Here is a 448,754-nt window from a genome sequence, read left to right on the forward strand (position 1 = left end):
GCGGGCATCGACTTCCTGCTCGTCGGCGACTCCGCCGGGAACAACGTGCTCGGGTACGAGACGACCCTGCCGGTCACGGTCGACGAGCTGATCCCGCTGACGCGCGCCGTCGCCGGCGCCGTGCAGCGCGCCTTCGTCGTCGCCGACATGCCGTTCGGCTCCTACGAGAGCGGTGCCGAGGAGGCGTTGCACACGGCCGTCCGCTTCATGAAGGAGACCGGGGCGCACGCCGTCAAGCTCGAGGGCGGCGAACGCAGTCACAAGCAGATCCGCCGTATCGTGCAGTCCGGCATCCCCGTCATGGCGCACATCGGCTACACCCCGCAGAGCGAGCACGGCCTCGGCGGCCACATCATCCAAGGTCGCGGCGAGGGGCTCGAGCAGCTGCTCGCGGACGCCATCGCGGTGCAGGAGGCGGGCGCCTTCGCGGTCGTCCTCGAGATGGTCCCCTCCGACGCCGCCCGTCAGATCACGGAGCGCCTCGACATCCCGACCATCAGCGTCGGCGCCGGCCCGCACACCGACGGCCAGCTGCTCGTCTGGACCGACTGGGCGGGCCTCACCCCCGGACGGATCCCGAAGTTCGTCAAGCAGTACGCCGACCTCTCGGGCATCCTCGGCGCGGCCGCGAAGGCCTGGCAGCAGGATGTCTCGGCCGGCGTCTACCCCGGCCCCGAGCACTCGTACGAGTAGCCGCGAAGCCGCGGCCCGGCGACGCAGGCCACGATGATCGAGGGGCGGGCGCTTCGGCGCCCGCCCCTCGTCGTCTCAGTCCTCCGCGGCGTCCTCCGCGGCCCACTTCTCGCTGTTGGCGCGCAGCTTCTCGAGCGCGTGCTCGGCCTCCTCGCGGGTATCGAAGGGGCCGACGCGATCCGCCGACGGCGAGACGAAGCCCTGCTCGACCTCGCCCGTGCGCATGTTGTACCAGAACCGGTGCTCGATGTCCTCCGTCATAGGCTGATCCTATGCCCAAGGACTCCGCCGGCCACCTGATCCCCGGCCGCCTCCCCGCCCCCCGCACGGTGCCCGGCGCGATCGCCCGCCCCGAGTACGTCGGGCGGGCTGCGCCCCGCCCGAACTCCGAGGGCGACCGCTACTCGACCGCGGAGGTCGAGCGCATCCGCGCGGCCGGCCGCATCGCCGCCGGCGCCATCGACGCGGCATCCGACGCGATCGTCCCCGGGGTCACGACCGCCGAACTCGACCGCATCGTGCACGAGTACGTGGTCGGCCACGGCGCCTACCCCTCGACGCTCGGCTACCGGGGGTTCCCCGCCTCGAGCTGCACCTCGGTCAACGAGGTGATCTGCCACGGCATCCCCGACGACACAGTGCTCGACGAAGGCGACCTCGTGAACCTCGACGTCACGGCCTACCTCGACGGCATGCACGGCGACACGAACGCGACGTTCCTCGTGGGCGACGCCGCGGAGGAGACGCGACTCCTCGTCGAACGCACGCGCGAGGCGCTCGCCCGGGGGTCAAAGCGGTCGCCCCGGGACGTCAGGTGAACGTCATCGGGCGCGCCATCGAGGCGTACGCGAAACGCTTCGGCTACGGCGTCGTCCGCGACTACACCGGCCACGGCGTCGGACGGGCCTTCCACACCGGCCTCGTGATCCCGCACTACGACGCCCCCGAGCACGACACCGTCATGGAACCGGGGATGGTATTCACGATCGAGCCGATGCTCACCCTCGGCACCACCGAGTGGGACCTCTGGGCCGACGACTGGACCGTGGTCACCCGCGACCGCTCCCTCACCGCGCAGTTCGAGCACACCCTCGTCGTCACCGAGCGCGGCGCCGAGATCCTCACGCTCCCCTGAAGCACGGGACCGCCGGGTAGGGTGAACGCCATGACGCAGGACCTCGCGATCGGCATCGACATCGGCGGCACCGGCATCAAGGGGGCGGTCGTCGACCTCGCGAGCGGCGAGCTCGTCTCGCCCCGTCGCAAGGTCGCCACGCCCGAGGGCGGCCGTCCGGCCGACATCGTCGAGGCGACGAGCGCGCTCCTCGAAGAGTTCTCCGAGTCAGGCGGCGACGGGCTCCCCCTCGGCGTGTGCTTCCCCGCCGTCGTGAAGCGGGGGCTCACCCTCTCGGCGGCGAACGTCTCGCACGAGTGGATCGGCCTGCACGCCGAGGAGCTCTTCGAGCAGGCGCTCGGCCGGGACATCCACTTCATCAATGACGCCGACGCGGCGGGGGTCGCCGAGCTCCGCTACGGGGCCGCCCGCGGCGCCGACGGCCTCGTCATCCTGACCACCCTCGGCACCGGCATCGGCTCGGCGTTCCTCTACGACGGCGTGCTCGTGCCGAACACGGAGCTCGGGCATCTCGAACTCGACGGCGACGACGCCGAGCACCGCGCCGCGTACTCGGCGATGGAGCGCGAGGACCTCGACTGGGCGGAGTGGGCGAAGCGCCTGCAGCGCTACTACGCCCACCTCGAGATGCTCTTCTCCCCCGACCTGTTCGTGGTCGGCGGCGGCGTCTCGAAGCACCACGAGCAGTTCCTGCCGCTGCTCGAGCTGACCACGCCGATCGTGCCCGCCGTGCACCGAAACAACGCGGGCATCCTCGGCGCCGCCTCGCTCGCGGCCGACTGAGCGATCGCGCGCCACAGGGGGCCGGGCGGATGAGGTGCGAGCGGGCCGGCTGATACGCCGGGTTCTGTTCACCGGGCGCTTGCGCGACACCGGCTGGACGGCCATCTCTCTCGGGACCGTGTTGCCACGGCCCTCTAGCGGCCTACCCGGGAACGGGACGGGCAGCCCCATCGTTCCCTGTCTGGCCTTGCTCCGGACGAGGTTTACCGAGCCGACCGCGTCACCGCGGCCGCTGGTGGGCTCTTACCCCACCGTTTCACCCTTACCGCGGGCCGAAGCCCGAGGCGGTCTGTTTTCTGTGGCACTGTCTCGCGGGTCACCCCGGGTGGGCGTTACCCACCGTCCTGCCCTGCGGAGCCCGGACGTTCCTCGGCGCCCGATCGCTCGGGCGACGCGACCGTCTTGCCGACCCGCTCGCCGGGCCAGTCTACCGGGCGGGAGCGCCGACGCCCGGCCGCCCGGCGCGGTTCAGAGCCCGGACTCCTCGGTGCGGACCAGGATACGGTCGCACTCGGGGCACTGCACGACCTCGTCGGGCGCCGAACGGCGCACCGCTTCGAGATCGCTGCCCGTGAGCGTCATCGTGCAGCCGCCGCAGGTGCGCTGGCGGAGCAGGGCCGCGCCGACCCCGGCGCCCCGCTCGCGGCGCTGCTCGTAGAAGGCGAGCAGTGCCTCGGGCACCGTGGCCGCGACCGTGCCGCGATCGCGGACGGCCTGCTCGCGCTCGGTCTCGAGACCGGCGGCGGCCTCGGCTCGCTCGGACTCGAGCTGCTGCTGCGCGACAGCGATGCCGGCGCGCTCGTCGTCGATCGCCGCGACCGCGGACTCCGCGCCCTCGACACGCTCCATCACCACGAGCTCCTGGTCCTCCAGATCGGAGAGGCGGCGCCGGAGGGAGACGAGTTCGGACTCGAGCGCCGCGACGTCCTTCACCGAGGAGGTCTGCGTGAGGCGCTCGCTGTCGCGCGCAATACGGGCCTCGACCATCTCGACGTCGGACTCGATGCGCTTGAGCTCCGCGCGGGTGTCCTCGAGGACCCCGTGCGCCTCGGCGCGGGAGCGGCGCACGCCGTCGTCGCGGCTCGCGAGTTCGGCGAGCGGCGCCGCCTGGGGCAGGTTGCCGAGTCGGTGCGTGAGCTGGGCGATGCGGGTGTCGATCGCCTGGAGTCGCAGCAGCGTCTCCTGGTCGGCGGGGCTGGCCTTCACGTGTTGCTCCTCGTGGGGTCGGCGGTCGGGATGGCTGGACGGGTCATTGGACGACCTGGAAGTCCCAGGGGTCAGTGCGCAGCTCGGAGACGACGACGTCAAGCCCGGGCAGATCTTCGCGGAGCTCGGCGGCGGCGCGGTCGAGCCAGAGCCACTCGCTCGCCCAGTGGGAGACGTCGAGCAGCGCGGGCCCGCCGCCGACGAGCGCCTGCTCGCGCGCCTCGGAGGCGGGGTGGTGGCGGAGGTCGGCGGTGACGTAGACGTCGGCCGCGCGGACCGCGGGGTCGCCGAGCAGCGAGTCACCGGCACCGCCGCACAGCGCGACCGTCTCGACCGGCTCGTCGAATCCGCCGGCGGCCCGGACCCCGGTCGCGGTGGGCGGCAGCAGTTCGGCGAGCCGGCGGGCGAAGCGGCCGAGCGTCGTCGGCTCGGGGAGGCGGCCGACCCGGCCGAGGCCGGTGCGGCCGTCGGGCGACGGCACGATCGGGCGGACGTCGAGCAGCCCGAGACGCTCGGCGAGCACCGCGGAGGTGCCCGTCTCGACCACGTCGGCGTTCGTGTGGGCGGCGACGAGCGCGCAGCCGCCGCGAATGAGCTTCGCGAGCACGGCGCCCTTGTAGCGGTCTTCGGCGACCGTCGTGACGCCGCGGAGCAGGAGCGGGTGGTGCGCGATCACGAGGTCGAAGCCCCCGTCGATCGCTTCGTCGACCGTCGCCTGCACGGCGTCGACGACGAGCAGGATGCGTCGGACCTCGGCCTTCGGGTCGCCAGCGACGAGCCCGGCGGCGTCCCACGGCTCCATGCCGGAGATCGGCCAGCGTCGTTCGACGACGTCGAGCACCTCGGCGAGCGTGCGGCTCATGCGCGCGGGGCCCGGTGCTCGGCGCCGGTGGAGCGCTCGCGATGGTCCACGGTCGTGCTCACCTTCCCGGCCGCGCCGGATACGCGGGTCCGCCTCGGACCATCGTATCGCCAGCGCCGCCCCTCACTCCCGTGGGCCCGGCCGGGCTCGAACCGACGACATCCACGGTGTAAACGTGGCGCTCTACCAACTGAGCTACAGGCCCGCACGCGAAGCGCGGCGAGGCCCAATCCTACCGGCCGGCGAGGAGCCGAGCCGTACACTCGCCGTATGCGCAGCGACGCCCACGACGCGACCGCCTCGTCCGACGGCGACGCCCCCGCCTCGCCGGTGCAGGAGCGACGGGCGGAGACGCGCTGGGCGGCGTTCACCGGCATCGTCGTGGCGGCCGCCCTCACCGCGCTCGTGCACGAGCCCGACACCGCGGTCGGGCGGACCGTCGGACTGATCGCGCTCGCGGCAATGGCGGTGCCGCTGTTCGTCATCAACCCGCATCGGCTCGATCGGCAGACGCAGTGGTCCCGGGCCCTCGCGATCGCGTTCGCATCGGTCCTCGTGCTGGTGAACCAGCTCGGCGTCGTGAACGTCATCGTTCGCCTGGTCGACGGCAGCGCCGACGGCGCGACGGTACTGCTTGCCGCCGGACAGGTCTGGGTGACGAACGTGATCGCCTTCGGACTGCTCTACTGGGAGCTCGATCGCGGCGGCCCGGTCGCCCGCGGCACGCTGCCCCGGAGCGCCCTGCCGCTCGCGGACTTCGCGTTCCCGCAGGACGACGAGGCCGACGCGGCCCGCGAGGTCGCCGCAGGCTCCTCCCGACGCGGCGACTGGCGCCCCGGCTTCGTCGACTACCTCTACGTCTCGCTCACGAACACCATGGCGTTCAGCCCGACCGACGCGATGCCGCTGCGCAGCCGCACGAAGCTGCTGATGTCGGTGCAGGCGCTCACCGGCTTCGTGCTGCTCGCGCTCGTGATCTCGCGGGCGGTGAACATCCTCGCCTGACGCCGGCGCTCCTCGGCCGACGACGCCCGCTCAGAGTGCTGCGATGGCCTCGCGGTAGGCGGCGAGCGGCCGCGGCTCCCCCGGCGCGCTCGCGAAGGACGCCCGCACTCGGCGTTCGCGGTCGATCACGAAGGTCGCCCGGGACGCCGTGCCGGCATCCTCCCGGAATGCGCCGAAGGCGCGCGCCACCTCTCCGTGCGGCCAGAAGTCGGCCAGCAGCGGGAAGCCGAAGCCCTCCTGCTCGCCCCAGGCGCGCAGGGCGAACTTCGAGTCGACCGACACGCCGACGAGCTGCACCGCGGCGTCCTGGAAGAGCGGCAGATGGTCGCGGAGCTCGCACAGTTCCCCGTGGCAGATGCCCGAGAACGCGAGGGGGAAGAAGACCAACGCGACCGGCGACCGCGCGGTGAGCGCGGCCAAAGAGGTCGGCGCGCCGTGCTGATCGGGCAGGGTGAAATCGGGTGCCTGGGCCCCTGACGGCAGGATCATTGATAGCGTCGCTTTCGGTGATGGCGCCCGAGCCATGGCCGGTCGGACCGGTGGGCTGCGGGCATAGAATCACTAGGATGGCGTGGTGCCGCTCGGGCGAGGAGTCCGCTCGGCGCGCACACGCACGAACCGCTTCGAGACTACTGAAAGAGGTCGAGTGTGACTGTCAACGACCAGGACCCTTACTCGGTCGACGCCATGGACTCCGATCCCGACGAAACGGGTGAATGGGCTGAATCCCTCGACGCTCTCGTCGCGGCGAAGGGCCACCAGCGGGCCCGCGAGATCATGCTGAGCCTGCTCAAGCGCTCCAAGGAACTGCACCTCGGCGTGCCGATGGTGCCCACCACCGATTACCTCAACACGATCGCCCCCGAGAACGAGCCCGAGTTCCCGGGCGACGAGGAGATCGAGCGCCGCTACCGCGCCTGGATCCGCTGGAACGCCGCCGTGCTCGTGCACCGCGCCCAGCGACCGGACATCGCCGTCGGCGGCCACATCTCGACCTACGCGTCGAGCGCCGCCCTCTACGAGGTCGGCTTCAACCACTTCTTCCGCGGCCAGGACCACCCCGGCGGCGGCGACCAGGTCTTCTACCAGGGCCACGCCTCACCCGGCATGTACGCCCGCGCGTTCCTCGAGGGCCGGCTCAGCGCCGACCAGCTCGACGGCTTCCGCCAGGAGAAGTCGCACGCCCCGAACGGCCTCTCCAGCTACCCGCACCCGCGGCTCATGCCCGAGTTCTGGCAATTCCCGACCGTGTCGATGGGCCTCGGCCCGATCAACGCGATCTACCAGGCGCAGCTCAACAAGTACCTCACCAACCGCGGCATCAAGGACGCCTCCGACCAGCACGTCTGGGCGTTCCTCGGCGACGGCGAGATGGACGAGGTCGAGAGCCGCGGTCAGCTCCAGGTCGCCGCGAACGAGGGGCTCGACAACCTCACCTTCGTGATCAACTGCAACCTGCAGCGGCTCGACGGCCCGGTGCGCGGCAACGGCAAGATCATCCAGGAGCTCGAGAGCTTCTTCCGCGGCGCCGGCTGGAACGTCATCAAGGTCATCTGGGGCCGCGAGTGGGACGACCTGCTCGCCCGCGACGACGAGGGCGCCCTGCGCAACCTCATGAACGTCACCCCCGACGGCGACTACCAGACCTACAAGGCCGAGTCGGGCGCCTACGTGCGCGAGAACTTCTTCGGCCGCGACCCGCGCGCCCTCGACCTCGTCACGCACCTGAGCGACGACGAGATCTGGGGCCTGAAGCGCGGCGGCCACGACTACCGCAAGGTCTACGCGGCGTTCAAGGCCGCGACCGAGCACAAGGGCCAGCCGACCGTCATCCTCGCGAAGACGATCAAGGGCTACGGGCTCGGACCGGCGTTCGAGGGCCGCAACGCGACCCACCAGATGAAGAAGATGACCCTCGACAACCTGAAGACCTTCAGGGACTCGATGCGCATCCCGATCAGCGACGCCCAGCTCGAGGAGAACCCCTACCTCCCGCCGTACTACCACCCGGGCGGCGAGGACCAGGCGATCCAGTACCTGCACGAGCGCCGGCGCGCGCTCGGCGGCTACACGCCCGAGCGGCGCACCTCGCACACCGCGATCTCGCTGCCGGACGACTCCGCCTACGCGATCGCGAAGAAGGGCTCCGGCACCCAGGAGATCGCCACGACTATGGCGTTCGTGCGGCTCCTGAAGGACCTGATGCGCTCGAAGGACTTCGGCCACCGCATCGTGCCGATCATCCCCGACGAGGCGCGCACCTTCGGCATGGACGCGTTCTTCCCGAACGCGAAGATCTACAACCCGAACGGCCAGCACTACACCTCGGTCGACCGCGAGCTGCTCCTCGCCTACAAGGAGAGCCCGCAGGGCCAGATCATCCACGTCGGCATCAACGAGGCCGGGGCGCTCGCCGCGTTCACCAACGTCGGCACCTCGTACTCGACGCAGGGCGAGCCGCTGATCCCGATCTACGTGTTCTACTCGATGTTCGGGTTCCAGCGCACGGGCGACGCGATCTGGGCCGCAGGCGATCAGATGGCGCGCGGCTTCATGATCGGCGCGACCGCCGGCCGCACCACGCTCACCGGCGAGGGCCTGCAGCACGCCGACGGCCACTCGCTGCTGCTCGCGGCGACGAACCCGGCGGTCGTCTCCTACGACCCGGCGTACGGCTACGAGATCGGGCACATCGTGCGCTCCGGCCTCGAGCGCATGTACGGCGGCGCGCACCCCGACCCCAACGTCATGTACTACCTCACGGTGTACAACGAGCCGATCGTGCAGCCCGCCGAGCCGGAGGGCGTCGACGTGGACGGCATCGTCCGAGGCATCCACCGCATCTCGCAGTCGCCGGTGCAGGGGCCGAAGGCCCAGCTGCTCGCATCCGGCGTCGCGGTGCCGTGGATCCTCGAGGCGCAGCAGCTCCTCGCCGAGGACTGGGGCGTCGCGGCCGACGTGTGGAGCGTCACCAGCTGGTCGGAGCTCAACCGCGACGGCCTCGCCGCCGACGAGCACAACTTCCTGAACCCCGACGCCGAGCGCCGCGTGCCGTACCTCACGCAGAAGCTCTCGGGCGCGGCCGGCCCGTTCGTGGCGGTGTCCGACTTCATGCACGGCGTGCAGGAGCAGATCCGCCCCTACGTCCCGGGCCAGTACGCCACGCTCGGCGCCGACGGCTTCGGCTTCTCGGACACCCGCCCGGCGGCCCGTCGCTTCTTCAAGATCGACGGCCCCTCGGTCGTGGTCCGCACGCTCGAGCTCCTCGCGGAGCGCGGCGAGGTCGACCGCTCGCTCGCCGGCCAGGCGATCGCCAAGTACCGTCTGCACGACGTCAACGCCGGCACCACGGGGTCGGCCGGCGGCGAGAGCTGACGGGCGACCGGCATTGGCGACGAGGCCCCGGACGAAGGCGGAGACGCTCGCGTGGTTGCGCACCATCTCGGGCGAGCTGTCCACCCAGACGCTGAAGCGACTGGAGGACACGCTCCCCTGGTACGGTGACATGCCACCGAGCCGACGCTCGGCCGTGGGCCTCGTCGCGCAAGCGGGCATCACCTCGTTCATCTCCTGGTTCGACGACCCGCGCTCCACGCCGTGGATCGCCGCCGACGTGTTCGGCGCGGCGCCCCGGGAGCTGCTCCGCTCGGTGAGCCTGCAGCAGACGCTGCAGCTCATACGGGTCGTGGTCGAGGTCGTCGAGGAGCGGGTGAAGGACGGCGGCGAGCCGCTGCGCGAGGCGATCCTGCTCTACTCGCGAGAGATCGCCTTCGCCGCGGCCGACGTCTACGCGCGCGCCGCCGAGGCCCGCGGGCTCTGGGACGCTCGGCTCGAGGCGCTCGTGGTCGACTCGATCCTCTCGGGCGAGTACGACGATGAGCTGCCGAGCCGCATCGCGGCCCTCGGCTGGCACGGCCACGGCGAGGTCGCGGTGCTCGTCGGCACGGCGCCGAAGCAGTTCGACGTCGACCAGGTGCGGCGCGCGGCGCGGCACATGCACGCCGACGTGCTGATCGGCGTGCAGGGCAACCGGCTCGTCGTCGTCATCGGCCGCGCCGACCCGCAGGCGCGCGAGGGCGGCGAGGAGACCATCGGCACCGCCCCGGCGCTCAGCTTCCTCGAGATCGCGACGCAGCTCGAACCGCAGTTCGGCGCGGGGCACCTCGTGCTCGGGCACGAGGTGCCGAACCTCGTGGATGCCTCGAAGAGCGCGAAGGCGGCCCTCGCGGGCTTCGCGGTCGCGCGGTCATGGCGGCACGCCCCGCGACCGGTGCACGCCGACGACCTGCTGCCCGAACGGGCGCTCGCGGGCGACCCGCTCGCACGGGCGACGCTCGTGCACCGCATCTACCGGCCGCTCCAGGCCCACTCGACCGAACTGCTGACGACGCTCTGGAGCTACCTCGACAACGGCCGCTCGCTCGAGGCGACCGCCAGGGAGCTCTTCGTGCACCCGAACACCGTGCGCTACCGTCTGAAGCGCGTCTCGGACGTGATCGGCTACGACGCGACGGGCGCGCGCGAGGCGCTGATCCTGCAGTCGGCGCTCATCGTCGGGTCCATGAGCGATCACGAGGCGCAGCCGCGCCGGCGCAGCACGAACTGACGGCAGCCGTACGAGCGCGGCATCTGTGCCCCGCGCACAAGGGTTTTCCGCAGACCTTGTGGCGTGTGCACACCCGCGACGGTCCAGGCGTTGGCAGACTAGTCGGGTGATCGTCGTCGTCTGCCCTGGACAGGGCTCGCAGACCCCCGGATTCCTCACCCCCTGGCTGGAGGACCCGGCGCGCGCCGCGCGCCTGGCCGAGCTCTCGGCCGCGGCCGATCTCGACCTCGCCGAGCACGGCACGGTGAGCGACGCCGAGACCATCCGCGACACGAAGGTGGCGCAGCCGCTCATCGTGGCCGCCGGCATCCTGACGCTCGAGGCGCTCTTCGACGGCGGCCGCGCCACCGGCGCGGGCGGCATCGCCGGGCACTCGGTCGGCGAGATCACCGCGGCAGCCGGCAGCGGCGTGCTGGACGCGAGCGAGGCCATGCGCTTCGTCGCGGCCCGCGGTCGGGCCATGGCGGATGCCGCAGCCGAGGTCGCGACCGGCATGAGCGCCGTCCTCGGCGGCGACGAGCAGGAGCTCCTCGCCCGCCTCGCCGAGCTCGGCCTCGAGCCGGCGAACTACAACGGCGGCGGCCAGATCGTCGTCGCCGGCGCGCTCGACGCCCTCGAGCAGTTGAAGGCCGAACCGCCCGCCGGCACCCGGGTCATCCCGCTGCAGGTCGCCGGCGCGTTCCACACCCGCTACATGCGCCCCGCCGTCGACCGGCTCGCCGAGGTCGCGGCCACGCTCTCGCCCGCCGACCCCGTGCTCCCGCTCTGGACGAACCGCGACGGCAGCCGGGTCGAGTCGGGCGCCGCCTTCGTCGAACTCCTCGTCGGCCAGGTCTCCTCGCCCGTGCGCTGGGACCTCGACATGGCCGCCTTCGCCGACGCCGGCGTCACCGGCATCATCGAGCTCGCCCCCGCGGGCGCGCTCGTCGGGCTCGCCAAGCGCGGGCTGAAGGGCGTGCCGACCGTCGCGGTGAAGACGCCCGACGATCTCGCCGCCGCGGCCGAGCTGATCGCCGCCCAGGCCGCCTGAGCCCCCGACCCCCGAGAAGAAGCAGAGAAGAGTCGAAGCGCATGACCAAGCCGACCCTGCAGCAGTCGCACGGCCCCGCCTACACGCGGATCTACGCGATGGGCGCCGCCCGCGGCGAGCACGCAGTGCCGAACGACGAGCTGATCGGGCCGATCGACTCCTCCGACGAGTGGATCCAGCAGCGCACCGGCATCGTCACGCGCACCCGCGCGAGCGCCGCCGTGAGCGCGCTCGACCTGGCGACGGAGGCCGCGCAGGAGGCGATCGCGAAGTCCGGGATCTCCCCCGAGCTCATCGACCTCGTCATCGTCGCCACGATCTCCAACGTGCAGCAGACGCCGTCGATGGCCGCGGTGCTGGCCGATCGGGTGGGGGCGAACCCCGCGGCAGCCTACGACGCCAATGCCGCCTGCGCGGGCTACGCCTACGCGGTCGCCCAGGCCGACGCGCTCATCCGCACCGGCGTCGCGCACTACGCGCTCGTCGTCGGCGCCGAGAAGCTCTCCGACGTCGTGGACCCGACCGACCGCAGCATCTCCTTCCTGCTCGGCGACGGCGCGGGCGCCGCGGTGATCGGGCCGAGCGACTTCCCCGGCATCGCCCGCACCGTCTGGGGCTCCGACGGCTCGAAGGCCGGCGCGGTCGGCATGAACCGCACGCTCGTCGAGTACCGCGACGGCGAGGGCGAGTGGCCGACGCTGCGCCAGGAGGGCCAGACGGTCTTCCGCTGGGCCGTGTGGGACATGGCGAAGGTCGCGAAGCAGGCCCTCGACGCCGCCGGCATCACGAGCGCCGACCTCGCGGCCTTCATCCCGCACCAGGCGAACATGCGCATCATCGACGAGTTCGCCAAGCAGCTGAAGCTGCCCGAGTCGGTCGTCATCGCCCGCGACATCGCGACGACGGGCAACACCTCGGCCGCGTCCATCCCGCTCGCGACGCACCGCCTGCTCGAGGAGCACCCCGAGCTGTCCGGCGGCCTCGCGCTGCAGATCGGCTTCGGCGCCGGACTCGTGTTCGGCGCCCAAGTGGTGGTTCTTCCCTGAACCACCGGTCCCCGTCCCTCTAGACTGTGTCTCGGTCAAACGAGACACCCCTGCAAGGAGAAGAACCATGGCATTGTCCAACGAAGAAGTGCTGGCCGGCCTGGCCGAGCTCATCAACGACGAGACCGGCATCGCGACCGACACGGTGGAGCTGGACAAGTCGTTCACCGATGACCTCGACATCGACTCCATCTCGATGATGACGATCGTCGTCAACGCCGAGGAGAAGTTCGATGTCAAGATCCCCGACGAAGAGGTGAAGAACCTCAAGACCGTCGGCGACGCCGTCAGCTTCATCGTCAAGGCCCAGGCCTAGGCATCGCGACGAGCGGGCCGCCCAGGCGGCCCGCTCGCACGGTCCTCGTCCCGTTTCCTCCCGGAGTGTTTTCGTCATGACCAAGAACATCGTCGTCACCGGCATCGGTGCGAGTTCGCCGCTCGGTGGAACCGCCCCCGAGAGCTGGGACGCCCTGCGCGCCGGCGTGTCCGGCGCCCGCAGCCTCGAGCACGACTGGGTCGAGAAGTACGAGCTTCCCGTCACCTTCGCGGCCGAGGCCATCGTGCGCCCCGAGGCCGTCCTCGAGCGCCCCGTCGCCAAGCGGCTCGACCCCGCCTCCCAGTTCGCGCTCATCGCCGCCAAGGAGGCCTGGGCCGACGCCGGCGCCCCCGAGGTCGACCCCGAGCGTCTCGGCGTCGACTTCGCGACCGGCATCGGCGGCGTCTGGACGCTGCTCGACGCCTGGGACACGCTGCGCGAGCGCGGCCCCCGCCGCGTGCTGCCCATGACCGTGCCGATGCTCATGCCGAACGCCGCCGCGGGCAATCTCTCGCTGCACTTCGGCGCCCGCGCCTACGCGAGCACCTATGCGAGCGCCTGCGCCTCGAGCACCGAGTCGCTCGTGAACGCCGTCAAGCACCTGCAGGACGGCCTCGCCGACATCGTCATCGCGGGCGGCACCGAGTCGGCCATCCACCCCATCACGATCGCGTCCTTCGCGTCGATGCAGGCGCTCTCCCGCCGCAACGACGACCCGGCGCACGCTTCGCGTCCGACGAGCATCGACCGCGACGGCTTCGTCATGGGCGAGGGCGCCGGTGCGCTCATCCTGGAGACCGAGGAGCACGCCAAGGCCCGCGGCGCGAAGATCTACGCCTACGTGGTCGGCGGCGGCGTCACGGCCGACTCGTACCACATCACGGCCAACGACCCCGAGGGCCGCGGTGCGTCCCGGGCGGTCGAGCTCGCACTCGCCCAGGCCGGTGCCTCGGCCGACGAGGTCACGCACATCAACGCGCACGCGACCTCGACGCCGGTGGGCGACCCGAACGAGTACCAGGCGCTGAAGAACGTGTTCGGCAGCCGTATCGACGACATCCCCGTGTCGGCGACCAAGGCGTCGACGGGCCACCTCCTGGGCGGCACGGGCGCGCTCGAGGCGATCTTCACGATCTTCGCGATCCGCGACCGTCAGGCACCGCCGACGATCAACCTCACCGAGCAGGACCCCGAGGTCCCGTTCCGCGTCTCCGGCGAGTCGCAGGATCTGGGCGCCGGCGACCAGCTCGCGATCTCGAACTCCTTCGGCTTCGGCGGGCACAACGCGGTCATCGCGTTCCGCTCCGCATGATCCGACGCCGTTCGCACGGCGCATGACGACGGCCCCGGTGGGATTCCCACCGGGGCCGTCGACATCGGGCCGCCCGCTTCGCTCGTACGGTCGCCGGGAATCTCATCCGACCTCCGCGTCGCGCCGCAGGCGACCCGCGGCATCCGCTCAGCCCACCTGGTGCAACCAGACGACCGGAGCGAAGTCGCTCGCATGGCGGAACGGCTCGAGCTCGTCGTCCCACGCCTGACCGAGTGCGAGGCGCAGCTCGCGGTGCAGCTCGACCGGGTCGTGCCCGGCGAGCTCGAGCGCGTACCGGACGCGGTCCTCGGGGACCACGGCGTTGCCGGCGCTGTCGGTCTGCGCGAAGTGGATGCCGAGGTCCGGCGTATGCATCCAGCGTGCGCCGTCACTGCCGGCACCGGGGTCCTCGCTCACCTCGAACCGCACGTGGTCCCAGCCGCGCAGCGCCGAGGCGAGGCGCGCGCCGTCGCCCTGCACGCCCTCCCAGTAGTACTCCGCGCGCATGCTGCCGCGCAGCACCGGCTGCTCCTGCCAGTCGAAGTTCACGGGCACGCCGAGCGTGCGTCCCACCGCCCACTCGAGGTGGGGGCAGATCGCTCGTGGCGAGGAGTGCACGAACAGCACTCCTCGCGCGGCGCGCGTGGCCCGCGTGAGCTGCTCCGCCATCTCTACTCCGTTCTCTGAGGTGCGTCTTCCCCTACGACCTCGGAACGAACGGGCGGATCTTCGATTGCCGACGGCACTGCCGTCACCCGCGATTATGCCTCGCATCAGGCGGAATGACAAGAATCCCCGGCGCGTCGCGGCTGGAGACGGCGTGGCGGACCCCTCCCCGGGAACACTATGCTCGGTGAGGAGTTCTTCAGCTCAGGATCGGAGGCGCACGGTGGCCGTTCGCGAAGCACTGCTCGCACTGCTCGGCATGGGCCCGGCCTACGGCTTCGCCCTGCACGGCGGCCTCGCCGAACGCACGGGCGGCCGGCGTGCGATCAACGTCGGCCAGAGCTACGCCACGCTCGAGCGCGCGACGAAGGCGGGGCTGATCACCTCGGCCGGCGCGACCGACGACGGCTTGCCGCTGCACCGGCTCACCGGGAGCGGCGAGACGGTGGTCGCGGGCTGGCTCTCCGGCACGGATGCCTCGGGCGCCGACCCGTGGGACGAGAGCCTCGACCGCGTGCTCATCACCGCGTCGCTTCCCGAGGTGCCGCTCTCCCCCGTGCTCGCGGCCGAACGCGAACGCTGGCTCGCGCGGCTCGCCGCTGCCAGCGAGGCGGCCGCGAACGCCGCCGCGGCCGGCGAACAGCCTGAGGCGGATGCCTCGGCCGGCGCCCGTCTGAGCCGGCTGGCCGCCGCCGCCGACGCGGCGCGCGCTCGAGCCGCCCTGGCGTGGCTCGACGAGGTCGCCGCCGCGGAGGACGCCGCAGCGCTCGCGTTCGCCCCCTCGGAGGTGCGCCCGAAGCGCGGTCGACGCCGTTCGGCTCAGCCCTCGGCCAGCGCGTAGCTGTCGACGACGGCGAGATCGAGCGGGAAGTCGAGGGGGAAGTCGCCGAAGAGCAGGCGACCCGCCTCGGCCGCACACTCGGCGACCGCCGCCGCGACCTCCTCGGCACGCTCGGCCGGCGTGTGCACGATGATCTCGTCGTGCAGGTAATAGACGAGATGCGGCGTCGCCTCGAACACGGGGCCGGACGCCGCCGCTCGGCTCGCGGACGGCTCCATCGCGGCGAGGCGAGAGCGGAGCGCCGCCATCCAGCACAGGGACCACTCCGCGGCGCTGCCCTGGACGACGAAGTTGCGGGTGAAGCGGCCCCAGTCGCGCGCGGAGCTGCGGGCGCGGCGCTCGTCGGCCGGGCTCGCCTCCGGCTCGCTCGCACGCTGCTGCACCTCCCGCCAGCTCGCGGGCGGCAGCGGGGAGGAGCGGCCGAGGTTCGTCGTGACGCTGCCGCCGCGCTCGCCCTGGGCCGCGGCCCGATCGACGAGCGCCATCGCCCGAGGGAAGGCCCGCGCGAGTCGTGGCACGAGCCTTCCGCTGTCGCCCGTCGTCGCGCCGTACATGGCGCCGAGCACGGCGATCTTCGCCTGGTCGCGCTCCTCGACCACGCCGGCCTCGACGATGCCGCGGTACACGTCGCGCCCGCGGGCCGCGTCGGCCATCGCCTCGTCGCGGGCCAACGCGGCGAGCACGCGCGGTTCGAGCTGCGCGGCATCGGCCACCACGAGCCGCCAGCCGGGATCGGCGACCACCGCGCTTCGGATGAGCTTCGGCAGCTGCAGCGCGCCACCGCCGGAGGTCGCCCAACGCCCGGTCGCAGTGCCACCCGGGACGTAGTCGGGGCGGAACCGGCCGTCGACGATCCACTCGTCGAGCCACGCCCAACCGTTCGCGCTCGCGAGCCTGGCGAGCTTCTTGTAGGCGATCAGCGGCTCGATGGCGGGGTGCTCGTGCTCGCGCAACTCCCAGCGGCTGGTGGACTCGACGGGGATGCCCGCCGCGCGGAGCGCGCGCAGCACCTCGAGCTGCGAATCGAGGTTCAGCCCCGGCGCCTCGAGCTCACGACGCACGGCGGCCGCGAACCGCTCCATGTGCTCGGGCTTGGCCCCAGGGCGCGGCCTCGGCCCGAGTGTGGTCTCGAGCACTCGTTCGTGCACCTCGCGGCTCCATGGGAGTCCGGCGGCGTGCAGTTCGGCCCCGATCAGCGCCCCCGCGGACTCGGCCGCGAGCAGCAGACGCATGGCCCGCGGCCGCGCACTGTCGGCGGTGAGCGCCCGTTGGCGGGCGTCTTCGGCGAGCACCTCGTCGAGGCTCGGCCCGGGAGCACCCGCGCCGCCGTGGTCGCCGTCGAAGTCGTCGAAGTCGAACAGTGCGGTGCCGAGCGCGGCGGGCGCCGGCGCGAGCTGCCCGGCGCGGAGCCGAGCGATCCATGCGGGCGCCGCGGCGGCTCCGCGTTCGCGCACCGTCGCGGTGTCAGTGGAGTGGTCGAGGATCGCCGCGGCGAGCAGCAGGTCGTCGCATCGCTCCACGCGCACCCCCGCGGCGAGCAACTTCGGATACCACTGCCGGGTGTCGCTCCAGACCCAGCGAGGGGACTCGTGCCGCTCGAAGCGGGCGACCGTCGCCGGGAGCTCGCCGGCGGGAACCGCTGCGAGCGGCTGCTCGGGCGCGTCGGGGTCGACGAGGGCGATCAGGCCGTCGTCGCGGGGACCGATCGCGATGCGCACGTTCCCAGTGTGGCCCACGCCGGTGACATCGCCGGCGCGCGTGTCGGTGGTGCCCGCGAGCATGGCGGCATGAGGACGAGTGCGAGCCCGGAGGCCCGGCATGGCTGAAGTGAGCTTCCGCTGCGGGCACGGCGGCGACCCGGAGCGTGGCGCCGTCCGTCTCTCCCGCGTCTGCCCGCTGTGCATGCTCATCGCCGAGACCCAGCGCTCGCGCGGCGAACTGCTGCGCCGCGCGAGTCCGCCCGAGCGCGGGCGGCTCGCCCGCGAGACCCGCATCGGCGCCGAGTACGAGTGGCGCTGCGAACGCGGCCACGACCGCTACCGGGCGAGCGTGCGCGAGCAGCTCACCGGCACCGCGTGCGCGAAGTGCCGCACGAGCGCGGGCGCCCCGGCCGCACGGCGAGAGGCGGGCGTCGCGTTCATGAACCCCGGCCTGCGCACCCGCACCTCGATGACCGAGCAGCGGCTCAAGGGGCTCCTCGGCGAACGCATCCGGCTGCACCACCGTGTGAACGCGGTCCGCGTCGCGCGCACCTTCTTCGGGCGCAACGAGGTCTGGCCCGACATCCTCGTCCCGCAGCTGCGCATCGCGATCGAGTACGACGACCCCGGTCGTTCGCGGCGGGCCCATCTGGGGCTGAAGGAGGCCTCCGACCGGGAGAAGGACGAAGCGCTCGCCGAGGTCGGCTGGGACGTCATCCGGGTCCGTGGCGGCGGACTCGAACCGCTCGGCCCGAACGACGTCGTCTGCCGCACGGTCGACGAGCGCGTCGCCGACGAGATCGTCGAGCGCATGGTGCGGCTCCGCGGCGCCGACGCGGTCGAGGCGCTCGCGGTCGTCACGCCGGTCGGAGGCGCGCAGGTCTGAGTCGCGCGGCTCTGAGTCGCGCGGGTCTGAGTCGCGCGGGTCTGAGTCGCGCGGGTCTGAAGTGCGCCGAGCTGAGGCGCCGCGTCCGGCGATCGAGCTCGCGGCGCGCGAGCGGCCGCGCGTCAGCCGTGGTCGGCGGCCCGGTCGGGGAACCGCCAGCGCCGGGGCCGGTCCGCGATCCGCTCTCCGGCGAGGCGACGGTCGAGGTACTTCATCACGAGCCCGGCCCCGATGAGCGCCGCGCCGAGCGGCGCGAGCAGCGCACGGGCGAGCGCCATCACGATCTCGTAGACGCCGATGACGAGGGACCACTCCTCGGTGTTGACGGCCCGCCATGGGCCGCTCACCAGGAACGGTGCGGTCGCGATCAGGACCCCGCCGAGGAGGGCGATCCCGATCCCCCAGGAGATCACCGTCTTCGGCATCGATTCGACCGTCACGCCTCGACCCTATCCGGACCGGCCCGTCCGATCGGCGATGCGGGGCCGGAGCTCTGCCGATAGGGTGAACGCACTCCCACTTCCACCCGAGCAGAGAGGCCGGCGACGTGCTCCTCCCCTTCCTCATCGTCGGAGGCGTCGGCCTCGCCCTCCTCCTCGTCTCACTGATCCTCGGCGACATCCTCGATCACTTCGAGATCGGCGACGGCGCGATCTCCGGCACGGCGCTCGCCGTCGGCCTCGTCGTGTTCGGCGCCGCGGGTACGCTCACCGCCTCGCTCGGCCTCGAACTCGTCTGGGCCTACGTGCTCGCCGCCGTGCTCGCCGTCGTCGCCTACGTGCTGAGCGTGCTCGTGGTGCGCAACCTCACCCGCAGCTCCGACGGCGCCCCCGTCTCCGCCGTGGGCCTCAGCGGCGTCGCCCGCTCCGACATCTCCCCCGCCGGCGGCGAGGTCAGCCTCGACGGCCCCGGCGAGCTCGAGCGGCGCATGGCGTACTCCGCCGACCCCATCGCCGAGGGCTCGCGCGTACGCGTCGTCGAGCAGGCCGGCAGCCGGGTGAAGGTCGTCGCCGACTAGCCCAACGTGCCGCACGGCACGCCAGAGACTCCCCCGGGCGCCCCACGCGCCGATCCCCGCCCCGAACCGAGAAGGAAGCCCCCATGCTCGACCCGACCCTCATCCAGGTGATCGCGATCATCGCGCTCGTCATCGCCCTGCTCGGCCTGCTCGTCTTCATCGCCCGGCGCATCCGCCGTGTGCCGCCGAACGAGGCGCTCGTCATCGTCGGCCGCGGCGCCGGCCGCGCCTCGCCAGAGCAGGCCAGCGGTCAGCGCGTCGTCATCGGCGGCCGCACCTTCGTCTGGCCGATCCTGCAGCAGGGCTTCTCGATCTCCCTCGAGCAGCGCCAGATCGGCATCACCGTCGAAGGCGTCGACAAGAACCGCATCAAGATCGCGATCAAGGCGTCCATCAACTTCAAGGTGTCCGGCAACGAGGACGGCGTGCGCCGCGCGGCCCAGCGCTTCCTCTCGCAGCAGCAGCTGCTCACCGAGATCATCAAGGAATCGCTGGAGGGCTCGCTGCGCTCGATCGTCGGCGACATGACGATCGAGCAGATCATCTCCGACCGCAAGAGCCTCTCCGATCGGGTCGTCTCCGAGACGAAGGCCGACCTCGTCGAGCAGGGCCTGCAGGTGGACCTGCTGAACATCTCCGACATCTCGACCCCCGGCAGCGACTACCTCGCGAACCTCGGCCGCGCCGAGGCCGCCCGGGCACGCCAGGTCGCCGAGATCAGCGAGGCCGAGGCCGCCCGCGCCAGCGAGTTCGCGCGCATCGAGGCCGCCGAGCAGATCGCCGAGCGTCAGAAGGCGCTGAGCCTGCGCCAGGCGTCGATCAAGGCCGAGACCGACCGCGCGAACGCTGAGGCCGAGGCATCCGGCCTCCTGGCGAAGGCCGAGCAGGACAAGCTCGTCGCCACCGAGGAGCGCGAGGCGCTCGCCGAGCAGGCGCTCGTGACGCAGGAGCGCCTCGACATCGACGTCCGCAAGCCCGCCGAGGCCGAGGCGTACGCCGAGGTGCAGCGCGCGAACGCGCAGCGCGACGCCGCGAACGCGGCGACCGAGGCCGACGCGTACAAGCGCACCAAGATCGCCGAGGCGAACAAGGTCGCCGCCGTGCAGGACGCTGAGGCCGCCGCGACCTCTGTGCGCTTCGCCGGTGAGGCCGAGCGCGACCGCCAGGTGGCCCTCGCCGCCGGTATCCGCGCCGACGGCGAGGCCAAGGCCGCGGCGATCCAGGCCGAGGGTCTCGCCGAGGCGGCCGCGACCGACGCGAAGGCACAGGCGCTGAAGAAGTACGGCGAGGCCGCCCTCGCGCAGGAGATCATCTCGCGCCTGCCCGAGATCGTGCGCGCCGCCGCCGAGCCCATCTCGAACATCGACACCCTCACGGTCGTCTCCACCGACGGCGCCAGCGCGGTGACGAAGACCGTCGGCCAGGTGCTCGGCGAGGGCACCGAGGTCGTGAAGTCGCTCACCGGGCTCGATGTGTCGTCGATCCTCGCCGGCCTCGCCGGCGGTGCGGTCGTGAAGCAGGCCGACGAGCCCGCGGTCGCGAAGTAGCACGACGCACCCGCAAGCGGGCCCCGGTGACGATCGTCGCCGGGGCCCGTTCGCGTCGGCGTGCCGCTGTCCGCGCTCCCAGCTAGGCCCAGCCGAGTTCGCCGAGCCGCGCGTCGTCGAGCCCGAAGTAGTGGCCGATCTCGTGCACGAGGGTGATGCGCACCCGTGCCCGCAGCGCGTCGAGGTCGGCGCTGTGCTCCTGCATGGTGTTGCGGAACAGGGTGATGCGGTCGGGCAGCTCGCCGAAGCCGTACGCGCCGCGTGTTTTCAACGGCCGGCCGCTGAAGAGGCCGTAGAGCCGAGGCCGCTCTCCCGGCGGCTGGTCCGCGACGAGGATGGCGACGTTCTCGAGCCCGCGAACCATCTCGCCCGGCAGCGAGTCATACACCTCGCCCACCATGCGCTCGAAGTCGCCCTCGGAGATCTCGACCATGGCTCGATTCTGCCCCGGAGCGGAGCATGAGGCGAGCCCGCGGCGGACGTGCGGACGGAGTAGGGCGGACGGGACTTGAACCCGTGACCGATGGATTATGAGTCCACTGCTCTGACCAGCTGAGCTACCGCCCCCTGCGCCGATCAGTCCTCGCGGGCCGCCGACGCCGGATCGGTGGCCGGGTCGGCCACCGCCTCACCACGATACAGACTCTCGAACGTCGCGAGCGTGCGCTGGATGTCGTGCGCCTCGATGAGCCGCATCGAGCCCTCCTTGAGGCGGCGCAGCTCGGCCGGGTCGGCCTCGAGGACGGTGCGGAGCTTCGCCGCCAGGTCTTCGGGGTTCGACGGCTCGAAGAGGTAGCCGTTCTCGCCGTCGTGCACGAGGTGCGGCAGCGCCATCGCGTTCGCCGCGACGACGGGCAGCGCGGACGCCATGGCCTCCATCGTGACGATGGACTGGAGTTCGGCGATCGACGGCATCGCGAGCACGGTCGCCCGGTGGTACGCGTCGCGGAGCTCCTCGTCGGTGACGCGACCGGTGAAGGTGACGCGATCGGCGATGCCGAGCTCGTCGGCGAGGTGCTGCAGCGCCTTCAGCTGGTCGCCGCCGCCGACGATCTCGATCTTCGCGTCGAGCTCCGCGGGCAGCAGCAGCGCGGCGCGCAGCAGCACGTCGATCTGCTTCTCACCCGTCACCCGGCCGACGAAGAGGATCCGGTTCTCGGTGCGCGGCTCCCAGTTCGGGGAGTACTTGTGCGCGTCGATGCCGCAGGAGATCGCGTGCACGCCGCGGAGGCCGGTGTAGCGCTCGAGGAACTCGGCCGCACGGCGGGTCGGCGTGGTCACGGACTCGGCGCGACCGAAGGTGCGCTTCGCCGCCTTCCAGGCGAGGCCGACGGCCCACTCCTGCCACGCCTTCGGGATGAGCGTGAACTCGAGCATGTTCTCGGGCATGAAGTGGTTCGTGCCGATGATGCGGATGCCGCGCTTCTCGGCCTCGATCGACAGGCCACGGCCGACGACGATGTGCGACTGGAAGTGCACGACATCGGGCTGCACCTCGTCGAGGATGCGGGCGGAGTTGCGCTTGATGCGCCACGGCAGCGCGAAGCGCAGCCAGTCGTGCGGGTACCAGCGCCAGCTGTAGAGGCGGTGGGCCACCATCTCCTGCCCCTCGTGCACCTCGTTCCACGTGCCGTGCTTGCGGCTCGCGGCCGGCGCGACGATGTGGACCTCGTGCCCGCGCTCGACGAGTCCGGCGGCCAGGCGCTCCGCGAAGCGGGCGGCGCCGTTCACATCGGGGGCGAAGGTGTCGGCCCCGATCAGGATGCGGAGCGGTCGCTTCGAGGCGGTGCCGAGCTCGGCGGGCGCCGGATCGGAAGAATCTGACACGTGGGAGGTTCCTCACAGTTCGAGCGTCGGGAACGGTTCGTCCCCCAGGTGGGCGCGCGAGGTCGGCGCGGCTGCAACCGACCTTAGTCTACGCAGGGCGCGGCGAACGGCTCGCCGCGCGCATGTCATCCCTCGGGATGACGGGCCGTCACCCGTGGCTCAGAGCCGCGTCTGCGGGTGATTGCGGGCGAGCATGAACACGCCGAAGACGGCGATCGCCCCGGCGACGATGAACACCGGGATGGCCCAGATCGGCGCCTGCGACGCCTCGCCGAGCACGATGATGCCGATCGCGACCGCGACCATCGGATCGACGACGGTGAGGCCGGCGATGACGAGGTCCGGCGGGCCCGAGGCGTAGGCGTTCTGCACGAAGTAGGCGCCGAGGCCCGTCGCCGCGAGCAGGGCGACGACGCAGATGAGCGTGATCCACTCAAAGTCGCCCTGCTGGATGCGCCCGAGCACCACCTTGGCGAGGGTCGCCACGAAGCCGTACACGACGCCCGCCATGATGACGTAGAAGATGGCCCGCACACGGTGCCGGAAGAAGACGAACGCGAGGCCGGCGAGCACGAGCACGACGGCGAGGATCACGAGGATCGTGATGAGCTGCTGCTCGGTCACGGGCTTGTCGACCGCGGTAAAGGCGGCGACGCCGACGAAGAGGAACACGCCGCCGACGCAGAGCGCGATCGCGGTGATCGCCTTGCGGTTCAGCTTCACGTGGTTCACCTTCGAGTTCACGATGGAGGTGATCACGAGGGCGATCGCGCCGAGCGGCTGCACCACGATGAGCGGCGCGAAGTACAGGCTCGACAGCTGGAAGACGACCGCGAGGCCGAGCATGAGCGTGCCGAGGACCCAGGACGGCCGGGCGAGCAGCAGGGCGAGCTGCTTGACGCTCAGCCCCTTGCCGAGGCTGTCGGTGGTGCGCGACTCGACCTTGACGACGCCGCGGTGCTGGAACTGAGCTCCGAGCGACAGGAACACCGCGCCCGCGATCGCGAGCGGGATGCCGATGAACTGCTGCGGGTCGAGGGCGATCTGCTCGGTGAGCTCGCTCAGGTCCGGATCCACGACCTCGACCCTACCCGCTCGCGCCTCGATATCCTTGCCGAATGGCCGTGCTCCCCATTCGAATCACCGGCGACCCGGTGCTGCACTCCCCCGCCCGCCCCGTCGAGACGATCGACGACGAGATCCGCACGCTCGTCGCCGACCTCTTCGAAACGATGGATGCCGCCCCGGGCGTCGGTCTCGCGGCCCCGCAGGTCGGCGTGGATCTGCGGGTCTTCACCTACGGCTGGACCGATGAGGAGGGCGTCCGCTGGCGCGGCGTGGCCATCAACCCCGAGCTCCTCATCTCTCCCCCGCCGCCCGGCGAGCCCGACCTCGACGAGGAGTCCGAGGGCTGCCTGTCGTTCCCGGGCGAGCGCTTCGGGCTGCGTCGCGCCGAGCGCGCGGTGCTGCGCGCCACCGACCTCGACGGCGAGCGGTACGAGATCGACGCGCAGGGATGGCTCGCGCGAATCTTCCAACACGAGTACGACCATCTCGACGGCGTGCTCTACACCGACCGGCTCTCGCACGCGGACCGCAAGATCGTGACGAAGATCACGAAGAAGCTCGGCTGGGGCCGCCCCGGCGTCTCCTGGATGCCGGGCGTCGACGACCTCGAGGGCTGAGGCTCAGCCGAAGGCGCGGATCGCCGCCGCGACGACCGCGGCCGCCGCGACCGCGACGATGAACGGCGCCCGGATGGCGTAGAGCGCGGCGGCGACGATGAGCGCGGGCACCCGCGCGTCGACGACGAGCGCCTGCCCGGCGCCGAGCGTCTGCACCACGATGAGCGCCGCGAGCAGCGCGACCGTGAGCAGATCCGCGATGCGCGCCGGACGCTCACGCTCGAGGAAACCGACCGGCACGAGGTAGCCGCCGAGCTTCAGCGCCAGTGTGGCGGCGGAGGCGATGAGGATGAGGTGCCAGGTCGTCATGCGCGGCGCCTCCGGTCGAAGAGGTCGAACCAGCCGACGAGGAGGGCCACGAGCGCCGCGATCAGCACGGGCAGTCCGGGCATGACGAAGGGCATCACCACCGCCGCGACCACGGCCGCGCCGACGGCCACGGCACCGGCTTGGAACCGCTTCAGGCGCGGCCAGAGCAGGCCGAGGAAGGCCGCGCCGGCCGCAGCATCCAGCCCCCAGGCCCTCGTGTCACCCATCGCATCGCCGATGAGTGCGCCCGCGAGCGTCGTCAGGTTCCAGCCGACGAACACGATCGCCCCGGTCAGCCAGAAGCCGAGGCGGGCGTTGCCCGGCAGCTTCTGCGCGAGCGCGACGGCGGTGGACTCGTCGATCGTGATCCACGCGGCGAGCACGTTGCGTGCCGGACCGCCGCCGACGAGGGGCTTCATCCGCATGCCGTAGACGACGTTCCGGATGCCGAGCATCGCCGCGGTTGCGATGGCCGAGCCCCCGGCGGCCGCACCACCCGCGGCGAGGACACCGACGAGGGCGAACTGGGAGCCGCCGGTGAACATGACGAGGCTGAGGAAGACCGTCTGCCACACGTCGAGGCCGGCCGCGACGGAGAGCGCGCCGAAGGAGACGCCGTAGATCGCTGTCGCGACGCCGACGGCCACGCTCTCGCGGATCGCCCGGGCGCGCTCGCCGGCCTCGTCGACGGCGTCGTCGGGCGTGAGCGCGGCCGCGTCGTCGCCGGCTGGACGTTCCTCCACTGCACCTCCTCGGGCGCCCGCGCGCCGGTTCGCAGCATACCCGGCGCCGGGGCGGCGACCCGCCCCGGGCGACCCGCCCCGGGCGCCCGGTCCCGTGGCCAGGCTCACGCGGCCGGGTTCAGGCGGCCGGGTTCAGGCGGCCGGGGTCTCGAAGGTGAGCACGCGCGCGATGTCGGTGGCGGGTCGCTGCTCGCCGGCGAGCACCTCGAAGTCGAGGTGGTTCTGCTGCGGCACCACCGGGCACGTCACGAAGTTCGTGAACGCGCAGGGCAGGGCGTGAAGGTAGTTGAAGTCGATGACGTCGATGCGTTCACCGGCCTCGTCGGCGAACTGCAGCTCGACGACGCGACCGGCGCCGTAGGTGGTGCGCCCGCTCGTGAGGTCGCGGAGGTGGGCGACCGGCTGCACCCCGTGCGCGGTGTCCTTGCCGATGAGCGCGAGCTCGTAGCCGCGCCCCTCGAACTCGAAGCGCAGCGTGCCGATGCGCGCGGTCGTCTCACGCACGCCCGTCTCGACGGTGGGCTGCTCGACGTCCTCCCGCTCGGCCGGCGTGAAACTCGCGGGGAGCCGCCAGGCGGGGTCGTAGTCATAGGCGGTCAACCCCGAGAGGTCGACGCCCGCCGACGCCTCGGGGTCGCGAACGCGGATGGCGTAGAGCGGGTCCCCGCCGTCGCTCGTTCGCACGATCGTCTCGACCTCGCTGCGGCCGAAGTACACGGGTGCGCTCGACCCGTGGCCGTAGGTCTGGTTCCGGCCCGGCCGGATCTCGACCGGCCCGCTCGGGTACTCGCCGTCGACGACGAGGTTCGGGCCCCCGACCGGCGGGGTGTAGATGATGCGCCCATCCTCCACCGACCAGGTGCCGGGCAGCAGCTCGAACGTCTCGTCCCTCGAAGCGTCGGTGAGCCAGTACTGGGCGACGAGCGCGGTCCAGCCGTAGGGCCGGGCGAGCTCGGCGACGCGCGCGTGGCGCCACTCGCGCCACTGTCCCTCGAGGTGTTCGATCGCTGGCATCGGAGGTGGTTCCTTCTCTCGTGGTGGGGCGTGGGATGCAGGCGGCAGCCGTCAGGCGGCGGCCGCGCGGTGGATGAAGGCGCAGATCTGCTCGAAGGAGTCGGCGCTCGCGCGGGCGTTGCCACGCGGGGTGCCGCCGTTCGAGTAGCGCACGCCGGAGACCGGGTGCACCCGCTCGATGTCGGTGCTCGGCAGGTGCGGCAGGCCGATGCCGTGCCCGGCGTCCTCGTAGTCGAGGTGCAGGCGCTCCGCGCGGTGCCCGTGGCGGGCGAGGCTCGCGAGGGCCATCCGCGATGCGCCGCTCGACGGCCACGCCCGGTCGTCGAGTCCGGACACGAACGCCACCGGTCCGGCGAAGCGCTCGATCGGGATGCGCGAGGCAAGCGCGAGCCGGCGGTCGCGCAGCCCGTCCACGTAGACGTCGGCGTTGCGCGTCGGCGGCGGCTCGTCGTTCCAGGGCTGCCACTCGACCTCGGCGTTGTCGTGCCAGAGGTGTTCGAGAGGTTCCCCGCCGTGGGTCCAGCTCGGTCCGTCCCAGCCCTCGGCCGGATCGGCCGCGCCCTGCGCGCCGAAGACGTAGGCGCCGGGTACGAATCCGGCGATCGCGAGGATCCGCTCGGGGAACCTCGCCGCGAGCAGCAGCGAGAGCTCGCCGCCGCGCGACTGCCCGGTGACGATCGGCGCCCCGCCCGCGGGGTCGAGCCCGTCGCGCACGAACTCGATCGCGCGCTCGAAGTACTCGAGCGGGGTGCGCGAGAGGTACTCGGGCAGGCCGGGTGCCCGGAAGTAGCCGAGCGCGAGCGCCTGGATGCCGCGCGCGGCGTACTGCGCAGCCCGCGCCTCGTTGATGCCGCCGCCGGAGCCGTTCAGCACGATGGCGGTCGGGAACGGTCCCGGTCCGGCCGGGCGGAAGAGCGTGCCGACGAGCCCGTCGTGCCGGACCTCACGCCGCTCGACTCCGGGCACGAGGAGCTGCTGCACGAGCTCGGCGTGCGCCTCGGCTCCCCTCGCCCCCGTATCTCCGAGCTCCGGGAGGCCCGTGCCAGGCTCCTCCCGGGCGTGCAGCCGGGTGACGAGCGGTTCGCCGACGTCGAGCGGCTCCGCGGGGCCGCTCGTGCCGGGCTCTCGGCGCTGCGCCCAGCACAGGCCCATCGCGTCGGCGGTGCGGAAGTCCCCCGAGACGGGCGCGTCGCGGTCGAGATCGATTCGGCCGTCGGCATCGGCGAGAAAGCTCGCCTGCGCCGCCCAGTCGCCGCCGCTGCGACGGGTCGTCGCCCGGATGGTGACGAGCGCCCCTGGCGCGGCTCCCCGGACGGTGATCGCACGGCGCTGCCAGAGCGGCGCCACCGGCGGATCGACCCGGAGCTCGAGCCCCCCGCTCATCGGGCGCCGTCCGTGGCGGTCGTGCCGAGTCCGAGCCAGTCCGCGGTCGGCTGATCGAGCGCGACCGTGCCGGCCGGTGCCGGCGGCTCGGCCAGCGCGGTCGCCCGGGCCGGCAGGGCATCGAATCGCGCGGGAAGGTGGCCGCCCGCCGCCCGCCAGTCCTCCGCGAGCCGCGCTGCGCCGGCGGCGACGTCCGTCGCACCGGTCACGCTGGCGTCCACCGCGATCAGGATGGCTCCGCGCGTGCCGTCGGCGGCTCCGCGGCCGCCCGTCACGACGCCGGCGAGGAGCTCCACGACGAGCCCCGTGAGTGAGCCGAGCAGGCTCGCCGGCACGAGCGCGGCGAGGCGCGAGGCATCCGTCGTCCCGGCGCCGTCGGCGTCGATCGCGAGCCCGGCCGGCAGTGGGCTGCCGTCCGCGCGATGGCGGCGCAGCGCGGCCATCGTGGCTGGCGCCGTGGCGTAGTCCACGACGAGCGGCGACGCGTCCGGCCTGGGCACGGCGATCGCGATGGGATTCGTGCCCACCACGGGCTGCGTGCCGCCCCAGGGCGCGACGATCGGCGGCGCCTGTGCCGCGAGGAACGCGACGAAGCCCCGCTCGGCCAGCTCGCGGGCGGCGAGGCCGAGCACGCCGAGCGCGCCCGCGCCCCGGATGCCGACGATGGCCGAGCCGTGGGTCATCGCGCGCTGCGCCGCGGCCACGGTCGCGCGGGCGAGCGCGAGGATGCCGGGCCGCCCGGTGGCGTCGATGCTCGCCGTCGGCGCGTCGGAGACCGGGCCCGAGGGCTCGGCCGGCGCTCCTGCGGTCGAGGCGGCCGCCAGGCGGTCGAGGTCCCGGCGGAGCATCCCGACCCCGAAGTCCGGCAGCCCGAGCAGTTCCGCTTCGACGAGCCAGCGCGAGGCGAGCGCGAGCTCCGCCGCCGACGTCTCGGGCGAGTGCTCCCGGAGCCGGCCGGTGACGAGCGCCTGCGCGGCGCCGGCGTCGAGGTGGTGCGACATCCCGGCCCCGCTCAGTACTTCACCCACGGCACGAGCCGGCGCTCGAGGTAGCCCTCGAGTGCGGTCGCCCCGTAGCCGAGCGCCGAGATCGTCACGATGCCGACGTACATCTTCGAGACCGCGAACGTCGACCACGAGCTCCAGATGAGGTAGCCGAGCCCGCTCTGCGCGCCGACGAACTCGGACGCCGCGATGATCACGAACGCGCCGCCGGTCGCGAGCTTGATGCCCGTGAAGATCGAGGGCAGCGCGTACGGCAGCGAGACGGTGAGCCGACGCTGGATGCGCGACGCCCCGTTCGCCCTGGCGACGTCGTCGAACAGGGGCGGCGTCTGCATGACCCCGCTCATCGTGTTGAAGAAGAGGTAGAAGAAGACGCCGATCGCGACGATGACGTACTTGCTCGTCTCGCCGAGTCCGAAGATCAGCAGGAGCAGCGGGTAGATCGCGACCTTCGGGATGGGCAGGAGGCTCGAGAACACCGGCTCCAGCAGCAGGCGCACCGAGCGCACCGAGCCCAGCAGCAGGCCGAGCAGCACGCCCGGGATCGCGCCGAGCACGAAGCCGACGGCGATGCGCGACAGCGTCATCAGGATGTCCGTGACGAGCTGCCCCGAGACGAGCAGGTTCACGAAAGTCTCGACGATCGCCGTCGGCGCCGGGAAGAAGCGGGCGTCGAGGACGCCCAGGCGGCTGAGCGCCTCCCACACGACGAGCAGCAGCAGCGGCGTGTACGGGCCGATCCGGCGGATCCACGGCGAGCCGCGCTCCGCCTGCACCGCGGACGCGAGCCGCGCCCGGATCTCCTCGCGATCGGCGTCGGCGACGGCCGGGCCGAGGCCCGCTCGGGCGGCGGATGCCTGGGTGTCGGACGTCTGCGTGTCGGTGCTCACTGCGCCACCGCCTCCTCGGCCGCCGTGTCGCCCTCGAGCAGGTTCCACAGCTGGTAGGTGATCTCGCCGTACCGCGGATCGCGGCGCAGCTCGATGATGTCGCGCGGCCGACCGAAGGGGATCTCCACCTCGGCGATGATGCGGCCCGGCCGGTGCGACATCACCACGACCCGGTCGGCGAGGGTCAGCGCCTCGTCGACGCTGTGGGTGATGAAGAGCACGGACTTCTCCGTCTGCTCCCAGATCCGCAGCAGCTCCTGCTGCAGCGCGACCCGGGTCTGCTCGTCGAGCGCACCGAAGGGCTCGTCCATGAGGAGCACGTTGCCGTCGTCCGCGAGGGCGCGCGCCACCGAGGTGCGCTGGCGCATGCCGCCCGAGATCTGGGAAGGGTAGTACCCCGCGAACTCCGTCAGCCCGACGAGCTCGAGCAGCTCGGCGACGCGCTCGCGGCGCGCGGCCCGAGGCACCCGGCGGAGCCGCAGCGGGTAGGCGACGTTCTCGGCGACCGTGAGCCACGGGAAGACCCCGTGCTCCTGGAAGACCACCGAGGGACGGCTCTGCGTCTCCACCGTGCCGAGGCTCGGCTTCTCGAGCCCCGCCGCGATCCGCAGCAGGGTGCTCTTGCCGCACCCGGAGGGCCCGAGCACGCAGACGAACTCGCGTTCGCCGACCTCGAGCGAGACGTCCTCGAGCGCGACGAGCACCTCATCGCGGTCCTCGGCGCTCGGGTAGGCCTTCCAGAGCCCCTGGACGGAGATGCCGCTCATTTCGAGGCGGCCGCCGAGCTCGCCTCGGCCGAGGCCTGCTCGAGCAGATCGGCGCGGAACACCTGCTCGATGCCGGAGTCGCCCTGGAACTCGAGTGCGCCACGGTCGCGGAAGAACGCCTCCTGGCGGGCGACGTCCTTCCAGTCGATGGCGCCCTCGGGGTCCTGCACGGTGAGGCCGATGGACGTGAGCGTCTCGACGGGGAGGTCCGTGTACTCGGCGATGACCGCCTGGTCGTCGGCGTCCTGCCAGCCGCCGTCGGCGAGCTCCTGCACGGCCTTCAGGTAGGCGGAGGTGAAGGCGACGACCGCAGCCGGGTGCTTCTCGACGTAGTCGGTGTTGAACACGAGCGCGCCGAGCTCGACGCCCGCCTGGTAGTCGACGTCGAGGATCTCGTGAGCGAGGCCCTGCGCGATGACCGCGGAGGAGATGGGCTCGATCGACCAGGTGGCGTCGATGGAGCCGTTCGCGAGCGCCGGCGGGATGTCGCCCGGGCTCAGGTTCACGAGCTCGACGTCGTCGAGCGAGAGGCCGGCCGACTCGAGCGCGAGGTGCACCGAGTAGATGCCGAAGCCGCCGTCGCCGGGAATGCCGATCTTCTTGCCCTTGAGCTGCTCCGCCTCGGTGATGCCGGACTGCTCGGAGGCGAGGAGCGGCGAGGGGTTCTTGCCGGACTCGGGGATGCGCGAGACGCTCGCGATGACGGAAAGGGATGCCCCCGCCTTCGTGGCGTTGAAGAGGCCCGCGCCCCAGGTCGCACCGCCGGCCACGATGTTGCCGGTGGAGACCTGCTGATAGGTCTCCCCCGAGCTGCCGCTCTTCGAGATGAGTTCGACGTCGACGCCGGCGTCCTCGAAGTAGCCCTTCTCCTCCGCGAGGAAGAACGGCGCGTAGTCGGCGTACGGCGAGTAGAGGAAGGTGATCTTCGGGGCGTCCTCGGCGGTCTCGCTCGCCGGTTCTCCGCCGCCCGCGCTGCACGCGGTGAGGAGGGCGGCGCTGGCGAGGAGGGCGAGGCCTCCGACGAGACGGCGGCGAGTGCGCATGTGAAGCTCCAGGATCGGGGGATGACCGTGGGCGGGGGCCCGACGGCGAACCGCTCCAGCGGGGCGGGCCCGGCGCGTGGAGCGGTCACTCAGGAATCTACCGATCGCGCGCGGGCCGGGCTGGCGCGCATGTCACATTGGGTCACGCGGTGGAACGTTCCTTCACGGCGAGGTTGTCCGGGCCGGGGATCGGCGGGCGGGGCGGGCGCGACGTCCGCCCCGCCCGCCACCGCTCACAGCACCTTCGAGAGGAACGCCTTCGTGCGCCCGTGCTGCGGCCGCACGAGCACCTCCTCCGGGGTCCCGTGCTCGACGACGACCCCGCCGTCCATGAACGTCACCGTGTCGGCGACCTCACGGGCGAAGCCCATCTCGTGGGTCACGACGATCATGGTCATGCCGCTCTCGGCGAGGGATTTCATGACGTCGAGCACCTCCCCCACGAGCTCCGGGTCGAGCGCCGAAGTCGGCTCGTCGAAGAGCATCAGCTCGGGGGTCATCGCGAGCGCCCTGGCGATCGCGACGCGCTGCTGCTGCCCACCGGAGAGCTCACGCGGGTAGGCATCCGCCTTGTCGGCGAGGCCCACCCGCTCGAGCAGCTCGAGCGCGCGCTGCCGCGCCTCCGAGCGCTGGGCGCGCTTCACGAAGACCGGCGCGCAGGTGATGTTCTCGAGCGCGGTCATGTGCGGGAACAGATTGAACCGCTGGAACACCATGCCGATGTTCTCGCGCTGCGCGGCCGCCTCGGCGGGCTTCAGCTCGTGCAGCCGCTCCCCGTGCTCGCGGTAGCCGATGAGCGTGCCGTCGACCTCGATGCGGCCCGAGTCGATCGACTCGAGGTGGTTGATGCAGCGCAGGAACGTCGACTTTCCGGAGCCGGACGGGCCCAGCAGGCAGCTCACCTCGCCGCGACGCACCTCGAGGTCGATGCCCTTGAGCACGTGCGTGTCCCCGAAGGACTTGTGCACCTCCTGCGCGCTGACCTTGATGTCGCTCATCGCCTGTCTCCTTCCGGCATCCCCGCGACGTCCGACAACCCCGCGCCCTCCGGTGCGCCCGCGCCGCTCGGTGCGGCGACGGTCTCCGGGCTCGCGAGCACGACCGGGGCGCGATCGGCGCGATCCTGGCGCCTGCGGCGCTTCGGCGTCGCGCCGTGCCCGAGCTGGCCGCGCGAGAAGTGCTTCTCGAGCCGGCTCTGGCCGATCATCATGATCGAGGTGAAGAACAGGTACCAGACGGAGGCCACCAGCAGCAGCGGGATCGGGTTCAGCGTCGCCGCCGAGATGTCCCGCGTGCGCGTGTAGAGGTCCCAGCTGAACGGCACCGCCGTCACGAGCGAGGTCGTCTTCAGCATGGAGATGACCTCGTTGCCGGTCGGCGGGATGATCACCCGCATCGCCTGCGGGATCACGACCTTCCGCATCGTGAGCCACCAGCCCATGCCGAGCGCGGAGGCGGCCTCCGTCTGGCCGGGGTCGATGGAGAGCAGCCCGGCCCGCACGATCTCCGCCATGTACGCGGCCTCGTTGAGCGCGAGCCCGAGCACGGCGATCCAGAACAGCGGGATCACGTCAGCGGTCTCCAGCACGAGCCACGGCTCCATGAACGGCAGGCCGAGGTTGATCGTCTGGTAGATCGAGCTGAGCAGGCCCCAGAACACGAGCTGGACGTACACCGGAGTGCCGCGGAAGAACCAGATGACGCCCCAGGCGATCGCCCGCAGCACGGGGTTGTCGGTCTCGCGCATGACCGCGAGCACGATGCCGACGACGACCGCCCCGATCATCGCGAGGAAGGTCAGGGCGAGCGTCACGCCCGCCGCCTGGATGACGCGGACGTCGAACAGGTAGAGCGCGAACGCGGGCCAGTCGTACGCCTCCCGCTGCGCCGCGTCGATGATGAACGCGAGCAGCAGGAAGATGAGCGCGAAGGCCAGGAGGTTCCGCCACGGATGCCGCAGCGGCACCGCCTGGATCGGCTTCGGGCGCGCCACCGGGACGGCGCGGGTGATCTCGGACACGCGGACTACTCGGTGCCGGCGTTGACCGTGATGGCGTCGAGACGCCCGGCCTCGACGCCCCAGAACTCGAGGATCTCGTCGTAGGTGCCGTCGTCGTGCAGCTCCTGCACGGCGGCCGCGAAGGCGGCGACGAGCTCGTCGTTGCCCTTCTTGAACGGTGCGCCGGCGGGGAGCGTCTCGTAGATCTCCGAGGCGACGAGCTTGCCGCCGCTGTTCTTCACGGCGTAGCTCACGACGGGCGAGTCGGCGACGAACGCGAAGGCGCGGCCGAGGGTGACGGCGGCGACCATCTCGTCGGTCGTGTCGTAGCCCATGACCTCGATCGTGCCCTTGCCCTCGGCGACGCAGCGCTTCTCCACCTCGGGGAGGTAGTACAGCGGCGCCGACCCGCCGTTCGGCACCGAGATCTTCTGGCCGCAGATGTCGAGCTCGTCGCTGATCGGGTTCTCCTTCAGCGAGCCGAACTGGTTGCCGGCGAGGAAGAAGTCGACCATGTCGAAGTTCTCCTGGCGCTTGACGGTGTCGTAGTAGCCGGCGATGCCGGAGTCGTAGGTGCCGAGCTCGATCTTCGGGATGATGTTCTCGAACTTCGAGATCTCGTTCTTGGGCTCGAGGCCGAGCTTCACGATGGCCGCGTTCATGAGATCGACCTCCCACCCGATCGGGTTGCCGGCGTCGTCCTTGAACTCGTTCGGCGGGTAGGTCGCGTCGACGGCGAGCACGAAGGTGCCGCGCTCGACGATGTCGGCCGGCAGCAGCTTCGCCGCCGCCTCGCTCTTCTCGATCTTCGAGAGGTCGACGGCCGAGTTCGCCGAGGCGGTGCCGCCCTCCGCGGCCTGCTGCTCGGCGTCGGCCGCGGCCGTGCAGCCGCTCAGGGCGAGCGCGGTGAGGGCGGCCGCGGCGATGAGGCGCTTCTTCATTTCGATTCCTTCGGTTGGGGGATGGATGGGCAGGTGAATGGTGCGGTGAGACGGAGTCAGGCGGGGACGGTGTCCGCGGCGTGCACGAGGGCGCCGTCGACGTAGACGAGCGCCGCCCGGGTGAGGTGGAGCTCCGCGACGGGCGCGGCGAAGGGGTTCCGGTCGGCGACGACGAGGTCGGCGAGCTGCCCGGGCTCTATCCGCCCGAGCTCCTCGTCCCGGCCGTTCGCCTCGATTCCGCCGAGCGTGTACGCCCGCAGGGCGACGTCGAGCTCGAGGCGTTGCTCCTCGAGGAACACGCGCGGGTTGTAGTCGGGATGCCCTTCGGGCATCCGCCGGTTGACGGCGACGTGGATGCCGAGCCAGGGGTCGGCGGAGGTGACCGGCCAGTCCGAGCCGCCGCAGAGGTGGCTGCCGGCGCGGTGCAGCGAGCCGAAGGGGTACTGGTGCCCGACGCGCTCCTCGCCGAGGAAGGGCACGGTGAGTTCGACCATCTGCGGGTCGTAGCTCGCCCACAGCGGCTGCATGTCCGCCGAGGCGTTGAGCTCGGCGAAGCGCGGCACGTCGGCGGGGTTGATGATCTGGATGTGCGCGAGCAGGTGCATCGTGGTGGAGGCCGGGCCGTTCGCGCGTCGGGCCGCCTCGATGGCGTCGAGCGCGCCGCGCACCGCCTGGTCCCCCAGCGCGTGGAAGTGCACCTGGAAGCCGAGCCGGTCGAGTTCGGTGACGTACTCGGGCAGCTTCGCCGGGTCGACGAAGGCGATGCCGCTGTTGTCGCTGTGGCGGCACTCGCGGCCGGGCACGAGGTAGGGCTCGATCATCGCGGCGGTCTGATTCTCGGCGACGCCGTCCTGCATGATCTTCACCGTGTCGGCGCGGAAGCGGCCGCCGGCGACGGCGGCGCGCTTCTCGAGGAACGCCGGGATCTGCTCGAGCCCGAGCGAACGCTCCCACCAGAGCGCGCCGTTCACCCGGCCGATGAGCTCGCCGCGCTCCTCGGCGCGGCGGTAGACGTCGTAGAAGAGCGGGCTGTGGTTGCCGTACTGGCCGATCAGGGCGTCCTGCCAGCTCGTGATGCCGTAGCCGACTAGCTTCCGCTGGCCGACGCGGAATCCCGCATACATGTCGTCGAAGCTCGGCTCCGGCGCGTGGCGGAGCGCCAGCATCCGCGCGCCCTCGTGCAGGGTGCCCGTGGGCTCCCCTGCGGCGTCGCGCTCGATGCGGCCATCGGCCGGGTCGGGGGTGTCGCGGTCGATGCCGCAGCGGCGCAGGGCCTCGGCGTTCACCCAGGCGCTGTGATGGTCGCGGTTCGACAGGATGATTGGACGGTCGGCGCAGATGGCGTCGAGGTCGGCGCCGAGCGGGGCGCCGCCCGGGAAGGCGGCCTGCTGCCAGCCGGCCCCGACGATCCACTCGACGCCGGGGTTGCGCTCGACGTAGTCGCGCACAAGCTCCAGGTAGTCCTCGCGCGTGTAGCCCTCCGAGAGGTCGCAGCCGAGCATCTCCATGCCGGCCTCGACGGGGTGCACGTGCGCGTCGTTCATCCCGGGGTGCAGCAGCCGGCCGTCGAGCTCGACCACCTCGGTGTCCGGTCCGATCGCGGCGAGCACCTCCTCACCCACGAGCACGATGCGACCGCCGGAGACCCCCACGTGCGTGGGCCCTGCGTGGTAGCGCTCTCCGTCGAACAGCGCGCCGTTCGTGAACGCGAGATCGAGTGCGTCGGTCAACCCTGACTCCTTGGTACTCTGACAACCGTTGGCATTCCGGCGAACTTAATCGTTTAAGGAATGACGGGTAGCCTATTGATGGGCACCGGCATTGTCAACGCGTTCGACGACGCCGTCCGGTCCCCGCAGTTCGACCTCGGCACCCCGGAAGGCAGGCGTGGGAACGACACTCAAGGACCTCGCAGGACACCTCGGCATCTCGGCCGCCGCCGTCTCGATGGCGCTGAACGGCAAGCCCGGGGTGTCCGAGCAGACGCGCGAAGAGGTGCGCCGCGCCGCCGAGGAGCTCGGCTATCGGCCGAACCGCACGGGCCAGGCGCTCCGCTTGAGCCGCACCAACACCATCGGCGTCTACTTCCCCTCGACCGTCATGGAGTACTCGCTCTACTTCGCCGAGATCATGCGCGGGATCGTGGCCGGGTTCGCCGACACCGAGCTCTCGCCCCTCCTCCTGCCCTCGGCGGGCGAAACGGGGCATGTGCGGGACTTCCCGGAAGTCGACGGCTTCGTCGTCGTCGAACCGCACTCCGACGATTTGGGCATGTTCGAGCTGCTTCGCAGCGGCCGAGCGACGGTCTGCATCGACCCCCCGCCGGCATCGGCCGAGGCGCCGTGGGGCATCGTCGAGGCGGATGCCCCGGCCGCCACCCATGACAGCCTGCGGCATCTCGTCGCCCGGGGCGCCATGCGGCCCGGGCTCCTCACGATCGAGTCAGTCTCCGAGTGGAGCCGCACCATCGAGGCCAGCTACCGCGGCTGGTGCGCCGAACACGGCATCGACCCCGCGGTCATCGCGATCAGCGCGAGGCAGAGCAACGAGGAGATCCTGGAGCTCCTCGAGCAGGAGCTCGGCGCCCCAGTCCCGTGCGACGGGCTCTTCGTCGCGGGCGACGCGGTCGCCCCGCGCATCGCCGGTCTGCTGCGCACCATGGGCCGCTCCCCCGACGGCGGATTCCCGCTCGTCTCGGGCGTCGACAGCACGATGATGGAGTTCCACACGCCGCCGATCTCGGCGATCGATCTGAACCCCTACGGCTACGGCATGCACGCCGCCCGGATGATGGCGGCGCTGCTGCGCGAGCCGGTCCGGCCCACTGCACCTCGCATCGAGCAGCTCCCGGCGCCGCTCATCGTGCGCGGCACCTGAGACGAGCCGCGCCGCGCCCGAGGCGCCGTCAGTCCCCGCCGCTCGCCGCCGCGACGACGGTCTGCACGGCGTGGTCCGCCTCCGTCACGATCGCGGCGAGTGCGCGCGAGGCATCCTCGGCGCGCCCCTCGGCGACCGCGAAGGCGACCTCCTGGTGCAGGCGGAGTGCCGCCGGATTCGCCTCGTGCGGCATGAGGTCGTGGGCGGTCCGACCGCGGAGCACCTCGCCGATCACCGGGCCGAGCGCGGCGAAGAAGTGGTTGCCCGAGGCATCCAGGACCGCGGCGTGGAAGGCGATGTCGTGGTCGAGGTACGGGTCCCCGTCGGCCTCGCGGGACTGCTCCGCCATGCCGGTCACCGCCGCGAAGATCGCGGCGCGCTGCTCGGCCGTCGCGTGCTGGGCCGCGAGGCCGGCAGCGAGCGGCTCCACCCCGCTGCGCAGCTGCGAGAGGGCGTGCAGCACGTCGAGGCGCTCCGGGCCGGCGAGGCGCCACCGGATCAGCCGGGGGTCGTACGGGTTCCAGCGCTCGCTCGGCAGGATCTCGACACCGGCCCGGCGTCGCACCTCGACGAGCCCCATCGACTCGAGCACCCGCACGACCTCGCGGAGCGCCGAGCGCGACGCGCCGAAGCGCTCCGCGACCTCGGTCGTCAGGATGCGCGAACCGGGCGCGAGCCGCCCGGAGACGATCTCGGCGCCGAGTGTCTCGATCACTCGCTCGTGGAGGGCGGAGGACCCGGGCGACGCTGCATCCATCCCCCGATTATCTCGGACTGTCGGTGACGAAGTAATGTCGGACCCGTTTCGATCGGATTTGAAATATGACCTACATATAACCATAATCAGAATCCCCGGACTGATCGCTCCCCCGCTGGACGCTCACGAGGGCCTGAGTTCCAACGACGCAACGGGAGAACGAGATGAGCACGGACGCGAGCGGCGGTTCGACCCTCGAACTGCGAGGGGTCACGAAGCGATTCGGCGGCAGCACCGTCGTCGATTCCCTCGACCTCGTGCTGCGCCCCGGCGAGTTCGTCTCGCTGCTCGGGCCGTCCGGCTGCGGCAAGACCACCACCCTGCGCATGATCGCCGGCTTCGAGCAGCCCGACTCCGGAAGCATCCTGCTCGACGGCGCGGAGATCGGCGGGCTCCCCGCGAACAAGCGCGAGGTCAACACGGTCTTCCAGTCCTACGCGCTCTTCCCGCACCTCACCGTGGCCGGCAACGTGGCGTACGGACTCCGCCAGCGGCGCGTCGCCAAGGCCGAGATCGCCGAGCGCGTCGCCGAGACCCTGCAGCTGGTGCGCCTGGACCGCTTCGCCGACCGCAAGCCCGCGCAGCTCTCGGGCGGGCAGCAGCAGCGCGTCGCGCTCGCCCGCGCCCTCGTCAACCGCCCCCGCGTGCTGCTCCTCGACGAGCCGCTCGCCGCGCTCGACCGCCAGCTGCGCGAAGAGGTCCAGATCGAGCTGCGCCTGATCCAGACTCGGCTGCGCACGACGTTCCTCTTCGTGACCCACGACCAGGGCGAGGCCCTCGCGATGAGCGACCGCGTCGCCATCATGAACGGCGGCCGCATCGAGCAGCTCGACGAGCCCGAGACGGTGTACGAGCGGCCCGCCACCCGCTTCGTCGCCGGCTTCGTCGGACAGCAGAACTTCTTCGACGACGTCCGCACGGACTCCGGCGTGCTGGTCGACGGCGACGGCGTCCGGTTCCTGCCCGCCTCAGCGCCCCCGGCCGGAGCCGCCGCCACCGTCGCGATCCGACCGGAGGCGATCACGCTCCGCCCCGAGTCGGCGGAGATCCCGGTGAACGCCTGCGCCGGCGTCGTCGAAGCCGTGAACACGCTCGGCGACAGCCGCCAGTACGTGATCCGCGCCGCCTCCGGGCGCACCCTGGTGACCCGCTCCGCCCGAGTGACCGAACCCCAGCGTTTCAGCCCCGGCGAGCGGGTCCTCGCCAGCTGGTCCCCCGACCACGTCGCGGTCTTCCCCGCGGCATCCGCAGCCTGACCTCGAAGGAGCGCACGACCATGACCGAGCACCGCATCCCCAAGATCCTCGTCCCGCGCTCCCGCGAGGCCGAGTTCACCCGCCGGCTCTTCCTCACCGGCGTCGTCGGCGCCGGCGCGACGCTCGCGCTCGCCGCCTGCGCGCCCGACGGCGCCAACGGCGGCGGTTCCGGCTCGGGCGGCGGCTCCGGCACCATGCGCGTCTACTCGTGGTCGGGCTACGACGCGCCCGAGAACGTGAAGGGCTTCGCGCCGGGCGTCGCGATCGACTCCTACTCCTCGAACGAGGAGATGATCGCCAAGCTCGTCGCCGCGCGCGGCACGAGCGGCTACGACATCGTCATCCCAACGGGCGTCTTCGTGCCGCAGATGGCCGAGAACCAGCTGCTCGAGAAGCTCGACCTCAGCCGCCTCAAGAACCTCGGCAACGTCGACGCGGCTTTCCTCGGCCAGGCGTGGGACCCGGACAACACGTACACGGTGCCCAAGTACTGGGGCACCACCGGCTTCGCGTACGACACCCGGGTGATCACCCGCGAGCTCGTCTCGTGGGACGACTTCATCGACGCGGCGAAGAACGAGGCCAGCGGCCGCACCTCGCTCGCGGACGACCCGGGCGAGATCTGCGCCATCCTCTGCTTCGCCCGCGGCTGGGACCAGAGCACCCAGGACGAGGGCGAGCTCGCGAAGATCCGCACCTTCCTCGTCGACGAGCTGGCCCAGCACATCTCGGCCTTCGACTCGGCGCCCGGCAGCGGCGCGATCCCGCAGGGCTCGCAGGCTCTCGTGCACACCTGGAACGGCGAGGCCCGCCGCGGCATCATGGCGAGCTCCGAGCCGGACCGCTGGAAGTGGGTGCTGCCCACGCCCGACACCAACCTCTGGACCGACAACTGGGCCATCGTCAAGGGCGCCAAGAACGTCGACGCGGCCTACGAATTCATCGACTACTCCCTCGGCCTCGAGCAGGCCGTGCGCAACACCGAGTACGTCGGCTACGGCACCGGCATCGGCGCCGCCGAGGCCCAGCTCGCCGCCGCGGACGCGCCGCTGCTCGGGATGATCTTCCCGAGCGAGGAGGAGAAGCAGCGCATGTACACCGGCCAGATCAACGCCGCGCAGCAGACCCGCATGGAGATCGTCGCCGAGATGAAGGCGCGCGCGGGGGCATGAGCCGGGTGGCGAGAACACGGACCTCCGGGCGCGGGCCGCGCGGGTCCTCCACGCTGCTCGCGGTGCCGGGCGGGATCTGGATGCTGGTCTTCTTCATCGTCCCGATCCTGGTCGTCGTGTGGTACAGCTTCGGGCAGAAGCCCGGTCTATACGGCACGCACGACAACTCCGTGCTCTCGCTCGACCGTTACGGCGAGGCGCTGAGCGGGGCGTTCCTGCTCACCTTCGCGAACACCCTGCAGATCGCGGTGATCGGCACGCTCATCTGCGTGCTGATCGCCGTGCCCTTCTCGTACTGGCTCGCGGTCAAGGTCACGCCGAAGTGGCGCTACGTGGTCCTCGCGCTCGTGCTCGTGCCGTACTGGACGAACTTCCTCATCCGCACCCTCGGCTGGCAGATCCTGCTCGCGCCGGAGGGCCCGGTGACCGTGCTGCTCCGGCAGCTCGGGCTCGTGGACGCCGCGTTCTCGATGCTCTACACGAAGGGCGCGGTGCAGCTGGGCGTGGTCTACAACTACCTGCCGCTCATGATCCTGCCGATCTTCGTCGCAATGGAACGGCTCACGCCGGCGCTGCGCGAGGCCAGCAAGGACCTCGGCGCCGGGCGCTGGGGGACGTTCCGGCAGGTGACGCTGCCGCTCGCGGCCCCCGGCATCGTCGGCGGCGTCGTGCTCGTCTTCATCCCGCTGATGGGCGACTACATCACCGCCCAGGTGCTCGGCGGCGCGAAGGGCAACATGGTCGGGCAGATGATCGCCGGCCAGTTCCAGCAGGGGCAGAACTGGGCGCTCGGGTCCGCGATGAGCGTGACCCTGATCCTGATCACCTTGCTCAGCGTCGTGCTCGTGGGCGCCGTCGGCATCGTCTGCGGCGCGATCCTCCGGGCCCGCCGCCGGCTGCCGCTCGAGCGAACCGCGGCCGCGGCGACGGCCGCCCGCACCGAGACGGAGGTGCCGGCATGACGGGCACGACGCGCGACCGCGCCACGAACCTGTCGCTACGGATCTTCGGGATCCTGGTGCTGCTCTTCCTCTTCGCCCCCCTCCTCGTGATCCTCGTGTACTCGTTCAACTCGGGACGCCTGCTCGGCGCCTGGGAGGGCTTCGGGGTGAACGCGTACCAGACGGCGTTCAGCTCCCCCGACATCCTGCACGCGGTGGGCGTCTCGCTCCGCTCGAGCGTCGTCGCGACGCTGTTCGCGACGCTGCTCGGATCGGCGCTGGGCGTCGCCATCGGCGTCCGCACCGGCACCGTCGTCTCGGTGATCGTCGGCGTGCTCGCCCTCGTGCTGGTGACCCCCGAGATCGTGCAGGCCGTCTCGCTGATGCCGTGGCTCACCTCGCTCAGCGTGGACTGGGGCATCGCCCCGCTCAACGACGGCATCCTCCGGCTCGCGATCGGCCACTCGCTCTTCGCGACGGCCGTGGTGTCCTTCCTCGTGCGCGGGCGAGTGCGGGCCCTCGACCCGGCGCTCACCGAGGCCGCCGAGGACCTCTACGCCTCTCGCTGGAACAGCTTCCGGCAGATCCTGCTGCCGCAGCTCGCACCCGCGATCGGGGCCGGCGCGCTGATGGCGTTCACCCTCAGCCTCGACAACACGATCATCTCCGCGTTCGTGCAGACCACGGGCAACACGCCGTGGCCCGTGTACGTGCTGAGCTCGCTGCGCTCGGGCCTGCGCCCGGAGCTCGCCGCGATGGCCGCCGTGATGCTCATCGCCACCCTCGCGCTGCTCGCCCTGGCGGCAGCCGTCCTCGCCCGAGGAGGATCGGCGTCGAGCACGGCTCGCGCGCTGGTCGGCTCCGAATGACGACGCCTGGAAGGATCATCCGATGACCGCGAAGCTGACGATCGTCGACTGCACCCTGCCGCTCCTCGACGGCGGCGAACGGCGGCACGCCGTCACCGTCGAAGGCGAGCGCATCGCCCGGGTGATGCCGATGGCGGAGCTCGGTTCCGTACCCGGCGAGGTGCTCGACGCGGCCGGGCGCAGCCTGCTGCCCGGTTTCACCGACGCCCACGTGCACCTCGTGGAGTCCGGCATCGAGCTGGCCCGCTGCGATCTCTCGTTGAGCCGTTCGCGCGCCCACGCGCTCGAGCTCATCGACGACTACTGCCGGCGGATGCCGAACGAGCCGTGGATCGTCGGCCGGGGCTGGTCGCTCGACCACTTCGCCGACACCGCCACGATGCTCGTCGAGCTCGACCGGCTGACCGGCGAGCGCCCGGCGTACCTCTCGAACAAGGACGGCCACAGCGCCTGGGTCAACTCCGCCGCGTTGCGTCGGGCCGGCATCACCGCGCGCACCCCTGATCCGGATGGCGGCCGCATCGAGCGCGACGCGTCCGGAGCCCCGAGCGGGCTGCTGCACGAGGGCGCCATGCTGCTCGTGGCCGAGCTCATCCCGCCGCTCGACGAGGAGACGCGCTTCGCCGGCCTCCTCGCCGGCCAGCAGCGCTTCTTCTCCCTCGGCATCACCGGCTGGCAGGAGGCCATCGTCGGCGATTTCGTGCCGACCACCGACGTCGAGCGCAGCTACCGCCGGGCGATCGATTCGGGCGCCCTGCTCGGGCAGGTCACCGGAAACCTCTGGCTGCGCCGCACCGACCCCGCGGGCGCGCTCGACGAGCTCATCGCGCGGCGCGCCGCCTTCGCAGGCGACGAGCGGTTCCGCGCCAGCGGCGTGAAGATCATGTACGACGGCGTCTGCGAGACCCTCACCGGCGCCGTGTCCGTGCCCTACCTCGACCCCTCGGGGCAGCACGGCGCCTCGGCGGAGCCGAACCGCGGCATCACCTTCTTCGACCCGGCGGAGCTCGCCCCCGTCGTCGTCGAGCTCGATCGGGCCGGCTTCGACCTGCACGCGCACGTCATCGGCGATCGGGCGACGGACGAGGTGCTCGCGATGATCGAGGCCGCGCAGCGGCAGAATCCCGCCCGCGACCGCCGGCATCAGCTGGCGCACCTGCAGCTGCTCAACCCCGGGCTGATCTCGCGCATGGCGGCCGCCGGGGTGATCGCGAACGTGCAGCCCTACTGGGCGCAGGCCGACGCGCAGATGGTCGAGATGACGCTGCCCTTCCTCGACGCCTCGCTGCACGACCACCACTACGCCTTCCGCTCGCTCGAGCTCGCCGGCGTGCCGCTCGCCTTCGGCTCCGACTGGCCCGTGACCACGCCGAGCCCCTTCGACTGGATCCACGTCGCCGTGAACCGCAGCTACCCGGGCGATTCGACCGAACCGTTCCTGCCGCACGAAGCCCTGTCGCGCGACTCCGCGCTGCGTGCGGCCACGAGCGGCGCGGCGCACGCGGTGCGTCAGGACGAGCTGCGCGGTCGCATCGAACCGGGCCTCCTCGCCGATCTCGTGCTCCTCGATGCCGAGCTGCGCGAGGTGCCCGACGCCGAGCTCCACGCCGTGCAGGCGGATACCACCCTCGCGCGGGGTGCGGTCGTCTTCGAGCGGGGGTAGCGTCTTGGCGCCGCAGTCGGCGCCGCACGCGCATCCCACCAGCAGTAGATCCCCGGCCTCGCGGCCGGAAGGGAGAATCATCAACCTCGCGCCACACGCTTCGTCCGACGCGGGCTCGGCCCGCACCGGGCGCGGTCCCGTGCTCGTCGTCATGGGCGTCTCGGGAAGCGGCAAGACCACGTTCGCCGAGCTCATCGCGCACCGGCTGGGCTGGGACTTCCAGGAGGGCGACCGGCTCCATCCGGACGCGAACGTCGCCAAGATGGCGAGCGGGATCCCGCTGAGCGACGACGACCGCGAGCCATGGTTGGACAGGATCGCGGACTGGATCGACGCGCACCTCGACGCCGACCGCCCCGCCGTGATCACGTGCTCGGCGCTCAAGCGCGCCTACCGCGAACGGCTGGCGCGCCCCGACGTCGTCTTCCTGCACCTCGCGGGACCCCGCGAGCTCATCGCCGAACGGCTCGGTCAGCGCACCGGGCACTTCATGCCGACGACGCTGCTCGACTCGCAGTTCGAGACGCTCGAACCGCTCGGCGCCGGCGAATCCGGCCTCGTGATCGACGTGCAGGGCACGCCGGAGCACGTGGTCGAGCACACGATCGCGCAGCTCGGGCTCTGAGCTTTCCCCGTTACTGAGCGCTCTGGCGCGGCGCGGGACCGTTGGGGCTGCGCGCGTTCAGTCCGCGTCGCCCGCGTCGCCGCTCTCGGCGGCGGACGGTCCGGGCGAACGGGCGCGTCCCGAAAACGAACACGGCCCGGCCTCCGAAGAGACCGGGCCGCAGATGCTCCCCCACTTGGACTCGAACCAAGAACCTATCGGTTAACAGCCGATTGCTCTGCCAATTGAGCTATGGAGGATCGCTTGTTCAGCGACGACTACTCTAGCAAAGCCGCGCCCACTCTCCCAATCCGAGCGAAGCTCGCCACTCAGTAGCCGTGCTCGAGGTCGATCCGGCCGACGAACGCCCCGTCGCCCAGGAAGGCGCGCACGTTCTCGGCGACGCGTTCGGCGTAGAGCGGCGCCGTCATCTCCTCGGTGTCGGCGACGTGCGGCGTGATCAGGCACTGCTCGAACGCCCAGAGCGGATGGCCCGCCGGCAACGGCTCCGGGTCGGTCACGTCGAGGCCGGCACCGCCGAGCGCACCCGATTCCAGGGCGGCGACGAGGGCCGCCGTGTCGATGACCGCCCCGCGGCCGACGTTCACAACGACCGCGCCCGGGGCGAGCGCGGCGAGCACCTCGGCATCCACGATCCCCCGGGAGTCGTCGGTCAGCGCCGCGGCGACGAACAGCAGCTCCGCACCCCGCGCGGCCTCGGCGAGCCGCGCCACCGGCACGGTGCGCACCGCACCGGGCACCGCGCCGTCGCGGCGGCGCACCACCGTCGCACGCACGCGGAACGGCTCCAGCAGCCGCAGCAGCTCGACGGCGACGCCGCCGGCGCCGAGCACCACGACCTCCGCGCCGTAGAGGCTGCGTCCGCGTTCATCCGGCTCCCAGGAGCTCGCCGCAGCGCGTCGCGGCAGCTCCCGGAGCAGGGCAAGCGCGAGGGCGAGCGCGTGCTCGGCGACGGGCTGCGCGTAGGCGCCCTTGCCGCTCGTCCACGTGCGGCCGTCGCCGCGGGCACCGGCGAGCAGCGCGGCGAAAGCGTCGACGCCCGCCCACGGCAGCTGCACCCAGCCGATGCCGGGCCGTTCGCGCAGGATCGCCGCGAGTTCGGCGGCGCCGTCGTTCGCGGTCCACACGAGGCCGCGGGTGTCCTCCCCGAGCGGCGCGAGCCGCCCGCCGGCGGACTCGACCGCGGTGCGAAGCCCGGCCGAGGCATCCGGCAGCACGGCGATCGGGCCCGGCGCAGGGCGCTCCCCCGCCTCCGCCGCCCGGCGCGGCGCCGCGTCGGCGGCCCCGCGCACCGGGCGGTGCCGCGCGCCGTCCCCGAGCAGGCTCATGCGAGCGGCGGCTCGAGGTCGTCGATGACGGCGTGCCCGTCGTCCAGCGCGCCCGCGAGGGCGCGGACGTACGGATGCCTCGGATCGGAGAGCACCTCGTCGATCGTGCCCAGGGCGACGAGCGCGCCGTGGTCGAGCACGGCGATCCGGTCGGCGATGCGCCGCAGCACCGGCAGGTCGTGGGTGATCACGATCGCCGAGAAGGTGTGCCCCTGCCGGAGTTCGTTCACGAGCTGCGCGACCGAGTCGCGCACCGTCAGGTCGATGCCGGCGGTGGGCTCGTCGGCGATCAGGAGCTTCGGCTCCAGCACGAGCGCCCGGGCCAGCGCCACCCGCTGCCGCTGCCCGGCGGAGAGCTCGTACGGGTACTTGTCGAGGAAGCCGAGTGGCAGCCGCACCGAGTCGACCATCGTCGCCACCCGCGTCGCGAGCGCCCGCGCGTTGTAGTGCTGGTCGCGCTCCAGGATCGGCTCCGCCACGATCTCGCGCACCGAGCGATCGGCCGGCAGCGCGTCGGCGGCGCCCTGGGCGAGATATCCGACGTGCAGCGAGAACGCGGCCTGCTTGCGCCTGGGGAGCTTCCGCAGCCCGTGGCCGAGCACCGTCGCGTCCCCGCCCGTGATCACCGGCTGGCCGTCACCGGCCCGGGCATCGAGGAACGACCCCGACAGCACCCGCGCGAGCGTGGACTTGCCGCTGCCGGCGCTGCCGAGGAGCCCGAGCACCTCGCCAGGCGCGAGCGAGAGGGAGAGCCCGTGTAGCGCGACGTGCGCGGGGCTCGGTCCCTTCGCCGGGTACTCGACCGAGAGGTCGCTCAGGACGACGGGGTTCGTGTGTGCCGCATTGCGCATCCTCAGCGGGCCTCCCGGAGACGACGGAGTTCCGCCCGGCGCTCGGCCTGCTCCACCGGGTCGGGCACGGGCAGCGAGGCCAACAGGCGCTTCGTGTAGGGATCCGACGGCGCCCCGAGCACCTCGGCGCCGGTGCCCTCCTCGACGAGCTCGCCGTGGTACAGCACGGCGATGCGGTCGGCGAGCAGATCGACGACCGCGAGGTCGTGGCTGATGAACAGCGACGCGAAGCCGAACTCCTGCTGCAGCTCCCGGAACAGCTCGAGCACGCGCGCCTGCACCGACACGTCGAGCGCGCTCGTCGGCTCGTCGGCGATGAGCAGCTCGGGCTCGAGGGCGAGCGAGCGGGCGAGGCTGGCGCGCTGGCGCTGGCCGCCGGAGAGCTCGTGCGGGTAGCGGTCGCCGTAGGCGCGCGGCAGCTGCACCGCCTCGAGCAGCTCGTCGACGCGCCCGCGGGCCTCCGCGGCATCCGCCGCGCGCCCGTGGATCACGAGCGGTTCGGCGACGCACTCGGCGATCGTGAGCAGCGGGTTGAAGCTCGACGCCGGGTCCTGGAAGACGAAGCCGATGCGGCTCCGCGTGGGACGGAAGTCCCGCTCGCGGATGCCGTTCATCTCGTGGCCGAGCACCTGCAGCGATCCACCGGTCACCTTGGTGAGCCCCGCGATGGCTCGGCCGATCGTCGTCTTGCCCGAACCGGACTCGCCGACGAGGCCGAGGACCTCCCCCGGTCGGATGACGAGGTCGACGCCGTCGACCGCGCGGAAGCCGGGCCGGCCGAACCGGCCGGGGTAGACGATCTCGAGCCCGCGGGCCTCGACGACGGGCGCGGCGCCCGCCCACCCCTCGGCACGGGCGGCGACGCGCTCGGCGGCGCGCGCCGTGCCGTGGCCCACGTGCGGCACCGCGGCGAGCAGCGCCTTCGTGTAGTCGGCCTGCGGCGCGGCGAACAGCTCGCGCACGGGCGCCTGCTCGACGAGCTTGCCCTGGTACATCACCGCGACTCGGTCGGCGAGGTCGGCGACAACGCCCATGTTGTGCGTGATGAGCACGATCGCCGTGCCGAACTCGTCGCGGCAGCGCCGCAGCAGGTCGAGGATCTCGGCCTGCACGGTCACGTCGAGCGCGGTCGTCGGCTCGTCGGCGACGATGAGCCCCGGGTCGAGCACGAGCGCCATCGCGATCACGATGCGCTGCTTCTGCCCGCCGGAGAACTGGTGCGGGAAGTGGTCGATGCGCACCTCGGGGTCGGGGATGCCGACCCGGCCGAGCATCTCGATCGCCCGGCGGCGCGCCTCCTTCTTCGAGACCTCGCCGTGGGCGCGGAGGCCCTCCATGATCTGCCAGCCCACCGTGTAGACGGGGTTCAGCGCGGTCGAGGGCTCCTGGAACACCATCGCGACATCGGTGCCGCGGATCTCGCGCAGCTGCTGCTTCCCGAGCGAGATGACGTCGCGCTCGCGCGTGCCCTCGCGGTTCGAGAGCAGCACCACGCCGCTCGTCGTCGCCGTCTCCGGCAGCAGCCCGAGGATGGTCTTGGCGGTGACGGTCTTGCCGCTGCCGGACTCGCCGACGATGGCGAGCACCTCACCGCGGGCCACCTCGAGCGAGACGTCGTCGACCGCCTTCACCGCGCCCGAGTCGGTGGCGAACGAGACGCCCAGGTGCTTGATCTCGACGACCGTGCTCATCGCTTGACCTCGATTCCGTGCTCGTCGAACGATTCGCCGCTCTCGAGGCCGTCGAGGCCCCCGGGTCCGGCGGAGAGGGTGCCGCCGGGCACGACCGAGGTCTCGGCGACCTGGCCCGCGGCCTGCGCGACGCGGCGGCGGCCGCGCAAGCGCGGATCGGCCAGGTCGTTCAGGCTCTCGCCGACGAGCGTGATGCCGAGCACCGCGAGGACAATCGCGAGACCCGGGTAGAGCGAGGTCCACCAGATGCCGCTCGTGACATCCGAGAGCGCCTTGTTGAGGTCGTAGCCCCACTCCGCGGCGGCCGTCGGCTCGATGCCGAAGCCCAGGAAGCCGAGGCCGGCGAGCGTGAGGATCGCCTCCGAGGAGTTCAGCGTGAAGATGAGCGGCAGCGTGCGAGTGGCGTTGCGCAGCACGTGCCGGAACATGATCCGGCCGTTCGACGCGCCGAGCACCTTCGCCGACTCGACGTAGGCCTCCGCCTTGATCCGCACGGTCTCCGCTCGGATCACCCGGAAGTACTGCGGGATGAACACGACCGTGATCGAGAGCGCCGCGGCGAGGATGCCGCCCCACAGGCTCGACTGGCCGCCGGAGATCATGATCGACAATGCGATGGCGAGCAGCAGCGAGGGGAAGGCGTAGATCGCGTCGCAGACGACGACGAGCACCCGGTCGAACCAGCCGCCGAAGTAGCCGGAGACGAGGCCGAGCAGCACGCCGGCGATGATCGAGGCGATGACGGCGACGATGATCACGAGCAGCGCGGTCTGCGCACCCCAGATGACCCGGGACAGCACGTCGTAGCCGCCGACGGTGGTGCCGAAGGGGTGCTCGGCCGAGGGCGCCTGCTGGCTGCCGAAGGCGCCGTCCGCTCCGCGGAGCTGCGCGAATCCGTACGGCGCGAGCAGCGGGGCGAAGATCGCGGTCAGGACGAACAGCCCCGTGATGACGAGGCCGGCGACGAGCATGCCGCGCTGCAGGCCGACGCTCTGGCGCAGCTGGTGCACGACCGGCAGGCGGTCCCGCAGCCGGCGCTTCGGCACGGCGACGGGCGTCGCGGAAGTGGTGGTGGCGGTCATCTCAGTACCTCACCCTCGGGTCGATGAGCGCCGCGATGATGTCGACGACGAAGTTGGTGAGCGCGACGATGACGGCGAGCATGGCGACGATGCCCTGCACGGCGACGAAGTCGCGGGCCTGGAGGTACTCGGCGAGCATGAAGCCGAGCCCCTTCCACTCGAAGGTCGTCTCGGTCAGCACCGCCCCGCCGAGGAGGAGCGCGATCTGCAGGCCAATGACCGTCACGATCGGGATGAGCGCGGGCCGGTAGGCGTGCTTCGTCACGAGCCGGCGCTCGGCGACGCCGCGCGAGCGGGCCGCGTCGACGTAGTCGGTTGACAGCGTGCCGATCACGTTGGTGCGCACGAGCCGGAGGAAGACGCCGGCCGTGAGCAGGCCGAGCGCGATCGCGGGGAGCACGGCGTGCCGCAGCACGTCGCCGAGCACGGCGGGGTCGCCCGTCAAGATGGCGTCGATCGTGTAGATGCCGGTGCTGAACGGCAGGAACTGCATCTCGAGCTCCGAGCCGGTAGAGGCGCGCCCCGCGACGGGCAGCACGCCGAGCCAGACCGAGAAGACGAGCTTCAGGAGCATGCCAGCGAAGAACACCGGGGTGGCGTAGCAGAGGATCGCGAAGACGCGCAGCACCGCGTCGCCCCAGCGGTCGCGCACGTACGCGGCGACCATTCCGAGCGGGATGCCGACGATGAAGGCCACGAGCAGCGCGTAGAACGCGAGCTCGAGGGTGGCGGTGCCGTACGTCACGAGGACTTCGATGACCGGGCGGTTGTCGGACAGCGTCGTGCCGAAGTTGCCGGTGAAGATCTGGCCGAGGTACTCGAAGTACTGCACGATGATGGGCCGGTCGTAGCCGGCGTTGTGGATCGCCTCGGCGAGCTGCGCGGGCGGCAGTTTGCCGCCGAGGGCGGCGGTGATCGGGTCGCCGGTCGCCCGCATGACGATGAAGACCACCGTCACGAGGATGAAGACGGTCGGGATGACCAGCAGGGCGCGCATCGCGATGTACCTGCCGAGGCTGCCGCCGGAGGATCTCTCCTGGCGTCGGGGGGCGCCACCCGGGGTGGTCGGCGGCGCGGTCGTCGTTGAGCTCATGTTCGCCTATCGTCGGGACGGAACGAAAGGCGGCCCGCCCTCGAAAGAGGCGGGCCGCCCGTTCGGTTCTTCGGAAACCTTACCGGCTGTCGGGGATCAACCCTTGGCCAGCGCGGCGTAGCGGAACTTGAACGACGCGTCGAGGGTGTCCTCGGCGCCCGTCACGTCGGCTCCGACGACCGCGACCTGCGCACCCTGGAGGTACGGCACGGTCGACAGGTCGGCCGCCACCTTCTCCTGGATCTGCTCGATGAGCGCGGTGCGCTCAGCCGGGTCGGCCGTGACCGCCTGCTGCAGGATGAGGTCGTTGACCTCCTGGTTGTTGTAGTGGTTCGCCAGGAAGTTCTCGATCAGGAAGAACGGCGTGAGGTAGTTGTCCGCGTCCGAGTAGTCCGGGAACCAGCCGAGCTGGTAGGCCGGGTACACGTCCGAGCTGCGGTCCTTCGAGTACTGCACCCACTCGGTGGTCTGCAGGTTCACCTTGAAGAGGCCGGATGCCTCGAGCTGGTCCTTGATGAGGGCGTACTCGTCACCCGAGGACGGGCCGTAGTGGTCGTTCGAGTACTGCAGGTTCAGCTCGACCGGGACGGTCACGCCGGCGGCCTCGAGGCTCGCCTTCGCCTTGTCCGCGTCGGGGCCGCCGTTGCCGTCGCCGTAGAGCGGCTTCAGCGCGTCGACCTGGCCGGTCAGGCCCGCCGGGACGTAGGAGTACAGCGGGGTGTAGGTGCCCTTGTAGACCTGCGTGGCGATCTCGTCGCGGTCGATGAGGTCCGCGACCGCCTGGCGGACGGCGAGCGCCTTGGCCGGGTCGGCCTCGGGCGTCGTCGCGCCGTACGGCTGGGTGTTGAAGTTGAAGACGATGTAGCGGATCTCGCCGCCGGGGCCGTCGACGACCTTCACCTTGTCGTTCTTCTTGAGGTCGTCGATGTCGGTCGCGGAGAGGCTCCGGAACGCGACGTCGATGTTGCCCTCCTGCACGTCGAGCTTGAGGTTCGACGAGTCGGCGTAGTACTTGACGTTGACCTTGTCGGTCTTCGGCGCGCCGAGGATGCCCTCGTAGTCGGGGTTCGCCGCGTACGAGATCAGCTCGTTCATCTTGTAGCTCGTGATGACGTACTGGCCGGCGAAGGCCTCGCCCTTGACGATCTCGTCGTCGCTCGTGAGCGCGTCGGCCGAGAAGACGTCCTCGTCGACGATCGGGCCCACCGGGCTCGAGAGGATCTGCGGGAAGATCTGGTCGTTCTCGCTCTTCAGGTGGAAGACGACGGTGGTGTCGTCGACCGCCTCGACCGAGTCGAGGTTGTAGAGCAGCGACGACGGGCCGTTCTCGTCGGCGATCTTCAGCTGCCGGTCGAAGGAGAACTTCACGTCCGAGGAGGTGAGGTCGTTGCCGTTCGCCCACTTGAGGCCCGGCTTGAGCTTCACGGTGTACTCGGTCGGCGCGGTGAACTCCGCGGACTCCGCGATGTCGGGCTCGACGTCGGGGCTGCCGTAGGGGGTGTTCATGAGGAACGGGAACACCTGGTTCATCACGGCGAACGAGCCGTTGTCGTACGAACCGGCCGGGTCGAGCGTCGTGATCTTGTCGGTCGTGCCGATGGTGATCGAGTCACCGCCGCCGCCCGAGCCGTTCGAACCGCCGGCCGAGCAGCCCGCGAGCGCGAGCGCCGCGATCGAGAGGCCGGCGACGGCGACGATGCCGCGACGCGCGGTAGTGGATGCGGATGTCATATCCGGGTCCCTCTTCCTGTCAGAGTTCATCGCGGACCAGCGCCCGGTCCGGCGCCTGCCCGCGATTCGATATCCCCAACACCTAGCACACGGCAGATGGAAACGTGCACGGCGGGGAGCTGCGACGGAGGAATGTTTACCGATCTGCAACCAAGCGCGCAAGGGATGCGCGTGATTGCACGGATGGACGGATGGCCCGCCTCATTCGGCGCGGAGGGCCACCCGTTCGCGGTCGATCTCGACGATCGCGCGCTGCAGCATCTCGTAGCTCGCCCGGTCCTCCGCGGCGAGGCGGGTCAGCCGGCCCATCAGCTCGACCTTCTGCCGCAGCAGCTCCCGGTCGACGAGCGAGGAGAGCACGCCCCGCACCCAACCGGCGATCGCCGCCTCGTTGCGCTGCGGCACGGGCAGCACCGCCAGCTGCTGCACGATGCTCGCGAACGGGGCCGGCACCTGGCCGATGACCCGGTCGACGGTGATCGCCTCGACGCCCCCCGAGAGGGCCGCCGCGATGCCGTCGCGCACGACGGCCAGCGAGGGGTTCTCGAAGCGCGCCTCCGCGGCGTGCGCGAGGAGGGCCGGCTCGGCGGAACCGGGGTACTGCAGCATCGCTTGGAGCGCCTCGCGCTCGAGCCGGGTCGAGGGGTCGTTGGGCAGCTCGGAGATCGAGAACGGGCGCGCCGGGGCATCCGCCTGCGTCGCGGACTGCGCGCCCTCGTTCGCGCCCGGGGCGCGCCGCTCGCCCTGCCCACCGCGGTCGCGCTCGCCCGAGCGGCTGCGGCTCGTCGCCGCCTTGACGGCGCGGCCGACCTCGCCGAGGTCCATGCCGAGCATGCGCGCGAGCTCGCGCGAGTAGCCGGGGCGCAGGGCGGGGTCGCGGATCTCGGCGACGACGGGGGCCGCCTGCCGGAGCGCGGACACCCGGCCCTCGACGGTGTCGAGGTCGTATCGGCCGACGATCTGGCGCAGCACGAACTCGAACATCGGCACCTTGGTGTCGACGAGGGTGCGCACCGCGTGGTCGCCGCGGGCGAGCCGCAGGTCGCAGGGGTCGAGCCCATCGGGCGCGACGGCGACGAAGGTCTGCGCGGCGAAGCGCTGCTCTTCCGCGAAGGCGCGCATCGCGGCCTTCTGCCCGGCCTCGTCGCCGTCGAAGGTGAACACCACCTCGCCCACGCCGGAGTCGTCGCCGAGCACCCGTCGGAGCACCTTGATGTGGTCGACGCCGAACGCCGTGCCGCACGTCGCGATCGCCGTCGTGACCCCCGCGAGATGGCAGGCCATGACGTCGGTGTAGCCCTCGACGACGACGACGCGCTGCGAGCGGGAGATGTCGCGCTTGGCGAGATCGAGCCCGTACAGCACCTGCGCCTTGTGGTAGATCGCGGTCTCGGGGGTGTTCAGGTACTTCGGGCCGTTGTCGTCGTCGAGGAGCCGCCGGGCGCCGAAGCCCACGGTCTGCCCGGTGACGTCGCGGATCGGCCAGACGAGGCGGCCGCGGAAGCGGTCGTAGACGCCCCGATCGCCCTGCGAGACGAGACCGGCCGCCGCGAGCTCCTCGGTCGAGAAGCCGCGCCCCCGCAGGTGCTTCGTCAGCGCGTCCCAGCTCTTCGGCGCGAAGCCCACGCCGAAGCGCTTGGCGGCCTCGGCGTCGAATCCGCGCTCGCCGAGGAACCGGCGACCCACCTCGGCGATGGGCTGCAGCAGCTGCTCGGCGAAGAACTCCGCCGCCGCCTGGTTCGCCGCGAGGAGCCGGGCGCGGTTGCCGTGGTCGCTCGCCTGGCCGCCGTCCTCGTAGTGCAGCTCGTAGCCGATGCGACCCGCGAGGCGTTCGACGGCCTCGGTGAAGGACACGTGGTCCATCTTCTGCAGGAAGCTGTAGACGTCGCCCGACTCGCCGCAGCCGAAGCAGTGGTAGAAGCCGACGCCGGGGCGCACGTTGAAGCTCGGGCTGCGCTCGTCGTGGAAGGGGCAGAGGCCCTTCATCGAGCCGACGCCGGCGGACTTCAGACTCACGTACTCGCCGATGATGTCGGCGATGTTCGTGCGGGATTTCACCTCTTCGACATCGCTCTGTCGAATTCGGCCCGCCATGCTCACATCCTATGCTCCGCCGGACCCTCCGGGGCCCGATGCAGCCACGTCGTCACCGCGTCGCCGGCGCGCTTCAGCGCTGCACGAGCCGCTCGTGCCAGGCGAGCGCCGACTGGTCGGTGAGGCTCTGCACCTGGTCGACGACGACCCGCTTGCGCGCGGCGTCGTCGCCCGCGGCCCGCCAGTCCTCGGCGAGGCCCGGGTCGAGGTGCTGCTCGCCCGTCTCGAGGAGGACGTCGGCCAGCGAGGTCAGCACCTCGCGCTGCTGCCGGTAGATCGGCTGCCGCGTGTTGCGCGACATCACGAAGGCCGCGACAATGCCCTTCAGCACCGCGATCTCGGCCTGGATCTCGCGGGGCACGACGACGTCGCCGTCGAAGCGGATGAGGCTCGCCACGGGGAACGCCGCCCGGGTGGCCTCGGTCGCGGCGTGCGCGAAGCGGCCGATGAGCTGGCTCGTGAGGTTCTTGAGCCGCGCCTGGTCGAGCCGGCTGCCGCTCCACGTGTCGAGCCAGACGTCGAGCGAGTCGAGCCGGTCGAACGCCGCCATGAGCTCGTCGTGCGAGTGCTGCCCGCCGATCCACTCGTACATCGAGGCGACGAGCTCGTCGTGGTCGACTCGGCGGCCGAGCGCCTCGACGTCGAGGTAGCCGTTGACCACGGCGTCCTCGAAGTCGTGCACCGAGTAGGCGATGTCGTCGGAGAGGTCCATCACCTGCGCCTCGATGCAGAGCCGCCGCTCGGGCGCCCCGGCCCGCAGCCATTCGAACACCGCGACGTCGTCGTGGTAGAAGCCGAACTTCTGCCGCCCGGAGGGGTCGGCGACGCCCTGCTCCTCGGGCCAGGGGTACTTGCAACTCGCGTCGAGGCTCGCCCGAGTGAGATTCAGCCCGTAGCTGCGGCCGTCGGCGTCGAACACCTTCGGCTCGAGCCTGGTGAGGATGCGGAGCGTCTGCGCGTTGCCCTCGAAGCCGCCGATGTCGGCCGACCAGGCGTTGAGCGCCTTCTCGCCGTTGTGCCCGAAGGGCGGGTGCCCGAGGTCGTGCGCGAGGCAGGCGGTGTCGACGACGTCGGGATCGAGGGCGAGGTTGGCGGCGAGCTCGCGACCGATCTGCGCGACCTCGAGCGAGTGGGTGAGCCGGTTGCGGGCGAAGTCGAGACCGGCGGTGGGGCTCAGCACCTGGGTCTTCGCCGCGAGCCGCCGCAGCGCGCTCGAGTGCAGCAGGCGGGCCCGATCGCGGGCGAAGTCGCTGCGCCGCGAGGAGTGCTGCTCGGGCAGCAGCCGCTCGGCGTCGGCCTCGCCGTAGCCGCCGAAGAGCCTGGCGTCGCCGAGCAGTTCTGCGCCGCCGAACAGGCGGTCGCCGAAGGCCGGGATCGTCACGCTCAGCCGCCGCTCGTGTCGAGCTCGGCGTCGACGAGCGTCACGCGGTCGTGCCCGGCGAGCTCCTGCGAGTCGAGCCAGCCGTCGGGCAGGGCGGGGTTCTTCGGGGTGCCCGCACGGCCTCGCGGGCCCTCCGCCCCCTCGCCCGGGTACGGCATCGACCAGTCGAGCGTGCCGAGCAGGTCGTCGAGCATCTGCAGCGACTCGACGGTGGCGAGTCGAGCGCGCAGCTCGCCGCCGACCGGGTAGCCCTTGAAGTACCAGGCGACGTGCTTGCGGATGTCGCGGCAGCCGCGCTCCTCGCTGTCGAAGAACTCGGCGAGGAGCTCCGCGTGCCGGCGGAAGGTCTGCGCGACCTGCCCCAGGCTCGGCTGGAAGAGGCTCGCGCTGCCGTCGGCCAGTTGGCCCCGGAAACCCGCCGCGAGATCGCCGAAGAGCCAGGGGCGGCCGAGGCATCCGCGCCCGACGACGACGCCGTCGCACCCCGTCTCGGCGACCATGCGCAGCGCATCGTCGGCCGACCAGATGTCGCCGTTGCCGAGCACGGGCACCGAGGTGACCGTCTCTTTCAGCTTCGCGATCGCCGACCAGTCGGCGTGCCCGGAGTAGAACTCCGCCGCCGTGCGCGCGTGCAGCGCGATCGAGGCGACGCCGGCGCCCTCGGCGATGCGGCCCGCCTCGAGGTAGGTCAGGTGGTCGGCGTCGATGCCTTTGCGCATCTTGATCGTGAGCGGGACGTCTCCCGCGGCCCGCACCGCACCCTCGACGATGTCGCGGAACAGCCCGTTCTTCCACGGCAGGGCGGCGCCGCCGCCCTTGCGGGTGACCTTCGGCACCGGGCAGCCGAAGTTCAGGTCGATGTGGTCGGCCCGGTCTTCGGCGACAAGCATCGTCACCGCCTCGGACACGGTCTTCGGGTCGACGCCGTAGAGCTGGATGGAGCGCGGCGTCTCAGACTCGTGGTGCGTGATGAGCCGCATCGACTCGGGCGTGCGCTCGACGAGCGCGCGGCTCGTGATCATCTCGGAGACGTAGAGCCCGGCGCCGAATTCGCGGCAGAGCCGGCGGAACGCGGTGTTCGTGATGCCCGCCATCGGGGCGAGCACCACGGGCACGTCGAGCTCGAGCGCGCCGATCGTGAGCGGCGTGACGGTGGCGGGGATCGTTGACATCCCTTCGATTCTTCCAGATCCCGGCCCGCAGGCCGCCCGTTCCCGCGCGGCGCGTAGGATTCGAACCGGATCGAGCGTTGTGGAGGACGAGATGACGGACGCGCCCCTTTCCGGCGTCGAGCGGGTGCGGGCCGACGCGGCCGCCCGCGGACTCGAGGTCGAGGTCATCGAGCGACCTGCCGCCCGGAGCCTCGAGGAGGCGGCCGAGCTGCTGGGCATCTCCCCCGGCGACATCGTGAAGTCGCTCGTCGTGAAGCGCAGCGACGGCAGCTACCTCTTCGCCCTCGTGCCGGGCGGCCGCAAGATCAGCTGGCCGAAGCTGCGGGCCCTCGTCGGCGTCAACAAGCTGCAGCTGCCCGACGCCTCCCTCGCGCTCGCGGCGACCGGCTACGAGCGCGGCACCATCACGCCGCTCGGCTCGACCACCGCCTGGCCGGTGTACGCCGACGAGACCATCGCCGGCCGACGCGTCTCGATGGGCGCCGGCGAGCACGGCCGCAGCCTCTTCGTCGACGCCGACGCCCTCATCGCGGCGTACGGCGCGACCGTCGCCGACCTCAGCGACCCGGAGTAGCCCGGTCCGGCGGGCGGGAATGCCGCGCGCGGTCCGTGCGTTCGCATCGATGTGAGCACTCCCATCAAGATCGACATCTGGTCCGACATCGCCTGCCCCTGGTGCTACATCGGCAAGCGCCACTTCGAAGCGGGCGTCGCCGCCCTGGGCGATGACGCCCCCGAGATCGAGGTGGAGTACCACTCCTTCGAGCTCGCCCCCGACACGCCCGTCGACTTCGAGGGCAGCGAGATCGACTTCCTCGCGAAGCACAAGGGCATGCCGGCCGAGCGGGTGCAGCAGATGCTGCAGCACGTCACCGGCGTCGCCGCGAACGCGGGCCTCGACTACGACTTCGACGCCCTCCAGCACACCAAGACCTTGAAGGCGCACGAGCTGCTGCACTTCGCCAAGTCCGAGGGCCGCCAGCTCGAGCTCGCCGAGCGCCTGTTCCGCGCCTACTTCACCGAGGGCCGGCACGTCGGCCGCGTCGACGAGCTCGTCGCGCTCGCCGCCGACGCCGGGCTCGACGCCGACGCCGCGCGCGAGGCGCTCGAGTCTGGTCGCTTCGCCGCCGCCGTCCAGGCCGACATCGCACAGGCGGGTGCGTACGGCATCAACGGGGTGCCCTTCTTCGTCATCGACGGCAAGTACGGCGTCTCCGGCGCCCAGCCCGCCGAGGTGTTCGGCCAGGTGCTCACCCAGGTGGCCGGCGAGCGGGACGGGGCGGTCGCGTGACCGCGGCCGACGCGTCGACCGCGGTGGCCGCGACGGATGCCTCGGCCGGCACGCCCGACGAGGCAGCCGTCTCGCCCTTCACGATGGTGACCGGCGCCCCTGGCGCGATGGTCTGCGAGGGCGACGTCTGCTTCGTGCCCGGTGCTGGCGCCGACGCCGAGTAACCGACCCCTTCCGTCGCCGAGCCGAACGATATATCGTTGAGTATCGTTCGTTAGCTCAGCATGGAGGTCACCATGAACGGACAGCGCCCGAGCGGCGGATTCAGCGGCACCGGCTTCCCGGGCGACGGCCCCGGCCAGCTGCTCTGGGAGGCGATGTCGCAGTTGCGCTCCTCCCTCGACCCGCGCGGCGGCGCTTCCCGCATGGCGCGCGGCGACGTGCGCCAGGCGGTGCTCGCACTGCTCGCCGAGGAGCCCATGCACGGGTACCAGATCATCCGCGAGATCGAGGAGCGCAGCGGCGGCAGCTGGAAGCCCAGCGCCGGCTCGGTGTACCCGACCCTGCAGCTGCTCGCCGACGAGGGGCTGATCACGGCCGAGGAGCTTCGCGGCCGCAAGACCTACTCCCTCACCGAGTCGGGGCGCGCCGAGGCCGAGGCGGGCGCCGATCGGCCCGCGCCCTGGGAGTCGGGCACCCGCAGCGCCGCCCCGCACGCGGCGCTGTCCAAGGCCGGCATCGAGCTCGCCTCTGCGGCCGCCCAGCTCGGCCGCACCGGCACGCCGGAGCAGCTCGAGCAGGCGGTGCGAGAGCTCGACGACACCCGGCGGCGGCTCTACTCGATCCTCGCCCAGGACTGACCGGGTGACGCCGCGCGCCGCCGGCGGCCCCACGCCGCCTGCCGCGGACGACGAGCGCGCCCGGCGCGCCCGCTCGCGCCGCATCCTGCGCTTCGCCGCCCGGCAGCTCGTGCAGCTCTGGTGGTTCGAGCTCGCGCTGCCGAGACTCGGCCTCGGCGGTGTCGCCGAGCGCACCCGCGCCGCACGGATGCAGCGGCTCGCCACGCGTTTCCGCGGCCTCGCGGTCGAGCTCGGCGGCCTGATGATCAAGGTCGGCCAGTTCCTCTCCTCCCGGCTCGACGTGCTGCCGCCCGAGATCACCTCCGAGCTGGAGGGACTGCAGGACGAGGTGCCCGCGGTCGCCTTCCCCGAGATCCGGAAGCTCGCCGAGCAGGAGCTCGGCGCGCCGCTCGGATCGGTCTACGCCGCCTTCGACGAGACCCCAGTCGCGGCGGCGTCGCTCGGCCAGGCGCACCGCGCCCGACTCGCCGCACCCGACGCCGAGGACGCCGGCTTCGCCGAGGTCGTCGTGAAGGTGCAGCGCCCGGGCATCGACCGCATCGTCGCCGTGGATCTCGCGGCGCTCCGCCGCATCGCCGGCTGGCTGCGTCGGGTGCGGATCGTCGCCGACCGCGTGGATGCCCCGGCCCTCGTCGAGGAGTTCGCCCAGACCAGCCTCGAGGAGATCGACTACCTGCACGAGGCGGCCAACGCCGAACGCTTCGCCGAGTCGTTCGCGGAGGAGCCGCGCGTCGACGCGCCCGCCGTCGTCTGGGCGCGCACCACCCGACGGGTGCTGACGCTCGAGGACGTCACCGCGATCAAGATCAACGACACGGCGGCGCTGCGCGCGGCCGGCATCGACCCCTCGGAGGTCGCGCACGTCTTCGCCGAGGTCATGTTCGACCAAGTGTTCACGCACGGCTTCGTGCACGCCGATCCGCACCCCGGCAACCTCTTCGTCACACCGAACGTCGCCGCCGATCCGTCGGCCCCTGCGGGCGAGGCGGCGACGCCCGGCTGGCGGCTCACCTTCGTGGATTTCGGCATGATGGCCGAGGTGCCGGCCGAGCTCCGCAGCGGGCTGCGCACCCTCGTGATCGCGGTCGCCGCACGCGACGGCCGCGGCATGATCGAGGCCGCGCGGGAGATCGGCGTGCTCCTGCCGAGCGCGGACACCGGCGAGCTGGAGCGCGCGCTCTCCCAGCTGTTCGAGCGCTTCGGCGGCATGGGCTTCGCCCAGCTGAAGGACGTGGATCCGAGGGAGTTCCGCCAGTTCGGCGAGGAGTTCGGCGACGTCGTGCGCTCCCTCCCGCTGCAGCTGCCCGAGCATCTGCTGCTCCTCATCCGGGCGATGGCGCTCACCTCCGGCATGTGCAGCGGGCTCGACCCCGAGTTCAACGTCTGGGACGCGGTCGAGCCGTACGCGACGCAGCTGCTCCGCGAGGAGGGCGGCGGCATGGCCCGCGGATTCGTCGACCAGGCGATGTCGAGTGCCGGCATCCTCTGGGGGATGCCGCAGCGGCTCGACTCCGTCGTCACGAAGGTCGAGCAGGGCCGACTCTCCTTCGACACCTCGCGGCTCGAGCGGCGTCTCGATCGACTCGAAGGCGTCGCCCGCCGTGTGGTGTCGGCGGTGCTGTTCGCCGCCCTCCTCATCGGCGGCGCCGTCCTCGTCGCACCGAACCCGCCGCTCGGGTGGACCCTCTTCGGGCTCTCCGTGCTGCCCCTGCTGCACGCGCTCCTCGCGGGGCTCTTCGCCCGGCGCGGCCCGAGGTAACCCCTCCGCTAGGCTGCCTGCATGGGGGATCGCGGATTCGCGTCGGCGTCGACGGCGACCGCGAACGGACTCGCCCTCGCGCTCGCCCCCGGCCTCGCGCCGAACGGTCCCGATCCGCGGCCGAGCTTCTTCCACGGTTTCGCGACCGAGCCGCAACTCGTCGCCCGCGGCCTGCTGACCCTCGCCGACCTCACCGCCACGCGGTACTTCAAGTACACGCCGACGACGCAGCGCGACCCGGTGCTGACCGCCCACGGCGACCGCCTCCGCGCCGAGGTCTTCTCGGCCTGCAACAGCGTCTACGCCAGGCTCGACCTGCTCGCGAGCGGGCTCGACGGCGGCGAGGTCTCGCACGGCACGACGAACGTCGACCTCGGGCTCGCGACGAGGCAGGCCCTCGCCGCGGTCGGGCGCGCCGAGTTGTTCCATCTCGACGTCGGGACCGAGGGCCTGGAGCTCTCGACGCCGCGGACGACCGCCGTCGAGCGACCGGTCGAGATGCCGGCCCGCTGGATCCCGGCCTTCGGTAACGTCGCCGAGCTGCACCGCGGTCTGCGCCTCGCTTTCGAGCTGGACCGGGCGGGCGCCCGGGCGCTGCTCGGCTCGCTCCCGGCGACGACGGCCTCGGGCACGAGCGGCTGGCTCACCCCGACCCCGAGCGGGGCGAGGCTCGCCCCTCGCCGAACCGGCAGTGCGGTGCACGTGCAGGGCCTGCACCGGCTCGCCGCGCTGAAGCGGCTGCTCCTCCACGTGCAGGGGCTCGCCGTGTACGGGCAGGCGGACGGCGAGCCGGGGCCCACCGCCGTCGAGGTCTCGCTCCCCCACGCGAGCCTGCTGCTCGGGCTCACCGTCGAATCGTGGCGGGGCTTCTCCGGCGAAGGGTCGCTCGTGAGCGCCCTCGCGCCCGCCGACGTCGCCGAGCACGCGGCACTGCTCTCGGCGCTGCTCGCCTTCGAGCCCGTCATCGACGTCGATCGCCTGCAGCGGGAGTCCGGCCTCAGCCGAGCCCAGACCGAGTCCGGCATCGCCGTGCTCGCCGCCTCGGGCCGTGTCGGCTGGGACGTGCGCAGCGGCGCGCACTTCCACCGCGAGCTGCCCGACGACCCCGAGCGCGTCACGCGCGATCACCCCCGCGTGCGGACCGCCCGGCGCCTCGCCGCCGAGCGGCGCGTCGCACCGGCTGAAGCCGCCGGCGAATGGCTCGTCGAGGGCGGGAGTGAAGCGGAGCCGGTGCGCTACCTCGTGCGCATCGGGGACGACGGGGGCCGATGCAGCTGCACCTGGCAGCTCGGCGGCAGCCGCGACCGAGGACCCTGCGCGCACGTGCTCGCCGTCCGCATCCTGATGGAGGAGACCGCATGACCGACGCCCTCGCCCGCTCGCTCGAACTGTTCCGCGAGCTCGGCTGGGACGGCGCTCCGCTCGCCGACGCCCCCGTGCTGCCCATCGGCACCGAAGCGCAGCAGCGGGAGGCGCGGGCCGGGCTCCGCCGCGGCGACTGGAACGAATGGGCCGAGCACGACGGCGGCTTCGTGCGGGCCTCGCTCGTCGGCGAGACCGACCACGGGATGCTCGCCCTCTTCGCGATCCGCACCGGCGTCGACGCCAGGCGGGCCGAGGACTTGCTCGGCGGGGCCGGCACGGTTCCCGACGAGCTGGCGGCCGAGGTGCTCGCGACCCGCGGCCCCGAGTTCGCGACGGCGTTCGTGGCCCGCGCGTGCCGCTCGAACCGCCGCGCCTGGGAGCACTCCACCTCGGTGCACGCCGGACGCGCGGTGCGGCTCGTGCACCATCACGAGCTGCCGGTGCCCGAGAGCGTCGAGTACCTGAAGGACTGGTCGGTCTACGCCGCGCTCGCCCTCGGCGAAGAGGCCGAGCTCTTCCCGCAGGACCGCGGCGCAATCGACGCCGAGTTCCTCCGCCCCCGCTTCGCCGAGCACGTCCGCCTCGGAATCGCGGTCGGCGCCCCGGCGACGGGCCCCTTCGGGCGGGCGGTCGCGGTGGGGGTCACGGCGGGCTGGATCACCCGGGACGAGGCGGTCGCGCTCGTGCTCCTCGCACTGGATGCGGCCCAGCGCCCGGGCGACCGGAAGGCGTGGGCGGGCACACTCGTCGGAGCGCTCGCCCTCAGCGACGCCGAACTCGTCGCGCACGCCGGGTCCCTGCTGGGCGCACTGAGCCATGCCGAGGCGCCGGTCGTCGTCGCACTCGCGCCGGCACTCATCGAGCACGGCGACGAGGACGACGCGGCCGAGGCGTTGTCACTCGCCCTCGCGACGAAGCCCAAGGCCGCTCGTCGCGCGGTCCTCGACGCCGCGGAACGGCGGCCCCGGCCGCTCACCGGCGCGGCGGGCGAGACCGCGCGACCCGCCCTCGCCGCCGTGGCGGCCGGGCGGGACACGGGGCTCGCATCGTCCGCCACGGCGCTGCTCGCACGCTGGGGTCTGACGGACGAGGAGCCGCCGGCGCAGCCCGTCGAGGCGCCCACGCCGTGGACGCCGACGCCGCCGCTCTGGGAGGTGCCGAGGTTCGCCCCGGCGCCGGCGACGATCGAGGCGCTGTCCACCGCCGCCGAGCGGCTCGCCTCCCGCCCGGAGAACGCCATAGACCTCGAGGTGGATCGCTTCCTCGAGCTCGCGAACGCCGTCGCCCGCAGCGATCCCGATCGGACGCGCCTCGCCCTCCGTGGGCTGAAGCCGAGCTGGCGGGCCGGCGTCGGAGCCGTGGCCGACTGGGTGGCGGAAGCGCCAATCCGCTCGCTCGACCGCCTCGTCGGGCCCGGCGGCGAGGACTGGCGCCACGACGTGCACTACCCGCCCGCGACCGCCCGTGAGGCCGCCGTCGCGCAGCGCCTCGGCGAGGTGCCGACGCTGCTGTCGACGCCGAGCTGGGACGACCTTCGGATCGACCCCGAGGAACTGCTCACACGTCTGCGCGCCTACCGCGACGCCGACGCCGCCGCAAGCGAGGCGGACCTGCTGCTCGCCCTGCTCCGGGTCGAGCTCTCGCTCGTCACGCCGGCGCAGCTCGACGAGCTCGCCACGCTCCAGGTGCCGGTGCTGCTGCAGTCCGGCGAGCGGATGGAGCGCGACGCGGGTCCCGCCGCTCGCGGCTACCTGCTCGACCCGCTTCGCGAGCCGGCGCTCGTGCAGGACGAGGACGGCGACTGGGAGCGCGCCGAGACGACCCTCCCGGCCTCGCTCGCCGAATTCCCGCCGCGGCTCGACCCGAGCCGCTACGGCTGGGGCTCCCCGGTCGAGCTGCCGGCCTGGGGCGACGGCACGCACCCGGGCGACTGGCTCGAAGCGTCGAGCGGGTACACCTGGCGTCAGCTCGCCCGACGCGCCCGACCGTTCGGGCCACGGCAGGCCGCGGCGCTGATCGGCGGCCTCCGCTCGCCGCACGAGCAGGCAGCCGGTGCCATGTTCGAGGCCGTGCTCGAGGCCTGGGAGCGCGGGCTTCTCATCCCGGGCGTGGCCGAGCTCCGACTCGTCGACCGCGGCGGCCCGAGCGGCGCGGCGCAGCTCGCCCGCGTCGCCGGGGAGCTCGCCGAGGCCGGACTGGGATCACTCGTCTGGCCGCTGCTCGACGGCACCGTCGAGGCCTCCCTCGCCGGCGTCCGAATGATCCCGGGCACGGCGGAGCTCGTCGAGGCGATCGACAGCCTCCTGCCCTCGGCCCAAGCGGCCGTCGGCGCCGGCATCGCCGAGGCATCCGTGCTCGAACTGCCGGGCGTCCGCGCGCTCGCCGCGCGGAACGGCTCCTCGCGCGCCGTCGCTGCGGCCCGCGCGGTCGTTGCCCGCCTCCCTGCGCCGAGCGCGCCGGCCGCTCCCCTGGCCCCCGAGACCGAGCCCGGGATCGATCTCGACGCCGTCTGGCCGTCAGGGGACGGCGAGGGCGTCGCGATCGACGACGGCGTCGAACTGAGCGCGACGGTGCACAGCCGCGGCTCGAAGCGCTTCGTGCCGCTCGAGTTCGCGCTCGCCGAGGAGCCGGGCGTGCGCTACCGCGCGCTCATGACCTGGGCCTACGCCCTCGACCGGGAGGGACAGCTCGACGCCGAGACCGTCGAGGGCGACGAGCGCCGCTGGATCGAATGGGACGCCGCCGCGGGCCGGCTCTCCGTTTCCGAGTTCCGCGACCGCAGCACCGGCGGGGCCGGCCCGCGCAGCGACGGCCTCGAACCCCCGCTCACCTCACTCATGGTCGCGGTCGTGCTCGCCTCGCTCTGCTCGGACGTCGAGTCGCGCTACAGCGTCGATGCGATGGTGGCGGCCCGCAAGTTCTCCGCGGCCTCGGTTCGGCTCGCCGCTCGACGCCTCGTGCCGCTGCCGGAACTGACGCCCGCGCGCATGATGGGCTCGATCGAACGCGAGCTGCGAGCGCTGCCCGTGCTCTGGCCGCTGCTCACCGAGTCGGTGCGCTTCGCCGCCGGGCAGCCGAAGCCGCCCGCCTGGCTGAACCGGGTGCTCGACGTCGCGCTGCTGCGGGCGCCGGTGCTGCGGGCCGCGGCAGCCGCCGGCCGGATCCCCGCAGACGACGCGACGTGGCCCGGTCTCGCGGAGCTCGCCGCACGGAAGGGCTCGTCCGCCGCGCTCGTGAAGGCCCGCGCACTCCTCGGCGAGCTCGGGCTCGGCTGAGCCGGCGGCCGACGAACCGCCGGCGCTACCCGGCGCTCGGGGCGTCGACGGCGCCCCCGAATCGCCGGGTGCGCCGCGCGTACAGCTCGACCGCGCGCCAGAGGTCGACGCGGGAGAAATCCGGCCAGAGGGTGTCGAGGAAGACCATCTCCGCGTAGGCCGACTGCCAGAGCAGGAAGTTCGAGGTGCGCTGCTCCCCCGAGCTGCGCACGAAGAGATCGACGTCGGGCATGTCGGGCTGGTACAGCCGCTTGGCGATCTGCTTCTCGCTCACGGCCGAGGGCCTCAGGCGACCGGCCGCGACGTCGTCGGCGATCGCCCGGACCGCGTCGGTGATCTCGTTGCGCCCGCCGTAATTCACGCACATCGTCAGGGTCAGCACGTCATTGCCCGCGGTCAGCCGCTCGGCGAACTGCAGCTCCTCGATGACCGACTTCCAGAGCCGGGGCTTGCGCCCCGCCCAGCGGATGCGCACACCCCACTCGTTCAGCTGATCGCGCCGGCGGTGCAGCACGTCGCGGTTGTAGCCCATCAGGAAGCGCACCTCGTCTGGGCTGCGCTTCCAGTTCTCGGTCGAGAACGCGTAGACCGAGAGGTGCTTCACGCCGATCTGCACGGCACCGGCGACGACGTCGAGCAGGGCGGCCTCGCCCGCCTTGTGCCCCTCGATGCGGGTGAGGCCCTGGCGGTTCGCCCAGCGGCCGTTGCCGTCCATGACGACCGCGACGTGATTCGGCACGGCGCCGCGCGGCAGCTCCGGCGGGTAGAGGCCGGTCCAGTCGATGGGACGGTACGGCACTGCGTCGCGGTGCGTGTAGGGCTTCGGGGTCACGGAGTTCCTGTCTGGGCTGGTGCGTCGGGAGCCGTGCGGTCCGGCGCCGCGCGGGCGGCGGGCTCGTCGGCGTCGCGGCTGACGTGCGGCAGTGAGCGGAGCCCCCGCTCGAGATGCCACTGGGCGTAGGCCGCGACGATGCCGGAGGCCTGGTTGCGGTCGCGCTCGGGCGCGGCCTCGGCGCGCGCCCAGTCGCCGGTGAGCAAGGCCCCGAGCAGCGCGATCGTCGTGCGCTCGATGCGCGGCGAGCCGGGCGGCGCGCACTCGTCGCAGACGATGCCGCCGAGCTGCACCACGACCGCACGGTGCTCGCCGGGCCTGGCGCAGCGGGAGCAGTCCTCGAAGCTCGGCGCCCAGCCGGCGAGGGCGAGGGCGCGGAGCAGATAGGAGTCGAGGGTCAGGCCCGGGCCGTGCTCGCGCCGGGCGAGCGAGCGGAGGGCCCCGACGAGCAGCAGGTACTGCTGCAGCGAGCCCTCGGCCTCGGTGACGCGGTCGGCGGTCTCGACCATCGCGTTCGCCGCGGTGTACGCCGCGTAGTCCTGCGAGATCTCGGCGCCGTAGGAGCCGAGCGACTCCGCCTGGGTGATCACGTCGAGCGTGCGGCCCTCGTAGAGCTGCAGATCGGCGACCATGAACGGCTCGAGCCTCGCCCCGAACTTCGACGCCGTGCGGCGCACGCCCTTCGCCACGGCGCGGATCTTGCCGTGCCGTCGCGAGAGCAGCGTGACGATGCGGTCGGCTTCACCCAGCTTGTGGGTGCGCAGCACGACGGCTTCATCTCGGTACACGGGCACCAGACGATTCTCCCATCTCGGGCCCGACGAACCGCCGGAACACGGGGCCATCCGCGGCATCCGCTTGCGAGAATGGGCGGGTGGAGACCTCGCAGTTCATGATCCCGCTCTGGCTGGACCTCACCGCTGTCGGCCTCGGCGGGGTGCAGGGGGCGTTGTTCGCGTCCGGCTTCCGCGGCGAACGCCGGCTCGACCTGCTCGGCGTCGCGATCGTCGGCATCGTCATGGGCTTCGGCGGCGGTGTGATCCGCGACCTGCTGCTGAATCAGCCGATCGGCGCGCTGCAGAGCAACTGGTACCTCGTGACGGCGGTCGTCGCCTCGCTCGTCGGCATGCTGCTCGCGGGGCCCCTCACCCGCCTGAACGGCGTCATCGTCGGCCTCGACGCCGTGGTGATCGGCATGTTCGGCGCCTTCGGCACCTCGAAGGCGCTCGGCCTCGGCCTGCCGATCCTGCCTGCCGTGTTCGTCGGCGTCGCCGCGGCGGTCGGCGGCGGCATCCTCCGCGACATGCTGATGAGCCTCCCGGTCGCCATCATGCACGTCGGCTCGCTCTACGCGGTCGCCGCGGCGGCCGGATGCCTCGTGCTGGTCGTGCTCGACCTCTTCCACGTGCCGATCTTCATCGCCGGCATCGCCTGCGTCGTCGTGACGAGCATCATCCGCTGGCTCGCCGTGATCTTCGACCTCTCGCTCCCGGAGCAGCGCATGCTCAACCGCCGCAAGGTCGCCACCGAGACCGGCGTGCTCCCCGTCATCCGCCGCTGACCCACCCGCCCATCCAAACCTCGAGTTGCCCGACTTGCATGAAAGTTGGGCAACTCGGGAAAAGGCGAGTCGCCCGGATCCGGGAGGACGCGGGCGACTCTGACCGACGGTTCGTGAACTCGCTCAGACCGCGGCGAGCTCCGGCTCCGGCTCGACCGCGACGCCGCGCAGCGCCCGGTTCACGGAGGACACCACGGCCTTCAGCGAGGCGGTCGAGATGTCCGCGTCGATGCCGACGCCCCAGAGCACCCGGCCCTCGACCTCGAGCTCGACGTACGCGGCCGCCACGGCGTCGCCGCTCGCCGCGAGCGTGTGCTCGACGTAGTCGCGGAGCTTCACCTGCACGCCCTCGGCGCCGAGCACCGCGAGGAACGCCGAGATCGGCCCGTTGCCGCTGGCGTCGGCGTCGACGCGCTCGGCGCCATCGCGGAGGCCCACCCGCACGTTCACGATGCCGTCGAGATCGCTCTCCGTGCGGAGGCTGAGCAGCTCGAAGCGGCCCCACTTCTCGTCGGGGCGCGACTCCGGCGCCGGCAGGTACTCGTCGGTGAAGATGCGCCAGATCTCGTCGCTCGTGACCTCGCCGCCCTCGGCGTCGGTCTTCGCCTGTACGACGCCCGAGAACTCGATCTGCAGCCGGCGCGGCAGCTCGAGCGCGTGGTCGCTCTTCAGCAGGTAGGCGACGCCGCCCTTGCCGGACTGCGAGTTCACGCGGATGACCGCCTCGTAGCTGCGCCCCAGGTCCTTCGGGTCGACCGGCAGATAGGGCACCGCCCACTCGAGCTCGTCGACGCTGACGCCGGCCGCCTCGGCCTTCGCCTCCATCGCCTCGAAGCCCTTCTTGATGGCGTCCTGGTGCGAGCCGCTGAACGCGGTGTAGACGAGGTCGCCCGCCCAGGGGCTGCGCTCGTGCACCGGCAGCTGGTTGCAGTACTCGGCGGTGCGCTTGATCTCGTCGAGGTCGCTGAAGTCGATCTGCGGGTCGATGCCCTGCGTGAACAGGTTGATGCCCAGCGCGACGAGGTCGACGTTGCCGGTGCGCTCGCCGTTGCCGAAGAGGCAGCCCTCGATGCGGTCGGCGCCGGCCAGGTAGCCGAGCTCCGCCGCCGCGATCGCCGTGCCGCGGTCGTTGTGCGGGTGCAGCGAGAGGATCACGTTCTCGCGGTGCGCGAGGTGCCGGCTCATCCACTCGATCGAATCGGCGTAGACGTTCGGCGAGGCCATCTCGACGGTCGCGGGGAGGTTGATGATGACCTTGCGCTCGGGCGTCGGCTCGAAGACCTCGAGCACCTGGTTGCAGACGTCGACCGCGAACTCGAGCTCGGTGCCGGTGTAGCTCTCGGGCGAGTACTCGTAGTAGACGGCCGTGCCGGGGATGGTCGACTCCATCTCGCGGCACTTGCGCGCGCCGTGCAGCGCGATGTCGATGATGCCCTGGCGGTCGGTGCGGAACACCACCTCGCGCTGCAGCACGCTCGTCGAGTTGTAGAGGTGCACGATGGCCTGCTTGGCCCCGGCGATGGCCTCGTAGGTGCGCTCGATGAGGTGGTCGCGGGCCTGCGTCAGCACCTGGATGGTGACGTCGTCGGGGATGGCGCCGTCGTCGATGAGCTGGCGGACGAAGTCGAAGTCGGTCTGGCTCGCGCTCGGGAAGCCGACCTCGATCTCCTTGTAGCCCATCTTCACGAGCAGCTCGAACATGATGCGCTTGCGCTCGGGGCTCATCGGGTCGATGAGGGCCTGGTTGCCGTCGCGGAGGTCGACCGCGCACCAGCGCGGGGCCTCGGTGATGCGCCGGTCGGGCCAGGTGCGGTCGGGCAGCTCGACGCGGAGCTGCTCGTGGTACGGGCGGTACCGGTGCACGGGCATCGGGGACGGCTTCTGGGTGTTCTGCATGGTGCTCTCTTCTCGCTTCAGTCCGGTGGCAGCCGACGACGAACTCCGCAGCGAGGGAGGCCTAGAACGAGGACTCGCTGCGGCAGCTAAGGAGAAGCAGGCCGTGAAGCACGGAACCAGGGTAGCACCGCGACGGAGAAGGGCGGAACCGGAGCATCCCCCACGGAGCCCCGGTCCCGCCCGGCGGGCACCCCCCTGGTGCCCGGTCTGGTGGCCGAACTCAGTCGGTGGCGAGTGCGACGACCGGCGAGACGCGCATCGCGCGCCGGGCCGGGGCGATCGAGGCGACCGCCGTGAGCAGGCCGGCGGCCACGATCAGGATGCCGATCATCGCCCACGGGATGCCGGGGAAGATGAACACCGGCTGCCCCTGCGCCCCGCCGAGCAGCGCCTGCGCGCCCGCCCAGCCGTAGACGAAGCCGAGCACGAGCCCGGTGAGGGTCGCGGCGACCGTGAGCGCCGCGGCCTCGGCGACGATCATGCCGCGCAGCTGCCGCGCCTCGAAGCCGAGCGCCCGCAGCAGGCCGAGCTCGCGCGTGCGCTGCAGCACGCTGAGCGAGAGCGTGTTCACCATGCCGATCGCGGCGATGAGCGCGCTGAAGCCGATGAGCACCGCGAAGATCGCGATGGTCACGTTGAGCATGCCCTCGACGCCCGCGAACACCTCCGGCTGCGCCTCGATCGCCGCGTGGATCATCGCGCGGTACGACTCCATCGTCACGGAGAAGGTGGTGACGAGGGTGACGCCGATCACGAGGCCGATCGTCATCCGGGAGGCGCGTTCGGGATTGCGCACCGCGTTCTCCGCCGCGATGCGGGCCGCCGGCGAGCGGCCGAACAGCCGGCCGACGAGGCGGAGCACGGGCGGCATGACGACGTGCGCGGCGAGCACGACGCCGGAGAAGGAGAGGATGCCGCCGAGGAGCCCGATCAGCACGCCCTCGGGCCGGACCAGGCCCACGACGATGCCCGCGGCGAGCAGGGCCGTGCCGAGCACGACGAGCACGACGGCGGCGATGTTGCGGCCGCGCCGTCGGACGAGCTCCTCGCGGCCGGACTCGACCGACTGGCCGATCGCCTCGATCGGGCGCACCCGCAGCACGCGGCGCGAGCCCACCCACGAGGCGAGCCACGTCGTCAGCACGACCGCGATCGCGGGCAGCAGCACCGAGACGTTCAGGTACTGGTAGTCGACGGCGGGCATCACCCCGGTCGCGACGGCGACCCGCTCGAGCCCGAATGCGGCGAGCGTGCCGAGCAGGACGCCCGCCGCGGCACCGGCGAAGCCGACCGCGAGGCCCTCCCGGGCGATCCGGCCGCGCTCGGCGCGGGCCGAGGAGCCGATGAGCCGGAGCAGCGCGATGAGGCGGGTGCGTCCCGCGACGACCGTGGCGACCGTGTTCGAGGTGACGACGGCGCTGACGTAGATCGCGATGACGATGAACACCCACGCGACGACCGGCAGCATGAGCGCGACGGTGTCGCTCTCCCCCGTGACGGAGTCGGCGGCGATCGCGACGGCGAGCATGCCCGTGACGTGCAGCAGCAGGACGCCGAAGGTGCCCGCGAGCAGCGCGACGAGGAGCGTGGGGATCTGGTCCTTCAGCCGGGCGCGCATCAGGCCGCGGTTTCCATCGAGAGCATGAACGAGGCGATCTCCTCCGGCGTCGAGCGTCCGGCGTCGCGCACGATCCGGCCGTCGGCGAGGTAGAGGATCCGGTCGGCGTGGCTCGCGGCGATCGGGTCGTGGGTCACCATCGCGATCGACTGCCCGTAGCCGGCGCTCGCCCCGGCGAGCAGCCCCAGCACCTCGCGCCCCGTGCGGGAGTCGAGGTTGCCGGTCGGCTCGTCCGCGAAGACCAGGTCGGGCCGGGTGGCGAGCGCACGGGCGATCGCGACGCGCTGCTGCTGGCCGCCGGAGAGCTCATGGGGTCGGTGTCCGAGGCGGCTCTTCAGGCCGAGCACCTCGTAGAGCTCCTCGATCCACATCCGCTCGTCGAGGCTGGGCTTGCGCCCGTCGAGCTCGAACGGCAGCAGCACGTTGCCGCGCACGTCGAGCGTCGGCACGAGGTTGAAGGACTGGAAGATGAAGCCGACGCGGCGCCGGCGCAGCACGGTCAGGGCGCTGTCCGGCAGCGAGGTGATCTCGGTGTCGCCGAGCCACACCTGGCCCGAGCTCGGGGTGTCGAGGCCGGCCATAATGTGCATGAGCGTCGACTTGCCGGAGCCCGACGGGCCCATGATCGCGGTGAACTCGCCGCGGCGCAGCCCGAGGGAGACGTCGTCGAGCGCGGTGACCTGGCCGGCGCCGCTGCCGTAGCGCTTGCCGAGGGCGGCGACGCGGGCGATGAGGCCGAGGTCTGAGGGTTGGATCTGCATGTCTTCGACGCTACGGACCGGGGCCCGGCCCGGGCATCCGGCCGGCGGATGGTCCGCCGTCATCCTGCAGGATGACCGCCGGCACGCCCCGGGATGACGCTCAGAGCTCGTGCTCGTACGCGAAGACGACGAGCTGCACCCGGTCGCGCAGTCCGAGCTTCGCGAGAATGCGGCTCACGTGCGTCTTCACCGTCGCCTCGCTCAGGTACTCGCTCGCGGCGATCTCGGAGTTCGAGAGTCCCTTGGCCGCGAGGGCGAAGATCTCTCGTTCCCGCGGCGTGAGCTCGGCCCAGGCGGGCGGCGCGGGGCTGCGCTCGCTCCCCCGGCCGGCGTGGGCGATGAGGTTCCTCGTCGCGTTCGCCGCGATCACGGCGTTGCCCTGGTGCACCGTGCGGATGGCGGCGAGGAGGAACTCGGGGTCGGCGTCCTTCAGCACGAAGCCGCTGGCGCCGGCGCGGATCGCTCGCGCGGCGTTCTCGTCGAGGTCGAAGGTGGTGAGCACGAGCACTCGCGGCGCGGGGTACCCGCCCCGGTCGGCGTCGGCGAGGATGCGCTCCGTCGCGGCGATGCCGTCGAGCACCGGCATCCGCACGTCCATGAGGATCACGTCGGGCCGCGAGCGGTTCGCGAGCGCGGCGCCGGCCGCCCCGTCGGCGGCCTCGCCCGCGAAGGAGAGGTCCGGCTGCGACTCGATGAGCATGCGGATGCCCGCACGGAACAGGGCCTGGTCGTCCACGAGGCAGACGCGGATCTCGGTCATCTGGTGCTCCCCTGCTGGGCCGGGATCCGGGCGATCACCCGGAACCGCCCGTCGTCGGTCTCGATCGTGAGCTGACCGCCGGTCAGCTGCGCGCGTTCGCGCATGCCCGGGATGCCGTGCCTGGCGCCGCGGGCGCCGACGGGCTCCGCGCCCAGCCGGACGTGGTTCGTGATGGTGGCGACGACGCCGGCCTGGTCCCAGGCGAGCACGACGTCGACGGGCCGATCCGCGTCGCCGTGCCTGAGCGCGTTCGTGAGCGCCTCCTGCACGATGCGGTAGACGGCGATCTGGTGGCCGGTGCCGAGCTCGACCCGGGGGCCGTGTTCGACGAGCTCGACCTCGAGTCCGGCGCCGCGCAGTTGGGCGAGCAGCTCCTCAAGGTCGTCGAGCACGGGCTGCGGGGTGTCGGTCTCCGCGTGGCGCAGTTCGGCGAGGAGCATCCGCACGTCGCCGAGCGCCCCGCGGGCGACGCCCGCGATGGTGCCGAGCGCCTCCACCGCGGTCTCGGGTCGGGTCCGCGCGGCGAAGCGCGCGCCGTCGGCCTGCGCGATCACGACCGCGAGCGAGTGCGCCACCACGTCGTGCATGTCGCGGGCGATGCGGTTGCGCTCCTGCTCCACCACGTAGCGGTACTCGGCGAGCTCGCGCTCGCGGAGCGCGACCTCCTCGCGGCGGCCGATCTCCCGGGACTCGCGGACCGCGCGGACCAGCAGGCCGGCGGTCCAGCTCAGCACGAGCACGGAGATCGCCGCGATGAAGGTCACCCCGAGCCAGAGGGTCAGCGCCACCGCGTTGTCCGGCGCGAACAGGAACTCGCTCTGTCCGAGCGCGGGCTTCAGCAGCCCGAGATACAGCGTCGCGACGACCGAGCCGACGCCCGCGGAGACGAGTCCGAGCCATTTCACGATGGACTCGCCGTGCGCGGCGGTCGTGTAGAGCACGCCGAGCACCGCGACGTCGTAGAGCTGCAGCTCCCGGAGCGCGCCCATCTGCACGAGCGCCGCGAGCCAGGCGACGCCGAGCGACCAGCCCGGCGAGAGCCGGCGCACCGCGAGCGCCCCCGCGAAGCCGGCGAGGGCGAGCAGGTCGAAGACGTTGCCGAGCAGCGCCAGCGGGAGACAGAGCAGTGCGAAGACGCCGGCGAGGACGATGTCGGTCGTCAACCGCCCCCGGCTCAGAGTCGTGCGCATCGAACCACCGTACGCCCAGCTCCCCCGGCGTTCACGCCGATCCGCTCGGAATCATCCTGCAGGCGGACCGCCGAGGCATCCGCCCGCCGCGGACCGGGGCGCAGCCGCGGCCTCAGAAGCCGAGTCGGCCGAGCTGCTTCGGGTCGCGCTGCCAGTCCTTCGCGACCTTCACGTGGAGGGCGAGATAGACCTTGCGCCCGAGCAGCCGCTCGATCTCGGCGCGGGCCGCCGCGCCGACCTCCTTCAGCCGGGCGCCGCCCTTGCCGATGATGATGCCCTTCTGGCTGTCGCGTTCGACGACGACGTTCGCGTAGATCTCGACGAGGTCCTTGTCCTCCCGCTCGATGAGGTCGTCGACGGTCACCGCGATCGAGTGCGGCAGCTCGTCGGAAACGCCCTCGAGCGCGGCTTCGCGCACGAACTCGGCGATGCGCTCGGTCACGTCCTCGTCGGTCGTGGTCTCCTCGGGGTAGAGCGGGTGGCTCGACGTCGGCATGAGCGTCAGCAGCTCGTCGACGAGCACCTCGAGCTGCTCACCGCGCGGCGCGGACACGGGGACGATCGCGTCCCACTCGCGCAGCCCGGAGACGGCGAGCAGCTGCTCGGCGACCTTCGCCTTCGAGGCGGCGTCGGTCTTCGTGACGATCGCGACCTTCTTCGCGCGCGGGTACTGCTCGAGCTGCTCGTTGATGAAGCGGTCGCCGGGACCGATCGGCTCGTTCGCCGGCACGCAGAAGGCGATCACGTCGACGTCGCCGAGGGTCGTCTGCACGAGGGCGTTCAACCGCTCGCCGAGGAGCGTGCGCGGACGGTGCAGGCCCGGCGTGTCCACGAGGATGAGCTGACCGTGCGGCCGGTGCACGATGCCGCGGATGGCCCGCCGCGTCGTCTGCGGCTTCGAGCTCGTGATGGCGACCTTCTCACCGACGAGCGCGTTCGTGAGCGTCGACTTGCCTACGTTGGGTCGGCCGACGAAGGAGACGAATCCTGCTCGGTACTCAGTCACGGTGGGGCTCCTGTTCTGCGTCGCCGAGGAAGGCGGCCGTCGCGTCGATGAGGGCCGCGTCGGCCGAGACCAGCACGGTCGAGATGCGCCGGCGGCGGCCCTCGGTGCGCTCGGCTTCGAGCTCGAGGCCGCTCGTCGAGGCGCGGTCGCCGCGCTGCGGGAGCCGGCCGAGCGCCTTCGCGAGGAGTCCGCCGACGGTGTCGACGTCGTCGTCGTCGAGCTCGAGGCCGAACAGCTCGCCGAGCTCGTCGATCGCGAGCCGGGCGCTCACACGGTAGCGGCCGTCGCCCAGCGCCTCGACCTCGGGCGTCTCGCGGTCGTACTCGTCGGAGATGTCGCCGACGAGCTCCTCGATGAGATCCTCCATGGTGGCGAGCCCGGCGATGCCGCCGTACTCGTCGACGACCATGGCGAGGTGGTTCGACGTCGTCTGCATCTGCCGGAGCAGGGCGTCGGCCTTCATCGAGTCCGGCACGAACTCGGCCGGCCGGGCGAGCTGCCCGACGGTGAGGCTCTCGGCGTCGAGCGGTCGCTCGAAGCCGAGCTTGGCGAGGTCGCGGAGGTAGAGGATGCCGGTGACGTCGTCGGAGTCGAGCCCGATGACGGGGATGCGGGAGTAGCCGGCGCTCAGGAACACGCTCATCGCCTGCTGCAGGTGCGCCGTCGCGTCGATCGTGATCATGTCGGTGCGCGGCACCATGACCTCACGGACGACGGTGTCGTTGAACTCGAAGATCGAGTGGATGAGCTCGCGGTCGCCCTCTTCGAGCACGTCGAGCTCGGTCGCCTCGTCGACCATGCTGAGCAGCTGCTCCTCGCTCGAGACGCCCGCGAAGCGGATGCGGCCCGGGGTGACGCGGTTGCCGAGCTGCACGAGGGCGCCCGCGAGCGGGCCGAGCAGCACCCGCAGGAAGTGCACGAGCGGCGCGGTGAGCCGCAGCACGACCGGGGCGTGCACGCGCCCGACGCTGCGCGGGCTCGCCCCGACGAGCACGAAGGAGACCGCGGTCATGATGAGCGCCGACCACAGCAGCACGAGCCACGGGTTGTCGAGGAAGCTCGCGAAGGCGAGGGTGACGAGCACCGCCGCCGTCGTCTCGGCGAGGATGCGCATGAAGTTCACGGCGTTGACGTGCGCGCCGGTGTCCTCGGCGATGGCGGTGAGCGAGCGCTTCGCCCGCGCGCCCTCGGCGAGCTCGGCGATGTCGGCGCGGGAGCTCGAGGCGATCGCGGAGTCGACGGCGGCCATCAGGCCGCCGAAGGCCACGAGCACGAAGGCGGCGACGAGGAAGTACCAGGGTTCCATCGTCAGCGACGTCGCTCCTGCATGGCGAAGCCGACGAGGATGTCGCGCTGGATGCCGAACATCTCCTTCTCCTCGGCGGGCTCGGCGTGGTCGAAGCCGAGCAGGTGCAGGATGCCGTGCGCGGTGAGCAGCAGCAGCTCGTCGGTCAGCGTGTGCCCGGCGGTCTTCGCCTGGGCCTCCGCGACCTGCGGGCAGAGCACGATGTCGCCGAGGAGCCCGGGCGGGGTCGGGTGGTCCTCGGTGCCCGGGCGCAGCTCGTCCATCGGGAAGCTCAGCACGTCGGTCGGGCCCGGCTCGTCCATCCACTGCACGTGCAGCTGCTCCATGGCGCCCTCGTCGACGAGCACGATCGCGAGCTCGGCGTCGACGTGCACGTGCATCGCGTCGAGCGCGTAGACGGCGAGCCGCTGGATCGCGGCCTCGTCGACCTCGATCGCCGACTCGTTGTTGATCTCGATGCTCATGCCTCGGTCACTTCGCCTTTCTCGGCAGGTGGTCTCTGGGGCCGCCGCTCGCGCCGCGTCCGCGGCGCTCCGCGCGGTTCGCGAACTCGCGGGCCTCGGCCCGCTCGTAGCGCTGCGCCTGCTGGCGCTGGTCGAACTCGGTGTACGCGTCGACGATGCGGCCGACGAGCGTGTGACGAACGACGTCGTCGCTCGTCAGTCGGGCGAACGCGATGTCGTCGATGCCGTCGAGGATGCGCGTGACGATGCGCAGCCCGGACGCCCCGCCCGGCAGGTCGATCTGGGTGATGTCGCCCGTGACGACCATCTTCGAGCCGAAGCCGAGTCGGGTGAGGAACATCTTCATCTGCTCGGGCGTCGTGTTCTGCGCCTCGTCGAGCACGACGAAGGAGTCGTTCAGCGTGCGCCCGCGCATGTAGGCGAGCGGGGCGACCTCGACCGTGCCGGAGGCGAGCAGCTTCGGCACGAGCTCGGGGTCCATCATCTCGTTGAGCGCGTCGTAGAGCGGCCGCAGGTAGGGGTCGATCTTGTCGGTGAGCGTGCCCGGCAGGAAGCCGAGCCGCTCGCCCGCCTCGACGGCCGGCCGGGTGAGGATGATGCGGCTGACCTCCTTGCGCTGCAGCGCCTGCACGGCCTTCGCCATCGCGAGGTAGGTCTTGCCGGTGCCCGCCGGCCCGATGCCGAACACGATGGTGTGTTCGTCGATCGCGTCGACGTAGGCGCGCTGGCCTTCGGTCTTCGGCCGGATCTGCTTGCCCCGGCTCGACACGATCACCTGTCCGAGCAGCTCGGAGGGCCGCGCCCCCGGGTCCTGCTCGAGGATGCGGGCCGAGCTCGTCACCTCGGTCGTCGTGGGGTCCTGGTTCTGCCGGACGAGCGCCAGCAGCTCCTCGATGAGGCGGCGGGCGCGGAGCCGCTCCGCCTCCTCGCCGCGGAGCGAGATCTGGTTGCCGCGGACGTGCACGGTGACGCCCGGGTATTCGCGCTGGATCTGCGCGAGCAGCCGGTCCTGCGGACCGAGCAGGCGCACCATCTCGATGCCGTCGATGTGCAGCAGTTCTTCGTCGGTGCGGGGGCGCGCGTCGGCGCCCTGGTCATTCATCGGCTCAGCCGGCAAGCGTACGCTCCTCGAGGCCCCCGGCGAGGACGTGCGCGTGTACGTGGAACACGGTCTGGCCCGCGCCCGCGCCGGTGTTGAAGATCAGTCGGAACTGGCCGTCGGCCAGCTCGTCGGCGACGCCGCGCGCGACCTCGACGAGCTCCGCGAGGAGCCCGGGGTCGCCGGCGGCGAGCTCGACGACGTCGCGGTAGCGCCCCTGCTTCGGGGTGACGACGACGTGGACGGGCGCCTGCGGCGCGATGTCCCGGAACGCGATGACCTGTTCGGTCTCGGCGACGATCGTCGCGGGGATCTCACGCGCGGCGATGCGCTCGAAGACGGTGGGGTCGGCGGCCTGGGCGGTCATGGGTCCATCGTAGCGACGGATGCCTCACCACCGCCCGAGCCGGGCGCTCAGCAGCGCGATCGCGGCGGGACCGGCGGTCGAGGTGCGCAGCACCGTCGGGCCGAGCCGGACGGGCTCGGCGCCGGCCGCGGTCAGCCGGGCGAGCTCCTCGGGGGCGACGCCGCCCTCGGGTCCCACGAGCAGCGCGAGCGGCCGCTCGTCGAGCTCGAGCTGCGCGAGGCCGCGCTCCGCCGTCGGCTCGAGCACGAGCAGCCGGGTGCCGGCGAGCAGTTCCGGCAGCCGGGCGGTCGGCGTCGCGGCCTCGACCTCGGGCACCCAGGCGCGGATCGACTGCTTGCTCGCCTCGCGGGCGATCGTCGCCCAGCGCTGCCGCCCCTTCTCGGCCTTCGCGCCCTCCCAGCGCGAGACGGAGCGCGCCGCGGCCCAGGGCACGATGCGGTCGACGCCGAGCTCGGTGGCCGCCTGGACGGCGAGCTCGTCGCGGTCGCCCTTCGCGAGGGCCTGCACGAGCACGAGCGCGGGCGTCGCCGGCTGCTCGCGCGCGAGCTCGGCGACCTCCATCGTGAGCTCGCCCTGACCGCTCTCGAGCACCGGGCCCGTCACGACCGTGCCGCGCCCGTCGCCGATCGAGATCCGCTCCCCGAGGCGCACGCGGGCGACCTGGACGGCGTGGCGCGCCTCCGGACCGCCGAGCCGCACGACGTCGCCGGCGGCGACCGCCGCCAGCTCCGCGCCCTCGTCGAGGTAGAGGCTCGCCATCTCAGCCGAGGAACCGGTCGCGGAGCTTCGCGAAGAGCCCCTGCTGGAAGTGCGAGAGCTCCGGCGCCTTCTGCTTGCGCGAGGCGGCGAGCTTCTCGATCAGCTCGCGCTCCTTGCCGGAGAGCTTGGTCGGGGTGAGCACGTGCACGCCGATCCGCAGGTCGCCGCGTCCGTTGCCGCGAAGGCGGGTGACGCCGCGGTCCTTCACGGTCAGCACCTCGCCCGACTGCAGGCCCGGCTTCAGCTCGAGCTCGACGTCGCCGTCGAGGGCGTGCACCGTGGTGCTCGTGCCGAGCACGGCGTCGGTCATCGCGACCTCGAGCGTGCAGAGCAGGTCGTCGCCGTCGCGACTGAAGACCTCGTGCGTCTTCACCTTCATCTCGAGGTAGAGGTCGCCGTTCGGGCCGCCCGCGGGGCCGGCCTCGCCGGAGCCCGGCATCTGCAGCCGGAGGCCCGTGTCGACGCCGGCGGGGATGTCCACCGGCACCGTGCGACGCGCGCGGACGCGCCCCTGCCCCTGGCAGGTGACGCAGGGCGTGGCGATGATCGTGCCGTAGCCGCGGCAGGAGCCGCACGGGCTCGCCGTCACGACGTTGCCGAGCAGCGAGCGCACGGTGCGCTGGATCTGCCCCGTGCCGTGGCAGATGTCGCACGTGACGGGCGAGGTGCCGGGGGCGCAGCAGCTGCCGTGGCACGTCTCGCAGACCACGGCCGTGTCGACCTCGAGCTCGCGGTGCGTGCCGAAGATGACCTCCTCGAGGCCGAGCTCGACGCGGATCAGCGCGTCCTGCCCGCGTTCGCGCCGCGAGCGGGGGCCTCGGCTCTGCTGGCCGCCGCCGAAGAAGGTCTCGAAGATGTCGCCGAAGCCGCCGAAGCCGGCTTGGCCGCCGAATCCGCCCTGCCCGCCGAGGTCGTACTGCTGGCGCTGCTTCGGGTCGGACAGCACGTCGTAGGCGTGCGTGACCTCCTTGAAGCGCTCGGACGCCTCGGCGCCCGGGTTCACGTCGGGGTGCAGCTCGCGGGCGAGCCGGCGGTAGGCCTTCTTGATCTCGTCAGGGGTGGCGTCGCGGGAGACGCCGAGGACCTCGTAGTGGTCTGCCACGGAGGGCGGTTCCTTTCGATGGGTGCCGGGTGAGGCTGGTCGATGACGGCGGCGGGTCAGTGCTCGCCGAGCGTGCGGGAGAGGTAGCGCGCGACCGCGCGGACCGCCGCCATGCTCGTGGTGTAGTCCATGCGCGTCGGGCCGACGACGCCGAGCCGCGACACGTCGCGGCCGGCGACCGCGAACGAGCTCGCGACGACCGAGGTCTCGGCGAGGCCGAACGGCGCGTTCTCGCGGCCGATGCTGACGGCGACGCCGTGCTGGTCGGAGGCCATCTCGCCGAAGAGCTTCAGCAGCACGACCTGCTCCTCGATGGCCTCGATGACGCCGAGGATGGAGCCCGGGAAGTCCTGCTCGGTGCGCACGAGGTTCGCCGCTCCCGCCACGACGAGGCGATCGCCGCGCTGCACCCGGGCCTGCTCGGCCAGGGTGGTCGCGAGGGTGTGCGGCACCTGCGCGTGGCGAGGGTCGACGGCGGGCACCTCGCCCGACAGCGCCTGGGCGGCCTCGGCGAGAGTGCGCCCGGCGGCCAGCCCATTGAAGCGCGCCCGGAGCGCGGCGAGGGTCTCCTCGTCGACCGGCGAGCCGAGCTCGGCGACCCGCTGCTCGACCTGTCCGGAGTCGGTGATGAGGATGCAGAGCACCCGGTCGGGTGCGAGCGCTACGAGTTCGACGTGACGCACCCGCGAGCTCGCGAAGCTCGGGTACTGCACCACGGCGAGCTGGTTGGTGAGCTGGGCGATCAGGCGCACGGTGCGGGCCAGCAGCTCGTCGAGGTCGCTCGATTCGCCGAGGAAGGTCTCGATGGCGTGCCGCTGCGCCTGGCTCAGCGGCCGCAGCTCGCTCAGCTGGTCGACGAAGACGCGGTACCCCTTGTCGGTCGGGATGCGCCCGGACGAGGTGTGCGGGGCCGCGATCAGCTCCTCCTCCTCGAGGAGGGCCATGTCGTTGCGGATCGTCGCGGCGGAGACCCCGAAGGCATGCCGCTCGACGATCGTCTTGGAGCCGACCGGCTCGCGGGAGGCCACGTAGTCCTGCACGATCGCGCGGAGCACGGCGAGCCCTCGATCGGAGACCATCTGCCCCACCTCCCGTCGATTGGCACTCGTCTTCTCGGAGTGCCAATCCTACCGCGACATCCTGCGCCTCAGGCATTGCGACGCCCCAGGCGCGGCGCTACGGTGATCCCGAGTCCGCGAGCCGTCCCCCGAACGGGTCAGCACGAGCCGCGGCCGATCCCCAGCCCCGAAAGGCATCGCCATGACCGACCCCAACGCACCGACGCCCGACCCGAACGTGCCGCCCCAGCAGCCCGTCCCCCCGCAGCCGGCCGCCAGCGCCGGGCCGCTCCCGCAGGACCAGGACATCCAGTGGGCCTCGTTCGCCCACCTCGGCGGCATCCTCGGCTTCCTGCCCTCGCTCATCATCTGGCTCGTCTTCAAGGACCGCGGCCAGTTCACCAACGTCGAGGCGAAGGAGGCGCTGAACTTCCAGATCACGATGCTCATCGGCTACGTGATCGGCGCCGTGCTCTCGATCATCCTCATCGGCGGCCTCATCTCGCTCGCCGTCTGGGTGATCTCCATCGTCTTCTCGATCATCGCCTTCCTGCGCGTGAAGGACGGCCAGCACTACCGCTACCCCTTCGCGCTCCGACTCATCAAGTAGTTGAACCCGGCCGCTCCAGGCCGCAGCAGCACCGGCGGCGCGCCGGACGGGCCCTTCCGTCCGGCGCGCCGTTTCTGCCACCATGGAGGCGTCCGACCATCCCACCGCGCAGGCGGTGCAGCCAGGAGGCCTTCCATGACCGACGTGCCCACCCCACCGACCCCGCCCACTCCGCCGCCTCCCGGCCCGCCCACGCCGCCGCCCGGAAACCCCTACCAGCAGGCGCAGCCGCTCAACCCGGCCGACGAGAAGCTCTGGGCGACGCTCGTGCACGTCGGCGGCATCTTCTTCAGCTTCATCCCGGCGCTGCTCGGCTACCTGCTGCTGAAGGACAAGGGCCCGTTCGTGCGCGCGCACACCGCGACGGCGCTGAACTTCCAGCTCACCATGCTCATCGCGAACATCGTCGGCGGCATCCTGACGATCGTCATCATCGGCATCTTCATCCTCGCCGCGGTCTGGGTGCTGGTGATCGTGTTCAGCATCATCGCGGCCATCAAGGCGAACCAGGGCCAGCCCTACGTCTACCCGATGTCGATCAAGTTCGTGAGCTGATCACCGCATCCTCGAATCGCCCGTCTCCCCCGCGGAGGCGGGCGATTCGGCGTTCCGGCCCGACGGGCGCCACCCGGGCTCAGTCGAGCAGCCGCCGGACCACGGCGTCGGCGAGCAGCCGGCCGCGGCGCGTGAGGGTCAGCCGGCCCGAGAGCGCCGCCCTCGGCTCGACGAGCTCGTCGGCGATGAGGCCGGCGACCGCCGCGCGCCCGGACTCGGGGAGCGTCGCGATCTCGAGCCCCTCGCGGATGCGCGTGCCGAGCAGCACCCGCTCGGTCTCCCGGGTCGCCGCGTCGAGGGTCTCCCGGCCGACCGCCGGAGAGACGCCGGCCGCGATGCGGTCCGCGTACGCGGCCGGGTGCTTCGCGTTCCACCAGCGCACGCCGCCGACGTGGCTGTGCGCGCCGGGCCCGACGCCCCACCAGTCGTCGCCGCGCCAGTAGCCGAGGTTGTGCCGCGAGCGGTGCTCGTCGCCGCGCGCCCAGTTGCTCACTTCGTACCAGCCGAATCCCGCCTCGGCGAGCAGCTCGTCGGCGAGCTCGTACATGTCGGCGGCGAGGTCGTCGTCGGGCGCGGCGAGCTCGCCGCGGCGCACCTGGCGGGCGAGCTTCGTGCCGTCCTCGACGATGAGCGAGTAGGCGCTCAGGTGATCGGGCGAAGCGGCGATCGCGGCCTCGAGGCTCCTACGCCAGTCGGCCAGCCGCTCCCCCGGGGTCGAGTAGATCAGGTCGAGGCTGACGTCGAGCCCCGCGTCGCGCGCCCAGGCGACGACGAGCGGCACGCGCTCGGGGTCGTGCGTGCGGTCGAGCGTGGCGAGCACGCTCGGCACCGCCGACTGCATGCCGAACGACACCCGGGTGAAGCCGCCGTCGCGCAGCTCGGCGAGGTACGCGGCGTCCACCGAGTCCGGGTTCGCCTCGGTCGTCACCTCGGCGCCAGGCCGGATCCCGAACTCGCGGCGCGCGGCCGCGAGCATCTCGACCAGCTGAGCGGCGGGCAGGAGCGTCGGGGTGCCGCCGCCGAAGAACACCGTGCTGAGCTCGCGCGGCGCCAGACCGGATGCCTCGAGCGCCGCCGCGCCGAAGCGCAGCTCGCCGATCGCCTGCGCGGCGTAGTCGGCCTGCGCGACCCCGCGCAGCTCGGTCGCCGTGTAGGTGTTGAAATCGCAGTACCCGCAGCGCACCCGGCAGAAGGGCACGTGCACGTAGAGCCCGAGCGCGCGCTCGGCTGCGCCGTCGGCCGCCTGCGCGGGCAGCAGCCCGTCAGACGGTGCGGGGTCGCCGATCGGCAGCGGTCCGGCCACGGCTCAGACGAAGGCGGGGTGCAGCGCGCGCAGCTCCCGCTGGGTGAGCTCGCGCCGGCGCCGGCGCACGGCCGGGGCGACGACGGCGCGCGCGCCGCCCGCCGTCTGCAGCACCGAACGGATCGTCAGCCACACGCTGTCGTCCTCGCGGCGCTCGAGCACGAACGACTCCTCGCCGCTCTCCTCGCCGTCGGCGGTGGTGCCGTAGGCGAAACCGATGCGGTCGGGCTCGTCGATCACGTAGACGACGAGCACGTGGGTGTCGTGGTGCCCGAAGCGGCGCTGCGAGCGGAGCGTCGCCGTCATCCCCGCGGCGAGGTACGGCGTGCCGTCGGCCGCGAAGCGCTGCTCGGTGTGCGGCTGGGCGCCGGCGGCGGGCACGCCCTCGACGTCGTAGGCGATGCCGGTGTACTGGGTGCCGGTACCGGCGGTGACGTCGAGGACCTCGAATCCGGCCCCCCGCTGGATGCCCCACGTCATCAGCTCTTCCGCGGCCTTGTCGAAGCGCTCCCGCCCCGAGCCGATCTTCACGCTGTCCTCCGCTGGGCGGTAGCCCTCCGGCGGGTAGCGCAGGAGGTCGGGGGCCTGCGTGGCCCCGATCGCCCCGTACGTCACCGACTGGTCGGTGAACGAGCTCCGTCGCTTCATGACGCGCTCCCTACTTCTTCTTGGAGTCCTTGGACTCGGTGTCTCCCGAGAGCGCGGCGATGAACGCCTCCTGGGGGACCTCGACGCGCCCGACCATCTTCATGCGCTTCTTGCCCTCCTTCTGCTTCTCGAGGAGCTTGCGCTTGCGGCTGATGTCGCCGCCGTAGCACTTCGCCAGCACGTCCTTGCGCATCGCCCGGATGGACTCGCGCGCGATGATGCGGGCGCCGATCGCCGCCTGGATCGGCACCTCGAACTGCTGGCGCGGGATGAGCTCGCGGAGCCGCCCGGTCATCAGCACCCCGTACGCGTAGGCCTTGTCGCGGTGCACGATCGCGCTGAACGCGTCGACCTGCTCGCCCTGCAGCAGGATGTCGACCTTCACCAGGTCGGCGGCCTGATCGCCGGAGGGCTCGTAGTCGAGCGAGGCGTAGCCGGCGGTCTTCGACTTCAGCTGGTCGAAGAAGTCGAACACGATCTCGCCGAGCGGCATGTCGTAGCGGATCTCGACGCGGTCCTCGCCGAGGTACTCCATGCCGAGCAGGGTGCCGCGACGAGACTGGCAGAGCTCCATGATCGTGCCGACGTAGTCCTTCGGCGCGAGGATCGCGGCCTTCACCATCGGCTCGCGCACCTCCGCGATCTTCGCCCCGGTGGGGAACTCGCTCGGGTTCGTGACGGTGACGGTCTTCTTGTCCTCCGTGGTGACCTCGTAGACCACCGAGGGCGCGGTCGCGATGATGTCGAGCCCGAACTCGCGGCGGAGCCGCTCGGTGACGATCTCGAGGTGCAGGAGTCCGAGGAAGCCGGCGCGGAAGCCGAAGCCCAGCGCCACGGAGGTCTCGGGCTCGTAGACGAGCGCGGCATCCGAGAGCTTCAGCTTGTCGAGCGCCTCGCGCAGCTCGGGGTAGTCGCTGCCGTCGATCGGGTACAGACCCGAGAAGACCATCGGCAGCGGCTCGGTGTAGCCGTCGAGCGCCTCGGCCGCGGGCTTCACCGCGGTCGTGACCGTGTCGCCGACCTTCGACTGGCGCACGTCCTTCACGCCCGTGATGAGGTAACCGACCTCGCCGACGCCGAGGCCCTTGCTGGGCGTCGGTTCGGGGGCGCTGACGCCGATCTCGAGGATCTCGTGCGTCGCCTTGGTCGACATCATCTGGATGCGCTCGCGCGGGTTCAGCTGCCCGTCGACCATGCGCACGTAGGTGACGACGCCGCGGTAGCTGTCGTAGACGGAGTCGAAGATCATCGCGCGGGGCGGCGCATCGGCGTCGCCCACCGGGGCGGGGATGCGCTGCACGACGCGGTCGAGGAGCGCCTCGACGCCGAGGCCCGTCTTGCCCGAGACCTTCATCACGTCGTCGGGCGAGCCGCCGATGAGGTCGGCGAGCTCGCGCGCGTACTTCTCCGGCTCCGCCGCGGGCAGGTCGATCTTGTTCAGCACCGGGATGATCTCGAGGTCGTTCTCGAGCGCGAGGTAGAGGTTCGCGAGCGTCTGCGCCTCGATGCCCTGCGCGGCGTCGACGAGCAGGATCGCGCCCTCGCAGGCCGCGAGGGAGCGGGAGACCTCGTAGCTGAAGTCGACGTGCCCGGGGGTGTCGATCATGTTCAGCGCGTACGCGACGTCGCGGCCGGACTCGTCTGCGACGGCCCACGGCATGCGCACCGCCTGGCTCTTGATGGTGATGCCTCGCTCGCGCTCGATGTCCATGCGGTCGAGGTACTGCGCCCGCATGTCCCGGTCGGAGACGATCCCGGTGATCTGCAGCATGCGGTCGGCGAGGGTCGACTTGCCGTGGTCGATGTGCGCGATGATGCAGAAATTGCGGATCAGCGCAGGGTCGGTGGCAGCAGGCACCGGCGGGTTCACAGCTCTCGGAGACATCGGTCGATTCTCCCATGACTTCGGGTGCGACTTTCGACGGATGCCCCGGTCAGGCCGCCGGGGCTACGCTGAGGCCCATCATGGCCGTGCTCGAAGCCCCCGTCGACGAGCGGGTGCAGCCCTCCGCGCTGCGCCCGGTCTTCATCGCGCTCCGCGCGGGACTCCACGTGCTCGTCGTCGGACTCGCCCTCTTCGTCGTCGTCCGGGCGCTCCTCGCCGACGACGGGCTCGAGGTGCCGGTGACGGTGCTCGCGATCGTGTTCCTCGCCTGGTACGGCGCGGGCGTCGCCGCCGCGCATCGGCATCTCCCGGTGTGGGCGCGCGTGCTCTGGCTCATCGGCCTGCTCGCGCTCTGGGCCGCGCTCAGCGTGCTCACGCCCGATGCGGCGTTCCTCGCGTTCCCGCTCTTCTTCCTCGAACTGCACGTGCTCGCCGCCTCGATCGCCGTGCCGCTCGTGATCGTCACCTTCGCGATCTCGGTGGCCAGCACGACGATGCACCTCGGCTTCGAGCCGGGCAGCGTCCTCGGCCCGTTCATCAGCGCCGGCGTCGCGATCGTGATCGGGCTCGGCTACCGGGCGATGGCGCAGGAGACCAGGGAGCGCCAGGCGCTCATCCTCGACCTCATGGCCACTCGCGAGGAGCTCGCCGCCGCCAGCCGGGAGGCGGGCACGAAGGCCGAGCGCGAGCGCCTCGCCCGCGAGATCCACGACACCGTCGCGCAGGGGCTGTCGAGCATCCAGATGCTGCTGCACGCGGCCGAGCGCGACGTGCAGGACGAGCGCACTCGGGAACGCCTGGAGCTCGCCCGCGAGACGGCGGCGGAGAACCTGCAGGAGACCCGGCGCTTCATCCGCGAGCTCACGCCGGCCCCGCTCGACGGCCGCGGCCTGCCCGCCGCCCTGCAGCGCCTCGTCGACGCCGCCAACGCGCAGGCCGAGCAGTCGGGCGCCGCGGTGCGGGCGAGCTTCTCGACGAGCGGGGAGCCGAGTGCCCTGCCGATGGCGGTCGAGGCCACGCTCCTCCGCATCGCCCAAGGCTCGCTCGCGAACGTCGTCGGCCACGCCAGGGCCACGCATGCCGAGCTCACGCTGAGCTTCCTCGGCGACGAGGTCGCGCTCGACGTCGTCGACGACGGCGTCGGCTTCGACCCCCGCAAGGCCGAGGCGGGCGACGGCTTCGGGCTGCCCGCGATCCGGCGCCGCGCCGAGCGGTTGGGCGGCACCGCCGACGTCGAGTCCGCACCCGGTGAGGGCACCGCGGTCGTCGTGCGCATCCCGGTGGTGCCGTCGTGATCCGGCTCATGCTCGCCGACGACCATCCCGTCGTCCGCGCCGGCATCCGGGCGATGCTCGAGGCCGACCCGGAGCTCGTCGTCGTCGCCGAGGCGGGCACCGCGGCCGAGGCGGTGCGGCTCGCCGCGGACGGCGGCGGCGACGGCGTCGATCTCGTGCTGATGGACCTGCAGTTCCCCGGCGAGCTGCAGGGCGCGGAGGCCACCCGGCGCATCCGCGCCCTTCCCGACGCACCCCGCGTGCTCGTGCTCACGAACTACGACACCGACGCCGACATCCTCGGCGCGATCGAGGCCGGCGCGAGCGGCTACCTGCTGAAGGACGCGCCGCCCGAGGAGCTCCTCGCGGCGGTGCGCCTCGCCGCAGCCGGCGAGAGCGCGCTCGCCCCGGCGGTCTCGTCCCGGCTCGCGGCCGCGGACGGCGCCGGACAGCGGCTCACCGCCAGAGAGGCGGAAGTGCTCACGCTCGTCGCGGAGGGGCGGTCGAATCGCGAGATCGGCCGGGCGCTGTTCCTCAGCGAGGCGACGGTGAAGAGCCACCTCGTGCACATCTTCACGAAGCTCGACGTCGGCTCGCGCACGGCGGCGGTGGCCCGCGCACGGGAGCTCGGCGCGATCCGGGCGGGGTGACCGTGGTCCGCGCGCGTGTCGTCCTCGTCCACGGCATCCGCACCTCCGCCACGATGTGGCGCGCGCAGCTCGAGGCGCTTGCGCGCTACGACGTCGACGCCGTCGCGATCGACCTGCCGGGGCACGGGCGCCGGATGGGCGAGCCGTTCACCCTGGACAGCGCGATCGACGCGATCGCCGACGCGCTCCGCGCGGTCGGCCCGGATGGCTCGGATGGCCCGGTCGGCCCGGTCAGCCCGGTCGGCCCGGTCGGCCCGGACGGCCCGGATGCCCCGGCGCGGCCGTCGCCCGTGCCTCGCTTGCTCGTCGGGCTGAGCCTCGGCGGCTACCTTGCGATCGAGACGGCGGCGAGGCATCCGGAGCTCCTCGACGGCCTGATCGCCGCCTCGTGCGGCACCCGGCCCCGTGGCGTGGGACTCCGCGGCTACCTCGCCCTGGCCGAGGCGATCGGCCGGCTGCCGGATCGGGGGCGCGCGCTCAACGACGGCTTCGTCCGCCTCATGCTCTCCCCCGCGGCAGCCCGCGACGTCGTCGCCGGCGGGGTCGCGCTCGACGTCATGCAGACGACCCTCACCGCGGTCGGCACGATCGACCTCGAGGCGGCGCTCGGCGCCGTGCGCTGCCCGGTCTGGCTCGTGAACGGACAGCTCGATCACTTCCGGCTCGAGGAGCGCCGCCTCGCCCGGGCGGCTCGCGACGGCCGGCTCGTCGTCGTGCCCGGCGCGACCCATCTCGTGAGCCTCAGCCGGCCGGAGGCGTTCACCGCCGTCGTGCTCGACGCCGTGGCCGAGCTCGAGCGCCGCGCGGCGCTCGGCGCGCGGACCCGGCGAGGGTCGGATTCGTCCGCCTGACCGCATTCGCTCGCTTTGGTGCCGTCAGCGCGGAACTGGTATCGTTGCCTGTTGGCTTGCGTGTGGGTCCCACCCCGCACGAAACGTCGCGGCGGCCCCTCTACCGTTCGCGGCACATCCCGTACCACACGACAACGAAAGAATCCACGTGGCAAACATCAAGTCGCAGATCAAGCGCATCCGCACCAACCGCAAGGCCGAGGAGCGCAACAAGGCCGTCAAGAGCGAGCTCAAGACCGTCGTCCGCGCTGCGCGCGAGGCGATCGCCGGTGGCGACAAGGACAAGGCGACCGCCGCCGTTCGCGTCGCGAACCGCAAGCTCGACAAGGCCGTCTCGAAGGGCGTCATCCACAAGAACCAGGCCGCGAACCGCAAGTCGGCGATCGCGAAGCAGGCCGCCGCGCTCTGAGTCGCAGCAGCATCCACGAAGGCCCCGCTCCGGCGGGGCCTTCGTCGTTCCCGCTGACGCCGGCTGCGTCGCCGCGGTGCCGCCGCCGCGAGTGCTGCTGCCGCCGGCTGGCGAGTCGCACGACGAAGTGCCCCATGCGCCAGCCGAAGGGGCGCCGCGGGTGTTTCGTCGTGCAACTCGCGGATGCCGCGAAGCAGGCGCGGGCGGGCGGATGCCGCACTGGGACGGACCGGCAAGGAGGGCGGAGCTCAGTCGCGGCCGCGGGAGGCGATGACGCCGATGAGCCGCTCGAGGGCGAACACGGGGTCGCGCTCGGCGCCCTTCACCGCCGCGTCGGTCGCGGCGAGCGCCTCGATGGTGCGGGCGAGGCCGGCATCGTCCCACCCGGCGAGGTCGCGGCGGGCCCGATCGACCTGCCACGGGGCCATGCCGAGCGAGGACGCCAGCTGCGCCCCACCGCCGCGCGCCCCGGACACCTTCGCCATCGTGCGGACCTTCATCGCGAACGCCGCGACGATCGGCACCGGGTCGGCCCCGCTGTCGAGGGCGTGCCGCAGCGCGATGAGCGCTTCGCCGTGCCGCCCGGCGATCGCGGCGTCGGCGACGGCGAACGCCGTGGTCTCGACCCGACCGCCGTAGTACTTCGCGACGAGCTTCTCGTCGATGTCGCCGGGGGCGTCGGCCATGAGCTGCCGGCACGCGGCCGAGAGCTCGGCGAGGTCGTCGCTGAACGCGCCGACGAGCGCGCGCAGTGCGCCAGGGCTCACCTTGCGGCCGGCGCTGCGGAACTCGGTGGCGGCGAAGTCCTGCTTCTCGGCGTCCTTCTTGAGCTCGGCGCAGACGATCTCGATGCCGCCGCCGGAGCCGGCCCGGATCGCGTCCAGCAGCTTCTTGCCGCGCTGCCCGTTGCGGTGCCGCAGCACGAGCGTGGTCGACTCGGCGGTCTGCTCGAGGTAGTCGAGCGCGTCGAGCAGGAAGTCGTCGCTCGCCTTCTCGACGCCGGAGACGCGGATGAGTCGCGGCTCGCCGAACAGCGAAGGGCTCGCGAGCGTCAGCAGCTCGCCCCGCCGGTAGGCGTCGGCCTCGAGGTCGCTGACCTCGAGCGCGGGGTCCTCGGTGCGGAGGAAGTCGCGGAGCATGCCGATCGCCCGCTCGGCGAGCACGTCTTCGGGACCGGCGACGAGCACCACCGGCGCCGGACGGACCGCGTTCCACGCGAGCTGCGGGATGGCCGCCTTCGCCTTCGGTGCGGCGCGTGCCGCGGTGCGTGCCGCCACTGTCTCCTCCTGCCCGGCGGAATGCGCCGGCTCGACCTCCAAGTCTACGGCGGAGTCTACGGCCGGCCGCCGTCATCGCGGGCGGCGCTGCGCTCCCCGTCCGCGGCCGTGCAGGCGGTGGCTTCGCCGCGCCGCGCTCGGTCCAGAGGCGGAGCCCCTCACCGTCGGCGCCGACGAACACCGTGCCCATGAGATCGGTGCGCGCCGGGTGCACGCGGTGGCGTTCGAGCAGGCCGAGCAGCGCGCTCGTCGGGTGCCCGTAGCCGTTCTCGGCGCCGACGCCGATCAACCCGAGCACCGCGCCCAGGCGCGCGTAGAGCGCCTCGTACTGGTCGGCCGAGCCGTGATGGGCCACCTTCACGACGTCGAAGCCGCCCGGTCGCACCGTCTCGAGGCGCTGCGCGAGCGCGATCTGGGCCGTCTCGCCGAGGTCGCCGAGGAGGAGCGCGCTCGCCTGCGGACCGTCGACGGCGAGGACGACGCTCGCGTCGTTGCCCGGCCGCGCCCCCGCCTCGGGCGAGAGGACCCGCCATCGGAGGCCGCCGAGCTCGCCGTTCCGGCCTGTCTCGGCTTCGACCGCAGGCACGCCGCGGTCGACGAATGCAGCGAGCGCCCGGCGCGAGCGGGCTCCGTCGGGCGGGCCGTGCAGGACGGCGTCGACGCGCTCGGCCACGGCTGAGGCGCCCCCGACGTGGTCCGCGTCCCAGTGCGTGAGCACGAGCAGATCGACGCGGTCGACCCCGGCGAGCTCGAGGCAGCGCCCGAGCGGGGCCGGCTCGGGGCCGGTGTCGATCAGCATCGTGCGGCCCTCGGATCGGAGCAGTACGGCGTCGCCCTGCCCGACGTCGCAGGCCACGGCGAACCACGAGCTCGGCCGCAGCAGTCCCGGGAGCACCCGGGTGCCGATCGCCCCGCCGACGGTGCCTGCGACGACGAGGAGTACCAGGGCGAGCGAGAGCACGACCAGCGGGCGGCGCTGCGGCCTCCCGAGCGCGAGCCGCAACGCGACGGCGGTGGTGGCGAGCAGCAGGGCTGCGCCGGGCGCACCCGCCGGCCACGGCAATTGGGCGGCGGGCGCGCTCGACGCCGCGTGCGCGAGCGCCGCGATCCAGCTCGCGGGGAGCCAGGCGAGCTGGGCGAAGGCGAAGCCCACCGAGGGCAGGATCGGGAGGGCGAGGCAGGCGAGCAGCCCCAGGATCGTGCCGGCCGGCGCCGCCGGCGCGGCGAGAAGGTTCGCCGCGACCCCCGCGAGCGGGATCGTCGGCTCGAGGAGCACGAGGATCGGCTGGCAGGCGAGCTGCGCCGCGAGCGGCACGGCCAGCACGACCGCGAGCGGCCCCGGCATCACACGCGCGAGTCGTGCGGCGAGCGGCGGGGCGAGCAGGATCAGGCCGCCGGTGGCCGCCACCGAGAGCGCGAATCCGAAGTCGCCCGCGTACCAGGGGTCGGCGACGAGGAGCACGATCACCGCCGTCGCGAGCGCCGGCACGCCGCCGCCCCGCCGCCCGCGGGCGAGGGCGACGAGCAGCACGATGGCCATGGCTGCGGCGCGCACGACGCTCGCCTGAGGCGTCACGAGCACGACGAAGCCGAGCAGCGCGCCGATCGCGATCGTCACCCGCGCCCAGCGCGGTGCCCGGCAGCGGGCCGCGAGCCAGAACGCGGCCGCCGTGATGATCGCGCAGTTCGCCCCGGACACCGCGGTGAGATGCGTGAGCGAGCTCGCCTTCATCGCGGCATCGAGCTCCTCGCCGACGGCGCGCTCGTCGCCGACCGCGAGTCCGGGCACGAGCGCGCCGCCGTCGCCGCCGAGCTCGGTGGCTGCCTCCACGAGGCCGGAACGCAGCGGCAGCGCCCACGCGGCCCACCAGGGCGGTGCGGCGACGCTCTGCGCACTGCCGCCGCTCAGCCGGAGCGCCGCCCGCTCAGAACTCGGCTGCGGCGTCGCCCTCGCCTCGAACGCGACCCGCGAGCCGAATCCGATCCGCGAAGGGTCCGCCTCGAACTCGGCCATGACCGGCAGCGCGCGCACGGCACGGCCCTCGAGCTCGAGCACCCGCGCGGGCGCGCGAAGCCGCTGCGAGACGGAGTCGGACCGCCCCTCGGCCGCGGCAGCGCCGGGTTCGTCGGCGTCGTCGAAGGCCGCGGCCTCGAACGAGGCGTCGCGCGGGGCGCCGACGAGTTCGACGACCACGGCCGCCGAGGCGTCGCGCTCCCCCGCGAACGGCCCGCGATCGCGCTCCGCCAGGGCGACGCCGGCGCTCGTCGCGACGACCGCGGCGGCTGCGGCCGAGACCAGGGCCAGCGTCGCTGCCGAGCGACGCGTGCGCAGGACCGCGAGCAGCGCGGTGAGGGCCGCTGCCCACGAGGCCGCGGGAGCGATCCAGATCCCGAACCCGGCCTCGGGCAGCCGCACCGCCGCCCATGCGACGCCCCAGGCCACGAGCGCGGGCAGAACGAGCCGCAGATCCCGCACGGTCGCGCCGGTCCCCAGCGGCGGTTCCTGAGTGCCGGTCATAGGGCGACCCGGTCGACCAGCCCCGCGAACACGGCGTCGCCGATGCCCGCGACCTCGAGCAGCTGCTCGACGCTCGTGAAGCCGCCGTTCGAGGCCCGCCAGTCGAGGATCCGCTGCGCGAGCGCCGGCCCGATGCGCGGCAGGGTGTCGAGCTCCGCGAGGCCCGCCGTGTTCAGCCGGACCACCCCCGCGCCGCCCGGAGCGCCCGACGCACCGCCGGCTCCGCTCGCGCCACCCGCAGCGCCGGCCTGCGGGGGCGGCGCCTCGCCGGGCCGTGGGACGAGCAGCTGTTCGCCGTCGGTCACCGGCCTGGCGAGGTTCACCCCGCCCGCATCGGCCTCGGCCGTGAGCCCGCCCGCGGCGGCGATGGCGTCGACGACCCGCGCGCCGGGTTCGAGTTCGACGAGCCCCGGTTCCGCGACGGCCCCGAGGACGTGCACGAGCAGCACGGGCGACGCCGGCGCCCCGGTCAGCGCCCCGTCGCTCGCCGCGTCGGCTTCCGTCTCCTCACCGCCGAGTTCGAACGAACCGACGTCCCCTCCGCCCGACCCGGCGAACGAGAGCAGCGCCGCCGCTGCGAGCGCGACGAGGAACACGACGATCGCCGCACCGACCGCGATGCGGGTGCGCGCACCCGCCCGACGAGCCGAGGGTGCGAGCAGCGCCAGCGCCTCGTCTGCGCGCTCGTCGCCGTTCGGAAGTCCGGGCATGGGACGACGCTACGGTCGACCGCACCGCGCGGGACGCCGGCACCAGGAGTCGGTGAGCGCGGAGCCTTCCGCCCCGCCTGTGGAGGACGGCCGGATGGCGCGCACGCCCACCGATGCGCGCAGCCGGGGGCCGCGGGCGGGCTACCCCCGCGTGGCGATGTTGACGAGCTTCGGCGCGCGCACGATGACGTTCACGATCTCGCGCTCGCCGATCGCCCGCGTGACCGCGACCGAGTCGCGCGCGAGGCGCTCCAGCTCGTCGGCCGACACCTTCGGCGAGACCTCGAGCCGGTCGCGCACCTTGCCGTCGACCTGGACGATCGCGGTGACCTGATCCTCCACGAGCAGCGCCGGGTCGGCCTTGCGCCAGGGCACGAGCGCCACCGAGGGCTCGTAGCCGAGCCGCTGCCACATGTCCTCCGCCGTGAACGGGGCGAACAGGTCGAGGATCATCGCGGTCACCTCGGCCGCCTCGCGGACCGCGGCGTCGGCCGGGCCGGGGCCCTGGTCGATCGCCTTGCGGGTCAGGTTCACGAGCTCCATCAGGCGCGCGACGATGACGTTGAACTTGTACGACTCGGCCAGCCCCGGGGCATCCGCCAGCAGTCGATGCGAGGCGCGCCGCAGCGCGCGGTCGCCCGTCGACCAGTCGACCTCGGGCGCGCTCGTCACGTCGTGCGCGACGCGCCACGCGCGAGCGAGGAACTTCGCGGAGCCGACCGGCGACACGTCGGCCCAGTCGATGTCGTCCTCCGGCGGCCCGGCGAACGCGAGCGTGACGCGGAGGGCGTCGGTGCCGTGCGCGGCGAGCTCGGAGGCGAACTCGACGAGGTTGCCCTTCGACTTCGACATCTTCGAGCCGTCCATGAGCACCATGCCCTGGTTCAGCAGGGAGGTGAAAGGCTCGGTGAAGCGCAGGTAGCCGAGGTCGAACAGCACCTTCGTGATGAAGCGCGAGTACAGCAGGTGCAGGATCGCGTGCTCGACGCCGCCGACGTACTGGTCGACGGGCGCCCACTTCTCGGCCTCGGCCGGGTCGAAGGCGCGCGTGTCGTCGTTCGCGTTCAGATAGCGCAGGTAGTACCAGGAGCTGTCGACGAAGGTGTCCATCGTGTCGGAGTCGCGCTTGGCGGCGCCGCCGCACTTCGGGCAGGCGACGTTGACCCACGCCTCGGCCGCGCCCAGCGGGCTCGTGCCCTTCGGCTTCAGGTCGAGGCCGGCCGCGTCGGGCAGCCGCACCGGCAGCTCGGACTCGGGCACGGGCACCTCGCCGCAGTCGGCGCAGTGGATGATCGGGATCGGCGTGCCCCAGAAGCGCTGGCGCGAGATCAGCCAGTCACGCAGCCGGAAGTTCTTCGCGGCGCGGCCGGTGCCGCGCTCGTCGAGGATCTCGATGGCCCGGCGGATGGCGTTCGACTTCGACAGCCCGTCGAGCGGGCCGGAGTTGATCAGCCGGCCCTCGCCGGTGAGGGCGACGCCGGTGGAGGCGGGGTCGAGCGGGGGCAGATCGTCAGGCTCGATCGCGTTGCCGTCGGCGTCGGTCGGGATGACCGGGATGACGCCCGTCACGGGCGCGTTCGTGTCGACGACGACGCGCACCGGCAGCTCGAAGGCGCGGGCGAAGTCGAGGTCGCGCTGGTCGTGCGCGGGCACGGCCATGATCGCGCCGTGGCCGTAGTCGGCGAGCACGTAGTCGCTCGCCCAGATCGGCAGGCGCTCGCCGTTCAGCGGGTTGACCGCGTAGCGCTCGAGGAAGACGCCGGTCTTCGGCCGGTCGGTCGCGAGCCGGTCGATGTCGCTCTCGGCGCGCACGGACTCGAGGTAGCCCTCGAAGTTGCGCTGCACCTCGGCCGAGGCGCCGCCGGCGAGCTCCGCGGCGAGCGGCGAGTCGACGGCGACGACCATGAAGGTCGCGCCGTACAGCGTGTCGGGGCGGGTCGTGAACACGGTGACCCGCTCGTCGCGGCCCTCGATCTCGAACTCGACGTCGGCGCCCGAGGAGCGGCCGATCCAGTTGCGCTGCATCGAGACGACCTTCGACGGCCAGGTGCCCTCGAGCTGGTTGAGGTCGTCGAGCAGCCGGTCGGCGTAGTCCGTGACCCGGAAGTACCACTGGGTCAGCGCCTTCTTCGTCACGACGGCGCCGCAGCGCTCGCAGTGCCCGTCGACGACCTGCTCGTTCGCGAGCACGGTCTGGTCGTTCGGGCACCAGTTGACCTGGCCGGCCTTGCGGTAGGCGATGCCCTGCTCGTAGAGCTTCAGGAACAGCCACTGGTTCCACTTGTAGTACTCGGGGTCGCTCGTGTGCAGCTCGCGCGACCAGTCGAAGCTCGGCGCGTACTGGCGGAACGAGCGCTTCTGCTGCGCGATGTTCGCGTAGGTCCACTCCCGCGGGTCGGCGCCGCGCTTGATGGCGGCGTTCTCGGCCGGGAGGCCGAAGGAGTCCCACCCGATCGGGTGCAGCACGTCGAAGCCCTGGTGGCGCCAGTAGCGTGCGGAGATGTCGCCGAAGCCGAACGCCTCGGCGTGGCCCATGTGCAGGTCGCCGGAGGGGTACGGGAACATGTCGAGCACGTACTTGCGGGGCCGGGTGTCGCCCTCGCGGCCCGCGCGGAAGAGCTCGCGCTCCTCCCACACCGGAAGCCACTTCTCCTGGATGGCGGCGAAGTCGTAGGCGTCGGCGTCGGGGCGCGGCACGGATTCCTGCTCGTTGACCACGTGACTCTCAATCGTGCGTATCTGCGGGGTGGGATCGCGGGCGCGACGGAAGCGCGCTCGATGCGAGGTTCCAGCCTATTCGATCGCGGCGTCGGGGGCGGCGCCGAGCGCGTCGAGCAGCGCCCGGGCCTTGACCCGGGTCTCCTCGACCTCCTCCTCGGGCACCGAGAGCGCGGTGATGCCGCCGCCGGTGCCGATCGAGGCGCCCTCGGGGGTCACGACGATCGAACGGATCACCATGGCGAGGTCGGCGCCGCCGTCGACGGAGAGCGTGCCGAAGGCGCCCGAGTAGACGCCGCGCTCCCCGGCCTCGAGCTCGTGCAGGATGCGCATGGCGCTCTCCTTCGGCGCCCCGGTCATGGAGCCGGCGGGGAACGCCGCGGCGACGGCGTCGACGGCGCCGAGCCCGGGTCGCAGCCGCGCGGAGACGGTGGAGACGAGCTGGTGCACGTGCGGGTACTCCTCGACCGTGTGCAGGCCGCTCACGCGCACGCTGCCGAGCTCGGCGACGCGCGAGAGGTCGTTGCGCATCAGGTCGACGATCATGAGGTTCTCGGCGCGCTCCTTCTCGCTCGCGAGCAGCTCCGCACGGAGGGCCGCGTCACGGTCCGGGTCGGGATGCCGGGGCCGGGTGCCCTTCATCGGCTTCGTCGAGACGAGACCGCCGGGCTCGACGAGCAGGAACTGCTCGGGCGAGGCGCTGACGAGGGCGGTGCCCTCGAAGCGGAGCAGCCCGCCGTGGTGGCTGCGGCTCGTGCGGCGCAGTCGCCGGTACAGCTCGACGGGGTCGAACCGGCCGTCGACGTCGATCCGGTTGGTGAGGCAGAGCTGGTAGGCGTCGCCCCGGGCGATCGCCTCCTGGCAGGCGCGGATGCGTCGCCGGTACGCCGCCGGGGAGTGCCGCCAGCGGGGCGGGGCCACACGGGCGGGCACGGCGGGAGCGGGATCGAGGTCGGGCGTCGCCCCGGGCAGCTCGGCGATGGCCGCGGCGGTGCGCTCGGCCCAGGATGTCTGGGCCGCGACGAAGCCGGGATCCGCCCCGTCCTCGAGCCACTCGAGCCGCATCGTGCGGCTGCCGTGGTCGAAGACCACGGCGCGCTCGGCGAAGAAGAGGGCCGCCGCGGGCGCACCGGTGGGCGCGGCGGGCAACGCGAGCGCGCGGGCGCCGAACTCGTAGCCGAACCAGCCGATCCAGCCGAGCGGGGTCGCGGCCGCGTCGCCGTCGCCGTCGAGGGAATCACCCAGCTCGGCGCGGAGCCGCGCGAAGACGGCCGCAGGCGGCGTCGCGGCGTCGGCGACGAGGAGCGCGGCGCCGTCCCGCGGCACGGCGATGACGCTCGTCCCCGAGCTCGCGTCGATGCCGGAGTCGAGCCAGGCCGAGATCGGGGCGTCGGCGGCGAGCTCGCGGTGCACGAGCTCCGGGTCGCGCCACCCGGGCAGCGGTCGGCGACGGAGGCGTCGGGGCATCCCCTCAGCCTACGGCGCACGCGGCCCGCGCGCGCCCGCTCGGCCCGCGCGCGGCTCAGCCGAGCACGAGCTCCCGGTCGACGAGCCCCGGCGCGACCGGCGTGTGCGAGATGAGCACGACGGAGCGCCCTGATGCCGCGTCGAGCAGCTCCGCGAGCAGCGCGTCCGCCCTGGCACGGTCGACGCTCGCGGTCGGCTCGTCGAGGACGAGCAGGTCGAAGTCGGCGAGCATCGCCCTGGCCAGCGCGATGCGATGGGCCTGACCGCCGGACACGAGTGCGCCGCGCTCCCCGACCGGCGCGTCGAGGCCGCCGCGCTCGCGCATCCACTCGCCGAGGCCGACACGCTCGACCACCGCCTCGAGCTCGGCATCGCTCGCGGTGTCGCGGGCGAAGATCAGGTTCTGCCGGATCGACTCGTCGAAGAGCCAGGGCCGCTGCTCGACGAGCCCGATGCGGTCGCGCAGCCGGTGGGCGTCGAGCTCGCGCGCCTCGACGCCGTCGACGCGGTAGGAACCGCCGTACTCGAGGAAGCGCACGAGCACGTGGGCGAGCGTCGTCTTCCCGCTGCCGCTCGGACCTCTGACGAGCAGGCGCTCCCCCGGACCCAGGTCCAGATCGACCGCCGGGAGCGCGTTCGGCCGGTCGTGACCGGCGGCGCCAGGCCAGTCGGCGTGCACGCCGCGCAGTTCGAGCCGGGGTGCCGCGCCGCCATCGGGCAACTCGCGCGGCGCGACGGCCGGCACCGGGAGCTCCGGCGGCACCTCGGCGGGCACCGCGAGGGCGACCCGCTCCGCCGCCGAGCGCGCGACCCGCCAGGCCGCGGCCGCCGGCGGGATCGCAGCGGCCACCTCGGCGACGGCGAGCGGCACGAGCGCGAGGATCGCGAGCGTCGGTCCGTCGATCGCGCCGTTCGAGAGCACGGGCGCGGCGAGCCAGAGCGCGACGGCCGCGCCGATGCCGCCCATGGCCGCCACCGCGGCGGCCACGGCACCGGCGGCGACCGCGCGCGCCCGCGAGACGCGTCCGAGCTCCCGGGCGAAGCCGTCGATGCGGTCGAGGTCGGCGTCCGCGGCGCCGTAGGCGACGAGCAGCTCCCTGGTGCGGAGATGCTCGACGACCGCCTGCTGGAGCCGCCCGCGCAGCGGGGCGAGTTCGCGGTCGGCCCGCGCGCCCGCGCGGTGCTGGGCGAGGAGCGCGAGGCCGATGCCGGCCACGAGCACGAGGGCGAGCCCGGCCGCCGCACCGGGTGCGAGGAAGGCGATGCCCGTCACCGCGGCGACGAGCACGACGAGGGCGCTCACGACCGGCTGCACCACGCGGAGCGCGAGGTTCTGCAGCTCGTCGACGTCGCCGACGAAGCGAGCGAGCAGTTCGCCGCCGCGGGTGGCGGGGACGCCGTCCGGTGCCACGGGGAGCATCCGCTCGTACACTCCCGCCCGCACCGCGGCGAGCTGCCGGAACGCCGCATCGTGCCCCGCGAGGCGTTCGAGGTAGCGGAAGACGGCGCGCGAGAGCGCGAACGCGCGCACGCCGACGATGCCGAGGGAGAGGAAGAGGATCGGCGGCTGCTCGGCCGCCCGGGTGATCAGCCAGGCGCTCGCGGCGAGCAGCGCGACCGCGGAGCCGCCGGAGGCGATGCCGGCGAGCACCGCGGGCAGGAGCCGCGGGAGCGGCGGCATCGCCTCGCGCAGCACGCGACGGGTGGCGGGGTCAGTGCGCGACACGGGCGGCCTCCCGAAGCTCGACGGTGCGGTCGGCGGCCGCGACGAGCGCGGGGCGGTGGCTCGCGACGAGCACCGCGGTGCCGCCGTCCGCGAGCCGGCGCACCGCGGCGGCGAGCCGGGCCTCGTGGTCGGCGTCGAGCGCCGAGCTCGGCTCGTCGAGGATCAGCAGCCGCAGCCCTTCGGCGCGCACGCGGTGCCAGGCCCGGGCGACCGCGACCCGCTGCTGCTGCCCGCCGGAGAGGCCCGCCCCCTCGGGGCCGACGGGGTGCGCGGGGTCGAGTGCCACCCCGAGCTCGGCGATCGCCTCCTCGAGCAGCGCCTCGGGCGCCCGCTCGCTGCCGAGCCGGATGTTCGACGCGACGGTACCGGCGCGGAGCAGCGGCTGCTGGCCCGCCCAGGCCGCGCGCGGCCTGGCCGCGGGCCCTGCGGGCACGCCGTCGACCCAGGCCTCGCCGTCCGCCTCGGCGAAGCCGAGCAGCGCGGCGATGAGACTCGACTTGCCCGCACCGCTCGGGCCGACGAGCGCGACCACCTCCCCCGGCGCCAGTTCGAGGTCGACGGGGGCGGCGACGGCACGTCCGTCGCGCAGCGCTGCGAACCGCTCCAGCCGGAGCGCCGCGCTGCCCTCCGCGCCGGGCGTCGCCGACGCCGGCGTGGTCGCGGCGCGCACGGCCGAGGCATCCGCCCGCTCCCCCGCCTCGATGCGGTCGAGCGCCTCGCCGGAGGCCTCGAGCCCCTCGGTCGAGGCGTGGAAGGCGGCGCCCACGTTCCGCAGCGGCAGGAACACCTCCGGCGCGAGCACGAGCACGAAGAGTCCCGCGAACAGCCCCATCTCGCCGGAGACGAGACGCAGGCCGATGGAGACGGCGACGAGCGCGATCGAGAGGCTCGCCCCGAACTCGAGCACGAAGCCGGAGAGGAAGGTCACGCGGAGCACGCGCATCGTCTTGCCGCGGTAGGCGTCGGTCGCGCGGCGGATGCGACCCAGCTGACGCTCCGCGCGGTTGAACACCACGAGCGTCGACAAGCCGCCGACGATCTCGAGGAAGGCGGTCGAGAGCTGCTGCAATCCCTCCCACTGGCGCTGCTGCACCTGCTTGGTGGCCAGGCCGATGAGCGCCATGAAGATCGGCAGCAGGGGCAGCACGATGACGAGGATGAGCCCGGAGAGCGGGTCGGCGAGCCAGACCGCGACGAGCAGGATCGGCATCGCGACCACCGTGAGCACGAGCTGCGGGAGGTAGCGCCCGAAGTAGTCGTCGAGGGCGTCGAGTCCCGGGCCGAGCAGCGTCGCGAGCCGCCCCGTTCCGCCCGGATCGCCCCCGCCGCGGTCGACCGACTCGAGCACGGCCCGGCGGAGCTCCGCTTTCACCCGCACCGCCCCGGCGGCGCCGGACCACTCCCACACCCACGCCGCGAGCGCGCGCACGAGGACGCAGCCGACGAGCAGCAGCATCGCCCAGCCGAGTTCCGTCAGGGGGACGCCCGAGACGAGGTCGGTGACGATCCGGGCGAGCCCGTAGGCGAAGCCGATGACGGCGACGGCCTGGACGAGCGCGACCGCGCCGCCCGCGGCGAGGAAGCCGCGGGCGGCGCCGGAGCGCCGGATGAGGCGTGGGTCGAGCGGTTTCACGTCAGTGCGCGGCCGCCTCGATGGTCTGCCTGGTCACGCGCTTGCGGAAGATCCAATACGTCCACGCCTGGTACGCGAGCACGAGCGGCAGGAAGATCAGCGCGGTCCAGCTCATGAACGTGAGCGTATAGGGCGTGCTGGAGGCGTTCGCGATCGTGAGGCTGTTCGCCGGGTCGTTGGACGCGGGCATCACCTCGGGGAAGAGCGCGGCGAAGAGCCCGATCACGGCGGCCGCGATCGTGAGCGCCATGAGCCCGAAGGCCAGGCCCTCCTTCCCGCGCATGTTCGCGAGCACTCCGCCGATGAGCGCGACGGCCGCGACGGCCGCCAGCGCCCAGAACCACGCGGAGCCCTGCGCGAGGCCCGTCCACAGCAGGAACGCCGCGGCGACGACGATCGTGATGACGCCCGCCCTCGTCGCGAGCCGCTTGGCGCGGGCCCGCAGCTCGCCCTCGGTCTTCAGCGCGATGAAGACGGCGCCGTGCGTGAAGAACAGCAGCAGCGTCGTGGCGCCGCCGAGCAGGGCGTACGGGTTCAGCAGATCGAACAGCGTCCCCGTGTAGTTGTGATCGGCGTCGAGCGGCACGCCCTGCACGATGTTCGCGAAGGCGACACCCCAGAGCAGCGCCGGCACGGCCGAGCCGACGATGATCATCCGGTCGAACCAGGCCTTCCACTGCGACTCGGGCCGCTGGTGCCGGTACTCGAACGAGACGCCGCGGGCGATGAGCGCGAGCAGGATGAGCAGCAGCGCGAGATAGAAGCCGGAGAACAGCGTCGCGTACCACTCGGGGAACGCCGCGAAGAGCGCAGCGCCCGCGACGATCACCCAGGTCTCGTTGAGATCCCAGACGGGGCCGATCGTGTTGATCATGACCCGGCGGTCGGTGTCGTCCTTCGCGAGGAAGGGCATGGTCATGCCGACGCCGAAGTCGAAGCCGTCGAGCACGAAGTAGCCGACGAAGAGGAAGGCGACGATCCAGAACCAGAGCACGGCGAGATCCATGACGAACTCCTTCTAGTAGACCGTCGAGGGCTGCTCGACGCGTCCGGTCTCGGGGTCGGGGGCGCCGATCTCGGGCGGTCCCTTCCTGACGGCGCGGATGATGAGGCGCACTTCGACGACGGCGAGGATGCCGTAGATCAGCGTGAAGGCGGTCAGGGAGATGAGCACGTCGAGGCCGGTGACATTGGGCGAGACGGCCGACTCCGTGAACATCTGGCTGAAGACGATCCAGGGCTGCCGGCCCATCTCCGTGAAGACCCAGCCGACGATCATGGCGCCGAGCGAGAGCGGGAAGCTCCAGATCGCGACCTTCCACACCCACTTCTGCTTCGGCATCCGTCCCTTGCGGGTGAGCCAGAGCCCCACCACGGCGACGAGGACGTGCGCCATGCCGAGGCCGATCATCCAGCGGAACGCCCAGTAGGTGACCCAGATGATCGGGGTGTAGTCGCCGGGGCCCCAGAGCTCGGTGTACTGGGCCTGGAGGTCGTTGATGCCCTCGACGCAGCCGTCGAGGCTGTGCGTGGACAGGAGCGAGAGCAGGTACGGGACGCGGATCGAGAAGAGCTCGTTCGTGCCGTCCGGCGTCCCGAGCGTGAAGATCGAGAAGGAGGCGTCCGCCCCGCACACGGTGTCGTAGGTGGCTTCGGCTGCGGCCATCTTCATCGGCTGCGTGGCGACCATCGCGAGGCTCAGCTGATCGCCGAAGAAGGTGGTCAGCGCGCCGGAGACGACCATCGCCCAGAGCCCGAACTTCAGGGCGGGGCGCATGGTGTCGAGGTGCTGGTTGCGCGAGAGGTGCCAGGCGGCCGCGGTGATGATGAGGCCCGAGGACACCATGAAGGCCGCGGCGATCGTGTGCGGGAAGGCGGCGAGGGCCACGGGGTTCGACAGCACGGCCCAGATGTCGACGAGCTCGGCCCGGCCTCGCTCGGCGTTCACCTCGAAGCCGACGGGGTTCTGCATCCACGCGTTCGCGGCGATGATGAAGTACGCCGAGACGATCGAGCCGACCGCGGTCACCCAGATGGTGGCGAGGTGCAGCTTCTGCGGCAAGCGGTTCCACCCGAAGATCCACAGGCCGATGAACGTCGCCTCGAGGAAGAAGGCGAGCAGGCCCTCGAGCGCGAGCGGGGCGCCGAAGATGTCGCCGACGAAGCGGGAGTACTCCGACCAGTTCATGCCGAACTGGAACTCCTGCACGATGCCGGTGACGACGCCCATCGCGAAGTTGATGAGGAAGATCGAGCCGAAGAATCGCGTGATTCGCAGGTACTCGACCTTCGCCGTGCGCACCCAGGCGGTCTGGAAGATCGCCGTCGTCGTGGCGAGGCCGATCGTGAGCGGAACGAACAGGAAGTGGTAGACGGTCGTCAGACCGAACTGCCACCTGGCCAGCAAGAGCGGATCGAGCAGATCATTCACAGGGTGCCCCCTTCGCGGCCGTCCGGGCCCGAGCGGATGACTTCTACACCTCGTAGAAGCCTGCGCCACCCATTCTTCTACTCGATGTAGAAGAAGCGCAAGTCACGCAGTACGATGAAGCAATGGCAGGTCTTGGCGAGCTCGAACGAGCGGTGATGGAAGAGCTCTGGACGAGCGACGCCGCACTCACGGCCAACGAGCTGCGGGACCGGCTCGTGCTGACCGGTTCCGACAGCGGCCGTTCCCCCGCGACGACGACGGTGCTCACCGTGCTGTCCCGCCTCGAGCGCAAGGGCTTCGTCTCCCGCTCGCGCGACCAGCGCCCGCACCGCTACCGCGCGCTGCTCAGCCGCGCCGAGCACACCGCGGAGCTCATGCACGAGGTGCTCGACTCCTCGCACGACCGCGCCGGCGCACTCGCGCGCTTCGTCGGCACCGTGACCGCCGGCGAGGCGCAGACCCTCCGCCGCCTCCTCGACGAGCTCGGCGCCCGGCACTGACCATGCTCGTCGTCGCGGCCGTGCTCGCGGCCCTCGCGATCACCCTCGCGTGGCCGGCCCCGCTCGCCCTCGCGAGCGCCGCGTGGCCGGCCCGGGCACCCGCCCTCGCCCTCGCCCTCTGGCAGGCGATCGCCCTCGCCGGCGGCCTCGCCATGATCGGAAGCCTCCTCGCCTTCGGCGCCTCCGCCTCCGGCTCGCTCCTCGCCGGGCTCGAGGACCTGCTCCCCCATCTCGTCGACGGCCCCATCCCCGAGCACTACGGCGTGTTCGAGATCGCCGCCCTCACGCTCGCCGCGGGACTCGCGATGCACCTCGCCCTGAACCTCGCCCTCACCGCGGTCTCGGCCGAGCGGGAGCGGCGGCGCCAGCACCAGCTCATCGATCTGCTGAGCGAGCCGCTGCCCGGCCAGCCCGGCACCCGCGTGCTCGCCCACCCGGTGCCCCTCGCGTACTGCGTGCCCGGCCTGCGCACGGCGACGGTGCTCACCGACGGCCTCATCGGCGCGCTCGAGGACGACGAGCTCGCCGCCGTCGTCGCCCACGAGCGCACCCATCTCGAGCAGCTGCACCATCTCGTGCTGCTGTCGTTCCGGGCCTGGCACAGCGCGCTGCCCTGGTTCCCGATCGCGAACCGCGCCGAGCGCGCCGTGTCGACCCTGACGGAGATGCTCGCCGACGACGGCGCCCGGCGCACGACCGGGGCCGAACCGCTGCGGCGGGCGGCGGAACGCCTCGGCGCCGACGCGGAGCCCTTCGCCTATGCGGACGCCGGCGGGGTCCGACCCGACCCGGACCTGCTGGAGGCGCGGCTTCGTCGCTTGGACGAGCCGATCCAGCCACTGCCGCTCGTCGAGCGCGTGGGCATCGTCGCGACCGCGGTCATCCTCGTCGCGACACCCGTCGTCTCGATGATCGCGATCCTCCGCTGAGGCCGGGCGGTCCCGCCGCGATCTCACTCCGCGGTACGGGGCGCACGCCCGCGTGATCACTCCCTGGTCGGATGTCCTCCCCAGCCACGGCCCGTAGGCTCGGTGACGATGAACGAGCTGCTCGATTGGATCCTCGACACCGTCCAGAGCGTGGACCCGGTGCTGCGCACCGTGCTGGCGGGGATCGGCATCATGCTCGAGACCTCGGTGCTCATCGGCCTCATCGTCCCCGGCGACACGGTGGTCATCGTCGCCTCGACGGCGATCGAGAACGGCACGCAGTACGTGGCGATGCTCCTCACGGTCATCGTCGGCGCGCTGCTCGGCGAGACGATCGGCTTCGTGCTGGGCCGCTGGTTCGGCCCGCGCATCCAGCACTCGCGGCTCGGCCGGCGCATCGGCGAGGCGAACTGGCAGCGCGCCCAGCGCTACCTCGACCGGCGCGGCGGGCCCGCGGTGTTCATCTCGCGCTTCCTGCCGGTGCTGCACTCGCTCGTGCCGCTCACCGTCGGCATGAGCACGATGAGCTATCGCCGCTTCCTCGCCTGGACCGCGCCCGCGTGCGCGATCTGGGCCGCTGCGTACACGACCGTCGGCTGGGTGGCGGCGGGCAGCTACCGAGAGCTCAGCCGCGAACTCCACTGGGCCGGCTACGTCTTCGTCGCCGTCATCGCGGTCTTCCTCATCGTCGTCTGGATGGCGAAGAAGCTGCTCCTGCGCTCGGAGGCCCGCCACCTCGAGGCCGCCGAGGCGGACCCGAACGACGTGGCCCTCAGCGACGCCGTTCCGGCCGACGCGAGCCCCGCCGACGCGGCGCTCCGCGACGGCGAGGCGAGCCGGCGCACGACAGAGGGGCCGGAACCCCGGGCGTAGCCCGACGTTCCGACCCCTCTTCGGAACCGAGTCCTAGAACAGCGCCTTCTCGGCCAGCCAGTCCTTCGCGATCTGCGCGGCCGACTGCTGCTCGTTGACGCTCAGCGAGTTCAGCGCGACGAGGTCCTCGGGGGTGAGCGCGGCGCTCACCGTGTCGATGACCTTCGCCATCTCGTCGGTGACCTTCTCGCTCACCACGGGCACGACGTTCGAGGCGAGGAAGAGCCCCTCTGGGTCCTCAAGCGTCACGAGGTCGTTCGCGGCGATGTTCGGGTCGGCGCTGAAGATGTTGACCATCTGCACCTGGTCGTCGACGAGCGCCTTCAGGGTGAGCGGGCCGCCGTTGTCCTCGATCGGCGTGAACGCCACATCGACCCCGTAGACCGACTTCAGGCCCTCCGGCCCGTAGGGTCGGGTCGCCAGCTCGGAGTTGCCGCCGAGCGTGATCTGCGTGGTGACGTTCTTGAGGTCGGCGAGGCTCTTCACATTGTTGGTCTCGGAGAACGTCTTGGTGACGTTGTACGAGTCCTGGTCGGTGGCGGGCGACTGCTCGAGCACGCGCAAACCGTCGGGCAGCGCGCCCTCGAGCGCGGTGTAGACGTCGTCGCTCGTCGTCGCCGTGGTGTCGGGCTCGAAGAATTGCAGCAGGTTGCCCGTGTACTCGGGGAAGACGTCGATCGAGCCGTCCTCGATCTCGGGCATGTAGACCTCGCGCTGACCGATGCGGAACTGGCGGTCAACCGTGAAGCCGTTCTCCTCGAGCGCCTGCGCGTACAGCTCGGCGATGATCTCGTTCGAGTAGTAGTCCTGCGAGCCGATGACGACGGTGTCGCCCCCGGAGCCGCCGGGCGAGGACGACTCGTCGAGCGGGTCGCCGCCGGAGGCGCAGCCGGCCAGGGCGGTCATCGCGCCGACGGCGACGGCCGCCAGGGCGATGCGGAGGGTGGTGCGTGCCGTGTTCATACTGGATTCCCTTCGGTGATGGTGCGTCGGGCAGGGGTGCGCGTGCGGACCGGCTTGCCGCCCGTGCGGGCGGAGCGGGCGAGGCGCACCCCGGTCGGAGTGACGAGGCGCTGCAGGATGGCGAACGCGCCGTCGACGACGAGGGCGAGCAGGATGACGAGGAGGGAGGCGCCGAGCATCTGCGCGTAGTCGCGCGTCTTCAGCCCCTCGAAGATGAAGCGGCCGAGGCCGACGTCGGCGAGGTAGGCGGCGAGCATCGCGGTGGCGATGACCTGCAACGCCGCCGAACGGATGCCGCCGACCACGATCGGCATGCCGATCGGCAGCTCGACCTTGCCGACGATCTGCGTCTCGCGCATGCCCATCGCCCTGGCCGCGTCGACCGTGCGGCGGTCGACCGATTCGAACCCCGCGTAGGCGCCCGCGAGCAGCGGCGGGATGGCGAGGATGACGAGCGCGAGCACGGGGGCGCGCAGGCCGATGCCGAGCCAGAGCCCGAACAGCGTCAGCACGCCGAGCGTGGGCAGAGCGCGGAGCCCGCCCGACACCATCACGGCGAGCTGCTTGCCGCGACCGGTGTGACCGATCAGCCCGCCGATCGGCAGCGCGAAGACGGCAGCGATCACGAGCACGACGGCCGAGACCGCCAGGTGCTGCAGCAGACGCGCGGTGATGCCGCTCGGTCCGCCCCAGTTCGCCGGGTCGAGGAGCCAGGCGATCGCGTCGGCGAAGAGGTTCATGCCGGCTCACCCGCCTCGATCGGGACGGCCTGCGCCGAACTGCGTCGGCTCGGGGCGGCGCGCCGCGACCACGGCAGCAGCAGCCGGCCGGCGAGCACGCTCAGCGCGTCGAGGGCGAGCGCGAGCACCATCGTCGCGACGATGCCTGTGACGATCTCGGCCACGATGCCCCGCTGGAAGCCGTCGGTGAACAGGCTGCCGAGGCTCTGCACGCCGATCACGGCACCGACCGTGACGAGGCTCACCGTGCTGACGATCACCACGCGGAGCCCGGCGAGCAGCACGGGGCCGGCGAGCGGCAGCTCGACGGCCCAGAACCGGCCGACGGCGGAGTACCCCATGGCGGTGGCCGCGAGGCGGGTGTCGGGCGAGACCGCGTCGAAGGCGTCGGCGGCCGTGCGCACCATGACCGCGATGCCGTAGAGCGTCAGTGCGACGACGAGGTTCAGCGGCGAGCGGATGCCGAAGCCGGTGATCGCCGGCAGTGCGATGAACAGCGCCAGCGAGGGGATCGCGTAGAGCACCCCGCAGAGCGTGAGCAGCACGCCTCTGGCCCACCGTTGCCGGTGCGCCAGGTAGCCGATCGGGATCGCGATCACGAAGCTCAGTATGATCGCCGGCACCGACAGTGCGAGGTGGACGAGCAGCAGCTCGCCGACGAGGCCCAGGTTCTGGACGAGCCAGTTCACGGTTCGAGGACTCCCGCCGGCCGGCCGTCCTCGTCGACGACGACGCGTCGGCCGTCGACCTCCTCGAGCCGCAGGCGGCGCCGGCCGCGGTCGGCGCCCACGAAGCCGCTGACGAAGTCGTCGGCCGGGCTCGCCAAGAACTCCGCCGGTTCGCCGGACTGCACCACCTTGCCGCCGGTGCGGAGCAGCACCACCTGATCGCCGAGGAGGAACGCCTCGTCGATGTCGTGGGTGACGAAGACGACGGTCTTGCCAAGCTCGCGCTGCAGCCGCCGGAGTTCCTGCTGGAGCTCCTGCCGCACCAGCGGGTCGACGGCGCCGAACGGCTCGTCCATGAGCAGGATGTTGGGATCGGCGGCGAGGCCGCGGGCGACGCCGACGCGCTGCTGCTGCCCGCCGGAGAGCTGCGCCGGGTACTTCTGCGCCAGCGAGGCATCCAGTCCGACCGTCTCGAGCAGCTCCATGGCCCTGGCCCGCGCCGGCTGGCGGCGCGTCCCCTTCAGCAGCGGCACCGTCATGACGTTGTCGAGCACGGTGCGATGCGGCAGCAGACCCGAGTTCTGCATGACGTAGCCGATCGAACGGCGCAGGCGCACCGGGTCGACCGTGGCGACGTCGGTGCCGTCGATGAGCACGGCCCCGTCCGTGGGATCGACCATCCGGTTGATCATGCGCAGCAGCGTGGTCTTGCCGGAGCCGGAGGTGCCGACGAGCACCGTGGTCGTGCGGGGCGGGACGACGAGGTCCACACCGCCGACCGCGACCGTGCCGTCCGGATACTGCTTGGTGACGCCGCGGAACTCGATCATGTCTCGCTCTCCCCCGCCCGGTGGGTCCGAACGCGAGGACCAGCAAAACATCAATCCGGCCGGCGGGCAACGCCTCCATCGGCGCGGCGCGGGTGCGCTATGCTGCGGACTCCACCCGGCGACGGCCGCCGAGCGCGCCCTCGAGGTACTCGCGCACGACGCGCTTCGCCTCGCGGAGGTAACGCTCGTCGCCCTCGGGGTCGCGCATGAACGCACGGTTGACGAGCGAGTCGACGAGCTCGATCGCCACGCCGAGGCGGAACCGCAGCTCCTCCCCGTCGCCCAGCTCGCCGAACTCGGCCTCGATGACGCTTGCGAGCCGGTCGGCGAACTCGGGCTCGATGCCGTCGTCGCTGAGCTCGCGCTCGGAGCCGTGCACCACGCTGAAACCGGGCTCGTCGCGGTACAGGTCGATGCACGCATCGACGGCGAGCTCGACCGCGTGCCACCAGCCGTCGAACTCGGTGCCGTCGAAGAGGTCGGCGACCCGCTCGCGGTACCGCCGCACGCTGCGCTCGCGCAGCGAGTGCAGCACGGCGACGCGATCGGGGAAGTAGCGGTACACGGTGCCGATGGAGGCCCCGGCGCGTTCGGCCACCATCTGCGTGGTGAGCCGTTCGAAGCCGATCTCGTCGACGATCTCAGCAGCGGCGTCGAGCAGCGCATCGAGGCGCTGCGAGCTGCGACGCTGGGTCGGCTCGGTACGGACGGCACGCTTCCGGGCGTGGTCGGTACCGAGGATCAGGTCGACGTTCGACACGAAACCTCCTTGGACTTGCCTGGCTACTTTACCTGCCCGCCGGAGTCGATCCGACCGCGTGGACGGCGCGCGCCGCGGTTCGCCCCCGTCCACGCGGGCATGACAGACTGAGGGGATGCCGGCGAGCCCCCCCACCCCGCCCGGACCCCCCGCACGGACGGCCCGGCACGGCGCCGCACGCTTCGAGGACTGGGTGCACGAGGTTCGGGAGCGGTTCGCGAGGCGCCGCGGCCACATCCCCACGGTCGTCCCGTACACGGGGTACGGCTCGACGGACTGGGTCCGCGTGTTCTGCCGCGTGCTGCTCTCGAAGCCGCGCAGCGGCGACGAGCCCAGCGGGCGCCGCCGCCGGCGCCCCGGCCAGGAGAGCATCCGCGGCTGGCGGAGCTTCACGAGCGTTCCCGTCGGCGACGTCCCCGTCGTCATCCGCATCGGCGAGGTCCGCATCGAGGTGCTCGCCGACCGCGGCGGCGTGGTCGACACGAAGATCCCGGTCGAGCTCGCCCCGGGCTGGCACCGCGCGGTGCTGTCCACCGAGGGCTCGGCCGAGGTCGAGGCGCCGATCCTCGTCGTCTCGCCGGAGACCGACTTCGGCATCATCTCCGACGTCGACGACACCGTCATGGTGACCGCGCTCCCCCGACCGCTCGTCGCGGCCTGGAACACCTTCGTGCTCGCCGAGCACGCCCGCATCCCGACGCCGGGCATGGCGGTGCTGTTCGAGCGCCTCGCGCGCTCCCATCCGGGAGCACCGGTGATCTACCTCTCGACGGGAGCATGGAACGTCGCCCCGACGCTCACCCGCTTCCTCTCCCGGAATCTCTTCCCCGCCGGCCCCCTGCTCCTCACCGACTGGGGGCCGACGCACGATCGCTGGTTCCGCAGCGGCCGGGCGCACAAGGAGCAGAACCTGCGCCGGCTCGCCGAGGAGTTCCCCGGCATCCGCTGGCTGCTCATCGGCGACGACGGCCAGCACGACGAGGAGCTCTACGCGAGCTTCGCCGAGGAGCACCCCGAGCGCGTCGCCGCCGTCGCCATCCGCCGGCTCTCGACGGGCGAAGCGGTGCTCGCCGGAGGCCGCACCAAGACAGGCGAGCACGACGACGGCATCCCGTGGGTCTCGGCGAGCGACGGCTCCTCGCTCGCCGACCGCCTGGCCGAGGCCGGCGTGCTCACCGGCCGCGATGGAGCCGGCGACTGAGCTGCCTCGAGTGAGCTGGCTCGGCAGCGCCGCGCATCGGCGGGCGGCGCGCCGCCTCAGTCGCGACGCGGCGCGGCCTGCTCGCGCGAGCGGCGGAATCGGAGCAGCCCGCGATTCACCTGCCGCGCCCAGAACGGCCCCCGGTAGATGAACGCCGAGTAGCCCTGCACGAGTGTCGCGCCCGCGTCGAGGCGGTCCTGCACATCGGCGGCCGTCTCCACGCCGCCGACCGAGACCACGCAGAGCTCCGCCGGGACCTCGGCGCGGATGAGCCGCAGCACCTCGAGCGAGCGGGCGGCGAGCGGCGCGCCCGAGAGTCCCCCGGCGCCCTTCGCCTCGACCTCGGCGGCCGGCGTCTTCAGCCCCTCGCGGGAGATCGTCGTGTTCGTCGCGATGATGCCGTCGAGGCCCAGCCGCAGCACGAGCGCGCAGATGCGGCGCACCTCCTCGTCGGCGAGGTCGGGGGCGATCTTCACGAGCAGCGGCGTGCGCCCGGCGGCCGCGCGCACGGCCTCCAGCAGCGGCGCGAGGGCGTCGAGCTCCTGCAGGCCGCGCAGCCCGGGCGTGTTCGGGGAGCTGACGTTCACGACGAGGTAGTCGGCGAAGGGCGCGAGCACGCCCGCGCTGCGCTCGTAGTCGGCGACGGCGTCCTCGACCGCGGTCACCCGGCTCTTACCGATGTTCACGCCGAGGACGGGGCGGTGCGTGCGGCGGGAGAGCCGCGAGAGCCGGCCGGCCGCGGCATCCGCTCCCCCGTTGTTGAACCCCATCCGGTTGATGAGCGCCCGGTCCGCGACGAGGCGGAACAGTCGCGGCCGCTCGTTGCCGGGCTGCGCGATCGCGGTGATCGTGCCGACCTCGACATGGCCGAAGCCGAGGTGGCCGAGCCCGCGCACGGCGAAGCCGTCCTTGTCGAAGCCCGCCGCCACGCCGAACGGCGAGGGGAAGCGCAGCCCGAGCGTCTCGACCGCGAGCGCGGGGTCGGGGGCGGTGAAGCGCTCGACGACGCGTCCGACGCCCAGGGTCGGCAGCGCGCGGATCACGCGGAAGGCGAGGTGGTGCGCGTCTTCGGGGTCGAGCTTCGACAGGAAGAGCGAGAAGAGGAGTCGATACATGCCGCAGCCAGGCTACCGGAGCCGACGCGCCGCTCCGCGCCTCGCGTCACTCCACCGGGCGGGCCGGAAGGCGGCCGTGCTCCTCGCGGAGCTGCGCGATCGCCGCGTCGAAGTCGTCGAGCGACTCGAACGCCTGGTAGACGCTCGCGAAGCGCAGGTAGGCGACCTCGTCGAGCTCGCGCAGCGGCGGCAGGATGGCGAGGCCGATGTCGTTCGCCTCGATCTGCGAGGCGCCCGTCGAGCGGATCGTCTCCTCGACCTTCTGCGCCAGCACGGCGAGGTCGGAGTCGGTCACCGGCCGCCCCTGGCACGCCTTGCGCACGCCCAGCACGACCTTCTCGCGGCTGAACGGCTCGACGACGCCGGAGCGCTTGATGACGACGAGGCTCGCCGTCTCGGTGGTCGAGAAGCGGCGACCGCATTCCGGGCACTGCCGACGACGTCGGATCGAGAGTCCGTCGTCGCTCGTGCGGGAGTCGATGACACGCGAATCTGGGTGGCGGCAGAACGGGCAGTACATGGTGTGCCAAGCCTACCCCCGGCCCGATGGCCGGCTCAGCTCTCGGGGAACCGCGCCGTCACCGCTTCGCCGTGCGCCGGAAGGTCCTCCTCGGCGGACAGCGCGGCGATCACCGGTGCGACCTCCCGGAGCGCCCGCTCGTCGTATCTCACGATCTGCTGCGGCCGCAGGAACGTCGCCGCCGAGAGGCCGGCGGCGTGCCGCGCCTGGCCGCCCGTCGGCAGCACGTGGTTGGAGCCGGCGGCGTAGTCGCCGAGGCTCACGGGCGAGTAGGGGCCGAGGAAGATCGCCCCGGCGTTCTCGATGCCGGCGAGCACCGCGTCGGCGTCGCGCACCTGGATCTCGAGGTGCTCCGGTCCGAAGGCGTTCGCGAACGCTGCGGCCTCGGCGAGGTCGTCGACGAGCACGAGGGCGGACTGGGCGCCGCCGAGCGCCGCGAGCACGCGCTCGCGGTGCTTCGTCGCGGCGGCCCTGCTCGCGAGCCGCTCGAGCACCCGCGCGCCGAAGGGCTCGGAGTCGGTCACGAGCACCGAGGCCGCGAGCTCGTCGTGCTCGGCCTGGCTGATCAGGTCGGCCGCGACGAAGTCGGCGTCGGCCGCGTCGTCGGCGATGACCAGGATGTCGGTGGGACCCGCCTCCGCGTCGATGCCCGTGACCGAGGCGACGACGCGCTTCGCAGCCGCCACGTACACGTTGCCGGGTCCGGTCACGCGCTGAACCGGGTCGAGGCCGAGCTCGTCGACGCCGTAGGCGAAGGCCCCGATCGCCCCCGCGCCACCCATCGCGTACACCTCGGTGATGCCGAGCAGGGCGGCGACGGCGGCGACGGTCGGATGGATGCGACCGCCGTGCGCGGCCTGCGGCGGCGAGGCGAGCGCGATCGAGGCGACGCCGGCGGCCTGGGCGGGCACGACGTTCATCACGACGCTCGAGGGGTAGACGGCCTTACCGCCGGGCACGTAGAGGCCGACCCGGGCGACCGGCTGCCAGCGCTGCTCGACGACGGCACCGTCGGCGAGCACGGTGCGCTCGGGCGCTGGCACCTGCGCCGCGCTCGCCGCGCGGACGCGCTCGATCGTGGACTCGACGGCGCGGCGGATGCCGGGGTCGAGTGCGGCGAGCGCCTCACGCAGCTCCGACTCGGGCACGCGGATAGCCGGCGGGCGCACCCGGTCGAGGCGCTCCGCCTGGGCCAGCAGCGCCTGCTCGCCGTGCTCGCGGACCTCCTCGACGAGGGTGCGCGCGGTCTCGAGCGCGGCCGACACGTCGGTGGCGGCACGGGGCACGAGCGCGAGCAGCTCGCGCTGGGTCGGACGGGTTCCGCGGAGATCGATCGTTCGCAGCATCAGGGCTCCAGCCTAGCGAGGCCGCGCCCCGGGGCCGCGCCGCTCAGCTCAGGCAGTTCGGGCCGAGCAGGCTCTTCAGCTCACCGTAGAAGTCGGCCGTCACGCGCACGGGATGCGGCACCTCGAAGACGCGGGCCGTGCCGCCCTTCAGGAGCCGGAGCCGCACCTCGGTGTCGCCGCGATGCCGGGCGAGCACCTCGCCGAGCGCGGTGATCGTGTCGGTAGTGGCGCGCACGTCCTGCAGCGAGATCATCACGGGCCCGGTCTCGTCGCCCTGCCCGAGGTCGGGGGTGAAGACGCTGAAGGCGTGCAGGTTCATGCCGTCGTCGCGCATGCTCACCCGGCCGCGGACGACCGCGATCGAGTCGGCCTGCAGCCCCGGTGCGAACTCCTGGTACGCCTTGCCCATGAACATGACGGTGATCTCGCCGGAGAAGTCCTCGACCTGGATCATGCCGTACTGGTTGCCGGAGGACTTCGCGATGCGGTGCTGGACGCTCGTGACAAGTCCGGCGACCACCACGGTGTCGCCGTCCTGCGTGTGCTCCGAGCTCGTGAGATCGGCGATGCTCGTGGAGGCGTGCTTCGCGAGCGGCACCTCGAGGCCGGCCAACGGGTGGTCGGAGACGTAGAGCCCCAGCATCTCGCGCTCGAACGCGAGCTTGGTGCTCTTCGGCCATTCGGGCCGCGGCGGCACTTGCGAGGCGACCTCGGAGCCCTCGCCCTCGTCGAAGAGCTCGTCGAAGTTGAAGCCGGCCTGGCCCGTCGCTTCGACGCGCTTCGTCGCCACGGCCCCGTCGACCGCCGACTCGTGCGTCTCGATGAGCGCGCGCCGAGTGTCGCCGAGCGAGTCGAAGGCGCCCGCCTTGATGAGCGACTCGACCGTGCGCTTGTTCGCGACCTGCAGCGGGGACTTCTTCAGGAAGTCGTGGAACGACTCGAAGCGGCCCTTCTCGTCGCGGGCGGCGCGGATCGCGTCGACGACGTTGAACCCGACGTTGCGCACGGCGCCAAGGCCGAAGCGGATGTCGTCGCCGACGGCGGCGAAGAAGCCGATCGACTCGTTCACGTCGGGCGGCAGCACCTTGATGCCCATGCGGCGGCACTCGTTGAGGTAGAGCGCGAGCTTGTCCCGGGCGTCGCCGACGCTCGTGAGGAGCGCGGCCATGTACTCGGCCGGGTAGTGCGCCTTGAGGTACGCCGTCCAGTAGCTCAGCACGCCGTAGGCGGCCGAGTGGGCCTTGTTGAACGCGTAGTCGGAGAAGGGCAGCAGGATGTCCCAGAGCATCTTGATCGCGCCCTCGGAGTAGCCGTTGTCGAGCATGCCCTGCGAGAAGCCCTCGTACTGCTTGTCGAGCTCGGACTTCTTCTTCTTGCCCATCGCACGGCGGAGGATGTCGGCCTGGCCGAGTGAGAAGCCGGCCACCCGCTGCGCGATGGCCATCACCTGCTCCTGGTAGATGATGAGGCCGTAGCTCGTGTCGAGGATGTCCTTCAGCGGCTCGGCGAGCTCGGGGTGGATCGGTGTGATCTCCTGCAGCCCGTTCTTGCGGAGCGCGTAGTTCGTGTGCGAGTTCGCGCCCATGGGACCGGGGCGGTAGAGCGCGATGACGGCCGAGATGTCCTCGAAGTTGTCGGGCTTCATGAGCCGGAGCAGCGAGCGCATCGGGCCGCCGTCGAGCTGGAACACGCCGAGGGTGTCGCCGCGGGACAGCAGATCGTAGGCGGGCTGGTCGTCGAGCGCCAGGTCTTCGAGGACCGGCCGGAAGCCCCGGTTCGCCTCGATGTTGTCGAGCGCATCGTCGATGATCGTGAGGTTGCGCAGCCCCAGGAAGTCCATCTTGATCAGCCCGAGGGACTCGCACGCGGGGTAGTCGAACTGCGTGACGATCTGGCCGTCCTGCTCGCGCTTCATGATCGGGATGATGTCGATCAGCGGGTCGCTCGACATGATCACGCCGGCCGCGTGCACGCCCCACTGCCGCTTCAGGTTCTCGAGCCCGAGCGCGGTGTCGAAGACCGTGCGCGCCTCCGGGTCGGTCTCGATGATCGCCCGGATGTCGCCCGCCTCCTTGAAGCGCGGGTGGTCCTTGTCGACGATGCCAGACAGCGGGATGTCCTTGCCCATGACGGCCGGCGGCATCGCCTTCGTGAGCTTCTCACCCATCGAGAAGGGGAAGCCTAGCACGCGGCCCGAGTCCTTCAGCGCCTGCTTCGCCTTGATCGTGCCGTAGGTGACGATCTGCGCGACGCGCTCCTCGCCGTACTTCTCGGTGACGTACTTGATGACCTCGCCGCGCCGACGCTCGTCGAAGTCGACGTCGAAGTCGGGCATCGAGACGCGGTCGGGGTTCAGGAAGCGCTCGAAGATGAGGCCGTGCTGCAGCGGATCGAGGTCGGTGATCTTCATGGCGTACGCCGCCATGGAGCCGGCGCCCGAGCCACGGCCCGGGCCGACCCGGATGCCGTTCTCCTTCGACCAGTTGATGAAGTCCGCGACGACGAGGAAGTAGCCGGGGAAGCCCATCTGGCTGATGACGCCGACCTCGTAGTCGGCCTGCTTGCGGACCTCGGCCGGGATGCCGTTCGGGTAGCGCAGGTGCAGCCCCTTCTCGACCTCCTTCACGAACCAGCTCTCCTCGTTCTCACCCTGGGGGACGGGGAAGCGCGGCATGTAGTTCGCGTTGGTGTTGAACTGCACGTCGCAGCGCTCGGCGATCGCGAGCGTGTTGTCGCAGGCGTCGGGGTGGTCGCGGAAGAGGTGCCGCATCTCGGCGGCGGTCTTCAAGTAGAACTCATCGGCGTCGAACTTGAAGCGGTTCGGGTCGTCGAGGGTCGAGCCGGACTGCACGCACAGCAGCGCGGCGTGGCTCTTCGCGTCGTGGGCGTGGGTGTAATGCAGATCGTTCGTCGCGACGAGCGGGAGCCCGAGGTCTTTCGCGAGCCGGAAGAGGTCGTCCATGATGCGCTTCTCGATGCCGAGACCGTGGTCCATGACCTCGCAGAAGAAGTTCTCCCGGCCGAAGATGTCGCGGAACTCCGCGGCCGCCTTCACCGCTTCGTCGTACTGGCCGAGCCTGAGGCGCGTCTGCACCTCGCCGGAGGGGCAGCCCGTCGTGGCGATGAGGCCCTTCGAGTACGTCTGCAGCAGCTCGCGGTCCATGCGGGGCTTGAAGTAGTAGCCCTCGATCGAGGCCCGGCTCGAGAGCCGGAAGAGGTTGTGCATGCCCTCGGTGGTCTCGGAGAGCAGCGTCATGTGCGTGTACGCACCGGAGCCGGAGACGTCGTCGCCGCCGCCGTCGCCCCAGCGCACCCGGGTCTTGTCACGACGGTCGGTGCGCGGCGTGAGGTACGCCTCGGTGCCGATGATCGGCTTGATGCCGGCGTCGGTCGCCTGCTTCCAGAAGTCGTAGGCGCCGAACACGTTGCCGTGGTCGGTGACCGCCACGGCGGGCATCTCGTGCCCCTGGGCGGCCTTGATGAGCTCCCCGATCCTCGCGGCGCCGTCGAGCATGGAGTACTCGGAATGGACGTGCAGATGAACGAAGGAATCGGCGGCCACGGGGCTCCTCATCGGGTGGTGCTGCTGGTGGATCTGGGGTGTGCTGCGAGTCTACGGCGACCCACCCACACCGTGGGCGGCGCCGGCTCAGTCGGCCCGCAGGATCTCGAGCGCGCGGGCGAGATCGGCCGGGTACTCGGACTCGTACGTCGTCCACTCCCCCGTGCCGGGGTGCGTGAAGGCGAGCTGCTTCGCATGCAGCCACTGGCGCTCGAGCCCCAGCCGGGCCGAGATCGTCGGGTCGGCCCCGTACATCGCGTCGCCGACGCACGGGTGCCGCTGCGCGGCCATGTGCACGCGGATCTGGTGCGTGCGCCCGGTCTCGAGGTGCACCTCGAGCAGCGAAGCGGAGGGGAAGGCCTCGAGCGTCTCGTAGTGGGTCACGGCGTGCTTGCCGTCGGCCACCACCGCGAACTTCCACTCGGAGCGCGGATGGCGCCCCACGGGCGCGTCGATCGTGCCGGCGAAGGGATCGGGATGCCCCTGCACCACCGTGTGGTAGATCTTCTCGACCTCTCGGTCGTGGAAGGCGCGCTTCAGCGCCGTGTACGCCCGCTCGGACTTCGCGACCACCATGAGCCCGCTGGTCCCGGCGTCGAGGCGGTGCACCACGCCCTGCCGCTCCGGCGCGCCGGAGGTCGAGATGCGGAAGCCGGCCGCGGCGAGGGCGCCGACGACGGTCGGCCCGGTCCAGCCGAGCGAGGGATGCGCGGCGACGCCGGCGGGCTTGTCGACCACGACGAGCTCGTCGTCGTCGTGGATGATGGCGAGCTCGGGCACCGCGATCGGCTCGACCTCGAGCGTGCGCGGCGGCTGCCAGCTCACCTCGAGCCAGGCGCCGGCGCGCAGCCGGTCGGATTTGCCCGCCACGGTGCCGTCGAGGAGCACTCCGCCGGCCGAGGCGACCTCTGCCGCCTGGGTGCGCGAGAAGCCGAGCAGCTTCGCGAGCCCCTGATCGACGCGCACGCCCTCGAGCCCGTCCGGGACGGGCAGGGAGCGGTGCTCCATCAGGACTCGCTCGGTCGAGGCGCGGAGAGGCTGGCGCGCGGCCCGGCCTCGGTCTCGCCGTCCGCGCTCGTCTGCGGCTCGGCCGCGACGGACTCGGACGCCTTCTCGCCCTTGGGCTGACGCTCCTCGCGGGACCCGTCGAGTCCGATGCCCCGGATCGTGAGGATCATGAACAGCGCCATGCTCGACACGATCGAGATGTCGGCGATGTTGTAGATCGCGGGGAGCATCCACGGAGTCGAGATGAAGTCGACCACGTGGCCGAGCCCGAAGCTCGGCTCCCGGAACAGCCGGTCGGTCAGGTTGCCGAGCACGCCGCCCAGCAGCAGCCCGAAGACCATGGCCCAGGCCACCGACTTGATGCGCCGAGCGAACCAGATGATGAAGGTGATGACGCCGGCCGCGAGGATCGTGAAGATCCAGGTCATCCCGCTCGCGAGCGAGAACGCCGCACCCGGATTCCGCACGAACTGGAACTCGAGCACCTGCCCGAGCACCTGGACCGTCTCGCCCTCGGTGAGGTTCGAGACGACCAGGTACTTGCTCAGCTGATCAAGGCCGTACGCCACCACTGCGGCGCCGGCGAGGACCAGGAGTGCGGTGGCGGTGCCGACCTTCGCGCTGCGCTCAGGCGCCAAAGCCCTGGAAGGTGGGCGCCGACTGCTCGCCCTGCGCCGAGGCGCTCACGGGGGCCGAGAAGCCCTGGTTGCCCGAGACCTGCACCGGGGAGGCGGTGTCGAGGTCGCGCAGCTGACCCTCGATGTAGCTCTTCAGCTTCTGGCGGTACTCGCGCTCGAAGACGCGCAGCTCGTCGACGCGCTTCTCGAGCGCGACGCGCTCCTGGTCGAGGATGCCGATCTGCTGACGCTGCTTCGCCTCGGCCTCGGCGACGAGACGGGCCGCGGTCGCGTGCCCCTCGGCGATGAGCGCGTCGCGCTTCTCGACGCCCTCGCGCACGTGCTCCTCGTGGAGGCGGCGGGCGAGCTGGAGGAGGTTCGTCGTCGAGGTCTGCTCGTCGAGCTCGGACTGGGGGGTCGGCTGCTGCGTCGGCACGGCGACGGTGGCCGGTTGCGCGGCGGGCTCGGTGAACGCGGCGGGCGCGGGTGCTGCGGGGGCCGGCGCGGCCGGCTGGTCGGACGAACGGGCCTCTGCGGCGGCGAGGCGCTGACGCAGCTCCTCGTTCTCCTGGTTCAGTCGGCGCAGCTCGACGACCACCTCGTCGAGGAAGTCGTCGACCTCGTCCTGGTCGTAGCCCTCACGGAACTTCGTCGCCTGGAAGCGCTTGTTGACCACATCTTCCGGAGTTAGCGCCATGGCTGCTCACCCTCAAATCTGTCGAAACTATCGAACTGTCGGATCACGTTCAGGTTACGGTATCACCCGGGTTCGGGCGACCGCAGGGCCGATCGTCTCGGCCCGCAATGCTCGCAGGAGATCGTCAGCCAGCGAGCGCGGTGACCTGCGAGAGCCAGGAGACCACGGTCATCGCCACGATGACGACGAGCATGGCCAGGCTCCACGCGAGATCGAGCGCCACGGGACCGAGGCGCAACGGCGGGACGAGCCGCCGGAAGAACTTGATGAGCGGATCGGTGATCGTGTACACGGCCTCGACCAGCACCAGCCAGCCGCCGCGCGGCCGCCAGCTGCGGTTGAAGGTGCGCACGAGATCGAGGACGAACCGCCCCCACATCACGAAGAAGTAGATGAGCAGCAGCGTCGAGAGGATGCTCCAGACGACGGAGAGGGCGCCCACCGCCGGCTACGCGCGCGTGAAGAACGACGCATCCACGTCGTCGTCGGCCTCGCCGCTCTCGCCGGAGATCACGACGTGCGCCGGCGAGAGCAGGAACACCTTGCTCGTGACGCGCTCGATCTTGCCGGAGAGGCCCTGCGAGAGGCCGCTCGCGAAGTCGATGAGACGCCGTGCGTCGTTGTCGGACATCTGCGACAGGTTGATGATCACCGGCACGCCCTCGCGGAAGGACTCGGCGATCACTTGGGCGTCGCGGTACTGGCGCGGGTGCACCGTGAGAATCTCGTTCATCTCCACCTGGGGGGCGACCGGCTGGACGTGCTGCTTGCGCAGCGGCGTCACCGGCGCCTGCTTCGGGGCGGCAGCCGCGACGGGCGCAGCCTGGGCGGGTGCAGCCTGGGCCGGCGCGGCGGCCTGCTGCTGGGGAGCCTCGGTCTCGAGCTCCTCGTCGGCGAGGCCGAGGTAGACCATGGTCTTCTTGAGCGGGTTCGACATCGCTGCCCTCCGGTGTTCTTCGTCTCTTCGAGGTTAACCGCGGTCCGGGCGATTCCCCGTGATTGCGGTGCCGATGCGCAGGTGTGTCGCACCCTCGGCGATCGCATCGGCGTAGTCGTGCGACATCCCCATCGACAGCGCGCCGGCCTCGGGCGCGAGCCGCTGCACGCGCTCCGAGAGCTCGCGCATCCTCGCGAAGGCCGGCCGCGCCGGCTCATCCAGCGGCGCGACGGCCATGAGGCCGAGGAGCCGCAGTCCCGGCGTCGCGAGCACGTGCTCGACGAGCGGTTCGAGCTCGGTCGGAGCCACTCCGCCGCGGCCGGGGTCGTCGGTCAGGTTCAGCTGCACGAAGCAGTCGACGCTCGTCTCCTCCGAGCGGAGCACGTCGACGAGGGCCGTCCGGTCGATCGAGTGGATCACCGAGGCGTAGGCCCTGACCTGCCTGGCCTTCTTGCTCTGCAATTGCCCGACGAAGTGCCAGCGGAGCTCCGGCTCGGCGAGCTCGGCCGCCTTCGCCTGCGCCTCCTGGTGGCGGTTCTCCCCCACGTCGCGCACGCCGAGCTCGAAGAGCTCGCGCACGAGCGAGGCGGGATGGAACTTCGTCACGACGATCGTCGTGAGCTCCTCGGGCGATCGACCGGCCGCGGTCGCGGCATCCGAGATGCCGGTGCGGACCGCGGCCAGCCGCTCGGCGAGCTCGCTCACTTCAGGAAGTCGGGGATGTCGAGGTCGTCGCCGTCGTCGTCGAAGGCCGGGTCGGAGACGATCTGGTCCGCGGTGCTCGCGGTCGTCTCGGCCGAGCCCCAGCTCGCCGTCTCGACGAGCTCATCGATGTCGATCTCGGCGATCGGGTCGCCGGGCTCCCCGGACCCGAGCACCCCCGCCGCGCCGACGGCCGCACCGACCGCGGCGGGGACGGCGGCCTGCTGACGCGCCTCGACCGCCTGCTTCGGCTGCGGCTCGCCGCCGTCGAAGCCCGCTGCGATGACGGTCACGCGCACCTCGTCGCCGAGGGTGTCGTCGATGACCGCGCCGAAGATGATGTTCGCCTCGGGGTGGACGGCCTCCTGCACGAGGCGGGCCGCGTCGTTGATCTCGAAGATGCCGAGGTTCGACCCGCCCTGGATCGAGAGCAGCACGCCGTGCGCGCCGTCGATGGACGCCTCGAGCAGCGGACTGGCGACGGCGAGCTCGGCGGCTTTGATCGCCCGATCCGCCCCTCTCGAGGAGCCGATCCCCATGAGTGCGGAGCCCGCGCCCTGCATGACGCTCTTCACGTCGGCGAAGTCGAGGTTGATGAGACCCGGGGTCGTGATGAGGTCGGTGATGCCCTGGACACCGGCGAGGAGCACCTGGTCCGCGGTCGAGAACGCTTCGAGCATCGAGATGCCGCGGTCGCTGATCTCCAACAGGCGATCGTTCGGCACCACGATGAGGGTGTCGACCTCTTCCTTCAGGCGCGCGACGCCCTGTTCGGCCTGGGTCTGGCGGCGCTTGCCCTCGAAGCTGAACGGCTTCGTGACGACACCGATCGTCAGCGCACCGATCGACTTCGCGATCCGCGCGACGACCGGGGCGCCGCCGGTGCCGGTGCCGCCGCCCTCGCCGGCGGTGACGAAGACCATGTCGGCGCCGGCCAGCGCCTCCTCGATCTCCTCGGCGTGGTCCTCGGCGGCACGTCGACCGACCTCGGGGTCGGCGCCGGCGCCGAGCCCGCGGGTGAGGTCGCGGCCGACGTCGAGCTTGACGTCGGCGTCACTCAGCAGCAGCGCCTGCGCATCGGTGTTGATGGCGATGAACTCGACGCCGCGCAGGCCCAGCTCGATCATGCGGTTGACGGCGTTCACGCCGCCGCCGCCGATGCCGACGACCTTGATGACGGCGAGGTAGTTCTGGTTTGTCGACATGTTCGGCCTTCCCTGGGAACCTTGAACCTCTAGTCGAAGGTTAAAGTTTTGCTGAGTATGCAATTCCTGAGAACGACGGTAGGTCCCAGGTGCCGCCTGGGCGACGACGACACTCCGCGTGTCGCGAACGGATCGCCCGATTCGGCCTCTGAGCGCCGAATCCGCCGCCTCGGGGACCGGGTCAGCCGGTGACCGGGCTCGTCGGCGCCGAGACGTCGTACTGGCCGACCGAATCGGGCGGGGCATTTTTCATGAGCCCGGCGAGCACGACCGCCTTCAGGGCGGAGTCCTCGGCGCTCCCCCATACCACCGCGGCGCCGCTCGAGAGCTCGAGCCGCACGTCGTCCGCCGTCTCGGCGGTCACGCGCACGAGCTGGGTCCTGACGTCGTCGGGCAGGGCGCGCACGACGCCGGCCGCCGCGCGGAACCCAGGCCCGTTCATCGCCCCGGCCTCGATCAACGGCTGGCCCTCCGGGCGCTCGGCCGGCCGGTCGATGACGACCCCGGCGGCGTCGACGAGCTCGAGCCCGTCGTCGCCCTGCACGACCCCCACCGGCGTGCGCTCGGTGATGCGGACGATGAGGGTGCCGGGCGGCACCAGCTCGGTCGAGTACGTCTCGATGAGGGGGAAGGCGCGGAGCGCCGTGTTCACGTCGCCGGAGCCGATGAGCGGGAGCGGCGTGCCCAGTTCGCCGTCGAACGCCGCCTGGATCTGCTCCGGCGGGATGCGCGAGGCGCCCTCGACGCGCACCTCGCGCAGCGCCATGGCCGGCGAGTACGCGATGGCGAGCACTCCGCCGACGAACAGCGCCGCAGCCCCGAGGCCGATCAGCCAGGCCCGTCGGCGACGACGGGTGTGCGCCGTGAACCGGCGGACCTCGCGGCGCTCGTAGCGGCGCCTCGCGCGCTCGGCCGCGGCCAGCGCCTTCCGTGCCGCACGGGCCTCCGCAGCGGCCGAGGCGGCGGGCGACGGACGGTCGCGCGAGGGTGCTGACCGGCCGCCGTCGTCGCCCTCCACGGGCTCGGCGCCCGGGGCGACGAGCGGCGCGGTGCCGAGCGGGACCGTCGCGTTCGGGTCGTCGCCGATGACGGGCACCGGTGCGGTGACGGCATCGGGCTCGACGGGCTCCGCCGTCCCGCCCCGGCGGAGCGGCACCGCCGCGGGCGCCTCCGGCTCACTCGGGAGCGGACGCGCGCGGCCGGGCCGCGAGGTGCGCGGCCCGTCGAATCCCTGCGGCCGCTTCACGCGGGCCCCGGGCTCACCCGCGCTCCCGCTCGAGCGAGGCGAGCAGCTGCGGCACGATGCGGTAGACGTCGCCGCAGCCGAGGGTGATCACGAAGTCGCCGTCGCGAGCGATGTGCGCGGTGTGGTCGGCCGCCTCCTGCCAGTCGGCGATGAACGCCACCCGCCCGGCGTCGTCGAAGCGCTCGCTCACGAGCGCCCCGGTCACGCCGGGGACCGGGTCCTCCCTCGCGCCGTAGACGTCGAGCACGACGGTCTCGTCGGCGTACTGCTCGAGCACCTCGGCGAACTCCTTCGCGAACGCCTGCGTGCGGCTGTAGGTGTGCGGCTGGTGCACGGCGATGATCCGCCCCTCGCCCACGACCGTCCGGGCGGCCGCGAGGGCCGCGGCGACCTCGGTCGGGTGGTGCGCGTAGTCGTCGTAGACGCTCACGCCGCCGACGGTGCCGTGCAGCTCGAAGCGGCGGCCGGTGCCGGCGAAGCCGGCGATGCCGTCGAGCGCGAGCTGCGGGTCGAATCCGAGGCCGACCAGCACGGCGAAGGCGCCCGCGGCGTTGATCGCGTTGTGCCGGCCCGGCACGCGCAGCCTCGCCCGGTATTCGGCGCCCTGGTAGCTCAGCGCGAAGGCGACCGGTCCGTCGGTCTCGATCGAGTGCACGCGCACCGTCGCGCCCTCCGCCTCGCCGAAGCTCACGATGCTCGCGTGCGAGAGCCGCTCGGTGACGCGCAGCGCCCCGGCGTCGTCCGAGGAGATCACGACGAGCTCGCGCGCCCGGTCGGCGAAGTCGACGAAGGCCTGCTCGAAGGCCTCCCGCGAACCATAGTGGTCGAGGTGGTCGGGGTCGACGTTCGTGATGAGCGCGACCGAGGTGTCGTAGAGCAGGAAGGAGCCGTCGGACTCGTCGGCCTCGACGACGAAGAGTTCGCCGTCGCCGGCGGCCGCGCTCACGCCGAGCCCCTCGATGACCCCGCCGTTCACGAAGTTCGGCCGGGCGCCGAGCGCGAGCAGGCCGGTCACGATCATGCCGGTCGAGGTCGTCTTGCCGTGCGCGCCCGCGACCGAGACGAGCCGGCGGCCGCCGATGAGCGCCGCGAGCGCCTGCGAGCGGTGCAGGACCGGCACCCCGCGCTCGAGCGCAAGCTGGTACTCGGGGTTGTCCTGCCAGAGCGCACCGGTGACGACGACGGTGTCGACGTCGTCGGGGAGGTTCGCCGCGTCGTGCCCGATGGCGATCTCCGCGCCGAGTTCGCGCAGCGCCTGCACGTTCGCGGAGTCCCGCACATCGGACCCCGTCACGCGGTGCCCGTCGCCGAGCACGAGTCGCGCGATGCCGCTCATGCCGGATCCGCCGATGCCGACGAAGTGCACGTTGCCGAGCTCGGCGGGGATCTCGGTGGAGGGGTCGGGCTTGATCGTCACGTCGGGTGGCTCTTCCTCGCTGGTCGGTGTCTGCTCGGGAGCGCGATGCTCCCCTTCCACGTTACGCGCCTTCCGGCGCGGCGCGGCTCAGGCGTGCGGCTCGGTCGCCGCGTCGATGAGCGCGACGAAGCGCTCGGTGCCGTCGCGGAACCCCGTGCCGAGCGCCAGCCGGCCCATCTCCGCGATGCGGGCGGGGTCGGCGAGGAGCGGCAGCACCTCGGATGCGAACCAGTCGGAGGTGAACTGCGCGTCGTCGACGAGGATGCCGCCGCCCGCCGCCACCACGCCCGCCGCGTTGAAGCGCTGCTCGCCATTGCCCACGGGGTAGGGCACGTAGACAGCCGGGATGCCGAGCGCCGAGAGCTCGCTGACGGTCGCCGCTCCCGCGCGCGACACCGCGAAGTCCGCGAGCGCGAGGGCCAGGTCCATCCGGTCCGCGTACGAGACAAAGCGGTAGCCCTCGACCCCGGGATCGCTCGCCTCGGCGGTGCCGCCAGCGATTTGCAGCACCTGCCAGCCGGCATCCACGATCCGCTGCGCGGAGTCGACCATCGTGCCGTTGATCCGTCGGGCGCCGAGCGAGCCGCCGGTGGCGAGCAGCACCGGCCGCGCGGCATCCAGTTCGAAGTACGCGGCGGCCTCGGCTCGCGATGCCGCGCGGTCGAGCCGCTCGATCTCGCGACGGAGCGGCATGCCGACGAGCTGCGCGCCGCGCAGCGGCGTGCCGGCGAAGGCCACCCCGACGCCGGCGGCCCAGCGTGCGCCGAGGCGGTTGGCGAGGCCTGGACGGGCGTTCGCCTCGTGGATGACGACCGGCACGCCCGCGCGCCGCGCCGCGAGGTACGCGGGCGTCGAGACGTAGCCGCCGAACCCGACGACGACGTCGACGCCGTGCTCGGCGATGAGCTCCCGAACGATGCCGATCGAGCGGCCGAACGCCCGGGGGAAGCGCAGCGCCGCCCCGTTCGGACGCCGCGGGAACGGCACCTTCGGGATCGTGAGCAGCCGGTAGCCGCGCTGCGGGACGAGGCGAGACTCCAGGCCCTCCGCGGTGCCGAGCACGAGCACCACGGAGTCGGGCTCGCGTTCGCGCAGCCGGTCGGCGACGGCGAGCAGGGGGTTCACGTGGCCGGCGGTGCCTCCGCCGGCGAGGAGGTAGACCGTCATCGCGCGGCGCCCGCCGTCGCCGGGACGCTCCCGCGCAGCCAGCGGCCGCTCCCGCCCCCGTCCGGGTTCCGCGCGACCGAGAGCACGATGCCGATCGCGAAGAGGGTCGTGAGGAGGGCCGTGCCTCCAGCTGAGACGAGCGGAAGGGGGACGCCGAGGACCGGGAAGACGCGGAGCACGACACCGATATTGACACACGCCTGCACGATGACCCACACCATGACCGAGGCCGTCGCCGCTTTGCCGAAGGGCGTGCGGGCCCCGCGCAGCACCCGGGCGAAGGCGATCGCGAGCAGCACGAACATGGCGATCACGACGATCGCGCCGATCAGGCCGAGCTCCTCGCCGATGATCGCGAAGATGAAGTCGTTCGCCGCCGCGGGCAGCCACGACCATTTGGCCGCCGAATTGCCGAGGCCGACACCGAACACCCCGCCGTTCGCGAGGGCGAAGGTGCCGTGCTGGATCTGCCAGCACGCGTCCACGTCGACCTTGGTGCAGCTCTCCTGCACGAAGCTCATGATGCGCTTCATGCGGTTCTCGCTCGAGAAGGCGACGATCACGAACAGCAGGGCGGCGACGAGCACCGGGCCGATGAGCAGGCGGATCCGGATGCCGACGAGGAACAGCGCCCCGATCAGCATGGCGCCCATGATCATGACCGTGCCGAGGTCACCGCCGAGGAGCACGAGGCCGATGGCGCCACCGCCGACGAGCAGGATCGGCAGCACGCCGTGCACGAAGTCGCCCAGCTGGGTCTGCTTCTTCGTCACGATGAGCCCGAGCCACATCACCATCGAGACCTTGATCATCTCCGAGGGCTGGAACTGGAATCCGGCGATCGAGATCCAGTTCGTGTTACCGCCGACCTCGACGCCGAGCGGCGTCGCGACGACGAGCAGCTGCATGAGGCACGACAGCGCCATGGCCGGCCAGGCGAGCAGCATCCACACCCGTTGCGGCATCCGGCTCGCGAGCAGCATCACCGGCACCCCGACGGCCGCGAACGCGGCCTGCCGGCCGATCTGCACGAAGGCGCCGCCGTCCTCGATGCGGGACTCGACCACCGAGGACGAGAGCACCATGACGAGGCCGAAGACGACGAGGAAGAGCGTGGTGCCGAGCAGCAGGTAGAAGTCGCCCGACTCCACGCGGAGCACTCGCCCGAAGCGGATCCGGGCCGCGGCCATCCCGCGTGGCTCGGCGGAGGGCTCGCCGCCGGCGGCGTCAGTCCTGATCGGCTCGGGGGTCGGCTGCGGTGCCATCGGCATCCGCCTCACCTCCCAGCATCGCTCTGACCGCCTCGTGGAATCTGCGACCGCGGTCCGCGTAGTCGGTGAACTGGTCCATCGACGCCGCCGCCGGCGCGAGCAGCACGGTGTCGCCCTGCTCGGCCACCGAGGCCGCCAACGCGACCGCCTCGGGCATCACGTTCTCAGTGTCCGGCGCGAGGACCTCGAAGAGCGGCAGTTCGGGCGCGTGTCGGCGGAACGCCGCGACGAGCTCGTCGCGAGCCGTCCCGATCACGATCGCGGCCCGGAGCCGGCCGACGTGCGCCGCGACGAGCGAATCGGCGTCGACGCCCTTGAGCAGGCCGCCCACGATCCAGACCACCCGGCCGAAGGCCTTCAGCGAAGCCTGCGCGGCGTGCGGGTTGGTGGCCTTGGAGTCGTCGATCCACCGCACGCCGCCGGCGATCGCGACGGTCTCGATGCGGTGCGCGTCGAGCCGGAACTCCCCCAGCGCATCGTGGATGATGCCGACGGGGACGCCCGCGGCTCGGGCGAGCGCCGCGGCGGCGAGGATGTTCTGCACGATGTGCGGGGCGTCGAGCCCGCGCGGCTCGAGCTCGGCGACCGTGATGATCTCGAGCGCCGTGCGGTGCCGGTCGTCGAGGAAGGCGCGGTCGCAGAGGATGCCCTCGACGACGCCGAAGTCGCTCGGCCCGGGCACGTCGAGCCCGAAGCCGATGGCGCGTGCGCCCTCCTCGACCTCCGCCTCCTCGACCATGAGGCGCGTCGCCTCGTCGGCCCGGTTGTAGACGCAGGCGAGCCTGGTGTTCGCGTAGACCTTGGCCTTCGCGTCCCGGTAGCCCGCGAAGGAGCCGTGCCAGTCCAGGTGGTCGTCGGCGAGGTTCAGGCAGACGCTCGCGAGCGGATGCAGTGCGCCGGGCCCTGCGGCGGGTACGTGATGCAGCTGGTAGCTCGACAGTTCGACGACGAGCACGTCGAAGCCCTGCGGGTCGCGCACGGCGTCGAGCACCGGCACGCCGATGTTGCCGCACGGCGCCGCGCGCAGGCCGTTGGCGGCGAGGAACGTCGCGGCGAGCTGCGTCGTCGTCGTCTTGCCGTTCGTGCCGGTGACGAGGATCCACTCGGCGGTCTCGACCTTGTCGCGGACGCGCCAGGCGAGCTCGATGTCGCCCCAGACCGGGACGCCCTCCGCCCCGGCCCACTCGAGCACGGGATGGTCGGGGTGGAACCCCGGCGAGGCCACGAGGAGTTCGGGCGCGAACTCGGCGAGCTCGCCGGGCACCGTCTCGAGCGGGTCGGTGACGAGCCGGGCGCCGATGACCTCCAGGATGCGGGCGCGATCGTCGTCGCGCGCCGGGGCGAGCACGAGCACCTCCGCGCCGAGCTCGGTGAGGGTGTCGGCGACGGCGAAGCCGGTGACGCCGAGGCCGAGGACCGCGACCCTCAGTCCGGTCCAGTCGGCGTGCCAGCTGGTGAGCCCGTCGAGCCGCTCGGCAGTGGCGCCCGGCATCAGCTCTGCAGCCATTCGAGGTAGAAGGTGCCGACGCCGGCGGCGACGAGGAGGCCGCCGATGATCCAGAACCGCACGACGATGGTGACCTCGGCCCACCCCTTCAACTCGAAGTGGTGATGGATCGGGCTCATCAGGAAGATCCGCTTGCCGTGCGTGAGCTTGAAGTACGCCCGCTGCACGATCACCGACCCCGTCTCGATCACGAACAGCCCGCCGATCAGCACCAGGAGCAGCTCCGTGCGGCTCACGATCGCCAACGCCGCGAGCGCCCCGCCCAGGGCCAGCGACCCGGTGTCGCCCATGTAGATCTTCGCGGGGTTCGTGTTCCACCACAGGAAGCCGATGAGCCCGCCCACGATCGCCGTCGCCACGATCGCGAGGTCGAGGGGATCGCGCACCTCGTAGCAGCGGTAGGCATCCGCCTGATTCAGATTGGGATTCGCGCAGGCCTGGTTGAACTGCCAGAAGCCGATCACGACGAACGAGCCGATCGCGAGGATCGACGCCCCGGCGGCGAGCCCGTCGAGCCCGTCGGTCACGTTCACCCCGTTCGACGCCGCCGTCGAGATCAAACAGATCCAGATCACGTACAGGATCGTGCCGGCGATCGTGCCAAACACCATGAAGTCCAACGGCAGATCCCGGATGAACGAGATCTTCGTATCCGCCGGCGTCGTGCCCTGCGCATTCGGGAACTGCAACGCCAACACCGCGAACGTGCCCGCCACCACGACCTGCCCGGCGACCTTCGCCCAACCCCCCAGGCCCAGGCTCTGCTTCTTCCGCGTCTTCAGGAAATCGTCGATGAACCCGACGACACCGAGCCCGACCATCATGAACAGCACCAGCAGCCCCGACGCCGTGGCACCCTCACCATTGATCAGCGTCGCGCCGAAATACCCGAACAGGGCGCCCAGGATGAAGATGATCCCACCCATCGTGGGTGTCCCGCGCTTCACATGATGCGACTGCGGCCCGTCATCGCGGATGAACTGCCCCCACCCCAACCGGGTGAACAACCGGATGAACACCGGCGTCAGAAAGAGCGTGAAGGCGAGCGACAAGGCTCCAGCGGTCAGCAGTGCTCTCACGAGAACCATTCTCCCAGTCGGTCGCCGAGGTGACGAAGCCCCGCCGAGTTCGAAGACTTGACGAGGATCGTGTCCCCGGGGCGCGCCTGCGCCGTGACGAGCTCGAAGGCCTCGTCCTGCGTCTCGACGAAGGCGGACTCGCCGTCCCACGAACCCTCGTTGATCGCGGAGATGTGCAAGCGCCTGGCGCCCGCTCCGACGACGACGAGCTGCGAGATGCCGAGCCGTACGGCGAGCAGACCGATCCGGTCGTGCTCGTCGCCCGAGAACTCGCCGAGCTCGCTCATCTCGCCGAGCACGGCGAAGGTCCGAGCGCCGTCGCGCTTGACCTGGGCGAGCGTCTTCAGCGCAGCGGACATCGAGTCAGGGCTGGCGTTGTACGCGTCGTTGATCACCGTGATGTCGTCGCGCCCGCCGAGCACCTCCATGCGGCCGTGCTCGGCGAGGGTGACGGATTCCAGCGCGGAGACGATGTCCGCGAGGGGCACCCCGAGCTCCCTGGCGGCGGCGATCGCGGCGAGGGCGTTCATGATGTGGTGCTCGCCGAGGACGCCGAAGGCGACCGTCGCGGACTCGCCGCCGGGCACGGTGACCGTGAACTCGGTCCCCCGGGCGTGCACGCGGATGCCGCTCGCACGGACGTCCGCCGCGTCGCCGAGCCCGAAGCGCACCACGCGGGCGCGCGTGAGGTCCGCCATCGGCGCGACGCGCGGGTCGTCGGCGTTCAGCACGGCGACGTCGGTGTCGAGCAGCTCGGTCACCATCTCGCTCTTCGCGCGGACGGTCTGCTCGATGCCGCCGAACTCGCCGGCGTGCGCGAGGCCGACCTTCAGCACGATGCCGACGTCCGGGCGGGCCATCCGGATCAGCCGCGCGATCTCGCCGACGCCGGAGGCGCCCATCTCGGCGACCAGGAACTCGGTCGATTCGGTGAGCTCGAGCATCGTGATCGGCGCGCCGACCTCGTTGTTGAACGACTTCCTGGCCGCGACGGTCTCCCCCACGCGCTCCAGCACCGTGCGCAGCAGGTTCTTCGTCGTCGTCTTGCCGTTCGATCCCGTCACGCCGACGATGCGCAGCCGCCCCAGCGCGCGCACGCGGGCGACGACCTCGGTCGCCAGGCGGCCGAGCGCCTCGACCGAGTCGTCGACGACGATCTGCGGCACGTCGACCGGCTGCGCCTCCTCGACGATGAGCAGCGCGGCGCCCGAGTCGACGGCCGCGGGGACGAAGCGGTGCCCGTCGTCGAACTCGCCGCGCTTGGCGACGAAGACGCCGCCCGCGACGAGCTCGCGGGAGTCGGTGGTGACCGGCCCGTCGACGCGGTCCTGCGCGGTGGCGCCGGTGTCGGGCAGGCGGAGTTCGCCGCCGACCGCCGCGGCGATCTCGGCGAGGCGCAACGCGATCATGCCGGCCACCCCGCGTCGCGGAGGGCCGCTCGGGCATCGTCTCTGGCGGAGTACGGGATCTTCTCGCCCTTCACTTCGTGGTAGTCCTCGTGCCCGGGTCCGGCGTAGAGGATGGCGTCGCCCTCGCCGACGAGCGCGAGCGCCATGCGGAACGCGGCTCGGGGGTCGGCGACCTCGTGGATCTCACGGTCGGGGACGGCGTCGCGGGCGCCGGCGATGAGCGCGGCGCGGATGGCCGCCGGATCCTCCCAACGGGGGTGGAAGTCCGTGATCACGAGCGCGTCGGCGCCGCGGGCGGCGATCGCGCCCATCTCGGCGCGCTTCGTCGTGTCGCGGTCGCCGTCGGCGCCGAACACCATCACCAGGCGGCCTGAGGTGAACCGGCGGATGGCGCCGAGGGTCTGCAGGAAGGCGTCCGGGCTGTGGCCGTAGTCGACGTAGACGAGCGGACCCTGCTCGCCCGAGATGCGCTCGGCGCGACCGGGGATGTACGCGCGGATGCCGCCGTCGCGGTCGAGCGCCGCGGCGATCTCGTCGAAGGCGTAGCCGGCCTCGACGAGCATCACGATCGCGAGCGCCGCGTTGGCCGCCATGTACCAGCCGACGATGGGCACGGAGGTCTCGAGGCGTCCTGCGGGCCCCTCGAGCACGAAGGAGGTGCTCGCGGCGAGCTCCTCGCCGACGGTCATGCGCCACTCGGCGTCGACGTCGGGGCGGGTGGTCAGCGTCGTGACGGGGATGCCGGACGCCGCGGCCAGGCGTCGGCCCCACTCGGAGTCGACGGTGACGACGCCCCGCCGGGCGCGGTCGGGCTGGAAGAGCGCGAGCTTCGCCGCGAAGTACTCGTCCATCGAGGCGTAGTCGTCGAGGTGGTCGTGGCTCAGGTTCGTGAAGCCGACGACGTCGAAGACGAGGCCGTCGACGCGATGACGGCTGAGGGCCTGCGCGGAGACCTCGATGCCGAAGGCGCTGGCGCCGAGCTCCGCGGCGCGCGCGAGGAGCGCGTGCAGCTCGCTCGCCTCGGGGGTGGTGAGTGAGCTGACGACCGCCTCGTCGCCGATGCGGCGCTCGGCGGTGGAGGTCAGGCCCGAGACCACGCCGAGCTGGCGGAGGATGCCGTCGAGCAGATAGACGACGCTCGTCTTGCCGTTGGTGCCCGTCACGCCGAACAGGGTCGCGGGATTCTCGGCCGTACCGTGGATCCAGGCCGCGACCGCGCCCAGCGCCGCCCGCGCGTCGTCGACGACGAGGACGGGAAGGCCGGCCGTCGCCGCCCGCTCGGCGCCGTCGGCGTCCGTGAGCACCGCGACCGCGCCGCGCTCCGCCGCGTCCGCGGCGTAGTCCGCGCCGTGCGCGTTCCGACCCGGGACGCCGACGTAGAGGTCTCCCGGCTGCACCGCGCGGCTGGAGAGGGCGACGCCGGTCACCTCGAGGCCGTCGAGATCGCCGCGCACGACCAGATCGAACTCCCCCGCGAGCTCGCGGAGCGATCTGGGATTCGGGTGCTGCGGCCGGAGTGCCGTGGGAGGCGTGCCGGTCACGAATCCAACTTTCTCACCAGCTTGCTGGCAGTTCGGGCGCCGGGGCGCCGGATGGAACCGTCCGATACTTCTTCAGCACCTGGCTCATCACGTCTCGGAAGACGGGAGCGGATGCGGCGGACGAATTCATCGTAACGGCATCGAAGATGCTGACCGAAACGACGTACTGCGGATCGTCCGCCGGCGCGTAGCCGGACACCGACACGAGGTACTCGCTCCGGTACCCGCCCTCACCGTCCGCGACCTGCGCGGTTCCGGTCTTCGCCGCGACCCGGTAGCCCGGGATGTTCCACTGATCGGCGAGCCAGCCCTCGAGGTACACGCGCTCGAGCATCGCGGTCGTCTGGTCGGCGGCCTGCGGGGAGACCACCTCTCGCGGGGTCTGGTCGGGCTTGCCGGTCACACTGCCGTCGGCGTGCTCGCAGCCCCGAACGAGCTGCACCGGCATCCGCACGCCGTGGTTCGCGAGCGTCTGGTAGGCGCTCGCGATCTGGACCGCGGTCGTCGTGAGGCCCTGACCGAACATCGTGGCGTACTTCGTCTGGTCGTCCGTGGCCCAGTAGTCCGGGCCGCCGTTCAGGTCGCCCGACGCCTCGGCGGGGAAGCCGACCTCGCTCTCGGTGCCGAGGCCGAAGTCGAGCATGTCCTGGTAGCGCTGCTGGTCGCTCACCCGCTCGCCGAACTGGGACATGCCGGTGTTCGAGGAGTCGATCAGCACCCCGGTCAGGGTGAGCCGCTCGTCGTCGTGGTAGTCGGAGTCGTTGATGTCCGCGTTGCCCGGAGTGATCCGGTACGGCGCGACGACGCCGCTCGTCGGGTCGGCCTGGCCCGCGTCGAGCACCGAGGCCGCCGTGAGCGCCTTGAACGTCGAACCGGGCTCGAACGGGGCCGAGAACGAGCGCGAGCCCCGGTCCTCCGCATCCGTCGCGGACGGGTCGTTGGGGTCCACGGTCGGCACGTCGGCGACGGCGATCAGTTCCCCGGTCTTCGCGTTCATGACGGTGACCATGCCCCACTCGGCCCCCACCTCCGCGACCCGCGCGGCCAGGATGCGCTGCACCTCCCACTGCAGATCCGCGTCGATCGTGAGCTGCAGCGTGCCGCCCGGCTGCGCCTCCTTCACCGTGCGCTCGGTCCCCGGGATGTCGACCCAGTCCTTCAGGGAGTGCAGCGAGCTCACCTCGCCGTCGACACCCGCCAGGCACTGATCCTGCGCCGCCTCGAGCCCGCCGGCCGGTTCCCCGTCCGCGGTGATCCAGCCGAGGAGGTTGCCCGCGACCGCGCCGTTCGGGTAGATCCGCCCCGGGTGCTCCTGCGAATACACCCACGGCACCTTGAGCGCGGCGACGCGATCGTAGGCGGCCACGTCGACCTGCTTCGCGAGGTACGCGAAGTCGGAGTCGGCATCGGCGGCGAGGCTCTGCTCGATCACGGTCAGCACGTGCTCGGCCGGGATGCCGAGGGCGGCGCCGAGCTCGGTCGCGTTCCGTTGCAACTGACCCGGGTCCTCGGCCTCGCGAGCCTTCGCCTGCTTCGGCGACAGCGTGATGTCGTAGCGCATCACCGAATCGGCGAGCACGGTGCCGTTGGCATCGACGATGTCGCCGCGCGCGCCGTAGACGGTGCGCGAGTCGCTGCGCACCTGCTCGGCCTCGGCGTTGTATTCGTCGGCCCGCACCACCTGGATCTCCACGAGCTTCACGACGAAGACCGCGACGAAGGCGATCAGCAGCGCCCCGGCCACGATCACGCGACGCATCGGGTACCGGCTCGTCTGCTTCATGCGTCGAATGCCCCCAGTCGGATCAGTGCGTGTCGGGAGTGGGCAGCGCCCCCGGCGGCACGATCGGCTGGCCCGCGTCGCTCGGCGGCTCGGTCACCGCTCCCCCGCTGGCATTGTCGCCCGCGAGCGGCTGGTTCACGAGCGGCACGTCGGCGATCAGCGAATTCGGGACGAGCGGCCCCGACGCCGCAGCACCGCCCCCTGCGGCCTGCGGTTGCCCCAGCACGGCTCCGTCCGACAGTCGGAGGTAGACCGGCGTGGTGTTGGGGACCATGCCGAGCTCCTCGGCGTTCCGCGCGAGGTTCTGCGGGGACTGGAGCGCGTCGAGCTCCTCGCCGACGATCTGCCGGTCGCGTTCGAGCTTCGTCTGCTGCACCCGGAGCGAGTCGAGTTCGTACGCCCCCTGCGTCATCGCGACCGAGAGCACGAGCTGCGCGGCCGCCACGAGGATGATCGCGCCGAGCGCGATGATCGCGTAGGCGATGCGCGGCTTGCGTCCGCGGACGGCGTCGGGGACGAGCCGGAGCCGACGGGCCGGAGCCGCCGCCGGCTCGCCGCGACGGGGGGCGGGCAGCGTCTGGACGGGCACAGCGCTCATGACGCCCTCCTCACTCGTTCGGCGGCGCGCAGCCGAACCGGCTTGGCGCGCGGGTTCTCCGCCTGCTCGGCCTCGCTCGCGAGCTCGGCACCTCGGACCAGCAGGCGGAACAGCGGCTTGTGCTCGGGCAGCTCCATCGGGAGCCCCGCGGGAGCGGTCGAGCTCGAGGCCGCCTGCAGCTCCCGCTTCACGAGGCGGTCTTCGAGCGACTGGTAGGAGAGCACGACGATGCGCCCGCCGACCGCGACCGCGTCGAGCGCGGCCGGGATGGCGGCGGCGAGCACCGAGAGCTCCTCGTTCACCTCGATCCGCAGCGCCTGGAAGACGCGCTTCGCGGGGTGCCCCTGACGCTGGATCGCCACCGGCGTCGCGTCGTGCAGGATCTGCACGAGCTCGCCCGATCGGGCGATGGGGTGATCGGCCCGGGCCCGCACGATCGCGCGTGCGTAGCGGGCGGCGAGCTTCTCTTCCCCGTAGTCGAGGAAGATGCGGCGCAGCTCGTCCTCGTCCGCCTCGGCGAGGACGTCGGCCGCCGTGCGCCCGCGCGACGGGTCCATCCGCATGTCGAGCGGTGCGTCCTTCGCGTAGGCGAAGCCGCGCTCGGCCCGGTCGAGCTGCAGCGAGGAGACGCCGAGGTCGAACAGGATGCCCTGCACCTCGTCGAAGCCCTCGCCGCGGATCGCCTCGGTGATGCCGTCGTAGACGGTGTGCACGAACCGGGCGCGATCGCCGAATGCGGCGAGCCGCTCACGGGCGATCGCGAGCGCCTCCAGGTCTCGGTCGAGTCCGATGACGGTGAGCTCGGGGAAGCGCTCGAGGAACGCGCGGCTGTGCCCGCCCATGCCGAGCGTGGCGTCGACGAGCACGGCGCCCGGCGCCTCGAGGGCGGGGGCGAGCAGCTCGACGGTGCGGTCGAGCATGACTGGGGTGTGGATGCGATCGAGGTCCATGTTCCTTCTCCGGTCCCGAGTGCCTCGGGTCCTGATCCCCATCCGTGACCCTGATGCGGGGAAGTGCACCAGGTGCAACGGCTGGGAGTCAGCGCCCGAGGAGCTCAGAAGAGCCCCGGGATCACCTCCTCCGCGGTCTCGGCGAACGCCGCTTCCTGCTCGGCGAGGTACTGCTGCCACGCCTCGGCGTCCCAGATCTCGACCCGGCTGCCCGCGCCGATCACGGCGAGGTCGCGGTCGAGCCCCGCGTAGCCGCGGAGCGTGGCGGGGATGGTCACGCGGTGCTGCTTGTCGGGGGTCTCGGCCGAGGCGCCCGACAGGAAGACGCGCATGTAGTCCCGGGCCTGCTTGCTCGTGACCGGGGCCTGGCGGATCTTGTCGCTCATCTGCTCGAACTCACGAGCGCTGAAGACGTAGATGCACCGTTCCTGCCCTCGGGTGAGGACGAGGCCGTTGGAAAGCTCCTCGCGGAACTTCGCGGGCAGGATGATGCGCCCCTTCTCGTCGAGCTTCGGCTCGTACGTACCGAGAAACATCCCCCACCCCCTTTCCTCCGGCCAGGATCCAGGTGGCCCCACTTTACTCCACTCTCATCCCCGATTCAATGAAAATGCGCCTGTTGCGGGCAGAGCGGTCGACAGAAAGCCCGAAAACTCAAGGGATTCGGGCGTGGTGGGAAGTGGAGGAGAAATCGCTCAAATTGGAGATTCCGGGCGCGGCGAAGCGCCTGGCGACGCGTCACCCGTGTCTCGACCCGCAGGATTCAGCGCGTCGGCGCACGCTCGGGGCGCCGCCCGGGCACGAAAAAGCGGGCCGATCGATTCGATCGGCCCGCGAGTGGTGCGAAGTGGAGGCGTCGGTGGAGCCCGCTTCTGAGCGGCTCAGCCCTGCCCGTCCTGGCGCCGGTCCCAACGATCGTTGAGCCGGTCCATGAAGCCCGCCTTCGGGCGGCTCTGACGCGAGCCGCGCGCGGCGTCGACCGGGTCGACCGGCGACGGCTGTCCCGCCCCTCGACGGGAGCGGGTCATCGAGAACAGCACGCCGGCGAACATCGCGGCGAAGCCGAGGATGCCGACGACGGGGATCTGGAGCGCGACGCCCGCGACGAGCGCGCCGATGCCGAGGAGGGCGATCAGCACGCCGATCGTCAACCGTCGGTAGTCCACCCCACCTCGTCGACCGCCGACCGCCTGCACGAAATCGGCGTCGTTGCGGTAGAGATTGCGCTCCATCTCTTCGAGAAGGCGCTGCTCCTGCTCTGAAAGCGGCATCTCATTCCCCTCTTTCGGGATCAACGCATCCTACGTCGATTCTAACGCCGCTGCGCCTCGCTAGGCTAGGCGGGTGGCACACGGTTCCCGACTGGTCGACCTGGTTCACGATCGGATCGAGGATTTCCTCGCCGACCGTACCTCCATTCTCGATGCCGTCTCGGGCGACCTCGCCCCACTCGGCGCATTCTCGAAGCGCTTTCTCAGCGGGGGGAAGCGCTTCCGAGCGCTGTTCTGCTATTGGGGCTGGGAGGCCGCCACGGGCGGCGCCTTCGACCCCTTCGACGGCCCCGACTCGCGCGACCGCTCCCCCGTCATCGCCGCGGCCGCGTCGCTCGAGCTCTTCCACGCCGCGGCGCTCGTGCACGACGACCTCATCGACAACTCGGACACCAGGCGCTCCGCGCCGAGCGCGCACCGGCTCTTCGAGCGGCTGCACGGCGAGTCCGGCTGGGTCGGCGACGGCGAGCAGTTCGGCCGCTCCGCGGCGATCCTGCTCGGCGACCTCCTCCTCGGCTGGAGCGACGAGCTGCTCGACGAGGGTCTCGAGCTCCTCGAGCGGCGTGCGGACGCCCGCGCGGCCAGGGTCGAGTTCATGCGCATGCGCACCGAGGTGACGGCCGGTCAGTACCTCGACGTGCTCGAGGAGCACGCCTGGATCGCGCAGCCCGACGAGGAGCAGCAGCTCCGCGCCGAGCGGGTCATCGTCTACAAGGCCGCGAAGTACAGCGTCGAGGCGCCCCTCGCGATCGGCGCCGCGATCGGCGGCGCGACGCCCGAGCAGGCGGCCGCGCTCCGCGCCTACGGGCTCCCGCTCGGCATCGCCTATCAGCTGCGCGACGACCTGCTCGGCGTGTACGGCGACCCCGAGCTCACGGGCAAGCCGGCCGGCGACGACCTGCGCGAGGGCAAGCGCACGATGCTCATCGCGATCGCCCGCGAGCGGCTCGCGCCGAGCACGCGCCGGCTGCTCGACGAACTGCTCGGCGACCCAGAGCTCGACGAGGCCCAGGTGCGGATGCTGCAGCAGACCCTCAGCGACTGCGGGGCCGTCGACGAGATCGAGGCGCTCATCACCCGTCAGCTGCAGGCCGCGACCGCGGCGCTCGCGGAGGCCCCCATCAGCGAGCACGCCCGGGCCGAGCTCGGCGCGCTCGCCCGCTCCGTCGCGAAGCGGGTCAGCTGAGCGCTCGCCCGGCGCTCGGTGCCCGGGGCCCGCTCACGCCGTCGAGCGGTTCGGATGCCTCGTCAGGCGAGCGCCTGCGCGACGCGCCGCACCTCCGCCTTACGCCCGGCGCGCAGCGCGGCGATCGGCGTCGTGCCGAGGCTGTCCTCCTCGCCGATCAGCCAGTCGAGGGCCTCTTCATCGCTGAAGCCGACGTCGTGCAGCACCATGGCCGTGCCGTGCAGCTCCGGCATCGGCGCACCGTCGCGGAGGAAGTCCGCCGGCACCTTGAGCACCCCGTCGATGCGCCGGCCGAGGAGGTGACGATCGTCGATCAGCCGACGCACCCGTCCGGGCGAGACGTCGAGCAGTTCGACGAGTTCGGGGACGGTCAGCCACTCGGTCGCAGTTGATTCGCTCACGCAGAACAGCCTGCCACGTCGCGGACGGCTCGTGGCCGAGCCGGTCCCGCGCCACGCGGGCGAGGGGTTTGACTCACCCCTTCCCCTGTGCGAGCGTGACGAACAGCCGGTGATCCATGCCGACGAGGGGAATCAGATGACGACACGGCCCGAACCGGAATTCGAGCGGGGGCCTGATCAGGGAGCCTCGGCGGCTCGACCGAGTCTCCGCTCCCGCGCGATCGCTCTGCCGATCGCGGTCATGAGCTCCATCGCGGTCGCGCTCGGCTTCGCACAGCCGGCGGATGCCGCCCCGCAACCGCCGAAGCGGCAGGCGAAGGGCAAGCCCGCGGCCAGCGGAGCGGCCGCCGTCCGGGCGGTCGCCGGCGCGGTGCCCGCCGAGGTCACCGTCGCCGAGGGCGACACTGTGACCGGCATCGCCGAGCGCTACGGACTCTCGACCGCGGAGCTGCTCGCCGCGAACGGGCTCGGTTGGTCGAGCCTGATCTTCCCCGGCCAGCGCCTCGTGCTCCCCGGCGGCGCCCCGCGCGCGAGCGAAGCCGCACCGGAGATCGCTCGTCACACCGTCGCCGCCGGCGACACGATGGGCGGGATCGCCGAACGCTACGGCATCGACCTCGACCAGCTGCTGAGCGCGAACGGACTCGGGCGCGAGAGCCTGATCTTCCCCGGCCAGCAGGTGGTGCTCCCCATCGCCGGCGCCGTCCCCGCCGCGGCGCCGGCGGAGTCGCCGGCTGCGCCGGCCGAGGGCGCCTCGCCGGAGCAGGTCACCGTCGCCGAGGGCGACACCGCCTGGGACCTGGCCGAACGACTCGACGTCGACCTCGAGCAGCTCCTCGCCGCGAACCAGCTCGGGCCGGATGCCGTCCTCCAGCCGGGGCAGGTCCTGACCGTGCCGCGTGCGGCGACCGCGGTCGCCCTCGTCGCCTCGGTGAGCACCGTGCTCACGGAGGAGATGCGGCAGAACGCGAAGCTCGTCATCGACATCGGCCGGGCCCTCGGCGTGCCCGACCGCGGGATCGTGGTCGCCCTGGCCGCCGCCGCCCAGGAGTCGGGGCTCCGCAACGTCCACTTCGGCGACCGCGACTCCCTCGGCCTCTTCCAGCAGCGCCCCAGTCAGGGCTGGGGCACCCCCGAGCAGGTGCTCGACCCGGTGCGCGCGACGACCGCCTTCTACGGTGGGGCGGCGAACCCGAACCCCGGCGTCACGCGAGGCCTCCTGGACATCCCCGGCTGGGAGTCCATGAGCGTGACCGATGCGGCGCAGGCGGTGCAGCTGAGCGCCTACCCGACGTACTACGCGAAGTGGGAGGCGCAGGCCGCGGCCTGGCTCTCCGAGCTCGGCTGACCCCGCGTTCGGGTCACGAAGGGATTTCGATCCCACCGCCCGCGGCGGTTCGAACCCGGAAGGGCATACGCCCTTTCGTAAACTTCTACGGTGACCACAGCGCCCGTCGACCCGATGCTCGGCCGTCTCATCGACGGCCGGTACCAGGTGCGCTCGCGGATCGCCCGCGGCGGCATGGCCACCGTCTACCTCGCGACCGACCTGCGCCTCGAGCGCCGGGTCGCGATCAAGATCATGCACGGCCATCTCGCCGACGACAACACGTTCAAGACGCGGTTCGTGCAGGAGGCCCGTTCGGCCGCGCGCCTGGCCCACCCGAACGTCGTCAACGTCTTCGATCAGGGCCAGGACGCCGACATGGCGTACCTCGTCATGGAGTACCTTCCCGGCATCACGCTGCGCGACCTCCTGAAGGACTATCAGCGCCTCACGCCCGAGCAGACCGTGGACATCATGGACGCCGTGCTCGCCGGGCTGGCCGCCGCGCACAAGGCCGGCATCGTGCACCGCGATCTCAAGCCCGAGAACGTGCTGCTGGCCGACGACGGACGCATCAAGCTCGGCGACTTCGGCCTCGCCCGGGCGGCGAGCGCCAACACCGCCACCGGGCAGGCCCTGCTCGGCACCATCGCCTACCTCTCCCCCGAGCTGGTGACCAGGGGCGTCGCCGATGCCCGCAGCGACATCTACGCGGTCGGCATCATGATGTACGAGATGCTCACCGGCGAGCAGCCCTACGTGGGCGAGGCGCCGATGCAGATCGCCTACCAGCACGCGAACGACCAGGTCCCGACCCCGAGCTCGAAGTTCTCGGGCGTCCCGCCGGAGCTCGACGAGCTCGTGCTGTGGGCCACCTCGCGCGACCCCGAGCAGCGTCCCGCCGACGCGCGGGCGATGCTCGATCGCCTGCGCGAGGTGGAAGGGGCCGTCCGCGGCGTCGCCGGCCCGGTCCCCGCGCTGGACCAGCCGACCATGGTGCTCGCGGACGCCACGGCCACCGCGGAGACCCGGGTGCTGAACCCGGCATCCGCGCCCGTTCCGACCGCCCTCGCCGCTCCGGAGGAGCAGGGCGAGGAGTCCGCCGCGCTCTCGGCCCGCGCCTCCGCCCGCAAGCGCAAGGGCTACTGGCTGTTCGCGCTCGTGCTGCTGCTCGCCGGACTCGCCGGCGGCACCGGTTGGTACTTCGGCGCCGGTCCCGGGGCCTCCGTCACCGTCCCGGTGACCGCCGGCCTCGAGCCCGCGGCGGCGGAGCAGGTGCTCACGGACGCCGGCTTCCAGGTCGCGCAGGGCGAACGCAACGACCCCGAGATCGCCGCGGGTCTCGTCTCGGGCACCGATCCCGCCGAAGGAGCCCAGGCGCGGCGCGGGGCGACCGTCACCGTGCTCGTCTCCCTCGGCCCGCGCATCCTCCAGGTGCCGGACGTCGTCGGCGACCCGGAAGCGGCGGCGCGGCAAGCGCTCAGCGACTTCACGGTGGGCGACGAGGTGGTGAAGCAGTTCAGCGACGAGATCGACGCCGGCGCCGTCATCGGCCTGCTCGACGCCGCCGGCGCGCCGCTCCCCGCCGAGTACGCCGAGCGCGGCGCGATCACCCTGATCGTGTCCGTCGGCGCCGTGCCCCAGGTCGCCGGGATGACCCTCGCCGACGCCGAGGCGGCGCTCGACGCCGTCGGACTGGAGGCGTCGCAAGGCGATCCGCAGTTCAGCGACGAGGTCCCGGTCGACGTCGTCATCAGCGCCGAAGCGCAGAACGATCCGATGCGCCCGGGCGACAGCGTGCTGCTCGTCGTCTCGAAGGGTCCTGATCTCGTCGAGGTGCCGAACGTCATCACCGGCCAGACGATCGCCGCGGCGCGCGAGCAGCTCGAAGCGCTCGACTTCGCGGTGACCTCGAACGTGCCCGGATTCCTCGAGGGAGCCGTCGTCGCGGCGAAGCAGAGCGTGGCTCCTGGTGAGCGCGTGAAGCGCGGCACCGAGATCTCCGTCAACTTCTGAGCCGCGCTCCGACGCGCCTCGGGCGGGCTCGATTTTGGATGCCGCACGGCGAACGGCGGCGCCCCGCCGAAGCGGGGCGCCGCCGTTCCGTCGCGCGCGTTCAGCGAGCGGCGAGCTCCTCGGCCACCAGGAAGGCGAGCTCGAGGGACTGCATGTGGTTCAGCCGCGGGTCGCAGAGCGACTCGTAGCGCGTCGCGAGCGTCGCCTCGTCGATGTGCTCGGAGCCGCCGAGGCACTCGGTGACGTCGTCGCCGGTGAGCTCCACGTGGATGCCGCCCGGGTGCGTGCCTGCCGCGCGGTGCGCCTCGAAGAAGCCCTTGACCTCGTCGACCACGTCGTCGAAGCGACGGGTCTTGTAGCCGGTGGGCGTCGTGATGCCGTTGCCGTGCATGGGGTCGGTCACCCACAGCGGCTGCGCGTCGGACCGCTTGATCGCCTCGAGCAGGGGCGGCAGCGCCTCCCGGATGCGGCCGGCGCCCATGCGGGTGATGAACGTCAGGCGACCCGGCTCGCGATTCGGGTCGAGCTTCTCGACGAGCTCGAGCATCGTCTCGGGCGTCGTCGTCGGCCCGAGCTTCACCCCGATCGGGTTGCGGACGCGCGAGAGGAAGTCGACGTGCGCGCCGTCGAGCTCGCGGGTGCGCTCACCGATCCAGATGAAGTGCGCCGAGGTGTTGTACGGCGTCCCGGTGCGCGAGTCGATGCGGGTCATCGGGCGCTCGTAGTCCATCAGCAGGCCCTCGTGACCCGTGTAGAACTCCGTGCGCTTCAGTTCCTCGAAGTCGGCGCCGCAGGCGTCCATGAACTTCACCGCGCGGTCGATCTCGCGCGCGAGCTTCTCGTACCTGGCGTTCGCCGGGTTCGCCGCGAAGCCCTGGTTCCACTGGTGCACCTGCCGGAGGTCGGCGAAGCCGCCCTGCGTGAAGGCCCGGATGAGGTTCAGCGTGGAGGCCGCCATGTGGTAGCCCTGCAGCAGCCGACGCGGGTCGGCGGCACGCGACTCCGGGGTGAAGTCGTAGCCGTTCACGATGTCGCCGCGGTACGCGGGCAGCGTCACGTCGCCGCGCGTCTCGGTGTCGCTCGAGCGCGGCTTCGCGAACTGCCCCGCCATGCGGCCCATCTTCACGACCGGCATCGAGGCGCCGTAGGTCAGCACGACGGCCATCTGCAGCAGGGTCTTGACCCGGTTGCGGATCTGGTCGGCCGTGGCGCCGGCGAAGGTCTCGGCGCAGTCGCCGCCCTGCAGGAGGAACGCCTCGCCGCGGGAGGCGGTGGCCAGCCGCTCGCGGAGCATGTCGACCTCGCCGGCGAAGACCAGCGGCGGCAGCGTGGCGAGTTCGGCCGAGGCGGCGGCGGCCGCGGCCGCATCGGGCCACTGCGGCTGCTGCTTGATCGGCAGCGTGCGCCAATAGTCGAGGCCCGCGATCACATCGGGATCTGCGTTCACGAAGGGCTCGACGAGCTGTTGCACTGGATGTCCTGGAGGGTCGGGCGCGCGATCGCGCGCGGGTGCGAAACGACGCCGCGCAGCGCGGCGTCGTAGGACGAGCCTACCGCGCCTCGGAGGCCCGTCGTTCCTTGACCGAACTCGCGTAGACGTCCACGTATTCCTGGCCGCTGAGCTCGCGCAGTTCGTAGACGAGCTCGTCGGTCACGCTGCGCAGCACGAAGCGGTCGCTCTCGAGGCCGTGGAAGCGCGAGAAGTCGAGCGGATCGCCGATCACGATGCCGATGCGCCGCACCTTCGGGAGCCGAGTGCCGATCGGCATGACCTCGGCGGTGCCGATCATGGCGACGGGCACGACCGGCGCGCCGGACTCCAGCACCATGCGGGCGACCCCGGTGCGTCCGCGGTACAGCTTCGCATCGGGGCTGCGGGTGCCCTCGGGGTAGATGCCGAGGATTCGGCCCTCGCTGAGCACCCGGAGGCCGGTGTTGAGGGATGCCTCGGACGCCTTGCCGCCGCTTCGGTCGATCGGCAGCTGCCCGGTGGCCTGGAAGAAGAGCTTGGTGGCCCAGCCCTTGAGCCCCCGACCGGTGAAGTACTCGCTCTTGGCGAGGAAGACGACCGGCCGGTCCACGACGAGCGGCAGGAAGATCGAGTCGATGAAGGAGAGGTGGTTCGAGGCGAGGATGACCGGCCCGTTCGCGGGGATCTTCTCGAGGCCGACGATCCAGGGGCGGAAGATCGCGAGGAGCACCGGCCCCACGACGATGTGCTTCATGATCCAGTAGAACACCCGAGCTCCCCGTCTCGTCCTTCGCGCCCGCCCCGGGCGGAGTCCAGCCTAGCGATCAGGCGTGCTGCTCGACCCACACGCGCGCGAGGTCGGCGGCTCCCACGACGCCGGCGTCGTTCACGAGTTCGGCGATCACGAAGTCCGGCTCGGGGTGGTAGCCCCTCGCGGGCAGGTGCTCGAGGTACGCCTCGCGGATCGGCTGCAGCAGCAGCTCGCCGGCGACCGCCACGCCGCCGCCGAAGACGAAGCGCTGTGGGTCGAGCACCGCCGAGAGGCTCGCCGCGGCCTGCCCGAGCCACTGCCCGAGCTGGCGCAGCGCCGTGAGCGCGCCGGGGTCGCCGGCCTCGATGAGCGCGCCGACGAGCGCGCCGTCGAGCTTGCCGTGCTCGGCCCGAGTGCGGGCGAGCGCCTGGCCGATGCCGCCGGCGTCGGCGATCTCGCCGGCCATCCGCAGCAGCGCCCGGCCGGAGCCGTACTGCTCGAGGCATCCGTGCTGACCGCAGCCGCAGGCGATGCCGCCGGGGACGAGCCGGAGGTGGCCGAGCTCGGCGCCGGCGCCGAAGCCGCCGCGGAAGAGGCGGTCGCTCGCGACGATCGCGCCGCCGACGCCGGTGCCGATCGTGAGCATCACCATGTCGCTCACGAGCCGTCCGGCGCCGAAGCGGAACTCGGCCCAGCCCGCGGCGTTCGCGTCGTTGTCGACGACCACGGTGCCGCCGACGCGGGCCTCGAGCTTCTCGCGGAAGGGCTCGTTGCGCCAGTCGATGTTGGGCGCGTAGTAGACGGTGGACTGCGCCGCGTCGATGAATCCGGCCGCCGCGACCCCGACGGCGTCGATGCCGCCCGTCGCGTGCTCGTCGGCGCGGAGCCGCCCGATCATCGCGACCACCTCGTCCTCGACGGCTCGGGCGTCGCCGGCCGGGGTGGGCACGCGGTCCTGCGCGACGATGCTGCCGAGCTCGTCGACGATCGCTCCCGCGATCTTCGTACCGCCGATGTCGATGCCGATCGCGTGCGCCACGAGGCCGCCTTTCAGGGGGAACGGGAAGGTTCGCGCCGCCGCCGAACGCCTGGGCGCGCGCGGGCAACGACTAGAGTGTAGTCAACCCAACGCCGAGGCCCGACCTGCGTCGAAGCGCGAAGGCCTCCCCGGTGCCGAAGGAGCTGCCGTGACCGAATTCGCAACGCCCGCCGTTGTCGCCGCCGACCCGCATGCGAACACCACCGACCTGCTGGTGGAACGCGTGCGCGCCACCCCCGACGCCGCGTTGTTCTCGCTGCCGACCGCCGACGGCGGTTGGTCGCCGGTGACGGCGAAGGAGTTCCACGCGCAGGTGATCGCCCTCGCCAAGGGGCTGGCCGCGGCCGGCATCCAGCCTGGCGACAAGATCGGCCTGATGTGCAAGACCCGCTACGAGTGGACGCTCATCGACTTCGCCGTGTGGTTCGCCGGCGCGGTGCTCGTACCCGTCTACGAGACGAGCTCCCCCGCGCAGGTGCGGTGGAACCTCAGCGACTCCGGGGCGATCGCCATCATCGTCGAGACCCCCGACCACTTCAGCCGCTTCGACGAGGTGCACCCGGATCTGCCCGCCGTGCAGCACGTCTGGCAGATCGACCTGGGCGACCTCGACAAGCTCGCCGCCTCCGGCGGCGAGGTGTCCGACGAGGAGATCGAGCGGCGCCGCTCGATCGCCAACGCCGACGACATCGCGACGCTTATCTACACCTCGGGGTCCACCGGCAAGCCGAAGGGCTGCGTACTCACCCACGCGAACTTCGTCGAGCTGTCCCGCAACTCCGCGGTCGCGCTCGACGAGGTCGTGCTCGACCCCAACGGCGCCTCGACCGTGCTGTTCATCACCCTCGCGCACGTCTTCGCCCGCTTCATCGCGGTGCTCTGCGTGCACGCCGGCGTGCGCGTCGGCCACCAGCCGGACACGAAGCAGCTACTGCCCGCGCTCTCGAGCTTCAAGCCGACCTTCCTCCTCGCGGTCCCCCGCGTCTTCGAGAAGGTCTACAACGTCTCCGAGCAGAAGGCCGAGGCCGGCGGCAAGGGAAAGATCTTCCGCGCCGCCGCCGAGACCGCCGTCGCGTACTCGACCGCGCTCGAGCAGGGCTCGGTGCCGTTCGGCCTGAAGCTCCGCTTCCGGCTCTTCGACGCGCTCGTCTTCAAGAAGCTGCGGGCGGCGCTCGGCGGCAACGTGAAGTACGCGGTGTCCGGCTCCGCTCCGCTCGGCGCCCGCCTCGGGCACTTCTACCACGCCCTCGGCATCGCGATCCTCGAGGGCTACGGCCTGACCGAGACGACCGCGCCCGCCACGGTGAACCTGCCGAAGCGCTCGAAGATCGGCACCGTCGGTCCGGCGCTGCCGGGCGTCGCGCTCCGGCTCGCGGACGACGGCGAGATCCAGGTGAAGGGCGTCAACGTCTTCAAGGAGTACTGGAAGAACCCTGAGGCGACCGCCGAGGCCTTCGACGGCGAGTGGTTCAAGACGGGCGACATCGGCTCCTTCGACGACGAGGGCTTCCTCACGATCACCGGGCGCAAGAAGGAGATCATCGTCACGGCCGGGGGCAAGAACGTCGCCCCCGCCGCGCTCGAAGACCCGATCCGGGCGAACCCGCTCGTCGGCCAGGTCGTCGTCGTCGGCGACAAGAAGCCGTTCATCTCGGCGCTCGTGACCCTCGACCCGGAGATGCTGCCGGTGTGGCTGAACAACAACGGCGAGGACGCCGGCATGAGCCTCGACGAGGCGGCGGCGAACGAGGCCGTCCGCGCCGAGGTGCAGCGGGCGATCGACGCCGCGAACGAGCTCGTCTCCCGTGCCGAGTCGATCCGCAAGTTCACGGTGCTGCCGCTCGAGCTCACCGAGGCGAGCGGTCACCTGACGCCGAAGCTCAGCATCAAGCGCAACGTCATCCTCGAGGACTTCGCCGGCGAGATCGAGGCGATGTACTCGGGCGCGCCGGCGACCGAGGGCATGTCCGCGATCAGCTGATCACCACGAACGACGAAGGGGCGCCGCATCCGCGGCGCCCCTTCGTCGTTCGTCCTGCGACTCAGAACCAGTCGGACTCGCGTACCTCGCGCATCGCGACCCGGCGCTCGGCCGGCTCGAGACGATCGAGGTAGAGGATGCCGTCGAGGTGGTCGGTCTCGTGCTGCAGCGCCTGCGCGAGCACCCCGGTGCCCTCGACGACGATCTCCTGGCCGTCGAGGTCGATCCCGCGCACGCGCGCGTAGGGGTGGCGCGGGGTGTCGTGCCAGAGCCCGGGCACCGAGAGGCAGCCCTCGCCGGTCGGCTCCTTCTCGCCGCGCACCTCGACGAGCTCGGGGTTCAGCACGTAGCCGATCCGGCCGTCGACGTTGTAGCTGAACGCCCGGAGGTTGACGCCGATCTGCGGGGCCGCGACCCCGGCGCGCCCGGGCAGCTTGACCGAGTCGAGGAGATCCGCGACGAGCCCCCTGACGCCGTCGTCGATGGTCTCGATCGGCGCGGACCGGGCCTTCAGCACGGGATCGCCGAAGACACGGATGGGACGTTCAGGCACGGAGGCTCCATTTCCGGGCCCGCGACAGGCGGGCATTGCGAGCGGTTCAGGTGGGCGGCGACAGCGTATCGTGACTCAGGCGGGTCGGACGACGACGAGCAGGTCGCCCGCCTCGACCTGCTGGGTCTTCGGGATCGCGACCCGCTCGACCACGCCCGCCACCGGCGAGGTGATGGCCGCCTCCATCTTCATGGCCTCGATCGAGGCCACGGCCTGGCCGACCTGGATCTCGGCGCCCGGCTCGACCTGGAGGGTGACCACACCCGAGAACGGGGCGGCGACGTGCCCCGGCTGCGAGGCGTCCGCCTTCTCCGCGGCGCGGGTGTCCACCGTGATGGAGCGGTCGCGCACGAAGACGGGACGGAGCTGACCGTTCAGGATGGTCATGACGGTGCGCATGCCCTTGTCGTCGGCCTCGCCGATCGCTTCGAGCCCCGCGTACAGCCGCACGCCCTTGTCGATCTCGATGACGTGCTCGGCGCCCGAGCGCAGCCCGTAGAGGTAGTCGGCGGTGTCCACGACGGAGAGGTCGCCGAAGAGCTCGCGGATCTGCTCGAACTGCCGGGTCGGCGCCGGGAACAGCAGCGTGTTCAGCATCGCGCGACGGCCGGCGGAGTCGCCCTCGAGCGCGGCGCGCTGCGCCTCGTCGAGCTCGGCCACGCCGATGCGCACGTCGCGACCGGCGAGCACCTTCGAGCGGAAGGGCTCGGGCCACCCGCCCGGGAGGTCGCCGAGCTCGCCGGCCATGAAGCCGACGACCGAGTCGGGGATGTCGTACTTCTCGGGGTTCGCGGCGAAGTCGGCCGGGTCGGCCTTGACCGCGGCGAGGTGCAGGGCGAGGTCGCCGACCACCTTCGACGAGGGGGTCACCTTCGGCACACGGCCGAGGATGTCGTTCGCCGCCGCGTACATGTCCTCGATGAGCTCGAAGTCGTCGGCGAGGCCGAGCGCGATCGCCTGCTGACGCAGGTTCGAGAGCTGGCCGCCCGGGATCTCGTGGTGGTACACCCGGCCGGTGGGGCCGGGCAGGCCCGACTCGAACGGGCGGTACAGGCGACGCACCGCTTCCCAGTAGGGCTCGAGGTCGGAGACCGCGTCGAGCGAGATCCCCGTGTCGCGCTCGGTGTGCGCGAGCGCGGCCACGAGCGAGGAGGCGGACGGCTGGCTCGTGGTGCCCGCCATCGGCGCGCTGGCGACGTCGACCGCGTCGACGCCCGCCTCGGACGCGGCGAGGAGCGTCGCCAGCTGGCCGCCGGCGGTGTCGTGCGTGTGCAGGTGCACCGGCACGTCGAAGCGCTCGCGGAGCGCTCGGACGAGCTTCGCCGCCGCGGCCGGACGGAGCAGGCCCGCCATGTCCTTGATCGCGAGCACGTGCGCGCCGGCGCCGACGATCTCGTCGGCGAGGCGCAGGTAGTAGTCGAGCGTGTAGAGGTCCTCGGCGGGGTCGAGCAGGTCGCCCGTGTAGCAGAGCGCCACCTCGGCGAGCGAGTGCCCCGTCTCGAGCACGGCGTCGATCGCGGGACGCATCTGGGCGACGTCGTTCAGCGCGTCGAAGATGCGGAAGACGTCGACGCCCGTCGACGCGGCCTCGCGCACGAAGGCGTCGGTGACCTCGGTGGGGTACGGCGTGTAGCCGACCGTGTTGCGGCCGCGCAGCAGCATCTGGATCGCGACGTTCGGCAGCGACTCCCGGAGTGCGGCGAGCCGCTCCCAGGGATCCTCGCCGAGGAAGCGGAGGGCGACGTCGTAGGTCGCGCCGCCCCAGGCCTCCACCGAGAGCAGCTGCGGGGTGAGCCGGGCCACGTACGGCGCGACGGCGATCAGGTCCTTCGTGCGCACGCGGGTCGCGAGCAGCGACTGGTGGGCGTCGCGGAACGTCGTCTCGGTGACCGCGAGCGGGGTCTGCGCGCGGAGCGCGGCGGCGAAGCCGGCGGGCCCGAGCTCGAGCAGCCGCTGGCGCGAGCCGTCGGGCGCGGGCTGGGAGAGGTCGAGCTTCGGCAGCTTGTCGACCGGGCGGACCGAGATCGGCGCGGCCCCGTTCGGCTGGTTGACGGTGACGTCGGCGAGCCAGTTCAGGATCTTGGTGCCGCGGTCCTTCGAGACGCGGCCGCGCAGCAGCTGCGGGCGCTCATCGATGAAGGAGGTGCTGAGGTCGCCGGCGACGAACGCCGGGTCGTCGAGCACGGCCTGCAGGAAGGGGATGTTCGTGGAGACGCCGCGGATGCGGAACTCGGCGAGGGCGCGCTTCGCCCGGGCGACGGCGGCCGTGTAGTCGCGACCGCGGCAGGTGAGCTTCGCGAGCATCGAGTCGAAGTGCGGGCTGATCTGCGCGCCGGGGTTCACGGTGCCGCCGTCGAGGCGGATGCCGGCGCCGCCGGGCGAGCGGTAGGTCGTGATCTTGCCCGTGTCGGGACGGAAGCCCGAGGTGGGGTCCTCCGTCGTGATACGGCACTGCAGGGCCGCCCCGCGGAGGCGGATCTCGTCCTGGTGCAGGCCGAGCTCGCCGAGGGTCTCCCCCGCGGCGATGCGCATCTGCGCCACGACGAGGTCGACGTCGGTGACCTCCTCGGTCACCGTGTGCTCGACCTGGATGCGGGGGTTCATCTCGATGAAGACGTGCTCCCCGGCCCGCTCGCCCGCGGTGTCGAGCAGGAACTCGACTGTGCCCGCGTTCACGTAGCCGATGGAGCGGGCGAAGGCGATCGCGTCGCGGTAGAGCGACTGCCGCACCTCGTCCGACAGGTTCGGCGCGGGAGCGATCTCGATGACCTTCTGGTGGCGCCGCTGCACGGAGCAGTCGCGCTCGAAGAGGTGCACGGTCTCACCGCTCGCGTCGGCGAGCACCTGGACCTCGATGTGACGGGGCCGGAGCACGGCCTGCTCGAGGAACATCGTCGGGTCGCCGAAGGCGCTGTCGGCCTCGCGCATCGCCTCCTCGAGCGCCGGACGGAGCTCCTCGGGCGAGTTCACCCGACGCATCCCGCGGCCGCCGCCGCCGGCGACGGCCTTCGCGAAGATCGGGAAGCCGATGCTCTCGGCCTGGCCGACCAGCCAGTCGAGGTCGCGCGAGGGCGGGGTCGACTTCAGCACGGGGACGCCGGCGGCGATCGCGTGCTCCTTCGCCGTGACCTTGTTGCCGGCCATCTCGAGCACCTGCTTCGGCGGCCCGATGAAGGCGATGCCGGCCTCGGCCGCGGCCTGGGCGAGCTCGGGGTTCTCGGAGAGGAAGCCGTAGCCCGGGTAGATCGCGTCGGCGCCCGACTCCTTCGCCACCCGGATGATCTCCGAGATGTCGAGGTAGGCGCGGACCGGATGGCCCGGCTCACCGATCTGGTACGCCTCGTCGGCCTTCAGACGATGCAGCGAATTGCGGTCCTCGTAGGGGTAGACCGCGACGGTCTTCGCACCCACTTCGTTCGCCGCGCGGAACGCGCGGATGGCGATCTCGCCACGATTCGCAACCAGGATCTTCGTGAACATGCAGGCCTCTCGGTCAGCGGGCTGCGGACGCGCACAGCGAACGCTGAGCAATCCATCGAGTCATAACGGTAACGTATCTGTTCGTGCACGTTCTTTCGGTCAGCTCCCTCAAGGGCGGCGTCGGCAAGACGACGGTCACGCTCGGTCTCGCCTCCGCGGCGTTCGCCCGAGGCATCCGGACCCTCGTCGTCGACCTCGACCCGCAGTCAGACGTGTCCACGGGCATGGACATCCAGGTCGCCGGTCACCTGAACGTCGCCGACGTCCTCGCCTCCCCCAAGGAGAAGATCGTCCGCTCGGCGATCGCGCCGAGCGGGTGGGCCAGGCAGAACCCGCAGTCCACGATCGACGTCATGATCGGCAGCCCGTCCGCCATCAACTTCGACGGCCCGCACCCGTCCATCCGCGATATCTGGAAGCTCGAGGAGGCGCTCGCGAACGTCGAGGCCGACTACGAGCTCGTCCTCATCGACTGCGCGCCCTCGCTGAACGCGCTCACCCGCACCGCCTGGGCCGCGAGCGACCGCGTCGCCGTCGTCACCGAGCCCGGGCTGTTCTCCGTGGCCGCCGCCGACCGCGCCCTGCGGGCGATCGAGGAGATCCGCCGCGGCCTCTCCCCCCGGCTGCAGCCCCTCGGCATCATCGTGAACCGGGCGCGCGTGCAGTCGCTCGAGCACCAGTTCCGCATCAAGGAGCTGCGCGACATGTTCGGCCCCCTCGTGCTGAGCCCGCAGCTGCCCGAGCGCACCTCGCTGCAGCAGGCGCAGGGCGCGGCGAAGCCGCTGCACATGTGGCCCGGTGAGAGCGCCGAGGAGATGTCGGCGAACTTCGATCAGCTGCTCGACCGCGTGCTTCGGGCCGCCCGCATCGGCGACCCCGGCGCTCCCGAGTCCGCGGCGACCCCGATCGCGACCGGTGCGGTGCCGCGAGCCGAGCTCGAGGCGCCGTCCGCCTGATCCGGCGGGCGAGCGTGCCGGTGCGCACCTGATCGGTGCGTGGCAGGATCAGGAGATCTTGCGCGTCTTCGCCCCGCGGCGGGCGGCGAGCTCGTCCATCGGGTCGGACGGCTGGGTGTCCAGCTCGACGAGCGTCGACTCGACCTCGCGGAGCACCTTGCCGACGGCGATGCCGAACACGCCCTGCCCGCGGTTCACGAGGTCGATGACCTCGTCGTCCGAGGTGCAGAGGTAGACGCTCGCGCCGTCACTCATGAGGGTCGTCTGAGCCAGGTCGTGCACGCCCGACTCGCGCAGCTGGGTGACCGCGGTGCGGATCTGCTGCAGGGAGATGCCGGTGTCGAGCAGGCGCTTGACGAGCTTCAGCACCAGGATGTCGCGGAAGCCGTAGAGCCGCTGCGAGCCGGACCCGGCCGCCCCGCGGACGGTCGGCTCGACGAGCTGGGTGCGGGCCCAGTAGTCGAGCTGGCGATAGCTGATGCCGGCGGCGCGGGCGGCGATGGCCCCGCGGTACCCGGTGCCCTCGTCGTGCTCGGGGAGTCCGTCGGTGAACAGCAGGCCGAGGTCGTACCGTGCGCGTTCGCTCCGATCGAGCTCGCTCATCCGTCACCCCTCACTCTGGCCGTTCCACGGCCGGACGACTCCCACGCTACCGACCCCGAGGGTCGGCGCCAAACACATCGGGCCGAACGTCACGGCGTGTCGCATCGGCTCAGTGCGAGAGCCGCGCGACGGCCGCTCGCAGGGCCAGCTCGTGCACCGTCTCGAGCTCGCCGGCGAGCTCGCGCGCCCGTTCGCCGGAGCGGGCCTTGCCGGCCGGATCCGTGCGGCGCTCCGGCGTGATCGCGCGTTCGATGAGCGCTGCTTCGCGCTCGGCCGCGACGCGGATGCCGCGGAGGTGCCGAGGCTCGATGCCGACGGCCCGCAGGGCCACGAGTGAGCGCAGCAGCGTCAGGGCGTCGTCGCCGTACACCTCCGCCGGCACGAGGAGCGAGACCGCGATCGCCTCGTCGAGCAGCTGGCGCGTCGCACCGGCCGCCTCGACGAGTTCGCGCCGGCTCAGGCGCCGGGCGCCGCCGAGGTGGACCGCGGCGCTCGTCGCACCGGGAAGAGCGGGCGTCTCACCGCGGTCGATCGCATCGAGGTGCTCGCGGATGACCTTGAGCGGGAGGTACTGGTCGCGCTGCAGCGAGAGCACGACCGTGATCCGCTCGATGTCGGCCTCGGCGAACTTGCGATACCCGGCCGCGGTCCGCGCGGGCGTGACGAGGCCGCGCTCTTCGAGGAATCGGAGCTTCGACGGCGTCAGCTCCGGGAACTCCGGCTGGAGTCGGGCGAGAACCTGCCCGATGCCCAGGAGCGGCGCGCGGCCGCTCGCACCCGCGGATGCCGCGGTGGGGGTCACTCGCCGCTCGCCGGCACCAGGTCGCGGCGCGAAGCGTAGAAGGTGAGGCGGAACTTGCCGATCTGCACCTCGGCCCCGTCGGCGAGCAGCGCCGTCTCGATGCGCACGCCGTCGTAGTAGGTGCCGTTCAGCGAGCTCAGGTCTTTCACCTCGAACGCCGTGCGGTGCCGCACGAACTCCGCATGCTTGCGCGAGACGGTCACATCGTCGAGGAAGATGTCGGCATCGGGGTGGCGGCCGACCGTCGTCACCTCGGTGTCGAGGAGGAACCGGGCGCCGCTGTTCGGGCCACGGCGGACGATCAGCAGGGCCGACCCGGAGGGAAGCGCGTTGATCGCCTCCTGCTCCTCGGGCGTCACGTCGGTATCGAGCGCGGCGAGCTGCGCCGCCGCCTCCCGGCTGAACCCGATGGTGGTGTCGTTCGCGTTGCCGCCGAGCTCGTTCGACGAGGTGTTGGTCGTCGGCTGCGAGCCCTGCGAGTTGTCGTTGTCCGCCACGGCGTACCTCCCGCATCCAGCGTATCGGATCAGGGCCGCGGCGCCACCCGCGCGGCACGCACTGCGCGTGCGGTCTCGATCGCGTAGATGATCCCGGCCCACCAGTAGAGGAACGCGCCCCACAGCGTGATCGCCCAGCCGACGGGCTCGCTGATCGGCTGGACGGACGGGAACGCCAGCCCGAGCATGATCACCGGCAGGCCGAAGAAGAGCGCGAAGGTCGCGACCTTGCCGAGCTGGTGCACCGGCAGCGGACCGTAGCCGTGACTCGCGAGCACGACGCCGAGGATCAGCAGGAAGACGTCGCGCGCGACGATGACCACGACGATCCACCAGGGAACGAGGCCGCCCGCGGCGAGCCCGAGCAGCGCCGCGAAGATGTAGAGCCGGTCGGCGGCGGGATCGAGCAGCTGGCCGAGCCGGGTGACCTGGTTCAGCCGACGCGCGAGATAGCCGTCGGCGAGATCGCTGAGGCTCGCGACCACGAGCACGACGAGCGCGCCGACGTACTCGCCCAGCACGAGCAGCACGAGGAAGACCGGGACGAGCGCGAGACGCAGCATGCTGAGCACGTTCGGGATCGTCCAGACCCGCCTGCTCACCCGCCCGTCGCGCTCCCCCGTCACGCGTCCGATCCTAGCGACGGCCGCCGACCGCGTCGGGCGAACGCCCAGCGCGGCGCGAAGCCCGCGACTCAGAGCTGGGACGAGAGCCCCGGCCAGGCCTCGGCGAACCTCGGGTGCAGCGGGAGCTCGGCGACCGCCGGGATCGGCGTCCAGCGCAGCTCCAGGCTCTCGGGGTCGGCGATGACCGGGTCGAAGCGCCGGCTGGCCGCCGCCACGACCGTCGTGTACGACCAGTAGCCGAGGTCGAGCACGGAGGTGAAGCGCACCTCGACGAGTCCGGCCGGGACGCCGGCCTCCTCGCCCGCCTCCCGGACGGCGGCGTCGACGGCCGATTCGTGCTCGTGCCGGGCGCCGCCCGGGATGCCCCAGGTGCCGCCGAAGTGGCTCCACTCGACGCGGTGCTGCAGCAGCACTTCGCGCTCGGGACTCAGGATGAGCAGTCCGGCCGCGCCGAACCTGCCCCAGTACCTCGCCCCGTCGGGACCCTCGACCCACGCGTCGCCGCTCGTTCCGCTCACCCGTCCAGCATCTCGCACTCCGCGCCGGAGGGCGACGTAGGCTGGGCGGGTGCCCGCTCCCGAGACCGCCCGCATCGACGCCTGGCTCTGGGCCGTGCGGCAGTTCAAGACCCGCTCCGCTGCGACGGCGGCCTGCCGGGCCGGGCACGTGCGACTGAACGGCGAGCGCGCGAAGGCCGCGCAATCGGTGCGAGCAGGCGACGAGATCCGGGTCCGCATCGAGGGCTTCGACCGCATCCTCGTCGTCCGGGGCATCCTCGTGAAGCGGGTGAGCGCACCGCTCGCGGCAGCCGCGCTCGAGGACCTGACGCCGCCGCGGCCACCGCGCGAATTGACCGCGCAGCTCCCGGTGCGGGACCGCGGAGCCGGCCGCCCCACGAAGCGCGACCGGCGCGAGCTCGAGCGCTTGCGCGGCGAGCGGCCGCTCTGAGCGGCGTAGCCTGAAGGCATGGCAACCGAGATCCGTCACGAACCCGAGCAGGACCGCTACGCGCTCCGCGTCGACGGCCAACTGGCGAGTGTCCTCGACTACCGGCGGCTCGGCGATTCGATCGCCTTCGTCCGGACCTTCACGAATCCGCCCTACCGGGGCTCGGGCCTCGCGGCCGAGCTCGTGGAGTTCGCGGCCGACGACGTGGAGGCGACGAGCGACGCCCGGATCGTGCCGAGCTGCTGGTACGTGGAGGAGTGGTTCGATCGGCATCCCGATCGACGCCACCTCCTCGAGTCGCGCTCCAGCTGAGCGGGACCCGACTCAGTACCAGTTCACGGACTGGGAGTGCCCCCAGGCGGAGCACGGCGAGCCATAGCCGCGCTTGATGTAGTCGAGGCCCCAGGCGATCTGGGTGGCCGCGTTCGTCTCCCAGTCGCTTCCGGCGCTCGCCATCTTGCTGCCCGGCAGGGCCTGCGGGATGCCGGTCGCCCCGCTCGAGGCGTTGTAGGCCGTGTACGACCAGCCGGACTCCTTCTGCCACAGGTTCGACAGGCACTGGAACTCGCCCTCGCCCCAGCCGTACTGCGACGCGGCGAGCTCGCGCGCGGTGGCGCGGGCGCCGCCCGGGGTGTTCGCCCGCGCGAGCGCGGCGGCCTGCTCCGCGAGGACGCGGTCGTGCTCGTCCGCGAGGGCGCGGGTCTTCTCGGCCTCGGCGCGCGTTTGCGCGGTCAGTCCGACGATCTCGTCGATCGGCAGTTCCTCGTAGTCGCCGAGCGAGGCGACGGCGGCGGCCAGGCCGCTCGTGTCGACCTTGCCGTCGGCCGCCGTGAGCGTCGCGTTCGCGACGGCGAGGGTGTCCTTGGCGCTGCCCTGGGCGCGCGCCTTGGCCACGCCGGCGTACGCGCCGAGCTGGCTGGAATCGAGCGAGTTCTGGGCGCCGAGCGCGTCCGTCGCGGCGATCCGCTGCGCACTGTCGGCCGCGCCCTGCACGGCGAGGCCGGTGCCGGCGACGAGGCCGGCGGCGACGATCGCGCCGGCGACGACGATCAGGCGGCGCCGGCCGGTCCGACGGGCGCGCAGCGAGCGACGCGTCGGGCGGGTGTCGGGGGTTCGGGGGCTGGTCTGGGCGTGGGGGTTCTGAGTACTGGTTCGCATAGAGGTGCTGCGCCGGCGGGTCGGTGTTCGGGGGATCCCGAGGGCCGGCACAAGTCAGCCACTCTGCACGGCGTTTCTGAACAGTTCCTCAGCTCTCCCTGAGCAGACGGTGTGCGCGGCGCCCGGCCGCGATACTGGAGGGATGCCGAACCGGGCCACCCTCCAGCTGTCAGCCGACGCCCCGTGCCCCTGCCGGAACGGGGCGTACGGGACCTGCTGCGGTCCCGCACTCGACGGCGGCTCGGCGCCCTCGACCGCCGTCGCGCTCATGCGCTCCCGCTACACGGCGTTCGCTCTCAGCGATATCGGCTATCTGCTGCGCAGCTGGGACCCCTCGACGCGACCTCGCGAGCTGGTCCTCGACGACGCCACCGAGTGGCGCCGGCTCGTCGTCATCGACGTCGTCGACGGCGGGCCGGACGACGACACGGGCATCGTGGAGTTCCGCGCCGTCTTCCGCGACGCCGACGGCCGCGGGGAACTGCACGAGCGCAGCCGATTCGTGCGTCGCGCCGACGGATGGCGCTATCTCGACGCGGTCAAAGCAGATCCCGAGGTTCGCTCCGTATGGTGAGGCCGTGACCTCACCCGAGAGCAGCCCGTTCGACTCCGCCCCGGTGCCGTTGCCGGTTCCGATCACGGCGCCCTCGGCATCCGGAGCGCCAGAGTCGCCGATGCTGACGGACCGCGCGCAGCGCGCACTCGACACGATCGACGGACAGACGCTCGAGGAGATGCGCGCGCTCCGCGACGAGACCGAGCGGTTCATGCAGCGCTACAAGTTCGGCATGGACGAGGTCATCACGAAGCTCTCCATCCTGCGCGAGGAATTCAACCAGGCCCACGACTACAACCCCATCGAGCACATCTCGAGCCGGCTGAAGTCGCTCGACAGCGTGATCGAGAAGATGGCGCGCAAGGGCGTCGAACCGAGCTTCGACGCCATCAGCCAGACGATCACGGACATCGCCGGGGTCCGCGTCACCTGCAGCTTCGTCTCCGACGCCTACCGCATCTACGAGCTGCTCGTCGCGCAGCGCGACATCCGCGTGCTGCAGGTCAAGGACTACATCGCCGAGCCGAAGCCGAACGGCTACCAGAGCCTGCACGTCATCGTGGAGGTGCCCGTCTTCCTCTCCACCGGGGCCCACCCGGTGGTCGTCGAGGTGCAGATCCGCACGATCGCGATGGACTTCTGGGCCAGCCTCGAGCACAAGATCTACTACAAGTACGACCGGCAGGTGCCGCAGGAGCTCCTCGACGGCCTCACCGACGCCGCGCGGACCGCCTCCGAGCTCGACGCCCGCATGGAGCGGCTGCACCGCGAGGTGCACGGCGACCCGCGGGCGAACGCCAGGCTGCGCCGCACCTCGATCGCCTGAACGGCCGCTACTCCCCCGGCTCGGGCTTCCTGGCCCGGCTCGGCTGGACGCGCGGCGGCTCTCCCGGCATCTTCGGGAAGTCCGGCGGGAACGGGAGCTCGCCGAGCCCGTCGTCGAGATCGCGCTGCCACCATTCGAGGAGCGGCGCGAGATCGCCCGGCTCCTCGTGCATCCGCGCCCAGGGGTCGCCGACCGTGCGAAGGCGCTCGGGCACCGTGCGCACGGTGAGCGACGCGGGATCGACGTGCTCGAGTTCGTCCCACTCGAGCGGGCACGAGACGGCCGCGTGCGGAAGCGCTCGCGGGCTGTACGCGCCGGCCATGGTGCGGTCGCGGTTGGCCTGGTTGAAGTCGATGAACACCCGCTCCCCGCGCTCCTCCTTCCACCACGCGGTGGTGAGCCGGTCCGGCATCCGCCGTTCCAGCTCGCGTGCGAGCGCGATGACCGCGTGCCGCACCTCGAGGAACTCGTGCTCAGGCCGGATCGGCGCGAAGACGTGGATGCCCCGGTTGCCGCTGGTCTTGACGAAGCCGGTGAGGCCGAGCTCGGCGAGCAGCTCCCGGAGCGCGAGCGCCGCGGGCACCGCCTCCGCGAAGCCGGTGCCCGGCTGCGGGTCGAGGTCGATGCGCAGCTGATCGGGGTGGTCGCTGTCCTCCGCGCGCGACGCCCAGGGGTGGAACACGATCGTGTTCATCTGCGCCGCCCACACGGCGCCCGCCGGCTCGTCGATCACGAGCTGGGGATGGCTGCGGCCGCTCGGGTATGTGACCGGCACGGCGCGCACCCACTCCGGCGCCCCCTTCGGCGGGTTCTTGGAGTAGAACTGCTCGCCCTCGACGCCCTCGGGGAAGCGCTGCAGCGACACCGGCCGGTCGCCGTTCGCGGCGACGAACGCCTCGCCGACCGCGACGAGGTACTCGGCGAGCTCGCGTTTCGTGATGCCCGGCTCGGGCCAGAGCACGCGGCCGGGACTGGAGATCCGCACGTCGCGATCGCCGTGCGGGCCGGGGACGGTGAGGACGACCGCGTCGGAGGCCATGCCTGCGACGCTACCGCACCGGCTGCAGGCGGAACAGTCGCACCACCCGCCCCGACTCGCGCTCGTAGCCGCGATACCCGGGCCACTGCCGCTCGATGAGGGCCCAGGCCTCGTCGCGGTCGACGTCGGCGACCGGGAGCGCCCGCACCCGCATCGCCCGGCCGCGGACGAGGATCTCGGCCTCCGGGTGGGCCAGCAGGTTGTAGGTCCAGGCCGGATGCCGCTGCCTCGCGAAGCTCGTGCCCGCGACGATCGCCCGACCGTGACCGTCGGGCGTGTACATCAGCTCCGTCTCCCGGATCACCCCGCTGCGCGCGCCCGTCGTCTGCAATACGAGCGAGGGCACCAGGAGCGCGCTCAGTTGCACGCGGCGCCCGGTCAGGCGGGCGAGCAGCCGTTCGAGGCGGGGCAGGACCACCGGCGCGGCGGAACGGAACACGGAGGTGCGGGTCAGCGGGGCGACGACGGCCCGGACGAGATCGACGGTGCGCGGCACGAGCCCATTCTGCCCGGGAACGCGAACGGGCCGGGGCGATTCGCCCCGGCCCGCGTGTCGCTCAGCGGGTGGTCAGTACCAGCCCTTGGCGTTGAACGAGTCCCATGCGCCGCACGGCGTGCCGTAGCGGCCGGAGATGTAGGACAGGCCCCAGCGGATCTGCGTCGCGGGGTTCGTCTCCCAGTCGTCGCCGAACGCGGCCATCTTGCTGCCGGGCAGCGCCTGCGGGATGCCGTAGGCGCCGCTCGGGTTCGCGGCGTTCGTGCGCCAGCCCGACTCGTGGTTCCAGAGTTCCACCAGGCAGCCGAACTGGTCGTCGCCCCAGCCGTGCTCGGACGCCATGATGTCGCGGGCGATGGCCTGGGCCTCGCTCGGGTTCGCCGGCGCCGAGGGGCGGGAGGACGACTCGCCGGAGCTCGATCCCGAGCTCGAGGCGGCCTCAGCGGCTGCGGCTTCTGCGGCCGCCTTCGCCGCTGCCTCGGCCGCGGCCTGCTCGGCCGCGACGCGATCGAACTCGGCGACCTGACCAGCCACAGCGGTGCTCGCGGCGTTCGTCTCGGCGGCGAGCTCGAACACCCGCTCGGGAGCGAGGAGCTCGTACTGGCCGAGGGTCGCGACGGAGGTGCTGAGGGCCGCGGCGTCGACCTTGCCCTGGGCGGACGCGATCGTGTCGTGCGCCACCGAGAGGGTGTCCTGCGCGGTCTTGACGGCGCGGGCGGAGAGGATGCCGCCGTGGGCGCTGAGCTGCTCGACGTCGAGGTTCGCCGCTTCGGCGAGGGCCGAGGTCTCGGCGACGCGATCGCTCTGCGCGGCGAAGGCCGACTGGACGGCGAAGCCGGTTCCGACCATCGCGCCGACGGCGACGACCGCGCCGGCGGCGAGGAAGTAGCGGGTGCGGTGCCCGCGGGCCCGACGGCGCTCGGTCCGGCTCGGCAGCTGCTCTGAAGTTGTGGTGGGGGTGTTCTCGCGGTTCTGGTTCTGCATGTCTCTCACGTGCGTCCTCGGTGTGCTGGGCACCGCGGCGCGGTTCATCGTCTCGGGTACAGGGGGTCGCCGGAGCGAAGTGGGTAGTTTTGCGAGCTTTACTCCACGACCCCTCCGGGTTTCCTGGGAAACCCATGTGAAACACCCCCGTTCGGGGGTCGGATCGCCGGGTCAGCCGCCCGCCTGGGCGCCGATCTCGCCGGAGTCGCGATCAGCATCCGCGTCGTCGCGCTCGAGCTCGGGATCGAGGCGGCGCGGGCCGGCGCCGTCCTCACCGAGCGCGTCGTCGGGATTCAGGAGGGCGCACGCCTTCATCGAGAGGCAGCCGCAGCCGATGCATCCCGTGAGCTCGCGCTCGAGTCGCTCGAGTCCGCGACGGCGTTCGACGAGCCGCCGCTTCCACTGCCGCGACGCGCGTTGCCACTCCTCGTGACTGGGGGTGCGATCGAGCGGCACGTCGCCGAAGCCCTCCTGCACATCGGAGAGCGGGAGCCCGAGCCGCTTCGCGACCGCGATGAGCGAGACCCGGCGCAGCATGTGGCGCGGATAGCGGCGCTGGTTGCCGGCGGTGCGCACCGAGGCGATGAGCCCGAGGTCCTCGTAGAAGCGCAGCGCGGAGGCGGCGACGCCGGTACGCCGGCTCATCTCACCGATCGTGAGGAGCTCGTCGGGCTCGTGGTGCGCCGGGGCCGCCGAGCCCGGCTCCGCCTGCTGCGTCATGTGCGTCCCCTCGCTCCGTTTTGACTTCAAGCGTACTTGAAGTCTTACGGTGGAGGCATGACGTACGTGATCGCCCTGCCCTGTGTCGATGTCAAGGACAAGGCGTGCATCGACGAATGCCCGGTCGACTGCATCTACGAGGGCGAGCGGTCGCTGTACATCCATCCCGACGAGTGCGTCGATTGCGGCGCCTGCGAGCCCGTCTGCCCCGTCGAGGCGATCTACTACGAGGACGACCTGCCCGACGAGTGGGCCGACTACTACAAGGCGAACGTCGAGTTCTTCGACGAGATCGGCTCACCCGGCGGCGCCGCCAAGGTCGGGATGATCGCCTACGATCACCCTGTGGTCGCTGCACTCCCCCCGCAGGCGAACGAATGAGCGAGGCGCCCGAGCTCGTCGACGCCTACAAGCTCGCGTTCCGACACCACCCCGCCGGCGTCGCCCTCATCACCGCCGCGAGCGCGACCGGCCCCGTCGGACTCACCGCCTCCTCGGTCGCCTCGGTCGCGCTCGACCCGACGGTGCTGTCCTTCTCCGTCACCCGGGCGACCGGGTCGGCCGGCGCCTTGCTCGGCACCGACGGCGTCGTCGTGCACCTGCTGGGCGAGCACCAGGCCGGGATCGCCGAGGTCTTCGCCCGATCGGGCGCACCGCGCTTCACGACGGAGCAGGGCTGGTCGCGATTCGAGAGCGGCGAGCCCTGGCTGCCGGATGCCCCGGCCGCACTCCGCTGCCGCATCCTCGAGCGCACCCCGGTCGGCAGCTCCACGCTCGTACTCGCCGAGGTCGTCGAGGTGCGCCTGGGCCCGGCCGCGACGCCGCTCGTCTACCGCGACCGCACGTTCTTCAGTCTCGTGGGAGCGACTCCGCTGCCATGAGCGAGACCCCGACGCCCCCGAGGCCGCGCCGACGACGGCGACGCATGTCGACCGCACGACTCGCCGTCGTCGCCCGCCGCTGGGGGCTGCTCGCCCTCATCGTGCTGACGGCGATCGGCGCACTCGTGCAGTTCCTCATCCGCTGAGGCGCCCCCGCTCCGGCATCCCGGGTCACGCGACGTCCACCTGAGCCCATCAGTGATTCCACGCAATTCCGGCGCGAACGACCGACGCTCGTGGTATCCCTGAAGAGTTCGAAAGGGGAACCCATGAAACGCATCATCAGCGGAACCATCATCGCGCTCAGCGTCGTCGGCGGCTCACTCGCCGCCGCGAGCGCTGCGCACGCGAAGGCGGACTTCTCGGATGTCATCGTCTGCGTCCGCACCACCGCGGAGTTCGCAGACGGCTCGGTGCTGAGCTGCAGCAACCGAGGCGGTCGGCTGTAACCGCCGGGCGGCCGGGTCCGCTCGAGACCCGGCCGCCCGCGCGCCTCAGCCGTCGGCCGCCGCGAGCTGCCCGCAGGCGCCGTCGATCTCCTTGCCGCGGGTGTCGCGGATCGTCGTCGGCACGCCGGCCGCCTCCAGCCGGCGCACGAACTCCTGCTGCACCTCGGGCTCCGAGGCCGTCCAGATGGAGCCGGGCGTCGGGTTCAGCGGGATCGGGTTGACGTGCACCCAGCCGCGACCGCGCTCGTTGAGCTTCTCGGCGAGCAGGTCGGCGCGCCATCCGTGGTCGTTCATGTCCTTGATCAGGGCGTACTCGATCGAGACACGTCGCCCGGTCTTCTCGAAGTACTCGCGGGCCGCGTCGAGCGCCTCGTCGACCTTCCAGCGGGAGTTCACGGGGATGAGCTCGTCGCGGAGCTGATCGTCGGGCGCGTGCAGGCTGAGCGCGAAGGTCACGGGCAGGTCTTCGGCGGCGAGCTTCCGGATGGCGGGAACGAGGCCCACGGTCGACACGGTGATGCCGCGCGCGGACATGCCGAGGCCGTCGGGCGCGGGGGCGAGCATCGTGCGCACCGCCTGCATGAGCCGGGCGTAGTTCGCGAGCGGCTCCCCCATGCCCATGAACACGATGTTCGACACCCGGTCGGGCGTGTGGTCGCCGTGCTTGCGGCCGCCGAGCTCCCCGCGGGCGAGCGCCGCGTTCGCGAGCACGACCTGCTCGACGATCTCCGCCGCCGACATGTTGCGGGTGAGGCCCGCCTGCCCCGTCGCGCAGAACGGGCAGTTCATGCCGCACCCGGCCTGGCTCGACACGCAGAGGGTGATCCGGCCCGGATAGCGCATGAGCACCGACTCGACGAGGGCGCCGTCATGCAGCTTCCAGAGGAACTTGATGGTGTCGCCGTTGTCGGTCGTGAATCGGCGCACCTCGGTGAGCAGCGGCGGCAGCACGGCCCGGACGAGCTCCTCACGGGACGCGGCGGGCAGGTCCGTCATCTCGGCCGGGTCGTTCGTGTGGTGCACGAAGTAGTGCGTCGCGAGCTGCGCAGCCCGGTAGCCGGGGAAGCCGAGCTCCGCGACGTGGGCCTTGCGGTCGGCCGGGGCGAGGTCGGCGAGGTGCACCGGAGGCTTGCCGCGCTTGGGCGAGGCGAACTGGAGCATCGGACGCCCGTCGGGCCCCTTCTTCTGCTCCCAGCCCTCGGTCGCCGGGCGGACCTGCGGTCGGCGCACGGGGGTCATGGTGGAGTCGCTCGAGTTCGTCACCCTCCAAGGGTACGCGGCATCCGCGTCGTGCCGACGCGGCGTCGGCTCGGCTAGGCTGCCCCCGAGACGTTCTCCGGCCCGGAGCTGGGCCGCCGGGATGCGTTCGCCGGGGTTGGCGAGCGCGCGGCCCGTCCGATTCGCATCGGGCGCGGCGCGCCCGTGCGCCAGCCGCCGCATCCGCGGCACGACCGGAGGTCACGTGCCCACGCCCATCCCGCTCCTGCGTTCCCCCGAGCGCTCCGCCGCCCTCGACGGCGCGCTCGACCGCCTCGACGCCGTCCGGCCGCCCGGCCGCGCCGACGCCGAACTCCTGCTCGACGCCCGCGGCGAAGACCTCGATCGCCTGCTCGCCGCCGCCGGCGCGGTGCGCGACCTCGGCCTCCGCGCGGCCGGCCGGCCCGGCGTCGTCACCTACTCCCGGAAGGTCTTCATCCCGCTCACCCGGTTGTGCAGGGACCGCTGCCACTACTGCGTCTTCGTCGAGACGCCCCGCCAGCTCGCCCGCGCCGGCGAGACGATGTTCCTCGACGAGGACCGTGTGCTCGAGATCGCGCGCGCCGGCGCCGAGCTCGGCTGCAAGGAGGCGCTGCTGACCCTGGGCGACCGTCCGGAGGACCGCTGGCCGGAGGCCCGCGACTGGCTCGACGCCCACGGGCACTCCTCGACGCTCGACTACGTCGCGACCGTCGCTCGTCGCATCCTCGACGAGACCGGGCTGCTCCCCCATCTGAACCCCGGGGTGATGAGCTGGACTGAGCTGCAGCGGCTGCGCGCCGTCGCCCCGTCGATGGGGATGATGCTCGAGACGACGTCGCGCCGCCTGTGGGAGACCCGCGGAGCCGCGCACTACGGATCGCCGGACAAGGACCCCGCTCTCCGGCTCCGGGTCATCGAGGACGCGGGGAGGGCCCGCATCCCCTTCACGACCGGCGTCCTGCTCGGGATCGGCGAGACCCCGGCCGAGCGCGTCGACGCCGTCGTGGCGCTCCGCGAACTCCATGAGCGGTTCGGCCACGTGCAGGAGGTGATCGTGCAGAACTTCCGGGCCAAGCCGTCGACCGCGATGCGGGACACCGCGGACCTCGCGACGCAGGAGTACGCTGCGGCGGTCGCAGTGACCAGACTCCTGCTCGGTCCGTCGATGCGGCTCCAGGCGCCGCCGAACCTCACCGACGAGCCGGAACTCGCGCTGCTGCTCCGCGCCGGCGTCGACGACTGGGGCGGGGTCAGCCCGCTCACGCCGGACCACGTGAATCCCGAGCGCCCGTGGCCGCAGATCGAGGAACTCGCGCGGCTCACCGCGGCGCAGGGCTTCGTGCTGCGCGAACGGCTGACCGCTCACCCCGAGTACGTCCGCGCCTCCCGTGGAGATCGAGGTGCGGACGGACTGCCGGACGGCGACTGGCTCGACGACCGCCTCGCCCCGGCGGTGCTCCGGCTCGCGAGCGGGTCCGGGCTCGCGCGCCGCGACGCCTGGCTCGACGCGGTGCTGCGCCGGGCCCTCGCCGACCCCGCCGGCCTCGAGGACGCCGAGTACCTGGCGCTGCTGCACGCGGAGGGCGACGATCTCGACGCGCTCGCCGCCGTCGCCGACGAGGTGCGTCGCCGCTCCGTCGGCGACGAGGTCAGCTACGTCGTCAACCAGAACCTGGACCCGGCCGTCGCCTGGACCGAGGCCGCGCTCAGCGCCGCGGTCGCCGAGGCCGTCGAACTCGGGGTCACCGAGATCTGCGCACAGGGCGAGGTCGCGGGCGGCGACGTCGAGGCGTTCGTCATGGCGGTCAAGCGGGGCGGGCCGGTGCATCTGCACGCGTTCCGGCCCGGCGAGCTGCTGGCGGCGGCGCATCGTGCGGGGACCCCGCTCGACGCGTGGCTGCGGCGGCTCCGGCGGGCGGGGCTCGACACCGTCCCCGGGACGGGCGCGCTGATCCTGGACGACCCGGTGCGGGCCTCGCTGAGCGGGGGCGGTACGATCTCGTCCGCCGAGTGGGAGCGCGCGATCCGCACGGCGCACGGCGCGGGGCTCCGCTCGACCGCGACGATGGTGTTCGGGCACGTCGAGACCCCGGGGCAGCAGCTGGCCCACCTGCGGCGGATCGCCGGCATCCAGGGCGAGACCGGCGGGTTCACCGAGTTCATCCCGATGCCGTGGGTGCCCGCGGATTCGCCGGTGCCGGTCGCCGGCGCGCGCCCCGGACCGTCGCTCCGGGAGGTGCGGGCGGTCGTCGCGGTGTCGAGGCTGGTGCTGAGCAGCAGCGTCGACCATGTGCAGGCCGCCTGGCCGAAGCTCGGCTTCCGCGCGGCGCAGCTCGCCCTCGCGGGCGGGGCGGACGACCTCGGCGGACTGCTCGTCCCTGGGCGCGGGGCGCCGGCCCCGGAGTCGGGACGCCGACTGACGACGACCGACGCCGAGTCCCTCGCCGGCGAGCTCGGACGCCCGGTGCGCGAACGCACGACCGATTACGGGACGAGATGACCGTGGACAGCGCGCCGATCCGCGAAGCGGTGATCGTGGGCGCCGGCATCGCGGGGATCGGCATGGCCGCGAGGCTCCGGAGGGCGGGGATCCGCGACTTCCTGGTGCTCGAGCGGGCCGAGCGCGTCGGCGGGACCTGGCGCGACAACGTATACCCGGGCGTCGCCTGCGACATCCCGAGCCACCTGTACGAGTACTCGTTCCGCCCGAAGCCGGATTGGTCGCGACGCTTCGCCCCGGGGGCCGAGCTGCTCGAGTACCTCGACGCCACCGTCGTCGCCGAGGGGGTCGAGGCGCACCTCCGCCTGGGCGCGGCGCTCGAACGGGCGGAGTGGATGGAGGAGCGCGGATGCTGGCTGCTTCGCACGTCGACCGGCACGGTGCGGAGCCGGGTGCTCGTGATGGCGGCGGGACGGCTGAGCGAGCCGCGGATGCCGGACGTCGCCGGACTCGATGGGTTCGCCGGCCCTGTGGCGCACTCGGCGATGTGGACCGCTCCCGAGCTCGAGGGCCGCAGCGTCGGCGTCGTCGGGACCGGCGCGAGCGCCGTCCAGCTGGTGCCCGAGCTCGCCGGGCGGGCGGCTCGGCTCATCGTCTTCCAGCGCACGCCCGCCTGGGTGCTGCCCCGCGAGGACGCCGCCTACGCCCCGGCCGAGCCGCGCCCCTCGAGGCGGGAGCTCGCGGCGCAGGCGGAGGGGCTCTTCGCCGCGAGGCTGCGGGGCTCGCCCGAGGCGGCCGCACTCGCACGACGTGCGCGCGAGCACCTCCACCGCCAGGTCGCCGACGAGGAGCTCCGGCGGCACCTGGCCCCGACCGCGGAGATCGGCTGCAAGCGCGCGGTCTTCAGCGACCGGTTCTATCCGGCGCTCGCCCGCGACGACGTGACGCTCGAAGCGAGCGCGCTCGCCGGCATCGCGGACGACGGGCGCACGGCGGCGGCTGCGTCCGGCGCGCAGTACCGCCTCGATGCGCTGATCCTGGCGACGGGTTTCGAGACGGTGCGCCCGCCGTTCGCACGACTGATCCGCGCCCGGCGACGCTCGCTCGACGAGCACTGGCGCGACGGGATGACGAGCTACGCCTCTGTGGTCGTCTCCGGGTTCCCCAATCTGTTCGTCCTCGACGGGCCGAACGCCGCGCTCGGCCACCACTCCGCGTTCGAGGTGATCGAGGCCCAGATCGACTACGTGCTCGGCGCACTCGAGCACCTACGCAGGCACGGCGGGACGCTCGAGGTCTCGCCGGAGGCGGAAGCCGCCTACACTACGCGCATCGAACGGATGGCGGCGCGCACGGTGTGGGCGGCCGGCTGCGGCAACCGGTACGTGGATCCGCGCTCCGGGAGGCTGACGGTGATCTGGCCGGAGCGCGCCTCCCGCTTCCGGGCGCTGAACGGACGTTTCCACCCGGCGCCGTTCCTCGGTGCGGCCGCCCGGCGCTGAGGCATCCGGGCGGTCCGCACCGTCGCGGATCAGCGCACCCGCGCGGCGCGGGCCGACCAGCGTCCGCCGTCGTGGCCCACGACGATCGGATGCTCGAAGGCCCGCGAGATCACCTCCGTCGTGACGACCTCGGCGACCGGCCCGGACGCCACGGTCGCCCCGTGCGAGATCGCGATCGCGTGGGTCGTGGTCTCCGGGAGCTCCTCCAGGTGGTGGGTGACGAGGATGGTGGACAGCTGCGGCGCGCGCTCGGCCAGCGCGTCGACCGTCTCGAGGAACTGCTCGCGCGCGGCCACGTCGAGGCCCGTCGTGGGCTCGTCGAGGAGCAGCAGGCTCGGTTCTGCGATGAGGGCCCGTGCGATGAGCGCGCGCCCCCGTTCGCCCTGGGAGAGCGTCGGCCAGATCGCGTCGCGCCGGTGGTCGAGGCCGAGCTCCGCGATCACCCGGCGGGCGGCGTCGAGCTGTTCGGGCGTCGGAACCCAGCGCATCGGCGTCTCGATGGTGGCGGTGAGCCCGGTGAGCACGACCTGCGTGACGGTGAGCCGGGAGCGGAGCGGATGCCTCGGGTTCACATGCCCGATGTGCCGGCGGAGCTCCTGCAGCTCGACGCAGCCGAGCCGGGCGCCGAGGACGTCGACGGTCCCGGAGCTCGGGAAGGTGACGGCGCCGCAGAAGCCGAGGATGGTGCTCTTGCCCGCACCGTTCGGCCCGAGCAGCGCCCAGCGCTCCCCCTGCTCGACGCGGAGGTCGATGCCGTCGAGGATCTGCCGCCCGTCGCGGCGGAAGGTCACGCCGGAGAGCTGCAGCACCGGTGCCGTCACGCGAGGGCCGCCTTCATCGCGCCGAGGTGGCTGCGGCTCTCGCGCGCCGCGCCGCCGCCGTCGCGCTCGGCGATGCGCTCGGCCAGTCGTTCGTGCGCGCCGTGGTCGGCGTCGTCGCCGAACTCGCCGCGCAGGCGCAGCATCTCGACCATCGCCTGCCGCATCCGCGGGGTGAAGCCGTCGAACAGCTCCGCGAGGATCGGGTTGTGCGCGGCGGCGACGATGCTGCGGTGGAAGCGCGTGTCGGCGTCGACGTGCGCCTCGACGTCGGCCCGCTTCGCGGCGCGATCGTCGAGGGCGCGGCGGATGGCGCGGAGGTCGCTCGGGGTGCGGCGCTCCGCGGCGAGCGCGGCGGCCTCCGCCTCGATCGCGATGCGCGCCTCGATGACCGAGACGAGGTCGGCGCGGCGGAGCACCGCGTCCCACTCCTCGGGAGCGTCGAGCGCCGTGACGAAGACGCCGGCGCCCTGCCTCGAGGCGAGGACGCCCCGCCCGGCGAGCTGGCGGATGGCCTCCCGGACCGTCGACCGGCCGACGCCGAGTTGCGGGGCGAGGGTCGTCTCGCCGGGCAGTTTCTGCCCGAGTTCCCACTCGCCGGCGCGGATGCGCTCGAGGAGGAGCTCTGCCGCCTGGTCTGCGAGCGGGGCCCGCTTCACCTGTTCCATCGACTCGCCTCTCTACTTGTCTGAGGAGTCGTGGTACAGTCTAGCCATGTTCGCGCGCGGCCTCCTCCTTCGCCGCCACGTCGGGGCCTAGCCGGGCCGGCTCCCCGACGTGGAGCCGCTTCGCGTGCCGGTCGACCCCGATGAGCTAGAAGGACCCGCCATGACCGGCATCGCCGTCCCGACCACCCCCGCCGCGCCGAATCCGTTCGGCCGCTTCGACTCCCCCGCCGGCCCCGTGCCGGCGGATGCCCCGCACTGGAACCGCCAACGGCGCTCGCAGATGCCGTCCCACCGCTACCGCGCCGTCACCGAGCGCGTCGAGCTCCCGCTCGTCGATCGAGCCTGGCCGGCCCGGCAGCTCACCGCCGCCCCGCTCTGGGTGCCGGTCGACCTCCGCGACGGCAACCAGGCCCTCGCCGAGCCGATGGACCCCGAGCGCAAGCGCCGCTTCTTCGAGCTCATGGTGGCCATGGGGTACACCGAGATCGAGGTCGGCTATCCCTCCGCCTCTCAGACCGACTACGACTTCGTGCGCCTCATCGCCGAAACCGAGTTCGCCCCCGAGCACGTGACGATCGTGGTGTTCACCCCGGCCCGCCGCGAGCTCATCGAGCGCACGGTCGAGTCCATCCGAGGCATCCGCAACCCCGTCGTCATCCATCTCTACACGGCGACCGCGCCGATCTGGCGCGAGCTCGTGCTCGGCCGCGACCGGGCCCAGCTGCTCGAGCTCATCCTCGGGGGCGGTCGCGATGTCCTCGAACTCGCCGGCGCGCTGCCGAACGTGCGCTTCGAGTTCTCCCCCGAGGTGTTCAACCTCACGGAGCCCGACTACGCCCTCGAGGTGTGCGACGCCATGACGCGGCTGTGGGACGCGAGTCCCGAGCGGCCGGTGATCCTGAACCTGCCGGCGACCGTCGAGATCGCGACGCCGAACGTCTACGCCGACCAGATCGAGTACATGCACCGGAACCTGGCCAGGCGCGACGGCGTCATCCTCTCCGTGCATCCGCACAACGACCGGGGCACGGGCGTCGCGTGCGCGGAGCTCGCCGTGCTCGCCGGCGCGCAGCGGGTGGAGGGATGCCTCTTCGGCAACGGTGAGCGCACGGGCAACGTCGACCTCGTCACCCTCGCGCTCAACCTGCACGTCCAAGGGGTCGACCCGATGATCGACTTCTCCCAGCTCGACGAGATCCGCCGCACCGTGGAGTACTGCAACCGGATCGAGGTGCACCCGAGGCATCCGTACGCCGGCGACCTCGTGCACACGGCGTTCAGCGGGACGCACCAGGACGCGATCCGGAAGGGCTTCGCCGAGCATCGCGCCAGAGCCGAGGCCGAGGGGCGGCCGGAGCGGGAGATCCCGTGGCGCGTGCCGTACCTTCCGGTCGATCCCGCCGACCTCGGGCGCAGCTACGACGCGGTCATCCGGGTGAACTCGCAGTCGGGCAAGGGCGGCGCCACCTACGTGCTCGAGCGGGAGTTCGGCCTCGAGCTGCCGAGGCGGCTGCAGATCGACTTCGCCCGGCATGTGCAACGGCTGGCGGACGAGTCCGGCGACGAACTCGATGCGACGAGGCTCTGGACGCTCTTCGAGGAGGTGTACCTCGGCAGCGCGGGCGCGTCCATGACGGTCGAGCTCGGTGGCTACGAGATCGGCGAGGCGGACGGGCGCACGCAGACCCGCATCGTGCTCGATCGGGACGGGGACCGGACCGAACGCGCGAGCGACGGCGACGGCCCGGTCGAGGCGCTGGTCACGGCGCTCGCCGAGCTCGGCATCGAGGTCGAGGTGCTCGGACTCCATCAGACGAGCCTCGGCCACGGGCAGGACAGCAACGCGCTCACGCTCCTCGAGTTCCGCCATCCCGCGGGAGTGCGCTGGGCCGCCGGCCGGGGCGCCTCCGTGCTCGGGGCCAGCCTCGAGGCGGTCATGCTCGCGGCGAACGCGGTCGCCGCGGCGTCGGAGGAGTGAGACGATCGGGCCGGGCGGGGCACTCCCCGCCCGGCTCCCGGTGACCGCCGGTCAGCCGAGGACTGCCGCGGCACGCTCGGGCAGCACTGCGCGCGAGAGCGCGTATCGCCCGGGGCCCGCGATGGCGATCGACGCGGCGACGGCGGCGAGCACCGCGACGTACTCGTAGCCGCCGTCCTCCACCCAGAAGCCCGAGCCGAGGTGCGCGAACACGGCCGCGCCGACCATGCTGAGAGCGAGGAACGCGGCGACGGGCCGCGACAGGACTCCGAGCACGAGCAGCGCCCCGCCCGCGAGCTCGACGATGGCGAGCACGGGAGCGACCACGCCGGCGAACGGGACGCCCATCTCGGCGAATGCCGCGCTCGCGCCGGGGATCGTGAAGACGAACGCCTTCTGGAACCCGTGCGCGAAGAACACCGCGCCGGCGACGAGCCGCAGCACGAGCAGTGCGAGGTCGGCGTCGGCGAAACGCGGTCGGACTGGGCGATCGTGCGTGGCGGTGTTCACGGGGTCTCCTTCGGTCGAGATGGCCTTGGCCGATCGAACGCATCGTTGGGATGCCATCCGAACTCGACACTAGCCCGACAAACTGAGGAGCTTGCCGAGCATGTTCTGATATAGCGTGAGAACTCGGAATACCAGAGTGGTTCGTCAGCGAGAGGCGGATTCCCCGGATTCCCCGCGCTCCCCGCCGCCGGCTGGCTCGATGGACGGGCGGCGCGGCACGAGGAAGGCGAGCGCGACCGCGACGAGGGAGGCGAGCGCGGCCCCGACGAAGGCGAGGTGGATGCCGCTCGCCGCCGCGGCGGTCGCGCTCGCGCCCTCGGCCGCGGCCGACGCCGCCCCGAGCGACATCACCGTCACGAAGACGGCCGTCCCGGCGGCGCCCGCGAGCTGCTGCATCGTGCTCACGATCGCGCTGCCGTGCGAGTACAGCTCCGGGGCCAGCGAGCCGAGCGCGCTCGTCATGAGCGGGGTCATGAGCATTGCCAACCCGAGGTCGAGCACGAGCGTGGCGACGACGAGATACCAGACGGGGCTGTCGTCACCGAGGAACGCAAGCATCGCCAGTGAGGCCGAGACGACGAGCACCCCCGGGATCACGAGCGGGCGAGCGCCGACGCGGTCGAAGATCGCCCCCACGACCGGCGCTGCGAGCCCCATCAGCAGCCCGCCCGGCAGGACGACGAGGCCCGTGGCGAGCGCGGAGAGGCCGAGCACGTTCTGCATGTACAGCGGCAGCAGGATGAGCGCCCCGAACATGGAGCACATCGCGACCGCGAGCAGCACCACCCCGACCCAGAACGGGCGGGAGCGGAACGGCCGGAGGTCGAGGAAGGCCGCGTCGCGGCGCTGCAGGGCGAGCTGGCGCCAGACGAACGCGGCGAGCGCGAGCAGACCGACGACGATCGGCACCGCGGGCGGGAGGATGGCGTGGCCGCCGACCGCTTCGCCGATGCCGCCGAGCCCGAAGACGATGCCACCGAACGCGAGCACGGACAGGGCGGCCGAGCCGAGGTCGAAGCGCACCGCCGATCCCGCCCCGCCGCCGCGGATGAGCACCGAACCGGCGATGAGCACGGCGACGGCGATCGGCAGGACGACGAGGAACACCGAGCGCCAGCCGACGGCGGTGATCATCAGGCCGGAGAAGCTCGGGCCGAGCGCCGGGGCGACCGACATCACGATGGCGATGAGGCCCATGGTGCGTCCGCGCCGGGCGGCGGGGACGTGCGTGAGGATCGTCGTCGTGAGCAGCGGCATGATGATCGCCGTGCCGGCCGCCTGGGCGATGCGCGCGACGACGAGGACGGAGAACCACGGGGCGATGGCGGCAGCTGCGGTCCCGACGCTGAACAGCAGGAGCGCGGCGACGAAGATCGCCCTCGGCGAGAAGCGCTGCAGCAGGAAGCCGGTCATCGGGATCAGGACGGCCATGACGAGCATGTAGACGGTGGTGAGCCACTGCCCGGCCGCCGCGGTGATCTCGAACTCCCGCATCACCGCAGGCAGGGCGACGCCCATGACCGTCTCGTTGAGGATCATGACGAACGCGCCGGCGAGGAGGACCGCGATGAGCGCGCCGGCGCGCATCGGCGCCCGTGGCGCCTCAGCCCCCTGATTCCCCTGCGCCTGCATGGTCGAACTCATCGCGCCCCTCTCGCTCATGTGTCAGTGACTGACATGACTGTCATTCTATGACAGACCCGCCCTACTATCCTGAGAGGATGCCGAACAGCACGCTGCGGGAGGTCTCCCGCCGAGCCGCGCGAGCGCGGATCAGCGAGATCGCCGAGCAGCTCTTCCTGGCCCGCGGATACGACGAGACCACGGTCGAGGACATCGCGAACGAGGCCGGCATCTCCGAGCGCACCTTCTTCCGCTACTTCGCGACGAAGGACGAGGTGCTGTTCGGCCGATTCGAGACCGAGCTCCAGGGCCTCGTCGAAGCGATCCGGGCACGGCCCGCGGGCGAAGCACCGTGGACGTCGCTGCAGCACGCGCTCGACGCGACCTTCGACGAGCTCGACGAACGGGCCGCCGAAGAGCGGGCCACGCTGTTCAAGCAGATCATCGACTCATCGCCGCACCTCCTGGCCGGCCACCTGGCGCGCATCGAGCTCTTCCAGCGCACCCTCGCCGACGCACTGCTGGAGCGGTGGCAGGCCGACCACGGCGACGACGCCGCGAGCGAACCCGACACCCGGCTCGTGCTGCGGGCGCTGGTCGGGAGCTTCCTCGCGGTCGTGAACGAGGTGACGCTGTCTGCCGAGGATCAGCCAATCCCCGCGCGACGCCGCATCATCGCCACCGCCCTCGACGCGGTCCGACCGGCGCGGAGCGACCTCGGCGGCGTGTGAACATGCCCGGCGTCACCCCCGATTCGGACTCCCCGAGCCCGATCGCGTCGAGGCCGACCCTCGGAGAAGCATCCTGGATGCTCGGCTGCACCTCGGCACCCGCGGCAGTGCTCAGCACGTCGAGCGGCCGCCCGAGCAGCTCGGCCGGCCGCACGCGAGACGCGTCGCGCTCGCATCGAACACCTCGCTCGTGCGCGTTCTCCACATGAACGACGAGTGCTGGCGTTTCCACCTCGGGTCGCTGCGCTCCTGACTGCGACGGCACCGCTTCCGCGGCGTGCCCGTCGGTCACGAACTCAGCCGAGGCGCATCGAGGTGACGCAGGTCGCGGAGTCCAGCGCCGCGGTGTCGATCGACGACACGGCGGAGCGGCCCGCGGCATCGGTGATCGAGACGTCGATCTCGGTTCCGCGCGGCAACCAGAGCCCGAGGAAGCCGTTGTCGCCGCTCGTCCGCGCCTCGTCGAGCACGACCGCTCCTGTCGCGGCATCCGTTGCGACGACCCGGAACTCCTCGTTCCGCAGCTCCCCGAGGCAGGTCGTCAGACTGTGGAAGACGCAGTCGTGGGTCTCTGCCCGGTACGGCGCGATCGAGACGTAGAACTCGTCGGGCATCGGCAGGGCGAGCTCGCGGCCTTCATCGGAGAGCACAAGCACGTCGGGCCGGACCGAGGCGATCAGTCCGGTCGGGCGCTCGGCGACGGGGGCCGCCTCCAGCCGATCGACGATCGTGCGGGCATCCAGGCCGTCGAGGCCGTAGTCCGCGAGGAGCGCATCAGCGGAGGGCACGCTCGCCGATTGCTCCCCGGTCACCCCGGTGCCGGTCCGCTCCGCCCCACCCGTGGAGCAGGCGGCGAGCGCCAGGGCGGAGGCCAGCGCGAGGGCGGCGGCCGACAGGATGCAGGTGCGGCGCGAGCGTGCGGAACGGGGAACGAGATGCATTGCGGGTCCTTCGAAGCGGTGCGGCACGGAGCCGGCGTCGGACTCTCCAGCCTACGGACCCGGCCTGGTGCCACCGGTTCACGCGCACTCGGGCGACCATTGCGATCCATTGATCAGCCGCAGCACGACTGATATTTCAGGGATCACTCTGCCCGTGTACTCCGCTTCGATTCTGGCGATACGATGTTGGGATTCCAATATCGGCGCGAGGGGAACGAGGCAGCCGTGCAACAGGGGTGGACCATGCGGACGCTGGCGGTGCTCACCGCGGGCGTCGTCGCACTCACGGGGCTGATCGCCCCGCAGCTCGCCGCGCCGGCGGATCCCGCGATCGCCGCCGAGGAGAACGGGTACGTCGTGAACGACCCGTGGCAGCTGGTGAACCCGGGCTCCGCGAGCACGGCGAACACCCCGGAGTTCCATCGCGCCGCCGCGACGATGCGCGCCACCACGAATCTGCAGACCCGCACCGGTGACATCGGCGTCACCGCGACGATGACCGCCCCGGGGCAGGTCGCCGGCACCAACGTGCTCACCAATCGGAACTCGCAGGGCTGGAGCGGCCACGGCGCCACGTCGTCGATGTTCCTCGGCAACCCGACGCCGTCGAACGTGCCGGGGCTCGGCATCGTGACGAACGCCTCCGTCTGCGACGGTCCGCTCGGCAGCGCCGGGCATCAGAACTTCCGTGGCCTGTGCCCGATCACCTCGACCGTCACGCTGACGTTCGATCGCACGGTGACCGACCCCGTGCTCGATCTCGGCGGCATCGGCGGCTGGGCGAACTACACCTGGACCAACGACGACCCGGCCCGCACCCAGTACGGCAAGGGCTCGTTCAACTCCCAGGAGTGGGTCATCCGCACCCCGGGCGTCACGATGTCGCTCGAGGGCGACGCTCCCACGAACCTCGCCGTGACCGGTAGCCGGCTCCACACGATCTCCGACAACACCTCCGGCAGCTGCGGCTTCGCCGAGAAGGCCGGCGCGAACACGCGCTGGGAGACGCCGAACATGTCGTTCGCCGGCTGCGGCTCGCTGCAGTTGCACGGCACCTTCGACGAGGTCACCTTCGAGCTCGACACGTTCATCTCCCGCTTCAGCCAGTGGCCGACCGCGGAGTACCGCACCGGATCGAACTACTTCCGCAACGACTCGAACATCTTCGCCGACGGCCAGAACGGGCTCAACGTGGTCTGGGGCGAGCAGATCCGCATCCCCACCGCGCCCACCGACGGCTTCCAGTCCGACTACTCGCTCCTCTCCGTCCGCCTGCCGCAGGATGCACGGCTCGGCGACCGGGTCTGGGTCGACGAGAACGAGAACGGCCTGCAGGATCTCGGCGAGCCCGGCGTCGCCGGCGTGACGGCTGAGCTGCTCGACGCCGACGGCTCGCCCGTCCTGGGGGCAGACGGCACTCCTCTCACGACGACGACGGATGACTCGGGGCAGTACCTCTTCACCGACCTCGCGTACGGCGAGTACCGCGTGCGCTTCTCGGGCATCCCGAACGGCTGGCTCTTCACGGCGCAGAACGCCGGGGCCCCGGCCGTCTCCTCGGCGGCCGACCCGAGCACCGGCACGACGGGCGCCGTGCTGCTGGATGCCGGGAGCCACGAGAACCTCGATCGCGACGCCGGGCTCCTCCGGCGCGACCCCGGATTCGAGCTCTCGAAGACGTCCGACCCCGCCTCCGGCACCACGGTCGACCCGGGGCAGACGATCACGTACTCCGTCGTCGGCGCCAACACGGGCGACCTCCGACTCGACCCGGTCGAGATCACCGACGACCTCTCCGACGTCCTCGGCAACGCCACGATCGCCGGCACGCCGAGCGCCACGATCGACGGCGAGCCGGCCACCGCGCCGGTGCTCGACGGCACCACGCTGCGGTGGACCGGATCGCTCGAGCCGGACGAGCGCGTGACGATCCGCTACGCCGTCACCGTCGACGACGGCGCGGAAGGCGAGACGCTGACGAACCGGGCGAACGCGTCGGCGACGCCGCCGGGCGGCACCGCGCTCGTGCCCGACGAGGTGACGACGAGCCATCCGGTGCCGCAGCCGGGCTTCGAGGTGACGAAGTCCGCCGATCCCGCGTCGGGCACCGCCGTGCACCCCGGCCAGGAGGTCCGATACACCGTGGTCGGCTCGAACACGGGCGAGACCCGACTCGATCCGGTCACCGTGACCGACGACCTCTCGGGCGTGCTCGACGACGCGGAGCTCGTGGGCGAACCCACCGCCATGATCGCCGGGCAGCCGGCCACGCCGCCGACGCTCGACGGCACCACCCTCCGCTGGACCGGCGCCCTCGCCGCGGAGCAGACGGTGACGATCGTCTACATCGTGCTGGTCTCCGAAGGGTCCGAGGGCGGGAGGCTCCGGAACACGGCGGACGGCCGAGCCGTGCCCCCCCGCTGGGCCGCCGCTGGAGGCCGCCGACGTCAGCACCTCCCACCCGATCCCGACCCCCGGGTTCGAGCTCCGCAAGGACAGCGTCGTCTCGACGGGCGGCGATCTCTTCGCCGCGGGTCTCCGGGCGGCCGCGGCCGTGGTCTCCCCCTTCGCCGCGCGGAGTGCCGACCCCGGCGACCGGATCGACTACCAGATCACGGGCCGCAACACCGGCGGCACGGTGCTCGATCCGGTGACGATCACCGACGATCTCTCCGACGTGCTCGACGACGCCAGCATCGTCGTCGGTCCGGCCGCGTGGATCGACGGGGTGCGCGCGAGCGATCCCGTCATCGACGGCACGACCCTCCGGTGGAGCGGACGCCTCGAGCCCGAGCAGACCGTGGACATCACCTACACCGTCCTCGTCGATGCGGATGCCGCGGGCCAGGTGCTGCGGAACACCGCGAGCGGCGTCGCGCAGCCGCCCGGTTCCGCGCCGATCCGCGAGGAGTCGTCGGTCGTGACCCCGATCCGCACGGCCGGCTTCACCTTCGACAAGCAGTCGGTGCCGGCGAGCGGCAGCACGGTCAGCCCCGGCGACGAGATCAGCTACACCCTGAGCGCGCGGAACACCGGCGAGGCGCCGCTCGACCCGGTGACGATCAGCGACGAGCTCGACGACGTGCTCGACGACGCCTCCCTCACCGGCCCGCCCGTCGCCACGATCGACGGCGAGCCAACGACGGATCCCGTCCTCGACGGGACCACGCTCCGCTGGACCGGCCCGCTGAACGCGGGCGAGCGCCTCACGATCCGGTACACCGTGACGGTCCACGACGATGCCGCCGGGGTGACGTTCGCGAACGCGGCGACCGCGACGGCGACCCCGCCGAGCGGGTTCCCGCCCCTCGAACCCGTCGAGCGCTCGACGACCCACCCGGTCCCCGCGCCCGGATTCGCGCTCGAGAAGAGCGCCGTCCCGGCATCCGGCTCGACGGTCGACCCGGGTCAGGAGATCCGCTACACCGTCACCGGCAGGAACACGGGCGCGACGACGCTCGACCCGGTGCGCGTCACCGACGACCTGACCGAGGTGCTCGACGCCGCCGCCATGGTCGGGCAGCCCGTCGCCACGATCGACGGCGAAGCTGCCGACGCGCCGGTGCTCGACGGCAACCGGCTCCGGTGGAGCGGCGCGCTGCCGGTCGGATCGTCGGTGACGATCGAGTACACGGTGCGAGTGGACGACGGCGCCGCGGGCGCCGAGTTCCGCAATCACGCCACGGCGTCGGCGCAGCCGCCGGGTTCGGCCACGGCGATCGTGCCGCCCGCGGTGGAGACCGATCACCAGGTGCCGCGGCCGGCGTTCGACCTCGCAAAGGGCGCGACCCCGGCGTCCGGCTCCTCGGTCGATCCCGGCCAGACGATCTCCTACGTCGTCACCGGCACGAACAGCGGCGAGACCGAGCTCGCCGTCGCGCTGCGCGACGACCTGTCGAACGTGCTCGCTCATGCGACGCTCAGCGCCGGCCCCTCGGCGACCGTCGACGGCGCGCCCGCGGCGGACCCGGTGCTCGACGGCACGACGCTCACCTGGTCCGGCACGCTGCAGCCCGAGCAGGTGGTGCGGCTGAGCTACACCGTGACGGTGAACCAGGATGCCGCAGGAGTGGAGCTCGAGAACCTCGCGACGGGCAGCGCCCGGCCGCCCGGCAGCGGCCCCGCGATCGATCCCGGCGAGCACGCGACGAGCCACGCGGTCCCCGTGCCCGGGTTTGAGCTCGCGAAGTCGGCCGATCCGGTCTCGGGCACCGAGGTGCACCCCGGCGGGACCATCACGTACACCGTGACCGGTGAGAACACCGGGCAGACGCGACTCGACCCGGTCGACGTCGTCGACGATCTCGGGGCGGTCCTCGACCACGCGACGATGGCCGGCGCTCCGACCGCGCGGATCGACGGCACGCCGACGACGGCCCCGACCCTCGACGGCACTGCGCTGCGCTGGCGAGGTGCGCTCGAACCCGGGCAGACCGTGACCATCACGTACTCGGTCACGGTGAGCGCCGATGCCGCGGGCGAGCGGCTCGAGAACCGGGCGAGCGGCACGGCCGCTCCCCCGGGTGGACCGGCGCTCACGGCGCCCGAGGTGCAGACCTTCCACCCCGTGCCCGAGCCCGCCCTCGAGCTGCGCAAGCGTGCGACGCCGCCGAGCGGGTCGACGGTCGCCCCGGGCGGGCAGATCACCTACGTCGTCGCGGCGGAGAACACCGGCGAGACCGTGCTCGACCCCGTCACGATCCTCGACGATCTGAGCGAAGTGCTGAACTCGGCCGAGCTCACCGGCACGCCGAGCGCGGAGATCGATGGCGCGCCGGCAGCAGCGCCCACGCTCGACGGCGACACCCTGCGCTGGACCGGCCGACTCGAACGCGGGCAGACGGTCACGCTGCGGTACATGGTCACCGTGTCCCCCGAGGCCGCAGGAGCGACATTGCGCAACGCGGTCACGGCGACGGCGCAACCGCCGGGCAGCGGCGCCGCGCTCGAATCGGGTCCGCGCGAGACCACCCACCGGGTGCCGACGCCGTCCTACGAGTTCGCCAAGACCGCCCAGCCCGCGAGCGGCAGCACGATGGACCCGGGCGGGCGGATCGAGTACGTCCTCACCGGCCGGAACACGGGCGAGACCCGACTCGACCCCGTCGCCATCACCGACGATCTGGCGGAGGTCCTCGCGAACGCCACGATCACGAGCGACCCGATCGCGACGATCGACGGCGAGCCGACCGCGATGCCGACCGTCGAGGGCACGACGCTGCGCTGGTCGGGCGATCTCGACCCCGACCAGACCGTCGAGATCCGCTACACCGTCACCGTGCACGACGACGCCGCCGGGGCGACGCTCCGCAACCGCGCCACGAGCACGGCCCAGCCGCCCGGCACGGGCCCCGCGCTGGTCCCGCCGGCGCAGGAGACGACGCACGAGGTGCCGACGCCGTCGTACGAGTTCACGAAGGCCGCCGACCCGGCGTCCGGGACGAGCGTGAACCCCGGCGACGAGATCGAGTACACCCTCGCCGGCCGGAACACCGGAGAGACCGGGCTCCAAGTCGCCATCGAGGACGAGCTCGCGGAGGTCCTCGCGCACGCGACGATCTCCGAAGCGCCGATCGCGACGATCGACGGCGAGCCCGCTGCCGCGCCGACGGTCCAGGGCACGACGCTGCGCTGGTCGGGCGCGCTCCGACCCGAGCAGACGGTCGAGATCCGCTACACCGTCACCGTCCACGACGACGCCGCCGGATCGAACCTCCGCAACCGCGCGACGAGCACGGCCCAGCCGCCCGGCACCGGCCCAGCGCTCGTCCCCGAGCCGCGGGAGACGACGCATCCGGTTCCCACCCCGGGCTACACCTTCGCGAAGCGCGCCGAGCCGGCGTCCGGAACGAGCGTGAACCCCGGCGCCGAGATCGAGTACACCCTCACCGGCCGGAACACGGGCGAGACCCCGCTCGACCCCGTCGCGATCACCGACGAACTCGCCGAGGTCCTCGCCGACGCCACGATCACGAGCGACCCGATCGCGACGATCGACGGCGCGCCGGCGACCGCGCCGACCGTCGACGGCACGACGCTGCGCTGGTCGGGCGCACTCCGACCCGAGCAGACCGTCGAGATCCGCTACACCGTCACCGTCCACGACGACGCCGCCGGAGCGACGCTCCGCAACCACGCCCGGTCGACGGCCCAGCCGCCCGGCACCGGGCCCGCACTCAGCCCGCCGCCGCAGGAGACCACGCACCCCGTGCCGGTCCCCGGCTTCACCCTGGGGAAGGTCGCCGACCCGGCCTCGGGATCGGCCGTGCACCCCGGCGAGCGCATCAGCTACACGATCACCGGACGCAACACGGGGGCGACCCCGCTCGACCCGGTACGCATCTCCGACGAGCTCGGCGGCGTGCTCGGCAACGCCGCGCTCGACGGCGCTCCGCTCGCCACCGTCGACGGAGAACCGGCCGCTGCACCCGTGGTCGACGGCTCGACGCTCAGTTGGACGGGGTCCCTCCAGCGCGGCCAGGTCGTGACGATCCGGTACACGGTCACCGTCGCCGAGGATGCCGCGGGCTCGAGTCTGCGCAACCTCGTGACCGGCACGGCGCAGCCGCCCGGCACCGGCCCGGCCGTCGACGGCGGGCGGCACGAGACCGTCCACGCGGTCCCGGTGCCCGGCTTCGAGCTGTCGAAGGCCGCCGACCCGGCGTCCGGCAGCGTGGTGCACCCGGGCCGGACCGTCACGTACACCCTCACCGGCGAGAACACCGGCGAGACCGTGCTCGATCCCGTAGCGATCCGCGACGAGCTGGGCGAGGTGCTCGCGCACGGCGCGCTCCGGGGAAGTCCCGTCGCCACCGTCGACGGGGAGGACGCGCCGGCGCCGACGCTCGACGGCACAGTGCTGAACTGGTCGGGAGCGCTGCGCGCGGGCCAGACCGTGACGATCCGCTACACGGTGGTGGTCGGCCAGGACGCCGCGGGAGTCACCCTCCGGAACTCGGCGAGTGGCACCGCGATCCCGCCGGGCGGGCCCGCGCTCGATGCGCCCGAGGTCGCCACGTCCCACGAGGTACCGGTCTCCGGATACGACCTCACGAAGTCCGCGACCCCGGCCGACGGCTCGGTCGTCTCGCCCGGCGAGCAGGTGCGGTACACGCTCACCGGTGTGAACACGGGCGAGACGCTGCTCGATCCGGTCGAGATCCGCGACGACCTCTCGCAGGTCCTCGCGGACGCCGAACTCAGCGGCGAGCCGACGGCGACGATCGATGGCGCACCGGCGCCGGCGCCGCGAGTCGAGGGCGCGCAGCTCAGCTGGTCGGGCGCCCTCGAGCCGGGGCAGCGCGTCGAGATCACGTACACCGTGACCGTCTCCGACGAGGCGGCGGGCCGCCTCCGCAACACCGCCACGTCGACGGCGACGCCGCCCGGCGGGCCGCGGATCGAGTCCGGCGAGCGCTCGACGAGCCATCCGATCCCGGCAATCGAGCTGGCCAAGCGCGCCGAGCTCACCGGGACCGGCGTCGCCGGCGACGTGATCGACTACACCTTCACGATCACGAACACCGGCGGCACGCGGCTCGACGACGTCGTCCTGCGCGACCCCCTCCCCGGGCTCGGCGAGCTCCGCTACGCGTGGCCCGACCCCGGGGCGCCGGGCGTGCTCGAGATCGGGCAGACGGCCACGGCGAGCGCGTCGTACACGCTCACGCAGGCCGACGTCGATGCCGGCTCCGTACGCAATACGGCGACGGTCACCGGCACCCCGCCGGGCGACGGCACGCTGCTCGTCACCGACGAGGACGGCACGAGCACGCCGGCGGAGCAGCGCCCGGCGATCGCGCTGGAGAAGACGGGCCGAGCAAGCGGCGACCGGGCGGGCGATCTCGTGGAGTTCCGCTTCCTCGTCACCAACACGGGCACGGTCACCCTCCGCGAGGTGGCGATCGACGACCCCCTGCCCGGGCTGTCGGCGCTGCGCTTCGTCTGGCCGGATGCCTCGGCGCCGGGTGTGCTGGCTCCGGGCGAGTCGGCGACCGCGACGGCCAGCTACCGGCTGACGGCCGCCGACGTCGAGCGCGGCCGCGTGCACAACGTCGCGAGTGCGACGGGCACGCCGCCGGGATCGCTGACCCCGCCTCGTGCCTCGGACGACGCCACGGTCGCCGTGGGCGGGCTGCCAGCAACGGGCGTCTCGCTCGGCACCGGCGTGCTCGCGGCGTTCCTGCTCGCGGCCGGCGCGCTGCTGCTGCCGGTTCGCCGGCGCGGCAGCGTCCGGCGCGCTGAGGAGTAGGCGCCGGACCGGGGGTGCCTCGCGCGACTCCAGCGCGCGAGGCATCCCGTCCCCGACGGCCCCGTCTCCGAAGGCCTCCGACTCGCCGTGGGCGCGCGGATGCCGGTAGCGTCGGATCGCGCGCCAGAGCACGCGCGGCGAGGAGCACAGCGATGGAGCGCATCGACACGATCGTGGTCGGGGCCGGAGTCTCGGGCCTGACCGCGGCGCGGCTGCTCGCCCGCGCGGGAGCGCGGGTCGTCGTGCTCGAGTCGCGAGACCGCGTCGGCGGGCGGGTCCGCACCGAGCGCAGCGACGGCGTGAGCACCGATCTCGGGGCCTCGTGGATCCACGGCGTGACCGGGAGCGCCGTCGCCGAGGCGGCGGAGGCGTTCGGCATGCGCAGCGTGGAGTTCACCGTCGGCGGGTACCAGCCCGACAGCCGCCCCATCGCCTACTACGGGCCGGACGGGCGCCGCCTCGACGAGCCCGCCGCCCGGGCGTTCGCCGACGACGTCCGCACGGTCGACGCGGCCCTCGTGTCGGCGATCGCCGACTCGGCGGTGGAGGCCTCGTACCGCGACGTCACCGAGGCCGCCCTCGCCGCGCAGGGCTGGGGGCCGGAACGGAGCCAGCGGGTGCGCGAGTACCTGGAGCACCGCAGTGAGGAGCAGTACGGCGCGTGGATCGAGGATCTCGCGGCGCACGGCCTCGACGACGATGCGATCGACGGCGACGAGGTCGTCTTCCCCGACGGCTACGACGTGCTGCCGGCCCGCCTGGCGGAGGGACTCGATGTGCGTCTCGAGCACGTGGTGACGCACGTCGAGTGGAGCGAGGGCGGGGTCGTGGTGCGGTGCGGCGACGTGAGCTTCGCGGCGGGCACGGCCGTCGTGACCGTGCCGGTCGGCGTGCTGAAGTCCGACGCGTTCCGGATCGAGCCGCCGCTGCCCGAGCCGGTCGCCGGCGCGCTCGGCCGGCTCGAGATGAACGCCTTCGAGAAGGTCTTCCTGAGCTTCCCGTCGCGATTCTGGGACGAGGGCGTCTACGCGGTGCGGCAGCAGGGTCCCGAGAGCCGCTGGTGGCACTCCTGGTACGACCTCACCGGGCTGCACGGCGTGCCGACGCTGCTGACGTTCGCCGCGGGCCCGGCGGCCGTGGCGACGCGGTCCTGGACGGACGAGGAGCTCGTCGAGTCGGTGCTCGCGCAGTTGCGGCGGCTCTACGGCGAGCGGGTCGAGCAGCCCACTCGGCTGCACCGCACGGCCTGGCAGGACGATCCCTTCGCCCGGGGCTCGTACGCGTACATGACGCTCGGGTCGACGACGGCGGACCACGACCTGCTCGCCACGCCGGTCGGCGGCGTGCTGCACCTCGCGGGCGAGGCGACGTGGACGGACGATCCGGCCACGGTCCCCGCGGCGATGTACTCCGGCCACCGTGCCGCCGAGCGGGTGCTCGGGCGGACGATCCCGATCTCCGACGCCTGGAAGGACTGAGGACCGACTACTCGTCGCCGTCGAACTCCGCCCGCGCGTCGAGGATCGCGCGGTGGTGCTCAGCGGCCCAGACGGCCAGGGCGATCGCGGGCTCGGACAGCGAGCGGCCGAGCGGCGTGACCGCGTACTCGACGCGCGGCGGGATCTCGGCGTAGCTCGTGCGCGAGACGAGTCCGTCGCGCTGCAGGCTGCGGAGCGTCTGCGTGAGCATGCGGTGGGAGATGCCGTCGACGCGGCGCTGGATCTCGGTGAACCGCAGCGGTCCGTCGTGCAGCAGTCCGATGACGAGCAGGCTCCACTTGTCGCCCACGCGGGCGAGGATCTCGCGGATGACCCCGCTCGCGGGGTGGTCGGTGCTGCAGGAGGCGGCGCCCTCGCCGTCTCCGGGCAGGGGCGGGAGGCGCAGTGCCCGCGGCTCCGTCGTGCTCATGTTCCGCCCTTCCTCGCCCGTGCTTCCGTTACGCACCTCGAGGTGCGTGACGCACGGAGAAGTGCCGGGATCACACTCGTTATAGTACCTGATCGTGCGTTACACACGATCAGTAACTATTAGGGAGTTCCTCGCATGATCATCGCCCTCTGGATCATCACCGGCCTGCTCGCCGCGCTCTTCGCCATGGCCGGCTCGATGAAGGCGGTGACCCCGTACGAGCGCGTCCACGAGCGCATGGCCTGGGTCGAGGATGTCACCGCGCCGCAGCTGAAGACCATCGGCATCCTCGAGGTGATCGGCGCGATCGGCCTGATCCTCCCCGCCGCGACCGGCATCACCCCGTGGCTCACCCCCGTCGCCGCGTTCGCCCTCGCGATCATGATGGTCGTCGCCGTCGCGCTGCACGTGCGGCGCCGCGAGCCGTTCGCCCCGAGCCTCGGACTCGGCATCGCGGCCCTCCTCGTCGGCATCGGCTGGGTCGCCTTCGGCTGAGCCCAGGCCACAGCACCCGGCATCCGGTGCCCCGTAGCATCCTCGGCCCGCATCGGCCACCCCCTCGCCTCCGTAGACCGTCCGTCGGAGAGTGGAGTGATCCCCCAGTGGGACTGGGACCACCACCGACGAAAGGACGGACGGATGACGCACCTCAGCGGACAGCGCGTGGCTTTCCTGGCCACCGACGGATTCGAGGACAGCGAGCTCACGAGCCCGTGGCAGGCGGTGACGGACGCCGGGGCGACCGCGACGATGGTCGCACCGGATGCCTCGGAGATCACCGGCAAGAAGGGGCACGTGCAGCGCGTCGACGTGCAGGCCGGCGCCGCGAGCGCCGAGGACTTCGACGCGCTCGTGCTGCCGGGCGGTGTGGTGAACGCCGACCATCTGCGGCTCGACCGCGACTCGATCGGCTTCGCGCGCGCCTTCTTCGAGCAGCACAAGCCCGTCGGCGTGATCTGCCACGGCGCCTGGATCCTCATCGAGGCGGGCGTCGTCGACGGACGCACGATCACGAGCTACCCGAGTCTCGCCACCGACCTCAAGAACGCCGGCGCGAACTGGGTCGACGAGGAGGTCGTCGTCGATCAGGGCCTTGTGTCGAGCCGGACCCCCGACGACCTGCCCGCCTTCAACGCGAAGGTCGTCGAGGAGATCGGCGAGGGCACCCACGCCGGCCAGACGGCCTGACCTCGCAGCACAGGCGCCCCGGCGGATCGACGATCCGCCGGGGCGTTCGCCTTGTCAGCGGTAGAAGCCCTCGCGGAGGTTGATGCCGTGCTCGACCCAGGCCTTCAGGGCCGCGAGCATGCCGGTCCAGCCCTCGCAGTTGCCGAATGCGTGCTTCGCGCCGCCCTCGGTGAGCTTCCACGCCGACTCGGTGATCGTCACGAGCGTGCGGGTGTCGTCGTCGACGGGTTCGAACTCGAACGTGGTGCGCGTCGCGGCGGCATCTCCGTCGGCCGTGCCCTGCGCGGCATCCCACTCGATCACGATGCGTCGCGGCGGCTCGGCCTCGATCACGCGAACCGGGAAGCGGCCAGGGAAGTCCGCGAAGTCCCAGCTGACCTCGGCGCCGGCGTCGAGGCGGCCGCGGGCGCCACCGGTGGTGAAGTAGCGGGAGAGCTGGGCGGGGTCGGCGACGGCCTCGTAGACCTCGGCGCAGGGTCTCGCGACCCGGCCGGACACAGTGAAGGCGAGTCGTTGCAGCGCGGCATCCTCAGTCATGTTGTAGTTTTATCACATGCCTCAGGATGCCGACACCCCCGCCGAGGACGACGACGCCGTCTTCAAGGCGCTCGCCGCCCCCGTGCGGCGACGGATGCTCGACGCCCTGCGCGAGTCCTCGCTCACGACCGGAGCGCTCTGCGCCCGCTTCCCCGAGCTCGACCGCACCACCGTGCTGCAACACCTGCGCGTGCTCGAGGAGGCCGAGCTCGTGACCGGCCGCAAGATCGGGCGGGAGCGCCACCTCGCGCTCGCTCCCCTGCCGATCAAGCGCATCCACGATCGCTGGATCAGCGGCTACATGCAGGCCGCCCTCGAACTGCTCGAACACCTGCAGCCGCTCGACACCGCCGCGAACGAACGGAGCACGCATGACTGAGCTCATCATCCTGAGCGGCTCGCCCAGCTCGGGCAAGTCGACCGTGGCGAGGCTCCTCGCCGAACGGTACGAGCGCTGCGTGCACCTGCACACCGACGACTTCTGGCACATCATCGTGCGCGGCGCGATCCCCGCCTACCTGCCGGAGTCCGACGCGCAGAACCAGACCGTGGTCGCGGCGATCGCGGCCGCGGCGTTCGAGTACGCCGCGGGCGGGTTCCCGACGATCGTGGACGGCATCGTCGGCCCGTGGATGCTCCCGCACTACCGGCGCGAGGCGGCGCGGCATCCCGGCGTCGCCGTGCACTACCTCGTGCTGCGCCCGGATCGCGAGACCGCGCTTCGGCGAGCGCAGCAGCGCACCGCGCCCGACGCGCTCGTGGACGCCGAGCCGATCCTCAGCCTCTGGGACCAGTTCGCCGAGCTCGGCGAGCTGCAGGGCCACGCGCTCGACACCACGCGGATGGATGCCGATGCGACCGCCGCGGAGGTGTTCTCGCTCGTGGCGTCGGGGCGGATGCGACTCGACTGAAGGCGGTCCTCCGTGGCGGGCCGCCGCACGGGGCCAACGCGCTCACCATCGCGAGCGCGGGATCGCGAGCGCGTGCCGGGCGACGCCGCGTTTCCGCACCACGGGGCCGAGCGGCGACCCCTCGCGCTCAGTTCTGTTGGTGGATCTGCTGCCCGGTGACCAGGGGATACGCGACCAGCGCGCTCCCATCGAGGTCCTCCTTGTGCAGGTCCACTGCGCTGATCTGACTGTTCTCGTAGGTGGTGTAGTAGTAGATCCCCCGGTCGGTGTTGCAGCACGAGGAGTAGATGGTGATCTCGAACTTGCCCGGAGCGACCTCGACGCAGCCGCGCTGCTGCGCGACCGATCCGAGAATCTGGAAGAACTGACTGATCGATTCCGACTCGGACTCCCCCGACACGGAGTTCAGTTTGGTGAACGCCGCCTTGACGAAGCGCGACGCCGACGACAGATCCCCCGGCAAGCCGATGGCGCCCATGCCGCGGCTGTACACGTCGAACTGCAGCTCCTCGGAGAAGCGCGGCTCCGGCGGCTGCGTCGAGAGGTGCATGAAGTTGTTCAGGTTGAACAGCTGGATGTCGAAGGTGGGATTGTTCGTGAGCACCCCGACCGGGTTGTCGTACACGGTGAGACCTTCGGCGACGCCCTCGACGGTGATCGACGACGTCCGGTCGGAGATGATCCAATGCAGCGGCGACAGCGGAAACTCCTCGCTGAACGCGAGATCGATGAGACTGACTCGCTCCAGGGCGGCCTTGACCTCCTCGACGGTCTCGAACTGCCCGAGGACCCACGGGATGAACTCGAACGGGGTGACGTTCGTCCGGTCGGGCGACTCCGGCAGGTAGCGGGCGTTCTCCGGGAAGTTGAGCCCCGCCATGCTGAGGCCGCGCTCGTTCGTCGCGTCGTAGTACAGCGGATACCCTTCTGCGATGGTCGCCATCCCGATGATGGCGTGGTGCGCGCGAAGCGGCTCTGTTCTGCGGAACTCGAACGGGAAGTTCCGCGGCGTCACGGTGACCGTCTCGTTGTAGGAGTACTCGAGATCCAGATTGCGCCCGAAGTAGTGGTCGCGAGTGGTGTAGTTGATTCCTGTGCACATGTCGTCCCCCCGACGTGAGTGATGCACCCGGCGTATTGCGCGCCACCGTACGCGCGGTGCACGCAGGCGGCCAGGGGTGGACGGCCCGCGATGGAGCGGGTAGGCACCGACCGATCGGCGATCGAATCGGTCACCGAATGTCGGAGGCCGACGGCCGATGCCGTCCACGCTGGTGACGGAGGGCGTCAGTTCCCACTCCGGTCAATACATGCGCTCAGCGAAGATGATTCCCTGCCTGCGGACGCCTGGATCGGTACGAGCACTGGCGTCGGTGATCGTGAACCCCGCCCGCTCGACACGGGCGGCGAGCTCCGCGATCGGCCAGTAGTACGCCGTCGTGACGGCGTGCGGGAAGGGTTCGAGCCGCGGGCCCTCGAAGAAGCCCAGCGCGAGCGCACCGCCCGGCCGCAGCACCCGCGCGAACTCGCCCAAGGCGAGACCGATCGAGGCCGGTTCGGTGTGGATGAGCGAGAACCACGAGAGGATGCCGCCGAGCGCACCGTCCTCGACGTCGAGCGCCTCGGCCCGGCCGAGCCGGAATCGGTGGGCCGGGTAGTGCTGCCGCGCTGCGGCGACGAACGCCGGCGTGGGGTCGATGCCCTCGATGTCGAGCCCGTGGCTGCCGAGGAAGGCGGTCCACTGCCCCGGCCCGCACCCGACGTCGATGACGGGCCCGGTCACCGTCCTCGACCACGCGAGAAGGGCGTCTCGATCGGCTTCCGCGGCCGCGTCGATGCTGCCGAACAGTTCGACGTATTCAGCTGCACGCGCGCCGTAGGCGGCGGGCACCTCGTCTTCGGCCATGGAGGTCCATCGTAGTCGCGGGGCTCAGCGAGAGTCGCGACCGACCACCCGAACACGACTGAAGCCCTGGCAGAACCGACTCGTTCCACCAGGGCTTCTCGGTCGGGCTGACAGGATTTGAACCTGCGACCCCTTGACCCCCAGTCAAGTGCGCTACCAAGCTGCGCCACAGCCCGATGCTCCGGCGATTCCGCCGAGGCAACTTGACCATCATAGCGGGTTCCGGAGGCCCCTTCGTGCACACCCGGCCGCGGCATCCGGAGCGAGCGCGAGCCGGGGCGACTCAGTCGCGCCGCGCGACCGGCTCCCCCATGAGGAACGGTCGCGCAGCGTCCAGCACCGCCCGCGGCTCGTCGGCCCAGAACCGCACCACCTCGACCTCGTGCACCCCGCCACGGGGCGCCCGCCCCGGCAGCCTGACGGTGGTGGGCCGCTCGAGCACGAGCTCGACGTTCGTCTCGTCCTGCTGCCGCACGGCGAGCACGCCACCGGCGACCCGGGGCGACTTCGGCTCGTCGACGTGCTTCGTGATCGCGACGGAGGCGATGTCGTCCCAGCTGAGCGGCACGTCGAGTTCGAGCCCCTGCCGCACCCGGATCCCCTCCGGCCCGACGGTGTGCGGGCGAGTCAGCATGGCGCAGAGCAGACCGAGCATCCACGTCACGCCCCAGATGCCGAGCACGAGCATCGCGATGCGCACCGGCGGCCAGCGATGCACGATGAGGTCGATGATCGGGATCTCGACGGCCGAGAGCACGATGAAGATCCAGAGCACCGTCAGCACGGGACGGTGGTAGCCGATGCCGACGGCGCCGGGCGCGATCGCCGGGCGCCGCGCGACGAAGCGCCAGAGGCTCTCGTAGACGCGCAGCTCCATCACGAGCGCGCGCTTCAGCATCCCGCCGAGACGGGCGACCCGGCCGCCGGAGCTCGAGCCACCGGAGCCCGCCCCGCTCACGACTCGGCCTCTCGCGCCTCGGCGACGAGCACGGCGAGCCGGTCGGCGATCGCGGCGACGCCGCGCTCCACGGCGGCCCGCTCCCCCGGCTCGACGGCGTCGAGCAGCGTCGCCGACAGCTCGGCGTGATCGCGCTGCATCTGCGCCATCGTCTGCCGGGCGGTCTCGCTGAGCTCGACTAGCACGGCCCGCCGGTCGCTCGGGTGCGGCGTTCGACGGACATGGCCGGATGCCTCGAGCGCATCGACGAGCCCGGTGACGTTCCTCGGACTGACCTCGAGGGCTGCGGCGAGCGCCTGCTGCGTCATGGGGCCGCCGTGCTGCAGCACCCAGAGCACGCGCACGCGGGCGCTCGTGAGGCCGGTGCCGGCGAAGGCACGGGCCATGTCGTGCTGGAACAGCTCGCCGATCTGCAGCAGCCGGTCGAGAATCGTGACGTCCATACCGTGATGGTACTACATCATTACCTCACTTCACGATATCCGTGCTGTCGGCCCCACCCGCTAGCGTGACGACATGGCCACCGTGATTCCGACGACGCATCCGAGCCTCACCGTCATCCCGGCCGACGAAGCGCCCTTCGCCGACGTCGAGGCGGTGTTCGGCACCAAGGGCGACCCGGCCACCTGCTGGTGCCAGTGGTACAAGATCCCCGGCCGCGACTGGCGCGAGGTCGGCACCGAGACGCTCCACGACCGGCTCGAGGCGCAGCTCGACGGGGCGGGTCCGGGGCCCGGCCTGCTCGCCTACGACGGCGACACCCCGGTCGGCTGGTGCGCGGTCGAACCGCGTCCGGCGCTCTCCCGCGTCGCCCGCAGCACACTGGTGCGCACCGGCACGGCCCAGCCGGAGCTCGCCGACGAGAGCGTGTGGGCGGTCAGCTGCTTCGTCGTCCCCCGAGCGCATCGTCGGCGCGGCGTCGGCGCGGCCCTCGCCGAGGCGGCCGTGACCTACGCGCGCGAGCACGGCGCCCGAGTGTTGGAGGCTTACGCGGTCGATCCGACGGCGAAAGCGAAGGTGTCCGCCGCCGAGCTCTTCCACGGCACGGTGTCGATGTTCGCCGGGGCCGGCTTCGCCGAGGTGGGCCGGCCGTCGCCGACGCGCGCGGTCATGCAGCTCGAGTTCTGAGCGAGCTCAGGCAGCGCAGTCAGGCACGCACGCACGCACGCACGCAAGCAAGCAAGCAAGCGCAATCAGGCAAGCAGCAGCGCTGCCGCCCGTCACCGCCCCTCGATCCGCACCCGCTTGATGCGCGACGTCTCGCCGCGCACGATCACCACATCGCGGCGCGGCACCTCGAAGTGCGCGGCGAGCGCCTGGATGACCCCGGCGTTCGCCGCGCCGTCCACCGCGCGCTCGCGCACGAACACCGTGAGCGCCGCCGCCGGATCATCCGGCGATGGCTCCACGAGCGGGCCCTTGCGACTGCCGGGCTTCACCCGGACCGTGAGCTCCATGGGCGGGCGCACTCAGCGAGGACGCGGCAGCGACGGGGAACGGCGCACCGGCTCAGCGGCGCTGCCGCTTCTCCCGCACGCGCATGTTCACGACGATCGGGCTGCCCTCGAAGCCGTAGATCTCGCGCAGGCGCCGCTGGATGAACCGGCGGTATCCCGGGTCGAGGAACCCGGTCGTGAACAGCACGAAGGTCGGCGGCCGGGTCGAGACCTGGGTGCCGAACAGGATGCGGGGCTGCTTGCCGCCGCGCACGGGGTGCGGGTGCTCCTGCGTGAGCTCGGTGAGGAAAGCGTTGAACTTGCCCGTCGGGATGCGGGTGTCCCACGACTCGAGTGCGGTCTCGAGCGCGGGCACGAGCTTCTCCAGGTGCCGGCCGGTGCGCGCCGAGATGTTCACCCGGGGCGCCCACGCGACGTGGTGCAGGTCCTGCTCGATCTCGCGCTCGAGGTAGCGGCGGCGGTCGTCGTCGAGCAGGTCCCACTTGTTGTAGGCGAGCACGAGCGCGCGGCCCGACTCGAGCACGAGGTCGATGATGCGCACGTCCTGCTCCGAGATCGGCTGCGAGACGTCGAGCACGACGATCGCGACCTCGGCCTTCTCGAGCGCGGCCTGGGTGCGCAGGGAGGCGTAGAAGTCGGCGCCCTGCTGCAGGTGCACGCGGCGGCGGATGCCCGCGGTGTCGACGAAGCGCCACACCTTTCCGGCGAGCTCGATCTGCTCGTCGACCGGGTCGCGCGTGGTGCCGGCGAGCTCGTTGACGACGACGCGCTCCTCGCGGGCGGTCTTGTTCAGCAGGCTCGACTTGCCGACGTTCGGACGACCGACGATGGCGACGCGGCGGGGTCCGCCGATCTCCTGCTTCGCGACGGCCGAGACCTCGGGCAGCACCTTGAAGACCGACTCGAGGAGGTCGGCGACGCCGCGGCCGTGCAGCGCGGAGACGGGGTGCGGCTCGCCGAGGCCGAGGTTCCACAGCGCGGCGGCCTCGGGCTCCTGGCGGGCGTCGTCGACCTTGTTCGCGACGAGGAAGACGGGCTTCTTCGTCTTGCGCAGCAGACGGACGACGTGCTCGTCGGTCGAGGTGGCGCCGACGGTCGCGTCGACGACGAAGAGCACCACGTCGCTGAGGTCGATCGCAACCTCGGCCTGCGCGGCGACGGAGGCGTCGATGCCGCGGGCGTCGGGCTCCCAGCCCCCGGTGTCGACGAGCGTGAAGCGGCGGTCGAGCCACTCGCCCTTGTACGAGACGCGGTCGCGGGTGACGCCGGGCGTGTCCTCGACGACGGCCTCACGGCGGCCGAGGATGCGGTTCACGAGCGCCGACTTGCCGACGTTCGGACGGCCGACGATGGCGATGACCGGCAGGGCCGGAAGGTACTGGATGCCCTCCTCGCCCTCCTCGGACAGCTCGAGCAGGTCGAGGTCCTCATCGTCGAGTTCGTACTCGTCGAGGCCGCTGCGGAGCGCGGCCGCCCGCTGCTCGGCAAGGTCGTCGTCGACGTCGGCGAGGCGCTCGGCGAGGTCGTCGTCGTGGGCCTCGAACTCGTCGTCGTGGTCGCTCATGGGGTCTCCTGGAAACGTCGTGGGCGCGATCGCGCGCCCTCTAGTCTGCCGTACCCGAGCTGGGAAGGCCGGATGCCCCCGCAGAACACCGTTCCCGGCCCCGCTCGCGAGGCGCATCGAACCGTCTCAGCGACCGGCGTCGAGCCCCCGCGCGATGGCGACGGCGTGACTCCGGCTGCGGGCGCCGAGCTTCGCCAGCACGTTGGAGACGTGGGTCTTCACGGTCGGCACCGAGATGCCGAGCGCCTCGGCGAGCTCGGCGTTCGAGCGGCCGAGCGCCATGCCGTCGAGCACGTCCCGCTCCCGGCCGGTCAGTCCGGCGGCGTCGGGGATGGCCCGGGCCGGCGCCCCCGGCTCGCCGCGTTCCCCGGCCCGCGCCCCGCCGAGGCCGACCGGCCCCTCGCCCGCTCCGGCGAGCGCGGCGAGCGCCCGCCGGGTGACGCGCGGATCGAGCAGCCCCTCCCCCGCCGCGACCCGGTGCACCGCGTCGACGAGGGTCGCGGCATCCGCCGTCTTCAGCAGGAAGCCGGCCGCGCCGGCGCGGATCGCACCGAACACGAGCTCGTCCTCGTCGAAGCTCGTGAGCACGAGCACGTCGGCGAGCCCCTGCTCGTGGATCTCGCGGGTCGCGGCGACCCCGCCCATGCCGGGCATGCGGAGGTCCATCAGCACGACGTCCGGCCGCAGCGCGCTCGCGTTCCGCACGGCGGTCTCGCCGTCGGCCGCCTCGCCCACGACGACGAGGCCGTGCGACTCGAGCATGATCCGCAGCGCCTCCCGGATCGCGCCGTGGTCGTCGACGAGGAGCGCCCGCGGCGCGCTCATGCTGCGGGCTCCAGCGGAAGCGCGGCGCGCACCGACCAGCCGGCACCGACGGGCCCCGCGTCGAAGCGCCCGCCGAGCGCCCGCACCCGTTCGGCGAGCATCGCGAGGCCGGAGCCGTTGCCAGGCAGGCTCGGCCGTTCCAGCGGGCGGCCATCACGGGAGTCGACCCGCACGAGCAGCCCACCCTCGTCGGTCTCGATCGACACCGCGACCCGACCGCCGGCGGCGTGGCGTACGCAGTTGGCGAGGCCCTCCTGCACCACCCGTGCGGCGAGCTGTTCGACGGGCGCGGGCAGCTCGGTCGCGGCGGGGCCGTCGAAGCGCACCTCGAGTCCCGCGCGACGCGCGGCATCGACGTAGTCGGCCACCCGGTCGAGCCGTGGTGGGACGACGAGCTCGCCCCCGCCTGCCCGGAGCACGGCGATCATCGAGCGGAGGGCCTCGTGCGCTTCGAGGCTCGAATCCCGCACGGCCTGGAGCGCCGCCCGATCCCCCTCGCCGTCCTGGGGCCCCGACAGGGCCGCCTCGGCGCGGATCGCCATAGCCGAGACGTGACCGGCGACGAGGTCGTGCAGCTCGCGCGCCATCGCGTCGCGCTCGTGTTGCAGCGCAGTGTCACGGTCGTGCTCGGCGTGCCGCACGAGCTCGGCGGCCTCGCGCCGGTGGAGCTCGGCGAGTTCGTTCGCCTGCGCCACCGCCGTCGCCCACCAGTAGTCGGTGCCGAGCAGTGCGCCGAGCTGCAGCCCGACGAGCACGGCCATGCGCACCTCGCCGGTCACGACGAGCGTGAGCACGGTGAACGCCGCGATCACGACCCCGCAGCCGATCAGGATGCGCCGTCTGGCCGCCGGCGTCGCGCGCACCGTGACGAGCCAGAGCAGATCGAGCAGGGCGATCAGGCCACCGATGCCGCCGACCGTGAACAGGGAGATCACGCTGATCGTGGCGGCGACGGCGAGTCCCGTGCGCGGCATCCGCTGCTTGAGCGCCACCGCGATGAACGCGGGGATCGACAGGGCGAAGCCCCACCACGGCGAGACCGGCTCCGGCAGCACGCTGAGCGCGTCCCAGACCTGGTTCAGCCCCATGGCCGCCGCGATCGCGCTGATCGCCGCGATGCCGACGGCGTCGACGAGCGGACGGTGCCGGCGCACCCAGCGCAGCGCCGTGCCGCCGTCGTTCTCCTGCATGCCTCCATCGAAGCATGCCGCGGCCGGCCGCTCCTCCTCCGAAAGGACGAGGCGCGGATCGGCGCGTCTCCGTCCTCCGCCCGATCCGCGTGCCAGACGATCGCGCGAGCCTGGTCGCATGGACCTCCTGACCGATGCACCGCTCGCCATCACCCTCGCGGTGCTCGCCCTCGTCGACGGCCTGAGCATCGGCACGCTGCTCATCCCGGTGTTCCTGCTGCTCGCGCCGCGTCTGCGCGGCAGTCGGGTGCTGCTCTACCTCGTGACGATCGCCGTCTTCTACCTGCTCGTCGGCATCCTCTTCATGCTCGGCCTCGTGAATCTCGTCGACGTGGCGCAGAGCTTCCTGAGCTCGACGACGGGGCTGTGGATCCGGCTCCTGCTCGGCGCGGGACTGCTCGTCGTCGCCTTCGCGATGCCCACGAACGAGCAGGCGAAGAAGAAGCGGGAAGCCGCAGCGGCCGAGCGCGTGACGAGCGCGGCGCGCGGCGGCGTGCTTCCGGACGCTGCCGCAGGGGCGGCGGATGCCTCGGACGCGACGCCGGCCGCGGGCGACCCCGCCCCGGGCGGCCGGATCGCCCGCTGGCGCGACCGTCTGCTCGCCGACGGCACGTCGCCCCTCACCGTCATGGCCGTCGCGCTCGGCGCCGGGCTCATCGAGGTCGCCACGATGCTGCCCTACCTCGTGGCGATGGGCATGCTCGCCGAGGCCGAGCTCAGCATGCCCCTGCGCTTCGGCGCGCTGGCCGGATACTGCCTGCTCATGATCGCCCCCGCCCTCGTGCTGCTCGTGCTGCGGATCGTCGCGGCGCCGCTCGTGAAGGCGCCCCTGGAGCGGCTCGCCGCCTGGCTGGAGCGCACGGCGAGCGAGAACACCGCGTGGATCGTCGGCATCGTCGGCTTCATCCTCGCCCGCAGCGCCGCCTCGGAACTCGGTCTGTTCGAGCAGTTCCTCTAGCGATCGTCGGCCGCGCGGATCACCGCGATCACGGCGTCGATCGTCTGGCCGAAGTCCAGCTCGGTCGAGTCGACGAGGGTGACGCCTTCGGCGGCGTTCAGGAAGTCGACGACCTTCGAGTCGGCCCGATCGCGGGCCCGGAGCTGCGCCCCGGTCGCCGCGGCGTCGTGCCCGGCGAGCTCGGCGGCCCGTCGCGACATCCGCACCTCCTCGCTCGCGGTGAGGAGGATCCGCACCTGTGCGTCGGGCGCGACGACCGTCGTGATGTCGCGACCCTCGACGACGATCCCGGGGCGGGCCTCCGCGGCGATGATGGCGCGGAACAGGCCGATCAGGTGCGCCCGAACCTCGGGCACGCGCGCCACGGCGCTCACGATGCCGGAGATCCGCGGCTCCCGGATCGCCTCGGTGACGTCGTGCTCGCCGACCCGGACCCGGTAGCCGTCGGGGTCGGTGCCGATGCCGTAGTCGAAGGCGTCGAGGGACGCCACGACCGCCGCCGTGTCCTCCGGGTCGACGCCCGAGTTGGACACGTGCCAGGCGAGCGCGCGGTACGCCGCACCGGTGTCGAGGAAGCCGTAGCCGAGACGGCGCGCGACCGCCTTCGAGACGCTCGACTTGCCGCTGCCGGCGGGACCGTCGACGGCGACGACGAGGGGGTGCTGCACGGGGATGCCTCCAGGGTTCGGGTGCGATCGGGAACGGTCGGTGGCGCGGATGCCGCGCCGGGGTCAGCCGGCGATGCGCCACCCGCGGGCGGCGAGCTCCTCGCTCAGACGCTCGGCGGCCTCGGGCACGACCTGAACCTCGGCGAGGCCGACCTGGCGGCCCGGCGAGTGCTCGAGGCGCAGGTCTTCGAGGTTGACGCCGATCTCGCCGATCTCGGCGAGCAGGCGCGCGAGCTCGCCCGCACGGTCGTCGACCATGACGATGACGGTCGTGAAGCGCTTGTCGGTGCCGTGCTTGCCGGGCAGGCGCGAGACGCCCGTATTGCCCGCGGCGAGCTCCTCGGCGACGCGGCGCCGCGCCCCGGGCGCCTGCGGGGCCTCGAGCGCCTCGATGAAGCGGTCGAGGTCGTCGCGCACGGCGACGAGGATGTCGTGCACCGGCTCGGCGTTCGCACCCAGGATCTGCACCCAGAGGTCGGGGTCGCTGGCCGCGATGCGGGTCACGTCGCGCACGCCCTGCCCGGCCAGGCCGAGTGCCGCGTTCGGCGCGTCGATGAACCGCCGCGCCATGACGCTCGACACCACCTGCGGCACGTGCGAGATGAGCGCGACGCCGCGGTCGTGCTCCTCCGGGGTCATCTCGACGAGCGTCGCCCCCAGGTCGAGGATGAGGTCGTCGATGGCGCCCGCACGCTGGTAGCTGATGGCGTCGTGGGCGGCCACGACCCACGGCCGGCCGACGAAGAGGTCGGCGCGAGCCGACAGCGGGCCGCCGCGCTCGCGACCGGCGAGCGGGTGCGAGCCGATGTACCGGGAGACATCGGCGCCCTGGGCGACGAGCTCGGCCAGGATGCCGGCCTTCACGCTCGCGACGTCGGTGACGATCGCGTCGGGGAACGCCTCGAGCTCGGCCGCGACGACGCGGGCGGTGACGTCCGGCGGCACCGCGACGACGATGAGCTGCGGGACGTCGCCCTCCGCGGCGGGGCGGCCGGCGCCGAGGTCCGCCGCGATCGCCACGTGCGTCGGCGAGGCGTCGTCGAGGATCACCTCGATGCCGCGCGAGCGGAGCCCCAGCGCGACGCTCGTGCCGAGCAGGCCCGCGCCGACGATCCGGACCGGGCCGGTCAGTCGTGACTCGACCACGTCAGTCCTCCTTCGCGCCGGCGGTTCCGCGCGCCGCCTCCGCCTGACGGGCGATGGTCAGCAGTGCGCCGCGCTCGGCCTTCGTCAGCTCCCGGAGCTGACCGGACCTGAGTGTACCAAGGTGCAGCGGCCCGAACTGGCGGCGCACGAGCTCCACGACTGGGTGCCCCACCTCCTTCAGCATGCGGCGCACGATGCGGTTGCGGCCGGAGTGCAGCGTGAGTTCCACGATGCTGTGCCGCGCGTCGCCCTGGGCCTGCAGGAGCTTCGCCCGATCGGCCCGGATGGGTCCGTCGTCGAGCTCGACGCCCTGCTTCAGCCGCTGCAGCGTCTGCGGGGTCACGCGGCCGCGCACCTTCGCGATGTAGGTCTTCTCGACCCCGAACGACGGGTGGGCGAGCACGTGGGCGAGCTCGCCGTCGTTCGTGAGGAGCAGCAGGCCGCTCGTCTCCGCGTCGAGGCGGCCGACGTTGTAGACGCGGTCGTCGAGCTCGTCGGTGAAGCGGCGGAGGTCGGGGCGGCCCTGCTCGTCCTTCATCGAGGACACGACGCCCGTCGGCTTGTTCAGCACGTAGTAGCGCTTCGCCGTGTCGAGCTGCACGGCGACGCCGTCGACGGACACCTGGTCGACCGCGGGGTCGACCCGGGTGCCGAGCTCGGTCACGACCTTCCCGTTCACCTCGATGCGCCCCTGCACGAGGTAGTCCTCGATGACCCGGCGCGAGGCGACGCCGGCGGCGGACAGCACCTTCTGCAGGCGCTGGGGACCGGCGGCCGCGGGCTCCGTGGGGGTGGCGGGCTCAGCCATCGAGATCGAATCCTTCCTGGCCGTCGTCGAGGAGCGGCGAGATGTGCGGCAGCTCGTCGAGCGAGTTGATGCCGAGGTGGACGAGGAGCTGCTCGGTCGTGCCATAGAGGATCGCGCCCGTCTCGGGGTCGGTGTCGACCTCGGTCACGAGGCCGCGGCCGAGCAGAGTGCGCACGACCGAGTCGACGTTCACGGCGCGGATCGCGGCGACCTGCGAACGGGAGATCGGCTGCTTGTACGCGATCACGGCGAGCGTCTCGAGCGCCGCCTGGGAGAGCTTGGTCGATGTCTGCGTCAGCACGAAGCCGGCGACGAGCGCGTCGTACTCCTGGCGCACGTAGAAGCGCCAGCCGCCGCCGACCTCGCGGAGCTCGAAGGCGCGCCGGCCGCCGCCGACGAGGGCGGGCGCCTCGGCCACGTCGGTGCGCGGCTCCCCCGAGGTGCCGGTGCCGTCGTAGTCGGCGACGAGGCGGGCGATCGCGGCGCGCACCTCGGCGACGGGCCGCGCGACGGTGGCCGCGAGCTGGACGACGCCGAGCGGCTCGTCGGAGATGAACAGGATCGCCTCGATCGCGCGGTCGAGGTCGAGCCGGTGCTGGCCGGGCACGTCGAGGGGCGTCGCGACGGAGAGCTCCGGCGCCTCGTCGGCGGACGCCTCCGTTCCGGATGCCTCGATCGCGGATGCCTCGGCCGAGGCATCCGCCGTCGTGACCTCTTGGGCTGCCGGGTCCTGCACGCCCTCGCTCTGCTCGCTCTGCTCGGTCTCAGTCGTCATAGTCGGCTCCCAGGCTCTCGAGCTTGTCGTCGCTCCACGTGTCGGTCGCCCAGCGCAGCGTCAGCTCGCCGAGCGGCTCCAGTTGTTCGAAGCCGATCGCCGCGTGCCGGTAGAGTTCGAGCACGGCGATGAAGCGCGCCACGACGACGCCCTGCCGGTCGACGCCGGCGATCAGCTGGCGGAACGTGACGGGCTCGCCGCGCCGCAGCACGGCCACGACGTGCGCCGCCTGCTCCCGGATGGAGACGACGGGCGCGTGCAGGTGGTCGAGCCCGACCACGGGGATCTCGCGCGGCGTGAGCGCAAGCACCGCGAGCGCGGCGAAGTCCTCGGCCGACAGGGTCCAGCGCAGCTCGGGGGCGGGCTGGCGGAACCGTTCCTCGAGCCGCACCGTGCGGGCGTGCCGCGAGCCCTCGCGCTCGAGCCCGGCCTGAAACCAGCGCGCGGCCTCCTTGAACGCCCGGTACTGCAGCAGCCGGGCGAAGAGCAGATCCCGGGCCTCGAGGAGCGCCACGTCCTCCGCGTCGACGAGCTCGCCCTGCGGCAGCAGTCCCGCGATCTTCAGGTCGAGCAGCGTCGCCGCGACGACGAGGAACTCACTGGCCCGGTCGAGCTCCTCCTCGGAGTCGAGCCCCCGCAGGTAGGAGATGAACTCGTCCGTGACCTTGGACAGCGAGACCTCGGTGATGTCGAGCTCGTGCTTCGTGATGAGCGAGAGGAGCAGGTCGAACGGCCCCTCGAAGTTCGTCAGCGCGACCCGGAATCCCGGGTCGCCCTCTGCCGCGCCCTCCGCCGGGGGCTGCGCGTCGGCCGGGGCGGCTGCCTCAGGCGACCGCGCCACGGAACACCAGCTCGCGGGCGAGCTGCCGGTAGGCCTTCGACGCCTGGTGCTCGGGCGCGAACTCGGTGATCGGCGTCGCCGCGACGGTGGCGTCGGGGAACTTCACCGTGCGGGTGATGACGGTCTCGAGCACCCGGTCGCCGAAGGCGTCGACGACGCGCTCGAGGACCTCGCGCGAGTGCAGTGTGCGCGAGTCGTACATCGTCGCGAGGATGCCGTCGAGCGTGATGGCGGGGTTCAGTCGGTCGCGCACCTTGTCGATCGTCTCGATGAGCAGCGCGACGCCGCGCAGCGCGAAGTACTCGCACTCGAGCGGGATGACGACGCCGTGGCTCGCGGTGAGCGCGTTCACCGTCAGCAGGCCGAGCGACGGCTGGCAGTCGATGAGGATGACGTCGTAGTCGGCCGAGACCTTGCGCAGCACGCCGGCGAGGATCTGCTCGCGCGCGACCTCGGTGACGAGGTGCACCTCGGCGGCGGAGAGGTCGATGTTCGCCGGGATGACGTCGAAGTTCGCGACCGCGGTGTGCTGGATCGCGTCGGCCGGCTCGATGCCGCGGGAGAGCAGCAGGTCGTAGATCGTCGGCACGTCGTGGGTCTGCACGCCGAGCCCGGCAGACAGCGCGCCCTGCGGGTCGAAGTCGATCGCGAGCACCCGGCGGCCGTACTCGGCGAGCGTCGCACCGAGGTTGATGGTCGTCGTCGTCTTGCCGACGCCGCCCTTCTGGTTGCAGAGCGCGATGATCCGGGCGGGGCCGTGCTCGCGCAGCGCCGGCGGCGTGGGGAACTCGCGCAGCGGGCGACCGGTCGGACCGAGCTTCGACTCCTGCGGCGCCGTGGTGCTCGCGGGGTCGCGCTTCTGGTCGGTCACGTGGTCTCTCCTCCTCAGCGGGCGCCCGTCGGGTCGAGCGATGCTTGGTCGATTCTAGCGAGCGCGCGGGTGGGCGGTCGTGTACATCTCCCGGAGTGTATCGGCCGTGACGAGGGTGTAGATCTGCGTCGTCGCCACCGAGGAGTGGCCAAGCAGCTCCTGGACGACGCGCACGTCGGCTCCGCCGGAGAGCAGGTGGGTCGCGAAGGAGTGACGCAGGGTGTGCGGCGACACCTCCAGGCCGAGCTCGGCGCGGTCCGCGGCCTCCGTGATCGCAACCCACGCCGCCTGCCGGCTGAGACGCCCGCCGCGGGCACCGAGGAAGAGCGCCGGCGTCGCCGTGCCGCGACTCGACAGCTGCGGCCGCACCCGCACGAGGTACGCCTCGATGGCGGCCCTGGCATAGCTGCCGACGGGAACGATGCGCTCCTTGCCGCCCTTGCCGAACAGGCGCACGACCTCGGCGTCGACGAGGTCGTCGACGTTCAACCCGACCGCCTCCGACACGCGCGCCCCGGTCGCGTAGAGCAACTCGAGCAGCGCCTTGTCGCGCACCCGCAACGGCTCGTCGCCGTCGGTCGCCGCGAGCAGCCGCTCGACCGCCTCGATCGGGATCGCCTTCGGCAAGCGCGCCGGAAGCTTCGGCGGCTTCAGCTCGCGCGCCGCGTCGGTCTCGGTCAGGCCCTCCTCAGCGAGGAAGCGGTGCAGGCCGCGCACCGTGGACAGCACCCGAGCGACCGAGGAGCTCGCGAGGGCGGGCTGCCGTTCGGCGCTGAGATAGCGCTGGAAGGCGGCGAGCTCCGCGGCTCCGACGGATGCGGGGCCGGCGTGCCCGGCCTGCTCGAGCCATTCGCCGTAGATCCGGAGGTCGCGCCGATACGAGGCGACGGTGTTCCGCGCGAGCCCCCGCTCCACCGCGAGGTGTCGCAGGTAGCCGTCGATCTCGCGGGAGCTCACGCCCCGGCTGCCTCGCGCCCGGGCTTCGAGTCCCACGGTGCATCCGCGGGGACGAGACTGGCCCAGCCGCGCGCCCGCGAGGCTGCCGCGGCGAGCACGGCGACCGTGAGCGGGGCGTTCGACACCCGCCGGTCGAGCACCGCATCGACGCAGTCGTCGAGGGCCACCCAGGCGGTCACGAGCTCCGCCTCCTCCTCGGTGCGCTCGTAGCGCACGGGCGTGCCGCGCAGCTCGCGCGCGAGGTAGATGCGGATGGCCTCGTCGCTGCCCCCGGGTGAGGTGTGGATGTCGGCGAGCACCGCCCACTCGGCCGCTTCGAGGTCCGCCTCCTCGGCGAGCTCGCGCTGCGCCGCGAGGAGCGGGTCCTCGCCGACGACGTCGAGCAGACCCGCGGGGATCTCCCAGTCGTTCAGCCGGACCGGATGCCGGTACTGGCGGATGAGCAGGGCGCGGTCGTCGCGATCGAGCGCGAGCACGCCGACGGCGCCCGGGTGGTCCATGAAGTCGCGGGTCACCGGGGCGCCGGCGAACTCGAAGGTCTCGCGACGGATGTCCCACACGCGCCCCTCGAATGCGAGCTCCGAGCTGAGGATCAGCGACTCGGCCCGCTCGTCGGCGAGCGACGGACCGACGGGAGTCCCGCCGACCGTCGGCTCGCCGAAGGGCTCAGCCATTGTCCACGTCGTCGTCGAAGAGCTTCGACGCCGCCTGGCGCTCGAGCGCGGCGGCCACGAGGCCGCGGAACAGCGGGTGCGGCGAGTTCGGCCGGCTGCGCAGCTCCGGGTGGGCCTGCGTGGCCACGTAGAACGGGTGCACCTCGCGCGGCAGCTCGACGTACTCGACGAGGTTGCGGTCGGGCGAGAGCCCCGAGAACGACAGCCCCGCCTCGGCGATCCGATCGCGGTAGGCGTTGTTCACCTCGTAGCGGTGCCGGTGGCGCTCGGAGACCTCGGTCGAGCCGTACAGCTCGGCGACGATCGAGCCCTCGGCGAGGGCCGCCGGGTAGAGGCCGAGCCGCATCGTGCCGCCCAAGTCGCCGCCCGAGATGATCTCGACCTGCTCCTCCATGGTCGCGATGACCGGGAACTCGGTGTCGGGGTCGAACTCGCTCGACGACGCACCGGGGAGGCCGGCGACGTTCCGCGCGTACTCGATGACCATGCACTGCAGGCCGAGGCAGAGGCCGAGCGCGGGAATGCCGTTCTCCCGCGCGAAGCGGAGCGCCCCGAGCTTGCCCTCGATGCCGCGCACGCCGAAGCCGCCGGGCACGCAGATGCCGTCGAGGTGCGCGAGGTGCTTCTGCGCCCCCTCGGGCGTCTCGCACTCGTCGGAGGGGATCCACTCGATGCGGACCTTCGCGTCGTTGCCGAAGCCGCCCGCGCGGAGCGCCTCGGTGACCGAGAGGTAGGCGTCGGGCAGGTCGATGTACTTGCCGACGAGGCCGATGGTGACCTCGTGCTTCGGGTCGTGCACGACCTTCAGCAGCTCCGCCCAGCCCGACCAGTCGACCTCGCCGGCCTTGCGGTCGAGCCCGAGCGCGTCGACGATGTACGCGTCGAGGCCCTGCGTGTTCAGCATGGTCGGGATGTCGTAGATCGAGGGCACGTCGACCGCGTTCACCACGGCGGCCTCGTCGACGTCGCACATGAGCGCGATCTTGCGCTTGTTCGACTCCGTGACGGGCCGGTCGCTGCGCAGCACGAGCGCGTCGGGCTGGATGCCGATCGACCGCAGTGCGGCGACCGAGTGCTGCGTCGGCTTCGTCTTCTGCTCGCCGGAGGCGCCCATGAACGGCACGAGCGAGACGTGCACGAAGAAGACGTTCTTGCGGCCGAGCTCGTGGCGCACCTGGCGAGCGGACTCGATGAAGGGCTGCGACTCGATGTCGCCGACCGTGCCGCCGATCTCGGTGATGATCACGTCGGGCTTGGGCGATTCCGAGGCCTGCAGCCGCATGCGGCGCTTGATCTCGTCGGTGATGTGCGGGATGACCTGCACCGTGTCGCCGAGGTACTCGCCGCGGCGCTCCTTGGCGATGACGGTCGAGTAGATCTGGCCGGTCGTGACGTTGGCCGCCTGGGAGAGCTCGATGTCGAGGAAGCGCTCGTAGTGGCCGATGTCGAGGTCGGTCTCGGCCCCGTCGTCGGTGACGAACACCTCGCCGTGCTGGAAGGGGTTCATCGTGCCCGGGTCGACGTTCAGGTACGGGTCGAGCTTCTGCATCACCACCCGCAGCCCGCGAGCCGTGAGCAGGTTGCCGAGACTGGCCGCCGTCAGGCCCTTGCCCAATGAAGAAACGACACCACCAGTCACGAAGATGTGCTTGGTCGTGTCGTCGGAAAAGTCAGTATTCGAGTGCTGTGCGCCGCGTTCATCCACCACGGGCTTATAGTCTAACCCACGCTCGGACTCCGAGTGCCCGACATGCCGTCCCATGGCTCCCCCTTCGTCCTTCATGCCGCCCGCTCGGCGGCGATCTCGAGCAGTTCGCGCGCGTGCGCGAGACCGATCTCGGAGTCGGTGAGGCCCGACAGCAGGCGCGCCATCTCGGCCTCCCGCTCGGCCCCGAGCAGCTGGCGCACGCTCGAACTCGTCACCTGGCCGTCGGTGCCCTTCACGACGCTCAGGTGGTTGCCGGCGAACGCCGCGACCTGGGCGAGGTGGGTCACGACGATGACCTGGGAGCGCTCGGCGAGCTTCGCGAGCCGTCGGCCGATCTCGATGGCCGCCGCTCCCCCGACCCCGGCATCGACCTCGTCGAACACGAACGTCGGCACCGGATCGACCGCGCCGATGACGACCTCGATCGCGAGCATCACCCGCGAGAGTTCGCCGCCCGACGCGCCCTTCGACACCGAACGCGGCTCGGCCCCGGGGTGCGGGCGCAGCAGGATCTGCACCTGGTCGCGGCCGTGCGCCCCCGGCTCCTCGAGCGGTTCGACCGACACGCTCAGCACCGCGTCTGGCATGGCGAGCGCCGCGAGCTCGGCCGTGACGGCCGAGGCGAGACGCTCGGCCGCGGAGCTGCGCAGCGCCGTGAGCTCGTCGGCGAGCCGGTCGAGCTCGTCGCGGAGACGCTCGACGGATGCCTCGAGCAGCGCGATGCGGTCGTCGTCGCCGTCGAGCTCGACGAGCCGCAGCCCGCCCGTACGGCGGAATTCGATCGCCTCGTCGAGGGAGCCGTGCCGGCGTGCGAGCCCCGCGAGCAGCGCCCGACGCTCCTGCACGAGCTCGAGCTCGCGCGCACCGTCGGCGTCGAGGGAGGCGAGGTAGCCGGAGAGCTCGGCCGCGGCATCCGCGAGCAGGAAGCCCGCGTTCGTGAGCACCTCGGCGATCGGAGCGAGCGCCGAATCGAAGCCGGCGACCCGTTCGAGCTGACGCCGGGCGCCCTCGACGAGTCCGACGGCGTCGGCCGTGCTGTCGACGGCCTCCTCGGCGGACACCAGCTCGCGGGCCTGGGCGGCGGCGAGACGCAGCTCCTCGAGGTTCGTGAGCCGTTCGGAGCGCTCGTGCAACTCCTCGTCCTCACCGGGCTGCGGGTCGATCGTCTCGAGCTCGTCGAGCGCCTCGCGGAGCTCCTCGGCTTCGCGGGCCCGGGCGTCGTGGTCCGCCCGGAGTGTGGCGAGCTCCGCGACGTCTGCCCGCCATGCCTCGAATCCGGAGCGGTAGGCGTCGAGCGCCGCGGCGAGCGGGGCGCCGCCGAAGCGGTCGAGCGCCTCGCGCTGCGCGGTGGCGGAGCGCAGGCGCTGCTGATCGGCTTGGCCGTGCACCACGACGAGCTCCTCGCCGAGTTCGGCGAGGACGCCGACCGGCGCGCTGCGCCCGCCGACGACCGCTCGACTGCGTCCCTCCGCGGAGACCGAGCGGCCGAGCAGCAGCTCGCCGGCCTCGATCTCGCCGCCCGTCTCCGCGACACGATCGGCCACGGCCTCGGGGTCGGCGAGCAGCCAGCGCCCCTCGACCCAGGCCTGCTTCGCCCCCGCCCGCACGGCCGCGGCGTCGGAGCGCGCGCCGAGCAGCAGACCGAGCGCGGTCACCACCATCGTCTTGCCCGCACCGGTCTCACCGGTCACCGCGGTGAAGCCCGGTCCGAGCGGCAGCGTCGCCTCGGCGATGACGCCGAGGTCGCGGATGCCGAGTTCTTCGATCACGTGCGCCTCCGTTCGCGCTCAGTCACGGCCGCTCGGCCCCCGCCAGCCGGTCACCGGGAGTTGGAACTTGTTCACGAGCCGATCGGTGAAGGGCGCCTCGTGGAGCCTCGCGAGCCGGACCGGTACCGCGGACCGGCGCACGATCACCCGGGAACCGGCGGGCAGGTCGAAGGTGCGCCGGCCGTCGCACCAGATCACGGCGCTGGTCTCAGTGCGCTGCAGGATCTCGACCGCGAGCGAGGACTCGGGCCCGACGACGAGCGGCCGTGCGAAGAGCGCGTGCGCGGACAGCGGCACGAGCAGCAGCGCTTCGAGGCTCGGCCAGACGACCGGGCCGCCCGCGGAGAACGCGTACGCGGTGGACCCGGTCGGCGTCGACATCACGACGCCGTCGCAGCCGAACGAGGACAGCGGACGCCGATCGACCTCGATCACGACCTCGAGCATGCGCTCGCGCTCGGCCTTCTCGACGGTGACCTCGTTCAGCGCCCAGCTCTCGTACACGACCTCGGCGCCGACCTTGGCCCGCACGGAGAGCGTCATGCGCTCCTCGACGGCGTAGTCGCGGGCGAGCGCCCTGGTGATCGTGAGGCCGAGGTCGTCGCGCTCGCTCTCGGCGAGGAAGCCGACGTGACCGAGATTGACGCCGAGCAGTGGCGCCGGGTGCGGACGGATCAGCTCGGCCGCGCGGAGGATCGTGCCGTCGCCGCCGAGGACGATGACAAGTTCGATGACCGCGGGATCGACCGCCTCGAGGCGGAGCGCCCGGCCGTCGAGCTCGGGGACGACCTCCTGCACGTCGTCCCAGTGCTCGGCGGCGATGACCGGCACCGCCCCCTCGGCGAGCAGCCGCTGGCAGACCTCGACCGTCGCCTCGAGCGCAGCGGCGCGCCCGGTGTGGGAGACGACGAGGAAGTGCCGTGCTGCGCTCATGCCGCGCCCCCTCTCGCCAGCCGTTCGATACGACTCGACCATTCTGACGGATCGGAGCCCTGCATCGCCGTCAGATGCACGAGGAACTCCTGGTTGCCCTGCCCGCCGGCGATCGGCGACGCCGCGACGCCCGCGGTGCGCAGGCCGAGATCGTGCGCGGCCCAGAGCACGTCGTTCACGGCGTCGGCGCGGCGCGCCGGGTCGCGCACGATGCCCTCACGGGTGCCGCCCCGGCCGACCTCGAACTGCGGCTTCACGAGCAGCACGAAGTCGGCCTCGGGCGCCGCGGTGGCGACGAGCGCCGGCAGCACCGTGGTGAGCGAGATGAACGAGAGGTCGGCGGTGACGAGGTCGGGGCGTTCGGCGACCCCGGTGAGCGCGGCGAGCCCCTCCGCGTCGAGGGTGCGGACGTTGCAGCCCTCGACAAGCACGATGCGCTCATGGCCGAGGAGCTCGGGCGCGAGTTGCCCGTGGCCGACGTCGACCGCGAGCACGCGTCGTGCGCCCCGCTCGAGCAGCACCTGGGTGAAGCCGCCGGTCGACGCGCCGGCGTCGAGCGCGAGGCGTCCGTCGACGCCGACGGAGAACTCGTCGAGCGCCGCGAGCAGCTTGTGGGCCGCCCGGCTCACGTAGTGGTCGGCGGACGCGACGGCGAGCTCGGACTCCGCGGCGACCCGCGTCGAGGCTTTGACGACCGGGCGACCGTCGACGGTGACCGAACCGGCGGCGATGAGGGCGGCCGCGTGGGTGCGGGATCGCGCGAGTCCGCGCTCGGCGAGGGCGGCGTCGAGGCGGGAATCGGGCATGCTCACCCCGCGCTGCGGCTCGGGTCGGACTGCTCGAGCTCCGAACGGAGGGCGTCGGCGAGCTGGCGGTACCCGGCGGCGCGCTCGGAGAGCGGGGCCGACTCGAGCTCGTCGAGCGCCGCCCGGGTGGCCTCGCTCAGGTCTCGGGGCTCGGAGTTCGTTGCGTCGCTCACGACCTTAACGCTACCGGCACCCGACGACGAACGGGCCGTGCTTCCCCCAGCCGGTTCCCTGAGCCCGTCGACCGGCGCCTTTGGTTCCCTGAGCTTGTCGAAGGGAGCCCGTCGAAGGGAGCCTGTCGAAGGGAGCCTGTCGGAGGGATCCGGACGCTTCGACAAGCTCAGCGAACCATCCCGTGGTTCCCTGAGCTTGTCGAAGGGAGCCCGTCGAAGGGAGCCCGTCGAAGGGAGACACCTCAGGCGTACAGCCGCTCGGGAACGTCGAGGGCGTGGATCGGCGCGCCCGATCCCCAGATCGCCGCGCAGGCGGCGCGCAGCAGGTCGATGCCGCCGTCGCCCTCGTCGACCACGACGACGCGCGCACCGTCGATCTTGACGGCCGCGCGGCCGACGCGCAGGACTCCCCCGCGACGTTCCTCGGTCTCCGGGTACGGCTCGTGCAGCCCGCGGAGATCCTCGAGGATGAAGTCGGGCCGGCTGTCGGCCTTCGCGGCGAGCAGCTGCTTCGCCCGATCGATGCCGGTGAGCACCACGGCCGAGCGGATCCCGGCGCGGCGCGCACCGAGGATGTCCGTGTCGAGCCGGTCCCCAACCATGAGCGGCACCGATGCGCCGAATCGGCGGACGGCTTCGTCGAAGATGGCCCGCTCCGGCTTGCCCGCGACGAGCGGGAAGCGTCCGACGGCGGTGTGCACGGCGGACACGAGCGTCCCGTTGCCGGGCGCGATGCCACGGGCGACGGGGATCGTCCAGTCCATGTTCGTCGCGATCCAGGGGATCCCACCGGGGACGTCCGGGCCGCCGTGCGCGTTCAGCGCGAACGCGGCCTCGGCGAGCTGCGTCCAGCCGACGTCGGGCGCGAATCCCTGCACCACGGCAGCCGGCGCGTCGTCGGCCGAACGGGTGACCCGGTAGCCGCGACGCTCGAGTTCCGTGATGATCCCCTCGCCTCCGACGACGAGGACGAGCGCGCCCGGGTCGACCTGCTCGCCGAGGAGGTGCATCGCCGCCTGCGGCGAGGTGACGACCTCGCTCGGGACGACGTCCAGGCCCAGCTCGGCCAGGTGCGCGGCGACCGAGACGTCGCTTCGGGACGCGTTGTTCGTGAGGTAGCCGACGGCGCGGCCGACCTTGGCGTGGTTGAGGCTCTCCACGGCGTGCGGGATCGCTCCGTGCCCCTGGTAGACGACGCCGTCCAAGTCCGCGAAGACCGCGTCCACGCCGTCGAGCGGCGTGGGCGCCTCAGTCTTCGCTCGGAAGAGCGCCATCGGCGTCCGACTCCCCTTCGACCTCGGTGCCCTCGGGCTCGGTGCCAGACTCGGCCTCTGCAATGGCATCGGCACCGGCTTCAGCACTGGCCTCGGCTTCAGCACCGGCCTCAGGCGCAGCGTCCTCCTCCGCCGGCCCCGGCTCCACGTGCACGTCGCCCTCGTACTCGTCCTCGTCGAGCACGAACACTTCGAAGACCTCCGACTCCGCCGGGCCGGCCAGGGCCGCCTCGGCACGCAGCGCGCGAGTGCGCCAGTCCGCGGCATCCGCCTCACGGCCCAACTCGTCGAGCACCTCGGCGTACGCCAGGAACAGCGAGGGGCTGTAGGAGAAGGCGCGATCCGGATCGAGCTGCGGGATCTCGAGCTCCGCGAGCGCCAGCTCCGTTTCGCCACGGTCGAGCCGTGCGCCGGACATCGCGATCGCGAGCGAGACCTGCACTCCCGCCGGCAGCGTCGAGCGGTCCACCGAACGTCCGAGCTCCAGCGCGCGGTCGGGACGACCCACCCCGCGTTCGCTGTCGACCATGAGCGGCAGCTGCTCGTCGCTGCCGGTGATCCGGCGATAGGTGCGCAGCTCGCGCAGCGCCAGCGCGAAGTCGCCGGTCGCGTACGCCGTGATCGCGAGCGTTTCGCGGACGACGCCGATCCGGCCACCACGACGGGATGCCGAGAGGGCATGTCGGTGCGCGAGCTCCGGATCCGTGTCGAGGAACTCGGCCGCGGCGGCCAGGTGCACGGCCACCCAGTCGGCGTTCTCCTTCGTCAGCGTGCGCAGCTCGGCGCGAGCGCTCTTCTCGAGCGACGCCGGGCGAATGTGCTCCGGCACGATCGGGTCGTCGTGACGCGGGCGGATCTGACGCATCGAGGCGCCGTGCGAGTCCGGGCGGGGCCGATCGGCCCCGGGCCGGCCGCCGCGGTCGCGATCGTCGCGCTGCTCCCACGGCTTGCGAGGCCCGCGGTCGCCATCACGGCGCGGGCCGCCGGAGCGAGCGCCATCGCGCTCCCACGGCTTGCGGTCCCCATCACGGCGGGGGCCGCCGGAACGATCGTTGTCCCAGGGCTTGCGGTCGCCATCGCGACGCGGAGCGCCAGAGCGCTCACCACCGCGTTCCCAGGGCTTGCGGTCACCATCGCGGCGCGGAGCACCGGAGCGCTCACCGCCACGACCGCCATCGCGCTCCCACGGCTTGCGGTCCCCATCACGACGGGGACCGGACGTCCGGTCCTTCTCCCACGGCTTGCGGTCACCGTCACGGCGCGGAGCGCCAGAACGCTCACCGCCGCGCTCCCACGGCTTCCGCTCGCCATCACGACGCGGGGCACCGGAACGCTCACCGCCACGACCGCCGTCACGCTCCCACGGCTTGCGATCGCCGTCGCGGCGCGGTGCGGACGCACGGTCCTTCTCCCACGGCCTCCGCTCGGAGGATCGGCGGTCGCCACCGCGCGGGCCGCTGCTGCGATCCCCGCGAGGTGCGCCGCTATCGCGACGCTGGCCTCCGTCGCGCGAGCCGTACTCGCGCTTCGGGCGTTCTGAGCGTCCCCGGTCGTCGGAGCTCCGCTCCCCATCGTTCCTGGAATCGCTCACGCTCAGCCTGCCGTCTCTTGAAGTCTCATCCGCCTCGAGGCTATCGGGCGGGCTCACATCAGTGGTGAAATGCCGAAAGGCCACCCCGGGGTTCGGGGTGGCCTTTCGTGAATGGGTGTCCGGCGGTGTCCTACTCTCCCACAGGGTCCCCCCTGCAGTACCATCGGCGCTGTCAGTCTTAGCTTCCGGGTTCGGAATGTGTCCGGGCGTTTCCCTGACGCTATGGCCGCCGTAACTCTTGCCCCGACACCAACCCGTGTTGGGTGGGTTGGTGGGGAAATCGTTCGAGCGTTGCTCTGTTCAATTTGGTGTTTTTGGTTCGTCTGTCGGGAACCACACAGTGGACGCGAGTCATCGGGCTCTACATCGTGCCTTTTGCAAACGTTGATGTAGATAGTGATTATCAAGTTATCGGCGTATTAGTACCAGTCAGCTGCACACCTTGCGGTGCTTCCACATCTGGCCTATCAACCCAGTCGTCTGGCTGGGCGCCTCTCCCCCCGAAGGGGATGGAAATCTCATCTTGAGGCCGGCTTCCCGCTTAGATGCTTTCAGCGGTTATCCATCCCGAACGTAGCTAACCAGCGGTGCTCCTGGCGGAACAACTGGCACACCAGAGGTTCGTCCAACCCGGTCCTCTCGTACTAGGGTCAGATCCTCTCAAATTTCCTGCGCGCGCAGAGGATAGGGACCGAACTGTCTCACGACGTTCTAAACCCAGCTCGCGTACCGCTTTAATGGGCGAACAGCCCAACCCTTGGGACCTACTCCAGCCCCAGGATGCGACGAGCCGACATCGAGGTGCCAAACCATGCCGTCGATATGGACTCTTGGGCAAGATCAGCCTGTTATCCCCGAGGTACCTTTTATCCGTTGAGCGACAGCGCTTCCACAAGCCACTGCCGGATCACTAGTCCCGACTTTCGTCCCTGCTCGACCTGTCAGTCTCGCAGTCAAGCTCCCTTGTGCACTTACACTCGCCACCTGATTGCCAACCAGGTTGAGGGAACCTTTGGGCGCCTCCGTTACTCTTTGGGAGGCAACCGCCCCAGTTAAACTACCCACCAGGCACTGTCCCTGAACCGGATCACGGTTCGAAGTTAGATATCCAGAGTGACCAGAGTGGTATTTCAACAATGACTCCACGAACACTGGCGTGCCCGCTTCAAAGTCTCCCACCTATCCTACACAAGCCACACCGAACACCAATACCAAGCTGTAGTAAAGGTCACGGGGTCTTTCCGTCCTTCTGCGCGTAACGAGCATCTTTACTCGTACTGCAATTTCGCCGAGTTCGCGGTTGAGACAGCTGGGAAGTCGTTACGCCATTCGTGCAGGTCGGAACTTACCCGACAAGGAATTTCGCTACCTTAGGATGGTTATAGTTACCACCGCCGTTTACTGGGGCTTAACTTCTCAGCTTCGCTCCGAAGAGCTAACCGTTCCGCTTAACCTTCCAGCACCGGGCAGGCGTCAGTCCGTATACATCGACTTGCGTCTTCGCACGGACCTGTGTTTTTAGTAAACAGTCGCTTCCCACTGGTCTCTGCGGCCTTCACGCCTTCGGCAGCAAGTGCCTACAACGATCCGGCCCCCCTTCTCCCGAAGTTACGGGGGCATTTTGCCGAGTTCCTTAACCACGATTCTCTCGATCTCCTCGGTATTCTCTACCTGACCACCTGAGTCGGTTTGGGGTACGGGCGGCTAGAACCTCGCGTCGATGCTTTTCTCGGCAGCATAGGATCACCCACTTTTTATCCGCATCACGTCTCAGCCGTAATGAGTCGCGGATTTGCCTACGACTCGGCCTACACGCTTGCCCCGGGACAACCATCGCCCGGGTTGGGCTACCTTCCTGCGTCACACCTGTTAATACGCTCACCGCACCAGACCGGGTCCCATGCTCCCCGCCACGGTGTCCCCCGAAGGGAACGATGTGACAGTTCGGATGGTTAGCATTACTGGATTGGTGTGGGCGGTTCTTCGCCGGTACGGGAATATCAACCCGTTGTCCATCGACTACGCCTGTCGGCCTCGCCTTAGGTCCCGACTTACCCAGGGCAGATTAGCTTGACCCTGGAACCCTTGGTCTTCCGGAGGACGGGTTTCTCACCCGTCTTTCGCTACTCATGCCTGCATTCTCACTCGTGTACCGTCCACGGCTGGTTTCCACCGCCGCTTCACCCGACACACGACGCTCTCCTACCCATCCACACGACTGGACCACGAAGGCCTATCGATTGTATGAATGCCACGACTTCGGTGGCGTGCTTGAGCCCCGTTACATTGTCGGCGCGGAATCACTTGACCAGTGAGCTATTACGCACTCTTTCAAGGGTGGCTGCTTCTAAGCCAACCTCCTGGTTGTCTGTGCAACTCCACATCCTTTCCCACTTAGCACGCGCTTAGGGACCTTAGTCGGTGGTCTGGGTTGTTTCCCTCTCGACGATGAAGCTTATCCCCCACCGTCTCACTGCTGCGCTCTCACTTACCGGCATTCGGAGTTTGGCTGACGTCAGTAACCTGTTGAGGCCCATCGGCCATCCAGTAGCTCTACCTCCGGCAAGAAACACGCAACGCTGCACCTAAATGCATTTCGGAGAGAACCAGCTATCACGAAGTTTGATTGGCCTTTCACCCCTATCCACAGCTCATCCCCTCAGTTTTCAACCTAAGTGGGTTCGGTCCTCCACGACGTCTTACCGTCGCTTCAACCTGGCCATGGATAGATCACTTCGCTTCGGGTCTAGGACCTGCGACTGAATCGCCCTATTCAGACTCGCTTTCGCTCCGGCTACCCCACACGGGTTAACCTCGCCACAGATCACTAACTCGCAGGCTCATTCTTCAAAAGGCACGCCGTCACCCCAACACGGGAGCTCCGACGGTTTGTAAGCAAACGGTTTCAGGTACTATTTCACTCCCCTCCCGGGGTACTTTTCACCTTTCCCTCACGGTACTTGTCCGCTATCGGTCATCTGGGAGTATTTAGGCTTATCAGGTGGTCCTGACAGATTCACACGGGATTTCTCGGGCCCCGTGCTACTTGGGATCCCTCTCCGGCCGGCCAGGCATTTCGACTACGGGACTCACACCCACTCCGGTCCGCCTTTCAATGCGGTTCGTCTATACCTGACGCGTCACCGTGGCTGTCCGGCAGAACAGCCCGAAAGGTCCCACAACCCCGACCATGCAACCCCTGCCGGGTATCACACATGACCGGTTTAGCCTCATCCGCGTTCGCTCGCCACTACTTACGGAATCACTGTTGTTTTCTCTTCCTGTGGGTACTGAGATGTTTCACTTCCCCACGTTCCCTCTACCCGCCCTATATATTCAGGCGGGAGTCACCAGGTCACCCAAAGGGCCTGGCGGGGTTTCCCCATTCGGAAATCCTCGGATCACAGCTCGTTTATCAGCTCCCCGAGGCTTATCGCAGATTACGACGTCCTTCTTCGGCTCCAGATGCCAAGGCATCCACCGTTTGCTCTTAGAAACTTGAAATCACATGAGTTCAGAAACCACCAACCCCAAAAGGGCCGGCGGTGACCAATGATTAGTCGAACGCACCCCCAAAAGGGCACGTCCTACGAATCTTTGTGATCGACACTCCCGAAAGAGCGTCAATCTAAGATGCTCGCGTCCACTATGTAGTTCTCAACAGACGAACAGCACCCCCACACCCGCCCACCACAGTGAGCATCGGCAGAGGCCTGCAAGAAACCAGCCACCCCCAATCGGGGGCTGCGCCCGGTCCCTCAGGACCCAACAGCGTGCACGTACCCGCCCGGCCAGCCCCAACCGTTCCAACCCTCCCAAAAGAAGGCGTACTAGATCTGAACCATTCAGACGAGCACCTATGTCAATGTTCCACCCATGAGCAACCAGTGAGAACGTTCGCCTCAATCTGGCTGACCTGGAACCAGCAAGCTGATCCAGTGCTCCTTAGAAAGGAGGTGATCCAGCCGCACCTTCCGGTACGGCTACCTTGTTACGACTTAGTCCTAATCACCGATCCCACCTTCGACGGCTCCCTCCACAAGGGTTAGGCCACCGGCTTCGGGTGTTACCGACTTTCATGACTTGACGGGCGGTGTGTACAAGGCCCGGGAACGTATTCACCGCAGCGTTGCTGATCTGCGATTACTAGCGACTCCGACTTCATGAGGTCGAGTTGCAGACCTCAATCCGAACTGAGACCGGCTTTTTGGGATTCGCTCCGCCTTACGACATCGCAGCCCTTTGTACCGGCCATTGTAGCATGCGTGAAGCCCAAGACATAAGGGGCATGATGATTTGACGTCATCCCCACCTTCCTCCGAGTTGACCCCGGCAGTCTCACATGAGTCCCCACCATAACGTGCTGGCAACATGCGACGAGGGTTGCGCTCGTTGCGGGACTTAACCCAACATCTCACGACACGAGCTGACGACAACCATGCACCACCTGTTCACGAGTGTCCAAAGAGTTGACCATTTCTGGCCCGTTCTCGTGTATGTCAAGCCTTGGTAAGGTTCTTCGCGTTGCATCGAATTAATCCGCATGCTCCGCCGCTTGTGCGGGCCCCCGTCAATTCCTTTGAGTTTTAGCCTTGCGGCCGTACTCCCCAGGCGGGGCGCTTAATGCGTTAGCTACGACACGGAAACCGTGGAAAGGTCCCCACATCTAGCGCCCAACGTTTACGGCGTGGACTACCAGGGTATCTAATCCTGTTCGCTCCCCACGCTTTCGCTCCTCAGCGTCAGTAAGTGCCCAGAGACCTGCCTTCGCCATCGGTGTTCCTCCTGATATCTGCGCATTCCACCGCTACACCAGGAATTCCAGTCTCCCCTACACCACTCAAGTCTGCCCGTACCCACTGCAGGCTAGAGGTTGAGCCTCTAGTTTTCACAGCAGACGCGACAAACCGCCTACGAGCTCTTTACGCCCAATAATTCCGGACAACGCTCGGACCCTACGTATTACCGCGGCTGCTGGCACGTAGTTAGCCGGTCCTTTTTCTGCAGGTACCGTCACCCGAAGGCTTCTTCCCTACTAAAAGCGGTTTACAACCCGAAGGCCGTCATCCCGCACGCGGCGTTGCTGCATCAGGCTTGCGCCCATTGTGCAATATTCCCCACTGCTGCCTCCCGTAGGAGTCTGGGCCGTGTCTCAGTCCCAGTGTGGCCGGTCACCCTCTCAGGCCGGCTACCCGTCGACGCCTTGGTGAGCCATTACCTCACCAACAAGCTGATAGGCCGCGAGTCCATCCCAAACCGAAAAACTTTCCACCCCACACCATGCGGTGCAAGGTCCTATCCGGTATTAGCTCCGATTTCTCGAAGTTATCCCAGAGTCCAGGGCAGGTTACTCACGTGTTACTCACCCGTTCGCCACTAATCCCCCAGAGCAAGCTCCAAGTTCATCGTTCGACTTGCATGTGTTAAGCACGCCGCCAGCGTTCGTCCTGAGCCAGGATCAAACTCTCCAAAAAAAAATGATTCAGACCAGACCCGAAAGCCCGACCCAGAGTTTGTTCACTGACAGAGAAACAACTGACTCGAAAATCAAATTGTCCATCAATCAAAGGAATCCCACCTGCCGAAACAGGCTGGGGTTCAATAAATTGGCATTGAACATAGTGCACGCTGTTGAGTTCTCAAGAAACGGACGCACCCGCTTCACGACGTCAGACGCCGCTCATTCGGAGCAATCGTTCTTCACCCGGGCATCCTGAAAGGACGGAACCGAATGCTTCGAGAACAGAAGGAAGAACCTTCATGTCTCGGGATTGTTCTGCCACCTCGAAGCGGTGAGCTTCTCGCTCTTCCCGCTGCTGTGGGGCAACAGATGAATACTTTACGGAGATCGCCACCTCCCCGCAACTTCGCCCCGCATCCCGGGCGTGTCGCGCATTCGGCTGCCGCCGATGCGACACGGAAGTGCCGGATCAGCGCCGGATTCCGGGCTGCGCGAGCCGGAACACGAGGCGGGCTCGAGGACCGCTCCCCGGACGCGAATCGGCCCCGCCTCCGAGATGGAGACGGGGCCGATTCGAGGATTCGCGCGAATCAGACGACGAAGATGCCGGCGAGGGTCTTCTTGCCGCGCCGCAGCACGGCCATGCCGCCCGGCGCGACCCGCCCTTCGAGTGTCGCCTTCTCGTCGTCGACGCGGACGTTGTCGAGCGAGACCCCGCCCTGGGTGATCGCGCGGCGCGCCTCGCTCGCACTGGCGACCAGCCCGGTGTCGACGAGCAGCTGGGCGATCGGCGCATCCGGCGAGGTCGTCGTGTTCGGCAGCTCGCGCAGCGCGGACTCGAGGGTCGCGGCATCCAGTTCCAAGAGCTCGCCCTGCCCGAACAGCGCCTGCGATGCCGCGATGACCGCGGCCGTGGCCTCCGCCCCGTGCACCATCGTCGTCACCTCGTGCGCCAGCACCCGCTGCGCCTCGCGACGGAACGGCTCGCGCTCGACGAGCTCCGCCAGCTCCTCGATGCGGGCACGGCTCAAGAAGGTGAACACCTTCAGGCGCTGCACGACGTCGGCGTCGTCGGTGTTGAGCCAGAACTGGTAGAAGCGGTACGGGCTGCACATGGCCGGATCGAGCCAGATGGCGTTGCCCTCGCTCTTGCCGAACTTCGTGCCGTCGGCGTTCGTGATGAGCGGGGTGCCGATCGCGTGCACCGAGGTGCTCTCGACGCGGTGGATGAGGTCCGTGCCGCTCGTGAGGTTGCCCCACTGGTCGCTGCCGCCCGTCTGGAGCACGCAGTCGTACTGGCGGAAGAGCTCGAGGTAGTCGTAGCCCTGCAGGATCTGGTAGCTGAACTCCGTGTAGCTGATGCCGGCGTCCGAGTTCAACCGCGACGCGACCGCGTCCTTCTTCAGCATGGTGCCGACGCGGTAGTACTTGCCGATGTCGCGCAGGAAGTCGATGGCGCTGAGGTCGGCGGTCCAGTCGAGGTTGTTGACGAGACGCACCGCGCTCGGACCCTCGGCCGAGAGGAATCGGCTGACCTGCGCCTGCAGGAAGCCCACCCACTCCGAGACGGTCTCCTTCGTGTTGAGCACGCGCTCGGCCGTGGGCCTGGGGTCTCCGATGAGCCCGGTCGATCCGCCCACCAGCCCGAGCGGGCGGTGGCCGGCCAGCTGGAGCCGGCGCATCGTGAGCAGCTGCACCAAGTTGCCGAGGTGCAGGCTCGGCGCCGTGGGGTCGAACCCGCAGTAATACGTGATCGGCTCGCCGGAAAGGAGCTCTTTCAACGCAGCCTGGTCGGTCGACACGTGCACGAGGCCGCGCCAGACGAGCTCGTCCCAGACGTCCTCGAAGGAGGCGTCGTTCTGCTGGGTCGCGAGGATCTCGGGATCTGACACCACGTCAGGCTACCAGCGGAGAGATTCAGGATGGGTCGCTAACTGATCCGTGATTAATGCTCTATCCTTATGGTGGATGACGCGGTCGCTCCGGCCGCTCGTCCCGACCCCGAGGAGCACCGTGATCGTCGTCACCGCCGACCAGGTCGCGAGCCGCACGCGGCCCGATCTCACCGCCGGCGAGCGCGACCGCCTCCAAGCCGCGTACGGCGAACGCCTGCTGCTGCCGGTCGCGCGGAACGCCGGGGACGAGCTGCAACTCCTGAGCGACGACCCGGGCGTCATCGTCGACATCGTCCTCGAGCTCGTGCGTTCGGGCGACTGGAGCGTCGGGGTGGGCGTCGGCGAGGTCCGTGAACCGCTGCCGGACGACATCCGGGAGGCGAGCGGCGCGGCGTTCTTCGCCGCGAGGGACGCGGTCGAGCGCGCCAAGAAGAGCTCGCCGCGCTTCGCGATCGGGGCCGCCTCCGCGGACGCCGCCCACGTCGAGGCGCTGTTCCGGCTCGCCCTCGTGCTCCGGGACCGGCGCTCCCCCGAAGGCTGGGAAGTCTACGACCGCCTCCGCGCCGGCGCCCGCCAGACCGACATCGCCGACGAGTTGGGCGTCAGCGCCCCCGCGATCAGCGCGAGGATGAAGTCGGCGAACATCCGCACCGAGCTCGACGCCCTCCCCGCGCTCGCCCGCCTGCTCGAACTCCTCGATGCCGCATCCGGCTCCGACGCCCCGATGGAAGGACGACCGTGACCACCTGGTACCTCGGCGAACTGCTCGGATGGATCCTGCTCGCGCTCGCACTGGGCGCTGCGACCGTCTTCGCGGTGCTCGCCTACTGGCGGCCCCGACGCCTGCACCTCTGGCTCGCAGCCGGTGCGCTCGCGCTCGCACTCGTCGCCGCGGCGAGCCTGCCCTCCCCTGCCCCGCTCGGCATCGGCGTGCTGACCTCGGCGGCGGCGATCGCCGTCGCGGTGTTCGGCGGCGGCCCCGCGGCCGCCGTCGCGCTCGACCTCGCGATGGGCGGCTCGGTGCGGCAAGGGCTGCACGGCGGCATCCTCGTGGACGCCAAGCACGGCGAGGATGCCGCGGGCGCTCGTCCGGCGCAGCGCGAAGTGCTGCGCGGCGGACGCACGATCGGGGTGCTCGAGCGGCTCGCGACGGCCGGGGCGATCGTCGCCGGCTTCCCCGAGGCGCTCGCGATCGTCGTCGCGGTGAAGGGCGTCGGCCGATTCACCGAGCTCGAGGCCCCGGAAGCGCGGGAGCGCTTCATCATCGGCACCCTCGCGAGCCTCATCTGGGCCGCCGCCGCCGGGCTCGTCGCCCACCTCGTGCTGCGCTGAAGCCGGGCGCGAGTCCGCTCAGGCGTGCGCGCCGGCGTGCCGGCGGTACGGGGAGACGCCGGGATCTCCCGGGATCCAGAACCGCCACGGATACGCGGTACCGCCGCCGGCCCCGTTCACGCCGGTGCGCGGTCCCGTCGCGAAGGCGACGGGCGCGCTCGGCACGCGGAGCTCGAACGGCGGCGCCAGCAGGTCGGCGCCCGTCGCCGCGAGCGGCACGCCGAGCGCCATGGCGAGCCGCGCGGGTCCGCGGGCGAGGTCCCGATCGGATGCCCCGCCGCGACGCACCCGCGCGAGCTCGATTCCCTCGACCACGGTGGCGCCGCGAAGCAGCACGGCCGAGGCCTCGCCTGCCGGCCGGGACACGATGTTCAGGCAGGTGTGCATGCCGTAGCTGAAGTAGGCGTAGAGGTGCGCGGCCTCGCCGAACATCACCGCGGTGCGCGGCGTGAGCCCGCGATTCGCGTGCGAGCCGGGATCCTCGCCGACGCCGCGGTACGCCTCGACCTCGGAGAGGCGGATCGCGACCCGGCCTTCGGGCGTCTGGTGGCTGAGCACGGCGCCGAGCAGCAGCGGCGCGAGCTCGACGGGGTCGCGCTCGAAGAAGGAGCGCGACGCCGTCATGAGCTCGCTCAGCGCACGGCCTCCGGGAGCTGCCCCACGAGCTGGCGGACGCGATCGGCGAGCGCCGAGAGCTGCTCGGCGACGCGCGCGGGCGCCGTGCCGCCGATGCCGTCGCGACTCGCGACCGAGCCCTCGACCGAGAGCACCTCGCGCACCTCGGGAACCAGGTGCGGCGAGACCGCGGCGAGCTGGGCGTCGTCCAGGTCTTCGAGGCCGACGCCGCGCTCCTCCGCGGCACGGACGAGCGCGCCCGTGATCTCGTGCGCGTCGCGGAACGGCACGTGGCGCTTCACCAGCCACTCGGCGACATCCGTCGCCAGAGAGAAGCCGGCGGGCGCGAGCTCCGCCATCCGCTCGGTGTGGAAGGTCAGCGTCGCGACCATGCCGGTGAAGGCCGGGAGGAGCACATCGAGCGTCTCGACGGAGTCGAAGACGGGCTCCTTGTCCTCCTGGAGATCGCGGTTGTATGCGAGCGGCAGCGCCTTGAGTGTCGCCAGCAGGCCGGTGAGGTTGCCGATGAGGCGTCCGGACTTGCCGCGAGCGAGCTCCGCGATGTCGGGGTTCTTCTTCTGCGGCATGATTGACGAGCCCGTCGAGTAGCCGTCGTCGAGGGTCACGAAGCCGAACTCGCGGGTGTTCCAGAGGATGATCTCCTCGGAGATGCGCGAGAGGTCGATGCCGATGAGGGCCGCGACGAAGGCGAACTCCGCGACGACGTCGCGGCTCGCCGTGCCGTCGATCGAGTTCGGCGCGGGGCTCGCGAGGCCGAGATCGCTCGCCACGGCGGCGGCGTCCAGTCCGAGGGTCGAGCCGGCCAGCGCTCCCCCGCCGTACGGCGAGACGTCGGCGCGCTTCGTCCAGTCGACGAGTCGCTCGAGGTCGCGCGAGAGTGCCCAGCCGTGCGCGAGCAGGTGGTGCGCGAGCAGCACCGGCTGCGCGTGCTGCAGGTGCGTGCGGCCCGGCATGATCGCCGAGGGGTGGGCGTCGGCCTGCGCGACGAGCGCGTCGATCAGGTGCACCAGTTCGCGGCCGATGACGGCGGCGTGATCCTTCAGGTACAGGCGCACGAGCGTCGCGATCTGGTCGTTCCGGCTGCGCCCCGCGCGGAGCTTGCCGCCGAGCTCGGGGCCGACGACCTCGATGAGCGCCGCCTCGAGCGCGCCGTGCACGTCCTCGTCGGACTCGGCGGCGACGAGCTCGCCCGTCTCGATGCGCGCTTCGAGCGCGTCGAGACCGGCGAGCATGCCGTCGAGCTCGGCCGGCTGCAGGTACCCCGCGGCGGCGAGCGCGCGGGCGTGCGCCCGGGAACCGGCGAGGTCGTAGCGGGCGAGCTGCCAGTCGAAGTGCGTCGACTTGGACAGCCGGGCGAGCTCGGGCGAGGGGCCGCTCGCGAAGCGGGCTCCCCAGAGCGAGCCCTCGTTCGTGCCGTGCGCCTCGGCGTTCGTGCCGTCGGTCATCGTGCCTCCTCCTGCTTCGCGAGCAGCCAGACCAGCAGCGCCTTCTGCGCGTGCAGCCGGTTCTCGGCCTCGTCCCAGACGACGGACTGCGGCCCGTCGATGACCTCGGCGTCGACCTCGACCCCGCGGTACGCGGGCAGGCAGTGCAGGAACACCGCCTCGGCGTCGGCCTCGGCCATGAGCCGCGCGGTCACCCGGTAGTCGCCGAAGGTCGCGAGCCGCTCGGCCTTCTCGCTCTCCTGGCCCATGGAGACCCAGGTGTCGGTGACGATCACATCGGCGCCGCGCGCCGCGGCCGAGGCATCCGTCGTCACGGTCACCGAACCGCCCGTCTGCCCAGCGATGCGCTCGGCGTCGGCGACCAGGTCGGCCCGCGGCGCGTAGTCGGCCGGGGCGGCGATGCGCACGTGCATCCCGGCCGTCGCGCCGCCGAGCAGGTACGAGTGCGCCATGTTGTTCGCCCCGTCGCCGAAGTAGGCGAGGGTGAGCCCGGCGAGCTCGCCCTTGCGCTCGCGCACGGTCTGCAGGTCCGCGAGGATCTGGCAGGGGTGGAAGTCGTCGGAGAGGGCGTTCACGACGGGAACCGTGGTGCCCGCCGCCATCTCCTCGAGCCCCGACTGGGCGTAGGTGCGCCACACGACCGCGGAGACCATCCGCTCGAGGACGCGGGCGGTGTCGGCGACCGACTCCTTGCCGCCCAGCTGGCTCTCGGAGGAGCTGATCACGAGCGGCACGCCGCCGAGGTCGGCGATGCCGACCGAGAAGGAGACGCGGGTGCGGGTGGAGGTCTTGTCGAACAGCACGGCGACCGTCTGCGGGCCGGCGAGCGGCCGCTCGGCGTAGCGATCGGCTTTGAGCCGGGCGGCGAGCTCGAGCACCTCGGCCTGCTCGGCCGGGCTCAGATCGTCGTCGCGGAGGAAGTGGCGGGTCATCGGCATCCGTTCGTTGCGTGCGGTCATCCGGCGACGGCGGCGAGCGCGCGGCCGAACCGCGCCTCGAACTCGTCGAGCTCCGCGTCGCCGATCGTGAGCGGCGGCGCGATCCGGATGGTGTGGTCGTTAGCGGCGTTCACGATGAGCCCCTCGCGCATCGCCTCGGCGACGACGGCCTGGGCCGCCGGTTCGGCGAGGCCGACGCCGACGAGGAGCCCGCGCCCGCGGACGCCGGAAACGAGGGACGAGCCGAGGCCGAGCACGCGCTCGCGCAGCTCGATCCCACGCCGCGCGGCGTTCTCGACGAGCCCGGCGCGCTCGATCTCGCCGAGCACCGCGTTCGCGACCGCGGTCGCGAGCGGGTTGCCGCCGAAGGTCGAGCCGTGCATGCCCTTCTGGTACAGCTCCGAGGCGGCACCGAAGGTGACCAGGCCGCCGATCGGGAAGCCGCCGCCGACCCCCTTCGCGACCGTGATGGCGTCGGGTGTGATGCCCGCGTGCTGGAAGCCGAACCAGGCGCCGGTGCGGCCCGCACCGGTCTGGATCTCGTCGACGATGAGCAGGGCGCCGTGCCGGCTGGTGAGCTCCCGGGCCGCCTCGAGGTAGCCCTCCGGCAGCTCGACCACGCCGGCCTCCCCTTGGATCGGCTCCAGGATCAGCGCGGAGACCGCGTCGTCGACGGATGCCTCGAGCGCCTCGATCGTCGCGGGGATGTGCTCGACGCCGCCAGGCAGAGGCTCGAAGGCCTGACGCATCTGCGGCTTGCCGGTGAGGGCGAGCGAACCCATGGTGCGCCCGTGGAACGCGTCGACGAGCGCGAGCACCCGCGTTCGCGCGCCGCCGCCGTTGTTGAGTCGCGCGAGTTTGAAGGCCGCCTCGTTCGCCTCGGCGCCCGAGTTGCCGAACCAGGCCCGGCCCGCGTCGCCCGCGCCGGCGAGTCGCACGATCCGCTCGGCGAGCTCGAGCGCCGGCTCGGTCGTGAAGTAGTTCGACACGTGCGCGAGCTTCGCCGCCTGCTCGGACACCGCCTGCACGAACACCGGGTGCGCGTGGCCGAGGGCGTTCACGGCGATGCCGGCGAGGAAGTCGAGGTAGCGGGTGCCCTGGTCGTCCCAGACCCACGCGCCCTCGCCCCGCTCGAGCTTCGCGAGCGGGAGCCCGATCGAGCGCATGATGCGCGCTTCGAAGCGCGGCTGCCAGGCGGTCATGCCGCGGTCTCCTTCGTCGTCGCCGGCACGACCTCCGTGCCGGAGCCCTGGGTGGTGAACACCTCGAGCAGGATCGAGTGCGGCTCCCGGCCGTCGATGATCGCGGCCTTCGCGACCCCGCCGTGCACCGCTTCGAGGCACGCGGTCATCTTCGGGATCATGCCGGACTCGAGCGAGGGCAGCAGCGCCGCGAGCTCGTCGGCGTCGATCACCGATACGAGCGAATCGCGGTTCGGCCAGTCGCGGTAGAGGCCCGCGACGTCCGTGAGGATGACGAGCTTCGCCGCGCCGAGCGCGACCGCCAGCGAGGCAGCCGCGGAGTCGGCGTTCACGTTGAGCGACTGCCCGGGGTGCTCGCCGTCGGGCGCGATCGAGGAGACCACCGGGATCTGCCCCGCCGCGAGCTGCGCGAGCACGGGCGCCGGGTCGACCGCGACCACGTCGCCGACGAGGCCGAGGTCGACCTCTTCGCCGTCGACGACGGCACCGCGGCGGCGGCCGGTGAAGAGGCCCGCATCCTCGCCCGAGAGCCCGGAGGCGAGCGGGCCGTGCTCGTTGATGAGGCTCACGAGCTCCCGGTTCACCTGCCCGGAGAGCACCATCCGCACGACGTCCATCGTCTCGGGCGTCGTCACCCGGTATCCCCCGCGGAACTCGCTCTCGATGCCGAGCCGGCCGAGCATCGAGGAGATCTGCGGGCCACCGCCGTGCACGACGACGGGCTTCACACCCGCGTAGCGGAGGTAGACCATGTCCTCGGCGAAGGCGCGCTGGAGCTCGGGGCTCACCATCGCGTTGCCACCGAACTTCACGACGATCGTCTCGCCGTGGAAGCGCTTCAGCCACGGCAGGGAGTCGATCAGGGTCTGCGCCTTCGACGCGGCATCCGCGTCTGCGCCGGAATCGCGCTGCTCCGTCATGCTCAACTCGCGTACGCGCTGTTCTCGTGCACGTAGTCGTGCGTGAGGTCGTTGGTGAGGATGGTCGCCGTCGCCGGGCCGTTGTGCAGCTCGATGAGCACGTGCGTCGCGCGCGGCGCGAGGTCGACCTCGTCGCGCGGGCGGTCGGGCCGGCCGGCGTGGCAGACGCGCACGCCGTTCATCGAGACGTCGACGAGGTAGGGGTCGAACGGGGCGGAGGTGGTGCCGATCGCGGCGAGCACCCGGCCCCAGTTCGGGTCGTTGCCGAAGATCGCCGCCTTGAAGAGGTTGTTGCGCGCAACCGAGCGGCCGACCTCGACGGCGTCGTCCTCGGTGACCGCGCCGCGCACCTCGATGGTGATGTCGTGGCTCGCCCCCTCGGCGTCGGCCTGCAGCTGCGCGGCGAGGTCGAGGCAGGCCCGGGCGAGCGCGTCGGCGAACTCCGCCTCGTCGGGGACGACGCCGGAGGCCCCGCTCGACAGGAGCGTGACCTGGTCGTTCGTCGACATGCAGCCGTCGGAGTCGAGCCGGTCGAAGCTCACCCGGGTCGCGCTGCGCAGCGCCCGGTCGAGGGCCGCGGCGTCGAGCACCGCGTCGGTCGTGAGCACGACGAGCATCGTCGCGAGCCCGGGCGCCAGCATGCCGGCGCCCTTGGCCATGCCGCCGATGCGCCAGCCGGCGCCCTCGACGATCACGGTCTTCGGCTTCGTGTCGGTCGTCATGATAGCCCGCGCGGCGTCGTCGCCCGAGCCGTCGTCCGCGCCGAGCCGGGCGACGGCCGAGAGCACGCCCTCCTCGAGGACCTCGCCGTCGAGCTGCTCGCCGATGAGCCCGGTCGAGCAGACCAGGACGTCACCGGCGGCCACCCCGAGCGCCGAGGCCACGGCCTCGGCGGTGCGGTGCACGACCTGGAAGCCCTCGGGCCCGGTGAAGCAGTTCGCGCCGCCGGAGTTCAGGACGACGGCGGAGACGAGGCCGTCCTTCGCCGCCTCCTTCGACCAGAGGATCGGGTTCGCCTGCGCGCGGTTCGCGGTGAACACGACGGCCGCCTGCTGGGCGGGGCCGCGGTTCACCACGACGGCGAGGTCGAGTGCGCCGGAGCGCTTGATGCCGGCGGCGATCCCCGCCGCCTCGAAGCCTGCTGGGGCGGTGACGGTCACGGGGCGACTCCGTTCACGGGGAGGCCGGTCGACTCGGCGAGGCCGAGCGCGAGGTTGGCGGATTGGATGGCGGCACCCGCGGTGCCCTTGACGAGGTTGTCGACGGCGGTGACGACGACGACGCGGCCCGCGGCCTCGTCGACGGCGACGCCCAACAGCGCCGTATTCGCGCCGAGCACGTCGGCGGTGCGCGGGAACTGGCCCTCGGGCAGCAGCTGCACGAAGCGCTCCCCCGCGTACGCGTCCTCCCAGGCCGCCCGGACCGCCGCGGCGCTCGTGCCCGGCACGATGCGTGCGGTCGAGGTGGCGAGGATCCCCCGGGACATCGGCACGATCACCGGCGTGAAGGAGATCGTCGGCGCCGCGGCCCCCGCCCAGCGGAGCGCCTGCTGGATCTCCGGGATGTGCCGGTGCGTGCCGCCCACCGCGTACGGGTTCGCGGAGCCGAGGATCTCGGAGGCGAGCAGGTGCGTCTTCGCGCTCTTGCCGGCGCCCGAGGGCCCGACGGCGAGGACGCTCACGAGGTCGGTCGGCTCGACGACCCCGGCTCGGATGCCGGGCGCGAGCGACAGCGCCACGGTCGACGCGTTGCAGCCGGGCGCCGCGATGCGCCGGGTCTTCGCGAGCCGGTCGCGCTGGGTGCCGGAGAGCCGGGGCAGCTCGGGGACGCCGTAGGTCCACGCACGGTGGAAGTCGCCGCCGTAGAACGCGGCCCAGTCGGCGGCGCTCTCGAGGCGGTGGTCGGCGCCGCAGTCGATGACGAGGGCGTCGTCGGCGAGCTCCGCCGCGACCGCGCCCGAGGCGCCGTGCGGCAGGGCGAGGAAGACGAGGTCGTGACCGGAGAGGGTCGCGGCGCTCGTCTCCTGCAGCGTGAGATGCGTGTAGCTGCGCAGATGCGGCTGCACCTGCACGAGCGGCTGGCCCGCGTTCTGATGCGCGGTGACGGTGCGCACCTCGAACTCGGGATGGTCGGCGAGGAGCCTGAGGATCTCTCCCCCGGCATAGCCGGACGCGCCGGAGACGGCGACGGAGTAGGTCATGAGTCCACCTTAAAGGTCTGAGCGGTCGTGGGTCGGCTCCGGCGACACCGGTGCACGGCGGCATCGCCGTGCACGGGGTCGCCTAGCGTCGGCGAGCGCCCCGGCGTCGGTCGCGCAGCGCGGCGGCGCGCAGAGGCTGCGCCGCGGCGAGGGACCGAAGGGAGGACATGCTGCGACCCTACCGACTCCGCGGGAGGGATGCCAAACCCGAGGTCGTCGGATGACGAACGGCCCCGACCGGCGGGTGCCGGGCGGGGCCGTTCGGACGGTGCTCCGCGGCTCAGTCGCGGATGGCCGCGCCGAAGCGCTCGGCCGCGAGCCGGGCGCCGGCGAGCTTCGCCTCGCTCGCCTCCGCGGCGGTCAGCGTGCGGTCGGCCGCACGGAAGCGGAGCGCGAAGGTGAGGCTCTTGCTGCCCTCGGCCACGCCCTGGCCCCGATAGTCGTCGACGAGGTGCAGCGCCTCGAGGAGTTCGCCGGCCCCCTCGCGCACGGCGGCGCCGACCTCGGCGGCCGACGTCTCGATCGGCACGACGAGCGACAGGTCCTGCGTCGCCGCGGGGTGCGTGCCGAGGGGGCTCGCCTCGACGGTGCGGTCGGTCGCGACGATGAGCGCGTCGAGGTCGAGCTCGGCCACCGCGACGACGCGCGGGAGGTCGGCCTCCTCGGCGATGGTCGGGTGCAGCTCGCCGGCGTAGCCGATGCGCACGCCGCCGACGCGGAGTTCCGCGGTGCGGCCCGGGTGCATCGCCTGGTGACGGCCCTGCACGACCTCGATCTCTCCGCCGGTCGCGAGCGCGATGCGGCGCACCGCGTCGAGCGCGTCGGCGAGCCCGGCGGGCACGGCGGGCTGGCCGGGCTGCTTCTCGACGACGTCGCCCGTGAACAGCACGGCGACGTGACGCGGCTGCGGCGGGATGCCGTCGATGAGCGCGGCAAGCTCGGCGTCGCTCGGCCGCGCGGCCGCCGCCGGCAGCACGGCGGTGCCGTACGCCCGGCCCGCCTCGGGCAGGAAGACGAGGCCCAGCTCGAAGAGCTCGAGGTCGACGAGGCCGCGCGACAGGTTGCGGCGCGCGATCTCGATGAGCCCGGGGAGGAGGGAGCGACGGAGGAACGGGCGGCTCGCGTCGAGTGCGTTCGCGACGCGGACGGAGGCGACCGGTTCGCCGTCGGCGCTGCCGAACACCGCATTGTCGCGCTCGGCCACGAACGGGAACGCGAGCACCTCGGTGCCGCCGCCGGCGGCGAGGACGTCGGCGGTGCGCTTGCGCAGGCGCTGGGCGCGGGTGAGCCCGCGTCCCGGCGGCGCGACCGGGAGCACCGAGGGGATGCGGTGGTACCCGACGAGCCGCGCCACCTCCTCGGCGAGCTCGGCCTTGCCGGTGAGGTCGGGGCGCCAGCTCGGCGGCGTGACCGCGAGGCCGTCCTCGGCCTCGTCGACGCGGGCGCCGATCTCGGCCAGGGCGTCGCGGATCTCGGCGTCGCTGTACTCGACGCCGATGAGGCCGGAGACGTAGCCGTCGGGCAGTGCGATCGCCTCGCGGGCGGGCGTCTCGTCGATCAGTCCGCCGACCGGGTCGGCGGTGCCGCCGGCGAGGTCGACCATGAGCTGGGCGACGCGACTCGCGGCGGCCGCGGCGATCTCCGGGTCGACCCCGCGCTCGAAGCGGCGCGAGGCCTCGCTCGGCAGCTTGTGCCGGCGCGCGGCGCGCGCGATCGACACCGTGTCGAAGTTCGCGGCCTCGATGAGGACGTTCCTGGTGGTGTCGCTCATCTCGGTGCGGGCGCCGCCCATCACCCCGGCGATCCCGATGGGCCCGGCCTCGTCGGTGATCAGCAGGTCCTCGGCGTGCAGCGTGCGCTGCTTGCCGTCGAGGGTCTCGATCGTCTCGCCCTCGCGGGCCCGGCGCACGGTGATGCCGCCGACGAGCGTGTCGAGGTCGTAGCCGTGCATCGGCTGGCCGAACTCGAGCATCACGTAGTTCGTGATGTCGATGAGGAGCGACAAGGAGCGGATGCCGGCGAGCTTCAGCCGCGCGACCATCCAGGGCGGCGTCGGCCGCGAGGGGTCGACCCCGCGAACGATGCGGGTCGCGAAGACGCTCGAGCCGACGCGGCCGCGGATCGGCGCGTCGTCGGCGATGACGACGGGGAAGGCCTCGCCCGAGGCATCCGCCGGCGCCGAGAGGGCGACCGGGTCTCGGAAGGCGGCCCCCGTGGCGTGCGCGTACTCGCGCGCGACCCCGCGGATCGAGAAGGCGTAGCCGCGGTCCGGCGTGACGTTGATCTCGACCGCGGCGTCGTTCAGGCCGAGCAGCTCGATCGCGTCGCTGCCGACGGGCGCGTCGATGCCGAGCTCCGCGAGCCGGAGGATGCCGTCGTGGTCCTCGCCGAGCCCGAGCTCGCGCGCCGAGGCGATCATGCCGTCGGACACGTGGCCGTAGGTCTTGCGCGCCGCGATCGGGAACGGGCCGGGCAGCACCGAGCCGGGCAGGGTCACGACGACCTTGTCGCCGGCGAAGAAGTTGCGGGCGCCGCAGACGATGCCGTGCACGGCGTCGCCGCCGTCGGCCGCCGTCTCGCCCTCGGGCGCGACGCGGACCTGGCACCAGCGGATCGTCTTGCCGTTGGACTGCGGCTCCTCGACGAACTCGAGCACCTCGCCCACGACGATCGGGCCCTGGAGCTCGAAGCCGTGCACCTCTTCTTCTTCGAGGCCGACCTTCACGAGGGCGGCGTGGACGTCCTCGGGCGTCGTCCCGGGGACGAGCTCGACGTACTCGGCGAGCCAGCTGAGCGGCACTCGCATCGTCAGACCACCATTCCGAACTGCTGGGAGAAGCGGATATCGCCTTCGGCCATGTCGCGCATGTCCGAGACGTCGTTGCGGAGCATCAGGCCGCGCTCGACGCCCATGCCGAACGCGAAGCCCGAGTAGACCTCGGGGTCGATGCCCGCGGAGCGCAGCACGTTCGGGTGGATCATGCCGCAGCCGCCCCACTCGATCCAGCGCGCCCCGCCCTTGAACGTCGGGTGCCAGAAGTCGAGCTCCGCGCTCGGCTCCGTGAACGGGAAGTAGCTCGGGCGGAGGCGGATCTTCGCCTCCTCGCCGAAGACGGCCTTGACGAAGTGGTCGAGCGTGCCCTTCAGGTGCGCCATCGTCAGGCCGCGGTCGACCGCGAGGCCCTCGAACTGCATGAACACCGGCAGGTGCGTCGCGTCGAACTCGTCGGTGCGGTAGACGCGGCCGGGCGCGAGCACGTAGATCGGCACCTCGCGCTCGAGCATCGAGCGCACCTGGACGGGGCTCGTGTGCGTGCGCAGCACGAGGTGCTGCTCGGGCGGGTCGATGAAGAAGGTGTCCTGCATCGCCCGCGCGGGATGATCGGGGTCGAAGTTCAGCGCGTCGAAGTTGAACCACTCGCTCTCGACCTCTGGGCCCTCCGCGATCTCCCAGCCCATGCCGGTGAAGATCTCGGTCACCCGGTCCTGCAGCAGGGCGAGCGGATGCCTCGCGCCGGCCGTGTAGCGCGAGGGCAGCGCCGTCACGTCGACGGCCTCGGCGGCGAGGCGCGCTTCGGCCTCGGCGGCGGTGATCTCGGCCTCCCGAGCCGCGAACGCCTGGTTCACGCGCCCGCGCGCACTGCCGACGAGTTTGCCGAGGGCGGCCTTCTGCTCGTTGGGGACGCTGCGCAGCAGGGCGTTCAGCTGAGCGAGCGGCGACTTCTCGCCGGTGTGCTCGGCGCGGACCTGCTTGAGCGCGGCGGAGTCGCCGGCGGCGGCGATCGCCGCGAGGGCGGCGTCGACGGCCGCGGCGACCGCGGGCTCGGTGATTTCAGTGGGCTCTGGCACGAAGATCGAGTCTAGTCGGCCGCTGCGACCGGGCGATGCCGGGCGTTCAGCGGCGCGGCTCGGGGTCGTCGAGCCCGGCCTGCACCGCGACCGCGCGCGTCGCCGTCATGGCGTCGTCCGCCGGGGCGACGCCCTTGCCGAGCTTCGCCGTCCGGCGCAGCCGCCGCTCCACCCGGTTCGCCACGAAGGAGAGGATGAGGCAGAGGGCGATGTAGATCGCGCCGACCACGATCGTCGCCGGCACGATCGGCGAGCCGTACGTCGACTGCGAGCCGATGTAGCGGGCGTAGAACAGCAGCTCCTGGTAGGTGATGATGTAGCCGAGCGCCGTGTCCTTCAGCGTGACGACGAGCTGGGCGATGATGACCGGCATCATCGCGCGGATCGCCTGGGGCAGCAGGACGAGCCGCATCACGGCCGCCTTGCGCAGGCCGATCGCGTAGCCGGCCTCGCTCTGGCCGCGCGGCAGCGACTCGACGCCCGCGCGGATCACCTCGGCGAGCACCGAGCCGTTGTACGCGATGAGCGCGATGACGACCGCCCAGAACGGCTCCATGCGGATGCCGAGCACCGGCAGCCCGTAGTACAGCAGGAACATGAAGACGAGCACGGGGACGGCCCGCAGCACCTCGACAACCGCGCCGATCGGCCCGCGCAACCACGGGTGGTCGCTGAGCCGTCCGATCGCGAGGGCGAAGCCGAGGGCGAGCGCGCCGACGGCGGCGACGGCGAAGGCGGCGAGCGTGCGCCCCGTGGCGAGCGCGATCTGCAGCCAGACGTTCGAGTAGGTGAAGGCGTCCCACTTCTCGGCGGAGAACTGGCCGGTGTCCCAGAGCCGCCAGACGATGAAGCCGAGGATGGCGAGCACCACGAGCACGGTGATGACGCCGAGGATGCGGTTCCGCGCGATGGCGCGGGGGCCGGGGACGTCGTACAGGACGCTGCTCATCGCGCCACCTTCCAACGGTTCTCGAGCGCTCGCTGCGCCCAGGACAGCAGCAACACGAGCACGACGAAGACGACCATGACCCAGAGGATCGCCACGAACTGGTTCTCGCCGCGCTCGCTGAGGTAGCTGCGGATCGAGCCGAGGTTCACGACGGAGAAGCCCGCCGCGACCGTCGTGTTCTTCAGCAGGGCGATGAAGACGCTCATCATGGGCGGGATGACCGAGCGGAACGCCTGCGGCAGCACGACGAGCGTCATCACCTGCCCGAAGGTGAGGCCCAGGGCGCGCGCCGCCTCCGCCTGCCCGACGGGCACGGTGTTGATCCCGGAGCGGATCGTTTCGGCCACGTAGGTGGCGGTGTAGATGCCCAGCGCGCAGATCGCGAGGGTCAGCGACACGTCGCCGGTGAGCCGGAGGCCGAGCAGCGGCGGCAGCGCGAACGCGAAGGCGAAGAAGACGAGGGTGAGCGGGGTGTTGCGGATGGTGTTGACGTAGAAGGTGCCGACCGCCCGGGCGACCGGGATGGGCGACACCCGCATCGCCCCCACGAGCGTGCCGAGGACGAGCGCGAGCAGCCCGCCCGCGACGAACAGCACGAGGGTGCCGAGCAGGGTCGACGACCAGAGGTCGAGATTGTCGGTGATGATGCCCATCGTGCTCCTCCGCGGTTCGGGTCGGACGGCGGTGCGGGCGGGGGCCGATCGCCCCCGCCCGCGCCGGCTCAGTCGACGGCCGGCTGCTCGCCCTTGATGCCGGCGGGCGCGAGGTGCTCATCGAAGAGCGCCTGCCACACGTCGCCGCCATCGGTGAAGAGCTCGTTGATGTGCGCCTGCAGCTCGGAGTCACCCTTCGCGATGCCGACGCCGTAGCGCTCCTCGCTGAACGGCTCGCCCGCGATCTTCAGCTCGTCGGGCTGCTGCGCCACGTAGCCTGCGAGGATCGCCTCGTCGGTCGTGATGGCGTCAACCGAGCCCTGCACGAGCTGGTCGACGCACTGCGAGTACGTGTCGTACTCGACGGTGTCGCCCGGGTTGTACTCGTCGCGGATGCGCTGCAGCGGCGTCGAGCCCGTCACCGAGCAGACGATCTTGCCGGCCAGGTCGTCGGGGCCGTTGATGTCCTTGTTGTCGGCCGCGACCAGCAGGCCCTGACCGGTGATCAGGTACGGGCCGGCGAAGTCGATCTGCTCCTTGCGCTTGTCGGTGATCGAATAGGTGCCGACGTAGTAGTCGATGTCGCCGTTCACAATCGCCTGCTCGCGGTTCGCCGAGGGGATCGTCTGGTACTCGATCTGGTCCTCGTCGAAGCCGAGCGAGGCCGCGATCCAGCGCGCGATGTCGATGTCGAAGCCGCTGCGCTCGCCCGAGGCGGCGTCCTCGTAGCCGAGGCCGGGCTGGTCGTTCTTCACGCCGATGACGACCTTGCCGCGCTTCGTCATCGCGTCGAAGGTCGGGCTGCCCTCGAGCTGCACGTCGCTCGCGACCTCCCAGAGCGGCGCGTCGCTCGCGTCGCCGGCACCGTCGCTCGGGTCTCCGGGGCTCCCGCTGTTGCAGCCGGTCAGGGCGAGTGCCGCGACCGCGAGGCCGGCGATCGCGCCGGCGAGTCGTGTTCTGCTTCGCATGTGATCCTCCTGGTTTCGTATCGTCGTTCGGGTCGCCGCGGCAGGGCGCGGACGTCTCAGTGGGTGATGAGCTTCGAGAGGAAGTCCTTCGCGCGCGCACTCTTCGGGGCGGTGAAGAACTCCTCGGGCGCGGCCTCCTCGACGATCTGGCCGTCGGCCATGAAGACGACCCGGTCGGCCGCCTTCCGCGCGAAGCCCATCTCGTGGGTCACGACGATCATCGTCATGCCGTCCTGGGCGAGGCCGACCATGACGTCGAGGACCTCGTTGATCATTTCCGGGTCGAGGGCGCTCGTCGGCTCGTCGAAGAGCATCACCTTCGGGTTCATCGCGAGCGCGCGAGCGATGGCGACGCGCTGCTGCTGACCGCCGGAGAGCTGACCGGGCAGCTTCTCCGCCTGCTGGGCGACGCCGACCCGCTCCAGCAGCACGCGCGCCGCGCGCTCGGCATCCGCCTTCGACTGCCGCTTGACCTTGATCGGCCCGAGCGTCACATTGTCGAGCACCGTCAGGTGCGCGAAGAGGTTGAAGGACTGGAACACCATGCCGACGTCGGCGCGGAGCGCCGCGAGGGCTCTGCCCTCCTTCGGCAGCTCGTCGCCGTCGATGCGGATCGAGCCCGAGGTGAACGTCTCGAGCCGATTGATCGTGCGGCAGAGCGTCGACTTGCCCGAGCCCGACGGCCCGATGACGACGACGACCTCGCCGCGGTCGACGCTGAGGGAGACGTCCTTCAGCGCATGGAACTGGCCGTAGTGCTTCTCGACGTGGTCGACGACGACCAGCGGCTCTCCCCGGCGCACCGAGAAGTTCGACGTGTCCGGGGCGGGTTCGCTGCGCTGCATATCCCCCAAGTTAGGGACAAGCGCACCGGAATCGCCAGAGCGCGCCCGGCGGGTTTACCGATTCGTGATCAGCTCCGCTGCGCGAAGGCGCTCTCGTAGAGGCAGACGGAGGCCGCCGTGGCGAGGTTCATCGACTCGGCGTTCCCGTAGATCGGCACCACCACTGCGCGGTCCGAGAGGGCGAGCTTGTCGTCGTCGAGGCCGCGCGCCTCGTTGCCGAAGATCCACGCCGTCGGCTGCGCCAGCAGTCCCTCGGTGCGCACGGCGAGCAGGTCGTCGCCCTTCACGTCGGCGGCGAGCACGGTGAGGCCGCCGGCGCGGGCCCGGGTCACGATGTCCTCGAGCTCGGCGCCGACCGCGACGGGGAGGTGGAAGATCGAGCCCGTGGAGCTGCGCACCACCTTCGGGTTGTAGAGGTCGACCGCGCGACCGGTGAGGATCACGGCGTCGGCGCCCGCCGCGTCGGCGGCTCGGACGATCGTGCCGAGGTTGCCCGGGTCGCGCACCTCCTCGAGGATCGCGATGAGCTTCGGCCGGGCGGCGAAGACGTCCTTCACGGCCGTCGGGAACTGCCGGCACACGGCGACGAAGCCCTGCGGGGTGACCGTGTCGGCCATCGACTCGAGCACCTGCTCGGTGACGAACTCCACGTCCAGGCCGTGTTCGCGCGCACGTTCCGCGACCTCGGGGTGGCGCTCGAGCGCCGTCGGCGTCGCGAACAGTTCTTCCACGAGCTCCGGGCGGAACGTCAGGGCCTCGCCGACGGACTGCGGGCCCTCGAGCAGGAAGCGCCCGCTCTCCTGGCGGGCGGCCTTCTTCGCGAGCTTCGCCACGGCGCGGACGCGCGGCGAACGGGGGTTCTCGAGCATGGCTTCAGCCTAGCGAGCGCGGGCCGCGGAACCGGGCGCCCGGCCCGCGCGGCGGCGGGACCGGGCGCACGACGTGCCTGCTGCGAACGGCGAAGGGCCCGGCATCCTCTGCAGGATGCCGGGCCCCTCGGGTGCCGAAGCGACGTTACGCGGCCGAAGGCGCGTTGACGTCGGCCGGGAGCGCCTTCTTGGCGGTCTCGACGAGCGCCGCGAACGCGGTGGGCTCGTTCACCGCGAGCTCGGCGAGGATGCGACGGTCGACCTCGACGCCGGCCAGGCCAAGGCCCTGGATGAGGCGGTTGTAGGTGAGGCCGTTCGCACGCGAGGCCGCGTTGATCCGCTGGATCCACAGGCGGCGGAAGTCGCCCTTCTTCTTGCGGCGGTCGTTGTACGAGTAGACGAGGGAGTGGGTGACCTGCTCCTTCGCCTTGCGGTAGAGGCGCGACCGCTGACCGCGGTAGCCCTCGGCGCGCTCGAGGATGACCCGACGCTTCTTGTGCGCATTGACAGCGCGCTTCACTCTTGCCATGACGTGTGTTCCTTACGGGTCTCTTCGGCTCAGCGGCCGAGAAGCTTCTTGATGACCTTGGCGTCGGGCGCCGAGGCGACCTTGTCCTGGTTCAGGCGGCGGGTGCGCACCGAGGACTTGCCCTCGAGGTTGTGGCGCATACCGGCCTGCTGCTTCTTGATCTTGCCGCTGCCGGTGATCTTGAAGCGCTTCTTGGACCCGGAGTGGGTCTTCTGCTTCGGCATCTCGTGTTCTCCTTGGATCTGCCGCCACGGATGACGGACGGGGGTGTCAGGCTTCGTCCGTACCGGACTCTGCCGTCTGCGCCTCGGGCTCGCCGGCCTCGGCCGGTCGCGCCTTGGACGCAGCACGCTGTGCGTTCGCCTCGGCCTTGGCCTCGGACTTGTTCTTGAGCGGAGCGATGACCATGACCATGTTGCGGCCGTCGATGGTGGGCGTGTGCTCGACGGTGCCGAACTCCGCCACGTCCTCGGCGAAGCGCTGCAGGAGGCGCACGCCCATCTCGGGGCGCGACTGCTCGCGACCGCGGAAGAGGATCATCGCCTTGACCTTGTCGCCGGCCTTCAGGAAGCCGACAGCGCGCTTCATCTTGGTCTCGTAGTCGTGCTTGTCGATCTTGAGGCGGAACCGGACCTCTTTGAGGATGGTGTTCGCCTGATTGCGCCGGGCCTCCTTGGCCTTCTGCGCAGCCTCGTACTTGTACTTGCCGTAGTCCATGATCTTGACGACCGGCGGGCGGGAGTTCGGTGCGACCTCGACGAGGTCGAGGTCCGCCTCCTGCGCGAGCCGCAGGGCCACCTCGATCTTCACGACGCCGACCTGCTCTCCGCCAGGACCCACGAGACGAACCTCGGGGACGCGGATACGGTCATTGGTACGCGGATCGCTGATGCGTGTCTCCTCTGCTCAAGGCATTCTTCAGAAGCCGATCGGGAGACGGATGCCGCCCGACGACGAGAGCGGCACTCCTTGCCAGAAACTCTGGCACGCACTTCGGCCTCGGAACGGATTCCGAGGGCTGGTGCGGCACCCTGACTACCCGGCCTCTCACGAGACCCGGCGGAGTGCAACGACCCGGTAACCTTGAGCGGTCAGCGCGGGTGGGAGAAGATCCACTTTCGTACCGGGGATGAACCCCGGAGCCCGCAGAAGTTTAGCAGAGGAAATCCGTGACCGACAATTCCGCCGAGTCCCCCGCCGCCCACTCGCACGGGGAGGAGGCCGAGCAGTACGCCGCAGCGGTCGCGGCCGAGGCCGCCGACGCCACCCGCGACATCGCCGAGGTGCCCGCCGTCGAGGTGATCACGACGGCCGCGGTGCACCTCATGAGCGCCGCCGCCGTGAAGGTGGGCCTCGCCGACGACCCCGACTCGCAGCTCGACCTCGACGAGGCCCGCAAGCTCATCAACGCCCTCGCCGGCCTCATCACCGCCGGCGCGCCGGAGATCAGCGACATGCACGCCCGCTCGCTGCGCGACGGCCTGCGCTCGCTGCAGCTCGCCTTCCGCGAGACCTCGCCCATCCCCGACCCGATCGGGCAGGGCCCCGGCGAGAAGTGGACCGGCCCGGTCAGCTGAGCCGCGCGCACCGCCGGCCCGCCGCTCAGCGCTGGCAGTGCGGGCAGAGGTAGATCACGCGCTCCTGCGGGTCGGTGATCGAGTCGGTGCGTCCGCGGCCGAGTTCGCCGCGCTCGACGAGCGTGCCGCAGCGGCGGCAGGGCGCGCCGGCCCGTCCGTACACCCAGAGCCGAGCACCGCGCCGGTCGACGCCGGTGGTGACCCGGGCCGTGCGCTCGCGGTTCGCCTGGATGAGGCGGTGCGCCAGCTCGACGATCCGCGCCGGGTCGCCCGCCTCGGCGACCGGTCGCTCCGGGCGGATGCCGCGGAGGAAGCACAGCTCGTTCACGTAGACGTTGCCGAGGCCGGCCATGACGCGCTGGTCGAGCAGCGCGACCGCGATCGGCTCCTCGCCCCGGGCGACGAGCCTCGCCGTCGCCTCGACCGGATCCCAGTCCTCGCCGAGCAGGTCGGGGCCGAGCCTGGCGAGGGCCGCCTCCTCCGCGTGGCGCGGCAGCAGCTCGACCTCGCCGAGTTCGAAGCCCACCGCGACGGCCTCGTCGTTCGCGAGCACGAGCCGGGCGAGGTGGGCGGGCTTGCCCCAGGGCTGGCCCGGCGCGTAGACCCGCCACTCCCCCTCCATCTTCAGATGGCTGCGGACGCTCCACGACGGCGTGCGGACGAGCAGGTGCTTGCCGCGGCTCACGACCTGCTCGACGAGCTCACCGCGGAGGTCGGCGGTCGCGTAGCGCGGCACGCGGAAGTCGCTGCGGACGAGCACCCGGCCGGCGAGGGCCTCCCGGAGCCGCGCGGCAGCCCGGTACACGGTGTCACCTTCGGGCATCGAGCCGAACCCCCTTCGGGGTCTCGCCGAACCCCGCGGCGCCGAGCGCGCGGCCGAATGCCGTGCCGAGCACGAAGACGCCGTTGACCGATTCCACGGCCAGCCGGCGCACCCGTCCCAAGTGCACGAGCTCCGCGAGCGCGGTGGCCGCGGCCTGCAGCGTCGCCTCGTCGTCGCGGTACGCCAGCACCGTCTTGCCGCCGCGCTCGACGTAGAGCACGAGCTCGCCGTCGACGAGCACCACGATGGCACCGGCCTTGCGCGCGGCCCGGTGCGAGCTCTCCCCCGGCGGGTCCGGCCAGGGCAGCGCCGCGCCGTACGCGTTCGCCGGATCGGTCGCGGCGAGGGCGACGGGCCGGGGCGCCGAAACGGATGCCTCGTGGACGCCCGCGCCCGGGGCCCGGCGCACTGGCGGGCGCTCAGCGCCGGGCTCGCGCTCGCCCGCCGGCTCGGCGAAGCCGCGGAGCCGGTCGACGGCGCCCGGTGCGGCGAACTGCGCGGCGCCGAGCCGCTCGACGAAGTAGCCGCGCCGCGAGCGACCCGAGTCCTCGAAGCCGCGCAGCGTCTTGTAGGCGAGCGCGAAGCCGCCGAGCGCGCCCTCGGCGACGACGCTGCCGCGAGTGACCACGCCGTAACGGTCGAGCAGCGTCTCGCCGAGCGCGTGCGCGCGCCGCGTGGCATCCTCGTCGGCGACCGGCAGCACCGACCAGCGACCCGCGACGGACGGCGGCCCGCTGCGGCTCGGCACGGTCGCCCGCGGGAGTGCGCGGCCCCGGAGCATCCTCGCCCGCGGTGCGGGGCGCGAGGACTTGTGGGCGCTCCGCCCCGCACCCACGAGCGCCCGCACCGGTGCGAAGGTGTCGCCGGTGACGAGGCCCGACCAGGCGAGTCCCCAGAGCGCCTCGACGAGCGCCGCATCGTCGGGCGCGTGCTCGAGCTCGCCGAACGCGCCGACCGCGTCGGCCAGCTGCCGGAAGAAGAAGGCGCCGCCAGAGCCGAGGGCGACGAGGAGCTCGCGCTGCACCGGATCGAGCTCGAGCGGGGCCGGCGCGGGCAGGGTCAGCGGAGCGGTCTCGGTCAGGTGCAGGGTGACCCAGCCGTCGTCGCCGGAGAGCGCGCCGGAGCCGGCCCAGAGCACCTCGCCTGCGGCCATCAGCTCATCGAGCATCGCCGGCGAGTAATCGGCCACCCGGGCCGGCAGCACGAGCGATTCCCACGCCGAGGCGGGCAGCCGCGCACCCTCGAGCTGCTCGATCACGGCGACCACGCCGTCGAGCCCGCGCAGGGTGCCGCCGACGTGCTGCCAGGCCGGGAGGAATCGCGCCAGCGCCTCTTGCGGCACCGGCTCGATCTCGTGCCGGAGCGCCGCGAGCGAGCGACGGCGCAGCCGGCGCAGCACCTCGGCGTCGCACCACTCGGTCGCGGTGCCGTGCGGGCGGAACTCCCCCTCGACGACCCGGCGCTCGTCGGCGAGCCGGCGCAGTGCCGCGCGGGCGACCGCGACGCCGATGCCGAAGCGCTCGGCGAGCTCCTCGACCGCGAAGGGCCCGTGGGTGCGTGCGTAGCGTCCGACGAGGTCGCCGAGCGGATCTGCGACCCCCTCGCCGAAGGCGGCGGCCACCCCCGGCGGCACGGGCACGCCGAGCGCGTCGCGCAGCCGGCCGACGTCTTCGACCGCCGCGGCGAACTCGGCGCCCGCGAAGGAGACCCGCACCGCCCGCCGCTCCGCGACGAGCTCGGCCAGGGCGGCCTCGGCGTCGGTGGCGTCGTCGACCCGGGCCGCGAGCTCCTCATCGCGGAGCGGACCGAGCACCCGCAGGAGATCGGCGACACCCTCGACGCCCTTGGCCCGTCGATCGGGGGCGAGCCGCTGCAGCTCGGCCTCGGTCTCGTCGATGACGCCGGGGTCGAGGAGTTCGCGCAGCTCGACCCGGCCGAGGAGCTCGCCGAGCAGCGACTGGTCGATCGCGAGCGCCGCGGCCCGGCGCTCGGCGAGCGGCGAGTCGCCCTCGTACATGAACGCGCCGACGTAGCCGAACAGCAGGGCGCTCGCGAACGGGCTCGGCGTGTCGGTGGTGACCTCGACGAGCCGCACCCGCCGCGCCGCGATGTCGGCGGCGATCTCGACGAGCCCGGGCACGTCGTAGACGTCTTGCAGCACCTCGCGCACCGTCTCGAGGATGATCGGGAACGTCGGGTACGCGCTCGCCACCTCGAGGAGCTGGGCGGCCTTCTGCCGCTGCTGCCAGAGCGGGGAACGGCGGCCGGGCTGGTACTGCGGGAGCAGCAGCGCCCGGGCCGCGCACTCGCGGAAGCGGCTCGCGAACAGCGCTGATCCGCCGACCTCGTCGGCGACGAGCTGCTCGAGCTCGCCCGCCTCGAAGACGAAGAGGTCCGCGCCGGGCGGGTCGACCCCGGTGTCGGGCACCCGCACGATGATGCCGTCGTCGGACGCCACCGCCGAGCCGTCGACGCCGAGCCGCTCCCGCACCCGGGCCGCGACGGCGAGCGCCCACGGCGCGTGCACGGGCATGCCGAACGGCGAGTGCAGGATGACCCGCCAGTCGCCGAGCTCGTCGCGGGTGCGCTCGACGACGAGCGTGCGGTCGCTCGGCACCTGTCCGGTGGCGCGGGCCTGGTCGGCGAGGAACGCGACGAGATTGCGCGCGGCGTTCTCGTCGAGCCCGGCGGCGTTGAGCCGGGCGAGCGCCGGCGACTCCGCCTCGGCGCCGAGCTCGCGCATGAACGCCCCGAGCGCGCGGCCGAGCTCGGCGGGTCGGCCGAGCGCATCGCCCTTCCAGAACGGCACCCGGCCGGGCTGACCGAAGGCGGGCACGACGTTCACCCGGTCGAAGGTGATCTCCTGGATGCGCCAGCTCGTGGCCCCCAGAGCGAACACGTCGCCGACCCGCGACTCGTACACCATCTCCTCGTCGAGCTCGCCGACGCGGCGCGCCGCGCCCTCGTCGGCGCCGACAAGGAACACGCCGAACATGCCGCGGTCGGGAATGGTGCCGCCGTTCGTGACCGCGAGCCGCTGCGCGCCGGGTCGGCCGGTGAGCACGCCCTGCTCGCGATGCCAGACGAGCCGGGGCCGCAACTCGCCGAAGCGGTCGGAGGGGTAGCGCCCCGCCAGGAGGTCGAGGGTCGCCTCGTACGCCGAGCGCGGCAGCGCGGCGAACGGGGCCGAGCGGCGGACGGTCGCGAACCAGCCCTCGACGTCGAGCTCGTCGACCGCCGCCGCGGCGATGGTCTGCTGGGCGAGGATGTCGAGCGGGTTCGCGGGGACCCGGAGCGTCTCGATCGCGCCCGCGAGCATGCGCTCGGAGGCGACCGCGGTGTGCACGAGGTCGGCCCGGTTCTTGGGGAACATCACGCCGCGGGAGACCTCGCCGACCTGGTGGCCAGCGCGCCCGAGCCGCTGCAGCCCGCTCGCGACCGAGGGCGGCGCCTCGACCTGGACGACCAGGTCGACCGCACCCATGTCGATGCCGAGCTCGAGGCTCGAGGTGGCGACGACGCAGCGGAGCCGGCCGGACTTCAGGTCGTCCTCGATCTCGGCCCGCTGCTCCTTGCTGACCGAGCCGTGGTGCGCGCGGGCGATGACGGGCGGCGCGCCGCTCGTCTGCCCCGACTGCGCCATCACCTGTGCCGGCGGCCCGCCCGCCGCGGCCGCGACGGCCAGCTCCTCGCGTTCCGCCTCTTCGAGCTGCAGCTCGTTGAGCCTCGCGGTCAGCCGCTCGGCGAGCCGGCGGGAGTTCGCGAAGACGATCGACGAACGGTTCGCGAGCACCTGATCGAGGATCGCCTGCTCGACGTGCGGCCAGATCGAGCCCGTGGCATCGTCGCTCGCGGGCAGCTGCGCCATGTCCTCGACCGGCACGACGACCCGCAGTTCGAAGCGCTTGTCGGCCGGCGGCGCGACGATCTCGACGGGGGCGCTCGCGCAGAGGAAGCGCGCCACCTCCTCGACGGGGCGCACCGTGGCCGAGAGCCCGATGCGCTGCGCGGGGCGTTCGAGCAGGGCGTCGAGCCGTTCGAGGGTCACGGCGAGATGCGCGCCTCGCTTTGTGCCGGCGACCGCGTGGATCTCGTCGACGATGACCGTCTCGACGGAGCGGAGCGTCTCGCGCGCCTGCGAGGTCAGCATGAGGAACAGCGACTCCGGCGTCGTGATGAGGATGTCGGGCGGACGCCGCTGCAGCGCCCGTCGCTCGTCGGCCGGGGTGTCGCCCGAGCGCACGCCCACCGTGATCGGCGGCGGGGTGTCGCCGAGCCGCTCGGCCACCCGCCCGATGCCCGTGAGCGGCGCACGGAGATTGCGTTCGACGTCGACGCCGAGCGCCTTCAGCGGCGAGAGGTACACCACCCGGGTGCCCGGCTCACGAGCGGGCTCGCGGTGCAGCCGGTCGATGGCCGAGAGGAAGGCCGACAGCGTCTTGCCGGAACCGGTCGGGGCGACGACGAGCGCGTGCGAGCCGCGCCCGATCGCCGACCAGGCCCCGGCCTGCACGGGCGTCGGCGCGCGGAACGCCTCGGTGAACCACGTGCTCGTGGCCGCCGAGAACGCCGCGAGCGCATCGGTCATGGCATCCATTCAAGCGGATGCCGCCGACACTGCCGCCCTTCAGGCGGCGCGACCGCCCACGAGGCGCACTGCGAGCGAGTCGACGCCGGTCGCGATGGCGTCGTCCTCCGCCCAGCGACGCGCGAGCCGGGCCGTCGTGGCGTCGAGCTCCTCGCGGGTGAGCCCCTCGACGAGGTGCAGCACGACGACGAGCTCGGGCCCGGCCAGCTGCGAGAGCGGGTCGCCGGCGGCGAGGTCGATGCCGAGCACCGCGAGCTCGCTGCCGATCGAGCGCTCGAAGGCGAGCCGCACCGGGACGGACTCGAACGGCGGCACCCAGTCGTGCGACTGGGCGACCGCCCAGACCGCCGGCCGCCGCAGCACGAACTCGTTCCCCGAGCCGGCGTCGAGCACGACGAGCTCCGTGCCGTCGTCGGCGGCTGCGAGGCACACCCGGACGCCGTCGGCGGGCACCGGCCGCGCTTCGGGGTTCCATTCGCGCATCGCCTCGACGGAGGAGAACACGGGCAGCACGCGCCGCCCGTCCGGCCCCTCCACCGTCACGATCGAGAGCTCCTGGCTCTTGTCGACGGGGTGGCCGTGCGGGCCGAGTTCGGCGCCGCCGGACTCCCCCGAGCCCGCCGAGGGGTCGCCGAGCTCCGCGAGGAGCGGGATCAGGAGCCGCGCTCGGCCGAACTCGGCGACCACGGCCGCCTGCGAGCCGTCGCCGTCCCGGAACCGCGCGAGCGCCGCCCCGAGCTCCGGCGGGGTCGAGCCGTCGTCACCGGCATGCGGATTCGCCTCGAAGGCGCGTCCGGCCCACGGCACGCCTGCCGAGTCGGTGAGGTGCGCGGGAAGCTCCCGTGCGCCGTCCCGGCCGTCGCGGTCGGCTGCCTCGGCGTCGCTCATCGGAACGCCGTCAGTAGCCGGCGACGTCGAGGGCTTCGGCGAGCGTGAAGGCCCCGGCGTACAGCGCCTTGCCGACGATCGAGCCCTCGAGCCCGAGCGGCACGAGCTCGCGGAGCGCGGCGATGTCGTCGAGGTTCGAGACGCCGCCGGAGGCGACGACGGGCCGATGCGTGCGCTCCATGACCTGGCGGAGCAGCTCGAGATTGGGGCCCTGCAGGGTGCCGTCCTTGGTGACGTCGGTGACGACGTAGCGGGCGGCCCCCGCCTCCTCCAGACGGTCCATGACCTGCCAGAGGTCGCCGCCGTCCTTCGTCCAGCCGCGAGCGGCCAGGGTCGTGCCACGCACGTCGAGACCGATGGCGATGGCCTCCCCGTACTGGGCGATCACCGAGGCGGCCCACTCGGGGTTCTCGAGCGCCGCGGTGCCGAGGTTGATGCGCTTCGCACCGATCTCGAGCGCGTTCTCGAGCGAGGCGTCGTCGCGGATGCCGCCGGAGAGCTCGACGTTGACGCCGCGCACCTGGCGGATGACCTTCTTCAGGATGCCCGCGTTCGAGCCGCGACCGAAGGCGGCGTCGAGGTCGACGAGGTGGATCCAGTCGGCGCCCTGGTCGGCCCACTCGGCCGCGGCGTCGACGGGGTCGCCGTAGTTGGTCTCGGTGCCCGCCTCCCCCTTGGTCAGGCGGACGGCTTTGCCGCCGGCGACGTCGACGGCCGGCAGGAGCACCAGGCGCGGGGTGTGGTTGAACTCGCTCATCACTGTCCTCGGAGAGAAGGCCGCTGTGCGGCACTCGGGCACAGTCACAGCATCCTAGTCGGGGCCGACGGCCGCCGTTGACACGTGACGATCAGAGTCGGGACGGCGGGGCGTCCCGGTGCTCAGGAAAGACTGCCGATCCAGTTGGAGAGCAGGCGGATGCCGGCATCCGCCGACTTCTCCGGGTGGAACTGGGTGGCGGACAGCGGGCCGTTCTCGACCGCCGCCAAGAAGCGACCGCCGTGCTCGGCCCAGGTGAGCGAGGGCTGCGGGAACGGCGGAATGACGTCGAGACTCCACCGCTGGGCGGCGAAGGAGTGCACGAAGTAGAAGCGCTCGTCCTCGATGCCGTCGAAGAGCACGCTGCCGGCATCGGGCGTCACGGTGTTCCACCCCATGTGCGGCAGCACCTCGGCCGGCAGCTCCGTGACCTCGCCGGGCCACTCGCCGAGGCCCTCGGTATCGGTGCCGCGCTCGACGCCGCGCTCGAACATGACCTGCATCCCCACGCAGATGCCGAGCACCGGGCGTCCGCCGGCGAGCCGCCGGTCGATGAGCTCGTCGCCGCGCACGGCGCGGAGCTGCTCCATCACCGCGCGGAAGGCGCCGACCCCGGGCACGACGAGCCCGTCGGCCTCCATCACCGCCGCGCGGGCCGCGGTGACCTCGACCTCCGCCCCCGCCCGTTCGAGCGCCTTCGCCGCCGAGTGCACGTTGCCGGAGCCGTAGTCGAGGACGACGACGCGCCGGGTGCGGCTCACAGCGCGCCCTTCGTGGACGGGATGCCGACGACGAGCGGGTCGAGCGCCTTCGCCTGCCGGAACGCCCGCGCGAACGCCTTGAACTCGGCCTCGGCGATGTGGTGCGGGTCGCGTCCGCCGAGCACGCGGACGTGCACGGTGAGCCCGGCGTTGAAGGTGATGGCCTCGAAGACGTGACGCACCATCGACCCCGTGAAGTGCCCGCCGATGAGGTGGAACTCGAAGCCCTCGGGCTCGCCGGTGTGCACGAGGTACGGCCGGCCCGAGATGTCGACGACGGCCTGCGCGAGCGCCTCGTCGAGCGGGACGAGCGCATCGCCGTAGCGCGAGATGCCGCGCTTGTCGCCGAGCGCCTGGCGGATGGCCTGGCCGAGCACGATGCCCGTGTCCTCGACGGTGTGGTGGACATCGATGTGCACGTCGCCGCTGGCGCGCACGGTGAGATCGCTCAGCGAGTGCTTGGCGAAGGCGGTGAGCAGGTGGTCGTAGAACGGGACCCCCGTCTCGATGTCGCTCGTGCCGGTGCCGTCGAGATCGATGGAGAGGTCGATGCTCGACTCGCTCGTCTCGCGCTGGACGCGGGCCGTGCGGTGCTGGTTCGCCATGGTCATGCTCCGATCCTATTCGCGGCGCTCGGCGCGAACAGCGCGATCGCCTCGAGGAACGCGGTCGTCTCCGCCTCCGTGCCCGCGCTCACCCGGAGGCTGCCGGGCAGGCCGATGTCGCGGATCAGCACGCCCCGCTCGAGCAGCGCCTGCCAGAGCGCCGCCGGCTCGTCGACGCCGCCGAACAGCACGAAGTTCGATCCGCTCCGGAACGGGCGGAAGCCGAGCCCGCCGAGCTCGCGCACGATGCGCTCGCGCTGTCCGCGGATTTCGTCGACCATCGCGAGCATCTCGTCGCTGTGCGCGAGGGCGGCGAGGGCGGCGGCCTGGGTGAGGGCGGAGAGGTGGTACGGGAGCCGCACGAGACGGAGGGCGTCGATCACCGCCGGGTCTGCGGCGAGGTAGCCCACTCGCGCGCCCGCGAAGGCGAAGGCCTTGCTCATGGTGCGCGAGACGACGAGGCGCGGCCGGCCCTCGAGGAGCTCGAGCGCGCTCGGCGTGCCGGGGTCGGCGAACTCGAAGTAGGCCTCGTCGACGATTACGATGCCGCGCGCCGCATCGGCGACCGCGCGGATCGTGTCGAGCGACACCGGAGTGCCGGTGGGGTTGTTCGGCGCGCAGAGGAAGACGATGTCGGGATCGTGCTGCTCGATCGCCGCGACGGCCGTCTCGGCGCACAACTCGTAGTCGGCGTCGCGCGGGGCGTCGATCCACTCGGTGCCGGTGCCGGAGGCGAGCAGCGAGTACATCGAGTACGTGGGCGAGAAGCCGAGCGCCCGGCGCCCCGGCCCCCCGAACGCCTGCAGCAGGTGCTGCAGCACCTCGTTCGAGCCGTTCGCCGCCCAGATCTGCTCGGGCGTGAGCCCGTGCCCGAGATAGCGGGCGAAGGCCTCGCGCAGTTCGGTGAACTCGCGGTCGGGGTAGCGGTTCAGCTGGAGGATGGCCGCCGCGACCCGCGCGACGATGTCGTGCGCGACGTCCTCGGGGATCGGATGCGTGTTCTCGTTCACGTTGAGGGCGACCGGAACGACCTTCTGCGGAGCGCCGTAGGGCGAGCGCCCCCTGAGGTCGTCGCGGATGGGCAGATCTTCGAAGCTCGTCACCACTTCATGCTAGTGATGCGCGACCCCCTGTGACTCCGCGCCGTGACGCCGCGCTGAGGCGGCACCGGAGCGCTCAGTTCGCGGCGGGAAGGGCCAGGCGCTGGCCCGGCTCGACCACCGAGGAGTCGAGCCCGTTGAGTCGGATGATGTCGTCGATGACCACCCGCGGATCAGCACCGGGGTCGGTCGCCTCGGCGATCTCCCACAGGGTGTCGCCGGCGCCGACCGTGACGTAGTCGAAGCTCGCGCCCGAGCCGCCGACGGCGTCGTCCGCCGCCGCGACGCCGGCACCGAGCACGCTCAACGCGGCCCAGATGACGAGCGGGAGCGCGCCGAGGGTCGTGAAGACGACGCGACCGCGTCGAGTCAGTCGGAGCCGCGTGCGGGCACCTGCGAAACCGTTCGCGGTGAACTCGGCACCGCTCGCCATGACTGCGCTCATCTCAACACCTCCAGGAGAATCGCACCCGGCCCTCGGCCGGGAGGGCCGGATGCGAAGCTGTGTTCCGAATCTATCTTCGATTGTTCGAATCTGCAAGCCGTTCTTCGAACATTGCGCCGCATCGGATTCGCGACACACTCGAAGGAATGTTTGCCGCACCCGCGTTGCGCGGATACAGTTTCGAATGTCAGAACAGAGTCCATCAGGGACCACCGACATTCCGGTCGCAAGACCGCCGACGAGGGGCGTCAGCACGTGAGCACCGAGACCGAGGGCAGCAAACCGGCCGCACGTGCGCGCCGCCGCAAGAGCCTGAGCGCGAAGCAGATCTCGATCCTCGAGGTCATCCAGCGCTCGGTCGCGACGCGGGGCTACCCGCCGAGCATGCGCGAGATCGGCGACGCCGTGGGCCTGTCCTCGCTCTCGAGCGTCACCCACCAGCTGAACCAGCTGGAGCTGGCCGGCTACCTCCGGCGCGACCCGAACCGGCCCCGCGCGCTCGAGGTGCTGATCGAGCTCCCCGGCACCGAGGAGCGCCAGCCGAGCGACGGCGAGCCCATCCCGGTCGGCGACGCCGCGATGGTGCCGCTCGTCGGCCGCATCGCCGCCGGCATCCCGATCACCGCCGAGCAGCAGATCGACGAGGTCTTCCCGCTTCCCCGCCAGCTCGTCGGCAAGGGCGAGCTGTTCATGCTGAAGGTCGTCGGCGACTCCATGGTCGACGCGGCGATCTGCGACGGCGACTGGGTTGTCGTGCGTTCGCAGCGCACCGCGGAGAACGGCGAGATCGTCGCGGCCATGCTCGACGAGGAGGCCACGGTGAAGGTCTTCCGGCAGCGCGACGGCCACACCTGGCTGCTCCCCCGCAACAGCGCCTTCGAGCCGATCCTGGGCGACGACGCCGAGGTGCTCGGCAAGGTCGTCGCGGTGCTCCGCGCAGTCTGAGGCCCCCAGACGCCAGGAACGGCCCGGGATGCCTCGCATCCCGGGCCGTTCCGCGTGCACAGCGCCGCGACCGGCCAGCCCACTCAGCCGCGGGCGAGCGACTCCCGCACCGAGCGGGCGGCTCCGACGAGGTGCGTGAGCGAGGCGACCGTCTCGTCGTAGCCGCGCGTCTTCAGCCCGCAGTCCGGGTTCACCCAGAGCCGCGACGCCGGCACCTCGGCCACCGCGCGCTCCAGGAGCTCGCGGACCTCGTCCTCACCGGGCACCCGGGGCGAGTGGATGTCGTACACGCCGGGACCCACGCCGTGGTCGAAGCCGCTGCGGCCGAGGTCCTCGACCACCTCCATGCGGCTGCGCGCGGCCTCGATGCTCGTGACGTCGGCGTCGAGCCCCCGGATGGCGTCGATGACGACGCCGAACTCGGAGTAGCAGAGGTGCGTGTGCACCTGCGTCGCCGGTGCGGCCCCGGCCGTCGCGAGCCGGAACGCGCCGACCGACCACTCGAGGTAGGCCGGCTGCTCCGCGCGGCGGAGCGGCAGCAGCTCCCGGAGCGCGGGCTCGTCGACCTGGATGATCCGGATGCCGGCGGCCTCCAGGTCCGCGACCTCGTCGCGGAGCGCGAGGCCCACCTGGCGCGCGGTGTCGCCGAGCGGCTGATCGTCACGCACGAACGACCAGGCCAGGATCGTCACGGGCCCCGTCAGCATCCCCTTCAGGTGCCGTTGGGTCAGCGACTGCGCGTAGGCCGACCAGCCGACGGTCATCGGGGCGGGGCGGGAGACGTCGCCCCAGAGGATCGACGGGCGCGTGCAGCGCGAGCCGTAGGACTGCACCCAGCCGTGCTCGGTCACCGCGAAGCCGTCGAGCAGCTCGGCGAAGTACTGCACCATGTCGTTGCGCTCCGGCTCGCCGTGCACGAGCACGTCGAGGCCGAGTTCCTCCTGGAGGCGCACGACCCGCTCGATCTCTTGCTCGATGATCGCGCGGTAGCCCGCATCGTCGAGCTCGCCGCTCGCGAGCGCGGCGCGAGCGCGCCGGAGCTCGCCGGTCTGCGGGAAGGAGCCGATCGTCGTGGTCGGCAGCTCCGGCAGCCCGAGGTCGAGCTGGGCCTCGACGCGGGCGTCGTAGTCGACGCGGGCGAAGTCAGCGTCCGAGAGGGCGGCCAGCCGCTCGCGGACCGCCGGCACCCGCACCCCGGGCGCGCCGGCCCGGTCGACGAGGGCGGCCGAGGCATCCGCGAGCTCCGACTCGATCGCCTGACGGCCGTGCGCGAGCCCGCGCGCGAGCGTCGCGACCTGGGCGACCTTCTGATCGGCGAACGCGAGCCAGCTCGCGAGGCGCGGGTCGAGCCGCTGCTCGTCGGCCAGGTCGTGCGGCACGTGCTGGAGCGAGGTGGAGCTCGCGATCGCGAGCGAGCCGGCCAGCCCCTCGAGCGCGACCGCGCGGTCGAACGCCGCCGCGAGGTCGCCCCGCCAGATGTTCCGCCCGTCGATGACGCCCGCGACGAGCGTCTTACCCGCCAGGCCCGCGCGGGCGGCGTCGTCGAGTCCGCTCGGGAGCTCCCCCCGCACGAGGTCGAGCCCGATCGCCTCGACGGGCGTCGCGGCGAGCACGGCCAGTCCCTCGCCGATGCCGCCGTAGGGGGTCGCGACGAAGAGCGCCGGGCGCCGCTCCGCGGCCCCGAGCACCGCGTACGCCCGCGCCGCCGCCTCGCGGAGGCGGGCCGGGCCGTCGTCGAGGCTCTCGCTGGCGAGCGCCGGCTCGTCGAGCTGCACCCACGTGGCACCCGCCTCGGCGAGGCGCGCCAGGAGCTCGGCGTAGACGGGGAGCAGCCGCTCCAGCGCGTCGAGCGGTCGGAAGCCCGCCGGAGCCTCCGTCGCGGGCTTCGCGAGCGCGAGGAGCGTCACCGGGCCGACGAGCACCGGACGCGTGATCGTCCCCTCCGCCAGCGCCTCCGCGAAGCGCGTCACGAGCCGCTCCGGGTGCGCGGCGAACGCGGTTCCCGGCGCGATCTCGGGCACGAGGTAGTGGTAGTTCGTATCGAACCACTTCGTCATCTCGAGCGGCGGCTGCCCCGCCTCGCCGCGGGCGAGCACGAACTCGCCGTCGACGTCGACCGAACCGTCGGCGGCACGGACGTGCGCGAAGCGCTCGGGCACCGCGCCGACCGCGAGGGCGGTGTCGAGCACCTGGTCGTACGCGGCGAAGGAGTCGGGGATGGCCGAGTCGTCGCCGAGCCCGAGCTCGATGAGCCGCGCGCGCGTCGCCGACCGCAGCTCGGCGGTCCGCCGCTCGAGCTCGGCGCGGTCGATGCGCCCGGCCCAGTAGGCCTCCACGGCGCGCTTGAGCTCGCGGCGCCGGCCGATCCGCGGGTAGCCGAGGATCGTGCCCGCGGGGAAGGCGGGTGCGGTCATGTGCTGGGTCCTTTCGTCGTGCTGCGGGGTCGACGAGGCACCGCGGGATCGCGGGTCGCCGGTGAGGCCCGGGGCGGGGCGCCTCGGACCGGGTCTTCTCGTTCGGGCTCAGCCGTGCGTCGTGGCCGAGTGGATGCCGATCCGCTCGAGCACGGATCGCACCGTCTCGTGCTGGTTGTACGTGTAGAGATGGAGGCCCGGGGCGCCGCCCGCCAGCACCGCGGCGGCGAGCGCCGCGGCGTGCGTCTCGCCGATCTCGGCGCGAGCCTCGGCATCCGGCTCGATCTCGAGCGCGATCGCGAGCTCGGCCGGGGGCTCCACGCCCGTCAGCTGGGTGAGTCGGGCGAGCCGGGCCGGGGTCGTGACGGGCATGAGGCCGGGCAGGATCGGGATCGTGACCCCCGCGGCGCGCGCCCGCTCCACGAAGCCGAGATAGTCCTCGGCGCGCCAGAACAGCTGGGTGATCGCGAGGGTCGCCCCGGCGACCTCCTTGGCGAGGAGCACGTCGACGTCCTGCGCGAGGCCGCGCGAGCGCGGGTGCCCGGTCGGGAACGCGGCCACGGCGACCCGCTCGGGTCGCGGCCTCGCCCGGATCCGCCGGGCGCGGGGGGTCCCCGGCACCCCCACCTGGCCGAAGGGCTCGCGCTCCTCCTGCACCCGATGGATGAGCTGCACGAGTTCGGCGGCCGAGCCGAGGTCGCCGAGTCCGGCATCCGCGTCCCCGTCCTCGGGCGGGTCGCCGCGCAGGGCGAGGAAGCTCGTGATGCCGGCATCGAGGAACTCGCGCACGAGGCGGTTCGCCTCAGCGTGGGAGGAGCCGACGCAGGTGAGGTGCGCCATCGGCTCGACCCGGGTGTGCTCGAGGATGTAGCGGAGCACCGTGAGGGATCGCCCGCGCGAGGATCCGCCCGCGCCGAAGGTGACGGAGATGAAGGCGGGGTCGACCTCGGCCAGCCGATCGATCGTGCGTCCGAGCGCGATCGCCGCGGCATCGCTGCGCGGCGGGTACAGCTCGAAGGAGATCGGCGGGCGGCCGGGACAGTCGCCTGCGGCTCCGGTCATGCTGGCTCCTCGACGGGATGCCGCATGGGCGATGGCACGGCTTGCCGCGACCACCGCCGCACTGCGGCGGGTGGGTCTCGCGGGCGGGTGCCGGGCTCGGCGGTCGCTCCTGGCGGCGGGCATCCGGCCCGTCGCCGACGATCAGGAGCGACGATACGCCGACCGCGCCCGTCCCGCAGGAGTATGACCGAGGATGACGCCGCGGGACGCCGGATGACCCGCCGTCCAACGACGGTGCGACTGGCTCCTACGCCGCGACCGGCGCCCGGAACTCGGCGAGCTGGCCCGCGAGCTCCGGCGAGACGAGCGCGCGCACCCGGGTGCCCTCCTCGACGTACTCGAGTTCGAGCACGCGGGAGGTCTCGTGCAGCGCGGAGACGATGTCGCCCCGCTCGTACGGCACGAGCAGCTCGACCTCGACGGCCGGGTCGGGCAGCATCCGCCCGATCGCCTCGAGCACGGCCTCGACGCCTTCGCCGGTGCGCGCGGAGACGAACACCGCGTCGGGCTCGAGCCCCTGGAGCACCAGGCGGTCCTCGGCGGTGACGAGGTCGGCCTTGTTGAACACGACGAGCTCGGGCACGTCGCGCGCGCCGACCTCGCCGATGACGTCGCGCACGGTGGCGATCTGCCCGGCGGGGTCGGGGTGCGCGGCGTCGACGACGTGCACGATGAGGTCGGCGTCGCCGACCTCCTCGAGCGTCGAGCGGAACGCCTCGACGAGCTGGTGCGGCAGGTTGCGCACGAAGCCGACCGTGTCGGCGATCGTGTACACCCGGCCGTCGGCCGTCGTGTTGCGCCGCACGGTCGCGTCGAGGGTCGCGAAGAGCGCGTTCTCGACGAGCACGCCCGCGCCGGTGATGCGGTTCAAGAGGCTCGACTTGCCGGCGTTCGTGTAGCCGGCGATCGCGACCGACGGCACCGCGTTGCGCTTGCGGTTGGCCCGTTTGGCCTCGCGGGCCGGCTTCATGCCGACGATCTGCTTGCGGAGCTTCGCCATGCGGGAGTGGATGCGCCGACGGTCGAGCTCGAGCTTCGTCTCACCGGGACCGCGGCTGCCCATGCCCGCGCCGGCGCCGCCGACCTGGCCACCGGCCTGTCGCGACATCGACTCGCCCCAGCCGCGGAGCCGGGGAAGCAGGTACTCGAGCTGCGCGAGTTCGACCTGGGCCTTGCCCTCGCGGCTCTTCGCGTGCTGGCTGAAGATGTCGAGGATCACGGCCGTACGGTCGATCACCTTGACCTTCACCGCGTCCTCCAGCGCACGGCGCTGGCTCGGTGCGAGCTCGGTGTCGGCGATCACGGTGTCGGCGCCGAGCGAGGCCACGATGTGGCGCAGCTCCTCGACCTTGCCGCGGCCGAGGTAGGTGGCGGGGTCGGGGTGCGGGCGGCGCTGCAGCACGCCGTCGAGGACCCGGGCGCCGGCGGTCTCGGCGAGGGCCGAGAGCTCGCGCAGCGAGGTCTCGGCGTCGTCGAGCGAACCCTGCGAGTAGACGCCGATGAGCACGACGTTCTCGAGCCGGAGCTGGCGGTACTCGACCTCGGTGACGTCTTCGAGCTCGGTCGACAGCCCGCTCACGCGGCGGAGCGCCGCGCGTTCCTCACGGTCGAGCTGTTCGCCGTCGGTGGACTGCCACGGCGAGGCATCCGCGCCGTCCTTCTGGATCGCTGCGGCGGCCTCGGCACCGAACCGGGCGATGCCGGCACGCGTGTCGGCCGAGCGCAGCACGCGCTCGACGGCGTCGTCGGGGTGCTGTTCTGGGGCTTCGTTCATCGTGTCCAGCCTACTTCTCCCTCGTGCGATAAGTTCCCCTGTATGTCTCAGGAGCACTACTTCTCGTCCAAGCCCGCGTCGGAGGACGCGCTGCGCACCGTCCAGGTGCGCCTGGCAGGGCGTGAACTCGAGCTGCTCACCGCCGCCGGGGTGTTCAGCCCCGGGCACGTCGACCACGGCACCCGCGTGCTGCTCGACCACGCTCCCGAGCCGCCCGCCGACGGCCAACTGCTCGACCTGGGCTGCGGCTGGGGGCCGATGGCGCTGACGCTCGCGCTGCGCTCCCCCGATGCGACGGTCTGGGCGGTCGACGTCAACGAGCGGGCGCTCGACCTCGTGCGGCGGAATGCCGCACGGCTCGGGCTCCACAATGTCAACGCCGTGCTGCCCGCCGATGTTCCCGGCGACGTGGCGTTCCGTGCGATCTGGTCCAACCCGCCGATCCGCATCGGCAAGCCGCAGCTGCACGAACTCCTCACGACGTGGCTGCCCCGCCTCGAGGCCGGTCGCTCGGCCTGGCTCGTCGTGCAGAAGAACCTCGGCGCCGACTCGCTGCAGCGCTGGCTCGGCGAAACGCTGCCGAGCGGCACGGCGGTCGAGCGGCACGCCACCGACAAGGGCTTCCGCCTCATCGAGGTGCGCTCGCCCGACGCGTAGGCCGGCCGCGGCGGGCGTCGCGCTCGGCCCTCGCGATCAGTCCGCCGCGCCCGTGCGCGCCGCGCGGATCGCCGCCGTGCTCGTGAGCACGAGGAAACCGCTCGTCGCGAGCAGCACCGCGAGCAGGGGCACGGTCCAGGCGCCGGTCGACTCGTGCAGGGCGCCGAGCACGGGCGGCGCGGTCGCGGCGAGCAGGTAGCCGCCGGCCTGCACGAGCGCGGACATCTGCGTCGTCTCCCGATCGGTGCGGGTGAACCGCACCACCGAGGCGATGATGACGACGAAGCCGCCGCCCTGCGCGATGCCGCCCGTGACGGTCCAGAGCAGGTACGCGTCCGGCGCGAGCAGCAGCCCGAGCGGCAGGCTCATCCACAGCACGCCGACGATCGCGGGCTGCAGCCAGACGGGGCGCGCCCGGCCGAGGAACGGCACCCCGAGCGCGCCCACGACGGCGGCAAGCTGGAACAGCGAGGAGACGTTGCCCGCGGCGATCGCGTCGAGACCGTGCTCGTCGCCGTAGAGGCTCGGCAGCCAGGCGCTCAGGCCATAGTACGAGAACGACTGCGTGGCGAAGGCCGCGGCGAGCAGCCAGGTCATGCTGTTGCGCCATGCGGAGCGCTCCCCCGGGATCACCCCGGTCGGCCCGGTCACCGCCTGCATCGACCCGGTGACGGCGAGCGCCTCCGCCGCCCTCGCCTCGCGGCTCTCCGCGACCGTGCGGCGCAGGTGCACGCCCCACACCGCGAGCGCGACGAGGATGAGCACGCCCCAGACGGCGGTGGCCCACTGCCAGCCGATCTGCTCGGCGAGCGGGGCGGTGGCGGCGATCGTGAGCATCGAGCCGACGTTCATCATGGCCGAGTAGACGCCGGTGACGAGCTGCGCCCGCGCGGGCGGCACATCGCGCCTGATGACCACGGGGACGACGACGTTGCCGATCGCGATGGCGATGCCGATCACGATGGTGCCGACGAAGGCGGCGGCGGTCGTTCCGCCGGAGCGGATGATCGTGCCGATCAGTGTGCCGATGAGCGCGATCGCGACGGCGCGCTCGGCACCGGTGAGCCGGATCGTCCAGGCGGCGACCGGCGTGCCGAGGGCGAAGCAGAGCACGGGCAGGCTCGTCAGCAGCCCCGCGGTGGTCGGCGTGATGCCGAGGCTCTGCTCGATGTCCCCGATGACCGGGGAGATGGTGACGAGCGGTCCGCGGAAGTTCAGCGCGACGAGCGAGATGCCGACGAGCAGCAGCCAGGGGAAGGCGGAGCGGGCGGACTCGCGGCGATCGGCGCCGCTCATGCGAGCGCGAGCACGCCGTCGTAGACGAGCTCGGCCGGGCCGGAGAGCGAGACGTGCTCGCCGTCGGGGGCGCTCACCATGCGGACGCCGAGCACCCCGCCGGGCACCTGGACGCGCCAGGCGTCGGGCGCGCCCGCGCCGGCCCAGTGCCGCACGGCGAGCGCCGAGGCGACCGCGCCCGTGCCGCACGACAGGGTCTCGCCCGAGCCGCGCTCGTGCACCCGCATGCGGATGCGGCCGACGCCGTCCTCGACGAGCGGGTCGGCCGGCACGACGAACTCCACGTTCGCGCCGGCCTCGGGCTCGGGGTCGAGCACCGGCAGGTAGCCGAGGTCGAGGCCCTCGAGCTCGGCCTCGTCGGCGAGGGCGACGACGACGTGCGGGTTGCCGACGTCGATGCCGAGACCGGGCCGGGCGACGGGCAGGTTCTTCGCGCGCACGAGCGGCTCGCCGCCGGCGAGCCGCCAGACGCCGAGGTCGGCCTGGTAGCCGCCGCCCGCCCGACGCACGTGCCGCACGCCGGCGCGCGTGCCGATGATGAGCTCGCCGCCGTCGGACAGCTCGGCGAGGCCCTGGTCGAGCAGGTACGCGGCGTAGACGCGGATGCCGTTGCCGCACATCTCGGAGACGGAGCCGTCGGCGTTCCAGTAGTCCATGAACCAGACGGCCGCGGCGTCCTCGGCGAGGGCGTCGGCCCCGGCGTCGAGATTGCTGCTCCGGACCGCGCGGATGACGCCGTCGGCGCCGACGCCGAAGCGGCGGTCGCAGACCGCGCGGATCTGCTCGGGGGTCAGTTCGAGGTCGCCCTCGGGATCCGCGAAGAGCACGAAATCGTTGCCGGTGCCCTGCCCCTTGGTGAACCTGAGATCGAACGACATGCGCTTCAGTCTAGGGCGGCGAGACGGTCGAGCTCCGCGGCGCGGGCGGCGTCGTCGAGGGGGTCGAGCACGACCGCTTCGCGGTGCCGCTTGAACCAGCCCACCTGCCGCCTGGCATACACCCGGGTGAGCTGCTGGGTCTCGGCGATCGCCTCGGCCCGCGGCATCCGGCCCTGCAGCTCGGCGAGCGCCTGCGCGTAGCCGATCGCCTTGCGTGCGGTGACTCCGCGCTCCAGGCCCTGAGGGACGAGTCCAGCCACCTCGTCGACGAGCCCGTCGCGCCACATCTGCTCGACCCGGGCGTCGAGCCGGGCGACGAGCGCGGCCCGATCGCTACGGAGGTGCACGATGCGGTGCGGGCGCCACGGCACCGGCTCCTCGGGAAGGCGTGCCGCCTTCGGCTCCCCGGTCACTTCGATGACCTCGAGCGCTCGCACGATGCGCCGGCCGTTCTGGGCGTCGACCCCCGCGGCGGTCTCGGCGTCGATCTCGCGCAGCCGCGCATGCAGGAGCCCCGGCCCGCCCTCGGCGAGCTCGGCCTCGAGCCGCGCACGCACCGCCGGGTCGGTGCCGGGGAAGCGGAAGTCGTGGATGACGCTCGAGACGTACAGCCCGGAGCCGCCGACGAGCACGGCGACGCCCCCGCCGCCCGTGATGCGGTCGACGGCGGCGCGCGCGTCGCGCTGGTACGCGGCGACGGACGCCTCGGCGGTCACGTCGAGGACGTCGAGGAGGTGGTGCGGGATGCCCCGGCGCGCCGCGACGGGGAGCTTCGCCGTGCCGATGTCCATGCCGCGGTACAGCTGCATGGCGTCGGCGTTCACGATCTCGGCGTGCCGGCCGGTGCGGGTGACCGACTCGGCGAGATCGAGCGCGAAGTCCGACTTGCCGGTGCCGGTGGCGCCGACGACCGCGACGAGGGTCACCTAGCGCTGACCGTCGGTGGGGTCGTAGATCGGCATGGTGCCGACGCCCGGCGAGACGAGCGGCTCCCGCGCCACGCGCACGGAGGGCAGCCCGAGCGAGACGGGACCGGGAGCGCCCGCGGCGCCGCCGTCGCCCGGCACACCGCAGCTCTCGGCCTGGGCGCGGTCCCAGGCGTCGCCGGCGCGGGTGCGGCGGACGGCGAGCGGAGCACCGTCGGGCGAGTCGGCGATGAGGTGGAACGGCGCCGCCTGCGAGATGACGACGGTGACGACGTCGCCCGGGCGCGGGATCTCCGATCCTTCGGGCACCTCGAAGTGCACCAGCCGACTGTCTTCGGCGCGGCCGGAGAGCCGGTGCGTCTCGGCGTCCTTCTTGCCCTCGCCGGTCGCGACGAGTACCTCGGCGGTGCGGCCGATGAGGCGCTGGTTCTCCTCCCAGGAGATGCGCTCCTGGAGGGCGATGAGCCGCTCGTAGCGCTCCTGCACGACCTCCTTCGGAACCTGCTCCTCCATGGTGGCGGCGGGGGTGCCCGGGCGGATGGAGTACTGGAAGGTGAAGGCGGAGGCGAAGCGGGCCGCCTCGACGACGCGCAGCGTCTCCTGGAAGTCCTCCTCGGTCTCGCCGGGGAAGCCGACGATGATGTCGGTGGAGATCGCCGCGTTCGGGATCTTCGCCCGCACGCGATCGAGGATGCCGAGGAAGCGCTCGGAGCGATAGGAGCGCCGCATGGCCTTCAGGATGCGGTCGGAGCCCGACTGCAAGGGCATGTGCAGCTGCGGCATCACGTTCGGCGTCTCGGCCATGGCGTCGATGACGTCATCGGTGAAGGCGGCGGGGTGCGGGCTCGTGAAGCGGATGCGCTCGAGGCCGTCGATCTGGCCTGCCGCGCGGAGGAGCTTGCCGAACGCCTGCCGGTCGCCGAACTCGACGCCGTAGGAGTTGACGTTCTGCCCGAGCAGCGTGACCTCGATGGCGCCGTCGTCGACGAGCGCCTGCACCTCGGCGAGGATCTCGCCGGGCCGGCGGTCCTTCTCCTTGCCGCGGAGGGCCGGCACGATGCAGAAAGTGCAGGTGTTGTTGCAGCCGACCGAGATCGAGACCCAGCCGCTGTAGGTGGAGTCCCGCTTGGTCGGCAACGTGGAGGGGAACACCTCGAGCGCGTCGAGGATCTCGAGCTGCGCCTCGTCGTTGTGACGGGCCCGCTCGAGCAGGCTCGGCAGGGCGCCCATGTTGTGGGTGCCGAAGACGACGTCGACCCACGGCGCCTTCTCGAGGATGACGTTCTTGTCCTTCTGCGCGAGGCAGCCGCCGACGGCGATCTGCATGCCCGCGTGCCGGCGCTTCACCCCGGCGAGGTGGCCGAGGTTGCCGTAGAGCTTGTTGTCGGCGTTCTCGCGGACCGCGCAGGTATTGATGACGACCACGTCGGCCTCGGCGCCGTTCGCGGGCACGTAGCCGGCGGCCTCGAGGGAGCCGGACAGCCGCTCGGAGTCGTGCACGTTCATCTGACAGCCGAAGGTGCGCACCTCGTAGGTGCGCGGGGCGGACTCTGCCTGGGCGGGGACGGCCTCGCCCGGCGAGACCTCGTGAAGCGTGCTCATGATCGCACCAGTCTACGAGCGTTCGCGAGGCAGCGCCGTCGCCACCGCCTCCCGCACCACGTCGCCCGGGTAGCCCCGCCGGGCGAGGAATGCCGAGAGCCGGCGCTCGGCCACCGCGCGATCGAGCCCGCCGAGCTGCCTGGCCCGACGCTCCGCGACCGCGATCGCGTTCGAGAGCTCGACCTCGGGGTCGAGCTCTCCGACGGCCTCGCGAGCGACGGCCACGTCGACGCCGCGCCGGCCGAGCTCGGCGAGGATCGCCCCGCTCCCCCGGCCCCGCCGCTCGCCGTGACTGTGGACGAGCTGCTCGGCGAGCCGGGCGTCGTCGAGGTAGCCGAGCCGCTCGTAGCGCTCGATCCAGTCCTCCACCTCGACGTCGTCGAGCCCGTGCTCGACGAGCACGGCGCGGACCTCGGAGACGGACAGCGCCGAACGCCGCAGCCGCCCGACCACGATGCGGTCGATGCGCTCGTCGCGCTCGGGCCCCGGCTCGTTGGACTCGGGGGTCTCCTCGGCCGGGGACCGGCGCCCGCGGGCGCCCCCCGCTCGCGAGCGCTCGGCCGGCGGCCGCACGGTGCGCCGCCCGGCGGCGGCCCCAGCGGAGGTGGCCTCAGCGGAAGCGGCCCCATCGGAGGCCGCCCCGTCGACGGGGTCTGGTGACACGGCGATGAGATGCGACCACTCGCTGCCGCGCGGCGGTCGCGCCTCGGAGTCGTGCGAGCGCGAGCGGCTCGGGCGCGACGTGGCCGAGCGCCCTGCCGACCCCGAATCGCCCTGGCGCGGGCTCGCATCGACGCCGGGGACCGCCCAGGGCAGATACGCGACGGGCGCGAGACGCTCGGACTCGGCCGGCGAACCGACCTCGCCCGAGCGCTCGCGCCCGCCACCCGGCTCGTGCCGACGGACCATGGGACTCAGGCGCCCCGGCGCTTCGCGTCGATGGATTCGACGTTGCCGCCGGTCTCGGCGGCCTGCTGCCCCTGCTTGCCGATGCCGAGCTTCACGAGGATCTTCTGCTCGATGTCGGCGGCGATGTCGGGGTTCTGCAGGAGGAAGTTGCGCGCGTTCTCCTTGCCCTGGCCCAGCTGGTCGCCGTCGTAGGTGTACCACGCGCCCGACTTCTTCACGATGGCCTGGTCGACGCCGTAATCGATGAGCGAACCCTCGCGGGAGATGCCGACGCCGTAGAGGATGTCGAACTCGGCCTGCTTGAACGGCGGGGCCATCTTGTTCTTGACGACCTTGACACGGGTGCGGTTGCCGACCGCCTCGGTGCCGTCCTTCAGAGTCTCGATGCGACGGATGTCGAGGCGCACCGAGGCGTAGAACTTCAGCGCCTTGCCGCCGGCGGTCGTCTCGGGCGAGCCGAAGAACACGCCGATCTTCTCGCGGAGCTGGTTGATGAAGATCATGGTGGTGTTCGTCTGGTTGAGCCCACCGGTCAGCTTGCGGAGCGCCTGCGACATGAGGCGGGCCTGCAGGCCGACGTGCGAGTCGCCCATCTCGCCCTCGATCTCGGCGCGGGGCACGAGCGCCGCGACGGAGTCGATGACGACGAGGTCGATGGAGCCCGAGCGGACGAGCATGTCGGCGATCTCGAGCGCCTGCTCGCCCGTGTCGGGCTGCGAGACGAGCAGCGAGTCGATGTCGACGCCCAGCTTCTTCGCGTAGTCGGGGTCGAGCGCGTGCTCGGCGTCGACGAAGGCGGCGATGCCGCCCGCGCGCTGCACGTTGGCGATCGCGTGCAGGGTGAGCGTGGTCTTGCCCGAGGACTCGGGGCCGTAGATCTCGATGATGCGGCCTCGAGGCAGGCCGCCGACGCCGAGCGCGACGTCGAGGGCGATGGAACCGGTCGGGATGACCTCGACGGGGGCGCGCTCTTCGCTGCCGAGGCGCATGACGGAGCCCTTGCCGAACTGGCGGTCGATCTGGGCGAGGGCGGTTTCGAGGGCTTTCTCGCGGTCTGCGGGAGAGGGCATGAGGTGGGCTCCTTCTGAGTCGGTCGGCTGCCTCTAGGCTGTCGCGCCTCGCGCGGGGCCGTGACCCCACCCGTCTGACGACAAGGCTGGTTCGGATCGGAGGATCCGACGCCTCCGACGCTAGTCACCCCCACCGACACGGAGTGCCGGGAGCGATGGACCGTGGACGGATCCGCAGATCACCTCACCTGTTGAGGACAGTACCGCAGCACCGAACGCATGTTCGAACTCGACGCGGCGTGTCGAACAGATCTTCGGTCGGAATCAGCTCGTCGCGCGCGGTTCGCGGATCGCCGGCCCGTGCCGGCGCGCCAGCGGAACATCCGTCGCCTCGCAGAGCGCCGCCCAGACCTCGCGGGCGGGAGCGCCATCGGCGAGCGCCTCTTTGGCCGTGCGCCCGCCGAACGAGGCCAGTGCCAGGTCGGCGACGACCACCGCGCCGTAGCCCTCGCCGAATTCCTCGGCGACAGCGAGCTGGAACTCGCTGAGCTTCACGTCGACCTCCTGCCGGCCGGATCGGCCGGGGACAGCCGAACGGCCGGTCGAGGACCGGCCGTTCGGGAATCGGGGAGCACTGAACGGGAGGTTCAGCGCACCATCATGTCTGCGTCGAACTCGGCGACGAGCTCGTCGGGCAGGCTGTCGGGCACCGCGGTGAGACCCTCGAGCACGGCGATGCGATCGCCGACCTCGTGCATGATCACCGAGATGGGAGTGTCGAGCGCTTCGGCGACGGACGCGAGGATCTCGCTCGACGCCTCCTTCTGCCCGCGCTCGACCTCACTGAGGTAGCCGAGAGCGACGGACGCCTTGGACGCGACCTGACGAAGGGTGCGCCCCTTCTGCAGCCGGAAGTCCCTCAGCACATCGCCGATCTCCTGACGAACCAGAACCATCGGAACCTCCTTCTCTTCTGCCTCTCGGTCCGGTTGGACCGGAACGGGAGGGTCAGTCTAACCGACGTCTCCCGTGAGTCAGACTCTAGCCTTGCACACTGGATTTCCCGTGTGAACTCGTCACATGTAACGGCTCGGAGTCGGCGGGTATTCCGCGGGGCTCCGCGGCGATCCCGGGTGATCGCCACGGAGCCCCGCGCCAGTGTCTGCCGCTACTTCGTCGGCTCGTCGATCGCCTGGATCGCCGAGGTCGGCACGAGCTTGGGCGCGGCCTCGAGCTTCGCACGCCGGCGCTTCAGCCAGATGCCGGTGAGCACGATCACGGCCATGGTCGAGTAGGCGATGATCGCGAAGGGGCTGTGCACCAGGTAGAGCAGATCGCCCTGGCTGATCGCCATCGACTTGCGGAGCTGCTCCTCGGCCATCGGCCCAAGGATGCCGCCGACGACCATTGGCGCGACCGGGTAGCCGTAGCGGCGCATCAGGAAGCCCGCGATCCCGACGACGAGCAGCGTGAGCGTGTCGAACACGTTGAAGTGCAGCGCGTAGGCCCCCAGGCCGGCGAAGGCGAGGATGCCGGCGTAGAGGTACGGGCGCGGGATGCGCAGCACCTTCACCCACATGCCGACGAGCGGCAGGTTCAGCACGAGGAGCAGCACGTTGCCGATGTAGAGGCTCGCGATGAGCGCCCACACGAGTCCGGACTGGTTCTCGAAGAGCAGCGGGCCCGGGCGGATGCCGTACGACTGGAATGCGGAGATGATGATCGCCGCGGTGGCCGTGGTCGGCAGGCCGAGCGTCAGCAGCGGCACGAGCACGCCGGCCGCGGCGGCGTTGTTCGCCGCTTCCGGCCCCGCGACGCCCTCGATCGCACCGCGGCCGAACTGCTCGCGCGCCCGCCCCTTGGCGAGTTTGCGCTCGCTGGCATAGGAGAGGAAGGTCGCCACGTCGGCGCCGCCGGCGGGGATCGTGCCGATCGGGAAGCCGATCGCGGTGCCGCGCAGCCACGGCTTCCACGAGCGGCGCCAGTCGCTGCGGGTCATCCAGCTGCGCCATCCTCGGGTGACCGGGATGATCTGCACCGCACCGTGACGCAGTCGGGACGCGACGTACAGGGTCTCGCCGAGCGCGAAGAGGCCGACCGCGATGAGGACGACGTCGATGCCGTCGGCGAGGCTCGGCACTCCGAAGGTGTAGCGCTGCTGGCCCGAGAGCACCTCGGTGCCGACGAGCCCGAGCATGAGGCCGAGGCCCAGCGAGACGAGCCCGCGCGGCACGCTCGAGCCGAGCAGTGCGCCGACGGTGAGGAACGCCACGACCATCAGGGCGAAGTAGTCCGCCGGCCCGAGCTGCACCGCGAGCTTCGCGATGCCCGGAGCGAGGAAGGTGAGCAGCACGGTGGCGATCGTGCCCGCGACGAAGGAGCCGATGGCCGCGGTCGCGAGCGCGGCGGCCCCGCGGCCGGCCTTCGCCATCCGATTGCCCTCGAGGGCGGTGACGATCGAGGCCGACTCCCCCGGGGTGTTCAGCAGGATCGAGGTGGTCGATCCGCCGTACATGCCGCCGTAGTAGATGCCGGCGAAGAGGATGAGGGCGCCCGTCGGGTCGAGCGAGTAGGTGAGCGGCAGCAGCAGCGCGACGGTCATCGCCGGACCGATGCCGGGCAGCACGCCGACCGCGGTGCCGACGAACACGCCGAACAGCGCGTAGAGCAAGTACTGGGGCTGCAGTGCCGTGGTGAAGCCCTCGAGGAGGGCGGCGAGACTATCCATTGAAGATCGGGATCCAGTCGAGCAGGGGGCCGGCGGGGAGCGAGAGGCCCAGCCAGGTCCCGAAGAGCAGTTGCGTGGCGAGGCCGAGGCCGAGGCCGACGAGCACCGCGACCCACCAGCGCTTCGCGCCGAGGGTGAGCGCCGCGCCGGCGAACACCACCGCGATCGCGATCGGCCAGCCGACGAACTCGATGAGCACGAGCTGCGAGCAGAACACGGCGACGAGCAGCACGACGGCCCGCCAGTCGGTCTTCGCGTCGGGGTCGACGTCCTCGCCCTCGTCGGGCTGGCCGCGGTGCCCGGTCGCGATCGCGACGATGACGGCGATCGCGGCGACGAGCAGCAGCGCGCCGACGAAGTAGGGGAACACCCGGGGGCCGAGCACGCTCGCGGAGCCGGGGGGAACGCGGATGGCCCCGGCGCCGACGATGACGCCGACGCCGAGGAGTGCGCAGACGACGGCGAACGCGAGTTCGCCGATCGGCCGCCGGGGTCCGGCCCCCGCCGGGCGGGGGGCGCCGGCGAGGTCCGGAGTCTCGGTGGTCACTTCGCGACCAGGCCGATCGTCTGCAGCGTCTCGGTGACCTCGGTGATGTTGCCGTCGAGGAACTCCTGGAACTCGTCGCCGACGAGGAACGCGTCGCTCCAGCCCTTGTCGGCGAGGGTCTTCGTCCACGCGTCGGAGGCGTGCAGCTCGGTCACGAGCTCGACCAGCGCCTCGCGGTCGGCGTCGTCGATGCCGGGAGGGGCGAGGAGTCCGCGCCAGTTGGTCAGCTCGATGTCGTAGCCCTCGTCGCTCAGGGTCGGCACCTCGGGGAGCAGCTCGCTCGGCTCGCCCGAGGAGACCGCGAGCGCACGGAGCTCGCCCGCCTCGACCTGCTCGGCGAACTCGCCGACACCGGAGATGCCGGCCTGCACGGTGCCGCCGAGCAGCATCGTGACGGCTTCGCCGCCGCCGGAGTTCGGGATGTAGTTCAGCGTCGACGGCACGTCGGCGGGGTCGACCCCAGCCTCGGTGACGAGCATGCCGGCCAGGATGTGGTCGGCACCGCCGGCCGAGCCGCCGGTGACCGAGATCGCGGCCCCATCCTTGACGATCGCGTCGACGAGGTCGCCCACGGACTCGTAGGGCGACGAGGAGGGCACGACCACGACGAGCGGCTCCTCGGTGAGTCGGGCGATCGGGGTGACGTCCTCGATGCGCGACTGCGAGGCGTTCGTCTCGACCGCGCCGACCATGACGAGGCCGGTCACCATGAGCGTGGCCGGGTCCTTCTCGTTGGCGAGGGCGGCGAGGCCGACGGTGCCGCCGGCGCCGCCGATGTTCTCGACGGGTGCCTTGCCGACGAGGTCCTCGCTGGTAAGCACCTCGCCGAGCGCGCGGGCGGTCTGGTCCCAGCCGCCGCCCGGGTCGGCCGGGGCGATGAGCTGGACGGCGTCGAGCGACACCGCCTCGGTGTCACCTCCGCCGGTGGGCTGCGCGCCCGTGCCGGAGCACGCCGCGAGGCCGAGTCCGGTCGCGAGCGCGAGCGTGGCGACGCCGAAGCGCCGTGCCGTGGGTCGGGAAAGGGCCGCGGACCGCGGTCCGGATGCTGATCGCAAGACTCCTCCTTGAGCGCCGGCCACCCTGGCCGGTCGATCGGTACTGCACGAAGGTAGAGCTTCGCTTCCGCCAGGCGGAATGCTGCGGTCGTAAGCGTCGTAAGGGTCGTTGCGGTCGTTTCGGTCGTAGTGTTCACGGCTCCGGATGCCTGGAGCCGCCGCCGCGTGCGGCACACTGTTCCAGTGGGCCGGTCGATGTCGCTGCGCATGCAGCTCCTGCTGCTGCAGGTGACGATCGTGCTCGCCACCGTCGTCGGCACCGGGCTCGTCGCCGCCCTCCTGCAGGAGCAGCAGCTCCGCGAGTCGTACGAGGACCGCATGGTCGCCGTGGCCCAGTCCGTCGCCTCGCTGCCCGTGATCATCGAGGCCTTCGACGACCGGGCGCCCTCGCGCACGATCCAGCCCATCGCCGAGGTCGTCCGGGAGGCCTCCGACGTCACCCACGTGGTCGTCGCGAACGAGGACGGCATCCGCTACTCCCACCCGGATCCCGAGCGGATCGGCGAGCGGGTCTCGACCGACCCGTCCGTGCCGCTCTCCGGCCGGATCTACGTCGGCACGCAGACCGGCACGCTCGGCGAGTCCTGGCGGGTCAAGGTGCCCATCTTCGGGGCGGACGGCTCGACCGTGATCGGCCAGGTCTCGGTCGGCATCCTCGAGTCCGAGCTCCGCGAGGACTTCCTCGGCGGACTGTGGGCCCTCTTCGCGGCACTCGTCGGGGCGACCCTCGTCGGCGTGCTCGGCTCGGCCTGGATCGGCGGGCTCATCCGGCGCCGCATCTACGGCCTCGAGCCCGACGAGATCCGCGCGCTGCTGGAGACCCGCGAGGCCATGCTGCACGGCATCCGCGAGGGCCTCGTCGCCCTCGACGGCGACCGGCGCATCGTGCTCGTGAACGACGCGGCCGCCCGCCTGCTCGGCGTCGAGGCCGACGCCGTGCTCGGTCGCACGGTCGACGAGGTGCTGGACGGCGAGCTCGCGCGATTCATCGTGGCCGACGAGCCGGCGGAGACCCCCGTGCTCTCCGGGGAACGCGTGCTGCTCGTGCACGCCGACCGCATCCGCGTCGACGGCCGAGAGGTGGGGTGGATCGCGATCCTCCGCGATCGCACCGAGCTGGAGACCATGCTGCGCGAACTGCAGGGCGCGCAGAGCCTCGCAGATGACCTGCGCGCCCAGTCGCACGAGTTCTCGAACACGCTGCACGTGCTCGGCGGGCTCATCGAGCTCGGCCAGCTGGAGGCGGCCACCGCCTTCATCGAGCGGGTCGGCGCCGGTGGCGCGCTCAGCTCCCTGCACGACCACGGCGGCATCGCCGACGCCGAGACCGCGGCGCTCGTGCTCGCCAAGCGGTCCCGCGCGCACGAACTCGGCATCGGGCTCGAGGTCGACGCCGCCTCGCATCTCGGGAGCGGGCATCCGGCGGCCGACGACATCCGCACGGTCGTGGCGAACCTCCTCGACAACGCCGTCGAGGCCTGCGTGCTCGGCGGCGGGGTGCGCCTGCTCGTGCGCGACGACCTCGAGCCCGACGTCGTGGTGGTGCAGGTCGACGACGACGGCCCCGGCGTCCCGGCCGAGCGGCGCGCCGCGATCTTCCAGCCCGACGTCAGCGACAAGCCGCCCGCTCCCGGCAAGGCCCGGCGCGGGATCGGCCTCACCATCGTCCAGCGCATCGCCCAGCGGCTCGGGGGCACCGCCGAGGCCGGCGGCTCCCCCGCCGGCGGCGCCCGCTTCACCGTGCGGCTCCCCTCGGCGCGAGACCGGGCGGAGGCGGACGCATGAGCGATGTCCGCGTCGTCATCGTGGACGACGACTTCGCCGTCGCGCAGGTCAACCGGGCGTTCGTCGACGCCAGGCCGGGCTTCGTCGTCGTCGCGGAGGCTCACACCGGTGCCGCCGCGCTCGCGGCCATCGAGCAGCACCGCCCGGAGCTCGTCCTCCTCGACGTGTACCTGCCCGACCTGGGCGGCCTCGAAGTGCTCCGCCGGCTGCGCGCCTCGGGCGACGAGGTCGAGGTCATCGCCGTCACCGCGGCGCGCGACCTCGACACCGTGCGCCGAGCGCGACTGCTCGGCGTGCGGCAGTACCTCGTGAAGCCCTTCACCGGCGCGACCCTCGGCGAGCGGCTCGACGAGGTGCGACGCGAACTCCGCCGGGAGCGTCGCCCGGATGCGCTCGACCAGCAGGAGGTGGACCGGCTCCTCGGCACGGCCGCAGCACCGAGCGGCGCCCTGTCGGTGCCGAAGGGCCTGTCGGGGGTGAGTCTCGGCCGGGTCACCGCCGAGCTCGCGAACGCGGTGCCGGATGCCTCGGCCGCCGAGATCGCGCAGTCCCTCGGCATGAGCCGGGTGAGCGCCAGACGCTACCTCGAGCACCTCGTCGCCACCGGCGCGGCCGAAGTCGCCCCGCGGTACGGCGCGGCGGGCCGACCGGAGCACCGCTACCGGCGACGCGAGTCCCGCTAGCGCTCCGCGCGGACCGCGCCGGCGAGCCGGGGCGCCGCTACCGGCGGTGCGACTCCCGCTCGAGCTCGGCGCGCAGTTCGCGGACGGCGCGACGCACCGCCTCCGCGCGGATCGCCGCCCGATCCCCCGACAGCTGAAGCTCCACCGCCCGTTCGCCGTCCGGACCGCTGACGCCGACGTAGACGGTGCCCGGGGGCCGCCCGTCCTGCGGATCCGGGCCGGCGACGCCGGTCGTGGCGATGCCGAGCTCCGCATCGCGTCCACCGACGGCGAGCGCCGCACGGGCCCCGCGGGCCATCTGCCTCGCGACCTCCGGGTGCACGGCCCCCTCGGCGGCCAGGAGCTCCGCGTCCACACCGAGCAGCCGATGCTTCAGCGGCGTGGCGTACGCGACGATGCCGCCGTTCACGACGGCCGAAGCGCCGGGGATGCGGATGAGCTCCGCGGCCAGCAGGCCGCCGGTGAGCGACTCGGCGACCGCGAGGCGCAGCCCGCGACGGGCCAGCTCCGCGACGAGACCCGCCGTTTCATCCGCCTGCGGCGCGCCGACGGCGGTCTGAGCGGACGAGGCACCCGCGCCGTCGCTCATGCGCGTCCCGCGCGCCCCTCGCGGGCGAGCCGGATCGCGTCCCGCACGTACAGCAGGCCCGACCACACGGTCAGCACGAGCGCCGCAGCGATGAGCACCGCGTTCACCCACGCCATCCACTCGCCGAGCAGGACCGGCAGCGGCGCGAGCGCGACGGAGATCGCGACCGCCTGCACGACGGTCTTGAGCTTGCCGCCCGAGGACGCCGGCACGACATTGCCGCGGCCGAGTTCGACGAAGCGCCAGACCGTGATGCCCACTTCGCGGAGAATGATCAGTCCGGTCACCCACCACGGCACCTCGGCGAGGATCGAGAGGCAGACGAGCGCGCCGCTGGTGAGCAGCTTGTCGGCGATGGGGTCGAGGATCTTGCCGAGATCGGTGACGAGCCCACGGCTGCGCGCGATGTGCCCGTCGATGCCGTCGGTCGCGATCGCGACGACGAACAGCGCCGTCGCAGCCCAGCGGAGCGCGCCGCCCTCGCCCGCATCCGCCAGCACCAGCCAGAAGAAGATCGGCGCGAGCAGGATGCGCACGATCGTGATCGCGTTCGGCAGGTTCCAGTTCGCCGATCGAGCACGGCCTTCGGCGGAGGAGGTCATAGGGCCAAGGCTACCCGGTCAGTCGCGACCGGTGAGGCCCCAGGCATCCTCGTCGTCCTCCGCCTCGACCTCTTCGAGGCCCTCGGGAATGCGCCCGACCGGATCGTCGTAGCGATCGTCGGTCTGCGGCGCCGCCGGCGGGGTCGCAGCGGATGCGGCGGCCGGCGCGGCGGCGGGCGCCGGCCCCGAGGGCTCGCCGCGGAGCTTGGCCAGCACCCCGGGCAGCTGCTCGGCGGTCACGAGCACGTCGCGCGCCTTCGAGCCCTCGGAGGGGCCGACGATCTCGCGGGACTCGAGGAGGTCCATGAGTCGCCCCGCCTTCGCGAAGCCGACCCGGAGCTTGCGCTGCAGCATCGAGGTCGAGCCGAACTGCGTCGACACGACGAGCTCGGCGGCCGCGAGCAGCAGCTCGAGGTCGTCGCCGATGTCGGAGTCGATCTCCTTGCGCTCGACCGCGGCCTGCACGTCCTGGCGGTACTCGGGGCGCGCCTGACGAGTCACGTGCGAGACGACCCGTTCGATCTCGGCCTCGCTCACCCACGCGCCCTGCACGCGGAGCGCCTTCGACGCCCCCATCGGCAGGAACAGGCCGTCGCCCTGGCCGATGAGCTTGTCGGCGCCGGGCTGGTCGAGGATGACGCGCGAGTCGGTCACGCTCGTCACCGCGAACGCGAGCCGCGACGGGACGTTCGCCTTGATGAGTCCCGTCACGACGTCGACGGAGGGGCGCTGGGTCGCGAGCACCAGGTGGATGCCGGAGGCGCGGGCGAGCTGCGTGATGCGGACGATCGAGTCCTCGACGTCGCGCGGGGCGACCATCATCAGATCGGCGAGCTCGTCGACGACGACGAGCAGGTAGGGGTACGGCTTCAGCACCCGCTCGCTGCCCGCCGGCAGCACGATCTCATCGTTCACGACGGCCTTGTTGAAGTCGTCGATGTGGCGGAAGCCGAACGACGCGAGGTCGTCGTACCGCATGTCCATCTCCTTCACGACCCACTGCAGCGCTTCGGCCGCCTTCTTCGGGTTCGTGATGATGGGCGTGATGAGGTGCGGGACGCCCGCGTACGGGGCGAGCTCGACGCGCTTGGGGTCGATGAGCACCATGCGGACGTCGCTCGGCTTCGCGCGCATCAGCAGGCTCGTGATCATGGAGTTCACGAAGCTCGACTTGCCGGAGCCGGTGGAGCCGGCGACGAGGAGGTGCGGCATCTTCGCGAGGTTCGCGATGACGTAGCCGCCGCCCACGTCCTTGCCGACGCCGATCGTCATGGGGTGCTTCGCGTTCGCCGCCGCCGGCGCCCGGAGGACGTCGCCGAGCGTCACGATCTCGCGGTCGGCGTTCGGGATCTCGACGCCGATCGCGCTCTTGCCGGGGATCGGCGAGAGGATGCGCACCTCGTTCGACGCGACGGCGTAGGAGAGGTTCTTCGACAGCGCGGTGACCCGCTCGACCTTCACGCCGGGCCCGAGCTCGATCTCGTACTGGGTCACGGTCGGGCCGCGCGAGAAGCCGGTGACCTTCGCATCGACCGAGAACTGCTCGAGCACGCCCGTGATGGCCCGGACCACGTCGTCGTTGGCCTGGGAGCGGGTCTTCGCCGGCGCCCCCGCCGCGAGCGTCGAGGAGGCGGGCAGGTGGTACGGGCGATCCGGCTGCGGCTCGGCGGCCTCGTCGGGAACGAGCCCGAGCGCCGCGTCGGCCCCCGGCTCGTCGTCGAGGCCGGCCAGCGGCTCGAGCACGGCGGTCGCGCCCGCGTCGTCGCCCCGGAGCCCGGTGCCGCCGTGCGGCACCTCGCCCGTGAACCGGGCGACCGCCGACTCGGCGCGCTCGAGCTCGCCGATGACCTCGGCGTCGTAGCCGTCGCCCTCGAGCGCCGACTCGAAGCTGCCGTCCGCGGATCCGGGACCGAACACCTCGGTGAGCCCGTCGACGCCGGGCGGCTCGAAGCTCGGGTCCTCCTCGCGGTTCGAGCTGTTGCGCCGCCACCACGGGACGAGGCCGGTCGCGCTGGGTTCGTCGTCGTCGTCGAGGCCGTCGAGCTCGACCGGCTCGCTGCGCTCCTTCTTGCGGCGACCGGGCTTCGCCTCCGGCTCGGCCTCGGCGGCTTCGGCCTCGGGCGCTCCGAAGAGCCAGACGTAGAGCTCCCGGACGCGCGCACCGATGCGGTTCGGCGGCGTCTTGGTCATGATGAGCAGGGCGAGCAGGAGCAGGAGGATGACGACGGCGGTCGCGCCGATCGGCGTGATCAGGAAGATCAGCGGCTGTGCGAGCGTCCAGCCGAGCACGCCGCCCGCCTTCGCGAGCGCCATGATGCCCTCGCTCGGATCGGGCTGGCCGCCGAAGATGTGGCAGAGCGCGGCGACGGTGACGAGGAGCAGCGCGAGCCCGATGCCGATGCGGGTGTTGTCGTGCACGGAGCTCGGGTGCCGGAACAGCCAGACCGCGAAGAGCAGCATGATGATGGGCAGCGCGAAGGCGACCCGCCCGAAGAGCGCGCCGAAGCTCCACGCGTCGAGCGTCTGCGCCACCGGGTCGTTGATGAGGAACCACTCGATCACGGCGCCCGCGATCGCGAGGAGCACGAGGAAGAAGGGCAGCCCGTCGCGGCGCTCCTCCTTCTGCAGGGTCTCGGGTCCGAGCGCACGGGCGGCCCCGCCCGCGACATGGGCGAGCCCCATCCAGGCCCGCACGAGCAGGTTCGGCCCCTCGGGCTGCGCCGCCTTCGCCTGGGCGGCCTTGCTCTGCTTGGCGGTCGCGGCGGGCAGCTTCTTGGTCGGGGCAGTGCGCGCGGCGGTGCCGCGGGTCGAGCTACCCGAGGCACGGCCCGTCGACTTCGTGCTCGTTGCCATGCCCACCAGGCTACGGCCGCCCGCCGTCACTGGCCCGCAGCTGCGCGGGAATGTTCCGGATCCGCGTGCGCACGCTCAGAACCGGATCGCGTCGATGACCCGCACCCGCACGGCCGCCAGCGCCGGCAGCACCCCGGCGAGGGCGCCGACGAGCACGGCCGAGCCGAGTCCGACGATCGCCGCCTCGATCGGGAAGCCGGGGAGGTCCTCGAGCTCGGCGCCGCCGAGGACCATGGTCATCAGCGGGCTGCGGACGAGCAGGATCGCGACGCCCACCCCGACCACGCCGGCGACGAAGGTGCCGACGACGCTCTCCATCAGCACCGCGAAGAACACTCGCCCGGCGGTCGCGCCGAAGGTGCGGCGGATGCCGATCTCGCGGATCCGGGTGCGGACCGTGACGAGCGCGATGTTCACGAGACCGAGCGCGCCGAGCAGGAGGATGACGACGGCGACGCCCGCGACGAGGAGCTTCACGAAGAGGAGCGGGTCCTCGCCGAACGCCGCGTAGTCGCTGCGGAACCCGTCGACCTGGGCGCCGTCGCCGAGCGCGCCCGCGAAGTCGCGCCGGATCGCCTCGATCAGCGGTTCCGCCTGGTTCTGGTCGAGCCACGCCTCGAAGCTCGGCAGCTGGCCGCCCATCATGCCGCCGCTCCCGCTCGCCGGGATCGCCGCGTAGGCGTCGGCGAGCATGAACGCGCTCGGCTCCGTGTCCCACTCCCCCGTCTTCGGCGTGACGCCGACGACCACCGCGGTCACCCCGCCCTCCGCGAGCAGCTCGACCGTCGGGTTGGTGGCGAGCGCCGGCCGGCCGATCCGTTCCCAGAACGGCTCGTTGATGACGATCGCCGGCGCCAGCCGCTCGGCGTCGCCGGGGGCGAACCAACTCCCCTCGCTCACCCGGACGCGGTGGATCACCCCGTACGCCGGATCCACCGCCTGGGTCGCGACCGGCACCGCGCCGTCCGCGAACTGCACCGTGAGCTGGCCGTAGACGATCCGGCTGCCGTAGGCGATGCCGTAGCGTTCGAGCACCTCGCCCCACGCCGCGCTCAGCTGCGCCGGATCGGGCGGCGTGGAGGCGTTGACGTTGAACTGGGCGGTCGCCGCCCGTCCGCCGCTGCGCTCCGAGACCTCGCGCACGCCCTGCTCGGCCACCGCGCCGGCCCCGACCACGGTCGCGAGCGCGCACACCGCGACGGCGACGCCGACGAGCGAGAGCAGGACCCGGCCCCGATGGATGCGGAGCTCCTCCATCGCCTCGACGACGGCGCTCACGAACCCGGTCGCGATCCTGGCCAGCGCGTTCACGACGGGCTCCCGGCGGGCACCGCTTCGTCGAGCGGCACCAAGCGCCCCTCGCTGAGGCGGAGATGGCGGTCGGCGCGGCGCGCGATCGCGGGATCGTGGGTGATCGTGACGAGCGCCGCCCGGGTCTCCGCGGCGACCTCCTCGATGAGCTCCATGACGGTGCCGCCCGTCTCCAGGTCGAGCGCGCCGGTGGGTTCGTCGGCGAGGATGAGTCTCGGCCGCCGGACGAGCGCCCGCGCGATCGCGACGCGCTGCTGCTCGCCGCCCGAGAGCCGCTCCGGCCGGGAATCGGTGCGCTCGCCGAGCCCGACGCGCTCGAGCATCTCCCGCGCGATCCGCTCGCGGCGCCAGAAGGATGCGCCGCCGTCGTAGAGGAGCGGGGTCTGCACGTTCTCGATGGCGGTTCGGCCGGGCAGCAGGTTGAACTGCTGGAAGATGAAGCCGATCTCGCGCCCGCGAACGCGATCGCGGCGGGCCCCGCGGAGGCGCCGGGCGTCTTCGCCCAGGATGCGCAGCTCGCCCTCGCTCGGGCTGTCGATGAGGCCGAGCAGGTTCAGCAGGGTCGACTTGCCGGAACCGCTGCGACCCACGATGGAGACGCGCTCGCCCTCGTCGACCGCGAGTTCGACGTGCCGCAGGATCGTGAGCGGCTCCGCGTCGGGCAGTTCGACCGTGCGACCGACGTCGATCGCCTCGACGAGCCTCATCCGCCGCACACCTGCATGCCGCCGGGCAGGAGCTCGCAGCCCTCCATGCCGGCCGGCACCGCCGGCGCGCCCGGCACGAACTCGAGAATGCTGTCGCCCTCGGCGAGGCCCTCGGCGACCGCCACCTGCCGCCCGTCGCTCAGACCGAGCTTCACCTCGCGCTCGGTCTGCGCCCCCTCGGCGTCGACGAGCCAGACGACGCCCGTCTCGGCCCCACCCTTGACGGCGGTGGTCGGGATGACGAGCACGTTCTCCGCCGTGCCGGCCTGGATGGTCACCTCGGCGGCGAGACCGGGGAACACCCGGACGTCGCCGGGCACGGCGCAGCGCACCGTCGCCGCGGTCGCCCCGCCGCCCTGCGGCTGCTGGCCGGCGGCCCCGTCCTGCCCGTCGGATCCGCTCGCCGGGCTCCGCGGGGTTCCGATCGTGAGCCCGGTGCAGGTGAACGGCGCCGGACCTCCGGAGATCGCGACCTGCGCCTCGCCGGGCTGCTGGGTGAGCCGGTACTGCTGCTCGGGCGTGAGCGACGCCGTGACGTTGAAGCTCGGCGGGGCGACCTGTCCCGTGACCCCGCCGGTCGTGACGGGCTGCCCCTCGATCACGTCGAGCGAGCTCAGCACGCCCGTCGCCGGGGCGAACACCTTCTCGAAGCGGTAGCTCGGCGGCGCGGGCACGGTCATCGGCTGCCCGTCCGGTCCGGTCTCCTCGACGGTGGCCGGGGGATTCTCGACCTTGATGTCGAAGAGCTTGTCGCCGGCCGTGACCTGGCTCCCGGCGGCGACGAAGACCTCGTCGACCGTGCCGGTGCCGCTCGCCTTGACCGCGACGGTGGGATCGGCGTTGACCGTGCCGGTGAGGACGAGGTCGTTGGTCACCGTGCCCGTGGCGACGACGACCTGCGGCGCGGCGAGGCTCCCGCCCGGTTGGAGGGTCGCGTCGTCCTCGGCCCGGTCCGGGAAGAACGCGAGCTTCACGAGCGCGATCGCCACGACCGCGACGAGCACCACCCGGATGATCGGAAAGACCCACTTGCGCCAGACGCCCACGACACCCCAATCGTTCCGCCCGACTCCGGGCACTGGACCACACTAGGGGGTGAACCGGCTCCGCTTCGTCGGTCTCGGGGATGAATCGGGGGAAACCCCGAGCGGCCTGTCGCGGACGCGCCACTTCCGTGTCACCGGTCCGCCAGCGCCTCGCTCTCGCCCGCGCTGGAACGCAGCGCACCGCCCGGGCCGGAGCCGCGGGCGGTGCGCTGAGCGTCGAAGCGAGAGGCGCTACGCCTCGATCACGAGCGGCACGAGCATGGGGCGCCGACGCAGTCGCCGGTTCACCCAGGTGCCGAGCGTGCGCCGCACGATCTGCTGCAGCCCGTACGCGTCGCGCACGCCGTTCTGCGCGGCATCCGCGAGCGCGCCGACGATCTTCGGCTTCACGTCCTCGAAGACCGCGTCGTCCTCGGCGAAGCCGCGGGCGTGGATCTCGGGACCGGAGATGACTCGGCCGGTCGCCGCGTCGACGACGACGATGACCGAGATGAAGCCCTCCTCGCCGAGGATGCGGCGGTCCTTCAGGTCGGCGTCGGTGATCTCGCCCACCGTCGAGCCGTCGACGTAGACGAAGCCGAGGTCGAGCTGGCCGGCGACGCGCACCTCGCCGTCCTTCAGGTCGAAGACGGTGCCGTTCTCGCCGATGAAGGTGTTGCGCTCCGGGATGCCCGTGTCGCGGGCGAGCTTCGCGTTCGCGACGAGGTGCCGGTACTCGCCGTGGATCGGCAGGACGTTGCGCGGCTTCAGGATGTTGTAGCAGTAGAGCAGTTCGCCGGCGGCGGCGTGGCCCGAGACGTGCACCCGGGCGTTGCCCTTGTGCACGACATTCGCACCGAGCTTCGTCAGCCCGTCGATGACGCGGTAGACGGCGTTCTCGTTGCCGGGGATGAGGCTCGAGGCGAGGATGACGGTGTCGCCCGGCTCGATCTCGATCTGGTGGTCGCGGTTCGCCATGCGGCTGAGCACGGCCATCGGCTCGCCCTGCGAGCCGGTCGACATGTAGACGATGCGCTCGTCGGGGATGTCGCCGGCCTTCTTGTAGTCGACGAGCACGCCGTCCGGCACCTTCAGGTAGCCGAGCTCGGCGGCGATGGTCATGTTCCGCACCATGCTGCGGCCGAGGAGCGCGACCCGGCGGCCGTTCGCGTGTGCCGCGTCGAGCACCTGCTGCACGCGGTGCACGTGGCTCGAGAAGCTCGCCACCACGACCTTCTTCGTCGCCCGGGAGATCACCTGGTCGAGGACCGGGCCGATCTCGCGCTCGAGCGGCGTGAAGCCCGGGACATCCGCGTTCGTCGAGTCGACCAGGAACAGGTCGACGCCCTCTTCTCCGAGCCGCGCGAAGTCGCGGAGGTCGGTGAGCCGGCCGTCGAGCGGCAGCTGGTCCATCTTGAAGTCACCGGTGGCGAGCACGCTGCCCGCGCGGGTCTTGATCGCGACGGCGAGCGCGTCGGGGATCGAGTGGTTCACCGCGACGAACTCGAGGTCGAAGGGGCCGAGCGTCTCGCGCTGCCCCTCGCGCACCGTGAGGCTGTACGGCTGGATGCGGTGCTCCTTGAGCTTCGCCTCGACGAGCGCGAGCGTCAGCGTCGAGCCGATCAGCGGGATGTCCGCGCGGCGCTTCAGGAGGTACGGGACGGCGCCGATGTGGTCCTCGTGGCCGTGGGTCAGCACGACGCCGACGATGTCGCCGAGTCGGTCCTCGAGGAAGCCGAAGTCCGGCAGGATCAGGTCGACACCCGGCTGGTGCTCCTCCGGGAAGAGCACGCCGCAGTCGACGATCAGGATCTTGCCGTCGATCTCGAAGCTCGTCATGTTCCGGCCGACCTCGCCGAGGCCGCCGATCGGGATCACGCGCAACGTGCCCGCCTCGAGCGTGGCGGGTGCAAAGACGTCGGGCATAGGCCCTCCTTCGTGTTGATGTTCAGTTGACGGTGCGGGCCGCGCGGCCCAGCGGATGTCTCGGGGCGCCGTTCAGCGCGTGGTTCCGGCGATCTTCGGCAGGGCGCCGCCGGCGGCGGCGTTGCGATCGGGCCGGAAGTTGTGGAAGTCGACGCCGGGCACGCCCTGGACGAGGGCGATCTCGTCCTCGATGAGAGCGGCCTCCCACTCTTCGGGCCCGACGAGCGGCAGCCGCACGCGGGGGCTGCCGATGCGGCCGAGACCGTGCAGGATGTACTTCGCCGCCACGGTACCGGGCACATGCGTCATGGTCGCGCGCACGAGCGGCTCGAGGCGCTGGTGCTCGGCCGTCGCCGCGGCGAGGTCGCCCCGGTTCACGGCGTCGACGATGGCCCGGTACGGCGCGGGGGCGATGTTCGCGGTGACGCCGATGAGGCCGGTCGCCCCGATCGCGAGGTGCGGGAGCACGTTCGCGTCGTCGCCGGAGAAGTACATGAGCTCGGTCTGGTTCAGCACCCGGCTCACCTCGCTGAAGTCGCCCTTGGCGTCCTTCACGGCGAGGATGTTCGGGTGCTTCGCGAGCCGCAGGATGGTCTCGTACGTGATCGGCACGCCGGTGCGGCCGGGGATGTCGTAGAGGATGACCGGCAGATCGGTGGCGTCGGCCACCATGCGGAAGTGCGTGAGGATGCCGGCCTGGGTCGGCTTGTTGTAGTACGGCGTGACGATCATGATGCCGTCGGCGCCGGCCTTCTCGCTGTGCTGGTACAGCTCGATGGCGTGGGCCGTCTCGTTCGAGCCGCCGCCCGTGATGATCTTCGCCCGGCCCGCCGCGACGTCCTTGCCGACCTCGACGAGCCGCAGCTTCTCGGGATCGGTCAGCGTCGAGGTCTCACCCGTCGTGCCGGTGACGACGATGCCGTCGGCACCGTTCGAGATGACGTCGTCGATGTGCTTCTCGACCCCGGGCCAATCGACTTCGCCGTCCGCCGTCATGGGCGTGACGAGCGCGACGAGCACTTGTCCGAAGGGGTTTTCCTGAGTCACGCCCTCCAGGCTATCGGTTCCGCGCGCCGCGCGACGATCCGTTGCGCCGGCGGGCGGCTCGCCTGCGCGAGTTGCACGACGAACGGCTGAATGCTGCGCGGCGGCCGGCGCGTCGCCGGGATCATCGTGCGACACGACGCGAAAGGTGGCGCCCCGACGATGTTCGAGCCAGGATCGCCGCCTCCACCATCGGCCACTCGTGCACGATGAGGGCGTAGTCGAAGCGCAGCGTCTCGAAGCCGAGCGCGGCCGCCGCCGCATCGCGCACAAGATCCTTGTGGCGCTTCGAGGCGGACGACGCCGAATCAGGAGCGTCGACGTGGTTCGCTTTGCCGTCCGCCTCGAGGATCAGTCGGTCGCCCAGCACGAAGTCGACCCGGCCGACCCCGGGGATCTGCACCTGGGAGCGAAGGTCGAGGCCGAGCCCGCGCAGCCTGAGCCGGAGCAGCGACTCGAGCCCGCTGTCGGCGTCCCACCGAGCGAAGTCGACGAGCCATCGGTGCTTCGCCGGGAGCCGCGCACGCAGCGTCGCCACGCCCGGCCGGCCGATGAATCGCTTGCGCATCGCCGATTCGAGCGCGACGAAGAACTCCTCCGTCCCCCGGCACCCGTGCAGCTGGAGGAGCGCCTCACCGAGGGGCGCTCGGGGCTCCGTCGTCGACGCGCGGCTCCAGTGTGTGACGCATCCGCAGCCCTCGTGCCGCCGGCGTCGCCCGGTGCGCGGCATCGACACGTGCACCGCTTCGGGCGCCTCCAGCACCCAGAGCCCGGCGGCGTGGACTCTGCTGAGGCATCCCAGCGCTCCCCCATGACGGACGGCGGTCTGCACCGGAACCGGGAGGTCGGGGACGGCGTAGACGCCTTCTCGCAGCCGGATGATCTCGCCCTCGGCGAGCGCCCGGGAGAGGGAGGTCCGGTCGATGCCGCTCGCCGCGAGCTCGCCGGTGCGGGCGACGCCGCCAGAGATGACGCATCGGCGACGGACGAGGGCGGGAGTGACGGGCATGCGAGCAGCCTGTGCGATTCGGTCCCGCCTCGCGTTCCGGTGCGGTGCATCTGTGCGCGACTGCGGCCGGCGGTCGCCTGGTGAGGACGAGGGGCGCCCCGGGTGCATGCGTGCGAGTCGCACGATGGGTCCCACGACGCGCGAGCCGGAGAGACGCGCTGGGCGAATCATCGTGCGACTCGCGCCGGCCGCTGACCGGCCGGGCGCGCCCGGCTCAGCGCTCGAGGCTGAGGAAGCGGTAGCGGATGCCGGAGCGGGACGTGTGCCAGCGCGGCTCGTTCCCGCTCGCGGCCGGCTCGACGGCGGCGAGGCGCCACTCGGGGCCGCGCTCGGGCGCGAAGGCGTCGCCCGCGACGTCGAGGTCGAGCTCGGTGACCTCGAGGCGATCTGCGCGCGGCAGGGCCTGCCGGAACAGCTCGCCGCCGCCGATGACCCAGACGCGGACGGCCTCGCCCGAGGCATCCGCGCCGTCCACGGCGAGCGTGAGCGCCTCGTCGAGCGAGCCGGCCCGCTGCGCACCGTCGGCGGCCCAGTTGCCCTGCCGCGTCACGACGACGTTCGCCCGGCCGGGCAGGGGCCGGAAGCGCTCGGGCAGCGAGTCCCAGGTCTTGCGGCCCATGACGACCGGCGCGCCGAGCGTCACCGCCTTGAAGTGCGCGAGGTCTTCGGGCACGTGCCAGGGCATGCCGCCGCCGGCGCCGATCACCCTGCCGTGGGCCTCGGCCCAGACGAGCCCGATGCGCACCGCGGGTGCCGCGGCGGCCGAGGCGTCGCTCATACCGCGACCGCGCCGCGGATGGCGGGGTGGTGCTCGTAGCCCTCGACGACGAAGTCGTCGTACTCGTAGTCGAGGATCGATTCGGGCTTCCGCGCGAGACGCAGCGTCGGGGCGGGGTAGGGCTCGCGCTCGAGCTGGGTGCGCACCTGCTCGAGGTGGTTGTCGTAGATGTGGCAGTCGCCGCCCGTCCAGACGAAGTCGCCGGGCTCGAGCCCCGTCTGCTGGGCCACCATGAGGGTGAGCAGCGCGTAGGACGCGATGTTGAACGGGACGCCGAGGAAGAGGTCGGCGCTGCGCTGGTACAGCTGGCAGGAGAGCTTGCCGTCGGCGACGTAGAACTGGAACATCGCATGGCACGGCGCGAGCGCCATGTCGGGGATGTCGGCCGGGTTCCACGCCGAGACGATGAGCCGGCGCGAGTCGGGCGTCTGGCGGATCTGCTCGATCACCTGGGCGATCTGGTCGATGTGCTCGCCGCCGGGCGTCGGCCAGGAGCGCCACTGCACGCCGTACACCGGCCCGAGCTCGCCCTCGGCGTCGGCCCACTCGTCCCAGATGGTGACGCCGTGCTCCTGCAGCCAGCGCACGTTCGAGTCGCCGCGGAGGAACCAGAGCAGCTCGTACGCGATCGACTTGAAGTGCACGCGCTTCGTCGTGATGAGCGGGAAGCCCTGCGCGAGGTCGAAGCGGATCTGCCGGCCGAACACGCTCGTGGTGCCCGTGCCGGTGCGATCGGATTTGTGCGTGCCGTGCTCGAGCGCGTCGCGGAGCAGGTCTTCGTACGGGGTCGGGATCGCAGCTGCCACCCCTCGATGCTAGCCCCGCCCGCCGACGCCGCGGGCGTGCCGCGCTGGGCCGCCGGACGTCACGGCGCGTCACCCGGCGCAACATGCTCGCGGGCCTGATCCCCCGCGCCTAGCATCGCCGCATGCACTGGTCCGCGGCCCTCCTCGTCGCCCTCGCCCTGCTCGGCGCGGCGACGGCGCTCGGCTTCGTGCTGCGCGCGCGCAGCGGGCGAGTCGTCGTCTCCCGCGGCGACAGGGAGGATGCCTCGACGGCAGCCGCTGCGCTCGGCGTGGAGCCCGCCGCGTTCGGCGAACGGGCGACCCTGGTGCAGTTCTCCACGGCGCTCTGCAGCCGCTGCCCCGGCACCGCCAGGCAGCTCGGCGCCCTCGCCGCCGGGACCGAGGGCGTCCGGCACCTCGAGATCGACCTCACCGACGAGCCGGAGCTCGCGGCGCGCTTCGCCGTGCTGCAGACGCCGACCACGCTCGTGTACGACGGCGCCGGCCGGCAGCGCGCCCGCATCGGCGGGCCGCCCCGCACCGAGGAGCTCGCCGAGCTACTCGACTCGCTCACCAGGAGGACCCGTGTCCAGAGCTGAACCCACCGCCATCGACCCCCGCGGGCCGCGATTCAGCGCCGCGATCACCGCGGCGCTGCTCCTCGTCGACGTCGTGCTCGGCCTCGCCGGCGCCGAGCTCGCCGCGTGGCTGCTGCTCGCGGCGCTCGCCCTGCTCTTCGCCTGGGGCGCCTTCGCCGGCGTCGCCCGGCATCCGTTCGGGGTGCTCTACCGGCGCCTCGTCCGCCCGCGGCTCGCTCCGCCCGCCGAGCTCGAGGACCCGCGACCGCCGACCTTCGCCCAGGGCGTCGGGCTCCTCGTCGCCGGCACGGGCGTCGTGCTCGGCGCGCTCGGCCTCCCGCTCGCCGTGCCGATCGCGGCGGCCGCGGCCTTCCTGGCCGCGTTCCTGAACGCCGCGTTCGCTTTCTGCCTCGGCTGCCAGCTGTACCTGCTGCTGATCCGGGCCCGGGTGATCCGTCCGGCCCGTCCCCTCGCCGGCTCGCTTCGCTAGGCTGGTTCCCGGCTCGAAGACGAGCTCCGGCGGGCGGCCGAACGGCGCGCCGGGCACCGGTCCGCGAGGCCGGGCCCGCGTCGTGAGACGCCCGACGCACCGAACGAACGCCGGATCCCGGCGCGAAGAGGAGGACCCCATGGCCGTCACGAGCGAATCCACCACCGTCTGGAACGGGAGCCTCGTCGCCGGCTCCGGCAGCGTCCGCCTCGACTCCTCGAAGCTCGCCGAGTTCAAGGTGAACTGGCGCGCCCGCTCGGAGGGTGCCGACGCCACGACGACTCCCGAGGAGCTGCTGGCCGCGGCGCACTCCTCGTGCTTCTCGATGGCGCTCTCGCACGCCCTCTCCGGAGCGGGCCACGAGCCCGAGAGCATCCAGACCACCGCCGCCGTGACCTTCGAGGCCGGCAAGGGCGTGCTCGGCAGCCACCTGCTCGTGAGCGCCCGGGTGCCGGGGCTCAGCGAGGCCGAGTTCCAGAGCTTCGCCGAGGACGCCAAGCAGAACTGTCCGATCTCGCAGGCGCTCGCCGGCACCCCGATCACCATCGAGGCCGAGCTGGCCTGACCGTGCGCGTCCTCGTCGCCGGCGCGTCCGGCTTCCTCGGCACCGAGCTCGTGGCCCGCGCCCGCGCAGCCGGACACGAGGTCGTCCGACTGGTGCGCCACCCGGTGTCCGCCGGCGACGAGTCCGCGTGGGCGCCGGAGCGAGGCGAGGTCGACCTCGCCGAGATCGAGCGCGCCGACGCGGTCGTGAACCTCTCCGGCGCCTCGCTCGCGCGGCTGCCCTGGACCCGCGGCTACCGCGCCGAGATCGTCGCCTCACGGGTCGCGGCGACGCGCACCCTCGTCGAGGCGATGCGGCAGGCGGCATCCCCGCCCGCCGTGCTGCTGAACGCCTCCGCGGTCGGAGCGTACGGCGACCGACCGGGCGAGACGCTCCCCGAGTCGGCCGAGCGCGGAGAGGGCTTCCTCGCCGAGGTGGTCGCCGTGTGGGAGGCAGAGGCCCTGCGCGCCCCCGCGGGCACCCGGACGGTGCTGCTGCGCTCGGGCATCGTCGTCGGCCGCGGCGGGGCGATGCGCCGGATCGCGGGCCTCACCCGGTTCGGGTTGTCCGGGCGGCTCGGCGACGGGCGCCAGCACTGGCCGTGGATCGCGCTCGACGACGAGATCGGGGCGATGCTGCACCTGCTCGACTCCGAGCTCGACGGGCCGGTGAACCTCGTCGGCCCGGCTCCGGCGACGGCCGATCACGTGCTCGCGGCGCTCGCGACGCGGATGCGGCGTCCCTACGTGCTCGCCGTGCCTGCGCCGTTCCTGCGCCTGGGGCTCGGCGTCGCCGCGGACGAGCTGCTGCTCGCCGACCAGGCCGCGGTCCCCGAGCGCCTGCTGGCCGACGGGTACCGCTTCGCCCGCCCCTCGGTCGAGACGGCGCTCGACGCGATGCTCGCCTCGACGCACTGACGCGAGGCCGGACGCGGCGGGTGCGGCTCGCGCGCGGCCGACTTAGGCGCGGGAGAGCTCGATGGCCCGGCGCACGGCCTGACGGGCCCGCCGCCGGTCGCCCGCGGCGTCGTAGACGAGCCCGAGCCGCAGCCAGGCGCGCCAGGACTCGGGCTCGGCCTCGACCGCGAGCCGGAACTCGTCGAAGCGCTCGGTCGCGGCCTGCCGCTCGGGCCGCCCGCTCGGCAGCGTCGGCAGACCGAGCTCGGTGCCGCCCTCCTCGGCGAGCGTCGTCATCAGGGCCTGCGAGCGGGCGCCGAAGAGGACCTCGCGCCAGAGCGCCCAGGCCCCGATCAGCGGCAGCACGAGCAGGGCCACGCCGATCGCGACGGCGATCGGCTCGCCCGTGCCGATGAACTGCACCGCCCGCCAGCCGACGAGCACGAGGTACACGGCGAGCAGCACCGCCATGACGACGGCGCCGATGCGCACGCTCATCGTGCGCCGAGCCCGAGTTCGAGCAGGGCGTCGAGGCCGACGCTGACGCCCTCCGCCTCGGGGGCGCGGCGCAGGGCGAGCAGGATGCCCGCCTCGTAGGAGCTCGACGAGAGCGTGGAGTGGGTGATCTGCAGGGTCTCGCCGTCGCCGCCGAGGAGCACCCGCTGCTCGGCGAGGAGGCCCGTCATGCGCAGGCTGTGCACGGGGATGCCCGCGACGAGCTGCCCGCGGGCCCGCTGGTCGACGTGCGGGGCGGCGACCGGCGGCTCGCCGGCGGCGGCCCGCGCCTCGCCCATGAGCTCGGCCGTGCGCACCGCGGTGCCGGAGGGCGAGTCGACCTTGCCTGCGTGGTGCGCCTCGACGACCTCGATGGAGTCGAAGAAGCGTGCCGCGAGCGCGGCGAAGGCCGTGCCGAGCACACTGCCGATGGAGAAGTTCGGCACGAAGAGCACGGCCCGCGCGCCCTCGGTGTCGCGGACGAGCCGCTCGATGCCGACGATGCGGTCGGCCGACCAGCCGGAGGTGCCGACGACGACGGGGATGCCGCCGCGCACGGCATGCTCCACGATCGCGGCGCTCGCGGCGGGGTGGGTGACGTCGAGCACGACGTCGGCGCCGTCGAGGGCGGTCAGCGGTGCTCGGGAGTCGAGCCCGGCGTGCAGCTCGAGGTCGTCGGCGGCTTCGATGAGCCTCGTCGCGAGCTGTCCCATCTTGCCGGTGGCCCCGGCCACCGCGACCCGTATCGTCACCCCGCCAGCCTATCGCGGGGCAGCGCGCACCCGGTCGGGCGCTCGCCACGGCCGTAGGCTGGGGCCATGCTGCAGCACCGAGAGGTCGACGTCGCCGACGCGGACGCGCAGGCCATGCTCACGGCGTACTTCGCCGAGCGGGCCGAGGGCTTCCCGCCCGAGCAGGGCGAGTACCGCCCGACGTTCCCGGATCCGGCGCAGTTCGCCGCACCGGCGGGCGCCTTCCTGCTCGTCGTGGACGAGGACAGGCGCGCGGTCGGCTGCGGCGGGGTGCGGCGCATCCAGCGCTCCCCCGAGCCCGAGCAGCTCATCCGCTTCGAGGTCAAGCACCTCTGGCTCGCCCCGGCGGCGCGCGGCGGCGGCGAGGGGCGGCGACTCCTCGACGCCCTCGAGCAGCGGGCGCGCGAACTCGGCGCCCAGGAGCTCGTGCTCGACACGAACCGCAGCCTCGAGGCGGCCGGCGGCCTCTACCGCGCGAGCGGCTTCACGCCGATCGAGCCGTACAACGCGAACCCGAACGCGACGGACTGGTTCGGCAAGCGCCTCGGCTGAGGCATCCCGCCCGGCGAGCGGCCGTCGCTCGCGCTCGGCGCCCGTTCAGAGCGCGTAGGGCTCGGGCAGGCCGGTGCGCAGCTCGGGCGGCAGGTGCGAGAGGTCGTTGTGCACGACGAGGCTCCACGGCCGGCCGGGCTTCTGCGTGAGCACCGTGAGGCCGCAGTTCGCCTGGTTGATCGACACCCAGCGCCAGTCGGGGGCGCCGAGGACCTCGCGGACGAACCAGGCGATCACGAAGTTGTGCGTGATCAGCAGCTCGTGCCGGTCGTCGCGGTGCGAGCGGAGGAACTCCGCCACGGCATCGGCCATCTGCGCGCTGCCCGCCTCGATCTCAGCGTCGGTGACCGCGCCGAAGAACGGAGCGTAGGCCGAGGGCGTCTCCGGTGCCGGGCCGGACGGGATGCAGTCGAACAGCAGCGCCGAGGGCTCGGGCGTCACCGCCGGGAGCTTCGCGGCGACGATCTCGGCCGTCTCCGCCGCACGCTGCAGCGGCGAGTGCCAGGCGGCGTCGAAGGGGATGCCGCCGAGCCGCTCGGCGAGCAGTTCCGCCTGACGGCGGCCCCTCGGCGAAAGCGGTCCGTCCGGCATGCCGTGCTCGGCGTCGAGCTGCTCGCCATGGCGTACGAGGTAGAGGTGGTGTGCCACGAGGTTTCGATTCCCTGTCGTCGATCGGATGCCGCGCTCAGGCGACGCTGGTCGCGGAGACGGCCTCGGCCGCTCCGCTGAGGGCGGCCTCGTCGGTCGCGCCGACGGCGACGACCGAGTAGGGCCGGGAGACGAGGTCCGCTGCGAGCGCCCGCACGTCGTCGGCGGTGACGAGTGCGATGCGCCGGAGCGCCTCATCGAGATCCTGGAATTCGCCGAGCGTCAGCTCGGCGCGGCCGAGACGCGACATGCGCGTGTCGGAGTCTTCGAGGGCGAGCGCCGAGGCGCCGCCGAGCTGGCCCGCCGCGCGGGCGAGCTCCTCGGGCGCGACGCCGTGCTCGGCGAGTCGCTCGAGTTCGCTGCGCAGCAGCTCGACGACGGTGCCGGCCTTCTGCGGCGCGCAGCCGGCGTACATGCCGAAGAGTCCGGCGTCGGAGTACGCGGGGGCGAAGGAGTACACCGAGTAGGCGAGCCCGCGCCGCTCGCGGACCTCCTGGAAAAGCCGGGAGCTCATGCCGGAGCCGAAGATCGCGTTCAGCACGCTCATCGCCGGGCGGCGCTCGTCCGAGGCGACGAGGCCGGGGACGCCGACGAGCAGGTTCACCTGCTCGATCGGGCGCTCCACGACGGTGAGCTCGGGTCCGCGCTCGAGCAGTGCGGGCTCCGCCGTCCGGCGCTCGACCGGAGTGCCCGGCTCGTCCATGCGCCAGCCGGCATCCGACAGTGCGCGCTCGAGCACGAGGACGAGCTCGTCGTGATCGACCGCGCCGGCGACCGTGACGACGAGGTCCTGGGGGCGGTAGTTCGCACGGTAGTGCTCCCAGACGGCGTCGCGCGTCGCCGCGCGAATGGTCTCGGGCGTGCCGCCGATCGGGCGGCCGAGCGGGTGCTCGCCGAGCACCGCGGAGAAGAAGCGCTCGCCCGCGACGTCGGCCGGGTCGTCGCCGGCCATGGCGAGCTCCTCGAGGATGACGCCGCGTTCGGTCTCGAACTCGCCGGCGTCGAGCAGGGAGGAGGTGAACATGTCGGCGAGGACCTCGACCGCCATCGGCAGATCGCGGTCCTGCACCTTGGCGTAGTAGCAGGTGTGCTCCTTCGCCGTGAGCGCGTTGTGCTCGCCGCCGACCGCGTCGAAGGACACCGCGATGTCGAGCGCGCTGCGCCCGGCGGTGCCCTTGAAGAGCAGGTGCTCGAGGAAGTGCGTCGAGCCGTAGGTGGCCGGATGCCCCGCCCCGGTCGGCTGTTCGTCGCGCGAGCCGACCGCGACCCAGAAGCCGATCGTCGCGCTGCGGGCGCCCGGCACCTGCTCGCTCAGGACCCGCACGCCGGAGGGGAGGACGCTGCGCCGGACGAGCGATTCCCCGGCCGCCCGGAAGGAGAGCTCGGCCAGGCCGAGCGGGAGGTCGACAGCGCCGTTCATCCCGAACAGCCTAAGCCACGTCCCCCGGAGGTGGGTCGCCCCCGTCCGGGCGACCGCGGTTCAGGCCGAGGCGCGGTCGAGCTCGACGAGCTCGGAGCGCTGCAGCTGCACGGATCCGGCCGCGAGGAGCGCGTCGACCTGCTCGGGGCGCGAGACGCCCGCGACCGGCGCGGCGACCGTCGGGCGCGACTGCAGCCAGGCCACGGCGATCGTCGCGGGCGTGACGCCGTGCTCCGCGGCGATGTCGTCGAGCACCGCGAGCACGCGGTGCCCACGGCGGCCGAGGTGGCGCGCCAGGCGTGCACCGCGCGCGTCGTGGCGGAGATCGGTGCGACGGCGCACCCCGCCGCCGAGGAAGCCGCCCGCGAGCGCGAAGTACGGCAGGACGGCGAGGCCCTGGGCGTGCGCGACGAGCTCGGGCGCCCCCTCGAACCCCCGACGGTCCATCAGGTTGTACGCGGTCGTCACGGTCTGGAAGCGGGGCAGGCCGTTGGCGGCGAGCACCCGCGCCTCGATGAGCCGCTCCGGCGAGAAGTCCGAGGCGCCGATGGAGCGCACCTTGCCCGCCGTGATCAGCCGGTCGACGGCGCCGAGGCTCTCTTCCAGCGGCACCTCCGCGTCCTCGCCGTGGAAGAACAGCACGTCGATGCGCTCGACCCTGAGCCGCTCGAGCGAGGCGTCGACCGCGCCCTGGAGCGAACGCGGCGACAGCCCGCGGTGCTCGGGGTGCCGGCCGGCCTTCGTCATGACGGTCATGCGGTCGCGGAGGCCGCGGTCGGCGAGCCACGCGCCGATGATCTGCTCGCTGCGGCCGGAGGCGTAGGCGTCGGCGGTGTCGATGAGCTCGCCGCCGAGACCGGCGAAGCGGTCGAGGACCGCGAAGGATGCCTCGTGCGAGAGCGTCCAGCCGAAGACGCTGCCGCCGAGGGCGAGCGGGTGCACCGCGATGCCGGTGTCGCCGAGGGCGGCCTTGCGTGGGACGCGGATGGGGCCGGAGACGGGGTTCGACTCGACCAGGACGTCGGTGGGCTCGTCGATGACCTCGGCGTCGAACTCGAGCTCGACCGCCTCGCGCTCGCGCTGCGCGTCTCTCGTCATCGTGTGGCGTGCCACCGCTCCTCCTCCCCAGGATCGCTTCCGAGCGTACGGGGCAGGGATACCACCGCCCGTGAATGGCGGCCGAAGCGTTACCGAATCGTTGGCGAACCGCCCGCGCGGCGGACGACCGCCTCGGCCTGCCGCAGCAGCGGGGCGTCCACCATGCGCCCCTCGTGCGCGAAGACGCCGCCCTCTCCCGCGGCGGCGGCGAGCACTGCGCGGGCCTGCGCAAGGGCATCCGGATCCGGCCGGTACGCCGCCCGCACCAGCGCCACCTGGCGCGGGTGCACGCAGGCGGTCGCCTCGAAGCCGAGGGCGACCGCGTCGTCGGCTTCGGCCCGCAGCCCGGCCTCGTCGTCGAGGTCGAGGTGGACGGCGTCGATCGCCGCGACGCCGTGCGCGGCGGCCGCGAGGCGCACCTGGGACCTGGCGTGCCTCGCGACGTCGCGATAGCGCCCGTCGGGAAAGCGGCTGGAGGTGCCGCCGAGCGAGGCGACGAGGTCCTCCGCACCCCACATCAGCGCGATCACCGGGGCGAGGGCCGCCAGCTCGCCCGCGGCGAGCACCCCGCGCGCGGTCTCGCACAGCGCGATCACCTCGAGGTCGCCGAGCTCGACGAGGTCGGCGGTGCCCTCGCACTTCGCGAGCATGACCGTGCGGTACTCGGTGCCGCTGAGGGCTTCGAGGTCGGCCTCGAGCTCGCCGCTCGCCGCCGGGTTGAGCCGCACGATCACCCGCTCCGGATCGAGCGGGTGCTCGACGAGCGCCCGGCGCGCCGCGGGCTTCGCCGGGGCGGCGACGGCGTCCTCGAGGTCGAGGATGACCGCGTCCGCGCGTTCGAGCGCCTTCTCGTAGCGGTCGGGACGGTCGGCCGGGCAGAACAGCAGCGCGGGGCCGAATCGGAACCCGCCGCTCACGATCGCGCCCCGCCCGCCGCGGCCCGCTCCCCCGCCTCACGGGTCCAGACGAGCATGCTGCGCGTGCAGCGCGCCACGACGACGCCGTCCTGGTTGCGCGAAGTGTGCCCCAGCGTCACGACGCCCTCGCCCGGCCGCGACGACGACAGCCGCTTGCCCTCGACCACGCTCTCCCCCGAGAGCGTGTCGCCCACGAACACCGGCGCCGGGAAGGCGATCTCGCCGAAGCCGAGGTTGGCGACGAGGGTGCCGAGCGTCAGCTGCGCGACCGACTGGCCCACGAGCGTGGACAGGGTGAACATCGAGTTCACGAGCACCCGGCCGAACGGCTGCGTCTCGGCGAACGCCCGGTCGAGGTGCAGCGGCTGCGGGTTCATCGTCAGCGTCGTGAACAGCACGTTGTCGGCCTCGGTCACGGTGCGACCCGGCCGGTGCACGTAGCGCACGCCCTCCTCGAACTCCTCGAACCACAGGCCCCGCTGCACGATCTCGCGCAGCGCGGGCGTCTCCGCGCCGGCATCCGTCATGGCGACCTCCTCGCGCTCAGGCCACGAGCCCGAGCTCCCTCGTGATGATCATCAACTGCACCTCGGTGGTCCCCTCGCCGATCTCGAGGATCTTCGAGTCGCGGTAGTGGCGGGCGACGGGATTCTCGTTCATGAAGCCGTAGCCGCCGAAGATCTGCGTCGCGTCCCTGGCATTGTCCATCGCCGCCTCACCGCACACCATCTTCGCGATCGAGGCCTCCATCTTGAAGGGCAGCCCCGCGTCCATCTTGCGCGCGGCGTCGTGCCACGCCAGCCGCGCCTGGTGCACCCGGGCCTGCATCTTGGCGATCTTGAAGGCGATGTGCTGGTTGCGCCCGATCTCGTGCCCGAACACCACGCGGCTCTTCGCGTAGCGCAGCGCCTCCTCGAGGCATCCCTGCGCCGCGCCCGTCGCGAGCGCCGCGAAGGCGATGCGCCCCTCGTCGAGCCGCTGCAGGAAGTTCGCGTAGCCCCGGCCCCGCTCGCCGAGCAGGTTCTTGGCCGGCACCCGCACGTCGCGGAGGGTCAGCGGGTGGGTGTCGCTCGTGTGCCAGCCGACCTTGTCGTAGCCCTCCTCGACGGTGAAGCCCGGCGTGCCGTTCGGCACGATGATGCAGCTGAGCTCCTTCTTCACCGTGCCGTCGGGGAGCTCCCGCTCGCCGGTGACCGCGGTGATGGTGACGAGCTCCGTGATGGGCGTGCCGGAGTTCGTGATGAACTGCTTCGAGCCGTTGATCACCCATTCGTCGCCGTCGAGCACCGCGGTCGTCTGCGTGGCGCCGGCGTCGGATCCGGCGCCCGCCTCGGTCAGGCCGAATCCGGCGAGCGCGCGCCCGGCGATGAGATCGGGCAGGAACTCCGCGTGCTGCTCGGGGGTGCCGTTGCGGTAGATGGGCATGACGCCGAGCCCGACGCCCGCCTCGAGGGTCACGCCGATGGACTGGTCCACCCGGCCGAGGGCCTCCACCGCGAGGCAGAGCTGGAAGTAGCTCTTGCCGAGGCCGCCGACCGACTCCGGGAACGGCAGCGCGAACAGCCCGAGCTCGCCCATCTGCGCGATGATCTCGAGCGGCAGCCGGCGCTTCGTGTCGTACTCGTACGCGGCGGGCGCGACGACGGTGTCGGCGAAGTCCTTCACCCGGTCGAAGAGCGCCTGCTCCTCGTCGCTCAGCTGGTAGTCCACTGCGGTGCTCCTTGCTCGTGGGTCGTGGCCTCGTGGGCCGGGGGCTCGGCGGCGCCGGGGTCGGCGCGGCCGGGGTCGGGGTCGGCGTCGTCGGTGGCGGCGGCGGCCGGCTCGACCGCGGCGACGGCCTGCTCGCGGGAGACCTGCGCGCCGACCGCGACGGAGACCCGCGCGACGCCGGCGAAGGGCGCGACGACGCGGTGCTCCATCTTCATCGCCTCGATGGCGAGGATCGCGGCGCCCGCCTCGACGGCGTCGCCGTCGCGCACGAGCACGGCCGTGACGGCGCCCGGCATGGGTGCCCGGAGCACGGGGTCGGCCGCTCCCCCGCGCTCGGCGGCGGCGAGACGGCGCTCGAGCGCCGTGCGGCGGTCGACCGGGACGATGCGCTGGGCACGGCCGTCGGCGTGCACCCAGATCGCCCCGTCGGGGGCGCGCACGGCGACGACGTCCGGCTCCGCGCGGGCGGAGGATGCCTCGCCGGACTGAGCGGGCTCGGAGGCGCGCCAGCCGCGCTCGCGCTGCCAGGCGTGCGCGTCAGGACCGGCGGCGGCGCGCGCCTCGTCCTCCGCGAGCGCGGTCGCCGCGGCGAGCGCCGCCGCGCTCGGCGGGGCCGCCGCGGGCGCCTGACGCTGATCGATCAGCCCGGTGTGCAGCCGTGCGGCGCGCACCTCGGGATCGTCGAGCAACTCGCCGAGATACTCGAGGTTCGTCTCGACGCCGAGCACGACGGTCTCGTCGATCGCCGCCCGGAGCCGCTCGAGCGCCGTCGCGCGGTCGGGCCCCCAGGCGATGAGCTTCGCGAGCATCGGGTCGTAGTGGGCGGTGATCTCCTGCCCGGCCCGCAGGCCCGCGTCGATGCGGACGCCGTCGCCGCCGGCCGGACGCCAGACGAGCACCGGGCCGGTGGCGGGGAGGAAGCCGTCCGCGGGCCGCTCGGCGTAGAGCCTCGCCTCGATCGCGTGCCCGTCGAGGCGAAGCGCGTCCTGGCAGAGGCCGAGCGGCTCCCCCGCGGCGATGCGCAGCTGCTGCTCGACGAGGTCGACCCCGGTCACCAGCTCGGTGACGGGGTGCTCGACCTGCAGCCGCGTGTTCATCTCGATGAAGAAGAACTCGCCCGGCGCGGCATCCGAGACGAGGAACTCGACCGTGCCGGCGCCGCGGTAGTCGACGCTCCTGGCGGCCTCGCAGGCCGCCAGGCCGATGCGCTCGCGCGTGGCCTCGTCGAGCAGCGCCGACGGCGCCTCCTCGATGACCTTCTGGTGCCGCCGCTGCAACGAGCACTCGCGCTCGCCGAGGTGCACCACCGCGCCGTGCGCGTCGGCGAGCACCTGCACCTCGATGTGCCGGGGCCGCTCGATGAAGCGCTCGAGCAGGAGCGTGTCGTCGCCGAACGCGGCCGACGCGACGCGGCGCGCGGTCGGCAGCGCCTCGGCGAGCTCCCGGCGGTCGCGGGCGAGCTGCATGCCCTTGCCGCCGCCGCCGGCGGACGGCTTCACGAGGATCGGGTAGCCGACGGCCTCGGCGGCCTCGAGCAGGGCGGCGTCGTCGAGCGAAGGGTCGGCGACGCCGGGCACCACGGGCACCCCGCTCTCGGCGACGTGCCGCTTCGCGCGGATCTTGTCGCCCATGACGTCGAGCGCGCGCTCGCCCGGGCCGATGAAGACGAGCCCGGCGTCGGCGCAGGCGCGGGCGAAGCCGGCGTGCTCGGAGAGGAAGCCGTAGCCGGGGTGCACGGCCTCGGCGCCGCTCTCGACCGCCGCGCGCACGAGCCGCTCGGGATCGAGGTAGCTCTCGGCCGCCGGGGCCGGCCCGATGCGCACCGCGCGGTCCGCGAGGACGACGTGCGGGGCGTCCAGGTCGGCATCCGAGTACACGGCCACCGCCTCGATGCCGAGCCGCTGCAGGGTGCGGATGACGCGCACGGCGATCTCGCCGCGATTGGCGACGAGCACGCGGTCGAAGGGCCGGGGGCCGGCGGAGCGGCGCAGCTGCTGATCGGTCATCGCCATCACATCCTGAAGAGGCCGAAGCGCGGCTCGGGCAGCGGGGTGCGGCTCGCGAGCTCGAGGGCGAGCGCGAGCACGGTGCGGGTATCGCCCGGCTCGATGATGCCGTCGTCCCAGAGCCGCGCGGTCGAGTGGTACGGGCTGCCCTGCTCCTCGTACTGCGCGCGGATCGGGGCGCGGAACGCCGCCTCGTCCGACTCCGGCCAGTCCTCGCCGCGCGTGGCGAGCTGCTCGCGCTTCACGGTGGCGAGCACCGAGGAGGCCTGCTCCCCGCCCATGACCGAGATGCGGGCGTTGGGCCACATCCAGAGGAAGCGGGGCGAGTAGGCCCGCCCGCACATCGAGTAGTTGCCCGCGCCGAAGGAGCCGCCGATGACGACGGTGAGCTTCGGCACGCGCGTCGTCGCGACGGCGGTGACCATCTTCGCGCCGTCCTTCGCGATGCCGCCGGCCTCCGCGTCGCGGCCGACCATGAAGCCCGAGATGTTCTGCAGGAACACGAGCGGGATGCCGCGCTGATCGCAGAGCTCGATGAAGTGCGCGCCCTTCAGCGCCGACTCGCTGAACAGCACCCCGTTGTTCGCGACGACGCCGATGGGGTGGCCGTCGAGGTGGGCGAAGCCGGTGACGAGCGTGTCGCCGTACTCCGGCTTGAACTCGGCGAACTCGCTGCCGTCGACGAGCCGGGCGATGACCTCGCGCACGTCGTAGGGCTGCTGCACGTCGACCGGGACGACGCTCGTGAGCCCCGCTGGGTCGACCGCCGGCGGTCGCGGCTCCCGAACGGCCCAGGCCCGCTCGGCGGGTGCCGGCAGCGTCGCGACCATGTCGCGCACGAGTTCGAGCGCGTGCTCGTCGTCTTCGGCGAGGTGATCGACGACGCCGGAGGTGCGCGCGTGCAGCTCGCCGCCGCCGAGCTCTTCGGGGGTCACGACCTCGCCGATGGCGGCCTTCACGAGCGGCGGGCCGCCGAGGAAGATGGTGCCCTGCCCGCGCACGATGACGGTCTCGTCGCTCATCGCCGGCACGTACGCGCCGCCCGCGGTGCAGGAGCCCAGCACGGCGGCGAGCTGGGGGATGCGCAGCGACGACATCGTCGCCTGGTTGAAGAAGATGCGGCCGAAGTGCTCGCGGTCGGGGAAGACCTCGTCCTGCATCGGCAGGAACGCCCCGCCGGAGTCGACGAGGGAGATGCAGGGCAGCCGGTGCTCGAGCGCGACCTCCTGCGCCCGGAGGTGCTTCTTCACGGTCATCGGATAGTAGGTGCCGCCCTTCACGGTGGCGTCGTTGCAGATGACCATGACGGGGCGACCGTGCACGAGGCCGATGCCGGTGATGAGTCCGGCCCCGGGCGAGTCGCCGCCGTACAGCCCCTCGGCGGCCAGCGGCGCGAGCTCGAGGAACGGGCTGCCCTCGTCGAGGAGCCGGGCCACCCGGTCGCGCGGCAGCAGTTTGCCCCGGGCGACGTGGCGCTCGCGGGAGGCCTCGGGCCCGCCGAGGGCGGCCCGCGCCAGCCGCTCGCGCAGCTCGGCGGCGAGCTCGGCGTGACCGGCGGCGTTCGCGATCGCGCGCTCGGATGCCGGGTCGACTGCTGACTGCAACGCGCCCATGTCCGCCTCTCCGTCGTGGCGTGGGCGGACACTTCGGTTAATGCCCGCTAACTCGATTTGATGTTAGTGGCGACTAACCGAAACGGCAAGCGCGGCATCCGCCGCCGGAGGGGGTCGACCCCGCGGGAGGCGGCTCTGGCGCGCAGCCGCCTCCACCGTCGCCGATGCCGTCCCGGCCGGCACGCCAGGTTGACCGCTCGAACGGAACCCGGTTAACCTGCATTCACTGAATTCCCGACGACGCGGAGCACGGATGACGAGCGGCACCGAGGTCGAGGCCCCCACGCAGCGGAGCCTCCGCAAGGCCGATCGGCGCGCCGCCATCCTCGACGCCGCCGCCGCGCTCTTCGCGGCGCGCGGCTACGCCGGCGTCACCCTCGACGAACTCGGTGCGGCCGTCGGCGTCTCCGGCCCGGCCGTCTACCGGCACTTCCCGGGCAAGGGCGCGGTGCTCGCCGCGATCCTCGTCGACGCGAGCCGGGCGCTCCTCGACGGTGCCGAACGCGTGCTCGCCGTCGATGCCGCCCCGGAGGCGGCGCTGCGCGCCCTCATCCGCTTCCACGTCGAGTTCGCCGTCGGCGACGCCGACGTCATCGCCGTGCAGGAGCGCGAGGTCACCCAGCTCGACCCCGCCGCGCGGCACGAGATGCGCACCCTCCAGCGCAGGTACGTCGAACAGTGGGTCGGCGTGCTCGATCGACTCCGGCCGGATCTGGCCGAAGAGGAGCTCAGGGTCCGGGCACACGCCGCCTTCGGCCTCATGAACTCCACTCCGCACAGCGCCCGCACCCCTGGGCGCCGACCCGCCGCGACCACCATCCGCGGCATTCTGGAGGAAATGACATGGGCGAGCCTCATGTCGTGACGCTGCGCCCCACCCGCGCCGCCGATCTCGACGCACTGTTCCGCTTCCACCACGACGAGACCGCCGTCCACCAGGCCGCGTTCGCGCCGGGCGACGACGACCGGCCCGCGTTCGACGCCCGCTGGGCCGAGCGCCTCGCCGACCCCGAGCTCACCACCCGCACCGTGCGCGCCGACGGCCGCATCGTCGGCGACGTGGAGGTGCGCCGCGAGCACGGCGTGGCCGTGCTCGACTCCTGGATCGACCCGGACCACTGGGGCCTCGGCATCGCCACCCGCGCCCTGCGCCTCCTGCTCGACGGGCTGCCGGAGCGCCCCGTGCGCGCCAGGGTCGCGGCCGACAACCGGGGCTCCCGCGCCGTGCTCGCGAAGCTCGGCTTCGCGGAGGTCGCCCGCGAAGTCGTGTTCGCACCCGCCCGCGGCGGCGAGACGGAGCGCCTCGTCTACGAGCTCGACTGAGGCCGGCGCCCTGGGCGCCGCTAGTCGCTCGCGAGCGCGTGGATGCGCTGCGCGAGCTCGACGTCGCGCCGGGTCACCCCGCCGACGTCGTGCGAGCGCAGTTCGAAGGTGATCGATCCCCAGCGCACGTGCACGTCCGGATGGTGCGCGAGCTCGTCGGCGACGACCGCGACGCGGTCGAGGAGGCGCACCCCGGCCGAGAAGTCCCCCGTCTCGTAGCTCGCGACGAGGTGGTCGACGGCGTGCTCGAACGGCGTGCCGGCGAGCGCCGCGGCGGTGTCCTCCGCGAGCAGCAGTGTGCGTTCGTCCATCCGTTCGTCCCCCGTCCCGGGCCGCCCGCGCGGCCCTGCGGGCGAGGCTACGCCGCGGGGGACGACACCGCCATCCCCCGCGGCCCGCTCACATCGTGAGGGCGAGCCCCGGCTCCCGCAGCAACCGGCCGACGTCGCCGAGGAAGCGCGAGCCCTGCTCGCCGTCCACGAGTCGGTGATCGAAGGAGAGCGAGAGGGTCATCACCTCGCGCAGCGCGATCTCGCCGCGGTGCTCCCACGGCAGCCGGCGCACCTGGCCGGTCGCGAGGATCGCGGCCTCCCCCGGGTTCAGGATCGGCGTGCCCGCGTCGATCCCGAAGACGCCGATGTTCGTGATGGACATCGTGCCTCCGGACAGCTCGGCCGGGCTCGTGCGCCCGGCGCGCGCCGTCTCGGCGAGCGCGCCGATCGCATCGGCCAGCTCGACGAGGGTCATCCGCTCGGCGCCGGGGATCACCGGCACCACGAGCCCGCGATCTGTCGCCGCGGCGATGCCGAGGTTCACGCCCGCGAACTGCACGATCTCCTGCGCCTCCTCGTCCCAGCGCGCGTTGACCTCCGGGGTGCGCGCCGCGGCGAGGCAGACCGCCTTCGCGACGACGGCGAGCGGGGTGATCCGGTGCCCGGCGAAGGCGCGATCCTCGCGCAGCCCGCGCAGGAGCTCCATCGTCGCGGTCACGTCGACGGTGAGGAACTCGGTCACGTGCGGGGCGGTGAAGGCGCTGCGCACCATCGCGGCGGCCGTGTGCTTGCGGACGCCGCGGATCGGGATGCGGGTCTCGGCCGGTCGTTCGCCGGGGGCCTGGCGGGGCGCCGTCGCTGGGGCGGCGGATGGCGCCTGGACGGTGTTCGCCGCGCGTTCGACGTCGTCGCGCGTGATCAGCCCGCGCTCCCCGGTGCCCTCGATCGTGTCGAGCTCGACCCCGAGCTCGCGCGCGAGCCGGCGCACCGGCGGGGTCGAGCGGGGCCGCTCGCCGCGCCGCGAAGCCTCGGTGCCGAACGTCGCGGCGGATGCCTCGCCGGCACCGGCTCCCGACGCCCCGCTGCCGGCCGACGCAGCGCGCTGGCGACGCCGCGGTCCGCGATCGGCCGCGGCGCCGTAGCCGACGAGCGTCGGCTCGCGCTTCGGCTCGGCCTGCGCGTCGGCTTCGGGCCCGGCGCCGCCCGAGGCATCCGCGCCGCCTTCGTCCGAGCCGCCGGCGGGCGCGCCGTCGCCCGTCTCGCAGGAGAACAGCGGCGCGCCGACCTCGACGGTCTGACCGGGCTCCGCGTGCAGGGCCGTGATCACCCCGGCGAAGGGCGACGGCAGCTCGACGACGGCCTTCGCCGTCTCGACGTCGGCGACGATCTGGTTGAGCTCGATGCGGTCGCCGACCGACACACGCCAGGCGACGAGCTCCGACTCTGTGAGCCCCTCGCCGAGATCCGGCAGCGCGAACGCGCGCACCCCGCTCACGCCTCGACCCCCGAGAGCGAGTTGGCGCGGCCGAGCACGCGGTCGACGCCGTCGAGGATGCGGTCGAGGTCCGGCAGGTGGTGCTGCTCGAGCTTCGCGGGCGGGTACGGGATGTCGTGGCCGGTGACCCGCACGGGCGCGTGCTCGAGGTAGTCGAAGCAGCGCTCGGTGAGGCTCGCCGCGATCTCGGCGCCGACGCCGCCCTGCTGGCCCGCCTCGTGCGCGACGACGAGCCGGCCGGTGCGCCGCAGCGAGGCTTCGAGCGTCGGGTAGTCCACCGGCGCCAGCGAGCGCAGGTCGATGACCTCGATGGAGACGCCGTCCTCGGCCGCGGCGATCGCGGCGTCCTTCGCGGTCTGCACGAGCGCGCCGTAGGTGACGAGCGTCACGTCGTCGCCCGGCGCGACGACTGTCGCGATGCCCATCGGCTTCGCGTCGGCGAGGCTCGCCGTCTCGTCGACCTCTCCCTTCGCGTGGTAGCGCCGCTTGGGCTCGAAGAAGAGGACCGGATCGTCGCTCGCGATCGCCTGCTGGATCATGACGTGCGCGTCCGCCGGGTTCGAGCAGACGACGACGCGGAGCCCCGCGGTGTGCGCGAAGTACGCCTCGGGCGACTCGGAGTGGTGCTCGGCCGCGCCGATGCCGCCGCCGAAGGGCACGCGGATCGTGATCGGGACCTTGACGGTGCCGCGGGAGCGGTAGTGCAGCTTCGCCACCTGCGCGACGATCTGATCGAAGCCGGGATAGATGAAGCCGTCGAACTGGATCTCGACGACGGGTCGGAAGCCGCGGTAGGCGAGCCCGACCGCGGTGCCGATCAGCCCCGCCTCCGACAGCGGCGAGTCGACCACGCGCTCGCGGCCGAACTCGGCCTGCAGCCCGTCGGTGATGCGGAAGACGCCGCCGAGGGTGCCGATGTCCTCGCCCAGGAGGACGACGCGAGGGTCGGCGGCGAGGGCGTTGCGCAGGCCCCGGTTCAGGGCCTTGCCGAGGGTGAGGGGGGTCATCGTCCGGCTCCGTTCTCGTCGGATGCCTCGTCGGCGAAGAGCGCGAGGTACCGCGCGTAGTGCTCGCGCTGGCGGGCGACATGGCTGTTCGGCTCCGCGTAGACGTGCTCGAACACGCTGAGGGCGGGCGGGTCGGCGAGGCCGAGGCAGGCGGCCCGGAGCTCGGCGGCTGCGGCATCCGCCGCCTCGGCCGTCTCGCGCTCGAGCCCGGCGACGTCCACCCCGAGCCCCTCGAGGAGGGCGAGCAGCCGGGCGATCGGGTCGCGCTCCCGCCAGGCGGCCAGCTCCGCCTCGTCGCGGTAGCGGCTGGGATCGTCGGCGGTGGTGTGCGGGCCCATGCGGTAGGTGACGGCCTCGATGAGGCTCGGTCCGTCCCCGCGGCGGGCGCGTTCGAGGGCCATCCTGGTGACGGCGAGCACCGCGAGCACGTCGTTGCCGTCGACCCGGAGGCCGGGCATCGCGAAGCCGTCGGCGCGGCGGGCGAGCTCCTGCTTCGACTGCAGCCCGACCGGCTCGGAGATCGCCCACTGGTTGTTCTGGCAGAAGAAGACGACGGGCGCCTCGAAGCTCGAGGCGAAGACGAACGCCTCGTTGACGTCGCCCTCGCTCGTGGCGCCGTCGCCGAAGTAGGCGATGGCCGCGGCGTCGGAGTGGTCCCAGCGCAATCCCATGGCGTAGCCGGTGGCGTGCAGCGCTTGCGCGCCGATGATGATCTGCGGCACGGCGACGCGGTGCGCGGCCGGGTCCCAGCCGGACGACGCGGTGCCGCGCCAGGTGGTCACGAGCCCCTCCGCGGGGACGCCGCGGGCCCAGGCGACGGCGAGCTCCCGGTAGCTCGTGAAGGCGAAGTCGTCGTCGCGCAGGGCGCGCACGGAGCCGATCTGCGCGGCCTCCTGCCCGGCGAGCGGCGGCCAGAGCCCGAGCTCGCCCTGGCGCTGCAGCGCGACCCCCTCGGCGTCGAGCCGGCGGATGATGACCATGTCGCGGTAGAGCCGGCCGAGGGCCGCGGCGTCGACGTCGGCGACCCAGGGGTCGAATTCGGCATCGTGCCGCCGGGCGCCCGTCTCGTCGACGAGCTGCACGAACGACTCGGGCCTCGTCAAGAGTCCGGTCGCGTCACGGTCGGAAAGGGTCATCGTCGATCCTCCTGGTTCGGCGGAGCGCTTCGTGGGCACTCCGACTCGCCGGCCACGTCGCCGGATACCCAGAGGCTACGTCGGAAGGTCACACAGCTCAAGCATCGCCGAGTTCATTGAGCATGTTGCCAAGCACTCGGGGCTCGAACCTCGCTACACTGCGCAGCATGAGCACTCTCGACCAGCTCGATCGAGCCCTCCTCGCCGCACTCGCCGCCGACCACCGTGCGACCGTCGTCGCCCTCGCGGAGCGCCTGGGCCTCAGCCGCAACACGGTGCAGGCCAGGCTCGCCCGGCTCGAGGCATCCGGCGCCTTCGCCTCCTTCGAGCGGGCGATCGATCCGGCGCCGCTCGGCTACCCGCTCGAGGCCTTCGTCTCGGTGCACGTGCGGCAGAAGCAGCTCGGCGAGGTCGTCGCGCGTGTGGCGGAGATCCCCGAGGTCTTGCAGGCGCACGGGCTGTCCGGCTCGGTCGACCTCCTCGTGCGCGTCGTCTGCCGCGACGCCCACGATCTCTTCCGCATCGACGGCGAGATCCTCGCGATCGACGGAGTGGAGCGCACCGAGACCTCGCTCTCGATGGGCGAGCTCATCCCCTATCGCCTCGGGCCGCTGCTCGACCGCTAGGCCGCCCGCGCAGCGCCGGCCGCATCCGCCCTCGCGGGCGACCACCAAGACGACGTTGCAAACAAATGCTTGCAAACAAATACTTGCAAAGCTTTCTTTGCAACGGTATCTTTGCACTCATGAGCGAGACGACTCCGAGCCACATCGAGGCCCAGCCGAGCAGCACCCGGCATCCCGGCATCGACCACGTGCTGTCGACGACGGCGCTGAAGTCGCTCGGGCACCCGCTGCGCATCCGCATCTACGACGAGCTGTCCTCCTACGGACCGCTCACCGCGAGCGGCCTCGGCGAACGCCTGAGCGAGTCGAGCGGGTCCATGAGCTACCACCTCCGGCAGCTCGAGCGCGCCGGCCTCGTCCGCGAGGACACGAGCCGCGGCACCGGCCGCGAGCGATGGTGGGAGCGCACGCCCGGCTCGGTCGCCGTGCCCGACCCGCAGGACCTGCCCCCGGGCAGCGCCGAGCGGCTGGCCGCCAAGCTCGTCGAAGACGAGTGGCTGACGATCCGCGACCGCAACTACCGGGACTTCGTCGCCGACGGGCCGCACGTCTTCGGCAAGGAATGGCTCGAGGTCGCGACGAGCGACACGATCAACCTCCGCCTCACCGTCGAGCAGCTCGCCGAGCTCGTCGCCGAGATCGACGCGGTGTTCCTGAAGTTCGGCGAGCGGTACAAGCGCACGCCCACCCCGGGCTCCATGCCCGTGCAGATCCACCTCAACGCCTTCCCGCTCGTGCGCGGCGAGGCCACCCAGGACGACACTCGGAAGGAGTGATCATGACCACCGCCACCCTCTCCCCCGGCGCCGGCCGACTCGCCGGCCTCGCCGTCCGCAGCGGCCTCGGCCTTGCGAGCTGGGGCCTGCGCCGCGCCAGCCGACGCACCGACCGGGAGCAGCTGCTCGGCCGGGCCGAAGCCCGGGCCGCAGCCGAGCGCGCCCTCGCCGAGCGCGACGAGCTGTTCCGCAGCGCGGGCTACCTCCCGCTCTGAGCACCGGGCGGCGCTGCGCGTCGTCCGCAGCGGCTCAGAAACGACGGATGCCCCGCCCGAACGAATCGGGCGGGGCATCCGCGTGTCAGGCGGGAACCGCGGTCACTCGACCTCGGAACCCTCGGCCGGCGCGTCGGTGTGCTCGCCAGTGGCGGCACGACCCTCGACGTCGGCCTCCTCCTGCAGGACCGGGGCGAGCGAGAGCTTGCCGCGGTCGTCGATCTTGGTGATCTCGACGAGCAGCTTCTGCCCGACGCCCAGCACGTCCTCGACGTTCTCGACGCGCTTGCCGCCGGCGAGCTTGCGCACCTCGGAGATGTGCAGCAGGCCGTCCTTGCCCGGCAGCAGCGACACGAAGGCGCCGAAGGTGGCGATCTTCACGACGGTGCCGAGGAACTGCTCGCCGACCTCCGGGTTGGTGGGGTTCGCGATCGCGTTCACCTGGGCGCGGGCCGCCTCGGCCGAGGGGCCGTCGGTGGCGCCGATGTAGACGGTGCCGTCCTCCTCGATGGAGATGTCGGCGCCGGTCTCGTCCTGGATCGCGTTGATCGTCTTGCCCTTCGGCCCGATCAGCTCGCCGATCTTGTCGACCGGGATCTGCACGCTGATGACGCGCGGAGCGGTCGGCGCCATCTCGTCCGGGCCGTCGATCGCCGCGTTGAGCACGGCGAGGATGGTGGTGCGGGCCTCCTTCGCCTGGGTCAGCGCGCCGGCGAGCACCGAGGCGGGGATGCCGTCGAGCTTCGTGTCGAGCTGGATGGCCGTCACGAACTCGCTCGTGCCGGCGACCTTGAAGTCCATGTCGCCGAGCGCGTCCTCGGCACCGAGGATGTCGGTGAGCGCCGCGTAGCGGGTCTCGCCGTTCACGGTGTCGGAGATGAGGCCCATGGCGATGCCGGCGACCGGGGCGCGCAGCGGCACACCGGCGTTCAGCAGCGAGAGGGTCGAGGCGCAGACGGAGCCCATGGAGGTCGAGCCGTTGGAGCCGAGGGCCTCGGACACCTGACGGATCGCGTAGGGGAACTCCTCGCGCGTGGGCAGCACCGGCACGAGCGCGCGCTCGGCGAGTGCGCCGTGCCCGATCTCGCGACGCTTCGGCGACCCGACGCGGCCGGTCTCACCGGTCGAGTAGGGCGGGAAGTTGTAGTTGTGCATGTAGCGCTTCTTGGTGACCGGGCTCAGCGAGTCGATCTGCTGCTCGAGCTTCAGCATGTTCAGCGTGGTGACGCCCAGGATCTGGGTCTCGCCGCGCTGGAAGATGGCCGAGCCGTGCACGCGGGGCACGACCTGCACCTCGGCGTCGAGCGGGCGGATGTCGGCGAGGCCGCGGCCGTCGATGCGGACGCCCTCCTCGAGGACCCGCGAGCGCACGACGTGCTTCGTCACCGACTTGTAGGCGGCGGAGACCTCGGCGTTGGCCGACTCGGGCAGCTCGCCCGCCTCGACCTTGGCCGCGACCTGCTCCTTGACGCGCGCCTTGAGGGCGTCGTCGGCGTCCTGCCGCTCGACCTTGCCGGCGATCTGGTAGATGCCCTTGAGCTCGTCGAGCGCGAGCGCCTCGACGACGGCCTTCGTCTCCGGCTGGTAGGGCGGGAAGGTCGGGTAGTCGGCGGTCGGCTTCGCCGCGGTCTTGGCGACCTGCTGCTGCGCCTCGACGAGCTGCTTGATGAAGGGCTTCGAGGCCTCGATGCCCTGCGCGATGACGGTCTCGTCGGGCTTGACGGCGCCGCCCTGGATGAGGTTCCACGCGTTGTCGGTCGCCTCGGCCTCGATCATCATGATCGCGACGTCCTCGGAGCCGTCGGCCTCGGTCACGACGCGGCCCGCGACGACCATGCTGAACACGGCCTCCTCGAGCTGGCCGTGCTTCGGGAACGCGACCCACTGGCCGTCGATGAGCGCGACGCGGACACCGGCGACCGGGCCGGAGAACGGCAGGCCGGACAGCTGCGTCGAGAGCGACGCGGCGTTGATGGCGAGCACGTCGTAGAGCTCGTCGGGCTCGATGGCGAGGACGGTCACGACGACCTGGACCTCGTTGCGCAGACCCTCGACGAAGGAGGGGCGGAGCGGGCGGTCGATGAGGCGGCAGGTCAGGATCGCCTCGGTCGAGGGGCGGCCCTCGCGGCGGAAGAACGAGCCGGGGATGCGGCCCGCGGCGTACATGCGCTCCTCGACGTCGATCGTGAGCGGGAAGAAGTCGAAGTGATCCTTCGGCTGCTTCGAGACGCTCGTCGCCGAGAGCAGCATGGTCTCTTCGTCGATGTAGGCGACCGCGGAGCCCTGCGCCTGCTGGGCGAGGCGTCCGGTCTCGAAGCGGATGGTGCGGGTGCCGAACTTGCCGTTGTCGATGACGGTCTCGGCGAACGTGATTTCAGGACCTTCCAAGAGGTCTCTCTCCTTTGTTTCCCGTCGCACCCCGTGTGGGCGCGACTGCATACGAAGGAGCAGGAACAGGCAATACGAATCGCATCAGGACGATGCGCTCACGCTGGCCACCAGTAGAAGTCCACCGAATCGAGTCGGTAAGCCACCACAGGGGACCAGCTTCCTGCCGGCCTGCTCCGAAGGTGCTCGGTGTTCAGTTGCGGTTCGCAGCCCGCTGCGAGGCAGAGCTGCGAGGCGGTGACCACTCGGGCGACCGCTTCGACTCTAGCAGAGGGGCCCCGGTCGGAGCCGGAATCCGGAGCAGGGCGAGTTCCGGCCGCTTCGGCGAGCGGCCCTCCCCCGCGGTCCGTCCGCGCAGCCGGCGGACCACCCACGGCAGCACGTGCATGGCCATCCAGGCCGGTCCGGAGACGTGCGTCCGGTGCGCCCCGTCGTGCAGCGCGAGTTCGAGGTCGGCGAGGACCGCGGCGTCCGGGATGCCGAGCGCGCGCGCCGCGGCGTAGGCCAGCGTGCGGTGGCCGGCAGGGTTCAGGTGCACCCGGTCGGCCGCCCAACTGGAGCGGGCCCGCAGCTCGGGCGCGTGCTCGACGTCGACCAGCACGGCTCCGTGCTCGGCGGCGAGGGCGCGGAGCCGCTCGTCGAAGCGCGCGAAGCGGGCCCGGAGGCCGCGCACCTCCCAGCGCTCGGGCAGGAACGGGGTGACGACGAGCACCCGGCACCCGGCGTCGGCGGCCGCGCGGAGGCCGTCGCCGAGCCGATCGGCGAGCGCGACGGGGTCCGCACCGCGCTGGACGAGGTCGTTGCTCCCGACGAAGACGCCGACGAGCTCCGCGCCGAGCGCGAGCGCCGCGGGCAGCTGCTCGTCGACCACGTCGCGGATGCGGCGGCTGCGCACCGCGAGGTTCGCGTACTCGACCCCGGGTCCCGGCCGGCTCATCGCGAGCAGCATGGCGAGCCGGTCGGCCCAGCCGCGGTACTCGCCGGGGGCGGTGCGCGAGTCGTCGCAGAGCCCCTCGGTGAGCGAGTCGCCGACCGCGACGAAGCGGAGCGGCGCACGGGCGGCGCGGGCCGGGACGGGCTCGGCGGGGCGCGGGACCGTGCGCGCCGCCGGCGCCGTCGGGGGTTCGACCGAGGCGAGCCCTGCGCCGCGCGCCCTGGCGTCGCGGTAGTGGCCCAGCAGCTCCTCGCAGAGCACGTCCCAGCCGCGGCCCTCGACGCCGCGACGGGCCGCCCGGCCGAACGCGCGACGCTTCGCGGCATCCCCCGCGAGGTCGGCGACGCGGGCGGCGAACTCGTCGAGATCCCCCGGCCGGTAGAGCCAGCCGTCGACGCTCTGCCGGACGAGGTCGAGCGGGCCGCCGGCGCCGGTGGCGACGACGGGGACGCCGCTCGCGTGCGCCTCCTGCACGGTCTGGCAGAACGTCTCGCTCTCCCCCGGGTGCACGAAGACGTCGAAGCTCGCGAGCGTCGTCGCGAGCTCCTCGCCGCCGAGGAACCCGGTGAAGACCGCGTCCGGCAGCAGCGCTTCGAGCTCGTCGCGGGACGGGCCGTCGCCGACGACGACGAGCCGGATGCCGGCCAGGCCGCGGAGCGCCAGCAGATCCTCGACCTGCTTCTCCGGCGCGAGCCGGCCGACGTAACCCACGACGACCTCGCCGCCGGGTGCGATCCGCCGCCGCCAGGCCTCGTCGCGACGACCCGGCCGGAAGCGCTCCAGGTCGACGCCGCGACGCCACAGCCGGGTCCCGGAGACGCCGAGCGCGTCGAGCCGTTCGAGCGCCGAGCTCGAGGGCGCGAGCGTGAGCGTCGCCCGGCCGTGCAGCCGCGCAACGTGCCGTTCGAGCGCCGGCGCCGCGGCCGGGACCCCGTAGCGGGCGGCGTAGGCCGGGACATCCGTCTGGTAGACCGCGACGCTCGGCGCCCCGATCGCCTCGGCGGCGCGCACCCCCTGCCACCCCAGCACGAACGGCGAGGCGAGGTGCACGACGTCGGGCGAGAACTCGGCGAGCGCGGCGGTGAGCCGGCGGAGGCCCGGCACCGCGATCCGCACCTGCGGATAGCGCGGCAGCGGCGTCGACGGCAGCTGCAGCAGGCGCGCCCCGCGGAGCGCCGCCTCGTCGACGCGGCCGGCGCGCGGCGCGATGACGAGGGCCTCGTGCCCCGCGCGCTCCAGGTGCCCCAGCACCTGGAGGAGCGAGTGGGTGACCCCGTTCATGTGCGGGAGGAACGATTCGGCGAGGATCGCGACCTTCACGACACCAGGGTGCCCCGGCCGTGGCGGCGCACAGCGCGAAAGCGCGCCCGGGCACCGAGGATTCACCGTCGCGTCGGCGAGCGTTCGCCGCCCGGTCGCGAACCCGTCGCCGGACGGACGGCGCTCGGGCCTTGCCGCCGCGCCGGGAGCGGCGTTGCATGGCAGCGCGGCGCCGCATCCTGGGCACCGCTCCATCGATCGAGGAGGACCTCATGGCATCCGTCGCCCGCGTGACCACCATCACCGCCCGCTCCGAGCAGAGTTTCGACGACGCGATCTCCGCGGGCGTCGCCCGCGCGTCCGAGACGCTGCGCAACGTCTCCGGCGCCTGGGTGAAGGAGCAGAAGATCGAGGCGAGCGACGGGGTGATCACCGGCTGGTCGGTCACCCTCGAAGTGACCTTCGTCCTCGACGACTGACGGCGCTCGCCGGCCGGCCACCCGCCGTTCACCCCGCCCGGATAGCAAGGCGGGGTGTCAGCCGACGCCCTCGCCCAGCTCGCCGCCTCGCCGTGGCTGCTGCCCGCGCTCTTCGCGCTCGTCGTCGGCGACGCCTTCCTCGTGGTGCTTCCGAGCGAGACCCTCGTGGTCGCGCTGGGGGCGCTCGCGGCGACCACGGGGCATCCGAACCCGCTCCTCGTGATCCCGGTCGCCGCGCTCGGCGCCGTTCTCGGCGACCTCGCCTGCTACGGGATCGGCCGCGCGGGCGGTCTCGAGCGCTGGACGTGGCAGCGGAAGCCGCGGGTCGCCGCCGCGATCGAGCGGGTGCGGCGCACCGTCGGCCGGCGCACCGCGGTGCTCGTGTTCACCGCCCGCTACGTGCCCTTCGCCCGCATCGCCGTGAACCTCGCCGCCGGCGCCGTGCGGATCCCGCTCGGCCGGTACCTGCCGCTCTCGGCGGCCGCGGGGCTCGCGTGGGCGGTCTTCAACACGGCGATGGGGGCGGTCGTCGGCGCGGCGTTCGCGGACCAGCCGCTGCTCGCCCTCGCGATCTCGGTCCCCGTCGCGATCCTCGCGGGCCTCGCCGTCGACGCGCTCGTCCGCCGCTTCGCCCCCTGAGCCCCCAAAGCCTGCTTCGCCCCCTGAAACGCCGAGTTGCCCGACTTCCATGTAAGTCGGGCAACTCGGTGGGGGCGGAGGACTACTCGCCGGCGAGACCGCCGATGAGGTGCCCCATCGGCCGGTCGAGCCGGAAGGGGTCGCTCACCAGCTGCGAGCGGTCGGTGCGCTCGACAAGCTCGGCGAACTCCTTCGCGCCGCGGAAGATGCGGTCGGGCAGCGAGCGCACGCCGTCGCCCTCGGCGCCGCCCCAGTCGCTCGTCGCGGCGAACACCCCGGTGGTCACGGGCACCGCGTGCAGATAGGTGAACAGCGGGCGCATCGCGTAGTCGATCGCGAGCGAGTGCCGGGGCGTGCCGCCCGTCGCGCCGAGCAGCACCGGCAGATCGGTGAGGGCCTGCGGGTCGATCACGTCGATGAACGACTTGAACAGTCCCGCATAGCTCGTCGTGAAGATCGGCGTGACGGCGATGAGCCCGTCGGCCGAGGCAACGGCGTCGAGCGCCTCCTCGAGCTTCGGCGGCGCGAAGCCCATGAGCAGGTGGTTCGTGATGTCGTGGGCGAGCTCGCGCAGCTCGAAGGTGCGCACCTCGGCCTCGACGCCGCGCTCGGCGAGGGCCGCCACCGAGTCGGCGGCGAGCCGGTCGGCGAGCTGGCGGGTCGAGCTCGGCGTGGAGAGCCCCGCCGAGACGACGACGATCTGCTTGGCGGTCATCGTGCACCTCCCGCACGGGTCGCGGCGGGGCCGAAGGCCGAGCCGGCGGGCGCGGGCGCGTCCTGGTAGGGCGAGGCGCCCACGGTCAGGTTGTCGCCGCGGTTGGCGTTCGGGGTCGCCTGGCGGGGAGCCTCGTCACCGTACTTCGCGGCGACGAGCGAGGCGTGCGTGGGGGCGTCGGGCACCTCGGTCGGGCGGTTCTTCGCGAACTCGGTGCGCAGCACGCCGACGACCTCGCCGAGCAGGTCGAGCTGCTCGAGCACGGTCTTCAGCGGCAGCCCGGCGTGGTCGACGAGGAACAGCTGGCGCTGGTAGTCGCCCACGTAGTCGCGGAAACCGAGCGTGCGGTCGATGACCTCCTGCGGGCTGCCCACGGTGAGCGGGGTCTGCTGGGTGAACTCCTCGAGGCTCGGGCCGTGGCCGTAGACCGGCGCGTTGTCGAAGTACGGCCGGAAGTCGCGCACCGCGTCCTGCGAGTTGCGACGCATGAAGACCTGGCCGCCGAGGCCGACGATCGCCTGCGCGGCGGTGCCGTGGCCGTGGTGCTCGAAGCGCTGCCGGTACAGCGCGATCATGCGCTGGGTGTGCGAGGCGGGCCAGAAGATGTGGTTCGCGAAGAAGCCGTCGCCGTAGTAGGCGGCCTGCTCGGCGATCTCCGGGGTACGGATGGAGCCGTGCCACACGAACGGGGGCACGCCGTCGAGCGGACGCGGCGTCGAGGTGAAGCCCTGCAGCGGGGTGCGGAACTTGCCCTCCCAGTCGACGACGTCCTCCCGCCAGAGGCGGTGCAGCAACTCGTAGCTCTCGACCGCGATGGGCAGGCCCTGCCGGATGTCCTTGCCGAACCAGGGGTAGACCGGCCCCGTGTTGCCGCGGCCGAGCATGAGGTCGGCGCGGCCGCCGGAGACGTGCTGCAGCATCGCGTAGTCCTCGGCGATCTTCACCGGGTCGTTCGTGGTGATGAGCGTCGTGGCGGTGGAGAGCTGCAGCGTCGAGGTCTGCCCGGCGATGTAGGCGAGCGTCGTCGTGGGCGAGGACGACCAGAACGGCGGGTTGTGGTGCTCGCCGAGGGCGAAGACGTCGAGGCCGACCTCTTCGGCGTGCTTGGCGATCGCGATGGTCGCCTGGATCCGCTCGGCCTCGGTCGGCGTGCGGCCGGTCGTCGGGTCCTGCGTGATGTCGCTGACGGTGAAGATTCCGAACTGCACGGCGTCCTCCTGGAGTGCGGGTCGAGTGCTTTCAATGCGTTTGCATAGATTAGGAACCAGGCTGCCCCCGAAGCTATTCCCGCTTCGCCGATTCGATCGAATGGGCAGCGGATGACGCACCGCATCCAGTCTGCCCTGCCGCCGCGATTCGCGTGCGAGCCGGGTCTAGACTCCGGGGTGATGGGCAGCATCTCGGTCGTCATCCCCTGCTTGGACGATGCCGCCATGCTCCGCGCCTGCCTCGCCGCACTGGCGGTGCAGACCCGGCCCGCCGACGAGATCATCGTCGTCGACAACGGTTCGCGCGACGACTCCGCCGCCGTCGCCCGCGACGCCGGCGCCCGCGTCGTGACGGAGCCGCGCCGCGGCATCTGGCCCGCGACCGCCGCCGGCTTCGACGCCGCCCGCGGCGAGCTCCTTGCGCGACTCGACGCCGACTCGGTGCCCCCGCCCGACTGGCTCGCCCGCGTCGAACGGCGGATGGCCGGGGCCGACGCCCCCACCGCGATCACCGGCCCCGGCCGCTTCTACGGCGGCACCGCGTTCACGCGCTGGGTGGCCAGGCACCTCTACATCGGCGGCTACTTCTGGGCCATCGGCATCCTGCTCGGGCATCCCCCGGTCTTCGGTTCGAATTATGCGCTGCGCAGCGAGGCGTGGCGCGAGCTCCGCGGGATCGTGCACCGCGACCGGGCCGACGTGCACGACGACCTGGACCTCGCCTGGTGGCTCCGCCCTGGCATGTCGGTCGCCTACGAGCGCAGCCTCGTCGTCGACGTCTCGGCACGCCCGTTCGACAGCTGGGCGGCCCTCGGGCGGCGGCTGCGGATGGCCTTCCACACCCTCGCGGTCGAGTGGCGGGAGTGGCCGGCGCTCGAGCGGCGCGCCGAGCACCGCGAGGCGGCGACGGGCACCGCCGTCGCGGACGAGGGCGATCAGGCGGTCGCGTAGAGCTCGAGCAGATCGCGCACGAGCTGGTGCGGCGTCGTCTCGCACGGGCTGTGCCCGGTCCGGTACACGGCGAAGCGCGCCCCCAGCTCGCGGGCCGAGCGCTCGTGCAGCTCGAGCGGCCAGAGATCGTGCGCCCCGACCGCCACGAGCTTCGGGACGGCGGATGCCGCGACCTCGCGCCGGAGATCGGGGGTCGCCATCATGCACGCGATGAGATCGTCCACGCTGTCGCGGCGGGTGAGCCGGAACCGCTCGCGCACGAAGGCGAGGCGACCGGGCGGCACCCGGTTCAGATTGCTGCGGATGCCCCAGAGCATGAGCGCCGCGCCCTGCCTCGGCGTCGTGAAGCCCGAGATCGGGCCGATCCGCTTCACTCCGCGGAACGCCTGCCCGGGCTCCGGCGGACTCGACAGCAGCGCCAGGCTCGCGAAGCGCTCCGGCGCCCGGACGAGCGCCTCCTGCGCGATCGTGCCCGCGAAGCTGTAGCCGAGCACATGCGCCGGCCCGCTCCCCGCGGCGAGCACCGCGAGGAGATCGTCGAGAAAGAGACTGCGCTCGTATCGCTCGGACGGCGGGTCGAGCCGCCAAGGCCCCGCCGCGGCGGATTCGTACTGCCCCGCGAGGTCGAAGGCCTCCACGCGGTACCCGGCGTCGGCGAGCAGCGGCAGCATGAGGACGAAGTCCTCCTTCGACCCCGTCGCGCCCGGGACGAGCAGCACTCTCGCCCCGTCCACCGGCCCCATGGCGAGCCCCGCCAGCCGCCCGCTCGGCACGTCGAACCAGCAGCGCTCGGCACCCTCCGGCAGCGAGCGCCAGTCGAAGTCGGGGATCGCGGCGTCGAGCTCGGCCGCGTGCGCCTGCCAGCCCGGCGGCGGCGGCGCGAGCACGCCCGCCGGCGTGCTCCGGATGACGGCATCCGTCGCCCGCTCCGCTTCATCGGGACCGCGCTCAGTCACGCCCTCACGATAGCGCTGAGGCCGCTCGTATCGGCGCAACAGCGGGGCAACGCCGGGTCATCGCCGAGAGCGAACACTGGGCGGCTTCAAAGCTGCGGCCCGTAGGCTGGCGCCCATGGCTACCGTCGCGCTCACCATGGACACCTTCGAGAAGACGATCCTCGAAGGCGGCACCGTCTTCGTCGACTTCTGGGCCTCCTGGTGCGGGCCCTGCCTGCAGTTCGCCCCCAACTACGAGGCGGCGGCCGAGGCGAACCCCGACCTCGTCTTCGCGAAGGTCGACACCGAGGACCAGCAGCAGCTCGCCGCCGCGATGAACATCACCTCGATCCCCACGATCATGGCGTTCAAGGACGGCATCGGCGTCTTCGCTCAGGCCGGAGCGCTCCCCCGCCCGGTGCTCGACGACCTCGTCTCGCAGGTGCGCGAGCTCGACATGGACCAGGTGCGCGAGCAGCTCGCGCGCGAGGAGGACGGTCAGGCCTCCTGACCCGAACCGGCGCGCGCTGCGCGCCCGAGTTCAGACCGTCTCGTCGAGCCCGCTGAGGTCGAGCTCCACCTTGAACGGCCGCCCGTCGCCCACGATGCGCGCCGGCACCCGCACGTACTTGCCCTCGCTGCGCAGGGCGTCGAGACGATCCACGTAGCGCTCCTCCGCCGCCTGGCCGAGGTAGCCCGCGTGCCGGGGCCGCTGCCCGCCGACGAGCTGCACGCCCACCCGGTAGCGGCGGGCCATCCAGCGACTCGCCCGCGGCACGAGGACCGCGGTCTGCTCGGGTCCGCCCTGCGTGCGCGCGATCTCGATGCCGGACTGCCGGTGGGCCGCGCCGTCGACGGGGACGACGGTGCGCACCTCGCGATCGGCCGACGGCGCCTCGACGAGCGTGAGGTCGTCGAGGCCGAGCAGGTTGCCCCACTGATCGGGGTTCGCGCCGCGCTTCTCCCGGCCGATCGAGATCACGAGATAGACGAGCGCCACCGCGAGCAGCACGATGAGCGGCCAGAACAGCCACGGCTCGGCCCCCGGCCGCACGAAGCTCGTCGCGAGCAGCACGACGAAGAGCGCGAGGTAGGGGAACGGCTCCCAGAGGAGCAGGGGCTTGCGGCGGGGGGCTGGCATGCCTTCAACGGTATCTGCTCGCTCGCCGCCGACTCACGGCGGCTTCTCAGCGCTCAGCGCAGCGCGGGCAGCCGGGCCGCGACCTCCTCCAGCACGCGCTCGTCGCCGGCGTAGATGCCCGACTCGCGCGGCCAGTGCGCGACGACCTCGTCGAAGCCGAGCCCGCGGGCCCGCTCGACCGCGTCCTCGAACGCGGCGGCGCTCGCGAGCGAGTAGCGATCGCCCTCGTCGAGCGAGAGCACGCGCGCGACCCCGGCGACATCGCGGCCGTGCTCGGCGCACGCCTCCGCGAAGCGCCGCGACAGCTCGCCGACGTTCCGCCACCACGCCTCGGCATCGAGCTCGGCCCGTCCGGTCGTGATCCAGCCGTCGGCGAGCCGCGCGGCGAGCGCGAGGCCGCGCGGTCCGTTCGCCGCGAGCTGGAGCGGCAGCCGCGGTGACTGCGCCGGCGCGCCGACCATGCGGGCGCGCTCCGCGGTGAACCACTCGCCCGCGAACGAGATGCCGCCCGAGCCGGGCTGCTCGAAGCGCAGCAGCCGGTCGAGCGCCTCGACGAACTCGACATAGCGCTCGTGCCGCTGCCGGGGCGACAGGGGCTCCTGCCCGAGCACGTGCGCATCGAAGCCCGTGCCGCCGGAGCCGAGCCCGGCGACCACGCGTCCGCCCGCGATCTGGTCGAGGGTCGCGAGCTCCTTCGCGAACGGCACCGGGTGGCGGAAGTTCGGATTCGCGACGAAGGTGCCGAGCCGGATCGTCGAGGTCGCCATGGCCGCGGCGGTGAGCGTCGGCACGGTCGCGTGCCAGGGCTCGTCGGCGAGGGAGCGCCAGGAGAGGTGGTCGTACGTCCAGGCGACGTCGAAGCCGTACGCCTCCGCCGCCTGCCAACGGCGAGCGGCCTCCGGCCACGGGAACTGGGGAAGGATGACGATGCCGAAGCGCATGGGGCGAGCCTAGGCCCCTCGTCCGTCACCCGCACTCGGCGGCAGCGGCAGCGCGGCGGTGACGGGGATCGGCTCCGCACCGAGCTCGACGGCGGGCGCGGCCGGCTCCTCGCCCGATCCCCCGGCGGCGCCGGGCGCGGCCGGCCGGCGCTCGAGCTTGACGCAGACGATGCCCGCGAGGATCAGCACTCCGCCGACGATCTGCAGCACGCTCAGCACCTCGCCGAGCAGCACCCAGCCGGCGATGCCCGCGAAGACCACCTCCGACAACCCGAGGAACGCCGCGAGCCGGGAGCCGAGGCGGCCGATCGCGGCGAGCCCGGCGGTGTACGCGACGGCGGTGGAGAGCACGCCGACGGCGAGGAGCGGCACGAACCAGGGCGCCTCGGCGCCGAGGAACGCGACGTCGTCGAAGACGAAGCGCATGGGCAGCAGTCCCGTGACGCCGAGCAGCGCGAGCGCGACGGCCCCGACGACGAAGCCCGCGGCGATGAGCGCGAGCGGCGGCAGCTGCGCAGCCGAGGACTCGCCGACGAGGTAGTAGACGCAGACGCCGAGCATCGCGAGCGCGGCGAAGGCGAGCCCGAGCGGGTCGAGCCGGCCGCCGCCCGGACCGATGACGAGGACGAGGCCCGCGAGCGCGAGCACCGAGCCGGCGAGCACGATGCGCTGCGGCACCCGTCGGGAGCGCAGCCAGGCGAGCAGCACGAGCGCGATCGGCGCGAGGTACTCGATGAGGAGTGTGAGCGAGACCGGGATGCGCTCGAGCGAGGCGTAGAAGAAGAACTGCACGCCGGCGACGGCGATCAGGCCGAACAGCAGCACCGTCCAGCGCGCCCGCCAGAGCGGGCGGAGGTCGCCGCGAAGGGCGAGGATGCCGGGGACGGCGAGGATGACGGCGGCGATCGAGATGCGCGCGAGCACGGCCGCACCGGGGCTCCAGCCGTTCTCGAGCAGCGGTTTCACGAACACGCCGCCCACGCCGAAGGCGAGCCCCGCCGCCACTCCCAGGGCGATCCCCGTCATGCCGCGCGATCCGCGCACGAGCCCTCCTCGACTCGCTGCCGACGCGTCCACTCGTCATGGGCGAACGCCGTTATGCTCGTGACAGTACGGCACGCCGAAGTCAGGAGTCAAATGATCTTCACCAATGACACGATCGACGCGCTGCACTTCGCCGCCGCCCTCGTGAACACGGTGCCCGAGGCGAGCGCGACCGGGGTCGACGAGCTCGGCGATCCCGCCGCCCTCGTCGCGATCCTCGACCGCTGGTGGTACTCCGGCCGGCGCGACGGCGACACCCGGGAGCTGGCCGAGGTGACCGCCGCCAGGGCGCGGCTGCGCGCACTGTGGTCGCGCGACCGCGACGACGCGGTCGACGAGGTGAACGCCATCCTCGCCGAGTCGAACGCGGTCCCCCGGCTCGTGCGGCACGACGCGCTCGACTGGCACATCCACGCGACCTCGGCCGAGGCCCCGCTCGCCGAGCGCATCCTGGTCGAGGTGGCCATGGCCCTCGTCGACGTCGTGCGCGCCGATCAGCTGGAGCGGCTCCGCACGTGCGACGCCGACGACTGCGAGGCCGCCTACCTCGATCTCTCGAAGAACGGCTCACGCCGATTCTGCTCGACCCGCTGCGGCAACCGGATGGCCGTGCGCGCCTATCGCGCGCGGGCCTGACGACCGCACCCGGGTGGCACGACCGCGCGCGGGCATGACGAAGGCCCCCGGCCTTGCTCCGAGAAGCAGGTGCGGGGGCCTTCGCAAGAAGTTCGCGGCTCATCGAGAGCCATGCCGGACTTCGGCGCGCCGCACGAGGGCAGCGCCGGCGGCACTTAGCGGCGCAGGCCGAGACGCTCGATGAGCGCACGGTAGCGCTCGATGTCGACGTCGGCGAGGTAGCCGAGCAGACGACGGCGCTGACCGACGAGGAGCAGCAGACCACGACGCGAGTGGTGGTCGTGCTTGTGCTCCTTCAGGTGCTCGGTGAGGTCCTTGATGCGCTTGGTGAGGATCGCGATCTGGACCTCGGGGGATCCAGTGTCACCGGGGTGCGTCGCGTACTCTTCGATGATCGCCTTCTTGGTCTCTGAATCCAGTGCCATAGAGGGATCCCCTTTCTTCTCGTTGCGCGCTGCCCGGGGCCTGATGCCTGGGCTCTCTTCATGCGCGGCCGGTGGACGGCAACCGAACTAGCTTAGCAGAGCGCGAGCACCCGCCTTGCCTCAGACTGGAGGCATGGTGTTCGCGATCAAGCGCGTCTACGAGGCGGCTTCCGCCGACGACGGAGTCCGGGTGCTCGTCGACCGGCTCTGGCCGCGCGGGGTGAGCCGGGAGCGCGCCGAGCTCGACCGCTGGGCGAAGGACGTCGCCCCCTCCCCCGAGCTGCGCACCGCCTGGCACCACCAGCTCGAGGACTTCGCGCACTTCGCCGCGCAGTACCGGCAGGAGCTCGACGCGGGGACCGCGGGCGCCGAGCTCCTCGAGCTCGGCCGGCAGCATCCGCGGGTCACGCTCCTCTTCGGTGCGCGCGACGAGCGGGTGAACCATGCGGCGGTGCTGCTCGACTGGCTCGCCGCGCACGGCGCCGAGGTGGAGCGACCGGCCTGAGCCGAGCCCCTCGCGGGCGGCGCGGGCGCCGCGGCTCAGGCGCGCGACTCGGCGAGCGTCAGGCCGGGCTGCGGCTGCTTCCGGAACTGCCCCGTCACCGCGAGCAGCACGATGATCACAGCGAAGAGGATCCAGCCGGGCCAGCCGAGCATCGACCCCCACGGATCGGCCGGGAGATCACTCGCCTCGACGAAGATCAGGAACTGCGAGCCGGCGGTGTTGAGCGCCGCGTGCGCGATCACGGCGGGCCACACCGAGGCGCTGCGCAGGCGCAGCCAGCCGATCACGCTGCCGACGAGCACGCAGAAGACGACCATGCAGAGGACGCCCAGCAGGTCGGTTCGGCCGTAGTTGTAGCCGAGCAGCACGACCGGTGCGTGCCAGACGCCCCAGATCACCCCGCTCGCCACGAGCGCCGTCCAGGTGCCGAGCGGGCGCAGCGCCGGCAGCAGCCAGCCGCGCCAGCCGAGCTCCTCGCCGAAGGTCGCCCCGCAGTTGACGAGCGTGACGATCGGGAGCATCAGGAGGGTGATCGTCACGACGGTCGCGGCATCCGCGCCCGTACCGCCGCTCGCCGCGAGCGCCGCGGTGACGCCGCTGACGCCGCTCAGGTCGAGCCGGATGAGCCCCATCGCGTCGCCGAGGAGGAGCGCGGCGAACGGGATGACGGTGAAGCCGACCGCGCCGAGGGCGATGAAGAGCCAGGTCCGCCCCGCCGGCCGCAGAGGCCAGAGCCCCAGCCAGCGCGGCGCGCTCGGGGCCCGGTGCACCCAGAACACCGCGACGAGGGCGGCGATGGTCGGGGTGAACATCATCGCGAGGGTCAGCGGACCGAACCACGGGCTCGCGAGCCCCTCGCCGGAGAGCCAGACCGGCAGCTCGACGAGCCAGGCGCCGCCGAGCGCGATGACGAGGAAGACGATCACCGCCCGCCACGGCACCGCGGTCGGCAGCACCGGCCCGCGCTCGGAGTTCTTCGCCCGCTGGCGTTCGGCGGCGCTCGCGGCGCCCGCACCGGCCGGGCCCGGCATCGTGGTGGTGGTCTCGGAATCGCTCATGCGTCCCATCGAAGCGGGGCGGACGGATGCCGCGCCTCCCCCGTGCGGCGGAATCGTCTCCCCCGCCCGTGGGAGCTCAGGGCGCGAGCAGGAAGATCGCGGGCCATCCGTTGTGCGCGTAGACGATCACCGCGAAGACCACCGCGTCGAACAGCAGGTGCACGGTCAGCACGTAGCTGAGCGACTTCGTGAGGGTGAAGGTCCAGCCCTGGACGAGGGCGAACGGGATGGTGAGCAGCGGCCCCCACGACTGGTAGCCGAGCTCCCAGAGGAAGGAGACGAACACCGTCGCCTGCAGCAGGTTCGCCTGCCAGACGGGGAAGTGCCGGCGCAGCAGCGTGAACACCGTGCAGATGAAGAACAGCTCGTCCCAGGTGCCCACGGCGTTCACCCCGACGAAGAGGCGGGCGATCTCGTCGGGCGTCACCACGGTCGGCCAGTTCGTGTAGACCCCGGAGGTGATGAAGTAGAACGGCAGGATGAGCCATCCCGCCACGACCACCGCGGCGAGATAGCCCCACTGCGCGAGCGTCCAGCGCTGCCCCGTGCGCCACGGGAAGCGGATCACCCGCTCGCGGTAGAGGAAGCGCGAGACCAGGAACGGCACGGCGACGGCGAGCCCGAGGACGACCGCGAAGCGGACCATCCCCTCGTTCGACAGATCGGCCTTCAGCGAGACGGTCGAGATGATCAGCTGGCCGAGCGCGATGAGCGCGAGATCGGCGGCGAGCCGCTCGGTGCGGCCGCTGCGGTCGCAGAGCCAGGCGCCGACGAGGCCGACGGCCAGCAGGGCGTAGCCGGGCCAGACGAGCTGCACACCGAACAGCAGGACGGCCGCACCGCAGACCGCAGCGGCGGGCAGGAGACCGATCGCGTGGCGGCGGAGTTCGCCCGTCGGAAGCGCTGGCACCGTCCCAGCCTACGGGTGGCCGCTGTCGGCGGTCGGTGGCAGCATCGAGGCATGCCGGAGATCGTCCCGCCCTACCTGCTCGATCGCATCGCCGAGTCCGCCGGGCCGCGCTTCCCGCTCGCCGCGGAGGCCGCCCGACGGGCGCTGCTGCGGCCTCCCTCGCCCAGGCTCGGTCCCGGCCCGCTGCCGGAGCAGCCGAGCGCGCTGCCCGACGCTCCCTCCGCGCCGGTCCGCCGCATCTCCGACGCCGAAGGCCTCGAGAAGCTGCCTGGCCAGCTCGTCCGCCGCGAGGGCGAACCGGCGACCGGCGACGAGGCGGTCGACGAGGCGTACAACGGCCTCGGCGACACCCACCGCCTGTTCGAGCGGGTGTTCGGCCGCGACTCGATCGACGGCGCCGGCATGCCCCTCGAGGCCACCGTGCACTTCGGCGATCGCTACGACAACGCGTTCTGGGACGGCGAGCGCATGGTGTTCGGCGACGGCGACGGCGAGGTGTTCCAGGGCTTCACCGGCTCGCTCAGCGTCATCGGGCACGAGCTTGCGCACGGCGTCACCGAGCACACCTCGCGGCTCCGCTACGAGGGCCAGTCGGGCGCGCTGAACGAGCACGTCTCCGACGCGTTCGGCGCCCTCGTCGAGCAGTACGCCCTCGGCCAGGACGCCGAGGCCGCGAACTGGCTCATCGGCGAGGGCATCTTCACCCCCGAGGTCGAAGGCCGGGCGCTGCGCTCCATGCTCGAACCGGGCACCGCCTACGACGACGACGTGCTCGGCCGCGACCCGCAGCCCGGGCACTTCCGCGACTACGTCGAGACGAGCGACGACCACGGCGGCGTGCACCTGAACTCCGGCATCCCCAACCGCGCGTTCGCTCTCGCGGCGCGCGAACTCGGCGGCTTCGCCTGGGAGCACGTGGGCCGCATCTGGTACGACGCGCTCGTCTCGGGCCGGCTCCGCGAAGACGAGACCTTCGCCGGCTTCGCGGCCGAGACGCTGCGCACGGCCGGCGAGCGATTCGGGGCGGAGTCGCGAGAGCGGCAGGCGGTGCTCCGCGGCTGGCAGACGGTGGGCGTCGAGCCCGAGGCGGGCGACGACGCCGGCGCCGACCGCCCGGCGCCGCGCTCGGCGGAGTAGCATCTGGCGCGATGGACGTCATCGTGCAACGCAGCGGCGGGCTCGCCGGGCTGCGCCTCACCTGGCAGGTCGAGGTCGACGCGCAACCCGACCGCGACGACTGGGTGCTGCTGCTCGACGAGCTGCCCTGGCACGAGGTGCCCGCGGCGCCGCCGGAGCCCGACCGCTACGTCTACCGCATCAGCTGCCCGCCGAACGAGGTCGAGCTCGCCGAGCGCCAGCTCACCGGGCCCTGGCAGCAGCTCGTGGAACGGGTGCGGCAGACCGCATCGGCGCAACGCGGAGGTGCACCACGACGCCCAGGGCGATGAGGCCCTGCGCCGCGAGGTAGCTCACCATCACGACGGCATCGTGCCACGCGAAGTCGTAGCCCGGCAGAAAACGGCCGAGCCCGAGCACCGAGTCCGACACGACGAACAGGGCGCCGCCCGCGGCGAGCATCGGGCCGTTGCCGGCGGCGAACGCCGCCATCGCCCCGAGCGCGAGCCCGTAGGCGGCCACCGGCACGAGGAGCGCGCCCGTGTGCGGGCCGAGCAGCGCGAGGAAGCCGGCGAACCACACCGGATACACCACGAGCGCCCAGAGCGGGACCCGCCGACGTCGACGCAGCCGCACCTCGCCGGCTCCGCGGCCGAGCCGCAGGAACAGCGCCAGGTACACGAGGTGCGCGGCGAGGAACGAGCCCAGGCCGATCGTGAACCAGCCGTCGCCGGGGAAGCTCAGCGCCACGTCGCCGCCCCAGGAGAAGCCGAGGCCCGCGACGAGGAGCCAGCACGCCGCCCCGCTCGGCCGCGGTGCGGCGAGCATCACGGCGAGCGCGAGCGCGGGCATCAATAGCGCCTTCGTCGCGGTCACCGACCAGTCCGGGCCGATCGAGAGCAGCACGAGGTGCACGACGGAGAGCACCAGATAGGGCAGGAACGGCGGCAGCACAGCAGGCATCGTAGCGCGACGCGGATGCGACGAGGGCCGGCGGGAATCCCCGCCGGCCCTCGTCGTGGTCGTGGTCGCTCAGCTGACGCCGAGCAGGTCGATCACGAAGATCAGGGTCTGGCCCGAGAGGCGGTGTCCGCCGCCCGCGGGGCCGTACGCCTTCTGCGGCGGGACGGTGAGCTTGCGGCGCCCGCCGACCTTCATGCCGGGGATGCCCTCCTGCCAGCCGGCGATGAGCGCCTGCAGCGGGAAGTTGATGGACTGGTTGCGGCTCCACGAGGAGTCGAACTCCTCGCCCGAGTCGTACTCGACGCCGAGGTAGTGCACATCGACGGTCGAACCGGGCTGCGCCTCGGCGCCGTCGCCGACGACGATGTCCTCGATGACGAGCTCGGTGGGGGCGGGCCCCTCGGGGGCGTCGATCTCAGGCTTGCTGTTGGTGTCGGTCATGTCTCCATCCAAACGGATGCCATGGCCGAGGGCAATCGCGGACGCGCGTCCACTCCGCTCTTGCGCTGACTGCGAACAGCGTGCACCCTGGAACCCTAAGGAGCTCGTCGCCCAGGAGAGCTGTCGGCAGTGCCACACCCCAGGGCGACGAGCTTCTTCCGTACCCGCCCGCGGCTGCGGCCCGCCACTACCCCATGATCGCGCGGCGGGCGGCGGTGACGCGCTCGAGCAGCACCCGCTCGTCCTCGAGTCGGCGCACGTCGGCCCGGCCCGTGGCGATCGCGTTCCTGGTGAAGGCGAGTCGCGTGGCGTCGGCGATGAAGCTCCGCACGGCGGCGGTGCGCGGCGGGCGCTGCGCCTTCGCCCAGGCGAGCGCGGCCCGGCGGCCCGCCGGAGTCGAGAGGCCCTCGACCTCACCCGCGTCGAACCATCCCGCCGCCTGGTACTCGCCGAGCCGGAGTCGGGTGATCCGCACCTCCTGACGCCGCAGCAGCACGGTGAGCACGATCGCGGCGACGAAGATCGGCACCTGCACGGTCGTGTAGAGGAGCACGGCGTCGGCGAAGGCGAGCGAGCCGTTCCAGAGCGCGTGCAGTCCGATCGCGAGCGCGAGCCCGCCGAGGAACCAGCCCACGACCCGGGCTCCGCCACCGCGGTTCGCCGCAATGCCGAGGGCGAGGCCCGTGCACGCGGTGAAGAGCACGTGGGCGAAGGGCGAGAAGAGCCCGCGCACGACGAAGGTCGCGCCGAGCTCCTCCGTGCCGCCCTCGGCGAGCGCGACGCCGAAGTACAGCACGTTCTCGGTGAAGGCGAAGCCCGCCGCGACCGTCGCCGCGTACACCAGCCCGTCGACCGGACCGTCGAAGTGCGAGCGCGAGAACAGGTACACGAGCAGCACCCCGACGCCCTTCGCGGTCTCCTCGACGATCGGCGCCTGCACGACGGACTGCAGCACCTCGTCGCTCGCGCCGCCGGGGGTGGTCACCGCGACCGCGATCTGCACGCCGAGGTCCACGATCAGCGCGATCGCGACGGAGACCGCGGCGCCCCAGAGGAACGCGAACCAGAGCGCCCAGCGCGGCTCCGGCTCCCAGCGGTCCACCCAGCGCACCGCGAGCAGCACGATGGCGAGCGGGATCAGGGCGAGCACCGAGCCCACCACGAGGCTCGACAGGCCGAGCGCGACCGCGAGGTAGGCGAGGACGAGCAGACCCACGAGCCCGGCGATCGAGATGCCGACGATCGCGAAGACGAGGCCCGCAGAGCGGCGGGGCGGCGTCGCGGCCGGCGGCAGGAACTGGGGCTGGGCCTGCGGATGGAAGCTCACGCGCGCAGCTTAGCGAGCGGGCGGCGCCGGCTCGAACATCACCCCGGGGTTCAGGATGCCGAGCGGGTCGAACAGCCGCTTGACGCCCTGCTGCAGCTCGAAGACGTCGGGGCCGAGCTCGTCGGCGAGCCACCGGCGCTTCAGGATGCCGACGCCGTGCTCGCCCGTGAGGGTGCCGCCGAGGCGGACGGCGGTGCGGAACATCTCGTCGGCGGCGGCCCAGAGGTGCGCGGGGACCTCGCCGCCCTCGTAGACGAAGTTGGGGTGCAGATTGCCGTCGGCGGCGTGCGCGATCGTCGGGATCTCCACTCCGTGGCGGGCGCCGATCGCTTCGATGGCGCGGAACATCTCGGCGAGCTTCGAGCGCGGCACGGCGACGTCCTCGATGAGCACCTCGCCTCGCGCGGCCATGGCGGGGTGCATCGCGCGGCGGATGCCGAGCAGCCGCTCGCCCTCGGCCACGTCGCCCGAGCGTCGGGTGCGCCCGCCCGCCGCCTCGAACACCGCGGCGACGGCGACCGCGTCGGCCTCGGCCCCGGCATCGTCGCACTGGGCGACGACGAAGGCGCGGCCGGGTGCGAGCCCGGCGAGCGGGGTGCCGACGAGCGCCGCCGCGCCGAGGTGTTCGGCGATGCGGGCGATCGATCCCGCGTCCATGAGCTCGAGGATCGCGGGGCGCAGCTTCGCCGCCGTGACCGCGGTGCACGCCGCAGCGGCCGCCTCGACGTCTGGGAAGGCGGCGGCGATCGTCACGGGGCCGCCGAGGGGGATCGGGCGGAGCCGCACCGTCGCCTCGACGATGACGCCGAGCGTGCCCTCGGAGCCGGTGAGGAGCGCGGTGAGGTCGTAGCCGGTGACGCCCTTGACGGTGCGACGGCCGGTGCGGATCAGGCGGCCGTCGGCGAGCACCACGGCCAGCCCGAGCACCGCCTCCCGGGTGACGCCGTACTTCGCGCAGAGCAGCCCGCCCGCGTTCGTCGCGATGTTGCCGCCGATGGAGGAGATCTCCCGGCTCGCGGGATCTGGGGCGAACCAGAGACCGCTCGCGGCGAGTCGCGCGTTCAGCGCGCCGTTCAGCACCCCGGGCTCGACGACGGCGAGCTCGTCGTCCTCGTCGATCTCGAGGATGCGGTCCATGCCGGAGACGTCGAGGACGATGGCGCCCGGACTCGCGATCGCGCCGCCCGCGAGACCGGTGCCCGCACCGCGCGGCACGACCGGGGTGCGGCTCGCGTGCGCGATGCGCATCGTCGTCTGCACCTCCGCGATGCTGCCGGGTCGGACGACGGCGAGGGGGCGCTCGGCTGCGCGGTGCCCCGAGCGGTCTTCGCGGCTCGCCTCGAGCGCGGCCTCGTCGAGGACGACGGCGCCCCCGAGCTCGGCGATCAGCTGCTGGACGACCTCGTTCGACATGGATGCAGCCTAGCCGCGCCGCTCGTGTCCGAATTCCGCGAGTCGATGTCGGCTGGCGGTGGCAGGCTGGAGCCATGACCCTCACCACCGACCGCCCGCAGCGGGCCGCCGCCCGCGACGAGGCCGCGCTCGCCGACCCGGTCTTCGCCGAGCGGTACCGGGCGATGCGCGCCCGCGACGCCCGCTTCGACGGGCAGTTCATCACGGGGGTGCACTCCACCGGCATCTACTGCAGGCCGAGCTGCCCGGCCGTCTCCCCCAAGCCCTCGAACGTGACGTTCTACCTCACCGCGGCGGCCGCCCACGAGGCCGGCCTCCGGGCCTGCAAGCGCTGCCTCCCCGACGCCGTCCCCGGCTCCCCCGAGTGGGACCTTCGCGACGACCTCGCCGCCCGCGCGATGCGCCTCATCGCCGACGGCGTCGTCGAGCGCGAGGGCGTGCCCGGCCTCGCCGCACGGCTCGGCTACACCACCCGCCACCTCACCCGGGTGCTCGGCGCCGAGCTCGGCGCGGGCCCCCTCGCCCTCGCCCGGGCGCACCGGGCGCAGACGGCGCGCACGCTGCTCCTCTCCACGAGCATGCCGGCGGCCGACATCGCGTTCGCCGCGGGCTTCGGCAGTGTGCGGCAGTTCAACGAGACGATCCGAGAGGTCTACGACCGCAGCCCGCTCGAGCTGCGGCACGCGGCGCACCGCTCCGGCACGGCAGGGGCGCCGCCGGAGGCGACCGCGGACGGCGGCGCCCATGTGCGGCTCCGACTTCCCGCCCGCGAGCCCTTCGACGCCGACGGCGTCTTCACCTGGCTCGCGGTGCGCGCCGTCGCGGGCGTGGAGCGGGCGATCGAGGGCGGCTTCGAGCGCACGCTGCGGCTCCCGGGCGGCCCGGCGCTGCTCGCGTTCACGAAGGCCGAGGGCGGCGCCGCGATCGAGGTCGAGGCCAGGCTCGCCGCGCTCGGCGACCTCCCGCCGCTCGTCGCGCGGGTGCGCCGACTCTTCGACCTCGACGCCGACGCGGTCGCGATCGACGCGGCGCTCGCCGACGACCCGGCGCTGGCCCCGGCCGTGACGCGCGTCCCCGGCATCCGCGTCCCCGGCTGCCTCGACCCGCACGAGCTCCTGTTCCGCGCCCTCATCGGTCAGCAGATCTCGGTGGCCGCGGCCCGCACCGCGCTCAGCCGCCTCGCCGCCGCGCTCGGCGAGCCCATGCCGGCGGCGGCGCCCGGCGAGCTCTCCCTGCTCTTCCCGACGGCCGCCGCGATCGCGGAGCGCGGCACGGAGGTGCTCGCCGGCCCGAAGGCGCGGATCGCGACGATCCTCGACGTGGCCGAGCGGCTCGCGAGCGGCGAGCTGCTCGTCTCTGCCGAGCGGTCGCGCGAGCAGCTCGCCGCAGACCTCCTCGCCATCCGCGGCATCGGCCCCTGGACGGCCGGCTACGTCTCGATGCGCGTCACCCGCGCCCCCGACGTGCTGCTGACGAGCGACCTCGCGCTGCGGGCCGGCGCGCGGGCGCTCGGCCTGCCGGGCGAGGCGGGCGAGCTCGACCGGCGCGGGGCGGGCTGGGCGCCCTGGCGCAGCTACGCCTCGATGCATCTGTGGCGCGCCGCCGCGTAGTGGCTTCATTTCGGATGGCGGAAGCGACTGTCGCCATTGTGGAAGGATCGCGCCGGAGTGTTGTACATGCCGTCAGGTTTCGCCCGGAACCCACCCGATAGCTTGGAATGGTGAAATTCGCGCACCTGAGAGTCGAAGGCCAGACGACCCCCCGGCTCGCGGTGGTGATCGCCGAAGCAGCGCTCTTCCTCGACGAAGTGCTCGAGCCGGCCCCGCGCGACCTGCAGGACCTCATCGAGCAGGGCCCGGAGGGGCTCGCCGCCGTCCGCGTCGCGGTCGACGTCGCCCTCGAGGCCGGTGCCCGGCTCACTCCGGTCTCCGAGCTTCGGCACGCCTCCGCGGTGCTTCGCCCGCCGCACATCCTCGCGATCGGCGCGAACTACGCCGCGCACTCGCAGGAGCTGAAGCTCCGCCACGAGACCGCCCCGACGATCTTCTCGCTCTGGCCGAACTCGCTCACCGCGCACGGCGCCACGACGAGCTGGTCGGAGGACCTCTCCACGCAGGTCGACTACGAGGCCGAGCTCGGCGTCATCATCGGCCGCCCGGCACGCGGCGTGCACGTGCGCGACGCGCTCGACTACGTCTGGGGCTACACCGTGGTGAACGACATCACCGCGCGGAACATCCAGTTCAGCGAGGCGCAGTGGTCGCGCTGCAAGTCCTTCGACGGCTTCACGCCGACCGGGCCCGTGGTGGTCACCGCCGACGAGATCGCCGACCCGCAGGACCTCTGGCTCACGACGAACCTCGACGGCCGCATCCTGCAGGACGCCTCGACGAACGAGATGGTGCGGAGCGTCGCGGAGATCATCTCCTACCTCTCGCGCTCGGCGACGATCCCGCCCGGCACGCTCATCAGCACGGGCAGCCCCGGCGGCGCCGGCTACTCGCGCAACCCGCAGGTGTTCCTGCAGGACGGCTCCACTGTCACCATCACGGTCGAGGGCATCGGCTCGCTCACGACCCACTGCCGCGTCGTCTGAGGCGACGCCCGCACAGCGACGCGAACGGCGCCCCGGCCTCGGCCGGGGCGCCGTTCGCGTCGATCGCTACTCGCTCGGTTCGGCCTGCAGCTGCTGCACCGGGATCGCCGTCGTGATCGGGCGGATGCCGGAGAGCTTCGACGGCGAGAGCTGCCGCTCGACGTCTTCGCGGCTCATCAGTCCGGCCTCGACGACGAGGTCGGCCACGGGGCGACCGGTCGCGAGCGCCAGCTTCGCGAGCGTCGCGGCCTCGGTGTAGCCGATGAACGGGATGAGCGCCGTGATGACGCCGACGCTCGTCGAGACCATGTGCTCGAGCCGATCGGTGTTGGCGGTGATGCCGTCGACGCAGTTCACCCGCAGCGTCCAGCAGGCCTGACGCATCCAGGTGATCGACTGCAGCAGCGAGTGCGCGATGACCGGCTCGAAGGCGTTCAGCTGCAGCTGCCCGCTCTCGGCCGCCATCGTGACCGTGAGGTCGGCGCCCGCGACGGCGTACGCGACCTGGCTGACCGCCTCGGGGATGACGGGGTTGACCTTGCCCGGCATGATCGACGAGCCCGCCTGCTTCGGCGGCAGGTTGATCTCGCCGAGGCCCGCCTGCGGGCCCGAGGAGAGCAGGCGCAGGTCGTTGCAGATCTTCGAGAGCTTGATGGCGCTGCGCTTCAGCGCGCTCGAGAACGTCATGAAGACGCCGGTGTCGCTCGTCGCCTCGATGAGGTCGGGCGCGGACTCGAGCGTGAGCCCGGTGATCTCGCTCAGCGTGCGGACCACGGCGGCGGTGTAGCCGGGCTCCGCGGTGATGCCGGTGCCGATGGCGGTCGCGCCGAGGTTCACCTCGGACAGCAGCTTGATGGTCTCGCGGAGCCGGTCGACGTCCTCGCCGAGCGTGGTCGCGAAACCGTGGAACTCCTGCCCGAGCGTCATCGGCACGGCGTCCTGCAGCTGCGTGCGGCCGACCTTCAGCACCTCGTGGAACTCGCGCCCCTTCTTACCGAAGGCGATGCGCAGCAGGTCGAGCTCGGTGAGCATCGTGCGCAGCGAGAACGCCATCGCGAGCTTCACCGCGGTCGGGTAGGTGTCGTTCGTCGACTGGCTGCGGTTGACGTCGTCGATCGGGTGCAGGACGTCGTAGCGCCCCTTCTCGTAGCCGCCGATCTCGAGCGCGAAGTTCGCGATGACCTCGTTCGCGTTCATGTTCGTCGAGGTGCCCGCGCCGCCCTGGATGACGCCGACGACGAACTGATCGTGCAGCTCGCCGTCGATGATGCGCTGGCAGGCCTCGTCGATCCAGGCGGCCTTCTGCTCGGTGAGCACGCCGAGCTCGCGGTTCGCCCGCGCGGCCGCCTGCTTGACGGAGGCGAGGGCGACGACGAGCTCCGGGTAGACCGAGATGGGGCGCTTCGTGATCGGGAAGTTCTCGAGGGCGCGGAGGGTGTGCACGCCCCAGTAGGCGTCGATGGGCACGTGGCCTTCGCCGAGCGAGTCGCGCTCGACTCGGGTGGGGACGTCGGGTCCGATCATGTTCGCCTCCAGGCGGCGCTCGTGGGTCGGGTGTGCGGAGATCGACACGCTGGCTCCATCGCCTCGGCCGCCGGGGATCGCCCGGCGGGTGGTACCGGCGCGGTTCCGCGCCTCCCCCGAGCCTAGCCCGAAGCGCCGAGCGGCGGAGCGCCCCCCGCGCCCCGCCGCTCGGCTCCTCCCGGCGCCCCCCGCACCGGGATCCCGCTCCCGCTCAGCCGAGCGGGGTCGCACCGCCCGGTCCGCCCGCCGCCCGCCCCTCGGCTGGCTCGTCGACGCCGTCGCTCGCGAGCAGTTCCTCCTCGACCGTGCCGCCGTAGCCCTCGGCCTGCGGGTCGCCGTGCAGGCCGCCGGACACCGCGTACTCCTCCTCCGGGGAGAGCACCAGGCGGTGCCGGCCCCAGACGCCGAAGCCGATGAGCATCACGAGGTACACCACCGCGATCGCGATGATCGCCGGCACGAAGGTCGGGTTCAGCAGGAAGCCGACGAAGATGAGCCCGGCGATGACGGCCGCGGCGATGGCGCCCGGCACGCCCCACGGGCTGCGGTACGGGCGGCTCGCGTTCGGGAACTTGCGCCGCAGCAGCACGAAGGCGACCATCTGCATGAGATACGCGAGCACCGCGCCCCACACGGCGATGTTCAGCACGATCGCACCGGCGACACCGCCGGCACCGCCGGCGAGGTCCACGATGATGAGCGCCACGAAGCCGATGACCGCCCCGGCGACGAGCGCGACCCATGGCGTCTGCCGCGATCCGGTGAGCGAGAGGAACTTCGGGTAGTAGCCCGCGCGGGACAGCGAGTACATGTTGCGGCCGTAGGCGAACATGATGCCCTGCAGCGAGGCGAGCAGGCCGACGAGGGCGAAGAGGGCGAGCACGGCGGCCGCGCCGTCGCCGACGATCGCCCGGAATCCGTCGAGCAGCGGCTCCCCCGCGGTGCCCGTGGCCTCGGCGCCGATGACGCCCGTGTTGAGGAACAGCACGAGCAGGCCGGTGATGATGAGCGTCGCGCGGGCGATGAGCCCGGCGCGCGGGATGTCGCGGACGGGGTTGTGCGACTCCTCGGCCGCGAGCGGCAGCTCCTCGATGCCGAGGAAGAACCACATCGCGAACGGCAGGGCGAAGAGGATCGGCAGCACGCCGTGCGGCAGGAACGCCGTCTGGCCCGCGTCGGGCGCGATGTCCCAGAGCGCGTCCCAGGAGAACTGCCCGGAGAAGAGCGCCATGGCCGAGAACACGAGGATGATCGCGATCGAGATGATCGACACGACGATCGCGAACTTGAACGAGATGCTCGCCCCGGCCGCGTTGAGCGCGATGAACGCGAGGTAGAGGATGGCCCACCAGATCGGCGCCGGCATCGAGAAGCCGAGCAGCTCGCTCGTGATGCCGTCGGCGTACGCGGCCGAGAAGTAGACGATGACGGCGGTGGTCGCCACGTACTCGATGGTCTCGGCGAGGCCCGTGATGAAGCCGCCCCAGGGGCCCATCGCCGCCCGCGAGAAGGAGTAGGCGCCGCCCGTGTGCGGCATCGCGGAGCTCATCTCGCCGATGGAGAAGATCAGGCCGTAGTACATGACGATGAGCACGGCGAAGGCGACCAGCATGCCGCCGAAGCCGGCGAAGTCGATGCCGAAGTTCCACCCCGAGAAGTCGCCGGAGATGACGGCGGCGACCGCGAGGCCCCAGAGCCCCCAGACGCCCGCCGAACGCTTGAGCCTGCGCTTCTCGAAGTACCCCTCGTCGGCCGTCGAGTACGTGACGCCCGACACCTTGAGCGTGTCCTTGGCCATGGTGCTCCCTTGCATTCATGGCGCGCGCCGTTCGGGGGCGAGCGCGGGGGTGCGGTGTGTTGGCCACGATGATAGGGGCGTCAATGGTCGGCCGTACAGACCTTTCGCCAAGAAATCTCTTGGAAACATCCAGATCGAGAGCGAGGGATCCATTCCCAGCGGCGCGCACTCGTGATGTAATGGTCGCCACAACCGACCATTCCACTCGAGGAGGAGCATCGAATGTCGGCACCCACGGGACCCCTCACGCTCGAGCAGCTGCGCCAGGCGATCGCCGACGACCACGTCGACACGGTCATCGTCTCGTTCACCGACATGCAGGGGCGGCTCGTCGGCAAGCGGGTCTCGGCCCGGCTCTTCCTCGAGGACGCCGCCGCGCACGGCGTCGAGGCGTGCAACTACCTGCTCGCGGTCGACGTGGAGATGAACACCGTCGACGGCTACGCGATGTCGAGCTGGGAGCGCGGCTACGGCGACATGGCGCTCATCCCGGACTTCGCGACGCTGCGGATGGCGCCCTGGCTGCAGCAGACCGCGATCGTCACCGCCGACCTCCGCTGGCTCGACGACTCCCCCGTCGAGCCGTCGCCCCGACGCATCCTGCAGCGCCAGCTCGAGCGTCTCGCCGAGCGCGGCCTCACCGCCTTCGTCGGCACCGAGCTCGAGTTCATCGTCTTCGACGACTCCTACCGCGACGCCTGGCGCAAGGGCTATCGCGAGCTCACGGCGGCGAGCGACTACAACATCGACTACGCCCTGCTCGCCTCCACCCGCATGGAACCGCTGCTGCACGACATCCGCCGCTCGATGGAGGGCGCCGGCATGTACTGCGAGGGCGTCAAGGGCGAGTGCAACTTCGGCCAGCAGGAGATCGCCTTCCGCTACGCCGACGCGCTCACCACGTGCGACAACCACTCGCTCTACAAGAACGGCGCGAAGGAGATCGCCGACCGGCACGGCAAGGCGCTCACCTTCATGGCGAAGTACGACGAGCGCGAGGGCAACAGCTGCCACATCCACATCTCGCTCCGCGGCGCCGACGGCGAGGCGGTCTTCGCCGACGAGTCCGCCCCGCACGGCATGTCCAAGCTGTTCCGGCACTTCCTGGCCGGGCAGCTCGCCGCCATGCGCGAGCTCACCCTCTTCTCGGCGCCGAACATCAACTCCTACAAGCGCTACGTCGCCGGCAGCTTCGCGCCGACCGCGATCGCCTGGGGACTCGACAACCGCACCTGCGCCCTCCGCGTCGTCGGCCACGGGCACGGCATGCGGGTCGAGAACCGGGTGCCGGGCGGCGACGTCAACCAGTACCTCGCGGTCGCCGCGCTCATCGCCGCGGGCCTGCACGGCATCGAGCAGGAGCTCGAGCCCGACGAGCTCTTCGCCGGCAACGCCTACGAGTCAGATGTCGCGCGGGTCCCGGCGACCCTCCGCGAGGCCGCCGAGCTCTTCGCGGGCTCGACGATCGCACGCGAGGCCTTCGGCGACGAAGTCGTCGAGCACTACCTGAACAACGCGCGCGTCGAGATCGCCGCCTACGACGCGGCCGTGACGGACTGGGAGCGGGTTCGTGGCTTCGAACGACTCTGAGCCGCAGCGCCCTCCTACGGCGAGCGCGGACGCGCCCGTCATCGGCATCACGACCTACCTCGAACGGGCGCAGACCGGGGTGTGGGACGTGCCGGCGTCCTTCCTGCCGAAGGTCTACCTCGACGCCGTCACGGACGCGGGCGGCATCGCCGTGCTGCTGCCACCGCAGCCCGTGGACGCGCCGCTCGCGCGCCGGGTGCTCGCCTCGCTCGACGGGCTGGTCGTCGCCGGCGGCGCCGACGTCGACCCGGCCCGTTACGGGCAGCCGGCCCACGAGCGCACGGGCGCGCCCAGGGTCGACCGCGACGACTGGGAGGACGCCCTGCTCACCGCCGCGATCGACGACGGCGTGCCCTTCCTCGGCATCTGCCGCGGCGCCCAGATGCTGAACGTCGCCCTCGGCGGCACCCTGCACCAGCACCTGCCCGACGTCGTCGGCTCCGAGGCCTACCAGCCGGCGCCCGCCGTGTTCGGCGAGACGACGGTGCGCGTCGCCCCGGGTTCGCGCCTCGCGGGGCTCGTCGGCGAGGCGGAGGCGCTGCCCGTGCACGTCTACCACCACCAGGCGCTCGACCGGGTCGCCGACGGCCTCGTCGTCACCGCGCGCAGCGACGACGGGGTCATCGAGGCCGTCGAGCTGCCCGCCGCCCCGTTCGGCGTCGCCGTGCAGTGGCACCCGGAGGAGAACGCCCGCGACCGACGGCTGTTCGCCGGGCTCGTCGAGGCCGCCCGGGCGCACCGGGCCGCGCGCGAGCGGGCCGCCGCAGCGCCGCCCGCGGCCTCGGTTCCCGCATCCGCCGCACCCGCCGCATCCGTCGCCCCCGAGAGGACCGCGCCATGACGCACACCATCGTGAACCCCGCCGACGAGGAGCTCGTCACCACCGTCGCGGGCGCCGACGTCGAGCAGACGGATGCCGCGATCGCCGCGGCCGCCGTGGCGCAGCGCGAGTGGGCCGCCGCGGCGCCGGCCGACCGGGCGCGGGCGCTCCGCCGCTTCGCCGAGGCCGTCGACGGCGCCGTCGAGGAGCTCGCGGCGATCGAGGTGCGCAACTCGGGGCATCCGATCAGCCAGGCCCGCTGGGAGGCGGGCCACGTCCGCGACGTGCTCGAGTACTACTCGGCCGCCCCCGAACGGCTGTTCGGCCGGCAGATCCCGGTCGCGGGCGGTCTCGACGTCACCTTCCAGGAGCCGCTCGGCGTCGTCGGCGTCATCACGCCGTGGAACTTCCCCATGACGATCGCCTCCTGGGGCTTCGCGCCGGCGCTCGCCGCCGGCAACGCGGTGGTCCTGAAGCCCGCAGAGTGGACGCCGCTCACGAGCCTCCGGCTCGCCGAGCTCGCGCTCGAGTCCGGGCTTCCGGAAGGCCTGTTCCAGGTGATCCCGGGCCGGGGCTCGGTGGTCGGCGAGCGCTTCGTCACGAACGAGACGGTGCGGAAGGTCGTCTTCACCGGCTCCACCGAGGTCGGTCAGCGCATCATGGCCGGCTGCGCGGCGCAGGTGAAGCGGGTCACGCTCGAGCTCGGCGGCAAGAGCGCGAACCTCGTCTTCGCCGACGCCGACCTCGAGTGCGCCGCGGCCACCGCGCCGTACGGCGTGTTCGAGAACGCCGGCCAGGACTGCTGCGCCCGCAGCCGCATCCTCGTCGAGCGCAGCGTGTACGAGCGCTTCATGGAACTGCTCGAACCCGCCGTCCAGGGCGTGAAGGTCGGCGACCCGCGCGAGGAGGCCACCGAGATGGGGCCCCTCGTCGCGGCGGCGCACCGCGAGCGGGTGCGCGAGTTCGTGCCCGACGACCGCGACGTCGCGTTCCGGGGCAGCGCGCCCGAGGGCCCGGGGTTCTGGTTCCCGCCGACGGTGCTCACCCCCGCCCGCGACGCCCGCACCGCGACGGAGGAGATCTTCGGCCCGGTGGTGTCGGTCTTCCCCTTCGACGACGAGGCGGATGCCGTCGCGTTCGCCAACGCCGGCCGCTTCGGCTTGTCCGGCTCGATCTGGACGCGGGACATCGGCCGCGGCATCCGCGTCGCGCGCGGCATCGAGTCCGGCAACCTCTCCGTGAACTCGCACTCCTCCGTGCGCTACTCGACCCCGTTCGGCGGCTTCAAGCAGTCAGGGCTCGGCCGCGAGCTCGGCCCCGACGCGCCCGCCGCCTTCACCGAGACGAAGAACGTCTTCATCGCCGTCGACTGAGCCGTCCCGTCACGCATCGCCCCGATTCGACCACCGCAACCCAGGGAGCACCATGACCGTCACCCCGCTCGACCTCACCCAGCGCCTCGCCGGCCGCGTCGCCGTCATCACCGGCGGCGCCTCCGGCATCGGCCTCGCCACCGCCCGCCGCCTCGCGGCGGAGGGCGCGAAGGTCGTCATCGGCGACCTCGACCCGAGGAGCGGCGCGGCCGCGGCGAGCGAGGTCGACGGCCTCTTCGTGCAGCTCGACGTCACCGAGGAGGCACAGGTCGACCACCTCTTCGACGAGGCCGCCCGCGTCTACGGCTCGGTGGACATCGCCTTCAACAACGCGGGCATCTCGCCGCCCGACGACGACTCCATCGAGACGACCGAGCTGCCGGCGTGGCAGAAGGTGCAGGACGTCAACCTGAAGAGCGTGTACCTGTGCTCGCGGGCGGCGCTGCGGCACATGGTCGCGCAGGGCCGCGGCTCGATCATCAACACCGCCTCCTTCGTCGCGGTGCTGGGCTCGGCCACCTCGCAGATCTCCTACACCGCGTCGAAGGGCGGGGTGCTCGCGATGAGCCGCGAGCTCGGCGTGCAGTTCGCGCGTCAGGGCATCCGGGTCAACGCGCTCTGCCCCGGCCCGGTCAACACGCCGCTGCTGCAGGAACTCTTCGCGAAGGACCCCGAGCGGGCGCAGCGCCGGCTCGTGCACGTGCCGGTCGGGCGCTTCGCGAACCCCGAGGAGCTCGCCGCGGCCGTCGCGTTCCTCGCGAGCGACGACGCCTCGTTCATCACCGGCTCGACCTTCCTCGTCGACGGCGGCATCAGCGCCGCCTACGTCACGCCCCTCTAGGCTCGGAAGCATGGACGAGCGGGGAGCGGAGCAGCCGGGCGTGCTGGACGCCGGGCTGCTGCTGCGCCCCGCCCGGCCGGCGAACGCTTTCGAGGAGACCGTGCAGCGGCTGCTGCAGACCATCCGGCTCGGGCTCATCGCGCCGGGCGAGCGGCTGCCGGCCGAGCGCGAGCTCGCGGCGACCCTCGAGGTCAGCCGGGACACCCTGCGCGAGGCGATCGGCTCGCTCGCGGACGCCGGCTGGGTCGTCGCGCGGCGCGGCCGTTACGGCGGCACCTTCGTCTCCGATCCGCTGCCCGAACCCGGGCCGGGCGTGCCCCGACCGATCGAGCGGCGGAGCCTCGACGACACCCTGGCGCTGCGCGCCGTGGTCGAGGTCGGCGTCGCCCGGCGGGCGGCCGAGAGCGAGCTGAGCGCCGCCGACCGGGAACGCCTCTGGCAGGCGCACCTCGCCTGCGGGCAGGCCGACGAGGCGGGCTACCGGGTCGCGGACTCCCGCCTCCACCTCGTCATCGCCGAGGTGGTGGGGGCGGAGTCGGTGACCCCGCTCGTCGCCGAGGTGCGGATGCGCATCAATGAGCTCCTCGACGGCATCCCGCTGCTCGCGCCGAACATCGCGCACTCCGACGAGCAGCACGGCGCGATCGTGGCGGCGATCCTGAAGGGCAGCCCGGACGAGGCGGCGCAGGCGATGGCCGAGCACCTCATCGGCACCGAGGCGCTGCTGCGCGGCTTCTACGGCTGACCGCAGGCGACGCGGAACGGGGCGCGCCCGGCGGCGCGCCCCGTTCGCGCGATGCGAGCGTCAGAAGGCGGTCGCGAAGAAGGGCAGGAACGGCAGCGTGAGCGCGCCGAAGGCGAGCATGCCGAAGCCGACGAGCACGGTGCCGACGAGCATCACGGTGTTGAGTACGACGCCCCAGATCGCCATCGTGCGCGAGGCCGGCTCGCGCTGGAGGCCAACGATGCCGAGCACGAGACCGCCGATCGGCACCAGGAAGGTGAAGCCGGCGACGATCGACACGAGCCCGAGCACGAGGCTCGCGATCGAGAAGCCGTTCGTCTCGGCCGCCCGGGGCTGCGCCGGGGCGGGCTGCTGGGCCCCGCCCGCCGGGTGGACGGGGGTGACGGTGGGATCGATGGTGGTGGTCATGGCTCCAACGCTACGGACCGCGCCGCGGCGTCGGTATGGGGATATCCCCCGATTCCGGACCCCGAGCACCCCGAACGGGCCGAACGGGTTCACCCCTCGTCGAGCACCTCGGCGACGAGCTGCTCGACGACGGGCAGGCAGCGCGCGCGGTCGGCCGCGACGAAGCCGATCCTGGTGCGCCGGTCGAGCACATCGTCGGCGGTGAGCGCGCCCTCGACGCGCACGGCGTACTCGACGTCGGCGCGGCGCACGGCGATGCCCTCGGCGATCGGCACGGCCGGCTCGCTCAGACGGGTGCGGGCGAGGGCGTCGTCGATCCCGACGAGCCGCAGCCCGGCGGTGCGGCTCGGCGGCGCCGCGATCGTCCGCGTCGCGAGCGCGAGGTCGACGGCGTCCTCCGCCATCCGCCGGTACGTGGTGAGCTTGCCGCCGAGCACGGAGACGAAGCCCGCGTCGGACACCGCAACGAGGTGGCGGCGCGAGAGGTCGGCCGTGCGGTCGGCGCCGCTGTCGATGAGCGGCCGCAGCCCGGCGAACGCACCGAGCAGCTGCTCGCGCCGCACCGGGGTCTCGACGACCCGGTTCAGGCTCGCGAGGAGGAAGGCGATCTCGGCCTCGCTCGGCTCCGGCACGTCCGGCACCGGCCCCGGGGCCTCTTCGTCGGTGAGGCCGACGACGACGCGGCCGGAGCGCTGCGGCAGGGCGAACACGTAGCGGCTGATCGAGCCCTCGTGCGGGATCGTCAGCGCCGCCGACGGGTGGCCGAGGAGTGCGCCGTCGAGCACGAGATGCGTGCCGCGGCTCGGCCGCACGGCGATGCCGCCGTCGAGGCCGCCGGCCCAGACGCCCGTCGCGTTCACGACGGCCCGCGCGCGGAGCTCGAAGCGCTCCCCGCTCAGCACGTCCGCCACCTCGGCCCCGTCGGCGCGGAGCCGGAGCGCGCGGACGCGGGTGAGGACCCGCGCCCCGTGCGCGACTGCGCTTCGGGCGACGGTGACGACGAGCTTCGCGTCGTCGACGAGCTGCCCGTCGTACGAGAGCATGCCGCCGCGGAGCCCCCGCCCCTCGAGCGCCGGCACGAGCCGCCGCGCCGTGCCGGCCGTGACCGGCCGGGGCGGCGGCAGCACCGCCCGCGGGGTGCGCGCCTGCACGCGGAGCAGATCGCCGAGGCCCATGCCGACCGCCCCGGCGGTGCGCTGACGGAGCGAGACGCCCGGCAGGAACGGGAGCAGTTGCGGCAGCGGGCGGATGAGGTGCGGCGCGATCGAGGTCATCAGCAGGTGGCGCTCGGCGGCGCTCTCCCTGGCGGTCGCGACGTCGCCAGTGGCGAGGTAGCGGAGGCCGCCGTGCACGAGCTTGGAGCTCCACCGGCTCGTGCCGAAGGCGAGGTCCTGGGCCTCGACGAGCACGACGCGGAGCCCCCGCGAGGCCGCATCGAGCGCGACCCCGGCCCCCGTGATGCCGCCGCCGACGACGAGCAGATCCGCCGTCTCGGCGGCGGCGCGCTCGAGTTCCCGCCCACGGCGGGTGGCGTCGAGCGCGTCGCTGGCCGTCATGGCCGCAGGTGCCCGTCGAGCGCCGCTCGGAGCTCGCGCTCCCAGGCCTCCTCGTCGATGAGCTCGGTCACGGTGCCGTGCGAGAGCACCGCCGACTGGGCGATGAGCAGCAGCATGACCGCGATCTCCTGCGGCGTGCCCTGGCGCACCGAGCCGTCCTCCTGCGCGGCCGCGATCGCCGTGGCGAGCCAGGCGAGGATCATCCGCTGGCTCGAGCCGACCCGCTGCAGGGTGTACCGCGTGAACGCCTCCGGCTCGTCGTCGAGCAGCCGCCCGTAGACCGCATCAGTGCGGAAGCGGGCGGAGAAGCGCAGCACGTCGTCGACGAGGCCCGCGCGCGTGCTCGCGGGGGTCTCGAAGGAGGCGAGGATGCGGATGACGCGGCGCAGCAGCGCCGAACGGACGACGTCGTCGGCGTCGCTCCAGCTGCGGTAGACGGTCGGCCGGCTGAGCCCCGAACGGCGTGAGAGCTCGGCGATCGTCACCCCGCCGACGCCGCGGCGGCGGATGAGCTCGTCCGCGGCGTCGAGCACGCGCGACTGCGTGGCGTCCCACTTGGGGAGCTCGGCGCCGAAGGGCGGCAGCACTGCTTGACGTTCTTCCATGATCTGTCACACTGTAATGCATGAGCGATGCACGCGACAGGGTCGCCGCGGACCCGCCGATGCGGTGGAACGGCTGGGGCGACCCGGCCAAGGCGAAAGATCTGCCCCTCGCCGTGCGCACGCTCCTGCCGCTCCTGCTCGGCCGGGTGCGGCGACCGGCGCCGGCCGCGGAGCTCGACGCCGTGCGCGTTGCGCCGCCCGCGCTCACCGCCGAGGAGCTCGACGCGCTCCGCGACGTCGTCGGCGAGGCGCACGTCGAGCTCTCCGCCGAGGCGCGGCTCAGGCACGCCGGCGGCCGATCCACGCCCGACCTGCTCCGTCGCAGAGCGCCGGAGCAGCTCACGCCCGACGCCGTCGTCCGCCCCGCCGATCATCTCGAGGTGCTCGCCTGCCTCGCCGTCGCGAGCGCCCACGGCATCGCGGTCATCCCCTTCGGCGGCGGCACGAGCGTCGTCGGCGCCCTCGATCCCGAACGCGGTGCCCACCACGCCGTCGTGAGCCTCGACCTCCGCCGCCTCACGGGCCTCCTCGCGCTCGACGAGCTCAGCGGCGAGGCCGTCCTCGGCGCCGGCACGACGGGCCCCGAGGCGGAGGCGCTGCTCGCCGCGCACGGCTTCGAGCTCGGCCACTACCCGCAGAGCTTCCGCTACGCGACCATCGGCGGCTTCGCCGCGGCCCGCTCCTCCGGGCAGAACTCGGCCGGCTACGGCCGCTTCGACACCATGGTCACGGGACTCCGGGTCGCCACCCCCACCGGCGAGCTCGAGCTCGGCCGCTCCCCCGGCTCCGCCGCGGGCCCCGATCTCGTCCGGGTGTTCCTCGGCTCGGAGGGCATCTTCGGCGTCATCACCGAGGTCCGGCTGCGCGTGCACCGGGTGCCTCGCGATCGCGTCTTCGAGGCCTGGACCTTCCCCGACTTCGCGGCGGGCGCCGAGGGGCTCCGCCAGGTCGCCCAGCACGGCGGCGGGCCCACCGTCATCCGCCTCTCCGACGAGGCGGAGACCGCCGTGAGCCTCGCCCAGCTCGGCAAGCTCGGCAAGGCGCTCGCGAAGGGCGCGAGCGCCGTCACGGTCTACGAGGGAGACGGCATCGAGGAGCGCCGGGCGCGCACCGCGGAACTGCTGCGCGCCGCGGGCGGCACCTCCTCCGGCGCGGGCGCCGCCGCCGACTGGCTCGCCGGCCGCTTCGACGGCCCCTACCTGCGCGACGCTCTCCTCGACGCCGGCGTGTTCTGCGAGACGCTCGAGACGGCCACCACCTGGTCGAAGCTCCCCGCGTTGCGGGAAGCCGTCGAGCGCACCCTCCGCGACGGCCTCGGCGCAGCCGGCGCGAAGTCGTACGTCATGTGCCACGTCTCGCACGTCTACCCCACCGGCGCCTCGCTCTACTTCACCGTCCTCGCAGGGATCCGCGAGGAGCCGCTCCGAGTCTGGGAGCGGGTGAAAGCCGAGGTGAACGACGCCATCCTCGCCGCCGGCGGCACCATCAGCCACCACCACGCCGTCGGCCGGGACCACGCCCCGTGGCTGCCGAGCGAGATCGGCGAGACCGGCATCCGCATCCTCCGGGCCATCAAGCGCGAACTCGACCCGCTCGCGATCCTGAACCCCGGCGCGGTCATCGCGGCCGAGCCGGCCGCGCACCCCGAGTCTGCACCGAGCCGGGAGGGATGACGGTGGGCGGGCACATCGCGGTGCTGGCCAACCCGTTCGCCGGAAAGGGGCGCGGACGCGCCGCCGCCTCGGCCATCGCCGGACTCCGCGCGCACGGCGTCGAGGTGCGCAGCTACGAGGGGGGCTCGGCCGCCGAGACCGCCGCGCTCGCGGTGCGGGCGCTCGATGACGCCCCGACCGCGCTCGTGGTCGTCGGCGGGGACGGCACGCTCTCCGGGATCCTCGAGCCCCTCCTCCGCGCGGCCGTGCCGATCGTGCTCGTTCCGGCGGGCACCGGCAACGACCTCGCCCGCGCCCTCGGGCTCCCCCGTGACGACGCGGCCGCGGCCGCGGCGCTCGCCCTCACCGGCACCGCCCGGGTCATCGACGTCGGCGAGGTGCGCAGCGCGGGGCGGACGACCCCGTTCCTCACCGTCGCCGCCCTCGGCTTCGACGCGAAGGTCAGCGACCGCACGAACCGGCTGCGCTGGCCGCACGGCGCGCTCCGCTACTACCTGGCCCTCGCGATCGAGCTCGTGCGGCTGCGCCCCATGGACTTCACCATCCGGATCGAGGACGAGGACGAGCTCCGCGCGCCCGGCACGCTCGTCGCGGTCGGCAACACCGAGAGCTACGGCGGCGGGATGCCCGTCTGCGTGGGCGCGCTCCCCGACGACGGCCTGCTCGACGTCGTGCACGTCGCCCCGCTCACGCGGCTGCGGCTCGTGCGGCTCTTTCCGCTGCTGCTGCGCGGCCGGCACGACCACCGCGCCGAGGTCACCCACCGGCGCGCCCGCGAGGTGCGGGTCTCGGCCCCGGGACTCACCGTCTACGCCGACGGCGAGCGCGTCGGCAGCGGCGCCTGCGAGATCGTCTCGCGGGCGGGCGCGCTCCGCATCATGGTGCCGCACGCCCAGGGCCGGCCGTCGGCCGCCGACGCGGCGCACGCGGCGGGCGGCCCGGCATGAACGCGGCCACGGGCTTCGACGAGGACGTCGTCATCGTCGGCTCGGGCTTCGGCGGCTCGGTCGCGGCGCTGCGGCTGGCCGAGAAGGGCTACCGCGTCCGGGTGTACGAGGCCGGCCGGCGCTTCGCCGACGAGGACTTCGCGAAGACGAGCTGGAACCTGCGCCGCTACCTCTGGGCGCCCGCGCTCGGCTGCTACGGCGTGCAGCGCATCCATCGCCTGCCCCACGTGATGATCCTCGCGGGCGCCGGGGTCGGCGGCGGCTCGCTGAACTACGCGAACACCCTCTACGAACCCGGACCCGGCTTCTTCGCCGACCCGCAGTGGGAGGGCCTCGCAGACTGGGCGGGCGAGCTCGCCCCGCACTACGCGACGGCCAAGCGCATGCTCGGCGTCGTCGAGCGGTATCCGCACCGCGGACCCGTCGAACGGATCATGGCGGGCGCGGCCGAGGACCTCGGCGTCGGCGACACGTTCCGGCACGCGCCGGTCGGCGTCTGGTTCGGCCGCCCCGGCGAGCGCACGGCCGACCCCTTCTTCGGCGGCGAGGGGCCCGAGCGCACCGGCTGCACGCTCTGCGGCAACTGCATGGTCGGCTGCCGGGTCGGCGCGAAGAACACGCTCGTCAAGAACTACCTCGCGCTCGCCGAGCGCCGCGGCGTCGCCATCGAGCCGCTGCGCACCGTCACCGAGGTGCGGGAGCTGGCGGGCGGCGGCTTCGCCGTCACCACCCGCCGCACCGACGGCCGCCTGCGCCGCGGCGAGCGCACCGTCACCGCGCAGCGGGTCGTGCTCGCCGCCGGCACCTGGGGCACGCAGCAGCTCCTGCACCGGATGAAGCGCTCCGGCGCGCTGCCGGCCGTCTCCGACGCGCTCGGCCGGCTCACCCGCACGAACTCGGAGGCGCTCGACGGCGCCGTGGCCACCGCGGTGCCCGAGTCGCTCGGCCTCGCCCGCGGCGTCGCCATCACGACCTCCTTCCACGTCGACGACCGCACCCACGTCGAGAACGTGCGGTACGGGCCCGGTTCGAACCTGATGGGCGCCCTGGCCACCGTGCTGGTGCCGGGCGAGCTCCCGCTCGCCCGCCGCCTCGGCCGGGTCGTGCGGCTCGTGCTGCGCTCACCGGCGCGTCAGTTCCGGCTCGCCTCGCTGCGCCGCTGGAGCGAGCGCGGCATCATCGCCCTCGTCATGCAGACGGCCGACAACTCACTGACCCTCTCGCTGCGCCGCCGCTTCGGCCGGCTGCGCCTCACGAGCGAACAGGGGCACGGCGAGCCGAACCCGAGCCATCTGCCGGAGGCGCACCGGGCCGCCGAGGCCATCGCGGCCCGGATGGCCGAAGAGGGCGGCGTGCCCGCCGAGGCGCGCGGCTCGTGGCCGGAGGTGTTCGGCATCCCGCTGACGGCGCACTTCCTCGGCGGCGCCCCGATCTCGGCGTCGCCCGCCGACGGCGTCGTCGACGCCTACCACCGGGTGTGGGGCCATCCCGGGCTCTCTGTCGTCGACGGCGCGGCCGTGCCCGCGAACCCCGGGGTGAACCCCTCGCTCACGATCACCGCGCTCGCCGAGCGCGCCCTCTCGCACTGGCCCATGGCCGGCGCGGCCGACGCTCGGCCGAGTCAGGCGCAGCTGCTCGACCGCTGAGCACGGCGCGGGCGGATGCGCTCGTCGCCACGACGCCGCTTCTGCGCTCGAAGTCGCGACAGGGGCCCCTCCGCTTCGCTATGCTCCGATGCAGCGCACGGTCCCGGCCGTGCCGCCGCACCCCCGGCCCGCCGCGCGACCCGCGATGACGGGCACCCCCACCACGCGAAACGGAGCCCCATGGCACTCCCCTGGACCCTTCACGGCGACGGCAAGACTGTCGCCCCGGGCGAGGTCGTCGCCCCCGGCGAACGCCTGAGCTGGCCGCGCACCATCGGCCTCGGCGCGCAGCACGTCGTCGCCATGTTCGGCGCCACCTTCCTCGTGCCCCTGCTCACCGGGTTCCCGCCGGCGACGACGGTGCTGTTCTCCGGCATCGGCACGATCCTCTTCCTGGTGATCACCCAGAACCGGCTGCCGAGCTACCTCGGCTCCTCCTTCGCGTTCATCGCCCCGGTCACCGCCGCGCTCGCCTCCGAGCAGGCCGCAGATCCGATGGGGGCCGCGCTCTTCGGCATCGTCGCCGTCGGCGTGATGCTCGCCCTCATCGGCGCGCTCGTGATCTGGACGGGCACCGGCTGGATCGACGTGCTCATGCCGCCGGTCGTCGCGGGTGCGATCGTCGCGCTCATCGGTCTGAACCTCGCCCCGGCGGCGAAGTCCAACTTCGACCAGGCGCCGCTCACCGCGCTCATCACGCTCGCGGCGGTGCTGCTCACGACCGTGCTGTTCCGGGGCATCCTCGGCCGGATCTCGATCCTCATCGGGGTGCTCGTCGGCTACATCGCGGCGGTGCTGCAGGGCCAGGTCGACTTCGAGGCGATCCAGCAGGCCGCCTGGGTGGGGCTGCCGGAGTTCCACCTCGCCGGCAACCCCTTCGCGGACGCCGCGCTCTGGGGCCTGCTGCCCGCGTTCCTGCCGATCGTGCTCGTGCTCATCGCCGAGAACGTGGGCCACGTGCGGGGCGTCGCGCAGATGACCGACCCCTCGGTCAACCGGCAGACGGGCCGCGCGCTCTTCGCCGACGGCGTCGCGACCACCATCGCGGGCTTCTTCGGCGGCTCGGGCACGACGACCTACGGCGAGAACATCGGCGTCATGGCCGCGACGCGCGTCTACTCGACGGCCGCCTACTGGGTGGCCGGCTTCGTCGCGATCCTGCTCGGCCTCTCGCCGAAGTTCGGCGCGCTCGTGAACACGATCCCCGCGGGCGTGCTCGGCGGGGCCACGGTCGCGCTGTACGGCCTCATCGGCATCATCGGCGTGAAGATCTGGGTCGACAACAAGGTCGACTTCTCGCGCCCGGTCAACCAGTTCACGGCCGCGACGGCCCTCATCATCGGTATCGCGAACTTCACGATCGAGTTCGGCTCCGTGGTCTTCAACGGCATCGCCCTCGGCACCGTCGCCGCGATCGTCGTGTACCACGCGATGAACGCCATCGGGAAGGCGCGCGGCACGGCGTAGGTCCGCTCGAACGACGGATGCCCCGGGCAGCAGTGCTGCCCGGGGCATCCGTCGTTCCGGGGTCGATCAGGCGAACAGCGCCTCCACCGGGCCGCGGGCGAAGTAGAGCAGGAAGCCGGCCGCGACGATCCACAGCAGCGGGCTGATCTCGCGCGCCTTGCCGCCGAGCGAGCGCACCACGACCCAGGCGATGAAGCCCGCGCCGATGCCGTTCGCGATCGAGTAGGTGAGCGGCATGACGGTGACCGCGAGGAACACCGGCAGCAGCACCGAGAAGTCGCTGAAGTCGATGTACCGGATCTGCGACATCATCAGCGCGCCGACGATGACGAGCGCGGCCGCCGCGACCTCGGTCGGCACGATCGACACGAGCGGCGTGAAGAACATCGCGAGCAGGAACAGCACGCCCGTCACGACGTTCGCGAAGCCCGTGCGCGCCCCCTCGCCGATGCCGGCGCCAGACTCGATGAAGACCGTGTTCGAGGAGCCCGAGGTGAAGCCGCCCGCGACGGCGCCGACGCCCTCGACGACGAGGGCCGACTTGATGCGCGGGAAGTCGCCGCGCTCGTCGGCGAGCCCGGCCTCCTTGGAGAGGCCCGTCATGGTGCCCATCGCGTCGAAGAAGTTCGTGAAGACGAGGGTGAAGACGAGCATGAGCGCGGCGAGCACGCCGATGCGCTCGAAGGAGCCGAAGGAGACCTGGCCGACGAGCGAGAGGTCGGGGAGGCTCACCGGGGAGCCGGAGAGCTCCGGCACCGACAGGCCCCAGCCGTTCGGGTTCACGAGCTCGCCGTTCGCGATCTTCGGGCCGAGGTTCCAGATCGCCTCGATGACGACCGCGAGGACGGTGCCGGAGACGAGGCCGATGAGGATGCCGCCCTTCACCTTGCGCGCCACGAGCACGCCGGTGATGAGGAGGGTCAGGATGAAGACGAGGCTCGGCACGGTCGCGACCGAGCCGCCGGCGCCGAGGCCGACCGGCGGCGAGGAGACGCCCGTGGCGGTCACGAAGCCGGCGTCGACGAAGCCGATGAAGGCGATGAACAGGCCGATGCCGACCGTGATCGCGAGCTTCAGCTGGATCGGCACCGCGTTGAAGATCATGCGGCGCAGGCCGGTGGCCGCGAGCAGCACGATGATGAGGCCGTTCACGACGACGAGGCCCATCGCCTCGGGCCAGGTGACCTGCCCCACCACCGAGACCGCGAGGAAGGAGTTGATGCCGAGGCCCGCGGCGAAACCGAACGGCAGCCGCGCGACGACGCCGAAGAGGATCGTCATCACGCCCGCGGTGAGGCCCGTGACCGCCGAGAGCTGGGCGAAGCCGAGCTGGTCGCCGTCGACGTCGACGCCGGAGGACAGGATGATCGGGTTCAGGATCACGATGTAGGCCATCGTGACGAAGGTGACGATGCCGCCTCGGATCTCGGTGCCGACGGAGGAGCCGCGGGCGGTGATCTCGAAGAAGCGGTCGAACGCGTTCTTGGGGGTCTGCTGCGGGGTGTCAGCAGTCGGGGTCGTGGTCGTCATTGGCTGCGCCTTCTGTGGGGTCGCCGAGCTCGCGCTCGGAGGTGGGGAATCCGAAGGGTGGAGCAGCGACTCGGGCGTCAGGCCCCGCCGACGAGCCGCGTGAGGTGCTCGCCGAGGATCAGGTAGATCCCGACGAGCACGGCGATCGCGCTCAGCGCGAAGCACGCCCACGCTCCGATGAGCGCGAGCCGCTTCTGGCCTTCCGTGAGCGGACTCTTCTTGGCCGCCTTCGCGGCGCGCTTCGCTGCGGCCTTGATCTCGGCGGGCGTGACGATGGTGATCGCGTCGGTGAACTCGGCGGGCGTGACGAGCGGGGTGCGACCGGACAGGGTGAGCAGCCGGATGCCGAGCGCGTAGGCGCTCACGACGACGCAGGCCCCCACGAGCGCGGAGACGAGGACGAGGAGGAAGTCGAGCCAGTCGATCACTTCTTCGCCTTCCGCTTGGGCTTCGGGTTGCGCTTGATCTTGACGGCGCGACCGGAGTCGGCGACCTCGGAGACCACGTTGTGGTGGGAGACCTCGCTGCGCCGGGACCACATGAAGATGCCGATGATGACGATGACGCCGACGACGGCGTCGATGATGACGCCGCCGACGCCCAGGTGGGCGACGAGCGCGGCGAGCGCGCCGACGGCGCCCGCGGCGGGCAGCGTCAGCAGCCAGCCGACGCCGATGCGACCGGCCGTGCGCCAGCGCACCTTCGACCCCCGCCGGCCGAGGCCCGAGCCGATGACCGACCCAGAGGCGACCTGCGTCGTCGAGAGCGCGAAGCCGACGTGGCTCGAGGCGAGGATCGTCGCGGCGGTCGCCGTCTCGGCGGCGAAGCCCTGCGCGGGCTTCACGTCGGTGAGGCCGGTGCCGAGCGTCTTGATGATGCGCCAGCCGCCCATGTACGTGCCGAGCGCGATCGCGACGGCGCAGGTGACGATGACCCACCACTGCACGTCGCTGCCCGGCGACTGGAGGTTCGCGGCGACGAGCGTGAGCGTGATGACGCCCATGGTCTTCTGCGCGTCGTTCGTGCCGTGCGCGAGCGCGACGAGCGAGGACGAGAAGATCTGGGCGTAGCGGAACCCGTCGCGGCCGTCGGGCTTGCCGTCGTAGCGCCGCGTGATCGCGTAGGCGAGCTTCGTGGCGGCGTAGGCCACGAGCCCCGCGGTGAGCGGCGCCAGGAGCGCCGGCAGGATGACCTTGGACACGACGACCGGGAAGTCGATCGCGCCGAGGCCGGCGCCCACGATCGCCGCGCCGATGAGGCCGCCGAACAGGGCGTGGCTCGACGAGGACGGGAGCCCCAGCAGCCACGTGATCATGTTCCAGACCACGGCGCCGATGAGGCCGGCGAACACGAGCTCGGGGGTGATCAGCACCCCGCCGTCGCCCTCGCGGATGATGCCGCCCGAGATGGTCTTCGCGACCTCGGTGGAGAGGAACGCGCCGACGAGGTTCAGGATCGCGGCGAGCGTGACGGCGGCCTTGGGCCGGAGCGCTCCGGTGGCGATCGGCGTCGCCATGGCGTTCGCCGTGTCGTGGAAGCCGTTGGTGAAGTCGAAGAAGAGCGCCAGTGCGATGACCAGCACGACGATGAGGGTGAGATCCACCGGCGCCTTTCTGTAGTGGACGCTGCCTCTTGTGATCGGTGAAGACGTTCACCAGAAGTTCATGGGGTATCGCTTGCGGCCTCCGGGGAGCCCGCGCACCCGTCGATCCTACGCGACGGACGGGCCCGGTTCCACCACGGTCGCGAGATCGTCGCCGAAGACGAAGGAGCGCTCCACCCGGCCGCCCGCGAGCACGCCCGGGAGCCAGCGCGAGGCGTCGTCCCACATGCGCTCGAGCGGCACCTCGTCGACCGGGAACCACTCGGGGTCGAGCTCGTCGGAGCCGCTCGCTTCGCCCCGCCACCGGCGGCAGACGAAGACGTGCGAGCGCTGGCTCCACGACTCCCGGCTCGGGAAGCGGTAGTCGATCACGCCCCGCGCCTCGAGGTCGGCCTGGTCGAGGTCGAGGCCGACCTCCTCGGCGACCTCGCGGACGCACGCGGCGGCCGGGGACTCCCCCGCCTCGAGCTTGCCGCCGGGCGCGACGAGCCGCCCCTCGCCGAGGCCGTGCTTCTTGCGCCCGAGGAGCACCTCGAGCCGCCCCGCCCGCTCGCGCAGCAGGTAGCAGACGCACACCTCGGGATGCCCCATCCGTCGGGCCCGCCCTCAGCCGAAGAGGATCCTGGCCTCGTCGTAGCGCGACTGCGGCACCGTGTTCAGGCTGCCGGTCGCCTCAGCGATCGAGACCGTGCGGATGTCGGTGCCGCGGAGCGTCACCATGGAGCCCCAGGCCTCGTCGTAGACGGCCTCGACGGCGGCCATGCCGAGCCGGGTCGCGAGCACCCGGTCGTAGGCGCTCGGCTCCCCGCCGCGCTGGATGTGGCCGAGCACGGTCGCGCGGGACTCGATGCCCGTGCGCTCCTCGATCATCGGCGCGAGCACGTCGGCGATGCCGCCGAGGCGCGGCCGGTTGAAGGCGTCGAGGCCCTTGTGCGAGTGCGGCTCGTCCATGCCGGGCAGGGTGAAGCCCTCGGCGACGACCACGAGCGGGGCGCGGCCGCGCGAGCGCACCGATTCCACCCACTCGCAGATCTGCTCGATGGACTGCGGCTGCTCGGGGATGAGGATGGCGTGCGCGCCACCCGCCATGCCGGAGTGCAGCGCGATCCAGCCGACGTGCCGGCCCATGACCTCGAGCACCATGCAGCGGCCGTGCGAGTCGGCCGTGGTGCGGAGCCGGTCGATGGCCTCGGTCGCGATCTCGACGGCGGTGTCGAAGCCGAAGGAGTAGTCGGTCGCGGCGAGGTCGTTGTCGATCGTCTTCGGCACGCCGACGACTTTGATGCCGCCCTCGTCGTAGAGCCGGCGAGCGGCCGTGAGCGTGCCCTCGCCGCCGATCGCAATGATGGCGTCGATGCCGTGCTCGTCGAGGGTGCGCTGGATGTTCTCGGGGCCGCCGAGCTCCCCCTCGAAGGGGTTGGTGCGGCTGGAGTGCAGGATGGTGCCGCCCTGGCGGGCGAGGCCGCGCACGTCGTGCCGGGTGATGGGCACGATGTCGCGCTCAACGACGCCGCGCCAGCCCCAGCGGAAGCCGACGAACTCGGTGTCGTGGGAGATGACGCCTTTCAGCACGGCGCCGCGGATGACCGCGTTGAGGCCGGGGCAGTCGCCGCCTGAAGTGAGCAGGCCGATCTTCATAGGTGCACGTCTCCTGGGGAAGTGGGAAGGCGGGAAGGGTGCATGACCACGTCGGCGGGGTCGAATCGGAGTCTATACGCTCGCCGGAGCCCGCTGGAGACGCCGACGGGGCCGAAGCGTCGCCCCGGCCCCGTCGTGCGCGGATCGCCTCAGAGCGCGCCGTCGAGCGCCTGCCGCAGGAGGTGCTGGAGCGCGTCGAGCTGCACCGAGTCCGCCGAGCCCGGCTCGACGTCCTGGCCGTCGAGGGCGCGGGCGGCGAGGCCCTGCTTCTGGTCGATGAGCTCGGCGATGCGGGCGTCGATCGTGTGCGCGGCGATGATCCGCCACGCGGTGACCGGCTCGTCCTGACCGATGCGGTGCACGCGGTCGATCGCCTGGGTCTGCTCGGCGCTCGTCCAGCTGAGCTCGGCGAGCACGACGTTCGAGGCCGCCTGCAGGTTGACGCCGACACCGGCCGCCGTGAGCGAGCACACCGCGACGTGCACTTCGGGGTCCGAGTTGAACGCGTCGATCGCCGCCTGGCGGGCGAGCGCCGTCTGGTCGCCGCGGAGCGAGACGGTGCGGATCTCGCGCGCCGCGAACGCCGCCTCGGCCTGGTCCATGACGTCGATGTGCTTCGCGAAGAAGACGACCTTGCCGACCGAGCGGGCGAGCTGGGCGGCGTAGTCCGCCGCGAGCCCGGCCTTCGCCTGGCCGATGCGGCGCACCATCGTGAAGACGTTCTCGCCGGACTTCGCCTGCTTCGACTCCTCGAGCTCGGCGCTCGCGACCGCGCGGACGAACTGGTCGCGGGTGTCCTCGTCGAGGTCGCCCACGCGGAGGTCGCGCGCCTCGACGAGCGCGCGGAAGCGCTGCACGAGCCGGTTGCCGAGCTCGCGCTCTGCGGCCCGCACGGAGCGGCCCAGCTCGTCGTCGAGCTCCACCGGGAGGTCGGCGATGCGCTTGGCGGGCAGGTCCGCGGCGACGTCGACCTTGCGGCGGCGGACGATGCCGAGGTCGATGACCGCGCGGCGCGCCTCGGCGTAGAAGCCGTGGTCGGCGGGCGTGAGCCCGATGCGCTCGAGCTCGGCGAGGAGCTGCGGGGCCGGCTTGTCGCCGTCGATCCAGCCGAGGAACTGCCAGATCGCCCGGAAGTCGTCGACGTCGTTGATGAGCGGCGTGCCGGTGAGGGCGAGCAGCAGCGGGTCGCCGCCCGGCGCGCTGCGACGGATGCGCTCGGCGAGGGCGAGCACGTTCTTGGAGCGCTGCGAACCGAGGTTCTTGATGAAGTGGGCCTCGTCGACGACCATGCCGCGGAAGCCGAGGGTCGACAGCCACGACATGTGCCGGTCGAGCACGTCGTAGTTCACGACGACGACGTCGGCGAAGGCGTCGACGCTCTGCCCGTCGCCGTGGATGACCGTGGCGCGCCGCTGCGGCGTCCAGCGCTCGACCTCGCGGGCCCAGTTCATCTTCACGACGTTCGGCACCACCGCCAGCAGCGGGTAGGCATCGGCGACGGAGGCCGCGAGCACCGACTGCGCCGTCTTGCCGAGGCCGGGCTCGTCGGCGAGCAGGAAGGTGCGGTGGCCGAGCCGGGCCGCCTCGACGAAGCGGGCCTGGTGCTTCATGAGCTCGAGGCCCCGCGGGGTGACCCGGTCGATCTTCGGCGCCTCGGGCAACGGCATCGTCGCCGACTGGCCGCCCGAGCCGAGCTCGAAGGCCTTGAACAGCGGGCTCAGCAGCTCCCAGTTCGCGAGCCGCCGGGCCGGCACGGCGGCCTGCGGCTGCCGCGAGAAGTCGGGTGCGAGGAACGGGCTCGCGAGCTGCCGCGACTTCACGGAACGCGGCACGACCTGGTTCTCCGCCAGCATCGGCGCGGGCTCCGGCTCGCGCGTGATGATGAGCTCGTCGGCGCTGAGCTCGGCGCCGGACTCGAGCAGCCAGTCGCGGCGGAAGCGCTGCGCGACCGTGGAGATCGAGGCATCCGGCTCGAGCAGGGTGATGAGGCTGGTGTCGCGCGCCGCGGTCTTCGCGAGGATCTGCGCGATGCCGTCGAGGCGCTTCAGCAGCTCGGCGCGCTGGGCGTCGCTGAGCTCGGCATCGGCCTTCACGCGGGTGCGCTCCTCGCGCATGAGCAGGGCGATCACCTGGAACTTGGTCCGGTTGGTCGGGCCGAGCTTGTTCTTCTGCGCCTTCTGCTCGACCTCGCGCACCTTGCGCGCGAGGATCGGGATGATGGGCGCGTCGTCGTCGCGGGAGCGCGTGCGGGAGCGCTGCCTGGTCTGGGCCATGGTCCTCCGGTCTCTTGGCCGTCGCGCCGAGCGTCGGCCCGTTCGGAACGACGACTCCCCCTCGCGGCCCCCGGCTGACGGACGCCGCACGACCGGAACCGCGGACTGCGCGGTGTCGATCGTCGACTGCAGGGCGGCATCTGGGACGGCTGGCGCGGATCGCACCGCCTGCCCCTGAGCGGAATCGCCCGGCGCACCCGCCATTCTAGCGGGAATCGCGCCGAACAGGCGAGCTCGCGCGGATCGGCGCGGCGGTCAGCCGCCGAGCACGTGCACGGTGTAGCTGAGCAGGAACCCGGCAGTCGCGAGCAGGCCGGTCGCGGCGTGGGCCGTGCGGAACGCCTCGGGGATCATCGTGTCGCAGATCATCGCCAGGATGGCACCCGCCGCGATCGCGGTGACGATGGCGGTCGTCTCGCCGCTCGCCCCGTCGAGCAGCACGAAGCCGGCGATCGCCGAGACGGCGCTCGCGATCGCGATGCCGGACCAGAGCAGCAGCACGTAGCGGCGGCTGCGGCCGGCGGTCTTCAGCTCGGCGGTGCTCGACAGCCCCTCCGGCAGGTTGGAGATGAGGATGGCGACGAAGACGGGCACGCTGACGCCCGACCCGCCGACCATGCTGAGCCCGAGCACCGCGGACTCGGGGATGCCGTCGAGGAGCGCGCCGACCGCGATGCCGGTGCCGGTGCCCGGGTCCTCGCCGCTGCCGGGCCGGTTGCGCTGATCGAGCCGGTCGAGGAGCTGGTTGAGCACGACGTAGACGACCGCGCCGCCGGCGAAGCCGAGCACCGTCGGCCAGAGCCCGCCCTGCTCCTGCGCCTCGAGCACGAGATCGAAGGCGAGCGCGGAGACGAGCACCCCGGCGCCGAACGCCATGATGCCGGCGACGATCCGTTTCGGGACGTCGACGTACCAGGCGACGAGTGCGCCGACGAGGAGGGCGCCGCCGGCGAGCAGGCCGGCGACCCCCGGGGCGATCCACTCGGGGATCACCGCTGCGCTCCCCCGCCGCCCGCGGCCGGGCTCACAGTCCGCCGCCTCCGCCGCCGCCCCCGCCGCCGCCCGAGGCGCCGCCGCCGCCGGATCCGCTCGAGGAGGAGCTGGAGCTCGAGCCCGACCACGAGCTCGAGGCGGTCGTGGAGAACGCCGAGACCCCGGCGCTGAACGCGAGCGCATCGAACGGACCGCGTCCCGCGTACCAGTCGGGCTGGGCGCCGCGCTCCGCATACTCGGCGGCGAGCACCCGGCTCCACTCCCGCTCGATGCCGAAGAGCACCGCGTACGGCAGGAGCTTCTCGTGCAGCTTCAGCACGGCTTCGGGGCCGCCGACGCGCAGCGCGCCCTCCGGGCTCTGCAGCATGCGGATGCGGTCGGCCTCGGCGAGCCGGAGGTAGACCTTGAGCCCCTCGAGGTGATCCTTCGCCGCGCGTCCCGGCTCGGTCAGCGGCCGCACGTCGATCACGGCGACCGCCGCGGCGAGCACCGCGAGGATGCCGAGCACGAGGCCGAGCACCGGCCAGCCGCCGCCCATCGCCTGATCGAGGGCCACGATGCCGAAGACGACGGCGACGATGCCGCCGAGCAGGGCGAGGAGCCCGAGCAGCAGTCGCGGGCCGACGGGCGGCGTGCGGCGGAGCCCCTCGGCGACGACCCGGCTGCGGACCCCGCTGCGGAGTGCGAGCAGCTTCTTGCCGAGCGCGGTGTCCTGCTGCTTCAGCTCCCGCCGGCCGCTCGTGGCGAAGAGCTCGCGCAGCAGCTGGTCGGCATCCGGATCCGGCCCCTCGCCGCCCCCGTACTCGACCGCGAAGCGCTTCGGGCCGAGCTCGACGACTCGGAGCCGATGCTGCACCGCGAGCTGCAGGATCGTCGCCGTGACGCCCTTGCCCGGCTGTCCGACGAGCTCCGCGGCCTCCATCACGCTCAGCCCGGGCGGCGGCTCGTACTGGGCGATGATCGTGCCGCGTCCCGGATGGTCCCGCCACCGCGTGGCCCGGGCGACGATGGCCGCGCCGGCTGCGCCGAGGGCGAGGAGGGCTCCCCCGGCCCCGGCGAGCGCCGCCGGCGAGGAGGTGAAGGCGTCGTCGCGCGGCACGAAGGTGCCGGGCTCGAAGGCGAGCGCGACGGTGAGGTTCTCGTACGGCCCGAGCCCCTCGGCCGTCGCGAGGGCCCCTTCCTCGCCGAGCTCGAGCGCGGTGCAGGGCGTGGCGGAACCGGAGGGGCCCTGGTAGCAGGCGCCCTCCCCGGTGAATCCCGCGGCCGCGGCCCCGGAGAGCCGCACCTCGGCGCTCACCCGGCCGAAGGGCTGCGCCCAGCCCGTGCCGTTCACGTCCCAGTAGAACTCGTCGATCGGCCGGTCGTCGGGCACGTGGGTCACGTTGTGCTGGCGGTACTCGATGACGTAGCTCTGCCGGCCGTGCACGTACTCGTCGCCCGCGATGGAGACGAGGAGGAACTCGTCGTCGTCGTCCGGCTCGGTCGAATAGGCGCGCGGCGTACCGTTCTCGTCGGTCACGGAGCGCACCTCGAGGTCGACCGGGTGGCCGTCGTAGGAGAGCGGGATGGCCCGGCGGATGCCGCGGTTCTGGTCGAATTCGGGGAACACCGCGACGAGTGTCTCGGTGGTGTCGAGCACGGACCGGCCGTCCGCGTCGGTGCCGAGCTCGTACACGGCGTCGAAGGAGTCGAAGACGAAGTCGTCGGTGCCGGTGGGCAGCACGGACACGCCGGCCGGCGCGGCCGGGGCGGCCGGGGCGGCCGGGGCGAGCGCGGGCGCCGTCGTCCCGCCCTGGCCCGCGAAGGCGAGCAGCGGGGCGCCGGCGAGCGCGAGCCCGGCGCCGGCGAGGAGGCCGGCCACGAGGGCGGGGGCGGTGCGGGGCATCCGGCGGCTCATGCTGCCACCGTAGCGAACCCGGCCGACTCGGCGGCGCTGAATACCCCGGTCGGTACCGGATTCGCAGGCGCTATCCTGAGGGGGTGATCGAGGACATCAAGAAGCGCGCGCTGCACCGCACGAAGATCATCGAGGGCCAGCTGCGCGGCATCGAGAAGATGATCGAGAACGAGGATTACTGCGTCGACATCATCACGCTGTCGCTCGCCGTGCAGAAGTCCCTCGGCTCGCTGAACAAGCTGCTCGTCGAGAACCACCTGCGCACGCACGTGAGCCACCAGTACGAGGCCGGCGGCGAGGAGCGCGAGGCCGCCGTCGCCGAGCTGATCCGCATCTTCGAGCTGTCGAACAACCGCAGCTGACCCCCTCGAACGGCGCCGGGGCTCATCCCCCGCCGCGCCGTTCGTTGCCACGCCGGTAGTTGCCGGTCGCACGGGCGAGCAGGTGCTGCACGGCGAGCTCGTCGCCGGCCGACTCGGCGCGTTCCAGGCGCGCGAGGAGGCGCGCCGCCTCCGCTCCCCCGACGGTCACGACGTGGCGGCCGCCGCGGGAGACGAGCAGCTGACCGGCCGCCGTCGCGCGCCACGCGAACGGGTCGTCCTGTAGACGACCGCGTTCGTCGGAGGCGCCCCGGCGGCCGGCCACGCTCAGCGCAGGCTCTTCGTGTGCCAGACCGTCTTCGTCTCGGTGAAGCCGACGATCCGCTCGAGGCTCGGCGCCGCGGCATCCGCGCCCTGCTCGGGGCGGTGCACCCGCTTCAGGGTGTCGGCCGCCGCGATCTCGAGGTCGATCCAGTCGAGCGCGCCCGCGCCGACGAGGTCGAGCGCGTTGACGTCGGCGTGGCTCGCGAGCCACGGCGCGATCTCGGCGGGCGAGCCCGTGAGCACGTTGACGACGCCCTTCGGCACGTCGCTCGTGGCGAGCACCTCGGCCAGCGAGATCGCCGAGAGCGGGAAGCGCTCGCTCGCGACGACGACGACCGCGTTCCCCGCGACGAGCGCGGGCGCGACGGCCGAGACGAGGCCGAGCAGTGCGGAGTCCTGCGGCGCGACGATGGCGACGACGCCGGTCGGCTCCGGCACGGAGAGGTTGAAGTAGGGCCCGGCGACCGGGTTGGCGTTGCCCGCGACCTGGGCGAACTTGTCGGCCCAGCCCGCGTACCAGACCCAGCGGTCGATGGCCTCGTCGACCTGCGCGCCCGCGGCGGCGCGGGAGACGCCCTCGGCCTCCTCGATCTCGGCGACGAACTGCGCCCGACGGCCCTCGAGCAGCTCCGCGATGCGGTAGAGCACCTGGCCGCGGTTGTACGCGGTGGCGCCGGCCCAGCCCGCGACGGCGCCGCGGGCCGCGACGACCGCGTCCCTGGCGTCCTTGCGCGAGGCCTTCGCGGCGTTCGCGAGGAAGCCGCCGTCGGCGGCCACCACCTGGTAGGTGCGGCCCGACTCGCTCCGGGGGAAGGCCCCGCCGATGAACAGCTTGTAGGTCTTGGGCACGGTGAGGCGGCTCACTTCGCGGCTCCCTTCTCAGCGGACTTGCTCGTTCGGCGGCTCCGCTTCGCGGGGGCCGGCTTCGCCTCGGCGTCCGCCTTCGCGGCGGGGCGCGTCTTCGCGGCGGGCGCGGCGGATGCCTCGACGGCGCGCGCGGCGCGCGCGGTGCGACTCGTGGCGGGCGCGAGGTAGGCGCCGAGCCCGTGCCGGCCGCCCTCGCGGCCGTAGCCGGACTCCTTGTAGCCGCCGAAGGGGCTCGCCGGGTCGAAGCGGTTGAAGGTGTTCGCCCAGATGACACCCGCGCGGAGCTGGTCGGCGACCGCGAGGATGCGGCTGCCCTTGTCGCTCCAGATGCCGGCCGAAAGGCCGTACGGCGTGTTGTTGGCCTTGGCGATCGCCTCCTGCGGGGTGCGGAAGCTCAGCACCGAGAGCACCGGACCGAACACCTCCTCGCGGGCGATGCGGTGGCTCGTCTCGACGCCCGTGAAGATCGTCGGCGCGAACCAGAAGCCCTCGGCGGGCAGTTCGCACGGCGCGCTCCAGCGCTCGGCGCCCTCGGCCACGCCGACGTCGCTGAGCTCGCGGATGCGGGCGAGCTGCGCGGCGGAGTTGATCGCCCCGATGTCGGTGTTCTTGTCGAGCGGGTCGCCGAGGCGGAGCGTCGAGAGGCGCTGCTTCAGCCGGTCGACGACCTCGTCGTGGATGTTCTCCTGCACGAGCAGGCGGCTGCCGGCGCAGCACACGTGGCCCTGGTTGAAGAAGATGCCGTTGACGATGCCCTCGATGGCCTGGTCGATGGGCGCGTCGTCGAAGACGATGTTCGCCGCCTTGCCGCCGAGCTCGAGGGTGACCTTCTTCTGCGTGCCCGCGACCTGCTTCGCGATCGCCCGGCCGACGCCCGTCGAGCCGGTGAAGGCGACCTTGTCGACGTCGGCGGCGACGAGCGCCGCGCCCGTCTCGCCCGCGCCGGTGACGATGTTCACGACGCCGGCGGGCAGCTCGGCCTGCTGCAGGATCTCGGCGAAGAGCAGCGCCGTGAGCGGCGTCGTCTCGGCCGGCTTCAGCACGACCGTGTTGCCCGCGGCGAGCGCCGGGGCGATCTTCCAGGCGAGCATGAGCAGCGGGAAGTTCCACGGGATGACCTGCCCGGCAACGCCGAGGGCGCGCGGGTCGGCGCCGAGGCCGGCGTGGTCGAGCTTGTCGGCCCAGCCCGCGTAGTAGAAGAACCAGGCGGCGACGAGCGGCACGTCGACGTCGCGCGACTCCTTGATCGGCTTGCCGTTGTCGAGGGATTCGGCGACGGCGAGCTCGCGGGCGCGCTCCTGCACGAGGCGCGCGATGCGGAAGAGGTACTTGCCGCGGTCGCGGCCGCTCATCTTGGACCAGACCCGCTCGTAGGCGCGGCGGGCCGCGGCGACGGCGTCGGCCACGTCCTCCGCGTTCGCGGAGGCGATCTCGGCGATCCGTTCCTCGTTCGCCGGGGAGATGGTCTGGAAGGGCGTGCCGCGTCCGTCGACGAACTCGCCGTCGATGAAGAGGCCGTAGCGGTCGCGCAGCGACAGGATGGCCCGGGACTCCGGGGCCGGTGCGTATTCGAGGAAGCTCATCTCAGGTCTCGTCTCGGTCAGTCGATGGTCACGTAGTCGGCGCCGGAGTAGTGCCCGCTCGCGAGCTTCTGGCGCTGCAGCAGCACGTCGTTCAGCAGGCTGGAGGCGCCGAAGCGGAAGAGGTGCGGCACGAGCCACTCCTCGCCCACGGTCTCGGCGACGGTGACGAGGTACTTGATGGCGTCCTTCGAGGTGCGGATGCCGCCGGCGGGCTTCACGCCCACCTTGTGCCCGGTGAGCCGGTGCCAGTCGCGGACGACTTCGAGCATCAGCAGGGTCACGGGCAGGGTCGCGGCGGGCTGCACCTTGCCGGTCGAGGTCTTGATGAAGTCGCCGCCGGCGAGGATCGAGAGCCACGAGGCACGGCGCACGTTGTCGTACGTCACGAGCTCGCCGGTCTCGAGGATCACCTTGAGGCTCGCGCTCGTGCCGTCGGGGCGGCGGCAGGCGTCTTTCACAGCGGCGATCTGGTCGAAGACGAGGCCGTAGCGGCCGGCGAGGAACGCCCCGCGATCGATCACCATGTCGATCTCGTCGGCGCCGGCCGCGACGGCCTCGGCGGTGTCCGCGAGCTTGATGTCGAGCGAGGAGCGGCCGGACGGGAAGGCGGTCGCGACGGCCGCGACCGAGATGCCGCCGTCGTCGGGGTCGCCGTGCGCGGCGCCGAGCGCCTCGACCGCGTACGGGACCATGTCGCCGTAGACGCACACGGCGGCGACCCGCGGAGTGGCGGGGTCTGCGGGGTCGGGGTTCTGCGCCTTCGCGACGAGCGAGCGCACCTTGCCGGGGGTGTCGGCGCCCTCGAGCGTGGTCAGGTCGATGAGCGAGATGATCCGGTCGAGCGCCCAGGCCTTGGAGCTGGTCTTGACGGAGCGGGTGCCGAGCGCGGCGGCCCGCTGCTCGAGGCCGACCGCGTCGACGCCGGGGATGCCGTGCAGATAGCGGCGGAGCGTCGCGTCGTCGGGGTCGCCGCCGAGCACGGCGAGCGCGCGCTCGCGGGCGGTGACGAGGGTGGTGCCAGTCATTCTGGGTGACCTGCCTTCCGGCTGTTGTGGCGAAACGTGGTTCGTGGGGAGGTGCGCGGCGTTCAGCCGTCGAGGAGGTGGAGCGCCGTCGCCTCGTCGGTGACGAGCACGGTGCACAGCCCGCTGCGCACGACGGCGTCGGCGACGGGATGCTTCGCCTGGCCGGCGATGACGGCGATCGTGAGCGGAGCCTGGCGCAGCTCGTCGAGGGTGAGCCCGACGGTGCGCGCATCGAGGGCGGGGTCGACGATGTTGCCGTCGGAGTCGAGGTAGCGGCCGACGACGTCGCCGACGGCCCCCTTCGCGACGAGGAGCTCGACGTCGGAGACGGAGAGGTAGCCGCTCTCGACGTGCACGGAGCTCTCGTCGGCGGCGCCGGCGCTGAAGAGGTAGGCGTCGGCGGAGCGAGCGAGCTCGATCACGCCCGCGACGACGCGGTCGGACTCGATGGCCTGCTTCGTCTCGAGCCGTTCCAGGATGGCGGGGCTCGGCAGCAGGGTCGCCTGCCCGCCGCCCTTCTGAGCGATGCCGACGGCGGTGGCCGCGGCGGTGCCCGGTCGCCGATTGAGGCTCACACCGCCGTTGATCTGCACGACGTTCACGCCGGTGGCCCAGCCGTTGCGGAGGTGCTGCGAGATCTCGTAGAGCGTGCGCCCCCAGCTCACGCCGAGGGTGCGCGGCACCGGGCGGAGCGCGGTGAGGTAGTCGGCGGCGGCCTGGGCCGTTCGCGCCTGCAGCTCCTCGGGGCCGGCAACGCCGGCGGAGGAGACGACGATCGCGTCGCTCAGCCCGCGCTCCTCGCGCAGGCGCCGCTCGATCGGCAGGCGCCGGGCGCGCGGGTGCAGGATCTCGATGCGGATGAACCCGCGCTGCTTGGCCTGGGCGAGCAGCCGTCCGACCTTCCAGCGGGTCAGGCGCAGCGCCTGACCGATCTCGTCCTGGGTCTTGTTCTCTTCGTAGTAGAGCTCAGCGGCCCGGATCGACAGCAGCTCATCGGTCTCGTCCATCCGTCTCCTTCCCCTCGTTCCAGGGTAGGCACCGGATCCGCGCCCAGCAACACTCGCAGGCGATTCTGCTCAGATGAGCAGCGCGATCCCACGGTGCACGCGCGCGAGCACCGAGAGGAGGCATCCGCGCGCGAGGCGCCCGAGCGATCCGGCGCTCAGCGCCGCTCGTCCTCCAGGAACCGTGATCGCGCCACGACGGCGCCCGCGACCGCGGCCGGCAGCGCCGAGGTGAGCAGCAGCAGCAGCGGCCACGTCCAGCCCCCGCTCGCCTCGTGCAGCAGGCCGACCGCGAGCGGGCCCGCGGCGACCACGAGATAGCCCGCCGACTGCACGAAGCCGCTCAGCGCGACCGCCCCGTCGTGGCTCCGCGTGCGGAGGTTGATGAGCACGAGCGAGAGCGGGAACAGCATCGGACCGCAGCCGACGAGCGCGACCCAGAGCCAGGTGACGTGCCCGGGGGCGAGGAGGAGGCCCAGGTACCCGATCACGAACGCCAGCACTGCGAACCAGACGAGCGGCCGCACCCAGCCGAACCGCACCGCGAGCACCGGCACGAAGAGCCCCGCCGGGATCCCCATCGCCGCGTACAGCGAGAGCAGGGCGCCCGCCTCCGCCGGAGCGGACCCCGAGAGGTCGTGGAGGATCTCGGGCAGCCACGCGAACGCCGAGTACGCGTTGAAGCCGGCCGCCGCGAAGACGAGGAGCAGCGCCCAGCCGAGCGGCGAGCGCGCGGCGAGCGCGAGCAGCCCCGCCGCCGGTTCCTCGGAGTCGCCCGTGGCCTGGCTCGCCGGCCGCGCGAGGAGCATCGCCCACGGCACGATCGCGACGGCCGCCACGACCGCCCATTCCCCCACCGACACCCGCCAGCCGGCCGCCTCCGCCACCGGTTCGGCGAGCAGCGGCGGCACGAGCGTGCTCACCGACATCGCCGTGACGTAGACCGTCGTCAGGAGCCCGATCCGTTCCGGGAAGTAGCGCTTCACGAGCGGCGGCAGGAGCACATTGCCGACCCCCATCGCCGCGAACGTCACGACGCTCGCCACGACGAGCTGCGCGGCGTCCGCGGCGAGCCCGCGCCACGCCGAGCCGCACGCCAGCAGCAGGAGCGAGACGACGAGCGTGCGCTCGAGCCCGAACCGGCGGGCCACGGACGGCGTCAGGATGCCGAACGCCGCATAGCAGAGCGGCGGCAGCATGCCGAGGAAGCCGACGAACGCCGGGCTCAGCGCGATGTCCTCGCCGACCCGGCCGAGCACCGGCGAGAGCGCGGCGACGGCCGTGCGCAGGTTGAACGCGACGAGCACGATGCCGAGGAGCGCGAGCAGCCGGCCGCGCCACGGGGCTCTGGGCGAGGCCGGACCCGCGGGGGCCACGCTCAGCCCAGCAGGATGGTGCGGATGCGGTCGACGTCGTCCTGGATCGTCGCGATCAGGTCGGGGATGGTCGTGAACGCCACCATGCCGCGGATCCGCTCGACGAACTCGACGTCGACGAGGTGGTCGTACAGGTCGAGCTCGCGGTCGAGCACGTACGCCTCGACCTGCTTCTTCGGCACGCCCTCGAACGTCGGGTTGTCGCCGACCGAGATCGCCGCCGGATACCGCACGCCGGCGTCGGTCAGCCAGCCCGCGTACACCCCGTCGCCGGGGATGAGCCCCTCCGACTCCGGCGAGAGGTTCGCCGTCGGGAAGCCGAGCTCGCGCCCACGCGCGGCACCGTGCACCACGACGCCGCTCACCGTCGGCCGGTGGCCGCCGAGCAGCTCCGCGGCACGGGCGACGTCGCCCTCGTCGAGCAGCTCGCGCACCCAGGTCGAGGAGACCCGGCGTTCGCCGTCGGGCCGGATGTCGCCCAGCACCTCGACCGTGAACCCGTGGCGTTCGCCGAGGCGCTCGAGCAGCGCGACGTCGCCCGCGCCCCTGGCGCCGAAGCGGAAGTCGTCACCGACGAGGAGCGCCTTCGCGCCGAGCGCGCCGACGAGGATGCGCTCGACGAACTCCTCGGCGGGCACCGAGGCCAGCATCCGGTCGAAGTGCAGCAGCAGGGTCGCGTCGAGCCCCGTGGTCGCGAGCAGCTCGAGCTTCTGCCTCGTGCTCACGAGCGAGTCCGGGCACTTGTCGGGTGCGAGCAGTGCGAGCGGGTTGCGGTCGAAGGTGACCGCGACCGCGGAGAGCTGCCGTTCGGCCGCGATCTCGCGCAGCCGGCCGATGACCGCGCGGTGGCCGACGTGCACGCCGTCGAACTTGCCGATCGTGACCGCGGCGGGGCCGAACCCCGCCGGCACGCCGGCGAGGTCGTCGAAGACCCTCACGAGGCCGGCCGTTCGGCGGCGGCGAGGGGCGATTCGGCCGGGGCGGTGGCGTCGGGGCGGTGCTTCGCGAGCCACCACATGCCGAGCACCGGCAGCACGAGCGGGATGAACAGGTAGCCGCGGCCGTACCAGGACCACACCGTGTCGTGCGGGAAGAGGCCGGGGAGCACGACGCTCAGCGTGCCGACGACGATGACGCCGGTGAACTCGAACACGATCGTCGCCCAGGCGACGCGGTACCAGCCGCGTCCCGAGCGGACGAGGGCGACCGTGGCGATGACGTAGACGACCGCGGCGAGCGCCGAGAGGGCGTACGCGAGCGGCGCCTCGTCGAACTTCTGCACGATCTGCACGAAGGAGCGGCCGAGGGCCGCGAGGGCGAGCACGCCGTAGACGGCGACGAGGACGCGGCCGATGCCGCTCATCCGCCGACGCGCGGCGGGCGCGTCCGGGCTCTGGGGTGCGCTGTTCATGTCGCTTCGATTCTCTCAGACGCGCCGGTCGTTGCGGCGCGCGGGGTCAGAGCCCCTGAACGGTCCAGATCTGCAGCATCCGGTACACCATGACGCCCACGGCGAAGGCGGCGACGCCGAGCACCACCGTCGACCAGCGGTTGCGCTCCAGCAGCGCCCACAGCGCGGCCGCCGGCGGCAGCAGGAGGGCGCTCACGAGGTAGGTGTAGAACTCGAGCACGCTGCCGCTCGGGGCGTTGCCGAATGCGGGCGCCAGGAGCGCGACGACGAGCTGCGCGACGAGCAGCAGCTCGACGAGGGCGAGCGCGCCGATGGTGAGGTCGCTGGGCTGGCGCCCGGCGAGGCCCAGGATGAGGCAGAGCAGGCCCGCCGCGACGGCGACGCCGAGCTGCACCCAGGTGTACCACTCGATCATGGGGTCGTCTCCTCGTTCGGGAAGCCGGTGACGACGCGGAGCTCCTCGCCGCGGCGCTCGACGATGGCGACGAGCCGGTCGGCGGGCCCGATCGCGGCGAGCGGCTGCTTCGTCGGGGCGTCGTCCGCGGGGATGCGCTTGCCGTGCCCGAGGTCGATCGCCTGCTGCGCGTCGATCGCGACGACCGGCAGCGCGCGGCTCGCCGCATCGGCGGGGCTCAGGATGCGCGCGGCGACGTCCAGCCCCTCGAGCGGTGCGGCCTGCTCGACCGGGAAGCTGCCGATCCTGGTGCGGCGGAGCGCCGTCAAGTGCCCGCCGACGCCGAGGCCGGCGCCCAGGTCGCGGGCGAGCGCGCGGATGTACGTGCCCGAGCTGCAGTCGACGCGCACATCGAGGTCGAGGTGGTCGTCCGCGCGCCGAATCTCCAGGAGCTCGAACGCCGAGACGGTGACGCGGCGGGGCGCGAGCTCGACCTGCTCGCCCGCGCGGACGCGGTCGTAGGCGCGTCGCCCGTCGACCTTCACGGCGCTCACGGAGCTCGGGACCTGCTCGATCTCGCCGGAGAGCGCCGTCATCCCGGCGGCGATCGCCGCGTCGGTGACGGCCGCGACGCGGCTCGGCTCGGCCGCCGGGTGGGGCTCGCCCTCGGCGTCGTCGCTCGTGGTGCCCCAGCCGAGACGGATGGTCGCGAGGTACTGCTTGTCGAGCCCGACGAGGTAGTGCAGCAGCCGGGTGGAGCCGCCGACGCCGAGCAGGAGGAGTCCGGTCGCCATCGGGTCGAGCGTGCCGGCGTGGCCCACCCGACGGGTGCCGGCGAGGCGGCGGACGCGCGCGACGACGTCGTGGCTGGTGATCCCCTGCGGCTTGTCGACGAGAAGGATGCCGCTGTTCACGCCGACCAGGCTAACAGTCGCCCGCGGGCCGGGGCGCCGCCCCTACGCTGGAGGGATGCGGATCGGGATCATCGGCGCCGGCGCCCTGGGCGGCACCTTCGCCGCGCTCCTCGCCCGCGCGGGCCACGAGGTCGAGGTGACCGCGCGCGGCGCCGGGCTCGAGGCCATCCGCGCCGGCGGCATCCGCCTGTCCGGCGGCTACGGCGAGGCCGCCGTCGAGGTCGCGGCGAACCCCCGGCTCACCCGCCGCCCGGAGCTCGTGCTCGTCTGCACGAAGGCGCAGGACGCCGAGGCCGCGATCACCGCGAACGCGCAGCTGATCGAGGGCCTGCCGACCGTCGTCGTGCAGAACGGCCTCGACGGCGTCGCCACGGCCGAGCGCCTGCTGCCCGGCACACCGTGCTTCGGCGTGCTGTCGATCATCGCCGCGAACTACACGGAGCCGGGCGTCGTGCGCGTGACGACCACGGCCACGAGCTACCTCGGCCGTGGCGAGGGGCCGGCGGACGCCGAGAGCCGGCGCATCGCGGCCCTGCTCAGCGACGCCGTTCCGGTCACGGCGATCGGCAACTTCCGCGGCGCGCAGTGGTCGAAGCTCGTCGTCAACATGGTGAACGCGGTGCCCGCGATCCTCGGCCGCCCCGTGCAGGATGTCCTCCGGCACGGCCCGACCCGCCGGGTCGTCGCCCGCTCGATGCGCGAGACCGTGCGGGTGGGCGTCGCCCGCGGGGTGCGGTTCGGCGCGCTGCAAGGCCTCGGCGACCGACGGCTGCGGTGCTTCGCCGCGCTCCCCGTCGTGCTCGGCCAGGCCCTGCCATGGCTGATGGGCGTGCGCATGGGTCGGGTGCCGAATCTCGGCTCCACCCAGCAGAGCCTCCGCCGCGGGCAGCCGACCGAGGTCGACTACCTGAACGGCGCGGTCGTGCGCGAGGCGGCGGCGGCCGGGCTCGCCGCACCGGTGAACGCGGCGCTCGTCGAGCTCGTGCACCGCGTCGAGCGCGCCGGCGCGCCGCTCGACGAGGGCGAGCTGCTCGCGGCCATCCCCGCCTGAGCGCGGGCTCGGCGTCGCCCGGCCAGGCTCAGGCGGCCGGGACCGCCGCCGCGTCGAACGAGGCGGTGAGGGCACGGTGCTCCTCCTCGCTCAGCGAGTCCCGGAAGCGGTCGGCGAGGAGCGCCCAGCGGATGGTCGCGAGCGCGGTGTTCCGGCCGCCGGTGTAGCCCACCCGGTCCATGAGCTCCATGATCTCCTCGGTGAACTCGGCGGAGGCCTGCGCGAACTCGGGGGCTCCGGCGATCGTGACCCGGGCGCGCAGGTACTCCGCGCTGAAGCGGGCGCGCTTGGCGGCCTCGTGCGCGACGACGATCCGGTGCAGCTGCTCGGCATCGAGGCTGGCGAGACGGTCGGTGGTGGTGGTGGTGGTGGTGGCCATGGTCGTGGTCCTTTCTGCGGTCGGACGGCGGTGGACGGCGGAGACGGAGAACGCCACCCGGTCGTCGACCGGGTGGCGTTGAGCGTCTGGGTGTTCGGCTCAGCTGCCTGGCGGTCGGGCGGGGCGGTCGCGGGTGACGACGCGGTCGCGCAGCAGCGCGTCCGCGGTGCGGTGAACCATCACGACTGCCCTCCCTGCAAAGATTCCGATTGAACTGACTATCATCCCAGATTCCCTGGTGAACGGCAATTCCCGGCGCCGAGAGCGGAGCTGACCACCCCGAGCCACCCTCGCACCGGAAATGGACTATGGTGTCCGGAAGCCCGCCAGCTGACGAAGGGAAGCGAGCTCATCATGGCCGGAAAGTCACCCAAGGCAAGCACGTCGAAGAAGCAGCCTCAGCTCTCGCTGAAGGAGAAGCGAGCGCAGAAGCGCGAGAAGGCCGACGAGGGCATCATCAAGGCGCGCAAGCGCTGAGCCCGACCGGGTGCGGGCGGCCGCCCGCACCCGGCCCAGGCCGTGCGCAGCTCAGACCGCTCGGGGCCTCGCCGGGTCCGCGAGGTCGACGACCACGTCCGCGACCCGGCGCGGGTCGCACCTCGCATAGGCGATCGCGTCGGCGGGGTCGACCGGATCGCCGGCGATCGCGATCGAGAAGTCCCAGAGCGGGCGGAGCCGGTCGCGCAGCAGGAAGCGGCCGTCGAGGAGGAGCAGCGCGTCCTCGGGCCCCGTGAGCCACTTCGGCTCCACCCAGGCATCCCGTCCGACGTCGCGCACCCGCGTGACGAACCCCGTCGAGCCCGCGAGCCGGAACGGCTCGACGAGCACCCGGCGCAGCGCCGACTCGTCGAAGCCGTAGTCCACGTACCGTTCGGCCGTGTCGGGACCGAACGCCGCCTGCGCCTCGCGCGAGCGGTGGAAGCCCTCCATGCGCGCCCGGAACACCGTCGCACCGCGCTCCTCGAGCACCGCGCCGAGGTCGTCGGCGAACGCGGTCTTGCCCGAGCGCAGCGGACCGTCGACCGCGACCACCACCCGGCCCCGGGCGGTGCGCAGTTGCACGAGGTCGGCGAGGTCCCGCAGGAACGTCACTCGCGGGGTCGTCACGAGTCGCATACTGCGAGCCTAACCGCCGCGGCCCGCCTCGGCACGGCCTAGGCTCGAGAGGATGCCACACCCCACCGAGCCGAGCTTCGCCGAGCTCGTCGACGACTGGTTCGCCGACGCCGCGCGGCCCCTGCCCTGGCGCGCCGCCGAGGTATCGCCCTGGGCGGTGCTCGTGAGCGAGTTCATGCTGCAGCAGACGCAGGTCTCGCGCGTGCTCCCCCGCTGGACCGCGTGGATGGAGCGCTGGCCGACGCCCGCCGCCCTCGCCTCGGCTCCCCCGGCCGAGGCCGTGCGGGCCTGGGACCGGCTCGGCTATCCCAGGCGTGCGCTCTGGCTGCACGAGGCCGCGACGGAGATCGTGGAGCGCCACGGCGGCGAGGTGCCGTCCGGCCTCGACGAGCTGCTCGCCCTCAAGGGCATCGGCCCGTACACGGCACGGGCGGTCGCCGCCTTCGCCTTCGGTGAGCGCCATCCCGTCGTGGACACGAACACCCGCCGGGTGCTCGCCCGTGCGATCGACGGCCGCGCCCACGCCGGCGCGCCCTCGACGGCGCGCGACCTCGCCGCCATGTCGGCGCAGCTGCCCGTCGAGCGCGACGCGGCACGCCGCTTCAACGCCGGCGCGATGGAGCTCGGGGCGACCGTGTGCACGGCGCGCACGCCGGACTGCGACGGCTGCCCCGTGCGCTCGCGCTGCGCCTGGCTCGCCGCGGGGCGCCCCGACGACGGCGCGCCGAAGCGGAGGCAGGCTCGCTACGAGGGCTCCGACCGCCAGGTGCGCGGCATCGTGCTCGCGGAGCTGCGCGCCGCGCACGCGCCCGTCGACCGGGCGCTGCTCGACGCCCGCTGGAGCGATGCCGCGCAGCTCGAGCGCGCGCTCGGCACGCTCGTCGCCGACGGCCTCGCGGTCGTCGGCGCGGAGGGCTACTCGTTGCCTGACGCCTGACGCCCGCGCGCGGGCGGAGACGCCGAACGCCCGGCGGCGCCGGGCGTTCAGCGATGCGGGACCGGAAGGTTACTCGGATGCGGCTCAGTCGCGAGCGGCGGCGGGCGCCTCGTCCTCGTCGTCCTCGTCCACGCGGGGCTTCACGTAGGGGTCCGCCTCGCCCGCGAAGCTCGCGCCCGAGGCGAGCGCCGTGGTCTCCGCGTCGCGCTCGCGGGCCTCGCGGAGCAGCTCCTCGATGTGCTCGGCGTTCTCGGGGATCGCGTCGGCGATGAACTCGAGCGACGGCGTGAGCCGAGCGGTGATGTTGCGACCGACCTCGGTGCGCAGCATCCCGGTCGCCGCCTTGAGGGCGAGCGCCGAATCGCGACGCTCCTCCTCGCTGCCGTACACCGTGTAGAAGATGCTGGCGTGCTGCAGGTCGCCCGTCACGCGGACGTCGGTGATCGTCACGAAGCCGAGGCGCGGGTCGCGCAGCCCCTTCTCGAGCCGACGGGCGACGATCTCGCGGATCCGGTCCGCCATCTTCCTGGCGCGCTGGGGATCAGCCATGATGCAGGGTCTCCTTTCGAACGAAAGGCCGGGGCGGCGAACCGCCCCGGCCGTTTCGATCAGACGCGAGGCTTCTCGCGCAGCTCCACGGTCTCGATCTCGTCGCCGACCTGGATGTCGTTGTACTTGCCGAGGCCGATACCGCACTCGAAGTCCGTGCGGACCTCGGTGACGTCGTCCTTGAACCGGCGCAGCGACTCGATGGCGAGCCCGTCCGCGAGGACGACGCCGTCGCGGATGACGCGCGCCTTCGCGTTGCGGGTGATCGTGCCCGAACGGACGATGACACCGGCGATGTTGCCGAACTTCGAGGAGCGGAACACCTCGCGGATCTCGGCGACACCCGACTGGACCTCTTCGTACTCGGGCTTGAGCATGCCCTTGAGCGAGTTCTCGATGTCGTCGATCGCGTTGTAGATGACCGAGTAGAAGCGCACGTCGACGCCCTCGCGGGCGGCGCGCTCGCGCGCCTTCACGTCGGGCCGCACGTTGAAGCCGATCACGATCGCGTTGTCGATGGTGGCCAGGTCGATGTCCGACTCCGTGATCGCACCGACGCCGCGGTGCAGGATGCGGAGCTGGACCGAGTCGTCGACCTCGATCTTCATCAGGGACTCCTCGAGCGCCTCCACGGCACCCGAGACGTCGCCCTTGATGATGAGGTTGAGCGCCTCGACCTTGCCCTCCTCGAGGGCCCGGGTGAAGTCCTCGAGCGAGATGCGCTTGCGGGCCTTCGCGAGCTGCGCGTTCCGCTGGGCGGCCTCGCGCTTCTCGGCGATCTGGCGCGCCGTTCGGTCGTCCTCGGTCACGAGGAAGGTGTCGCCGGCGCGGGGCACCGAGGACAGACCCTGCACCTGGACCGGACGCGACGGCAGCGCGGCCTCGACCGGCTCGCCGTTCTCGTCGCTCATCGCCCGGACGCGGCCGTAGGCCGTGCCCGCGACGATCGCGTCGCCGACCTTGAGCGTGCCCGACTGGATGAGCACGGTCGCCACGGCGCCACGGCCCTTGTCGAGCTTCGCCTCGATCGCGACACCGCGGGCGTCCTTGTTCGGGTTCGCACGCAGGTCGAGCCCGGCGTCGGCCGTGAGCAGGACCGCGTCGAGCAGGTCCTGGATGCCGATGCCCTCGCGAGCCGAGACGTCGACGAACATGACGTCGCCGCCGTACTCCTCGGCCACGAGGCCGAACTCGGTGAGCTGCTGGCGCACCTTGGCGGGGTTCGCCTCGGGCTTGTCGATCTTGTTCACCGCGACCACGATCGGCACGTTCGCCGACTGCGCGTGGTTCAGCGCCTCGACCGTCTGCGGCATGATGCCGTCGTCGGCCGCGACCACGAGGATCGCGATGTCGGTGACCTGCGCACCACGGGCGCGCATGGCGGTGAACGCCTCGTGACCCGGGGTGTCGATGAAGGTGATCGCGCGGTCGATGCCCTCGTGCTGGGTGTGCACCTGGTAGGCACCGATGTGCTGGGTGATTCCGCCGGCCTCGCCCGCCACGACGTTCGCGTTGCGGATGGCGTCGAGCAGTCGGGTCTTACCGTGGTCGACGTGACCCATGACGGTGACGACCGGGGGCCGCTGGGCCAGGTCTTCGTCGGTCTCGTCCTCGAGCTCCTGGTCGAGGTCGATGTCGAAGCCCTCGAGGAGCTCGCGGTCCTCGTCCTCGGGCGAGACGATCTGGATCTTGTAGCCGAGCTCCTCGCCGAGCACCTGGAAGGTGGCCTCGTCGAGCGACTCGGTCGCCGTCGCCATCTCGCCGAGGTGGAACAGCACGGTCACGAGCGAACCGGGGTTCGCGTCGATCTTGTCGGCGAAGTCCGAGATGGAGGCGCCGCGGCGCAGACGGATCGGGGTCGATCCGTCGCCGCGGGGCACGCTCACGCCGCCAAGCGACGGAGCCTCCCGCATCTCGAATTCTGCCCGCTTCGTCCGCTTCGACTTGCGCGCCTTGCTCTTGCCGCCACCGCGGCCGAACGCGCCGGCCGTGCCGCCGCCGGGGCCACGGCCACGGCCGCCGCCACCCGCGGGACGCGGGCCGCCGAAGCCGCCGCCGGGGCGCTGGAAGCCGCCGGCACCTGCACCGGGACCGCCCGGACGGCCTGCGCCGCCGGGAGCGCCGCCGGGGCGGAAGCCGCCGCCACCGCCGGGACGACCTGCGCCGCCCGGACGACCGGGGCCGCCGGGACGCGGGGCGCCGGGGCGCGGCGAACCGGGACGCGGCGCCTGCGGGCGCGGGATGTTGCCGGGGCTCGGGCGCTGGCCCATGCCCTGCGAGCTCGAGAACGGGTTGTTGCCCGGGCGGGGCTGCGCGGGGCGCTGGCCCATGCCCTGCGAGCTCGAGAAGGGGTTGTTGCCCGGACGCGAGGAGGCGGGCTTCGGGCCGGCCGGTCGCGGGGCGCCGGGCTTCGGTGCGCCACCGGGCTTGACGGCGTCGCCGGCGGGCTGCTCGGCGGCGGGCGCCTGCGGGGCGCCGCCCTGCTCGGCGGCGGCCTTCTCGGCAGCAGCCTTCTCGGCGGCGGCCTTCTCGGCCTGCGCCTGGCGCTCGGCGACCGTCAGCGGGGCCTCGCCCGCGGGGGCGGGGGCCGGCGCGGGGGCCGCGGCGGGCTTCGGACCCGGCTTGGGGCCGGGCTTCGCCGCCGCCGGCTTCGGTGCCGCGGCGGGCGCCGCGGTGCCGGCGGCTCCGGCGGCCTCGAGGGCGGCCTTGAGCTTGCGGGCGACGGGGGGTTCGATCGACGAGGACGGGCCCTTGACGTATTCGCCCAGTTCCTTCAGCTTCTCGAGGGCGATCTTGGTGTCGACCCCGAGCTCGCTGGCGATCTCGTGTACGCGTGGTTTGGCAGCCACAACTCTCCTGTTCCGGGTCTGCGCCCGGACAGGGGCAGACCGATTAGTGGACGGGTCTCATTTCGAGCCGCTCATCAGTGGTCCATTAGCCGTTCAGCCTGTTCTGTACGTCGCTGGTGTCCAGCGAGCCCGTGAACCGGAGCGCGCGCCCGAAGGCACGGCGCCGGTCAGCGAGCAGGAAGCACTCGCGCGTCGGATGCAGCCACGCACCCCGCCCAGGACGCACCGCTGCCGCATCTGCGACGAGGTGGGAATCTTGGAGAACGACCCTCAGAAGTGAGGATCGCGGGGCACGCGCACGGCAAGCGATGCACGTTCTGACGGGTTCCATGTTACACCCCCGGGCCGCATCCTCCGTCGCGCCGGGGCGCGACGGAGCCACCGACGCGGTTCCCTACTCTGCCGTGTCCGGCTGGATGTCGATCTTCGCGCCCGTGAGCTTCGCCGCGAGGCGCGCGTTCTGCCCCTCCTTGCCGATGGCGAGGGAGAGCTGGTAGTCGGGCACGAGCGCGCGCACCGCGCGCAGCGACTCGTCGACCACGTACGCCCGGGTCACCTTCGCGGGTGACAGGGCCGAGGCGACGAAGGTCGCGAGGTCGTCGGAGAAGTCGACGATGTCGATCTTCTCGTTGCCGAGCTCCGCGGTGACCGCGCGCACGCGCTGGCCGAGCTCGCCGATCGCGGCCCCCTTCGCGTTCACGCCGGGCTGGGTGGCGCGGACCGCGATCTTCGTGCGGTGCCCCGCCTCGCGGGCGAGCGAGACGATCTCGACCACGCCCGAGGCGATCTCGGGCACCTCGAGGGCGAACAGCTTGCGCACGAGCGCCGGGTGCGTGCGGGACACCGTGATCGAGGGACCCTTCGCACCCTTCGCGACACTCGTCACGTAGACGCGGATGCGCTGACCGTGCGGGTACTCCTCGCCGGGCACCTGCTCCTCGGGCGGCAGGATCGCCTCGACGGTGCCGAGGTCGATGTGCACCATCTTGGGGTTCGGGCCCTGCTGGATGACGCCGGCGACGATGTCGCCCTCGCGGCCCCGGAACTCGCCGAGCACGGCGTCGTCGGCGATGTCGCGCAGCCGCTGGCTGATGACCTGCTTGGCCGCGTAGGCCGCGATGCGGCCAAAGTCGTCGGGGGTGTCCTCGGCCTCGCCCAGGACGTTGCCCTCCTCGTCGAGCTCGGGCACGAAGATCGCGACGTGCCCGCTCTTCCGGTCGAGCTCGGCGCGCGCGCCGTTCGGATTGGCGTGCCCGTGCTGATTCGGATTGCTGTGCTTGAGGTAGGCCATCAGGATCGCCTGCTCGATGATCTGCACCAGTTCGTCGAACGGGATCTCTTTCTCGCGCTCCACCATGCGGAGCATGCTGAGGTCGATATCCATCGCCGGCCTCCTCTATTCAGCTCTTCCCGCCGATTCGGCGGAGATCCCAGGGTACCGGATCGACCGGCCGGTCAGTACCGCCCGATCCCCGCCCGGCGGCGCCGTCGCTCAGACGCCGAGCGGCGGCTCCGTCGGCGCGCTGGGCAGTTCGTCGATGGCGCGGATGAGCCGGTGCAGCTCCCCCACCTGCCGGGGCACGAGTTCGAGCGCCAGTCGCGGCAGCTCGAGCCGGTCGTCGTCGTTGCGCTCGACGGCGAACGGGGCGACCCGTTCGATCCGGCCTCCCGCGAGAAGCCCGGCGAAGCGCTCGTTGAGCCCGGCGATCTCGGCGTCGCTCGGCTCGGCCCGAAGGCGCAGCACGAGCCGCCCGCCCACCCAGCGGAGCGAGTCGTAGTTGCGCCAGAAGCCGACGATCTCGTCGACCGCCCGCACCGGGTCCTCGGTGATCAGCACCCGCTCGAGGTCGTCGCTCGCGATGAAGCCGCCGCCCGCGAGCTCGGTCTCGACGAAGTCCGCCAGTCCGCGCCAGTAGTGGCCGCCCGGCCGGTCGAGCAGGACGATCGGCACCGGCTCGGCCTTGCCCGTCTGCTGCAGGGTCAGCAGCTCGAACGTCTCGTCGAGCGTGCCGAAGCCCCCGGGGAGGCAGACGAAGCCGCGCGACTCCTTCACGAGCATGAGCTTCCGGGTGAAGAAATACTTCATCGCGACGCGGTTCGGGTCGACGAGCACCGGGTTCGGGCTCTCCTCGAACGGCAGCCGGATCGAGACGCCGAGCGAGCGGCGCGGCCCCGCCCCCTTGGTCGCGGCCTCCATGATGCCGGGGCCGGCGCCGGTCACGACCATCCAGCCCTGCTCGGCGAGCGCGGCGGCGACCTGCTCCGCCTGCGCGTAGCCGGGATCGTCGGGCCGCGTCCGCGCCGAGCCGAAGACGGTCACCTTCGGCACATCCGCGTACGGCGCGAAGAGCCGGAACGCCGCCCGCATCTCCTCGAGCGCGGCCGCGGTGATCTTGAGGTCGAGCCGATCGGTGGGATCGGTGCCGAGATGGAGGCCCGTGACGAGGATCCGCTCGATCAGCGAGCGGTTCGCGGAGATGCCCGCCTCGGCGATCAACTCGTCGACGGCGCCCTGCAGCTCGGACGGAAGACTCGGGGTGTCGGCGGGCGTGAGGCTCATGCCCCCAGCCTCGCACGGGGCGCGGCGATCCTCGCCCGCCGCGCCCGCGCGATCCGGCTCAGTCGGCGTCGAGCGCGGCGACGACGCCGTCGATCGGCAGCTGCACGCGGTCGCCGCTCGCACGGTCCCACAGCTCGACGACGCCCTCGGCGACGCCGCGGCCGGCGATGACGATCTTCGGCACGCCGATGAGCTCGGCATCGGCGAACTTCACGCCGGGCGAGAGCTTCGGGCGGTCGTCGTAGAGCACCTCGCGTCCGCTCGCCTCGAGCTCGGCGACGATCCGCTCCGCGGCGTCGAAGGCGGCCTGGTCCTTGCCCGTCGCGAGGACGTGCACGTCGAACGGCGCGACCGCGGCGGGCCAGACGAGGCCCTTCTCGTCGTTGTTGAGCTCGGCGATGATGGCGAGGATGCGGGTGACGCCGATGCCGTACGAGCCCATCGTCACGGTGGCGAGCTTGCCGTTCTCGTCGAGCACCTTGAGGCCGAGCGCCTCCGCGTACTTGCGGCCGAGCTGGAAGACGTGGCCGATCTCCATGCCGCGGGCGATCTCCACCGGGCCGGAGCCGTCGGGGGCGGGGTCGCCGTCGCGGACGTCGGAAGCCTCGACCGTGCCGTCGGCGACGAAGTCGCGACCGGCCACGAGTCCGAAGACGTGCTTCTGGTCGACGTTGGCGCCGGTGATCCACTCGGTGCCGTCGACGACGCGCGGGTCGAGCAGGTAGCGGATGCCGGTGGCCGATTCCTCGCCGAGCACCGGGCCGTCCTCCGACCAGGGGCCGATGTAGCCCTTGACGAGACCGGGGTGCTTGGCGAAATCGGCCTCGGTGGCGGGCTCGACCTCGGCCGGCGCGAACGCGACCTCGACGCGCTTCATCTCGACCTCGCGGTCGCCGGGCAGGCCGACGACGACGAGCTCGCGGCTGCCGTCGAGCTGGGTCAGCGCGAGCACGACGTTCTTCAGCGTGTCGGCCGCGGTCCAGGCGCGACCGTCGGGCCGGGGCACCTCCGCGTTGGCCAGGTCGACGAGCGTCTGGATGGTCGGCGTGTTCGGCGAGTCGACCACGACGGGGGCGGGCAGGCCGTCGAAGGGGATGGGATCCGGCACCACGGTCGTGAACGCCTCGACGTTGGCCGCGTAACCGCCGGCGGAGCGCACGAAGGTGTCCTCGCCGACCGGCGTCGGGTGCAGGAACTCCTCGCTCTTCGAGCCGCCCATCGCGCCGGCGTCGGCCTGCACGATGACGTACTCGAGGCCGAGCCGCGTGAAGATGCGCTCGTAGGCGTCGCGCTGCGCCTGGTACGAGGCATCCAGCCCCTCGTCGCTGACGTCGAAGGAGTAGGCGTCCTTCATCGTGAACTCGCGGCCGCGGAGGAGGCCCGCGCGCGGCCGCGCCTCGTCGCGGTACTTGTCCTGGATCTGGAAGATCGTGAGCGGCAGATCCTTGTACGAGGAGTACAGATCCTTCACGAGCAGGGTGAAGGCCTCCTCGTGCGTCGGCGCGAGGAGGTAGTCGGCGCCCTTGCGGTCCTGCAGGCGGAACAGTGCGTCGCCGTACTCGGTCCAGCGGTTCGTGAGCTCGTAGGGCTCGCGCGGCAGCAGCGCGGGGAAGTGCACCTCGTGGGCCCCGGCCGCGGCCATCTCCTCGCGGACGATGCGCTCGATCTTCGCCTTCACCCGCAGGCCCAGCGGCAGCCACGCGAAGATGCCCGGCGCCTGGCGCCGGATGTAGCCGGCGCGGACGAGCAGCTTGTGGCTCGTGACCTCGGCGTCGGCGGGGTCTTCACGGAGGGTGCGGAGGAAGAAGTTCGTAAGACGTGTGGGCACGCGACGAGTCTAGTTGCGAGCGGCAGGCCCCTCCGCGCGCGGGCGGCTCGTAGGCTGGCTCCATGCCGGCCCGCCGCACGCACCTCGCCCCGTCCACCGCGCAGAGCGAGCTCGCCGAGGCCCTCGACGCGCTGCGCACGGAGCTCGAGCTGCCGGGCGAGTTCTCCCCCGAGGTGCTCGCCGAGGCCGAGGCGGCGCGCGCCGCGGAGCCACCGCCCGCGCGCGACCTCCGGGAGCTGGCGTTCGTCACGCTCGATCCGGCCGGGGCACGCGACCTCGACCAAGCCTTCCTGATCGAGCCGCGGGCGGGCGGCGGATGGCTCGTCCGCTACGCGATCGCCGACGTGCCGTCGTTCGTCCGCCCGGGCGGCGCGGTGGACGCCGAAGCCCGCCGCCGCGGGCAGAGCCTGTACGCGGCGGACGGCATGATCCCGCTGCATCCGCCCGTCATCGGGGTGGACCGCGCGTCCCTCCTGCCGGGCGAGGACCGCACCGCCTACGTCTGGTCCTTCGAGCTCGACGACCGCGGCGCCGTGCAGCGCACCGGTCTGGAGCGCGCGCTCGTCCGCTCGCGGGCCCAGCTCGACTACGAGTCGGCGCAGCGCGCCGTCGACGCCGGCGAGCACGACGGACCGCTCGCCGAGCTGCCCGCCTTCGGGGCGGCCCGGCTCGAGCAGGAACGGCTCCGCGGCGGTGCGAGTCTGGACCTGCCCGACGAGGAGGTGGTGCGGGACGAGCACGGCGGCTACCGCATCGAGCGGCGACTGCCCCTGCCGGTGGAGACCTGGAACGCGCAGCTCTCGATCCTGACGGGCATCGAAGCCGCCCGGCTCATGCTCGAGGGCGGGGTCGGGGTGCTGCGGACCATGCCGCCGCCCGCCCCCGACGCGATCGCGGCGTTCCGCACCCGGGCGGCCGCGCTCGGGCTGCCATGGCCGGAGCGGATGGCGTACGGCGATTACCTGCGCGGCCTCGACCGGCGGGACCCGCGCACCGGACCGGTGCTGCGGGCCGCCGCCTCGCTCTTCCGCGGCGCCGGCTACGAGGTGTTCGACGGCACCCCGCCCGCCGATCCCGGGCAGGCCGCGATCGCCGCGCCGTACGCGCATGTCACCGCGCCGATCCGGCGGCTCGTCGACCGCTGGGGCCTCGTCGCGAGCCTCGCGATCGCCGAGGGCCGGCCGGTACCCGCCTGGCTCCGCGAGAGCCTGCCCGAGCTGCCGCCGCTCATGCAGGCCGCCGCCGCCCGCGCGAGCCGGCTCGAGCAGGCGACCCTCGACCGGGTCGAGGCGGCGCTCCTGGCCGACCGGGTGGGCGAGGTCTTCGAGGCGACCGTCGTCGAGGCGCGCGGTGAGGACCGCCTCGTCGTCCAGCTCGACGAGCCGGCGGTCACCGCGAACTGCCCGGCGCCGGCCGGACGGCCGATGCCGCGAGCCGGCGAGCGGATGCCGATCGTGCTGGAGCACGCCGACATCCGCTCTGGCTCGATCGGATTCAGGCCCGGCGGCGGCGCAGCGCTGCCGTCGTGACGAGCCCGATCCCCGCGTACGCGAGGAGCGCCGCGGCGAGCAGGCCACCGGCGGGTTCCGCCCCGGTCGACGCGAGCTCGTCGCCGGAGACCGCGGCGGGCTCCAGGTCCGCGACGACGACGGACGCGGCGGGTGCCGCGGCCGGAGCGGGCGCCGGCGCCGCCGGCTCCTCCCCCTCGTTCGGGAAGATCGGCGCGCCGCCGACGTTCCCGAAGGCGAAGATGAAGGTGTTCGGCGTGCCGCCGCTCGGGTCGCTGCTCGTCTGGCCGAAGGAGTAGGCCTCGGCGCCGACCGCGGCGAGGGCGGCCCGCGCCTCCGCCTCGTTCGCGGCCGCCCCGTAGAAGATCACGAAGCCGAGCGAGGCACCGGGCCCGAGCGGACCGAAGGCGAAGTCGAACAGCGCCCCGTGATCGGCGGGACCGTCGTCGACGGCGTTGCCCTCGAAGCGGATCGAGCTCGGCCCCGCCAGCGGGTTCGGGCTCGCGAAGCCGTCGTCGCTCGAGTAGGCGAGCGCGCTCGCCGAGCCGCCGTCGATCGTGACGAACTCGCTGAACGCCGTCGGCTCGATGTCCCAGTCCATGACGCGGCGGTACTTCACGGTGGCGATGGTCTCCCCCGTCAGGTTCTCGATCGTCACGTTCACCTGGTAGAGGTTGCTCGTCGCCGTCGAGGGCACGTACTGATGGGTGACGCGGAACACCGGTCGGGCCTCCACGTCCTGGATCACGACGACGGACGTCGCCGTCGAGGCGGTGTGCGTGAAGGACTCGAGCACGAGGTTGGTGCCGCCCGGTCCTTCGGTGTCGAGGTTCGCGCCGCCCCAGACCCCGCTCGCCGGGTCTGCGACGCCCCAGCCCTCGCAGAGGCATCCCGGCGAGGTGGCGTCGTTGTTCGTCGGCAGGAAGTCGAGCCCGGCGTCGCCCGGTCCGGCCTTCGAGCCGGCGGCGTTCGAGGTGTTGAGCTCGCCCGTCGGGTTCACGGCGAGCAGGATCGTGCCGTTGTCGATGCAGACCGCGGGGTAGCACGGGTCGCCGGGCTCGGGGACCGCCTGTGGGAGCAGTGCCGACGCCTCGGTGGCGCCGAAGAGCGTCACGGTGGGTTCCGTCGCCGGTTCGGCGAAGGAGTCCGCCGCGCTCGTGCCGGGTTCGGCGACGACCACCGCGGGCGGAACGGGCGCCGGCTCGGGTGCGGCGGCGGGATCGGACTCGTCGGATGCCGCGTCGACCGGTGCCGTGGCGGGGTCGGGTGCCGGCTCGGGTTCCGGCGCGGGTTCGGCGGGCGCCGGGGCGGGTTCGGGCGCCGGCTCGGCGGCCGCGGGATCTGCCGGGGCGGTGACGGCCGCGGGATCGGCCGGAGCCGGCTCCTCGGCCTGCGCCGCGAGCGGCGCGATCAGGAGGCTCAGCGCGGCGAGCGCGGCACCGGCACCGAGGCCGGCGCCGAGCCGCGCGCGAGCGCGCGTTCGGATGGACATGGGTATCGCTCCATTCGTGCAGCCGCCCGGGCAGGCGGCAGTCGGGTTCGGCGATTCCCGGAACGGGGCGGAGGCGGTACCGGCGCGGCGTCCCGGTTCACGCCATCACGGTACTGATCTGTGAGGTTTTCTCAGATCAGGGAGTGCCCCGATTCTCCACCCCTGGCGCACACGGAGCGACCCCCAGCTCGGGGCACCCGAGTGGGGGTCGTTCGACGCGGAGCGCGGATCAGACGGTGACGACCGTCGGGGCGCCCGTCGGGGCGTCCCCGCCCATCTCGTCCGCGATGCGCTGCGCCTCGGCGATGAGCGTCTGCACGATCTCCGCCTCGGGCACCGTCTTGATCACCTCGCCCTTGACGAAGATCTGCCCCTTGCCGTTGCCGCTCGCGACGCCGAGGTCGGCCTCGCGTGCCTCGCCGGGGCCGTTCACGACGCAGCCCATGACGGCGACGCGGAGCGGAACGGTGACGTCCTTGAGCCCCTCGGTGACGTCGTTCGCGAGGGTGTAGACGTCGACCTGGGCACGCCCGCAGGACGGGCAGGACACGATCTCGAGCTTGCGCTCGCGGAGGTTCAGCGACTGCAGGATCTGCAGGCCCACCTTGACCTCCTCGACCGGCGGCGCGGAGAGGGAGACGCGGATGGTGTCGCCGATGCCCTCGCCGAGGAGGATGCCGAAGGCCGTCGCGCTCTTGATGGTGCCCTGGAACGCCGGGCCCGCCTCGGTCACGCCCAGGTGGAGCGGCCAGTCGCCGCGCTCGGCGAGCAGCCGGTACGCCTTCACCATGACGATGGGATCGTTGTGCTTCACGGAGATCTTGAAGTCGTGGAAGTCGTGCTCCTCGAAGAGCGAAGCCTCCCACACCGCCGACTCGACGAGCGCCTCCGGCGTCGCCTTGCCGTACTTCTCGAGCAGCCGCGGGTCGAGCGACCCGGCGTTCACCCCGATGCGGAGCGAGACGCCGGCGGCCTTCGCCGCGGCCGCGATCTCGCCCACCCGGTCGTCGAACTTGCGGATGTTGCCGGGGTTCACCCGCACGGCCGCGCAGCCGGCGTCGATCGCGGCGAACACGTAGTTCGGCTGGAAGTGGATGTCGGCGATGACCGGGATCTGGCTCTTCTTCGCGATGATCGGCAGCGCCTCGGCGTCGTCGCGGCTCGGCACCGCGACGCGCACGATGTCGCAGCCCGAGGCGGTGAGCTCGGCGATCTGCTGCAGTGTCGCGTTGATGTTCGTGGTGGGCGTCGTGGTCATCGACTGCACGCTCACCGGGGCGTTGCCGCCGACGAGCACCTTGCCCACCTTGATCTGGCGGGACTTGCGTCGCGGGGCCAGGACTTCGGGGACCTTCGGCATTCCGAGATTCACTGCAGGCACGTCTTGCAGTCTAGTTCCGCCCGGCTGGGTCGCGGCCGAGTGGGGCGAAGTCCCGACCTGTCGCCGTGGTCGCGCTACGCGCAGCCGTCCGCCTCCATCTCGGGAGCGCCGATCCAGCGCACGGTGCCGTCGTCCTCGTTCTCCGTCGCCACCACGTTCGCCCGGTCGGGCGAGTCGCCGGGCACCTGGATCGTCTCCGCCTCGATCGACGTGCCGACGCACACGCGGAGCTCGGGATCGAACGACGGCAGCTCCGCGAGCACCGCCCACTCCTCCCCGGCCTGCGAGCCGTCGTACGCCCGAAGAGCGATGCCCTCTGCGGCCGGACCGTCGAAGTAGACCGCGAACCGCGGCCAGATGAGCCAGTCGTAGCCATCGCGCTGCCGGCGATCCTCGTCGTAGAACCGCTCATCGAGGACGAAGTCGCCCCACGCGTGGCGGATGCCGTCGGGCCGGTGGTTGCCGCCGTCGTAGGGTTCGTCGGCCGGCGGCCGGCCGAACAGCGCGGTAAGCATCGCGACGGCTTCGCTCGGGTCGGACATGTAGTCGAGCGACTCGACCACTTCCTCGCCGGCGCGGAGCTCGAGCACGGTCGGCCGGACGACGAGCGCGTCGACGGCGGCCAGCGGATCGGCGCTGGGAGTGGGGGTCGGCGAGACGGGCGGCGCCGCCGAAGGGCTCGGAGTCCGGGTGGGCATCGGCTCCGCCGCGCATCCCGTCAACACCAGCGCGGCCGCCACGACGGCCCCGAGGATCCCCACACGTGTGCGGCGCATCAGGCGCACCCGCCCGACACGGCGATCGGCGCGCGGACGGCCGCCACGGTCAGCCCGTCCTCGGACTCCACGAAATCCACGCCCGTACGCGACACGTACGCCTCCCCGTCGGCGTTCACCGCCGGTTCATCCAGGAAATCGACGTAGGGACCGGAGCAGCCGGACGGGTTCGTCTGCAGCTCCGGCAGCTGCTCGAGCTCGGTCCATGCCGCCCCCGCGCCGATCCCGGATATCGTCTCGAGCCGAACACGTGCGGCTTCGGGCCCGGTGAAGCGAACGAGGAAGCTGGGCTTGACGAACGAGCGCTCGTCGTCCGCGAAGCTCTCCCAACGGTCCACGTAGCGCTGCTCCCAGAGCTCGAATCCGCCCCAGCGGTGCATCGTGCTCGGCGGAAAATGGCTCGTCCCTCGAGCCTCCTCCGTCTCCTCGGCTGCGCCGAGCACCGTTTCGAGCTCGGCCTTGACCTGGTCGAAGTCGCTGCGGTAGTCGAGCTGCTCGAGCACCTCGCCGGCCTCGTTGCGCAGCTCGAGCTCCGTCGGACGCAGGACCAGCGCGACGACCGATGCCGACGGATCGGCGCTCGGGGCGGACTCGCTCGGTGTCGGCGAGGCTTCGCTCGCCGACGGAATCGGGGTCGGAGCCGGCTCCGCCGCGCATCCCGTCAACACCAGCGCAGCCGCCACGACGGCCCCGAACATCCCCACGCGCATCCGGCGCATTCCCCACCATGCCTCTCCGGGCATCCCCCGCCCGTCGAGGACATTCTGCTGGACGCATCCACCCCTGCGCAGCGAGCGGAGAGTACGATCCGGTAACGAGCTACTCGCCGGCGTCGCGGCGCAGCCGCCGGGCCCGCTCCCGTTCGGCCGCGATCCGCTCGGCGTTCCGCGCCATGCGCGTCGTGTCGCGCGGCTCCAGGAGGATCCGGTCCTCGGCGTGCGCCCCCGCCTGAAGTTCGCGTGCACGCTCGAGCTCGGCGTCGAAGGCGGCACCGATCAGCAGACCGCCGTTCACCAGCCAGAGCCACACCAGGAAGACCACGGCGCCGGCGAGCGAGCCGTACACCCGGTCGTAGTCGGCGAACGCCGTGAGGTACCAGGCGAAGGCCGCCGAGGCGCCCGCGACCACCACGATCGCCAGGACGGCGCCGACGCTCAGCCAGCGGAACCTCGGCTGCCGAACGTTCGGCGTCGCCCGGTAGAGCAGCGCGATGAGACAGACGAGCACCGCGAACATGAGCGGCCAGCGCGCGATCGCCCAGGTGAGTTGAACTGCCTCGCCCGCGCCGAGCTGCTCGGCGAGCGCCGTGGCGATCCCGCCGCCGAGGAGGAGGAGCAGCACGATGATCGAGACGAGGGCCAGGAACCCCGCCGTGACGAGCAGCTGGATGCCCCGCAGCTTCCAGACGGGCCGCCCCTCGTCGACGCCGTAGACGTCGTTCATGGCCCGGCCGAACGCCGTCACGTACGCGGAGGCGGTCCAGAGCGCCACGACCGCACCGGTCACCACGCCGAGCGTCGCCGCCGGCGAGACCGCGAACTCGCCGAGCCGCTCCCTGAGGAACTCGACCGTCTCACGAGGCAGCACGTCGCCCGCGAGGTCGATCGCCGCGCCGAGTGCGCGGCCCTCCTGCCCGGCGAGCGCGAGGATCGATGCGGTCACGAGGATCGCCGGGAAGAGCGCGAGCACGCTGAAGAAGGCGAGCGCCGCTGCGCGGTCGATGCCGTTGCCCTCGAAGAAGGTCCGCGCCGTGCGACGGGCGGCGACCCACCACGCGGCACGGCTCAGCTGCACGGGCGATGCTGGGCGTTCCACCCTGCGATTCTGGCGGAACGCGGCGGCATGCCGCAGCCCCTTCCGCCGTCGCCGGATCCGCGCTAGTGCGCGACGGCCGTGACGTCGAGCGGGGGCTCGGTCGCGGCCACGACCTCCTCGACCCCGACGCCCGGTGCGAGTTCCACCAGCCGCAGCCCAGCCGGCGTGACGTCGATGACGGCGAGATCGCTGATGATCCGGTCGACCACGCCGCGGCCGGTCAGGGGCAGCGAGCACTCGCGCACGATCTTGGGGGAGCCGTCCTTCGCGACGTGCTCCATCAGCACGATCCGCCTGCGGGCGCCGTGCACGAGATCCATCGCCCCGCCCGGGCCCTTCACCATCTTGCCGGGGATCATCCAGTTCGCGAGGTCGCCCGTGGCCGACACCTGCATCGCACCGAGGATCGCGGCGTCGACCTTGCCGCCGCGGATCATGCCGAAGCTGGTCGCCGAGTCGAAGAAGGCCGCGCCGGGCAGCACTGTCACGGTCTCCTTCCCAGCGTTGATGAGGTCGGGATCGACCTCGTCCTCGCGCGGGTACGGGCCGACGCCGAGGATGCCGTTCTCGGACTGCAGCACCACGGTGACGCCGTCGGGCACGTAGTTCGGCACCAGGGTCGGCAGTCCGATGCCGAGGTTCACGTACGAGCCGTCGGCGAGCTCCTTCGCGGCCCGCGCCGCCATCTCCAGTCGGCTGAGCGCCATCTCAGTGCTCCTCTCGCACGGTGCGACGTTCGATGCGCTTCTCGACGTCGGCGCCCACCTCGACGACCCGGTCGACGAAGATCCCGGGCAGGTGCACCGCGTCCGCATCGATCTCGCCGGGCTCGACGAGCTCCTCCACCTCGGCGATGCAGATCCGCCCGGCCATCGCGGCGAGCGGCGAGAAGTTGCGAGCCGACTTGTCGAAGACGAGGTTGCCGTGCCGGTCGCCGCGCTGCGCGTGCACGAGCGCGAAGTCGGTCGTGATGGCCTCCTCGAGCACGAAGTCGCGCAGCTCGCCGCGGACCTCGAAGCGCTGTACCGGTTTCGGGGCGGATGCCACGGCGATCCCGCCGTCCGCGGCGTAGCGCTGCGGCAGCCCGCCCTCGGCGACCTGCGTTCCGACTCCGGTCTGCGTGAAGAAGGCGGCGATGCCCGCTCCCCCGGCGCGGAGCTTCTCGGCGAGGGTGCCCTGCGGGGTCAGCTCGAGCTCCAGCTCGCCGGACAGGTACTGCCGTTCGAACTCCTTGTTCTCGCCCACGTAGGAGGAGGTCATCTTGCGGATGCGTCCGGCCGCGAGCAGCACGCCGAGCCCCCAGTCGTCGACGCCGCAGTTGTTCGACACCACCGCGAGCTCGCGGGACCCGCGCGCGAGCAGCGCGTCGATGAGCACCATCGGGATGCCGCAGAGCCCGAAGCCGCCGACGGCGAGCGAGGCGCCGTCGGGGATGTCGGCGACCGCCGTCGCGGCATCGGGCACGGTCTTGTCGAGCGTCATGTCGCGACCTCCTCGTCACGTCGACCGCCGGGAATCGGGCCGCTCGCCGCGATTCCGGTGAATCACGGTTAACTGAACCGTAGAATGGTGAGGTCGCGCAAGCCCGCGCCCCGACGAAGGAGTCCACCCACCATGAGCACCGAAGACGTCGTCATCATCGCCGGCGCCCGCACCCCGTTCGCCCGCATCAACGGCAATCTCGCGAGCCGCACGGCCGTCGAGCTCGGCACGGCCGCGATCCGCGGGGCCCTCGAGCGCGCCGGCGTCGCCCCGGAGGACGTCGACGCGGTCATCATCGGCCAGGTGCTGCAGGCCGGTGCCGGGCAGAACCCCGCCCGGCAGTCCGCCGTCGCCGCGGGCATCCCCTGGAGCGTGCCGGCGACGACCCTGAACAAGGTGTGCCTCTCCGGCCTCGTCGCGATCACCGATGCGGCGCGCCTGATCCGCCTCGGCGAGGCGAGCGTCGTCGTCGCCGGCGGCCAGGAGTCCATGACCAAGGCGCCGCACCTGCTCCCGGGCTCCCGCGCGGGCCACACGTACGGCAGCATCGAGCTCATCGACCACGCCGCGCACGACGGGCTCACCGATGCCTTCGACCGCGAGTCGATGGGGGCCTCCACCGAGCGGGTCAACGGCCGCTACGGCATCGGCCGCCCCGAGCAGGACGAGATCGCCGCCGCCTCCCACGTGCGGGCCGGCCGCGCCCAGGCGGAGGGCGTCTTCACCGACGAGATCGTGCCCGTCGAGATCCCGCAGCGCAAGGGCGAGCCGGTCACCGTGGCCGCCGACGAGGGCGTCCGCCCGGACTCCTCCGTCGAGGTGCTCGCGAAGCTCCGCCCGGCGTTCGCCGCCGAGGGCACGATCACGGCCGGCAACTCCTCGCCGCTGTCGGACGGCGCGGCGGCGGTCGTCGTCGCGAGCCGCAGCTGGGCCGAGGAGCGGGGACTCAGCTGGCTCGCCGTGATCGGCGCCGCCGGACAGGTCGCGGGTCCCGACAACTCACTGCACTCCCAGCCGTCGAACGCGATCCAGGCGGCACTGACGCGTGCGGGTTGGACGGCCGAGGAGCTCGATCTCGTCGAGATCAACGAGGCTTTCGCCGCCGTCTCCCTGCAGTCCGCCCGCGACCTCGGCCTCGACCACGAGCGGGTCAACGTGCACGGCGGCGCGATCGCCCTCGGCCACCCGATCGGCGCCTCCGGCGCCCGGCTCGCGCTGCACGCCGCGCTCGAACTCTCGCGCCGTGGCGGCGGGCGGGCGGCCGTCGCGCTCTGCGGCGGCGGCGGCCAGGGCGAGGCGCTGTTGCTGTCCCGCTGACCTTCCGACCACCCCGACAGCCCCCGGATCGCCGCCGATCCGGGGGCTGTCGCCATTCCCGCCCGCCGTGCGACGATGTGCGCATGACCTCGACCGCGCATCCGCCGCTCGACCATCGGCTGCGCCGCATGGTCGGCCGTGACCCGGAAGAGCAGCACCGGGCGGCGACGCCGCTCGAACTGCTCTACGACCTCACCCTCGTCGTCGCGTTCAGCCAGGCCGGCTCGCAAGCGGCGCACCTGCTCGGGATCGGCAGCTTCGACCCGGCGCTCCTGGCCTTCTGCCTCGCGATCTTCGCGATCTGCTGGGCCTGGATCAACTACTCCTGGCTCGCCAGCGCCTTCGACAACGACGACGTGTTCGTGCGCATCGCGACGATGGTGCAGATGCTCGGCGTGCTGGTGCTCGCGCTCGGCCTGCCGCCGCTGTTCCACTCGATCGAGGAGGGCTCGCACGTCGAGAACGGGATCATGATCGCGGGGTACGTCGTGATGCGGGTCTCGACGATCGCCCTCTGGCTGCGGGTCGCCCGGCACGATCCGCGGTACCGGCGCACGGCGCTCCGCTACGCGGGGCTTCTCGGCATCGTGCAGATCGCCTGGATCGTGCAGATCGTCGTGTACCCGCCGTTCGGGGTCGCGATCTGGCTCATGGTGCTCTTCGGCGTGGCCGAGATGCTCGTGCCACTCCTGGCCGAGCGTCGCGGCGGCACCACCCCGTGGCATCCGCATCACATCGCCGAGCGCTACTCGCTGCTCGTCATCATCACCCTCGGCGAGATCGTGCTCGGCACGATCCTCGCCATCTCGGCCGTCGTCGAGGAGCAGGGCTGGTCGGCCGATGCCGTGGTCGTCGCCTTCGGCGGGGTGCTGCTCGCCTTCGGCCTCTGGTGGAGCTACTTCACGATGCCGTCCGGAACGCTGCTCGCGAGGTTCCCGCGACGCTCCTTCGTGTGGGGATACGGGCACATGATCGTCTTCGGCTCCCTCGCCGCGAGCGGTGCGGGCCTCCACGTCGCCGCGAACGCGATCGCCGGCGACGTGGCCATCTCCGAGCTCGCCGCGCTCGCGACGGTCGTCGTGCCCGTCGCCGTCTTCCTGACGATGCTGTTCGCCCTGTACTCGTTCCTGCTCGGCCGCTTCGACCCGTTCCACATCGGCCTGTACCTCGGCAGCCTCGTGGTGCTGGCGCTCGCCGTCGCCGCCGTCGCGGCTGGGGCGAGCCTTCCGGTCGGCATCCTGATCGCGGCGCTCGCGCCGCTCGTCGTCGTGATCGGCTACGAGACGGTCGGTCATCGGCACCAGCGCCGCGCCCTCGAGGAGCTCCTCGCGCACTGAGGCTGACGCTGACGCTGAGACGGACACGGACACTGACGCTGAGACTGCAGCCGCTGCTGACGACCACGCGCGTGACGGGCGCTCACGGCGCCCGTCACCCGCGGGCTCAGCCGGCGGGCCGGTTCGCGCGCAGCACCTCGAGCCGGGCGCGGTACTCCTGCTCGTCGATGTCGCCTTTGGCGAAGCGCTCGGCGAGCGTCTGCTCGGCGCTCGCCCCGCGCGCCCAGGGCGGCCCGTAGCCGCCGTCCTGCGCCCACGCGGCGCGGCGCCAGCGGCGACCGAACACCCCGAACAGGAGCACGAAGACGAGGATCCAGAACAGCGGGATGAGGAAGAACACCCAGCCGAATCCGGCGGCCCAGGGGCCGGCGTGCGCGGCCACGGCCGCTGCGAGAGTGGTGGAGAGCATGGTGCGGTCCTTTGCGATCCGGTCGACCCCGGGCGGGCCGATCCGATCCGAGCCTCCTCGTCGAAGGCGTCCCGCGAATCCGCCGGCGGGAGACACCTCGACTGCTCCCCCGGGAGCAGGCCCCAGGGGCGAGGGCGCGCCGCGGCGAAGCTCAGCCGGCCGGGTCCTGCCAGCCCGGCGCGACGAGCCCGGTCTCGTAGGCGAGCACCACGAGGTGCACCCGGTCGCGGGCGTGCACCTTGGACATGATGCGGGAGACGTGCGTCTTCGCGGTCAGCGGGCTGAGCACGAGCCGCGCCGCGATCTCCTCGTTCGTGAGGCCCAGTCCGACGAGGCGCAGCACCTCGCGCTCGCGCTCGGTGAGCACCTCGAGCTCGGCTTTCCGCGGGGACTCGCGGAGGCCCGTGGAGAGCCGCTCCAGCAGCCGTCGCGTGACCCCGGGCGAGAGCAGCCCCTCGCCAGCGGCGACGACGCGCACGGCGCGGATGAGATCGACCGGTTCGGTGTCCTTCACGAGGAAGCCGCTCGCCCCGGCCCGCACCGCCCGCGCTACGTACTCGTCGAGCTCGAAGGTCGTGACGATGACGACCCGGACGTCCGCGAGCGCCGGGTCGGCGGCGATCTGCTCCGTGGCCCAGAGGCCGTCGCCGTCCGGCATCCGGATGTCCATGAGCACGACGTCGACCGGCCGCTCGCGGATCCGAGCGAGGAGCTCCCGACCGCCGGCCGCTTCGGTCACCACCTCGACGTCGGGCTCGGCGTCGAGCAGCGCCCGGAAGCCGGCCCGCACGAGCAGCTGGTCGTCCGCGAGCGCGACGCGGATCGTCGAGGGCGCGACGTCCCCCTCCGCGCGCACGCTCATGACGGCGCTCCCCAGGGCAGGCTCGCGGTGAGCCGCGTGCCGCCGAGCGGCGAACCTGCGAAGTCGACGGTGCCGCCGAGCAGCGCCGCCCGCTCGCGCATGCCGAGGATGCCGCGGCCGGCCTCCAGCCCGTCGCCGAGCGCGATGTCGCCCGTCGTCGCCTCGGCAGCGGCGGCGGGCAACCCGACCCCGTCGTCGTCGACCGTGAGCACGAAGACGTCCCCGTCGCGCTCGAGGCGCAGCTCGACCTGCGTCGCCTCGGCGTGCCGCGCGACGTTCGTCAGCGCCTCCTGCGCGATGCGGTAGGCGGCGAACTGCGTGGGCCGGGCCGGCACCTCACCGCCGAGTCGGTCGTCGATGCCGGCGGCGAGCCCGGGCACGGCGAACTCCGAGACGAGGCGCGGCAGCTGCGCGAGCTCGGCCTGGGGCGCGAGCGGCGCCTCGCCCTCGCGGAGCACGCCGAGCACGCTCCGCACCTCTTCGAGCGCGGTCTTCGAGGCGCCCTTGATGCTCGCGAGCGCGCTGCGCGCCTGCTCGGGGTCGCGGTCCATGAGGTGCAGTCCCACGCTCGCCTGCACGTTGATCTGCGAGAGCGCGTGGCCGAGCACGTCGTGCAGCTCCCGCGCAATGCGCACGCGCTCGCGTTCCTCGGCGCTCCGCCGGCGCCGCGCCATCGCCTCCCGGAAGGCGCTCGCCCGCTCCCGACGACGACGCGCAAACCAGCCGATCGCGAAGCAGAGCCCCAGGCCCGCGGTGGTCGCGGCGACTCGGAACGGAGACCAGCCGTGCCCCGTCGCCGGCCCCAGGGCGACGGCGGCCACCCAGGCGACGCCGACCGAGCTCGCGGCCCAGACCGCCGCCCCGCGCACGATCGCCAGCACGATCGCGAAGGCGAGCGCGAGGTACGGCGGTCCGACGTCGGGGCCGGTGAGCACCGCGGCGAGCGCGAGCAGCGCGACGAGCGCGACGGTCGGGCCGGGCCAGCGCCGTGAGCCGAGCAGGGCGAGCGCACCGGCTGCGGCGAGCGCGATCTGCAGCGCGGCGAGCGCCGGCGGGGCGGCCGTCCAGACGGCGATGCCGATCGCCGCCGGCACCTGCACGAGCAGGCTGAGCACGACGGGCAGGACCAGCACGACGGCGGGCGGCGGACCCTGCCGCGCAGCCGGGTCGTCCCACGGGGGCACGGGCATGTCCCGATCGTAGCCCCGCGGCATCCCGCCCGGATCCGCCCACGGGAGTCGGCCGCCGTACTCCCTGCGGCGTAGCCGTCGCGACGCCCGGCGCCGCGACGGACGTGCTGCTGCGCGGTCGGGCCGGCTCAGAGCAGCGTCACCGGCTTCACGAGGTCGGCGTAGATGAGGAGCGCGCTCATCGCCCCGACGACGACCACGACGCCGAGGGTGAGCGGCATGAGCTTCGCGAGGTCCACGGGCCCCGGGTCGGGGCGGCGGAACAGTTTCGCGAAGCCACGGCGGATCCCCTCCCACAGCGCGCCCGCGATGTGGCCGCCGTCGAGCGGCAGGAGCGGGATGAGGTTGAAGACGAACAGCGCGACGTTGAGGGACCCGAGGATGCCGATCATGCCGGCCGCCTTGTCGACGAGCGGGATCGTGTCGATCGTCGCGATCTCCCCCGCGACGCGGCCGACGCCGACGACCGAGATCGGCCCGTTCGGGTCGCGCTCCCCCGGCCCGAACGCCGCGTTCGCGACGTCGATCATTCGCTGCGGCAGGTTCACGATGATGCCGGCGACGCCGGAGATCTGCTGACCGACCGCCTCGAGGGTCGTGCCGGGCGACTGAGCGACGCGCTCGTTCGCGGCGCCGATGCCGACGAAGCCGGCGGAGATGGTCTCAGGCTGGCCGTCCGTTCCCGTGATGACCTCGCCGCGCTCGTCGAGCGCGTAGCGCTCGCTCAGCATGGGGGTGACGGTGAGCTCACGCTCGGCGCCGTCGCGCTCGACGACGAAGGTCATCGCCTCGTTCGGGTGCTCCCGGATGAGCGCCGTCGACTGGGCCCAGCTGGTGATCGGGGTGCCGTCGATCGAGACGATCCGGTCGCCGGGCTTCAACCCCGCCTCGGCGCCGGGCGCCTGCGGGTCGCCGCTCTCGCACGTCTGCCGCTCGCTCGTGGCGGGGAGCGCGCAGGCGTTCACGCTGCCGATCGTGGTCGAGGGCTGGGGCATCCCGAGCCCCATGAAGAGGATGCCGAAGAAGAGCACGGCGAGCAGCAGGTTCATGAACGGGCCGCCGAACATGACGATGATGCGCTTCCACACCGGCAGCCGGTAGAAGGCGCGGTCCTCGTCGCCCGGCGTGATCGACTCCGCGCTGGAGTCGCGCGCGTCCTGCACGAGGCCGCGGAAGAAGCCGGTGGAGTCGGCCTTCGCCTGCCCGCTCTTGCCGGGCGGGAACATGCCGATCATCGAGATGTAGCCGCCGAGCGGGAGCGCCTTCACCCCGTACTCGGTCTCGCCCTTGCGGCGGGAGAAGATGGTCGGCCCGAAGCCGATCATGTACTGGGTGACCTTGACCTTGAAGAGCTTCGCGGGCACGAGGTGCCCGATCTCGTGCAGGCCGATCGACAGACCGAGGCCGATCACGATGATGACGACGCCGATCACGAAGGCGAGCACGGATTCCACGGGGTGAAGCGTACTGCGATCCGCTCGGAGGCCGCTGGGCGGCGGCTATCGATCCGCTGAGCGGCGTGCGATGCGCGCGTCGGCCGAGCGGCGGGCGGATGCCTCGGCCGCGGCGAGCGACTCGAGGGTCAGCGTGCCGGCGGCCTCGTGCTGCTCCACGACCTCGCGCACGGTGTCGACGATGTCGAGGAAGCCGATGCGGCCGGCGTGGAACGCCGCGACCGCCTGTTCGTTCGCCGCGTTGTAGACGGCCGGGTACTCGCCCCCGGCCCGGCCCACCTGCTTCGCAAGGCGCACTGCGGGGAACGCCGCGTCGTCGAGCGGTTCGAAGGTCCAGCTCTGCGCCTGCGTCCAGTCGAGCGGCCGGCCGACCGCCCCCACCCGGTTCGGCCAGTCGAGCCCGAGGGAGATCGGCAGCCGCATGTCGGGCGGCGAGGCCTGCGCGATCGTCGATCCGTCGATGAACTCCACCATCGAGTGCACGATCGACTGCGGGTGCACCACCACGTCGATCCGTTCGTAGTCGACGTCGAAGAGCAGGTGCGCCTCGATGACCTCGAGGCCCTTGTTCACGAGGGTCGCGGAGTTCGTCGTCACGACGAGTCCCATGTCCCAGGTCGGGTGCGCGAGCGCCTCCGCCTGCGTGACCGCTTCGAGCTGCTCGCGCGTCCGGCCGCGGAACGGCCCGCCGGACGCGGTGAGCACGAGCCGGCGCACCTCGTCGTCGCTGCCGGAGCGCAGCGCCTGCGCGATGGCGGAGTGCTCGGAGTCCACCGGCACGATCTGCCCGGGGGCCGCGAGCCCCGTCACGAGGTCGCCGCCCACGATGAGCGACTCCTTGTTCGCGAGTGCGAGGGTCGTGCCCCGCCGGAGGGTCGCCAGGGTCGGGCCGAGCCCGACCGAGCCGGTGATGCCGTTCAGCACGACGTCGGCGTCGACGTCGCGCACGAGCTGCACGGCCTCCTCGATGCCGACCGCCGTGTGCTCGACGCCGAACTCCGCAGCCTGCCGCTCGAGGGTCGCCCGGTCGGAGCCGACCGCGAGGCCGACGACCTCGAAACGCCGCGGATTCGCGCGGATGACGTCGAGCGCCTGGGTGCCGATGGAACCGGATGAGCCGAGGATGATCACGCTGCGCACGCCTCCACCCTAGGGGCGACGGCGCCTCGCCGCCCGGGGTTCCGGGTATGCCGTCAGCCGCATACGGCTGGCCCTACGCTCTTCTGGTGAGCGAGATCGAGGCCGAAGCCGTCCCTGCTGCGCCGAAGCGCCCTGGCCCCCTGTACACGATCGTGCGAGGCATCCTTCGTCCCCTGGTGGCGATCGTCTACCGGCCGAAGATCACGGGCCGCGAGCATGTGCCCCGACGCGGGCCGGTCATCCTGGCCTCGAACCATCTCTCGTTCATCGACAGCATCGTGATCCCGCTCGCCGCGCCCCGTCCCGTGCAGTTCCTCGCGAAGTCGCACTACTTCACCGGCAAGGGAGTGAAGGGGTGGGTCTCACGGACGTTCTTTCGCTCGATCGGCGCCGTGAGCGTCGAGCGCGGCGCCGGCTCCCAGGCGCAGGAGGCCCTCGACCTCGGCCGTCGCATCCTGGAGGGCGGCAACGCCTTCGCGCTCTACCCGGAGGGCACCCGCTCGCTCGACGGTCGGCTGTACAAGGGGCGCACGGGCGTCGCCTGGCTCGCCCTCACCACCGGGGCGACCGTCGTGCCGGTCGGGCTCGTCGGCACCCAGGAGATCCAGCCCGTCGGCGCCAAGTTCCCGCGCATCCGGCCGGTGCAGGTCCGCTTCGGCGAGCCACTCGACCTCTCGGTGCACGGCAGCGCCGAATCCGGCAAGGCTCGGCGGGCCGCGACCGACGAGATCATGGCCGCGATCCACGCCCTGAGCGGCCAGGAGCTCGCCGGCCGCTACAACGAGACGCCCCCGCAGAACACGATCGCCCGCATCGCCGACCGGGTCGTCCCGCGCGAGCGGGTCTGAGCCGTGCGCGCGCCGGCCTCGCGACGTGCCGCCGCTTCTCAGCCGCTTGGCACCGGCACCCGCTAGCGTCGAGCGGGTGACCAGGCTCCGACCGCTCTCCGCCCTCGCCGCGCTCGCCGCCGGCGTCGTCGTGCTGCTCGCCGCCTGCGCCCCGGCGGCCGACCCCGCGGCGACCGTCCGGGCGAACCCGGAGCAGATCGACGAGGTCGACACCTCCGACTTCGACCCGGGCCTGATCGTCAGCGACGACAGTTTCTTCGACTCGACCGCGCTCGACGAGAAGCAGATCCAGGACTTCCTCGAAGCGCTGCCCTGCCGGCCCGACGCGGGCATCACCTGCCTCGCCGACTACCGGCAGACGACCGAGACGCAGCCTGCCGCGGGTCCGGGGCACTGCGCCGAGTACCGCGGCGCGGTCAAGGAGCGCGCGAGCCGCATCATCGCGAAGACCGCGGTCGCCTGCGGAGTGAGCCCGAAGACGCTGCTCGTGCTCCTGCAGAAGGAGCAGTCGCTGCTCACCCGGCCGAGCGAGCACGGCTACCTGCGGGCGACGGGCTACGCCTGCCCCGACACCGCCGACTGCGACGTGAAGTACTTCGGCTTCTTCAACCAGCTCTACAACGCGGCGTGGCAGTTCCGGCAGTACACCCAGCAGCCGGACCGGCAGTACCGGGTCGGGGCGGTGCCGGTCTCCTACAACCCCGACGCCGCGTGCGGCGCCAGCACCGTGCTCATCCGGAACCAGGCGACCGCGAACCTCTACAACTACACGCCCTACCAGCCGAACGAGGCCGCGCTCGCCTCGGCCGACGCGGGCGGCGACGGCTGCTCGGCCTGGGGCAACCTGAACTTCTGGTTGCTGTGGAACCGGTGGTTCGGCGATCCCACGAGCGAGCGCTACCCCGGCTTCCTGCCGCCGTGCAGCCGCCTCGTCGACGGGCAGGTCTGCCCGACCCCCGGCATCCCGACCGCGCCGCCGCGAGAGGACTGAGCCCGTCTCGACCGCTGCCGACGCCGGGCGCCGGCCGGCGCGGCTCAGTCGGCCGTCGCGACCTCGACGCTCGGCTCATGACCGACGGGAAAGGCGACGGATGCCGCGATGAAGCACTTCTCCGCGGCCTCGGCGTGCAGCTGCTGCGCGAGCTCGGCCATGGTGGGATCGGCGACGGTCACCCGGGGCCGCAGGGTCGCGGCGACGAACGCCCCGCCGCCTCGACCGTCCTCGCTCATCGTGCCCGTCGCGGCGTCCTCGTAGCCGAGCACGACGACGCCGTGATTCGTCGCCACGTGCAGGTACGACAGCATGTGGCATTGGCTCAGCGCGGCGAGCAGAAGCTCCTCGGGGTTCCAGCGCTCGCGGTCGCCGTGGAAGGTGCGATCGGCGGACCCGGCGATCTCGTGCTCCTTGCCCGCCCCGCGGACGAGATGGCGGCGCGAGTACGCGCGGTAACCGCTCGTGCCCGTGCCCAGGTTGCCGGTCCACTCGACCGCGACCTCGTAGTGGTGTTCGCCCAGCATCCCGACTCCGTCCGACCATGCCTCGCCCCGGGCGCAGCTCCGCGGTCCGGGTCGGCGGCCGGATCGACCGCCCACACGATTCTGCCTCGGGGATAAGCTTGGGCGCATCATGACTGAGACCCAGATCGCACCCTCGCACACGGTGCCGCAGCAGCGCCAGCTCGTCACGGCCGTCCCCGGCCCGAAGTCGATCGCGCTGCACGAGCGACGCACCGCCGTCGTCTCCGCGGGCGTCTCGAGCGCCCTGCCGGTCTACATCGAGCGCGCCAACGGCGCCATCCTCGTCGACGTCGACGGCAACCGCTTCGTCGACTTCGGCGGCGGCATCGGCGTCACCACCGTCGGCCACACCGAGCGGCACGTCGTCGAGGCGGCCACCGCGCAGCTGCAGGACGTCACCCACACGCTGTTCACCGTCACCCCGTACGAGGAGTACGTGCGCGTCGCCGAGCTCCTCGCCCAGCACACGCCGGGCGACTGGGCGAAGAAGTCCGTGCTCGTGAACTCGGGCGCCGAAGCCGTCGAGAACGGCGTGAAGATCGCGCGCAAGTTCACCCGCCGTCGCGGCGTCGCGGTGCTCGACCACGCCTACCACGGCCGCACCAACCTCACGATGGCCATGAACTACAAGGCCCACCCGTACGCCTCCGGCTTCGGTCCCCTCGCGGGAGACGTCTACCACGCGCCGAACTCCTACCCGTACCGCGACGGGCTCAGCGGCGAGCAGGCCGCGGCCCGCACGATCGCCTACCTCGAGAAGGTCGTCGGCCCCGAGGACCTGGCGTGCCTCGTCGTCGAGCCCATCCAGGGCGAGGGCGGCTTCATGGTGCCCGCCGACGGGTTCCTGCCGGCGCTGCAGGCCTGGTGCACCGAGCACGGCGTCGTCATGATCGCCGACGAGATCCAGTCGGGCATGGCCCGCAGCGGCAGCTACTTCGCGAGCGAGCAGTTCGGCTGGGAGCCCGATCTCGTGCTCTCCGCCAAGGGCATCGCCGGCGGGCTCCCGCTCGCCGCCGTCACGGGCCGAGCCGAGATCATGGACGCGGCGCAGCCCGGCGGCCTCGGCGGCACCTTCGGCGGCAACCCGGTCGCCTGCGCGGCGGCCGTCGCCGTGTTCGAGGCGATCGAGGAGGACGACCTCTTGGCGGAGGCCCGCCGCATCGAGGCGAGCCTCACGGCCGGCCTCCGCTCGCTCGCCGAGCGCTTCGACGTCATCGGCGACATCCGCGGCAAGGGCGCGATGATCGCGATCGAGCTCGTCCGGCCCGGCACCCGCGACACGACGAAGGAGCCGTACCCCGAAGCGGTCGGGGCGCTCATCGCCCACGCCGCCCAGCAGGGCGTGCTGCTGCTGAGCGCGGGCACCTACGGCAACGTGCTCCGCTTCCTGCCCAGCCTCGCCGTGACCGACGAGCTCATCGAGGACGCGCTCGGCGTGCTCGAGTCCGGCCTCGCGACGCTCGGCTGATGGCCGGCACCTTCAACATCGCCGATTCCGTCGAACTCGCAGTGGTCGAACGCAGTGGTTTCATCGAGTCCAGGCACGCCGGTTCCGCCATCGTGCTCACCCCCGAGGGCGAGGTGCTGCGCAGTCTCGGCGACGTGCGCACCCCGGTCTTCCCGCGCTCGGCGCTGAAGCCGTTTCAAGCCGTGGCCGTGATGACCTCCGGGGTCGTCCTGCGCGGCGAGGACGCCGCCATCGCGATGGCGAGCCACTCCGGCACGGCCGCCCACGTGGCGCTCGTGAAGGGGCTGCTCGACCGGGAGGGCCTGAGCGCATCGGCGCTCGGCTGTCCGCCCGCCCTGCCCGGCGATCGCACGGCGCGGGAGCAGCTGCTGCGTTCGGGCGGCTCGGCCGAACGCGTCTTCATGACCTGCTCGGGCAAGCACGCCGCCATGCTGCTCGCCTGCGTGCAGAACGGCTGGCCCGTCGAGGGCTACCTCTCCCCCGAGCACCCGCTGCAGAAGAAGATCCTCGACGTGCTCGAGCGGCTGACCGGCGAGCGTCCGGCGGCGAGCGCCGTCGACGGCTGCGGCGCGCCAGTGCACGCCGTCAGTCTCACCGGACTCGCCCGCGGGATTCAGAAGATCACGACCGCGCAGACCAGCTCGCCGTTCGCGCTCTACCGCGAGGCCGCGGAGCTGGCCTCGGCCGCACGGGCGCATCCGTGGGCGGTCGCGGGTCCCGGACAGCCCGACACCGTGGCGATCGAACGACTCGGCGTGTTCGCGAAGTTCGGCGCCGAGGGCGTCATGGTCATGACCGCTCCGAACGGCACGACCGTCGCTCTGAAGGTGCTCGACGGCTCCTCGCGGGCCTCGACGATCGTCGCGCTCCGGCTGCTCGCCGACGCGCGCGCCCTCGACCACGACGACGTCGACCTCGCACGTGCGGAGCTCGACCTCTGGGTGATGGGCGGCGACCGCCCGGTCGGCGAGATCCGAGCGACCGTCTGACGCCGCCGGTCTCGTCAGCCTGCTGAGGCGGGGTGGGCGCTCGTCGGAGTGCCCACCCCGCCTCAGTTCAACTCAGCTCTGCCCTGGTCCGCTCTGCTCAGCTCAGCTTGGCGAGCCGCTTCTCGCGCGCCGCGCGCGACACCTGCACCGTGATCACGAGGATCATGGCGAACAGGAACACCGCGGAGGCGATCACGTTCGCCTCGGCCGGGATGCCTCGTGCTGCGGAGATGTAGATGTACTTCGGGAACGTCGACACCGAACCGGAGTTGAAGTTCGTGATGATGAAGTCGTCGAAGCTGAGCGCGAAGGAGAGCAGCGCGGCCGCGAGGATGCCGGGCAGCAGCAGCGGGAACGTCACCCGCCAGAACACCTGCGACGGCGAGCCGTACAGGTCGCGCCCCGCCTCCTCGAGCGCCGGGTCGAGGCTCGCGACCCGCGCCTTCACCGTGACCACGACGAAGCTGATGCAGAACATCGTGTGGGCCAGGATGATCGTCAGCATGTCCTTCGGCACGCCGACCGCGAGGAACTGCGCGGCCAGGCCCGCACCGAGCACCACCTCCGGCGTCGCCATCGGCAGGAACAGCAGGAGGCTGATCGCCGAGCGGGCGCGGAAGCGGTAGCGCACGAGCGCGATCGCGATCATCGTGCCGAGCGTCGTGGCCAGGACGGTCGCGACGAGCCCGATCACGATGCTGTTGCCGAACGCCTGACAGACGGCACCGCCTTCGACGTTGCAGACGTTCAGCCACTTGTCGAAGGTGAACCCGCGCCACGCGATGTTCGACTTCACCGAGTCGTTGAAGCTGAACACGAAGGTGTACACGATCGGGATCATGAGGAACGCGAACGCGATCGTCACGTAGGTGGGCAGCAGCCAGCGGCCGAGCCCGCGCCGGGGCCGCTCGCGCGTCGGCTGCGGGCGCTGCTCGAGCTGCTCGCTCTCGGCGAGTCCGCCGAGGACCGCTCCGGCCTGTCCTTCACCGCTCACAGCAGGTCCTCCGTTCCGCTCCGCTTGACGTAGATGCCGACGAGGATGAGGATCGCCGCCATCAGGATGATGGAGAGTGCCGCGGCCGCCGGATAGTTCAACAGCACGAGGAAGTTCGCCTCGATCACGTTGCCCATCATCTGCGTGCCCGGCCCGCCGAGGAAGTCACGGCTCGCGTTCACGTAGTCGCCGGCCGCGGGGATGAAGGTGAGCAGCGTGCCGGCGACGATGCCCGGCATCGACAGCGGCACGGTGACCTTCCGGAACACCGTCGCCGGGCTCGCGTACAGGTCGCCGCCCGCCTCCAGGTAGCGGAGGTCGAGCCGCTCGAGTGTGGTGTAGAGCGGCAGGGTCATGAACGGGATGAAGTTGTACGTCAGACCGAAGATGACCGCGAACGGGGTGCCGGTGAAGTGCGCGTCCGGCGCCATGAGCGACAGCGCCTTCAGCGAGGTGATGATGAACGACTCGTCGGAGAGCACCTGCTTCCAGGCCAGGGTGCGCAGGAGGAAGGAGATGAAGAAGGGGGCGATCACGAGGACGAGCAGGATGCCTTGCAGGAGCGGCTTGCTGCGCGCCTTCACTCCGATGAAGTACGCGATCGGATAGCTGATCACGAGGGCGAGCACGGTCGCGACGAGGGCGTAGCCGAACGAGCGCAGGATGTGCGGCCAGTACGAGGTGACGACGTCGACGTAGTTCTGCCAGTTGAAGGCGTAGTCGAACTCGCCGATGTCGCCGAACTCGCTCTGCACCTGCAGCGAGGTGAGCAGGAGCGAGACGAGCGGCGTGAGGAAGAACAGCACGAGGTAGGCGATGCCGGGGGCGAGTAGCACGAGGGCGATCGCGCTGCGCTTCCTCGGTGCCTGCGGCTGTGCTTCGGCCGTGGCGAAGGCTGCGAAGGCCACCTCAGTGCTCCTCGAGCTCCGCCACGAGCGCGTCGCGGTGCTGGGCCGCGATGGCACTCGTCGAGGCATCCGCCTGGAAGCGTGATTCGTCCGGCGTGTCCTCGAGACCGAAACCGTGCTCGACCGCCCAGCTCACCCAGACGCGGTCGCCCTCAGCGGCCGCCGGGCCGAAGCCGATGTTCTGCGCGAACACCAGCACGCGTCCTGCTCCGGGGATCTCGACGAGGTACTGAGTGCTCACGCCCGAGAAGGAGACGTCGGTCACGACGCCCGGGCCGATGAGATTGCGGTCCGCCTCGACCACGGGCTGTTCACGGTGCAGCTCGACCTTCTCGGGGCGGACGCCGACCGTGACCTGCCCGGAGTGGCGCTGCGCGCGCGCCGCCGGGACGACGATGCGCGAGCCGGCGGCGTCGACCGCGATCGCCGTGTCCGTGGCGCCCACGACGTCGCCGGTGAAGAGATTCGACTGGCCCAGGAAGTTCGCGACGAACGCCGTCCTCGGCAGTTCGTAGAGCTCCTCGGGGGCGCCCATCTGCTCGATGCGCCCCTTGTTCATGACCGCGACGGTGTCGGCCATCGTCATGGCCTCCTCCTGGTCATGGGTGACGTGCAGGAAGGTGAGGCCGACCTCTTCCTGGATCGCCTTGAGCTCGAGCTGCATCTGCCGCCTCAGCTTGAGGTCGAGCGCGCCGAGCGGTTCGTCGAGCAGGAGCAGCGCGGGCCGGTTCACGATCGCCCGGGCGAGTGCGACGCGCTGCTGCTGACCGCCGGAGAGCTGCTGGGGCCGGCGCTGGGCGAGGTGATCGAGCTCGACGAGGCGGAGCGCTTCGTGCGCCTTCCCGGCCGGGTCGTCGATGCGCCGGCGGCGGAGCCCGAACGCGACGTTCTCGAGGATCGTCATGTGCGGGAAGAGCGCGTAGCTCTGGAAGACCGTATTGACCGGCCGCTCGTGCGATCGAGTGGCCGTGACGTCGGTTCCCCCGATGAGGATCCGTCCGTTTGTCGGCTCGTCGAGCCCGGCGACGAGCCGGAGCGTCGTCGTCTTGCCGCAGCCCGACGGCCCGAGGAGGGCGAAGAAGGACCCCGCCGGGATCGTGAGATCGAGTTCTTCGATCGCGGTGAAGCCGGGGAATCGCTTGTGGATGCCGACGAGCTCGAGGTCCGCGCCGCGCTCGGCGAATTCGCGCATCGCCATGGTCACACTCCCAACAGGATCGACTGGAACTGGGTCTGGTACTTCTGCTCCTCGCGCGCCGTGAGCCCTCGGAAGACGTGGGCCTGCTCGAGCGTGTCGGCGTTCGGGAAGATGAGCTGGTTCTCGGCGAGCTCGGGGTCGATGGCCATCGCGGCCTCCTTCGCCCCCTCGACGGGAGTGATGTAGTTCACCCAGGCCGCCACCTCCGCGGCGATCTCGGGCTGGTAGTAGAAGTCGATGAGCCGCTCGGCGTTCGATTTGCGCGGCGAGCCGACGGGGACGAGGAAGTTGTCGTTCCACAGCGTGCCGCCGCCTGCGGGCAGGGCGAACTCCCACTTGTCGCCGGCTTCCGCATTGATCACGGTGATGTCGCCGGACCAGCAGATCGCCGCGAGCGTGTCGCCGGACTTCAGGTCTTCCAGGTAGGCGTTGCCCTTGATGTTGCGCACCTGGCCTCGGTCGACCTGCTCGCGGAACACGTCGATCGCCGCGGTGAACTCGTCGTCGCCCCAGTCCCCGGCGATGTCGGTGCCGAGGTCCTGCATGATGCAGCCCATGGTGTCGCGCATCTCGGAGAGCACGCCGACCCGGCCCTTGAGCGACGGGTCCCAGAGGTCGGACACCCGCGTGATGCCCCCGGGGATCGCCTCCTTGTTCCAGCAGATACCGCCGAAGCCGCCCTGCCACGGCACGGAGTACGTGCGGCCGGGGTCGAAGTCGGGGTCGCGGAGCGCCGGGTTGAGGTTCGCGAGGTTCGGCATGTTGCCGTGGTCGAGCTCCTGTGTGTAGCCGAAGCGGATCCAGCGGGCCACCATCCAGTCGGTGAGGCAGACGGTGTCGGAGCCGATGTCCTGGCCGAGCGCGAGCTGGTCCTTCACCTTGCCGTAGTAGGTGTTGTTGTCGTCGACGGCGACCTGGTAGTCGACCGAGATGCCGGTGGCCTCGGTGAACGCCTGCAGCGTCGGGTAGTTGCCGTCGTCGTCCTCGTCGATGTAGGCGGCCCAGTTCGCCCAGCGGACGGTCGGATCGCCGTCCGAACGGTCGGCGGCGGGCGTCGGCTTCGCGCGCGGCCCGCTCTGACACGCGGCGAGCGCGAGCGCGGTGGCCCCGGCGCCGGCACCGGCGAGCAAGGTCCTGCGACTCAACTGCTGGCGACGTGCGAGATCGATGAGGGAACGGATTCGTGGATCCGTCGGGGGTTGCCGAGTCACGGGCTTCCTCTCGGGTTCGCAGCACTGCGGGGTGGATTGATCCTGCCACACTGCCCGGCTGGAATCACGAGTCGATGTCCGATTCGTTACGATCCCGCGTCGGACGCGATGGTTTCGGTTGCGTGCTCCGGGTTCGACGGATGAATCCGTCGAAATCGCCGTTCCGGCCAGCTGAAGCGCTCGACTCCCCCGTCGGGAGCGATGCGCCAGCCCTGCGCGGCGCCTGGATCGAGCAACGGCGGCAACTCCCGTCCGCGGAGCAGCGCGCGGAACTCGGCGAGCCCGCCGTCGACGATGGCCACCCCGGTGTGCTTCAGCTCGGTCCAGACCCGCCAGGCGGCCGCCCACGCGTCCAGGTCACCGACGATCACCTCGGCCGATTCGGTCTCGGCCGCTGCAGCGAGCGGATCCCCGACGCTCCCCGCCGCCGTCAGGACGGAGACTCGGACTCCCCCGATCTCCGAGAGCCGCGCGAGTGCAACCGGCACGTTCCGCGTCACGAGTGCGTAGCTCACTCCCGGGTGGAAGACGAGCGCAGGCGCAGGCGCGGCCTGCACGCGCGGCGCGCTCGCAGCGCGCGGAGCCGAAGAAGATGGCGGATCCGCGAGCGCGACCTGCAGCCGCAGCCCCCGCCATTGCCCGCTTCCGGGCCCGTCGTCCGCTCGCCACAGAGAGGGGTCGCCGCCCAGTTGCGCGAGCTCGCCGCGGGACGACTGCCGGAGCAGCAGCAGCGACCTGAATCCGTCCCGGAGCTCGGCGGAGAGGCCGATCGGCCTCGTCGCCGAGGCGACGATGTGGAGGCCGTTCCCGTCCTCGAGGATCGTCGCGAGCGCCTCGGACACGGCGAGCCGGTACTCGTCGGGCCAGGCCCGAAAGCGCACGTCGGCGCCATCGACGAGCAGCAGCCTGGGAGCGGTGCCGAGGTCGGCCGATGCACCCGGTCGGGCCAGCTCCATCAGCACGTCCCAGGCGGCGGAACGGTTCGCCGGCAGCCTGATCACCCGCCCCATGCCGTAGCGCGCCGCGAACGATGATGCGATCGTGTCGAGCGTCGTGCTCCTCCCGCTTCCCGGAGCGCCGCAGACCAGCAGCGCCCCGTCGGACTCGGGCGACCAGACCGCGCTCAGGCGGCGCTGCTGGTCGGGGGCGTCGAGCAGACCGAACTCGATCCCGTCCGGCGACGACCCGACCTCGGCCAGAGCGATCCGCCTGGGCAGCGGGTCGAGCCACGGGCGAATGGCGTGGTCATCGCTCGATCGGCCGGCTCGCAGCAGCTCGAGGTGCAGGGGATCCGCGATCGCCGATTGGAACGGCTGCGGCGGCCCGGTGCCATCGTCGACGATCGCCCGGCCCGGCAGCGAGGGCGGGAGCTCGGCCGCATCATCGACTCCGACGAGCGCCCGGCTATCGCTCGGATGCAGCACGCGGAGGCAGATTCTCAGCCGGCAGTTCGCGGTGATCTGCTCCCGAACGGAGCCGTTCGGGCGCTGCGTGGAGAGGATGAGATGCATGCCGAGCGAACGGCCGCGCGCCGCGAGGTCGGCGAACACCCGACCGAGCTCGTCGAAGCGCTCGAGCAACGCCTGGTACTCGTCGACGACGATCAGGAGTCGCGGCAGCTCGACCGCGTGATCGAGCTCGATGAAGTCGCGCACGCCGCACTCGCGCAGCCGGCGCTCTCGTCGTCTGATCTCCGCCCGGAGGCTCTCGACGGCGCGGAGTGCTTCCGACTCGTCGAGGTCGGTGACGACGCCGACGACGTGCGGGAGCCCGGCGATCGGCTGAAAGGCCGCGCCGCCCTTGAAGTCCACCAACAGCATCGCGAGTGCCGACGGCGAGTACGAGGTGGCGAGCGCCGCGAGCCACGCGAGCAGGAATTCGCTCTTGCCGCTGCCCGTCGTCCCGCCGACGAGCGCGTGCGGTCCCTGACGCACGAGGTCGAGTTCCAGCGTTCCCCCGGGCGCCGTTCCGACCGCGGCGACGAGGCTCGCACGCCCTGCCGCGGGCGGCTGGGCCAGCGCCGCCAGATCCACTCGGCTCGGCAGCGGCTTCGCCTCCAGACCGCTCCGGGCCGCGGCCTCGGCAAGACGGGCTGCCGCCGTGATCGCCTGCCGCAGACCGAGCAGTTCGGGCACGAACTCGCGGTGCTGTTCGGGCGAGGCGAGCACCTCGGCGCGCGCGCGACGTGGCGAGTGCAGCTGGACCACGGTGCCGAGTCCCGGCGGCAGCAGCTCACGCGCGGTCGCGATCGCGATCACCCCGCGTGAGTGCGTCACCCGCTCCCCCTCGACGACGGTGACGGTCGGCTCGACGCCGCGCTGAGGCAGCCGCGCTGCCCAGCGCCACTCCTTCGTCTGAGGAACGCGAAGGCCCGAGCTGCCCGGGCGCACAGCGGCACTCCAGCGGACGAGCGCCGCGCGGGCGGCCGCACGAGTCAGCACAGTGGGGCCCACGAATCCGATGCCCGCCGCGGCATCGGCTCGGATCGGCGCATCCGACAGGGTCCATGCTCTGGCGAGCAGGGCGCGGTCGTCCGCGTCGGACGCCTCGCCTTCGATTCGCAGAGTGCTCGGCATCGCACCGCGGCCGAGCACGAGCTCGTTCGCGCCGGCGCCGCTCCATCTCGCGCCGGCCGGCTCCTCGAGCACCGCGCCGAGCTCGCCGACGCGCTGCCACGCGCGCTCGCGTTCGCCCGCGTGGCGTGCGTCGATCTCGTCGGTGAGCCCGCGCAGCGCCTCGGCCCGCTCGGCCCGATCCCGACGCAGTTGCCGCCGTGCGCCGCGACGACCGTCGACGATGGCGGCGAGCCCCACGACGGGGCCGACCGCGGCGAACACGAGCGCGAGCGGAGAGTTGGTGAGCGCGAACAGCAGACCGGCGGTCGCCACGGGTGCCAGCGTCGCGAGGAGCGGGAAGGGAGGCCGTGACCGACGACCCAGCGGCGGCGGCAATCGGAGCGGCGGAAGTCGATCGGGCTGGGCGTGCATGCGCTCAGCTCAGCACGGTCAGGCCACTGAGCCCGCTCGGCGATCCGGTTCCGGGGATGCGTCCGGCGCGCACTCCGATGTGGAGGAGGGGTACCCGCGCGCGCTAATCGACGACGATCTGCTGCTGCGCGAGTTCGATCGTGCTGCCTCGTGGCACCTGATAGCGACGGCCGGGTTCGCAGCGCACGGCACCGTCGTCGGGGCGGCGCACCAGTGTTCCATTGCCGGAGAATCGGTCGGCGATCCAGAGCACGCCGTCGTGCGAACCGAACTCGAGATGCGTCTTCGAGACGGAGAGCGTGCGGTCGGCGATCTGCACGAGATGGTCGAACCGCTCACCCGGTTGCGGCAGCGGCTTGCGCCCGATCAATCCGGTGCCGAACACGATCCGGGTCTCCCCGGTGCTGAATCGCAGACGGAACCGGTCGGACTCCCCCGGCGCGTTCGTCCCGGGCGATGCCGTCTCGGGCGCGTGCTGCGAGCGAGCCTGGTCGACTGCTGCCCCAGCCCCGTCCGCGTGCTGGACCTCGGCGGCCGGCGCGAGGAACCCGCCGACCGGGATGCTGATGACGCCGCTGTTGCGGCGCGGGAGCGGGCTCATGATCGTGGTGTCGCCCGGTCGCGGATCCGGCTTGCGCCTCGACTCGGGCGTCGCGCTCGTCGAACTCCCGCACTCACCGCAGAACATCGCCCCTTCGGGCAGGTCCGCACCGCAGATCCGGCAGTTCACGTGCACACTCCTCATCTCCGCCTCAAGCGTACCGGCGGGGGCGGCCGAGGCGGTGCAGGCGAGTGCCGCCCGTGTCGCCGAGTGCCGGATCGCTCAGCCGGCCTCGACGGGCGGCACCACGTCGAGCACGTCGACCACGACCACCGTGACGTTGTCGCGACCGCCGTTGCCGAGCGCCGCATCCATCAGGTGCCTGGCCGCGGCATCCGCCGTTGGATTGGACGCGAGGAAATGGCGGAGCCCGTAGGCGGTGATCTCCTTCGTGAGCCCGTCGGAGCAGATCAGCAGACGCATCCCCGGTTCGATGGCGATGGCTCGGTAATCGGGCAACGGCGCCTCATGGAAGCCGACCGCGCGCGTGATCACGTTCGAATGCGGATGCGTCTCGGCTTCCTCTCGCGTGATCTGCCCGGCATCGACGAGCTCCTGCACGATCGAGTGGTCGACGGTGAGCTGTTCGAGCACGCCGCCGATGAGCCGGTAGACCCTGGAGTCGCCGATGTTGAAGACGATCCATGCGGGCTCGCCCGAGATCGAGCCGAGCGCGACGCCCGTGACCGTGGTCCCGCTGCCCTCGTCGGTCACTCCCCGGCCGCGGCCCATGTCCTGCACAGCGGAGCGGAGTGCCTGGTCGATGTCCGGCGTACCCACAACGGTTCGACCGCCGTACTCGGCGAGCCTCGTGACGACCGCGGCGCTCGCGAAGTCGCCGGCCGCGTGGCCGCCCATCCCATCGGCGACGGCGAAGATCGGCGGCTGGGCGAGGAAGCTGTCCTCATTCACCTCGCGTCGGAGACCGGTGTCGGTCATCGCCGACCACGCGATCCCGATCTCGGTGCCGCCGGGCAGCACGACGCGATGGCGCGGATTGCCGATGCCGATCTGGGTCACGGATCTCGCCTGTCTGCGGGGGGACGCGTCAGGATGTGAGGGGAACCCGTCGATCGTAGCGCCTCGAACCCGCGTGCGGCTGCGGACATCTCGATGCGAGCCACGGGCGATCCCGGAGCGTTCCCCACCACCCATCCATGGAATCAGTTGTGAAACGCGGCTCATTCGACTGATTCCCTTGCTTCTGGCCTTTTTGACTGTCATGATCGAGCCATGACGAACACGGGACGACTCACGTCGCGTCCGGTGCAACTCGACGATGTGTCGAAGGCGATCATCGAGCAGCTCCAGACCGACGGCCGGCGTTCCTATGCCGACATCGGTAAGGCCGTCGGCCTCTCCGAAGCCGCGGTGCGCCAACGCGTGCAACGGCTGCAGGAGGCCGGCGTCATGCAGATCGTCGCGGTCACCGATCCGATGCAGCTCGGGTTCACGAGACAGGCGATGATCGGCATCCGCGCCGAAGGCGACACCCGGCTGCTCGCCGAGCAGCTGTCCGCGATCCCCGAGATCGACTACGTGGTGCTCACCGCCGGCAGCTTCGATCTGCTCGCCGAGGTCGTGTGCGAGAACGACGAGGAGCTCATCGATCTCCTCAACGCTCGCATCCGGTCGCTCGACGGCGTCCAGCAGACCGAGACATTCGTCTACCTGAGGCTGCAGAAGCAGCATTACAACTGGGGAACCGTGAGGAACCGATGACCATGACCGATGTCCGCTACGACAATGCGACGCTGCAGAAGCAGGCGAAGGATCACCTCTGGATGCACTTCGCGCGCCAGTCGACGATGGAGCAGGGTGTGCCCATCATCACTCGCGGCGAAGGCCACCGCATCTACGACATCAACGGCAAGAGCTACATCGACGGCCTCGCGGGCCTCTTCGTGGTGAACGCCGGCCACGGCCGTTCGCGCATCGCCCAGGCGGGCGCGAAGCAGGCCGAAGAGCTCGCGTTCTTCCCGATCTGGTCCTACGCGCACCCCAAGGCGATCGAGCTCGCCGACCGTCTCGCGGAGTACGCGCCCGGCGACCTGAACCACGTCTTCTTCTCGACGGGTGGCGGTGAGGCGGTCGAGACCGCCTACAAGCTCGCGAAGAATTACTGGAAGCTCATGGGCAAGCCGACCAAGTACAAGGTCATCTCGCGCGCCCTGGCCTACCACGGCACCCCGCAGGGCGCCCTCGCGGTGACCGGCCTGCCGATCAAGGCGCCGTTCGAGCCGATCACCCCCGGCGGTCTTCGCGTGCCGAACACCAACTTCTACCGCGCCGCCGAGATGGGCGCGCCGGCCGACGACATCGAGGCCTTCGGCCTCTGGGCGGCGAACCGCATCGAGGAGCAGATCCTGATGGAGGACCCGGACACCGTCGCCGCCGTCTTCCTCGAGCCGGTGCAGAACTCCGGCGGCTGCTTCCCGCCGCCCCCCGGGTACTTCCAGCGAGTGCGCGAGATCTGCGACAAGTACGACGTGCTGCTCGTCTCGGACGAGGTCATCTGCGCCTTCGGCCGCATCGGCGACTACTTCGCGTGCAACCAGCTCGGCTACGTGCCCGACATGATCACCTGCGCGAAGGCGATGACCTCGGGCTACGCCCCGATGGGCGCGACCATCATCAACGAGCGGATCTACGAGCCGTTCAAGAAGGGCGACACGACCTTCTACCACGGCTACACCTGGGCCGGTCACCCGGTCTCGGCCGCGGTCGCGCTCGAGAACCTCGACATCTTCGAGGAGGAGAAGCTCAACGAGCACGTCCGCGAGAACAGCCCGCTGTTCCGCGCGGAGCTCGAGAAGCTGAACGACCTGCCGATCGTGGGCGACGTCCGCGGCGAGGGGTACTTCTTCGCCGTGGAGCTCGTGAAGGACAAGGCCACGCGCGAGACCTTCAACGAGGAGGAGTCGGAGCGCCTGCTGCGCGGCTTCCTCTCGACGGCGCTCTTCGATGCGGGCTTGTACTGCCGCGCCGACGACCGCGGCGACCCCGTGATCCAGCTCTCGCCGCCGCTCACCATCGGCGTGCCCGAGTTCCAGGAGATCGAGCAGATCCTGCGCAGCGTGCTGACCGAGGCGTCGAACCGCCTGTGATCGCTGGCGGCTGCGCACCCCTCGGCGCGCGGCCGCACTGAAGCTGCCGGCTCGAGAAGGCCCCGGACGCGACGCGTCCGGGGCCTTCTCGGTCGCTGCGCGCGGAATCGCGTGCGGTGGTCCGTCCTGCCGACACGGGTCACCGACCGCCGAGCAGCTCGCGACGCTCGTCCTCACGCACGAAGGCCCACTCGGGGAGGGCCCCCGAACCGAGGTAGGTGTCGAGCAGCCGTGCCATCGCGTGATCGGGATCGATCTCGAGCGCGCGGTCGAGGTGCGAACCGGCACGGCTCCCCCGCCCGAGCGCCCAATGCAGCCAGCCGGCGACGCAATGCACCCCCGGCCGGTAGCTCCGTGGCAGGTCGACGAGGAGCCGCTCGACGAACTCGATGCCGGCCTCGACTCGCTTCCTCTCCGGCCTGAGCCTCGTGCGGCCGAGATACAGCTCGGTGACGAACTCCTCGGATCCCCCCGATGCCTCGAGCAGCGACGCGTCGGCCGCATCGTGACCGGTCGCCGAGAAGCCGGCGACGCCCTGGAGCGCGATCTCGCCGACCGAGGTGCCGAACGCGATCTGCAGCACGATCGCGTCTCGGAACACCGCTGATGCGGAGAGCTCGGCGAACCACGCCCCCTGCGCCGCGGTCGCCGCCGGCTCGTGCAGCAGCCGCTCCACGAGCTCGATCGGATCGATCTGCCCGCCGAGCTCGCGCTGGAGCCACTCGATCGAGCCCTGCTCGCGCAGGGCGACGAGGCGCCGACGCAGCCGAGCGGCTCGAGCGCGGTCCGAGCTCGGCGGAGGCGGTTCCTCGGCGAGTCCGGCGAGCACCGGGAGCTCGGCCGCCGCCGCGTCGATGAGCTCGAGCTCCCGCCCGCGGACCGGGACCGTCGGATCGACGACGGAGCCCCAGCCGGTCGACGCCACGATGAATCCGTCGCGAACCTCGAAGCCCGCGTCCTCGAGCCGTGCGCTCGCCCGCTCGATCAGGCGCCGTTCGGCTGCGGCCGCCGACCGTGGATACTCGCGGTCGGTGTAAACGGTCACGATGACACCCTCGGCCTGCTCGATACGGCACACGGCGCCGACCACGGCCGCCACGAGCACGGGATGATCCGCCATGCGTCGCGGGAGGTCGTGCCGCAGAACACCGATGACGGTGCTGCCGCGGAAGGCCACACACACGAGCGAACGACGGAGCGAGGTGCCGGCCAGCTGCGGAAGGAGGGCGAGGAACTCGTGTCCGCCGACGGCGCGGACGGTGATCTGTTTCGTCATGCGCCCAAGCCTCAGCGCCGGGCGAGGGGCTTCTCCCCCGCCGGGCAGCTTCTGTGGAGCGCGGGTTCGAACCGCGGAATGGGGAGGACGGATGCCTCGATGCTCCGAGACTGGATCCGGCTCTTCTCCCCCACATCCGCGGGCTTCACGCTCGCTTCCACAGGTGTCCGATTCCCGCGAGCCCGCGTCGGTGGCCGCAGCTACGCTCGAAGCATGAGCAACGTCTTCCTCCTCCGTATCGATTCCCCCGTCGGGCGCATCGAGCTCCTCGGCGACGACGAGCACCTCGTCGCGTTGACGATCGAGGACGCCGACGGCTCGTTGCCCCACGACGACGAGCCCGAGCGTCCGAACCCCGTCCTCGAGCTCGCCCGCGAGCAGCTGGCCGAGTACTTCGCCGGTACGCGCACCGACTTCGAACTTCCGGTGCGACCGACGGGCGGCAGTGACTTCCAGCGCGCCGTGTGGGCCGAGCTCGCGCGGTTGCACTGGGGCGAGGCGACCTCGTACGGCGCCCTGGCCCAGGCCGTCGGCCGCCCGGGTTCCGCGCGAGCGATCGGTGGTGCGGTCGGCGCCAACCCGATCCCGATCGTGATCGGGTGCCATCGGGTGCTGGCCTCCGACGGGCGCATCACCGGCTACTCGGGCGGACAGGGCATCTCCACCAAGCTCTGGCTGCTCGGGCACGAGCAGATCGGCTTCGCCGCGTGAGCGCTGCACGCCCCGACCTCGTCGTCGGTGACGACGGAATCGCCCGCTGCGCCTGGGGCGCGGGCGACGCCGAGTACTCCCGCTACCACGACGAGGAGTGGGGCACGCCGATGCGAGACCCAGTGCGGCTGTTCGAGAAGCTCTGCCTCGAAGGATTCCAGGCCGGGCTCTCGTGGATCACGATCCTGCGACGCCGCCCGGTGTTCCGGGAGGTCTTCCACGGTTTCGACCCCGTCCGAGTCGCCGAGATGGACGAGCACGACGTCGAGCGACTGCTCGGCGACGCGCGGATCATCAGGCACCGCGGCAAGATCGAAGCCACGATCCAGAACGCTCGAGCGACGCTCGCCCTCGACACCCCGATCGACGAGCTGCTCTGGTCGTTCGCACCGCCGACCCGCGACGCACCGTTCGCGAGCTTCGCCGAAGTCCCCGCGACGACACCCGAGTCGACGGCGATGAGCAAGGAGCTCCGCCGGCTCGGCTTCCGCTTCGTCGGCCCGACGACGATGTACGCGCTCATGCAGGCCGCGGGCATGGTCGACGACCACCTCGCGGGCTGCTTCCGCTCCCCGCACCAGGCGAGCGAGCCGGCGAGCTGATCGGCCGGACAACGCTGCCGCCCCAGCCGCGCGCCGCTAGCCCGCGAGCAGCTCCAGCTCGCGCACGGCCGGCTCTGCGGTCCCGTTCCCGGCCCCGGCCCCGGCGCCGGCGCCGGCCCCGAGGCTGAGCTCGAACCCAGCCGACCGTGCCCAGGCGATCAGGGCGTCGACGTCGTCGAGGGGCTCCGGACGGGCGCTCAGCAGCGCACGGGTGAACTCCCCCTTCGCGCGCTTGTTGAAGTGGTTGAGGGCGCGCTTTCGACCGTCGCCATCGACGGCGACGACGCGCACGAACACGGAACCGGGCGGTGCCGGGCCGAGTTCGACGTAGCCCTCGGAGCGAAGATCGACGACGAGCCCGTCATGAGCGGCGAGTGCAGCTGCGATCGGCTCGCGCCAGAGCTGCTTCAGACGGCGGCCGGGCACCCGTGAATCGTGCGAGAGCCGATACGCCGGGATGGGATCGAGCGCACCCACGAGACCGAACAGCGCCGAGTGCACCACGACGTGCCGGCCGGCGTAGGCGCGTGCATCGGCGTCGAGACTCGGCGCGTCAAGGGCGTCGTACAGCACGCCGGTATAGCGATCGAGGGCCGGCATGGTCGGCGACGTCGCGAGCCGCCGGTCGTGCTCGACCTCGGCCGCCGAACGGGGTCCGAGCTTCAGGGCCCGCATCGCGGCATCCTGATCGGCGGCGAGTTCCACCACAGCCGCCACGAGCTCGGCGCGGATCCGCTCGAGCGGGGGGTACGACAGCGCGTCGAGACGAAGCGGCGGCAGCGCTCCCCCGGTGCGCTTCGTCTCCGAGGGTGGAAGGACGAGCAGCACTACGAGGCGATGAACGCGAGCGCCGCGTCGACGTTCTCGCCGAGCGAGCGGACCGAGTCGATCGTCACGCGCGGGAGGGCCGCAGACGGGCCGTTCCAGGCGGCGTAGCCCTCGAGGCTCTGCTCCACGGCGCGCCACGTGGTCTCGTCGAGGTGCGGGAGATTCCGTTCGCGCTTCTCGAGACGGGAGCGGTGCACGCCCTCGTCCGAGCAGACGACCTCGATGACCCGGAGCCGGGCGTCGGTTCGCTCGGCGAGATCGCGCCACTGCAGCCGCGCGGCCTCCGCGGCATTCACCGCGTCGACGATCACGGTGCGGCCGGCTTCGAGCTCCTTGCGCGCGATCTCCTCGGCGACGAGATACGCGGCGAGGCCCGTGGGCTGATCCGCATCGATGCCGGCACGAAGCACGGCTGACTCGATCGGATCGACCGACACGACGGTGGCGCCGAGGCGGGCGCCGACGATCTCACCGATCGTCGACTTCCCCGCGCCCGGCAGCCCCGCCATGACGATGAGCTGGGTAACCGCGAGGTCACCGAACTGGCGGTCGAACGGCTGCTCCCCAGGCATCCGCGAACTCCTTCTCAGCTGGGTGGATCGCTCAGACGAGCGCGGCGCGAGACGCCACGATCTGGACCGAGTTCTGCTGGACCGAGAGGAAGCCCTCCTCCGCGTTCGCGGTGAGCTTCTCCCCTCCGTCCAGCGTCACGCGGACCTCGCCGCCGGCGAGGATCGCGAGCATGGGCTCGTGACCCGGCAGGATGCCGATCTCGCCTTCGACGGTCTTCGCGACCACCATCGCCGCCTCGCCCGACCAGACTTCCTGGTCGGCCGAGACGACGCTCACGTTGAGGGCGGCCATGATCAGCCGTTCTCCTTCTGGATCTGCGCCCACTTCTCTTCCACATCCGAGATCGGGCCGACGTTGAAGAAGGCCTGCTCGGCGACGTGGTCGAAGTCACCGCGGGCGATGGCGTCGAACGACTCGATGGTGTCCTTCAGCGGAACCGTCGAACCCTCGACACCCGTGAACTTCTTCGCCATGTAGGTGTTCTGCGAGAGGAACTGCTGGATGCGGCGCGCGCGGGCCACGGTGATCTTGTCTTCCTCGGAGAGCTCGTCGACACCGAGGATCGCGATGATCTCCTGGAGCTCCTTGTTCTTCTGGAGGATCTGCTTGACCGTGGTGGCGACGCGGTAGTGGTCGGCGCCCAGGTACCGCGGGTCCATGATGCGCGACGTCGAGGTCAGCGGGTCGATCGCCGGGTACAGACCCTTCGAAGCGATCTCACGCGAGAGCTCGGTGGTCGCGTCGAGGTGCGCGAACGTGGTGGCCGGGGCCGGGTCGGTGTAGTCATCGGCCGGCACGTAGATCGCCTGCAGCGAGGTGATCGAGTGGCCACGGGTCGAGGTGATGCGCTCCTGGAGGATACCCATCTCGTCGGCCAGGTTGGGCTGGTACCCCACCGCGGACGGCATGCGGCCGAGCAGCGTGGAGACCTCCGAGCCCGCCTGCGTGAAGCGGAAGATGTTGTCGATGAAGAGGAGCACGTCCTGCTTCTGGACATCACGGAAGTACTCGGCCATCGTCAGCGCCGACAGGGCGACGCGGAGACGCGTGCCCGGCGGCTCGTCCATCTGGCCGAAGACGAGGGCGGTCTTGTCGAAGACGCCCGCCTCCTCCATCTCGTGGATGAGGTCGTTGCCCTCACGGGTGCGCTCGCCGACACCGGCGAACACCGAGACGCCACCGTGGTCCTGCGCGACGCGCTGGATCATCTCCTGGATGAGGACCGTCTTGCCGACGCCCGCACCACCGAACAGGCCGATCTTTCCACCCTGCACGTACGGGGTGAGGAGGTCGATCGACTTGATGCCGGTCTCGAAGAGCTGCGTCTTCGACTCGAGCTGGTCGAAGGCCGGGGGCTTGCGGTGGATCGGCCAGCGCTCGGTGACCTCGATGGTCTGCCCGGGCTCGAGGTTCAGCACCTCGCCGATCACGTTGAAGACCTTGCCCTTGGTGACGTCGCCGACGGGCACCGAGATCGGCGCGCCGGTGTCCTTGACCTCCTGGCCGCGGACGAGGCCGTCGGTCGGCTTCAGGGCGATCGCCCGGACCACGTCGTCGCCGAGGTGCTGAGCGACCTCGAGCGTCAGGGTCGAGGTCTCGTCGCCGATGGTGACCTCGGTGGTCAGTGCGTTGTAGATCTCGGGGATCGAGTCGTGCGGGAACTCGATGTCGACGACCGGGCCCGTCACGCGGGCGATCCGGCCGACCGCGACGGCCTGGTCAGCGACCATGTCGATGGTGTCAGTCATTCTGCTCACTCTTTCTGGATTGCTACTTGGCGACGACGAGCGCGTCCGCGCCGCCCACGATCTCGGAGATCTGCTGCGTGATCTCAGCCTGGCGAGCGTTGTTCGCGAGGCGGGTGTAGTCGGTGATCAGCTTGTCGGCGTTGTCGGAGGCCGACTTCATCGCCTTCTGCGTGGCGGCGTGCTTGGCGGCAGCCGACTGCAGGAGCGCGTTGAAGATGCGGCTCTCGATGTACACCGGAAGCAGCGCGTCGAGCACCGTCTCGACGTCGGGCTCGAACTCGTAGAGCGGCTGCACCGTGGCATCCGGCTCCTCGACGCCCTCGACCACCTCGAGCGGCAGCAGACGCACGACCGTGGGGGTCTGCGTCATCATGCTCACGAAGGTGTTGTAGACGACGTGGATCTCGTCGACGCCGCCGTCGGAGGCGTCGCGGAGGAAGGCCTCGAGCACGGCGTCGGCGATCTCCTTCGCCAGCTCGAACTCGGGGTTCTCCGAGCTGCCGGTCCACTGCTGCTCGAACCCGCGGTGGCGGAACTGGAAGTATCCGACCGCCTTGCGTCCGACGAGGAAGTACACCACCTCTTTGCCCTGCGAGCGGAGGAGCTCGGCGAGCTCCTCCGCCTCACGCAGGACCTGCGAATTGAAGGCGCCGGCGAGGCCGCGGTCGCTCGTGAGGATCACGACGGCCGCACGCTCGATCTTCTCGGGCTCGGTCGTCAGCACGTGGTCGACGTTGGAGTACGTCGCCACGGCCGAGACGGCACGGGTGATGGCCCGCGAGTACGGCGTCGACGCCGTCACTCGGGCCTGCGCCTTCTGGATGCGCGAGGCGGCGATGAGCTCCATCGCCTTGGTGATCTTCTTCGTCGTCTGGGCAGACTTGATCTTCTGCCGGTAGACCCGAAGTTGCGCTCCCATGTCTCTCCTGTATCCCTGGTGACCTGGCTAGATCGCCGGATGCCTCAACGGCGACCCTTGACGATCTTCTCCTGGTTGACGTCTTCCTCGGCGATGGCCTCGAACTGCTCGCTGCCGACCGAGGCGAGGGGCTTGCCCTCACCGGTCTGGAACTCGCTCTTGAAGGTCGAGATCGCCGACTCGAGCTTGGCGATGGTCTCGTCCTCGAGCTTGTTGGACTCGCGGAGCACCGTGAGGGCGTCCGAGTTGCGGCGCAGGTAGTCGAGGAACTCCGACTCGAAGCGCAGGATGTCCTCGACCGGGACCTCGTCCAGGTAGCCCTTGGTGCCGGCCCAGATCGAGACGACCTGGTCCTCGACGGGGTACGGCGAGTACTGCGGCTGCTTCAGCAGCTCGGTGAGGCGCGCACCGCGGGCGAGCTGACGACGGCTGGCCGCGTCGAGGTCCGAGGCGAACATCGCGAAGGCCTCGAGCGAGCGGTACTGGGCGAGCTCGAGCTTGAGCGTGCCGGAGACCGACTTGATCGACTTGACCTGCGCGTCGCCGCCGACTCGCGAGACCGAGATACCCACGTCGACCGCCGGGCGCTGGTTGGCGTTGAAGAGGTCGGACTGCAGGAAGATCTGGCCGTCGGTGATCGAGATCACGTTGGTCGGGATGTACGCCGAGACGTCGTTCGCCTTGGTCTCGATGATGGGCAGACCCGTCATCGAGCCGGCACCGAGCTCGTCGGAGAGCTTGGCGCAACGCTCGAGCAGGCGCGAGTGCAGGTAGAACACGTCGCCCGGGTAGGCCTCGCGGCCCGGCGGGCGGCGGAGGAGCAGCGACACGGCGCGGTAGGCCTCGGCCTGCTTCGACAGGTCGTCGAACACGATGAGGACGTGCTTGCCGGCGTACATCCACTGCTGGCCGATGGCCGAGCCGGTGTAGGGGGCGAGGTACTTGAAGCCCGCCGGGTCGGAGGCCGGCGCGGCGACGATGGTGGTGTACTCCATCGCGCCGGCGTCCTCGAGGGCGCCCTTCACGCTCGCGATGGTCGAGCCCTTCTGGCCGATCGCGACGTAGATGCAGCGGACCTGCTTGGTCGGGTCGCCCGACTCCCAGTTCGCCTTCTGGTTGATGATCGTGTCGATCGCGATGGCGGTCTTGCCGGTCTGGCGGTCGCCGATGATCAGCTGACGCTGGCCGCGGCCGACGGGGATCATGGCGTCGATCGCCTTGATGCCGGTCTGGAGCGGCTCGTGCACGCTCTTGCGCTGCATGACGCCGGGCGCCTGGAGCTCGAGGGCGCGGCGGCCCTCGATGCCGGTGATCTCGCCGAGGCCGTCGATCGGGTTGCCCAGCGGGTCGACGACACGGCCGAGGTAGCCCTCGCCGACGGGGACGGAGAGGACCTCGCCCGTGCGGGTCACCTCCATGCCCTCTTCGATGCCGGTGAACTCGCCGAGCACGACGACACCGATCTCGTCCTCGTCGAGGTTCAGCGCGAGGCCCAGGGTGCCGTCGGCGAAGCGGACGAGCTCGTTCGCCATGACCGAGGGCAGGCCCTCGACGTGGGCGATGCCGTCGGCCGCGTCGGTGACGTACCCGACCTCGGTCTTCTGGGCCGCGCCCGGCTCGTACGCCTGGGCGAACTCCGAGAGAGCCGAACGGATCTCGTCGGGGCTGATGGAGAGTTCTGCCATTGCCATTTCCTTTTTCCTGGGCTGGCCTGTACCGCGGTACAGCTACTGATGTGTCGCGGCGAAGGACGCCGGTCGTTGTCGTCCGGCGTCAGCCGGCAAGCTTCTGCCGCAGCTCGTTGAGGCGGCTGGCGACGCTGCCGTCGATGACGTCGTCGCCGATCTGCACGCGGACCCCGCCGACGACGGCCGGGTCGACGATGGTGTCGAAGCGGATGGGCCGGCCGGCCTGAACGGCGAGGCCGCGCTCGAGCCGGGCGAGCTGCTCGGCGGTGAGCGGGACGGCGGTCGTCACGGTCGCGACGTCGAAGCCGCGCTCGTCGGCGACCACGGACGCGGCGCCTCGGAGCATCTCGCCGATGCGGCGGCCGCGCGGCTGCTGCACCAGATGACGCACGATGGTGACCGTCGCGGGCGAGGCCTTGCCGCCGAGCAGGCGGTCGACGAGCGCCGCCTTCGGCTCGGGGCCGCCGAGCTTCGAGCCGAGCGCGAGCTCGAGCTCGGAGTCGCCCGAGACCGTGCGGTCGAAGGCGAACAGCTCGGCGTCGACCTCGGCGTCGCCGGACGCCCGGGCGGCGACCCGGATGCCGAGCTCCTCGGCGCCCGCGAGGAAGTCCGCGGCGCTCGACCAGCGGCTCGACGCGGCGCTCACGAGGAGCGAGGCCGCGCCGGCCGAGATCTTGCCGCCGAAGACCGACTCGACGAGCGCGCGCTTCTGCGCGGCATCCGCCTCGTTGTCGGTGAGTGCGGTGCGCAGCTGCGGCGTGGCACCGATCACGCGAACGGCGGCGAGCAGTTCGCTCGCGACCGACAGCTCGGCCGGGCCGAGCGCACCGAGTGCGGTGCGCGTGGCGGCCAGGGCCTGGGTCGTGGCGCTCCCCATGGGCTAGTTCTTCCCTCCGGCGGTGGCCGAGTCGGCCTCGAGATCGGCGAGGAAGCGGTCGACGACCGCCTTCGCCTTCGCGTCGTCGGACAGCGTCTCGCCGACCACGCCCGAGGCGAGGTCGATCGCGATGGTGCCGACCTCGCTGCGCAGCGAGACGAGCGCGGACTGCCGCTCGGCCTCGATCTGCGCCTGCGCGCTCGCGGTGACGCGAGCGGCCTCGGCGACCGCGGTGTCCTTGGCCTCGGCGACGATCTGCTTGCCGTCCTCGCGGGCGGTCTCGCGGATACGACCGGCTTCGGCCCGCGCGTCGGCGAGCTGAGCGGTGTACTCCTCGAGGGCCGCTTCGGCCTTGCGCTGAGCCTCATCGGCCTTCGCGATGTTGCCTTCGATGGCCTCTCCGCGCTCGTCGAGCATCTTCTGGACGCGCGGCAGCACGTACTTCCAGAAGAAGACGAGGATGATGACGAAGCAGACCGACGACCAGATGATGTCGTACCACTCCGGGATCACCGGGTTCTGCGTCGACTCCTCAGTCGCAGCCTTGAGTACTGCGTGAAGCACAGTGGCCTCCTAACTCGCTGCGGAAGGGGACTAGTTGGTGAAGATGAAGTAGGTGGCGATACCGATGAAGGCCAGCGCCTCGGTGAAGGCGATACCGATCCACATCAGCACCTGCAGGCGGCCGGCGAGCTCGGGCTGGCGAGCCACGCCCTCGATCGTCTTGCCGACGACGATGCCCACGCCGATGGCCGGGCCGATGGCTGCGAGGCCGTAGCCGACGGTCGCGATGTTGCCGTTGATCTCAGCGAGAACGGTGGTTGCGTCCACGTTGGGGTTTCCTTTCTTAGGGATTGGTGTGGGCGGTTGCCCGGCTCAGTGCTCTTCCGCGACCGCGAGCTGGATGTAGACCGCGGTGAGAAGAGCGAAGACGTAGGCCTGCAGGACGGCGACGAGGATCTCGAAGAGGGTGAAGGCCAGGCCGAAGGCGAGGCTGCCCACGCCCATGAGCTTGAACAGCCCGGGCGCCGCGAAGAAGAAGAACTGCGTGGCCGAGAAGAAGAGCACGAGCAGCAGGTGGCCGACGATCATGTTCATCATGAGTCGCAGCGTCAGCGTGACGGGGCGGATGATGAAGGTCGAGATGAACTCGATCGGCGTGACGATGATGTACACCGGCCACGGCACGCCCGAGGGGAAGAGCGCGTTCTTGAAGAAGTTCTTCGGGCTCTTGCGCACACCGGCGTAGATGAAGGTGATGTAGGAGACGATCGCCAGGACCAGCGGCACGCCGATGACGGAGGTGCCGGCGATGTTCAGGAACGGGATGACGCCCGTGATGTTCATGAACAGCACCATGAAGAAGATGGTGGTGAGGATCGGCAGGAAGCGCTTGCCGTCCTTCTTGCCGAGCAGATCTTCGGCGATGTTCACGCGGACGACGTCGAGGCCCATCTCGACGAGGCTCTGGAAGCGGCCCGGGACGACGCGCATGCGGCGGGTGCCGAGCCAGAAGAGCAGGAGGAGCGCGGCGACGGCGACGAAGCGCACCAGCATGATGCGGTTGATCTCGAAGGGCGTGTCCTCGAACAGGAGCGGACCCGGGAAGAATTCGCCGATCGACGGGCCGTGGAATTCACCATCATCGGTTGACATCGGAACCAGCAGGTTCACAGCGTGTGCTAGCAGCGCGTTCTCCTGTTTCGGGGCGTGGAGCGGGGCTCTCGCGACGACGAACATCGGATACGGTTTCGCACACGCGCGAGCGGCGCAAACCGTAGGGGATCGGGGTCTACTCTAGCAATACTTCTACATCGAGACGAATTCGCCGTGGCCGGGAGTTTCGCCGGGATCAGTCCTCGGAGGGCGCCTTCGGGAGCTCGACATCGCTCGCGTAGGGCAGTCGGGACTTGGCCACGACGAGCACGTCGACCACGAGCGAGGCGAGCACGCCGGCCACGATGCTGAGGAAGAGCACCGTCGGGTCGAGCCAGTCGACGCCGCGCAGGACGACGACGAGCACGATGAAGACGATGAACTTCACGATCCAGCCGCCGAGCACGACGCCGAAGAAGATGCCGACGAAGAGGTCGCTGTTCGCGTAGCGGTTGGCGAGGAGGATGCTCGCCGAGGTGATGCCCATGAACACGACGGCCATCACCGTGCCGATGAGGGCGCTCACGAGGCCGGGCACTCCGGCGAAGACGAGGCCGAGCACCGAGCTCACCACCAGGATCACTGCGGCCAGGAGGCCGCCCCAGGTGAGCGCCCGGCGGAGCACCGGGTTCGAGGTGGGCGTGCGGTCTGCGGGGGCGACGTCGTTCATCGGGCTCCTGTTCCGGGGTCGCCCGATTCTACTGAGGGCGTCCCTGCGAGTTCGTCGAGCCCGTCGGCGTCGAGCGGGGCCTCGGACGCTCCCCCGGCGGCGTTCACCGGCCCTTCGACCGGGCGCTCCTCCGCCGCGACCGTCTGACGCTTCCGGCGGCCGAGCGGAGCGAGCGTCAACGCCGTGCACACGACGAAGCCGACCCCGAGGAACACGAAGGCCCAGACCACGTCGAGGTCGAAGTAGACGGGGAAGACGTAGGTGAGGAGGCAGCCGACCGACGCCACGGCCGTCCAGCCGTAGAAGATGAGCACGGCGTTCAGGTGGCTGTGCCCCATGTCGAGCAGCCGGTGGTGCAGGTGCTTGCGGTCGGCCGTGAACGGCGACTTGCCCGCGCGGAGGCGCCGGACGATGGCCAGGCCGAAGTCGAGCAGCGGGATGAGCAGCACGATGAAGGGCAGCAGGATCGGGATGAACGCCGCGAAGAGCTGCTCGAAGCCGACGCTGCCCGGGTTCAGCTGCCCCGTGACCGAGATCGCGGACGTCGCCATCAGCAAGCCCACCAGGAGCGCGCCGGCGTCGCCCATGAAGAGCTTCGCGGGGCGCCAGTTCAGCGGCAGGAAGCCCGCGCAGGCGCCGACGAGCACGACGGCGATGATCGAGGCGAGATTGAAGTAGTTGGTCGGCGAGGTCTGCTGCACGAGCAGATAGGTGTAGACGAAGAAGACGCCGTTCGCGATGAGCGAGACGCCGGCCACGAGCCCGTCGAGGCCGTCGATGAAGTTCACCGCGTTCATCACGAGGACGATGGCGAAGACCGTCACCGCGGCCGACATCCAGGAGGAGCCGACGGTGATGCCGCCGATCGGCAGCGAGACGATCGAGACGCCCTGCCAGGTGATCAGGCCGGCGGCGATGAACTGGCCGGCGAGCTTCGTCATCCAGTCGAGGTCCCAGAGGTCGTCCGCGACGCCGATGAGGACGATGAGCAGGGCCGCGCCGAGGATCGCGAGCACCTGGCCCGGGTTCTGGAAGATGATGGCGACGTTCGCGAAGCGCGTCGAGCCGAGCGAGGAGACGAACCAGGCGGCGCCGAACGCGGCGAGCACGCCGATGAACATGGCGATGCCGCCGAGCCTCGGGGTCGGCCGGGTGTGCACGTCGCGTTCGCGGATCTTCGGGTAGAGCCGGTACTTGAGGCTCAGCCGCCAGACCACGACCGCGCAGCCGAAGGTGACGAGCGCGGCGAGGAGCGCGAGTGCGACGAACAGGGTCATGAGCGGGCGGCGTCCGTCCCGTCGGGGGCGCTCTCGGTCGCGTCGTCCGCGGTCGCCGCAGCGTCCGCGGTCGCCGCGGCGTCCGCGTCGGTAGGAGCCGCGGGCGCCGCGGGGGCCGGGATCGGGGCGAGGAGCTCCTCCCCCACCACCTCGGCGATGCGCTCGCGGGTGATGACCCCGGCGCGGACGATGCGCAGGAGTCCGCCGGAGGCGAGCGCCGTGGCGTCGACGATGGTCGAGGACAGGTCGCCCGGCCGTTCGCCGACCGCCTCGTAGCCGGTGCCGCTCGGCCCGGCCTCGAGGTAGACGGCGACCGAGTCGCCGAGCATGGCCTCGGCCTCCGCGGCAGTGGTGGCGCTGGGCCGGCCGGAGAGGTTCGCCGAGGAGACCGCGAGCGGGCCCGTCTCGCTCAGCAGCTCGAGCGCGATCGGGTGCGAGGGCATGCGGAGCGCGACCGTGCCCCGCGTCTCGCCCAGGTCCCACTGCAGCGAGGGCTGCGCGTGCAGGATGACGGTGAGGCCGCCGGGCCAGAACGCGGCGACGAGCTCGCGCACGGCGTCGGGCACCTCCGCGGCGAGGGCGTCCAGCGTGGGGATGCCGGGCACGAGCACGGGCGGCGGCGAGGTGCGCCCGCGGCCCTTGGCGTCGAGCAGTCGCTGCACGGCGTCGGGCGTGAAGGCGTCGGCGGCGAGCCCGTAGACCGTGTCGGTCGGCAGCACGACGAGCTCGCCCCGGCCGATCGCGCCCCTCGCGAGGCGCATTCCGGTGAGCAGCTGGGAGTCGACCGAGCAGTCGTAGATGGCAGTCATGACCTGCCGATTCTAGTCCGGGCCCACGAGCGGCGACGGCGTCCGACCGGGGCGCGGCGGATGCCTCGGGCGACGCGCGTCCGAGGCATCCGCCGTGTCGGCGCCTCAGCGGCGGCCGGCCTTGCGCCGGAACAGCCAGGCGCCCCAGACGGCCGCGACGAGCACGATGCCGAGGCACCACGCGAGCGCGATCCAGCCGGAACTGCCGAGCGGAGTGCCGACGAGGAACGAGCGGATCGTCTCGATCACCGGGGTGATCGGCTGGTGCTCGGCGATCGGCCGGAGCCAGTCCGGCATGGTCGCGACCGGGACGAACGCGCTCGACACGTACGGCAGGAACAGCAGGATGAAGCCGTAGCCGTTCGCCGCCTCCGGGCTCGAGGCCGCGAGGCCGATCGCCGCGAACAGGTAGGTGATCGCGAGGATGTAGAGCGCGACGACGCCGAACATCGCGAGCCAGTCGAGCGCCGTCGCGCTCGGCCGGAACCCGACGAGCAGGGCGACGCCGATGACGACGGCGGTGGCGAGGAGGTTCCGGATGACGCTCACGATCACGTGGCCCGTGAGCACGGCTCCGCTGCGCAGCGGCATCGTGCGGAAGCGCTCGATGATGCCCGTCGTCATGTCGCGCGACACCGAGACGGCGGTCGAGGAGGCGCCGAAGCCCGCGCACAGCAGGATGATGCCGGGCACGACGTAGTCGACGTAGCCGCCGCTCGGGTCGATCGCCTGGCCGAAGATGAACGTGAACATCAGCATGAGCATCACCGGCAGCACGACGGCCATCAGGAGCGCCTCGGGGTCGCGGAGCTCCTGGAGCAGGCTCCGCGTCACGAAGACGCGCTCGGCGACGGTGCCGCGGATGCGGGGGCGGAGGGCGCGCGGCGGCGCGGCGGCCGCCGTGCGCGCGGGCGGGGTGGTGGTGGTCGTGGTCATGGTCGTCCCTTCGTGGTCGCTTCGCTTCGCTGCGTCAGGTGGTCTCGTTTCATCACGTGGTCACTTCGTCTCGAGCAGCTCGCCCGATCGGGCCGCCGACCCCCCGGTCCGTCCCGGCGTCCCGCCCGCGGTGATCGCGAGGAAGACGTCGTCGAGGCTGGGGCGGCGGATGCCGATGCGCGCGCCGGGCACGGCGCCGAGCTCGCTGCGGTCGAGTTCGTCGATGGCGCCGCGCAGGGCGTGCACGCTGCCGTCGGTGGGGATCTCGCGCAGGAGCTCCCCGTCGGCGTCGCGGAGCTCGACGAACTCGCCGCCGACCCGCGCCTTGAGCTCGGCCGCGGTGCCCTCGGCCGCGATCACGCCGTCGTCGAGCACCGCGATGCGATCGGCGAGCCGGTCGGCCTCCTCGAGGTACTGGGTGGTGAGGAAGACGGTCGTGCCGGCATCGGCGAGCGAGCGGATGATGGCCCAGAGCTCCTGCCTGCTGCGGGTGTCGAGCCCCGTCGTCGGCTCGTCCAGGAAGAGCACCGGCACGTCGACGACGAGGCTCAGTGAGAGGTCGAGCCGGCGACGCATCCCGCCCGAGAAGGTGCTGACGCGCCGCTTCGCCGCGCCTTCGAGCTCGAAGCGGGCGAGCAGTTCGGCGGCCTTCGCGCGCGCCTGCCTGCGGCCCAGCCCGGACAGCCGCCCGAGCATCACCAGATTCTCGATCGCGGTGAGCTCGCCATCGACGGCGGCCGACTGGCCGGTCAACGCGATGCGCCGCTGCACCTCGCCGGGCGCGGCGCGGACGTCCGCGCCGACGACGGTCGCCTCGCCCGCGTCCGCCCGGACGAGCGTCGTGAGGATGCCGATGGTGGTCGTCTTTCCCGCGCCGTTCGGACCGAGCAGCGCGAAGATGCTGCCCGTCGGGACCGCGAGGTCGAGCCCGGCGAGCACGTCCGTGCTGCCGTATCGCTTGCGCAGGCCGCGGGCTTGGATGGCGAGTTCCACGGGTGGTTCCCTTCGTCGATTCGTCTGCGTACCACGCAAACTGTTTATGTCGCCTACAGTTGTTTAAGTAATACACAGTTCTAGACTGTGGTCAAGCCGAATCGAGGAGTGCCGAGTGAATCGACCCGAGCCGCCGACCGACCCCGAGCTGCCCCGCGGGGTGGCGCTGGCCTGGGGCATCGCCGCGCACCCCCAGCGCGGGCCGAAGCGGGAGCTGTCGATCGAGCGCATCGTCGAGACGGCGATCGAGATCGCCGACGCCGAGGGGCTCGCCGCGGTCTCGATGAGCAAGGTGGCCACCGCGCTCGGCTTCACCACGATGTCGCTGTACCGCTACGTCACGAGCAAGGACGACCTCGTCCTGCTGATGCAGGAGGGCGCGAGTCTCCCGACGCCGCCGAGCGAATCCGTCGAACGGGACTGGCGCGCCGGCGTCACGGCGTGGGTGCTCGCCATGCGTTCGACGTACCGCGAGCACCCCTGGCTCGTGGACATCCCGATCTCGGGCGCGCCGATCACCCCGAACAGCCTCCAGATCGTCGACTGGTTCCTGCACGAGGTCCGGGAACTGCCGCTGAGCGACGGCGAGAAGATGTCTGCGCTACTGCTGCTCACCGCCTACGTGCGCGCCACGAGCGCCCAGGAGCGCGATCTCAGCGCGGCGGGAGCGGACCGGACGGATGTCTCGGGCTCCGCGGCGTTCGCGGCGCTCGCCGAGCTCGTGACACCCGAGCGCTTCCCTTCGCTCAGCCCACTGTTCGCCGCCGGCGGCTACGTGCCGCCGCCCGAGGAGGTCGAAGAGGACGTGGACACGGACTTCACCTTCGGGCTCGAGCGCATCCTCGACGGACTCCAGTACCACCTCGACCGCACCGCCGCGGCGGGGACGGCGGCGCCTGCGGGTGTGACGGGCTCGGCGGAGGCGCAGCCGCGCGCGAGCGAGCCCCCCGCCGAGGAGGACCCGATGCTCGTGCTCCCCCGCGACGCCAAGGTGCGTGACGCGGCGAAGGCCAGGAAGGAGGCCGAGCAGAAGGTGCGCGAGGCCGAGAAGGCGCTGCGCGAAGCGCGGAAGCGCGAGCGGGACGCCGTCAAGCAGGCCCGCGAACGCGAACAGCACGCCCGGGAGAAGGAGCAGCAGGCGAGGCAGAAGGCCGCGCGGCAGAGCTGACCGCCGCGCTCAGCGCAGCGCGGTCGTCGCCCGGTCCCGGGCGGTGAGGTCGCGGTGGTGCGAGATGCCGCGCCAGCCGTCGCCGGCGAGGAGCGCCGCGATCGGCGCCGCCTGCAGCTCGCCGTGCTCGATCACGAGCAGGCCGCCCGGGCGGAGCAGCCGGAGCGCGCGCTGCGAGAGCACCCGCACGACGTCGAGTCCGTCCACCCCGCCGTAGAGCGCCATCGCCGGGTCGTGCAGCCACACCTCGGGGTCGCGCGGCACCGCCTCGTCGGGCACGTAGGGCGGGTTCGAGATCACGAGGTCGACCCCGCCGTCGAGCTCGGGGAGCGCGTCCGCCAGGTCCCCGTGCACCAGCGTGAGGTTGGGACCCGCGAGCTCCTCGACGTTGCGGCGGGTCCAGTCGATCGCGTCGTCCGACTTCTCGACCGCGTAGACCCGGGCGTGCGGCACCTCGGTGGCCAGGGCGATCGCGATCGCCCCGCTGCCGCTGCCGAGATCGACGGCGACCGGCTCGGGCGCCGCGACCGCGCGCAGGGCCTCGACCGCGAGCTCCGTCACCTGCTCGGTCTCGGGGCGCGGGACGAAGACGCCCGGCCCGACACGCAGCTCGAGCGAGCGGAACGCGGCGCGCCCCGTGAGGTGCTGGAGCGGCTCACGCCGCACACGGCGGGCCACGAGGCCGTCGAGCGTCGCGACCTCGGCGTCGGGCACCTCGGCGCCGACGACGAGCTTCGCCTGCACTCCCCCGCGGCTGATCCCCAGGACGTGGCCGAGCAGCAGCTCGGCGTCGACCTCCGGATCGGGAACGCCCGCGGCCGCGAGTCGGGTCACCGTCTCCTCTCGCAGATGACGCAGGGAACGGGCGGGCGGGTCGAACGAACTCACGCAATGGAATGTAACGCACACCCGGCTGTGAGGCTCCCGCCGTAGTCTGGCAGCGCCCGACCCAGTTGCGCTCCGCAGCGCCCGACCCGTTGCTCTCCGAGAGGGGCTCCAGATGGCCAAGATCTACGACGACATCACCCGGACGTTCGGCGGCACCCCGCTCGTGCGGCTCAACCGACTCACCGAGGGCGCCGGCGCCACCGTGCTCGCGAAGCTCGAGTTCTACAACCCCTCGGCCAGCGTGAAGGACCGGCTCGGCGTCGGCATCGTCGACGCGGCCGAGGCATCCGGCCAGCTGCAGCCCGGCGGGACGATCGTCGAGGGCACGAGCGGCAACACCGGCATCGCGCTCGCCCTCATCGGCGCGGCCCGCGGGTACCGGGTCATCCTCGCGATGCCCGAGACGATGTCGGCCGAGCGCAAGGCACTGCTGAAGGCCTACGGCGCCGAGCTCGTGCTCACGCCGGGCTCCGAGGGCATGCGCGGCGCCGTCTCGAAGGCGGAGGAGATCGCCGCCTCGACGCCCGGCGCCATCCTCGCGCGCCAGTTCGAGAACGAGGCGAACGTGGAGATCCACCGCAGGACGACGGCCGAGGAGGTCTGGGCCGACACCGACGGCGGCGTCGACATCTTCGTCTCCGGCATCGGCACGGGCGGCACGCTGACCGGCACCGGGCAGGTGCTGAAGGAGCGCAAGCCCGAGGTGAAGATCGTGGGCGTGGAGCCCGCCGAGTCGCCGATCCTGAACGGCGGCCAGCCCGGCCCGCACAAGATCCAGGGCATCGGGGCCAACTTCGTGCCCGCGGTGCTCGACCGCGAGGTCTACGACGAGATCATCGACGTGAACATCGACCAGGCCGTCGCCACGGCGCGCCGGCTCGGGCAGGAGGAGGGCATCCTCGGCGGCATCTCCTCTGGTGCGACGGTCTACGCCGCGCTCGAGCTCGCGAAGCGCCCCGAGAACGCCGGCAAGACGATCGTCGTCATCGTCGCGAGCTACGGCGAGCGCTACCTGTCGACGGTGCTGTACGAAGGTCTGCTTGACTGATCGGGTGACGATCCTCTCGCGCCTGAAGGAAGACCTCGCGACCGCCCGTGCGCACGATCCCGCCGCACGGGGCGGTCTCGAGGTCTTCCTCGTGTACTCGGGGCTGCACGCCATCTGGACGTACCGGCTGACGCACCGGATGTGGCGCCGCCGCTGGCGCTTCCTCGCCCGGCTGGTTTCGCAGCTGGCGCGCTTCCTGACCGGGATCGAGATCCACCCGGGCGCGACGATCGGCCGGCGCTTCTTCATCGACCACGGCATGGGCGTCGTCATCGGTGAGACCACCGTCATCGGCGACGACGTGATGCTGTACCACGGCGTCACGCTCGGCGGGAAAGCGCCCCGCAACACGCCGCCCGGCACCAAGCGTCACCCCACCCTGGAGGACGGCGTGACGGTGGGCGCTGGAGCGAAGGTGCTCGGCGACATCACGATCGGCGCCTGGAGCGCCGTGGGGGCGAACGCGGTCGTCACGAAGGACGCCCCGCCGCACTCGCTGGTCGTCGGCGTGCCGGCCACCGTGCGCCCCCTCTCCAACGCCGCGGCCGATGCCGCGCGCGGCGTGCACGATTGGCACTGGCAGATCTGACGCCCACGCCGCGCGCTGCCGCGGCCGTTCATCGCCTTCGGACCCGACCGCTCGAGGTGAGCCCCGCGTCGAGCAGGGCACGAGCGAGCGGTACGCCCCGCCACGCGTCCTGCCATTCCCAGCGCACGCAGCGCCACCCCGTCATCGTTCGAATCGCCTCCGCCCTCCGTTCCTCCTCGAGGACGGTCGCCGCCGCGCGCTGGCCGCCGTACCTGGCGATGCCGTCGGCCTCGCCCCAGACCCCCAGGCCCGGCCAGGCGAAGTCGAGCCGAACGATCCGGCCGTCGGCGAGGGCGAGCTCGTGCTGCGTGAGCGGCGGCGGGAAGCCGTACTCCTCGAACCGCAGCCTGCTCAACGACTGGAGCGGACTCTCGGCGGCGGGGTCGGCGCGGGCGAGGACGGCCGCGACCCGCAGACTCCCCCGGAACGGGCGCCGACGATCGAGGATCGCCACGAGCTCTTCGAGCGTGCAGGTGGGACGCCGGTCACCGACGAGCCGGGGGCCGATCGCCGCATCCACCATCGCGAGCGCCGTCACGAGCGGCGAACGGCGGCCGACCTCGAGCACCGCGTCGGCGAGCGAGGTGAGTCGGATGTCGCCCCGCGTCTCGACGACCGTGTCGTCGCGACGCCCCACTTCGATGACGCCGTTGCGGATGCGTCCGGAGGCGCCGCTCGCGAGGAAGGTCACCTGCGAGGGAACCGCGCCGACCGCCGGCATGCCGTGCAGCAGTGCGGACGTGTAGCCCGCGAAGACCGGGTGGTCGCGCTGCGCGGCCGCGGCGAACGCGGTCAGGACGTGGTGGTCGGCTCCGCGTGGCGGCGGGCCGGCGCCGACCGGTGAGTAGACGCCCCGACGCACGCGCTGCAGCTCACCGTCGCGCACCGCCCGCACGAGCTGCCCCTGTTGCCCGGCGCGGAGCACCGTCGACGCATGAATGAGCCCCTGCCGATCGATCGGCAGGGGCGGGGAGTCATCGGAACCGCTGGTCACCGCCCCAGCATCGGGCCGAGCGGGGGCGCGTCGCGGGCGCGAGCCTGATCCGTGGAGGCGGCAGCGGCGTGCCGCGATGTGGAGGAGGAGCGAGGGGACGAACCGCGTCGCGCCCTCGCGCTGGGCGAGGAGACGTGGCGCAGCGAGCATGAACTGGCGCGCCCGCGCGAGACCGTGCCGGGGAACCCGCCGGGAGCCGGGGAGCCGGCCTACTCGTCGCCGGAGACGGCCAGCTGCGACTCCTCGTCGGCGCGGATCGCCGACTCGATGATGGGGTCGAGGGCGCCGTTCATCACCTGGTCGAGGTTGTACGCCTTGTAGCCGGTGCGGTGATCGGTGATGCGGTTCTCGGGGAAGTTGTAGGTGCGGATGCGCTCGGAGCGGTCCATGGAGCGGATCTGCGAGCGGCGGGCGTCGGAGGCGGCCGCGGCGAGCTCCTCCTGCTGCCGGGCGAGGAGGCGAGCGCGGAGCACGCGCATGGCCGCCTCGCGGTTCTGCAGCTGCGACTTCTCGTTCTGCATCGAGACGACGATGCCGGTCGGCAGGTGGGTGATCCGCACCGCGGAGTCGGTCGTGTTGACCGACTGCCCGCCGGGGCCGCTCGAGCGGTACACGTCGATCTTGAGGTCGTTCTGGTTGAGGTCGACTTCCTCGGGCTCGTCGACCTCGGGGAAGACGAGCACGCCCGTCGTCGAGGTGTGGATGCGCCCCTGCGTCTCGGTGACGGGCACGCGCTGCACGCGGTGCACGCCGCCCTCGTACTTGAGGTGCGCCCAGACCCCCTGCGAGGGATCGCTCGCGTTCGACTTGATCGCCAGCTGCACGTCCTTGTAGCCGCCGAGGTCGGACTCGTTGCGTTCGAGGAGCTCGGTCTTCCAGCCCTTGGACTGCGCGTACTGGATGTACATGCGCAGCAGGTCCGCGGCGAACAGCGCGCTCTCGGCGCCGCCCTCGCCGCCCTTGATCTCCATGATCACGTCGCGGCCGTCGTCGGGATCGCGCGGGATGAGGAGCCGCCGCAGCTTCTCCTGGGCCTCGGCGAGGGATGTCTCGAGCGCGGGCACCTCCTCGGCGAACGCCTCGTCCTCCTTCGCGAGCTCGCGGGCCGCCTCGAGATCGTCGCCGGCCTGCACCCAGGCGCCGTGCGCGGCGACGATCTTCGAGAGCTCCGCGTACCGCCGGTTCGCCTTCTTCGCGCGAGCGGGGTCGGCGTGCAGCGCCGGGTCGGCGAGCTCCTGCTGGAGCTCGCCGTACTCGGCGATCAGCGGTCGGACGGTTTCGAACATCGGCGGATCAGCGGTGATCGGACTCGTTCGAGTGCCCGCCGACCGGGGCCGACTTCTGCATGAGGAGCAGGAACTCGGTGTTCGACTGGGTCTCCTTGAGGCGTCCGAGGACGGCCTCCAGCGCCTGCTGCGGCTCGAGGCCGGCGAGGGCGCGACGGAGCTTCCAGGTGATCTTCACCTCGTCGGGGCTGAGCAGCATCTCCTCGCGACGGGTCGACGACGCGTTCACGTCGACCGCTGGGAAGATGCGCTTGTCGGCCAGCTGGCGGCTGAGGCGCAGCTCGCTGTTGCCGGTGCCCTTGAACTCCTCGAAGATGACCTCGTCCATCTTCGAGCCGGTCTCGACGAGCGCGGTGGCGAGGATGGTGAGCGAGCCGCCGTTCTCGATGTTGCGCGCGGCGCCGAAGAAGCGCTTCGGCGGGTACAGCGCGGAGGCGTCGACGCCGCCGGACAGCACGCGGCCCGAGGTCGGCGCGGCGAGGTTGTACGCGCGGCCGAGACGGGTGATCGAGTCGAGCAGCACGACGACGTCGTGACCGAGCTCCACCAGGCGCTTCGCGCGCTCGATGGCGAGCTCGGCGACGGTGGTGTGGTCCTCGGCGGGGCGGTCGAAGGTCGAGGCGATGACCTCGCCCTTCACCGTGCGCTCCATGTCGGTGACCTCTTCGGGGCGCTCGTCGACGAGCACGACCATGAGGTGCACCTCGGGGTTGTTCTGCGAGATCGCGTTCGCGATCTGCTGCAGGACGATCGTCTTGCCGGCCTTCGGCGGCGCGACGATGAGGCCGCGCTGGCCCTTGCCGATCGGGGCGACGAGGTCGATGATGCGCTGGGTGAGCTTCGTCGGCTCGGTCTCGAGGCGCAGCCGGTCCTGCGGGTACAGCGGCGTGAGCTTCTGGAAGTCGACGCGCGCGGCCGCCTCCTCCGGGGTCTGCCCGTTGATCGAGTCGACCTTCACCAGCGCGTTGTACTTCTGGCGGCTGTTGCCCTCGCCGTCGCGCGGCTGCTTGATGGCGCCGACCACGGCGTCGCCCTTGCGCAGGTGGTACTTCTTCACCTGGCCGAGCGAGACGTAGACGTCGCTCGGGCCGGGCAGGTAGCCGGTGGTGCGCACGAAGGCGTAGTTGTCGAGCACGTCGAGGATGCCGGCGACGGGGATGAGCACGTCGTCGTCGAGGATCTCGGGCTCGACCTCGTCGCCCCCGCCGCCCTGGCCGCGGCGCTTGCGGTCGCGGTAGCGGCTGCGACGGCCGCCCTCGCCGTCCTGCTGCTGGTTCTGCTGGCCGCCCTGCTGGTTCTGCTGGCCCTGCTTGTCGCGGCCCTGGCCCTGCTTCTCGCCGCCCTTGTCGCCGTCGGCGGCCTTCTCGCCGTCGTGCTTGTCGTTCTTGCGCTCGGCGTTGCGGGCGTCGCCGTTGCGGCCGCCCGGCGACTTCTCGCCGTCGGCCTGGGACTCGCCACGGCCGTTCTGCTGCTTGTCGTCGGCGTTGCGCTCGCCGCCGCGGCGGCCGCGGCGACGGCCCTGCCGAGGCTCGGGGGCCTCGCCCGACTCGCCCTCGGCGGCGGCCGGACGCTGGCCGGCCTCGCCGGTGGCTGCCGCGAGCTCCTCGCGCACGGCGGCGCGGGCGGCCTCGCGGGCCGCCTCCTCGTCGGCGGGGACGAGCGGCACGCCGGCGCCGCCGCCGTTCACGTGCTGCACGGCGGCGGTGCCGCTGCTCGTCACGCGGCGCGACTGGCGGCCGCGACGCGCGGGCGCCTCGGCCTGGGCGGCGGGCGCCTCGGCGACGGGTGCCTCCGCGACCGGTGCGTCCGCCGGAGCGGATGCCTCGGCCGGGGCGGATGCCTCGGCGGCTGCCGGGGCCTCTTCCGCGGCGGGCGCCTCGGGCTCGACGGCGGGCGCCGCCTCGGCCGGGGCGACGTCCGCCGCTGCGGCCTCGGTCGGCACGTCGAGCTCGACGTTGCCGGCTGCCTGCTGCGCCTCGATGAGCTCGATCAGCTCGCCCTTGCGGCGCTTCGAGGCGCCGGCGATGCCGAGCGAGCCGGCGAGCTCGACGAGCTCGGCCACCTTGAGGCTCTTGAGTTCTGCGGTGCTGGCCGCGTTCTGGACGCGGTCGGTTCCGTTGGTCACTGGGGTATGTTCCTTTCCCCCGGCCGCGAGATTCGCGGGCTCGGAAGGGCTGGTCGCTCGACAGCGGGCGATCGATGCGCGCGGGGGCGCAGATCTGCGCAAGAGCGAGAGCAATGAATTGCCGGGAATCGCACCATGCGGCGACGGACGCGAACCGCGTGTCGGTCGTCGGGTGCGGGGTCGAGTCTAGCACCCGACCCCGCCCGGGGACGAACCGCGACGCGCCAATCCGTACGGAAGCGTCCGCCGGCCCGCCGAGTCAGGCCGCGTGGACGGTGGCGCCCTTGAAGTCGACCGCGAGCGGGAGCGCCTGCCAGGCGGTCTCCGCGCGCTCGGCGACGAGCGCGGCCGCCTCGGCGCGCTCGGCCGGGTCGCTCGCGAGCACGAGGATCGAGGGACCCGCGCCGGAGACGACGGCCGGATGCCCCGCAGCGCGGAGCGCCCGGATGAGGGCGTCGGTCTCGGGCATCGCCTGCGCGCGGTAGTTCTGGTGCAGCTTGTCCTCGGTGGCCGCGAGCAGCAGCTCGGGGCTCTGGATCAGCGCGGCCACGAGGAGCGCCGAGCGGGAGACGTTGAACACGGCGTCCTCGTGGGGCACCTGCTCGGGCTGCAGCGAACGCGCGAGCGCCGTCGACATCTCGTGCTCGGGCACGAGCACGAGCGGCGAGACGCCGCGGTGCACGATGAGCTTCTTGTGCCGCGGGCCCTCGGGCGTGGTCCACGCGATCGTGAGGCCGCCGAAGAGCGCGGGCGCGACGTTGTCCGGGTGGCCCTCGAGCTCGGTGGCGAGCTCGAGGAGGCGGTCGGCGTCGAACTCGACGATGCCGTCCAGCAGCCCCTTCGCGATCATCACGCCCGCGACGATCGCCGCCCCCGAGGAGCCGAGCCCGCGACCGTGCGGGATCGTGTTGCGCGCCACGAGCCGGATCGGCGGCAGGGCGTACCCCGCGCGGGCGAAGCTGTGCGCCGCGGCGCGCACGACGAGGTGCGAGTCGTCGAGCGGCACCTCGCCGGCGCCGACGCCGTGCACCTCGATCTCGAGCCCCCTGTCGATCACGCTGACCTCGAGCTCGTCGTACTGCGCGAGCGCGAGCCCGAGCGTGTCGAAGCCGGGGCCGAGGTTCGCCGAGGTGGCGGGCACCTTCACGAGGATCGAGCGTCCGGCGATGCCGGGGGCCTGAGCGAGCTCCTGCTCCGGCAGTGCTCCGGCCATCCCGCCGCTCACGCGCCGAGCCCCAGCAGCGAGGCGACCTGGGCGGTGTCGACGGGGACGACCACCGGCTGCTCCTCCGTGCCGTCGGCCCGGCGCACCGCCCACTGCGGGTCCTTCAGCCCATGGCCGGTGACCGTCAGCACGACGCGCGCGCCGGCCGGGATCTGCCCGGCCTCCGCGCGCTCGAGCAGACCGGCGACGGAGATCGCCGAGGCGGGCTCGACGAAGATGCCGACCTCGGCGGAGAGGATGCGCTGCGCCTCGAGGATGCGCTCGTCGGCGATCGCGCCGAAGTAGCCGTCGGTCTCGTCGCGCGCGGAGAGCGCGAGCTCCCACGAGGCCGGGTTGCCGATGCGGATGGCGCTCGCGATCGTCTCGGGGTCGCGCACGGGCTCGCCGCGGACGATCGGGGCCGAGCCGGCCGCCTGGAAGCCGAACATCCGAGGCATCCGCGTCGCGTTGCCAGCCTGGATGTCCTCGCGGTAGCCGCGCGTGTAGGCCGTGTAGTTGCCAGCGTTGCCGACCGGGACGAAGTGGAAGTCCGGCGCATCGCCGAGCACCTCGACGACCTCGAAGGCCGCCGTCTTCTGCCCCTCGATGCGGTCGTTGTTCACCGAGTTGACGAGGTGCACGGGGTGCACGTCGGCGAGCTCGCGGGCGATGTCGAGGCAGTCGTCGAAGGTGCCCTGCAGCTGGATGATGCGCGCGCCGTGCGCGACGGCCTGGCTGAGTTTGCCCATCGCGACCTTGCCCTCGGGCACGAGCACCGCCGCCGTGATGCCGGCGTGCGCCGCGTAGGCGGCCGCCGACGCCGAGGTGTTGCCCGTCGAGGCGCAGATGACGACCTCGGCGCCGCGCTCGACGGCCTTCGTGACGGCCATGGTCATGCCGCGGTCCTTGAACGAGCCGGTCGGGTTCATGCCCTCGAACTTCACCCAGACGTCGGCGCCGGTGCGGCGGCCGAGCGCGGGGGCCGGCAGGAGCGGCGTGCCGCCCTCGCCGAGCGTGACGATGGGGGTGGCGTCGGTGACGTCGAGCCTCGAGGCGTACTCGCGGATGACGCCGCGCCACTGGCGCGAGCCCGGCTTGGGGGTGGGCTGGTTCACTGGGCTCCTTCGACTCGGAGGACGGACGCGACGGACACGACGACCGGGCTCGCCGCGAGCGCGGCGACGGTCTGGGCGAGGGCGCCCTCACTGGCCTCGTGCGTGCCGATGACCAGCGTAGCCCGGCCGGAGACCTCGTCCACGGTCTGCTCGAGCTGCTCGACCGAGACGCCGTGGTCGGCGAAGACGTGCGCGATGGTGGCGAGCACGCCCGGCTCGTCGGCGACCTCGAGCGTGATGGCGTAGCGGGTCGTGATGCGGTCGATCGGCAGCACCGGCAGGGCGGCGTGCGTCGACTCCGCGGTGCCCGGACCGCCGATGACGTGGCGGCGGGCGATCGCGACGAGGTCGCCGAGCACGGCCGACGCCGTCTGCACGCCGCCGGCGCCCGCGCCGTAGAACATCAGCGGGCCGGCGGCGGCGGCCTCCACGAAGACCGCGTTGTTCGCGCCGTGCACGGCGGCGAGCGGGTGGCTGCGGGGCACGAGCGCCGGGTAGACGCGGGCCGAGACGCCCTCCTCGCCGCTCGCGGCATCCGCGATCCGCTCGCAGATCGCGAGCAGCTTGACGACGTAGCCGGCCTTCCTGGCGGACTCGACCTGCTCCGCGCTCACCTGCGTGATGCCCTCGCGGTGCACGTCCTCGATCGGGACGTTCGTGTGGAACGCGAGACTCGCGAGGATCGCGGCCTTCTGCGCGGCGTCGTAGCCGCCGATGTCGGCGGTCGGGTCGGCCTCGGCGTAGCCGAGCTCCGTCGCGGTCGCGAGCGCGTCCTCGAGGGAGGCGCCCGTGGTGTCCATGCGGTCGAGGATGAAGTTCGTGGTGCCGTTCACGATGCCGAGGATGCGCTCGACCCGGTCGCCGGCGAGCGAGTCGCGCAGCGGACGGATGATCGGGATGGCCCCGCCGACGGCGGCCTCGTAGGAGAGCTGCGCCCCGACCTGCTCGGCCGCGGCGAAGAGCTCGGGGCCGTGCGCGGCGATGAGCGCCTTGTTGCCGGTCACGACGTCGGCCCCCGAGCCGATCGCCTGCAGCACGAGGGTGCGGGCCGGCTCGATGCCGCCCATCAGCTCGATGACGACGTCGGCGCCGAGGATGAGCGTCTCCGCGTCGGTCGTGAGGAGCTCGCGGGGCAGCTCGACGTCGCGCCGCGCATCGACGTCGCGGACGGCCACGCCGACGAGCTCGAGCCGCGCGCCGATGCGCTGGGCCAGCTCGTCACAGTGCTCGAGCAGGAGCCTCGCGACCTGCGATCCGACCGACCCGGCGCCCAGGAGTGCGACGCGGATGGAGCGGTACTCGATCATTCTGAGGTCCCTTCGGCTGGGGTGGAGACGGCGTCCGAGGTTCCGGATGCCTCGTGCCCGACGTCGCGGGCGAGGAGATCGGCGATGGTCTCGCCGCGGACGATGACCCGCGCGGCGCCCTGATCGACGGCGACGACCGCCGGGCGGGGCACGTGGTTGTAGTTGCTCGACAGCGACCAGCAGTACGCGCCCGTCGCGGCGACCGCGACGAGGTCGCCGGGGCCCACGTCGTGCGGCAGGTACTCGCGGTCGACCACGATGTCGCCGGCCTCGCAGTGCTTGCCCGCGATGCGGACGAGGGCGGCGGGCTCCGCCGAGCTGCGGGAGGCGAGCCGGGCCGAGTAGTCGGCCCCGTACAGCGCGAAGCGCGCGTTGTCGCTCATGCCGCCGTCGACGGAGACGTAGTGCCGCCAGCCCTCCTCGGTCGGCACGGGCTTCACCGTGCCGACGCGGTAGAGGGTGATGCCCGCAGGGCCCACGATGGTGCGGCCGGGCTCGAAGGCGAGCTTCGGAACGGGGATGCCGAGGGCGCGGCAGCCCTCGGCCACCGCGTCGGCGATGCCGTCGGCGATGCGCTCGATGGGCGCCGGGTCGTCGGCGGCGGTGTAGGCGATGCCGAAACCGCCGCCGAGGTTCAGCTCGGGCACGGGCCCCGTCGCCAGCAGCGCGGCGTGCTCGGCGAGGAGCCGAGCCGCCGACTCGGCGAAGCCGGCCGCGTCGAAGATCTGCGAGCCGATGTGGCAGTGCAGGCCCAGGAACTCGAGCGAGGGGTGCGAGCGGATGCGCTCGCCGAGCTCCACGGCGCGGCCCAGCGTGACGCCGAACTTCTGGTCCTCGTGTGCGGTGGCGAGGAACTCGTGCGTCGAGGCGTGCACGCCGCTGTTCACGCGGAGTCGCACGCGCTGCACGCGGCCGGCGGCGGCCGCCGCCCGGGCGACCCGCTCGATCTCGATCTCGCTGTCGATGATGAGGGCGCCGACGCCGGCCTCGACCGCGGCGGCGATCTCGGCCTCCGACTTGTTGTTGCCGTGGAAGCCGAGTCGCGCGGGATCGGCCCCCGCGGCGAGCGCGACGGCGAGCTCCCCGCCCGAGCAGACGTCGACGGCGAGGCCGGACTCGGTCACCCAGCGGACGATCGCGGTGGAGAGGAACGCCTTGCCCGCGTAGTACACGGTCGCCTCGGTGCCGATGCGGCGCGCGGCGGCCTCGAACGCGCTGCGGGTGCGGGCGGCCCTGGCTCGTACCTCGCCCTCGTCGAGCACGTAGAGCGGGGTGCCGAAGCGGGCCGCGAGGGTCTCCGCGTCGACGCCGCCGACGACGAGCCGGCCGGCCTCGTCGCGGGTCGCGCTCGCGGGCCAGACGCCCTCGACGAGCGCGTTGGGGTCCGCGGGCACCTCGAGGGTGCGGCGGTCTGCTGCGTGTCCTGCCACGTACGAACCTCACGGGATGCGGGAGCTGGGGGTGCTGCGCGGCGAGCGAACCCGGATTGGTCCCTGAAGCCAGTCGGCGTCATCCGCCTCGGCGGATCATCGCGAGTCTATCGACGGAGCGGGAGCCGCTGAAATTCATGACGGCGCCCCGAAACGTGTGGTTCAGTCGCAGCTGCCGGTCGCCGACAGGCTCGCCCCGTCGAGCGTGAAGCGCTCCGCGCCGAGCCACGCCGTCGCCGTGCCCGGCTCGACCCGGATGCGCTCGGCCCGGAGCCCCTGCGGCAGGTACTGCGCGACGCAGACCGCGATCGGCTCCTGGCCGAGCAGCCGTTCCACGAGGCCGGAGACGTCGATGCTGCCGCCGAGGGCGCCCACCGAGACGTCGACGGGCGTCAGCAGCACCTCGTCGCCGGCCGCCTCCGGACGGGCGCTCGCCGTGTAGTCGACCGCGAGGCCGAGCAGTTCGGCCTGACCGGCGTAGCCGACCGTGCCGTCGCCGAGCTCGACCGTGCCCACCGCGGCGGCGCTGCCCGATTCGGCGATGAGCGTGTTCAGCGCCTCCTGGCCGATCGTGACGCGCGCCGAGAGCCGGCCGACGGGTTCGGCGAGGTCGACGGGCACGCCGTGCAGGGTGACGTCGACGGCCACGGGCGCGCCGCGGACCTCGAGCGCGGGAGCGGAGAGCTCGACCTCGTCCATGCGCCCCGAGAGGTACTGGGCGATGACGGAGAAGCCCCCGATGCGCACGTCGACGTCGCCCTGCACGCGCTCGGGCAGCTTCTGCTGGATCTGCGCCGCCACCTGCTGCTGGGCGATGCCGCGGGCGATGCCGTCGGCGACGACCGCGGCCACGCCGAGCACGACGACCACCACGAGCACGATGACGAGGGCGCGCAGCCCGCGCCGCTTCCGCCTCGGCTCCCGGGCTCCGGGCGCCGGGTCGATGGGCACGGTCGCGGCCTCGCTCATCGCGCCGCCGTCACATCCGCTCGGGCGCCGAGACGCCGAGGAGGTCGAGGCCGTTGCGCAGCACCTGGCCGGAGGCGTCGTTCAGCCAGAGCCGGGTGCGGTGCAATGCGCCGACCGGCTCCTCGCCGAGGGGCAGCACGCGGCAGTTGTCGTACCAGCGGTGGTAGAGCCCCGCGAGCTCCTCGAGGTACCGGGCGACGCGGTGCGGCTCGCGCAGCTCCGCGGCCTGCGCCACGACCCGCGGGAACTCCTGCAGGGCGCCGAGCAGCGCCGATTCGGTCTCGTGCTCGAGCAGCTCCGGGGCGAACTCCGAACGGTCGACGCCGGAGGCGGCCGCGTTCCGCGCGACGGCCGCGGTGCGGGCGTGGGCGTACTGCACGTAGAAGACGGGGTTGTCGTTGGTGCGGCGCTTCAGCACCTCGGGGTCGATCGCGATCGGCGAGTCGGCCGGGTAGCGCGCGAGCGTGTACCGCAGCGCGTCGGTGCCGAGCCAGGCCTGCAGGTCGTCGAGCTCGATGATGTTGCCGGCGCGCTTGGACAGCCGCGCGCCGTTGACCGAGACGAGCTGGCCGATGAGGATCTCGATGTCGCGCTCGGGATCCTCGCCCGCGGCGCCCGCGACGGCCTTGAGCCGGTGCACGTAGCCGTGGTGGTCGGCGCCGAGCAGGTACATCTTGTGCTCGAAGCCGCGGTCGCCCTTGTCGAGGTAGTAGGCCGCGTCGGCGGCGAAGTAGGTCGGCACGCCGTTCGAGCGGCAGAACACGCGGTCTTTGTCGTCGCCGAAATCGGTCGTCTTCACCCAGATCGCGTCGTCGGCCTCGTAGACGTGCCCTTGGGCGCGCAGCCGCTCGAGGGCGGCGTCGATCGCCGAGACGCCGTGCTCGTCCTTCTGGTGCAGCCGGCGCTCGCTCGTCCACACGTCGAAGTGCACGTTGAAGCGGTCGAGGGAGGCCTGGATCTCGGCCAGCTGGTGCTCGTAGGCGATCTCGCGGGCGGTGTGCAGCGCGGTCGCGTCGTCGAGTTCGCCGAGCTTCGGCTCGCGCTCGAGCACGACCTTCGCGAGGTCGGCGATGTACTGGCCGGGGTAGCCGCCCTCCGGCGTCGGCTCGCCCTTCGCCGCCGCGAGCACCGAAGCGCCGAAGTTGTCCATCTGGTTGCCGGCGTCGTTGATGTAGTACTCGTTCGCGACCTCGGCGCCCGCGGCGCGCAGCACCCGGCTGATCGAGTCGCCGAGCGCCGCCCAGCGGGTGTGGCCGATGTGCAGCGGGCCGGTGGGGTTCGCCGAGACGAACTCCATGTTGATCACCCGGCCGGCCTGGCTCGTGCCGTGGCCGTAGTCGGCGCCCGCGTCGACGATCGTCTTCGCGAGCGCACCGGCGGCGGCCGCATCGAGGCGGATGTTGATGAAGCCGGGACCGGCGACCTCGGCGCTCGCGACGCCGTCGAGCTCGGCGAGGCCCGCGGCGAGCTCGGTCGCGACCTCGCGGGGGTTCGCGCCGAGCGGCTTCGCGATGCGCAGCGCCACGCTCGAGGCCCAGTCGCCGTGCTCGCGCAGCTTCGGCCGCTCGAGCACGATCTGCTCGGGCGTGACGCTCAGCTCGAGCTCCGCGCCCGCCGCGCGACGTCGCTCCACGAGGGCGGCGACGAGGTCGGACAGGGCATGCGAAAGATCGGCTGGAGTCACGCACGAATCCTATCGTTCGCGATTGATAGGGTTCCTCCCATGTCGCGCACGCTCCGCTCCCCCGCCATCCGGTCCCGCACGGCCGTGGCCGCCGCCTTCGTCGCCGCCGCGGCGGTCGCCGCCCTCGCCGGCTGCGCGGGCGACGCCCCAGCGCCGAGCGGGTCGCCGAGTTCGACGCCGACCGCGACGGACGCGGCTCCGAGCGAGTCGCCGACGCCCACCGCCACGGAGACGCCGACGCCGTTCGCCGCCGACTGCGACACCCTCATCACCGCCGAGCAGATCTACGCCTTCAACCCGAACTTCGGCCTGCAGGACGGCTTCGAGCCGAGCTCGGCCGACGTCACCGCGACGGTCGACGCCGGCGGCACCGCCTGCGGCTGGCTGAACCAGACGAGCGGAGACCCGATCCAGCTCGGCGTGGCGACCCCCGCGCCCTCCGCCCTGGAATCGGCCCGCAACCAGGCCGCCTCCTCGTCGAACGCCGTCCCCACCTACGGCACCCCGCCCGCGGTCGAGGGCTACTTCCGCCAGTCGGGCAACTCCGGCGAGGCGCAGATCTTCACCGAGTCCGGCTACTGGATCGTCATCGAGTCGAGCGCGCTCTTCGAGCCGGGCGACGCCCAGCAGCTCGTCGAGGCGGTGCTGTCGAACCTGCCGGCGTGACGTCGGGCCCCGACCGGGTCGGACGGAGAGGAGCGAGGATGGCGGCGCGATCTGCCAAGGGCACGCCATCGTGGCTCGGCGCGGTCAACGACCGGGTCGGGCTCTCCGCGCTGCTCGACCACGGCCCGCTCACCCGCAACCGGATCTGCGAGATCGTCGGCGTCTCGAAGCCCACGGCGTCGCTCATGATGACCCGGCTGCTGGCCGCCGGCGTCATCGAGGAGCGCGGCACCGTCGCGGGCTCCCCCGGCCGCAACGCCGCGCTGTACGCGGCGCGCATCGACCGGCCCCTCGGCGTGGCCGTCGACCTCGACGCCGCCGAGCTCCGGGCGACCGTCGTCGACGCGGTTGGCACGGAGCACCCGGTCGCGCGCTTCGCCCTCCCCGCCGCGGTCGCCGACCGCGACGCCGTCGCGGAGATCCGCCGCGCCATCGCCGACGCGAGCGCGGCGTCGGGCACGGACCCCGAGGCCGTGCACACCGTCGTGATCGGCACGGCCGGCTACGTCGACCCCGGCGAGGAGGGCACGCTCTTCACCGAGACGCTGCCCGGCTGGCCGGTGCGCCGCGTGCGGGCGACGCTCGAAGCCGCCCTCGGCCGCACGGTGTTCATCGAGAACGACGTGAACCTGGCGGCCGTCGCGGAACGCGACTCGGGCGCGGGGGTGGACGGCGAGGTGTTCGCGCTCGTCTGGCTCGGCAACGGCGTCGGCGCCTCCTTCGACGTGGCCGGCGACCTGCACCGCGGCAGCTTCGGCGGCGCCGGCGAGATCGGCTTCCTGCCACTGTCTGCCGAGGCGCGCGCGATGGACCCCGACGCCCAGACGGTGCAGGACCTCGTCGGCGGCCGCGCCGTGGAGCGCTTCGTGCGCGCCGAGGGGCTCCCCGCCGGCGATCATCCGACCGCCCTCGCCGCCCTCGCCGCGGCCTCGCCCGAGGTCCGCGCCCGGTTCACCGCCGAGTTCGGCGAGCGGATCGCGCACGCGGTCCTGCCGCTGCTCGCCACGCTCGATCCCCGCCAGCTCGTGCTCGCCGGCCCCGTCGCGGCGATCGGCGGCGACGAGCTCGCGGCTGTGGTGCAGGCGGCGGTCCGCCGGATCAGCCGCTGGTACCCGGAGGTCGTGGCGACCGAGGTGCGCGACGTGCCGGTGCTCCGCGGCGCGCGCACCTACCTGCGCGCGAAGGTGCGGGAGGACCTGCTCGACACCGTCGCGAGCCTCGTCGTGCACTGATCGCCGCGTTCGGCGCGCCCCTCGCGGGGTGCTACTGTTGACAGCTGTGCGCCTCCGTAGCTCAGGGGATAGAGCGCCGGTTTCCGGTACCGTAGGTCGGGGGTTCGAATCCCTCCGGGGGCACGAGTTCGAATGGCGCGGGACGCGGGTCCCGCGCCATTCGCGTCTCCACCCCCAACCGATCGGCCGACTCCTTCGTCTGTATGGGTGACGGCGGATCGTCCGTCGTCGGGAGGAACGAACGTGGCGAGCGAGTGGGATCGGGTCGCCGAGCGGCTCGTCGCCGAACGCGGCGACGCCCTCGTGCGGTACGCCTACCTGCTCTGCGGTGATCGCGACGAGGCCGCCGACCTCGTGCAGGACGCCCTCGTCCGCACCTTCGGTCGGCCGCGCCGTTCGCTCGAGCTGCCGAGAGCCGAGGCGTACGTGCGCCGGGCCGTCCTGAACCTCGTCATCGACCGCGCCAGGCGGCGGGACACCTGGCGGCGGGTCAGGCACCTCGCCGTCGAGCCCGAGCGGCCGGTCGCCGCCGCCGAGGCGGTGGACGAGCGGATCGATCTCGCCGAGCGGCTCCGCGCGCTCTCGCCGCGGCAGTCCGCGTGCCTGGTGCTGCGCTACTACGAGGACCTGCCGGTCGCCGAGATCGCCCGCGTCCTCGGCATCGCGCAGGGCTCGGTGAAGCGGTACCTGAGCGACGGGCTGCGGGCGCTCTCCTCGAGCATGATCACGGCCGAGCCGGCCGTGGGAACGGGAGGCGGAGATGTCCAGCCCTGATCCGGAGGAGCTGCGCCGGGCGCTGCGAGCGGATGCCTCGAACGCCGACGGCGCCCGCCTCGACGTCGACGGCGTGCTCGCGCGCAGCCGGCGCGAGCGCCGACGCCGGCGCACCGCCGTCGTGACGGGCGCGGCATCCGCGCTCGCCGTGCTCGCGATCGGCAGCGCGGTCGCCCTCACCGGCGGCTTCGGCGCGAACACGGCCTCGACGACGGCCGACGCCCCCGCGAGCAGCTCGACGGAGGCCGACGGCGACGCCGGGTCGCCCTCGCTGCCCGCGACGGGCGTCGCTCCGGCGGACGAGCCGCCGCAGGAGGAGCTGGCGCTGCGCCCGATCGACCGGCTGAACCCGTGCGGGACGCCCCCGGCCGCGGCGAACTCGCCCACGGACGACGGCCTCGCGATCGCGATCTCGGCGGTCCCGGCGCTCGAGCCCGACGGTACCGGGCTGGCCACCGTGACGCTCAGCAACACCGGCGACGCCCCGTACCGCGGCGAGCTCTTCGCGGGGCCGGCGCTGACGATCGCCGACGGCGTGACCCGGTGGCACACGAGCGGACTCGAGGCGGTGCGGATCCCGCTCGTGCTCGACCCCGGCGAGTCCGTCGAGTTCTCCGCGCCGGTGCGCGCCGCGCGCTGCGACGACGACGCGGCGCTCGCCGCACCGGACGCCCTCCCCGCGCTCGCGCCCGGGTCGTACGCGCTGAGTGCCGCCGTCGCGATCGCCGCCCCCGGTGCCGCGCTCGGCATCCCGCTCGTCTCCGAGGCGGTGCAGCTGACCGTCCGCTGAACGCCGCCCGCTCCGGTGGCGCCGGTTCGGGGGCGGGACATAGACTCTGGAGCGTCTGGTCCCGGGGCGGAGGGCTGCTGGTACATGTCGAAGCGACGTCTGGGTTCGATGCTGCTGGCGCTCGGCGCCGTCATCGCCGCGGTGGCCGTGCCGACCGGCATCGCGCACGCGGAGGATCCGGTCGCCTTCGGCAGCTCCCCCGTCGTCGATCAGGCCGGGGTGCTCGGCGATCAGCTCGCCTCCGTCGAGCAGTCCCTCGCCGACGCCGGCGAGCGCAGCGGCCGCCAGCTCTACGTGGCCTACGTCGACGAGTTCACGAACCCCTCGTCCGCCGTCGAATGGGCGGCGGACACCGCGGTCGGCGCGAACATGGGCGCCGAGGACTACCTCCTCGCCGTCGCGGTCGACGGCCGTGCCTACTACCTCTCGGCCGACCAGAACGCCTCGCTCTCCGACGCCGAGCTCGATCGGATCAGCTCCGAGATCATCGAGCCCCGGCTCCGCGACGGCGACTGGGCCGGCGCCGCCACCGCCGCGGCGGATGCGATCGCCGGCGGCAGCGGCGCGGGCGTCGGCGGGTGGGGGTGGCTCATCGCCCTCCTCCTCGTGGCGGCCGTCGTGGTCGTCATCGTGCTCGTCGTCCGCGCACGCCGCCGTCGCGGCGCCGCGTCCGCCGGCCCGGCCGGCCCTCCGCCGCCGTCGCTCGACGAGCTGCGCCGCACGGCGGGCGGCGCGCTCGTGCAGATCGACGACGCCCTGAAGACGAGCGAGGAGGAGCTCGGCTTCGCGGTCGCCTCCTACGGCGACGAGGCCACCGCACCGTTCCGCGAGGCGCTCACCGCGGCGAAGGGCAAGGTGCGGGAGGCGTTCGCGATCCAGCAGCAGCTCGACGACGAGGTCCCGGACACCGACGAACAGCGCCGCGAGTGGTACTCGATGATCATCAGGGTGACGGGCGAGGCGGACGCGCTGCTCGACGCGCAGGCCGAGCGCTTCGACGCCCTCCGCGAGCTCGAGCGCACCGCCCCCGAGGCACTCGCCCGGCTGCGCCAGACGGCCGCGGTGGTCGAGACGAACGCAGCGCCGGCCGCCGCCCGGCTGGCCTCGCTCCAGGCCCAGTACGCGCCGTCGGCGCTCGCGGCGATCGCCGACAACCCGGCGCAGGCCAGGGCCCGCCTCGACTTCGCCCGCGAGTCGATGGCCGAGGCCGACGCGGCGCTCGCCCGGGGCGAGCAGGGTCCCGCGGCCGTCGAGATCCGGGCCGCCGAGGAGGCCGTCGACCAGGCGAAGCTGCTCGCGGCCGCGGTGGAGCGGCTCGCGGCCGAGCTCGCCGCGGCCGATGCGGCGATCGCCGCCGGTGCCGCCGACCTCGAGCAGGACGTGCAGACCGCCCGCGCGATGCCGGGCGGCGAGCTCGCCGCACTCGCCGAGCAGACCGCCGCCGAGGCCGCCGCGCTGCGCGGCGCGCTCGCGACGACCCCTCGCGATCCGCTCGCGCTGCAGGCTCGGCTCGCGCAGGCGAACGGCGCCATCGACCAGGCGATCGCCGGGGCGCGCGATGCCGCCGAACGCGCCCAGCGCGCCGCGGCCCAGCTGCAGCGCACCCTCGCCGCCGCTTCGGCGAAGGCGCAGACGGCGGAGGACTACATCGTCGCGCGCCGCGGCGCGATCGGCCCCGAGGCCCGCACCAGGGTCGCCGAGGCCCGCCGGCTCGTCTCGGAGGCCGGCACGCAGGCGTCCGGCGACCCCGTCGCGGCGCTCGCCACCGCGCAGCAGGCCGAGCGCCTCGCCGACGAGGCGATCTCGCTCGCCCGCACCGACGTCGGCGGCTTCGGTGGCGGCGGGTACGGCGCGGGCTACGGCGGCGGTGCGGCCCCGGCCGGTCGCAGCTCCGGCGGCGATCTCTTCGGCGCGGTGCTCGGCGGCATCCTCATCGACAACCTGCTCGGCGGCGGGGGCGGCGGTCGGCGATCGGGCGGCGGCTGGGGCGGCGGCTCCAGCTCCTCCGGGGGCTTCGGCGGATTCGGCGGCGGCAGCTCCGGGCGCCGTTCCGCCGGCAGCTTCGGCGGCTCAGGCACGCGATCCCGCCGCGGGAGCGGAGGCCGATTCTGATCCGCACCGCCCGCCCCAGACTCGCCGGCACCGGCCGGCTCGACGACCCGAGGGATGCCGACGGCATCCGCTGACCCGCCACAGGAAAGGAACCGCCATGGTCAAACAGTCCATCTTCGGTCGCATCTCGCAGCTCGTCCGCGCGAACATCAACGCGCTCCTCGACGAGGCCGAAGACCCGCAGAAGATGCTCGATCAGATGGTGCGCGACTACACGAACTCCATCGCCGACGCCGAGGCCGCCATCGCGGAGACCATCGGCAACCTGCGCCTGCTCGAAGACGACCACCGCGAAGACGTCGACGCGGCCAAGGAGTGGGGCGACAAGGCGCTCGCCGCGAGCCGCAAGGCCGACGAGCTGCGCGCCGCCGGCGACGCCGCCGGGGCCGACAAGTTCGACAACCTCGCGAAGGTCGCCCTCAGCCGGCAGATCTCCTCCGAGAACGAGGCGAAGGCCGCCGAGCCGCAGATCGCCGCGCAGACCGAGGTCGTCGACAAGCTGAAGGCCGGCCTGAACGGCATGAAGCAGAAGCTCGTCGAGCTGCAGAACAAGCGCAACGAGCTCGTCGCCCGGGCGAAGACCGCCCAGGCGCAGCGCCAGGTGCAGGACGCCGTCAAGTCGATCGACATCCTCGACCCGACGAGCGACCTCGGCCGCTTCGAGCAGAAGATCCGCCGCGAGGAGGCGCTCGTCCGCGGTCAGGCCGAGATCGCCGCGTCAAGCCTCGACGCCCAGTTCAACGAGCTCGACGACCTCGGCGAGCTCACTGAGGTCGACGCGCGGCTCGCCGCGCTGAAGGCCGGCGGCAGCCAGGGCGCGATCGGCGGCTGAGCGCGCGCACCCCAGTCGGATGCCCCGGGCGGACGCCCGGGGCATCCGCCGTTCTCCCCCGATCGCCCGTGGAGGGGCGATACTGGAGACCATGCCGGCCACCTTCGTCGTCGTCCCCCTCTGGCAGGGTTCCGTCTCCGCTCGCGCGATGAGCCACGTCGACGGAGCCGAGGCGATCCGCGGCGATCTGCCCTCCGCCGCGACGCTCACCGTCGAGGTGCCCGTCGAGGCCGGCGAGGCGCTCGGCACCGGCATCCAGCGGTACAGCACGATCCGTCGCGTGCGCGAAGCCGCTGCGGCGGTGCTCGAGCAGGTGCCCGACTGGGCGCTCACGATCGGCGGCGACTGCGGGGCCTCGCTCGCCGCGGTGGGGCACGCCTCGGCGCGCGGCGAGGGCGAGCTCGCCGTGCTGTGGCTCGACGCCCACCCCGACCTGAACACGCCGGACACCTCGCCGTCCGGCGGCTTCGGGGGCATGACGCTCCGCGCCATCGCCGGGGAGGGGGCCGAGGGGCTGAAGCTCGACGAGTCGCAGCGCGTCCCGCCCGAGCGCATCGTGCTCGGCGGCGCGCGCGCCTTCGACGACGAGGAACGCCGCTACATCGACGAGCACGGCGTGCAGACGCTCACCGTCGAAGACCTCTCCGACCCGACCGTCGTGGTCGGCGCGCTCGAGGCGACGGGCGCGAGCCGCGTGTTCGTGCACATCGACCTCGACGTGCTCGACCCCTCCGCGCTCACCGGGCTCTCCTACCCGCTGCCGTTCGGCGTCGACGCCGCGACGCTCGCCGCGACCCTCCGCGCCGTCGTCGCGCGCTTCCCGATCGCGGGCGCCGCGATCGCGGGCTTCGCGCCGGGGTCACCGCTCGCCGCGGAGGACGACCTGCCGACCATCCTCCGCCTCGTCGCCGCGCTCACCTCGGCCGAGCGGGGCGAGGCGTGACGGGCGGCGTCCGCGGCGTCCCCGACCGGGAGCCGCGCCGCGTCGTGCTGCGCCTCACCGACTCGCCCGTGAGCCGCGCCGGCTACTGGTGGGCCACCGCCGTCGGCTTCGTCTGGGGCTCGCTGTGGAGCACCGGGCGCGTCGAGCGGCGCGACGGGCTCTGGATCTTCCAGGGGATGCCGAAGTGGACCTTCGGCCGCGGCGGCTCCTGCGTCGGCGGCTGCTATCTCACCGACCGCAACGTCGGGCCGCGCGTGCTCGTGCACGAGGCCGTGCACCGGCAGCAGTGGCGGAAGTACGGGATGCTCTTCCCGCTGCTGTACTTCCTGGCCGGCCGCGATCCGCTGAAGAACCGCTTCGAGATCGAGGCCGGGCTCGAGGACGGCGGCTACCTCCCCCGCCGCCGCCCCTGAGCCGCGTCGGCGCTCCCATTCGGCGAGCCCCTTCGACGAGCTCCCCTTCGACGAGCTCCCCTTCGACGAGCTCAGGGGGCCAGGGGGCGACCGCGCCGACTACTGCTGCGCGAGCGCCGCGGCGATCGCGTCGACGAGGGCGGGCAGGCCGCCCTCCCAGTCGAAGCTGAGCGCCGTCGGCGGCGACACCGAGGAGACGGTGACGGGGTCGTACACCTGGGCGACCTTGCCCGCGGCGACGGCGGGGATGGCCTGCACCTCGGGCTTGGTGAGGAAGGCGTCGGCCTCCTCCTTCGAGGAGTGGTAGCTCACGATGAAATCTGCGTCGAGCTGGTCGAGCTGCTCGTAGCTCAGCTCGTAGTAGAAGCCGCCGTCGCTCGTGTCGAGCTTCGACACGCTCGGCGCGACCTCGAGGCCGAGCTCGGTGAGCACCTCGATGCGCGAGTCGGCCGCGGTGTAGACGGAGACGAAGCCGTCGCCGTCCCAGATGCCGGCGAAGGTCTTGCCGGCGAACTCGGGGTGGGCGGCGGCGGTCTCGGCGAGCTGCTCGGAGATCGAGGCGAGCACTTCGTCGCCCTGCTCGGTGAGGCCGAGCGCCTCGGCGGTGATCCGGATCTCTTCGTCCCACGGAGTGGTCCAGGGCGCCTCGGGGTACGCCACGACGGGGGCGATCTCGGAGAGGGTGTCGTACTGCTCCTGCGTCAGGCCGGAGTAGGGCGCCAGGATCAGGTCGGGGTCGGCCTCGATGAACTCCTCGTAGGGCACGGTCGCGCCGCCCTCGGGGTCGCTCAGCAGGGCGGGCAGCTCGACGCCGGCGTCCTCGTAGGCGGCCTCGACCCAGGGCAGGTAGTTGCCGGCGCCGACGGTCCAGATCTGCTCGCCGATCGCGACGGGGTAGACGCCGAGGGCGATGGCGGCCTCGGTCGAGCCCCAGCCCCAGGTGGCGACCCGCTCGGGGGCCTGCTCGATCACGGTCTCGCCGAGGGCGTGCTCCATGGTGATCGGGAAGCCCTCGCCGGTGACGGACGCGTCGCTCGCCGCGGGTTCGGTGCTGCCGCCGGCGCAGGCGGAGAGGGCGATCGCGGCGACGGCGGCACCGGCCACGGCGATCAGGGAACGGCGAAGACGCACGGGGACTCCTCGAGTCGATGGGGGGATGATAAGGACAGCCTAAGCTAACTCGCGACGGATTCGGAACCCGCGTTTCGCCCGGTGACGGGCGGCGCCGAGTGGAATCGTCCGATCGGCACGATGAGCGGGCCGCCGGAGACCGGGTCGTCGATCACCTCGGCCGAGAGCCCGAAGGCGCCGTCCACCGTGTCGCGGTCGAGCACGCGGGCGGGCTCCCCCTCGGCCACCACGCGACCGCCCGACATCACGACAAGGTGGTCGGCGTAGCGCGCGGCGAGGTTCAGCTCGTGGAGCACCATCACGATCGTCGTGCCGCGCTCGCGGTTCAGCGCGGTGAGGAGGTCGAGGAGTTCGAGCTGATGGGCCAGGTCGAGATAGGTGGTGGGCTCGTCGAGCAGCATCACCTCGGGCTGCTGCGCGAGCACCATCGCGATCCAGACCCGTTGCCGCTGCCCGCCGGAGAGCTCGTCGATCGGCCGGTCGGCGAGCTCCGCCATCCCGGTCGCCTCGAGCGCCTCGGCGACGGCCCGGTCGTCGCCGCTCGAGTGCCGGCCGAACCAGCCCTGGTGCGGGTAGCGACCGCGCCCCACGAGATCGGCGACCCGGACGCCGTCGGGCGCGACCGAGGATTGCGGCAGCACGCCGAGCCGTCGGGCGAGCTCGCGGCGGGGCATCCGTCCGACGTCCTGGCCGTCGAGCGTGACCCGGCCGCCCTCGAGCGGGTGCAGTCGGGCGAGCCCGCGCAGCAGCGTCGACTTGCCGCAAGCGTTCGGGCCGACGATCGCCGTGATCCGGCCCGCGGGCAGGCGCAGCGAGAGGTCGTCGATGATGCGGCGGCCGTCGTAGCCGAGGCTCACGCCCTCGGCGGCGAGGCCGACGGGGTGGTCGGCGGATGGGCCGGGAGCGGCGGATGCCTCGAGCGAGACGGCCTCGGAACTGGTCGCCGGATCGACGGTGCGGGCGCGGGGGGTCATGCGCGGGTCCTCTCGGTGCGGGCGAGCAGCCAGAGCAGATAGGGGGCGCCGATCAGGCCGGTGACGATGCCGACCGGGGCCATCAGCCCCGGGATCGCAAACTGGCCGACGACGTCGGCGGAGAGCGTCAGCACGCCGCCGACGACGGCCGAGGCGAGGAGCGCCGCACCGCCGCTGCCGACGAGCCGGCGAGCGATGGCGGGCGCGATGAGGGCGACGAAGGCGATGGGCCCCGAGATCGCCGCGGCGACGGCGACGAGCCCGACGGCTGCGGCGAGCAGCACCACGCGGCCCCCGTGCGCCCGGGCGCCGAGCGACGCGGCGTGGTCGTCGCCGAGCGCGAGCACGGTGAGCAGGCGCGAGGCGAGCGCGACGACGAGCGACATCGCGGCGACGCCGAGGAGGAGGCCGGCGAGGTCGTCGCCGCGGACGTCCGCGACGCTGCCGACCGTCCAGTGCAGGGCCTGCTGCGCCTGCCGGACGTCGCCGCGGGCGAGCAGCCAGCTGACCGTCGAGCCGCAGACGTAGGCGAGGCCGACGCCGACGAGCACGAAGCGGATGCCGTGCAGCCCCTGCCGCCAGGCGACGGCCCAGATGATCACGGCGACGAGGAGTCCGCCCGCGAAGGCGAAGCCCGTGACCCAGATCCCCGCGAGGCCGAGCCCGAGCATCGCCCACACGGCGCCGAGGCTCGCCCCGGAGGAGATGCCGAGGATGTCGGGGCTCGCGAGCGGATTGCGCAGCACCGCCTGGAACACCGAGCCGGCGAGTCCGAACGCCCAGCCCACGACGAGGGCCGCCACGATCCGCGGCAGGCGGAGTTCGAGCACGACGAAGCGATCGACCCTCTCGCCCTGCCCGAGCAGCACCGCGAGCACCCGGTCCGGCGAGACGGCGGCCGCACCGAGTGAGGCGGCGACGAGCGCGACGGCGAGCCCGAGCGCCGCGACGACGAGCACGACCGTGAGGCCGCGACGTCGGCGACGACGGCGCACCTCGTGCAGCAGCCCGACGCCGGTCGGCGCGTCCGCACGACCGGGGCGCACTCCGACGGCGGTCACAGGCCGGCCACCTTCCGGCTGCGCGCGACCGCGATGAGCACGGGGGCGCCGAGGAAGGCGGCGACGACGCCGGCCTCGAGCTCGGAGTTCGGCACGACGAGCCGGCCGAGGATGTCGGCGGCGAGCAGCATGATGGGCCCGAGCAGCAGGGCGAGCGGCATGACGAGGCGGTAGTCGCTGCCGACCAGCCGGCGTGCGGCGTGCGGCACGACGAGCCCGACGAGCGCGATCGGGCCGGCGAGGGCCGTCGCGGTGCCGCAGAGCAGCACGATCGCGACGCCCGCGAGCCCGC

The 448,754-nt window shown here is 72.2% G+C and carries 423 protein-coding genes, 5 tRNA genes, 3 rRNA genes, 1 other RNA gene and 3 pseudogenes (2 of these 435 cut by a window edge); 129 read left to right on the top strand and 306 right to left on the bottom strand.

All coding sequences use genetic code 11. The annotated features are described in order from the left end of the window. Positions 1 to 693 carry the 3' portion of a 3-methyl-2-oxobutanoate hydroxymethyltransferase gene (gene panB, locus QSJ60_RS11850; RefSeq protein ID WP_189086407.1) on the top strand. It extends 150 nt beyond the left edge of the window, so 693 of the gene's 843 nt are visible here — the last part of the coding sequence; its start codon lies beyond the left edge, outside the window; its stop codon occupies positions 691 to 693. A 75-nt stretch (positions 694 to 768) separates the two neighbouring features. Here the strand turns inward: panB and QSJ60_RS11855 are convergent, their stop codons facing one another. After that, a complete protein-coding gene (locus QSJ60_RS11855) occupies positions 769 to 954 on the bottom strand; it encodes an SPOR domain-containing protein (RefSeq protein WP_285463730.1) in 186 nt (61 codons plus the stop codon). An 11-nt stretch (positions 955 to 965) separates the two neighbouring features. Between QSJ60_RS11855 and map the strand changes: the two are divergent. Beyond that, positions 966 to 1,828 (top strand): annotated as a pseudogene (map, locus tag QSJ60_RS11860) (type I methionyl aminopeptidase). Positions 1,829 to 1,858: 30 nt separating this feature from the next. Continuing rightward, entirely contained in the window at positions 1,859 to 2,611 is a 753-nt protein-coding gene (gene ppgK / locus QSJ60_RS11865) for a polyphosphate--glucose phosphotransferase (protein ID WP_230766981.1), read from the top strand. Between the two features lie 37 nt (positions 2,612 to 2,648). On the opposite strand, the gene rnpB is transcribed toward ppgK, so the two are convergent. The 4 genes from rnpB to QSJ60_RS11885 form a co-directional block, all read right to left on the bottom strand. Beyond that, an RNA gene (rnpB, locus tag QSJ60_RS11870) (RNase P RNA component class A) lies at positions 2,649 to 3,024 on the bottom strand. A gap of 55 nt (positions 3,025 to 3,079) precedes the next feature. Further along, positions 3,080 to 3,817, bottom strand: coding sequence for a zinc ribbon domain-containing protein (locus QSJ60_RS11875; RefSeq protein ID WP_189086411.1), 738 nt, complete (start codon positions 3,815 to 3,817; stop codon positions 3,080 to 3,082). 43 nt (positions 3,818 to 3,860) lie between these two features. Beyond that, complete coding sequence (locus QSJ60_RS11880) at positions 3,861 to 4,679, bottom strand: Nif3-like dinuclear metal center hexameric protein (protein WP_189086412.1); 819 nt, start codon at positions 4,677 to 4,679, stop codon at positions 3,861 to 3,863. A gap of 132 nt (positions 4,680 to 4,811) precedes the next feature. Then, positions 4,812 to 4,884 (bottom strand) — tRNA-Val (locus tag QSJ60_RS11885). Between the two features lie 65 nt (positions 4,885 to 4,949). On the opposite strand from QSJ60_RS11885, the gene QSJ60_RS11890 reads away from it, so the two are divergent. After that, a complete protein-coding gene (locus tag QSJ60_RS11890) occupies positions 4,950 to 5,684 on the top strand; it encodes a hypothetical protein (RefSeq protein WP_285463731.1) in 735 nt (244 codons plus the stop codon). 30 nt (positions 5,685 to 5,714) lie between these two features. On the opposite strand, the gene QSJ60_RS11895 is transcribed toward QSJ60_RS11890, so the two are convergent. Beyond that, a complete protein-coding gene (locus QSJ60_RS11895; RefSeq protein WP_285463732.1) occupies positions 5,715 to 6,173 on the bottom strand; it encodes a peroxiredoxin in 459 nt (152 codons plus the stop codon). 159 nt (positions 6,174 to 6,332) lie between these two features. On the opposite strand from QSJ60_RS11895, the gene aceE reads away from it, so the two are divergent. From aceE to QSJ60_RS11925, 6 genes are all read left to right on the top strand, one after another. Beyond that, positions 6,333 to 9,059: a pyruvate dehydrogenase (acetyl-transferring), homodimeric type gene (gene aceE / locus QSJ60_RS11900; RefSeq protein WP_230766960.1), complete on the top strand. Its 2,727-nt coding sequence runs from the start codon at positions 6,333 to 6,335 to the stop codon at positions 9,057 to 9,059. A gap of 13 nt (positions 9,060 to 9,072) precedes the next feature. Then, entirely contained in the window at positions 9,073 to 10,290 is a 1,218-nt protein-coding gene (locus QSJ60_RS11905) for a PucR family transcriptional regulator (protein ID WP_230766957.1), read from the top strand. Positions 10,291 to 10,396: 106 nt separating this feature from the next. After that, the gene (locus tag QSJ60_RS11910; RefSeq protein ID WP_230766954.1) at positions 10,397 to 11,320 is read left to right on the top strand and encodes an ACP S-malonyltransferase; all 924 of its coding nucleotides are present in this window, start codon (positions 10,397 to 10,399) and stop codon (positions 11,318 to 11,320) included. 41 nt (positions 11,321 to 11,361) lie between these two features. Next, positions 11,362 to 12,366 (top strand): beta-ketoacyl-ACP synthase III, encoded by a 1,005-nt coding sequence (locus QSJ60_RS11915; RefSeq protein ID WP_285463733.1) that lies wholly within the window; start codon positions 11,362 to 11,364, stop codon positions 12,364 to 12,366. Positions 12,367 to 12,433: 67 nt separating this feature from the next. Beyond that, entirely contained in the window at positions 12,434 to 12,682 is a 249-nt protein-coding gene (locus QSJ60_RS11920; protein WP_189086421.1) for an acyl carrier protein, read from the top strand. A gap of 76 nt (positions 12,683 to 12,758) precedes the next feature. Then, a complete protein-coding gene (locus QSJ60_RS11925; RefSeq protein WP_230766952.1) occupies positions 12,759 to 13,994 on the top strand; it encodes a beta-ketoacyl-[acyl-carrier-protein] synthase family protein in 1,236 nt (411 codons plus the stop codon). 147 nt (positions 13,995 to 14,141) lie between these two features. On the opposite strand, the gene QSJ60_RS11930 is transcribed toward QSJ60_RS11925, so the two are convergent. Then, complete coding sequence (locus QSJ60_RS11930) at positions 14,142 to 14,663, bottom strand: DUF3145 domain-containing protein (RefSeq protein WP_230766949.1); 522 nt, start codon at positions 14,661 to 14,663, stop codon at positions 14,142 to 14,144. A 220-nt stretch (positions 14,664 to 14,883) separates the two neighbouring features. On the opposite strand from QSJ60_RS11930, the gene QSJ60_RS11935 reads away from it, so the two are divergent. Next, positions 14,884 to 15,501, top strand: a complete 618-nt coding sequence (locus tag QSJ60_RS11935) for a PadR family transcriptional regulator (protein ID WP_285463734.1) — start codon at positions 14,884 to 14,886, stop codon at positions 15,499 to 15,501. Here the strand turns inward: QSJ60_RS11935 and QSJ60_RS11940 are convergent. Next, positions 15,480 to 17,282: a bifunctional 3'-5' exonuclease/DNA polymerase gene (locus QSJ60_RS11940; RefSeq protein WP_502871387.1), complete on the bottom strand. Its 1,803-nt coding sequence runs from the start codon at positions 17,280 to 17,282 to the stop codon at positions 15,480 to 15,482. The two genes, QSJ60_RS11935 and QSJ60_RS11940, sit on opposite strands and share 22 nt — an antisense overlap. Before the next feature lie 37 nt (positions 17,283 to 17,319). Between QSJ60_RS11940 and QSJ60_RS11945 the strand changes: the two genes are divergently transcribed. Then, a complete protein-coding gene (locus QSJ60_RS11945) occupies positions 17,320 to 18,087 on the top strand; it encodes a putative endonuclease domain-containing protein (RefSeq protein WP_285463736.1) in 768 nt (255 codons plus the stop codon). Between the two features lie 122 nt (positions 18,088 to 18,209). Here QSJ60_RS11945 and QSJ60_RS11950 read toward each other — a convergent pair whose 3' ends face one another. Continuing rightward, positions 18,210 to 18,527: a hypothetical protein gene (locus QSJ60_RS11950; protein WP_285463737.1), complete on the bottom strand. Its 318-nt coding sequence runs from the start codon at positions 18,525 to 18,527 to the stop codon at positions 18,210 to 18,212. Positions 18,528 to 18,634: 107 nt separating this feature from the next. Here QSJ60_RS11950 and QSJ60_RS11955 point away from each other — a divergent pair, with 107 nt between their 5' ends. Next, positions 18,635 to 19,105 carry an NfeD family protein gene (locus tag QSJ60_RS11955; protein WP_230766934.1) on the top strand — a complete coding sequence of 157 codons (471 nt, stop codon included), beginning with the start codon at positions 18,635 to 18,637 and terminating at the stop codon, positions 19,103 to 19,105. An 83-nt stretch (positions 19,106 to 19,188) separates the two neighbouring features. Next, entirely contained in the window at positions 19,189 to 20,652 is a 1,464-nt protein-coding gene (locus QSJ60_RS11960) for a flotillin family protein (RefSeq protein ID WP_230766932.1), read from the top strand. 82 nt (positions 20,653 to 20,734) lie between these two features. Here QSJ60_RS11960 and QSJ60_RS11965 read toward each other — a convergent pair whose 3' ends face one another. From QSJ60_RS11965 to QSJ60_RS11980, 4 genes are all read right to left on the bottom strand, one after another. Next, the gene (locus QSJ60_RS11965; protein ID WP_285463740.1) at positions 20,735 to 21,085 is read right to left on the bottom strand and encodes a metallopeptidase family protein; all 351 of its coding nucleotides are present in this window, start codon (positions 21,083 to 21,085) and stop codon (positions 20,735 to 20,737) included. A gap of 60 nt (positions 21,086 to 21,145) precedes the next feature. After that, positions 21,146 to 21,219: transfer RNA gene (locus QSJ60_RS11970), tRNA-Ile, on the bottom strand. A 9-nt stretch (positions 21,220 to 21,228) separates the two neighbouring features. Then, positions 21,229 to 22,479 carry a glycosyltransferase gene (locus QSJ60_RS11975; RefSeq protein WP_229781809.1) on the bottom strand — a complete coding sequence of 417 codons (1,251 nt, stop codon included), beginning with the start codon at positions 22,477 to 22,479 and terminating at the stop codon, positions 21,229 to 21,231. 159 nt (positions 22,480 to 22,638) lie between these two features. Then, positions 22,639 to 23,556 (bottom strand): DMT family transporter, encoded by a 918-nt coding sequence (locus QSJ60_RS11980; RefSeq protein ID WP_285463741.1) that lies wholly within the window; start codon positions 23,554 to 23,556, stop codon positions 22,639 to 22,641. A 41-nt stretch (positions 23,557 to 23,597) separates the two neighbouring features. On the opposite strand from QSJ60_RS11980, the gene def (QSJ60_RS11985) reads away from it, so the two are divergent. Continuing rightward, the gene (def, locus tag QSJ60_RS11985) at positions 23,598 to 24,164 is read left to right on the top strand and encodes a peptide deformylase (RefSeq protein WP_285463742.1); all 567 of its coding nucleotides are present in this window, start codon (positions 23,598 to 23,600) and stop codon (positions 24,162 to 24,164) included. A gap of 3 nt (positions 24,165 to 24,167) precedes the next feature. On the opposite strand, the gene QSJ60_RS11990 is transcribed toward def (QSJ60_RS11985), so the two are convergent. The 12 genes from QSJ60_RS11990 to QSJ60_RS12045 all read right to left on the bottom strand — a co-directional run bounded on the left by QSJ60_RS11990 (position 24,168) and on the right by QSJ60_RS12045 (position 35,987). After that, positions 24,168 to 24,473 (bottom strand): AzlD domain-containing protein, encoded by a 306-nt coding sequence (locus QSJ60_RS11990; RefSeq protein ID WP_189086432.1) that lies wholly within the window; start codon positions 24,471 to 24,473, stop codon positions 24,168 to 24,170. Beyond that, positions 24,470 to 25,216 carry an AzlC family ABC transporter permease gene (locus tag QSJ60_RS11995; RefSeq protein WP_372458697.1) on the bottom strand — a complete coding sequence of 249 codons (747 nt, stop codon included), beginning with the start codon at positions 25,214 to 25,216 and terminating at the stop codon, positions 24,470 to 24,472. The genes QSJ60_RS11990 and QSJ60_RS11995 overlap by 4 nt, the downstream gene beginning before the upstream one ends. Before the next feature lie 132 nt (positions 25,217 to 25,348). Then, positions 25,349 to 26,230 carry a DUF1684 domain-containing protein gene (locus QSJ60_RS12000; protein WP_230766916.1) on the bottom strand — a complete coding sequence of 294 codons (882 nt, stop codon included), beginning with the start codon at positions 26,228 to 26,230 and terminating at the stop codon, positions 25,349 to 25,351. Positions 26,231 to 26,281: 51 nt separating this feature from the next. Beyond that, the gene (locus QSJ60_RS12005; protein ID WP_285463744.1) at positions 26,282 to 27,613 is read right to left on the bottom strand and encodes an acyl-CoA thioesterase/bile acid-CoA:amino acid N-acyltransferase family protein; all 1,332 of its coding nucleotides are present in this window, start codon (positions 27,611 to 27,613) and stop codon (positions 26,282 to 26,284) included. Continuing rightward, positions 27,610 to 28,614: an Ldh family oxidoreductase gene (locus tag QSJ60_RS12010; protein ID WP_285463745.1), complete on the bottom strand. Its 1,005-nt coding sequence runs from the start codon at positions 28,612 to 28,614 to the stop codon at positions 27,610 to 27,612. Before QSJ60_RS12010 ends, QSJ60_RS12005 begins: the two co-directional genes overlap by 4 nt. A gap of 11 nt (positions 28,615 to 28,625) precedes the next feature. Further along, the gene (locus QSJ60_RS12015; protein ID WP_285463746.1) at positions 28,626 to 29,507 is read right to left on the bottom strand and encodes an ABC transporter permease; all 882 of its coding nucleotides are present in this window, start codon (positions 29,505 to 29,507) and stop codon (positions 28,626 to 28,628) included. Beyond that, positions 29,504 to 30,274, bottom strand: a complete 771-nt coding sequence (locus QSJ60_RS12020) for an ABC transporter ATP-binding protein (RefSeq protein WP_230766904.1) — start codon at positions 30,272 to 30,274, stop codon at positions 29,504 to 29,506. The genes QSJ60_RS12015 and QSJ60_RS12020 overlap by 4 nt, the downstream gene beginning before the upstream one ends. After that, the gene (locus QSJ60_RS12025) at positions 30,271 to 31,317 is read right to left on the bottom strand and encodes an ABC transporter substrate-binding protein (RefSeq protein ID WP_189086439.1); all 1,047 of its coding nucleotides are present in this window, start codon (positions 31,315 to 31,317) and stop codon (positions 30,271 to 30,273) included. The genes QSJ60_RS12020 and QSJ60_RS12025 overlap by 4 nt, the downstream gene beginning before the upstream one ends. A 233-nt stretch (positions 31,318 to 31,550) precedes the next feature. Beyond that, entirely contained in the window at positions 31,551 to 32,315 is a 765-nt protein-coding gene (locus tag QSJ60_RS12030; protein ID WP_285463747.1) for an amino acid ABC transporter ATP-binding protein, read from the bottom strand. Beyond that, positions 32,312 to 33,337 (bottom strand): amino acid ABC transporter permease, encoded by a 1,026-nt coding sequence (locus QSJ60_RS12035; RefSeq protein ID WP_285463748.1) that lies wholly within the window; start codon positions 33,335 to 33,337, stop codon positions 32,312 to 32,314. Before QSJ60_RS12035 ends, QSJ60_RS12030 begins: the two co-directional genes overlap by 4 nt. Positions 33,338 to 33,342: 5 nt before the next feature. Beyond that, positions 33,343 to 34,257, bottom strand: coding sequence for an ABC transporter substrate-binding protein (locus QSJ60_RS12040; RefSeq protein ID WP_230766893.1), 915 nt, complete (start codon positions 34,255 to 34,257; stop codon positions 33,343 to 33,345). A gap of 56 nt (positions 34,258 to 34,313) precedes the next feature. Continuing rightward, positions 34,314 to 35,987: an amidohydrolase gene (locus QSJ60_RS12045; protein WP_285463749.1), complete on the bottom strand. Its 1,674-nt coding sequence runs from the start codon at positions 35,985 to 35,987 to the stop codon at positions 34,314 to 34,316. 157 nt (positions 35,988 to 36,144) lie between these two features. On the opposite strand from QSJ60_RS12045, the gene QSJ60_RS12050 reads away from it, so the two are divergent. Further along, a complete protein-coding gene (locus QSJ60_RS12050; protein WP_285463750.1) occupies positions 36,145 to 37,134 on the top strand; it encodes a LacI family DNA-binding transcriptional regulator in 990 nt (329 codons plus the stop codon). A gap of 28 nt (positions 37,135 to 37,162) precedes the next feature. Here the strand turns inward: QSJ60_RS12050 and QSJ60_RS12055 are convergent, their stop codons facing one another. Next, positions 37,163 to 37,891: a FadR/GntR family transcriptional regulator gene (locus QSJ60_RS12055; protein ID WP_230766886.1), complete on the bottom strand. Its 729-nt coding sequence runs from the start codon at positions 37,889 to 37,891 to the stop codon at positions 37,163 to 37,165. Positions 37,892 to 38,055: 164 nt separating this feature from the next. Between QSJ60_RS12055 and QSJ60_RS12060 the strand changes: the two genes are divergently transcribed. From QSJ60_RS12060 to QSJ60_RS12085, 6 genes are all read left to right on the top strand, one after another. Then, positions 38,056 to 39,147 (top strand): ABC transporter ATP-binding protein, encoded by a 1,092-nt coding sequence (locus QSJ60_RS12060; RefSeq protein ID WP_285463751.1) that lies wholly within the window; start codon positions 38,056 to 38,058, stop codon positions 39,145 to 39,147. Between the two features lie 20 nt (positions 39,148 to 39,167). Next, complete coding sequence (locus tag QSJ60_RS12065) at positions 39,168 to 40,319, top strand: polyamine ABC transporter substrate-binding protein (RefSeq protein WP_189086446.1); 1,152 nt, start codon at positions 39,168 to 39,170, stop codon at positions 40,317 to 40,319. Continuing rightward, positions 40,316 to 41,281: an ABC transporter permease gene (locus QSJ60_RS12070; protein WP_502871388.1), complete on the top strand. Its 966-nt coding sequence runs from the start codon at positions 40,316 to 40,318 to the stop codon at positions 41,279 to 41,281. The genes QSJ60_RS12065 and QSJ60_RS12070 overlap by 4 nt, the downstream gene beginning before the upstream one ends. After that, positions 41,278 to 42,129: an ABC transporter permease gene (locus QSJ60_RS12075; RefSeq protein ID WP_189086448.1), complete on the top strand. Its 852-nt coding sequence runs from the start codon at positions 41,278 to 41,280 to the stop codon at positions 42,127 to 42,129. Before QSJ60_RS12070 ends, QSJ60_RS12075 begins: the two co-directional genes overlap by 4 nt. A 22-nt stretch (positions 42,130 to 42,151) precedes the next feature. Next, positions 42,152 to 43,792 carry an amidohydrolase gene (locus QSJ60_RS12080; protein WP_285463753.1) on the top strand — a complete coding sequence of 547 codons (1,641 nt, stop codon included), beginning with the start codon at positions 42,152 to 42,154 and terminating at the stop codon, positions 43,790 to 43,792. A gap of 139 nt (positions 43,793 to 43,931) precedes the next feature. After that, the gene (locus QSJ60_RS12085; protein ID WP_230766869.1) at positions 43,932 to 44,417 is read left to right on the top strand and encodes a gluconokinase; all 486 of its coding nucleotides are present in this window, start codon (positions 43,932 to 43,934) and stop codon (positions 44,415 to 44,417) included. A 166-nt stretch (positions 44,418 to 44,583) separates the two neighbouring features. Here QSJ60_RS12085 and QSJ60_RS12090 read toward each other — a convergent pair. The 10 genes from QSJ60_RS12090 to dusB all read right to left on the bottom strand — a co-directional run bounded on the left by QSJ60_RS12090 (position 44,584) and on the right by dusB (position 56,840). After that, positions 44,584 to 44,656 (bottom strand) — tRNA-Asn (locus QSJ60_RS12090). 69 nt (positions 44,657 to 44,725) lie between these two features. Beyond that, positions 44,726 to 45,745, bottom strand: coding sequence for an NAD(P)-dependent oxidoreductase (locus QSJ60_RS12095; protein ID WP_230766865.1), 1,020 nt, complete (start codon positions 45,743 to 45,745; stop codon positions 44,726 to 44,728). Then, on the bottom strand, positions 45,742 to 46,596 hold the full coding sequence (locus QSJ60_RS12100; RefSeq protein WP_189086452.1) for an ATP-binding cassette domain-containing protein: 855 nt from the start codon (positions 46,594 to 46,596) through the stop codon (positions 45,742 to 45,744). The genes QSJ60_RS12095 and QSJ60_RS12100 overlap by 4 nt, the downstream gene beginning before the upstream one ends. 2 nt (positions 46,597 to 46,598) lie before the next feature. Then, on the bottom strand, positions 46,599 to 48,287 hold the full coding sequence (locus tag QSJ60_RS12105; protein WP_189086453.1) for an ABC transporter ATP-binding protein: 1,689 nt from the start codon (positions 48,285 to 48,287) through the stop codon (positions 46,599 to 46,601). Beyond that, a complete protein-coding gene (locus QSJ60_RS12110; RefSeq protein ID WP_285463755.1) occupies positions 48,284 to 49,369 on the bottom strand; it encodes an ABC transporter permease in 1,086 nt (361 codons plus the stop codon). Before QSJ60_RS12110 ends, QSJ60_RS12105 begins: the two co-directional genes overlap by 4 nt. 1 nt (position 49,370) lies before the next feature. Then, positions 49,371 to 50,462, bottom strand: a complete 1,092-nt coding sequence (locus QSJ60_RS12115; protein WP_285463756.1) for an ABC transporter permease — start codon at positions 50,460 to 50,462, stop codon at positions 49,371 to 49,373. Between the two features lie 96 nt (positions 50,463 to 50,558). After that, positions 50,559 to 52,193, bottom strand: coding sequence for an ABC transporter substrate-binding protein (locus QSJ60_RS12120; RefSeq protein WP_230766856.1), 1,635 nt, complete (start codon positions 52,191 to 52,193; stop codon positions 50,559 to 50,561). Between the two features lie 201 nt (positions 52,194 to 52,394). Further along, positions 52,395 to 54,287, bottom strand: a complete 1,893-nt coding sequence (dnaG, locus tag QSJ60_RS12125) for a DNA primase (RefSeq protein WP_285463758.1) — start codon at positions 54,285 to 54,287, stop codon at positions 52,395 to 52,397. Between the two features lie 73 nt (positions 54,288 to 54,360). Continuing rightward, entirely contained in the window at positions 54,361 to 55,623 is a 1,263-nt protein-coding gene (locus QSJ60_RS12130) for a deoxyguanosinetriphosphate triphosphohydrolase (RefSeq protein ID WP_285465314.1), read from the bottom strand. Between the two features lie 47 nt (positions 55,624 to 55,670). Continuing rightward, a complete protein-coding gene (gene dusB, locus QSJ60_RS12135; protein WP_189086458.1) occupies positions 55,671 to 56,840 on the bottom strand; it encodes a tRNA dihydrouridine synthase DusB in 1,170 nt (389 codons plus the stop codon). Positions 56,841 to 56,931: 91 nt separating this feature from the next. Here dusB and QSJ60_RS12140 point away from each other — a divergent pair, with 91 nt between their 5' ends. From QSJ60_RS12140 to QSJ60_RS12170, 7 genes are all read left to right on the top strand, one after another. Then, on the top strand, positions 56,932 to 57,414 hold the full coding sequence (locus tag QSJ60_RS12140) for an aminoacyl-tRNA deacylase (protein ID WP_285463760.1): 483 nt from the start codon (positions 56,932 to 56,934) through the stop codon (positions 57,412 to 57,414). Between the two features lie 51 nt (positions 57,415 to 57,465). Continuing rightward, positions 57,466 to 58,131, top strand: coding sequence for a DsbA family oxidoreductase (locus tag QSJ60_RS12145; RefSeq protein WP_243568473.1), 666 nt, complete (start codon positions 57,466 to 57,468; stop codon positions 58,129 to 58,131). After that, positions 58,128 to 58,295, top strand: coding sequence for a hypothetical protein (locus QSJ60_RS12150; protein WP_285463761.1), 168 nt, complete (start codon positions 58,128 to 58,130; stop codon positions 58,293 to 58,295). The genes QSJ60_RS12145 and QSJ60_RS12150 overlap by 4 nt, the downstream gene beginning before the upstream one ends. A gap of 72 nt (positions 58,296 to 58,367) precedes the next feature. Continuing rightward, the gene (locus QSJ60_RS12155) at positions 58,368 to 58,931 is read left to right on the top strand and encodes a PadR family transcriptional regulator (protein ID WP_189086462.1); all 564 of its coding nucleotides are present in this window, start codon (positions 58,368 to 58,370) and stop codon (positions 58,929 to 58,931) included. A gap of 4 nt (positions 58,932 to 58,935) precedes the next feature. Continuing rightward, a complete protein-coding gene (locus QSJ60_RS12160; protein ID WP_285463763.1) occupies positions 58,936 to 60,690 on the top strand; it encodes an ABC1 kinase family protein in 1,755 nt (584 codons plus the stop codon). Positions 60,691 to 60,711: 21 nt separating this feature from the next. Further along, the gene (locus tag QSJ60_RS12165; RefSeq protein WP_285463765.1) at positions 60,712 to 62,052 is read left to right on the top strand and encodes an SWIM zinc finger family protein; all 1,341 of its coding nucleotides are present in this window, start codon (positions 60,712 to 60,714) and stop codon (positions 62,050 to 62,052) included. After that, complete coding sequence (locus QSJ60_RS12170; protein WP_285463766.1) at positions 62,049 to 65,330, top strand: DUF7824 domain-containing protein; 3,282 nt, start codon at positions 62,049 to 62,051, stop codon at positions 65,328 to 65,330. Before QSJ60_RS12165 ends, QSJ60_RS12170 begins: the two co-directional genes overlap by 4 nt. A 25-nt stretch (positions 65,331 to 65,355) precedes the next feature. Here the strand turns inward: QSJ60_RS12170 and QSJ60_RS12175 are convergent, their stop codons facing one another. Both QSJ60_RS12175 and recO read right to left on the bottom strand, forming a co-directional pair. Beyond that, positions 65,356 to 66,162 carry an isoprenyl transferase gene (locus QSJ60_RS12175; RefSeq protein ID WP_189086466.1) on the bottom strand — a complete coding sequence of 269 codons (807 nt, stop codon included), beginning with the start codon at positions 66,160 to 66,162 and terminating at the stop codon, positions 65,356 to 65,358. Beyond that, a complete protein-coding gene (gene recO / locus QSJ60_RS12180; RefSeq protein WP_285463768.1) occupies positions 66,159 to 66,956 on the bottom strand; it encodes a DNA repair protein RecO in 798 nt (265 codons plus the stop codon). The genes QSJ60_RS12175 and recO overlap by 4 nt, the downstream gene beginning before the upstream one ends. A 98-nt stretch (positions 66,957 to 67,054) precedes the next feature. Here recO and QSJ60_RS12185 point away from each other — a divergent pair, with 98 nt between their 5' ends. Then, positions 67,055 to 67,723: a trimeric intracellular cation channel family protein gene (locus tag QSJ60_RS12185; protein ID WP_189086527.1), complete on the top strand. Its 669-nt coding sequence runs from the start codon at positions 67,055 to 67,057 to the stop codon at positions 67,721 to 67,723. 123 nt (positions 67,724 to 67,846) lie between these two features. Here the strand turns inward: QSJ60_RS12185 and leuA are convergent, their stop codons facing one another. The 13 genes from leuA to hrcA form a co-directional block, all read right to left on the bottom strand. Further along, positions 67,847 to 69,619: a 2-isopropylmalate synthase gene (gene leuA, locus QSJ60_RS12190; protein WP_271202667.1), complete on the bottom strand. Its 1,773-nt coding sequence runs from the start codon at positions 69,617 to 69,619 to the stop codon at positions 67,847 to 67,849. Between the two features lie 220 nt (positions 69,620 to 69,839). Then, positions 69,840 to 71,237, bottom strand: coding sequence for an ABC transporter permease (locus QSJ60_RS12195; RefSeq protein WP_285463769.1), 1,398 nt, complete (start codon positions 71,235 to 71,237; stop codon positions 69,840 to 69,842). After that, positions 71,237 to 71,998, bottom strand: a complete 762-nt coding sequence (locus QSJ60_RS12200; protein WP_189086470.1) for an ABC transporter ATP-binding protein — start codon at positions 71,996 to 71,998, stop codon at positions 71,237 to 71,239. The genes QSJ60_RS12195 and QSJ60_RS12200 overlap by 1 nt, the downstream gene beginning before the upstream one ends. A gap of 100 nt (positions 71,999 to 72,098) precedes the next feature. Further along, on the bottom strand, positions 72,099 to 72,758 hold the full coding sequence (locus QSJ60_RS12205) for a response regulator (protein WP_285463770.1): 660 nt from the start codon (positions 72,756 to 72,758) through the stop codon (positions 72,099 to 72,101). Then, positions 72,755 to 73,948, bottom strand: coding sequence for a sensor histidine kinase (locus tag QSJ60_RS12210; RefSeq protein WP_285463771.1), 1,194 nt, complete (start codon positions 73,946 to 73,948; stop codon positions 72,755 to 72,757). Before QSJ60_RS12210 ends, QSJ60_RS12205 begins: the two co-directional genes overlap by 4 nt. A 112-nt stretch (positions 73,949 to 74,060) precedes the next feature. Further along, a complete protein-coding gene (gene era, locus QSJ60_RS12215) occupies positions 74,061 to 74,954 on the bottom strand; it encodes a GTPase Era (protein ID WP_189086473.1) in 894 nt (297 codons plus the stop codon). Then, entirely contained in the window at positions 74,947 to 76,260 is a 1,314-nt protein-coding gene (locus QSJ60_RS12220) for a hemolysin family protein (RefSeq protein WP_189086474.1), read from the bottom strand. Before QSJ60_RS12220 ends, era begins: the two co-directional genes overlap by 8 nt. Before the next feature lie 2 nt (positions 76,261 to 76,262). Next, positions 76,263 to 76,724, bottom strand: coding sequence for an rRNA maturation RNase YbeY (gene ybeY, locus QSJ60_RS12225; protein ID WP_230766817.1), 462 nt, complete (start codon positions 76,722 to 76,724; stop codon positions 76,263 to 76,265). Between the two features lie 7 nt (positions 76,725 to 76,731). Further along, positions 76,732 to 77,826 carry a PhoH family protein gene (locus QSJ60_RS12230; protein ID WP_285463773.1) on the bottom strand — a complete coding sequence of 365 codons (1,095 nt, stop codon included), beginning with the start codon at positions 77,824 to 77,826 and terminating at the stop codon, positions 76,732 to 76,734. Positions 77,827 to 77,830: 4 nt separating this feature from the next. Continuing rightward, a complete protein-coding gene (locus QSJ60_RS12235; RefSeq protein WP_285463774.1) occupies positions 77,831 to 78,190 on the bottom strand; it encodes a histidine triad nucleotide-binding protein in 360 nt (119 codons plus the stop codon). A 24-nt stretch (positions 78,191 to 78,214) separates the two neighbouring features. Beyond that, complete coding sequence (locus QSJ60_RS12240) at positions 78,215 to 78,949, bottom strand: 16S rRNA (uracil(1498)-N(3))-methyltransferase (RefSeq protein ID WP_285463775.1); 735 nt, start codon at positions 78,947 to 78,949, stop codon at positions 78,215 to 78,217. 1 nt (position 78,950) lies between these two features. Next, positions 78,951 to 80,051, bottom strand: coding sequence for a molecular chaperone DnaJ (gene dnaJ / locus QSJ60_RS12245; protein WP_285463776.1), 1,101 nt, complete (start codon positions 80,049 to 80,051; stop codon positions 78,951 to 78,953). Between the two features lie 56 nt (positions 80,052 to 80,107). Continuing rightward, entirely contained in the window at positions 80,108 to 81,130 is a 1,023-nt protein-coding gene (gene hrcA / locus QSJ60_RS12250) for a heat-inducible transcriptional repressor HrcA (protein WP_285463778.1), read from the bottom strand. Between the two features lie 181 nt (positions 81,131 to 81,311). Between hrcA and QSJ60_RS12255 the strand changes: the two genes are divergently transcribed. Both QSJ60_RS12255 and QSJ60_RS12260 read left to right on the top strand, forming a co-directional pair. Next, complete coding sequence (locus tag QSJ60_RS12255) at positions 81,312 to 81,719, top strand: DUF4870 domain-containing protein (RefSeq protein WP_189086481.1); 408 nt, start codon at positions 81,312 to 81,314, stop codon at positions 81,717 to 81,719. A 135-nt stretch (positions 81,720 to 81,854) separates the two neighbouring features. Further along, entirely contained in the window at positions 81,855 to 82,274 is a 420-nt protein-coding gene (locus QSJ60_RS12260) for a DUF4870 domain-containing protein (protein ID WP_285463779.1), read from the top strand. A 79-nt stretch (positions 82,275 to 82,353) separates the two neighbouring features. On the opposite strand, the gene hemW is transcribed toward QSJ60_RS12260, so the two are convergent. The 3 genes from hemW to lepA are packed head-to-tail and all read right to left on the bottom strand — an operon-like array spanning position 82,354 to position 86,110. Further along, positions 82,354 to 83,577 (bottom strand): radical SAM family heme chaperone HemW, encoded by a 1,224-nt coding sequence (gene hemW, locus QSJ60_RS12265; protein WP_285463780.1) that lies wholly within the window; start codon positions 83,575 to 83,577, stop codon positions 82,354 to 82,356. Positions 83,578 to 83,580: 3 nt separating this feature from the next. Then, on the bottom strand, positions 83,581 to 84,225 hold the full coding sequence (locus QSJ60_RS12270; protein WP_230766789.1) for a DUF1990 domain-containing protein: 645 nt from the start codon (positions 84,223 to 84,225) through the stop codon (positions 83,581 to 83,583). 10 nt (positions 84,226 to 84,235) lie between these two features. Further along, entirely contained in the window at positions 84,236 to 86,110 is a 1,875-nt protein-coding gene (gene lepA / locus QSJ60_RS12275) for a translation elongation factor 4 (RefSeq protein WP_189086485.1), read from the bottom strand. Positions 86,111 to 86,190: 80 nt separating this feature from the next. Between lepA and QSJ60_RS12280 the strand changes: the two genes are divergently transcribed. From QSJ60_RS12280 to rpsT, 4 genes are all read left to right on the top strand, one after another. Continuing rightward, on the top strand, positions 86,191 to 87,405 hold the full coding sequence (locus QSJ60_RS12280; protein WP_285463782.1) for a sensor histidine kinase: 1,215 nt from the start codon (positions 86,191 to 86,193) through the stop codon (positions 87,403 to 87,405). Next, complete coding sequence (locus QSJ60_RS12285; RefSeq protein WP_285463784.1) at positions 87,402 to 88,034, top strand: response regulator; 633 nt, start codon at positions 87,402 to 87,404, stop codon at positions 88,032 to 88,034. Before QSJ60_RS12280 ends, QSJ60_RS12285 begins: the two co-directional genes overlap by 4 nt. Then, positions 88,031 to 88,885, top strand: coding sequence for an alpha/beta fold hydrolase (locus tag QSJ60_RS12290; protein WP_285463786.1), 855 nt, complete (start codon positions 88,031 to 88,033; stop codon positions 88,883 to 88,885). Before QSJ60_RS12285 ends, QSJ60_RS12290 begins: the two co-directional genes overlap by 4 nt. A gap of 148 nt (positions 88,886 to 89,033) precedes the next feature. Next, a complete protein-coding gene (gene rpsT, locus QSJ60_RS12295) occupies positions 89,034 to 89,294 on the top strand; it encodes a 30S ribosomal protein S20 (RefSeq protein WP_189086488.1) in 261 nt (86 codons plus the stop codon). Between the two features lie 248 nt (positions 89,295 to 89,542). On the opposite strand, the gene holA is transcribed toward rpsT, so the two are convergent. Together holA and QSJ60_RS19095 are read right to left on the bottom strand one after the other, a co-directional pair. Beyond that, positions 89,543 to 90,571: a DNA polymerase III subunit delta gene (holA, locus tag QSJ60_RS12300; RefSeq protein WP_285463788.1), complete on the bottom strand. Its 1,029-nt coding sequence runs from the start codon at positions 90,569 to 90,571 to the stop codon at positions 89,543 to 89,545. A gap of 382 nt (positions 90,572 to 90,953) precedes the next feature. Further along, positions 90,954 to 92,303, bottom strand: a pseudogene (locus tag QSJ60_RS19095) (ComEC/Rec2 family competence protein); the annotation flags it as partial. On the opposite strand from QSJ60_RS19095, the gene QSJ60_RS12315 reads away from it, so the two are divergent. Further along, positions 92,284 to 93,078: a hypothetical protein gene (locus QSJ60_RS12315; protein ID WP_285463793.1), complete on the top strand. Its 795-nt coding sequence runs from the start codon at positions 92,284 to 92,286 to the stop codon at positions 93,076 to 93,078. The pseudogene QSJ60_RS19095 and the gene QSJ60_RS12315 overlap by 20 nt on opposite strands. Positions 93,079 to 93,085: 7 nt before the next feature. Here the strand turns inward: QSJ60_RS12315 and QSJ60_RS12320 are convergent, their stop codons facing one another. The 7 genes from QSJ60_RS12320 to QSJ60_RS12350 all read right to left on the bottom strand — a co-directional run bounded on the left by QSJ60_RS12320 (position 93,086) and on the right by QSJ60_RS12350 (position 103,774). Beyond that, positions 93,086 to 93,799 (bottom strand): ComEA family DNA-binding protein, encoded by a 714-nt coding sequence (locus QSJ60_RS12320; protein ID WP_285463794.1) that lies wholly within the window; start codon positions 93,797 to 93,799, stop codon positions 93,086 to 93,088. Between the two features lie 141 nt (positions 93,800 to 93,940). After that, positions 93,941 to 96,496 carry a leucine--tRNA ligase gene (leuS, locus tag QSJ60_RS12325; protein ID WP_230766759.1) on the bottom strand — a complete coding sequence of 852 codons (2,556 nt, stop codon included), beginning with the start codon at positions 96,494 to 96,496 and terminating at the stop codon, positions 93,941 to 93,943. 96 nt (positions 96,497 to 96,592) lie between these two features. Continuing rightward, positions 96,593 to 97,984 carry an aminodeoxychorismate synthase component I gene (gene pabB, locus QSJ60_RS12330; RefSeq protein ID WP_285463796.1) on the bottom strand — a complete coding sequence of 464 codons (1,392 nt, stop codon included), beginning with the start codon at positions 97,982 to 97,984 and terminating at the stop codon, positions 96,593 to 96,595. Positions 97,985 to 98,039: 55 nt separating this feature from the next. Beyond that, the gene (cydC, locus tag QSJ60_RS12335) at positions 98,040 to 99,710 is read right to left on the bottom strand and encodes a thiol reductant ABC exporter subunit CydC (protein WP_285463797.1); all 1,671 of its coding nucleotides are present in this window, start codon (positions 99,708 to 99,710) and stop codon (positions 98,040 to 98,042) included. Beyond that, the gene (gene cydD / locus QSJ60_RS12340) at positions 99,697 to 101,343 is read right to left on the bottom strand and encodes a thiol reductant ABC exporter subunit CydD (RefSeq protein ID WP_285463798.1); all 1,647 of its coding nucleotides are present in this window, start codon (positions 101,341 to 101,343) and stop codon (positions 99,697 to 99,699) included. Before cydD ends, cydC begins: the two co-directional genes overlap by 14 nt. A gap of 1 nt (position 101,344) precedes the next feature. Next, complete coding sequence (gene cydB / locus QSJ60_RS12345) at positions 101,345 to 102,349, bottom strand: cytochrome d ubiquinol oxidase subunit II (RefSeq protein ID WP_285463799.1); 1,005 nt, start codon at positions 102,347 to 102,349, stop codon at positions 101,345 to 101,347. Positions 102,350 to 102,361: 12 nt separating this feature from the next. Continuing rightward, a complete protein-coding gene (locus QSJ60_RS12350; protein ID WP_189086494.1) occupies positions 102,362 to 103,774 on the bottom strand; it encodes a cytochrome ubiquinol oxidase subunit I in 1,413 nt (470 codons plus the stop codon). Positions 103,775 to 103,896: 122 nt separating this feature from the next. Here QSJ60_RS12350 and QSJ60_RS12355 point away from each other — a divergent pair, with 122 nt between their 5' ends. From QSJ60_RS12355 to QSJ60_RS12365, 3 genes are all read left to right on the top strand, one after another. Next, on the top strand, positions 103,897 to 104,274 hold the full coding sequence (locus tag QSJ60_RS12355; RefSeq protein ID WP_285463800.1) for a BlaI/MecI/CopY family transcriptional regulator: 378 nt from the start codon (positions 103,897 to 103,899) through the stop codon (positions 104,272 to 104,274). A gap of 2 nt (positions 104,275 to 104,276) precedes the next feature. Further along, positions 104,277 to 105,203 (top strand): M56 family metallopeptidase, encoded by a 927-nt coding sequence (locus QSJ60_RS12360; protein ID WP_285463801.1) that lies wholly within the window; start codon positions 104,277 to 104,279, stop codon positions 105,201 to 105,203. Between the two features lie 108 nt (positions 105,204 to 105,311). Continuing rightward, entirely contained in the window at positions 105,312 to 106,076 is a 765-nt protein-coding gene (locus tag QSJ60_RS12365; RefSeq protein ID WP_285463802.1) for a DedA family protein, read from the top strand. 33 nt (positions 106,077 to 106,109) lie between these two features. On the opposite strand, the gene QSJ60_RS12370 is transcribed toward QSJ60_RS12365, so the two are convergent. From QSJ60_RS12370 to QSJ60_RS12390, 5 genes are all read right to left on the bottom strand, one after another. Further along, positions 106,110 to 107,039, bottom strand: coding sequence for an ABC transporter substrate-binding protein (locus QSJ60_RS12370; RefSeq protein ID WP_230766743.1), 930 nt, complete (start codon positions 107,037 to 107,039; stop codon positions 106,110 to 106,112). Further along, positions 107,036 to 107,779, bottom strand: coding sequence for an ABC transporter permease (locus tag QSJ60_RS12375; protein WP_285463803.1), 744 nt, complete (start codon positions 107,777 to 107,779; stop codon positions 107,036 to 107,038). The genes QSJ60_RS12370 and QSJ60_RS12375 overlap by 4 nt, the downstream gene beginning before the upstream one ends. Further along, positions 107,776 to 108,468: an ABC transporter permease gene (locus tag QSJ60_RS12380; RefSeq protein ID WP_189086500.1), complete on the bottom strand. Its 693-nt coding sequence runs from the start codon at positions 108,466 to 108,468 to the stop codon at positions 107,776 to 107,778. The genes QSJ60_RS12375 and QSJ60_RS12380 overlap by 4 nt, the downstream gene beginning before the upstream one ends. Further along, on the bottom strand, positions 108,465 to 109,277 hold the full coding sequence (locus tag QSJ60_RS12385) for an ABC transporter ATP-binding protein (protein ID WP_189086501.1): 813 nt from the start codon (positions 109,275 to 109,277) through the stop codon (positions 108,465 to 108,467). Before QSJ60_RS12385 ends, QSJ60_RS12380 begins: the two co-directional genes overlap by 4 nt. Positions 109,278 to 109,374: 97 nt before the next feature. Continuing rightward, positions 109,375 to 110,037, bottom strand: coding sequence for a TetR/AcrR family transcriptional regulator (locus QSJ60_RS12390; protein WP_189086532.1), 663 nt, complete (start codon positions 110,035 to 110,037; stop codon positions 109,375 to 109,377). A 115-nt stretch (positions 110,038 to 110,152) separates the two neighbouring features. Here QSJ60_RS12390 and QSJ60_RS12395 point away from each other — a divergent pair, with 115 nt between their 5' ends. Next, on the top strand, positions 110,153 to 111,238 hold the full coding sequence (locus QSJ60_RS12395) for an App1 family protein phosphatidate phosphatase (protein WP_189086502.1): 1,086 nt from the start codon (positions 110,153 to 110,155) through the stop codon (positions 111,236 to 111,238). 56 nt (positions 111,239 to 111,294) lie between these two features. Here QSJ60_RS12395 and QSJ60_RS12400 read toward each other — a convergent pair whose 3' ends face one another. From QSJ60_RS12400 to QSJ60_RS12515, 24 genes are all read right to left on the bottom strand, one after another. Further along, on the bottom strand, positions 111,295 to 112,353 hold the full coding sequence (locus tag QSJ60_RS12400; protein ID WP_285463804.1) for a quinone-dependent dihydroorotate dehydrogenase: 1,059 nt from the start codon (positions 112,351 to 112,353) through the stop codon (positions 111,295 to 111,297). A 46-nt stretch (positions 112,354 to 112,399) separates the two neighbouring features. Then, entirely contained in the window at positions 112,400 to 112,873 is a 474-nt protein-coding gene (gene nrdR, locus QSJ60_RS12405; RefSeq protein ID WP_189086504.1) for a transcriptional regulator NrdR, read from the bottom strand. Between the two features lie 35 nt (positions 112,874 to 112,908). After that, on the bottom strand, positions 112,909 to 114,219 hold the full coding sequence (hisD, locus tag QSJ60_RS12410; RefSeq protein ID WP_285463805.1) for a histidinol dehydrogenase: 1,311 nt from the start codon (positions 114,217 to 114,219) through the stop codon (positions 112,909 to 112,911). Positions 114,220 to 114,262: 43 nt separating this feature from the next. Then, positions 114,263 to 117,733, bottom strand: coding sequence for a DNA polymerase III subunit alpha (gene dnaE, locus QSJ60_RS12415; RefSeq protein WP_502871403.1), 3,471 nt, complete (start codon positions 117,731 to 117,733; stop codon positions 114,263 to 114,265). Positions 117,734 to 117,868: 135 nt separating this feature from the next. Beyond that, the gene (locus QSJ60_RS12420) at positions 117,869 to 118,789 is read right to left on the bottom strand and encodes an RluA family pseudouridine synthase (protein ID WP_285463807.1); all 921 of its coding nucleotides are present in this window, start codon (positions 118,787 to 118,789) and stop codon (positions 117,869 to 117,871) included. After that, positions 118,789 to 119,427, bottom strand: a complete 639-nt coding sequence (gene lspA / locus QSJ60_RS12425) for a signal peptidase II (RefSeq protein ID WP_230766722.1) — start codon at positions 119,425 to 119,427, stop codon at positions 118,789 to 118,791. The genes QSJ60_RS12420 and lspA overlap by 1 nt, the downstream gene beginning before the upstream one ends. Then, the gene (locus QSJ60_RS12430; RefSeq protein WP_189086509.1) at positions 119,417 to 120,103 is read right to left on the bottom strand and encodes a DivIVA domain-containing protein; all 687 of its coding nucleotides are present in this window, start codon (positions 120,101 to 120,103) and stop codon (positions 119,417 to 119,419) included. The genes lspA and QSJ60_RS12430 overlap by 11 nt, the downstream gene beginning before the upstream one ends. Before the next feature lie 124 nt (positions 120,104 to 120,227). After that, complete coding sequence (locus QSJ60_RS12435; protein WP_189086510.1) at positions 120,228 to 120,545, bottom strand: YggT family protein; 318 nt, start codon at positions 120,543 to 120,545, stop codon at positions 120,228 to 120,230. 6 nt (positions 120,546 to 120,551) lie between these two features. After that, the gene (locus QSJ60_RS12440; protein ID WP_189086511.1) at positions 120,552 to 121,040 is read right to left on the bottom strand and encodes a cell division protein SepF; all 489 of its coding nucleotides are present in this window, start codon (positions 121,038 to 121,040) and stop codon (positions 120,552 to 120,554) included. A 33-nt stretch (positions 121,041 to 121,073) separates the two neighbouring features. Then, complete coding sequence (locus tag QSJ60_RS12445; RefSeq protein ID WP_285463808.1) at positions 121,074 to 121,745, bottom strand: YggS family pyridoxal phosphate-dependent enzyme; 672 nt, start codon at positions 121,743 to 121,745, stop codon at positions 121,074 to 121,076. Then, positions 121,742 to 122,947 carry a cell division protein FtsZ gene (ftsZ, locus tag QSJ60_RS12450; RefSeq protein ID WP_189086513.1) on the bottom strand — a complete coding sequence of 402 codons (1,206 nt, stop codon included), beginning with the start codon at positions 122,945 to 122,947 and terminating at the stop codon, positions 121,742 to 121,744. Before ftsZ ends, QSJ60_RS12445 begins: the two co-directional genes overlap by 4 nt. A 181-nt stretch (positions 122,948 to 123,128) precedes the next feature. Continuing rightward, positions 123,129 to 124,103 carry a cell division protein FtsQ/DivIB gene (locus QSJ60_RS12455; RefSeq protein ID WP_285463809.1) on the bottom strand — a complete coding sequence of 325 codons (975 nt, stop codon included), beginning with the start codon at positions 124,101 to 124,103 and terminating at the stop codon, positions 123,129 to 123,131. A gap of 103 nt (positions 124,104 to 124,206) precedes the next feature. Next, positions 124,207 to 125,610 (bottom strand): UDP-N-acetylmuramate--L-alanine ligase, encoded by a 1,404-nt coding sequence (gene murC / locus QSJ60_RS12460; RefSeq protein WP_230766710.1) that lies wholly within the window; start codon positions 125,608 to 125,610, stop codon positions 124,207 to 124,209. Between the two features lie 87 nt (positions 125,611 to 125,697). Beyond that, a complete protein-coding gene (locus QSJ60_RS12465) occupies positions 125,698 to 126,777 on the bottom strand; it encodes a UDP-N-acetylglucosamine--N-acetylmuramyl-(pentapeptide) pyrophosphoryl-undecaprenol N-acetylglucosamine transferase (protein WP_285463810.1) in 1,080 nt (359 codons plus the stop codon). Further along, the gene (gene ftsW / locus QSJ60_RS12470) at positions 126,774 to 128,042 is read right to left on the bottom strand and encodes a putative lipid II flippase FtsW (RefSeq protein ID WP_285463811.1); all 1,269 of its coding nucleotides are present in this window, start codon (positions 128,040 to 128,042) and stop codon (positions 126,774 to 126,776) included. The genes QSJ60_RS12465 and ftsW overlap by 4 nt, the downstream gene beginning before the upstream one ends. Beyond that, on the bottom strand, positions 128,005 to 129,555 hold the full coding sequence (gene murD, locus QSJ60_RS12475) for a UDP-N-acetylmuramoyl-L-alanine--D-glutamate ligase (protein ID WP_285463812.1): 1,551 nt from the start codon (positions 129,553 to 129,555) through the stop codon (positions 128,005 to 128,007). Before murD ends, ftsW begins: the two co-directional genes overlap by 38 nt. Continuing rightward, entirely contained in the window at positions 129,540 to 130,634 is a 1,095-nt protein-coding gene (gene mraY / locus QSJ60_RS12480) for a phospho-N-acetylmuramoyl-pentapeptide-transferase (RefSeq protein ID WP_285462239.1), read from the bottom strand. Before mraY ends, murD begins: the two co-directional genes overlap by 16 nt. After that, positions 130,631 to 132,043 (bottom strand): UDP-N-acetylmuramoyl-tripeptide--D-alanyl-D-alanine ligase, encoded by a 1,413-nt coding sequence (locus QSJ60_RS12485; protein ID WP_285463813.1) that lies wholly within the window; start codon positions 132,041 to 132,043, stop codon positions 130,631 to 130,633. The genes mraY and QSJ60_RS12485 overlap by 4 nt, the downstream gene beginning before the upstream one ends. Next, positions 132,040 to 133,584, bottom strand: coding sequence for a Mur ligase family protein (locus QSJ60_RS12490; RefSeq protein WP_285463814.1), 1,545 nt, complete (start codon positions 133,582 to 133,584; stop codon positions 132,040 to 132,042). Before QSJ60_RS12490 ends, QSJ60_RS12485 begins: the two co-directional genes overlap by 4 nt. Positions 133,585 to 133,597: 13 nt before the next feature. Then, on the bottom strand, positions 133,598 to 135,367 hold the full coding sequence (locus QSJ60_RS12495; RefSeq protein ID WP_230767037.1) for a peptidoglycan D,D-transpeptidase FtsI family protein: 1,770 nt from the start codon (positions 135,365 to 135,367) through the stop codon (positions 133,598 to 133,600). 22 nt (positions 135,368 to 135,389) lie between these two features. Next, positions 135,390 to 135,965 (bottom strand): cell division protein FtsL, encoded by a 576-nt coding sequence (ftsL, locus tag QSJ60_RS12500; RefSeq protein ID WP_230767040.1) that lies wholly within the window; start codon positions 135,963 to 135,965, stop codon positions 135,390 to 135,392. Then, positions 135,962 to 136,915 carry a 16S rRNA (cytosine(1402)-N(4))-methyltransferase RsmH gene (rsmH, locus tag QSJ60_RS12505; protein ID WP_230767042.1) on the bottom strand — a complete coding sequence of 318 codons (954 nt, stop codon included), beginning with the start codon at positions 136,913 to 136,915 and terminating at the stop codon, positions 135,962 to 135,964. The genes ftsL and rsmH overlap by 4 nt, the downstream gene beginning before the upstream one ends. A 104-nt stretch (positions 136,916 to 137,019) precedes the next feature. Continuing rightward, positions 137,020 to 137,451: a division/cell wall cluster transcriptional repressor MraZ gene (gene mraZ, locus QSJ60_RS12510; protein WP_189086694.1), complete on the bottom strand. Its 432-nt coding sequence runs from the start codon at positions 137,449 to 137,451 to the stop codon at positions 137,020 to 137,022. A gap of 345 nt (positions 137,452 to 137,796) precedes the next feature. Beyond that, positions 137,797 to 138,186, bottom strand: coding sequence for an SCO2097 family morphological protein (locus tag QSJ60_RS12515; protein ID WP_189086693.1), 390 nt, complete (start codon positions 138,184 to 138,186; stop codon positions 137,797 to 137,799). Positions 138,187 to 138,259: 73 nt separating this feature from the next. Here QSJ60_RS12515 and QSJ60_RS12520 point away from each other — a divergent pair, with 73 nt between their 5' ends. Beyond that, on the top strand, positions 138,260 to 139,372 hold the full coding sequence (locus QSJ60_RS12520; RefSeq protein ID WP_285463815.1) for a polyprenyl synthetase family protein: 1,113 nt from the start codon (positions 138,260 to 138,262) through the stop codon (positions 139,370 to 139,372). A gap of 62 nt (positions 139,373 to 139,434) precedes the next feature. Here the strand turns inward: QSJ60_RS12520 and QSJ60_RS12525 are convergent, their stop codons facing one another. Continuing rightward, a complete protein-coding gene (locus QSJ60_RS12525; protein ID WP_189086691.1) occupies positions 139,435 to 139,773 on the bottom strand; it encodes an Rv2175c family DNA-binding protein in 339 nt (112 codons plus the stop codon). 241 nt (positions 139,774 to 140,014) lie between these two features. Between QSJ60_RS12525 and QSJ60_RS12530 the strand changes: the two genes are divergently transcribed. Beyond that, on the top strand, positions 140,015 to 141,121 hold the full coding sequence (locus QSJ60_RS12530; protein ID WP_230767048.1) for a muramidase family protein: 1,107 nt from the start codon (positions 140,015 to 140,017) through the stop codon (positions 141,119 to 141,121). 114 nt (positions 141,122 to 141,235) lie between these two features. Then, positions 141,236 to 143,116, top strand: coding sequence for a Stk1 family PASTA domain-containing Ser/Thr kinase (gene pknB / locus QSJ60_RS12535; RefSeq protein WP_502871404.1), 1,881 nt, complete (start codon positions 141,236 to 141,238; stop codon positions 143,114 to 143,116). A 100-nt stretch (positions 143,117 to 143,216) separates the two neighbouring features. Here pknB and QSJ60_RS12540 read toward each other — a convergent pair whose 3' ends face one another. From QSJ60_RS12540 to QSJ60_RS12550, 3 genes are all read right to left on the bottom strand, one after another. Further along, positions 143,217 to 144,545, bottom strand: a complete 1,329-nt coding sequence (locus QSJ60_RS12540) for a class II 3-deoxy-7-phosphoheptulonate synthase (protein WP_285465316.1) — start codon at positions 144,543 to 144,545, stop codon at positions 143,217 to 143,219. A gap of 121 nt (positions 144,546 to 144,666) precedes the next feature. Further along, positions 144,667 to 145,356: a lysophospholipid acyltransferase family protein gene (locus QSJ60_RS12545; RefSeq protein ID WP_189086689.1), complete on the bottom strand. Its 690-nt coding sequence runs from the start codon at positions 145,354 to 145,356 to the stop codon at positions 144,667 to 144,669. A gap of 55 nt (positions 145,357 to 145,411) precedes the next feature. Continuing rightward, complete coding sequence (locus QSJ60_RS12550; RefSeq protein WP_230767054.1) at positions 145,412 to 146,377, bottom strand: ROK family glucokinase; 966 nt, start codon at positions 146,375 to 146,377, stop codon at positions 145,412 to 145,414. A 148-nt stretch (positions 146,378 to 146,525) separates the two neighbouring features. Between QSJ60_RS12550 and QSJ60_RS12555 the strand changes: the two genes are divergently transcribed. Continuing rightward, complete coding sequence (locus QSJ60_RS12555; RefSeq protein ID WP_285463817.1) at positions 146,526 to 148,358, top strand: AMP-dependent synthetase/ligase; 1,833 nt, start codon at positions 146,526 to 146,528, stop codon at positions 148,356 to 148,358. A gap of 61 nt (positions 148,359 to 148,419) precedes the next feature. Here the strand turns inward: QSJ60_RS12555 and def (QSJ60_RS12560) are convergent, their stop codons facing one another. Further along, positions 148,420 to 148,911 carry a peptide deformylase gene (gene def / locus QSJ60_RS12560; protein WP_189086686.1) on the bottom strand — a complete coding sequence of 164 codons (492 nt, stop codon included), beginning with the start codon at positions 148,909 to 148,911 and terminating at the stop codon, positions 148,420 to 148,422. Positions 148,912 to 148,986: 75 nt separating this feature from the next. Beyond that, positions 148,987 to 152,391 carry a pyruvate carboxylase gene (locus QSJ60_RS12565; RefSeq protein ID WP_230767060.1) on the bottom strand — a complete coding sequence of 1,135 codons (3,405 nt, stop codon included), beginning with the start codon at positions 152,389 to 152,391 and terminating at the stop codon, positions 148,987 to 148,989. Positions 152,392 to 152,474: 83 nt separating this feature from the next. On the opposite strand from QSJ60_RS12565, the gene QSJ60_RS12570 reads away from it, so the two are divergent. Continuing rightward, positions 152,475 to 153,347, top strand: coding sequence for a ParA family protein (locus tag QSJ60_RS12570; RefSeq protein WP_230767063.1), 873 nt, complete (start codon positions 152,475 to 152,477; stop codon positions 153,345 to 153,347). Positions 153,348 to 153,395: 48 nt separating this feature from the next. On the opposite strand, the gene QSJ60_RS12575 is transcribed toward QSJ60_RS12570, so the two are convergent. The 5 genes from QSJ60_RS12575 to QSJ60_RS12595 form a co-directional block, all read right to left on the bottom strand. Further along, positions 153,396 to 153,950: a MerR family transcriptional regulator gene (locus QSJ60_RS12575; RefSeq protein ID WP_189086683.1), complete on the bottom strand. Its 555-nt coding sequence runs from the start codon at positions 153,948 to 153,950 to the stop codon at positions 153,396 to 153,398. A 109-nt stretch (positions 153,951 to 154,059) separates the two neighbouring features. Next, positions 154,060 to 154,752 (bottom strand): transcriptional regulator FtsR, encoded by a 693-nt coding sequence (gene ftsR / locus QSJ60_RS12580; RefSeq protein ID WP_230767066.1) that lies wholly within the window; start codon positions 154,750 to 154,752, stop codon positions 154,060 to 154,062. Beyond that, positions 154,749 to 155,162 (bottom strand): FHA domain-containing protein, encoded by a 414-nt coding sequence (locus tag QSJ60_RS12585; RefSeq protein WP_189086705.1) that lies wholly within the window; start codon positions 155,160 to 155,162, stop codon positions 154,749 to 154,751. Before QSJ60_RS12585 ends, ftsR begins: the two co-directional genes overlap by 4 nt. 116 nt (positions 155,163 to 155,278) lie before the next feature. Next, the gene (locus QSJ60_RS12590; protein ID WP_285463818.1) at positions 155,279 to 155,875 is read right to left on the bottom strand and encodes a CDP-alcohol phosphatidyltransferase family protein; all 597 of its coding nucleotides are present in this window, start codon (positions 155,873 to 155,875) and stop codon (positions 155,279 to 155,281) included. A 68-nt stretch (positions 155,876 to 155,943) separates the two neighbouring features. Further along, positions 155,944 to 156,393: an NUDIX domain-containing protein gene (locus QSJ60_RS12595; protein WP_230767069.1), complete on the bottom strand. Its 450-nt coding sequence runs from the start codon at positions 156,391 to 156,393 to the stop codon at positions 155,944 to 155,946. 49 nt (positions 156,394 to 156,442) lie between these two features. Here QSJ60_RS12595 and QSJ60_RS12600 point away from each other — a divergent pair, with 49 nt between their 5' ends. Then, a complete protein-coding gene (locus tag QSJ60_RS12600) occupies positions 156,443 to 156,823 on the top strand; it encodes an RNA-binding S4 domain-containing protein (protein WP_230767073.1) in 381 nt (126 codons plus the stop codon). An 18-nt stretch (positions 156,824 to 156,841) separates the two neighbouring features. Continuing rightward, complete coding sequence (locus QSJ60_RS12605) at positions 156,842 to 157,135, top strand: GNAT family N-acetyltransferase (RefSeq protein ID WP_230767076.1); 294 nt, start codon at positions 156,842 to 156,844, stop codon at positions 157,133 to 157,135. A gap of 12 nt (positions 157,136 to 157,147) precedes the next feature. Here the strand turns inward: QSJ60_RS12605 and QSJ60_RS12610 are convergent, their stop codons facing one another. Beyond that, positions 157,148 to 157,981, bottom strand: a complete 834-nt coding sequence (locus QSJ60_RS12610; protein WP_285463819.1) for an aggregation-promoting factor C-terminal-like domain-containing protein — start codon at positions 157,979 to 157,981, stop codon at positions 157,148 to 157,150. A gap of 142 nt (positions 157,982 to 158,123) precedes the next feature. Between QSJ60_RS12610 and QSJ60_RS12615 the strand changes: the two genes are divergently transcribed. Together QSJ60_RS12615 and QSJ60_RS12620 are read left to right on the top strand one after the other, a co-directional pair. Beyond that, positions 158,124 to 158,555 carry a YchJ family protein gene (locus QSJ60_RS12615; RefSeq protein WP_230767083.1) on the top strand — a complete coding sequence of 144 codons (432 nt, stop codon included), beginning with the start codon at positions 158,124 to 158,126 and terminating at the stop codon, positions 158,553 to 158,555. A 100-nt stretch (positions 158,556 to 158,655) separates the two neighbouring features. Beyond that, on the top strand, positions 158,656 to 159,363 hold the full coding sequence (locus QSJ60_RS12620; protein WP_189086703.1) for a GTP pyrophosphokinase: 708 nt from the start codon (positions 158,656 to 158,658) through the stop codon (positions 159,361 to 159,363). Between the two features lie 7 nt (positions 159,364 to 159,370). Here the strand turns inward: QSJ60_RS12620 and ligD are convergent, their stop codons facing one another. The 4 genes from ligD to soxR all read right to left on the bottom strand — a co-directional run bounded on the left by ligD (position 159,371) and on the right by soxR (position 162,602). Continuing rightward, the gene (gene ligD / locus QSJ60_RS12625) at positions 159,371 to 160,402 is read right to left on the bottom strand and encodes a non-homologous end-joining DNA ligase (protein ID WP_285463820.1); all 1,032 of its coding nucleotides are present in this window, start codon (positions 160,400 to 160,402) and stop codon (positions 159,371 to 159,373) included. A 10-nt stretch (positions 160,403 to 160,412) separates the two neighbouring features. Beyond that, positions 160,413 to 160,898 carry a nitroreductase/quinone reductase family protein gene (locus QSJ60_RS12630; RefSeq protein WP_285463821.1) on the bottom strand — a complete coding sequence of 162 codons (486 nt, stop codon included), beginning with the start codon at positions 160,896 to 160,898 and terminating at the stop codon, positions 160,413 to 160,415. A gap of 72 nt (positions 160,899 to 160,970) precedes the next feature. Next, entirely contained in the window at positions 160,971 to 161,882 is a 912-nt protein-coding gene (locus tag QSJ60_RS12635; RefSeq protein WP_285463822.1) for an aggregation-promoting factor C-terminal-like domain-containing protein, read from the bottom strand. 171 nt (positions 161,883 to 162,053) lie between these two features. Next, positions 162,054 to 162,602 carry a redox-sensitive transcriptional activator SoxR gene (gene soxR / locus QSJ60_RS12640; RefSeq protein WP_230767091.1) on the bottom strand — a complete coding sequence of 183 codons (549 nt, stop codon included), beginning with the start codon at positions 162,600 to 162,602 and terminating at the stop codon, positions 162,054 to 162,056. A 57-nt stretch (positions 162,603 to 162,659) separates the two neighbouring features. Between soxR and fdxA the strand changes: the two genes are divergently transcribed. The 3 genes from fdxA to QSJ60_RS12655 all read left to right on the top strand — a co-directional run bounded on the left by fdxA (position 162,660) and on the right by QSJ60_RS12655 (position 163,932). Further along, positions 162,660 to 162,983, top strand: coding sequence for a ferredoxin (gene fdxA, locus QSJ60_RS12645; protein ID WP_285463823.1), 324 nt, complete (start codon positions 162,660 to 162,662; stop codon positions 162,981 to 162,983). Continuing rightward, positions 162,980 to 163,483, top strand: coding sequence for a flavin reductase family protein (locus tag QSJ60_RS12650; protein WP_189086671.1), 504 nt, complete (start codon positions 162,980 to 162,982; stop codon positions 163,481 to 163,483). Before fdxA ends, QSJ60_RS12650 begins: the two co-directional genes overlap by 4 nt. 269 nt (positions 163,484 to 163,752) lie before the next feature. Continuing rightward, positions 163,753 to 163,932 (top strand): hypothetical protein, encoded by a 180-nt coding sequence (locus tag QSJ60_RS12655; RefSeq protein ID WP_230767094.1) that lies wholly within the window; start codon positions 163,753 to 163,755, stop codon positions 163,930 to 163,932. 45 nt (positions 163,933 to 163,977) lie between these two features. Here the strand turns inward: QSJ60_RS12655 and rlmN are convergent, their stop codons facing one another. After that, on the bottom strand, positions 163,978 to 165,171 hold the full coding sequence (gene rlmN, locus QSJ60_RS12660; RefSeq protein WP_230767132.1) for a dual-specificity RNA methyltransferase RlmN: 1,194 nt from the start codon (positions 165,169 to 165,171) through the stop codon (positions 163,978 to 163,980). A 223-nt stretch (positions 165,172 to 165,394) separates the two neighbouring features. Here rlmN and cofG point away from each other — a divergent pair, with 223 nt between their 5' ends. Together cofG and QSJ60_RS12670 are read left to right on the top strand one after the other, a co-directional pair. Beyond that, on the top strand, positions 165,395 to 167,671 hold the full coding sequence (cofG, locus tag QSJ60_RS12665; RefSeq protein ID WP_285463824.1) for a 7,8-didemethyl-8-hydroxy-5-deazariboflavin synthase CofG: 2,277 nt from the start codon (positions 165,395 to 165,397) through the stop codon (positions 167,669 to 167,671). Further along, entirely contained in the window at positions 167,668 to 169,113 is a 1,446-nt protein-coding gene (locus QSJ60_RS12670) for a flavin-containing monooxygenase (protein WP_285463825.1), read from the top strand. Before cofG ends, QSJ60_RS12670 begins: the two co-directional genes overlap by 4 nt. 29 nt (positions 169,114 to 169,142) lie before the next feature. On the opposite strand, the gene QSJ60_RS12675 is transcribed toward QSJ60_RS12670, so the two are convergent. Both QSJ60_RS12675 and QSJ60_RS12680 read right to left on the bottom strand, forming a co-directional pair. Continuing rightward, on the bottom strand, positions 169,143 to 169,934 hold the full coding sequence (locus tag QSJ60_RS12675) for an ABC transporter ATP-binding protein (protein WP_285463826.1): 792 nt from the start codon (positions 169,932 to 169,934) through the stop codon (positions 169,143 to 169,145). Next, positions 169,931 to 170,599, bottom strand: a complete 669-nt coding sequence (locus QSJ60_RS12680) for a FadR/GntR family transcriptional regulator (RefSeq protein WP_285463827.1) — start codon at positions 170,597 to 170,599, stop codon at positions 169,931 to 169,933. The genes QSJ60_RS12675 and QSJ60_RS12680 overlap by 4 nt, the downstream gene beginning before the upstream one ends. 160 nt (positions 170,600 to 170,759) lie before the next feature. Here QSJ60_RS12680 and QSJ60_RS12685 point away from each other — a divergent pair, with 160 nt between their 5' ends. After that, positions 170,760 to 172,577: a 2-isopropylmalate synthase gene (locus QSJ60_RS12685; RefSeq protein WP_502871389.1), complete on the top strand. Its 1,818-nt coding sequence runs from the start codon at positions 170,760 to 170,762 to the stop codon at positions 172,575 to 172,577. Positions 172,578 to 172,628: 51 nt separating this feature from the next. Here QSJ60_RS12685 and QSJ60_RS12690 read toward each other — a convergent pair whose 3' ends face one another. After that, complete coding sequence (locus tag QSJ60_RS12690) at positions 172,629 to 173,087, bottom strand: DoxX family protein (protein ID WP_230767109.1); 459 nt, start codon at positions 173,085 to 173,087, stop codon at positions 172,629 to 172,631. 144 nt (positions 173,088 to 173,231) lie between these two features. Further along, positions 173,232 to 174,731, bottom strand: coding sequence for an MDR family MFS transporter (locus QSJ60_RS12695; RefSeq protein ID WP_285463828.1), 1,500 nt, complete (start codon positions 174,729 to 174,731; stop codon positions 173,232 to 173,234). A 77-nt stretch (positions 174,732 to 174,808) separates the two neighbouring features. On the opposite strand from QSJ60_RS12695, the gene QSJ60_RS12700 reads away from it, so the two are divergent. After that, positions 174,809 to 175,441: a TetR/AcrR family transcriptional regulator gene (locus QSJ60_RS12700; RefSeq protein WP_285463829.1), complete on the top strand. Its 633-nt coding sequence runs from the start codon at positions 174,809 to 174,811 to the stop codon at positions 175,439 to 175,441. Between the two features lie 296 nt (positions 175,442 to 175,737). On the opposite strand, the gene QSJ60_RS12705 is transcribed toward QSJ60_RS12700, so the two are convergent. The 3 genes from QSJ60_RS12705 to QSJ60_RS12715 all read right to left on the bottom strand — a co-directional run bounded on the left by QSJ60_RS12705 (position 175,738) and on the right by QSJ60_RS12715 (position 177,512). Continuing rightward, entirely contained in the window at positions 175,738 to 176,382 is a 645-nt protein-coding gene (locus QSJ60_RS12705; RefSeq protein ID WP_285463830.1) for a CueP family metal-binding protein, read from the bottom strand. A gap of 143 nt (positions 176,383 to 176,525) precedes the next feature. Further along, positions 176,526 to 177,011, bottom strand: a complete 486-nt coding sequence (locus tag QSJ60_RS12710) for a hypothetical protein (protein ID WP_285463831.1) — start codon at positions 177,009 to 177,011, stop codon at positions 176,526 to 176,528. Positions 177,012 to 177,167: 156 nt separating this feature from the next. Continuing rightward, on the bottom strand, positions 177,168 to 177,512 hold the full coding sequence (locus tag QSJ60_RS12715; RefSeq protein ID WP_285463832.1) for a hypothetical protein: 345 nt from the start codon (positions 177,510 to 177,512) through the stop codon (positions 177,168 to 177,170). Between QSJ60_RS12715 and QSJ60_RS19140 the strand changes: the two are divergent. From QSJ60_RS19140 to QSJ60_RS12735, 3 genes and pseudogenes are all read left to right on the top strand, one after another. Then, positions 177,397 to 178,740, top strand: a pseudogene (locus tag QSJ60_RS19140) (DUF7927 domain-containing protein); the annotation flags it as partial. The gene QSJ60_RS12715 and the pseudogene QSJ60_RS19140 overlap by 116 nt on opposite strands. Before the next feature lie 196 nt (positions 178,741 to 178,936). Beyond that, positions 178,937 to 184,633 (top strand): DUF7927 domain-containing protein, encoded by a 5,697-nt coding sequence (locus QSJ60_RS12730; RefSeq protein ID WP_285463835.1) that lies wholly within the window; start codon positions 178,937 to 178,939, stop codon positions 184,631 to 184,633. A gap of 152 nt (positions 184,634 to 184,785) precedes the next feature. Continuing rightward, positions 184,786 to 186,111, top strand: coding sequence for a flavin monoamine oxidase family protein (locus tag QSJ60_RS12735; protein ID WP_285463836.1), 1,326 nt, complete (start codon positions 184,786 to 184,788; stop codon positions 186,109 to 186,111). A gap of 7 nt (positions 186,112 to 186,118) precedes the next feature. Here the strand turns inward: QSJ60_RS12735 and QSJ60_RS12740 are convergent, their stop codons facing one another. Then, the gene (locus tag QSJ60_RS12740; protein WP_230767144.1) at positions 186,119 to 186,541 is read right to left on the bottom strand and encodes a winged helix-turn-helix transcriptional regulator; all 423 of its coding nucleotides are present in this window, start codon (positions 186,539 to 186,541) and stop codon (positions 186,119 to 186,121) included. Between the two features lie 135 nt (positions 186,542 to 186,676). On the opposite strand from QSJ60_RS12740, the gene QSJ60_RS12745 reads away from it, so the two are divergent. Next, entirely contained in the window at positions 186,677 to 187,036 is a 360-nt protein-coding gene (locus tag QSJ60_RS12745) for a DoxX family protein (RefSeq protein WP_285463837.1), read from the top strand. A gap of 144 nt (positions 187,037 to 187,180) precedes the next feature. Further along, entirely contained in the window at positions 187,181 to 187,729 is a 549-nt protein-coding gene (locus tag QSJ60_RS12750) for a type 1 glutamine amidotransferase domain-containing protein (RefSeq protein ID WP_230767149.1), read from the top strand. 54 nt (positions 187,730 to 187,783) lie between these two features. Here QSJ60_RS12750 and QSJ60_RS12755 read toward each other — a convergent pair whose 3' ends face one another. Beyond that, the gene (locus tag QSJ60_RS12755) at positions 187,784 to 188,266 is read right to left on the bottom strand and encodes an SRPBCC domain-containing protein (protein WP_285463838.1); all 483 of its coding nucleotides are present in this window, start codon (positions 188,264 to 188,266) and stop codon (positions 187,784 to 187,786) included. Between the two features lie 16 nt (positions 188,267 to 188,282). Between QSJ60_RS12755 and QSJ60_RS12760 the strand changes: the two genes are divergently transcribed. Both QSJ60_RS12760 and QSJ60_RS12765 read left to right on the top strand, forming a co-directional pair. Then, entirely contained in the window at positions 188,283 to 188,645 is a 363-nt protein-coding gene (locus tag QSJ60_RS12760) for an ArsR/SmtB family transcription factor (protein WP_285463839.1), read from the top strand. Then, complete coding sequence (locus QSJ60_RS12765; RefSeq protein ID WP_285463840.1) at positions 188,638 to 189,177, top strand: AAA family ATPase; 540 nt, start codon at positions 188,638 to 188,640, stop codon at positions 189,175 to 189,177. The genes QSJ60_RS12760 and QSJ60_RS12765 overlap by 8 nt, the downstream gene beginning before the upstream one ends. 127 nt (positions 189,178 to 189,304) lie before the next feature. Here QSJ60_RS12765 and bsh read toward each other — a convergent pair whose 3' ends face one another. The 5 genes from bsh to QSJ60_RS12790 form a co-directional block, all read right to left on the bottom strand. Beyond that, a complete protein-coding gene (gene bsh, locus QSJ60_RS12770; protein WP_285463841.1) occupies positions 189,305 to 190,447 on the bottom strand; it encodes a choloylglycine hydrolase in 1,143 nt (380 codons plus the stop codon). Between the two features lie 33 nt (positions 190,448 to 190,480). Continuing rightward, the gene (locus QSJ60_RS12775; protein ID WP_285463842.1) at positions 190,481 to 191,083 is read right to left on the bottom strand and encodes a class I SAM-dependent methyltransferase; all 603 of its coding nucleotides are present in this window, start codon (positions 191,081 to 191,083) and stop codon (positions 190,481 to 190,483) included. Between the two features lie 102 nt (positions 191,084 to 191,185). After that, positions 191,186 to 191,259 (bottom strand) — tRNA-Pro (locus tag QSJ60_RS12780). Positions 191,260 to 191,366: 107 nt separating this feature from the next. Beyond that, positions 191,367 to 192,041: a hypothetical protein gene (locus QSJ60_RS12785; RefSeq protein WP_285463843.1), complete on the bottom strand. Its 675-nt coding sequence runs from the start codon at positions 192,039 to 192,041 to the stop codon at positions 191,367 to 191,369. Further along, the gene (locus QSJ60_RS12790; RefSeq protein ID WP_285463844.1) at positions 192,038 to 192,484 is read right to left on the bottom strand and encodes a MarR family winged helix-turn-helix transcriptional regulator; all 447 of its coding nucleotides are present in this window, start codon (positions 192,482 to 192,484) and stop codon (positions 192,038 to 192,040) included. The genes QSJ60_RS12785 and QSJ60_RS12790 overlap by 4 nt, the downstream gene beginning before the upstream one ends. A 73-nt stretch (positions 192,485 to 192,557) precedes the next feature. On the opposite strand from QSJ60_RS12790, the gene QSJ60_RS12795 reads away from it, so the two are divergent. Further along, the gene (locus QSJ60_RS12795) at positions 192,558 to 193,169 is read left to right on the top strand and encodes a GNAT family N-acetyltransferase (RefSeq protein ID WP_285463845.1); all 612 of its coding nucleotides are present in this window, start codon (positions 192,558 to 192,560) and stop codon (positions 193,167 to 193,169) included. 92 nt (positions 193,170 to 193,261) lie between these two features. Here the strand turns inward: QSJ60_RS12795 and QSJ60_RS12800 are convergent, their stop codons facing one another. From QSJ60_RS12800 to QSJ60_RS12815, 4 genes are all read right to left on the bottom strand, one after another. Further along, a complete protein-coding gene (locus QSJ60_RS12800; protein WP_189086641.1) occupies positions 193,262 to 193,498 on the bottom strand; it encodes a DUF167 domain-containing protein in 237 nt (78 codons plus the stop codon). Positions 193,499 to 193,550: 52 nt separating this feature from the next. Continuing rightward, complete coding sequence (gene der, locus QSJ60_RS12805) at positions 193,551 to 195,062, bottom strand: ribosome biogenesis GTPase Der (protein ID WP_285463846.1); 1,512 nt, start codon at positions 195,060 to 195,062, stop codon at positions 193,551 to 193,553. A 126-nt stretch (positions 195,063 to 195,188) separates the two neighbouring features. Continuing rightward, positions 195,189 to 195,887: a response regulator transcription factor gene (locus tag QSJ60_RS12810; protein WP_285463847.1), complete on the bottom strand. Its 699-nt coding sequence runs from the start codon at positions 195,885 to 195,887 to the stop codon at positions 195,189 to 195,191. Further along, positions 195,884 to 197,077 (bottom strand): sensor histidine kinase, encoded by a 1,194-nt coding sequence (locus tag QSJ60_RS12815; protein ID WP_285463848.1) that lies wholly within the window; start codon positions 197,075 to 197,077, stop codon positions 195,884 to 195,886. The genes QSJ60_RS12810 and QSJ60_RS12815 overlap by 4 nt, the downstream gene beginning before the upstream one ends. Positions 197,078 to 197,195: 118 nt before the next feature. Between QSJ60_RS12815 and QSJ60_RS12820 the strand changes: the two genes are divergently transcribed. Beyond that, a complete protein-coding gene (locus QSJ60_RS12820) occupies positions 197,196 to 198,035 on the top strand; it encodes a GAP family protein (RefSeq protein WP_285463849.1) in 840 nt (279 codons plus the stop codon). Here the strand turns inward: QSJ60_RS12820 and cmk are convergent. From cmk to tyrS, 19 genes are all read right to left on the bottom strand, one after another. Beyond that, a complete protein-coding gene (gene cmk / locus QSJ60_RS12825; protein ID WP_285463850.1) occupies positions 198,032 to 198,703 on the bottom strand; it encodes a (d)CMP kinase in 672 nt (223 codons plus the stop codon). The genes QSJ60_RS12820 and cmk overlap by 4 nt on opposite strands. Positions 198,704 to 198,766: 63 nt before the next feature. Further along, complete coding sequence (locus tag QSJ60_RS12830) at positions 198,767 to 199,849, bottom strand: prephenate dehydrogenase (RefSeq protein ID WP_285463851.1); 1,083 nt, start codon at positions 199,847 to 199,849, stop codon at positions 198,767 to 198,769. 1 nt (position 199,850) lies between these two features. After that, positions 199,851 to 200,657 carry a pseudouridine synthase gene (locus QSJ60_RS12835; RefSeq protein ID WP_285463852.1) on the bottom strand — a complete coding sequence of 269 codons (807 nt, stop codon included), beginning with the start codon at positions 200,655 to 200,657 and terminating at the stop codon, positions 199,851 to 199,853. Next, complete coding sequence (gene scpB, locus QSJ60_RS12840; protein ID WP_285463853.1) at positions 200,650 to 201,432, bottom strand: SMC-Scp complex subunit ScpB; 783 nt, start codon at positions 201,430 to 201,432, stop codon at positions 200,650 to 200,652. The genes QSJ60_RS12835 and scpB overlap by 8 nt, the downstream gene beginning before the upstream one ends. Further along, complete coding sequence (locus QSJ60_RS12845) at positions 201,422 to 202,273, bottom strand: segregation and condensation protein A (RefSeq protein ID WP_502871390.1); 852 nt, start codon at positions 202,271 to 202,273, stop codon at positions 201,422 to 201,424. The genes scpB and QSJ60_RS12845 overlap by 11 nt, the downstream gene beginning before the upstream one ends. Beyond that, complete coding sequence (locus tag QSJ60_RS12850) at positions 202,257 to 203,144, bottom strand: ParA family protein (RefSeq protein ID WP_189086632.1); 888 nt, start codon at positions 203,142 to 203,144, stop codon at positions 202,257 to 202,259. The genes QSJ60_RS12845 and QSJ60_RS12850 overlap by 17 nt, the downstream gene beginning before the upstream one ends. A gap of 54 nt (positions 203,145 to 203,198) precedes the next feature. Continuing rightward, the gene (gene xerD / locus QSJ60_RS12855) at positions 203,199 to 204,101 is read right to left on the bottom strand and encodes a site-specific tyrosine recombinase XerD (protein WP_285463854.1); all 903 of its coding nucleotides are present in this window, start codon (positions 204,099 to 204,101) and stop codon (positions 203,199 to 203,201) included. Further along, positions 204,098 to 204,775 carry an NUDIX domain-containing protein gene (locus QSJ60_RS12860; RefSeq protein WP_285463855.1) on the bottom strand — a complete coding sequence of 226 codons (678 nt, stop codon included), beginning with the start codon at positions 204,773 to 204,775 and terminating at the stop codon, positions 204,098 to 204,100. The genes xerD and QSJ60_RS12860 overlap by 4 nt, the downstream gene beginning before the upstream one ends. Continuing rightward, on the bottom strand, positions 204,768 to 206,537 hold the full coding sequence (gene pyrG / locus QSJ60_RS12865) for a CTP synthase (RefSeq protein WP_372458698.1): 1,770 nt from the start codon (positions 206,535 to 206,537) through the stop codon (positions 204,768 to 204,770). Before pyrG ends, QSJ60_RS12860 begins: the two co-directional genes overlap by 8 nt. Before the next feature lie 17 nt (positions 206,538 to 206,554). Continuing rightward, positions 206,555 to 208,252 carry a DNA repair protein RecN gene (recN, locus tag QSJ60_RS12870; protein WP_285463857.1) on the bottom strand — a complete coding sequence of 566 codons (1,698 nt, stop codon included), beginning with the start codon at positions 208,250 to 208,252 and terminating at the stop codon, positions 206,555 to 206,557. A gap of 18 nt (positions 208,253 to 208,270) precedes the next feature. Beyond that, the gene (locus tag QSJ60_RS12875; RefSeq protein WP_189086627.1) at positions 208,271 to 209,185 is read right to left on the bottom strand and encodes an NAD kinase; all 915 of its coding nucleotides are present in this window, start codon (positions 209,183 to 209,185) and stop codon (positions 208,271 to 208,273) included. Continuing rightward, entirely contained in the window at positions 209,182 to 209,991 is an 810-nt protein-coding gene (locus tag QSJ60_RS12880) for a TlyA family RNA methyltransferase (protein ID WP_230767219.1), read from the bottom strand. The genes QSJ60_RS12875 and QSJ60_RS12880 overlap by 4 nt, the downstream gene beginning before the upstream one ends. Before the next feature lie 2 nt (positions 209,992 to 209,993). Further along, positions 209,994 to 210,164 carry a hypothetical protein gene (locus QSJ60_RS12885; protein ID WP_230767222.1) on the bottom strand — a complete coding sequence of 57 codons (171 nt, stop codon included), beginning with the start codon at positions 210,162 to 210,164 and terminating at the stop codon, positions 209,994 to 209,996. A 242-nt stretch (positions 210,165 to 210,406) separates the two neighbouring features. Then, positions 210,407 to 211,438, bottom strand: coding sequence for an HAD-IIA family hydrolase (locus QSJ60_RS12890; protein ID WP_285463858.1), 1,032 nt, complete (start codon positions 211,436 to 211,438; stop codon positions 210,407 to 210,409). Next, positions 211,413 to 213,086 carry a primosomal protein gene (locus QSJ60_RS12895; protein WP_285463859.1) on the bottom strand — a complete coding sequence of 558 codons (1,674 nt, stop codon included), beginning with the start codon at positions 213,084 to 213,086 and terminating at the stop codon, positions 211,413 to 211,415. The genes QSJ60_RS12890 and QSJ60_RS12895 overlap by 26 nt, the downstream gene beginning before the upstream one ends. Positions 213,087 to 213,146: 60 nt before the next feature. Next, a 5S ribosomal RNA gene (gene rrf, locus QSJ60_RS12900) occupies positions 213,147 to 213,263 on the bottom strand. Between the two features lie 165 nt (positions 213,264 to 213,428). Beyond that, positions 213,429 to 216,533: ribosomal RNA gene (locus QSJ60_RS12905) — 23S ribosomal RNA — on the bottom strand. A gap of 445 nt (positions 216,534 to 216,978) precedes the next feature. After that, positions 216,979 to 218,503: ribosomal RNA gene (locus QSJ60_RS12910) — 16S ribosomal RNA — on the bottom strand. The 16S, 23S and 5S rRNA genes sit together here, the layout of an rRNA operon. Positions 218,504 to 219,080: 577 nt before the next feature. Further along, positions 219,081 to 220,382: a tyrosine--tRNA ligase gene (gene tyrS / locus QSJ60_RS12915; RefSeq protein WP_285463860.1), complete on the bottom strand. Its 1,302-nt coding sequence runs from the start codon at positions 220,380 to 220,382 to the stop codon at positions 219,081 to 219,083. 76 nt (positions 220,383 to 220,458) lie between these two features. Here tyrS and QSJ60_RS12920 point away from each other — a divergent pair, with 76 nt between their 5' ends. Both QSJ60_RS12920 and QSJ60_RS12925 read left to right on the top strand, forming a co-directional pair. Next, positions 220,459 to 221,127 carry a DNA-binding protein gene (locus QSJ60_RS12920; protein ID WP_285463861.1) on the top strand — a complete coding sequence of 223 codons (669 nt, stop codon included), beginning with the start codon at positions 220,459 to 220,461 and terminating at the stop codon, positions 221,125 to 221,127. After that, complete coding sequence (locus QSJ60_RS12925; RefSeq protein WP_230766669.1) at positions 221,124 to 221,717, top strand: hypothetical protein; 594 nt, start codon at positions 221,124 to 221,126, stop codon at positions 221,715 to 221,717. Before QSJ60_RS12920 ends, QSJ60_RS12925 begins: the two co-directional genes overlap by 4 nt. A gap of 18 nt (positions 221,718 to 221,735) precedes the next feature. On the opposite strand, the gene QSJ60_RS12930 is transcribed toward QSJ60_RS12925, so the two are convergent. From QSJ60_RS12930 to infC, 17 genes are all read right to left on the bottom strand, one after another. Further along, positions 221,736 to 222,341: a DNA-3-methyladenine glycosylase gene (locus tag QSJ60_RS12930; protein WP_285463862.1), complete on the bottom strand. Its 606-nt coding sequence runs from the start codon at positions 222,339 to 222,341 to the stop codon at positions 221,736 to 221,738. Positions 222,342 to 222,349: 8 nt separating this feature from the next. After that, entirely contained in the window at positions 222,350 to 223,798 is a 1,449-nt protein-coding gene (gene argH, locus QSJ60_RS12935; protein ID WP_285463863.1) for an argininosuccinate lyase, read from the bottom strand. Beyond that, the gene (argF, locus tag QSJ60_RS12940) at positions 223,795 to 224,730 is read right to left on the bottom strand and encodes an ornithine carbamoyltransferase (RefSeq protein WP_285465325.1); all 936 of its coding nucleotides are present in this window, start codon (positions 224,728 to 224,730) and stop codon (positions 223,795 to 223,797) included. Before argF ends, argH begins: the two co-directional genes overlap by 4 nt. Before the next feature lie 23 nt (positions 224,731 to 224,753). After that, positions 224,754 to 225,938 (bottom strand): acetylornithine transaminase, encoded by a 1,185-nt coding sequence (locus QSJ60_RS12945; protein WP_285463864.1) that lies wholly within the window; start codon positions 225,936 to 225,938, stop codon positions 224,754 to 224,756. Further along, complete coding sequence (gene argB, locus QSJ60_RS12950) at positions 225,935 to 226,858, bottom strand: acetylglutamate kinase (protein WP_230766653.1); 924 nt, start codon at positions 226,856 to 226,858, stop codon at positions 225,935 to 225,937. The genes QSJ60_RS12945 and argB overlap by 4 nt, the downstream gene beginning before the upstream one ends. 2 nt (positions 226,859 to 226,860) lie before the next feature. Then, positions 226,861 to 228,018 (bottom strand): bifunctional glutamate N-acetyltransferase/amino-acid acetyltransferase ArgJ, encoded by a 1,158-nt coding sequence (argJ, locus tag QSJ60_RS12955; RefSeq protein ID WP_285463865.1) that lies wholly within the window; start codon positions 228,016 to 228,018, stop codon positions 226,861 to 226,863. Continuing rightward, the gene (gene argC / locus QSJ60_RS12960; RefSeq protein WP_285463866.1) at positions 228,015 to 229,058 is read right to left on the bottom strand and encodes an N-acetyl-gamma-glutamyl-phosphate reductase; all 1,044 of its coding nucleotides are present in this window, start codon (positions 229,056 to 229,058) and stop codon (positions 228,015 to 228,017) included. Before argC ends, argJ begins: the two co-directional genes overlap by 4 nt. A gap of 280 nt (positions 229,059 to 229,338) precedes the next feature. Then, a complete protein-coding gene (pheT, locus tag QSJ60_RS12965; protein ID WP_285463867.1) occupies positions 229,339 to 231,864 on the bottom strand; it encodes a phenylalanine--tRNA ligase subunit beta in 2,526 nt (841 codons plus the stop codon). 2 nt (positions 231,865 to 231,866) lie between these two features. Next, the gene (pheS, locus tag QSJ60_RS12970) at positions 231,867 to 232,907 is read right to left on the bottom strand and encodes a phenylalanine--tRNA ligase subunit alpha (RefSeq protein WP_230766642.1); all 1,041 of its coding nucleotides are present in this window, start codon (positions 232,905 to 232,907) and stop codon (positions 231,867 to 231,869) included. A gap of 46 nt (positions 232,908 to 232,953) precedes the next feature. Continuing rightward, positions 232,954 to 233,856 carry an amino acid ABC transporter permease gene (locus QSJ60_RS12975; protein WP_230766639.1) on the bottom strand — a complete coding sequence of 301 codons (903 nt, stop codon included), beginning with the start codon at positions 233,854 to 233,856 and terminating at the stop codon, positions 232,954 to 232,956. Continuing rightward, positions 233,853 to 234,509: an amino acid ABC transporter permease gene (locus QSJ60_RS12980; RefSeq protein WP_189086010.1), complete on the bottom strand. Its 657-nt coding sequence runs from the start codon at positions 234,507 to 234,509 to the stop codon at positions 233,853 to 233,855. Before QSJ60_RS12980 ends, QSJ60_RS12975 begins: the two co-directional genes overlap by 4 nt. A gap of 68 nt (positions 234,510 to 234,577) precedes the next feature. Then, positions 234,578 to 235,477, bottom strand: a complete 900-nt coding sequence (locus QSJ60_RS12985) for a glutamate ABC transporter substrate-binding protein (RefSeq protein WP_189086011.1) — start codon at positions 235,475 to 235,477, stop codon at positions 234,578 to 234,580. A gap of 56 nt (positions 235,478 to 235,533) precedes the next feature. After that, positions 235,534 to 236,322, bottom strand: coding sequence for an amino acid ABC transporter ATP-binding protein (locus tag QSJ60_RS12990; RefSeq protein ID WP_285463868.1), 789 nt, complete (start codon positions 236,320 to 236,322; stop codon positions 235,534 to 235,536). A 68-nt stretch (positions 236,323 to 236,390) separates the two neighbouring features. Then, entirely contained in the window at positions 236,391 to 237,191 is an 801-nt protein-coding gene (locus tag QSJ60_RS12995) for a TrmH family RNA methyltransferase (RefSeq protein WP_189086012.1), read from the bottom strand. A gap of 145 nt (positions 237,192 to 237,336) precedes the next feature. Further along, on the bottom strand, positions 237,337 to 237,720 hold the full coding sequence (rplT, locus tag QSJ60_RS13000; protein ID WP_189086013.1) for a 50S ribosomal protein L20: 384 nt from the start codon (positions 237,718 to 237,720) through the stop codon (positions 237,337 to 237,339). A gap of 29 nt (positions 237,721 to 237,749) precedes the next feature. Then, positions 237,750 to 237,944: a 50S ribosomal protein L35 gene (rpmI, locus tag QSJ60_RS13005; protein WP_189086014.1), complete on the bottom strand. Its 195-nt coding sequence runs from the start codon at positions 237,942 to 237,944 to the stop codon at positions 237,750 to 237,752. A 46-nt stretch (positions 237,945 to 237,990) separates the two neighbouring features. Further along, a complete protein-coding gene (gene infC, locus QSJ60_RS13010) occupies positions 237,991 to 238,611 on the bottom strand; it encodes a translation initiation factor IF-3 (RefSeq protein ID WP_189086189.1) in 621 nt (206 codons plus the stop codon). A 278-nt stretch (positions 238,612 to 238,889) separates the two neighbouring features. On the opposite strand from infC, the gene QSJ60_RS13015 reads away from it, so the two are divergent. Next, a complete protein-coding gene (locus tag QSJ60_RS13015) occupies positions 238,890 to 239,297 on the top strand; it encodes a DUF1844 domain-containing protein (protein WP_189086015.1) in 408 nt (135 codons plus the stop codon). A 25-nt stretch (positions 239,298 to 239,322) separates the two neighbouring features. Here the strand turns inward: QSJ60_RS13015 and QSJ60_RS13020 are convergent, their stop codons facing one another. From QSJ60_RS13020 to QSJ60_RS13055, 8 genes are all read right to left on the bottom strand, one after another. Next, positions 239,323 to 240,120 (bottom strand): DNA-formamidopyrimidine glycosylase family protein, encoded by a 798-nt coding sequence (locus QSJ60_RS13020; RefSeq protein ID WP_285463869.1) that lies wholly within the window; start codon positions 240,118 to 240,120, stop codon positions 239,323 to 239,325. After that, positions 240,107 to 244,708, bottom strand: coding sequence for an ATP-dependent helicase (locus QSJ60_RS13025; RefSeq protein ID WP_285463870.1), 4,602 nt, complete (start codon positions 244,706 to 244,708; stop codon positions 240,107 to 240,109). Before QSJ60_RS13025 ends, QSJ60_RS13020 begins: the two co-directional genes overlap by 14 nt. Positions 244,709 to 244,747: 39 nt before the next feature. Further along, positions 244,748 to 245,596 (bottom strand): SseB family protein, encoded by an 849-nt coding sequence (locus tag QSJ60_RS13030; RefSeq protein WP_230766628.1) that lies wholly within the window; start codon positions 245,594 to 245,596, stop codon positions 244,748 to 244,750. A gap of 10 nt (positions 245,597 to 245,606) precedes the next feature. Beyond that, a complete protein-coding gene (priA, locus tag QSJ60_RS13035) occupies positions 245,607 to 246,353 on the bottom strand; it encodes a bifunctional 1-(5-phosphoribosyl)-5-((5-phosphoribosylamino)methylideneamino)imidazole-4-carboxamide isomerase/phosphoribosylanthranilate isomerase PriA (protein WP_189086019.1) in 747 nt (248 codons plus the stop codon). 122 nt (positions 246,354 to 246,475) lie between these two features. After that, positions 246,476 to 247,114: an imidazole glycerol phosphate synthase subunit HisH gene (gene hisH, locus QSJ60_RS13040; protein WP_189086020.1), complete on the bottom strand. Its 639-nt coding sequence runs from the start codon at positions 247,112 to 247,114 to the stop codon at positions 246,476 to 246,478. Further along, positions 247,111 to 247,719: an imidazoleglycerol-phosphate dehydratase HisB gene (gene hisB, locus QSJ60_RS13045; RefSeq protein WP_189086190.1), complete on the bottom strand. Its 609-nt coding sequence runs from the start codon at positions 247,717 to 247,719 to the stop codon at positions 247,111 to 247,113. The genes hisH and hisB overlap by 4 nt, the downstream gene beginning before the upstream one ends. A gap of 2 nt (positions 247,720 to 247,721) precedes the next feature. Beyond that, the gene (locus tag QSJ60_RS13050) at positions 247,722 to 248,822 is read right to left on the bottom strand and encodes a histidinol-phosphate transaminase (protein ID WP_285463871.1); all 1,101 of its coding nucleotides are present in this window, start codon (positions 248,820 to 248,822) and stop codon (positions 247,722 to 247,724) included. A 73-nt stretch (positions 248,823 to 248,895) separates the two neighbouring features. Beyond that, the gene (locus QSJ60_RS13055; protein ID WP_285463872.1) at positions 248,896 to 249,264 is read right to left on the bottom strand and encodes a LysM peptidoglycan-binding domain-containing protein; all 369 of its coding nucleotides are present in this window, start codon (positions 249,262 to 249,264) and stop codon (positions 248,896 to 248,898) included. Positions 249,265 to 249,519: 255 nt separating this feature from the next. Between QSJ60_RS13055 and lexA the strand changes: the two genes are divergently transcribed. Then, positions 249,520 to 250,209, top strand: a complete 690-nt coding sequence (lexA, locus tag QSJ60_RS13060; RefSeq protein ID WP_229781765.1) for a transcriptional repressor LexA — start codon at positions 249,520 to 249,522, stop codon at positions 250,207 to 250,209. 83 nt (positions 250,210 to 250,292) lie between these two features. Here lexA and metE read toward each other — a convergent pair whose 3' ends face one another. From metE to hflX, 3 genes are all read right to left on the bottom strand, one after another. Beyond that, positions 250,293 to 252,623, bottom strand: a complete 2,331-nt coding sequence (gene metE / locus QSJ60_RS13065; protein WP_285463873.1) for a 5-methyltetrahydropteroyltriglutamate--homocysteine S-methyltransferase — start codon at positions 252,621 to 252,623, stop codon at positions 250,293 to 250,295. Positions 252,624 to 252,731: 108 nt separating this feature from the next. Next, a complete protein-coding gene (locus QSJ60_RS13070; RefSeq protein ID WP_230766616.1) occupies positions 252,732 to 253,685 on the bottom strand; it encodes a methylenetetrahydrofolate reductase in 954 nt (317 codons plus the stop codon). 247 nt (positions 253,686 to 253,932) lie between these two features. Further along, positions 253,933 to 255,459, bottom strand: a complete 1,527-nt coding sequence (gene hflX / locus QSJ60_RS13075) for a GTPase HflX (RefSeq protein WP_189086024.1) — start codon at positions 255,457 to 255,459, stop codon at positions 253,933 to 253,935. A gap of 42 nt (positions 255,460 to 255,501) precedes the next feature. Between hflX and QSJ60_RS13080 the strand changes: the two genes are divergently transcribed. Beyond that, positions 255,502 to 256,116 (top strand): class I SAM-dependent methyltransferase, encoded by a 615-nt coding sequence (locus QSJ60_RS13080; protein ID WP_285463874.1) that lies wholly within the window; start codon positions 255,502 to 255,504, stop codon positions 256,114 to 256,116. A 36-nt stretch (positions 256,117 to 256,152) separates the two neighbouring features. On the opposite strand, the gene QSJ60_RS13085 is transcribed toward QSJ60_RS13080, so the two are convergent. The 11 genes from QSJ60_RS13085 to QSJ60_RS13135 form a co-directional block, all read right to left on the bottom strand. After that, positions 256,153 to 257,412: an MFS transporter gene (locus tag QSJ60_RS13085; protein WP_285463875.1), complete on the bottom strand. Its 1,260-nt coding sequence runs from the start codon at positions 257,410 to 257,412 to the stop codon at positions 256,153 to 256,155. After that, positions 257,409 to 258,290 carry a diaminopimelate epimerase gene (gene dapF / locus QSJ60_RS13090; protein ID WP_285463876.1) on the bottom strand — a complete coding sequence of 294 codons (882 nt, stop codon included), beginning with the start codon at positions 258,288 to 258,290 and terminating at the stop codon, positions 257,409 to 257,411. The genes QSJ60_RS13085 and dapF overlap by 4 nt, the downstream gene beginning before the upstream one ends. A gap of 5 nt (positions 258,291 to 258,295) precedes the next feature. Then, positions 258,296 to 259,216, bottom strand: coding sequence for a tRNA (adenosine(37)-N6)-dimethylallyltransferase MiaA (gene miaA / locus QSJ60_RS13095; RefSeq protein WP_285463877.1), 921 nt, complete (start codon positions 259,214 to 259,216; stop codon positions 258,296 to 258,298). Then, positions 259,217 to 260,818 (bottom strand): tRNA (N6-isopentenyl adenosine(37)-C2)-methylthiotransferase MiaB, encoded by a 1,602-nt coding sequence (gene miaB, locus QSJ60_RS13100; protein WP_189086029.1) that lies wholly within the window; start codon positions 260,816 to 260,818, stop codon positions 259,217 to 259,219. It abuts the gene before it with no gap. A gap of 12 nt (positions 260,819 to 260,830) precedes the next feature. After that, positions 260,831 to 261,727, bottom strand: a complete 897-nt coding sequence (locus QSJ60_RS13105) for a regulatory protein RecX (RefSeq protein ID WP_285463878.1) — start codon at positions 261,725 to 261,727, stop codon at positions 260,831 to 260,833. Positions 261,728 to 261,732: 5 nt separating this feature from the next. Then, complete coding sequence (recA, locus tag QSJ60_RS13110; protein WP_230766598.1) at positions 261,733 to 262,797, bottom strand: recombinase RecA; 1,065 nt, start codon at positions 262,795 to 262,797, stop codon at positions 261,733 to 261,735. A 264-nt stretch (positions 262,798 to 263,061) separates the two neighbouring features. Next, the gene (locus tag QSJ60_RS13115) at positions 263,062 to 263,292 is read right to left on the bottom strand and encodes a DUF3046 domain-containing protein (protein ID WP_189086032.1); all 231 of its coding nucleotides are present in this window, start codon (positions 263,290 to 263,292) and stop codon (positions 263,062 to 263,064) included. A 92-nt stretch (positions 263,293 to 263,384) separates the two neighbouring features. Further along, positions 263,385 to 263,693 (bottom strand): helix-turn-helix domain-containing protein, encoded by a 309-nt coding sequence (locus QSJ60_RS13120; protein ID WP_189086033.1) that lies wholly within the window; start codon positions 263,691 to 263,693, stop codon positions 263,385 to 263,387. 212 nt (positions 263,694 to 263,905) lie between these two features. Then, complete coding sequence (locus QSJ60_RS13125) at positions 263,906 to 265,465, bottom strand: tripartite tricarboxylate transporter permease (protein ID WP_285463879.1); 1,560 nt, start codon at positions 265,463 to 265,465, stop codon at positions 263,906 to 263,908. Then, a complete protein-coding gene (locus QSJ60_RS13130) occupies positions 265,458 to 266,012 on the bottom strand; it encodes a tripartite tricarboxylate transporter TctB family protein (RefSeq protein WP_285463880.1) in 555 nt (184 codons plus the stop codon). The genes QSJ60_RS13125 and QSJ60_RS13130 overlap by 8 nt, the downstream gene beginning before the upstream one ends. Then, entirely contained in the window at positions 266,009 to 267,067 is a 1,059-nt protein-coding gene (locus QSJ60_RS13135) for a Bug family tripartite tricarboxylate transporter substrate binding protein (RefSeq protein WP_189086036.1), read from the bottom strand. Before QSJ60_RS13135 ends, QSJ60_RS13130 begins: the two co-directional genes overlap by 4 nt. A gap of 183 nt (positions 267,068 to 267,250) precedes the next feature. Here QSJ60_RS13135 and QSJ60_RS13140 point away from each other — a divergent pair, with 183 nt between their 5' ends. Both QSJ60_RS13140 and QSJ60_RS13145 read left to right on the top strand, forming a co-directional pair. Next, positions 267,251 to 268,852, top strand: a complete 1,602-nt coding sequence (locus QSJ60_RS13140) for an ATP-binding protein (RefSeq protein ID WP_285463881.1) — start codon at positions 267,251 to 267,253, stop codon at positions 268,850 to 268,852. Next, entirely contained in the window at positions 268,849 to 269,535 is a 687-nt protein-coding gene (locus QSJ60_RS13145; protein ID WP_189086038.1) for a response regulator, read from the top strand. The genes QSJ60_RS13140 and QSJ60_RS13145 overlap by 4 nt, the downstream gene beginning before the upstream one ends. A gap of 37 nt (positions 269,536 to 269,572) precedes the next feature. Here the strand turns inward: QSJ60_RS13145 and QSJ60_RS13150 are convergent, their stop codons facing one another. The 11 genes from QSJ60_RS13150 to QSJ60_RS13200 all read right to left on the bottom strand — a co-directional run bounded on the left by QSJ60_RS13150 (position 269,573) and on the right by QSJ60_RS13200 (position 282,185). Further along, complete coding sequence (locus tag QSJ60_RS13150; protein WP_285463882.1) at positions 269,573 to 270,124, bottom strand: CinA family protein; 552 nt, start codon at positions 270,122 to 270,124, stop codon at positions 269,573 to 269,575. Further along, positions 270,121 to 270,726, bottom strand: a complete 606-nt coding sequence (pgsA, locus tag QSJ60_RS13155) for a CDP-diacylglycerol--glycerol-3-phosphate 3-phosphatidyltransferase (protein ID WP_189086040.1) — start codon at positions 270,724 to 270,726, stop codon at positions 270,121 to 270,123. The genes QSJ60_RS13150 and pgsA overlap by 4 nt, the downstream gene beginning before the upstream one ends. Positions 270,727 to 270,744: 18 nt before the next feature. Continuing rightward, the gene (locus QSJ60_RS13160; protein ID WP_285463883.1) at positions 270,745 to 273,579 is read right to left on the bottom strand and encodes an FtsK/SpoIIIE family DNA translocase; all 2,835 of its coding nucleotides are present in this window, start codon (positions 273,577 to 273,579) and stop codon (positions 270,745 to 270,747) included. Between the two features lie 75 nt (positions 273,580 to 273,654). Next, the gene (locus QSJ60_RS13165; RefSeq protein ID WP_285463884.1) at positions 273,655 to 274,890 is read right to left on the bottom strand and encodes an ABC transporter permease; all 1,236 of its coding nucleotides are present in this window, start codon (positions 274,888 to 274,890) and stop codon (positions 273,655 to 273,657) included. Then, positions 274,887 to 275,597, bottom strand: a complete 711-nt coding sequence (locus QSJ60_RS13170) for an ABC transporter ATP-binding protein (RefSeq protein ID WP_230766572.1) — start codon at positions 275,595 to 275,597, stop codon at positions 274,887 to 274,889. Before QSJ60_RS13170 ends, QSJ60_RS13165 begins: the two co-directional genes overlap by 4 nt. Next, the gene (locus tag QSJ60_RS13175; protein ID WP_285463885.1) at positions 275,594 to 276,643 is read right to left on the bottom strand and encodes an efflux RND transporter periplasmic adaptor subunit; all 1,050 of its coding nucleotides are present in this window, start codon (positions 276,641 to 276,643) and stop codon (positions 275,594 to 275,596) included. Before QSJ60_RS13175 ends, QSJ60_RS13170 begins: the two co-directional genes overlap by 4 nt. Positions 276,644 to 276,874: 231 nt before the next feature. Then, positions 276,875 to 278,548, bottom strand: coding sequence for a ribonuclease J (locus QSJ60_RS13180; RefSeq protein WP_189086044.1), 1,674 nt, complete (start codon positions 278,546 to 278,548; stop codon positions 276,875 to 276,877). Between the two features lie 72 nt (positions 278,549 to 278,620). Further along, entirely contained in the window at positions 278,621 to 279,595 is a 975-nt protein-coding gene (gene dapA, locus QSJ60_RS13185) for a 4-hydroxy-tetrahydrodipicolinate synthase (RefSeq protein ID WP_189086045.1), read from the bottom strand. Positions 279,596 to 279,716: 121 nt separating this feature from the next. After that, complete coding sequence (locus QSJ60_RS13190; protein ID WP_285463886.1) at positions 279,717 to 280,601, bottom strand: type IV toxin-antitoxin system AbiEi family antitoxin domain-containing protein; 885 nt, start codon at positions 280,599 to 280,601, stop codon at positions 279,717 to 279,719. Between the two features lie 214 nt (positions 280,602 to 280,815). Beyond that, positions 280,816 to 281,379, bottom strand: a complete 564-nt coding sequence (locus tag QSJ60_RS13195; RefSeq protein WP_285463887.1) for a dihydrofolate reductase — start codon at positions 281,377 to 281,379, stop codon at positions 280,816 to 280,818. Continuing rightward, the gene (locus QSJ60_RS13200) at positions 281,376 to 282,185 is read right to left on the bottom strand and encodes a thymidylate synthase (RefSeq protein ID WP_230766559.1); all 810 of its coding nucleotides are present in this window, start codon (positions 282,183 to 282,185) and stop codon (positions 281,376 to 281,378) included. Before QSJ60_RS13200 ends, QSJ60_RS13195 begins: the two co-directional genes overlap by 4 nt. Positions 282,186 to 282,307: 122 nt before the next feature. On the opposite strand from QSJ60_RS13200, the gene QSJ60_RS13205 reads away from it, so the two are divergent. The 4 genes from QSJ60_RS13205 (at position 282,308) to QSJ60_RS13220 (ending at position 284,693) form a co-directional block, all read left to right on the top strand. Then, complete coding sequence (locus tag QSJ60_RS13205; protein ID WP_285463888.1) at positions 282,308 to 282,763, top strand: TlpA family protein disulfide reductase; 456 nt, start codon at positions 282,308 to 282,310, stop codon at positions 282,761 to 282,763. Beyond that, positions 282,750 to 283,232 (top strand): DUF4395 domain-containing protein, encoded by a 483-nt coding sequence (locus tag QSJ60_RS13210; protein WP_285463889.1) that lies wholly within the window; start codon positions 282,750 to 282,752, stop codon positions 283,230 to 283,232. The genes QSJ60_RS13205 and QSJ60_RS13210 overlap by 14 nt, the downstream gene beginning before the upstream one ends. Before the next feature lie 139 nt (positions 283,233 to 283,371). Continuing rightward, entirely contained in the window at positions 283,372 to 283,797 is a 426-nt protein-coding gene (locus QSJ60_RS13215) for an OsmC family peroxiredoxin (RefSeq protein ID WP_285463890.1), read from the top strand. 2 nt (positions 283,798 to 283,799) lie between these two features. Then, positions 283,800 to 284,693, top strand: coding sequence for a TIGR01777 family oxidoreductase (locus QSJ60_RS13220; RefSeq protein WP_285463891.1), 894 nt, complete (start codon positions 283,800 to 283,802; stop codon positions 284,691 to 284,693). A 42-nt stretch (positions 284,694 to 284,735) separates the two neighbouring features. Here QSJ60_RS13220 and QSJ60_RS13225 read toward each other — a convergent pair whose 3' ends face one another. Both QSJ60_RS13225 and dapB read right to left on the bottom strand, forming a co-directional pair. Then, a complete protein-coding gene (locus tag QSJ60_RS13225; RefSeq protein ID WP_189086052.1) occupies positions 284,736 to 285,170 on the bottom strand; it encodes a hypothetical protein in 435 nt (144 codons plus the stop codon). After that, complete coding sequence (gene dapB, locus QSJ60_RS13230; protein WP_285463892.1) at positions 285,167 to 285,919, bottom strand: 4-hydroxy-tetrahydrodipicolinate reductase; 753 nt, start codon at positions 285,917 to 285,919, stop codon at positions 285,167 to 285,169. The genes QSJ60_RS13225 and dapB overlap by 4 nt, the downstream gene beginning before the upstream one ends. Positions 285,920 to 285,985: 66 nt before the next feature. On the opposite strand from dapB, the gene QSJ60_RS13235 reads away from it, so the two are divergent. Next, a complete protein-coding gene (locus QSJ60_RS13235; RefSeq protein ID WP_285463893.1) occupies positions 285,986 to 286,471 on the top strand; it encodes a GNAT family N-acetyltransferase in 486 nt (161 codons plus the stop codon). A gap of 45 nt (positions 286,472 to 286,516) precedes the next feature. On the opposite strand, the gene QSJ60_RS13240 is transcribed toward QSJ60_RS13235, so the two are convergent. From QSJ60_RS13240 to QSJ60_RS13275, 8 genes are all read right to left on the bottom strand, one after another. Then, entirely contained in the window at positions 286,517 to 287,119 is a 603-nt protein-coding gene (locus QSJ60_RS13240) for a histidine phosphatase family protein (protein WP_189086055.1), read from the bottom strand. 37 nt (positions 287,120 to 287,156) lie between these two features. Then, the gene (locus tag QSJ60_RS13245; RefSeq protein WP_230766547.1) at positions 287,157 to 288,539 is read right to left on the bottom strand and encodes a M16 family metallopeptidase; all 1,383 of its coding nucleotides are present in this window, start codon (positions 288,537 to 288,539) and stop codon (positions 287,157 to 287,159) included. A 60-nt stretch (positions 288,540 to 288,599) separates the two neighbouring features. Next, positions 288,600 to 289,652, bottom strand: coding sequence for an aldo/keto reductase (locus QSJ60_RS13250; protein ID WP_229781768.1), 1,053 nt, complete (start codon positions 289,650 to 289,652; stop codon positions 288,600 to 288,602). A 74-nt stretch (positions 289,653 to 289,726) separates the two neighbouring features. After that, positions 289,727 to 290,554, bottom strand: a complete 828-nt coding sequence (locus tag QSJ60_RS13255; RefSeq protein WP_285463894.1) for an HpcH/HpaI aldolase/citrate lyase family protein — start codon at positions 290,552 to 290,554, stop codon at positions 289,727 to 289,729. Beyond that, entirely contained in the window at positions 290,551 to 291,081 is a 531-nt protein-coding gene (locus QSJ60_RS13260; protein ID WP_285463895.1) for a MaoC family dehydratase, read from the bottom strand. Before QSJ60_RS13260 ends, QSJ60_RS13255 begins: the two co-directional genes overlap by 4 nt. 16 nt (positions 291,082 to 291,097) lie before the next feature. Beyond that, on the bottom strand, positions 291,098 to 292,264 hold the full coding sequence (locus QSJ60_RS13265) for an acyl-CoA dehydrogenase family protein (protein ID WP_285463896.1): 1,167 nt from the start codon (positions 292,262 to 292,264) through the stop codon (positions 291,098 to 291,100). Further along, on the bottom strand, positions 292,249 to 294,270 hold the full coding sequence (locus tag QSJ60_RS13270; RefSeq protein ID WP_285463897.1) for an ATP-binding protein: 2,022 nt from the start codon (positions 294,268 to 294,270) through the stop codon (positions 292,249 to 292,251). The genes QSJ60_RS13265 and QSJ60_RS13270 overlap by 16 nt, the downstream gene beginning before the upstream one ends. 5 nt (positions 294,271 to 294,275) lie before the next feature. Beyond that, on the bottom strand, positions 294,276 to 295,883 hold the full coding sequence (locus tag QSJ60_RS13275) for a carboxyl transferase domain-containing protein (protein WP_285463898.1): 1,608 nt from the start codon (positions 295,881 to 295,883) through the stop codon (positions 294,276 to 294,278). Positions 295,884 to 296,136: 253 nt separating this feature from the next. On the opposite strand from QSJ60_RS13275, the gene QSJ60_RS13280 reads away from it, so the two are divergent. Then, entirely contained in the window at positions 296,137 to 296,748 is a 612-nt protein-coding gene (locus tag QSJ60_RS13280) for a TetR/AcrR family transcriptional regulator (protein ID WP_230766534.1), read from the top strand. Next, positions 296,727 to 297,206 carry a GNAT family N-acetyltransferase gene (locus QSJ60_RS13285; RefSeq protein ID WP_285463899.1) on the top strand — a complete coding sequence of 160 codons (480 nt, stop codon included), beginning with the start codon at positions 296,727 to 296,729 and terminating at the stop codon, positions 297,204 to 297,206. Before QSJ60_RS13280 ends, QSJ60_RS13285 begins: the two co-directional genes overlap by 22 nt. A gap of 20 nt (positions 297,207 to 297,226) precedes the next feature. On the opposite strand, the gene QSJ60_RS13290 is transcribed toward QSJ60_RS13285, so the two are convergent. The 4 genes from QSJ60_RS13290 to pdhA form a co-directional block, all read right to left on the bottom strand. After that, positions 297,227 to 297,517 (bottom strand): 4a-hydroxytetrahydrobiopterin dehydratase, encoded by a 291-nt coding sequence (locus QSJ60_RS13290; RefSeq protein ID WP_285463900.1) that lies wholly within the window; start codon positions 297,515 to 297,517, stop codon positions 297,227 to 297,229. Between the two features lie 88 nt (positions 297,518 to 297,605). Next, positions 297,606 to 298,973, bottom strand: a complete 1,368-nt coding sequence (locus QSJ60_RS13295) for a dihydrolipoamide acetyltransferase family protein (protein WP_285463901.1) — start codon at positions 298,971 to 298,973, stop codon at positions 297,606 to 297,608. Beyond that, entirely contained in the window at positions 298,970 to 299,980 is a 1,011-nt protein-coding gene (locus tag QSJ60_RS13300; RefSeq protein WP_285463902.1) for an alpha-ketoacid dehydrogenase subunit beta, read from the bottom strand. Before QSJ60_RS13300 ends, QSJ60_RS13295 begins: the two co-directional genes overlap by 4 nt. Continuing rightward, positions 299,977 to 301,116 carry a pyruvate dehydrogenase (acetyl-transferring) E1 component subunit alpha gene (pdhA, locus tag QSJ60_RS13305; protein WP_285463903.1) on the bottom strand — a complete coding sequence of 380 codons (1,140 nt, stop codon included), beginning with the start codon at positions 301,114 to 301,116 and terminating at the stop codon, positions 299,977 to 299,979. The genes QSJ60_RS13300 and pdhA overlap by 4 nt, the downstream gene beginning before the upstream one ends. Positions 301,117 to 301,283: 167 nt before the next feature. Here pdhA and QSJ60_RS13310 point away from each other — a divergent pair, with 167 nt between their 5' ends. The 3 genes from QSJ60_RS13310 to QSJ60_RS13320 all read left to right on the top strand — a co-directional run bounded on the left by QSJ60_RS13310 (position 301,284) and on the right by QSJ60_RS13320 (position 302,733). Continuing rightward, positions 301,284 to 301,742 (top strand): Lrp/AsnC family transcriptional regulator, encoded by a 459-nt coding sequence (locus QSJ60_RS13310; protein ID WP_189086069.1) that lies wholly within the window; start codon positions 301,284 to 301,286, stop codon positions 301,740 to 301,742. Positions 301,743 to 301,861: 119 nt separating this feature from the next. After that, entirely contained in the window at positions 301,862 to 302,518 is a 657-nt protein-coding gene (locus QSJ60_RS13315) for an ArsR/SmtB family transcription factor (protein WP_230766511.1), read from the top strand. Positions 302,519 to 302,520: 2 nt separating this feature from the next. Further along, complete coding sequence (locus QSJ60_RS13320; RefSeq protein ID WP_189086071.1) at positions 302,521 to 302,733, top strand: hypothetical protein; 213 nt, start codon at positions 302,521 to 302,523, stop codon at positions 302,731 to 302,733. 102 nt (positions 302,734 to 302,835) lie between these two features. On the opposite strand, the gene QSJ60_RS13325 is transcribed toward QSJ60_RS13320, so the two are convergent. Both QSJ60_RS13325 and QSJ60_RS13330 read right to left on the bottom strand, forming a co-directional pair. Next, positions 302,836 to 305,121, bottom strand: coding sequence for a polyribonucleotide nucleotidyltransferase (locus QSJ60_RS13325; protein ID WP_285463904.1), 2,286 nt, complete (start codon positions 305,119 to 305,121; stop codon positions 302,836 to 302,838). 193 nt (positions 305,122 to 305,314) lie between these two features. After that, positions 305,315 to 307,375: a glycosyltransferase gene (locus QSJ60_RS13330; protein ID WP_285463905.1), complete on the bottom strand. Its 2,061-nt coding sequence runs from the start codon at positions 307,373 to 307,375 to the stop codon at positions 305,315 to 305,317. 158 nt (positions 307,376 to 307,533) lie between these two features. On the opposite strand from QSJ60_RS13330, the gene QSJ60_RS13335 reads away from it, so the two are divergent. Together QSJ60_RS13335 and QSJ60_RS13340 are read left to right on the top strand one after the other, a co-directional pair. Continuing rightward, entirely contained in the window at positions 307,534 to 307,794 is a 261-nt protein-coding gene (locus QSJ60_RS13335) for a dodecin family protein (protein WP_285463906.1), read from the top strand. Positions 307,795 to 307,848: 54 nt separating this feature from the next. Then, positions 307,849 to 308,433, top strand: coding sequence for a DedA family protein (locus QSJ60_RS13340; RefSeq protein WP_285463907.1), 585 nt, complete (start codon positions 307,849 to 307,851; stop codon positions 308,431 to 308,433). 82 nt (positions 308,434 to 308,515) lie between these two features. Here the strand turns inward: QSJ60_RS13340 and QSJ60_RS13345 are convergent, their stop codons facing one another. Both QSJ60_RS13345 and QSJ60_RS13350 read right to left on the bottom strand, forming a co-directional pair. Further along, entirely contained in the window at positions 308,516 to 309,148 is a 633-nt protein-coding gene (locus tag QSJ60_RS13345) for an FMN reductase (protein ID WP_285463908.1), read from the bottom strand. After that, positions 309,145 to 310,356 carry an LLM class flavin-dependent oxidoreductase gene (locus QSJ60_RS13350; RefSeq protein ID WP_285463909.1) on the bottom strand — a complete coding sequence of 404 codons (1,212 nt, stop codon included), beginning with the start codon at positions 310,354 to 310,356 and terminating at the stop codon, positions 309,145 to 309,147. The genes QSJ60_RS13345 and QSJ60_RS13350 overlap by 4 nt, the downstream gene beginning before the upstream one ends. A gap of 180 nt (positions 310,357 to 310,536) precedes the next feature. On the opposite strand from QSJ60_RS13350, the gene QSJ60_RS13355 reads away from it, so the two are divergent. Beyond that, a complete protein-coding gene (locus tag QSJ60_RS13355; RefSeq protein ID WP_285463910.1) occupies positions 310,537 to 311,307 on the top strand; it encodes a glycosyltransferase family 2 protein in 771 nt (256 codons plus the stop codon). Here the strand turns inward: QSJ60_RS13355 and QSJ60_RS13360 are convergent. After that, complete coding sequence (locus tag QSJ60_RS13360) at positions 311,292 to 312,263, bottom strand: alpha/beta fold hydrolase (protein ID WP_285463911.1); 972 nt, start codon at positions 312,261 to 312,263, stop codon at positions 311,292 to 311,294. The genes QSJ60_RS13355 and QSJ60_RS13360 overlap by 16 nt on opposite strands. Positions 312,264 to 312,378: 115 nt before the next feature. On the opposite strand from QSJ60_RS13360, the gene QSJ60_RS13365 reads away from it, so the two are divergent. Beyond that, the gene (locus QSJ60_RS13365) at positions 312,379 to 312,753 is read left to right on the top strand and encodes a thioredoxin family protein (RefSeq protein WP_189086078.1); all 375 of its coding nucleotides are present in this window, start codon (positions 312,379 to 312,381) and stop codon (positions 312,751 to 312,753) included. Positions 312,754 to 312,783: 30 nt separating this feature from the next. On the opposite strand, the gene QSJ60_RS13370 is transcribed toward QSJ60_RS13365, so the two are convergent. From QSJ60_RS13370 to QSJ60_RS13380, 3 genes are read right to left on the bottom strand one after another with little or no spacing between them, the layout of a single operon-like run. After that, a complete protein-coding gene (locus QSJ60_RS13370; protein WP_230766486.1) occupies positions 312,784 to 313,383 on the bottom strand; it encodes a hypothetical protein in 600 nt (199 codons plus the stop codon). Between the two features lie 53 nt (positions 313,384 to 313,436). Further along, a complete protein-coding gene (locus tag QSJ60_RS13375; RefSeq protein ID WP_230766483.1) occupies positions 313,437 to 314,324 on the bottom strand; it encodes an LLM class flavin-dependent oxidoreductase in 888 nt (295 codons plus the stop codon). A gap of 9 nt (positions 314,325 to 314,333) precedes the next feature. Further along, positions 314,334 to 315,350: an EamA family transporter gene (locus tag QSJ60_RS13380; protein WP_285463912.1), complete on the bottom strand. Its 1,017-nt coding sequence runs from the start codon at positions 315,348 to 315,350 to the stop codon at positions 314,334 to 314,336. 111 nt (positions 315,351 to 315,461) lie between these two features. Here QSJ60_RS13380 and QSJ60_RS13385 point away from each other — a divergent pair, with 111 nt between their 5' ends. Continuing rightward, positions 315,462 to 316,004, top strand: a complete 543-nt coding sequence (locus QSJ60_RS13385; protein ID WP_230766478.1) for a CGNR zinc finger domain-containing protein — start codon at positions 315,462 to 315,464, stop codon at positions 316,002 to 316,004. 155 nt (positions 316,005 to 316,159) lie between these two features. On the opposite strand, the gene rpsO is transcribed toward QSJ60_RS13385, so the two are convergent. Continuing rightward, positions 316,160 to 316,429 carry a 30S ribosomal protein S15 gene (rpsO, locus tag QSJ60_RS13390; RefSeq protein WP_189086083.1) on the bottom strand — a complete coding sequence of 90 codons (270 nt, stop codon included), beginning with the start codon at positions 316,427 to 316,429 and terminating at the stop codon, positions 316,160 to 316,162. Between the two features lie 133 nt (positions 316,430 to 316,562). On the opposite strand from rpsO, the gene QSJ60_RS13395 reads away from it, so the two are divergent. Then, positions 316,563 to 316,934, top strand: coding sequence for a DUF488 domain-containing protein (locus QSJ60_RS13395; RefSeq protein WP_230766475.1), 372 nt, complete (start codon positions 316,563 to 316,565; stop codon positions 316,932 to 316,934). 35 nt (positions 316,935 to 316,969) lie between these two features. Here QSJ60_RS13395 and QSJ60_RS13400 read toward each other — a convergent pair whose 3' ends face one another. Continuing rightward, positions 316,970 to 317,992: a CPBP family intramembrane glutamic endopeptidase gene (locus QSJ60_RS13400; RefSeq protein WP_230766473.1), complete on the bottom strand. Its 1,023-nt coding sequence runs from the start codon at positions 317,990 to 317,992 to the stop codon at positions 316,970 to 316,972. Between the two features lie 76 nt (positions 317,993 to 318,068). Further along, a complete protein-coding gene (locus QSJ60_RS13405) occupies positions 318,069 to 318,902 on the bottom strand; it encodes a CPBP family glutamic-type intramembrane protease (RefSeq protein WP_230766469.1) in 834 nt (277 codons plus the stop codon). Between the two features lie 51 nt (positions 318,903 to 318,953). Between QSJ60_RS13405 and QSJ60_RS13410 the strand changes: the two genes are divergently transcribed. Together QSJ60_RS13410 and QSJ60_RS13415 are read left to right on the top strand one after the other, a co-directional pair. Continuing rightward, a complete protein-coding gene (locus tag QSJ60_RS13410; protein ID WP_230766467.1) occupies positions 318,954 to 320,039 on the top strand; it encodes a M4 family metallopeptidase in 1,086 nt (361 codons plus the stop codon). An 11-nt stretch (positions 320,040 to 320,050) separates the two neighbouring features. Beyond that, positions 320,051 to 320,350 (top strand): protealysin inhibitor emfourin, encoded by a 300-nt coding sequence (locus QSJ60_RS13415; protein WP_230766465.1) that lies wholly within the window; start codon positions 320,051 to 320,053, stop codon positions 320,348 to 320,350. On the opposite strand, the gene QSJ60_RS13420 is transcribed toward QSJ60_RS13415, so the two are convergent. The 4 genes from QSJ60_RS13420 to QSJ60_RS13435 all read right to left on the bottom strand — a co-directional run bounded on the left by QSJ60_RS13420 (position 320,262) and on the right by QSJ60_RS13435 (position 324,162). Further along, positions 320,262 to 320,972: a lysoplasmalogenase gene (locus QSJ60_RS13420; RefSeq protein WP_230766462.1), complete on the bottom strand. Its 711-nt coding sequence runs from the start codon at positions 320,970 to 320,972 to the stop codon at positions 320,262 to 320,264. The two genes, QSJ60_RS13415 and QSJ60_RS13420, sit on opposite strands and share 89 nt — an antisense overlap. A 78-nt stretch (positions 320,973 to 321,050) precedes the next feature. Beyond that, positions 321,051 to 321,422, bottom strand: a complete 372-nt coding sequence (locus tag QSJ60_RS13425; protein ID WP_189086090.1) for an FKBP-type peptidyl-prolyl cis-trans isomerase — start codon at positions 321,420 to 321,422, stop codon at positions 321,051 to 321,053. 187 nt (positions 321,423 to 321,609) lie between these two features. Continuing rightward, entirely contained in the window at positions 321,610 to 322,749 is a 1,140-nt protein-coding gene (locus QSJ60_RS13430) for a PrsW family intramembrane metalloprotease (protein WP_285463913.1), read from the bottom strand. A gap of 9 nt (positions 322,750 to 322,758) precedes the next feature. Next, a complete protein-coding gene (locus QSJ60_RS13435) occupies positions 322,759 to 324,162 on the bottom strand; it encodes an FAD-binding oxidoreductase (RefSeq protein ID WP_285463914.1) in 1,404 nt (467 codons plus the stop codon). Between the two features lie 74 nt (positions 324,163 to 324,236). Between QSJ60_RS13435 and QSJ60_RS13440 the strand changes: the two genes are divergently transcribed. Then, positions 324,237 to 325,772 (top strand): AlkA N-terminal domain-containing protein, encoded by a 1,536-nt coding sequence (locus QSJ60_RS13440; RefSeq protein ID WP_285463915.1) that lies wholly within the window; start codon positions 324,237 to 324,239, stop codon positions 325,770 to 325,772. 110 nt (positions 325,773 to 325,882) lie between these two features. Then, a complete protein-coding gene (locus tag QSJ60_RS13445; protein WP_189086093.1) occupies positions 325,883 to 326,758 on the top strand; it encodes a fumarylacetoacetate hydrolase family protein in 876 nt (291 codons plus the stop codon). Between the two features lie 66 nt (positions 326,759 to 326,824). Here QSJ60_RS13445 and QSJ60_RS13450 read toward each other — a convergent pair whose 3' ends face one another. Together QSJ60_RS13450 and QSJ60_RS13455 are read right to left on the bottom strand one after the other, a co-directional pair. Further along, positions 326,825 to 328,282: an aspartate ammonia-lyase gene (locus QSJ60_RS13450; protein ID WP_230766683.1), complete on the bottom strand. Its 1,458-nt coding sequence runs from the start codon at positions 328,280 to 328,282 to the stop codon at positions 326,825 to 326,827. Between the two features lie 211 nt (positions 328,283 to 328,493). After that, on the bottom strand, positions 328,494 to 330,080 hold the full coding sequence (locus QSJ60_RS13455; protein WP_285463916.1) for an amino acid permease: 1,587 nt from the start codon (positions 330,078 to 330,080) through the stop codon (positions 328,494 to 328,496). Positions 330,081 to 330,302: 222 nt separating this feature from the next. Here QSJ60_RS13455 and QSJ60_RS13460 point away from each other — a divergent pair, with 222 nt between their 5' ends. From QSJ60_RS13460 to QSJ60_RS13480, 5 genes are read left to right on the top strand one after another with little or no spacing between them, the layout of a single operon-like run. Further along, positions 330,303 to 331,670, top strand: coding sequence for a glutamine synthetase family protein (locus tag QSJ60_RS13460; RefSeq protein ID WP_285463917.1), 1,368 nt, complete (start codon positions 330,303 to 330,305; stop codon positions 331,668 to 331,670). Next, a complete protein-coding gene (locus tag QSJ60_RS13465; protein WP_285463918.1) occupies positions 331,651 to 332,511 on the top strand; it encodes a gamma-glutamyl-gamma-aminobutyrate hydrolase family protein in 861 nt (286 codons plus the stop codon). Before QSJ60_RS13460 ends, QSJ60_RS13465 begins: the two co-directional genes overlap by 20 nt. Then, positions 332,508 to 333,863 (top strand): aldehyde dehydrogenase family protein, encoded by a 1,356-nt coding sequence (locus QSJ60_RS13470; protein ID WP_285463919.1) that lies wholly within the window; start codon positions 332,508 to 332,510, stop codon positions 333,861 to 333,863. Before QSJ60_RS13465 ends, QSJ60_RS13470 begins: the two co-directional genes overlap by 4 nt. A gap of 52 nt (positions 333,864 to 333,915) precedes the next feature. Then, positions 333,916 to 334,704 carry a 3-oxoacyl-ACP reductase gene (locus tag QSJ60_RS13475; protein ID WP_189086098.1) on the top strand — a complete coding sequence of 263 codons (789 nt, stop codon included), beginning with the start codon at positions 333,916 to 333,918 and terminating at the stop codon, positions 334,702 to 334,704. 10 nt (positions 334,705 to 334,714) lie between these two features. Then, positions 334,715 to 335,449 (top strand): FadR/GntR family transcriptional regulator, encoded by a 735-nt coding sequence (locus QSJ60_RS13480; RefSeq protein WP_285463920.1) that lies wholly within the window; start codon positions 334,715 to 334,717, stop codon positions 335,447 to 335,449. Positions 335,450 to 335,509: 60 nt separating this feature from the next. On the opposite strand, the gene QSJ60_RS13485 is transcribed toward QSJ60_RS13480, so the two are convergent. The 3 genes from QSJ60_RS13485 to QSJ60_RS13495 form a co-directional block, all read right to left on the bottom strand. Continuing rightward, positions 335,510 to 335,857 carry a DUF4190 domain-containing protein gene (locus QSJ60_RS13485; protein ID WP_229781772.1) on the bottom strand — a complete coding sequence of 116 codons (348 nt, stop codon included), beginning with the start codon at positions 335,855 to 335,857 and terminating at the stop codon, positions 335,510 to 335,512. A gap of 89 nt (positions 335,858 to 335,946) precedes the next feature. Then, positions 335,947 to 337,413: a glycerol-3-phosphate dehydrogenase/oxidase gene (locus QSJ60_RS13490; protein ID WP_285463921.1), complete on the bottom strand. Its 1,467-nt coding sequence runs from the start codon at positions 337,411 to 337,413 to the stop codon at positions 335,947 to 335,949. Further along, positions 337,410 to 338,018: a TetR/AcrR family transcriptional regulator gene (locus QSJ60_RS13495; protein WP_285463922.1), complete on the bottom strand. Its 609-nt coding sequence runs from the start codon at positions 338,016 to 338,018 to the stop codon at positions 337,410 to 337,412. The genes QSJ60_RS13490 and QSJ60_RS13495 overlap by 4 nt, the downstream gene beginning before the upstream one ends. 20 nt (positions 338,019 to 338,038) lie before the next feature. Between QSJ60_RS13495 and QSJ60_RS13500 the strand changes: the two genes are divergently transcribed. The 4 genes from QSJ60_RS13500 (at position 338,039) to QSJ60_RS13515 (ending at position 343,751) form a co-directional block, all read left to right on the top strand. Next, entirely contained in the window at positions 338,039 to 339,691 is a 1,653-nt protein-coding gene (locus tag QSJ60_RS13500; RefSeq protein ID WP_285463923.1) for an FAD-binding oxidoreductase, read from the top strand. A gap of 2 nt (positions 339,692 to 339,693) precedes the next feature. Further along, positions 339,694 to 340,638: a YegS/Rv2252/BmrU family lipid kinase gene (locus QSJ60_RS13505; RefSeq protein WP_285463924.1), complete on the top strand. Its 945-nt coding sequence runs from the start codon at positions 339,694 to 339,696 to the stop codon at positions 340,636 to 340,638. Next, positions 340,635 to 342,284, top strand: a complete 1,650-nt coding sequence (locus QSJ60_RS13510) for a GMC oxidoreductase (RefSeq protein ID WP_285463925.1) — start codon at positions 340,635 to 340,637, stop codon at positions 342,282 to 342,284. The genes QSJ60_RS13505 and QSJ60_RS13510 overlap by 4 nt, the downstream gene beginning before the upstream one ends. A gap of 180 nt (positions 342,285 to 342,464) precedes the next feature. Further along, a complete protein-coding gene (locus tag QSJ60_RS13515; protein ID WP_285463926.1) occupies positions 342,465 to 343,751 on the top strand; it encodes a uracil-xanthine permease family protein in 1,287 nt (428 codons plus the stop codon). 66 nt (positions 343,752 to 343,817) lie between these two features. On the opposite strand, the gene QSJ60_RS13520 is transcribed toward QSJ60_RS13515, so the two are convergent. The 8 genes from QSJ60_RS13520 to QSJ60_RS13555 all read right to left on the bottom strand — a co-directional run bounded on the left by QSJ60_RS13520 (position 343,818) and on the right by QSJ60_RS13555 (position 353,685). Next, positions 343,818 to 345,281 carry an NCS2 family permease gene (locus QSJ60_RS13520; RefSeq protein ID WP_285463927.1) on the bottom strand — a complete coding sequence of 488 codons (1,464 nt, stop codon included), beginning with the start codon at positions 345,279 to 345,281 and terminating at the stop codon, positions 343,818 to 343,820. A 77-nt stretch (positions 345,282 to 345,358) separates the two neighbouring features. Beyond that, the gene (locus QSJ60_RS13525) at positions 345,359 to 345,709 is read right to left on the bottom strand and encodes a peptidase (RefSeq protein WP_230766411.1); all 351 of its coding nucleotides are present in this window, start codon (positions 345,707 to 345,709) and stop codon (positions 345,359 to 345,361) included. After that, positions 345,706 to 346,884: an inorganic phosphate transporter gene (locus tag QSJ60_RS13530; protein ID WP_230766408.1), complete on the bottom strand. Its 1,179-nt coding sequence runs from the start codon at positions 346,882 to 346,884 to the stop codon at positions 345,706 to 345,708. Before QSJ60_RS13530 ends, QSJ60_RS13525 begins: the two co-directional genes overlap by 4 nt. 108 nt (positions 346,885 to 346,992) lie before the next feature. Further along, positions 346,993 to 347,475, bottom strand: coding sequence for an 8-oxo-dGTP diphosphatase (locus tag QSJ60_RS13535; protein WP_285463928.1), 483 nt, complete (start codon positions 347,473 to 347,475; stop codon positions 346,993 to 346,995). Between the two features lie 15 nt (positions 347,476 to 347,490). After that, on the bottom strand, positions 347,491 to 348,522 hold the full coding sequence (locus QSJ60_RS13540; RefSeq protein ID WP_189086109.1) for a 6-phosphofructokinase: 1,032 nt from the start codon (positions 348,520 to 348,522) through the stop codon (positions 347,491 to 347,493). A 149-nt stretch (positions 348,523 to 348,671) separates the two neighbouring features. Continuing rightward, a complete protein-coding gene (locus tag QSJ60_RS13545; protein ID WP_189086110.1) occupies positions 348,672 to 350,795 on the bottom strand; it encodes a DEAD/DEAH box helicase in 2,124 nt (707 codons plus the stop codon). A 255-nt stretch (positions 350,796 to 351,050) separates the two neighbouring features. Beyond that, a complete protein-coding gene (locus tag QSJ60_RS13550) occupies positions 351,051 to 351,785 on the bottom strand; it encodes a ZIP family metal transporter (RefSeq protein WP_285465328.1) in 735 nt (244 codons plus the stop codon). 34 nt (positions 351,786 to 351,819) lie between these two features. Beyond that, on the bottom strand, positions 351,820 to 353,685 hold the full coding sequence (locus QSJ60_RS13555; protein ID WP_285463929.1) for a DUF2207 domain-containing protein: 1,866 nt from the start codon (positions 353,683 to 353,685) through the stop codon (positions 351,820 to 351,822). A gap of 83 nt (positions 353,686 to 353,768) precedes the next feature. On the opposite strand from QSJ60_RS13555, the gene QSJ60_RS13560 reads away from it, so the two are divergent. Further along, a complete protein-coding gene (locus tag QSJ60_RS13560; protein ID WP_189086111.1) occupies positions 353,769 to 354,047 on the top strand; it encodes a metal-sensitive transcriptional regulator in 279 nt (92 codons plus the stop codon). A 22-nt stretch (positions 354,048 to 354,069) separates the two neighbouring features. On the opposite strand, the gene QSJ60_RS13565 is transcribed toward QSJ60_RS13560, so the two are convergent. From QSJ60_RS13565 to truB, 10 genes are all read right to left on the bottom strand, one after another. Next, positions 354,070 to 354,330 carry a hypothetical protein gene (locus tag QSJ60_RS13565; RefSeq protein ID WP_285463930.1) on the bottom strand — a complete coding sequence of 87 codons (261 nt, stop codon included), beginning with the start codon at positions 354,328 to 354,330 and terminating at the stop codon, positions 354,070 to 354,072. Positions 354,331 to 354,332: 2 nt separating this feature from the next. After that, entirely contained in the window at positions 354,333 to 355,193 is an 861-nt protein-coding gene (locus tag QSJ60_RS13570; RefSeq protein ID WP_230766400.1) for an aldehyde dehydrogenase family protein, read from the bottom strand. After that, the gene (locus QSJ60_RS13575; protein ID WP_230766399.1) at positions 355,190 to 356,779 is read right to left on the bottom strand and encodes an aldehyde dehydrogenase family protein; all 1,590 of its coding nucleotides are present in this window, start codon (positions 356,777 to 356,779) and stop codon (positions 355,190 to 355,192) included. Before QSJ60_RS13575 ends, QSJ60_RS13570 begins: the two co-directional genes overlap by 4 nt. 17 nt (positions 356,780 to 356,796) lie before the next feature. Continuing rightward, the gene (gene deoC, locus QSJ60_RS13580; RefSeq protein ID WP_189086115.1) at positions 356,797 to 357,804 is read right to left on the bottom strand and encodes a deoxyribose-phosphate aldolase; all 1,008 of its coding nucleotides are present in this window, start codon (positions 357,802 to 357,804) and stop codon (positions 356,797 to 356,799) included. 62 nt (positions 357,805 to 357,866) lie between these two features. After that, positions 357,867 to 358,811, bottom strand: a complete 945-nt coding sequence (locus tag QSJ60_RS13585; protein WP_230766397.1) for a sugar-binding transcriptional regulator — start codon at positions 358,809 to 358,811, stop codon at positions 357,867 to 357,869. A 155-nt stretch (positions 358,812 to 358,966) separates the two neighbouring features. Continuing rightward, positions 358,967 to 360,184, bottom strand: a complete 1,218-nt coding sequence (locus QSJ60_RS13590) for an MFS transporter (RefSeq protein WP_285463931.1) — start codon at positions 360,182 to 360,184, stop codon at positions 358,967 to 358,969. A gap of 2 nt (positions 360,185 to 360,186) precedes the next feature. Further along, entirely contained in the window at positions 360,187 to 361,122 is a 936-nt protein-coding gene (locus QSJ60_RS13595) for a bifunctional riboflavin kinase/FAD synthetase (RefSeq protein ID WP_285463932.1), read from the bottom strand. Then, the gene (locus QSJ60_RS13600; protein ID WP_285463933.1) at positions 361,119 to 361,595 is read right to left on the bottom strand and encodes a hypothetical protein; all 477 of its coding nucleotides are present in this window, start codon (positions 361,593 to 361,595) and stop codon (positions 361,119 to 361,121) included. Before QSJ60_RS13600 ends, QSJ60_RS13595 begins: the two co-directional genes overlap by 4 nt. A 46-nt stretch (positions 361,596 to 361,641) precedes the next feature. Beyond that, on the bottom strand, positions 361,642 to 362,010 hold the full coding sequence (locus QSJ60_RS13605; RefSeq protein ID WP_285463934.1) for a hypothetical protein: 369 nt from the start codon (positions 362,008 to 362,010) through the stop codon (positions 361,642 to 361,644). Continuing rightward, positions 362,007 to 362,903: a tRNA pseudouridine(55) synthase TruB gene (truB, locus tag QSJ60_RS13610; RefSeq protein ID WP_285463935.1), complete on the bottom strand. Its 897-nt coding sequence runs from the start codon at positions 362,901 to 362,903 to the stop codon at positions 362,007 to 362,009. The genes QSJ60_RS13605 and truB overlap by 4 nt, the downstream gene beginning before the upstream one ends. 55 nt (positions 362,904 to 362,958) lie before the next feature. On the opposite strand from truB, the gene QSJ60_RS13615 reads away from it, so the two are divergent. Beyond that, positions 362,959 to 363,954 carry a ketopantoate reductase family protein gene (locus tag QSJ60_RS13615; RefSeq protein ID WP_285463936.1) on the top strand — a complete coding sequence of 332 codons (996 nt, stop codon included), beginning with the start codon at positions 362,959 to 362,961 and terminating at the stop codon, positions 363,952 to 363,954. Between the two features lie 28 nt (positions 363,955 to 363,982). Here the strand turns inward: QSJ60_RS13615 and QSJ60_RS13620 are convergent, their stop codons facing one another. After that, positions 363,983 to 364,333 carry a hypothetical protein gene (locus QSJ60_RS13620; protein ID WP_285463937.1) on the bottom strand — a complete coding sequence of 117 codons (351 nt, stop codon included), beginning with the start codon at positions 364,331 to 364,333 and terminating at the stop codon, positions 363,983 to 363,985. Between the two features lie 354 nt (positions 364,334 to 364,687). Here QSJ60_RS13620 and QSJ60_RS13625 point away from each other — a divergent pair, with 354 nt between their 5' ends. After that, on the top strand, positions 364,688 to 364,810 hold the full coding sequence (locus QSJ60_RS13625; RefSeq protein WP_268243570.1) for a hypothetical protein: 123 nt from the start codon (positions 364,688 to 364,690) through the stop codon (positions 364,808 to 364,810). A 51-nt stretch (positions 364,811 to 364,861) separates the two neighbouring features. On the opposite strand, the gene QSJ60_RS13630 is transcribed toward QSJ60_RS13625, so the two are convergent. Next, positions 364,862 to 365,449 carry a nucleoside/nucleotide kinase family protein gene (locus QSJ60_RS13630; RefSeq protein WP_230766382.1) on the bottom strand — a complete coding sequence of 196 codons (588 nt, stop codon included), beginning with the start codon at positions 365,447 to 365,449 and terminating at the stop codon, positions 364,862 to 364,864. 52 nt (positions 365,450 to 365,501) lie between these two features. Between QSJ60_RS13630 and QSJ60_RS13635 the strand changes: the two genes are divergently transcribed. Then, the gene (locus tag QSJ60_RS13635) at positions 365,502 to 366,386 is read left to right on the top strand and encodes an iron-sulfur binding domain-containing protein (RefSeq protein ID WP_285463938.1); all 885 of its coding nucleotides are present in this window, start codon (positions 365,502 to 365,504) and stop codon (positions 366,384 to 366,386) included. An 84-nt stretch (positions 366,387 to 366,470) separates the two neighbouring features. Here the strand turns inward: QSJ60_RS13635 and rbfA are convergent, their stop codons facing one another. From rbfA to QSJ60_RS13665, 6 genes are all read right to left on the bottom strand, one after another. Continuing rightward, on the bottom strand, positions 366,471 to 366,935 hold the full coding sequence (rbfA, locus tag QSJ60_RS13640; RefSeq protein ID WP_189086124.1) for a 30S ribosome-binding factor RbfA: 465 nt from the start codon (positions 366,933 to 366,935) through the stop codon (positions 366,471 to 366,473). A 59-nt stretch (positions 366,936 to 366,994) separates the two neighbouring features. Continuing rightward, positions 366,995 to 369,784, bottom strand: coding sequence for a translation initiation factor IF-2 (infB, locus tag QSJ60_RS13645; RefSeq protein WP_285463939.1), 2,790 nt, complete (start codon positions 369,782 to 369,784; stop codon positions 366,995 to 366,997). Positions 369,785 to 369,869: 85 nt separating this feature from the next. After that, entirely contained in the window at positions 369,870 to 370,115 is a 246-nt protein-coding gene (locus QSJ60_RS13650) for a YlxR family protein (RefSeq protein ID WP_189086126.1), read from the bottom strand. 63 nt (positions 370,116 to 370,178) lie between these two features. Further along, positions 370,179 to 371,168, bottom strand: coding sequence for a transcription termination factor NusA (gene nusA, locus QSJ60_RS13655; protein WP_285463940.1), 990 nt, complete (start codon positions 371,166 to 371,168; stop codon positions 370,179 to 370,181). A 108-nt stretch (positions 371,169 to 371,276) separates the two neighbouring features. Next, positions 371,277 to 372,344: an LOG family protein gene (locus QSJ60_RS13660; RefSeq protein WP_230768528.1), complete on the bottom strand. Its 1,068-nt coding sequence runs from the start codon at positions 372,342 to 372,344 to the stop codon at positions 371,277 to 371,279. Positions 372,345 to 372,402: 58 nt separating this feature from the next. Then, positions 372,403 to 374,172 (bottom strand): proline--tRNA ligase, encoded by a 1,770-nt coding sequence (locus QSJ60_RS13665; RefSeq protein WP_285463941.1) that lies wholly within the window; start codon positions 374,170 to 374,172, stop codon positions 372,403 to 372,405. Between the two features lie 62 nt (positions 374,173 to 374,234). Between QSJ60_RS13665 and QSJ60_RS13670 the strand changes: the two genes are divergently transcribed. Beyond that, positions 374,235 to 375,701, top strand: coding sequence for an RNB domain-containing ribonuclease (locus QSJ60_RS13670; protein ID WP_285463942.1), 1,467 nt, complete (start codon positions 374,235 to 374,237; stop codon positions 375,699 to 375,701). Here QSJ60_RS13670 and QSJ60_RS13675 read toward each other — a convergent pair. The 7 genes from QSJ60_RS13675 to QSJ60_RS13705 all read right to left on the bottom strand — a co-directional run bounded on the left by QSJ60_RS13675 (position 375,667) and on the right by QSJ60_RS13705 (position 382,626). After that, positions 375,667 to 377,172 (bottom strand): hypothetical protein, encoded by a 1,506-nt coding sequence (locus QSJ60_RS13675; protein WP_285463943.1) that lies wholly within the window; start codon positions 377,170 to 377,172, stop codon positions 375,667 to 375,669. The two genes, QSJ60_RS13670 and QSJ60_RS13675, sit on opposite strands and share 35 nt — an antisense overlap. A 229-nt stretch (positions 377,173 to 377,401) precedes the next feature. Beyond that, positions 377,402 to 378,532, bottom strand: coding sequence for a flavodoxin-dependent (E)-4-hydroxy-3-methylbut-2-enyl-diphosphate synthase (ispG, locus tag QSJ60_RS13680; protein WP_189086205.1), 1,131 nt, complete (start codon positions 378,530 to 378,532; stop codon positions 377,402 to 377,404). A 95-nt stretch (positions 378,533 to 378,627) separates the two neighbouring features. Further along, a complete protein-coding gene (locus tag QSJ60_RS13685; protein ID WP_285463944.1) occupies positions 378,628 to 379,251 on the bottom strand; it encodes a hypothetical protein in 624 nt (207 codons plus the stop codon). 77 nt (positions 379,252 to 379,328) lie between these two features. Further along, a complete protein-coding gene (locus QSJ60_RS13690; RefSeq protein WP_285463945.1) occupies positions 379,329 to 380,039 on the bottom strand; it encodes a hypothetical protein in 711 nt (236 codons plus the stop codon). A gap of 109 nt (positions 380,040 to 380,148) precedes the next feature. Continuing rightward, positions 380,149 to 381,144, bottom strand: a complete 996-nt coding sequence (locus QSJ60_RS13695; RefSeq protein WP_285463946.1) for a YihY/virulence factor BrkB family protein — start codon at positions 381,142 to 381,144, stop codon at positions 380,149 to 380,151. A gap of 62 nt (positions 381,145 to 381,206) precedes the next feature. Continuing rightward, entirely contained in the window at positions 381,207 to 381,851 is a 645-nt protein-coding gene (locus tag QSJ60_RS13700; protein WP_189086135.1) for a CoA transferase subunit B, read from the bottom strand. 1 nt (position 381,852) lies between these two features. Beyond that, complete coding sequence (locus QSJ60_RS13705; protein WP_285463947.1) at positions 381,853 to 382,626, bottom strand: CoA transferase subunit A; 774 nt, start codon at positions 382,624 to 382,626, stop codon at positions 381,853 to 381,855. Positions 382,627 to 382,758: 132 nt separating this feature from the next. Here QSJ60_RS13705 and QSJ60_RS13710 point away from each other — a divergent pair, with 132 nt between their 5' ends. Next, positions 382,759 to 383,943: an acetyl-CoA C-acetyltransferase gene (locus QSJ60_RS13710; RefSeq protein WP_285463948.1), complete on the top strand. Its 1,185-nt coding sequence runs from the start codon at positions 382,759 to 382,761 to the stop codon at positions 383,941 to 383,943. Positions 383,944 to 384,026: 83 nt separating this feature from the next. Further along, positions 384,027 to 385,280, top strand: a complete 1,254-nt coding sequence (locus tag QSJ60_RS13715) for a low temperature requirement protein A (protein WP_285463949.1) — start codon at positions 384,027 to 384,029, stop codon at positions 385,278 to 385,280. A 106-nt stretch (positions 385,281 to 385,386) separates the two neighbouring features. Here the strand turns inward: QSJ60_RS13715 and QSJ60_RS13720 are convergent, their stop codons facing one another. From QSJ60_RS13720 to dxr, 5 genes are all read right to left on the bottom strand, one after another. Continuing rightward, positions 385,387 to 385,689 (bottom strand): SHOCT domain-containing protein, encoded by a 303-nt coding sequence (locus tag QSJ60_RS13720; RefSeq protein ID WP_230768545.1) that lies wholly within the window; start codon positions 385,687 to 385,689, stop codon positions 385,387 to 385,389. Between the two features lie 151 nt (positions 385,690 to 385,840). After that, a complete protein-coding gene (locus QSJ60_RS13725; protein ID WP_285463950.1) occupies positions 385,841 to 386,551 on the bottom strand; it encodes a response regulator transcription factor in 711 nt (236 codons plus the stop codon). Further along, positions 386,548 to 387,741: a sensor histidine kinase gene (locus tag QSJ60_RS13730; protein WP_285463951.1), complete on the bottom strand. Its 1,194-nt coding sequence runs from the start codon at positions 387,739 to 387,741 to the stop codon at positions 386,548 to 386,550. Before QSJ60_RS13730 ends, QSJ60_RS13725 begins: the two co-directional genes overlap by 4 nt. A gap of 128 nt (positions 387,742 to 387,869) precedes the next feature. Then, complete coding sequence (locus QSJ60_RS13735; RefSeq protein ID WP_502871405.1) at positions 387,870 to 389,186, bottom strand: M50 family metallopeptidase; 1,317 nt, start codon at positions 389,184 to 389,186, stop codon at positions 387,870 to 387,872. 54 nt (positions 389,187 to 389,240) lie between these two features. Continuing rightward, positions 389,241 to 390,335 carry a 1-deoxy-D-xylulose-5-phosphate reductoisomerase gene (dxr, locus tag QSJ60_RS13740; protein WP_285463953.1) on the bottom strand — a complete coding sequence of 365 codons (1,095 nt, stop codon included), beginning with the start codon at positions 390,333 to 390,335 and terminating at the stop codon, positions 389,241 to 389,243. Between the two features lie 47 nt (positions 390,336 to 390,382). Between dxr and QSJ60_RS13745 the strand changes: the two genes are divergently transcribed. Continuing rightward, positions 390,383 to 391,183, top strand: coding sequence for a lysophospholipid acyltransferase family protein (locus QSJ60_RS13745; protein WP_502871391.1), 801 nt, complete (start codon positions 390,383 to 390,385; stop codon positions 391,181 to 391,183). Positions 391,184 to 391,259: 76 nt separating this feature from the next. Then, positions 391,260 to 392,174 carry a hypothetical protein gene (locus QSJ60_RS13750; protein ID WP_285463954.1) on the top strand — a complete coding sequence of 305 codons (915 nt, stop codon included), beginning with the start codon at positions 391,260 to 391,262 and terminating at the stop codon, positions 392,172 to 392,174. 44 nt (positions 392,175 to 392,218) lie between these two features. Here QSJ60_RS13750 and QSJ60_RS13755 read toward each other — a convergent pair whose 3' ends face one another. After that, on the bottom strand, positions 392,219 to 392,701 hold the full coding sequence (locus QSJ60_RS13755) for an OsmC family protein (protein ID WP_230768557.1): 483 nt from the start codon (positions 392,699 to 392,701) through the stop codon (positions 392,219 to 392,221). A gap of 109 nt (positions 392,702 to 392,810) precedes the next feature. Between QSJ60_RS13755 and gabT the strand changes: the two genes are divergently transcribed. Continuing rightward, positions 392,811 to 394,169, top strand: coding sequence for a 4-aminobutyrate--2-oxoglutarate transaminase (gabT, locus tag QSJ60_RS13760; protein ID WP_285463955.1), 1,359 nt, complete (start codon positions 392,811 to 392,813; stop codon positions 394,167 to 394,169). Next, positions 394,169 to 395,158 carry an asparaginase gene (locus QSJ60_RS13765; protein ID WP_189086146.1) on the top strand — a complete coding sequence of 330 codons (990 nt, stop codon included), beginning with the start codon at positions 394,169 to 394,171 and terminating at the stop codon, positions 395,156 to 395,158. Before gabT ends, QSJ60_RS13765 begins: the two co-directional genes overlap by 1 nt. A 97-nt stretch (positions 395,159 to 395,255) precedes the next feature. On the opposite strand, the gene QSJ60_RS13770 is transcribed toward QSJ60_RS13765, so the two are convergent. The 7 genes from QSJ60_RS13770 to QSJ60_RS13800 form a co-directional block, all read right to left on the bottom strand. Continuing rightward, positions 395,256 to 395,999 carry an ABC transporter permease gene (locus QSJ60_RS13770; protein ID WP_189086208.1) on the bottom strand — a complete coding sequence of 248 codons (744 nt, stop codon included), beginning with the start codon at positions 395,997 to 395,999 and terminating at the stop codon, positions 395,256 to 395,258. Between the two features lie 149 nt (positions 396,000 to 396,148). After that, positions 396,149 to 397,060 (bottom strand): ABC transporter permease, encoded by a 912-nt coding sequence (locus QSJ60_RS13775; RefSeq protein WP_189086147.1) that lies wholly within the window; start codon positions 397,058 to 397,060, stop codon positions 396,149 to 396,151. Between the two features lies 1 nt (position 397,061). Continuing rightward, the gene (locus QSJ60_RS13780) at positions 397,062 to 398,258 is read right to left on the bottom strand and encodes an ABC transporter ATP-binding protein (protein WP_230768564.1); all 1,197 of its coding nucleotides are present in this window, start codon (positions 398,256 to 398,258) and stop codon (positions 397,062 to 397,064) included. Positions 398,259 to 398,260: 2 nt separating this feature from the next. Then, a complete protein-coding gene (locus tag QSJ60_RS13785) occupies positions 398,261 to 399,388 on the bottom strand; it encodes an ABC transporter substrate-binding protein (RefSeq protein ID WP_269061115.1) in 1,128 nt (375 codons plus the stop codon). A gap of 167 nt (positions 399,389 to 399,555) precedes the next feature. After that, positions 399,556 to 402,357, bottom strand: coding sequence for an FtsK/SpoIIIE domain-containing protein (locus QSJ60_RS13790; protein ID WP_285463956.1), 2,802 nt, complete (start codon positions 402,355 to 402,357; stop codon positions 399,556 to 399,558). Between the two features lie 202 nt (positions 402,358 to 402,559). Beyond that, the gene (locus QSJ60_RS13795; protein WP_230768568.1) at positions 402,560 to 403,057 is read right to left on the bottom strand and encodes an FHA domain-containing protein; all 498 of its coding nucleotides are present in this window, start codon (positions 403,055 to 403,057) and stop codon (positions 402,560 to 402,562) included. Between the two features lie 222 nt (positions 403,058 to 403,279). After that, complete coding sequence (locus QSJ60_RS13800; RefSeq protein ID WP_230768570.1) at positions 403,280 to 404,077, bottom strand: PP2C family protein-serine/threonine phosphatase; 798 nt, start codon at positions 404,075 to 404,077, stop codon at positions 403,280 to 403,282. Positions 404,078 to 404,290: 213 nt separating this feature from the next. On the opposite strand from QSJ60_RS13800, the gene QSJ60_RS13805 reads away from it, so the two are divergent. Together QSJ60_RS13805 and QSJ60_RS13810 are read left to right on the top strand one after the other, a co-directional pair. After that, on the top strand, positions 404,291 to 404,779 hold the full coding sequence (locus QSJ60_RS13805) for an Lrp/AsnC family transcriptional regulator (RefSeq protein ID WP_189086152.1): 489 nt from the start codon (positions 404,291 to 404,293) through the stop codon (positions 404,777 to 404,779). A gap of 2 nt (positions 404,780 to 404,781) precedes the next feature. After that, the gene (locus tag QSJ60_RS13810) at positions 404,782 to 406,164 is read left to right on the top strand and encodes an aspartate aminotransferase family protein (protein WP_189086153.1); all 1,383 of its coding nucleotides are present in this window, start codon (positions 404,782 to 404,784) and stop codon (positions 406,162 to 406,164) included. Positions 406,165 to 406,303: 139 nt separating this feature from the next. Here QSJ60_RS13810 and QSJ60_RS13815 read toward each other — a convergent pair whose 3' ends face one another. After that, complete coding sequence (locus tag QSJ60_RS13815) at positions 406,304 to 407,440, bottom strand: DUF4192 family protein (RefSeq protein WP_285463957.1); 1,137 nt, start codon at positions 407,438 to 407,440, stop codon at positions 406,304 to 406,306. A gap of 213 nt (positions 407,441 to 407,653) precedes the next feature. On the opposite strand from QSJ60_RS13815, the gene QSJ60_RS13820 reads away from it, so the two are divergent. Then, positions 407,654 to 408,151: a methylated-DNA--[protein]-cysteine S-methyltransferase gene (locus QSJ60_RS13820; RefSeq protein WP_285463958.1), complete on the top strand. Its 498-nt coding sequence runs from the start codon at positions 407,654 to 407,656 to the stop codon at positions 408,149 to 408,151. Then, positions 408,148 to 408,753 (top strand): DNA-3-methyladenine glycosylase I, encoded by a 606-nt coding sequence (locus QSJ60_RS13825; protein ID WP_285463959.1) that lies wholly within the window; start codon positions 408,148 to 408,150, stop codon positions 408,751 to 408,753. The genes QSJ60_RS13820 and QSJ60_RS13825 overlap by 4 nt, the downstream gene beginning before the upstream one ends. A 36-nt stretch (positions 408,754 to 408,789) precedes the next feature. Here QSJ60_RS13825 and QSJ60_RS13830 read toward each other — a convergent pair whose 3' ends face one another. The 15 genes from QSJ60_RS13830 to QSJ60_RS13900 all read right to left on the bottom strand — a co-directional run bounded on the left by QSJ60_RS13830 (position 408,790) and on the right by QSJ60_RS13900 (position 421,727). After that, positions 408,790 to 409,581 carry a YaaA family protein gene (locus QSJ60_RS13830; protein WP_285463960.1) on the bottom strand — a complete coding sequence of 264 codons (792 nt, stop codon included), beginning with the start codon at positions 409,579 to 409,581 and terminating at the stop codon, positions 408,790 to 408,792. Further along, on the bottom strand, positions 409,581 to 410,153 hold the full coding sequence (locus QSJ60_RS13835; protein WP_230768578.1) for a P-loop nucleotide/nucleoside kinase family protein: 573 nt from the start codon (positions 410,151 to 410,153) through the stop codon (positions 409,581 to 409,583). The genes QSJ60_RS13830 and QSJ60_RS13835 overlap by 1 nt, the downstream gene beginning before the upstream one ends. 31 nt (positions 410,154 to 410,184) lie before the next feature. Next, a complete protein-coding gene (locus QSJ60_RS13840; RefSeq protein WP_189086159.1) occupies positions 410,185 to 410,445 on the bottom strand; it encodes a F0F1 ATP synthase subunit epsilon in 261 nt (86 codons plus the stop codon). A 2-nt stretch (positions 410,446 to 410,447) separates the two neighbouring features. Then, complete coding sequence (gene atpD / locus QSJ60_RS13845) at positions 410,448 to 411,902, bottom strand: F0F1 ATP synthase subunit beta (RefSeq protein ID WP_230768580.1); 1,455 nt, start codon at positions 411,900 to 411,902, stop codon at positions 410,448 to 410,450. Between the two features lie 22 nt (positions 411,903 to 411,924). Continuing rightward, positions 411,925 to 412,821 carry a F0F1 ATP synthase subunit gamma gene (locus QSJ60_RS13850; protein ID WP_230768582.1) on the bottom strand — a complete coding sequence of 299 codons (897 nt, stop codon included), beginning with the start codon at positions 412,819 to 412,821 and terminating at the stop codon, positions 411,925 to 411,927. Positions 412,822 to 412,865: 44 nt separating this feature from the next. Continuing rightward, positions 412,866 to 414,506: a F0F1 ATP synthase subunit alpha gene (gene atpA / locus QSJ60_RS13855; RefSeq protein ID WP_230768584.1), complete on the bottom strand. Its 1,641-nt coding sequence runs from the start codon at positions 414,504 to 414,506 to the stop codon at positions 412,866 to 412,868. 88 nt (positions 414,507 to 414,594) lie between these two features. Beyond that, positions 414,595 to 415,386, bottom strand: a complete 792-nt coding sequence (locus QSJ60_RS13860; RefSeq protein WP_230768586.1) for a F0F1 ATP synthase subunit delta — start codon at positions 415,384 to 415,386, stop codon at positions 414,595 to 414,597. A gap of 3 nt (positions 415,387 to 415,389) precedes the next feature. Then, on the bottom strand, positions 415,390 to 415,950 hold the full coding sequence (locus QSJ60_RS13865; RefSeq protein WP_230768588.1) for a F0F1 ATP synthase subunit B: 561 nt from the start codon (positions 415,948 to 415,950) through the stop codon (positions 415,390 to 415,392). A gap of 30 nt (positions 415,951 to 415,980) precedes the next feature. After that, a complete protein-coding gene (gene atpE / locus QSJ60_RS13870) occupies positions 415,981 to 416,217 on the bottom strand; it encodes an ATP synthase F0 subunit C (RefSeq protein ID WP_108390493.1) in 237 nt (78 codons plus the stop codon). A 45-nt stretch (positions 416,218 to 416,262) separates the two neighbouring features. Beyond that, positions 416,263 to 417,042, bottom strand: a complete 780-nt coding sequence (atpB, locus tag QSJ60_RS13875; RefSeq protein WP_230768591.1) for a F0F1 ATP synthase subunit A — start codon at positions 417,040 to 417,042, stop codon at positions 416,263 to 416,265. Between the two features lie 196 nt (positions 417,043 to 417,238). After that, on the bottom strand, positions 417,239 to 417,712 hold the full coding sequence (locus QSJ60_RS13880; RefSeq protein WP_230768593.1) for a Cg1360 family ATP-synthase-associated protein: 474 nt from the start codon (positions 417,710 to 417,712) through the stop codon (positions 417,239 to 417,241). Further along, entirely contained in the window at positions 417,709 to 418,989 is a 1,281-nt protein-coding gene (locus QSJ60_RS13885) for an MraY family glycosyltransferase (protein WP_230768595.1), read from the bottom strand. Before QSJ60_RS13885 ends, QSJ60_RS13880 begins: the two co-directional genes overlap by 4 nt. Then, positions 418,986 to 419,798: an L-threonylcarbamoyladenylate synthase gene (locus tag QSJ60_RS13890; protein WP_285463961.1), complete on the bottom strand. Its 813-nt coding sequence runs from the start codon at positions 419,796 to 419,798 to the stop codon at positions 418,986 to 418,988. Before QSJ60_RS13890 ends, QSJ60_RS13885 begins: the two co-directional genes overlap by 4 nt. 105 nt (positions 419,799 to 419,903) lie before the next feature. Further along, positions 419,904 to 420,734: an ABC transporter permease gene (locus QSJ60_RS13895; RefSeq protein WP_285463962.1), complete on the bottom strand. Its 831-nt coding sequence runs from the start codon at positions 420,732 to 420,734 to the stop codon at positions 419,904 to 419,906. A gap of 60 nt (positions 420,735 to 420,794) precedes the next feature. Further along, positions 420,795 to 421,727 carry an ATP-binding cassette domain-containing protein gene (locus QSJ60_RS13900; RefSeq protein ID WP_285463963.1) on the bottom strand — a complete coding sequence of 311 codons (933 nt, stop codon included), beginning with the start codon at positions 421,725 to 421,727 and terminating at the stop codon, positions 420,795 to 420,797. 115 nt (positions 421,728 to 421,842) lie between these two features. Between QSJ60_RS13900 and QSJ60_RS13905 the strand changes: the two genes are divergently transcribed. Beyond that, complete coding sequence (locus QSJ60_RS13905) at positions 421,843 to 422,895, top strand: TetR/AcrR family transcriptional regulator C-terminal domain-containing protein (RefSeq protein WP_285463964.1); 1,053 nt, start codon at positions 421,843 to 421,845, stop codon at positions 422,893 to 422,895. A 9-nt stretch (positions 422,896 to 422,904) separates the two neighbouring features. On the opposite strand, the gene prmC is transcribed toward QSJ60_RS13905, so the two are convergent. Beyond that, on the bottom strand, positions 422,905 to 423,783 hold the full coding sequence (gene prmC / locus QSJ60_RS13910; RefSeq protein ID WP_502871392.1) for a peptide chain release factor N(5)-glutamine methyltransferase: 879 nt from the start codon (positions 423,781 to 423,783) through the stop codon (positions 422,905 to 422,907). 112 nt (positions 423,784 to 423,895) lie between these two features. On the opposite strand from prmC, the gene cysK reads away from it, so the two are divergent. Then, positions 423,896 to 424,831: a cysteine synthase A gene (gene cysK / locus QSJ60_RS13915; protein WP_285463965.1), complete on the top strand. Its 936-nt coding sequence runs from the start codon at positions 423,896 to 423,898 to the stop codon at positions 424,829 to 424,831. Between the two features lie 4 nt (positions 424,832 to 424,835). Beyond that, positions 424,836 to 425,420, top strand: coding sequence for a serine O-acetyltransferase EpsC (gene epsC / locus QSJ60_RS13920; protein WP_230768606.1), 585 nt, complete (start codon positions 424,836 to 424,838; stop codon positions 425,418 to 425,420). Between the two features lie 28 nt (positions 425,421 to 425,448). On the opposite strand, the gene QSJ60_RS13925 is transcribed toward epsC, so the two are convergent. From QSJ60_RS13925 to QSJ60_RS13965, 9 genes are all read right to left on the bottom strand, one after another. Further along, on the bottom strand, positions 425,449 to 426,414 hold the full coding sequence (locus tag QSJ60_RS13925; protein ID WP_285463966.1) for a hypothetical protein: 966 nt from the start codon (positions 426,412 to 426,414) through the stop codon (positions 425,449 to 425,451). Between the two features lie 209 nt (positions 426,415 to 426,623). Continuing rightward, positions 426,624 to 427,700, bottom strand: a complete 1,077-nt coding sequence (gene prfA, locus QSJ60_RS13930) for a peptide chain release factor 1 (RefSeq protein ID WP_285463967.1) — start codon at positions 427,698 to 427,700, stop codon at positions 426,624 to 426,626. 7 nt (positions 427,701 to 427,707) lie between these two features. Then, a complete protein-coding gene (rho, locus tag QSJ60_RS13935) occupies positions 427,708 to 429,825 on the bottom strand; it encodes a transcription termination factor Rho (RefSeq protein WP_285463968.1) in 2,118 nt (705 codons plus the stop codon). Positions 429,826 to 430,084: 259 nt separating this feature from the next. Beyond that, positions 430,085 to 431,038 (bottom strand): homoserine kinase, encoded by a 954-nt coding sequence (gene thrB / locus QSJ60_RS13940; protein WP_285463969.1) that lies wholly within the window; start codon positions 431,036 to 431,038, stop codon positions 430,085 to 430,087. 8 nt (positions 431,039 to 431,046) lie between these two features. Then, a complete protein-coding gene (thrC, locus tag QSJ60_RS13945) occupies positions 431,047 to 432,144 on the bottom strand; it encodes a threonine synthase (protein WP_285463970.1) in 1,098 nt (365 codons plus the stop codon). Then, a complete protein-coding gene (locus QSJ60_RS13950) occupies positions 432,141 to 433,451 on the bottom strand; it encodes a homoserine dehydrogenase (RefSeq protein ID WP_285463971.1) in 1,311 nt (436 codons plus the stop codon). Before QSJ60_RS13950 ends, thrC begins: the two co-directional genes overlap by 4 nt. Further along, positions 433,448 to 434,881, bottom strand: coding sequence for a diaminopimelate decarboxylase (gene lysA, locus QSJ60_RS13955; protein WP_285463972.1), 1,434 nt, complete (start codon positions 434,879 to 434,881; stop codon positions 433,448 to 433,450). The genes QSJ60_RS13950 and lysA overlap by 4 nt, the downstream gene beginning before the upstream one ends. A 162-nt stretch (positions 434,882 to 435,043) precedes the next feature. Further along, positions 435,044 to 435,850 carry an LmeA family phospholipid-binding protein gene (locus QSJ60_RS13960; protein ID WP_230766103.1) on the bottom strand — a complete coding sequence of 269 codons (807 nt, stop codon included), beginning with the start codon at positions 435,848 to 435,850 and terminating at the stop codon, positions 435,044 to 435,046. A gap of 10 nt (positions 435,851 to 435,860) precedes the next feature. Continuing rightward, complete coding sequence (locus QSJ60_RS13965; RefSeq protein WP_285463973.1) at positions 435,861 to 437,534, bottom strand: arginine--tRNA ligase; 1,674 nt, start codon at positions 437,532 to 437,534, stop codon at positions 435,861 to 435,863. A gap of 39 nt (positions 437,535 to 437,573) precedes the next feature. Between QSJ60_RS13965 and QSJ60_RS13970 the strand changes: the two genes are divergently transcribed. From QSJ60_RS13970 to QSJ60_RS14010, 9 genes are all read left to right on the top strand, one after another. Then, positions 437,574 to 438,200, top strand: coding sequence for an iron ABC transporter ATP-binding protein (locus QSJ60_RS13970; protein WP_285463974.1), 627 nt, complete (start codon positions 437,574 to 437,576; stop codon positions 438,198 to 438,200). A gap of 38 nt (positions 438,201 to 438,238) precedes the next feature. After that, positions 438,239 to 439,432, top strand: coding sequence for an ROK family transcriptional regulator (locus QSJ60_RS13975; RefSeq protein ID WP_285463975.1), 1,194 nt, complete (start codon positions 438,239 to 438,241; stop codon positions 439,430 to 439,432). A gap of 50 nt (positions 439,433 to 439,482) precedes the next feature. Continuing rightward, positions 439,483 to 439,555, top strand: a tRNA-Arg gene (locus tag QSJ60_RS13980). A gap of 120 nt (positions 439,556 to 439,675) precedes the next feature. Further along, entirely contained in the window at positions 439,676 to 440,206 is a 531-nt protein-coding gene (locus QSJ60_RS13985) for a sigma-70 family RNA polymerase sigma factor (RefSeq protein ID WP_229781783.1), read from the top strand. Beyond that, positions 440,193 to 440,996 carry a hypothetical protein gene (locus QSJ60_RS13990; protein WP_285463976.1) on the top strand — a complete coding sequence of 268 codons (804 nt, stop codon included), beginning with the start codon at positions 440,193 to 440,195 and terminating at the stop codon, positions 440,994 to 440,996. Before QSJ60_RS13985 ends, QSJ60_RS13990 begins: the two co-directional genes overlap by 14 nt. Positions 440,997 to 441,080: 84 nt before the next feature. Continuing rightward, a complete protein-coding gene (locus QSJ60_RS13995) occupies positions 441,081 to 443,108 on the top strand; it encodes a TPM domain-containing protein (protein WP_230766095.1) in 2,028 nt (675 codons plus the stop codon). A gap of 97 nt (positions 443,109 to 443,205) precedes the next feature. Then, positions 443,206 to 443,940, top strand: a complete 735-nt coding sequence (locus QSJ60_RS14000; protein ID WP_189086359.1) for a PspA/IM30 family protein — start codon at positions 443,206 to 443,208, stop codon at positions 443,938 to 443,940. Positions 443,941 to 444,031: 91 nt separating this feature from the next. Further along, the gene (locus QSJ60_RS14005) at positions 444,032 to 444,883 is read left to right on the top strand and encodes an arginase family protein (protein ID WP_285463977.1); all 852 of its coding nucleotides are present in this window, start codon (positions 444,032 to 444,034) and stop codon (positions 444,881 to 444,883) included. Further along, on the top strand, positions 444,880 to 445,296 hold the full coding sequence (locus QSJ60_RS14010) for a Fe-S oxidoreductase (protein ID WP_285463978.1): 417 nt from the start codon (positions 444,880 to 444,882) through the stop codon (positions 445,294 to 445,296). The genes QSJ60_RS14005 and QSJ60_RS14010 overlap by 4 nt, the downstream gene beginning before the upstream one ends. A gap of 99 nt (positions 445,297 to 445,395) precedes the next feature. On the opposite strand, the gene QSJ60_RS14015 is transcribed toward QSJ60_RS14010, so the two are convergent. The 4 genes in view from QSJ60_RS14015 to QSJ60_RS14030 are tightly spaced (at most 44 nt apart) and all read right to left on the bottom strand, a layout consistent with a single transcriptional unit that may run on beyond the window. Next, a complete protein-coding gene (locus QSJ60_RS14015; protein WP_285463979.1) occupies positions 445,396 to 446,427 on the bottom strand; it encodes an iron-siderophore ABC transporter substrate-binding protein in 1,032 nt (343 codons plus the stop codon). A 44-nt stretch (positions 446,428 to 446,471) separates the two neighbouring features. Continuing rightward, positions 446,472 to 447,401, bottom strand: a complete 930-nt coding sequence (locus QSJ60_RS14020; RefSeq protein ID WP_285463980.1) for an ABC transporter ATP-binding protein — start codon at positions 447,399 to 447,401, stop codon at positions 446,472 to 446,474. After that, positions 447,398 to 448,462 (bottom strand): FecCD family ABC transporter permease, encoded by a 1,065-nt coding sequence (locus QSJ60_RS14025; protein ID WP_285463981.1) that lies wholly within the window; start codon positions 448,460 to 448,462, stop codon positions 447,398 to 447,400. Before QSJ60_RS14025 ends, QSJ60_RS14020 begins: the two co-directional genes overlap by 4 nt. Then, positions 448,459 to 448,754, bottom strand: partial view of a FecCD family ABC transporter permease gene (locus QSJ60_RS14030; protein WP_285463982.1) — the 3' end only. 754 nt of this gene lie beyond the right edge of the window; only the last 296 of its 1,050 coding nucleotides appear in the window; the start codon falls outside the window, past its right edge — the gene reads right to left on this strand; it ends in the stop codon at positions 448,459 to 448,461. The genes QSJ60_RS14025 and QSJ60_RS14030 overlap by 4 nt, the downstream gene beginning before the upstream one ends.

The sequence above is a fragment of the Agromyces sp. NBRC 114283 genome (genome assembly GCF_030268405.1).
In the GTDB taxonomy this organism is placed as follows: domain Bacteria; phylum Actinomycetota; class Actinomycetes; order Actinomycetales; family Microbacteriaceae; genus Agromyces; species Agromyces mediolanus.

Excerpts from the sequence above, each read along its gene's own strand:
- QSJ60_RS11855 (WP_285463730.1), bottom strand. The coding sequence starts at position 954 with ATGACGGAGGACATCGAGCACCGGTTCTGGTACAACATGCGCACGGGC.
- ppgK (WP_230766981.1), top strand. The coding sequence starts at position 1,859 with ATGACGCAGGACCTCGCGATCGGCATCGACATCGGCGGCACCGGCATC.
- QSJ60_RS11880 (WP_189086412.1), bottom strand. The coding sequence starts at position 4,679 with ATGAGCCGCACGCTCGCCGAGGTGCTCGACGTCGTCGAACGACGCTGG.
- QSJ60_RS11890 (WP_285463731.1), top strand. The coding sequence starts at position 4,950 with ATGCGCAGCGACGCCCACGACGCGACCGCCTCGTCCGACGGCGACGCC.
- QSJ60_RS11895 (WP_285463732.1), bottom strand. The coding sequence starts at position 6,173 with ATGATCCTGCCGTCAGGGGCCCAGGCACCCGATTTCACCCTGCCCGAT.
- QSJ60_RS11915 (WP_285463733.1), top strand. The coding sequence starts at position 11,362 with ATGACCAAGCCGACCCTGCAGCAGTCGCACGGCCCCGCCTACACGCGG.
- QSJ60_RS11920 (WP_189086421.1), top strand. The coding sequence starts at position 12,434 with ATGGCATTGTCCAACGAAGAAGTGCTGGCCGGCCTGGCCGAGCTCATC.
- QSJ60_RS11925 (WP_230766952.1), top strand. The coding sequence starts at position 12,759 with ATGACCAAGAACATCGTCGTCACCGGCATCGGTGCGAGTTCGCCGCTC.
- QSJ60_RS11930 (WP_230766949.1), bottom strand. The coding sequence starts at position 14,663 with ATGGCGGAGCAGCTCACGCGGGCCACGCGCGCCGCGCGAGGAGTGCTG.
- QSJ60_RS11940 (WP_502871387.1), bottom strand. The coding sequence starts at position 17,282 with ATGCTCGCGGGCACCACCGACACGCGCGCCGGCGATGTCACCGGCGTG.
- QSJ60_RS11945 (WP_285463736.1), top strand. The coding sequence starts at position 17,320 with ATGGCTGAAGTGAGCTTCCGCTGCGGGCACGGCGGCGACCCGGAGCGT.
- QSJ60_RS11960 (WP_230766932.1), top strand. The coding sequence starts at position 19,189 with ATGCTCGACCCGACCCTCATCCAGGTGATCGCGATCATCGCGCTCGTC.
- QSJ60_RS11965 (WP_285463740.1), bottom strand. The coding sequence starts at position 21,085 with ATGGTCGAGATCTCCGAGGGCGACTTCGAGCGCATGGTGGGCGAGGTG.
- def (WP_285463742.1), top strand. The coding sequence starts at position 23,598 with ATGGCCGTGCTCCCCATTCGAATCACCGGCGACCCGGTGCTGCACTCC.
- QSJ60_RS11990 (WP_189086432.1), bottom strand. The coding sequence starts at position 24,473 with ATGACGACCTGGCACCTCATCCTCATCGCCTCCGCCGCCACACTGGCG.
- QSJ60_RS12000 (WP_230766916.1), bottom strand. The coding sequence starts at position 26,230 with ATGCCAGCGATCGAACACCTCGAGGGACAGTGGCGCGAGTGGCGCCAC.
- QSJ60_RS12005 (WP_285463744.1), bottom strand. The coding sequence starts at position 27,613 with ATGAGCGGGGGGCTCGAGCTCCGGGTCGATCCGCCGGTGGCGCCGCTC.
- QSJ60_RS12010 (WP_285463745.1), bottom strand. The coding sequence starts at position 28,614 with ATGTCGCACCACCTCGACGCCGGCGCCGCGCAGGCGCTCGTCACCGGC.
- QSJ60_RS12020 (WP_230766904.1), bottom strand. The coding sequence starts at position 30,274 with ATGAGCGGCATCTCCGTCCAGGGGCTCTGGAAGGCCTACCCGAGCGCC.
- QSJ60_RS12025 (WP_189086439.1), bottom strand. The coding sequence starts at position 31,317 with ATGCGCACTCGCCGCCGTCTCGTCGGAGGCCTCGCCCTCCTCGCCAGC.
- QSJ60_RS12030 (WP_285463747.1), bottom strand. The coding sequence starts at position 32,315 with ATGAGCGACATCAAGGTCAGCGCGCAGGAGGTGCACAAGTCCTTCGGG.
- QSJ60_RS12040 (WP_230766893.1), bottom strand. The coding sequence starts at position 34,257 with ATGAAGAAGCGCCTCATCGCCGCGGCCGCCCTCACCGCGCTCGCCCTG.
- QSJ60_RS12055 (WP_230766886.1), bottom strand. The coding sequence starts at position 37,891 with ATGGATGCAGCGTCGCCCGGGTCCTCCGCCCTCCACGAGCGAGTGATC.
- QSJ60_RS12060 (WP_285463751.1), top strand. The coding sequence starts at position 38,056 with ATGAGCACGGACGCGAGCGGCGGTTCGACCCTCGAACTGCGAGGGGTC.
- QSJ60_RS12065 (WP_189086446.1), top strand. The coding sequence starts at position 39,168 with ATGACCGAGCACCGCATCCCCAAGATCCTCGTCCCGCGCTCCCGCGAG.
- QSJ60_RS12070 (WP_502871388.1), top strand. The coding sequence starts at position 40,316 with ATGAGCCGGGTGGCGAGAACACGGACCTCCGGGCGCGGGCCGCGCGGG.
- QSJ60_RS12075 (WP_189086448.1), top strand. The coding sequence starts at position 41,278 with ATGACGGGCACGACGCGCGACCGCGCCACGAACCTGTCGCTACGGATC.
- QSJ60_RS12080 (WP_285463753.1), top strand. The coding sequence starts at position 42,152 with ATGACCGCGAAGCTGACGATCGTCGACTGCACCCTGCCGCTCCTCGAC.
- QSJ60_RS12095 (WP_230766865.1), bottom strand. The coding sequence starts at position 45,745 with ATGAGCCTGCTCGGGGACGGCGCGCGGCACCGCCCGGTGCGCGGGGCC.
- QSJ60_RS12100 (WP_189086452.1), bottom strand. The coding sequence starts at position 46,596 with ATGCGCAATGCGGCACACACGAACCCCGTCGTCCTGAGCGACCTCTCG.
- QSJ60_RS12105 (WP_189086453.1), bottom strand. The coding sequence starts at position 48,287 with ATGAGCACGGTCGTCGAGATCAAGCACCTGGGCGTCTCGTTCGCCACC.
- QSJ60_RS12110 (WP_285463755.1), bottom strand. The coding sequence starts at position 49,369 with ATGACCGCCACCACCACTTCCGCGACGCCCGTCGCCGTGCCGAAGCGC.
- QSJ60_RS12115 (WP_285463756.1), bottom strand. The coding sequence starts at position 50,462 with ATGAGCTCAACGACGACCGCGCCGCCGACCACCCCGGGTGGCGCCCCC.
- QSJ60_RS12120 (WP_230766856.1), bottom strand. The coding sequence starts at position 52,193 with ATGACATCCGCATCCACTACCGCGCGTCGCGGCATCGTCGCCGTCGCC.
- dnaG (WP_285463758.1), bottom strand. The coding sequence starts at position 54,287 with ATGGCGGGCCGAATTCGACAGAGCGATGTCGAAGAGGTGAAATCCCGC.
- dusB (WP_189086458.1), bottom strand. The coding sequence starts at position 56,840 with ATGTCAACGATCCCCGCCACCGTCACGCCGCTCACGATCGGCGCGCTC.
- QSJ60_RS12140 (WP_285463760.1), top strand. The coding sequence starts at position 56,932 with ATGACGGACGCGCCCCTTTCCGGCGTCGAGCGGGTGCGGGCCGACGCG.
- QSJ60_RS12155 (WP_189086462.1), top strand. The coding sequence starts at position 58,368 with ATGAACGGACAGCGCCCGAGCGGCGGATTCAGCGGCACCGGCTTCCCG.
- QSJ60_RS12165 (WP_285463765.1), top strand. The coding sequence starts at position 60,712 with ATGGGGGATCGCGGATTCGCGTCGGCGTCGACGGCGACCGCGAACGGA.
- QSJ60_RS12170 (WP_285463766.1), top strand. The coding sequence starts at position 62,049 with ATGACCGACGCCCTCGCCCGCTCGCTCGAACTGTTCCGCGAGCTCGGC.
- QSJ60_RS12185 (WP_189086527.1), top strand. The coding sequence starts at position 67,055 with ATGATCCCGCTCTGGCTGGACCTCACCGCTGTCGGCCTCGGCGGGGTG.
- leuA (WP_271202667.1), bottom strand. The coding sequence starts at position 69,619 with ATGCAGAACACCCAGAAGCCGTCCCCGATGCCCGTGCACCGGTACCGC.
- QSJ60_RS12195 (WP_285463769.1), bottom strand. The coding sequence starts at position 71,237 with ATGCGCGCCCGGCTGAAGGACCAGATCCCCACGCTCCTCGTCGCGCTG.
- QSJ60_RS12200 (WP_189086470.1), bottom strand. The coding sequence starts at position 71,998 with ATGCAGATCCAACCCTCAGACCTCGGCCTCATCGCCCGCGTCGCCGCC.
- QSJ60_RS12205 (WP_285463770.1), bottom strand. The coding sequence starts at position 72,758 with ATGACCGAGATCCGCGTCTGCCTCGTGGACGACCAGGCCCTGTTCCGT.
- QSJ60_RS12210 (WP_285463771.1), bottom strand. The coding sequence starts at position 73,948 with ATGCGCACGACTCTGAGCCGGGGGCGGTTGACGACCGACATCGTCCTC.
- QSJ60_RS12220 (WP_189086474.1), bottom strand. The coding sequence starts at position 76,260 with ATGGAACCCTGGTACTTCCTCGTCGCCGCCTTCGTGCTCGTGGCCTTC.
- ybeY (WP_230766817.1), bottom strand. The coding sequence starts at position 76,724 with ATGAGCATCGAGATCAACAACGAGTCGGCGATCGAGGTCGACGAGGCC.
- QSJ60_RS12230 (WP_285463773.1), bottom strand. The coding sequence starts at position 77,826 with ATGAATGACCAGGGCGCCGACGCGCGCCCCCGCACCGACGAAGAACTG.
- QSJ60_RS12235 (WP_285463774.1), bottom strand. The coding sequence starts at position 78,190 with ATGACCGCCCAGGCCGCCGACCCCACCGTCTTCGAGCGCATCGCCGCG.
- QSJ60_RS12240 (WP_285463775.1), bottom strand. The coding sequence starts at position 78,949 with ATGGCGAGCCTCTACCTCGACGAGGGCGCGGAGCTGGCGGCGGTCGCC.
- hrcA (WP_285463778.1), bottom strand. The coding sequence starts at position 81,130 with ATGGTCTCCGATCGAGGGCTCGCCGTGCTCCGCGCGATCGTGCAGGAC.
- QSJ60_RS12255 (WP_189086481.1), top strand. The coding sequence starts at position 81,312 with ATGACCGACCCCAACGCACCGACGCCCGACCCGAACGTGCCGCCCCAG.
- QSJ60_RS12260 (WP_285463779.1), top strand. The coding sequence starts at position 81,855 with ATGACCGACGTGCCCACCCCACCGACCCCGCCCACTCCGCCGCCTCCC.
- QSJ60_RS12270 (WP_230766789.1), bottom strand. The coding sequence starts at position 84,225 with ATGAAGCGACGGAGCTCGTTCACCGACCAGTCGGTGACGTACGGGGCG.
- lepA (WP_189086485.1), bottom strand. The coding sequence starts at position 86,110 with ATGTCTCCGAGAGCTGTGAACCCGCCGGTGCCTGCTGCCACCGACCCT.
- QSJ60_RS12280 (WP_285463782.1), top strand. The coding sequence starts at position 86,191 with ATGGCCGTGCTCGAAGCCCCCGTCGACGAGCGGGTGCAGCCCTCCGCG.
- QSJ60_RS12320 (WP_285463794.1), bottom strand. The coding sequence starts at position 93,799 with ATGCCCGGACTTCCGAACGGCGACGAGCGCGCAGACGAGGCGCTGGCG.
- pabB (WP_285463796.1), bottom strand. The coding sequence starts at position 97,984 with ATGCCCCGACGCCTCCGTCGCCGACCGCTGCCCGGGTGGCGCGACCCG.
- cydB (WP_285463799.1), bottom strand. The coding sequence starts at position 102,349 with ATGGATCTCGCCGTGCTCTGGTTCTGGATCGTCGCCTTCCTCTTCGTC.
- QSJ60_RS12355 (WP_285463800.1), top strand. The coding sequence starts at position 103,897 with ATGGCAGGTCTTGGCGAGCTCGAACGAGCGGTGATGGAAGAGCTCTGG.
- QSJ60_RS12360 (WP_285463801.1), top strand. The coding sequence starts at position 104,277 with ATGCTCGTCGTCGCGGCCGTGCTCGCGGCCCTCGCGATCACCCTCGCG.
- QSJ60_RS12365 (WP_285463802.1), top strand. The coding sequence starts at position 105,312 with ATGAACGAGCTGCTCGATTGGATCCTCGACACCGTCCAGAGCGTGGAC.
- QSJ60_RS12370 (WP_230766743.1), bottom strand. The coding sequence starts at position 107,039 with ATGAACACGGCACGCACCACCCTCCGCATCGCCCTGGCGGCCGTCGCC.
- QSJ60_RS12375 (WP_285463803.1), bottom strand. The coding sequence starts at position 107,779 with ATGAACCTCTTCGCCGACGCGATCGCCTGGCTCCTCGACCCGGCGAAC.
- QSJ60_RS12385 (WP_189086501.1), bottom strand. The coding sequence starts at position 109,277 with ATGATCGAGTTCCGCGGCGTCACCAAGCAGTATCCGGACGGCACGGTC.
- QSJ60_RS12395 (WP_189086502.1), top strand. The coding sequence starts at position 110,153 with ATGCCGGCGAGCCCCCCCACCCCGCCCGGACCCCCCGCACGGACGGCC.
- QSJ60_RS12400 (WP_285463804.1), bottom strand. The coding sequence starts at position 112,353 with ATGTATCGACTCCTCTTCTCGCTCTTCCTGTCGAAGCTCGACCCCGAA.
- nrdR (WP_189086504.1), bottom strand. The coding sequence starts at position 112,873 with ATGTACTGCCCGTTCTGCCGCCACCCAGATTCGCGTGTCATCGACTCC.
- hisD (WP_285463805.1), bottom strand. The coding sequence starts at position 114,219 with ATGCTGCGAACGATCGATCTCCGCGGAACCCGTCCGACCCAGCGCGAG.
- dnaE (WP_502871403.1), bottom strand. The coding sequence starts at position 117,733 with ATGCTCGACGGCGCCGCGAGGATCGGGGAGCTCATCAAGGCCGCCCAG.
- QSJ60_RS12420 (WP_285463807.1), bottom strand. The coding sequence starts at position 118,789 with ATGGAGCACCGCTCCCTGCCCGTCCCGGACGGGCTCGAGGGCGTGCGC.
- QSJ60_RS12430 (WP_189086509.1), bottom strand. The coding sequence starts at position 120,103 with ATGGCGCTAACTCCGGAAGATGTGGTCAACAAGCGCTTCCAGGCGACG.
- QSJ60_RS12440 (WP_189086511.1), bottom strand. The coding sequence starts at position 121,040 with ATGTCGAACCCGCTCAAGAAGACCATGGTCTACCTCGGCCTCGCCGAC.
- ftsZ (WP_189086513.1), bottom strand. The coding sequence starts at position 122,947 with ATGTCGACAAACCAGAACTACCTCGCCGTCATCAAGGTCGTCGGCATC.
- QSJ60_RS12465 (WP_285463810.1), bottom strand. The coding sequence starts at position 126,777 with ATGACGGTCTACCTCCTCGCCGGCGGAGGCACCGCCGGCCACGTGAAC.
- ftsW (WP_285463811.1), bottom strand. The coding sequence starts at position 128,042 with ATGGCACCGCAGCCGACCCCCGAGCCGATCAGGACTGACGCCGCCGGC.
- murD (WP_285463812.1), bottom strand. The coding sequence starts at position 129,555 with ATGGCTGCAGAGCTGATGCCGGGCGCCACTGCCGAGCGGCTCGACGGG.
- QSJ60_RS12485 (WP_285463813.1), bottom strand. The coding sequence starts at position 132,043 with ATGATCGCGTTGCGCCTCGCCGAGATCGCCGCGGCGGTCGGCGGCGAA.
- QSJ60_RS12495 (WP_230767037.1), bottom strand. The coding sequence starts at position 135,367 with ATGAAGCAGACGAGCCGGTACCCGATGCGTCGCGTGATCGTGGCCGGG.
- ftsL (WP_230767040.1), bottom strand. The coding sequence starts at position 135,965 with ATGAGCGCTGTGCCCGTCCAGACGCTGCCCGCCCCCCGTCGCGGCGAG.
- rsmH (WP_230767042.1), bottom strand. The coding sequence starts at position 136,915 with ATGGACCTCGATCGCATCCACACCCCAGTCATGCTCGACCGCACCGTC.
- mraZ (WP_189086694.1), bottom strand. The coding sequence starts at position 137,451 with ATGTTTCTCGGTACGTACGAGCCGAAGCTCGACGAGAAGGGGCGCATC.
- QSJ60_RS12515 (WP_189086693.1), bottom strand. The coding sequence starts at position 138,186 with ATGCCGCTTTCAGAGCAGGAGCAGCGCCTTCTCGAAGAGATGGAGCGC.
- QSJ60_RS12530 (WP_230767048.1), top strand. The coding sequence starts at position 140,015 with ATGAGCTCCATCGCGGTCGCGCTCGGCTTCGCACAGCCGGCGGATGCC.
- pknB (WP_502871404.1), top strand. The coding sequence starts at position 141,236 with ATGCTCGGCCGTCTCATCGACGGCCGGTACCAGGTGCGCTCGCGGATC.
- QSJ60_RS12565 (WP_230767060.1), bottom strand. The coding sequence starts at position 152,391 with ATGTTCACGAAGATCCTGGTTGCGAATCGTGGCGAGATCGCCATCCGC.
- QSJ60_RS12575 (WP_189086683.1), bottom strand. The coding sequence starts at position 153,950 with ATGAGCGAGCTCGATCGGAGCGAACGCGCACGGTACGACCTCGGCCTG.
- QSJ60_RS12605 (WP_230767076.1), top strand. The coding sequence starts at position 156,842 with ATGGCAACCGAGATCCGTCACGAACCCGAGCAGGACCGCTACGCGCTC.
- QSJ60_RS12610 (WP_285463819.1), bottom strand. The coding sequence starts at position 157,981 with ATGCGAACCAGTACTCAGAACCCCCACGCCCAGACCAGCCCCCGAACC.
- QSJ60_RS12615 (WP_230767083.1), top strand. The coding sequence starts at position 158,124 with ATGCCGAACCGGGCCACCCTCCAGCTGTCAGCCGACGCCCCGTGCCCC.
- QSJ60_RS12620 (WP_189086703.1), top strand. The coding sequence starts at position 158,656 with ATGCTGACGGACCGCGCGCAGCGCGCACTCGACACGATCGACGGACAG.
- ligD (WP_285463820.1), bottom strand. The coding sequence starts at position 160,402 with ATGGCCTCCGACGCGGTCGTCCTCACCGTCCCCGGCCCGCACGGCGAT.
- QSJ60_RS12635 (WP_285463822.1), bottom strand. The coding sequence starts at position 161,882 with ATGCAGAACCAGAACCGCGAGAACACCCCCACCACAACTTCAGAGCAG.
- soxR (WP_230767091.1), bottom strand. The coding sequence starts at position 162,602 with ATGACGCAGCAGGCGGAGCCGGGCTCGGCGGCCCCGGCGCACCACGAG.
- fdxA (WP_285463823.1), top strand. The coding sequence starts at position 162,660 with ATGACGTACGTGATCGCCCTGCCCTGTGTCGATGTCAAGGACAAGGCG.
- QSJ60_RS12650 (WP_189086671.1), top strand. The coding sequence starts at position 162,980 with ATGAGCGAGGCGCCCGAGCTCGTCGACGCCTACAAGCTCGCGTTCCGA.
- QSJ60_RS12655 (WP_230767094.1), top strand. The coding sequence starts at position 163,753 with ATGAAACGCATCATCAGCGGAACCATCATCGCGCTCAGCGTCGTCGGC.
- rlmN (WP_230767132.1), bottom strand. The coding sequence starts at position 165,171 with ATGACCCCCGTGCGCCGACCGCAGGTCCGCCCGGCGACCGAGGGCTGG.
- QSJ60_RS12670 (WP_285463825.1), top strand. The coding sequence starts at position 167,668 with ATGACCGTGGACAGCGCGCCGATCCGCGAAGCGGTGATCGTGGGCGCC.
- QSJ60_RS12680 (WP_285463827.1), bottom strand. The coding sequence starts at position 170,599 with ATGGAACAGGTGAAGCGGGCCCCGCTCGCAGACCAGGCGGCAGAGCTC.
- QSJ60_RS12685 (WP_502871389.1), top strand. The coding sequence starts at position 170,760 with ATGACCGGCATCGCCGTCCCGACCACCCCCGCCGCGCCGAATCCGTTC.
- QSJ60_RS12695 (WP_285463828.1), bottom strand. The coding sequence starts at position 174,731 with ATGAGTTCGACCATGCAGGCGCAGGGGAATCAGGGGGCTGAGGCGCCA.
- QSJ60_RS12700 (WP_285463829.1), top strand. The coding sequence starts at position 174,809 with ATGCCGAACAGCACGCTGCGGGAGGTCTCCCGCCGAGCCGCGCGAGCG.
- QSJ60_RS12705 (WP_285463830.1), bottom strand. The coding sequence starts at position 176,382 with ATGCATCTCGTTCCCCGTTCCGCACGCTCGCGCCGCACCTGCATCCTG.
- QSJ60_RS12710 (WP_285463831.1), bottom strand. The coding sequence starts at position 177,011 with ATGCCGAGCCCCGGCACGTTCGACGGCGTCGGGTTGCCGAGGAACATC.
- QSJ60_RS12735 (WP_285463836.1), top strand. The coding sequence starts at position 184,786 with ATGGAGCGCATCGACACGATCGTGGTCGGGGCCGGAGTCTCGGGCCTG.
- QSJ60_RS12740 (WP_230767144.1), bottom strand. The coding sequence starts at position 186,541 with ATGAGCACGACGGAGCCGCGGGCACTGCGCCTCCCGCCCCTGCCCGGA.
- QSJ60_RS12745 (WP_285463837.1), top strand. The coding sequence starts at position 186,677 with ATGATCATCGCCCTCTGGATCATCACCGGCCTGCTCGCCGCGCTCTTC.
- QSJ60_RS12750 (WP_230767149.1), top strand. The coding sequence starts at position 187,181 with ATGACGCACCTCAGCGGACAGCGCGTGGCTTTCCTGGCCACCGACGGA.
- QSJ60_RS12755 (WP_285463838.1), bottom strand. The coding sequence starts at position 188,266 with ATGACTGAGGATGCCGCGCTGCAACGACTCGCCTTCACTGTGTCCGGC.
- QSJ60_RS12760 (WP_285463839.1), top strand. The coding sequence starts at position 188,283 with ATGCCTCAGGATGCCGACACCCCCGCCGAGGACGACGACGCCGTCTTC.
- QSJ60_RS12765 (WP_285463840.1), top strand. The coding sequence starts at position 188,638 with ATGACTGAGCTCATCATCCTGAGCGGCTCGCCCAGCTCGGGCAAGTCG.
- QSJ60_RS12775 (WP_285463842.1), bottom strand. The coding sequence starts at position 191,083 with ATGGCCGAAGACGAGGTGCCCGCCGCCTACGGCGCGCGTGCAGCTGAA.
- QSJ60_RS12790 (WP_285463844.1), bottom strand. The coding sequence starts at position 192,484 with ATGGACGTCACGATTCTCGACCGGCTGCTGCAGATCGGCGAGCTGTTC.
- QSJ60_RS12795 (WP_285463845.1), top strand. The coding sequence starts at position 192,558 with ATGGCCACCGTGATTCCGACGACGCATCCGAGCCTCACCGTCATCCCG.
- QSJ60_RS12800 (WP_189086641.1), bottom strand. The coding sequence starts at position 193,498 with ATGGAGCTCACGGTCCGGGTGAAGCCCGGCAGTCGCAAGGGCCCGCTC.
- der (WP_285463846.1), bottom strand. The coding sequence starts at position 195,062 with ATGAGCGACCACGACGACGAGTTCGAGGCCCACGACGACGACCTCGCC.
- QSJ60_RS12810 (WP_285463847.1), bottom strand. The coding sequence starts at position 195,887 with ATGAGCGCGCCGCGGGCGCTCCTCGTCGACGACCACGGCGCGATCCGG.
- QSJ60_RS12815 (WP_285463848.1), bottom strand. The coding sequence starts at position 197,077 with ATGCAGGAGAACGACGGCGGCACGGCGCTGCGCTGGGTGCGCCGGCAC.
- QSJ60_RS12820 (WP_285463849.1), top strand. The coding sequence starts at position 197,196 with ATGGACCTCCTGACCGATGCACCGCTCGCCATCACCCTCGCGGTGCTC.
- QSJ60_RS12835 (WP_285463852.1), bottom strand. The coding sequence starts at position 200,657 with ATGGCTGAGCCCGCCACCCCCACGGAGCCCGCGGCCGCCGGTCCCCAG.
- scpB (WP_285463853.1), bottom strand. The coding sequence starts at position 201,432 with ATGACGACTGAGACCGAGCAGAGCGAGCAGAGCGAGGGCGTGCAGGAC.
- QSJ60_RS12860 (WP_285463855.1), bottom strand. The coding sequence starts at position 204,775 with ATGGCTGAGCCCTTCGGCGAGCCGACGGTCGGCGGGACTCCCGTCGGT.
- pyrG (WP_372458698.1), bottom strand. The coding sequence starts at position 206,537 with ATGGGACGGCATGTCGGGCACTCGGAGTCCGAGCGTGGGTTAGACTAT.
- QSJ60_RS12875 (WP_189086627.1), bottom strand. The coding sequence starts at position 209,185 with ATGAGCGCAGCACGGCACTTCCTCGTCGTCTCCCACACCGGGCGCGCC.
- QSJ60_RS12880 (WP_230767219.1), bottom strand. The coding sequence starts at position 209,991 with ATGCCCGATTCCCGCCTCGACGCCGCCCTCGCCGAGCGCGGACTCGCG.
- QSJ60_RS12890 (WP_285463858.1), bottom strand. The coding sequence starts at position 211,438 with ATGGCGCTCTTCCGAGCGAAGACTGAGGCGCCCACGCCGCTCGACGGC.
- QSJ60_RS12920 (WP_285463861.1), top strand. The coding sequence starts at position 220,459 with ATGACGCGGTCGCTCCGGCCGCTCGTCCCGACCCCGAGGAGCACCGTG.
- QSJ60_RS12930 (WP_285463862.1), bottom strand. The coding sequence starts at position 222,341 with ATGACGGCGTCGCGCTCCTTCTTCGAGCGCGACCCCGTCGAGCTCGCG.
- argH (WP_285463863.1), bottom strand. The coding sequence starts at position 223,798 with ATGACCGACGGCACGAACGCCGAGGCGCACGGCACGAACGAGGGCTCG.
- argF (WP_285465325.1), bottom strand. The coding sequence starts at position 224,730 with ATGACCCGCCACTTCCTCCGCGACGACGATCTGAGCCCGGCCGAGCAG.
- QSJ60_RS12945 (WP_285463864.1), bottom strand. The coding sequence starts at position 225,938 with ATGACCGCCTGGCAGCCGCGCTTCGAAGCGCGCATCATGCGCTCGATC.
- argB (WP_230766653.1), bottom strand. The coding sequence starts at position 226,858 with ATGACGGAGCAGCGCGATTCCGGCGCAGACGCGGATGCCGCGTCGAAG.
- argC (WP_285463866.1), bottom strand. The coding sequence starts at position 229,058 with ATGACCTACTCCGTCGCCGTCTCCGGCGCGTCCGGCTATGCCGGGGGA.
- pheT (WP_285463867.1), bottom strand. The coding sequence starts at position 231,864 with ATGCGAGTGCCGCTCAGCTGGCTCGCCGAGTACGTCGAGCTCGTCCCC.
- QSJ60_RS12975 (WP_230766639.1), bottom strand. The coding sequence starts at position 233,856 with ATGAGCAGCGTCCTGTACGACGTCCCCGGCCCCCGCGCCATCGCGCGG.
- QSJ60_RS12980 (WP_189086010.1), bottom strand. The coding sequence starts at position 234,509 with ATGGGCATCATCACCGACAATCTCGACCTCTGGTCGTCGACCCTGCTC.
- QSJ60_RS12985 (WP_189086011.1), bottom strand. The coding sequence starts at position 235,477 with ATGCGAAGCAGAACACGACTCGCCGGCGCGATCGCCGGCCTCGCGGTC.
- QSJ60_RS12990 (WP_285463868.1), bottom strand. The coding sequence starts at position 236,322 with ATGCAGCGCAGCGAACCCGCCCCGGACACGTCGAACTTCTCGGTGCGC.
- QSJ60_RS12995 (WP_189086012.1), bottom strand. The coding sequence starts at position 237,191 with ATGCTCGAGAACCCCCGTTCGCCGCGCGTCCGCGCCGTGGCGAAGCTC.
- rplT (WP_189086013.1), bottom strand. The coding sequence starts at position 237,720 with ATGGCAAGAGTGAAGCGCGCTGTCAATGCGCACAAGAAGCGTCGGGTC.
- rpmI (WP_189086014.1), bottom strand. The coding sequence starts at position 237,944 with ATGCCGAAGCAGAAGACCCACTCCGGGTCCAAGAAGCGCTTCAAGATC.
- QSJ60_RS13020 (WP_285463869.1), bottom strand. The coding sequence starts at position 240,120 with ATGCCCGAAGGTGACACCGTGTACCGGGCTGCCGCGCGGCTCCGGGAG.
- QSJ60_RS13025 (WP_285463870.1), bottom strand. The coding sequence starts at position 244,708 with ATGACCGATGCGCTCGCGGCGTTCTCGGCGGCCACGAGCACGTGGTTC.
- QSJ60_RS13030 (WP_230766628.1), bottom strand. The coding sequence starts at position 245,596 with ATGAGCGACGCCGAGGCAGCCGACCGCGACGGCCGGGACGGCGCACGG.
- priA (WP_189086019.1), bottom strand. The coding sequence starts at position 246,353 with ATGAGCGAGTTCAACCACACCCCGCGCCTGGTGCTCCTGCCGGCCGTC.
- hisB (WP_189086190.1), bottom strand. The coding sequence starts at position 247,719 with ATGGCGAACCAGCACCGCACGGCCCGCGTCCAGCGCGAGACGAGCGAG.
- QSJ60_RS13055 (WP_285463872.1), bottom strand. The coding sequence starts at position 249,264 with ATGAGCGCAGTCATGGCGAGCGGTGCCGAGTTCACCGCGAACGGTTTC.
- metE (WP_285463873.1), bottom strand. The coding sequence starts at position 252,623 with ATGACCGCACCCGCCTTCCCCGCGGGCACGATCCTCGGCTACCCGCGG.
- QSJ60_RS13070 (WP_230766616.1), bottom strand. The coding sequence starts at position 253,685 with ATGACCGGAGCCGCAGGCGACTGTCCCGGCCGCCCGCCGATCTCCTTC.
- hflX (WP_189086024.1), bottom strand. The coding sequence starts at position 255,459 with ATGAACGAAGCCCCAGAACAGCACCCCGACGACGCCGTCGAGCGCGTG.
- QSJ60_RS13080 (WP_285463874.1), top strand. The coding sequence starts at position 255,502 with ATGTCTCAGGAGCACTACTTCTCGTCCAAGCCCGCGTCGGAGGACGCG.
- QSJ60_RS13085 (WP_285463875.1), bottom strand. The coding sequence starts at position 257,412 with ATGAGCGGCGCCGATCGCCGCGAGTCCGCCCGCTCCGCCTTCCCCTGG.
- dapF (WP_285463876.1), bottom strand. The coding sequence starts at position 258,290 with ATGTCGTTCGATCTCAGGTTCACCAAGGGGCAGGGCACCGGCAACGAT.
- miaB (WP_189086029.1), bottom strand. The coding sequence starts at position 260,818 with ATGAGCACGCTTCACGAGGTCTCGCCGGGCGAGGCCGTCCCCGCCCAG.
- QSJ60_RS13105 (WP_285463878.1), bottom strand. The coding sequence starts at position 261,727 with ATGGTCCGTCGGCACGAGCCGGGTGGCGGGCGCGAGCGCTCGGGCGAG.
- recA (WP_230766598.1), bottom strand. The coding sequence starts at position 262,797 with ATGCCCTCTCCCGCAGACCGCGAGAAAGCCCTCGAAACCGCCCTCGCC.
- QSJ60_RS13120 (WP_189086033.1), bottom strand. The coding sequence starts at position 263,693 with ATGGTTCTGGTTCGTCAGGAGATCGGCGATGTGCTGAGGGACTTCCGG.
- QSJ60_RS13125 (WP_285463879.1), bottom strand. The coding sequence starts at position 265,465 with ATGGATAGTCTCGCCGCCCTCCTCGAGGGCTTCACCACGGCACTGCAG.
- QSJ60_RS13145 (WP_189086038.1), top strand. The coding sequence starts at position 268,849 with ATGAGCGATGTCCGCGTCGTCATCGTGGACGACGACTTCGCCGTCGCG.
- QSJ60_RS13150 (WP_285463882.1), bottom strand. The coding sequence starts at position 270,124 with ATGAGCGACGGCGCGGGTGCCTCGTCCGCTCAGACCGCCGTCGGCGCG.
- pgsA (WP_189086040.1), bottom strand. The coding sequence starts at position 270,726 with ATGACCTCCTCCGCCGAAGGCCGTGCTCGATCGGCGAACTGGAACCTG.
- QSJ60_RS13160 (WP_285463883.1), bottom strand. The coding sequence starts at position 273,579 with ATGGCAACGAGCACGAAGTCGACGGGCCGTGCCTCGGGTAGCTCGACC.
- QSJ60_RS13170 (WP_230766572.1), bottom strand. The coding sequence starts at position 275,597 with ATGAGGCTCGTCGAGGCGATCGACGTCGGTCGCACGGTCGAACTGCCC.
- QSJ60_RS13180 (WP_189086044.1), bottom strand. The coding sequence starts at position 278,548 with ATGCCCGACGTCTTTGCACCCGCCACGCTCGAGGCGGGCACGTTGCGC.
- QSJ60_RS13190 (WP_285463886.1), bottom strand. The coding sequence starts at position 280,601 with ATGCCCGTCACTCCCGCCCTCGTCCGTCGCCGATGCGTCATCTCTGGC.
- QSJ60_RS13195 (WP_285463887.1), bottom strand. The coding sequence starts at position 281,379 with ATGAGCGACGCCTCGGCCGCCGCGGCACCCGCGGTGCGCATCGGGCTC.
- QSJ60_RS13205 (WP_285463888.1), top strand. The coding sequence starts at position 282,308 with ATGCACTGGTCCGCGGCCCTCCTCGTCGCCCTCGCCCTGCTCGGCGCG.
- QSJ60_RS13215 (WP_285463890.1), top strand. The coding sequence starts at position 283,372 with ATGGCCGTCACGAGCGAATCCACCACCGTCTGGAACGGGAGCCTCGTC.
- QSJ60_RS13225 (WP_189086052.1), bottom strand. The coding sequence starts at position 285,170 with ATGAGCGTGCGCATCGGCGCCGTCGTCATGGCGGTGCTGCTCGCCGTG.
- QSJ60_RS13235 (WP_285463893.1), top strand. The coding sequence starts at position 285,986 with ATGCTGCAGCACCGAGAGGTCGACGTCGCCGACGCGGACGCGCAGGCC.
- QSJ60_RS13245 (WP_230766547.1), bottom strand. The coding sequence starts at position 288,539 with ATGAACGGCGCTGTCGACCTCCCGCTCGGCCTGGCCGAGCTCTCCTTC.
- QSJ60_RS13260 (WP_285463895.1), bottom strand. The coding sequence starts at position 291,081 with ATGACGGATGCCGGCGCGGAGACGCCCGCGCTGCGCGAGATCGTGCAG.
- QSJ60_RS13270 (WP_285463897.1), bottom strand. The coding sequence starts at position 294,270 with ATGACCGATCAGCAGCTGCGCCGCTCCGCCGGCCCCCGGCCCTTCGAC.
- QSJ60_RS13275 (WP_285463898.1), bottom strand. The coding sequence starts at position 295,883 with ATGGGCGCGTTGCAGTCAGCAGTCGACCCGGCATCCGAGCGCGCGATC.
- QSJ60_RS13280 (WP_230766534.1), top strand. The coding sequence starts at position 296,137 with ATGACGAGCGGCACCGAGGTCGAGGCCCCCACGCAGCGGAGCCTCCGC.
- QSJ60_RS13285 (WP_285463899.1), top strand. The coding sequence starts at position 296,727 with ATGGGCGAGCCTCATGTCGTGACGCTGCGCCCCACCCGCGCCGCCGAT.
- QSJ60_RS13290 (WP_285463900.1), bottom strand. The coding sequence starts at position 297,517 with ATGGACGAACGCACACTGCTGCTCGCGGAGGACACCGCCGCGGCGCTC.
- QSJ60_RS13300 (WP_285463902.1), bottom strand. The coding sequence starts at position 299,980 with ATGACCCCCCTCACCCTCGGCAAGGCCCTGAACCGGGGCCTGCGCAAC.
- pdhA (WP_285463903.1), bottom strand. The coding sequence starts at position 301,116 with ATGACCCTTTCCGACCGTGACGCGACCGGACTCTTGACGAGGCCCGAG.
- QSJ60_RS13310 (WP_189086069.1), top strand. The coding sequence starts at position 301,284 with ATGAGCACTCTCGACCAGCTCGATCGAGCCCTCCTCGCCGCACTCGCC.
- QSJ60_RS13315 (WP_230766511.1), top strand. The coding sequence starts at position 301,862 with ATGAGCGAGACGACTCCGAGCCACATCGAGGCCCAGCCGAGCAGCACC.
- QSJ60_RS13320 (WP_189086071.1), top strand. The coding sequence starts at position 302,521 with ATGACCACCGCCACCCTCTCCCCCGGCGCCGGCCGACTCGCCGGCCTC.
- QSJ60_RS13335 (WP_285463906.1), top strand. The coding sequence starts at position 307,534 with ATGGCAGCGCGGCGCCGCATCCTGGGCACCGCTCCATCGATCGAGGAG.
- QSJ60_RS13345 (WP_285463908.1), bottom strand. The coding sequence starts at position 309,148 with ATGACCGCCAAGCAGATCGTCGTCGTCTCGGCGGGGCTCTCCACGCCG.
- QSJ60_RS13355 (WP_285463910.1), top strand. The coding sequence starts at position 310,537 with ATGGGCAGCATCTCGGTCGTCATCCCCTGCTTGGACGATGCCGCCATG.
- QSJ60_RS13365 (WP_189086078.1), top strand. The coding sequence starts at position 312,379 with ATGGCTACCGTCGCGCTCACCATGGACACCTTCGAGAAGACGATCCTC.
- QSJ60_RS13370 (WP_230766486.1), bottom strand. The coding sequence starts at position 313,383 with ATGCCAGCCCCCCGCCGCAAGCCCCTGCTCCTCTGGGAGCCGTTCCCC.
- QSJ60_RS13375 (WP_230766483.1), bottom strand. The coding sequence starts at position 314,324 with ATGCGCTTCGGCATCGTCATCCTTCCCCAGTTCCCGTGGCCGGAGGCC.
- QSJ60_RS13380 (WP_285463912.1), bottom strand. The coding sequence starts at position 315,350 with ATGACGGGGATCGCCCTGGGAGTGGCGGCGGGGCTCGCCTTCGGCGTG.
- QSJ60_RS13385 (WP_230766478.1), top strand. The coding sequence starts at position 315,462 with ATGATCTTCACCAATGACACGATCGACGCGCTGCACTTCGCCGCCGCC.
- rpsO (WP_189086083.1), bottom strand. The coding sequence starts at position 316,429 with ATGGCACTGGATTCAGAGACCAAGAAGGCGATCATCGAAGAGTACGCG.
- QSJ60_RS13395 (WP_230766475.1), top strand. The coding sequence starts at position 316,563 with ATGGTGTTCGCGATCAAGCGCGTCTACGAGGCGGCTTCCGCCGACGAC.
- QSJ60_RS13400 (WP_230766473.1), bottom strand. The coding sequence starts at position 317,992 with ATGAGCGATTCCGAGACCACCACCACGATGCCGGGCCCGGCCGGTGCG.
- QSJ60_RS13410 (WP_230766467.1), top strand. The coding sequence starts at position 318,954 with ATGCCGGAGATCGTCCCGCCCTACCTGCTCGATCGCATCGCCGAGTCC.
- QSJ60_RS13415 (WP_230766465.1), top strand. The coding sequence starts at position 320,051 with ATGGACGTCATCGTGCAACGCAGCGGCGGGCTCGCCGGGCTGCGCCTC.
- QSJ60_RS13425 (WP_189086090.1), bottom strand. The coding sequence starts at position 321,422 with ATGACCGACACCAACAGCAAGCCTGAGATCGACGCCCCCGAGGGGCCC.
- QSJ60_RS13435 (WP_285463914.1), bottom strand. The coding sequence starts at position 324,162 with ATGTCGAACGAGGTCGTCCAGCAGCTGATCGCCGAGCTCGGGGGCGCC.
- QSJ60_RS13440 (WP_285463915.1), top strand. The coding sequence starts at position 324,237 with ATGACCCTCACCACCGACCGCCCGCAGCGGGCCGCCGCCCGCGACGAG.
- QSJ60_RS13450 (WP_230766683.1), bottom strand. The coding sequence starts at position 328,282 with ATGATCGGACCCGACGTCCCCACCCGAGTCGAGCGCGACTCGCTCGGC.
- QSJ60_RS13455 (WP_285463916.1), bottom strand. The coding sequence starts at position 330,080 with ATGGCCAAGGACACGCTCAAGGTGTCGGGCGTCACGTACTCGACGGCC.
- QSJ60_RS13460 (WP_285463917.1), top strand. The coding sequence starts at position 330,303 with ATGTCGGCACCCACGGGACCCCTCACGCTCGAGCAGCTGCGCCAGGCG.
- QSJ60_RS13470 (WP_285463919.1), top strand. The coding sequence starts at position 332,508 with ATGACGCACACCATCGTGAACCCCGCCGACGAGGAGCTCGTCACCACC.
- QSJ60_RS13475 (WP_189086098.1), top strand. The coding sequence starts at position 333,916 with ATGACCGTCACCCCGCTCGACCTCACCCAGCGCCTCGCCGGCCGCGTC.
- QSJ60_RS13480 (WP_285463920.1), top strand. The coding sequence starts at position 334,715 with ATGGACGAGCGGGGAGCGGAGCAGCCGGGCGTGCTGGACGCCGGGCTG.
- QSJ60_RS13485 (WP_229781772.1), bottom strand. The coding sequence starts at position 335,857 with ATGACCACCACCATCGATCCCACCGTCACCCCCGTCCACCCGGCGGGC.
- QSJ60_RS13490 (WP_285463921.1), bottom strand. The coding sequence starts at position 337,413 with ATGACGGCCAGCGACGCGCTCGACGCCACCCGCCGTGGGCGGGAACTC.
- QSJ60_RS13495 (WP_285463922.1), bottom strand. The coding sequence starts at position 338,018 with ATGGAAGAACGTCAAGCAGTGCTGCCGCCCTTCGGCGCCGAGCTCCCC.
- QSJ60_RS13500 (WP_285463923.1), top strand. The coding sequence starts at position 338,039 with ATGAGCGATGCACGCGACAGGGTCGCCGCGGACCCGCCGATGCGGTGG.
- QSJ60_RS13510 (WP_285463925.1), top strand. The coding sequence starts at position 340,635 with ATGAACGCGGCCACGGGCTTCGACGAGGACGTCGTCATCGTCGGCTCG.
- QSJ60_RS13515 (WP_285463926.1), top strand. The coding sequence starts at position 342,465 with ATGGCACTCCCCTGGACCCTTCACGGCGACGGCAAGACTGTCGCCCCG.
- QSJ60_RS13520 (WP_285463927.1), bottom strand. The coding sequence starts at position 345,281 with ATGACGACCACGACCCCGACTGCTGACACCCCGCAGCAGACCCCCAAG.
- QSJ60_RS13535 (WP_285463928.1), bottom strand. The coding sequence starts at position 347,475 with ATGGGGCATCCCGAGGTGTGCGTCTGCTACCTGCTGCGCGAGCGGGCG.
- QSJ60_RS13540 (WP_189086109.1), bottom strand. The coding sequence starts at position 348,522 with ATGAAGATCGGCCTGCTCACTTCAGGCGGCGACTGCCCCGGCCTCAAC.
- QSJ60_RS13545 (WP_189086110.1), bottom strand. The coding sequence starts at position 350,795 with ATGGCCCAGACCAGGCAGCGCTCCCGCACGCGCTCCCGCGACGACGAC.
- QSJ60_RS13555 (WP_285463929.1), bottom strand. The coding sequence starts at position 353,685 with ATGAGCCGCCGGATGCCCCGCACCGCCCCCGCCCTCGTGGCCGGCCTC.
- QSJ60_RS13575 (WP_230766399.1), bottom strand. The coding sequence starts at position 356,779 with ATGAGCTTCCTCGAATACGCACCGGCCCCGGAGTCCCGGGCCATCCTG.
- deoC (WP_189086115.1), bottom strand. The coding sequence starts at position 357,804 with ATGACTGGCACCACCCTCGTCACCGCCCGCGAGCGCGCGCTCGCCGTG.
- QSJ60_RS13585 (WP_230766397.1), bottom strand. The coding sequence starts at position 358,811 with ATGGACGAGACCGATGAGCTGCTGTCGATCCGGGCCGCTGAGCTCTAC.
- QSJ60_RS13600 (WP_285463933.1), bottom strand. The coding sequence starts at position 361,595 with ATGAACAGCGCACCCCAGAGCCCGGACGCGCCCGCCGCGCGTCGGCGG.
- QSJ60_RS13605 (WP_285463934.1), bottom strand. The coding sequence starts at position 362,010 with ATGATCGAGTGGTACACCTGGGTGCAGCTCGGCGTCGCCGTCGCGGCG.
- QSJ60_RS13615 (WP_285463936.1), top strand. The coding sequence starts at position 362,959 with ATGCGGATCGGGATCATCGGCGCCGGCGCCCTGGGCGGCACCTTCGCC.
- QSJ60_RS13620 (WP_285463937.1), bottom strand. The coding sequence starts at position 364,333 with ATGGCCACCACCACCACCACCACCACCGACCGTCTCGCCAGCCTCGAT.
- QSJ60_RS13625 (WP_268243570.1), top strand. The coding sequence starts at position 364,688 with ATGGCCGGAAAGTCACCCAAGGCAAGCACGTCGAAGAAGCAGCCTCAG.
- QSJ60_RS13630 (WP_230766382.1), bottom strand. The coding sequence starts at position 365,449 with ATGCGACTCGTGACGACCCCGCGAGTGACGTTCCTGCGGGACCTCGCC.
- QSJ60_RS13635 (WP_285463938.1), top strand. The coding sequence starts at position 365,502 with ATGCCACACCCCACCGAGCCGAGCTTCGCCGAGCTCGTCGACGACTGG.
- rbfA (WP_189086124.1), bottom strand. The coding sequence starts at position 366,935 with ATGGCTGATCCCCAGCGCGCCAGGAAGATGGCGGACCGGATCCGCGAG.
- QSJ60_RS13650 (WP_189086126.1), bottom strand. The coding sequence starts at position 370,115 with ATGGAACCCGTCAGAACGTGCATCGCTTGCCGTGCGCGTGCCCCGCGA.
- nusA (WP_285463940.1), bottom strand. The coding sequence starts at position 371,168 with ATGGATATCGACCTCAGCATGCTCCGCATGGTGGAGCGCGAGAAAGAG.
- QSJ60_RS13660 (WP_230768528.1), bottom strand. The coding sequence starts at position 372,344 with ATGAGCCTCACGCCCGCCGACACCCCGAGTCTTCCGTCCGAGCTGCAG.
- QSJ60_RS13670 (WP_285463942.1), top strand. The coding sequence starts at position 374,235 with ATGCCGGCCCGCCGCACGCACCTCGCCCCGTCCACCGCGCAGAGCGAG.
- QSJ60_RS13675 (WP_285463943.1), bottom strand. The coding sequence starts at position 377,172 with ATGTCCATCCGAACGCGCGCTCGCGCGCGGCTCGGCGCCGGCCTCGGT.
- ispG (WP_189086205.1), bottom strand. The coding sequence starts at position 378,532 with ATGCCGAAGGTCCCCGAAGTCCTGGCCCCGCGACGCAAGTCCCGCCAG.
- QSJ60_RS13685 (WP_285463944.1), bottom strand. The coding sequence starts at position 379,251 with ATGCCCACCCGGACTCCGAGCCCTTCGGCGGCGCCGCCCGTCTCGCCG.
- QSJ60_RS13690 (WP_285463945.1), bottom strand. The coding sequence starts at position 380,039 with ATGCGCGTGGGGATGTTCGGGGCCGTCGTGGCGGCTGCGCTGGTGTTG.
- QSJ60_RS13700 (WP_189086135.1), bottom strand. The coding sequence starts at position 381,851 with ATGGCGCTCAGCCGACTGGAGATGGCGGCGCGGGCCGCGAAGGAGCTC.
- QSJ60_RS13705 (WP_285463947.1), bottom strand. The coding sequence starts at position 382,626 with ATGACGCTCGACAAGACCGTGCCCGATGCCGCGACGGCGGTCGCCGAC.
- QSJ60_RS13710 (WP_285463948.1), top strand. The coding sequence starts at position 382,759 with ATGAGCACCGAAGACGTCGTCATCATCGCCGGCGCCCGCACCCCGTTC.
- QSJ60_RS13715 (WP_285463949.1), top strand. The coding sequence starts at position 384,027 with ATGACCTCGACCGCGCATCCGCCGCTCGACCATCGGCTGCGCCGCATG.
- QSJ60_RS13720 (WP_230768545.1), bottom strand. The coding sequence starts at position 385,689 with ATGCTCTCCACCACTCTCGCAGCGGCCGTGGCCGCGCACGCCGGCCCC.
- QSJ60_RS13725 (WP_285463950.1), bottom strand. The coding sequence starts at position 386,551 with ATGAGCGTGCGCGCGGAGGGGGACGTCGCGCCCTCGACGATCCGCGTC.
- QSJ60_RS13730 (WP_285463951.1), bottom strand. The coding sequence starts at position 387,741 with ATGCCCGTGCCCCCGTGGGACGACCCGGCTGCGCGGCAGGGTCCGCCG.
- QSJ60_RS13745 (WP_502871391.1), top strand. The coding sequence starts at position 390,383 with ATGCCGTCAGCCGCATACGGCTGGCCCTACGCTCTTCTGGTGAGCGAG.
- QSJ60_RS13755 (WP_230768557.1), bottom strand. The coding sequence starts at position 392,701 with ATGCTGGGCGAACACCACTACGAGGTCGCGGTCGAGTGGACCGGCAAC.
- gabT (WP_285463955.1), top strand. The coding sequence starts at position 392,811 with ATGACTGAGACCCAGATCGCACCCTCGCACACGGTGCCGCAGCAGCGC.
- QSJ60_RS13765 (WP_189086146.1), top strand. The coding sequence starts at position 394,169 with ATGGCCGGCACCTTCAACATCGCCGATTCCGTCGAACTCGCAGTGGTC.
- QSJ60_RS13770 (WP_189086208.1), bottom strand. The coding sequence starts at position 395,999 with ATGATCCCGATCGTGTACACCTTCGTGTTCAGCTTCAACGACTCGGTG.
- QSJ60_RS13780 (WP_230768564.1), bottom strand. The coding sequence starts at position 398,258 with ATGGCGATGCGCGAATTCGCCGAGCGCGGCGCGGACCTCGAGCTCGTC.
- QSJ60_RS13795 (WP_230768568.1), bottom strand. The coding sequence starts at position 403,057 with ATGAGCCCGCTCCCGCGCCGCAACAGCGGCGTCATCAGCATCCCGGTC.
- QSJ60_RS13805 (WP_189086152.1), top strand. The coding sequence starts at position 404,291 with ATGACGAACACGGGACGACTCACGTCGCGTCCGGTGCAACTCGACGAT.
- QSJ60_RS13810 (WP_189086153.1), top strand. The coding sequence starts at position 404,782 with ATGACCGATGTCCGCTACGACAATGCGACGCTGCAGAAGCAGGCGAAG.
- QSJ60_RS13815 (WP_285463957.1), bottom strand. The coding sequence starts at position 407,440 with ATGACGAAACAGATCACCGTCCGCGCCGTCGGCGGACACGAGTTCCTC.
- QSJ60_RS13820 (WP_285463958.1), top strand. The coding sequence starts at position 407,654 with ATGAGCAACGTCTTCCTCCTCCGTATCGATTCCCCCGTCGGGCGCATC.
- QSJ60_RS13835 (WP_230768578.1), bottom strand. The coding sequence starts at position 410,153 with ATGCCTGGGGAGCAGCCGTTCGACCGCCAGTTCGGTGACCTCGCGGTT.
- QSJ60_RS13840 (WP_189086159.1), bottom strand. The coding sequence starts at position 410,445 with ATGGCCGCCCTCAACGTGAGCGTCGTCTCGGCCGACCAGGAAGTCTGG.
- atpD (WP_230768580.1), bottom strand. The coding sequence starts at position 411,902 with ATGACTGACACCATCGACATGGTCGCTGACCAGGCCGTCGCGGTCGGC.
- QSJ60_RS13850 (WP_230768582.1), bottom strand. The coding sequence starts at position 412,821 with ATGGGAGCGCAACTTCGGGTCTACCGGCAGAAGATCAAGTCTGCCCAG.
- atpA (WP_230768584.1), bottom strand. The coding sequence starts at position 414,506 with ATGGCAGAACTCTCCATCAGCCCCGACGAGATCCGTTCGGCTCTCTCG.
- QSJ60_RS13860 (WP_230768586.1), bottom strand. The coding sequence starts at position 415,386 with ATGGGGAGCGCCACGACCCAGGCCCTGGCCGCCACGCGCACCGCACTC.
- atpB (WP_230768591.1), bottom strand. The coding sequence starts at position 417,042 with ATGTCAACCGATGATGGTGAATTCCACGGCCCGTCGATCGGCGAATTC.
- QSJ60_RS13880 (WP_230768593.1), bottom strand. The coding sequence starts at position 417,712 with ATGAACGACGTCGCCCCCGCAGACCGCACGCCCACCTCGAACCCGGTG.
- QSJ60_RS13885 (WP_230768595.1), bottom strand. The coding sequence starts at position 418,989 with ATGACCCTGTTCGTCGCACTCGCGCTCCTCGCCGCGCTCGTCACCTTC.
- QSJ60_RS13890 (WP_285463961.1), bottom strand. The coding sequence starts at position 419,798 with ATGACTGCCATCTACGACTGCTCGGTCGACTCCCAGCTGCTCACCGGA.
- QSJ60_RS13895 (WP_285463962.1), bottom strand. The coding sequence starts at position 420,734 with ATGACCACGACCACCACCACCCCGCCCGCGCGCACGGCGGCCGCCGCG.
- cysK (WP_285463965.1), top strand. The coding sequence starts at position 423,896 with ATGGCCAAGATCTACGACGACATCACCCGGACGTTCGGCGGCACCCCG.
- prfA (WP_285463967.1), bottom strand. The coding sequence starts at position 427,700 with ATGTTCGAAACCGTCCGACCGCTGATCGCCGAGTACGGCGAGCTCCAG.
- thrB (WP_285463969.1), bottom strand. The coding sequence starts at position 431,038 with ATGGCCGGAGCACTGCCGGAGCAGGAGCTCGCTCAGGCCCCCGGCATC.
- QSJ60_RS13950 (WP_285463971.1), bottom strand. The coding sequence starts at position 433,451 with ATGATCGAGTACCGCTCCATCCGCGTCGCACTCCTGGGCGCCGGGTCG.
- QSJ60_RS13960 (WP_230766103.1), bottom strand. The coding sequence starts at position 435,850 with ATGAGCGAGGCCGCGACCGTGCCCATCGACCCGGCGCCCGGAGCCCGG.
- QSJ60_RS13970 (WP_285463974.1), top strand. The coding sequence starts at position 437,574 with ATGTCGCGCACGCTCCGCTCCCCCGCCATCCGGTCCCGCACGGCCGTG.
- QSJ60_RS13975 (WP_285463975.1), top strand. The coding sequence starts at position 438,239 with ATGGCGGCGCGATCTGCCAAGGGCACGCCATCGTGGCTCGGCGCGGTC.
- QSJ60_RS13990 (WP_285463976.1), top strand. The coding sequence starts at position 440,193 with ATGTCCAGCCCTGATCCGGAGGAGCTGCGCCGGGCGCTGCGAGCGGAT.
- QSJ60_RS13995 (WP_230766095.1), top strand. The coding sequence starts at position 441,081 with ATGTCGAAGCGACGTCTGGGTTCGATGCTGCTGGCGCTCGGCGCCGTC.
- QSJ60_RS14000 (WP_189086359.1), top strand. The coding sequence starts at position 443,206 with ATGGTCAAACAGTCCATCTTCGGTCGCATCTCGCAGCTCGTCCGCGCG.
- QSJ60_RS14005 (WP_285463977.1), top strand. The coding sequence starts at position 444,032 with ATGCCGGCCACCTTCGTCGTCGTCCCCCTCTGGCAGGGTTCCGTCTCC.
- QSJ60_RS14020 (WP_285463980.1), bottom strand. The coding sequence starts at position 447,401 with ATGACCCCCCGCGCCCGCACCGTCGATCCGGCGACCAGTTCCGAGGCC.